Origin of the sequence: Clostridium saccharoperbutylacetonicum N1-4(HMT), from assembly GCF_000340885.1 — a bacterium.
GTDB classification, from domain to species: domain Bacteria; phylum Bacillota; class Clostridia; order Clostridiales; family Clostridiaceae; genus Clostridium; species Clostridium saccharoperbutylacetonicum.
Map to the genome: position 1 here is coordinate 3,457,887 of NC_020291.1, position 461,373 is coordinate 3,919,259.

General features: G+C 28.9%; 430 protein-coding genes, 4 pseudogenes, 1 riboswitch and 4 other annotated features (2 of these 439 running past the window's edge). Of the genes and pseudogenes, 104 read left to right on the forward strand and 330 right to left on the reverse strand.

Translation table 11 applies throughout. The features are described from left to right. The 21 genes from CSPA_RS15470 to CSPA_RS15570 all read left to right on the forward strand — a co-directional run. A protein-coding gene (locus CSPA_RS15470; protein ID WP_015393261.1) for an FAD-binding oxidoreductase crosses the window boundary here: on the forward strand, window positions 1-959 show its 3' portion. The gene continues 400 nt to the left of window position 1, outside the view; the window shows 959 of its 1,359 coding nt (coding positions 401-1,359); its start codon lies beyond the left edge, outside the window; the stop codon is at window positions 957-959. 130 nt (window positions 960-1,089) lie between these two features. After that, window positions 1,090-1,299, forward strand: coding sequence for an alpha/beta-type small acid-soluble spore protein (locus tag CSPA_RS15475; RefSeq protein ID WP_015393262.1), 210 nt, complete (start codon window positions 1,090-1,092; stop codon window positions 1,297-1,299). Between the two features lie 342 nt (window positions 1,300-1,641). After that, window positions 1,642-2,433, forward strand: coding sequence for an HD domain-containing protein (locus CSPA_RS15480; protein WP_015393263.1), 792 nt, complete (start codon window positions 1,642-1,644; stop codon window positions 2,431-2,433). Beyond that, window positions 2,430-2,810: a VOC family protein gene (locus CSPA_RS15485; RefSeq protein ID WP_015393264.1), complete on the forward strand. Its 381-nt coding sequence runs from the start codon at window positions 2,430-2,432 to the stop codon at window positions 2,808-2,810. The genes CSPA_RS15480 and CSPA_RS15485 overlap by 4 nt, the downstream gene beginning before the upstream one ends. A 128-nt stretch (window positions 2,811-2,938) precedes the next feature. Further along, window positions 2,939-3,763 (forward strand): histidinol-phosphatase HisJ, encoded by an 825-nt coding sequence (gene hisJ / locus CSPA_RS15490; RefSeq protein WP_015393265.1) that lies wholly within the window; start codon window positions 2,939-2,941, stop codon window positions 3,761-3,763. Between the two features lie 25 nt (window positions 3,764-3,788). Beyond that, the gene (locus CSPA_RS15495) at window positions 3,789-4,397 is read left to right on the forward strand and encodes a YdcF family protein (protein ID WP_015393266.1); all 609 of its coding nucleotides are present in this window, start codon (window positions 3,789-3,791) and stop codon (window positions 4,395-4,397) included. Between the two features lie 78 nt (window positions 4,398-4,475). Then, a complete protein-coding gene (locus CSPA_RS15500; RefSeq protein ID WP_015393267.1) occupies window positions 4,476-5,738 on the forward strand; it encodes an HD-GYP domain-containing protein in 1,263 nt (420 codons plus the stop codon). Window positions 5,739-6,017: 279 nt separating this feature from the next. Then, window positions 6,018-6,722: a response regulator transcription factor gene (locus tag CSPA_RS15505; RefSeq protein ID WP_015393268.1), complete on the forward strand. Its 705-nt coding sequence runs from the start codon at window positions 6,018-6,020 to the stop codon at window positions 6,720-6,722. Then, the gene (locus CSPA_RS15510; protein WP_015393269.1) at window positions 6,697-9,069 is read left to right on the forward strand and encodes a HAMP domain-containing sensor histidine kinase; all 2,373 of its coding nucleotides are present in this window, start codon (window positions 6,697-6,699) and stop codon (window positions 9,067-9,069) included. Before CSPA_RS15505 ends, CSPA_RS15510 begins: the two co-directional genes overlap by 26 nt. Before the next feature lie 66 nt (window positions 9,070-9,135). Then, entirely contained in the window at window positions 9,136-9,315 is a 180-nt protein-coding gene (locus tag CSPA_RS15515; RefSeq protein WP_015393270.1) for a hypothetical protein, read from the forward strand. Window positions 9,316-9,799: 484 nt separating this feature from the next. Further along, complete coding sequence (locus CSPA_RS15520) at window positions 9,800-10,141, forward strand: hypothetical protein (RefSeq protein ID WP_015393271.1); 342 nt, start codon at window positions 9,800-9,802, stop codon at window positions 10,139-10,141. Window positions 10,142-10,179: 38 nt separating this feature from the next. After that, window positions 10,180-11,277, forward strand: a complete 1,098-nt coding sequence (locus tag CSPA_RS15525) for an alpha/beta fold hydrolase (RefSeq protein WP_015393272.1) — start codon at window positions 10,180-10,182, stop codon at window positions 11,275-11,277. Window positions 11,278-11,531: 254 nt separating this feature from the next. Then, on the forward strand, window positions 11,532-12,962 hold the full coding sequence (locus CSPA_RS15530; RefSeq protein WP_015393273.1) for an MDR family MFS transporter: 1,431 nt from the start codon (window positions 11,532-11,534) through the stop codon (window positions 12,960-12,962). A 240-nt stretch (window positions 12,963-13,202) separates the two neighbouring features. Next, complete coding sequence (locus CSPA_RS15535) at window positions 13,203-14,111, forward strand: M15 family metallopeptidase (protein WP_015393274.1); 909 nt, start codon at window positions 13,203-13,205, stop codon at window positions 14,109-14,111. A 25-nt stretch (window positions 14,112-14,136) separates the two neighbouring features. Then, window positions 14,137-15,246 carry an amidase domain-containing protein gene (locus CSPA_RS15540; RefSeq protein WP_015393275.1) on the forward strand — a complete coding sequence of 370 codons (1,110 nt, stop codon included), beginning with the start codon at window positions 14,137-14,139 and terminating at the stop codon, window positions 15,244-15,246. A gap of 142 nt (window positions 15,247-15,388) precedes the next feature. Next, window positions 15,389-15,940, forward strand: a complete 552-nt coding sequence (locus CSPA_RS15545) for a GNAT family N-acetyltransferase (protein WP_015393276.1) — start codon at window positions 15,389-15,391, stop codon at window positions 15,938-15,940. A 126-nt stretch (window positions 15,941-16,066) separates the two neighbouring features. Continuing rightward, window positions 16,067-16,331: a binding site (T-box leader), on the forward strand. A gap of 122 nt (window positions 16,332-16,453) precedes the next feature. Continuing rightward, window positions 16,454-17,743 carry an aspartate--tRNA(Asn) ligase gene (gene aspS, locus CSPA_RS15550; RefSeq protein ID WP_015393277.1) on the forward strand — a complete coding sequence of 430 codons (1,290 nt, stop codon included), beginning with the start codon at window positions 16,454-16,456 and terminating at the stop codon, window positions 17,741-17,743. Window positions 17,744-17,917: 174 nt separating this feature from the next. Next, a complete protein-coding gene (gene gatC / locus CSPA_RS15555) occupies window positions 17,918-18,202 on the forward strand; it encodes an Asp-tRNA(Asn)/Glu-tRNA(Gln) amidotransferase subunit GatC (protein WP_015393278.1) in 285 nt (94 codons plus the stop codon). 13 nt (window positions 18,203-18,215) lie between these two features. Continuing rightward, window positions 18,216-19,655: an Asp-tRNA(Asn)/Glu-tRNA(Gln) amidotransferase subunit GatA gene (gatA, locus tag CSPA_RS15560; RefSeq protein ID WP_015393279.1), complete on the forward strand. Its 1,440-nt coding sequence runs from the start codon at window positions 18,216-18,218 to the stop codon at window positions 19,653-19,655. Window positions 19,656-19,667: 12 nt separating this feature from the next. Then, entirely contained in the window at window positions 19,668-21,107 is a 1,440-nt protein-coding gene (gene gatB, locus CSPA_RS15565) for an Asp-tRNA(Asn)/Glu-tRNA(Gln) amidotransferase subunit GatB (RefSeq protein ID WP_015393280.1), read from the forward strand. Between the two features lie 163 nt (window positions 21,108-21,270). Next, the gene (locus tag CSPA_RS15570; RefSeq protein WP_015393281.1) at window positions 21,271-21,825 is read left to right on the forward strand and encodes a hypothetical protein; all 555 of its coding nucleotides are present in this window, start codon (window positions 21,271-21,273) and stop codon (window positions 21,823-21,825) included. Window positions 21,826-22,020: 195 nt separating this feature from the next. Here the strand turns inward: CSPA_RS15570 and CSPA_RS15575 are convergent, their stop codons facing one another. Both CSPA_RS15575 and ilvB read right to left on the reverse strand, forming a co-directional pair. Next, on the reverse strand, window positions 22,021-22,332 hold the full coding sequence (locus CSPA_RS15575) for an ACT domain-containing protein (protein WP_015393282.1): 312 nt from the start codon (window positions 22,330-22,332) through the stop codon (window positions 22,021-22,023). Then, a complete protein-coding gene (gene ilvB / locus CSPA_RS15580) occupies window positions 22,325-24,007 on the reverse strand; it encodes a biosynthetic-type acetolactate synthase large subunit (protein WP_015393283.1) in 1,683 nt (560 codons plus the stop codon). The genes CSPA_RS15575 and ilvB overlap by 8 nt, the downstream gene beginning before the upstream one ends. A 151-nt stretch (window positions 24,008-24,158) precedes the next feature. Next, window positions 24,159-24,411, reverse strand: a binding site (T-box leader). A 263-nt stretch (window positions 24,412-24,674) separates the two neighbouring features. Between ilvB and CSPA_RS15585 the strand changes: the two genes are divergently transcribed. From CSPA_RS15585 to panD, 10 genes are all read left to right on the forward strand, one after another. Beyond that, on the forward strand, window positions 24,675-25,301 hold the full coding sequence (locus CSPA_RS15585; RefSeq protein WP_015393285.1) for a GNAT family N-acetyltransferase: 627 nt from the start codon (window positions 24,675-24,677) through the stop codon (window positions 25,299-25,301). A gap of 149 nt (window positions 25,302-25,450) precedes the next feature. Further along, window positions 25,451-27,388, forward strand: a complete 1,938-nt coding sequence (locus CSPA_RS15590; RefSeq protein WP_015393286.1) for an ABC-F family ATP-binding cassette domain-containing protein — start codon at window positions 25,451-25,453, stop codon at window positions 27,386-27,388. Between the two features lie 10 nt (window positions 27,389-27,398). After that, window positions 27,399-27,587 (forward strand): hypothetical protein, encoded by a 189-nt coding sequence (locus tag CSPA_RS15595; protein ID WP_015393287.1) that lies wholly within the window; start codon window positions 27,399-27,401, stop codon window positions 27,585-27,587. A gap of 17 nt (window positions 27,588-27,604) precedes the next feature. Then, window positions 27,605-30,871 carry a DEAD/DEAH box helicase gene (locus CSPA_RS15600; RefSeq protein WP_015393288.1) on the forward strand — a complete coding sequence of 1,089 codons (3,267 nt, stop codon included), beginning with the start codon at window positions 27,605-27,607 and terminating at the stop codon, window positions 30,869-30,871. A gap of 223 nt (window positions 30,872-31,094) precedes the next feature. Next, window positions 31,095-31,787: an MgtC/SapB family protein gene (locus tag CSPA_RS15605; RefSeq protein WP_026106380.1), complete on the forward strand. Its 693-nt coding sequence runs from the start codon at window positions 31,095-31,097 to the stop codon at window positions 31,785-31,787. Window positions 31,788-31,919: 132 nt separating this feature from the next. Continuing rightward, window positions 31,920-32,420, forward strand: coding sequence for a DUF6803 family protein (locus CSPA_RS15610; RefSeq protein ID WP_015393290.1), 501 nt, complete (start codon window positions 31,920-31,922; stop codon window positions 32,418-32,420). 206 nt (window positions 32,421-32,626) lie between these two features. Then, a complete protein-coding gene (locus CSPA_RS15615; protein ID WP_241393391.1) occupies window positions 32,627-33,604 on the forward strand; it encodes a Rossmann-like and DUF2520 domain-containing protein in 978 nt (325 codons plus the stop codon). After that, window positions 33,604-34,431, forward strand: a complete 828-nt coding sequence (panB, locus tag CSPA_RS15620) for a 3-methyl-2-oxobutanoate hydroxymethyltransferase (protein WP_015393292.1) — start codon at window positions 33,604-33,606, stop codon at window positions 34,429-34,431. Before CSPA_RS15615 ends, panB begins: the two co-directional genes overlap by 1 nt. Before the next feature lie 79 nt (window positions 34,432-34,510). Beyond that, entirely contained in the window at window positions 34,511-35,362 is an 852-nt protein-coding gene (gene panC / locus CSPA_RS15625) for a pantoate--beta-alanine ligase (RefSeq protein WP_015393293.1), read from the forward strand. Between the two features lie 177 nt (window positions 35,363-35,539). Next, window positions 35,540-35,914, forward strand: a complete 375-nt coding sequence (gene panD, locus CSPA_RS15630; protein WP_015393294.1) for an aspartate 1-decarboxylase — start codon at window positions 35,540-35,542, stop codon at window positions 35,912-35,914. Window positions 35,915-36,400: 486 nt separating this feature from the next. Here panD and CSPA_RS15635 read toward each other — a convergent pair whose 3' ends face one another. Beyond that, window positions 36,401-36,733 (reverse strand): hypothetical protein, encoded by a 333-nt coding sequence (locus CSPA_RS15635; RefSeq protein WP_015393295.1) that lies wholly within the window; start codon window positions 36,731-36,733, stop codon window positions 36,401-36,403. Window positions 36,734-36,867: 134 nt separating this feature from the next. Here CSPA_RS15635 and CSPA_RS15640 point away from each other — a divergent pair, with 134 nt between their 5' ends. Both CSPA_RS15640 and CSPA_RS15645 read left to right on the forward strand, forming a co-directional pair. Continuing rightward, window positions 36,868-37,311 carry a hypothetical protein gene (locus CSPA_RS15640; protein WP_015393296.1) on the forward strand — a complete coding sequence of 148 codons (444 nt, stop codon included), beginning with the start codon at window positions 36,868-36,870 and terminating at the stop codon, window positions 37,309-37,311. 216 nt (window positions 37,312-37,527) lie between these two features. Then, window positions 37,528-37,809, forward strand: a complete 282-nt coding sequence (locus CSPA_RS15645; protein ID WP_015393297.1) for a transposase — start codon at window positions 37,528-37,530, stop codon at window positions 37,807-37,809. Between the two features lie 17 nt (window positions 37,810-37,826). Here the strand turns inward: CSPA_RS15645 and CSPA_RS15650 are convergent, their stop codons facing one another. Both CSPA_RS15650 and CSPA_RS15655 read right to left on the reverse strand, forming a co-directional pair. Next, window positions 37,827-38,621, reverse strand: coding sequence for a Cof-type HAD-IIB family hydrolase (locus CSPA_RS15650; protein ID WP_015393298.1), 795 nt, complete (start codon window positions 38,619-38,621; stop codon window positions 37,827-37,829). Between the two features lie 216 nt (window positions 38,622-38,837). Beyond that, the gene (locus CSPA_RS15655; protein ID WP_015393299.1) at window positions 38,838-39,893 is read right to left on the reverse strand and encodes an AraC family transcriptional regulator; all 1,056 of its coding nucleotides are present in this window, start codon (window positions 39,891-39,893) and stop codon (window positions 38,838-38,840) included. A 416-nt stretch (window positions 39,894-40,309) separates the two neighbouring features. Between CSPA_RS15655 and CSPA_RS15660 the strand changes: the two genes are divergently transcribed. From CSPA_RS15660 to CSPA_RS15680, 5 genes are all read left to right on the forward strand, one after another. Continuing rightward, the gene (locus CSPA_RS15660) at window positions 40,310-41,683 is read left to right on the forward strand and encodes an MFS transporter (RefSeq protein WP_015393300.1); all 1,374 of its coding nucleotides are present in this window, start codon (window positions 40,310-40,312) and stop codon (window positions 41,681-41,683) included. A gap of 246 nt (window positions 41,684-41,929) precedes the next feature. Further along, window positions 41,930-44,632 (forward strand): alpha-L-rhamnosidase, encoded by a 2,703-nt coding sequence (locus CSPA_RS15665; protein WP_015393301.1) that lies wholly within the window; start codon window positions 41,930-41,932, stop codon window positions 44,630-44,632. A 441-nt stretch (window positions 44,633-45,073) separates the two neighbouring features. Continuing rightward, window positions 45,074-46,597 carry a transcriptional repressor LexA gene (gene lexA, locus CSPA_RS15670; protein ID WP_015393302.1) on the forward strand — a complete coding sequence of 508 codons (1,524 nt, stop codon included), beginning with the start codon at window positions 45,074-45,076 and terminating at the stop codon, window positions 46,595-46,597. A gap of 172 nt (window positions 46,598-46,769) precedes the next feature. Further along, a complete protein-coding gene (locus CSPA_RS15675) occupies window positions 46,770-47,405 on the forward strand; it encodes an ABC transporter ATP-binding protein (RefSeq protein ID WP_015393303.1) in 636 nt (211 codons plus the stop codon). Next, window positions 47,398-48,177 (forward strand): ABC transporter permease, encoded by a 780-nt coding sequence (locus CSPA_RS15680; RefSeq protein WP_015393304.1) that lies wholly within the window; start codon window positions 47,398-47,400, stop codon window positions 48,175-48,177. The genes CSPA_RS15675 and CSPA_RS15680 overlap by 8 nt, the downstream gene beginning before the upstream one ends. A gap of 81 nt (window positions 48,178-48,258) precedes the next feature. Here the strand turns inward: CSPA_RS15680 and CSPA_RS15685 are convergent, their stop codons facing one another. Next, entirely contained in the window at window positions 48,259-48,837 is a 579-nt protein-coding gene (locus CSPA_RS15685) for a 5' nucleotidase, NT5C type (protein WP_015393305.1), read from the reverse strand. 241 nt (window positions 48,838-49,078) lie between these two features. Here CSPA_RS15685 and CSPA_RS15690 point away from each other — a divergent pair, with 241 nt between their 5' ends. The 5 genes from CSPA_RS15690 (at window position 49,079) to CSPA_RS15710 (ending at window position 56,953) form a co-directional block, all read left to right on the forward strand. Further along, a complete protein-coding gene (locus tag CSPA_RS15690) occupies window positions 49,079-50,539 on the forward strand; it encodes an NADP-dependent glyceraldehyde-3-phosphate dehydrogenase (RefSeq protein ID WP_015393306.1) in 1,461 nt (486 codons plus the stop codon). Window positions 50,540-50,882: 343 nt separating this feature from the next. Next, window positions 50,883-53,621: a DNA mismatch repair protein MutS gene (gene mutS / locus CSPA_RS15695; protein ID WP_015393307.1), complete on the forward strand. Its 2,739-nt coding sequence runs from the start codon at window positions 50,883-50,885 to the stop codon at window positions 53,619-53,621. Window positions 53,622-53,782: 161 nt separating this feature from the next. Beyond that, entirely contained in the window at window positions 53,783-55,006 is a 1,224-nt protein-coding gene (gene fliB / locus CSPA_RS15700; protein WP_015393308.1) for a flagellin lysine-N-methylase, read from the forward strand. 36 nt (window positions 55,007-55,042) lie between these two features. Then, on the forward strand, window positions 55,043-55,714 hold the full coding sequence (aat, locus tag CSPA_RS15705; RefSeq protein WP_015393309.1) for a leucyl/phenylalanyl-tRNA--protein transferase: 672 nt from the start codon (window positions 55,043-55,045) through the stop codon (window positions 55,712-55,714). Window positions 55,715-55,789: 75 nt separating this feature from the next. Continuing rightward, window positions 55,790-56,953 (forward strand): class I SAM-dependent methyltransferase, encoded by a 1,164-nt coding sequence (locus CSPA_RS15710; protein WP_017810562.1) that lies wholly within the window; start codon window positions 55,790-55,792, stop codon window positions 56,951-56,953. A 51-nt stretch (window positions 56,954-57,004) separates the two neighbouring features. Here the strand turns inward: CSPA_RS15710 and CSPA_RS30785 are convergent, their stop codons facing one another. Beyond that, on the reverse strand, window positions 57,005-57,139 hold the full coding sequence (locus tag CSPA_RS30785; protein ID WP_015393311.1) for a hypothetical protein: 135 nt from the start codon (window positions 57,137-57,139) through the stop codon (window positions 57,005-57,007). Window positions 57,140-57,335: 196 nt separating this feature from the next. On the opposite strand from CSPA_RS30785, the gene mutL reads away from it, so the two are divergent. The 4 genes from mutL to CSPA_RS15730 all read left to right on the forward strand — a co-directional run bounded on the left by mutL (window position 57,336) and on the right by CSPA_RS15730 (window position 61,970). After that, window positions 57,336-59,312, forward strand: coding sequence for a DNA mismatch repair endonuclease MutL (gene mutL, locus CSPA_RS15715; RefSeq protein ID WP_015393312.1), 1,977 nt, complete (start codon window positions 57,336-57,338; stop codon window positions 59,310-59,312). Between the two features lie 26 nt (window positions 59,313-59,338). Next, window positions 59,339-60,268 (forward strand): tRNA (adenosine(37)-N6)-dimethylallyltransferase MiaA, encoded by a 930-nt coding sequence (gene miaA, locus CSPA_RS15720; protein WP_015393313.1) that lies wholly within the window; start codon window positions 59,339-59,341, stop codon window positions 60,266-60,268. A gap of 49 nt (window positions 60,269-60,317) precedes the next feature. Further along, entirely contained in the window at window positions 60,318-60,563 is a 246-nt protein-coding gene (gene hfq / locus CSPA_RS15725) for an RNA chaperone Hfq (RefSeq protein WP_015393314.1), read from the forward strand. A 117-nt stretch (window positions 60,564-60,680) separates the two neighbouring features. Continuing rightward, complete coding sequence (locus tag CSPA_RS15730; RefSeq protein ID WP_015393315.1) at window positions 60,681-61,970, forward strand: methionine gamma-lyase family protein; 1,290 nt, start codon at window positions 60,681-60,683, stop codon at window positions 61,968-61,970. A 202-nt stretch (window positions 61,971-62,172) separates the two neighbouring features. Here CSPA_RS15730 and lexA (CSPA_RS15735) read toward each other — a convergent pair whose 3' ends face one another. Next, entirely contained in the window at window positions 62,173-62,781 is a 609-nt protein-coding gene (lexA, locus tag CSPA_RS15735; protein ID WP_015393316.1) for a transcriptional repressor LexA, read from the reverse strand. A 279-nt stretch (window positions 62,782-63,060) separates the two neighbouring features. On the opposite strand from lexA (CSPA_RS15735), the gene CSPA_RS15740 reads away from it, so the two are divergent. After that, window positions 63,061-63,495: a hypothetical protein gene (locus tag CSPA_RS15740; protein ID WP_015393317.1), complete on the forward strand. Its 435-nt coding sequence runs from the start codon at window positions 63,061-63,063 to the stop codon at window positions 63,493-63,495. 78 nt (window positions 63,496-63,573) lie between these two features. Beyond that, entirely contained in the window at window positions 63,574-64,143 is a 570-nt protein-coding gene (locus tag CSPA_RS15745; RefSeq protein WP_015393318.1) for a hypothetical protein, read from the forward strand. Between the two features lie 108 nt (window positions 64,144-64,251). Here CSPA_RS15745 and CSPA_RS15750 read toward each other — a convergent pair whose 3' ends face one another. Then, complete coding sequence (locus tag CSPA_RS15750) at window positions 64,252-65,238, reverse strand: tyrosine recombinase XerC (RefSeq protein WP_015393319.1); 987 nt, start codon at window positions 65,236-65,238, stop codon at window positions 64,252-64,254. Window positions 65,239-65,782: 544 nt separating this feature from the next. Here CSPA_RS15750 and ybaK point away from each other — a divergent pair. Then, entirely contained in the window at window positions 65,783-66,265 is a 483-nt protein-coding gene (gene ybaK / locus CSPA_RS15755; RefSeq protein ID WP_015393320.1) for a Cys-tRNA(Pro) deacylase, read from the forward strand. Between the two features lie 186 nt (window positions 66,266-66,451). Here the strand turns inward: ybaK and miaB are convergent, their stop codons facing one another. From miaB to CSPA_RS15780, 7 genes are all read right to left on the reverse strand, one after another. Continuing rightward, window positions 66,452-67,822 (reverse strand): tRNA (N6-isopentenyl adenosine(37)-C2)-methylthiotransferase MiaB, encoded by a 1,371-nt coding sequence (gene miaB, locus CSPA_RS15760; RefSeq protein ID WP_015393321.1) that lies wholly within the window; start codon window positions 67,820-67,822, stop codon window positions 66,452-66,454. Between the two features lie 425 nt (window positions 67,823-68,247). Then, window positions 68,248-68,613, reverse strand: a complete 366-nt coding sequence (locus tag CSPA_RS15765; protein WP_015393322.1) for a rhodanese-like domain-containing protein — start codon at window positions 68,611-68,613, stop codon at window positions 68,248-68,250. A gap of 3 nt (window positions 68,614-68,616) precedes the next feature. Beyond that, the gene (locus CSPA_RS15770; protein WP_015393323.1) at window positions 68,617-69,141 is read right to left on the reverse strand and encodes a MarR family winged helix-turn-helix transcriptional regulator; all 525 of its coding nucleotides are present in this window, start codon (window positions 69,139-69,141) and stop codon (window positions 68,617-68,619) included. A 506-nt stretch (window positions 69,142-69,647) separates the two neighbouring features. After that, window positions 69,648-69,797 carry a hypothetical protein gene (locus CSPA_RS30220; protein WP_015393324.1) on the reverse strand — a complete coding sequence of 50 codons (150 nt, stop codon included), beginning with the start codon at window positions 69,795-69,797 and terminating at the stop codon, window positions 69,648-69,650. After that, window positions 69,797-69,916, reverse strand: coding sequence for a helix-turn-helix domain-containing protein (locus CSPA_RS15775; RefSeq protein WP_242838567.1), 120 nt, complete (start codon window positions 69,914-69,916; stop codon window positions 69,797-69,799). Before CSPA_RS15775 ends, CSPA_RS30220 begins: the two co-directional genes overlap by 1 nt. A gap of 281 nt (window positions 69,917-70,197) precedes the next feature. Continuing rightward, entirely contained in the window at window positions 70,198-70,338 is a 141-nt protein-coding gene (locus tag CSPA_RS30225) for a hypothetical protein (protein ID WP_015393326.1), read from the reverse strand. A 323-nt stretch (window positions 70,339-70,661) separates the two neighbouring features. Beyond that, window positions 70,662-71,195 (reverse strand): chloramphenicol acetyltransferase, encoded by a 534-nt coding sequence (locus tag CSPA_RS15780; protein ID WP_081603990.1) that lies wholly within the window; start codon window positions 71,193-71,195, stop codon window positions 70,662-70,664. Between the two features lie 160 nt (window positions 71,196-71,355). Here CSPA_RS15780 and CSPA_RS15785 point away from each other — a divergent pair, with 160 nt between their 5' ends. Beyond that, on the forward strand, window positions 71,356-72,399 hold the full coding sequence (locus CSPA_RS15785) for a galactose ABC transporter substrate-binding protein (protein WP_015393328.1): 1,044 nt from the start codon (window positions 71,356-71,358) through the stop codon (window positions 72,397-72,399). Window positions 72,400-72,623: 224 nt separating this feature from the next. Here CSPA_RS15785 and CSPA_RS15790 read toward each other — a convergent pair whose 3' ends face one another. From CSPA_RS15790 to CSPA_RS15820, 8 genes and pseudogenes are all read right to left on the reverse strand, one after another. Next, complete coding sequence (locus CSPA_RS15790) at window positions 72,624-72,935, reverse strand: hypothetical protein (protein WP_015393329.1); 312 nt, start codon at window positions 72,933-72,935, stop codon at window positions 72,624-72,626. A gap of 2 nt (window positions 72,936-72,937) precedes the next feature. After that, entirely contained in the window at window positions 72,938-73,492 is a 555-nt protein-coding gene (locus tag CSPA_RS15795; protein ID WP_015393330.1) for a hypothetical protein, read from the reverse strand. Window positions 73,493-73,917: 425 nt separating this feature from the next. Continuing rightward, window positions 73,918-74,910 (reverse strand): helix-turn-helix domain-containing protein, encoded by a 993-nt coding sequence (locus CSPA_RS15800; RefSeq protein WP_015393331.1) that lies wholly within the window; start codon window positions 74,908-74,910, stop codon window positions 73,918-73,920. Then, the gene (locus CSPA_RS15805; RefSeq protein WP_015393332.1) at window positions 74,903-75,709 is read right to left on the reverse strand and encodes an EFR1 family ferrodoxin; all 807 of its coding nucleotides are present in this window, start codon (window positions 75,707-75,709) and stop codon (window positions 74,903-74,905) included. Before CSPA_RS15805 ends, CSPA_RS15800 begins: the two co-directional genes overlap by 8 nt. A 31-nt stretch (window positions 75,710-75,740) precedes the next feature. Further along, complete coding sequence (locus CSPA_RS30790; protein WP_278046219.1) at window positions 75,741-75,869, reverse strand: hypothetical protein; 129 nt, start codon at window positions 75,867-75,869, stop codon at window positions 75,741-75,743. Between the two features lie 221 nt (window positions 75,870-76,090). Further along, the gene (locus CSPA_RS30590) at window positions 76,091-76,330 is read right to left on the reverse strand and encodes an SDR family NAD(P)-dependent oxidoreductase (protein WP_015393333.1); all 240 of its coding nucleotides are present in this window, start codon (window positions 76,328-76,330) and stop codon (window positions 76,091-76,093) included. Beyond that, window positions 76,299-77,183 (reverse strand): annotated as a pseudogene (locus CSPA_RS15815) (aldehyde dehydrogenase family protein); the annotation flags it as partial. The gene CSPA_RS30590 and the pseudogene CSPA_RS15815, both read right to left, overlap by 32 nt. A 260-nt stretch (window positions 77,184-77,443) precedes the next feature. Further along, window positions 77,444-78,247 (reverse strand): SDR family NAD(P)-dependent oxidoreductase, encoded by an 804-nt coding sequence (locus CSPA_RS15820; RefSeq protein ID WP_015393335.1) that lies wholly within the window; start codon window positions 78,245-78,247, stop codon window positions 77,444-77,446. Between the two features lie 505 nt (window positions 78,248-78,752). Between CSPA_RS15820 and CSPA_RS15825 the strand changes: the two are divergent. Beyond that, a pseudogene (locus CSPA_RS15825) lies at window positions 78,753-80,015 on the forward strand (transposase). Window positions 80,016-80,411: 396 nt separating this feature from the next. Here CSPA_RS15825 and ftsH read toward each other — a convergent pair. The 11 genes from ftsH to CSPA_RS15880 all read right to left on the reverse strand — a co-directional run bounded on the left by ftsH (window position 80,412) and on the right by CSPA_RS15880 (window position 94,395). Then, complete coding sequence (ftsH, locus tag CSPA_RS15830; protein WP_015393337.1) at window positions 80,412-82,223, reverse strand: ATP-dependent zinc metalloprotease FtsH; 1,812 nt, start codon at window positions 82,221-82,223, stop codon at window positions 80,412-80,414. 120 nt (window positions 82,224-82,343) lie between these two features. Next, on the reverse strand, window positions 82,344-83,504 hold the full coding sequence (locus tag CSPA_RS15835) for an MBL fold metallo-hydrolase (protein WP_015393338.1): 1,161 nt from the start codon (window positions 83,502-83,504) through the stop codon (window positions 82,344-82,346). A gap of 291 nt (window positions 83,505-83,795) precedes the next feature. Then, window positions 83,796-84,620 (reverse strand): SDR family oxidoreductase, encoded by an 825-nt coding sequence (locus CSPA_RS15840; RefSeq protein ID WP_015393339.1) that lies wholly within the window; start codon window positions 84,618-84,620, stop codon window positions 83,796-83,798. Window positions 84,621-84,721: 101 nt separating this feature from the next. After that, window positions 84,722-85,750, reverse strand: a complete 1,029-nt coding sequence (locus tag CSPA_RS15845; RefSeq protein WP_015393340.1) for an NADH:flavin oxidoreductase — start codon at window positions 85,748-85,750, stop codon at window positions 84,722-84,724. A 108-nt stretch (window positions 85,751-85,858) separates the two neighbouring features. Continuing rightward, window positions 85,859-86,677, reverse strand: coding sequence for an oxidoreductase (locus tag CSPA_RS15850; protein WP_015393341.1), 819 nt, complete (start codon window positions 86,675-86,677; stop codon window positions 85,859-85,861). 469 nt (window positions 86,678-87,146) lie between these two features. Next, window positions 87,147-87,629: a flavodoxin family protein gene (locus tag CSPA_RS15855; protein ID WP_015393342.1), complete on the reverse strand. Its 483-nt coding sequence runs from the start codon at window positions 87,627-87,629 to the stop codon at window positions 87,147-87,149. 35 nt (window positions 87,630-87,664) lie between these two features. Further along, entirely contained in the window at window positions 87,665-89,173 is a 1,509-nt protein-coding gene (locus tag CSPA_RS15860) for a methyl-accepting chemotaxis protein (RefSeq protein WP_015393343.1), read from the reverse strand. A 592-nt stretch (window positions 89,174-89,765) separates the two neighbouring features. After that, window positions 89,766-90,101: a PTS sugar transporter subunit IIB gene (locus CSPA_RS15865; protein WP_015393344.1), complete on the reverse strand. Its 336-nt coding sequence runs from the start codon at window positions 90,099-90,101 to the stop codon at window positions 89,766-89,768. A 14-nt stretch (window positions 90,102-90,115) separates the two neighbouring features. Continuing rightward, a complete protein-coding gene (locus tag CSPA_RS15870; RefSeq protein ID WP_015393345.1) occupies window positions 90,116-90,439 on the reverse strand; it encodes a PTS sugar transporter subunit IIA in 324 nt (107 codons plus the stop codon). Between the two features lie 47 nt (window positions 90,440-90,486). After that, window positions 90,487-93,030: a glycosylhydrolase-like jelly roll fold domain-containing protein gene (locus CSPA_RS15875; protein ID WP_015393346.1), complete on the reverse strand. Its 2,544-nt coding sequence runs from the start codon at window positions 93,028-93,030 to the stop codon at window positions 90,487-90,489. Between the two features lie 75 nt (window positions 93,031-93,105). Beyond that, window positions 93,106-94,395: a PTS sugar transporter subunit IIC gene (locus CSPA_RS15880; protein ID WP_015393347.1), complete on the reverse strand. Its 1,290-nt coding sequence runs from the start codon at window positions 94,393-94,395 to the stop codon at window positions 93,106-93,108. A gap of 231 nt (window positions 94,396-94,626) precedes the next feature. On the opposite strand from CSPA_RS15880, the gene CSPA_RS15885 reads away from it, so the two are divergent. Next, on the forward strand, window positions 94,627-95,625 hold the full coding sequence (locus tag CSPA_RS15885; RefSeq protein ID WP_015393348.1) for an AraC family transcriptional regulator: 999 nt from the start codon (window positions 94,627-94,629) through the stop codon (window positions 95,623-95,625). Window positions 95,626-95,846: 221 nt separating this feature from the next. Here CSPA_RS15885 and CSPA_RS30595 read toward each other — a convergent pair. The 11 genes and pseudogenes from CSPA_RS30595 to CSPA_RS29200 form a co-directional block, all read right to left on the reverse strand. After that, window positions 95,847-96,083 (reverse strand): annotated as a pseudogene (locus tag CSPA_RS30595) (hypothetical protein); the annotation flags it as partial. A gap of 274 nt (window positions 96,084-96,357) precedes the next feature. Beyond that, a pseudogene (locus tag CSPA_RS29195) lies at window positions 96,358-97,328 on the reverse strand (transposase); the annotation flags it as partial. A gap of 280 nt (window positions 97,329-97,608) precedes the next feature. Beyond that, complete coding sequence (locus CSPA_RS15900; protein WP_015393352.1) at window positions 97,609-100,644, reverse strand: starch-binding protein; 3,036 nt, start codon at window positions 100,642-100,644, stop codon at window positions 97,609-97,611. 1,350 nt (window positions 100,645-101,994) lie between these two features. After that, window positions 101,995-102,828 (reverse strand): alpha/beta hydrolase, encoded by an 834-nt coding sequence (locus CSPA_RS15905; protein WP_015393353.1) that lies wholly within the window; start codon window positions 102,826-102,828, stop codon window positions 101,995-101,997. Between the two features lie 453 nt (window positions 102,829-103,281). Further along, window positions 103,282-104,901 (reverse strand): glycoside hydrolase family 43 protein, encoded by a 1,620-nt coding sequence (locus tag CSPA_RS15910; RefSeq protein ID WP_015393354.1) that lies wholly within the window; start codon window positions 104,899-104,901, stop codon window positions 103,282-103,284. A gap of 443 nt (window positions 104,902-105,344) precedes the next feature. Next, complete coding sequence (locus CSPA_RS15915) at window positions 105,345-106,598, reverse strand: glycoside hydrolase (RefSeq protein ID WP_015393355.1); 1,254 nt, start codon at window positions 106,596-106,598, stop codon at window positions 105,345-105,347. Window positions 106,599-106,717: 119 nt separating this feature from the next. Further along, window positions 106,718-107,986, reverse strand: coding sequence for a glucuronoarabinoxylan endo-1,4-beta-xylanase XynC (gene xynC / locus CSPA_RS15920; protein WP_015393356.1), 1,269 nt, complete (start codon window positions 107,984-107,986; stop codon window positions 106,718-106,720). Between the two features lie 151 nt (window positions 107,987-108,137). Further along, a complete protein-coding gene (locus tag CSPA_RS15925; RefSeq protein WP_015393357.1) occupies window positions 108,138-109,664 on the reverse strand; it encodes a glycoside hydrolase family 43 protein in 1,527 nt (508 codons plus the stop codon). Between the two features lie 668 nt (window positions 109,665-110,332). Then, window positions 110,333-110,605 carry a hypothetical protein gene (locus CSPA_RS15930; RefSeq protein WP_017810555.1) on the reverse strand — a complete coding sequence of 91 codons (273 nt, stop codon included), beginning with the start codon at window positions 110,603-110,605 and terminating at the stop codon, window positions 110,333-110,335. A 389-nt stretch (window positions 110,606-110,994) separates the two neighbouring features. Continuing rightward, window positions 110,995-111,762 (reverse strand): EFR1 family ferrodoxin, encoded by a 768-nt coding sequence (locus CSPA_RS15935; protein WP_015393359.1) that lies wholly within the window; start codon window positions 111,760-111,762, stop codon window positions 110,995-110,997. Between the two features lie 257 nt (window positions 111,763-112,019). Further along, entirely contained in the window at window positions 112,020-112,235 is a 216-nt protein-coding gene (locus CSPA_RS29200; RefSeq protein ID WP_242832599.1) for an ArsR/SmtB family transcription factor, read from the reverse strand. Between CSPA_RS29200 and CSPA_RS30605 the strand changes: the two genes are divergently transcribed. Next, on the forward strand, window positions 112,144-113,364 hold the full coding sequence (locus tag CSPA_RS30605; RefSeq protein WP_015393360.1) for a recombinase family protein: 1,221 nt from the start codon (window positions 112,144-112,146) through the stop codon (window positions 113,362-113,364). The genes CSPA_RS29200 and CSPA_RS30605 overlap by 92 nt on opposite strands. A gap of 145 nt (window positions 113,365-113,509) precedes the next feature. Further along, the gene (locus CSPA_RS15945; protein WP_015393362.1) at window positions 113,510-113,806 is read left to right on the forward strand and encodes a hypothetical protein; all 297 of its coding nucleotides are present in this window, start codon (window positions 113,510-113,512) and stop codon (window positions 113,804-113,806) included. Between the two features lie 240 nt (window positions 113,807-114,046). Here the strand turns inward: CSPA_RS15945 and CSPA_RS15950 are convergent, their stop codons facing one another. The 7 genes from CSPA_RS15950 to CSPA_RS15970 form a co-directional block, all read right to left on the reverse strand. Next, window positions 114,047-114,913, reverse strand: a complete 867-nt coding sequence (locus CSPA_RS15950; protein WP_015393363.1) for a GNAT family N-acetyltransferase — start codon at window positions 114,911-114,913, stop codon at window positions 114,047-114,049. 191 nt (window positions 114,914-115,104) lie between these two features. Beyond that, window positions 115,105-115,272 (reverse strand): hypothetical protein, encoded by a 168-nt coding sequence (locus CSPA_RS30235; RefSeq protein ID WP_015393364.1) that lies wholly within the window; start codon window positions 115,270-115,272, stop codon window positions 115,105-115,107. 49 nt (window positions 115,273-115,321) lie between these two features. Continuing rightward, window positions 115,322-115,552, reverse strand: coding sequence for a hypothetical protein (locus CSPA_RS15955; protein WP_015393365.1), 231 nt, complete (start codon window positions 115,550-115,552; stop codon window positions 115,322-115,324). A gap of 70 nt (window positions 115,553-115,622) precedes the next feature. Then, a complete protein-coding gene (locus CSPA_RS15960) occupies window positions 115,623-116,129 on the reverse strand; it encodes a hypothetical protein (protein WP_015393366.1) in 507 nt (168 codons plus the stop codon). Window positions 116,130-116,301: 172 nt separating this feature from the next. Beyond that, a complete protein-coding gene (locus tag CSPA_RS30240) occupies window positions 116,302-116,439 on the reverse strand; it encodes a hypothetical protein (protein WP_015393367.1) in 138 nt (45 codons plus the stop codon). An 18-nt stretch (window positions 116,440-116,457) separates the two neighbouring features. Continuing rightward, window positions 116,458-117,102 (reverse strand): pentapeptide repeat-containing protein, encoded by a 645-nt coding sequence (locus tag CSPA_RS15965; protein ID WP_015393368.1) that lies wholly within the window; start codon window positions 117,100-117,102, stop codon window positions 116,458-116,460. A gap of 243 nt (window positions 117,103-117,345) precedes the next feature. Next, window positions 117,346-119,187: a replication-relaxation family protein gene (locus CSPA_RS15970; protein ID WP_015393369.1), complete on the reverse strand. Its 1,842-nt coding sequence runs from the start codon at window positions 119,185-119,187 to the stop codon at window positions 117,346-117,348. A 317-nt stretch (window positions 119,188-119,504) separates the two neighbouring features. Here CSPA_RS15970 and CSPA_RS15975 point away from each other — a divergent pair, with 317 nt between their 5' ends. Both CSPA_RS15975 and CSPA_RS15980 read left to right on the forward strand, forming a co-directional pair. Further along, the gene (locus CSPA_RS15975; RefSeq protein ID WP_015393370.1) at window positions 119,505-120,182 is read left to right on the forward strand and encodes a response regulator transcription factor; all 678 of its coding nucleotides are present in this window, start codon (window positions 119,505-119,507) and stop codon (window positions 120,180-120,182) included. Continuing rightward, window positions 120,179-121,429, forward strand: a complete 1,251-nt coding sequence (locus tag CSPA_RS15980) for a sensor histidine kinase (protein ID WP_015393371.1) — start codon at window positions 120,179-120,181, stop codon at window positions 121,427-121,429. The genes CSPA_RS15975 and CSPA_RS15980 overlap by 4 nt, the downstream gene beginning before the upstream one ends. 77 nt (window positions 121,430-121,506) lie before the next feature. On the opposite strand, the gene CSPA_RS30245 is transcribed toward CSPA_RS15980, so the two are convergent. After that, window positions 121,507-121,656 carry a hypothetical protein gene (locus tag CSPA_RS30245; protein ID WP_015393372.1) on the reverse strand — a complete coding sequence of 50 codons (150 nt, stop codon included), beginning with the start codon at window positions 121,654-121,656 and terminating at the stop codon, window positions 121,507-121,509. A 68-nt stretch (window positions 121,657-121,724) separates the two neighbouring features. Beyond that, window positions 121,725-123,044 carry an ATP-binding protein gene (locus CSPA_RS15985; protein ID WP_015393373.1) on the reverse strand — a complete coding sequence of 440 codons (1,320 nt, stop codon included), beginning with the start codon at window positions 123,042-123,044 and terminating at the stop codon, window positions 121,725-121,727. A 211-nt stretch (window positions 123,045-123,255) separates the two neighbouring features. Between CSPA_RS15985 and CSPA_RS15990 the strand changes: the two genes are divergently transcribed. Then, on the forward strand, window positions 123,256-124,548 hold the full coding sequence (locus tag CSPA_RS15990) for an NCS2 family permease (protein WP_026106375.1): 1,293 nt from the start codon (window positions 123,256-123,258) through the stop codon (window positions 124,546-124,548). A 74-nt stretch (window positions 124,549-124,622) separates the two neighbouring features. Here CSPA_RS15990 and CSPA_RS15995 read toward each other — a convergent pair whose 3' ends face one another. From CSPA_RS15995 to CSPA_RS16035, 9 genes are all read right to left on the reverse strand, one after another. Beyond that, entirely contained in the window at window positions 124,623-125,237 is a 615-nt protein-coding gene (locus CSPA_RS15995) for an NUDIX hydrolase (protein WP_015393375.1), read from the reverse strand. Between the two features lie 136 nt (window positions 125,238-125,373). Next, complete coding sequence (locus CSPA_RS16000; RefSeq protein WP_015393376.1) at window positions 125,374-127,278, reverse strand: bifunctional 4-hydroxy-3-methylbut-2-enyl diphosphate reductase/30S ribosomal protein S1; 1,905 nt, start codon at window positions 127,276-127,278, stop codon at window positions 125,374-125,376. A gap of 13 nt (window positions 127,279-127,291) precedes the next feature. Next, the gene (gene cmk, locus CSPA_RS16005) at window positions 127,292-127,945 is read right to left on the reverse strand and encodes a (d)CMP kinase (RefSeq protein ID WP_015393377.1); all 654 of its coding nucleotides are present in this window, start codon (window positions 127,943-127,945) and stop codon (window positions 127,292-127,294) included. 282 nt (window positions 127,946-128,227) lie between these two features. Next, the gene (locus CSPA_RS16010; protein ID WP_015393378.1) at window positions 128,228-129,451 is read right to left on the reverse strand and encodes a BaiN/RdsA family NAD(P)/FAD-dependent oxidoreductase; all 1,224 of its coding nucleotides are present in this window, start codon (window positions 129,449-129,451) and stop codon (window positions 128,228-128,230) included. A gap of 111 nt (window positions 129,452-129,562) precedes the next feature. Then, window positions 129,563-130,066: a preQ(1) synthase gene (queF, locus tag CSPA_RS16015; protein ID WP_015393379.1), complete on the reverse strand. Its 504-nt coding sequence runs from the start codon at window positions 130,064-130,066 to the stop codon at window positions 129,563-129,565. A gap of 101 nt (window positions 130,067-130,167) precedes the next feature. Further along, the gene (gene queC, locus CSPA_RS16020; RefSeq protein ID WP_015393380.1) at window positions 130,168-130,821 is read right to left on the reverse strand and encodes a 7-cyano-7-deazaguanine synthase QueC; all 654 of its coding nucleotides are present in this window, start codon (window positions 130,819-130,821) and stop codon (window positions 130,168-130,170) included. Window positions 130,822-130,856: 35 nt separating this feature from the next. Beyond that, a complete protein-coding gene (gene folE, locus CSPA_RS16025; protein WP_015393381.1) occupies window positions 130,857-131,450 on the reverse strand; it encodes a GTP cyclohydrolase I FolE in 594 nt (197 codons plus the stop codon). Between the two features lie 56 nt (window positions 131,451-131,506). Continuing rightward, window positions 131,507-132,175 (reverse strand): putative 7-carboxy-7-deazaguanine synthase QueE, encoded by a 669-nt coding sequence (gene queE / locus CSPA_RS16030; protein ID WP_015393382.1) that lies wholly within the window; start codon window positions 132,173-132,175, stop codon window positions 131,507-131,509. Window positions 132,176-132,191: 16 nt separating this feature from the next. Next, window positions 132,192-132,620, reverse strand: coding sequence for a 6-pyruvoyl trahydropterin synthase family protein (locus tag CSPA_RS16035; RefSeq protein WP_015393383.1), 429 nt, complete (start codon window positions 132,618-132,620; stop codon window positions 132,192-132,194). Window positions 132,621-133,015: 395 nt separating this feature from the next. Between CSPA_RS16035 and CSPA_RS16040 the strand changes: the two genes are divergently transcribed. Beyond that, window positions 133,016-133,813 carry a DUF1189 domain-containing protein gene (locus CSPA_RS16040; RefSeq protein WP_015393384.1) on the forward strand — a complete coding sequence of 266 codons (798 nt, stop codon included), beginning with the start codon at window positions 133,016-133,018 and terminating at the stop codon, window positions 133,811-133,813. A 60-nt stretch (window positions 133,814-133,873) separates the two neighbouring features. Here CSPA_RS16040 and CSPA_RS16045 read toward each other — a convergent pair whose 3' ends face one another. The 8 genes from CSPA_RS16045 to CSPA_RS16080 all read right to left on the reverse strand — a co-directional run bounded on the left by CSPA_RS16045 (window position 133,874) and on the right by CSPA_RS16080 (window position 146,102). Continuing rightward, window positions 133,874-134,446 carry a metal-dependent hydrolase gene (locus CSPA_RS16045; protein WP_015393385.1) on the reverse strand — a complete coding sequence of 191 codons (573 nt, stop codon included), beginning with the start codon at window positions 134,444-134,446 and terminating at the stop codon, window positions 133,874-133,876. A 260-nt stretch (window positions 134,447-134,706) separates the two neighbouring features. Then, window positions 134,707-136,470, reverse strand: coding sequence for an NADH-dependent [FeFe] hydrogenase, group A6 (locus CSPA_RS16050; protein ID WP_015393386.1), 1,764 nt, complete (start codon window positions 136,468-136,470; stop codon window positions 134,707-134,709). Further along, window positions 136,464-138,299, reverse strand: coding sequence for an NAD(P)-binding protein (locus CSPA_RS16055; RefSeq protein WP_015393387.1), 1,836 nt, complete (start codon window positions 138,297-138,299; stop codon window positions 136,464-136,466). The genes CSPA_RS16050 and CSPA_RS16055 overlap by 7 nt, the downstream gene beginning before the upstream one ends. A 306-nt stretch (window positions 138,300-138,605) precedes the next feature. Further along, a complete protein-coding gene (locus CSPA_RS16060; protein WP_015393388.1) occupies window positions 138,606-139,676 on the reverse strand; it encodes a DUF6765 family protein in 1,071 nt (356 codons plus the stop codon). Between the two features lie 98 nt (window positions 139,677-139,774). Further along, window positions 139,775-140,686, reverse strand: coding sequence for a S66 peptidase family protein (locus CSPA_RS16065; protein WP_015393389.1), 912 nt, complete (start codon window positions 140,684-140,686; stop codon window positions 139,775-139,777). Window positions 140,687-140,884: 198 nt separating this feature from the next. Further along, the gene (locus tag CSPA_RS16070; protein ID WP_015393390.1) at window positions 140,885-141,964 is read right to left on the reverse strand and encodes a dipeptide epimerase; all 1,080 of its coding nucleotides are present in this window, start codon (window positions 141,962-141,964) and stop codon (window positions 140,885-140,887) included. 622 nt (window positions 141,965-142,586) lie between these two features. After that, entirely contained in the window at window positions 142,587-145,070 is a 2,484-nt protein-coding gene (locus tag CSPA_RS16075; protein WP_015393391.1) for a CoA-disulfide reductase, read from the reverse strand. A gap of 573 nt (window positions 145,071-145,643) precedes the next feature. Next, the gene (locus CSPA_RS16080) at window positions 145,644-146,102 is read right to left on the reverse strand and encodes a NanQ anomerase/TabA/YiaL family protein (RefSeq protein WP_015393392.1); all 459 of its coding nucleotides are present in this window, start codon (window positions 146,100-146,102) and stop codon (window positions 145,644-145,646) included. Window positions 146,103-146,398: 296 nt separating this feature from the next. Here CSPA_RS16080 and fba point away from each other — a divergent pair, with 296 nt between their 5' ends. After that, the gene (gene fba / locus CSPA_RS16085; RefSeq protein WP_015393393.1) at window positions 146,399-147,265 is read left to right on the forward strand and encodes a class II fructose-1,6-bisphosphate aldolase; all 867 of its coding nucleotides are present in this window, start codon (window positions 146,399-146,401) and stop codon (window positions 147,263-147,265) included. Window positions 147,266-147,322: 57 nt separating this feature from the next. Here the strand turns inward: fba and CSPA_RS16090 are convergent, their stop codons facing one another. Continuing rightward, window positions 147,323-147,715 (reverse strand): hypothetical protein, encoded by a 393-nt coding sequence (locus tag CSPA_RS16090; protein ID WP_015393394.1) that lies wholly within the window; start codon window positions 147,713-147,715, stop codon window positions 147,323-147,325. A 216-nt stretch (window positions 147,716-147,931) separates the two neighbouring features. On the opposite strand from CSPA_RS16090, the gene CSPA_RS16095 reads away from it, so the two are divergent. Then, window positions 147,932-149,281: a [Fe-Fe] hydrogenase large subunit C-terminal domain-containing protein gene (locus CSPA_RS16095; protein ID WP_015393395.1), complete on the forward strand. Its 1,350-nt coding sequence runs from the start codon at window positions 147,932-147,934 to the stop codon at window positions 149,279-149,281. Between the two features lie 104 nt (window positions 149,282-149,385). On the opposite strand, the gene CSPA_RS16100 is transcribed toward CSPA_RS16095, so the two are convergent. Both CSPA_RS16100 and gloA read right to left on the reverse strand, forming a co-directional pair. Further along, window positions 149,386-151,419, reverse strand: a complete 2,034-nt coding sequence (locus CSPA_RS16100; protein WP_015393396.1) for a penicillin-binding transpeptidase domain-containing protein — start codon at window positions 151,417-151,419, stop codon at window positions 149,386-149,388. 27 nt (window positions 151,420-151,446) lie between these two features. Continuing rightward, entirely contained in the window at window positions 151,447-151,824 is a 378-nt protein-coding gene (gloA, locus tag CSPA_RS16105) for a lactoylglutathione lyase (RefSeq protein WP_015393397.1), read from the reverse strand. 225 nt (window positions 151,825-152,049) lie between these two features. Here gloA and cax point away from each other — a divergent pair, with 225 nt between their 5' ends. After that, window positions 152,050-153,099: a calcium/proton exchanger gene (cax, locus tag CSPA_RS16110; protein WP_015393398.1), complete on the forward strand. Its 1,050-nt coding sequence runs from the start codon at window positions 152,050-152,052 to the stop codon at window positions 153,097-153,099. A 352-nt stretch (window positions 153,100-153,451) separates the two neighbouring features. Here cax and CSPA_RS16115 read toward each other — a convergent pair whose 3' ends face one another. From CSPA_RS16115 to CSPA_RS30795, 15 genes are all read right to left on the reverse strand, one after another. Beyond that, a complete protein-coding gene (locus tag CSPA_RS16115) occupies window positions 153,452-154,372 on the reverse strand; it encodes a magnesium transporter CorA family protein (protein WP_015393399.1) in 921 nt (306 codons plus the stop codon). Between the two features lie 159 nt (window positions 154,373-154,531). Next, the gene (locus CSPA_RS16120; RefSeq protein WP_238917529.1) at window positions 154,532-154,774 is read right to left on the reverse strand and encodes a late competence development ComFB family protein; all 243 of its coding nucleotides are present in this window, start codon (window positions 154,772-154,774) and stop codon (window positions 154,532-154,534) included. 276 nt (window positions 154,775-155,050) lie between these two features. Continuing rightward, a complete protein-coding gene (locus tag CSPA_RS30250) occupies window positions 155,051-155,200 on the reverse strand; it encodes a hypothetical protein (protein ID WP_015393401.1) in 150 nt (49 codons plus the stop codon). Window positions 155,201-155,379: 179 nt separating this feature from the next. Further along, complete coding sequence (locus CSPA_RS16125; protein ID WP_015393402.1) at window positions 155,380-156,243, reverse strand: SDR family oxidoreductase; 864 nt, start codon at window positions 156,241-156,243, stop codon at window positions 155,380-155,382. A gap of 139 nt (window positions 156,244-156,382) precedes the next feature. Continuing rightward, window positions 156,383-157,231, reverse strand: coding sequence for a DegV family protein (locus CSPA_RS16130; protein WP_015393403.1), 849 nt, complete (start codon window positions 157,229-157,231; stop codon window positions 156,383-156,385). Window positions 157,232-157,290: 59 nt separating this feature from the next. After that, window positions 157,291-157,935: a pentapeptide repeat-containing protein gene (locus CSPA_RS16135; RefSeq protein WP_015393404.1), complete on the reverse strand. Its 645-nt coding sequence runs from the start codon at window positions 157,933-157,935 to the stop codon at window positions 157,291-157,293. A 208-nt stretch (window positions 157,936-158,143) separates the two neighbouring features. After that, a complete protein-coding gene (locus CSPA_RS16140) occupies window positions 158,144-159,877 on the reverse strand; it encodes a S8 family peptidase (protein WP_015393405.1) in 1,734 nt (577 codons plus the stop codon). Beyond that, window positions 159,874-161,700, reverse strand: a complete 1,827-nt coding sequence (locus CSPA_RS16145) for a S8 family peptidase (RefSeq protein ID WP_015393406.1) — start codon at window positions 161,698-161,700, stop codon at window positions 159,874-159,876. Before CSPA_RS16145 ends, CSPA_RS16140 begins: the two co-directional genes overlap by 4 nt. Window positions 161,701-161,889: 189 nt before the next feature. Continuing rightward, window positions 161,890-165,402, reverse strand: a complete 3,513-nt coding sequence (gene nifJ, locus CSPA_RS16150; RefSeq protein WP_017810547.1) for a pyruvate:ferredoxin (flavodoxin) oxidoreductase — start codon at window positions 165,400-165,402, stop codon at window positions 161,890-161,892. A gap of 275 nt (window positions 165,403-165,677) precedes the next feature. Further along, window positions 165,678-166,115: a Fe-S cluster assembly sulfur transfer protein SufU gene (gene sufU / locus CSPA_RS16155; protein WP_015393408.1), complete on the reverse strand. Its 438-nt coding sequence runs from the start codon at window positions 166,113-166,115 to the stop codon at window positions 165,678-165,680. 4 nt (window positions 166,116-166,119) lie between these two features. Beyond that, window positions 166,120-167,349, reverse strand: a complete 1,230-nt coding sequence (locus CSPA_RS16160) for a cysteine desulfurase (protein ID WP_015393409.1) — start codon at window positions 167,347-167,349, stop codon at window positions 166,120-166,122. Beyond that, window positions 167,342-168,439 carry a Fe-S cluster assembly protein SufD gene (gene sufD, locus CSPA_RS16165; protein WP_015393410.1) on the reverse strand — a complete coding sequence of 366 codons (1,098 nt, stop codon included), beginning with the start codon at window positions 168,437-168,439 and terminating at the stop codon, window positions 167,342-167,344. The genes CSPA_RS16160 and sufD overlap by 8 nt, the downstream gene beginning before the upstream one ends. A gap of 9 nt (window positions 168,440-168,448) precedes the next feature. After that, the gene (sufB, locus tag CSPA_RS16170) at window positions 168,449-169,858 is read right to left on the reverse strand and encodes a Fe-S cluster assembly protein SufB (protein ID WP_015393411.1); all 1,410 of its coding nucleotides are present in this window, start codon (window positions 169,856-169,858) and stop codon (window positions 168,449-168,451) included. A 15-nt stretch (window positions 169,859-169,873) separates the two neighbouring features. Beyond that, complete coding sequence (sufC, locus tag CSPA_RS16175) at window positions 169,874-170,626, reverse strand: Fe-S cluster assembly ATPase SufC (RefSeq protein WP_015393412.1); 753 nt, start codon at window positions 170,624-170,626, stop codon at window positions 169,874-169,876. Window positions 170,627-170,915: 289 nt separating this feature from the next. After that, on the reverse strand, window positions 170,916-171,047 hold the full coding sequence (locus CSPA_RS30795) for a hypothetical protein (RefSeq protein WP_017810545.1): 132 nt from the start codon (window positions 171,045-171,047) through the stop codon (window positions 170,916-170,918). 104 nt (window positions 171,048-171,151) lie between these two features. On the opposite strand from CSPA_RS30795, the gene CSPA_RS16180 reads away from it, so the two are divergent. Continuing rightward, on the forward strand, window positions 171,152-171,547 hold the full coding sequence (locus CSPA_RS16180; protein ID WP_015393413.1) for an RrF2 family transcriptional regulator: 396 nt from the start codon (window positions 171,152-171,154) through the stop codon (window positions 171,545-171,547). A gap of 132 nt (window positions 171,548-171,679) precedes the next feature. On the opposite strand, the gene CSPA_RS16185 is transcribed toward CSPA_RS16180, so the two are convergent. The 22 genes from CSPA_RS16185 to CSPA_RS16285 all read right to left on the reverse strand — a co-directional run bounded on the left by CSPA_RS16185 (window position 171,680) and on the right by CSPA_RS16285 (window position 201,561). After that, window positions 171,680-173,605: a PTS fructose transporter subunit IIABC gene (locus tag CSPA_RS16185; protein WP_015393414.1), complete on the reverse strand. Its 1,926-nt coding sequence runs from the start codon at window positions 173,603-173,605 to the stop codon at window positions 171,680-171,682. 244 nt (window positions 173,606-173,849) lie between these two features. Next, window positions 173,850-174,755 carry a 1-phosphofructokinase gene (gene pfkB / locus CSPA_RS16190; RefSeq protein ID WP_015393415.1) on the reverse strand — a complete coding sequence of 302 codons (906 nt, stop codon included), beginning with the start codon at window positions 174,753-174,755 and terminating at the stop codon, window positions 173,850-173,852. Beyond that, entirely contained in the window at window positions 174,748-175,503 is a 756-nt protein-coding gene (locus tag CSPA_RS16195) for a DeoR/GlpR family DNA-binding transcription regulator (RefSeq protein ID WP_015393416.1), read from the reverse strand. The genes pfkB and CSPA_RS16195 overlap by 8 nt, the downstream gene beginning before the upstream one ends. 545 nt (window positions 175,504-176,048) lie before the next feature. Beyond that, complete coding sequence (locus CSPA_RS16200; protein ID WP_015393417.1) at window positions 176,049-177,569, reverse strand: glycoside hydrolase family 28 protein; 1,521 nt, start codon at window positions 177,567-177,569, stop codon at window positions 176,049-176,051. Between the two features lie 162 nt (window positions 177,570-177,731). After that, entirely contained in the window at window positions 177,732-179,273 is a 1,542-nt protein-coding gene (locus tag CSPA_RS16205; protein ID WP_015393418.1) for an MFS transporter, read from the reverse strand. Window positions 179,274-179,615: 342 nt separating this feature from the next. Continuing rightward, the gene (locus CSPA_RS16210; RefSeq protein WP_015393419.1) at window positions 179,616-180,701 is read right to left on the reverse strand and encodes a glycoside hydrolase family 88/105 protein; all 1,086 of its coding nucleotides are present in this window, start codon (window positions 180,699-180,701) and stop codon (window positions 179,616-179,618) included. 383 nt (window positions 180,702-181,084) lie between these two features. Then, complete coding sequence (locus CSPA_RS16215) at window positions 181,085-182,572, reverse strand: UxaA family hydrolase (RefSeq protein WP_015393420.1); 1,488 nt, start codon at window positions 182,570-182,572, stop codon at window positions 181,085-181,087. A gap of 270 nt (window positions 182,573-182,842) precedes the next feature. Further along, a complete protein-coding gene (locus tag CSPA_RS16220) occupies window positions 182,843-184,291 on the reverse strand; it encodes a tagaturonate reductase (RefSeq protein ID WP_015393421.1) in 1,449 nt (482 codons plus the stop codon). Window positions 184,292-184,557: 266 nt separating this feature from the next. Beyond that, window positions 184,558-185,199, reverse strand: coding sequence for a bifunctional 4-hydroxy-2-oxoglutarate aldolase/2-dehydro-3-deoxy-phosphogluconate aldolase (locus CSPA_RS16225; RefSeq protein WP_015393422.1), 642 nt, complete (start codon window positions 185,197-185,199; stop codon window positions 184,558-184,560). 219 nt (window positions 185,200-185,418) lie between these two features. Then, window positions 185,419-186,819, reverse strand: coding sequence for a glucuronate isomerase (gene uxaC, locus CSPA_RS16230; protein ID WP_015393423.1), 1,401 nt, complete (start codon window positions 186,817-186,819; stop codon window positions 185,419-185,421). Between the two features lie 141 nt (window positions 186,820-186,960). Next, window positions 186,961-188,373: a glycoside-pentoside-hexuronide (GPH):cation symporter gene (locus CSPA_RS16235; protein WP_015393424.1), complete on the reverse strand. Its 1,413-nt coding sequence runs from the start codon at window positions 188,371-188,373 to the stop codon at window positions 186,961-186,963. Between the two features lie 49 nt (window positions 188,374-188,422). Next, window positions 188,423-188,845 (reverse strand): HIT family protein, encoded by a 423-nt coding sequence (locus tag CSPA_RS16240; RefSeq protein WP_015393425.1) that lies wholly within the window; start codon window positions 188,843-188,845, stop codon window positions 188,423-188,425. Between the two features lie 339 nt (window positions 188,846-189,184). Continuing rightward, on the reverse strand, window positions 189,185-190,183 hold the full coding sequence (locus CSPA_RS16245) for a LacI family DNA-binding transcriptional regulator (RefSeq protein ID WP_015393426.1): 999 nt from the start codon (window positions 190,181-190,183) through the stop codon (window positions 189,185-189,187). A 162-nt stretch (window positions 190,184-190,345) separates the two neighbouring features. Then, a complete protein-coding gene (locus CSPA_RS16250; protein ID WP_015393427.1) occupies window positions 190,346-191,587 on the reverse strand; it encodes an NAD(P)-dependent oxidoreductase in 1,242 nt (413 codons plus the stop codon). 234 nt (window positions 191,588-191,821) lie between these two features. Continuing rightward, window positions 191,822-193,609, reverse strand: a complete 1,788-nt coding sequence (locus CSPA_RS16255; RefSeq protein ID WP_015393428.1) for a bifunctional homocysteine S-methyltransferase/methylenetetrahydrofolate reductase — start codon at window positions 193,607-193,609, stop codon at window positions 191,822-191,824. 143 nt (window positions 193,610-193,752) lie between these two features. Beyond that, window positions 193,753-193,908 (reverse strand): hypothetical protein, encoded by a 156-nt coding sequence (locus CSPA_RS29790; protein ID WP_158399835.1) that lies wholly within the window; start codon window positions 193,906-193,908, stop codon window positions 193,753-193,755. Then, window positions 193,892-194,854: an anti-sigma factor domain-containing protein gene (locus CSPA_RS16260; protein WP_242838568.1), complete on the reverse strand. Its 963-nt coding sequence runs from the start codon at window positions 194,852-194,854 to the stop codon at window positions 193,892-193,894. Before CSPA_RS16260 ends, CSPA_RS29790 begins: the two co-directional genes overlap by 17 nt. Before the next feature lie 27 nt (window positions 194,855-194,881). Further along, window positions 194,882-195,547, reverse strand: a complete 666-nt coding sequence (sigI, locus tag CSPA_RS16265) for an RNA polymerase sigma factor SigI (protein ID WP_015393431.1) — start codon at window positions 195,545-195,547, stop codon at window positions 194,882-194,884. 300 nt (window positions 195,548-195,847) lie between these two features. After that, window positions 195,848-196,345, reverse strand: coding sequence for a J domain-containing protein (locus CSPA_RS16270; RefSeq protein ID WP_015393433.1), 498 nt, complete (start codon window positions 196,343-196,345; stop codon window positions 195,848-195,850). Between the two features lie 135 nt (window positions 196,346-196,480). Next, a complete protein-coding gene (gene recQ / locus CSPA_RS16275; RefSeq protein WP_015393434.1) occupies window positions 196,481-198,937 on the reverse strand; it encodes a DNA helicase RecQ in 2,457 nt (818 codons plus the stop codon). 191 nt (window positions 198,938-199,128) lie between these two features. Next, window positions 199,129-199,998 (reverse strand): methionyl aminopeptidase, encoded by an 870-nt coding sequence (locus CSPA_RS16280; protein WP_015393435.1) that lies wholly within the window; start codon window positions 199,996-199,998, stop codon window positions 199,129-199,131. A 120-nt stretch (window positions 199,999-200,118) separates the two neighbouring features. Next, window positions 200,119-201,561: a DEAD/DEAH box helicase gene (locus CSPA_RS16285; RefSeq protein ID WP_015393436.1), complete on the reverse strand. Its 1,443-nt coding sequence runs from the start codon at window positions 201,559-201,561 to the stop codon at window positions 200,119-200,121. A gap of 356 nt (window positions 201,562-201,917) precedes the next feature. Here CSPA_RS16285 and CSPA_RS16290 point away from each other — a divergent pair, with 356 nt between their 5' ends. Then, on the forward strand, window positions 201,918-203,141 hold the full coding sequence (locus tag CSPA_RS16290) for a DEAD/DEAH box helicase (RefSeq protein ID WP_015393437.1): 1,224 nt from the start codon (window positions 201,918-201,920) through the stop codon (window positions 203,139-203,141). 644 nt (window positions 203,142-203,785) lie between these two features. Next, window positions 203,786-204,715, forward strand: a complete 930-nt coding sequence (locus CSPA_RS16295; RefSeq protein ID WP_015393438.1) for a DMT family transporter — start codon at window positions 203,786-203,788, stop codon at window positions 204,713-204,715. 103 nt (window positions 204,716-204,818) lie between these two features. Here CSPA_RS16295 and CSPA_RS16300 read toward each other — a convergent pair whose 3' ends face one another. Then, window positions 204,819-205,064, reverse strand: a complete 246-nt coding sequence (locus CSPA_RS16300) for a hypothetical protein (RefSeq protein WP_015393439.1) — start codon at window positions 205,062-205,064, stop codon at window positions 204,819-204,821. Window positions 205,065-205,668: 604 nt separating this feature from the next. On the opposite strand from CSPA_RS16300, the gene CSPA_RS16305 reads away from it, so the two are divergent. Together CSPA_RS16305 and CSPA_RS16310 are read left to right on the forward strand one after the other, a co-directional pair. After that, window positions 205,669-207,402, forward strand: coding sequence for an ABC transporter ATP-binding protein (locus CSPA_RS16305; protein WP_015393441.1), 1,734 nt, complete (start codon window positions 205,669-205,671; stop codon window positions 207,400-207,402). 1 nt (window position 207,403) lies between these two features. After that, complete coding sequence (locus tag CSPA_RS16310) at window positions 207,404-209,173, forward strand: ABC transporter ATP-binding protein (protein ID WP_015393442.1); 1,770 nt, start codon at window positions 207,404-207,406, stop codon at window positions 209,171-209,173. A gap of 112 nt (window positions 209,174-209,285) precedes the next feature. Here the strand turns inward: CSPA_RS16310 and CSPA_RS16315 are convergent, their stop codons facing one another. The 13 genes from CSPA_RS16315 to leuA form a co-directional block, all read right to left on the reverse strand. Next, window positions 209,286-210,053: a TIGR03943 family putative permease subunit gene (locus CSPA_RS16315; protein ID WP_015393443.1), complete on the reverse strand. Its 768-nt coding sequence runs from the start codon at window positions 210,051-210,053 to the stop codon at window positions 209,286-209,288. Window positions 210,054-210,090: 37 nt separating this feature from the next. Continuing rightward, window positions 210,091-211,086: a permease gene (locus CSPA_RS16320; RefSeq protein ID WP_015393444.1), complete on the reverse strand. Its 996-nt coding sequence runs from the start codon at window positions 211,084-211,086 to the stop codon at window positions 210,091-210,093. 29 nt (window positions 211,087-211,115) lie between these two features. Then, the gene (locus tag CSPA_RS16325) at window positions 211,116-211,748 is read right to left on the reverse strand and encodes a GTP-binding protein (RefSeq protein ID WP_015393445.1); all 633 of its coding nucleotides are present in this window, start codon (window positions 211,746-211,748) and stop codon (window positions 211,116-211,118) included. A 52-nt stretch (window positions 211,749-211,800) separates the two neighbouring features. Further along, window positions 211,801-212,733, reverse strand: a complete 933-nt coding sequence (locus CSPA_RS16330) for a GTP-binding protein (RefSeq protein WP_015393446.1) — start codon at window positions 212,731-212,733, stop codon at window positions 211,801-211,803. Between the two features lie 189 nt (window positions 212,734-212,922). Further along, window positions 212,923-214,395 carry a leucine-rich repeat domain-containing protein gene (locus CSPA_RS16335; protein WP_015393447.1) on the reverse strand — a complete coding sequence of 491 codons (1,473 nt, stop codon included), beginning with the start codon at window positions 214,393-214,395 and terminating at the stop codon, window positions 212,923-212,925. A 147-nt stretch (window positions 214,396-214,542) separates the two neighbouring features. Next, window positions 214,543-214,722, reverse strand: coding sequence for a hypothetical protein (locus tag CSPA_RS16340; protein WP_015393448.1), 180 nt, complete (start codon window positions 214,720-214,722; stop codon window positions 214,543-214,545). A 96-nt stretch (window positions 214,723-214,818) separates the two neighbouring features. Beyond that, the gene (locus CSPA_RS16345) at window positions 214,819-215,862 is read right to left on the reverse strand and encodes a M42 family metallopeptidase (protein WP_015393449.1); all 1,044 of its coding nucleotides are present in this window, start codon (window positions 215,860-215,862) and stop codon (window positions 214,819-214,821) included. Between the two features lie 169 nt (window positions 215,863-216,031). Beyond that, the gene (locus tag CSPA_RS16350; RefSeq protein ID WP_015393450.1) at window positions 216,032-216,283 is read right to left on the reverse strand and encodes a hypothetical protein; all 252 of its coding nucleotides are present in this window, start codon (window positions 216,281-216,283) and stop codon (window positions 216,032-216,034) included. Next, entirely contained in the window at window positions 216,284-216,457 is a 174-nt protein-coding gene (locus CSPA_RS29205; RefSeq protein WP_015393451.1) for a TMEM165/GDT1 family protein, read from the reverse strand. 307 nt (window positions 216,458-216,764) lie between these two features. Further along, on the reverse strand, window positions 216,765-217,823 hold the full coding sequence (gene hisC / locus CSPA_RS16355; RefSeq protein ID WP_015393452.1) for a histidinol-phosphate transaminase: 1,059 nt from the start codon (window positions 217,821-217,823) through the stop codon (window positions 216,765-216,767). Window positions 217,824-217,893: 70 nt separating this feature from the next. Next, window positions 217,894-218,271: a DUF1304 domain-containing protein gene (locus CSPA_RS16360; protein WP_015393453.1), complete on the reverse strand. Its 378-nt coding sequence runs from the start codon at window positions 218,269-218,271 to the stop codon at window positions 217,894-217,896. Window positions 218,272-218,329: 58 nt separating this feature from the next. Continuing rightward, window positions 218,330-218,599 (reverse strand): CD3324 family protein, encoded by a 270-nt coding sequence (locus CSPA_RS16365; RefSeq protein ID WP_015393454.1) that lies wholly within the window; start codon window positions 218,597-218,599, stop codon window positions 218,330-218,332. A 314-nt stretch (window positions 218,600-218,913) separates the two neighbouring features. Continuing rightward, window positions 218,914-220,584, reverse strand: a complete 1,671-nt coding sequence (leuA, locus tag CSPA_RS16370) for a 2-isopropylmalate synthase (RefSeq protein WP_015393455.1) — start codon at window positions 220,582-220,584, stop codon at window positions 218,914-218,916. A 328-nt stretch (window positions 220,585-220,912) separates the two neighbouring features. Here leuA and CSPA_RS16375 point away from each other — a divergent pair, with 328 nt between their 5' ends. Further along, window positions 220,913-221,536: an MntP/YtaF family protein gene (locus tag CSPA_RS16375; RefSeq protein ID WP_015393456.1), complete on the forward strand. Its 624-nt coding sequence runs from the start codon at window positions 220,913-220,915 to the stop codon at window positions 221,534-221,536. Between the two features lie 142 nt (window positions 221,537-221,678). Here the strand turns inward: CSPA_RS16375 and CSPA_RS16380 are convergent, their stop codons facing one another. From CSPA_RS16380 to CSPA_RS16440, 13 genes are all read right to left on the reverse strand, one after another. Next, complete coding sequence (locus CSPA_RS16380; RefSeq protein ID WP_017810536.1) at window positions 221,679-223,109, reverse strand: ABC transporter permease; 1,431 nt, start codon at window positions 223,107-223,109, stop codon at window positions 221,679-221,681. A 219-nt stretch (window positions 223,110-223,328) separates the two neighbouring features. Then, window positions 223,329-224,774, reverse strand: coding sequence for an ABC transporter permease (locus CSPA_RS16385; RefSeq protein ID WP_015393458.1), 1,446 nt, complete (start codon window positions 224,772-224,774; stop codon window positions 223,329-223,331). Continuing rightward, on the reverse strand, window positions 224,765-225,502 hold the full coding sequence (locus CSPA_RS16390) for an ABC transporter ATP-binding protein (protein WP_015393459.1): 738 nt from the start codon (window positions 225,500-225,502) through the stop codon (window positions 224,765-224,767). The genes CSPA_RS16385 and CSPA_RS16390 overlap by 10 nt, the downstream gene beginning before the upstream one ends. A gap of 19 nt (window positions 225,503-225,521) precedes the next feature. Beyond that, the gene (locus tag CSPA_RS16395) at window positions 225,522-226,979 is read right to left on the reverse strand and encodes an HlyD family secretion protein (protein ID WP_015393460.1); all 1,458 of its coding nucleotides are present in this window, start codon (window positions 226,977-226,979) and stop codon (window positions 225,522-225,524) included. Window positions 226,980-226,981: 2 nt separating this feature from the next. After that, entirely contained in the window at window positions 226,982-228,157 is a 1,176-nt protein-coding gene (locus tag CSPA_RS16400; RefSeq protein WP_015393461.1) for a TolC family protein, read from the reverse strand. A gap of 273 nt (window positions 228,158-228,430) precedes the next feature. After that, window positions 228,431-229,129 (reverse strand): response regulator transcription factor, encoded by a 699-nt coding sequence (locus CSPA_RS16405; RefSeq protein ID WP_015393462.1) that lies wholly within the window; start codon window positions 229,127-229,129, stop codon window positions 228,431-228,433. A gap of 63 nt (window positions 229,130-229,192) precedes the next feature. After that, window positions 229,193-230,653: a sensor histidine kinase gene (locus tag CSPA_RS16410; RefSeq protein ID WP_015393463.1), complete on the reverse strand. Its 1,461-nt coding sequence runs from the start codon at window positions 230,651-230,653 to the stop codon at window positions 229,193-229,195. Beyond that, window positions 230,644-230,979, reverse strand: coding sequence for a hypothetical protein (locus CSPA_RS16415; RefSeq protein WP_015393464.1), 336 nt, complete (start codon window positions 230,977-230,979; stop codon window positions 230,644-230,646). The genes CSPA_RS16410 and CSPA_RS16415 overlap by 10 nt, the downstream gene beginning before the upstream one ends. A 51-nt stretch (window positions 230,980-231,030) precedes the next feature. Then, window positions 231,031-231,879, reverse strand: a complete 849-nt coding sequence (locus tag CSPA_RS16420) for a pseudouridine synthase (RefSeq protein WP_015393465.1) — start codon at window positions 231,877-231,879, stop codon at window positions 231,031-231,033. A 42-nt stretch (window positions 231,880-231,921) separates the two neighbouring features. Continuing rightward, complete coding sequence (locus CSPA_RS16425) at window positions 231,922-232,680, reverse strand: YdcF family protein (protein ID WP_015393466.1); 759 nt, start codon at window positions 232,678-232,680, stop codon at window positions 231,922-231,924. Between the two features lie 209 nt (window positions 232,681-232,889). After that, the gene (hslO, locus tag CSPA_RS16430; protein WP_015393467.1) at window positions 232,890-233,771 is read right to left on the reverse strand and encodes an Hsp33 family molecular chaperone HslO; all 882 of its coding nucleotides are present in this window, start codon (window positions 233,769-233,771) and stop codon (window positions 232,890-232,892) included. Window positions 233,772-233,917: 146 nt separating this feature from the next. Next, entirely contained in the window at window positions 233,918-234,655 is a 738-nt protein-coding gene (locus CSPA_RS16435) for a class I SAM-dependent DNA methyltransferase (RefSeq protein ID WP_015393468.1), read from the reverse strand. An 87-nt stretch (window positions 234,656-234,742) separates the two neighbouring features. Then, window positions 234,743-234,964 (reverse strand): alpha/beta-type small acid-soluble spore protein, encoded by a 222-nt coding sequence (locus CSPA_RS16440; protein WP_015393469.1) that lies wholly within the window; start codon window positions 234,962-234,964, stop codon window positions 234,743-234,745. A 269-nt stretch (window positions 234,965-235,233) separates the two neighbouring features. On the opposite strand from CSPA_RS16440, the gene CSPA_RS16445 reads away from it, so the two are divergent. From CSPA_RS16445 to CSPA_RS16460, 4 genes are all read left to right on the forward strand, one after another. Continuing rightward, window positions 235,234-236,226, forward strand: coding sequence for an aspartate-semialdehyde dehydrogenase (locus CSPA_RS16445; RefSeq protein WP_015393470.1), 993 nt, complete (start codon window positions 235,234-235,236; stop codon window positions 236,224-236,226). Window positions 236,227-236,254: 28 nt separating this feature from the next. Next, the gene (dapA, locus tag CSPA_RS16450) at window positions 236,255-237,133 is read left to right on the forward strand and encodes a 4-hydroxy-tetrahydrodipicolinate synthase (RefSeq protein ID WP_015393471.1); all 879 of its coding nucleotides are present in this window, start codon (window positions 236,255-236,257) and stop codon (window positions 237,131-237,133) included. A 9-nt stretch (window positions 237,134-237,142) separates the two neighbouring features. Beyond that, on the forward strand, window positions 237,143-237,898 hold the full coding sequence (gene dapB / locus CSPA_RS16455; protein ID WP_015393472.1) for a 4-hydroxy-tetrahydrodipicolinate reductase: 756 nt from the start codon (window positions 237,143-237,145) through the stop codon (window positions 237,896-237,898). A 340-nt stretch (window positions 237,899-238,238) separates the two neighbouring features. After that, window positions 238,239-239,018: a hypothetical protein gene (locus CSPA_RS16460; RefSeq protein WP_015393473.1), complete on the forward strand. Its 780-nt coding sequence runs from the start codon at window positions 238,239-238,241 to the stop codon at window positions 239,016-239,018. Window positions 239,019-239,230: 212 nt separating this feature from the next. Here the strand turns inward: CSPA_RS16460 and CSPA_RS16465 are convergent, their stop codons facing one another. From CSPA_RS16465 to CSPA_RS16635, 35 genes are all read right to left on the reverse strand, one after another. Then, a complete protein-coding gene (locus CSPA_RS16465; protein WP_015393474.1) occupies window positions 239,231-239,698 on the reverse strand; it encodes a hypothetical protein in 468 nt (155 codons plus the stop codon). Between the two features lie 25 nt (window positions 239,699-239,723). Continuing rightward, on the reverse strand, window positions 239,724-240,008 hold the full coding sequence (locus CSPA_RS16470; RefSeq protein ID WP_015393475.1) for a hypothetical protein: 285 nt from the start codon (window positions 240,006-240,008) through the stop codon (window positions 239,724-239,726). 56 nt (window positions 240,009-240,064) lie between these two features. After that, a complete protein-coding gene (locus CSPA_RS16475; protein ID WP_015393476.1) occupies window positions 240,065-240,571 on the reverse strand; it encodes an NB-ARC domain-containing protein in 507 nt (168 codons plus the stop codon). A gap of 152 nt (window positions 240,572-240,723) precedes the next feature. Further along, entirely contained in the window at window positions 240,724-241,194 is a 471-nt protein-coding gene (locus CSPA_RS16480) for a GNAT family N-acetyltransferase (RefSeq protein WP_015393477.1), read from the reverse strand. 88 nt (window positions 241,195-241,282) lie between these two features. After that, window positions 241,283-241,639, reverse strand: a complete 357-nt coding sequence (locus tag CSPA_RS16485) for a VOC family protein (RefSeq protein ID WP_015393478.1) — start codon at window positions 241,637-241,639, stop codon at window positions 241,283-241,285. 90 nt (window positions 241,640-241,729) lie between these two features. Then, window positions 241,730-242,503 (reverse strand): RNA polymerase sigma factor, encoded by a 774-nt coding sequence (locus tag CSPA_RS16490; RefSeq protein WP_015393479.1) that lies wholly within the window; start codon window positions 242,501-242,503, stop codon window positions 241,730-241,732. Between the two features lie 58 nt (window positions 242,504-242,561). Continuing rightward, window positions 242,562-243,110, reverse strand: coding sequence for an AAA family ATPase (locus tag CSPA_RS16495; protein WP_015393480.1), 549 nt, complete (start codon window positions 243,108-243,110; stop codon window positions 242,562-242,564). Window positions 243,111-243,187: 77 nt separating this feature from the next. Beyond that, window positions 243,188-243,718, reverse strand: coding sequence for a flavodoxin domain-containing protein (locus CSPA_RS16500; RefSeq protein WP_015393481.1), 531 nt, complete (start codon window positions 243,716-243,718; stop codon window positions 243,188-243,190). A gap of 97 nt (window positions 243,719-243,815) precedes the next feature. After that, window positions 243,816-244,490, reverse strand: coding sequence for a ribose-5-phosphate isomerase RpiA (rpiA, locus tag CSPA_RS16505; RefSeq protein ID WP_015393482.1), 675 nt, complete (start codon window positions 244,488-244,490; stop codon window positions 243,816-243,818). Between the two features lie 38 nt (window positions 244,491-244,528). Next, window positions 244,529-244,957 carry a pyridoxamine 5'-phosphate oxidase family protein gene (locus tag CSPA_RS16510; RefSeq protein WP_015393483.1) on the reverse strand — a complete coding sequence of 143 codons (429 nt, stop codon included), beginning with the start codon at window positions 244,955-244,957 and terminating at the stop codon, window positions 244,529-244,531. Window positions 244,958-245,069: 112 nt separating this feature from the next. After that, a complete protein-coding gene (locus tag CSPA_RS16515) occupies window positions 245,070-245,678 on the reverse strand; it encodes an HAD family hydrolase (protein WP_017810533.1) in 609 nt (202 codons plus the stop codon). Window positions 245,679-245,844: 166 nt separating this feature from the next. Continuing rightward, complete coding sequence (locus CSPA_RS16520; RefSeq protein ID WP_015393485.1) at window positions 245,845-246,885, reverse strand: hypothetical protein; 1,041 nt, start codon at window positions 246,883-246,885, stop codon at window positions 245,845-245,847. Between the two features lie 162 nt (window positions 246,886-247,047). Continuing rightward, the gene (locus tag CSPA_RS16525; RefSeq protein WP_173682192.1) at window positions 247,048-247,299 is read right to left on the reverse strand and encodes a nucleoside/nucleotide kinase family protein; all 252 of its coding nucleotides are present in this window, start codon (window positions 247,297-247,299) and stop codon (window positions 247,048-247,050) included. A gap of 190 nt (window positions 247,300-247,489) precedes the next feature. Continuing rightward, complete coding sequence (locus CSPA_RS16530; RefSeq protein ID WP_015393486.1) at window positions 247,490-248,782, reverse strand: MFS transporter; 1,293 nt, start codon at window positions 248,780-248,782, stop codon at window positions 247,490-247,492. A gap of 171 nt (window positions 248,783-248,953) precedes the next feature. After that, complete coding sequence (locus CSPA_RS16535) at window positions 248,954-249,670, reverse strand: DUF1287 domain-containing protein (RefSeq protein ID WP_015393487.1); 717 nt, start codon at window positions 249,668-249,670, stop codon at window positions 248,954-248,956. Window positions 249,671-249,694: 24 nt separating this feature from the next. Next, on the reverse strand, window positions 249,695-250,330 hold the full coding sequence (locus tag CSPA_RS16540; protein ID WP_015393488.1) for a GyrI-like domain-containing protein: 636 nt from the start codon (window positions 250,328-250,330) through the stop codon (window positions 249,695-249,697). 62 nt (window positions 250,331-250,392) lie between these two features. Next, window positions 250,393-251,466 (reverse strand): S66 family peptidase, encoded by a 1,074-nt coding sequence (locus CSPA_RS16545; RefSeq protein ID WP_015393489.1) that lies wholly within the window; start codon window positions 251,464-251,466, stop codon window positions 250,393-250,395. Between the two features lie 292 nt (window positions 251,467-251,758). Beyond that, entirely contained in the window at window positions 251,759-253,573 is a 1,815-nt protein-coding gene (locus CSPA_RS16550) for an N-acetylmuramoyl-L-alanine amidase family protein (RefSeq protein WP_015393490.1), read from the reverse strand. A 465-nt stretch (window positions 253,574-254,038) separates the two neighbouring features. Next, window positions 254,039-254,479, reverse strand: a complete 441-nt coding sequence (locus CSPA_RS16555; RefSeq protein WP_015393491.1) for a hypothetical protein — start codon at window positions 254,477-254,479, stop codon at window positions 254,039-254,041. A 242-nt stretch (window positions 254,480-254,721) separates the two neighbouring features. Then, window positions 254,722-255,711 carry an alpha/beta fold hydrolase gene (locus tag CSPA_RS16560; protein ID WP_015393492.1) on the reverse strand — a complete coding sequence of 330 codons (990 nt, stop codon included), beginning with the start codon at window positions 255,709-255,711 and terminating at the stop codon, window positions 254,722-254,724. 99 nt (window positions 255,712-255,810) lie between these two features. After that, entirely contained in the window at window positions 255,811-256,611 is an 801-nt protein-coding gene (locus tag CSPA_RS16565) for an SDR family oxidoreductase (protein WP_015393493.1), read from the reverse strand. Window positions 256,612-256,675: 64 nt separating this feature from the next. Beyond that, entirely contained in the window at window positions 256,676-257,275 is a 600-nt protein-coding gene (locus CSPA_RS16570) for a Crp/Fnr family transcriptional regulator (RefSeq protein ID WP_015393494.1), read from the reverse strand. A gap of 75 nt (window positions 257,276-257,350) precedes the next feature. After that, a complete protein-coding gene (locus tag CSPA_RS16575; protein WP_015393495.1) occupies window positions 257,351-258,157 on the reverse strand; it encodes a GNAT family N-acetyltransferase in 807 nt (268 codons plus the stop codon). 49 nt (window positions 258,158-258,206) lie between these two features. Next, complete coding sequence (locus CSPA_RS16580) at window positions 258,207-258,977, reverse strand: GNAT family N-acetyltransferase (protein ID WP_015393496.1); 771 nt, start codon at window positions 258,975-258,977, stop codon at window positions 258,207-258,209. Between the two features lie 72 nt (window positions 258,978-259,049). After that, on the reverse strand, window positions 259,050-259,652 hold the full coding sequence (locus CSPA_RS16585) for a 2-phosphoglycerate kinase (RefSeq protein WP_241427077.1): 603 nt from the start codon (window positions 259,650-259,652) through the stop codon (window positions 259,050-259,052). An 89-nt stretch (window positions 259,653-259,741) separates the two neighbouring features. Then, window positions 259,742-260,230 carry a GNAT family N-acetyltransferase gene (locus tag CSPA_RS16590; protein WP_017810532.1) on the reverse strand — a complete coding sequence of 163 codons (489 nt, stop codon included), beginning with the start codon at window positions 260,228-260,230 and terminating at the stop codon, window positions 259,742-259,744. 250 nt (window positions 260,231-260,480) lie between these two features. After that, entirely contained in the window at window positions 260,481-261,194 is a 714-nt protein-coding gene (locus CSPA_RS16595; protein ID WP_015393500.1) for a hypothetical protein, read from the reverse strand. A 143-nt stretch (window positions 261,195-261,337) separates the two neighbouring features. Continuing rightward, window positions 261,338-262,204, reverse strand: a complete 867-nt coding sequence (locus tag CSPA_RS16600) for an alpha/beta hydrolase family protein (protein ID WP_015393501.1) — start codon at window positions 262,202-262,204, stop codon at window positions 261,338-261,340. 420 nt (window positions 262,205-262,624) lie between these two features. Beyond that, on the reverse strand, window positions 262,625-263,080 hold the full coding sequence (locus CSPA_RS16605) for a GNAT family N-acetyltransferase (protein WP_015393503.1): 456 nt from the start codon (window positions 263,078-263,080) through the stop codon (window positions 262,625-262,627). A gap of 60 nt (window positions 263,081-263,140) precedes the next feature. Then, on the reverse strand, window positions 263,141-264,217 hold the full coding sequence (locus tag CSPA_RS16610; protein WP_015393504.1) for an aldo/keto reductase: 1,077 nt from the start codon (window positions 264,215-264,217) through the stop codon (window positions 263,141-263,143). 192 nt (window positions 264,218-264,409) lie between these two features. Then, window positions 264,410-268,441: a leucine-rich repeat domain-containing protein gene (locus CSPA_RS16615; protein WP_015393505.1), complete on the reverse strand. Its 4,032-nt coding sequence runs from the start codon at window positions 268,439-268,441 to the stop codon at window positions 264,410-264,412. Further along, the gene (locus CSPA_RS16620; protein WP_015393506.1) at window positions 268,441-269,400 is read right to left on the reverse strand and encodes a tRNA dihydrouridine synthase; all 960 of its coding nucleotides are present in this window, start codon (window positions 269,398-269,400) and stop codon (window positions 268,441-268,443) included. Before CSPA_RS16620 ends, CSPA_RS16615 begins: the two co-directional genes overlap by 1 nt. A 33-nt stretch (window positions 269,401-269,433) precedes the next feature. After that, entirely contained in the window at window positions 269,434-270,102 is a 669-nt protein-coding gene (locus CSPA_RS16625) for a DUF4272 domain-containing protein (protein ID WP_015393507.1), read from the reverse strand. A gap of 42 nt (window positions 270,103-270,144) precedes the next feature. Next, window positions 270,145-270,594, reverse strand: a complete 450-nt coding sequence (locus CSPA_RS16630; RefSeq protein WP_015393508.1) for a hypothetical protein — start codon at window positions 270,592-270,594, stop codon at window positions 270,145-270,147. Between the two features lie 314 nt (window positions 270,595-270,908). Further along, the gene (locus CSPA_RS16635) at window positions 270,909-271,424 is read right to left on the reverse strand and encodes a hypothetical protein (protein ID WP_015393509.1); all 516 of its coding nucleotides are present in this window, start codon (window positions 271,422-271,424) and stop codon (window positions 270,909-270,911) included. Between the two features lie 147 nt (window positions 271,425-271,571). Between CSPA_RS16635 and CSPA_RS16640 the strand changes: the two genes are divergently transcribed. The 3 genes from CSPA_RS16640 (at window position 271,572) to CSPA_RS16650 (ending at window position 272,701) form a co-directional block, all read left to right on the forward strand. Beyond that, a complete protein-coding gene (locus CSPA_RS16640; RefSeq protein WP_015393510.1) occupies window positions 271,572-271,889 on the forward strand; it encodes a hypothetical protein in 318 nt (105 codons plus the stop codon). A 125-nt stretch (window positions 271,890-272,014) separates the two neighbouring features. Beyond that, window positions 272,015-272,332, forward strand: coding sequence for a hypothetical protein (locus tag CSPA_RS16645; RefSeq protein ID WP_015393511.1), 318 nt, complete (start codon window positions 272,015-272,017; stop codon window positions 272,330-272,332). A gap of 36 nt (window positions 272,333-272,368) precedes the next feature. After that, window positions 272,369-272,701, forward strand: a complete 333-nt coding sequence (locus tag CSPA_RS16650) for a hypothetical protein (protein WP_017810531.1) — start codon at window positions 272,369-272,371, stop codon at window positions 272,699-272,701. A gap of 139 nt (window positions 272,702-272,840) precedes the next feature. Here CSPA_RS16650 and CSPA_RS16655 read toward each other — a convergent pair whose 3' ends face one another. From CSPA_RS16655 to CSPA_RS16835, 38 genes are all read right to left on the reverse strand, one after another. Then, a complete protein-coding gene (locus CSPA_RS16655; RefSeq protein WP_015393512.1) occupies window positions 272,841-273,053 on the reverse strand; it encodes a hypothetical protein in 213 nt (70 codons plus the stop codon). 195 nt (window positions 273,054-273,248) lie between these two features. Next, a complete protein-coding gene (locus CSPA_RS16660; RefSeq protein WP_015393513.1) occupies window positions 273,249-274,109 on the reverse strand; it encodes an NADAR family protein in 861 nt (286 codons plus the stop codon). Between the two features lie 255 nt (window positions 274,110-274,364). Next, window positions 274,365-276,197 carry a radical SAM protein gene (locus tag CSPA_RS16665; protein ID WP_015393514.1) on the reverse strand — a complete coding sequence of 611 codons (1,833 nt, stop codon included), beginning with the start codon at window positions 276,195-276,197 and terminating at the stop codon, window positions 274,365-274,367. Window positions 276,198-276,305: 108 nt separating this feature from the next. Next, a complete protein-coding gene (locus CSPA_RS16670; RefSeq protein ID WP_015393515.1) occupies window positions 276,306-277,307 on the reverse strand; it encodes a hypothetical protein in 1,002 nt (333 codons plus the stop codon). A gap of 172 nt (window positions 277,308-277,479) precedes the next feature. After that, window positions 277,480-278,568 carry a leucine-rich repeat domain-containing protein gene (locus CSPA_RS16675; RefSeq protein WP_015393516.1) on the reverse strand — a complete coding sequence of 363 codons (1,089 nt, stop codon included), beginning with the start codon at window positions 278,566-278,568 and terminating at the stop codon, window positions 277,480-277,482. A 204-nt stretch (window positions 278,569-278,772) separates the two neighbouring features. Then, window positions 278,773-279,576, reverse strand: coding sequence for a hypothetical protein (locus tag CSPA_RS16680; RefSeq protein WP_015393517.1), 804 nt, complete (start codon window positions 279,574-279,576; stop codon window positions 278,773-278,775). 36 nt (window positions 279,577-279,612) lie between these two features. After that, window positions 279,613-279,942 (reverse strand): hypothetical protein, encoded by a 330-nt coding sequence (locus tag CSPA_RS16685; protein WP_015393518.1) that lies wholly within the window; start codon window positions 279,940-279,942, stop codon window positions 279,613-279,615. A 1-nt stretch (window position 279,943) separates the two neighbouring features. Continuing rightward, a complete protein-coding gene (locus CSPA_RS16690; protein ID WP_144053534.1) occupies window positions 279,944-280,234 on the reverse strand; it encodes a DUF7832 domain-containing protein in 291 nt (96 codons plus the stop codon). A gap of 263 nt (window positions 280,235-280,497) precedes the next feature. After that, window positions 280,498-281,103 carry an SMI1/KNR4 family protein gene (locus CSPA_RS16695; RefSeq protein ID WP_015393520.1) on the reverse strand — a complete coding sequence of 202 codons (606 nt, stop codon included), beginning with the start codon at window positions 281,101-281,103 and terminating at the stop codon, window positions 280,498-280,500. A 251-nt stretch (window positions 281,104-281,354) separates the two neighbouring features. Then, complete coding sequence (locus CSPA_RS16700) at window positions 281,355-281,744, reverse strand: iron chaperone (protein WP_015393521.1); 390 nt, start codon at window positions 281,742-281,744, stop codon at window positions 281,355-281,357. Window positions 281,745-281,876: 132 nt separating this feature from the next. Next, complete coding sequence (locus CSPA_RS16705; RefSeq protein WP_015393522.1) at window positions 281,877-282,170, reverse strand: DUF5316 domain-containing protein; 294 nt, start codon at window positions 282,168-282,170, stop codon at window positions 281,877-281,879. 64 nt (window positions 282,171-282,234) lie between these two features. Continuing rightward, entirely contained in the window at window positions 282,235-282,750 is a 516-nt protein-coding gene (locus CSPA_RS16710) for a GNAT family N-acetyltransferase (RefSeq protein WP_015393523.1), read from the reverse strand. Between the two features lie 81 nt (window positions 282,751-282,831). Further along, window positions 282,832-283,242 (reverse strand): peptide deformylase, encoded by a 411-nt coding sequence (locus tag CSPA_RS16715; RefSeq protein ID WP_015393524.1) that lies wholly within the window; start codon window positions 283,240-283,242, stop codon window positions 282,832-282,834. 53 nt (window positions 283,243-283,295) lie between these two features. Beyond that, window positions 283,296-284,078 (reverse strand): class I SAM-dependent methyltransferase, encoded by a 783-nt coding sequence (locus tag CSPA_RS16720; RefSeq protein ID WP_015393525.1) that lies wholly within the window; start codon window positions 284,076-284,078, stop codon window positions 283,296-283,298. A gap of 30 nt (window positions 284,079-284,108) precedes the next feature. After that, window positions 284,109-284,897: a hypothetical protein gene (locus tag CSPA_RS16725; RefSeq protein WP_015393526.1), complete on the reverse strand. Its 789-nt coding sequence runs from the start codon at window positions 284,895-284,897 to the stop codon at window positions 284,109-284,111. Window positions 284,898-284,967: 70 nt separating this feature from the next. Continuing rightward, window positions 284,968-285,603: an HD domain-containing protein gene (locus CSPA_RS16730; protein WP_015393527.1), complete on the reverse strand. Its 636-nt coding sequence runs from the start codon at window positions 285,601-285,603 to the stop codon at window positions 284,968-284,970. A gap of 14 nt (window positions 285,604-285,617) precedes the next feature. Then, the gene (locus tag CSPA_RS16735) at window positions 285,618-286,358 is read right to left on the reverse strand and encodes a sugar phosphate isomerase/epimerase family protein (protein ID WP_341274122.1); all 741 of its coding nucleotides are present in this window, start codon (window positions 286,356-286,358) and stop codon (window positions 285,618-285,620) included. A 113-nt stretch (window positions 286,359-286,471) separates the two neighbouring features. Next, window positions 286,472-286,732, reverse strand: a complete 261-nt coding sequence (locus tag CSPA_RS16740; RefSeq protein WP_015393529.1) for a DUF3781 domain-containing protein — start codon at window positions 286,730-286,732, stop codon at window positions 286,472-286,474. A 199-nt stretch (window positions 286,733-286,931) separates the two neighbouring features. Further along, a complete protein-coding gene (locus CSPA_RS16745) occupies window positions 286,932-287,627 on the reverse strand; it encodes an aspartate/glutamate racemase family protein (RefSeq protein WP_015393530.1) in 696 nt (231 codons plus the stop codon). 12 nt (window positions 287,628-287,639) lie between these two features. Continuing rightward, a complete protein-coding gene (locus tag CSPA_RS16750) occupies window positions 287,640-287,927 on the reverse strand; it encodes an MBL fold metallo-hydrolase (RefSeq protein ID WP_015393531.1) in 288 nt (95 codons plus the stop codon). Window positions 287,928-287,934: 7 nt separating this feature from the next. Then, window positions 287,935-288,465: a GNAT family N-acetyltransferase gene (locus CSPA_RS16755; protein WP_015393532.1), complete on the reverse strand. Its 531-nt coding sequence runs from the start codon at window positions 288,463-288,465 to the stop codon at window positions 287,935-287,937. A 21-nt stretch (window positions 288,466-288,486) separates the two neighbouring features. Next, window positions 288,487-289,377: an HNH endonuclease gene (locus CSPA_RS16760; RefSeq protein WP_015393533.1), complete on the reverse strand. Its 891-nt coding sequence runs from the start codon at window positions 289,375-289,377 to the stop codon at window positions 288,487-288,489. Between the two features lie 278 nt (window positions 289,378-289,655). Continuing rightward, window positions 289,656-289,811: a CatA-like O-acetyltransferase gene (locus tag CSPA_RS29210; RefSeq protein ID WP_017810525.1), complete on the reverse strand. Its 156-nt coding sequence runs from the start codon at window positions 289,809-289,811 to the stop codon at window positions 289,656-289,658. A 115-nt stretch (window positions 289,812-289,926) separates the two neighbouring features. Continuing rightward, entirely contained in the window at window positions 289,927-291,069 is a 1,143-nt protein-coding gene (locus CSPA_RS16765; protein WP_015393534.1) for a suppressor of fused domain protein, read from the reverse strand. Between the two features lie 154 nt (window positions 291,070-291,223). Next, window positions 291,224-291,844, reverse strand: a complete 621-nt coding sequence (locus CSPA_RS16770) for a DUF6064 family protein (protein ID WP_015393535.1) — start codon at window positions 291,842-291,844, stop codon at window positions 291,224-291,226. A 208-nt stretch (window positions 291,845-292,052) separates the two neighbouring features. Continuing rightward, window positions 292,053-292,484, reverse strand: coding sequence for a hypothetical protein (locus tag CSPA_RS16775; RefSeq protein WP_017810524.1), 432 nt, complete (start codon window positions 292,482-292,484; stop codon window positions 292,053-292,055). Window positions 292,485-292,534: 50 nt separating this feature from the next. Further along, window positions 292,535-292,975 (reverse strand): hypothetical protein, encoded by a 441-nt coding sequence (locus CSPA_RS16780; RefSeq protein ID WP_015393537.1) that lies wholly within the window; start codon window positions 292,973-292,975, stop codon window positions 292,535-292,537. Between the two features lie 112 nt (window positions 292,976-293,087). Beyond that, window positions 293,088-293,453: a hypothetical protein gene (locus tag CSPA_RS16785; protein ID WP_015393538.1), complete on the reverse strand. Its 366-nt coding sequence runs from the start codon at window positions 293,451-293,453 to the stop codon at window positions 293,088-293,090. A 122-nt stretch (window positions 293,454-293,575) separates the two neighbouring features. Continuing rightward, window positions 293,576-294,688, reverse strand: a complete 1,113-nt coding sequence (locus CSPA_RS16790) for a lysozyme inhibitor LprI family protein (RefSeq protein WP_015393539.1) — start codon at window positions 294,686-294,688, stop codon at window positions 293,576-293,578. A 15-nt stretch (window positions 294,689-294,703) separates the two neighbouring features. Continuing rightward, window positions 294,704-295,204, reverse strand: a complete 501-nt coding sequence (locus CSPA_RS16795; protein WP_015393540.1) for a hypothetical protein — start codon at window positions 295,202-295,204, stop codon at window positions 294,704-294,706. A gap of 265 nt (window positions 295,205-295,469) precedes the next feature. Beyond that, the gene (locus CSPA_RS16800; RefSeq protein ID WP_015393541.1) at window positions 295,470-295,892 is read right to left on the reverse strand and encodes a VOC family protein; all 423 of its coding nucleotides are present in this window, start codon (window positions 295,890-295,892) and stop codon (window positions 295,470-295,472) included. Between the two features lie 267 nt (window positions 295,893-296,159). After that, entirely contained in the window at window positions 296,160-296,417 is a 258-nt protein-coding gene (locus CSPA_RS16805; RefSeq protein ID WP_015393542.1) for a hypothetical protein, read from the reverse strand. 82 nt (window positions 296,418-296,499) lie between these two features. Continuing rightward, window positions 296,500-297,288, reverse strand: a complete 789-nt coding sequence (locus CSPA_RS16810) for a phosphotransferase (protein ID WP_015393543.1) — start codon at window positions 297,286-297,288, stop codon at window positions 296,500-296,502. Window positions 297,289-297,419: 131 nt separating this feature from the next. Continuing rightward, a complete protein-coding gene (locus tag CSPA_RS16815) occupies window positions 297,420-297,803 on the reverse strand; it encodes a VOC family protein (RefSeq protein WP_015393544.1) in 384 nt (127 codons plus the stop codon). A gap of 104 nt (window positions 297,804-297,907) precedes the next feature. After that, on the reverse strand, window positions 297,908-298,369 hold the full coding sequence (locus CSPA_RS16820) for a GNAT family N-acetyltransferase (RefSeq protein WP_015393545.1): 462 nt from the start codon (window positions 298,367-298,369) through the stop codon (window positions 297,908-297,910). Window positions 298,370-298,470: 101 nt separating this feature from the next. After that, window positions 298,471-298,995 (reverse strand): GNAT family N-acetyltransferase, encoded by a 525-nt coding sequence (locus tag CSPA_RS16825; RefSeq protein WP_015393546.1) that lies wholly within the window; start codon window positions 298,993-298,995, stop codon window positions 298,471-298,473. Window positions 298,996-299,292: 297 nt separating this feature from the next. Continuing rightward, window positions 299,293-300,309 carry a serine hydrolase domain-containing protein gene (locus CSPA_RS16830; protein ID WP_015393547.1) on the reverse strand — a complete coding sequence of 339 codons (1,017 nt, stop codon included), beginning with the start codon at window positions 300,307-300,309 and terminating at the stop codon, window positions 299,293-299,295. Between the two features lie 180 nt (window positions 300,310-300,489). Next, complete coding sequence (locus CSPA_RS16835) at window positions 300,490-301,149, reverse strand: Type 1 glutamine amidotransferase-like domain-containing protein (RefSeq protein ID WP_015393548.1); 660 nt, start codon at window positions 301,147-301,149, stop codon at window positions 300,490-300,492. 337 nt (window positions 301,150-301,486) lie between these two features. On the opposite strand from CSPA_RS16835, the gene CSPA_RS16840 reads away from it, so the two are divergent. Beyond that, window positions 301,487-301,867: an RrF2 family transcriptional regulator gene (locus tag CSPA_RS16840; RefSeq protein ID WP_015393549.1), complete on the forward strand. Its 381-nt coding sequence runs from the start codon at window positions 301,487-301,489 to the stop codon at window positions 301,865-301,867. Window positions 301,868-302,030: 163 nt separating this feature from the next. Then, window positions 302,031-302,660, forward strand: coding sequence for a class I SAM-dependent methyltransferase (locus CSPA_RS16845; protein ID WP_015393550.1), 630 nt, complete (start codon window positions 302,031-302,033; stop codon window positions 302,658-302,660). A 215-nt stretch (window positions 302,661-302,875) separates the two neighbouring features. Here CSPA_RS16845 and CSPA_RS16850 read toward each other — a convergent pair whose 3' ends face one another. The 14 genes from CSPA_RS16850 to CSPA_RS16915 form a co-directional block, all read right to left on the reverse strand. After that, entirely contained in the window at window positions 302,876-303,955 is a 1,080-nt protein-coding gene (locus tag CSPA_RS16850; protein WP_015393551.1) for a metallophosphoesterase, read from the reverse strand. 139 nt (window positions 303,956-304,094) lie between these two features. After that, window positions 304,095-304,976 carry an aminoglycoside phosphotransferase family protein gene (locus tag CSPA_RS16855; RefSeq protein ID WP_015393552.1) on the reverse strand — a complete coding sequence of 294 codons (882 nt, stop codon included), beginning with the start codon at window positions 304,974-304,976 and terminating at the stop codon, window positions 304,095-304,097. A 370-nt stretch (window positions 304,977-305,346) separates the two neighbouring features. After that, window positions 305,347-306,006, reverse strand: a complete 660-nt coding sequence (catA, locus tag CSPA_RS16860) for a type A chloramphenicol O-acetyltransferase (RefSeq protein WP_015393553.1) — start codon at window positions 306,004-306,006, stop codon at window positions 305,347-305,349. 225 nt (window positions 306,007-306,231) lie between these two features. After that, entirely contained in the window at window positions 306,232-306,771 is a 540-nt protein-coding gene (locus CSPA_RS16865) for a DUF1697 domain-containing protein (protein ID WP_015393554.1), read from the reverse strand. 304 nt (window positions 306,772-307,075) lie between these two features. After that, on the reverse strand, window positions 307,076-307,945 hold the full coding sequence (locus tag CSPA_RS16870; protein WP_015393555.1) for a PhzF family phenazine biosynthesis protein: 870 nt from the start codon (window positions 307,943-307,945) through the stop codon (window positions 307,076-307,078). 84 nt (window positions 307,946-308,029) lie between these two features. Then, complete coding sequence (locus tag CSPA_RS16875; RefSeq protein WP_026106371.1) at window positions 308,030-308,389, reverse strand: hypothetical protein; 360 nt, start codon at window positions 308,387-308,389, stop codon at window positions 308,030-308,032. A 249-nt stretch (window positions 308,390-308,638) separates the two neighbouring features. Continuing rightward, on the reverse strand, window positions 308,639-309,514 hold the full coding sequence (locus CSPA_RS16880; protein ID WP_015393557.1) for an AraC family transcriptional regulator: 876 nt from the start codon (window positions 309,512-309,514) through the stop codon (window positions 308,639-308,641). Between the two features lie 77 nt (window positions 309,515-309,591). Next, the gene (locus tag CSPA_RS16885; RefSeq protein ID WP_015393558.1) at window positions 309,592-310,458 is read right to left on the reverse strand and encodes a hypothetical protein; all 867 of its coding nucleotides are present in this window, start codon (window positions 310,456-310,458) and stop codon (window positions 309,592-309,594) included. Between the two features lie 61 nt (window positions 310,459-310,519). Next, complete coding sequence (locus tag CSPA_RS16890) at window positions 310,520-310,849, reverse strand: hypothetical protein (RefSeq protein WP_015393559.1); 330 nt, start codon at window positions 310,847-310,849, stop codon at window positions 310,520-310,522. 152 nt (window positions 310,850-311,001) lie between these two features. Continuing rightward, entirely contained in the window at window positions 311,002-311,850 is an 849-nt protein-coding gene (locus CSPA_RS16895) for an immunoglobulin-like domain-containing protein (protein ID WP_015393560.1), read from the reverse strand. Between the two features lie 269 nt (window positions 311,851-312,119). Beyond that, window positions 312,120-312,278, reverse strand: a complete 159-nt coding sequence (locus CSPA_RS16900; RefSeq protein ID WP_015393562.1) for a MerR family DNA-binding transcriptional regulator — start codon at window positions 312,276-312,278, stop codon at window positions 312,120-312,122. Window positions 312,279-312,333: 55 nt separating this feature from the next. Then, window positions 312,334-312,825 (reverse strand): GNAT family N-acetyltransferase, encoded by a 492-nt coding sequence (locus CSPA_RS16905; protein WP_015393563.1) that lies wholly within the window; start codon window positions 312,823-312,825, stop codon window positions 312,334-312,336. A gap of 213 nt (window positions 312,826-313,038) precedes the next feature. Next, window positions 313,039-313,545 (reverse strand): hypothetical protein, encoded by a 507-nt coding sequence (locus CSPA_RS16910; RefSeq protein WP_015393564.1) that lies wholly within the window; start codon window positions 313,543-313,545, stop codon window positions 313,039-313,041. Between the two features lie 499 nt (window positions 313,546-314,044). Then, entirely contained in the window at window positions 314,045-316,345 is a 2,301-nt protein-coding gene (locus tag CSPA_RS16915) for a beta-L-arabinofuranosidase domain-containing protein (RefSeq protein WP_015393565.1), read from the reverse strand. Window positions 316,346-316,535: 190 nt separating this feature from the next. Between CSPA_RS16915 and CSPA_RS16920 the strand changes: the two genes are divergently transcribed. Further along, entirely contained in the window at window positions 316,536-317,315 is a 780-nt protein-coding gene (locus tag CSPA_RS16920; RefSeq protein WP_241393388.1) for a helix-turn-helix domain-containing protein, read from the forward strand. A 550-nt stretch (window positions 317,316-317,865) separates the two neighbouring features. Here CSPA_RS16920 and CSPA_RS16925 read toward each other — a convergent pair. The 6 genes from CSPA_RS16925 to CSPA_RS16940 form a co-directional block, all read right to left on the reverse strand. Further along, entirely contained in the window at window positions 317,866-318,324 is a 459-nt protein-coding gene (locus tag CSPA_RS16925; protein ID WP_015393567.1) for a hypothetical protein, read from the reverse strand. Window positions 318,325-318,531: 207 nt separating this feature from the next. Then, window positions 318,532-318,699 (reverse strand): hypothetical protein, encoded by a 168-nt coding sequence (locus CSPA_RS30255; RefSeq protein WP_015393568.1) that lies wholly within the window; start codon window positions 318,697-318,699, stop codon window positions 318,532-318,534. A 14-nt stretch (window positions 318,700-318,713) separates the two neighbouring features. Then, entirely contained in the window at window positions 318,714-318,818 is a 105-nt protein-coding gene (locus CSPA_RS31015; RefSeq protein WP_341274139.1) for a helix-turn-helix domain-containing protein, read from the reverse strand. A gap of 194 nt (window positions 318,819-319,012) precedes the next feature. Beyond that, on the reverse strand, window positions 319,013-320,830 hold the full coding sequence (gene ltrA / locus CSPA_RS16930) for a group II intron reverse transcriptase/maturase (protein ID WP_015393569.1): 1,818 nt from the start codon (window positions 320,828-320,830) through the stop codon (window positions 319,013-319,015). A gap of 740 nt (window positions 320,831-321,570) precedes the next feature. Beyond that, window positions 321,571-322,095 carry a hypothetical protein gene (locus CSPA_RS16935; RefSeq protein ID WP_015393570.1) on the reverse strand — a complete coding sequence of 175 codons (525 nt, stop codon included), beginning with the start codon at window positions 322,093-322,095 and terminating at the stop codon, window positions 321,571-321,573. 300 nt (window positions 322,096-322,395) lie between these two features. After that, window positions 322,396-322,959, reverse strand: a complete 564-nt coding sequence (locus CSPA_RS16940) for a TetR/AcrR family transcriptional regulator (protein ID WP_015393571.1) — start codon at window positions 322,957-322,959, stop codon at window positions 322,396-322,398. A gap of 137 nt (window positions 322,960-323,096) precedes the next feature. Between CSPA_RS16940 and CSPA_RS16945 the strand changes: the two genes are divergently transcribed. Both CSPA_RS16945 and CSPA_RS16950 read left to right on the forward strand, forming a co-directional pair. Next, window positions 323,097-323,645, forward strand: coding sequence for an HXXEE domain-containing protein (locus CSPA_RS16945; protein ID WP_015393572.1), 549 nt, complete (start codon window positions 323,097-323,099; stop codon window positions 323,643-323,645). A 550-nt stretch (window positions 323,646-324,195) separates the two neighbouring features. Further along, complete coding sequence (locus CSPA_RS16950) at window positions 324,196-324,786, forward strand: hypothetical protein (RefSeq protein WP_015393573.1); 591 nt, start codon at window positions 324,196-324,198, stop codon at window positions 324,784-324,786. Between the two features lie 117 nt (window positions 324,787-324,903). Here CSPA_RS16950 and CSPA_RS16955 read toward each other — a convergent pair whose 3' ends face one another. The 5 genes from CSPA_RS16955 to CSPA_RS16975 form a co-directional block, all read right to left on the reverse strand. Beyond that, window positions 324,904-325,128 (reverse strand): aminoglycoside 6-adenylyltransferase, encoded by a 225-nt coding sequence (locus tag CSPA_RS16955; RefSeq protein ID WP_015393574.1) that lies wholly within the window; start codon window positions 325,126-325,128, stop codon window positions 324,904-324,906. A 54-nt stretch (window positions 325,129-325,182) separates the two neighbouring features. Beyond that, window positions 325,183-325,776, reverse strand: a complete 594-nt coding sequence (locus CSPA_RS16960; protein ID WP_015393575.1) for an FtsX-like permease family protein — start codon at window positions 325,774-325,776, stop codon at window positions 325,183-325,185. Window positions 325,777-325,828: 52 nt separating this feature from the next. After that, the gene (locus CSPA_RS16965) at window positions 325,829-326,140 is read right to left on the reverse strand and encodes a hypothetical protein (RefSeq protein ID WP_015393576.1); all 312 of its coding nucleotides are present in this window, start codon (window positions 326,138-326,140) and stop codon (window positions 325,829-325,831) included. A gap of 163 nt (window positions 326,141-326,303) precedes the next feature. Then, the gene (locus tag CSPA_RS16970) at window positions 326,304-326,912 is read right to left on the reverse strand and encodes an SdpI family protein (RefSeq protein WP_015393577.1); all 609 of its coding nucleotides are present in this window, start codon (window positions 326,910-326,912) and stop codon (window positions 326,304-326,306) included. 180 nt (window positions 326,913-327,092) lie between these two features. Next, the gene (locus CSPA_RS16975; protein ID WP_015393578.1) at window positions 327,093-327,809 is read right to left on the reverse strand and encodes a class I SAM-dependent methyltransferase; all 717 of its coding nucleotides are present in this window, start codon (window positions 327,807-327,809) and stop codon (window positions 327,093-327,095) included. A 294-nt stretch (window positions 327,810-328,103) separates the two neighbouring features. On the opposite strand from CSPA_RS16975, the gene CSPA_RS16980 reads away from it, so the two are divergent. Beyond that, window positions 328,104-328,967: a tyrosine-type recombinase/integrase gene (locus CSPA_RS16980; RefSeq protein ID WP_015392185.1), complete on the forward strand. Its 864-nt coding sequence runs from the start codon at window positions 328,104-328,106 to the stop codon at window positions 328,965-328,967. Next, a complete protein-coding gene (locus CSPA_RS16985) occupies window positions 328,960-330,120 on the forward strand; it encodes an IS91 family transposase (RefSeq protein ID WP_015392184.1) in 1,161 nt (386 codons plus the stop codon). Before CSPA_RS16980 ends, CSPA_RS16985 begins: the two co-directional genes overlap by 8 nt. Before the next feature lie 349 nt (window positions 330,121-330,469). Here CSPA_RS16985 and CSPA_RS16990 read toward each other — a convergent pair whose 3' ends face one another. The 5 genes from CSPA_RS16990 to fliD form a co-directional block, all read right to left on the reverse strand. Next, window positions 330,470-331,453 (reverse strand): site-specific integrase, encoded by a 984-nt coding sequence (locus tag CSPA_RS16990; protein ID WP_015393579.1) that lies wholly within the window; start codon window positions 331,451-331,453, stop codon window positions 330,470-330,472. Window positions 331,454-331,563: 110 nt separating this feature from the next. Next, entirely contained in the window at window positions 331,564-331,890 is a 327-nt protein-coding gene (locus CSPA_RS16995) for a hypothetical protein (protein ID WP_015393580.1), read from the reverse strand. Between the two features lie 272 nt (window positions 331,891-332,162). After that, window positions 332,163-332,795, reverse strand: a complete 633-nt coding sequence (locus tag CSPA_RS17000; RefSeq protein ID WP_015393581.1) for a hypothetical protein — start codon at window positions 332,793-332,795, stop codon at window positions 332,163-332,165. Between the two features lie 129 nt (window positions 332,796-332,924). Then, the gene (locus CSPA_RS17005; protein WP_017810519.1) at window positions 332,925-333,272 is read right to left on the reverse strand and encodes a cytochrome b5 domain-containing protein; all 348 of its coding nucleotides are present in this window, start codon (window positions 333,270-333,272) and stop codon (window positions 332,925-332,927) included. A 209-nt stretch (window positions 333,273-333,481) separates the two neighbouring features. Beyond that, complete coding sequence (gene fliD, locus CSPA_RS17010) at window positions 333,482-334,792, reverse strand: flagellar filament capping protein FliD (protein ID WP_015393583.1); 1,311 nt, start codon at window positions 334,790-334,792, stop codon at window positions 333,482-333,484. A gap of 415 nt (window positions 334,793-335,207) precedes the next feature. Here fliD and CSPA_RS17015 point away from each other — a divergent pair, with 415 nt between their 5' ends. Together CSPA_RS17015 and CSPA_RS17020 are read left to right on the forward strand one after the other, a co-directional pair. Next, window positions 335,208-336,887 (forward strand): 2-oxoacid:acceptor oxidoreductase subunit alpha, encoded by a 1,680-nt coding sequence (locus CSPA_RS17015; RefSeq protein WP_015393584.1) that lies wholly within the window; start codon window positions 335,208-335,210, stop codon window positions 336,885-336,887. Window position 336,888: 1 nt separating this feature from the next. After that, entirely contained in the window at window positions 336,889-337,746 is an 858-nt protein-coding gene (locus CSPA_RS17020) for a 2-oxoacid:ferredoxin oxidoreductase subunit beta (RefSeq protein WP_015393585.1), read from the forward strand. A 229-nt stretch (window positions 337,747-337,975) separates the two neighbouring features. Here the strand turns inward: CSPA_RS17020 and CSPA_RS17025 are convergent, their stop codons facing one another. Continuing rightward, window positions 337,976-338,755, reverse strand: a complete 780-nt coding sequence (locus tag CSPA_RS17025; RefSeq protein ID WP_015393586.1) for a helix-turn-helix domain-containing protein — start codon at window positions 338,753-338,755, stop codon at window positions 337,976-337,978. A 255-nt stretch (window positions 338,756-339,010) separates the two neighbouring features. Between CSPA_RS17025 and CSPA_RS17030 the strand changes: the two genes are divergently transcribed. Continuing rightward, entirely contained in the window at window positions 339,011-339,361 is a 351-nt protein-coding gene (locus CSPA_RS17030; protein ID WP_015393587.1) for a DUF6568 family protein, read from the forward strand. Window positions 339,362-339,453: 92 nt separating this feature from the next. Here CSPA_RS17030 and ppnP read toward each other — a convergent pair whose 3' ends face one another. From ppnP to CSPA_RS17045, 3 genes are read right to left on the reverse strand one after another with little or no spacing between them, the layout of a single operon-like run. Further along, a complete protein-coding gene (ppnP, locus tag CSPA_RS17035) occupies window positions 339,454-339,771 on the reverse strand; it encodes a pyrimidine/purine nucleoside phosphorylase (RefSeq protein ID WP_015393588.1) in 318 nt (105 codons plus the stop codon). A 32-nt stretch (window positions 339,772-339,803) separates the two neighbouring features. Continuing rightward, window positions 339,804-341,075 (reverse strand): aspartate aminotransferase type Ic, encoded by a 1,272-nt coding sequence (locus CSPA_RS17040; protein ID WP_015393589.1) that lies wholly within the window; start codon window positions 341,073-341,075, stop codon window positions 339,804-339,806. 16 nt (window positions 341,076-341,091) lie between these two features. Further along, a complete protein-coding gene (locus CSPA_RS17045) occupies window positions 341,092-342,234 on the reverse strand; it encodes a pyridoxal phosphate-dependent aminotransferase (RefSeq protein WP_015393590.1) in 1,143 nt (380 codons plus the stop codon). 211 nt (window positions 342,235-342,445) lie between these two features. Here CSPA_RS17045 and dapD point away from each other — a divergent pair, with 211 nt between their 5' ends. Next, entirely contained in the window at window positions 342,446-343,156 is a 711-nt protein-coding gene (dapD, locus tag CSPA_RS17050; protein WP_015393591.1) for a 2,3,4,5-tetrahydropyridine-2,6-dicarboxylate N-acetyltransferase, read from the forward strand. Window positions 343,157-343,208: 52 nt separating this feature from the next. On the opposite strand, the gene CSPA_RS17055 is transcribed toward dapD, so the two are convergent. Continuing rightward, a complete protein-coding gene (locus CSPA_RS17055) occupies window positions 343,209-343,862 on the reverse strand; it encodes a single-stranded DNA-binding protein (protein WP_015393592.1) in 654 nt (217 codons plus the stop codon). A 107-nt stretch (window positions 343,863-343,969) separates the two neighbouring features. Further along, entirely contained in the window at window positions 343,970-344,731 is a 762-nt protein-coding gene (locus tag CSPA_RS17060; RefSeq protein ID WP_015393593.1) for a polysaccharide deacetylase family protein, read from the reverse strand. Between the two features lie 240 nt (window positions 344,732-344,971). Here CSPA_RS17060 and CSPA_RS17065 point away from each other — a divergent pair, with 240 nt between their 5' ends. Further along, on the forward strand, window positions 344,972-345,496 hold the full coding sequence (locus CSPA_RS17065) for a DUF4364 family protein (protein ID WP_015393594.1): 525 nt from the start codon (window positions 344,972-344,974) through the stop codon (window positions 345,494-345,496). Window positions 345,497-345,633: 137 nt separating this feature from the next. On the opposite strand, the gene CSPA_RS17070 is transcribed toward CSPA_RS17065, so the two are convergent. Next, a complete protein-coding gene (locus CSPA_RS17070; protein WP_015393595.1) occupies window positions 345,634-346,515 on the reverse strand; it encodes a YncE family protein in 882 nt (293 codons plus the stop codon). 294 nt (window positions 346,516-346,809) lie between these two features. On the opposite strand from CSPA_RS17070, the gene CSPA_RS17075 reads away from it, so the two are divergent. Next, complete coding sequence (locus CSPA_RS17075) at window positions 346,810-347,064, forward strand: TIGR03905 family TSCPD domain-containing protein (RefSeq protein WP_015393596.1); 255 nt, start codon at window positions 346,810-346,812, stop codon at window positions 347,062-347,064. 141 nt (window positions 347,065-347,205) lie between these two features. Here the strand turns inward: CSPA_RS17075 and CSPA_RS17080 are convergent, their stop codons facing one another. The 7 genes from CSPA_RS17080 to CSPA_RS17110 all read right to left on the reverse strand — a co-directional run bounded on the left by CSPA_RS17080 (window position 347,206) and on the right by CSPA_RS17110 (window position 358,118). Then, window positions 347,206-349,173 (reverse strand): HIRAN domain-containing protein, encoded by a 1,968-nt coding sequence (locus tag CSPA_RS17080; protein ID WP_015393597.1) that lies wholly within the window; start codon window positions 349,171-349,173, stop codon window positions 347,206-347,208. Between the two features lie 116 nt (window positions 349,174-349,289). Continuing rightward, complete coding sequence (locus tag CSPA_RS17085; RefSeq protein WP_015393598.1) at window positions 349,290-350,606, reverse strand: bifunctional folylpolyglutamate synthase/dihydrofolate synthase; 1,317 nt, start codon at window positions 350,604-350,606, stop codon at window positions 349,290-349,292. Window positions 350,607-350,984: 378 nt separating this feature from the next. Then, window positions 350,985-352,178, reverse strand: coding sequence for a pyridoxal phosphate-dependent aminotransferase (locus tag CSPA_RS17090; RefSeq protein ID WP_015393599.1), 1,194 nt, complete (start codon window positions 352,176-352,178; stop codon window positions 350,985-350,987). A gap of 263 nt (window positions 352,179-352,441) precedes the next feature. Then, window positions 352,442-353,290: a TerC/Alx family metal homeostasis membrane protein gene (locus tag CSPA_RS17095; RefSeq protein WP_015393600.1), complete on the reverse strand. Its 849-nt coding sequence runs from the start codon at window positions 353,288-353,290 to the stop codon at window positions 352,442-352,444. Window positions 353,291-353,544: 254 nt separating this feature from the next. Then, a complete protein-coding gene (locus CSPA_RS17100; RefSeq protein WP_015393601.1) occupies window positions 353,545-356,190 on the reverse strand; it encodes a valine--tRNA ligase in 2,646 nt (881 codons plus the stop codon). Between the two features lie 183 nt (window positions 356,191-356,373). Further along, window positions 356,374-357,027 (reverse strand): glycerol-3-phosphate acyltransferase, encoded by a 654-nt coding sequence (locus tag CSPA_RS17105; RefSeq protein ID WP_241393435.1) that lies wholly within the window; start codon window positions 357,025-357,027, stop codon window positions 356,374-356,376. A gap of 229 nt (window positions 357,028-357,256) precedes the next feature. Further along, window positions 357,257-357,555 (reverse strand) — a binding site (T-box leader). A 197-nt stretch (window positions 357,556-357,752) separates the two neighbouring features. After that, window positions 357,753-358,118, reverse strand: a complete 366-nt coding sequence (locus CSPA_RS17110) for a winged helix-turn-helix transcriptional regulator (protein WP_015393603.1) — start codon at window positions 358,116-358,118, stop codon at window positions 357,753-357,755. Window positions 358,119-358,251: 133 nt separating this feature from the next. Here CSPA_RS17110 and CSPA_RS17115 point away from each other — a divergent pair, with 133 nt between their 5' ends. Beyond that, a complete protein-coding gene (locus CSPA_RS17115) occupies window positions 358,252-358,905 on the forward strand; it encodes a flavodoxin family protein (protein WP_015393604.1) in 654 nt (217 codons plus the stop codon). A 382-nt stretch (window positions 358,906-359,287) separates the two neighbouring features. On the opposite strand, the gene CSPA_RS17120 is transcribed toward CSPA_RS17115, so the two are convergent. The 3 genes from CSPA_RS17120 to aspS (CSPA_RS17130) form a co-directional block, all read right to left on the reverse strand. Then, window positions 359,288-359,671 (reverse strand): hypothetical protein, encoded by a 384-nt coding sequence (locus CSPA_RS17120; protein WP_015393605.1) that lies wholly within the window; start codon window positions 359,669-359,671, stop codon window positions 359,288-359,290. A 217-nt stretch (window positions 359,672-359,888) separates the two neighbouring features. After that, window positions 359,889-361,079, reverse strand: coding sequence for a MalY/PatB family protein (locus CSPA_RS17125; RefSeq protein WP_015393606.1), 1,191 nt, complete (start codon window positions 361,077-361,079; stop codon window positions 359,889-359,891). Between the two features lie 491 nt (window positions 361,080-361,570). Next, window positions 361,571-362,857 (reverse strand): aspartate--tRNA(Asn) ligase, encoded by a 1,287-nt coding sequence (gene aspS / locus CSPA_RS17130; RefSeq protein ID WP_015393607.1) that lies wholly within the window; start codon window positions 362,855-362,857, stop codon window positions 361,571-361,573. A gap of 189 nt (window positions 362,858-363,046) precedes the next feature. Further along, window positions 363,047-363,319 (reverse strand) — a binding site (T-box leader). A gap of 138 nt (window positions 363,320-363,457) precedes the next feature. On the opposite strand from aspS (CSPA_RS17130), the gene CSPA_RS17135 reads away from it, so the two are divergent. Together CSPA_RS17135 and gloA2 are read left to right on the forward strand one after the other, a co-directional pair. Next, entirely contained in the window at window positions 363,458-364,177 is a 720-nt protein-coding gene (locus tag CSPA_RS17135; RefSeq protein WP_015393608.1) for a hypothetical protein, read from the forward strand. 82 nt (window positions 364,178-364,259) lie between these two features. After that, window positions 364,260-364,640 carry an SMU1112c/YaeR family gloxylase I-like metalloprotein gene (gene gloA2, locus CSPA_RS17140; protein ID WP_015393609.1) on the forward strand — a complete coding sequence of 127 codons (381 nt, stop codon included), beginning with the start codon at window positions 364,260-364,262 and terminating at the stop codon, window positions 364,638-364,640. A gap of 65 nt (window positions 364,641-364,705) precedes the next feature. Here gloA2 and CSPA_RS17145 read toward each other — a convergent pair whose 3' ends face one another. From CSPA_RS17145 to CSPA_RS17225, 17 genes are all read right to left on the reverse strand, one after another. After that, window positions 364,706-365,083 carry a phage holin family protein gene (locus CSPA_RS17145; protein ID WP_015393610.1) on the reverse strand — a complete coding sequence of 126 codons (378 nt, stop codon included), beginning with the start codon at window positions 365,081-365,083 and terminating at the stop codon, window positions 364,706-364,708. A 252-nt stretch (window positions 365,084-365,335) separates the two neighbouring features. Next, window positions 365,336-366,178 (reverse strand): metallophosphoesterase, encoded by an 843-nt coding sequence (locus CSPA_RS17150; protein ID WP_015393611.1) that lies wholly within the window; start codon window positions 366,176-366,178, stop codon window positions 365,336-365,338. 24 nt (window positions 366,179-366,202) lie between these two features. Then, window positions 366,203-367,399, reverse strand: coding sequence for an Mbeg1-like protein (locus CSPA_RS17155; RefSeq protein WP_015393612.1), 1,197 nt, complete (start codon window positions 367,397-367,399; stop codon window positions 366,203-366,205). A 534-nt stretch (window positions 367,400-367,933) separates the two neighbouring features. After that, complete coding sequence (locus CSPA_RS17160; protein ID WP_015393613.1) at window positions 367,934-368,932, reverse strand: inorganic phosphate transporter; 999 nt, start codon at window positions 368,930-368,932, stop codon at window positions 367,934-367,936. After that, window positions 368,925-369,548 (reverse strand): DUF47 domain-containing protein, encoded by a 624-nt coding sequence (locus tag CSPA_RS17165; protein WP_015393614.1) that lies wholly within the window; start codon window positions 369,546-369,548, stop codon window positions 368,925-368,927. Before CSPA_RS17165 ends, CSPA_RS17160 begins: the two co-directional genes overlap by 8 nt. 328 nt (window positions 369,549-369,876) lie before the next feature. Further along, entirely contained in the window at window positions 369,877-371,817 is a 1,941-nt protein-coding gene (locus CSPA_RS17170) for a [FeFe] hydrogenase, group A (RefSeq protein ID WP_015393615.1), read from the reverse strand. Between the two features lie 198 nt (window positions 371,818-372,015). Next, window positions 372,016-372,669: a nitrite/sulfite reductase domain-containing protein gene (locus tag CSPA_RS17175; RefSeq protein ID WP_015393616.1), complete on the reverse strand. Its 654-nt coding sequence runs from the start codon at window positions 372,667-372,669 to the stop codon at window positions 372,016-372,018. Window positions 372,670-372,995: 326 nt separating this feature from the next. Next, a complete protein-coding gene (locus CSPA_RS17180) occupies window positions 372,996-373,388 on the reverse strand; it encodes a zinc-ribbon domain-containing protein (RefSeq protein WP_015393617.1) in 393 nt (130 codons plus the stop codon). A 229-nt stretch (window positions 373,389-373,617) separates the two neighbouring features. Then, entirely contained in the window at window positions 373,618-374,328 is a 711-nt protein-coding gene (locus CSPA_RS17185; protein ID WP_015393618.1) for an ABC transporter ATP-binding protein, read from the reverse strand. After that, the gene (locus tag CSPA_RS17190) at window positions 374,321-375,091 is read right to left on the reverse strand and encodes an ABC transporter ATP-binding protein (RefSeq protein WP_015393619.1); all 771 of its coding nucleotides are present in this window, start codon (window positions 375,089-375,091) and stop codon (window positions 374,321-374,323) included. The genes CSPA_RS17185 and CSPA_RS17190 overlap by 8 nt, the downstream gene beginning before the upstream one ends. Further along, window positions 375,091-376,149 carry a branched-chain amino acid ABC transporter permease gene (locus tag CSPA_RS17195; RefSeq protein WP_015393620.1) on the reverse strand — a complete coding sequence of 353 codons (1,059 nt, stop codon included), beginning with the start codon at window positions 376,147-376,149 and terminating at the stop codon, window positions 375,091-375,093. Before CSPA_RS17195 ends, CSPA_RS17190 begins: the two co-directional genes overlap by 1 nt. Before the next feature lie 2 nt (window positions 376,150-376,151). Then, on the reverse strand, window positions 376,152-377,045 hold the full coding sequence (locus tag CSPA_RS17200) for a branched-chain amino acid ABC transporter permease (protein ID WP_085953972.1): 894 nt from the start codon (window positions 377,043-377,045) through the stop codon (window positions 376,152-376,154). A 24-nt stretch (window positions 377,046-377,069) separates the two neighbouring features. Next, the gene (locus tag CSPA_RS17205) at window positions 377,070-378,233 is read right to left on the reverse strand and encodes an ABC transporter substrate-binding protein (protein ID WP_015393622.1); all 1,164 of its coding nucleotides are present in this window, start codon (window positions 378,231-378,233) and stop codon (window positions 377,070-377,072) included. Between the two features lie 382 nt (window positions 378,234-378,615). Beyond that, window positions 378,616-378,960, reverse strand: coding sequence for a hypothetical protein (locus CSPA_RS17210; protein WP_015393623.1), 345 nt, complete (start codon window positions 378,958-378,960; stop codon window positions 378,616-378,618). Window positions 378,961-379,249: 289 nt separating this feature from the next. After that, the gene (locus tag CSPA_RS17215; RefSeq protein ID WP_015393624.1) at window positions 379,250-379,999 is read right to left on the reverse strand and encodes a tetratricopeptide repeat protein; all 750 of its coding nucleotides are present in this window, start codon (window positions 379,997-379,999) and stop codon (window positions 379,250-379,252) included. A gap of 108 nt (window positions 380,000-380,107) precedes the next feature. Continuing rightward, complete coding sequence (locus CSPA_RS17220) at window positions 380,108-381,925, reverse strand: LTA synthase family protein (RefSeq protein ID WP_015393625.1); 1,818 nt, start codon at window positions 381,923-381,925, stop codon at window positions 380,108-380,110. Between the two features lie 209 nt (window positions 381,926-382,134). Next, entirely contained in the window at window positions 382,135-383,118 is a 984-nt protein-coding gene (locus tag CSPA_RS17225; protein ID WP_015393626.1) for a magnesium transporter CorA family protein, read from the reverse strand. 311 nt (window positions 383,119-383,429) lie between these two features. Here CSPA_RS17225 and CSPA_RS17230 point away from each other — a divergent pair, with 311 nt between their 5' ends. Together CSPA_RS17230 and CSPA_RS17235 are read left to right on the forward strand one after the other, a co-directional pair. Next, a complete protein-coding gene (locus CSPA_RS17230; protein WP_015393627.1) occupies window positions 383,430-383,747 on the forward strand; it encodes a hypothetical protein in 318 nt (105 codons plus the stop codon). Window positions 383,748-383,824: 77 nt separating this feature from the next. Beyond that, the gene (locus CSPA_RS17235; protein ID WP_015393628.1) at window positions 383,825-384,145 is read left to right on the forward strand and encodes a hypothetical protein; all 321 of its coding nucleotides are present in this window, start codon (window positions 383,825-383,827) and stop codon (window positions 384,143-384,145) included. A gap of 5 nt (window positions 384,146-384,150) precedes the next feature. On the opposite strand, the gene CSPA_RS17240 is transcribed toward CSPA_RS17235, so the two are convergent. From CSPA_RS17240 to CSPA_RS17300, 13 genes are all read right to left on the reverse strand, one after another. Beyond that, window positions 384,151-385,149, reverse strand: coding sequence for a polysaccharide deacetylase family protein (locus CSPA_RS17240; RefSeq protein ID WP_015393629.1), 999 nt, complete (start codon window positions 385,147-385,149; stop codon window positions 384,151-384,153). Window positions 385,150-385,509: 360 nt separating this feature from the next. Continuing rightward, window positions 385,510-386,565: a hypothetical protein gene (locus CSPA_RS17245; RefSeq protein WP_015393630.1), complete on the reverse strand. Its 1,056-nt coding sequence runs from the start codon at window positions 386,563-386,565 to the stop codon at window positions 385,510-385,512. Next, entirely contained in the window at window positions 386,546-387,442 is an 897-nt protein-coding gene (locus CSPA_RS17250; RefSeq protein WP_015393631.1) for an ABC transporter ATP-binding protein, read from the reverse strand. The genes CSPA_RS17245 and CSPA_RS17250 overlap by 20 nt, the downstream gene beginning before the upstream one ends. Then, a complete protein-coding gene (locus tag CSPA_RS17255; RefSeq protein ID WP_015393632.1) occupies window positions 387,439-387,825 on the reverse strand; it encodes a GntR family transcriptional regulator in 387 nt (128 codons plus the stop codon). The genes CSPA_RS17250 and CSPA_RS17255 overlap by 4 nt, the downstream gene beginning before the upstream one ends. Further along, window positions 387,812-388,363 carry a hypothetical protein gene (locus tag CSPA_RS17260; protein WP_015393633.1) on the reverse strand — a complete coding sequence of 184 codons (552 nt, stop codon included), beginning with the start codon at window positions 388,361-388,363 and terminating at the stop codon, window positions 387,812-387,814. Before CSPA_RS17260 ends, CSPA_RS17255 begins: the two co-directional genes overlap by 14 nt. Before the next feature lie 400 nt (window positions 388,364-388,763). Next, window positions 388,764-389,066, reverse strand: a complete 303-nt coding sequence (locus CSPA_RS17265) for a hypothetical protein (RefSeq protein ID WP_017810513.1) — start codon at window positions 389,064-389,066, stop codon at window positions 388,764-388,766. Between the two features lie 138 nt (window positions 389,067-389,204). Further along, complete coding sequence (locus CSPA_RS17270) at window positions 389,205-389,762, reverse strand: DJ-1/PfpI family protein (RefSeq protein ID WP_015393635.1); 558 nt, start codon at window positions 389,760-389,762, stop codon at window positions 389,205-389,207. 31 nt (window positions 389,763-389,793) lie between these two features. Further along, complete coding sequence (locus CSPA_RS17275) at window positions 389,794-390,501, reverse strand: MBL fold metallo-hydrolase (RefSeq protein ID WP_015393636.1); 708 nt, start codon at window positions 390,499-390,501, stop codon at window positions 389,794-389,796. Between the two features lie 17 nt (window positions 390,502-390,518). After that, entirely contained in the window at window positions 390,519-391,442 is a 924-nt protein-coding gene (locus CSPA_RS17280; RefSeq protein WP_015393637.1) for a helix-turn-helix transcriptional regulator, read from the reverse strand. A 91-nt stretch (window positions 391,443-391,533) separates the two neighbouring features. Next, entirely contained in the window at window positions 391,534-391,902 is a 369-nt protein-coding gene (locus CSPA_RS17285; RefSeq protein WP_423219805.1) for a DUF2085 domain-containing protein, read from the reverse strand. Continuing rightward, window positions 391,883-392,107: a hypothetical protein gene (locus CSPA_RS17290; RefSeq protein WP_015393639.1), complete on the reverse strand. Its 225-nt coding sequence runs from the start codon at window positions 392,105-392,107 to the stop codon at window positions 391,883-391,885. Before CSPA_RS17290 ends, CSPA_RS17285 begins: the two co-directional genes overlap by 20 nt. Before the next feature lie 144 nt (window positions 392,108-392,251). Continuing rightward, window positions 392,252-393,505: an MFS transporter gene (locus CSPA_RS17295; RefSeq protein WP_015393640.1), complete on the reverse strand. Its 1,254-nt coding sequence runs from the start codon at window positions 393,503-393,505 to the stop codon at window positions 392,252-392,254. A gap of 142 nt (window positions 393,506-393,647) precedes the next feature. Beyond that, complete coding sequence (locus CSPA_RS17300; protein WP_015393641.1) at window positions 393,648-394,865, reverse strand: MerR family transcriptional regulator; 1,218 nt, start codon at window positions 394,863-394,865, stop codon at window positions 393,648-393,650. Between the two features lie 208 nt (window positions 394,866-395,073). Next, a riboswitch (glycine riboswitch) is annotated at window positions 395,074-395,241 on the forward strand. A 301-nt stretch (window positions 395,242-395,542) separates the two neighbouring features. On the opposite strand from CSPA_RS17300, the gene CSPA_RS17310 reads away from it, so the two are divergent. Further along, window positions 395,543-396,139, forward strand: a complete 597-nt coding sequence (locus CSPA_RS17310) for a trimeric intracellular cation channel family protein (RefSeq protein WP_015393643.1) — start codon at window positions 395,543-395,545, stop codon at window positions 396,137-396,139. Window positions 396,140-396,479: 340 nt separating this feature from the next. Here the strand turns inward: CSPA_RS17310 and CSPA_RS17315 are convergent, their stop codons facing one another. After that, complete coding sequence (locus CSPA_RS17315; RefSeq protein ID WP_015393644.1) at window positions 396,480-397,715, reverse strand: MFS transporter; 1,236 nt, start codon at window positions 397,713-397,715, stop codon at window positions 396,480-396,482. A 171-nt stretch (window positions 397,716-397,886) separates the two neighbouring features. Here CSPA_RS17315 and CSPA_RS17320 point away from each other — a divergent pair, with 171 nt between their 5' ends. Then, window positions 397,887-399,134, forward strand: a complete 1,248-nt coding sequence (locus CSPA_RS17320; RefSeq protein WP_015393645.1) for a helix-turn-helix domain-containing protein — start codon at window positions 397,887-397,889, stop codon at window positions 399,132-399,134. 69 nt (window positions 399,135-399,203) lie between these two features. Here the strand turns inward: CSPA_RS17320 and CSPA_RS17325 are convergent, their stop codons facing one another. From CSPA_RS17325 to CSPA_RS17345, 5 genes are all read right to left on the reverse strand, one after another. Further along, window positions 399,204-399,566 carry a hypothetical protein gene (locus tag CSPA_RS17325; RefSeq protein ID WP_015393646.1) on the reverse strand — a complete coding sequence of 121 codons (363 nt, stop codon included), beginning with the start codon at window positions 399,564-399,566 and terminating at the stop codon, window positions 399,204-399,206. 482 nt (window positions 399,567-400,048) lie between these two features. After that, complete coding sequence (locus CSPA_RS17330) at window positions 400,049-401,914, reverse strand: APC family permease (protein ID WP_015393647.1); 1,866 nt, start codon at window positions 401,912-401,914, stop codon at window positions 400,049-400,051. A gap of 254 nt (window positions 401,915-402,168) precedes the next feature. Continuing rightward, the gene (locus CSPA_RS17335; RefSeq protein WP_015393648.1) at window positions 402,169-403,116 is read right to left on the reverse strand and encodes an L-lactate dehydrogenase; all 948 of its coding nucleotides are present in this window, start codon (window positions 403,114-403,116) and stop codon (window positions 402,169-402,171) included. 200 nt (window positions 403,117-403,316) lie between these two features. Next, window positions 403,317-403,865, reverse strand: a complete 549-nt coding sequence (locus CSPA_RS17340) for a ferritin family protein (protein ID WP_015393649.1) — start codon at window positions 403,863-403,865, stop codon at window positions 403,317-403,319. A gap of 69 nt (window positions 403,866-403,934) precedes the next feature. Further along, window positions 403,935-405,614, reverse strand: coding sequence for a M3 family oligoendopeptidase (locus CSPA_RS17345; RefSeq protein WP_015393650.1), 1,680 nt, complete (start codon window positions 405,612-405,614; stop codon window positions 403,935-403,937). A 154-nt stretch (window positions 405,615-405,768) separates the two neighbouring features. On the opposite strand from CSPA_RS17345, the gene CSPA_RS17350 reads away from it, so the two are divergent. Both CSPA_RS17350 and CSPA_RS17355 read left to right on the forward strand, forming a co-directional pair. Further along, the gene (locus tag CSPA_RS17350) at window positions 405,769-406,491 is read left to right on the forward strand and encodes a hypothetical protein (protein WP_015393651.1); all 723 of its coding nucleotides are present in this window, start codon (window positions 405,769-405,771) and stop codon (window positions 406,489-406,491) included. 22 nt (window positions 406,492-406,513) lie between these two features. Then, window positions 406,514-407,602 carry a hypothetical protein gene (locus CSPA_RS17355; RefSeq protein ID WP_015393652.1) on the forward strand — a complete coding sequence of 363 codons (1,089 nt, stop codon included), beginning with the start codon at window positions 406,514-406,516 and terminating at the stop codon, window positions 407,600-407,602. Between the two features lie 101 nt (window positions 407,603-407,703). Here CSPA_RS17355 and CSPA_RS17360 read toward each other — a convergent pair whose 3' ends face one another. Further along, window positions 407,704-407,910 carry an alpha/beta-type small acid-soluble spore protein gene (locus CSPA_RS17360; protein ID WP_015393653.1) on the reverse strand — a complete coding sequence of 69 codons (207 nt, stop codon included), beginning with the start codon at window positions 407,908-407,910 and terminating at the stop codon, window positions 407,704-407,706. Window positions 407,911-408,196: 286 nt separating this feature from the next. Between CSPA_RS17360 and CSPA_RS17365 the strand changes: the two genes are divergently transcribed. After that, a complete protein-coding gene (locus CSPA_RS17365; protein WP_015393654.1) occupies window positions 408,197-409,066 on the forward strand; it encodes a Cof-type HAD-IIB family hydrolase in 870 nt (289 codons plus the stop codon). Between the two features lie 62 nt (window positions 409,067-409,128). Here CSPA_RS17365 and CSPA_RS17370 read toward each other — a convergent pair whose 3' ends face one another. The 8 genes from CSPA_RS17370 to CSPA_RS17405 all read right to left on the reverse strand — a co-directional run bounded on the left by CSPA_RS17370 (window position 409,129) and on the right by CSPA_RS17405 (window position 417,778). Beyond that, window positions 409,129-410,400 carry a hypothetical protein gene (locus CSPA_RS17370; protein WP_015393655.1) on the reverse strand — a complete coding sequence of 424 codons (1,272 nt, stop codon included), beginning with the start codon at window positions 410,398-410,400 and terminating at the stop codon, window positions 409,129-409,131. A 51-nt stretch (window positions 410,401-410,451) separates the two neighbouring features. Then, entirely contained in the window at window positions 410,452-411,687 is a 1,236-nt protein-coding gene (locus tag CSPA_RS17375) for a hypothetical protein (protein WP_015393656.1), read from the reverse strand. 128 nt (window positions 411,688-411,815) lie between these two features. Beyond that, the gene (locus CSPA_RS17380; protein WP_015393657.1) at window positions 411,816-413,228 is read right to left on the reverse strand and encodes a sensor histidine kinase; all 1,413 of its coding nucleotides are present in this window, start codon (window positions 413,226-413,228) and stop codon (window positions 411,816-411,818) included. A gap of 4 nt (window positions 413,229-413,232) precedes the next feature. After that, window positions 413,233-413,919 (reverse strand): response regulator transcription factor, encoded by a 687-nt coding sequence (locus CSPA_RS17385; protein WP_015393658.1) that lies wholly within the window; start codon window positions 413,917-413,919, stop codon window positions 413,233-413,235. Window positions 413,920-414,063: 144 nt separating this feature from the next. Beyond that, on the reverse strand, window positions 414,064-415,164 hold the full coding sequence (locus CSPA_RS17390; RefSeq protein WP_015393659.1) for a glycoside hydrolase family 113: 1,101 nt from the start codon (window positions 415,162-415,164) through the stop codon (window positions 414,064-414,066). A gap of 259 nt (window positions 415,165-415,423) precedes the next feature. Further along, window positions 415,424-415,795: an SdpI family protein gene (locus tag CSPA_RS17395; RefSeq protein WP_015393660.1), complete on the reverse strand. Its 372-nt coding sequence runs from the start codon at window positions 415,793-415,795 to the stop codon at window positions 415,424-415,426. Window positions 415,796-416,011: 216 nt separating this feature from the next. Then, the gene (locus CSPA_RS17400) at window positions 416,012-416,968 is read right to left on the reverse strand and encodes a CAP domain-containing protein (RefSeq protein ID WP_015393661.1); all 957 of its coding nucleotides are present in this window, start codon (window positions 416,966-416,968) and stop codon (window positions 416,012-416,014) included. 306 nt (window positions 416,969-417,274) lie between these two features. Further along, a complete protein-coding gene (locus CSPA_RS17405; protein ID WP_015393662.1) occupies window positions 417,275-417,778 on the reverse strand; it encodes an AAA family ATPase in 504 nt (167 codons plus the stop codon). 234 nt (window positions 417,779-418,012) lie between these two features. Between CSPA_RS17405 and CSPA_RS17410 the strand changes: the two genes are divergently transcribed. After that, a complete protein-coding gene (locus tag CSPA_RS17410; RefSeq protein ID WP_015393664.1) occupies window positions 418,013-418,816 on the forward strand; it encodes a CPBP family intramembrane glutamic endopeptidase in 804 nt (267 codons plus the stop codon). Here CSPA_RS17410 and wsfD read toward each other — a convergent pair. The 5 genes from wsfD to fabF form a co-directional block, all read right to left on the reverse strand. Further along, complete coding sequence (gene wsfD, locus CSPA_RS17415) at window positions 418,758-420,248, reverse strand: glycan biosynthesis hexose transferase WsfD (RefSeq protein ID WP_015393663.1); 1,491 nt, start codon at window positions 420,246-420,248, stop codon at window positions 418,758-418,760. The genes CSPA_RS17410 and wsfD overlap by 59 nt on opposite strands. Before the next feature lie 230 nt (window positions 420,249-420,478). Then, window positions 420,479-422,521 (reverse strand): M13 family metallopeptidase, encoded by a 2,043-nt coding sequence (locus tag CSPA_RS17420; RefSeq protein ID WP_015393665.1) that lies wholly within the window; start codon window positions 422,519-422,521, stop codon window positions 420,479-420,481. 248 nt (window positions 422,522-422,769) lie between these two features. After that, complete coding sequence (locus tag CSPA_RS17425) at window positions 422,770-423,057, reverse strand: hypothetical protein (RefSeq protein WP_015393666.1); 288 nt, start codon at window positions 423,055-423,057, stop codon at window positions 422,770-422,772. Window positions 423,058-423,534: 477 nt separating this feature from the next. Beyond that, window positions 423,535-425,805: an RNA polymerase recycling motor HelD gene (helD, locus tag CSPA_RS17430; RefSeq protein WP_017810510.1), complete on the reverse strand. Its 2,271-nt coding sequence runs from the start codon at window positions 425,803-425,805 to the stop codon at window positions 423,535-423,537. 403 nt (window positions 425,806-426,208) lie between these two features. After that, window positions 426,209-427,444, reverse strand: a complete 1,236-nt coding sequence (fabF, locus tag CSPA_RS17435; protein WP_015393668.1) for a beta-ketoacyl-ACP synthase II — start codon at window positions 427,442-427,444, stop codon at window positions 426,209-426,211. A gap of 183 nt (window positions 427,445-427,627) precedes the next feature. Here fabF and CSPA_RS17440 point away from each other — a divergent pair, with 183 nt between their 5' ends. Continuing rightward, window positions 427,628-428,509, forward strand: a complete 882-nt coding sequence (locus CSPA_RS17440) for an AraC family transcriptional regulator (protein ID WP_015393669.1) — start codon at window positions 427,628-427,630, stop codon at window positions 428,507-428,509. 423 nt (window positions 428,510-428,932) lie between these two features. Here the strand turns inward: CSPA_RS17440 and CSPA_RS17445 are convergent, their stop codons facing one another. The 3 genes from CSPA_RS17445 to CSPA_RS17450 are packed head-to-tail and all read right to left on the reverse strand — an operon-like array spanning window position 428,933 to window position 429,884. Next, on the reverse strand, window positions 428,933-429,430 hold the full coding sequence (locus CSPA_RS17445) for a GNAT family N-acetyltransferase (protein WP_015393670.1): 498 nt from the start codon (window positions 429,428-429,430) through the stop codon (window positions 428,933-428,935). Window positions 429,431-429,465: 35 nt separating this feature from the next. Continuing rightward, complete coding sequence (locus tag CSPA_RS30260; protein WP_015393671.1) at window positions 429,466-429,642, reverse strand: hypothetical protein; 177 nt, start codon at window positions 429,640-429,642, stop codon at window positions 429,466-429,468. Further along, on the reverse strand, window positions 429,621-429,884 hold the full coding sequence (locus tag CSPA_RS17450; RefSeq protein ID WP_015393672.1) for a DUF2087 domain-containing protein: 264 nt from the start codon (window positions 429,882-429,884) through the stop codon (window positions 429,621-429,623). The genes CSPA_RS30260 and CSPA_RS17450 overlap by 22 nt, the downstream gene beginning before the upstream one ends. Window positions 429,885-430,225: 341 nt before the next feature. On the opposite strand from CSPA_RS17450, the gene CSPA_RS17455 reads away from it, so the two are divergent. Further along, window positions 430,226-431,104 carry a DMT family transporter gene (locus tag CSPA_RS17455; protein WP_015393673.1) on the forward strand — a complete coding sequence of 293 codons (879 nt, stop codon included), beginning with the start codon at window positions 430,226-430,228 and terminating at the stop codon, window positions 431,102-431,104. 57 nt (window positions 431,105-431,161) lie between these two features. Here the strand turns inward: CSPA_RS17455 and CSPA_RS17460 are convergent, their stop codons facing one another. From CSPA_RS17460 to CSPA_RS17470, 3 genes are all read right to left on the reverse strand, one after another. Continuing rightward, window positions 431,162-432,454, reverse strand: coding sequence for a hemolysin family protein (locus tag CSPA_RS17460; RefSeq protein ID WP_015393674.1), 1,293 nt, complete (start codon window positions 432,452-432,454; stop codon window positions 431,162-431,164). Between the two features lie 209 nt (window positions 432,455-432,663). Then, window positions 432,664-433,338, reverse strand: coding sequence for a hypothetical protein (locus CSPA_RS17465; protein WP_015393675.1), 675 nt, complete (start codon window positions 433,336-433,338; stop codon window positions 432,664-432,666). A 246-nt stretch (window positions 433,339-433,584) separates the two neighbouring features. After that, entirely contained in the window at window positions 433,585-434,043 is a 459-nt protein-coding gene (locus CSPA_RS17470) for a hypothetical protein (RefSeq protein WP_015393676.1), read from the reverse strand. A gap of 492 nt (window positions 434,044-434,535) precedes the next feature. On the opposite strand from CSPA_RS17470, the gene CSPA_RS17475 reads away from it, so the two are divergent. Beyond that, entirely contained in the window at window positions 434,536-435,297 is a 762-nt protein-coding gene (locus CSPA_RS17475; RefSeq protein WP_015393677.1) for a 3'-5' exonuclease, read from the forward strand. 128 nt (window positions 435,298-435,425) lie between these two features. On the opposite strand, the gene CSPA_RS17480 is transcribed toward CSPA_RS17475, so the two are convergent. The 4 genes from CSPA_RS17480 to CSPA_RS17495 form a co-directional block, all read right to left on the reverse strand. Next, the gene (locus CSPA_RS17480; RefSeq protein ID WP_015393678.1) at window positions 435,426-436,121 is read right to left on the reverse strand and encodes a response regulator; all 696 of its coding nucleotides are present in this window, start codon (window positions 436,119-436,121) and stop codon (window positions 435,426-435,428) included. 4 nt (window positions 436,122-436,125) lie between these two features. Next, window positions 436,126-437,700, reverse strand: coding sequence for an ATP-binding protein (locus CSPA_RS17485; RefSeq protein WP_015393679.1), 1,575 nt, complete (start codon window positions 437,698-437,700; stop codon window positions 436,126-436,128). An 814-nt stretch (window positions 437,701-438,514) separates the two neighbouring features. After that, entirely contained in the window at window positions 438,515-439,486 is a 972-nt protein-coding gene (locus CSPA_RS17490) for a 2-keto-3-deoxygluconate permease (RefSeq protein ID WP_015393680.1), read from the reverse strand. A gap of 22 nt (window positions 439,487-439,508) precedes the next feature. Next, window positions 439,509-440,681, reverse strand: a complete 1,173-nt coding sequence (locus CSPA_RS17495; RefSeq protein WP_015393681.1) for an NAD(P)-dependent malic enzyme — start codon at window positions 440,679-440,681, stop codon at window positions 439,509-439,511. A gap of 389 nt (window positions 440,682-441,070) precedes the next feature. Here CSPA_RS17495 and CSPA_RS17500 point away from each other — a divergent pair, with 389 nt between their 5' ends. After that, entirely contained in the window at window positions 441,071-441,619 is a 549-nt protein-coding gene (locus tag CSPA_RS17500) for a DUF6512 family protein (protein ID WP_015393682.1), read from the forward strand. Window positions 441,620-442,159: 540 nt separating this feature from the next. Here CSPA_RS17500 and CSPA_RS17505 read toward each other — a convergent pair. After that, window positions 442,160-444,178, reverse strand: a complete 2,019-nt coding sequence (locus tag CSPA_RS17505) for a methyl-accepting chemotaxis protein (RefSeq protein ID WP_015393683.1) — start codon at window positions 444,176-444,178, stop codon at window positions 442,160-442,162. Between the two features lie 286 nt (window positions 444,179-444,464). On the opposite strand from CSPA_RS17505, the gene CSPA_RS17510 reads away from it, so the two are divergent. Next, window positions 444,465-445,937, forward strand: coding sequence for an aminotransferase-like domain-containing protein (locus CSPA_RS17510; protein WP_015393684.1), 1,473 nt, complete (start codon window positions 444,465-444,467; stop codon window positions 445,935-445,937). 400 nt (window positions 445,938-446,337) lie between these two features. Here CSPA_RS17510 and CSPA_RS17515 read toward each other — a convergent pair whose 3' ends face one another. The 10 genes from CSPA_RS17515 to rsgA form a co-directional block, all read right to left on the reverse strand. After that, window positions 446,338-446,742 carry a response regulator gene (locus tag CSPA_RS17515; RefSeq protein WP_015393685.1) on the reverse strand — a complete coding sequence of 135 codons (405 nt, stop codon included), beginning with the start codon at window positions 446,740-446,742 and terminating at the stop codon, window positions 446,338-446,340. A gap of 74 nt (window positions 446,743-446,816) precedes the next feature. Beyond that, entirely contained in the window at window positions 446,817-448,712 is a 1,896-nt protein-coding gene (locus CSPA_RS17520) for an ATP-binding protein (protein ID WP_015393686.1), read from the reverse strand. A gap of 34 nt (window positions 448,713-448,746) precedes the next feature. Beyond that, window positions 448,747-450,843: a HAMP domain-containing methyl-accepting chemotaxis protein gene (locus CSPA_RS17525; protein WP_015393687.1), complete on the reverse strand. Its 2,097-nt coding sequence runs from the start codon at window positions 450,841-450,843 to the stop codon at window positions 448,747-448,749. Window positions 450,844-450,890: 47 nt separating this feature from the next. Next, window positions 450,891-453,113: a HAMP domain-containing methyl-accepting chemotaxis protein gene (locus CSPA_RS17530; protein ID WP_015393688.1), complete on the reverse strand. Its 2,223-nt coding sequence runs from the start codon at window positions 453,111-453,113 to the stop codon at window positions 450,891-450,893. Window positions 453,114-453,211: 98 nt separating this feature from the next. After that, a complete protein-coding gene (locus CSPA_RS29220; RefSeq protein ID WP_081603992.1) occupies window positions 453,212-456,649 on the reverse strand; it encodes a methyl-accepting chemotaxis protein in 3,438 nt (1,145 codons plus the stop codon). Between the two features lie 54 nt (window positions 456,650-456,703). Further along, window positions 456,704-457,207 (reverse strand): chemotaxis protein CheW, encoded by a 504-nt coding sequence (locus CSPA_RS17540; protein ID WP_015393690.1) that lies wholly within the window; start codon window positions 457,205-457,207, stop codon window positions 456,704-456,706. A gap of 41 nt (window positions 457,208-457,248) precedes the next feature. After that, complete coding sequence (locus tag CSPA_RS17545) at window positions 457,249-459,327, reverse strand: chemotaxis protein CheA (RefSeq protein ID WP_015393691.1); 2,079 nt, start codon at window positions 459,325-459,327, stop codon at window positions 457,249-457,251. Between the two features lie 35 nt (window positions 459,328-459,362). Continuing rightward, window positions 459,363-459,716 carry a response regulator gene (locus CSPA_RS17550; protein WP_015393692.1) on the reverse strand — a complete coding sequence of 118 codons (354 nt, stop codon included), beginning with the start codon at window positions 459,714-459,716 and terminating at the stop codon, window positions 459,363-459,365. Between the two features lie 464 nt (window positions 459,717-460,180). Next, window positions 460,181-461,062, reverse strand: a complete 882-nt coding sequence (locus tag CSPA_RS17555) for a GNAT family N-acetyltransferase (RefSeq protein ID WP_015393693.1) — start codon at window positions 461,060-461,062, stop codon at window positions 460,181-460,183. Window position 461,063: 1 nt separating this feature from the next. Further along, window positions 461,064-461,373, reverse strand: the end of a protein-coding gene (gene rsgA / locus CSPA_RS17560; protein ID WP_015393694.1) for a ribosome small subunit-dependent GTPase A. Its footprint extends 764 nt past the window's final position; 310 of the gene's 1,074 nt are visible here — the last part of the coding sequence; its start codon lies off the right edge, out of view; the stop codon is at window positions 461,064-461,066.

The following is a 461,373-nucleotide window of genomic DNA, read 5'->3' on the forward strand; positions in this document are numbered from 1 at the left end:
GCTTAGTCTTAGGCGGAGGATGGGGATATTCCTGCAGAATGCTTGGTTTATCAGCAGATAGTTTACTTCAAATTGAGCTTATAGATTACAAAGGAGAATTGATAATTGCCTCAGAAAATATAAATGAAGATTTATTTTGGGCTTGCAGAGGCTCTGGTGGTGGAAATTTTGGTGTTGTTACTAGTATGACTTTTAAATTGCCAGCAAAGCAAAATATAGCAACATTAATTGATATAGATTATGCAAATATTAACTTGGATCAAATAAAATCAATATTTGATTTATGGATAGAACTTTTTAAAGATTTGGATAGACGAATGAACTTGAAAATGGCAATATATAATTCGAAAATAAACGGAAAAGGCGTTCATATAACAGGGGTATTCTACGGCAGTGAAAATGAAGCTTCTAGCATTCTTTCAAAATTTAAAAGTGTATTACCTTATAGAGTATTTGATCTAAAATGTACTTCTATTTTAGAAATTAATAGGATAATTCAAGATAGCCATCCACCATATGAAAAATATAAATCCTCAGGTAGATTTGTATTTAATAATTACGATTCTAGTATGGTAAAGAAAATCATAAAACTTGTAAATGAAAGAGCTGAAGGATCAATTTACACAGCTGTTTCACTTTATGGATTAGGCGGAGCAGTGATGGACAAAGATAAAGAGGATACAGCTTTCTTTTATAGAGATGCAAAATTTATAATGGGTTTCCAATCAGTTTGGGAAGATGATGTACATGCTAAAACTAATATAGATTTTGTTAAAAATAATATTTCTTTTATTAAATCTATTACTACTGGGGCCTATATTAATTTTCCATGTGGCGAACTTGAAAATTATGAAGAAGAATATTATGGTGAGAATTATAAAGAACTGAGAAAAATAAAAATAAAGTATGATCCATCAAATGTCTTTAACTTTCCTCAATGTATTAAAACTATATTGTAAACTTGGCATAATTTTTTAATAGAAGGCATGCTTACTATTTTTACTAATAATTTATTAGATTAATATTCTCTTTAGTGGTTAATATAATACTGCCAAGCAAAATTTATATTATTAAAGGGAGGTAATTATTATGTCTTCAAACAATAGTGGAAGAAACAGAACATTAGTACCAGAAGCAAAGCAGGGATTAAGCAGATTAAAAACTGAGGTTGCTTCAGAAGTTGGTTTAAGTGACTATGAAAATCAAGATAAAGGTAACCTTTCTTCAAGACAAAATGGTAGCGTTGGCGGTTACATGGTAAAACACATGATCGAAAGCTACGAACAAGGCTTAAAGTAATTTAAGCTAAGCATGTAGTAAATCCATTCTCCGAGGAACCGTAGACTCCTTCCTTACGGTTAATGAAGGCTAGTAGAACATTTGTATTTTAAAATACTTGCTCTACTGGCTTTTATTATGTATAAATCAAGTAATAATTAAAAAAGGCTATATTTGAATTGGTTATAATGCTAAAATATAAATGATACAGAATAATTCTGGAATACTTTTAGTTATAGAAATAATATATATAAGTTCTAATCAAGATTGTACATCACAATTCAAGAAATCCAGAATGGATTCCGCCATTAATTGAATATTGATAATTGGAATATATAATTCTCATCATATAAGGAGATAAAGATGGAAAAAGATTCACTTAAAAAATATTATAATTGGTTCAATTCTTACATAAAAAAATTTTATGGAGATGACCCAGTGATAAATCAAAATATAGAATTAAAGGAAAAACATACTTTAAATGTTGCTAACCATGCAGTAAGTATTGCTAAATCTCTCAATTTAACAGGAGAAGAAATTAATACTGCAGAAATCATAGGCTTATTTCATGATATAGGAAGATTTGAACAATTCAGAACTTATAAGACATTTAGAGATTATCTTTCAGTAAATCATGCAGCACTTGGTATAAAAATACTAGTGGAATATGATGTTCTAAAGTATTTAGATAAAGACCGACAAAAATTAATTATTAAAGCAATAAATCTACATAACGAAAAAGATCTACCAAAAGATTTAAATGTTGATGAAGCCTTGTTTTGTAAATTAATTAGAGATGCAGATAAGCTTGATATTTTTAGGATTATTACTGAATATGAAGAAGAAAGAAGAAATAATCCAAATCCAGCTTTAGATAATTTGCCTTTTACGCCAGGCTATAATAAAGAGTTACTTCAAGCTATACTTACAAATAAAAAAATCAATAACAATTCTTTAAAGAATTATAATGATAGAAAATTATACGAATTAAATTGGATAACAGATTTGAATTATGCTTTCTCAGTTAACTACATTAAAGAAAAGAATATATTAAAAATACTTACTGATTGCTTACCCAAAAATGATGAGATCGATGAAATTTCAAAATATTTAGAAAAATATATAGAAGGTTTTCTTAAGGAGGAAAAAATATGATTAATAACATTAGCAAAATCACAATTTATGTACAAGATCAAGAGCAAGCTAAGAATTTTTGGGTCAATAAATTAAAGTTCATTGTAAAATTTGAACAACAAATGGGGCCAAATATGAAATGGATCGAAGTGGCTCCAAATGAAACCTCACAAACTACCTTTGTATTGTATGATAAAAATATGATGAAAACTCAAAATCCAAAAGTTAATATTGAACATCCATCTATTATTTTAAGTACAACTAATATAGAGGAAGCATATACAGAAATGAAAAATAACTCTGTAACTGTCGGTGAAATGATGACGATGCCTTATGGTAAAATGTTCTCTTTTAAAGATTGTGATAATAATGATTATTTGCTTAGAGAGGATAAATAGTTTTATTTATTTTAATTTATGTGGTATGGAGTGGCTATATTTAGTCACTTCATAATAGCAAAGTTCAAATATTGACTTATATTAATTTATCATAGAGAGGATGTGAAATTTTAAAGAAATATGCATTAATGGATCTTTCTTTAAAAGTAATTATGGAAAATAAAAAAATAGTAAGAGATGGACATATTCATTCACCATATTGTCCTCATGGAACTCAAGACAGTTTTGATATGTACGTAGAAAAAGCACTAATTGAAGGCTTAGAAGAAATTACTTTTACTGAACACATGCCCTTTCCATGTTATTTTATTGATGATAAAGCTTTTCAAGATGAATGCGCTCCTAACTTTGAAGCAATTAATAAATATTTTAAAGACGTTGAAAAAATCAAATTAAAATATGCAGATAAAATCAAGATAAATATAGGCTTAGAAGTTGATTTTGTTGAAGCCTATGAAGAAGAAACAAAAAAAGTTCTTAATTTATATGGTCCCAAATTAGAAGATGGATTACTTTCAGTACATTTTATTAAAATTGATGATCAGTATGTAGCTATTGATGGTAGAGATGGATTTGAACAAGCCTTAAATTTATTAGGAAGTATTGACAAAGTATATGATAAATACTATGAAACACTTCTTATAGCTATCCAATCAGATCTTGGCCCATATAAACCTAAACGAATCGGACATCCTAATTTAATTAGAATTTTTAATAAATTATATCCATTAGAATATAAGAATTATGAGCTTTTAGAAAAGATAGTAAGAGAACTTAAAAATCGCAATTATGAAGTAGATGTAAATACAGCAGGTCTTAGAAAACCTTATTGTGGTGAAATTTATGTAGCTGATGCTTTTAAAGAATTAGTAAATAAATATGCTATAAAAAAAGTTTACGGTTCTGATTCTCATACAGCTAAAGATGTTGGAAGAGATTTTGATAAGGAATAAACATTATTTTAGTGAGGTATAAATAATGACAGTTGTTGGCGGGGAATTAATAAAAGATATAACATCTTTTATTTTTATTGAGGATAAATTAGAAAAAGCTGATATTATTTTCATTCCAGGTGGTTCTTGGCCTGAACCTGCAGAAAATGCAGCCAAGCTATATCTGGCTAATTATGCTCCTTTTATTTTACCATCAGGTAAATATAGTATGAGTAAAGGCTATTTTCCAGGGGCAATGACTAAGGCAAATGAATATACTGGACCATATTATACTGAATGGGCTTTTATGAAAGATGTATTATTATCATATAAAGTAACTGAAGATGCAATATTAAAAGAAGATAATGCTACTTGGACAAAAGAAAATGCATTCAAATCCCGTGAAGTAACAGACAAATACAATTTGAAAATAAAGAAAGCAATTATTTGTTGTAAATCCTTTCATGCAAAACGATGTTTAATGTTCTACAGCTGGGCATATCCATCTACAGAATTTTTAATATCTCCAGTAGATGTAGAAAATGTAACTAAAGATAACTGGTTTAAAACTGAAAATGGCATTGATAAAGTTATGGGGGAATTATCACGATGTGGTGGTCAGTTTAAAAAAGCAATTCCTTCTTGGTTTAAGTAAGGTACTCGCTCATATTAAAGATTATCAAAATATAAAAATGATAATTGTATTACTTGCTGTTAAGGAGGTTGATATTTAATGATAGAAAATTCAGAAGTTACTTTAAGTCAAATGATAAAGATTATACATAGAGCAATAAATTCAGTAGAAAGAGGACTTTTAAATCATGGAGAAAAGGTTGCTTATTTAATGCTTAATTTACTAAAAGCAGAAGGAAGCTACAGTGAAGAAGAAATAATTAATCTTTGTGCAATTTCAATCTTTCATGATATAGGAGCCTATAAGGTTGCAGAAAAAGACAAAGTTGCAGAAGTTGATGAATCAGCTTCTGTATACGAGCATGCTATTTATGGCTCTTTATTTATAAAGTATTTTTCCCCACTTTCAGATTTATATAAAGTTGTATTAACTCACCATTTTACACATACATATTATCTAGAGAATGAAATTGATGTAATTTCTATAGAAGGATTATTATTAAATTTTGCAGATTATGTGGATAGAATGTATGTAAGTGAAAATACAAACATTAAAGATACCATACTTAAAATAAAAGATGAATTTTTAGCTGAGCATATAGATTTATTTTTAACTGCAGATAGTAAATTTAATTTTCTAAGTAAATTATTTGATGGATCATACCTAAAAGAATTATATGAGTTTTTCGATAAAAAGATTTTAACAAGAGAAGAAGTATTAGCATATAGTCAAATGCTTGCATATTCTATAGACTTTAGAAGTGAAGCTACAGTTAAACACACTATAATAGTTGAGGCTATAAGCTATCAAATTGGAAAATTATATGGACTAAACAAGAAAACTTTATCAAAAATAAAAATGGCATCAACCCTTCATGATATAGGTAAAATAGGCATTCCTGTTGAAATTTTAGAAAAGCCAGGAAAGCTTACAGATGATGAATTTGAAATTATGAAAAGTCATGCAATTATGGGTTACAATATTTTAAGTGACTTAAATATTGATGATATTAGAGATATTGGTACATTACATCATGAAAAATTAGATGGAGCAGGATATCCTTTTGGCTTAAAAGAAAACCAACTTACTACAGAAATGCGAATTGTAGCAATAGGAGATATTGTTAGTGCCTTAATTGGAGTTCGGAGTTATAAGGAAGCCTTTAGTAAGGAGAAGATAATTAAAATATTGACAGATATGGCTGCGTATAAAAAAATAGATTCGTTTATAGTTAATTTATTTGCGGAAAATTATGATTTCATTATTGAAGAAGCACAAAAACAATCAAGCAATTTAATGGATATCTATTCAAATCTAAATACTGAGTTCAAGATTTTATTGAAGCAATTTACATACAAATAATTAAAAAGGTTAATTTGAAATACAATTTTATTTCAAATTAACCTTTTTAATAATTTTTTCTATTTAAATAAATATTTTCTTTATTAATTGTATTTTTTAATCTTTAGAAATTCTTTCATTTTTTATAATAATTCTCTTTAGATTCATATTGTATATTATTATTAAAGCATATGTTTCACAGAAATTATCTAGATAATATATCCAATGTTGTTATATAATAGTATAGCTGTAGCTTATATATGCACTTCAAAATAAAAAATGTAAGGATGTAATTAAATAATGAATTTATATAATGTCTTAATTGTTGAAGATGAAAAAGAAATATGCGATGGTATTGAAATATACTTAAAAAATCAGGGTTACAATGTTTTTAAAGCAGGTAATGGACTTGAAGGCCTTGAAATCATTGAAAATGAGGCAATTCACTTAGCCGTTGTTGACATCATGATGCCTAAAATGGATGGAACTACAATGGTTATGAAACTTCGTGAAAATTACGAGTTCCCTGTTATAATGCTTACTGCAAAATCTGAAGAAATGGACAAAATCATGGGCCTTAATATAGGTGCAGACGATTATGTTACAAAACCCTTTAATCCCATGGAGCTTCTGGCAAGAGTAAATTCACAATTAAGAAGATATTCAAAATATTTAAATGTCATAAATAATTTAGAAGAAAACTCAAATAGTTACGTTATTGGAGGCCTAGAATTAAATCTAGATACTAAAGAAGTGCTTTTAGATGGAGAAGATATTAAAGTTACACCAATAGAATTTAAAATTTTAAAACTTCTTATGAAAAATCCAGGAAGAGTATTTTCAGCAGAAGAAATTTATGAATTAGTTTGGAAAGAACATGCTATAAATACGGATACTGTAATGGTACATGTTAGAAATATAAGAGAAAAAATTGAAATTGACAGAAAAAATCCAAAATATTTAAAGGTGGTATGGGGAGTTGGATACAAAATTGAACGACAGTAATAATGAAGCAAGAAAAATAAAAATAGATTCAAAGAATACTAGAAAAATATTTATTATAAATCTCATTGCAATAATCTTATTTTTTACAATTGGAACTTTAATGGTTGGAATTTATCCTAAAATTGAAAATGCGGGAAAAGCAAATTCTCTTTCTTTTTATAATTATGATTTTATTATTGAAGATTTTTCAAAAAGTATTTATGTGCTTTATAAGGATGCATTAGAAACTCAGCAAAATAAAACTATCGATGTTAACGATATTTATATAAAATCAGAATTAAAAGCAAAAGATAGTAATGAATATGAAGTGTTGAAAAAAAGTTTAAATGATCATTTAGACAGTTGGTCCTCGTATTTAAATAATGAATATCGAAATGTTGATTATGTTGTGCTAGACAAGAGTAATAATATTATTAAAACTAATACTGATAATACTTCGAATACATTATTAAATTCAAATGACATCGATAATAATTATTTTTTTTATGTTAGCATTAGTTTTGATGAAAACGGTAATAATGTTATTAATAGGATATATGGTGTAAATGAACACGACTTCAGAAATGCATTAAATAATCAATTTAAATTAAATTACTTATTTTATACAGATAATTATAATATTGATAAACCAATTAAAAATATGACTTTTATATATGGGATAGGTAAGAATTTAAAATATAATGATAATTCTTCTGCACTTATAGAGCAGGGACAAGCTGATGCTTATTCTAATATAACAATAATATATGTGTCTATACTTGGAGGAATAATTGTACTTCTTAGTTTATGCATTCCACTTAAGGTTGAAAAAGAAATCATTATCTGCAAACAGCTTTTCAAGTTTCCATTTGAAATTTTAATGTCATTAGTCGGAAGTTTAGTCGTTATAATGTTCATAGGCTCTGGCGCAATAGTTCTTTACACTTTAAATAGTGATTTTGTAACTAAAGGATTAAAACAAATCGGAATAGATCCGAATTCAGGAAATATTATAGTGTATTTATCAAATATAATTTATTGGTCAATATTCTCTACATTAATATTAGTAGTTATATTTACATTTAAAAAAATCTTTAGCATAAGCTTAATGAAATATTTTAAAGAAAAAACATTAATTGGTCTAATTATAATGAATGCAAAAAGAAATATTAAGAAGACATATGAAAATGTAGATAATATTTTTGAAAATGTAGATATCAAAGAGAAATCTAATAAAGCTATAGAAATAATTAATAGTTGCTACAGATATCTAAATAAAAAAATTCAAAGTCTAATAAAAAGAATATATACAACTATTTTTAATATTAATATACGTGAAAAATCTAGTAAAGTAACTGTAAAATTGCTTGGAATTAACTTTATATTTGACTTATTTATTATAATAATATTCTTTGCTGGATGTATTATTTTTGTAAATAATGAAGAAGGGTTAATACTATGGGCCTTTTTAATATTAATATTCTATAATATAGTGTTATTCATTTTTATCGAAAAATATTTCACCAAATTACGCAACAAATTTATCATGCTTTTAGATGCTACAAATAGAATTGCAGATGGTAAATTAGATATAAAAATTGAAGAGGATGCAGGAATTTTCAATCCATTTAAAGAGAATCTCCGAAAGATACAAGTTGGATTTAAAAAGGCCGTTGATGAGGAAGTTAAGAGTCAAAAAATGAAAACAGATTTAATATCAAATGTTTCTCATGATCTAAAAACTCCATTAACTTCAATAATTACTTATGTGGATCTATTAAAAAATGAAGATATTACAGAAGATGAACGAAAATCATATATTGACACGCTAGATAGAAAATCTCAAAGGTTAAAATTTTTAATTGAAGACTTATTTGAAGTAAGTAAAGCCACAAGCGGTAATATTACATTAAATTTAGTTAAAGTTGATATAGTAGAGTTGATGAAGCAAACACAAATTGAATTAGAAGATAAAATAAATAATTCTGGTTTAAAAATAAAAAATAATTTTTCATCCAATAAAATAATTTTAGAATTAGATAGTCAAAAAACTTTTAGAATCTTTGAAAATTTATTAAATAATGTAGTTAAATATGCAATGAAAAATTCAAGAGTTTATGTCGATATAAATGAACTTGAGGATTCCGTCGAAATAACTATTAAAAATATGTCTGCTGAAGAAGTTTCATTTAATTCCTTTGAAATTGTAGAAAGATTTCAAAGAGGAGATAAATCTAGAAATACTGAAGGTTCAGGTCTTGGACTAGCAATTGTAAAAAGCTTTGTGGAAGCTCAGGGAGGAAATTTTAATATAGAAGTTGATGGTGATTTATTTAAAGCTATCATTATATTTAAACTTACTAAATAATTATTTAATTCAGAATTCCTTATGTTATAATGTAGTGTGTGATTTTAAATTGATGGGAGAGATACTATGTTTACTAAGGAGGAACTTTTAGTAATAGAAGATGCCTTAAAAATTGCTGATGCAGAATATATAAAATTAATAGATGAAAATAAAAATAATAAAAATAGAATGGTTGCCTTTAATCGAAAGCAAAAGAAATTATGGTTAGTTCAAAATAAGTTAAAGAAACTTTTAGAAGAAAAATAGATACACAACGTAAGAATTAGATTTATGCAACAATTACCGAAATCTGATACATTTATCTTCCGCAGGACTAGTGAAATTTTCGCTGGAAGGTTCTAAATGTTGGCTTGTCGTCATTTCAGCGTGTTCCAGATGTAAAATCTAGACAAGCTGAAAATGAAACAAGCCCACATTAATACCCTTCAACAGCTCAATTTCACATGCCTGCTCCAGAAAAAAATGTATCAGATTTCTAGTTTATTTTTGTAATTTTAATTTCTCACGAATGTATGCATATTCTATTTATAATTTTGATTATTAATTTGGATATCTTTACACTGTTATGTATCTTCTAATAAATTTTTAAATCTAATTTCAATAAATAAATTGATTTCTCTATAATTGATCAATTACCCTTGAACATTTTATTGTATATTTGATAAAAAAAATATAACATATTATAATGTATAAAGCATCATATAATTAATGTAAAAGAGGAGAATAATAAATGAATGAATTATTTAAAATTAAAGATCTAGTATTTTACGAAGAAGAATTTGTAGATGATATTAAGGATTATGAAGATATATTAGATATAATACAGGAATTAAGTCCAGAATTAGATTATGAAATAATAGAAGTTGCAGGAGAAAATGGTTGCTGCGATAAGACTAAGAAGAATTATTTAGTTGAGATAATTGGCTATTTAGATGAAAATGATGAATTTATAACAAAAGAAGAAAGGGATTCTATGGGAGTAATGGCTTTGAATAAAAAATTTGATTTATTTGTTATTACTATTCATAAATGTACTGCTTGTAATAAATGGGTTATTTCACTATTAGAATAAGTTGACAAAAATATATTGTAGGAAGGACAGAGTATACCTTGAAATATCGAAATACAAAATTCGATTTAAAGATATTGTGTGTTTTTACATTATTAATTGCACAACTATTTTTTAATCTTAATTTTTTTAGCGCAACTGTACAAGCATCTGAAATTACTAACGAAATTGATCAAATTTATATTTCAGAAGGAGATTATTCTGACAAAATGAATAATATTGTTGAGCCATATTTACTAAATAAAGTTCAAAGTGGATATATTACTGGAGATAAAGATGCTAAGTTATATTATGAAAAATATAAAGTTGAAAATCCAAAAGGTAATATAGTCTTAAGTCATGGTTATACTGAAAGCTTAATAAAATATCATGAGTTAATATTCTATTTTATGAAAAATGGATATAATGTCTTTGGAATTGAACATAGGGGACATGGTAGATCAGGTAGTCTTGGTATAGCTGATAAAACGCAAGTACATGTAGATGATTTTAATCAATATGTCATTGATTTTAAGACATTTATTGATGAAGTAGTAATGCCTAATAATGATAATAAAAAATTGTTATTATATGCTCATTCCATGGGTGGAGCTATTGGTGCAAAATTTTTAGAAGATTATCCAGATTATTTTAATGGAGCCATTTTAAATGCACCTATGCTCCAAGTTAATACAGGAAATATTCCGGAATTTCTAGCTAAAATTATAGTTGAAATACAGGTTGCTATTGGTAATGGTGGAAAGTATGTTTTAGGCAAAGAGCCATATAATTCAAAATATGATTTAAAAACAATTAATACAACGAGCTTCAATAGGTTCAAGTATTGTTATGATATTGTAGATAACGATGAAGAACTTCAAAGAGGAGGAGCTAGTTATAATTGGACAAACGAAGCTTTTAAGGCAACAGAAGAAATAATAAAAGAAAGAAATGCTTCAAAAGTTGAAATTCCTGTTTTACTATTTCAAGCTGGACAAGACTTTATGGTAAAACCAGAAGGACAAAATCAATTTGCTAAAGGAGCAAAGAATTGTAAAATTGTTAGAATTGAAAATTCGAGGCATCAAATATTTGGTGAAAAAGATGAAATTCTAAAGCCATATTTAGAAGATGTATTAGAGTTCTATGATAATATATGAAAATATAGACTAATTTGTATAAAGTGAATATTTGATTTTTTATATAACTGGAAGTTGCATTTCAGTTATATTTTTTTATATAAATTTTCTGTATACATCTAATTATTTACGAAAAATTCAGCAAAAACTTTATTGTAATCGAGTGCATATATTAATAAAACAAGTTTTTCAATATTAAGAAGAAATTTTCCTTACAGAAACTTTTGGGTATTGCTACAATTACAAAGCAAATATTAAATTTTTGGAGGAAAACTATGAATAAAAAAAATCAAGGAACAAATTTTATCAGTATTATTGCTATATTAGTGGCTAGTGCCTTTGTTGCAACTTTTAATGAAACTATACTTAATGTAGCATTATCTTCAATTATGAAAGACATGAATGTATCCGCTGGAACAGTTCAATGGCTTGTTACAGCTTATATGACAGTAGCAGCAGTAATGGTACCTGTCACTGCTTTTCTTATTCAATCATTTAAAACAAGAAAATTATTTTTGTGTGCAATGGGATTATTGCTTATCGGAACGATATGTGCGGCATTTTCAAATTCTTTTGCTATGTTATTAATTTCAAGAATGATACAATCATCAGGTACTGGAATGATAATACCAATTATGACAAATACCATATTATTAGTAGCGCCAAAAGAAAAACTAGGAATATCAATGGCAATTTGTGTGCCAGCAATTTTACTTGGCCCTGCATTTGGTCCAACGGTATCAGGAATTATATTACAATATTTTAGCTGGCATGCATTATTTATAATGTTAATACCAATTGTAGCTATAATTATTATTCTAGGTTCACTATTCGTAGTAAATGTTGGAGAATTAACTAAGCCTAAGATGGATTATTTATCTATTATTTTATCAACAATTGGAGTTGGAACATTAATATATGCTATAAGCAGTATAAGTGAAGGGAATATTAAGATAACTTTAATAAACTTTATAATTGGGATTATTTGTTTGACAATATTTATAAAACGACAAAATACTTTAAAAGAACCAATGTTGAATTTATCTCCATTTAAATATTCAAAGTTTATAATGGGAACAATTTTAGTAATGATAGCAATGATGGTTACTTTTACTATGAGTATAATGTTACCAATGTATATGGAAGGAGCTCTTGGAAAATCAAGTTCTGTAGCAGGGTTAGCATTATTACCAGCTGTAATTTGTGCTGGACTTGCAGCACCTGTAGGAGGAAAAATTTACGATAAATTTGGGGTGAAGTTTTTAATACCATTAGGAACAGGAATAGTAACTATCTTTGTATTTTTAATATCGTTATCTAAAATCGATACATCTTTAGTACATTTAGTAATAATCTATATATGCATGAGTCTAGGAGTTGGACTATTTATGTCTCCTGCTCAAACTCATGGATTGAATCAATTGCCAAAAGAATATTATCCTCATGGAGTAGCAATAATGAATACAGTTCAACAAATTTCTGCCGCTATAGGATCATCGCTTTTTATTGGAATAATGTCAGCAGCTCAAATTAATGCATTAGAAGTGCACCACGTAACCAATGAAGTTGCAATAGCAACTGGATTTTCAACTTCAACAATGGTAGTTTGTGGATTTGCATTTGTTGGATTAATTTTATCTTTATTCTTCGGGCGAAATAAATCAGAAGTAGAAGCAAAGGATAAAGTTGAGTACACATCTGTATAGACTGCAAAATTGCTACTAGCGATTAAAAATTATAATTTATAAGATAGCTTAATGGAAGATTGAACTAGTTTTGATTTGTCAATAAATTTGGACAAGTTAATGTGGATCAACCTTCCATTTTTATATTTAATTATTTATATTCCTCCATCTTTTACTATAAGAACAGCAAATTTTTTTTACATAGTATGATAAATCTTCGGACAGTATATTACATATAGGATTAAATGGTGGTGAATAATGATGATAAAAAAATTAATTATTTTTTTAATATGCTTTTTAATTATTTTTAATATCCCAATAATCTCAAAAGCATCAGTAAACAAACCTTATGAAATTGAAATGAAACAAGATTTGTTAATCCTTATGCTTGCATACCCTGAAAATATTTCTGGAGTTGAGAAAAAAAGTAATGATGAAGTTTACTTAGTTATGAAATCAGGTAAGAAAATTAGATATGATGATAAAAGACAAAAGAACCATGAAGAAAAATTATCCGATCCAGATCTTCAAGATATGCTAGAACAATATTATCCTTTTGAAAAGACAAATGAAATAATGGATAAAAGCTTTGATCCAGGTAGGGCCAGAAATTATGCACTTCTAAGTGAAGTTTATGGAAGCTCAAAAACAGCTATTCAAAAAAATTTAACTAATATTAAATGTGGATATACAAATTATCAATTCAATAGTAAAAATAATGCAAATAAAGCTTTAGAAGAATCCTTAAAAGAATTAATATCTTTAGCAAGAAATAGAAATGATATAGCAAGTATTATTTATCCTGCAAGTGGCACTTTTAATTATAGAGTTATATCTGGAACTGGCAGATTAAGTCCTCATTCCTACGGTATTGCAATTGATTTAAAAAGTGATAGAAAAGATTACTGGAAGTGGAGTTCAATTGAAGATGGTAAAAAAAGATTAGCAGAGTATCCTAAAGAATTAGTAGATGTTTTTGAAAAAAATAATTTTGTTTGGGGTGGAAAATGGGGACATTTTGATATTTTACATTTTGAATATAGACCTGAAATAATATTGAAGGCAAGATATTTTGGAAATTGGGATAATGAAAGTGATTGGTATAAAGGAGTCCCTATTGATGAAAACACTAGTAAATATATTGAACTTATTGATAATACATTAAAGTAAAAATTTATTTGAAAGGTGGATTTTTATGCAGCTTTCTAAAAACAAAAAGCTCTTGTTTTTAATAAAAGCTATTATAGTAGCTTTACTATTATCTTTAATTAACATTAATAGTAAAATGGTTTTTGCCGAGCATATTATTACTAAAGATGAAGCTAAAAGCATTGCAGAGAATATTTTCTTAATAAAAAATAAAGCAATACTAGATAAAGATCTGGATTCAATAAAAAAATTATATGCTACAGATACAAGGTATGGCCAATGGGCATATGAATATGAGGAAAAGAAAGTTAAATATATTAATAATTGGGCTGAAAAACAAGGAGTAAAATTTATTGATATTATTCCTAAAATAGTGGTAAAGAAATCAAATGTTTGTAGTGAAAAATGTTCTTTTAGTATATTATGTAATATGGAATATAGATATGTCTATCCAGATAAGCCAGAACAAATAAATAGTTCAAGAATAGGGACATATCATTCATTTCAATTAACCCAAAGAGATAATAATTGGATAATAACAAAGGAATGGTACACAGATCCATTTGCAGATTCCTTAAGTTTAGAAACCATTAAGGTAGATACAATTAAGGAGTTCATAAAAAATCAACCTCCAAGAGATTTAAGTACAATAAGTGAAAGAAGAAAATGTTCAAAGGAATATGCAGAAAAATATTGTGGCGCAGCAACTATTGAAGAGCATGGATTTAAATATAATAAAAAGTATAGAGATTTTAATCCAGAAGGTGGTGACTGTGCTAATTTTGCATCTCAAATTCTCTTTGAAGGTGGTAAATTCAAAAAAAATTCTACTTGGAATTATGATAAAGGAAGTGCTACAGGACCTTGGGTAAATGCTGGAAAATTCACTTACTATATGATAAACAGTGGAAGAGCATCCGTTATAGCAAAAGGCAGTTATGATAAAGTGTATAAGGAGTCATATAAGCTTCAGCCAGGCGATTTTATTGCTTATGAAAAAAAAGGTGATATAACTCATGTATCAGTAGTTACTGGAGCTGATTCAAAGGGATATACCCTAGTAACTTGTCATAACACAGACAGAAATAACGTACCTTGGGATTTAGGATGGAGTGACAAAAGAATAAAGTTTTGGTTAGTCAAAGTTAAATATTAATGATTATTATGATAATACTGTAATTTTTGAGTTTTTTCAAATATAGAAAAATTTTATTATTTGTGTATAATAGATAAAGATAGCACTATAATAAAATAAGGGGGATTAGCAAGAAAGTATTATATATTCTTGCTTAAATAAAATGAATACTATAATATTAAACAAAAAAGATGGAAACAGTGTTGAAGCTGAATTAAAATTATTAGATTTAAGTTATCTTGATGAAATTATGAAACTTCAATCTGATATTTATGAAGGGATGGACAATAAGGAATTCTATTCTTGTACAACAAGAGATGAATTTGAAGAAACACTAAAAGAAACAGGAAAAATCATAGGCTGCATTACTTTAGAAGATAGCAAACTGATTGCTATAGGAGTTTATGTTCAATACGGATATAATGAGCATAATTATGGATATGATATTAATATTAAAGGTGAAGAGCTTCTAAGAGTTGGGCAACTTGAATCTTCTTTAGTTTTAAAAGATTATAGAGGTAACAGACTTCAAAAAATTATTTGTACATATCTAGAGAAAATTGCTAAGGATACGGGGATGAAGTGGCTTTGTGCTACAGTTGAACCTAATAATAAGTATAGTTTAAATTCAGTTAAAGAACTCGGCTATAAGGTAATGGTAGAGAAACTAAAATATGGCGGGCTTAATAGATATGTATTAATGAAAGAGTTATAGTATAATTTAAAATAAATAATCAAATTATTCAAAAAAGTATTGATTTTTGAATAATTATGAAATATAATAAATCTTGTAAGAAATATTGGTAAAATGTTAAGAAATTAATATTTAATGTATAAATTTATAAATGCTAAGATGAAGAAAAGTAAATTCTATTGGATGATTTTTAGAGAGCAGATGATGGTGGAATATCTGTATGAGTCTTGAATTGAAAGAACACTTCGGAGCAGTTAACCGAAATTATCTAGAATTAACTAGCTAAGAGTAGACTTAACCGGTTCCATACCGTTAAAAGTGGAGGGTATAAAATTAAATTTTGTACTTATATGAGGTGGGTTTTTTATAAAATCAACTAGGGTGGTACCGCGAATGATATCTCGTCCCTATGTATTAATTGCATAGTGACGAGTTTTTTTATATAAAAATTTATATAAAAAACGTGCATTTACTAAAATAAGTATAAAATTCGTATGTAAAAATAAGCAATAAATAGAAAAAGGAGTAATAACAATGAAGAGAGTATTTATTAAAGATTTAGTTGTAAAAGGTGAAGAAACAGTATTACTTAAAGGATGGGTTCATAAAATTCGTGATCTTTCTCATGTCTCATTTATATTACTAAGAGATAAATCAGGAATAATTCAACTTGTTTGTACTAAAGAACAAATTAAGGGGCTAAGACTTGAAAATTCAATTGAAGTAACTGGTATTGTTAGAGCAAATGAAAAAGCGCCTAAGGGTCTTGAAATAGAAGTTTCAACTATTGAAATGACTGGAAAAGTTTATTATGATAAACTACCATTTGAAGTTCAAAGTTTTAAAGAAAAAGCATCTCTCGAAACTCAATTAGACTTTAGAACTATAAGCCTTAGAATTCCTAAAAAGAAGGCCATCTTTAAAGTTCAAAATGAAATAGAAGACGCTTTTAGAAAATTCTTTAAAGGGAATGACTTTGAAGAAATTCATACACCAAAAATAACACATTCAGGAACAGAAGGTGGTTCTGAAATGTTTACTGTTAACTATTTTAACAGAAGAGCATTCTTATCACAAAGTCCTCAATTTTGGAAACAAATGATGGTTGGAGCAGGTTTTGAAAGAGTTTTTGAAGTAGGTTATGCATACAGAGCTGAGCTTCATAACACATGGAGGCATTTAAATGAATATGTAAGTTTAGATGTTGAGATGGGCTTTATTAAAGATGAGACTGATTTAATGGATATGGAAGAAAACTTTATAAGATATTTATACAAACATCTAAAGGAAACCTGCAGTGATGAATTAAAATTATTTAATGTTGAATTGCCAGAAGAAATTAGTATTCCAAGAATCCCACTTGCAAAGGCTCAAGAGATTTTATTAACTGAATATAATAAAAAATCTCCAGTTGGAAATATTGATAATGAAGGAGAAGCATTATTTCACAAATATGTTAAAGAAAAATACAATAGTGACTACGTATTTTTAACAGAATACCCAACTGCTAAAAGACCAATGTATGCAATGGAACGTGAAGAAGATCCAGAAATGACAAAGAGCTTTGACTTAATCTTTAAAGGTGTTGAAATAACAACTGGTGGACAAAGAATCCATGATTATGAAATGTTAAAAGCTAAAATGGAAAGATTAGGATTAAAACTTGAAGATTTTGCTTTCTATTTAGATACATTCAAATATGGAATGCCACCACATGGAGGCTTTGCAATAGGTCTTGAAAGAATTACAATGCAAATTCTAAATCTTGGTAATATCAGAGAAGCATCATTATTCCCAAGAGATATGAAGAGATTAACTCCATAGTTAGAGAAATCAAAAGTGCGAGTCTAAATCTTGTATTTGATTACTCGAACTTTTTCTTCCAGCAGTATTGATTTGGTGTGAATCACTTACCCAATGAATAAATGTGAGCTGGTTTTCCTAAAATTGATCATTGGAAATTGACAATTGACAAAATAATTATTAGAGGTGAAAGTAATGAAAGTTAGTATTGATGAAGTAAAATATATAGCAAAGCTCTCTAAATTAAAATTTTCTGATGAAGAAGCAGCAAAATTTGCTAGTGAATTTGAAAGTATTTTAGAAAATTTTCAATATTTAAATGAACTTGATTTAGAAGTTAAAGAAGAAATAAATGATAAAGCTGAATTAAAGCCTGTAGTCAGAAAAGATGAAGTTAAGACTTTTGAATGCAAAGACTTATTTAGAAATGTTAAAGATATGCAAGAAACATATCTTAAAGTACCAAAGATTATTGAATAGGTGGTGGTAGAAAATGCAAATGAACATTAAAGACATGGTAGAAAAAATTAAAACTGGAGAATTAACTAGTGAAGCACTAGTTCAATCATATATTGATGAAATTACTAAAACAGAACCAACAGTAAATGCATTCTTAACATTAACTTGTGATGAAGCAATTACTAAAGCTAGAGAAATTGATGCAAAAATTAAAGCTGGAGAAAAATTAGGAAGACTTGCAGGTATTCCAATTGCAATAAAAGATAATATTTGTACTGAAGGTGTAAATACAACTTGTGCATCAAAAATGCTTGAAGATTTTGTTCCTCCATACGATGCTACAGTAGTAAAAAAATTACTAGCTGAAGATGCAATAATTATTGGAAAGGCAAATATGGATGAATTTGCCATGGGGTCTTCAAATGAAAATTCAGCATTTAAGAAGACTTTAAATCCTAGAGATATTACTAGAGTTCCAGGAGGCTCATCTGGTGGTTCAGCTGCTGCAGTTGCAGCAAAAATGGCTCCAATATCTCTTGGTTCAGATACAGGTGGTTCAATCAGACAACCAGCAGCCTTCTGTGGAGTCGTTGGATTAAAACCAACATATGGCTTAGTATCTAGATTTGGCCTAATTGCCTTTGGTTCATCTCTTGATCAAATAGGACCATTTTCTAACTCAGTTGAAGATAGTGCTTATATATTAAATATAATTGCTGGAACAGATTTATACGATTCAACAAGCTTTAGGGATTTAAAAGAAATTGATTATACAGCTACGCTAAAGGATGGAGTAAAGGGAATGAAAATCGGTGTTCCTGAAGAATTCTTTGGAGAAGGCTTAGATGAAGAAATAAAAGCTTCAGTTAAGGATAGCTTAGAAAAATTAAAAGAACTTGGAGCAGAAGTTGAAACATTTTCTCTTCCAATAATTAAAGATGGCTTGGCTGCGTACTATATAATATCTTCTGCAGAAGCTAGTACAAATTTAGATAGATATGATGGTATTAGATATGGATATAAATCTGAAAATTATACTAATGTAGATGAATTAATGGAAAACTCAAGAACAGAAGCTTTTGGACCAGAAGTTAAAAGAAGAATTATGCTTGGTACTTATGCATTAGCATCTGGATATTACGATGCATATTATAAAAAGGCAGATTCCTTTAGACAAAAACTTAGATATGATCTTAAGAAAACTTTCCAAAAATATGATTTAATTGTAGGACCAGTTTCTCCAGTTCTTCCTTTTAAAATTGGTGAGAAGAATTCTGATCCACTAGCAATGTATTTGGCTGACGTATACACTATAAATGTTAATTTAGCAGGAAATCCAGCAATATCTATTCCAGCAGGAAAGAGCAAAGAAGGCTTACCAATTGGAATTCAATTAATGGGTGATATGTTAAGTGAAGAAACAATATTCAAAGCTGCTTATAGCTTAGAACAAGCTTTAGCTGTTGAGTTATAGGAGGGGACAATAATGAATTTTGAAACAGTAATAGGACTTGAAATACATGCAGAATTAAAATCAAAAACAAAGATTTTTTGTTCTTGCTCAACTAAATTTGGAGCAGAACCTAATGCTAATACATGCCCAATTTGTACAGGGGTACCTGGAACACTACCTGTGCTTAATGAAGAAGTAGTTAATTTAGCTATAAAAGCAGGAACAGCACTTGGATGTACTATAAACAAATACAATAAGATGGATAGAAAAAATTATTTTTACCCTGATCTTCCTAAAAACTATCAAACTTCACAATTTGATATACCAATTTGTTCAGGCGGCTTGGTTGAATTTGAATATGAGGGAAAACAAATAAAAGTAAGATTAAATAGAATACATATTGAAGAAGATGCTGGTAAGTTAGTCCATGTTGAAGGTGAACCTATATCATTGATTGATTACAATAGAGTTGGTGTGCCTCTAGCGGAAATAGTTACAGAACCAGATATGAGAAGTGTTGGTGAAGCTGTAGCCTTTATGAAAAAACTAAAAGCAATATTAGAATATGGAGAAATTTCGGATTGTCGTATGGAACAAGGTTCTTTAAGATGTGATGCTAATATTTCTTTAAGACCTGTTGGACAAAAAGAATATGGAACTAGGGTTGAACTTAAAAATATAAACTCTTTTAGAGAACTTCAAAAAGCTTTAGAAAAAGAAGAGAGAAGACAAAGAGAACTTTATACTTATGGTGAAGGTCATAAAATAGTTCAAGAAACTAGAAGATGGGATGCAGCAAAAGGTAAGACAATATCAATGAGAACAAAAGAAGAAGCAGATGATTATAGATATGTGGTTGAACCAGATTTACCACCTATAATAATCTATAATGAGCAAATTGAAGAAATGAAAAACAAATTACCTGAAATGCCTGATCAAAAGAGAGAAAGATTTTTAACTTCTTATGAATTATCAGAAAAAGAAGTTGAAATTTTAATAGGTGACAAAGGCCTTGCTACCTTCTTTGAAAAAGTTGTTTCATTAAAGGTTACTCCTAAAATAGCTGCGAACTGGATTCTAGGAGATATCTTAAGAATACTAAATGATAAAAAAATTGAATCTGAAGATATGACATTAGAAGCAGAAGCCTTTGCAAAACTTCTAAAAGTAGTTGAAGAAGGAAAAATAAGCAATAATGTTGGAAGAGAAGTTCTAGATGAAATTTTCGATAAAAATATAGATCCAATGAAAATTATTGAAGAAAAAGGATTAATGCAAATAAGCTCAACTGATGAGTTAGAAAAAATTGTTGATGAAGTAATTGCAAACAATCCTCAATCAGTAGAGGACTTTAAAGCAGGTAAAACACAAAGTGCTGGTTTCTTAATGGGGCAAGTAATGAAATTATCAAAAGGTAAAGCAAATCCAAAGGTTGCAAAAGAGCTTGTTGATAAAAAATTAAGTGAGTTATAAAAATTAAATAATCAAAATAAAGATTATGCTGTTTTTAAGCATAATCTTTATTTTTTATAAAAAGCAAATTGTTATAAATTTGTTAATAAACCGGATACCTATTCTAAATTTCCAAAAAAGTGGTATAATATTGTTGAAAAATATGTAAAAGGAAGTGTAGCGTATGAAATTAAAATCAATAGCTTTAGCAATGGCTTTTACTAGTATACTTATGGCGTTACCTACTAGTGCTAAAGCCGAATCAAAACCTAATAATAGCTTTAACTCAAATTATATTGAAAAAGAGACTTCTATTCCAACTTTACAAAAACAAGCTGGACTCGATTGGCTCAATTTTTATCCGAATAAAGATATAACATATAATTCAGGCTGTAATAGCTATACCTTTTATTCTAATAATAATAATAATAATGTTGATGGTAATTTTATCATATATTATATCAACAATACTACTGGAGCAGGCGTTAGTGTTACTTTTAACAGTACCACATGTTCTGCAGTAACTTTTCCAATCGATGTAACAACAGCTCCAGCTGTCACACTATCCAATACTGGGATTCCTAATTTTACAACTAATTATGAAGAATTCTTAAATGAGTATGACAAACAAGAAATAGAATTCGATAATTGGATAAATAAGATGAATGACAAAATAGATTCGCAATTTGATAAAGTGCAAAAGCAAATGGAAAACTCTTGGAAGTTTATGAAAATGTAAGCATAAGAAACTCAAAATTCAATTTTTTATTAAATAACACAAAAGATAACACATACTTAGGGGAGTATGTGTTATCTTTTTGTTTATAGGGGAAATAATAATGCTTTACCTCAACAAATTTAATTTTATTCTATAAAGTTCACAACAATGTTACAATGCTGTGGCAGAAGTGTAAGAAATGTGCTCCCTCGTTAATTATAAATTATCACCATTTGTATTTAATTTCAAAACTTTATCAAGATTTTCAAATACAGATTGATCATAATCTTGATGAAGAGTTACATCAAGGACATCATAAAGTTTTTCAAGTTGCTTTATAATTTGATCTAATACAAAATCATTTTTTACTAATAAATACATTTTACTAGTTGAACCATCACCAATTTGAGCACATAATATTCCTTCAAGGTTAAAAGCACGTCTAGCAAATAAGCCTGTAATATGACTCATCACTCCAGCATGGTTTCTAACATGTAATTCAATTAAATAAGAATTAGTGTTAATCATTAAATTTTACACCACCGATCATTTCAATATTTGATTTTCCTGGGGGAACCATTGGAAGAATATTTTCTGTTTCATTAATTGGAATATTTATTAACCAAGGTCCTTTAGCTTCTAAAATTTCTCCTAATTTTTCTAAAGGATTTGTTTCACTAGCCAAATCACATGAATTTATTCCAAAACCTTCTGCAATAATTTTAAAATCCGGATTTGAAATAAAACTTGATGCAATATAATGTTCATTATAAATAAGCTGTTGCTGCTGACGAACTAATCCTAAGTGATGGTTATTTAAAATTATTATTTTTACATTTAAATCTAAATCTGCTAAGGTAGCAAGTTCTTGAATATTCATTAATATAGAACCATCACCACTAAAGCAAAGTATGGTTTTATCTGTATTCATCAAGGCTGCGCCTATAGCAACTGGAAGACCAAATCCCATAGTACCTAAGCCACTAGATGTTAGAAGGGTTCTCGGAGAACTGAATGGATATCTTTGTGCAACCCACATTTGATGTTGTCCTACATCTGTGGCAATAATTGTATCTCTAGGAACCTTAATACCAATATAAGGTATTATATTTGCTGGATGTAAATCATTGTCATAAGAAGGTAACGGATATTTTTCTTTAAAACACTTAACCCTTTCAATCCAACCACGCCTTGATTTGTCCTCAATTTCAGGCAAAATATCTTCTAAGAAATCTTTAATATTTGCAACCATTGATAAACTGCTTGATTTAACTTTATTAATTTCTGACGGATCTATATCAATGTGAATTATAGAAGCATTAGGGCAAAATTTTTCAATATTTCCTGTTGCACGATCATCAAATCTTACACCTAGAGCTAAAATTAAGTCAGCTTCATTAAACAAATAATTAGTATAAGGAGCTCCATGCATTCCAATCATTCCAAGACTTAATTCATCATTACTAGGATACGCATCTAATCCCATAAGACTTAAAGCAACAGGAATATTACCCTTTTTAGCTAATTCATATAAATTGTTTGAAGCATTAGAATTAATAACACCTCCACCAGCATAAATAATTGGTTTCCTAGACTTATTAATTAATTCAGCCATACAAAATAGAGTAGAGCCTTTTAAATTTTTTCGCTCACACAAGCCATCAAGTTGTTGAGTTTCGTTAGAGAAATCTTCTACTTCAATGATTTGTGTCTGAATATTTTTAGGAATATCAATTAATACAGGTCCTGGTCTTCCATCTAAAGCTATTTTAAAAGCTTCCTTAATTACAGTAAATAAATCATTAATATCTCTAATTAAAAAATTATGTTTTGTTATTGGAATAGTTAATCCATATGCATCAACTTCTTGAAAAGCATCTGTACCAATTGCTGATAATGGTACTTGACCAGTTATAGCAACTAATGGGATTGAATCAAGTTTTGCATCTGCAATAGCTGTTAATAGGTTAGTTGCTCCAGGTCCAGATGTTGCAAAACATACGCCCACCTTATTAGTACTTCTTGAAATTCCTTGTGCAATAAAGCCCGCGCCTTGTTCATGTCGCGCTAATATATGTTTGATTTTACTTTTATATAAAGCATCATATAATGGAAGATTAAATCCACCTGGAATTCCTGCAATATATTCTACACCTTCATTTTCTAAAAGTTTTATAACAATTTCCGCACCACTATATTTCAAAAAAATCACTCCTTAACTTTATAATCTATTCATCATTGATTTTGGGTAACCATGGAATTTTTAGTTACATATGATATCTTTGGAACTCTTTAAGTATAAATAATTGGCTTTTGTAACATCTTTAAAATAAAAAAAGCTCCTCATCCTAGACATTTAGGACGAAGAGCAACTCACCGCGGTACCACCTAATTTTGTATATTAAATACACTCTTTAATTATGATACAAGCAAAAGCTTATATCATTGTCTTTATAACGGTAGACATTCCGTTTAATTCTACTCTCAAAATGATTTCTATTAAATTCTCCAAGGCTACTTTCCATATATAAATCATGAGAATTTCCACCAACCATTCTCTCTCTTTATTTCAAAAATATATGTACTTCTCCTTATCAACGAAGCATATTTGATTTGTATTAATTATATTCAAAAATGAATATATTTGTCAATAATATTCTGAATATTTTGCTAATTGTATTCTGAATTTTTTTAAAAAATTATAATAATTTATAGTGTATTATATTAATATTTGAAGAAAAATATGTTGTAATTGCTATTAAAAGTTATTATAATATTACGATAATATAATATAAAAATTTGTTTTTAGCAAAAAGTAAACTCATATTGTAATTATGAAAAAATAAAATGGTGATATTAGGAGAACTTTAATGTTAAATCATAAAGGTACACAAATTATTGAAACTACTAAATTTATATTAAGGCCATTTAGAGTTTATGATATCTTTGATATGTATTATAATTGGGCTTCTGATAAGGAGGTTACAAAATATCTTACGTGGGAAAAGCATGATAGCATTAATAAAACTAAAGTTGTAATTTCAATTTGGAAAACTGCTTATCAAAGCTTAGAATATTATAATTGGGCAATAGAAGATAAGTCTACTGGTAGCGTAATTGGAAGTATTAATCTTATGAATCTTGATAACTTTAACGAAAACTGTGAAGTAGGATTTTGTATAGGTAAAGAGTTTTGGAATAAAGGAATTATGACAGAAGTATTAAATACTGTACTTGATTTTGCCTTTATGGAAATTAATTTCTATAGAATTACAGCTAGAAGGCATATTAACAATTTAGCTTCAGGAATGGTTTTGAAGAAATGCAATTTTGTATATGAAGGTATTTTACGGAAAATAGTAAAAAATAATTTAGGTGTATTTGTTGATTGCAAATATTATTCAATAATAAAACCAGAATATATTGAGCTTGAAAAAGCAGGTAATGAAAAGAAGAGTTATAGAGAAATTAAAGATTTAATTAATAACTTAAATTAATAGCAAGGAGCAGATGAGTATATAGTGCCACTGCTCCTTTTAATTATTGAAAATACCTAAAAATATTTTTCTAGATATAAATGCTAGGGATAAAGAGTTTACTATGTTAAAATATAATGTATATACTTACACGAAGGAGATTAAGACTAATGAACATAATTACTTTAGAAAATATAACCAAAAGTTATAGTGATAAAATTTTATTAAACAATATTTCTCTTGGAATAAGTGATGGAGATAAAGTTGGTTTAATTGGTATAAATGGAGCAGGAAAATCCACTTTTTTAAAGGTTGTATCAGGACGTGAAGAATTTTTTGAAGGAAATATTATAAAAGGGAAGAATGTGAGAATTGAATTTCTTGATCAAGATCCAGTATTTCATGAAAATGCAACAGTATTAGAACAAGTATTTAAAGGCGATACTAAAGAAATGAAACTCCTAAAAAAATACGAGGAATTATTAGATAAAATTAAGTCTTCAAAGGGAGAAGAATTTGATTTACTTAATAAGGAACTCATTAAAGTTCAAAGTGAAATTGACTCTTTAAATTTATGGGATATGGAAAGTGAAGCAAAGACTATATTAACTAAGCTTGGAATAAAAGATTTTTCTCAAAAAGTTGGAAATTTATCTGGCGGTCAAAAAAAGCGAATAGCTCTTGCATGCTCACTAATAACTCCATGCCATTTGCTAATTTTAGATGAACCTACAAACCATTTAGATTCAGATTCTATTGAATGGCTTGAAGAGTACTTAAATTCTAGAAAAGGTGCTTTATTAATGATTACTCATGATAGGTATTTTCTAGATAGAGTAACTAATAAAATTATAGAATTAGATAGAGGAAATTTATATTCATATCCTGGAAATTATACAGCTTTTCTTGAAAAGAAAATTGAAAGACTAGAAGTTGAGCAAGTTCAAGAAGATAAAAGAAATGCTTTAATTAGAAATGAGTTAAAATGGGTACGTAGAGGAGCAAAAGCAAGAACTACAAAACAAAAAGCCAGACTCCAAAGATTTGATGAACTTGTTAATACTGAAAGTATGAAGAGACAAGAAGATGTGGATATTTCCCTTGTTGGGTCTCGTCTTGGTAAAAAAGTTGTTGAATTATATAATATAAGCAAATCCTTTGGAGATAAAACATTAATTAAAGATTTTAATTATATATTTTTAAGAGACGATAGAATTGGAGTAGTAGGTGAAAATGGTGCCGGTAAAACAACGTTAGTTAATATATTGAGAGGAAACCTTGCCGCTGACAATGGAACAATTGAAATTGGAGATACAGTAAAGATAAGCTGTTTTTCACAAGATAATAATCATATGGAACCAACCTTAAGAGTAATTGATTATGTTAGGGAGGGTGGCGAATTTATACCAGTTGAAGATGGTACAAAAATTTCTGCTTCAACTATGTGTGAAAGATTCCTTTTTGATAGTACAATGCAATATACTCCTATTGGGAAACTATCTGGAGGAGAAAAACGTAGACTGCATTTACTTAGAATTTTAATGGAATCTCCAAACTTTTTAATATTAGATGAGCCTACTAACGATTTAGATATAGAGACTTTAAAGATACTAGAAGACTTTTTAGATAAATTTATGGGAGTAATAGTTGTTGTATCCCATGATAGATATTTCTTAGATAGAGTTTGTACTAAAATATTTTCTTATGAAGGAAATGGATATATAAAAGAATATCATGGTAATTATAGTGATTTTTTAATTTCAAAGGAAATAGAAAAAGCTTCTGATATAACTACCAGTAAAAATACAGGTGAAACAAAAGATGACAGAATCAAAAACTCAAAAGAAAAAACTAAAGATAACAAACCAAAGTTTACCTTTAAAGAACAAAAAGAATATGAAACAATAGATGATGACATTTTAAAGTTGGAAGAAAAAATTAAAACACTAGAAACTGAAATGTCAAAAAACTCTTCAAACTACGGCAAACTTAATGAGTTAATTAAAGAAAAAGATGTTATTCAAAAAGAATTAGAGTTTAAATATGAACGTTGGGAATATTTAAATGAAATTGCTGAAGCAATTGAAGAATTCAAAAATAATAATTAGAGGTAAATAAATGGAAGTACATGTATTTTTAAAAGGAAAAATTGAACCAACTATATTTCAAGGAGAACGTATTGATATTTTAGATATAGAACTTGAAGGCAGAAAGTATAAACAGATACGATATTTTAGAAAGGGAGTATCAAAATCTCAATATATTAGTGTAGACTTAATAAAAAATATTAAAGAAATTAGGAAGTAAAAATGCAGGTGATATAATTGATAAAACAAATTTTACTAGAGGGTTTCAATAAAAACATAACAAATTTAACTCTTACTAAAGGTCAAAGGGTAATAAAAAATGATTTATTAAGAGACCTTAAAGTTGATGTAGATAGAGATTCTATTAAAATCAATTCAATTGTAGTTTCAGAAAGCCTTCTAAGTGAATATTCATGTAAACTAGAATTTGATAATATAACAAAAGAAGTTATTGGAAGTTACTGTAGTTGCCTGGATTTTGAAAAAAATGAATTTAAAAAAGATAATTATTGCTGTAAGCATTTAGTAGCAACATTTTATACCTTTCTAAGAGAATTAGATGACGATGATGAGTTGAGAAATAAAATAACTAACATTTTTAAACAAAAGGATACGAGAACTTCTTTTAAAGAAGAGTCTAATAATGATTTATTGTCTTTACTTATAGGAGATTCTCAAAAAGAAAAATTGAAATTTGAAGTAATTATTAATAAGAATAATTGGTCTTCAAAGCTTCAAGCGGAATTTAAAATAGGTTTAAAAAACCAAAGCAACAAAATGTATATAGTAAAAGATATTAATCAATTTTTAGTAGCTCACTATAATAAGGTGCCAATAAAATATGGTAAAGATTTTACCTTTGATATTAAAACTCAAAGCTTCAATGCTGAAGATAACAGATTGATTAAATTCATGAATAATATCAAAAATATGGCTGATAGAGATAGAAACTTCAGACGATCACAAGATAAATTAATTGATGGAAAGACTTTGACTATTCCTGATATTATGTTTAAAGAATTTTTGACAATCATTAAAAAAAATAGAGTTTTCCTCGGAGATGGATTTTTTTATAGAATTTTAGAAACTGATATAATATATGGGGATTTACCTATTTCTTTTGCATTAACAAGCAAAAAAGATGTTATAGTTTTAGAAGCTAATAGTGGAATCCCTGAAATCTTAACTCAAAATGAAGATGTGTTTTTATATGGTACTTCAATTTATATTCCATCTATAGAACAATGTGAAAGATTATCTCCTTATTTAAAAATATTTAATGGTACACCAAAAATAAGTTTCAATAAAAATAAAGAAACTAAAATTTTAAAAGAATTGATACCAGCTATTCAAAAAGTATCAAAAGATTTAACTCTTTCAAAAGATATTAGAAATAAAATTATAATTGGTCCTGTTAGTTTTAGATTTTATTTTGATAAGGACAAGGAAATATCTTTATTATATAAAGTTTCTTATGAAGGATATGAGTTTAATTACTTTGATGAAGTTACTGATAAAATAATTTACAGAGATACGCATAAGGAATATGAAGTCTTAGCAACATTAAAAAGCCTTGGATTTGAGGAAATAAATGAAAGACTATATTTTATGAAAGATGATGAAGAAATCTTCAGATTTTTTAAATACGATATAGAAAAACTACAAAAATATGGTGAAGTATTCTATTCTGAAAGATTTAAAGGTATAAAAGATATTAAGAAATCAGATTTTAAGGGAGAAGTTAGAAAAGGTAAGTTCAATTATTTTGAATTTGAATTTAAGCTCTCAGACATATCTCAAGAAGAAACTGCAAAAATCCTAAGAAGTTTTAGAGATAATTTAAAATACTATAAACTTGAAAATGGAGAATTTTTAGATTTAGAAGAAGAAGCTTTAAAAGAAGTACTTGTTCTTATGGATAATTTGCTCTTAGAAGAAGAATTAAACAACAATTTAATACAAATTCCTTCAAGCAAAGGAGCATATTTTGAAGATTATCTTGAAGATAAAGAATTAAGATTTATTGAAACCTGTGAGGAAATTAAGGAATTAAAGAGTAGACTGAAAAATATCAAAGATAAAGTGTTTCAACCACCATATGGTTTACAAGCTCAGCTTAGAGAATATCAAAAAGACGGGTATAATTGGTTTAGAACTTTAGATTATCTGGGTTTTGGAGGAATACTTGGAGACGAAATGGGACTTGGTAAAACCCTTCAAGCTATTACTTTTCTGCTATCTAAACCAAACTCAAAGACTTTAATTATAGCTCCAACTTCTTTGATTTATAATTGGAAAAATGAATTCAAGAAATTTGCTCCATCTTTAAAAATAGGTATATCTAATGGCGTTAGAGAAGAAAGAGAAAAATTAATTGAGAAATACGACAAGTTTGATGTAATTTTAACTACCTACAATCTCTTAAGACGTGATTTAGAGTTATACAATATGGAATTTGATTATTGTATTTTAGATGAAGCACAAAATATAAAAAATCAAAGTTCTCTAAGTGCTAAATCAGTTAAAGACATAAAAGCTAAAATTAAATTTGCACTTACTGGTACTCCAATAGAAAATTCATTAATGGAACTTTGGTCAATATTTGATTTTATTATGCCAGGATATTTATATAACGAAAAAAAATTTGTTACCAGATACTTTAGAAGACTCGAAGAGGGTCCAGAAATTCTAGAAGAATTAAACAGGCTTACAAAACCATTTATTCTTAGACGATATAAGAAGGATGTAATTAAAGAATTACCAGATAAAATTGAAAAACGACTTTTTGTTCCATTAAGTGATGAACAAAAAGTTGTATATGAAACTTATTCAAATTATGCTAGAGATTTAATTCAAAAGAAGGTTGATGATTTTGAGTTTGCAAAAAGTAAAATTGAAATTTTATCTTATATCACAAAACTTCGTCAAATATGTTTAGATCCTTCAGTTACCATGGACAATTATTCTGGGGCTAGTGGTAAAATAGATGCACTTATAGAACTATTAGAACAAAGTATTGAGGAAGGACATAAAATATTAGTATTTTCTCAATTTACTTCAGTATTAAAAAATATAGGTAAAATTTTAAGTGAGAAACATTTTTTATATTCTTATTTAGATGGAGCAGTATCTTCAATAAATAGAATGAAAATGGTTGATGAATTTAATAATGGAGAAAATCCAGTATTTCTTGTATCCTTAAAAGCTGGCGGAACTGGTTTAAATTTAACTAGTGCTGATATAGTAATACATTTTGATCCTTGGTGGAATCCAGCAGTTGAAGATCAAGCAACAGACAGAGCTCATAGAATTGGCCAAAAAAATATAGTCGAAGTAATTAAGCTGATTGCTGAAGGAACTATAGAGGAAAAAATAATGGAACTTCAAGATTCAAAGCGAGAACTGATTAACAAAGTTCTTGGTGACGATTTATCAGTAGGTACTTTTATAAATACCTTAAAAGAAGATGAAATTATAAATTTATTTAACCAGGATAAGAATTAAATAGATTACGATTGTTACAAATTTAAAAAGAAGAAAAAAATTGCACACTATAATTAAATGTAAATAAATTATATATATATTGAAATTATCAATGTTAAATATTCAATAATTATCACCGAATATTGATTTACAATGGAAATATTTAATTTTGAACAAATTTTGTAGTATATTTTAATTGGAACTTAAATATCGCATCATTTTATAGTTACAGGAGGGAAAAACAATAGAGAATTTATTAGAATATTTAAGAGAGGTTAACACAGTATCTATAATTTTAAGACTTACCTTGGCTACAATCTGTGGAGGTATTCTTGGGGCAGAAAGAGGAAGGAAAAAAAGACCTGCTGGTTTTAGGACACATATCTTAGTTTGTATTGGTGCCGCTATGGTTATGATAACAAGCCAATATATGACAGATATACTTAAGATAAGTACAGATGCAAGCAGAATGGGTGCACAGGTAATAAGTGGTATTGGATTTTTAGGAGTGGGTACTATTGTTGTTGGCCATCGTGAAGTTAAAGGACTTACAACAGCCGCTGGACTTTGGTCTTGTGCATGCATGGGGCTTGCAATAGGAATTGGATTTTATGAAGGAGCTTTAATATCATGTGTCTTCTTGTTTGGAGTATTTACAGTGCTTCACAAGTTAGATTTGTATTCAAGGAATCATTCTAGAATATTAGATGTATATGTTGAAATCAAGCATATAACTGGAGTTGAGAGCTTTCTTGATGTAGTAAAATCTGATGGGACTAAAGTTTCTAATATAGAAGTTAAGAAGTCAAATGAAATGGATAAACATACTATTGGGCTTACAATGACTTTAACATTGGCAGATAAAATAGAACATTCTGAATACATTTTAAAGCTTCATACTATTGAAAATGTATTGTCAGTTGAAGAAATTATGTAGCTTTTTAAGGACAAATATGAAATAATTAACCAATATCTATGCAGTATCGTTAAAATAACCGATTTTATCTTCATAATATCTTCATATTCTTTTGATAATATATAATATATCAATGATATGGAGGTATTTATTATGAACATGACTCATTACATGTCCTTATTGGCAGAAAATCAACCTTGGAATTTAATTATCTTTATGGCTATACCTGTAATATGTGCTGAGACTCTTACTATTACAGAATTTTTCATAATCTTTAATAAGTCTCGATCAGGTGGTTTAAGAACTCTTAATAAAATCGTAGGTATATTTGATGGATTTTATTTCACAGGTATTTTTATTTATCTACTTTTTAATGCAGTTATTCCACTTACAACAAGTGGGGGATGGCATACATGGGTAGATGTAGTAGCTGTTGGTTTTTACTTAAGTGGAGTAGTATTTGTTTTACCAATTGCATTAATGGAACTTGGTGTAATATTTAAAAATAAAACAGAGAACCAAAAGACTAAGATTCACTTTATTCTTATTGGTGGTTTTCTAGTTGTTGCTCATATTGCAATGATCTTTGGTATGGTAAATCCAGAGATAATTAATTCAATGTCAAATATGTCATCTATGCCAGGAATGCAATAGAAATAATTTAATTAATAAGAAGACAGTTACAATAGATGCTTGTCTTCTTATTATTTTTATTTAAAATACTAGTTTTAAATGGCACACTTTCTATAAATTTATATTGTTAAAATCATAACATAGTGATAGAATATCTGTGGGTAGTATCGAAGATGAATTACACCAAACAGAAAAGCATTAATACTTATAATATAACTCATATCTATATGAATGAGATTAAAATTAGGATGTTGTATCACATTTATGGAGGTGATACTATTAAAATTGGATTTATTGGTCCTGGGAAGGTAGGCGTAAGTTTAGGACGCTACTTTACTCATAAAGGAATGCAACTAAGCGGTTTTTATGGAAGAAATGAAAATACTGCCAAAGCTGCTGCACATGCTACTAAATCAAAATTTTATAAAAACATACACGAACTTATCAAGGAAAGTAATATTTTATTTATAACAACTCCTGATGACTCAATTTCAATCATAGATAATGAATTATCAAAATTTGATTTAAAAGACAAATCTATTTGCCACGCTAGTGGTTCATTACAATCAAATGTATTATATAATGCAAAAAATTCTGGTGCATTAATCTATTCTGTACATCCCATATTCGCATTTTCAAGTAAAAATACAAACTTAACAGCTTTAGAAAATATTTATTTTTCTATAGAAGGTGATATTATTGAAAATTCACCAATTATAAAACTATTTAATGAAATAGGAAATAGATATTTTATTAGGAACAAAATTGACTCTTCTATTTATCATTTGGCCAATGTTCTTGTTTCTAATCTTACATTGTCTTTATTAGATATAGGAACAAATTATCTGATGAAACTAGGCTTAAATGAGGAAGATGCTTTAAATGCTCTAAAACCATTAATAAAAGGTAATATAGACAGCATATGTGATAAAGGTTTTTCAAATTCCTTGACTGGTCCTATTGTAAGGGGAGATCTATCTACAGTCAAAAAACATCTATCTGTTTTAGATAATCAAGATCAAGAGCTTTATAAAAGATTATCAATTAATTTATTAAAAATTATGGCATTTAAAGAAACTAAAGCTGGGAATATCTCATTAGATGTAAATAACGATTCCTCTAATGAAGAAATGGCGATTACTAATTTAATCACTAAATCTAGTAAACACTTGGAAATATATAATATTTTAGAAGGAGTAAATTAATGAAAAATACAGTTTTGACATTTAAGGAAGCTAAGGAACAAGGAAGAAAATTGAGCATGCTTACAGCATATGATTACTCTATGGCTAAAATTATTGATGAAAGTAATGTTAATGGAATATTAATAGGTGATTCATTGGGCATGGTAATTAAAGGTGAAGAAGATACTTTAGCTGTTACTATAGATGAAATTATCTATCATACAAAAGCTGTTAAAAGAGGCACAAAAAATGCACTTATTGTAAGTGATATGCCGTTTTTATCATATCATATATCTGTAGAGCAGGCTGTTTCAAATGCAGGAAGATTAGTTAAAGAAGGAGGAGCTAATGCAGTAAAGCTTGAAGGTGGAGCTAATGTTATGCCTCAAATCAAAGCCATTGTAGATGCTCAAATTCCAGTGATGGGACATTTAGGTTTAACCCCTCAATCCATAAATGCTTTTGGAGGTTTTAAAGTTCAAGGAAAAAGTGAAATCGCAGCTAAGAAGCTTATTGAAGATGCTGTTAATTTAGAGAAGGCTGGTGTCTTTTCAATTGTCCTAGAGGGAATTCCAGAAAAAGTTGCTGAAATCATTACAAAGTCAGTTTCAATTCCTACAATCGGAATTGGAGCAGGTAAGTATTGTGATGGTCAAATATTAGTGTATCAGGATATGCTAGGAATGTTTAATGATTTTGTACCTAAATTCGTAAAGCAATATGCCAATATAGGTGAAATCATGCGCAATGCAATAAACTCTTATGTTAATGAAGTTCAAGAAGGATTATTCCCAGAGATAAAGCATACCTTTAAAATTGATGAAAACGAACTAAGTAAGTTATATTAATAAAACAAAAAAACATATGTGATATTCACAGTCAAACTTGTAATTTTCTTTATATTTGAGAGGAAAGAGGAGATGCCAAATGTTAATAAAAGAAATTAAAGAACTTAAAAATCTAGTTAAGTCATGGAAGAAAGAAGGTTTTTCCATTGGGTTTGTTCCAACCATGGGAGCATTACATGAGGGCCACCAAAGTCTAATAAAAAAAGCTGTAGAAGAAAATGATAAAGTCATTGTGAGTGTATTTGTTAACCCCACTCAATTTGGTCCTAATGAAGATTATGACAGTTATCCAAGAGATATCAAAAAAGATTTAGAACTTTGCATGATGGTTGGAGCTAATGTTGTCTTTAATCCTGAGCCTAACGAAATGTATTTTAATAATAGATCAACTAGCATAAGTGTTTCAAAACTTACAAGTGTACTTTGTGGTGCAAAAAGACCTGGGCATTTTGATGGCGTTTGTTTAGTTGTGTCTAAATTATTAAATATAGTAACTCCAGATAAAGCTTATTTTGGACAAAAAGATGCTCAACAAGTAGCTGTCATAAAGAGAATGGTAAGAGATTTAAACATAGATGTTGATATAATAGCGTGTCCAATAATTCGTGAAGAAGATGGACTAGCAAAAAGTTCAAGAAATACTTATCTTTCAGTTGAAGAAAGAAAAGCGGCATCAGTATTAAGTAGAAGTTTAAATATAGCAAAGAATCTATTAAATAAAGGTGAAAGAAGCGCTTCAAAAATTAAAGAAATTATGATGGAAGAAATCAATAAAGAGCCTTTAGCTAAAATTGACTATGTAGAAATAGTTGATAATGAATCTTTAGAAAATGTTGAAATTATAGAAAAAAATATATTAATTCCAATTGCAGTTTATATAGGCAAAACTAGATTAATTGATAATTTTATCTTTGAAATATACACATATTAAAAAAGCAGCTATGCTGCAATTAAGAACTTAATTTAACCTCTAAAAAGAGTAGCTATGCTATAATGAAGAACTAAATAATATAGTAAATAAACATAATTAGATAAATTTATATGGGAAATAAGAGGGAAGAGTTAAAAATTATACTTACTAAATGCATTATACAAGGGGGAATAAAAAATGATATTAACTATGTTAAAAGGAAAAATACACAGAGCAACAGTAACACAAGCTGAGTTAAATTATGTAGGAAGTATTACAATAGATAAAACATTAATGGAGGCAGCAGGCATACTTGAAAATGAAAAAGTTCAAATCGTTGATGTAAATAATGGGGCAAGACTTGAAACCTATGTAATTTCAGGTAAAAGAGATTCTGGAGTCATTTGTTTAAATGGCGCTGCAGCAAGACTAGTACAACCTGAAGATAAAGTAATAATAATTGCTTATGCTCAAATGACTGAGGACGAGGCAAAAACCTATAAGCCAAAAGTAGTTTTTATGAATGAAGATAATACAATTAAAGAAATAACTAATTATGAATCTAATGAATAAGATTTAACTTATATTTTGAATCATATAGATATATCCAAAGCAAGAATTAGATATATGCAGAACGTACCGAAATTAAACACATATTTATTCCAGCGGACTAATGAAATTTTCGCTGGATGGGTTCTAAGTGGAAGGATGCCCCCATTTCTGCATGTTCCTAAAGTAAATTTATGACAAGCAGAAAGTGGAACAACCTTCCACTAATAACCATCACAGCTTAATTTCATATGCCGCTTGCACAAATATGTATCTAATTTCTAGTGTAGTGTTGCGATTATAATTTCTCAATGATGCATGTATATTCCATTTATAAGTTTGATTATTCATTTGGATATCTATATATTAAAACTAAGATTTATTTACAAAATTAAGCTAGCATAACTAATTTTAATGAATATTACATTTATGCTATATATTTATCGGTATTATTTTCAAGAAAATATGAAATATAAATAAAGAGAGTGAGGTTTTTAACAATCTCACTCTCTATTTGCATACAACACGAATAAGTATATTTTCAATATGATTTCCACCATATTCATCTTCAACTAGAAGTTGAAACAAATCAAATCCCGAAAATCTCCTTGTTGATTTATATATAAGAGTAGATGAATTGATTAAAACTACCTTTCCATATTTGGGTTCTTTTTTAATTTTTATAAAGTTATTAATATTATAAGGACTTATAACTTTTAAATCTAATAAGATAGATTTGCATGCACACACATAAAACGGTTTTATTTCCCTAATTTCCACTTTTAAGTCACAAGGATGTGCTATAAATTCGCATTTTTCTTTATACGTTTCATTACCTTCCAAAATCACACTTCCTTTTTATTATCACTTATAATGCATATTATGCTTTAAAATTGATAATTGTACCATTTCAAGATTAACATTAATACAATATTATATATTAAATTATAAAGATAGTTTATTTAGGAGGTCATATTATGAGTTTAGGCAAAGATATATATGATGAAGAGTATAAAGATTACATTAAGGAAGATTCTCTAGACGATAGTGAAAATATTGAAGATTATTCTTGCAGCGGAAACTCAAAAATTTATGTTAATTGTAAATTAAAAGTTGATTTTGATACAAAAAATAAGATGATTTATTTGTATCCAGGGAAATCTCAATATTTCACCGTTGATGTATTAAAGTCATGTGGAGATGTTATTATAAAGTATAAAGATCCTTATTCTGAAAAGGGGATATGCGGAAATCTTGGAATATATAGAATAATTCAATCTGGAATAATTGTAGAAACTTATTGTAAGTTAGATCCTAAAAAAAATGATATTCTAAATTTTACAGCAATTGATAATTGTACTAAAGAGTCCTATGACTTTGTTGTAGTATTTTCTTTCAATCCATGCCGTTTTCATGTCTAATATATCTTCAAAAAATATTCAACCAATAATTGCAGAATTGCATAGAAAAAAAATTATTGCTACGAGTTGAAGTTATCAATATATTAAATTATTGAATTCAATGTAAAGTGTGATATGCTCACTTATAGGTAGACAAGTGAAATAATAAAAATTGGACATGGTATAATAAAGTAGACACAAAGTTAAGAGAAAAATATGAAAGGTGGTTTATTTATTATGCGACGTTCATATAACAAAGAATTTAAAATAGCAGCAGTAAAGTTAGTTATAGAAGATAATATGCCTGTAGCAGAGGTTTCCAGAACACTGGTTGTACACTATAACTCATTATATCGTCGTATAAGTGAATATGAAGAATACGGAGAGAGTGCGTTTCCAGACCATGGAACCGCACTCTATTCATATCAATATGAGATTAAAAAACTAAAACAAGAAAATACAGAATTAAAAAAGGAGCTAGAAACTCTAAAAAATATCATAATGTCTCTAAAAAATTGATGTTTGATTTTTATATTTTATATCATATTATAATGTTTTAAAGCATAAGCAATTCCGTCTTCTTCAATATCTTTTGTTACAAAAGACACTAAATCAAATAATATTGGATTACTATTTCCCATAGCAATACTATTTTTAACATATTCAAGCATAGTTAAATCATTTGTGCTGTCACCAATTGCATAAGTATTTTCATGAGGTATATCTAAGTAATTTGAAATAAATTTTATTCCTGTGGCTTTAGAACATTCTAAAGGAACTATTTCATAAAAATCTTTGCCTCGATGTATAAAATCAAAGGAGTTCTTATAATTATCATAGAAAGCTTCGAAATTACTATTTTCATTATTCCAAATAACTAATTTATCAAAATCAATATCTACATCATCAAAAGTTTGTCCTTTATAAAAACCTTCTTTAATATGACGTTCCTTAATTCTTTGCACTTCTTTTGAATTTATATTTTTATCATGATCATAATAAACACCATTTCTTCCTTCTAAAATAGCATCTATTTTATATTCTTTTAATTTCATTGCAATTTCTTTTGATAATTCAATTCCAAGACTCTTGTGAAATAATTCTTTTGAATTCAATTCCACATATGTACCACACCCACAAACATACCCATCAAAATTTAATTCTTCTATACAAGTGTCAATTTCTAAAATAGGTCTTCCGGTATTAACAAATACAAGATGTCCATTTTCCTGTGCTTTTTTTATAGCATTTTTTGTACTCTGGGGAACGCGATAAGTTTTTTCGCATAACAACGTTCCATCTATGTCAAAAAATATAATGTTAGGTTTCATAATATTCTCCCTTCAAGCTTGTATACTTAATAATGAAATGAATCATTAACTAAAAGTCAATTGTCATTATACATATTTTATAGGATTATTACAATATAGTTTCAATTATATAGATTCTATATTGTAATAATTTTACGTAAATTCTCCACTATAATTTTTTGTGAATAAAATTATAGTGGAGAATTATAATGCTATTTTCTTTTACATTAAGTTTAATTAGTCAATTACATTCTGTATTTGATCCCTATATTGATTAGGAGAAATTCCATAAACCTTCTTAAAGGTTCTTATAAAATGGGTATCATTTTCGTAACCAATAGCATCACTAATATCCCGAATTTTTAAATCTGTTGAGGATAAAAGTTCAATTGCCTTATTTAATTTTAAGGTTTGAATCATTTCTTTAAAGGTATGGCCTGTTGTTTTTTTTATGAGCTTACTTAAATAGGGTATTGAAAAATGAAATTCATTTGATAAATCATTCAAAGTTATAGTCTTATAATTTCCTTGAATATAAGAAATTATTGAGGCAAGCTGTTTGTTAGTCTTTTGCAGTTCTTGAGGTAATTCTACCTTATTAATATCGTTCCTTAGTAAATTTGCAAAGAGTATCATAATTTGATTATCTAAAATTTTATTGCTGTATTTCTTATTTTCAAAGTCTTCAATTATCATTTCACAAAGAATTTTCTTTATTTCAGGATTATTATTTGTGTGGAATATAATGTAGTTATTATAATTTTTAGTGTACAAAATCTTAGTAAAAAAAGCAGACAAGATATTTTCTTCACTTAATACTTCTAAAAATGTATCATTAAAGGTACTTCTTCTGATCAAAAAATTAACCAGTACAGTATCATCGTAAATGCCAACAGAATGTTCAACATTAGGAGGCAGAATGTATAAATCACCTTCATTAAAATTAATTTCATCTCCAGAAATATCTTGTTTGAAGCTTCCAGAATAAACATAACTCATTTCAAAAAAACTATGTTTATGATTAAATTCAGGAGTATATCTATAGTGTTTTAGTGCTATGACATTATGGTTTTTCTTTTCAACAAAAAGTATATCTTCTGGCATGAAAGAAGGATCAATACCATGGTCAACTCCAGGAATGAGAAGCCTTAATTTCTTTATGTATTCTATATCCAAATTATCCATAAAGGTTTTATAGGTATTAGGATTTTGTTTAGCTAAATAAAATTTTTTATAATATAATTCGTCTTCTGTATATTCTTTTAAAAATTTATCTAATTCCATTAAGTTCATTTTCTACACCAATTCCTTTCTAAAAATACCTAAGCACAATTATAGGATTTATTATAGATTTTTTATCTATATAAACTTAGATTTATTATTTTAAAAATATAATCCTATGATTAAAAAATGTCAATCATTAAAATTAAATTTTGTAAGTTTAAATTAGATATAGAATTACAAAAGTATGATTAATGATTTTAAATAGCCATATACATATAAAGTAATGTCCAAATAAATTTTTTATTATTTGAAATTTAGATTAAAAAATGTCAGCCTTTTTCATTAAGTTATGTTATTGGTTTTAAGATGAATTTGAAATATTATATGAGTATAGTGTTTGATTAACTTAAAGTTTGGGCTCAGCTTGTAATCGATAACTTATGAATAAATAACTTATAAGTTATAAGTTAAGTAGGAGGAGAAATATGGATATAAATTCAAAGGCAAATGTTAATATTTCAGCTAACAGTGAAAATAATAAAGTTGGTTTTGGCGAAAAAGTATCTTATGGATTTGGAAATTTAGCAGGTAATCTTTTATTGACTACTGCAAATACTTTTATAAGTTTTTTCTATACAGATATTGCAGGAATTGCAGTAGCAACAGTTGGATTTATTTTACTTGCAGGAAGAATTCTTGATGGAGTTGCAGATTTAGCAATGGGGGCAATTGTTGATAAGACAAAAACAAAGTTTGGAAAGGCTCGGCCTTGGCTTTTATGGCTAGCTATACCTTATGCAGTATCATTAATACTAATGTTTACAGCGCCAGATTTAAGTAGTAACGGTAAAATTATTTATGCATTTATTACATATATTTTTGGAATGCTTATGTTTACAGGAACAGCAACTCCGTATAACGTTTTGAGTGCCTTAATAAGTCAAGATTCAAATGTAAGGTCACAATTAAGTTCTTATAGAAGTATGTTTGGTTTTTTAGGTGCATTAATACTTAGTATAATTACAATGCCTTTAGTAAAGACTTTTGGCGATGGAAAAAGGGGATGGCTTCTTCTTGCAGTTGTATATGGAATAGCATCAGCGGTATTATATTTTATGTGTTTTAAGAATACAAAGGAAAGAGTAGCAGCGCCAGTAGATAATGCTGATTTCTCTTTAAAGGATGGATTAAAAACATTATTTAGAAATAAATATTGGGCAATGATTGTAGCTAGTATTGTAATAATATTTATATCAGCAGGACTTGGTGGGGTAAATGTTTATTATGCTCAATATGTACTTGGAAATCCCAATTTAGTTGGAGTAATTGGAACAGCATCTTTTTTACCTATAATTGCAGGATCATTTTTAGCAGGACCTGTTCTTACTAGGTTTGGAAAAAGAAACACTGCTTTAGGTGGAATAATATTAACTATAGTTGGCTCAATACCTATGGCATTAGCTCCAACAAATATTACAATGATCATAGCAGGACTAGTTATTAAAGGTTTAGGATCCGCTGGATTCTTAGTTTCAGCCTTTGCAATGCTTGGAGATACAGTAGAGTATGGTCAATGGAAACATGGAATTCGTATTGAAGGTTTAACTTTTGCAGCAGAAGGTTTTGCTGAAAAAGTAGGTACAGGATTAGGCGGTGCAGTACTTGGAGCAATATTAGGCCTTGGTGGATATATTGGAGGACAAGCTACTCAAAGTGCTTCAGCAATCATGGCAATGAAAGTTTCCTTTGCATATGCACCAATTGCTGCATCAATACTAACAGCTGTATTACTTTATTTCTACGATTTAGATAGAATATATCCTAAAATTATTGCAGAATTAAAAGAAAGAAACAAATAAGGTATTTATTAATACTATTTAAAAAGATAAGTTAGTAAATATAAATTTTTATTAGAAAATCATAGTTTGTATTTTAATTAGGCATTAGGTTGTTTTAACTTATGCCTAATTATACATTTAAAAAGTATATGTAATTCAATTGAATTTATATAATTATTTTAAAGCTAAAGCTTTGTTTATATATTATTACGTATAAATGATATATTATCAATTGAAACATGCATGGATATCGAGAGGAGTTTTAGTATGCTAGTTGTAAAAAACTTAAAATGTGAATATTTAGAAAATCCAATAGGAATAGATAAAATAAATCCAAGATTGAGCTGGCAGATTATTTCTGATAAAAGAAATGTTAAACAGCAGCAATTTCAAATACAAGTTGCAACAGATGAAGAATTTAAGAATATTGTATGGAACATGCATACCTTCTCTGAAAAATCAATTCATATTCCTTATGAAGGAGCGCCACTTGAAAGTAGAATGAGATATTTTTATCGAGTAAAGGTATGGATTAATAAAGAAGAAGAATCCGATTGGAGTAATACGTGCTTTTGGGAAATGGGTTTAATAAATACTTCGGAATGGAAGGCAGAGTGGATTTCTTTAAAAGATCAAAAAATAAATGAAGACTTTAAAGCTAGAGCTCCATTTAGTTGTTTTAAGAATTTTACTATAAATAAAGATGTTAAGAAAGCTGTCGTTTATGTAACAAGTTTAGGAGTATACGAACTTTATTTAAATGGAAAAAGAGTTGGGGAAGATTATTTAACACCAGGTTGGACTGACTATAATTATCGCATTCAATATCAGACTTATGAAGTTTCTGATTTAATTAAAGCTAAGGACAATAAACTTAATGCAACAATTGGAGAAGGCTGGTACAGTGGCTATCTAGGATGGACTAAGAGAAAAGATACTTACGGAAGTAAGAATGCTTTGTTGCTTCAAATGTATATTTATTATGAAGATGGCACAAGTGAAGTTATAGCTTCAGATGAATCTTGGAAGGAAGAAAATTGTAACATATTAATGTCTGACATATATAATGGGGAAATATATGATGCAAGGGAAAAAGAGGAAGCTAGTATAGACAGTAATTTAATAATTGTTCCATATCCAAAGACACATTTAATTGCTCAAGAAAATGAACCAATTAGAATTCAAGAAGAAATAGAACCATTGTCAATATTTAAAACTCCAAAGGGAGAGTTTGTATTAGATATGGGACAAAATATGGCTGGCTTTGTACGCTTTAAGATTAGGGGAGAAAAAGGACAAAAAGTAACTTTAATTCACGGTGAGGTTTTAGATAAAGAAGGGAATTTCTATAGAGATAATATTAGAGATGCAGCTCAAAAAGTTACTTATATATGTAGTGGTAATGAAGAAGAAATATATGAACCTCATTTTACTTTTCAAGGATTCCGTTATGTTAAGCTTGAAGGATTCCCCAAAGATATAAAACCTTCTAATTTTACAGGAGTTGTACTTCATTCAGACATGAAACCTATAGGAAGTTTTGAAACTTCTGATAAAAAAATTAATCAACTTCAACATAATATTTTATGGGGACAAAAGGGTAATTTTATTGATGTGCCAACAGATTGTCCTCAAAGAGATGAACGTTTAGGGTGGACAGGAGATGCACAAATCTTTGCACGAACTGCATGCTTTAATATGAATGCAGCACCTTTTTTCAGCAAGTGGTTAAAGGATCTTTCTTGTAATCAAATGTCAGATGGTGCAGTACCTTTTGTAGTTCCAGATATATTAAAGGGTACATTTGCTGATGGAATTGGATTAACAACCGCAGGTTGGGGAGATGCAGCTGTTATATGTCCTTGGACAATTTATCAATGTTATGGGGATGAAAATATATTAATTCAGCAATATGATAGTATGAAAAATTGGATTAATTATATAAGAAATCAAGGTAATGATGAATATCTTTGGGATACTGGTCTTCAACTTGCAGATTGGCTTGCTTTAGACAATGAAGAAGGAAGCTTTTTTGGAGCAACCGATGGATACTTAGTTTCTACCGCATATTATGCTTATTCTACAGGAATATTTGCAAATATAGCTAAAATATTAGGAAAGTTTGATGATTACAAATTATATAACCAGTTATATGCTTCAATAAAAGAAGCTTATATTAATAGATTTTATGACAATGAAGGTAATTTAACAAGTGAAACTCAAACTGCTCAAGTAATATCTTTATATTTTGATTTAGTCCCAGAAAAATATAAAGAAAGGATTGCTAAAAGATTAGTGGAATTAATAGAAAAGAAAAATATGCATTTAGATACAGGATTTTTAGGAACTCCGTATATTTGTCATGTGCTATCTGATAATGGATATGAAGACGTTGCTTATAAACTTCTATTTAATACTGATTATCCATCTTGGTTATATCAGGTAGAAAGAGGGGCTACAACCATGTGGGAGCATTGGGACAGTATTAAAGTTGATGGTTCTTTTTGGGATATAGGTATGAATTCCTTTAACCATTATTCATATGGTTCAGTAGGTGCATGGATGTACCAAAATATTGGTGGTATTGATATGGCTGAGGCAGGATATAAAAAATCCCAAATAGCTCCAAAACTATCAGAGAAATTAAGCTATACTAAGGCTGCTTTAGATACTATGTATGGAAAAATATCAGTCAGTTGGGAAATAATTGAGGATAAGATAAATATGAATGTAGTAATTCCTCACAATACAACTTCAAGGATTACACTTCCTAAAGTTAAAAATATTGAAAAAATAAAAAAATACATTATTGAAGCCTACAATGAAAAAAGATTGCATATTGATTTAACTAACGGGCTCTCCGAAACTTATATTGATACTGATTTTGGTTTCGAAATTTTTGGTGATAATATTTCTTTTGAAATTGGTTCAGGTTCTTATAATTTTTCGTATGAATATACACCTATATAAAGAGTGGCTATGCCACAATGCGGATCATTTCGCCTATATAAAGAGTAGCTATGCTACAATAAGGATCTTTTCACTAATATAAGGAGCAGCTTTGCCAGAATATGAAATTTTTTCACCCTATAAAAAAGGAGTTATGCCTTAATTAAGTTAAGGGTTTAGGATAAAATCTATTGAGGAGATAAATATATAACATAGTGTGCAATACTTCTTTGCCCACTATGTTTATTTTTAGTTAGAAGAAAGGTGTAATGTTTAATAATAGGAAGTGAACCAACTTTTAATTTATTCAATACTCTAAGATTAAAATTTTGCACATAGTCAGATAATATAGTATAATTACATCTATGATTTAATATAGAATATATTTAGTTTCGTGATAATTTGTATTTTAGGATATGATTAAATTCTAAATAAAATAACACAAAAGGAAGGAGGATTTTTATGGAATTCAATAGGAAACAAAAGAAAATTATTAACAGCAAACCTAATGGACCTATGTTAATAAAAGGTGAAAATAGTACAGGAAAAACAACAGCTTATGTAAATAAAATTCCAACATTACTTAATAATTATTGTATTAATAAAAATGATAGAATTCTTATTGCAACAAATAGTGAAGAACATTCTAAATTTATATCCTTTGTATATGATAATATGGATAGTGAAAAATATCATCAAAATAGTTTTTTTGATGCTGATAATACAAATAAATTAGAAATTAGCACAATTAGTTCTTTAATACAATATTATTTTAATCAATATGAAACAGAGCATAAAATAAAACTAATAGAAGCATCAATTACTGAATGTGAAGTACAATTAAAAAAGGCTATTGAAGTTATTAAGCAAAAATATACAAAGGAAAAGTTTGATATATTTGATGCTTCATACACAAAATTTATATTTGAAGAAATCACATGGATTAAGGCTTCGGGGCTCAACAGTATTGAAGAATATCAAAATGTGCCAAGAAAAAGCAGAATAAATGAAATAACTGGTAATAAAAAAATACTGAGAAAGAATTCGAAACTTAGACATGCTATTTATGACATAGTTATTGAATATAACAATAATTTGAATAAGATAAATAAAATAGATTTACAAGATAAAGCTTCTTTTGCACTTAAAAGTGCTACAAATAATAAAACAAAAGCTTTTACACATATTTTTATTGATAATAGCGAAATTTTAACAAAAGTTGAATTGGATTTATTAAAAACAATACATAATCAAACTCATTATTCAAGCATAACCTTTATATTTAATATTGGTGAAAAGCCAACATTAAATGCTTGGATTTCTGATGGAAAAGCTTTTAGTAGTTTAGGTTATGATATGAAAGGTAAGAGTATTACACTAACTGAACATTATGATCATGAAGTAAATGAAGATTATACTACTAAAGTTGAAAATTATGATATGATCGAAAGTAATACAACTCCACAAAACACAGACTCTTATTTAACATTAAATCCAATCGAATATATAGATTTAAAACGAAATGTTTCTCATAAATTTATTAAAGATCCAGATGCATTGGATGAAATATACATTAAATACAATGGAATTGAAGAAAAAGTAGTAGATACTATTAATATTCCAGTATTTAATGAAATTGCTGCTGGTAGTCCTATATTAATGAATGATTCAATTGAAGATAATTATCTTTTACCAAAAGAGTGGATAAGAAATACTAAAGATACATTTATTCTTAAAGTAAAGGGTGACTCCATGATAAACAAAAACATTTATGATGGAGATTTAGTTGTAATCAATAAGCAGCCTTTTCCAAATGTTAAGGATATAGTAGCAGTTGATATCAATGGGGAAGCAACCTTAAAAACTTATAAAAAGATCCATGGTCAAGTTGTATTAATGCCAGAAAACGAAAAATATGATCCAATAATTATAGAAGATCAAGAAGTTCATTTCCTTGGAGTTGCAATTGGCCTTATAAAAAATTAATGATTAACCATATAATAGTTGATATAATTATTATATGGTTTTCTATTTATATAGATATCAAAAGCGAGAATTAGAGCTATGCGAAACTTACCGAAATATGATACATTTATCTTCCGCAGGACTAGTGAAATTTTAGACTTTACATATTTTATTATGTTAGGAGTGAACCTAATTGTTTGAATTAAACAATATAAAATTTAAAGATATCTTAGATATACCATATTTAAAAATTAATAAGAATATAACCTGTATTATTGGTCCATCAGGAAGCGGAAAAACAACTCTATTGCGAATGTTAAATAGATTAAATGCTCCAGATGAAGGAAAAATCACTTATAATAATATGGATATTTCCAGAATTAACTCAATAAAATTGCGTCGCAACATTGTAATGCTAGGTCAAACACCTGTGATTTATCCAGGAACAATAGAAGATAATCTTCAAATTGGATTGGAATTTTCAGAAAAATTGCCTGCTTCAAAAGAAGCTATGAAAGATGCTCTTGATAGAGTGGAGTTAAGAAAGGAACTTTCTGATACTTGCAGCAATCTTTCAGGTGGAGAAAAACAACGTTTGTGCCTTGCAAGAGTTATGCTTATGAATGCTGATACATATTTACTAGATGAACCTTCAGCAGCTTTAGATAAAAATACCGAAGAATTTATAATTGATAATTTCTCTAAATTTGTAATGGAAAACAATAAAGAGCTCATAATGATCACTCATTCAGAGTTAATTGCAGAAAAATTTATAAATTCCATAATAAGAATTGAACAGGGAAAGGTAGTGGAGACATATAATGAATAATACAGTAATGAATCTTTCCATTTTACGACTATCTATTGCATATGTCTTTGTTTTTATAATGCTAATTATCTTTAAAGCACGAGGAATAAAACGCGAAAGACAGATTATTATTGCATCAACCAGAATGACAATACAACTTATAATAATGGGCTATATATTAATGTTTGTTTTTAATAATTCAAGTTGGTGGCTAACCTCAATAATGATAGTGGTAATGATATCTTTTGCCATTTATAATTCAATTAAAAGAGTTAAATATAATATGTCTTATGAATTAAAGAAAATAATTGCATTTGCAATGACATTTGGAGCACTATTAACTGCTACTTTTTTCATTATAATTATCCTTGGTGTTCAACCCTGGTTTAATCCTCAATATTTTATACCGATTTCTGGAATGATAATTGGAAATAGTATGACAGGCATTGCTTTAGGTGCTAATAAGCTTTGTAGCTCCATTGAAGAAAAAAGAATTGAAATTGAAAATTCATTAATGTTAGGTGCAAGTCCTGCAGCAGCAACAAAAGAAATTGTAAATAATTCGTTTGATACTGCAATTTTACCTACAATGAATAATATGCTCACTATGGGAATTGTTTCATTGCCTGGAATGATGACTGGGCAAATACTTTCTGGAACCTTTCCAATAACAGCAATTAAATATCAAATTGGTATAATGCTTGCTATTCTAGGTAGTACAGCAGTTTCAACTGTAATATTTGTGAGTTTAGGTTATAGAACATTTTTTACTAAAGACCATAAACTTAAATAAATAAAAGAGAAGAAGTTATCTCAGAAATGAATTGCAAAATTATTATATTAAATATACAAAATTGCAACATATACATTTTCTTTAGATAACTTCTTTTTCTTTTGACATCTTATTAATATTTTCTAATATTTCCATCCAATTATATACTCTTATAATATTATTATTTATTGGATCTCTATTGTAGTTTGTATCAATTAATAATACTTTAAATCCGCTAGCTGATAACTCAATAGCATTATCATAACTATCTTCAATAAAAATATCACAATTTAAATTTCTTGCTGTTGGAACTTTATTATGAGTTCCTAAAACAAAAACATCATCAAACGGAATTTTATTTTGTTTTAAATACAGATTTGTTAATAATTCTAAAGATTTATCTCTGGCTGTAACAAAATAGATATTATTATTCTTAAACAACTTATTTAACACATTTTTAACATCTTCTCTTAATTCTTGTTTTCTATGAATATCAAATTTTAATTCTTCGTAAAATTTCAAATATTCTTTTTCTTCGATTCCAAGTACTTTAGAAATTTCATAGGAATTAATATCTTCTTCTGATACCTTTAAATTAAAATAATTATTAGCATAATTTAACCAATAATATGGATCGGTAATAGTTCCATCAATATCAATACAAATATTTAATTTTTTCATTTTATCACTCCTTTTAAAATTAGTATACAATTATAAGATTAAAAACAATTTAAAATCACGTAATATTTCTGTGAAATAAGGTTAAAGTTATATATGAGTTTCTAATCATTCTAGAAATATTTCAGTAATAATTAACATTTTAGTATACTAAGTCTAAATGTATTTTAAAAATTAACTAGTAATTTTTATATGCTTATTATATAATAATAATTATTAAATAACAATGGATAGAGGTGAAAATATGTTTAATTGCATTAAATCTGAAAATAATGTATTTAAAAATTTAATTAATGGTCAATGGTTGAGCAGTAAGGAAGATAATTTTATAGAAATTAATTCCCCAATAGATAATTCGATTGTTGGAAAAATTCCAGCTATGACAAAAGAAGAGGTTGATTTTGTTATTAGTACTGCTAAAAGGGCACAAAAAGATTGGAGTAAAGTTCCTATAAATGAAAGAGCAGAAATATTATATAAAGCTGCTGACATTTTAGTTAAAAATATTGATGAACTTGCTGAAATAATGGTTAGAGAAATTGGTAAGGATCGAAAAAGTTCTAGATCTGAAATCACTAGAACAGCAGATTTTATAAGATTTACAGCAGATACAGCTAAAAATTTGTCTGGTGAAAGTATTCCAGGAGACACTTTTCCAGGTTATAAGAGAAATAAAATTTCTGTTGTATCAAGAGAACCCTTAGGAGTAGTTTTAGCAATTTCTCCTTTTAATTATCCTATAAATTTAGCTGCTTCTAAAATAGCACCAGCTATTATCGTTGGAAATTCCGTTGTCTTAAAACCAGCTACTCAAGGTAGCCTATGCGGCTTATATTTAGCTAAAGTTTTTCAAGAAGCTGGTGTTCCCAATGGTGTATTAAACACTATAACAGGTAAAGGAAGCGAAATTGGTGATTATGTTGTTACTCATAAAGACATAAATTTCATAAACTTTACTGGAAGTACAGAAGTAGGAACTAGGATTTCTAAAATTACAAGTATGGTTCCTCTTTTAATGGAACTAGGTGGTAAGGATGCTGCCATTGTATTAGAAGATGCTGATTTAGAACTTGCAGCAACTAATATTGTTGCAGGAGGCTATTCTTATTCAAGTCAACGTTGTACGGCTGTAAAAAGAATTTTGGTTATTGATAAAGTTGCTGATGAACTTGTTGCTAAAGTCAAAGAAAAAATTAGTAAACTTAAAGTTGGTAATCCTTTAGTTGATGATGTAGATATAGTTCCATTAATAAACAAAAAAGCTGCAGATTATGTGTCAGAACTAATTGAAGATGCAAAAAACAAAGGTGCAGATTTAGTAGCAGGTGGAAATAGAGATGGTAATATAATCTTCCCAACATTATTTGATAATGTAACTACTGATATGCGAATTGCTTGGGAAGAACCTTTTGGCCCAGTACTTCCTATAATTCGAGTAAAAAATAAAGATGAAGCGATAGAAATAGCTAATAAATCAGAATACGGCCTACAAAGTGCTGTCTTTACTAAAAATATCGATGATGCTTTTTATATTGCTGACAGACTTGAAGTTGGTACAGTTCAAGTAAATGGTAAGACTGAAAGAGGACCTGATCATTTTCCTTTCCTTGGAGTTAAAGCTTCTGGAATTGGAACTCAAGGTATAAGATATTCTATAGAATCAATGTCAAGACCTAAAGCAACAGTAATAAATCTATTAAAATAAAAAGCAACTATTACAAATTAATAGTAAGATTCATTAATAGGTGAGAGTTAAGAAGAAAACTCTTACCTATTACTTTTATTTGAACTATTTCAATGGATTGTTAAAAGAAACATCTCGTACAAAATGAAATTTTTGATTGATATTTTAAGTTTATTAGTTATTATAATTTTAATTATATTTGTATTAATTTAGAAAAACTTATTAAAACTAATGAAAATCCCGAGGATAATTGTTATAATTGTTCTGGGGATTTTTACATTTAACAGCAGAAATAAAATAGCTTTCCGGTTATTGTAATAACAGCCCTTAACTATAGTGTGTAAACTTAAAGGAGGAAATAATTATGGCTTTAACGCCAATGATGGTTGAATACATAAAAACTAAAGAGGAATATAAAGATTGTATTCTATTTTATAGATTAGGTGATTTTTATGAAATGTTTTTTGAAGATGCTGAAACTGTATCGAGAGAATTAGAACTAGTTCTTACAGGGAAAAATTGTGGCTTAGAAGAAAGAGCTCCAATGTGTGGAATACCTCATCATGCAGCTGCGGCATACATTCCAAGGTTAATTAGCAAAGGCTATAAGGTTGCAATTTGTGAGCAACTTGAAGATCCAAAGGAAGCCAAAGGAATTGTAAAAAGAGGAGTAGTAAAAATAATAACTCCTGGAACTTTTATTGATAATACAACTTCACTTGAAAATGATAATACATATTTGATGGCTATTCAAGTATACGATGATAAAATAGGAATTTCGATTTCTGATATAAGTACTGGTGAATTTAAAACAACATCTTTTAACAATATAAGAATAAGCTTACTTGATGAAATAGCAAAAATTTCACCAAAAGAAATCTTAGTTTCAGAAACTTTAAGTGATGATGTTATTCAAGATATAAAAGGAATAACTTCAGCATTAATTTCTAAAGTGAATTTTGAAGAATTTTTAGTATCAAAAGAAGATTTAATAGAACAATTTTCTGATATGGAAGTAGCTGGTTTGACAGTTGAAAGAGAAATTACAAGTAGGGTTCTTTTAAAGTATATATATGAAACACAAAAAATGAGTTTAACAAATATAAATTTACTTGAACAATATGAAATAATTAATTACATGACTATTGATGGAAATTCAAGAAGAAATCTTGAATTAACTGAAAGCATTAGAGAGAAAAATAAAAAAGGTTCTTTATTATGGGTTTTAGATAAAAGTGCTACTGCAATGGGTGGAAGAACTCTAAGGAAGTGGATTGACGAACCACTAATTATTAAAACTGAAATAGAAAAAAGGCTAAATGGGGTAAATGAAGCTTTTAGTTCTGTAAGTTTCAATGAAGATTTAAGAATTGCATTAAAAGAAATTTATGATATTGAAAGAATTGTTGGTAAGATTTCTAATAAAAATGTAAATGCAAAAGATATGTTATCTCTTAAATCATCATTAGAAAAGCTTCCTATGGTTAAAAAACTTCTAGAAGATAGATTATCTGATCTTCTAAAAGAATATCATGCTGAACTTGATGAGTTAACTGATATAAAAGATTTATTAGATTTATCCATAAAAGAGGAGCCTTCATTAAGCATAAAAGAAGGTAATATTATTAAAGATGGCTACAATAGTGAAGTTGATGAATTAAGACAATCAAAGCTTCATGGCAAAGAATGGATTGCTGCTCTTGAAAATCGTGAAAGAGAATTTACAGGAATTAAATCCTTAAAAGTAGGTTATAACAAAGTATTTGGTTACTATATAGAAATTTCTAAATCTAATTATGATTCTATTCCTGAAGGTAGATACGTGAGAAAGCAGACTCTGTCAAACGCTGAGAGATATATAACTGAAGAGTTAAAGGTAATGGAAGAAAAAATCTTAGGAGCAGAAGAAAAGCTTATTAATTTAGAATATGCACTATTCTCAGATATAAGAGACAATATAGAAAAAGAAATTTCAAGACTTAAGAAAAGTGCTAGGATAATTTCAAACTTAGACGGAATATCCACTTTAGCTTTAATTGCCCTAGAAAATGATTATATTAAACCAGAAATTAATGAAGATGGGATTATTGACATAACAGATGGAAGACATCCAGTAGTTGAAAAAGTAATAGGTAGAGGTGAATTTGTTTCAAATAATACTATTTTGAATCAAAATGATAAAGAATTACTTTTAATAACAGGTCCAAATATGGCAGGTAAATCAACTTATATGAGGCAAGTTGCTCTTATTACTTTAATGGCTCAAATTGGGTCTTTTGTACCAGCATCAAAAGCCAATATTTCTATATGTGATAAGATTTTCACTAGAATTGGTGCATCTGATGACCTGGCTGGTGGTAAATCAACTTTTATGGTTGAAATGTGGGAAGTATCAAATATTTTAAGAAATGCAACTCAAAAAAGTTTAGTATTATTAGATGAAGTTGGTAGAGGTACTTCAACATATGATGGATTATCCATAGCTTGGTCAGTTATTGAGTATATAACAAAAAATGATAAGCTTAGATGTAAAACATTATTTGCTACTCACTACCATGAATTAGTAAAACTTGAAGGTATCTTACCTGGTGTTAAAAATTACTCTGTTGCTGTTAAAAAAATGAAAGACAGCGTAATCTTCTTAAGAAAAATTGTAGAAGGCGGCGCTGATGAATCATATGGAATTGAGGTTGCTAAACTTGCAGGTCTTCCAGAGGCAGTAATTAATAGAGCTAAAGAAATTCTTCAAAATTTAGAGGGCGAGAATAATTTTGATATTCATAAAGTAACAAATACAGAACATGATGAAGCTGAAGCTTCTATAGATATAAATATTTCTAATAATACTGTTTCAGTTGAAGAAAATACCTCTGAAGTTTTAAAAGAGGAGCAGTCTACTATAGTAGAAATTAAAGAAGAAGTTAAAACTAAGAAACACAAGGAAAAAGATGCTTCAAATAATATGCAGTTAGACTTTTCCTTTATGGAAAAGGAAGCTTTATTAAAAGAAATAAGTCAAGTTGATATTTTGAGCTTAAATCCTATGGATGCCATGAACACACTATATAAATTAGTGAGTGAAGCTAAAAAGCTAACTAACTAGAATTTACTATTTATATGCTATAATATACCCACGATAAATAAATGTCGTGGGTGTTCTATTAAAACATAGGTAAATGAGCTTTGTCCTTGGAGCTTTCCTTAATTGATACTTGAACATTGATAATTAGTATAAATAATATGATTACAGTAGGTGATTTTTACATGAAAGAAGAAGTTAAAATCAGATATCCCTCATATATTAAAGAATTTAAATGTATTGGTGGTAATTGTTCTGATAATTGTTGCCACGGATGGGAAATACATATTGATAAAAATACTTTTGATAAATATGTAAAAATTCAAAACAATATATTTGATACAGATATCCTTGAAAATATAATTGTAAGAAAGAATTGTAAGAATCCAAATATTGATTATGGGCAAATAAAATTAAATAATGAAACTCAATGTCCTTTTTTATGTAAAGATAATTATTGTAGTATTCATGCTAATCTAGGTGAAGATTATCTTTCAAAGGTATGTACAACTTATCCAAGAATTATTAATAAAATAGATGACTGCTACGAGCTTTCCCTTAATGTTTCCTGCATAGAAGCTGCAAGAATCATACTTTTAAAAGAAGAGGGAATAACATTTGACTATAGTAGAGAACTAATATCTAATAATTATGTAATAGCAAAAGAAATCAATACTAATACCTATGAAATTAATGATACAAACTATAAACACATCAAAGAAATCAGAGACAAAAGTATTAATATCATCACCAACAGAAAATACAAATTAAGCGAAAGATTATTTGATCTTGGATTGTTTTTAGAAAATGTTCGTAGGAAATTATGTTACAATTATGACAATACGGTTCAATTTGTTGATGAATATGATATAAGATCAAACAAAGTCAAATTTCAAAGAGATATAAATGACTATATGCTACAAATATCATTTTATAAAGGCATATTAGAAAAGTTAGCTGCTTCGAAATTTTTTATTAGTGATAATTTCAGCGAGATCATCGATAAAGTCATGTTAGGTTTTAAATTTACCGAAGATAAAAGTCTTATAGAAAACTCTCAAATTTATTTAAAAGCTTATACCATACTGGATAAGGAAGTTTTTGAACCTTACAGCTATATTTTTGAAAATTATTTAGTAAATCATATGTTTAAAGAACTTTTCCCTTTTTCTGAAAATGATATTGTATATGATGGATATATCATGATGCTTGTTAGATTATCGTATATAAAATTTTTTATTGCAGGCTATTATCTTTCTGATGGGAAAATAACAATAGATAATATAATAAAGATAATTCAATCTTTAACTAAAGAAATTGAACATGATGAAACTTACTTAAAGCATATTCTCACTCATATTAAAGAATATGAATTAGATAATAAGCGCTTTGCAAAAATACTTTTGTAATTTGAAATAAAAATATTCACTAAGGAAGTGAGCATAATGCCAGTATATAGATTACCTAAAGAAATAATTTTTCCAAATCCTGAGCTTTCTGAAGAAGATGGGCTTTTAGCTATTGGAGGCGATTTATCCTTAGATAGATTACTTTTGGCTTATTGTAATGGTATATTTCCATGGTATAACGAAGGAGAACCTATACTGTGGTGGTGCCCTAAGCCTAGATTTATATTAATACCTAAAGAAATTAATATCTCTAAATCCATGAAAAAAATCATCAAGAGAGATATATTTAAAGTAACCTTTAATGCTGATTTTGAAGGTGTAATTAACAATTGTAAACACATTCGTGAGGACAATAATGAAGAAACTTGGATTAGTGATGATATGAAGGCCGCATATATAAACTTATTTAATAATGGATATGCAATGAGTGTTGAAACGTATCTAGATGAAGAATTAGTTGGGGGCTTATATGGCGTTAAAATAGGCAAATGCTTTTTTGGAGAAAGTATGTTCTCGAAAGTAAGTAATTCATCTAAAATAGCATTAATAAAACTAGCTGAAAAATTGTATAATGAAGATTATCTTTTTATAGACTGTCAAATGCAAACTAAACATTTAGAAAGCATGGGTGGAAAATTTGTTGATTGGAATACCTTCAAAAATTTACTTAGTAATGGTTTAGAAGAAATATATTTAGATAAAAAATAGTTTTCATTTATAAATATGATATATATAATAATATTACTTAAATATATAGAAATAAATTATAAGGTGTGTTGTAAAATGGAAGAATTAAAGAAAGTTATTGATGAAATAATTAATGACGAAATTATAAAATTAGTTATTAGTAATAAACTGAATAATAATATTGAATATAATAAAATTACATTTGTTTTAAAAGAAAACAATAATAAAAAATATTATCAAATAGAAAAATATACTGACAAGCAAGTATTTCATGAAAATGTTGATATAAATATTTTAGGTGAAAAGCTCCTTGAATATGTATCATCAAATTATAAACAAATATCAGCTTGGTCAAGCAATAATACCTTTGACGTGAAAATATCAAAAAAAGGTAAAGTATTATTAAGTAAGAAAAAAAGTGATAATGCAAAGTTGGTTAATAAAAGCCATAATAAAGAAAAAAATTATATTTTAAAAGAAGGAATGATTATCGAGCCTCTTATTGATTTAGGTATATTCACTAAGGAAGGTAAAGTGATCAATTCCAAATATGATAAATATAAGCAAATAAATAGATTTGTAGAGATAATAGATGATGAAATCAAAAAAAATGATTACACTGATCTTACTATTTTAGATTTTGGTTGCGGAAAATCTTATTTGACCTTTGTTTTGTATTATTATTTTGTAGAGATCAAGAAAATTAATGTTAAAATGATAGGCTTAGATCTTAAAGCAGATGTAATAAAGAAATGCAATGATATAGCAAAGCGATATAAATATGATAATCTACACTTTGAGTTAGGAGACATAAATGGTTTTAAGTATAATAATAAGGTTGATATGGTAATTACATTACATGCGTGTGATACAGCTACAGATTATGCATTATATAATGCAATAAAATGGAATGCAAAAATGATTTTTTCAGTTCCTTGTTGTCAACATGAATTTAACCATCAAATAAAAACGAATTCCTTGTCAATACTAACAAAGTACGGTATCGTTCAAGAAAGAATTTCAGCATTAATGACAGATTCAGTTCGTGCTAATCTCTTAGAATGTGTAGGCTACAAGACACAACTTCTTGAATTTATAGATATAGCGCATTCACCTAAAAATATATTAATAAGAGCATCAAAAGATCATGTATCTAAGGATAAGAAACAAAAAGCCTTAGCTGAAGTCATTAATCTTATGAAGCAGTTTAATTTAAGCCCAACATTATATAAACTACTAAAAGACGATACTTTAATTTAATGTGTAGGTCACTCGAACATTCGTACGAGTGACTTATTGTTTAATATTATATTATTTAAAAGTAGTTTGCGGAGAAGGTTCATCATCCCCATAGGGACTCTTCTCATTTGCCTTATTTTTTACTACTTTTGCGTAATTTCGCGTTAATGGTTCAGATGCACTTTTGCTAGACTTTTCATTATTCATAATATTGCCTCCTTTTATTTAAATTTTCTTCTGTATTAGCTTATCCATAAAATTATAAAATACAATTTAATAATTAATATTTCCTCTGATTTCAATTGTTATTATTGTATAAATTAGTTATAATACATTTTGAGAATGATAATTTTAGTAATATTTATGATATTTATTTAGCAAACAAATGAGAGGGGGAAAAAAGATGAAGAGAATTAATATTCTTAGTGAAGATACTGCTAATAAGATAGCAGCTGGTGAAGTCGTTGAAAGACCTGCTTCAGTTGTAAAGGAATTGGTTGAAAATTCCATAGATGCTAATGCCCAAAACATAGTAATTGAAATTGAAGAAGGCGGAACAGCACTAATTAGAATTATTGATGATGGAGACGGTATTTATAAAGATGATATTGCAAAGGCGTTCCTTCCTCATGCAACAAGTAAGATTAAAGAATCAGAAGATATATTTAATATAAGCACTTTAGGTTTTAGAGGTGAAGCTCTTCCATCTATAGCTTCTGTTGCTAAAGTAAATTTAAAATCAAAGGAAAAAGATCAAGATTTAGGTTATGAAGTAACTATAGAAGGAAATAATTTTACAGAAGTAACTGAATGTGGTGTTAATAAAGGAACTATTCTAGAAGTTCGTGATCTATTTTTTAATGTTCCAGCTAGAAAGAAATTTTTAAAATCTGTTTCAAAAGAAGCTTCTGTAATTAACGATATAATTACAAGATTAGCATTGGCTAATCCTAAGATAAGCTTCAAATTATATAATAATCAAAAAAAGGTTCTTCATACCTTTGGTAATGGAGAGCTTAAAGATGTTATAAGAACTATCTACGGTAAAGTTATAACCGATAACATAATTTATTTCAGTGAAACCTCTGACCTTATTACTGTTTACGGTTATATCGGTAAGGAAGAAATAGCAAGAGGTTCAAGAAATAATCAAAGTATCTTTGTAAATAAAAGATATATTAAAAATAAAGCTTTGACTGTAGCCGTAGAACAAGCGTTTAAATCTTTTTCTACAGTAAATAAATTTCCTTTTTTCATATTATATATAGAGGTTTATCCAGAATACGTTGATGTTAATATTCATCCAACTAAAGCAGAAGTCAAATTCAATGATGAAAGAATGCTATTTAAAAAGATATTTGGTGCAGTCCACACTTCTTTAAAAAATGAAGTCTTTGAAACTTTTGCAATTAAAGAAGAAAATGACAATACATATACACCTCCAACTTTTGAAGAAATAACTTTTAAAATAAAAGAAGAAGAAGAAAAAGTAAAATTACTTAATTCGTCTGTGAAGACAATGATTGAAGAAGGAAAAGACCTTAAAGTCAACAATAATGATCACAACATAGTTACATATAGTAGTAATACTATACAGCCTAAAATAAATCATATTGATAATATGCCAAAAATAGATGTTATTATTCCTGTAGATTTGAAATCTAATTCAATAGAAGAAGTTACAGTGCTTAAGGAGTCCATAGAGAATCCTTATAATGTTGATAATAACAATGAACCTCTTCAAGAAGATGAAATCGCAACAGTTGAAACTCAAAATATAAAACCAGAACCTATAGCTAAGTTCCCAGCACTCTCTATAATTGGCCAATATAATAAAACTTATATTCTAGGTGAATATGATGGGACTTTATATATGATAGATCAGCATGCTGCCCATGAGAAAATATTATTTGAAAAATATTTAAAAGAAATTGAAATGGGAACAATTATAATTCAACCACTTATGGTTCCGAGCATTATTGATTTAAGCATTGATGATTACTCTTATTATGAAGAAAATAAAGATGTATTTAAAGCTGCTGGCTTCTTACTTGAAGAATTCGGAGGTAATTCATTGTCTTTAAAAGAAGTTCCTTATTTTCTTGGAAGACTTAATCCAAAAGATTTATTTTTAGATATTCTTGATAATTTAAAAAATTTAGGCAATGGTAAAACTATCGAAGTGAAACATAATGCAATTGCAACAAAAGCCTGTAAGGCTGCAATAAAGGCAAATGATAAACTTGATATAAATGAAATGGTAAAATTAATTGAAGACTTAAGATACATCGATGATCCATTTCATTGTCCTCATGGCAGACCAGTAATTATTAAATTCACTAGCACTGATATAGATAAAAAATTTAGAAGAATAGTATAACAATACAATAGTGGAAGGATACATTAATGAAACAAAAGTTATTAGTAATAGGCGGACCAACAGCAGTAGGAAAAACAGAGCTTTCCATAAAATTAGCCCAAAAATTAAATGGAGAAATAATTTCAGCAGATTCCATGCAAATATATAAGTACATGGATATAGGCTCAGCAAAAGTTACTATAGAAGAAATGGATGGTATTAAACATCATCTAATTGATGTAATTGAGCCTGATACTCCATTCTCTGTAGCAGATTTTAAAGAATACGGAGAAGCTGCATTAAATAGTATTATTCTTAATCATAAGTTCCCAATAATATCTGGTGGAACTGGTTTATATATTAACTCCTTAACCTGTAATATGACGTTTACTGAAGCAGAAAAAGATGATGATTATAGAAAATACTTAGAATATTTAGCAATTGAAAAAGGAAATGAATATATCCATGAAATGTTGAAAGATATTGACCCTATAAGTTATAAAGAAATACATGCTAATAACAGAAAACGTGTTATTAGAGCTTTAGAGGTATATAAACTTACAAATAAGCCATTTAGTTCATATAATGCTGGAAGTGATTTTTATAATAGTGATTATGACGTATTTTATTACGTTTTGACAATGGATAGACAAAGATTGTATGAAAGAATAAATAAACGAGTTGATATAATGATGGAAAAGGGACTTCTAGAGGAATGCATAAGACTAAAAGAGATGGGGTATACTTCAGATATTCAGGCAATGCAAGGAATAGGATATAAGGAGTTATTGTATCATTTGGAGGGAAACCTTTCTTTATCTGAAGCTGTTGATATGATAAAACAAGGTTCAAGAAATTATGCAAAACGTCAATTGACATGGTTTAGACGTGATAAAAGATGTATTTTTTTAGATAAAGATGTATTGAGTGATGATAAAATTATAGAAAAAGTATATAATGACATAATAAATAATTAAGTGTTATAATATTAGTAGAGGATTTATTACTTACTGGAGGTGTTATATTTTGGTTAATAAGCAACAAAATAATCTACAAGACATTTTCTTAAACAATGCAAGAAAAAACAAAATAACTTTAGTTATCCATTTACTTAATGGATTTCAGTTAAAGGGTGTTGTAAAAGGGTTTGATAATTTTACCGTTATTTTAGATTGTGATAATAAGCAAATGCTTATATATAAACATTCAATATCAACTATAACGCCAGCTAAACCAATTTTATTTACAGATAGTGAATATGTGGTGAATTAATAAATAGGCAAATTTTTGCCTATTTATTTTTGGGTATAAATTCATATTCGTAGTAACATTCATGATTACAAGAATATGTTAAAATAAATCAATAAACTTTGGAGGATATACTTAGATATGTTAAGAAAAACAGAAGAATTTTTAATTAATAATTATAAAATAAGTGAAAGGACTTTTGAAATATATAGACAGGCTTTAGCTGATACTGAAGCTCAATTTGAAGAGTATGATGATATTAGAGAATTCAATCAACTTAAGGTTTTAAATGCTTTTCAAGCTGAAAAAATAAGTGATTCTCATTTCACAAATACTACTGGATATGGACTTGATGATATAGGTAGAGATGCCTTAGATAAAGTATATGCTAATATTTTTAATACAGAGGCTGGTCTAGTTAGACCTCACTTTGTTAGCGGAACTCATGCAATAGGCTGTGCAATTGCAGGTAATGTTATGCCTGGAGATAAAATATTATGCGTATCAGGTTTACCATACGACACTTTACTTGGAGTACTTGGATTATCTGAGAAAAAAAATGCAGGCTCTTTAGATCAATATGGAATTAAAACAGACGTTGTAGATTTAGATAAAGAAGGTAAATTCCAATTTGATATAATTAAAGATAAATTAAGAACTGATAGCAAAATCAAACTTATTCATATTCAAAGAAGCACTGGTTATGCTTCAAGAAAGTCATTTTTAGTTTGTGAGATAGCTGAAGTTATTAAACATATAAAAGAGGTTAGGGATGACGTTATAATCTTTGTAGATAATTGTTATGGAGAATTTATTGAAACAGTAGAACCAACAGAATTTGGTGCAGACATTATGGCTGGATCACTAATGAAAAACATAGGTGGAGGTATTGCACCAGGTGGTGGTTATATTGTTGGTAAGAAAGCTTATGTTGATGCTGCTGCTAACAGAATGACTGTTCCAGGAGTAGGAGGAGAGTACGGTGCTACTTACGGTTTAATGAGAAGTTTTTACCAAGGATTATTTTCTGCCCCTCATGTGGCTATTGAAGCTGTGAAAACTGCTATCTTTTGTGCTAGAGTAATGGAAATAGCAGGATTTAAAGTATTCCCAGCATCATCTGATAAGAGAACAGACATAATTCAAGCTATAGAATTTGGAGATCCACAAAAATTAATCAATTTCTGTAGTGGAATCCAAGCAGGTTCTCCAATAGATGCTTTTGCTGTATGTGAGCCATGGGCAATGCCGGGATACGATAGTGAGATAGTTATGGCAGCTGGAGCTTTTATCTCTGGATCAACAATTGAATTGTCAGCTGATGGGCCTGTAAGAGAACCATACATAGCATATATACAAGGCGGATTAAATTTTGATCATGGTAAAATTGGTGTGTTAATAGGCCTAAGTAGAGTTTTAGAAGTTAAATAAAATAATAATAAGTGATTAATTATGAATAATTTTTATTGTAGGTATTAATTTTGTAATTTGAATGTAATTTGAAATTAAAATATTCACTAAATAATTACTTTATTTAAACAAATATATTATAAAAAAAGATTGTATAAATTCACTGTAATTTATACAATCTTTTTAACTTATAAAATTCAAACTTTACTTTAATCAATATGTTTTATGCAAAAGATCTAAAAATACCAACGAGCTTTCCTAAAATTTTGCAGTCATCCACTATAATTGGATCCATATTATCATTTTCAGGTTGCAATCTTATATGATCTTTTTCTTTAAAGAATCTTTTAATTGTAGCACTATCATCAATTAAAGCTACAACAATATCTCCGCTTTTAGCACTTTGAGAACTTTCGATTATTGCTAAATCTTTATCTCTAATACCCACATTTATCATACTTTCACCAGATACGTGGAGTATAAACAAATCATTATCATGCTTAATATAATCTAAAGGAATCGGAAATGTATCTTCAATATTTTCAGTTGCAAGTATTGGAAGTCCAGCTGTTATTTTACCTATAATAGGAACATTAATCATTTCTTTTTTAGGCATAGAAAGTTCCGCGATTTCTAAAGCTCTAGGTTTAGATGGATCTCTTTTTATCATACCCTTTTTTTCTAATCTCTTTAAATGACCATGAACAGTTGAAGTTGATCTTAAGGATACAGCTTCACAAATTTCTCTTACTGAAGGAGGATATCCTTTACTTTCTGTATAAGATTTTAAAAAGTCATATATTTCTGATTGCTTATCTTTTTCGTCTGACATTACAAACACCTCACTATTCTTAAAATTATTATATCATATACAATTTAATATAGCAAACTAACGTTCTTTATCAATTAATAATTAGCATTTATCTTAATATTATTGCCCAAAATATAAATAATACTACCATAATTATCAATTATTATATAATATTAGAATAAAAATGGAGTTAAATTTAATAAGCTAATATATATAACTTGTATTTTTAAAATTTTATTTGCTTTGATTAACTTTTTTTGATATAATTTTAAAGTTAAATTAGTGAAAGAGGTGTTTAAAATGACATTTAAATATACTGACGATGATTATTGCGATATTTATGAAAACAAACTTTGTGACAATTGTGGTAAATGCTTAGAAATTAATGGTATAGATACAAAAGCAATTAAAATTGAAGATATAGCTAAAACTCAAGAAGAAAATGAACTATTAGAGGAAGAGTTTTTAAATGACTTGAAGTCTAATCTAAATGATGAAGATCTAAATGAAATAGAAAAAGACAATTTAAGCTTACAAGATATATATAAAAGATTTGTAAATAACAAAACTGATTTTGACAACATCCCTGAATCCTCTGATTCTGATGATGTAGAATATGAAGATGCTTTTGAGCATATTGAATATTTAGATGAAGTTGCATCACTAGATGATTTAACTTTAGAAGAGATGACAGAAGAAATTTATCCTGGAGTTAGAAGAGTAAAAAAAGCTTAATAATTGTTGGTGCATATATTTTATCTATTTTCACATAATAAAACTGAAATATGTTTTAAAGTGAAAGGATGATATACTATGAAGCGAAAATCTACTACAGCATTAATTTTAGCAGCATTTGTTGTAGCCTCACTTTCTTTAACTGGATGTGGTAATACAGCTAGAAACAGAAATAGAAACAATAACAATTCAAATAACGTTCAAGATGGTATTAATAACACAAGATCTTATAGCCAAAATGCAGCTGATGCTACTCGAAATTCTGCTGATACTGCCAGAAACGCAACTGATAACGCTGTAAATGCTGCAAATTATACAGCTCAAAATTTTAAAAATGATATTTCTAATGCAGGATATACAGTAACTGACTGGGCTAACAACACAAAGAATTATTTTAAAGGCAAAGAAACCAACTATAAATTAGGTGGAGATGCCGTTAGACTTTACGAATACAATTCAGCCTCAGATTTAGAAGGAGATATAAACAGAATAGCTCCAAATGGAATGACCATCAATGGTACTGATGCTAAGTTTGCGAATAGCCCTTACTATTATAGAAAAGGGAATACGCTTATAATGTACGAAGGAAAAGAGCCAGCATATGTTGATGAATTCAATAGGGTTTACGGAAATCCCTTAAGACCTTAAATTATATATTTTTATTTTACAAAAGGTTATTAGTTATAACAGACTAATAACCTTTAATTATTATTTAACAAGAGCAGAGTAGAGTGCGATATTTTTAAAATAAATATATTATAATTTTGACAATGGATTTGATTTTACTGCATCTCTTAAAGAATCATCATCTACATGTGTGTAAATTTGGGTAGTTGAAATATTCTCGTGACCTAATATACTTTGTAAACTTCTTATATCGACATTGCCATATTTATACATAAGAGTAGCAGCAGTGTGCCTTAATTTATGAGGCGTATATTTATCATCTGTTAATCCTGCATTTGTTATATGTTTTTTTATCATTATTTCAACTGTTCTTTGATTAATTGGTGTATTTCTTGATGAAAGGAATAAATATTTTTTATCTTCTGGCAATGCTTTTGAATCATCTCTAACTTTCAAGTAATTATCTAGAGCTTTTAAGCAGGCATCATTCAAATAAACAGTTCTTTCTTTGTCACCTTTACCAATAATACTTAATGTATCACCTTTAAACTTTGTTAGTTGTATACTGCACAATTCGGATAATCTCATACCACAATTCAAAAATAATGTAAGAATGCAATAATCACGTTGATAGTTCTTGTTCTTTTTATCAAGAGACTCCAACAAATGTAAGCTTTGATTTAGTGTTAAATAAATTGGATGTCTTTTATTAACTTTGGGAGATTCAAGCTCTAAAGTTGGATTTTCTGTTATTATTTTTGCTTTTCCTTGAAGAAATTTAAAATAAGATTTTAAAGTAGCAACTTTTCTAGCTCTAGCATAAGCGCTGTTTTGTCTATATTTTTCTGTAAAAGACATGAAGGCATAAAGATCTCTTAATCTAATAGATTTTATAAATTCATCATTAATGGAAGTTATATCAATATCATCAAATTCTATTTCTTCGCTTGTTAAACCTCTATATTTTAGCATAAATCTAAAAAATATTATTAAATCCTTTCTATATGCATTAATAGTGTTTTCAGATTTATTTTTTATCGTTTCCAAGTAAGTTAAAAAATCAACTGCCGAAACCGGTAATTTATTGTTTGCAAATATATCAAAATCATAACTCATATTTTTATCTCCATTATAATTATATTAAGCATTTCTAAATACTTAATATAATTATACCAGTAAATCTATTTTTAATCAATTAATTTCGGGAAATATGCATTTCCCGAAATTAATTTAAGCATTTTTTATTAATATTTTTATTAATTTCAGTTTATTGTATTGTTATTATATAGATTTTATTTGTATCTAAACATTAATTGCTGTATTTTTCTTTATACTTATAATTTTAACTAATTAGTTGGTCGAATAATTAATTTATAAAAAAGCAAATCACTTTTCTTAACTTATATAAATCTAGTTTTAAAATCTAAACTTAAATATTTTTTTCTAGTGTTACAATTAAATATCAGTAGATTTTGATTTCGATTCTGACAAAATTCTAAATTCGAACATAATTAAAAATTATATAAACCACTTTTAAATAAAACTTAAATCCAATTTGAGCAAACTCAAGTTTCAGTTCAAATTTTATTGTGTTATAATAAAATTGCATTTCATTAAAGAAAATAATATTTTTATAAAGCCAAGGAGGAAATTCACGATTATGGCACAAGGAAAAACTAACGCTATGAGAATTTTAGATAGCAATGATATTACATATTCAACTTACAATTATGAAAACAAGGACGGTAAAATTGACGGAATTGCCGTTGCACATAAAATAGGAAAAGATGTTGAATCCGTATTTAAAACATTAGTTACACAAGGTCATTCAAAAGAATATTATGTGTTTGTAGTACCTGTAGCTGAAGAATTGGATTTAAAGAAAGCAAGTAAAGCTGCTAATGAAAAAAATGTTGAAATGATACATGTTAAAGATATAAATAAAATTACAGGTTATATCAGGGGTGGTTGCTCTCCTCTTGGTATGAAAAAAATTTTTAAAACCTTTGTTCATGATAGCGCTTTGAGTTTTAATACAATTGTTTTCAGCGGCGGTAAAATTGGTTTTCAAATAGAAATAAATCCAAACGATTTATCCAAAGTTATCGGATGTTCATTTGTTGATATTATCAAGTCCAACTAAAAAGACATCTTAAAATTTATATATAACTACTCTACTTCTTTTACTTATTCATGTCAGAAACTTATTTAATTAATTATTTATTTTTATAAAGCAAATAATCTGTGATTATACAAATACATTTAGTATGATTTAAATCACAGATTATTTTTATTTATCAAGTATCTCTATTAATCTTATGCGTTAAAATTATTTCGCAACTTCTCCAACTAATGAGAAAGAATTTGCTTTTACTATTTTAACTTGAACTAATTCTCCTATTAGCTCTTTCCCACCTTCAAAGTTTACTAGCTTTCCATTTCTAGTTCTTCCTGTTAATTTCGAATCGTCATTTTTGCTAGTACCTTCTACTAAAACTTCATAGACTTTTCCTTCGGCTTTTTTATTTCCTTTAGCAATACCGTTATTTACTACTTCTACTAATCTATTAAATCTTTCATGTTTTACATCATCAGAAATTTGGTTTTCCATTTTATCTGCTGGTGTATGATTTCTTCTTGAATAAATAAAAGTAAACGCAGCATCATACTCAATTTCCCTAGCTAGCTCTAAAGTTTCATTAAAGTCTTCCTCAGTTTCTCCAGGGAAGCCAACTATAATATCAGTAGAGAATGTTGCATCCGGAATCTCTTCTCTTATTTTTTTAGCTAATTCCATGTAGTGATCTTTAGTATAATGTCTATTCATTTCTTTAAGTATTCTATCCGAACCACTTTGTACTGGCAAATGAATTTGTTCACAAACCTTATCACAATCTCTTATAGCATATATAACATCTTCTGTTAAATCCTTAGGGTGAGATGTCATAAATCTGATTCTTTCTAAACCTTCAATTTCATTTACTCTTCTCAAAAGTTCAGCAAAAGATATTTTATCTTCAAGTTCTTTTCCATATGAATTTACATTTTGCCCAAGAAGCGTTACTTCTTTGTATCCACTTGCAACCATATCTCTTATTTCTTTTTCTATGTCTTCAGGCTTTCTACTTCTTTCTCTACCTCTAACATACGGAACTATACAGTATGTACAAAAATTATTACATCCATACATTATAGTTACAAATCCTTTTATGTCACTTTTCCTATCTATTGGAACTCCTTCAACAATTTCTGTTTCTTTATTGACGATTTCTTTAATTTGCACGCCTTCAGTCCTTACCCTATTTAAGTATTCTGGGAATTTGTATGAATTATGTGTACCAAAAATTATGTTAACATGTGGGTATTTCTTAAGAATCTCATCTGCCATTCCTTTTTGTTGCATCATACATCCACATATTCCAATGATCAAATCAGGATTTTTTTCTTTTTGATTTTTTAATGCTCCAAGATTGCCATAGACTTTGTTTTCTGCATTTTCTCTAACACAACAAGTATTAAAAATAATGATCGAAGCCTCATCTCTAACTTCAGTACTTTCATACCCCATTCTTTTAAGCATTCCTGAAAGTTTTTCTGAATCTTCTTCATTCATTTGACATCCGAAAGTAGAAATAAAGAAGAATTCCTTTTTATCTTTTTTTAATTTCATTTCATCTATTTGTTCTATATTAAAGTTCATTTTTATTCCTCCGTTTTTTATCCAATTACTTTAGTATTATAGCAAATAAACTATATAAATAAAAGCATTATATAGTTTTTTATAATATAAAACAACATCTCTTTTATATAATAACAAAGGTACGAAATTAGCAAAAAGATACCTATAAACAAAATTCATTTTTCATGTATCTTGCTTATAGGTATCAATTTATTTATCCCATACCCTAAAACAAATCTATCGCTTTATTGAACAGAACCAACTGCCTAAAGTTTCTTTTAGCAACTATAGATATTTTTCGATAGAAGTTCAATTTTTCTTTGAATATGATTACTCCAAGCAGTACGGAAATCAATGGATTTATACAATACTCCATACTAGCTTCTATAACATAGTTAGAATTGACGGCCAAAATATAATAGTACATAAATTAAAATTCTTCATTCTTATTTTATTGTTTCAATAGGAAGGTTCATTCCTTTCCAACCCTCAAGTGCTCCTGCAAGCTCATAAGCTTCAAAACCTTCTGATAATAAAATAAGTAATGCTGTTTTCCCAAGCGTGGTACCAGCAGTCCAGTCATATACAACATACGTTTTGCTTTTATCTAATTCATCTAAATGGTTTCCTAATTCTTTTGCAGGCATTGCAATAGCACCTTTTATTTGGTCTTGTTTTACATGTGCCGGAGCGTTACGAACGTCTAATATGACATATGGCGAATCTTCTTTTCCAATGTTTTCTAACACAATAAAATGATTTATATATAAGCTAAGGAATGTTTCTAAAAATTCGATTTTTTTTGTTTGCATCTTTTATTTCTCCTTTTCTTGGGTATATTTTTGAGTGCTATCATTAATTTTTTTTAATAAATTTGAGAGTAGCTGAATTTCTTCATTAGACAGGCAACCCAGCAAATTGTTAACGATGCTAAAATTTCCTGGTAAAAATTTCTCTAAAACATGATTTCCTGTTTCAGTAAGTTGAACAAATAATGAACGTTTATCTGTAGTGGAAGTACTTTTTAAAATCCAACCCTTCATCTCCATTCCTTTTAATAATTTACTAACTGTTGCACGAGTGGCTCCCAATTTCTCAGAAATAGCTGAAGGCAACAATGTTTGGTTTGGAGCTTGATATAAAAACATCAAAATAATAAATCTTGATTCACTTAAATCGTTCTTATCAAGGATATAATCATATTGTTTTTGCATATTACGATATGTCCATTGAAAATCAATGAATAATTTTACAATATCTGAATTTACTTCCGAATAAACATTTTTCATCAACTGCAAACGCTGATTATCAGGACGATCAATAAAAGTAAAGTTATCCATAAATAATCTCCCTTACAATAGTTAGCCGGCTAACTATCATAAGTATAACATTATAAATTTTGAATGTCAATTTAAAAGATTACTAATAAACGACTATAATAACTTATTTTAAACTTTCTCTTTATCCTAAAAAAATACCGTTAATACTTAATTTAATTAAAATATTAGCGATATTTATTAATATATTATTATCCCCAAATAGTAATAAACTTAACCTATTTATGATATGCTTATTACCCTTAATTCAAAATAAATAACCCACGACAACACATTTTCTTCATTGTCGTGGGTTTCATGGTGGAGGCGAACCATACCAAACTCCTATACCAAAAGAGTCTTCTTTATTTATGATATAGTTTACTTTTAATTATCCTAAACAAATATTTTTAATCATGTTATTTAATAATATAAACGTTTTAAAAACTTGACACCAAATTTAGTAAAAACCTCATTTACGTATGGTACGATTCAGCGTTCCTTATCCTAATATATTAATAATTAAGTCGTCATAATTTACCATCACCCATTAAGAATATAGTCTCTAAAGCTCTTTTTAAACTTTTAAAATCATCCTTAGTATTTACGTCCTCTTCTTTGATCATTCCATAGATCCAATATTCTTCAGGAAGTTCACTTATTAATACAAGTTTCTCCATTACTTTTTTGAAGGATATCTTTTGCCGCTTTCAATTAAGCTATAGTATCCATCGCTTACTTTTAATTTATATGCCATCTCATTTTGTTTTAAGTGAAGTTCATCTCGATATTTTTCCAAACGCTCATTAAACATGATTAATTTATGTCTCCTTAAAGTTTTAATTTTACCATCCATCTGGATCTCGTGATAAAATTAGATCCACCTATTACTTGGAAGTTATACATTAATTGTATAATACCATAAATCTTTGTCAATAATCTAATTGAAAAACTAAAACTCAATTTCATAATTATTTTAGAGATAGTAATTAACTCATTCCATAACAACGCACCTATTACTATCTCTTTTTTTGCTAAAAAAATAAGCAGCCAAATTAATGACTGCATTTATATGATTATTTAGTTAACGTTAATAAATTCGCTTTTACAATATTCTAATATTTTATCTTCTTCACCTTTAAATATTTCTGCTAAATATAATATTACTTCTTGTTCACCTTCTGGAAGATCTCTTATTGTATCTATAGTCACATTCTTCATAAAATAAAATCACCTCCTTAATGTTATTGTGGAATATTATATTATATAAAGCTAAAATAATCCATAGTATAAATATTGGAAATTTACTAATACTATAATTGCTAATCTTTTATAGCTTGGCAGGTTGCCAAAAGACAGCAAATTAATTAACGATTTACTGTCTTTTGTTCTTTTTTCTAAAATACCAAATGATAATACCAGTGGTTGGGTATTCTCGGTTCATGTATATACTTAAAGAGCTCATATTTATGCATGATCCCTATTTTTATTAATACACAATTACTACATTGTTCATCAACATGATATAAAAACTTCTATTTAAATTATATTTCCAAGTAATTTTCTGGGTTGTCTAAAATCTCTTGGATAATACTAAAATATTGTCCAATATGTATTCCATCAACCAATGCATGATGTACTTGTATGGATATTGGCAACTTAATTTTACCACTTTCCTCAAAAAAATTTCCCCATGATATTCTTGGAATACTATCAACAGGACTCATTTGAATTGGGTGAGTTATATTAGTAAATGAAACCCATGGAATACTTGTGATATATAATAAGTCATCACGTCCTGGTTCATCTTTTATGCTAATATTGTTTTTTGCCTTTTCAATTTCAGTTAATGTATTGATTTTAAATTCCTTGAATTTTTCTATAAATTTTGAAGTACAAAAACTAAACACTTCTTCATCAGTCATTACAGTAAAAGATGGATTTGTTGTCTCATGCTCTATCACCTTATCATCTCTTATCCGAAGTCTAAATTCTTTTATGTTATTTGCTGTTTTAGTAGAAACATATAGAATTGATATGAAAAATGGCAATTTATTTCTTTTTAAATATCTATAAATTTCATTAAAATATCACTCTCCTTCTAATATTGCACAAAAATTTACCAAAGTTGTACTAATTGGTGATAGAGATGTATAATTTTAAATATTGAATAAATTTTTATATAAGAAGACATCATACTCCTATAACTAAAAATAAAGTATATGGAGGAATAAAGTAATGCTTTTTAAAAAAATAGCTATATTTTTTTTTGTTATCGTCATAATTGCTAAACTAAGTATTAATTATGATAATAACGTATATGCTAGTAACGATAAAATAGTTAATGTTGATGTATTACTATATACCTTTGATGATCCTTTCATGTCATCACTCAAACAAAGCTTAGAAAATATTCAAAAAGAAAATCCAACTAAAATTCATTTTACTTTTCATGATGGAAAAAATAATATAGCTTTGCAAAATGAAGAATTAGATTCTATTGTTAATAGAGGTAGCGTCGATTTAGTTATGGCAAACTTAGCTGATATAAGTGAAAATGCTGTAAATGGAGCTTTTGGTATAGTTAAGCCAAAAGAAATTCCAATAGTTTTTTTAGATGTTCCTCAAGATGTAGTATCAAAAGTTTCTAAAAATTATAAAAAAGCTGCATTTATATTAGCAAATTCTGATTTAGCTGGTACTGTTCAAGGTAATATTTTAGTTAATTTATGGAATTCTAATAAAAAAGCTATAGATAAAAATAATGATAACATCTTGCAGTATGTTTTATTACAAGGTGAAATTGATAATCCTGTAGCAATTGATAGAACAAATTATGTTATTTCAACAATTAATAACTCTGGAATCAGTACACAACAACTTGCACTTATAAATGCTAATTGGTTTAAAGAATTAGCTAGAGATTCTATTGAATCTCTATTTCTTAGATATAATGATAGAATTGAAGCAATAATATCAAACAATGATGCTATGGCAATAGGCGCTATCGAAGCATTACAAAAATATGGATTTAACACAGGGGATGAATCGAAAAATATAGCAGTTGTAGGAATTGATGCTATACCTGAAGCTAGAGATTTAATTGATAAAGGATTTATGACTGGTACTGTTATTCAAGATCCAAAAGTTTTAGCTGAAGTATTTTATAATGTTGGAATGAATTTAGTTAACAATTTGAATCCTATAGAAAATACCAATTATAAAATCATTAATGGAGAAATTATAGTTCCATTCCCTTACGAGGAATATGTCAAGAAATAATAGCAAAAGCAGTAGTTTGATTGCCCCTTACTGCTGCTCTATAAACTCTCACAATAATTATAATCATTAAATTCATAAAATTAGCTCTACCTTACTTCAATTACTTCATCATTATTTACCATCATGCATTGATTATAACACATTCTGTAAGCATGATATTTAAAATTTTACACAAAAAAAATAAGCAGTAGTGGATTGCTCCTGGCTACTGCTCCATTAAATTATCATTTCTTTTTTTTCGGTTCAACGAATAAATAATATATACTCATTACCACAAATGTTTGAGAAAAAATAGATATAGAAGATGTTACCAAAATGCTTAGAGAAGCCACCCCAAAGGCAACTAGTAATGCCGTTATTGAAATTACTGTATTATTAAAATCACAAACAAAATCATCTATTTTTATTATTAAGTTTTTAGAAAATATATATAATATAATTGAAATAATAATCGGTAATATTATCATTTCAAATAACTCATTTCTTTTACTTGTCTTAAAAAAATTGAATAAGATTATATATATTTTCTTAAACATGTTTATTCCTCACTTTCTTCAATTTCTAAAAATATATTATTAAAATACTCCTTAAATTCTACATTAAGCAATTTATTATAATTTTTAAATATGTCTTCACTGTTAACTAATCCATCGACACTTAACTCTGTTTCTATATATTTACTTAATTTCATACGTTCTGTATCAAGCGATATTGGGTTTCCATCAGCTCTACCACCAATAACAATTCTACTTATTTTTTCTTTTTTAGTTGGATTATTAAAGTTTTCAAAGTATTTAATAACTTTAGATTTGGAAAATGATAACCCTTTTATTGGTCTATACCACACATCTACATTTTTTCTTAATACATTCTCTTCACCATAAGCAATATCTTCATCTTGAGTAAGATTTTCTTTATCTACACTTACTCTAAGAAGTGATATTTTATCCATTTTTTCAAGTTCCTTAACAAAATCTGGTGAAGGAACTATTTCTATTTTAATTTCAAAGCCTAATAATTTATCACATTTTTCTTTCGCAAAATTATCCTTGACCCATTGCCTATATATCTTATTTATATTTTCAGAAATCATTCCAATTGTTACAGCACCAATTATTTTTTCAAAAATTAATACTGCTCTATTAGTATTTTTATATGTTTTTATAACATAGTGCTGTCTTTCTTCATCTCCATCAGTTTTATCTTTATGATATTTAGGAGTTAATGTATTAATATCTACTACATTAGTATTCTTGTTAAATTTTATATATTTTATTCGTATTTAAAATTTGAATAATTAACTTATAAATTTCTAATCAGCGTTTATAAATATCTTTATCTCGTCATTGAAACCACTTTAAAATGCTTTAGATATATTTTCAGTACCACTATTTCTAGAAAGTTGATTAATCTGCATTGTCACTGTAACACTACCGTCCTCCTCTTTAAGTTTTTAATAAAACTATTTACTTATTAATCTAAAATACCATTAAAAAGATAGTATCCATCCCGAAAGAACTAATTATTTATTTTCTTTTTATACTCACTTATTGTTATACCAGTCCATATATGAAATGCTCTTACAAAAGAATTTAAATCTTGATACCCTAATAGGTAAGCTATATCATCACTCGATATATCTGAATTTTTTAAATAATGCCTTGCAAGTAGTTCTCTAGTATGGTTTAGCTGTTTTTGGAATGTAGTATCTTCTTCTTTTAATTTTCTTTGAAGAGTTCTTGTGCTACAACCTAATTTTGATGACACATCATCTATGCTTCCTTCTCCTGCTGGTAAAAGTTCTATAAGTGCACTTCTAACTCTAGCTGCATAAGTGTCATCTATTTCTAATTCGCTAAGTCGCCTTCTTAATTCTGGCTTAAAATACTCCCACATAACATCATTTTGGCTTATAAAAGGACGTAGCGCATCTTCCTTTGATATAGTCAATATGTTTCTTGTTCCTACTTTAGGCCTTATTCCAAAAAACTTTTCATAATTATCATTATCTATCTTATGCTTTGTCATAACTTCCTTAGGTATACTATGAGTTTTGGTAGCATTTCTAATAAGTTGCACTAAAAATACCATTTCTATTTCAACTAAAAACTCTGGTAATTCGCTTTCTTTATTTTCAAAACTCATCTCCAATGTTATGTTATCTTTGTTTTCATTAACTAGGAATACTAATGGGCCTATAAGTTTTTTATATGTTGATATTCTTTTCATACAAGTTAATGCATTCCTACTGCAATAAGCCGCAAATATAGGTGGCGAAAATGTTTCTATATTTTCTATTGTACCAATCTTTATTGGGACACACTCATCATTTGATAACTCTTTTAGTATTTCCATAAATCTTATATATTCAATTGCTGTTAAAGAAGGTATTTGATGACTAAATAAATCTTCAGGTAAGTTAGATTTTTTTAGTACTTCTGCAATTGATATGCCAAGACTTCCGATTAAATCTGCAAATTTTCTATCTAGTATAAATTTATTATTAGACATTTAAACTCCTTCCATATCTATCAGTAGATATTTCTTTAAAATACGGATTAATGTATCTCCCTTTTTTAATTGTTGATTTTCCATATTGTATTGCTTTTTTAGGACAATGATGAATACATGCCAAACATTGAGAGCACTCACCACTCCACTGAGGTTTTCCTTTTGCTAATGTTATTATATTTGAAGTACATACTTTTTCACACTTTCCACATGATACACAATCATCCGTTGAATAAAATTTTGATACATTATTAAAAAATATTTCAAAAATCGTATTCATTGCACCAGTTAAAAACCTTGATGTAAGTCCTTTTTCTAGCTCAAATACATTTTGTTTTCTTTCTTTTATTAATGTGTTTATTTTTTTTATTTTATTTTTAGCATTCTCAAGCTTTCTTCTTTCCACTTCTTTTGAATCTACGTCACCTAATATTATATAATTATTTGGCATAATAATTGAGAATCCACTATTTAAAGTCATCTCTTTATTATTAAGATCTTTTTTTATTATCCCTATAGCATTTCCTGCATCATCACCACAAGTAGCTACTGAAAAAACATAATTATTTTTATAATTCTTAAATTTAACATTTTTAATAAATTCCTTTACCATATTCGGAAGTGAATAAGCATAAATAGGATATATAATCCCAATAACTTCTCCATCCTTTAAAGTAAAATCTAATTCTTTTTTTTCATTAATTAGCTTAGAAATAGAAATTATTGTATCATTATTTGCCTTTGCAATTTCACTTGCTACATACCCCGAATTACCCGTTCCTGTGAAATAAAAAATCATTTATTCTACTCCTTTTTGAATTTATTCATTTTTATTTTTCTTGTTGTATTTGATATATTTGTTTTAACATTAATTTTTTAGGCATAATTTGTAACATACTCATCATAGCTTTTTGAGAAGCTGTAACCCCTACAATAATATCTAATTTACCTTGTAACATTGGCTACAATATATGGACTGCCTATCTTAGCAAATAAAGGTGTATTATTCATATCAGATGTTTTTGCAAATTCTGTTTTTGTTACTTCAGGTAATAATGCTGTAACTGTTACGTTTGTATCATTATAATTCTTGTGCTATTGCATTGCTAAAAGATAAAACATAAACTTTTGATGCATAGTAAACAGCTTGTAATGGACCAACCATAAGAGCTGCTGTTGATTATACATTTAGTACCTTACCACTATTTCTTTTTACAAAGTCAAGTAAAAAGAACATTGTTAAAGTAGTTAATGTGACTATATTAACTTGAATCATTTGTAAATCTAATTCCATTGGACGTTCATGAAAATAACCACGTCCTCCAAATCCGGCATTGTTTATAAGGTAATCTACTTCGATGCCTACTTCTCTTACTTCATTATAAATTTCAATAGGTGATTGTGGTAGTGTTAACTTCACACCAACAAAAAAATAATTTTTGTTCCTTAATCATAGAAAACTTACAACGTTTGTACCCCATTGTTATTTTATCCAGCATTTTTGCTTCATTGGCTACTGCTTTTTCTATCTGTGCTCTTACTTTATCAGCCGCTTTCTTTGAGCATACTGGAGCAAGAGTGGTTTCTGGATTTAATGGATTACCTACTATCATCTGATCAATCGCACCCTGCACAGACTTCTGAATATCTGCATCCGGCATAACAACCATGGCATCTGAACCGCCAAGTTCCATAACACATTTCTTAAGATTATGACCCAATTTTGCCGCAACACCACGTCCTACCGTTGTACTTCCTGTAAGCGTAATTCCACAGATGCGCGGATCTGCAATCAGGTCATCAGACTGCTTATAATCAATAAAAAGATTTGTAAGGCAGCCATCCGGAAGTCCAGCATCCTTAAATAGCTTCTCCATTGTAAGTGCGCATTGTGGGCAGTTCGAAGCATGCTTTAAAACAACAACATTTCCTGCCATTAGCTGTGCCGCCGGTCTTGTCATCTGAAAGAAGGGTACATTCCACGGTTCGATCATGTAAATAATGCCCAGTGGCTGATAGATACCAACTGCATTTCCAGACATCTGGTCTGTTGTTTTTACAAAATGAGGTTTTAATAATTCTTTTGCATTATCTGCATAATAGCTCATAATTTCCGTACAGATATTCATCTCCCAAGCTGCAATAGTAACTAATTTGCCAGTCTCAATTGTATTAATTGCTGCAAGTTCTTCTCTTCTCTCTACTGCGAGCTCTGCCGCTCTTTGAAGAATTGCTGCTCTTTCTTCAAATGTTGTCTTAGACCATAATTTGTATACCTCCTGTGTCTTAACAAGCTTTGCCTAAAGTTCCTCATTTGTTAGTTAAACTCTGCTGTTACCTCACCAGTGTAAGGATTTGTTGTTTTGTAAGCCATAATTTTGTCCTCACTTTCTTTGATTTGGATTTTTAACTTGTTAATTATGTTACGTGTAAAACACGTGCTGCTGTCAGCTTCTCTTCATCAGGATGTCAACGATGTAGTTCCGTGTATTGTAATAAAATCTAATCTAAACATTCAATTTTTTCTCTGACTTTATTTCTTTGCGCTTCCTCTCAGCTGCATATTATAAACATTGTCCATCAGCATTTTCTTTGGAAGGATTGGTGTCAGCTTCATGAAGATCTTCTGAATTCCTACAAGTCCTGCTGTCACATTCATTTCTCCCTTAATCATTGCATCGTATCCTGCCTGCGCAACAGGTGTTGGATCAGTTGCATTTGCAAAAAGCGCTGTATCAGAAAGGCCACCAGCATTTGCGAATCCAGTGCTCATAGCTCCTGGCATAAGACATGTCATCGTTACTCCTGTGCCTTTCAATTCTCTCCATACTGCATTTGACCAGCTTGTCACATAGGCTTTTGTTGCATAATAACATGCCTGAAGTGGTCCTGGCATGGTTGCTGCCGTCGAGCTGACATTCAGAACTTTGCCGTTTCCTCTCTTTACCATATCTGAAAGGAAGAGTTTGCAAAGTCTTGTGGGTGTCTCTACATTCACCGCAATCATAGAGAGATCTTCTTCCATGGTACGCTCACGAGCGAAATCACCCTGTCCACCAAAGCCTGCGTTATTGATTAAATAATCGACGTCCCATCCATTTTCTTTACATGTATTATAAATCTGCTGTGCTGCCTCTGGAGATGAAAGATCTACTGCAAACGTGTGTGCTGTCACATGATACTTTTCCTCTATTTCCTTTGCCTGTACATCAAGTTTCGTCTGATCTCTGCCTACCAGGATCAGATCTCCACCTGATGCCGCATGAATATTTGCAAAGCGTGTTCCGAGTCCGCCGTAAGATCCTGTGATTAGTGCTATCTTTTTTGATTTGTTCATTTTGTTTACCTCTTCTTTCTAAAATGTGTGTTTGAATGTTACTATTCTGCGTTGTTCTATTTGATGATTGAATTATAACAAAAAAATGGTACCTCGATGAACATCATAAGGCGCCATTTTTTAATCAATTTATGCCATTTTTTTATTCTTTGGATAATATCTTTCCTTATCTACCTCTGCAATTCTTTTATACTTATATTAGTTTTGGTATGATTCCATTAAAAGCAATTCAATATATGCCCGACTTTCACTACGTGCCTTTGCGACATATTTACTTTCCACATATAGTATTATTCTTTATTTTGTCTTTTATTCACTAATTACCACAAAAACTAGGTATACCTCCTTTCAATTTGTTTCTTTTTTAGGCGTTTGCGAAACGCCGCAACCCGCAGAAATGCGGGATATTTTTTTAGCAAAATAAAATAACTCCTCACTGATTTATGGTAAAATTGAATCGACTAAAAAACAAAACCACCATATACCTCAGAAAGGAGTCATATATATGATAACATATAAACAGCTTTCTTTGGCAGATACTTATTCTGATTGCAAAGAAATATTTGAAGAAAATATAAGCTTTATTCTATGATTAGCTCTTTAATTTTACAACGTATTTTTTCAATTCCTACAGATGCTCTTTTAATTATTTTTCTTAAATATTCACAAGAACTAAGAGACTTCTGTGGCTTTTTAAAAGTTCCTGATTCCTCTAAGTTTACTCGTTTTAAACAAGATTTCCTTTTGGACTTACAATCTATGTTCGATAATCTTGTTGATATGACCGAACCAATATGCCAACAAATTGATGAGAATCTTGCTTCTATGACTATTTTTGATACTTCTGGCATTGAGGCTTTTGTAACTGAAAATAACCCTAAATATGCCAATCGCATTATAAAACAACTTAAAAATTTTAAGAAGGCATGTAATTTAGATGAATCTTATGATCCTTATAAAGCTGCCTATGGTTCTATGCCTACACATGCTTCAGCAAATCCGACCATCCAACAGATGTATATTAATGGGCATTTTTGCTATGCTTTTAAATTCGGCATCATTACTAATGGCCTCGGTATCGTAAGAGATATTTCATTTTATAATAAAAATTTTATCACAGCTCATCCTGATATTATTATTGAGAAAAAGTCTTATTCACCTGATGAAGATAAGTCCCTTGCAGATTCTAAGGCTCTTATTCCTGTTCTCAAAGATTTCTTTAAGAAGCATCCTCTAATAAATCCTAAAACTTTTTTAGGCGATGCTGCTTTTGACAGTATTCAAATTTATCGTGATCTTCTTCTTGAATTAAAATTTGATAAAGCATATATTCCTTTAAAAACTAGGCTTACACTAGAAAATGCTGATTGCCCTTTAAACAAAGACGGCATTCCATGCTGTCCGCGTGATTCCTCTCTTCAAATGAAGCGTGAAGACAGCAAATCTCATCTTCGTTCTAGAATTCCAACAATGAAGTTTGTATGCCCTAAAATGAAATGGATATATAATAAAGAAACTAAAAAGAGCAAACGTGTAACTCAATGTGAAAATCCATGTACAAATTCTAAATGTGGACGAATGTTTTATATATATCCAGAAAAGAATTTACGAGCATATCCTGGTACAACACGTGGAAGCCAAGAATAGGACACGACTTATAAAATTAGAGTTGCTGTTGAAAAAAATATTAACCGCTTCAAATACAGCTACTGCGTTGCGGAGCGTAAGACTCAAAATGAGCAAACACTTCATGCTTATTTACTTCTAGCCGGTATAACTCAGTTAATAACAGTCATCGTAGCAGATAAAATACATAAATATGAATATATACGAAGCCTTAAACCATTAATAGCATAAACTTCACTTCCAAAAATTGAAATATATCTTTGCTTTATTTCTTGCACCCTTTTTTAATAATTTAACAATTCTATTTGTATAGCAGGAAACATTAAATCATTTAATAATGTTTTTGCAATTTCAAATCAACCCTTATTCACTTTTATCAATGAGTTTCGCAATTATCTATGTTTCTTTTTATTTCATTACTTAAGTAATAAATCATAAATTGTTGTACTATTATATGATTTTGCTGAGTAATCGAGTCGAGCTTCCGTTATGACGCGAAATATGCAATCATACTGTTCTATTATTTTTTTGATTGTGCCTAAACTCTAGTTGAATTTAATATATCCATAAACTCATCACCCATTATAGTTTCTTTGTGAAGAAGATGAGATGAAATTTTGCAAAGTGATTCCATATTATCTTTTAAAAGACTTAATGCTTTTTCATAACAATTGTTTATAATTTGAAGAACTTCTCTATCAACTTCAGCAGAAGTTTCAGTAGAGCAAGTCTGAATTGGTCTTCCATCTAGATATCTATTTTGTATTGACTCCAACCCCATCACACCAAATTTATCTGACATGCCATATATAGTTACCATCTGTCTTGCAATTTGGGTGGCTCTTTCAATATCATTTGAAGCTCCTGTAGTTGCTTTTTTGAAGATAATCTCTTCTGCTGCTCTACCAGCTAAAAGTACTACTATTTGCTCTGCTAATTCCTCCTTAGATATAAGAAATTTTTCTTTCTCTGGCATCTGCATTGTATAGCCTAGTGCTCCCATTGTTCTTGGAATAATGGTAATCTTATGGACTGGTTGTGTTTCCTTTTGCAATGCAGCTGCAAGCGCATGTCCTACTTCATGAAAAGCAACTAAACTCTTTTCTTCCTCTGTCATAATTCTATCTTTCTTCTCTTTACCTGCGATAACAGTTTCCACAGCTTCGAATAGGTCATCCTGTCTAACCACATCTCTGCCCATTCTTACAGCCCTTAAAGCAGCTTCATTTACCATATTAGCAAGGTCTGCTCCAACAGCACCTGCAGTAGCCAATGCTATTTCTCTCAAATTCACACTGCTATCAAGCTTAACATTTTTCCCATGAACCTTAAGTATCTCTTGTCTACCTTTAAGATCAGGTTTATCCACAATAACTCTTCGATCAAATCTTCCAGGTCTTAAAAGGGCTTTGTCCAATATCTCTGGTCTATTAGTTGCGGCAAGTATTACTACGCCCTTTGAAGAATCAAATCCATCCATTTCCGCTAAAAGCTGATTTAATGTTTGTTCACGTTCGTCGTTTCCACCAAGTTTGCTATCACGACTTTTTCCTATTGCGTCAATTTCATCGATGAATACGATACATGGTGCATTCTTCTCCGCTTGTTGAAATAAATCTCTAACTCTAGAAGCACCAACTCCTACAAACATCTCCACAAAATTTGAACCTGATAAAGAAAAGAAAGGCACATTTGCTTCCCCTGCTACTGCTTTAGCAAGCAAAGTCTTGCCTGTACCTGGTGGTCCTACTAATAGTGCCCCTTTAGGTAGTTTAGCTCCTATTTCAGTATATCTTGATGGCTTATGAAGAAAATCTACTATTTCACTAAGTGATTCCTTTGCCTCTTCCTGTCCAGCTACATCATTAAAAGTAACACCCGTCTTTTTCTCAATATATACCTTTGCATTACTTTTTCCAAAAGACATAGCTCCGGTTCCACCAATTCTATTACCTAAAGTCTTCATTATAAATGAACCTAGTAAATAGAACATAGCAAAAGGTAATATCCATGTAAGTATAAAAGTTACAATAGGCCACTGCACATCTTTAACTGGTGTTGAAAATTTTACTCCTGCAGTATGAAGCTTATCTACCAATTGAGGATCATTTAAAGTTCCAGTGTAGTAAACTTTCTTATCACTCCCATTTTCTTTTGGAGTTATTAAAAGCCTATCATCTTCAATCTTTACTGATTCTACCTGATTATCTTGAATCATTGTAAGAAAGGTACCATAGTCGATTTCCTGACGTGTAGATCTTGAAATCCATGTGATAGCTATATTTATTATGAATGTAATAATTAGGGTAACCACAATATAACTGACTAAACGCTTTTGTTTTTGTAACATAATTCTACTCCTTTGATTTTAATTTGTTAACATTCCTATCTACTCTTAATTGTTTTTTTACCAATAAAATGTTCTTGTCCAAAACTTAATGTAAAAAGGATTTAATTAATATGAGTTTTCTTAATTGATTTCCCACCACGAAGAAGGAGGAATATTTAAGTCTGAATCTAACAACACAGTCCCACCAATCATGGGAACTATTAAGTTAACTTTTTCCTTTTTTGCTTCTTTTGATGCTCGTTCTATAGGCTCATTCCAACCATGATAAGCTAATGAGAATGCCGCCCAATGCATTAACATCATATTCTTACCTTTCACCTCTAAATTTGCCTGTACAGATTGTTCTGGTATCATATGAATATCTGGCCAACGTTTATCATATTGCCCCCCTTCAATTAAGGTAATATCAAAAGGTCCGTATTTATCTCCAATTTCCTTAAAATGCTGGCCATATCCACCATCTCCACTGACATATAAACGTGTGTTTTTCCCAAGAATTACAAAGCCTCCCCATAGAGTAGTATTAGTATTAAACATTCCCCTTCCGGAAAAGTGCCTGGATGGTGTCAATGAAATAGTTAATCCTTGGAATTCAATTTCATCCCACCAATTGAGTTCAGTAATTTTTTCTTTTGGAACACCCCATCGGATTAAATGAGAACTTGCCCCAAGAGGAACAAAGAAATGTGATGCTTTATCCTTTAACTTTACAATTGACTGATAATCTAAATGGTCGTAATGGTCATGGGATATAAATACTGCATCAATAGGTGGAATTTCATCAATAATATTCATCATATTTTCACTATATTTATATCTTTTGCTTCCTGCAAACGAAACTGGTGATGCAATGGTTCCTAAGATAGGGTCCACCAGCATCTTTTTATTATCTATACTAAGTAAAAAAGTAGAATGTCCAAGCCAAGTCAAACTATCTTTTTCACTTTTAATTTTGTTCCACTCAATAGCATTAACCGGAATTTCCCCATCCGGGTTTCGATTTTTAGGGTCTGAAAAAAAATCCTTAATAGTTGATAATCCATCAGATAGATTCGTAATCACACTTGTTGGCACTTCATTAACAAATTTTCCATTGTTATAATTATTAAAATGCTTATAAATATCTTTCTGTTCTTTAGTTTGATTTCCACCAAAAGCTGGATCTAAGTTTAAAAACAGTGCAATACCAATGCATAATGAAATAAAGAAACTAAATAAATATAACATCACTTTTCTCCTCTGTTTTCTTTTTAAATCAATTATTGCCATTACAGTCCGCATGTTAAATCCTCTTACAATCTTATTTTTCTTTCTGCCTTTAATTTAACTTCATCTATGTTAAGATTATATTCTCTATTTTATCGCGCATTAACATCATTACTTGCCATACTTTTATCAATTTAAGTCACTAGCTTCTTATTAATTATAATAGTCACTTATATATGCTGACCCTATGCCTGCATAAGCCATCATTTGGTCGCCTAACGTAAAATAATATATATTTCTATATTGTATTTTGTACAAAAGCTGTCACCCATAATATGCGACAGCTTTAAATTATATGTTCTTAAATTATTTTAGGGCAAATCTTTCTTTTATCATTGAAACATAAGCTTCATCACCTTGAGTTTCTCTTATAGATATAGCTTGTTTTGCATCTTCACCCGCAATGTATCTTAGTGTATTTGTTCCATCAGTAACTGCTTCATAAATTACTTCTGCCACAAGTGTAGGTTCACTAGATATTTGCTGACTATCACCTGTAGCTAAGCTATAAAAATTACTAAGAGATGCATTATAATCAGTTATTGTTTCTGATTTTGCATGATCCATAGATCTGCCAGTGAAATCTGTTTTGATCACACCAGGCTCAATTAATTTTACTTTAATTCCAAAATCATTTAGTTCATAACTTAATGATTCTGTAAAACCTTCCACCGCAAATTTAGTAGAATTATAAGTTGATATAAATGGAAGTGTTGTTTTTCCTGCTGAAGATGCTACATTTACAATTATACCCTTTTTATTTTCTCTAAAGTGCTTCAAAAATGTTCTAGTAGTATTAAATAAGCCAAATACATTTACGTCAAACTCTCTGCGAATTTGCTCATCTGTAGATATTTCAAATGGTCCAAATAATGAATATCCTGCATTATTTACTAAGACATCTATTGTTCCAAATTCTTTTAAAATACCTTCATATGTTTTGCTAATAGTTTCTTGATTTGTAACATCAAGTGAATAAATTTTAACATTTTCAATTTGAGTTAATTCAGTTTCTCTTTCTGGTGACCTCATAGTAGCAGCTACCTTCCACCCTTTTTCTGCAAAATATTTAGCTGTTTCCTTTCCAATACCAGATGAAGCTCCTGTTATAACCACTGTTTTCTTTTCCATATTAATTCCTCCATTCATAATTACAATTTATATAGATTAACCTACAAATATCTAAATTTTAGATTTTTGAGGGTTTTATACTAGTACAAAATTTCAGATAATTACCTATTGAAAACACATCTTGTTACATCCTCTGTGGATTCCAAACACTTATTGCAAGAGAGGCATTTTGCAGGTTTAAAATCCCCTTCTTTCCATCTATTAATTAAATTACTTTCGCATAGAAGAGGTCTTGCAAGTGAAAAATATTCAATGTCAGTTTGATTTAAAATATTCGAGATAGACTCAAAGTCACGGTTACCTCCTACTAAAATAACTGGTACATTAATATCTTTTGCTATCTCTTCTGCATATTTCTTGAAATAGGCTTCCTCATTTTTCGATATTTTTCTTGATGTACCTAAATTAGGAGGAGAAATTAGAGTTCCCCCACTAATTTCAATAGCATCCATCCCTATTTCCTCCAACTTTGTGCATACCTGCTTGCATTCATCAAAGGACAATCCTTCATTAATAAAATCTTCACTATTAATTTTTATTATAACTGGATAATCTGGGCCCACCTTGTCCCTTATAGCTTTATATGAATCAAAAATTATTCTTGCTCGATTATCGATACTGCCATTATACTCATCAATTCTCTTGTTAAAATAAGGAGATAAAAATTGGCTAAATAAAAACCCATGGGCTGCATGAATCTGAATACCATCAAACCCTGCCTTTTTAGCTCTAGCCGCTGCGTCTCCAAATGCAGTCACTATTGATTGAATATCATCAGCTGTTACATTCATTGGTGTTAAGAATTCTCCATTTAAAGTGACAAACGCAAGCTGAACAAAAATTTTGCTTCCATATTTATGGATTGTTGAAGTCAGTTTTTCATATTCCTGTATAAGTTCATCACTGTAGAGACCAATTTGTCCATTTGTAGCTTTTGAATTTTCTGTTATATATGCTAGGCTTGTAATAATAAGTCCAACACCACCTTTTGCAAGATCCTCATACAAGTTTGAAATTCTATCAGTTAAAAATCCTGCCTCATCAGCCAAATGTTCTGTAGTAGCCGATCTAATAAATCTGTTTTTTAATTGAACCTTGTTTATTGAAGTCTTATCGAATAATGTTCTCATATACTTTTTCTCCTTTTATTTTTTTAATTGTCATACTTACAATTATCACTTCACTTGTAGTCAAACATAACAATATCTTTTATATTAAATAATAATTCTACAACTATACTAACTGAACATTTTTATGATTCTATCATAAACACGATCCCCAAAAACTGTTTTCATGAATACCATCGGTTTTGCAAAATAGCCTACTAGATAACGAGTTTTCGGCTTTCTTACGGTTACGGCTTTACCAATGCAGCGAGCAATTAATTCTGGTTTCGAAAGTTGACTTCCAGTATAATTCTTAATCATACCATCAGCTGCTTTGCTGGCAGCTTGTGCATATGCACCCTTTGCAGATGCAGTTTTAAGCTTTTCAGCAGCAATAATACCCCAGTCAGTTTTTATTCCGCCCGGCTCCACAACAATTACATCGATCCCAAACGGTTCCAATTCTAATCGTAAACAATCAGAAAGACCTTCTACTGCAAACTTAGTTGCATGGTACCAACCACCAAATTTAGTCCATATTTTCCCACCCATAGAAGAAATATTAACAATTTTCCCAGATTTATTTTTTCTCATACTTGGCACAACAAGCTGTATCATTCGAGCAAGTCCAAATACATTAACTTCCACCTGATGACGTGCTTCTTCCATTGGCACATCCTCTATTGATCCATATGATCCATATCCCGCATTATTCACGAGTACATCAATTTTTCCTTCATTCTTAAGTATCCCATTAACACATTTAACCATAGATTCATCATTTGTCACGTCTAAAGAAATGGTGTGTATTCCTTTTACCTCAAGGTCTTTCATCATCTCTTTCCGTCTAGCTGCTCCATAAACTATAAAACCTCTTTTGTAAAGTTCGATTGCAGTTTCCTTTCCAATACCTGAAGATGCTCCTGTAATTAGTGCTACTTTTTTACTCATATATACCCCTCCTATATTTTACAGATGTCATAGTCATCTATTTCATCAATAAATTTAACATCATCTTATGTTAGGATTATATTATTTATCTCATCAAATTTTAACATCATTAAACGCCATGGTTTTATCAATTTACGCCACAACACTTATTATTAGAGTACGATAGTATTCGGTACATTCAAAAAATAACAAGTCCATCTATCAATCCTATTTTCCATCATGCTACATCAACAGATTACCATAATAGCGGACCTATTATGGTAATCTGCTTCCTTTTCCTTGTCTGATGAAAAATAATCATGGCATTTTGGACTTGTTATATTGTTTTTTGTACAAAAGCTGCTACCCATAATATGGACTGAAGCTTTTACATATTTGTTCTTAATTTATTCAATTTCTTCTGAAGCGTTCTTTTGCTAAATCCTAATTTTTCTGCCACATCACCTCTCTTTATTCCAAGAATTGTGTCTTATTCATTCACTATCTTCTTAGCCCAAACAATTGCCTTTTTCTTATTATTCTCTTTCTCGTAGCTTAATGGTTCCAAAAACTCACACTCTCCTATAATCATGTTTCCATCCAATAATTTTTTCATGTTTTCTAGTGTTCTTCCCTTCTGTCCACCATGGCAACAAAAGAGCCCAATTTTTTTTCCTACCATAGAATGTTTCTTAAAAAAAGTCCTTATTGGGGGAGCAAATGTATAAGTCCATACAGGTGAACCAATAATTATCAAATCGTAATCTGCTGGATTTTTTTCCATTGTAAGTAAAATAGGTTCACTTTGACTAACAAGTTGCCTAACGCCCCATCCAACCTTCATCAGACCTGACGCATTCATAGTTTTTTTCGTCTTTAATTCAGTGATATCTGCATTGATTTCTCTTGCAATTGTTTCTGCAATAAACTTTGTATTTCCATCATGAGAGTAATATATTACAAGCTTTTTCACTTCTAACCTCCTATTATTAAGAATAACCCTTCTGACTATGCCATCTCTTTTTGCTCAGACAATTCTCTTGATAAATATAGTAGCTGTTCAAGAATTATATTAGAACTCTGCATCGATTCCCCCTGTTCCTTAATCGAATCGGCAATTCTCTCCGTCTCTGCAAATGCCTGAATTGATGCCTTTTCTGTTTCTTCTGTCATTTTTACAATCTTTTCTTTAAAAATAGTAATAGCATGTATCTCTTCATTGACTGAAGCAATTTCGCTTACAATTGTTCTAATCTTTTCATTTATCTGTTCAAAAACAATCTTTGTTTCATCCGTCAGTTTCTTCTGAATTTGCATTATTACATCAACTTCATTCATATTGCAATTGGCAGCATTGATGCCATCATTCACATTATTTATAACAACTTCAATTTCATTTGTTGAGCTAGCTGTTTCCTCTGCCAGCTTCCTAATCTCGTCTGCAACTACAGAAAATCCTCTTCCATGCTCTCCTGCACGAGCAGCTTCAATGGATGCATTTAATGCTAACAAATTGATTTGAGATGAAATAGCTTTTATAGTTCCAGAAATGGATTTGATTTCTTCTACTCTGTTTTCCAAATAAGAAACCGCTTCACCTAAATTAGATGTACTTCTTACACTAACATCCATCTGAGAATTAATCATAGATATCTTTTCTTCACCGCTTAAATTCGACATCTTAGCTTCATTTGAGTTTTCTACCAACTGTACAACTGATATTTTTAAGCGCTCCAACATTTCAGAAAAGTCTTGAATATTTATGTAAATCTGTTTGTTAATCATAACATTTTCCTGACTACATGATGCCACTTCATTTGATGCTACAACCATGACTTTCTGATTTTCCATATCCTTTGAAAAGTTACTTGCAAAGTGTTCACCAATTGAATAAACTTGTGTAGAAAGCTCTTTATTCTTTGTCAGTATCTTCTCAATCTCATCAAGCAATTTTTTTGATTTTTCTGATTCCAAAGAAAGTCCTATTCTTTGACTATCGAAATAGAAATAAATCATTCCAATACCAGCTATTGAGCTAACAAGGTTTATACAGTAAATTATCATTGCAGTTACAGAACCGTTAGTTATTGCAAGAACTGGTGCATAAAATTTTAACACGCTCAAAATTACAGTAACGATGACAGTTATCACAAATTTTACTCTTATTTCAAGTGCATTTGAAAAAAACGCCAATGCAACCACTACAAGCATGTACAAATAAAATCCTAGATTCCATCCACCTGTTATTGTTGATAAAATTGAAAATACACAAAGTTCCATTAATGCCAGAATAATAGCTACTTTACTTTTTCCTATGTGATTTAGATATATGCATATAGGAAACAAAACTAATGGAACAATATTATATAGGGCAACAATATTCATCCCTAGGTAGATTACTACAAATTCCATCATAATATGGGTAATGAAGTTTGCTAGATAAAAATATCCACTGATTGTGTAATTCAAATTATAGGGATCTGTTTTATTTTTAAAGATATATAATACATTATCCATATATAAATCACCTCTCCAAATCTAATATTTATAATAATTTTAATATTTTCCTTACAATTAGTGAACAACAATACATGCCAACATGCATACAATTTGTGCCATAGGTTTTATTCCCCAAACAAGTTCCTAATCCTCTTAAAATACAACATCAAGAAGACATATAAAACATTAAATTTATCAGGAGTATGGATTGACGGAATTACTTACATTATAGCGCAAAAAACACTTTATACTTTGCAGTATTTATAGATATATATTCATAAAAGCTGTTGGTTGGTCTATTAACAATAGACTAAAATATACTCTTGCAATAGATGCATCTATGCAAACACATGGAAAAAATATCCTCAAAAAGATTTACTTGTATATACAGACCAAAAGGCTCAATTTACAGTTGGAAAATTTCAATGATTATTGAAACGTTATGATATTATTCACAGTAAAAGTAGAAAAGGAAATCCATCAATAATACGGTACTGGAATCTTTTTGTCGAATAATAAAAAGAGAGCTTATTCGAGATACCCATTATGAGTCACTTGAACAAGCTCAAAAAGAAATCTTTAATACATAAACTTTGTGTCTACAAAACCTTTACGGTTCCAATTTTTTTGTTTTGTTATCTTCAACTAATTTTAAAGCAGCATCTAAAACTTTCTCACCATTCATCCTTCCGTAATCTGCTACATTTATTACATCTATTGGCACGCCTTTAGTTTCACACATAGCTTTTAGTTGAGAAAGTTTAAATCTTACTTGTGGTCCAAGTAGTGCTACATCTATTCCTTCTTCTAATCTTTTGTTTAATGTTGATTCTGGATAAGCTTCAACGTCTACTTCTATTTTTTTTTGGTCTGCTGCCTCTCTAATTTTCTTAACTAGTATGCTTGTTGACATACCTCCTGCACAAAATAATGCTATTTTAATCATAAAATTGTCCTCCTCTATTTAGCTACTAATGTATTTATAATTTTTCTTAATTTAACTATTTGCTCAATAAGATTTTTTTCTGTTAAAGCTGTCATTAAATGATCTTGAGCATGTACAAAAAGTACTGTAATTTCAGTTTTTTCACCTGCAGCTTCTTTTTGTAATAAAGAAGTTTGTGCATTATGCGCTAATTCTAATGATTCACTTGCTTTCTGCATTAACGCATCAGCTTCCTCATACATTTCATCATTTACCTTCTCCAATGCATCATATGCATGTGCTTTAGCTTCACCTGCGTTTATTATAATGTTCATTATAATCATTTCTAGTTCACTCACAATTAATACCTCCATCTACTTCCTATTTTCTTCAACCTAATCTATCTCTAATAGACTATTTTAATAGTATCTAACAATCCGGATGGTTGAATCTCTTCAGTTGAAGAAAAACAATCTACTATTTGCTTATCCAAAGTATTTGTTACATCAATACATATGGTATTTTTACCTGATTTTAACAAATTTGATATATAAAATTTATATGGGGGACAAATTCTAGTATCAACATATTTCCCATTTACAATTAAATCTGCTACTTCATATACTCTTCCAAGATCAATCATTGCAATATCTATGTCTTGTTCAAATTCAACATCTGTTTCATATCGAAAAGTTCCCGAAAAATTTGGTAAATACTTAGAAAGAGATAGGTTTTCTAATTTTTCTAAAGTAAAAACTTCAGTAAACTTTGGATATTCCAAAGCGTTAGCTATACTAACTTTATACTTTGAGTTCACAACTTTAATTTTTGTTCCAGTTACTATTTCTTTGCTGACAATTGAAAAATCCACATCTCCTAAAATATAAATAAATGATTCATAAGGTGATAAAATAACTTTAATACTGCCGTTATAATCAACTTTAGTGATTTTATTATTTAAAATATCATATTTGTATACTGGTTTATCAGTTTTAAATTTAATACTTGCTTCAATAGTATTAATTGGATCTTCATTGAAAAACATCATATATTCAGACTCTTCTTTAGCAAAAGAAGAATATCTTAAATAAGGTTCATTTTTTTTACATTTAATAGTGTATAAATTATTTGAGTTCATATAAGTTGCTAAATCCATTAATGGTACAATATCTACATGATGCAAATTCTTAAGCAAAACCTTATCACTGCTATTAAATACACCGCTTGGTAAGCCATCAATAAATACAATTTTTAATTTTGAGTTTTTTGCTTTTACAATAAATTGAAGCAATTCCTCGCTTATATACTCACAGTATGGAATAATTAAACATTTATATTCATTATTATTGATATAAAGATAGTCCTCTATAGTTGTTTTAAAGTAATCTTTAAAAACGAATACATCATTTGGTATAATATCAAAGTCAATCTGATTTTGAGTTAAAACTCTAGTAGGTTTTTGTGTTAGCATAAACTTGCCTGTCCATTCAGCCTCAGCATGATATAATACTGCAGCTGTTGGTTTTGTGTGACCACCATTAAGTAAAGTACACGTTTTATTTAAATATTCCATAAGTTTGCCAAAATATCTAAACTGAGGATTATTTCCATGACCATAAAAGTGTGGTGGACAGTCAATATCCGGAAAACTTTTTCCTGAAAAAGCATGTGGTACAAAGTGATTTACACCACGAATTAGGAAATGATCTACTATCCATTTCATCATTTTTATGCCCTCGTGCCATCCATAGGCTCCAAAAACTTCTGCTACAGTCCTTCCGTTTTTCTTCGGATCTATATGTCCTAAAGAAGATCCCAGCTTTGCTAAAGCATAATGAAAAAATTCGTTCTCCCACTCACCTGTAAGAGCTGGATGCATACCATTGTCTAAACCTGGTATAATCTGATTTAAGACAACATCTATACCTGCCATATCTTGCCCAGCCATAGCTCTAAATAAGTGTCCTGGGCCAACACCTAATCTAGCGTTACTATCTCTGTCTTCAATAACATGACCTATATATTCAACATTATGACCCCTACACCAATTTCCCAAATTATCGCTAAAACATTCTTTATATAATTGAGTGCATATATCCATAAATACATATCTTACTTCTGAACTATAGGATTCTTCATACCATAAGGAAGATAATTTTAAATCATAATCGTTTCCTAATCTTGACTTTAATCTTTCTTTCACTTCATTACTCCAAGGTAATGGCATAACTTTGCCAATTGCACTATCACCTTTGTTACCTTTTTCATTCATAAATCCTGGTTCGTCCGAAAAAAAACCTGCAATGGTTTTACCAAATTCACTTTTATATCTTTCATAATGAGGCTCGTATACTGCTTCGATCAATATATCGCAAGATTCCTTATCTACCATATTTATGTAATCAGAGTTATATTTAACTTTTTGTGATTCATAAATCATATATATTTTCCAAACACCTGCTGGAATATCAAAATATATAATCTCTTCCTCCATAGATTCCTTTAGATTAATGAATTTATCTCCTTGTTTTGCATATACTGATATTATTTTAGCAGTTGGATCTAATAAATTTTTAGTATTAACACCAATACTCTTTTTGGGTCCAAGTACTTCTACAACACGATGAGTTAATAACGTTTTTAGTCTTTCAGGATACTTTTTTTTCACTAAACCATTTGCATACCCCGTTGGAAAATGTGCATCATCTAATATCCATATTTTCATATTTAGTCTTTTTGCTTCACGAATTATTATATCTAAATCATTCCACCATCTTTTTCCCATAAAGTCTGGGTGAGGTCTTGATTCTATACATACAGCTTTAATATTCGAATCGTGAATCTTTTGCATATAATTTACCAATACTTCTTCTGATTCTCCATGTAGCCAGAAAAAAGGTAATGTATAATTTTCAAAATTTCCATTGTAAATATTACTTATCTCTTTCATATTTCACCACTTTCTTTTTATTAAATATATTATTTTCTACAACATAATTTTATCCCTTGCTTTTACACATAAAATTTATTTTTCAGCTGCTTTTTCTTCTTCAAAGGCTCTTTTATCAATTATCTTAAAGAATGGATAATAAATTGCTAATGATATAAATATAGAGACCACTTGATAAAGTGCCAATCTCCATCCCCCATTAAAAAGTCCTGTTATTACTAATGGTGTTCCTATAGGTGCTCCAATACCATTTGATATTGGCAAAATGCCCATTACAGTCAACACATAAGCCAAAGCTATCAGCAACACTGGAGTAAATAAAAATGGTATAAATAGAACTGGATTTAGCATACATGGTAACCCAAATACTACTGGTTCATTTATATTAAATAGAGAAGGAATAAGTACCATTTTTCCTAAAGCTTTATATTGTTTTGACTTTGAGAAATAAGTTAACAAAATTACTAATCCAATAGTTGCACCAGCACCTCCACAAGTGGCTACTGCACCAATCCAATTAAATGTTATAATATGAGGTAAGTTTGAATTGGCGACACCATTTGAAACTGCTGCCATATTTTCAGCATCCGCTGCCATCCAAAGTGGTGCAACCACCATTATAATAGCCATGCCATGAACTCCGAAAAACCAGCACAATCCAATTAATACGTAAACTAACAATGCAGCCCAGACACTTCCCCCTATTCCTTGTAAAGGAAGTTGTATTAAACCATAAATTACTTGATGTAAATTTTTAAATGAAGTAAACTGAACGACATAAGCAATTAATGCAAAAACACTTACTATTAAAACACCAGGAATTATACTAACAAAAGCTTTTGATACAAATTCAGGTACTCCTTCTGGTAATTTAATTACTAAATTTTTATCTAAAATAAAGACATATATTTTTGATGCTAAAATAGCAATAATTATTGCAGTAAATAATCCAGTTGAGCCTAACCAAGTTAATGGTAAGTTAGTAACTGTTGAATATCCTTCGCCGGTAATCAGCATTGGAGTGACAATGAAAAATGACATCAAACTGATTAATCCTGCTGCAAATCCATCTTTTTCTTGACGCGTTGTGTATGTATTTGCAATAGAAAATGCTGCATATAACGCTAGCATATTATTAGTCACATTGATTATTGTATTAAGCAAATCTGCTAAATGTGATGAAGTAAGAAACTGCTGATATACATTAATCGGTAATCCTTTTAAAAGTGATGCAAAAGCACCTACCATCATTATTGGCATCATTGCCATCATACCTGTTGAAATAGATTGTATAATGTTGTTTGCTTGCAATTTGTTAGCTAAAGGAATAATGTATTTTTCTAAAGTACTCATGAATTGATTCATAATAATCCTCCTTATGTAATCTTAAGTTTAAATCTTTTAAAATTTGGCCCAATTTTTTTGTTCATTAAAACTTAATTTTTCTACATCTTTATTTTATTATACGTTTTCAAAATTATAAATGACATTTTTGTGTGTGATTACTAACATTTATTCACATACAAAGATATATTTTTGTGATAAACTCATTTATGAAGATTTACTGTAAATAAAAATTGAATTGGAGGCATTTTTATGAACAAAGAAGAATTAGATATTTACCTTAGAAGTTATATTGGACATGAATACTCTGATCTTAAAGAAATAGTAAGATATTATAATTTTCAATCTATTGATGATGCAATTACTAACATTCATAATATACAAAAAAGGAATTATCCAATTAAAGAAATAGATTCCCTAGATACATATTTTCCAAAGGAATTTCTTTTTAAGAAACATGGACGATTTACTGCTTTTGCTCCTCACAAGCATAACTGGATTGAGTTGGCTTATATTTATTCGGGTGAGATTTCTGAAATTATTAATGGCTCTTCAATTACTCTAAAAACTGGAGATTTGATTATCTTGGATAGAAATGTAATTCATTCAACCGATATAGCAGGATTTAATGATATAATGCTTAGCTTCATATTAAATATAGATTATTTTAACAATTCATTTTTTAGCCAATTAATGTCAAGCAATGTTATTACAAATTTTTTACTTCATTCACTTTATGAAATGCATAAATATAATACTTATTTACTTTTTCAGACAAAAGACAATGAAGATATACATAACATAATTTGTAAGTTAGCAACAGAATTTATTTCGCCTAATATAGGATCTGATGTAATAAAAGACAATTATATCAAAATTTTATTTACGGAATTATTGAGAATATATGACTCTGAAAATAATAAGGAAAATGATATAAATAAAAATACACAGATTTCGTTTGATATTTTGAACTATATAAAAGCTAATTATAATACAATTAATTTATCTTCTGCTGCAAAATATTTTAATTTTAATACTAATTATTTTAGTTCTTTTGTAAAAAAGATAACAGGACTTAACTTTAAAGACTTAATTTTAAATGAAAAACTTGAAAAGTCCTCTTATCTTTTGAGAAATACAGATATGTCAATTGAATCAATATGTCAAGAAGTTAATATTAGTAATATTAATTTCTTTTATAAGAAATTTAAAGAGCGCTATAATGTGACACCTAATAAATATAGAAAATAGGCAATATTATCTTACCATATTTTTCTGTAATATAAATGGTTGATTTTATTTTTATGAAAACCACGTTACACTACCTACTTCCATACTAAGATATTTATAATTAACTTACAATAACTACTATTTACTTATGTGCTATATATAGCAATACTATTGATAACTGATATTAAAAGACACTTATCAATGCTATAAGTGTCCTAATTGATACTTTATTATTTTTTCAATTAGAGAATTACTGTTGCAGTTACCTTTATTGTTATAGTTTTTGCAAGTGGAACATCACCAACACTCACTTTAATATTATTAGATGTTTAACTTGGATCAACACTTCCTTGAATAGTTGCTACTCCACTAACATTAAAATCAATATGGTTTGGTGTTGGATCATTTATCACTACTGCTTTAGCTTCTTTTATACCAGTATTAGAAACTACGGTATATATAAAATTATCTCTGACCAATGCATCTTTTAACTCAAAAAAACTTTATCCACTAAAAAACGAATCATACTCTTCCTGACTTCTTGCTATGTATATTCCCATCAATTCACTAATATTATTTTTTTTTCATCCTCTCAAATTTATTATTTGCTTCTTTTAATAATATATCATCCTGTATTAATTGTGGCCTTTGATAATTGGTAACTGTTATCTTCTCATTTTTAATGCCTGTGAAAATAATAAAAACACAACATTCAATTTCAAAATTTATTTTAATTTTTTCTGGCAACTTAATATCATATAATTCAGGAATATTTTTAGTATCAAAATTATACTCTCCAAGTAAGTTGATGTGTTCCCAGCCTAATGGAGCTATATTTTTGAGTAAACTTTCATCAAAAGTATAACTTTGTTTTAAATGATCTACAGCTTTTTGTAAATAAGTAGTATTCCAAATGATTATAGCATTAATTAAAATATTTAAAGCACTAGCTCTTTGAAACTGATCCTGTAACTCTCTTTCTCTAAATTCTCTACGTTTGACAAAGAATATAGCTCTTGCAAGAGCATTCATGGCCTCACCTTTATTAAGTCCTCTTTGGATACGTCTTCTAAGGGATTCGATTCATTAGTTATATAATCCAAAATAAAAATTGTTCTTTCTATTCTTCCCATTTCTCTTAAGGCTGTTGCTAAAGCATTTTGCCTTGCATAAGAACCTAACTTTCCCATTATAAGTGAACCAGTAACTTTACCTTCCCTTATGGAATGTGCCAGTCTTAACACATCATCAAAATTTTTTTCAATAATTTTAATGTTTATACGACCATTTAAAATACTTTCTATTTTAGTATAATCACTAGCTTTTCCAATACAATATAATTTAATTTCTGATATATCTCTGATTCTAGGTGCAAACTTAAATCCTAATAAATGACTTAAGCCAAACACTTGGTCAGTATAACCAGCTGTATCTGTATAGTGTTCCTCAATATTTAAATATGTTTCATGATAAAGAAGCCCATCAATTACATGCACCGCATCTCTGGCATTAGTATTTATTACTTTAGTATAAAATGTTGAGAATTGATCACTCACAAATCTATACATTGTCGCACCTTTACCAGTGCCATAATGAGGGTTAGCGTCAGCATGTAAGGAATAAACACCAACTTGGACACGCATGCCATCACTTGATGAAGTGCTTCCATTCCCCCAAAATGCTGATAAAAATAGTTTATGATGATAATTAACTAATGTTGCTTGTATTATTGATGGACAAGCATAAATATTAAGCTTCAGAACATATAGTCCTGAAGCTTAATTACTTTGACCCTGGTTACATAGATGCTGGTATTCTCCTTAATATTGTAAAAATTTAAATTTATAGCTAATTTTTTTATCTTGGCATGGGTTTTGTAAGAAATGTTGGCTGTACCACTTCATTAAGAAAATAGGATATATGACTTGTAATTTAGCATAAATTATTTCCATAGAAAGAGTGGTTATAAAAAACTTTCATGTTTTCATTTATGATTACATTTTCTTAATACACTTTCCAAGTTCCATTATCGTATATCATTTTACTTCCTGTACTTAATTTATACCCTCTTTGCCCTGAGCCTGGTACCTGATTTTTTCCATCAGTGAATATTACATATGCATCTTCCCATCCATCTGGCAATGTATAGCTATATAAATTATTTCCTTCTGATTTCATTTCCACTCCTGGCCATTTCGCTACCTCTTTTACAGGACTTTGAGTGTCATCATAAATATATAATTTTAGTGTTCCCCACCCTTGTGGCTTTCGGCAATATACAGTAGCTGCTTTGGTTTCTCCCTTTTTGGTATAAGTATAACTCTTTATATCACTTTTCTTTCCGTCTGTCACTTTTAATGTAATAGTGATTTTATCATCAACTAGAGCATCTTTTCCTATAGTTATTACATCTCCGTCATTGTAATTCACTTCTATTCCACCATCTATTGAATATGTTGATGATGTACTGTTTTTTGCTCCTAATGTAAGAGATAAAGAATCAGTAAAATCACAGCTTTCTTTTGATATTGAAGCTTGTGGATTATTTTCAATTACGTAATTTTTCCACTCTCCATTATCATAAATCATAGTACTTCCATTTTCTAAACTAAACCCTGTTTGTCCTGATCCAGGAATTTGATTATTCGCATCATTAAATATTACTTTTGCATCACTAAAAGCTTTTGGTAAAGAATAGCTATATAAATCATTTCCTTCTGATTTCATTTCTACTCCTGGCCATTTTGCTACTTCCTTTATAATTCCATCACTTTCGCTATAAATGTATACTTTTGGTGTTCCAAAGTTTCCTGGCTTTTTAAAGTATACATTTGATATAAAATTAGGGTCTTTTTTAGTATATGTGTAAGTTTGTGTTGCACTTCCGTCAGAATTTAAAGCCTTTACTGTAATGGTTGTTACACTTTCATAAGGTAGATCTTTACCTATTGTTATTACATCTCTATTTTTGAATGCTTTTTCAACTTCTCCATTAATACTATAAGTTCCTGTATCTGCTCCACTTACATTTAGGCTTAATTTTAATGTATCTTCATAATATTTCTTTGAACCTGGATGAATACTTACATCTGGAGAATTATCTGCTTTTTCAATTAAAATAACACCGTTTTTATCAGCAGTAAAAACAGCTTTTCCATTTGATACTGTAGTCATTGCTCCAGTATAAGCATCTCTTACTTTAGATCCATCACTAAATATACTTGATACAGTTACATTTGTATCTCCAGATGCTCCTATAGCACATACAACTTTATCTGATACACCGTCTTTATTATACGTCCTTCCAAATGTATATGGATTACTGCTTAAATCTATATTTGTACCAGATCCTACAGCTAAGTGATTAGCTCTAAATTGGCCTAGTTTTTGCCAATGTGTAAGAATAGTTGAAGCTTTACTATTTGAATTATTAAGATCACTCCAATTCATAAATGTACGATATGTTTGATCTGTATAATTACTTGAAAATCTATCCGTCCAACCTAAAGGTCTAGCAGTTTCATCTCCATAAAATATTTGTACTGTTCCTGGTGCAAGCAATAACGATGTTCCTCCATTAATTAAATTATCTCTATTATATAATTTATCGTCATGTGATGATATATAACTTAATACATCAAAATTATCATCATCATTAACTTTGCTTAATGTATCATATTTAGCTTTAATATTTGAAGTACTCACATCCTTAAAGGTAAAGTTAATCATTGAGCTAAATCCACCTTGAGTATAAAATGCATCCTTATTAACTCCATGCCCCCATGATTCTCCTACTGTCCAAAATTCTGCATTAGGATCAAGTACCTTATCTGGATTATTAGATTTGTATTCATCAAAGGCTACTCTTGCTTCTTTATTTAAAGCTGCCCATGAATCAAGGTCAACTTGATTTGCAGTATCGCATCTAAATCCATCTATTCCGTAATTTCTAATATAATCTGTTAACCATTTTATAACATAGTTTCTTGGTGTTCTTTTTAAATTTCTCTTTTCAAAGAATGAATTTAAACTAGCCATTTCTTTATCATATCTACCTTCTTTTTTCCACTTGTTTTCTAATAACGGTGGCAATCCTACTTCTGTTGTACTTTCGGTTTTAATGTCTGGAAGCCCAGCAAGACAGTCTGTCCATCCTGCACCTTCTGAAGCTTTAGGATATCCTGCATATCCAGCAGATGATCTTACAAAATCTGTCCCCCACCATTTAGTGCTCCATTTTGAATCATCTAAATTATAATATTTTTTTGCTTCTACAGCTCCTCCTACAAGGTCTTTTAATGATCCATAATAATATTTTCCCCATCCTGATGCTAATCCTCCAAATCCATATTCGTTTGCATCCTTCATAGTAGTATATCCTACATGATTTAATACAATGTCCATTACTACACGTATTCCTTTTGAATGAGCTGTATCAACAAATGTTTTAAAATCATCAACAGTTCCCATATTAGCATCTATATTACTATAATCTAAAGCCCAATAGCCATGATATGAATAATATGGAAAACCCTTTCCGTTATTTTCTGCATTACCTCCATCATCGTTTCCAGAAGTAAAGCCATGAATTTGTTCATAAGGTGCAGTAATCCAAATTGCATTTACACCTAAGTTTGTAAAATATCCATCGTTAAGTTTTTGAGTTAATCCTTTTAAATCTCCTCCTTGAAAAGCGCCTGGATTATTAGTATAGCCTGCTTGTACATTTCCATTTTGATCTAATCCACGCCCATAAGAATGATCATTACTTGTATCGCCATTATTGAATCTATCTGTTAATTCAAAGTATACGGTAGCATTTTTCCATGCAAACGGTTTCTTTGAATTCGAGCTTTTAGCGCTTGATTCCGAATATTTCACTGACCCATCATTATTAATATTCACTTTTAGAATATTTTGTGTGCTATTGTTAGTTGATTTACCTCCATCACCTGTACTAGCACTAACCATTGTAGTACTAAATAAAGTAGCAAAAAATATAACTGATGCTACAATATTCTGAATTTTTTTTGATTTCATATTACCTCATCCTTTCCCCTAAATCTACATCAATACAATCGTTTGCACAATTAAAAAAACACCTCCTTTACATGATACACACTTAAAAAGTACAATATTTTCATTGAGCCTTTAAGTATAGTTTACCTTTTTTGTCCTTTACTGTCAACATTAACCAAGTTAATTATAATTATCTCTATTGCTCTTAAAAACTATATTTCGTGAGATTCTGCATCCGTTACAATTTCTATATTTACATTTTGATTATTTAAATCTTTTTTAACCTCATCATTTAACTTTAATTTTTTATATATGCTAACTTTTTATAAATTGATTAACTTCGATATTTTAGAAACACTATAAAGCATGTTGGTGCTCCTCATTTTTAACCTTAATTTTAATTCCACTAAAACAATTAAATTCCTCTATCATTATCACATTAAATTTTAAAGTATAGAAGTTCATACAATATAACTCTAAATAAAATATAAAAAAATTACTTATTTAATATAATGATATCTCCAATAGAACCAACCAATAATGCTTCTAGGAATATATCTCCATAAAAGAATATATTTTTAGAACAATATTGGAAACCTCGAGAATAAGCTAAAAATAATCGTTATGGCACTCATGCTAAGCATAAGTAGAAACTTTATAACCCGTTTTTCGTAAGAAATATGATTTTGAAAAAATAATTAATTGAACTTTAAAAAAACAATCTGAATAGAGTACATTTCAATGAGCTTTGCCTTAACGTGATGATATTCCAAAGTTTTTACTCTTTTATTGTCTTAGCGTGGGTTTTGTCGGAAATGTTGGCGATACCCCTATATTTATATGAGTATTAATCTTTATCAATAATTTCATTTGTATGAATACACCTTCCATAAAACATAATGGCGAGATAGTATAAAAGAAAATGACTTTCTTAACTAAGGAAAATATTCATCTAATAGCGATATTAGTTTAACTTTCTCTTTAGTTAACCTCCTGATATAAATTTTTTGTCGTCTTGCAAGTGACACACAATATATTTATATCAGTTTTTTATTTATTACAAAGTCTAAAACTCTTTATTACAGGAATACTTGTAATAAAGAGTTATTAGTTAAAAAATAATTGCCATATTTAATCCTTAGTTTATATAAGAAATAAATTTAATTTTGTTATACTCTTTTCAAAGCTCATTTTAATCAGTACTCAGCTAATTATATTACTTGACATAAATCCTAACTCAAGACATTACATCATTGCACCCTGCTATTATAAAATTTGAATTATCCTTTGTAAATGTCCATTTTTTCCATCAAAGTTATTTTGATTATAAACTTCAACCGTGTAGCCTGCTGGTACTTTTACTGAGGATACCTATTTGTCAAAAATTCCTGCCGCTGAAAGTTGTGCGGTTGTATAATTGCCTGATTTTAAAGAAACAGCAATTCCTCCAAAATCGGTATCCTGATAGAAGGTTGCTTTATCAATAGTAGTACTATCAGAAGAATCACTAGTATATCCTGATCTGTCTAACATTTGGAGGAAACTCCACAAACTTGGTTTCCAAACACTCCAGTCGTGTCCTCTCCCCTGGAAAAGCAAATATGTGTTAGGAATACCTTTAGAATCACAAAATTCATGCACTCCTGTACCGAAATTGATAAGACTATCATTAGTACCATAAGAAATAAATAGTAGTTTCAACTGTTGTTTTGCTGCAGTTCCGCCATCAGGAAATAGCTTGGAATTTGAATGGGTGTTTGGGGCTGCAGAATAGGCACCAACATATGGAAATAGTTTTAGGTTTTGCAAGCCGATATTGAATGATTGTCCACCACCCATTGATAGGCCAGATATCGCTCTGTGAAGACGGCCAGTATAAACGGAATAGTTCTTTTCTACATAAGGTATTAGGCAATTAATCAAATCGTTCGTTACATTTTCATAGCCATCGTATTCTCCTTGCCCATTCGCAGTACAATTAGGCATTACTATTATTGAAGGTTTGATTTTCCCTGCTGCAACGAGATTATCGGCGATTATATTTGCACCTCCTCCGCGAGTAGTCCAGTCATCTTCACTCCCGTTGATACCATGTAATAAATACATTACGCTGTATTTTTTGTTTACTGAATACCATGGTGGTAGGTAAATTTTTGCCCTACGTTGACTGTTTGTTGCTGTGGACTGGTATAATATGAGCCCCACAGAAACTCGTTAGAATTCATAATTACACTCTTTTATTAGTTTGATTTTTCTTGATTATCCCATTTTTTTCATAAAATACTTGATAAACTTAGAAGAAAATTGCAGCTATATTTGATGTTGCTGAAGTCACCATGATAATATACTAGAAACCTCACTATTTGGTATATTGAAACTTTGTTTTACTTCAAATATCTTCGTTTATTACAATATAACTACTTTATTATCACCTGTATATGCGTATATATGCGTATATATAAGTATCTGATTGTGAATTACTTGTGGCATCAACCCTATATTTGAAAATCGACAAAGTACAGTTAATCCTTTACTAAATAAGTTGATTAACTAAAAAAACTTTATACTATTTTGTCTAGGCATTATCGCTTTTATTATAGATATCATATACATTAAAAACTTTTCTAAACTCAAAAGTAATTTTTATAATTAATACTACTATCTACCCTCACCTGTTACATTAGGACTAAACTTAAAGTAATCAAAGTCAGCATATCCACTAGTATCAGAACCAGTCGTATAATTAAAGAGAGCAAACCTATATCCTACAAACCATAATTTATAGAAAAAATCCATTTTTAGATTGCTGCCTAACTGTGTCCATCTATTAGCATCATAGCTGTAATAGAATTTGGCTATTTGTGTATTACAATCAACATCCAACTTTAAGTACACAATATTATTAGTAAGGTTAACAGAAGTTTCTAAGCCATCTACATTATATTGAATAAGTTTTTTAGTTCCATTATCATTTTTTACTGCTATATATCCATATTTACTATGGAAATCAGATAATCCAGCAATCTGTCCAGATTTTATATTGGCTGCATCCAACTTGACCCATCCTGAAGATGTTGGACCTTGTATCCTCTGTGTGAGAGTATTTCTAGCTTCAAGAAGGTTAGAAGCATTGCTGGTCTTAAGCCTTAACCATCCTGGACGTTCAGAAGTAGTCCATTTTGAATTATCAGGATTGTGGTTCCATTGCCATTGAGAAAGTACATAACCCTGAGCAGAAAAATCATCATCTGTACCAGGTGATTTTATTCCATTTCCTGCTACAGGTTTGTTATATGTTGCTGGTACTTTGACATTTACACCTATCATAGGCCAATCATTTACCCATGTAACAGGAGCAAGCTTTGGAACACGTCCAACTGCACCCTTATCTTCAAACAAAATTGCCCAATTATAGCTACCATCCTCAACCACACAAACCTGATGATTTGCACCATCATCTAAAATCACTTTTTGTTCATAAGGACCTGTGAGATTTTTAGACCTCCATGCTTTTTCTATACGTTGATAGGGTCCACTCTCCTTTACAGGTGTTGAAAGTATATAATAATAGCCATTTTTCTTAAATATTCTATTACCATCATGACTACTACCGCCATCAAAAATTTTCTTGCTTATTCCTCCAGCTTTGACAGATTTACAATCTGCATTTAGCTCTGTTACATTACATCCGCCATTAACAAGATACACTCTTCCATCAGTATCAAAGAAAAGGTCTGCATCATGAGCATATCCTATACCTTTAATTTCTGTAAAATCCCAGCCTCCAAAGTCCATTGGAGCATTCCTTGTACATACAAAGGTTTTACCCAAGTCAAGAGAAGAAAAAGTAGCATAAAACTTACCATTATGATACTTTAAACTTGGTGCCCAACACCCATGACTGTATACATTTTTTCCACCTGATAAATTATAGGCATCTGCATGTGCTTGATCAATGCCACTCATACCTACGTCAATACGATCATATGCATATGAACAAATCTCCCAGTTTACAAGATCTTGTGACTTCAGAATAGGGAGACCTGGCATATAATTAATACTAGAACATTCCATATAATAGGTTGACCCTACTTTAATAACACAGTTATCTGGATAATCAGCATACATAACAGGATTTTGATAAGTTCCATTTCCTAGATCTGAGGTATATGCATTGGCCGGTAAAGCTAGTGCTGCTAGTAATATACATGCTAACATCGACATAGAAATTAACTTATTGAAAGAAATTTTTCTTTTGTATAGTCTATTTCTTAACATAATAAAACCTCCTCTTGATTTTTCATCTTTATTTTTGCTCTACTCTTAGCCTTTAAACGTCAGTATATTGATTTGAAAAAATGATAACGAAAGTATAAACTTTTGGTATCCTCTTTTTCAAGAATCATTTTAATCAGTAGTTAGCTGTTTATAATACCTGGCATAAATCTTAACTTATGACATTACATCATTGCAGCCTGTTGCTAAAAAATTTGTTGAGCTATTAATATATAATTTTGAAATATACACTAGTAGCTCCATAGCCACAATTCTATCTAGTTATGACTTTAAATTTGCAAATTTTACAGTTTCAAGGTCTTGTAATTGACAGCTGAAGCTGTCAATCAGACCTCTGAACTTCAATAATTAACTTCATTATTGAATGTATGATATTTCATACTCCTTGAGTTTCTGTAGCTAAATCACTTATTATTAAAATAGTGCTACTTAATATCCCCCACAAATGTGGTTACACTTTCTGCTGGAAGTGACGCTGTAAAGCTTCCATTAGTTACATTTATATCAGAATTTGATTTAACCATGTCTGACGTTGCTGAAGTCACATATGATGATACACTAGAAACTTTACCATTTTGTACATTGAAACTTTGAGTTACTGGGGATTTTCCTTGATTTATTGCAAGAATAACTACTTTATTATTTCCTGTATATGCAGATAAATAAACATTTGATTGTGGATTACTTGTAGTATTAACTCTGTTATAGCCAGAACGAATGAATTTTGAGAATTGACCAAGTACATATGCTCGTTTATTAGCTTGACCAGACCTAGTATACAAACCATTTCCATCATTAAGTATCCACCAATATACATAGGCATTCATGTTTCCAATTGTCATACAATCATTAATTTCTTTAGCCAAATCCATACTTGAACTTATATTTTCACCTTGAAAATAGTGTTCTGTCATCCATAATTCTTTTCCTTCACTACGTGCTAAAGGATAATCCTTAATAGTAGCTCCATAAAGATGTCCTCCAACAATAGATACATAAGAAGAAGCAGCAGGATCATTAAGAGTTGGATTTGACATAGCCTGATTAAAATTTAGAGATTCAGGCATAATGATTTTAACAGTTTTAGATATTGTAGAACCATAACTTTTTACGAAATCATATAATTCATTTCCTGTCCAAAGACATCCATCATAATCAACTTTCCAATCTGGTTCATTTTGAAGAGAAATTGCATATAAAGGTACTCCATTATTAGCAAAGTAATTTGCAAAAGTCTTTAAATAAGCTGCATAATCAGCATAAGATGAAATCTTTAAAGATCCTTGGCCTTTTATTGAATTATTAGTTTTCATTGAAGCTGGTGGTGACCATGGAGTTGCAAAAACAATAGCTCCTCTTGCAGCCGCCTTTTTTGCATTAGAAAGCTCATCTGCCCATCTACTATAATCTCCTTTATTCCAGCCTTCATTTGGATCAATACGTACTCTCAAAATACTAAGTCCTATGTTTTTATAAAGAGTATCCATCGAAGAATCATTAAGAGCTCCACACCACGCACTAGATGCACCAAATCCCGTGATAAGTTGTTGTTTGGATGACAAATTTACTGTTGCATTATTTGTTGCTGCATTAGCTGATATAGAAAAACCTGCAAATGATAAACATGTTATGGAAAAGGTCATTAAAGATATTAACATTTTTTTTACTTTACTGTTCATTCTAATATCCTCCATTTCATTTAATACAATTAATTAATTCTTTAAGAAACATTTTGTAATTTATTGAAATTAAAATATATTATTTGATAGTTCTTAAGTTAGTTGTAATTGAAGCAGTTCTACTTAATGTCTCCTACAAATGTAGTTACACTTTGTGCTGGAAGCGATGCTGTAAAGTTTCCATTTACTACATTTATATCAGCTGATTTAGCTATGTTTTGTGATCCTGTTGTTACCCATGATGACACTTTAGAAGCTGAGCCATTTTGTATATTGAAGCTTTGACTTACTTGAGATGTTCCTTTGTTTATTGCAACAATAACTACTTTGTTATCACCTTTATATGCAGACACGTAAATATTGGATATTGGATTCTTTGTTGCATCAACTCTTACATATCCTGGACGAACAAACTTAGAGAACTGAGCCATCATATAACCACGCTTGCTTATGTTACCATCCTCTTTCATAGGACCATATTGCCTACGGATGTACCACCATGTATATGCTTGAAAATCTCCCTCTACCATAGCATTGTGCACATGATATGCAACGTCCAATGCCTCAGGCCAACGATCTGCTGAGTTATTGTCACTATTAGGAACGTATACTTCTGTCATCCATAGCTCTTTTCCTGCTCCTTTTTGTTTGAAAAGAGGATAAGGGAAATCTTTAACCTGAGTACCATAAGTATGGGTACCAAGAACATCCATATTGGCAAGGGCCTTCGAATCGTTCAAAATAGGGTCATACATCTTTTTTTGATAAGAAAATGACTCAGGTGACATTACCTTACAATTAATTGATCCAGCATTTTCTTTCATAAAGCGAAGTATTTCTTCTGGAGTCCACCACGTCCAATCTTTTCCATAATCAGGTTCATTTTGAACAGAAATAGCATACAGACTCACACCATTATTCTTCATGTATGAAACAAAATCGTTAAGATGCTGTGCATACTCCGCATACTTATCATATCTAAGTCGTTTTGCTTTCGTATCACCATTACGATTGAAAGTCTCAGTCATTTCACTTGGAGGATTCCATGGCGAAGCAAAAACTATTGCTCCGTGTTCAATAGCTTTTTTAGCAGTTTCTAATTCTTTGTACCAATTATTTTTATTATCATCTACATAGATTCTTAAAATAGAAAAACCTAACTGATTATCACCATTACCAAAAGCTGTTTCTCTTTGAGCTGCTGTCAAATCTCCAGCCCAAGCTGGGTGGTTTATTCCTCCAAATCCACGGATCACTTGCTTTTCTCCAGACAAATTTATTGTAGTATTTGATTCTGCATTAGCTGTTATAGATAATGCTGTAAATAGTGAACATGTTACTGAAAGTGTTAATAAAGATAATACTATTTTTTTTATTTTAATGTTCATCGTTAATATGCTCCTTTTTTACTTCATCTAATTGATTTTTTTATATATTTTTATTGATAAAATCGATATTGATTACTTCTTTCTTTAAGTAGTTAACTTTAATAATCATTCAATAAACTTATTGAATGATTAAGATTTTCTCTCTGCGGCTTTAGCTAAATTGCCAATAATCAATATTAAATAAGTTTTTATTACTGATTCCAGTAAATTTAAAGAAAATATTGTGAACACCACTAACACTTTTTACATTACATTGCATTTCTTTCCACTGTTGTTCTCCCCCTGTAGGACTTACATCAAGAGTACCAATAAGTTGGCCATCTAGACTATCTAGATGTATTTCTATTTTTCCTCCCACTGTCGATGCAATATTTGCTTTAAATGATTTAGCTCCATTTCCAAAGTCAGCCTTTGATACAGCTAGCCAATCTCCATTATTTATGCTTGTAACATCAAGATTAATGTTTTTTACTATATTTCCTAGCGCTTGAGATTTTTCAGTTGAAATACCTCCATTCCAGCCAATTGTTTCAGCCTCAGTCCTTGTATATGGATTGAGATTAGCAACTTGAGGTACACCTTGCATGTCTGCTTGTACATCTTTTATAGTTCCATTACTATCATATTCAAGCTTATTAATATGAGGAGAACGGTATCCTTTCGTAACTCCTAAAGCTTTTCCAAGAGTTTGAGTATGATATGTTACATACCATTGGTTCTTAAATTGAAAAACAGCATGATGATTGTTGCCACCAACTCCGAAAAATCTTCCTGGATTTTTAAGGAAAGTACCCTTATAAGTAAATGGTCCCATAGGATTATCACTTACCATGTAAGCAATTTCACCTTGAGGCGGAGATCCAGCTGGATGAGTACCAGCGAAATTAGAACAATATGAATAATAGTATTTACCATTATATTTGTGTATACCTGAATCTTCAAACATAAATTGAGAATCAATTACAGCTGCATTCCCCTCGGTATGAATCATATCACTGGTTAATTTTATAACTCTAGCTGTTTTGGGATTTGCAATTTGACTTTGTGTACGATTGTTACCACCTGGTATACCACCACCGAAATATAGATAACCTGTTCCATCATCGTCAATTAATACCGCTGGGTCAAAAAGCCATACAGTTTCAGTGCTATTAACTCCAGGAGTGCTGGTAGTAATCAAAGGTTTTTCAATAGGATCTGCCCATGGTCCAATTGGTGTATCTGCTGTAAGTACACCAATACTACCTGCATTATTGGCAAAATAAAGGAAGAATTTTTCCTTACCATTTATGACTTTATGCGTAACTGCTGGTGCCCAAGAATTGCTCGCCCATTTTGCTGCTCCATTTGATCCTGCAACTGGAATTTCCCCATGATCGGTCCAGTTTACCATATCATCAGATGATATACAGGTTATTGACTTGATATTACTATAATTATTATCAATAACATTTCCGTTACTATACATATAAGCATCACTGCTCATATAAACATATACTCTGTCATTGTAAACCATAACATACGGATCTGCACCAAACTTTTGTGTCATAAGAGGATTAGAATACCCTGGAACTTTTGCTATAGCATTTGTATCTGCACTTGCTATTGTAGGTGTACTTACTCCAATCCCAAATAATAATGTAAAAGCTAATAAAAGTGAACTTGATCTTTTTAACATTTTTAAATTCCCTCCCCTATAAAATAATATTTCCGTTCATTTGTTTAAGTTTTTAGTTTTCAATTTAAACTTTATTGATATAAAAAACATGCTATTCTCAATTTTCTAGCCTCTTGAAGATTCATTTGAATACGTAAATATTTTTTAGAATCTTAGATTTTATATATCACCTCCTATTTCAGTTCTTTATATCTTAATATTCTTGATAATTATTTTAGCTGGTAAATCATCCTTAAGAGTTTTAATCTTATTGATGTCTGTGGATTATAAAATTATAACTAAATACATATTTTGTCTAAAAAGGAATCAATAAGATTTCACCAAAAATATTGTAGTAATTTTAACAAATACTATATTATTTGACAATAATTTTATCGTAAAATAACATTTTTTAATCTTGTTTTAATATTTATTTTCATTTTTTAATTATATTAAAAAACAAAATAAATATGTTAGATAATAAATCTATTATGGTTATTTCGTAAGCGTAAAAGTTTTGGTACCTATTTTAAAATTTTCATATGTATTAAAATATCCCAGTAAGGCAATTATCTTTACTGGGATTAATTTTATTTCTTATCTTTAATTCTAATATTTTCAGGAATATAATACTAGGTATACAAATCGCCATCTTTCTGATAATATTCTAAATAGTAATAGAGCGGCAACTATAAATAGTATACCTTGCATTTTGTGATGAATCCACCATTCATCACAAAATGCAAGGGAGAATTAATAAGTCGCCCCAGAAACAGTTCTCCCTTGATATGCATAACTAAATCACTTATAAAATTATAAGTGTAGCTGTATGAAGGTGATTTCCACGCTGAGGCTGCAACTGCTTCTGTAATCAAATATTGAAATCCGGCTAAAATAAGAAGTATTGCTGCATATGTTAAATTTTCACTTTTTTTATGATTTTTAATTTTATTTGTATTCATATGCATAGTTCACCCTTTTCTTTATATTTTTAACTATACTTATATAATTTGATTTTATAAATGAGCCCACCATCAATGAATGTCTTTATTTATAATACACCTCTACATCATTGGCTTATAGAAAGGCGATTAGATAAAACGAAAAAATTATTAATATGCACTTCTATGATGTTTGGAGACATAATTTGAAAACAGTATACATTTTTATAGAAAATTTAAGTGACACTACAGGTGCTCTTAAATTTTCTATAAACAACAATATAAGAGAAAAGGAACATTTTAAATTTTTACATAGCTTTATTAATATAAATAAGGATGAGTGTAAAATTCCTACCAACTAAGTAAAAGGTGACAGAAGTTTTTTATATCAGTATTAAAAATTTATTCTTTTAATCATTTGCAGCTATAATTTCTTTCAAAGTTACATTTTCATTCATAAATCGTGCATTTGAATTTTTTTCTCTATTTAATTTTATTGCTTTCTGGGGACAAAGATTTATACAAGCAAGGCAGAATTCACAATTTTGTCCATAAACTGGTTTCGATTTATCAACATTTTTGCTAATTGTAATATTGTCCCGAGGGCATACCTTTGAACATGTTCCGCAGCCATTACAATCATTTCCAACAAAAAATTTCTTAACAGAATTAAAATTTGGAAATATTTTGAACATACTTTGAATGGTGCTTGTAGCCATTGAATCTAGGAATGAACCATTATTGATATAGTGCTTATTTTGATTGATATCCTTTAACAAGCGGTTGAAGTTTTCATTTATATTCTTTGATTTAAGTTTTTCTTTTTCCATATCAAAAACTGGCAAATAATTGTCAATCATGAGTAATTTATCTGCATATTGTATATGAATATTATTCTCTTGCGCAAATTTCACAAACCAGTTAATACCACCTAGTGTAAAATTCCCATAGGTCATAATTACAAAGATATAAGGGCTTTTTAATGTTACCTTCTTTATAAATTCACGTACAATATTAGGAACTGCAGCATCATAACAAGGAAATATTATCCCAATTTTTTCATCTTCAAAATCAAACTTATCGCCTTTCAAGATTTTAGGTATTGAGTAGAGTTCTCCTCCAAATCTTTTAGCAATATCCAAACTGTTACCAGTAGCAGTGAAATAAAAAATTTTCATAACAAACCTCCATTGATGGGGATTGCAGGTCACGTAATTAGCAATCAAAAACTGTATTATGCCAACAAACCCAAGTAAATTTATTTTTTTAACAAACTTCTATATTTTAATACTTTGATAATTATCGAATTGTTTGCTAAATTTTAAAGACGGCTTTTAGATATAAGATACTAACTTTTTTAGAAATATTTTATTAGTGGTAAAACTATTAAATGATTCTTAAAATATCTTATAAACTCTCTTAAGAATCATTCATGTTATATTGATAGCAGTTTGTTAACTTCTTCAACCAACGCTTCATTCACTTTACAGATCAAAAATTTACCCCTTTTATCTGTACTTATTAAATCAGCATTAACCAATTCTTTAATATGATGTGAAATGGTAGGTGCACCGATATTCAAAGAGTTTATAATATCAGTAACAAAACACTCACCTTGGGCTTCAAAACCAGATTCATTGGCTTCAGCAATTTTTAGATATAACTCAAGTCTATTAGGATTTGATAGTGCCTTAAATATTTTTGCTGCTTGTTGTGAATTTTCTCATTTACTTGTTTGGAAAATAGATAGAATATCCCGAAATCTTTTAGATTTTTGTTCTATGTATGATGAACTTAAAAAATATAATTGTATTTTTGTTAGTAAAAATGAGCAATTTGATACAAGCACGGCAATGGGTGAAGCAATGCTTAAAATAATACTTGTATTTGCTGAACTTGAAAGAAAACTTACTGGAGAAAGAGTTACTTCTGTTATGTTAGATAGAGCCAGTAAAGGATTATGGACTGGTGCACCGATACCTCCAGGATATAAATGGGATGAAACAATTAAATTTCCTATCATTGATGATGAAGAAAAAAATACTGTTGATATAATTTTCAAAACTTATTCAAAGACTGAATCTTCTTCAGCAGTTACCAAATTACTAAATACTAATGGAATTAAAACCAAAAGAGATGGTCGCTGGACTACTAAAACTATATGTGATGTAATTAGAAATCCATTTTATAAAGGCACTTATAGATATAACTACAGAATACCTGGTCATGGAAAAGTGAAAAATCAAGATGAATGGATTATAATACCAAATAATCATGCTGGTATTATAAGTGAAGAGCTTTGGGAAGAATGCAATAAAATAATGGATATCAACGCTAATAAAAATAGTGCTAGATTCCGAAGGACTTCTAAAATTCATATTTTTGCTGGACTTCTTGAATGTGGTGAATGTAACAATAGATCAGACAAAACAAGCCTTGATGGTTTTACTCCTGGTTTATATACATGTTCAGGACGATATAATCATTTAGGATGCAGCCAGAAAACAATTAGTGATACAATAATCGGAAATTTCACTTTGAATTTTATATCTAATATTATTAAAAGTTATAAAGAAAAAGGGAGTAGCATTTCCTTGGATGATCTGGAAAGAAAGCTTTTAAGTGGTACTTGCTTTAAAGATATAGTCGGTATTAGTGAAATTGAAGATCTATATAACTCAATATTTTATTCTCAAAGTAATACATTCAAACCTTATAAAGAAGGAAAAACAGAATCGAATATAATCGATATTGATTCAAATAAATTTGAAGCCGAATAAAAAAATCTGCTTCGCAGACTGTGAGTTTCTGCTACTTTTAAAGTTATCCACAAATTTTATTGCATTATAATTTCCTAAAGAATTAAAAAAAGCTCAAAGAGCTTTAGAAAGATTAGAAAATTTATATCTTTATGATAATGGAGATATGTCTGAAAAAGATTATTTCTTGAAGAAAAATAAAATCAAAAATGATATTAATGAAATAAATAAAAAAATCAATGAAACTACTTCCACTGATCCATCAATTTATAATTTTAAATTTTTCTTAGATGTTACAACTCTTGAACTTACAAATAAACTACTCGAGGGAAATATAAACATAAAAGAACTGATTCAGAATGTAGGTCGAGAACTAATAAAAGACTTTGTTAATAACTTAATTAATAAAATAATAATAAGAGATAGGCAAATTCTATCTGTAAATTTTATATATAACGCTTAAACTGTCTATTTATCACGCATTTCAATTCTTCTTTTCTTCTACTAACGGACATCCATACGTTTGAATAAAGAAGTATTTTTATTTTTTGTTCTTCTAATTGTTCTATATTAAAATTCATTAGTATTCCTCCGTTTTAAAACAAGTTCCATAGTACTATAACAAATTCTCTATATAATTGAAAGACCAAGATGAAACTCAAAAAATAAAGAAGTCATATTATAATACAACTTCTTATTTTTATTAATTAATATACTTGTACCAACTAACAAAGGATTGGTATTCTTTAAATCCAACTTTGGTATATAAAGCTATAGCTTTTAAATTATCCTTATCCACTCTAATATATACATTATTTATTGAATTTTGTTTACAAATATTAATTAGATATCTTAATAGCACCTCACCATAACCATGTCTTCTGTGTTCTTTTAAAATCCCAAGATTCACTATTGTATATAATCCTTTGTTATATATCACTTGTCCATAACCTACAACTTGTCCTTGATTATTATAAATAAAAACTCCAAAGTTGTTAATGTAGTACTCTTCAGCTTCTTCCCTTCTAACATCCTCTATGGTCAATGGTATTCTATTTTTGTCATTAAATACAGAATTTTGAATTTCACATCTTAATTCTTCATCTTGGCCCTCTTTAAAATGCCTAAATTTAATACGATCTTTAATAACATTACTAAAATTAGTTGTTTTAATTTTCATCAAAATATTTTTGGAATTAACATTAAAATTTAATTTTTTCATAATATTCGAATTCCTCGAACTTGCTATCATATCGTATCGAAATGTAGTTCTCTTAAAAAAAGATAACATTTTTGCATTTATCATATCCATATATTCTTCTTTCAAGTATATAGCATATATATTACTTAATCCACTTTGAGAAGGATATTCATACCATATGTATCCAATATATTCTTTATTGACCTTAAATAGCTTTATTTGCTTTCTTATTAGATATTTTATTAAAAAATGTTCTTCATCATATATTTCAAAAAAACTTTTATTGCAAGTATAAGCATCTTCATTTTTATTATATAATTTCCTAAAATGCTCCATATTAAATAATGACAATTTTTCTAGTAAGACCATATTATTTCCTCGTTTCCCATTTTATAAATAAATTATAATTCTAATAAATTACCTAGTCAACAAGTAATAAAATGCAATCCTGTTAATAAATTTAGAAGAACAACTTCCTCCATACAATATATACATATCATTATATGAAGGAAGCTAAATCTATATTCATGATAAATAACTAAATTTTTATAAAAGATACGTTAACACCATCTACTATTAGATTCTTTATCTTTTTCTATCTTTCCTTCAAAGCCTTTGACCGTATAGTGTTCTGTCAAAACATTTGGTTCATATGAAATATAACCACCTTGATAAGGGATATAATTATCATTCATGTTTTTTTCTTCATCATTATATTGTTTACTCATAATATACCAACTCCTTCATCAATAAAAGTAGCGTGTATTACAATTATAATTATTTTGATGTTGAACACCATTGATTATTAGTAGCAGTCTTTTCTTTTTTTTGAGTAGAATCCTCTTTGTCATAAGTTAACGGAACCGAAGACCACTCATTATTACCAGCATCTTTTTTATCAGAACTTGTACGACCACCTTTTACATTTGATTGTAGATCAGTTGCATTGGGACTTACACTTGTGAAACTTGCAAAATTATTTGATTGATTTTTAATTTCATTTTTCATAATAACCACTTCCTTTCTACGAAAATATATTGTGTAGTTTAGCTTGTTTCTATCCGTATTTTATTTATCCTCAATTATCATTTTTATCATAATCTATATGTTCCAATACTTCTAAAAACATATTATACATTTCAACCTTCTTATCTTCACTAGAAAGGCATTTAGTACCAAAACTTAAAATTGTAATAAAGTATAAAGGAAATAATAAAGGACTAATTTCATTTATAAAATGATCCATGTAATAAATAATTCCGCTAGACGCTAATCCTGCTAAAAATGATGCAGTAATTCCACATCCACCACAATTATAAGAACCTAGTTTACTTTTTACAAAAATTTTTTCCATCGTAATATTAATATTTTTTTCATTTTTATACCACTTTATAATTTTGTTATATATAATAAATTTAGTTTTAGTTTTATCATTGGTTAACTTTAATATTCGTTTATAACTATCTTTGTATTTAAGGATGATTTCTTCAGTATAAATCTTATATACGTTTGTATTTTGGGTTTCTTTATTAAATTTTCTTCTAGCAAAACCTTCGCTTATTTTACAAACACTATTATTTAACACAAAAAGCTTTCCTTCCAAAATTAATATTCCTATGAATTATATATATGTTTCAATTATCAAAGTTCGATTATCAATTATCAGCTAATTGCCAAATTATTTCTGAATTTCTTTAAAAAATCAAAAACAGGAGGTTTTAATAAAAACACTCCTGAACTCGTATTATGTATTTATTTTATTTTTTCTTTGTAGAGTCTTTATTGGTCGAAACAGTTTCATCTGATCTTAGCCATGAATTTAATATAGCCTCAGCAGCTCTAGAAGCTTGTTCCTCAGTAATTGTAATTTTTTTATTACCATTTTCCTTACTCATAAAAACCCTCCTTAATGTTTAATTGTGCATATTTTCTATCAATCTAATAACATAGCTTAAAGTATAAAAATCTCTATCAATTTCATATTTTATATAATGAAATCCTTCAATTAAGGTTTTTTCATCAAATATTTCACTTAATCTAAGCAAAGTTAATTTATTAATATTTCCATCCTTTGTATCAAATACCCTAGATTTTTTAATATATTGATTATCCATTAAGCCAGTTACTATATTCTCTAAATCCTCACTTATTTCTAATTCAGGAACTTCATCAAATATTCTTATACCTTTAGTGTTCTCATTTAAATTTTTTGCTTTTGTTGTGTCACAACCTAAAAATATAGTATTTTTAAATTTTGCATCACTAAAATCAACACCATCTAAGTTAACTTCTTCAAATATTGTATCTTCAAATTTAGCTTCTTTAAACTTACAACCTTTTAAATTTGATCCGACAAATTCAGCTCCTTTAAAACTACATCTAAAAAAATTACATTTTTTAAAGTGAGCCCCTCTTAAATTTGCATAATCAAAATTTGAACATGAAAAATTACAATTATAACACTTACTTCTTCTAAGGTTTTTATAAATAAAATTTTTATTAGTCTTTTCTGCATTATCATAATAAAAATTTTCTGGTGCACTTCTGTTTATAGACATTATTAATATCCTTTCCTTATTGTCATAACAATTATCGTTATAAATCAATTTATTTTATATTTGTCTTTATATTCTATCACAATTTAAAGAAATTATATACACTATAGGCTTATTATATCTGGATATGAAGAAAAATATTTATAAGATTAGTTACTCAAAAAATATTAATGAGTTATTTAACAATAAGTGGATTCAAGATGTATTTACACATTTTGAATCCACTTATTATTTGCAAACTAAATTTTATTGAAGTGGCTTTAATTCTCCGCCACCGCTTAATGTTATAGTCTTTCCACCTAACCAGCTGTTTGTACTGTTAGATGCATCATAATAAATTATATTTCCATTGTCTTTAATATTTGATAAATCTGTATCCTCATCAGACAAAACAGCTATATATGAAGTTCCTGTTACTGTCCAAGTTGATGTCTTATCTAATGCTACTGTAACAGATTTTGCTGTCTTATCAGTATTTATTGTACTTATTAATGTTGAGTTATTTTTTAAATTTAAAATAACAGTACTGATATTATCACAAGTTATTGCACCTTCAAGTGTTTGACTGTCAGCATTTAATGTAACATTTCCACCATTAGATCCTTGATTCCCCCATCTTGAGGTAGCTGCTGCATTTAATAATACTCCTGAACTATTCTTTAAGGTAGCTCCTTTTAAATTAATTTCAGAATCAGTATTTGTGATAAAGAATAATGCACCTTCTACTGATGTAAGAGTTCCACCTGTCATGTTAAAATAACTGGTTCCTACACCTGAATCACCTGACATACTTTGATAAAGCATAACTCCATTTTTCTTCTCACCAGAAATTGTACAATTATTTAATGTAATTGAGTTCTTTCCTTCAACTACTGCTGCTTCTGATCCTGTAGCAGTAAGATTAGAATCCTTTGCTGTAATGTTTCCAGTTGAATATATTGCTGGCGAATCAGTTCCAGTTGTTTTAACTGTTCCATCTGTTAAATGAACTGTACCTTCACCTCTGTCTGTAGCAAGTCCAGCACAATGTGTTCCTTGAGTGTTTACTTTTGTATTTTTAGCAATTATAGTTCCATTATAAGTTGCATCTAAACCTCTTGAAGAATTTTTAGTTGTATTAATAGTTACATTTGAAACATTTATTATAGATGCATCACCTGTTGCAAAAATTCCATTCGAACCTTCAGAATCTGTGTTTATTGTACTGTCGCTAATTGTTATATTACTAGCCCCTGCTGCAACTACTCCACTATTTACTCCATAAAAATTACATTCATCTTCAGAAGTTGTATCTCCTGATTTATTAATAGAAGCTCCTGAAATATTTATATTTCCTCCATTGGCAGCTAATACCCCATTTTGGTCTGCCGTAGTAGCAGTGATTTTTTCATTTGCAGAAGTTTTTGTTTCCCCATTTGCTGAATATGTTGCTGTTAATGTAAGCTTACCAGTTTGAGCTCCTCCAGTATAAGTAGCATTATTAGATTTTACAGTAACGCCTGATACATTTCCTGTACTATCATAATCTATACTTAATATTTCACCTATAGTTATATCTGCTAAAGTACCTGCTATAGCTTTACTACCTTTTGCTACCGAGATAATTCCTTCATTTTTAATTTCAATAGTCTTTTCTTCTCCATTTGTTTTAAATGTAGTTGTACTTGAATTCCCAATTCCTGGTGCTCCATCACCTTGTGGCATTTCTGGAGGCGTTCCACTATTATCTCCAGTCCCTTGACCATCTACTGATTGATCTCCAGCTGTTTTATCAAGTGGTGCTGAATTGTTGTTTTGAGTATTTGTTTCGCCTACTGGCTTATCTGGGGGGGCAGAATTTTGTCCTTGTCCATTGGCTGTATTTGAATTTGTTGTAGTAATTTCTTCTCCTAAAGAGATAGTAATTTTACTTCCATCAATTCCTTTAACTTTTCCAAGTAATGTAGTATTTTTACTTTGTTCTGCTGTTACAGTTGTTGAAGTCACCTCAGCACTAGCTGTTTTATTTGCACATCCAACAAAAGTACTTCCTATTATAAAACTTGCAACTAAAACTGCTATAATCTTGTTATATTTTTTTCTTATCATATTAATTCCTTCTTTCAAAAATAGTTTTATTATCATTGATAACTTTTAATATCAATGCTTTTATTTCTAATTATTTATTGTTTTGTTCTTGTTTATGTCTGTATTGTAAAACATTAACCTTAAATTAGTCTTAAAGAATTATTTCAGGTTAATTTAAGGAAACTATGCTAAAATTAAATTGCATATATAAGGAACGATAATTTGACTTACAGATATTTATCCTTTGTGTGATTTAAGATTTTATTTTTTTACATTAACATTAAAACTAATTATAAAATCTCAAATGCATATTTATTTAAGAAATGAGGTAAAACCATATGAGAATACTTATAGTTGATGATGAAATCAGATTAGCTGAAGCCTTAGGCCAAATAATGATTCAAAATAAATATATTGCTGATATAGTTAATGATGGTGAATCTGGATATGATTATGCAATGAGTGGTATATATGATGTTATTATATTAGATGTAATGTTGCCTAAAATGAATGGCTTTGAAATAGTTCGTAAAATGCGAGAAAATAATGAAAAGACACCTGTAATATTATTAACTGCAAAAGATGAAATTGCAGATAAGGTAACCGGCCTCGATTGTGGAGCTGATGATTATTTGACAAAACCTTTTTCGCCCGAAGAATTACTTGCAAGAGTTAGAGCATTATCAAGAAGGCAAGGCGAAATAGTTTCTAATGAACTTAAATTTGGAGATTTAGTTTTAAATCAATCTACAAATACACTTTTATGTAATAGTAAATCAATACGCTTAGGTTTAAAGGAATTTGAAATCTTAAGATTATTAATGTCTAATCCAACCAGTATTATTACAAAAGAAGATTTGATATTAAAGGTTTGGGGTTCTGATTCTAATGCTGAAGATAATAATGTTGAAGTATATATTTCATTTTTAAGGAAGAAGTTTTTCTTTTTAGGTTCAACTGTAACAATAGAAACAGTTAGAAAAATAGGATATCATTTAGGAGAAAATAAAAAATGATTAATAAATTAAAAAAGAAGTTTGTCCTTATTAACATGATTTTGATAAGTATTATTCTTATTTTTACTTTTGGAGCTGTGTACATTTCTACCAGTAATAGACTTGTACGAGAAAGTAATGATACTCTTCAAAAAACCATTGAACAGGAAAATGAAATATTAAAAAAACAAATTAACATCGGAGAACAAAATGTTGATTCTCTTCCACCACAACCACAAATTATTTCTTTTGCAGTTCAATTAGATATCAACAACAATATAACTAATGTATATTACAATAATATAGATAAATCAGATATTGTCACCTTAAATACATTAGTAAATTCTGCTTTAGCAAATGCAAATTTAAAAGGAATAATTCAAAATGAAAACTTCCGATTTCTAAAATATCCAAATGAAAAAGGAGTGAAAATTGCCTTTACTGATAGAAATTTAGAAATAAACACCCTAAACTCTTTATTAAAAACATTTATTTTAGTTGGAATTGGAAGTTTAATTGCTTTTTTTATTGTTAGTTTATACTTAGCTAATTGGGCAGTTAAGCCAATAAAGAAATCTTGGGAACAACAAAGGCAATTTGTTGCAGATGCTTCTCATGAATTAAAGACTCCACTTACAGTTATATTAGCAAATGCTGATATTGTTTTATCACATAAAGAGGACACTATATATAATCAAGTTAAATGGATTAATTATATTAAAGCTGAAGGAGAAAGAATGACAACTTTGGTTAATGATCTTTTATTTTTAGCAAAATCTGATGCTAATAAAAATGATATTGTTCTGTCTAAAGTAAATTTTAGTGATATCATATGGAACTGTGTTCTTCCCTTTGAATCAGTTGCTTTTGAAGAGGAAAAATTAATTGATAGCGAAATAACTTCAGACCTTTATATAAATGGAGACAATAATAGATTAAAACAATTAGTATGTATTCTTATTGATAATGCAATAAAATATTCAAAGGAAAGAGGTACTATAAAAGTAACCTTAACTAAAGTTCAAGATAAAGCAGTACTATCGATTAATAATGAAGGTGAACCTATTTCAAAAGAAAAAATCCCCTATATATTTGAACGCTTTTATCGAATAGATGAATCAAGAGCCAGAAAAAAAGATGGTTATGGTTTAGGACTGGCTATTGGAAAGACAATAGCGGATTCTCATAATGGTAAGATAGCTGTTAAAAGTTCTAAAGCTGAAGGTACTACTTTTAGTGTTGCTTTCACATTGGCAAAAAATACTTAGAACTAAAAATATTCTGAAGAATATCTATGGTAATATTCTTCAGAATATTTTGCATTTTGTATAAGTATTAGTTCATTCTAATATTTATTATTTATTGTTATATCTTTACCTCTAGAAACTCTTTTTGTCCTTAATTCATCTCTTTCTTTTTCAACATAAGATTTAACTTTCGACTGTGACATACTACCAGATTGTAAAATCAGTTTTTCTTTTTTATCTTTAGACACTCTAATCACCTCCCATCTAATTTATAGTATTAGTGTTATGGCGATAGTTATGTATACAAAGAAAATTATTAATTCATTTCACCAATAAACCAATTAATAAATTGAACTGCAGTTCTTGGTGATCGAGCATTATACCATCTTACCCATTTTAATGCTTCTTTATGCAAATATTCTTTATCAACCTCTAACCCTCTAGCTTTAGCTATATTATCAACTATTGTTAAATATTCTTTTTGATCTGGAGAATAAAATGATACTGTCATACCAAATCTATCAGCTAAAGATAACTTCTCTTCTATTGCATCATTTGCATGAATCTCATCACCGGATCTTTCACTAAAAGTTTCTTTAACTAAATGTTTTCTATTCGTTGTTGCATAGATCAATATGTTATTTGATCTATTTTCTACTCCACCTTCTAATATAGTTTTTAACGCTGAATAACTTGCTTCCCCTTCCTCAAAGACTAAATCATCAACAAAAATTATAAATTTTAGTTTTTTATCCTTAAGAATTCTTATTATCCTAGTAAAGTCTACTAGTTTACTTTTATCAACTTCAATAAGTCGTAACCCTTCATTATAAAATTCATTTATAATAGCCTTAACTGTCGATGATTTTCCTGTTCCTCTTGAACCATATAATAGAATATTGTTAGCTAGATAACCTTTCAAAAATTGCTTAGTATTGCTTATAATCGTTTCTTTTTGATCTTCATATCCAACCAAATCTTGTAATCTCACTGGATCTGGAGTTTTTATTCCCCTAAGATACTTTCTATCATTTTCATGTTCCCAAACAAAAGCCCTATATTCTCCAAATTCCCCTGTACCATATTGATTATAAAAACTTATAATCTCATCTAAATATTGTGCCCAATTATTATTAGAAACAATACGATTTTTTAACTTATTTATAGCTTTTTCTGATTCAGCTTCATCATCTTCAAGTTTTAAATCAATCAGTGATTGAATTATATCTATTTGAAAAGTCTTAGCTTTGCTTTTCGATATAATTACTTCTTTAATATTAGAGGATTTGATATTAGCTATATATTCTAAAGCTTCAAGCTCATATTTCACTTGATTTAATATGCTGATGTTATTTAAATTATTATTATCAATAATCCTTGTAAAAGGATTACTGTCTAAAAACAATATATCTATTATAAATTTTTTAAAGCAAGTATTGCTTGTCACATCTAATAAAGAATAAATAAAATCATTATATAGATTTATAGCTTTCTCAGCAGATATTTTATCTTTTTCTATATACTTTAATAATGCTTTATATTTCCTTATCACATTATTTTCTTTAATGTTTGTAAATATACATAACGAATTTATCATTATCCTTGTTTTGCTTATTTGCTCAAATTCCAGATTCATATAAACGCCCCCATTTATTAGTATTAAATAATATTTTACTACTATTTCTAAAACAATACCATTATTTTTATATATAAATTCTTATTTAATACAATCTTTAAAGTTAATACCAAAATAGGAACTCAGAGTTGACATATATTTTATTAATGTTATAATAAACATGCACTTTTTGTGCGGGTGGGTGAGGGAGATTTGAAAGTTGGTTGAAAGGATGGAAAAATTATTTAAACTAAAAAAACACAAAGTTACAATTAAAAGCGAAATTTTAGCAGGACTAACTTCTTTTGTTGCATCAATGTACATAATTATTGTAAATGCAAATATATTAAGCGATGGAGGTATTTCTGTTAAACCACTAATTATAGCTACAGCACTCTCCTCAGCTGTAAGCTGTCTACTAGTTGCATTTGTAAGCAACACCCCACTGATAATTATGCCAGGTATGGGAGTGAATGCATTATTTACTTATACTTTAATTCGTACTCTTGGTCTAGATTATCATCAAGCATTAGCTTCAGTTTTTATCTCAGGAATAATATTTATGATGATAGCAATTACGCCATTATCAAAGCATCTTATGAAAGCTATTCCCTATAACTTAAAGCAGGCTATTACTGTTGGTATAGGATTATTTATAACCTTTATTGGTTTACAAAAATCAAAAATCATCGTATCAGATGCTTCCACCATGTTAAAACTTGGTGATATTACCAGTCCAGAAGTTATAGCTTTTATGCTTATTATGGTTATTACTTTAATACTATTTTTAAAAAATGTGCCTGGAGGTTTCTTGATTTCAATAACTTTAGGTACATTACTTTGTATGTGTTTAGGTATAATTAACTTAAACAATGTTCATTATACAATGCCTAATTTCAATGAATATAATGATATATTCTTCAAATTAGATTTTAGTGGATTAAGCACAGTTAAATTCTGGATAGGAACCTTTTCATTAACATTAGTATTGGTTTTTGAAAATATCGGTATACTTCATAGTCAAGTTTCAGATTTACTTAAAGCTCCTGATAAAACTAATAAAGCATTAATGTGTACTTCATTTTCTACTATAATATGCGCACTTAGCGGTACAAGCCCTGCTGTATCGACTGTTGAAGGTACTGCTGGTATTACAGCTGGTGGAAAAACAGGATTTGTTAGTATGTTTACAGGTTTGCTATTTTTATTATCAATATTCTTTATACCATTTATTTCTCTAATACCTGATGTAGCATTGGCACCAATTCTTATAATAATCGGATGTCTAATGAGTCAGAATTTAAAGAATATAGATTTTAATGATTTAAGTGAATTGTTTCCAAGCTTTGTAACCATTATATTAATGCCATTAACATATAGTATCGTAGATGGAATAGCTTTAGGTTTTATCCTATATCCGTTGTGTAAGCTATGCCATAACAAAGGTAAGGAAGTATCTAAAATCATGTATAGCACTTCATTTATTTTCCTGCTATATTTTGCAGCAAATTCTTTTATTAAGTAATACATTCAAAATTTAAATAATAGAACAAAAAAGTAGGTCATAATTATTAAATAATATATGTCCTACTTTTTTGACTATGCTTCAGAAAAAAGTTCTTCTCCCAACAATGCAAAACTTTGAAGTAATAAATAACATTTGATATCAAACTTATCCTTAGATGTAATTAATTCTACGGCTTCTTCTTGAGATACTAATAGAGTTTCAATACATTCATCATCCTCTAAATATGCATCACTTACTTCACCTTCACATGTACAATATGTAAATGCTAATGATTCATCTGTCATTCCTGCTGATACATAAACCTGTTCAATACTTCTATTTTTAATAATATCTACTATCTTAAGACCCGTTTCCTCCATTAATTCTCTACCAATGGTACTCTTAGCATCTTCACCCGGATCGATAAGACCTGCTGGCAATTCATATACAAAACTGTTTAATGGTATTCTAAATTGTTTTATAATAACTATCTTTTTTAGTTCTTTATGATAAGCTGCTATTATTACTCCATCAGGTGAATCCTTTTTATTTTCAAAAAATTTCTGCTGAATAGTTTCATTATCTTTCCTAGATGCTATTGTCCATGTTCTTATATCACCAACTTTATTTTCGTATTCCGCTTCATATAACTTTAAATATCTCGTTTCAATCAAGGGTTTAACTTTTGCAATTTTATTTTGTTTCATAAATAAATTACCTCCTAATACACTAAATATAAATATTAAAAATACTACAAAATAAATATGCTATTTTGTAGTATTTTCGAATTTATATGCTTCTATTTTTTAAAGAAAAGTTTTCTTATAAATTACGAAGTATTATTTATACATCTTTTATACTTAAACTTATTCTCTTATTTTCTTCATCTACACCTAAGATTTTTGCTTTGATTTCTTGACCAATTTTTAATACTTCTGATGGATGTTCAATTCTATTATGTGATATTTTTGAAATATGAACTAAACCATCAACACCTGGTTCTAATTCAACAAAAGCACCAAAATCATTTAGTCTAACTACTTTTCCTAAAACAATTGATTCTTCAGGGTATTTTTCTTTAGCATTATCCCATGGTTTTGGCATAAGTTCTTTCATACTTAAAGATAACTTTTTAGTTTCTTTATCTAGATCTATTACTTTTACATCTATAATTTGACCTTCTTTTAATACATCCCCAGCATTTTTTATATGATTCCATGAAATTTGTGATAAATGTAATAATCCATCTATACCATTAATATTAATAAATGCGCCAAAGTTAGTAAATCTCTTAACTTCACCTTTAACTACATCTCCAATATTAATATTTTCTAATGCTTTTGCTTCTTCAGCATTCTTTGCTTCTTCTAATAATACTCTTCTTGATGCTACCACTTTTACTGGTTTACCTAAAGAAAAATCAATTAACTTAACTTCAAGATTCTTTCCAACGAATTCATCTTTATTTTGAATAAATCTTATATCAATTTGAGAAGCAGGTATAAAAATCCTTACCCCTTTATAATCTGAAACCAATCCTTTTTCTCTTGCTTCTTTAATATTCACTTCAAAAATTGTACCTTCAGTAAATAACTTTTCAAGTTCTTTATAAGCTTCTTCTCTTTCATATTCTAATCTTGATAAAACTACAAAGCCATCGTTATTTTGCAATTTTATAACCTTTGCTTTTATTAAATCTCCAACATTAATAGAATCTGCTAAAGATTTTGAATCGCCCTTTGTAGTTAATTCATTATATGGAATGATCCCATCAATCCCATATCCATTCATTTCAATTACAATTCCATCATTATTTTTTGATATTACTTTTTCTTCAACTTCAGTTCCAATTATAACCTTAATATCGTTTTGGTTCATTAAGTCTAATTGATTTTCAGTGTTTACATTGTTTTCTGTATTCATAGTATCTAGTACCTCCCTAATTATCCAATCTGGTGTTGAAGCACCAGCTGTAACTCCTATTTTTTTTATATTTTTATTAATAAAATCCTTAGGTAACTCTTTAAAGTTTTCTATATGAATTGTATTAATACAGTTGTCTTTTGCAATTTGATATAACTTTGTAGTATTAGAACTATTTTTTCCACCAATAACTATCATAGCATCGGCTTCTTTTGATATTTGATTGGTGCTTTTCTGCCTAACTTCTGTTGCTGAACAAATTGTATTAAAAGCTAGTAATTCTTTAACTCTACTTAAATTTACTAATGTATTCTCCCAATTTTTCATTTTTTCTGTAGTTTGTGAAACTAGGCAAACTTTTTGGGGAATCTGTTCTTCAAAAGTTCCATCTTTAGTAATTATTGCTTTGTTATTACACCAACCATTGATCCCAATAACTTCTGGATGATTTTTATCTCCTAATATTACTATATGATAACCTTCTTTTGAATATTTCTTAACCTTCTTCTGAATATTAGTCACAAAAGGACATGTTGCATTTATAACTGTAAATTGTTTGTTCTCAAGATAATCCAAAATCATTTCAGAAACACCATGAGATCTAACCACAATTACATCTCCAACACTTAATTTATCTACCTCTTCAAATTCTATTGAATATATATTATTATTTTCTAAAAATTTAACTACATCATTATTATGTATTAATGGACCTAAAGTATATATTTTCTTATTATATTCTTTTTGGATTCTTAATGCTTCATCTACTGCTCTTTGTACTCCAAAACAAAAACCCGCATTTCTAGCTAAAAGAACATCACTCATGTTTGTCTCCCTGTTACTTTCCTTTTTTTATATACTCGCTTATTGTTCGAACAACTCCATTTATATCTAAACTAGTTGTATCAATTTCAATAGCATCATCAGCTTTCCTTAATGGATCTGTAGCTCTATGAGTATCTTTATAATCTCTTTCTATTATGTCCTGTAATATCTGATCATATGAGCATTCTATATTTCTATTATTTAGTTCTTTAAATCTTCGATTAGCTCTTTCCTCTGGACTAGCTGTTAAAAAGAATTTAAAGTTTGCATCTTCAAGTACAACGGTACCAATATCTCTACCATCCATAATTACATTGAATTTATAAGACATGTCTCTCTGAAGTTTTACAAGCATTGTTCTTACTTCTGGAATGCTTGCATAATTTGATACTATGTTACTTATTTCAGGTGTAGTTATCTGATCTTGAACATTTTCACCATTTAAAATTAAATCATCATTTTCAAAATGCATTTCCATATCATTTACAATACTACAAATTTCATTAATTTGTTCAGGTGACAAATTGTTCTCTGCAGCTTTTAAAGCTACAGCTCTATACATAGCTCCTGTATTTATGTACATTAGGTTGTATTCTTTTCCTACTAATTTAGCTATAGTACTCTTTCCTGCACCAGCAGGACCATCTATTGCTACCGAAATTTTCAAAACTTTCTCCCCATTTCTGAATCTATAAATTTATGTCTTCCTTAAGATTATATAATTTTTTACCAACTGAAACAAGAAGATATTTAAAAATCGAAAATTCTATACTGATTTAAATATTTAGCTTTCTGCTCTTTTTATATAAATATAAGATCCGTATTGTGGCATAGCCACTTTTTTTATATGTGCGTATTTTGGCAGACAAATCTTTTTCTATAAGTTCCGTTGTTGCAGCATAGCTGCTCTTTTTATATTAAGATCCTTATTGTGGCATAGCCACTCTTTTTATAGGTGTATATTATTTCCAGCTATGTAACCAGTTGAGAAGGCAATCTGAACATTATAACCTCCAGTAAAAGCATCTACATCCATAACTTCTCCAGCAAAGGAAAGATTGTCAATTAATTTTGATTTCATTGTAGAAGGATCAATTTCTTTAATATCTACTCCACCAGCTGTTACAATTCCTTCTTCTAACGGACGTAATCCTTTAATATCAAAATCAAAATCCTTAATTACTCTACCTAAATTTTTTCTTTCTTCCTTAGTTATTTCATTAACTTTTTTATTTTCAGGAATATTTGCTCTTTCAATAACAATTGGGATTAATTTTTGAGGAAGTAATTCATCTAAAGAATTCTTAAAGTCCTTATTTAAATATTTACCAAAATCCTTTTGAATCCTTTTATCAAGTTCTCCTAAATTTAAAGCAGGCTTTAAATCAATATGCAATCTATATTTTTTCCATTTTTCTATAAATCTACTCCCACTTAAAATAATTGGGCCAGAAACGCCAAAATGAGTAAATAACATTTCACCAAAATTCTTATATACTTCTTTTTTATCATTTTCTTTAATTATTATCTCAACATTTTTTAAGGATAATCCCATAAGTTCTTTAACTTTTTGATCTACAAATTCTATTGGAACTAACGCTGGTGTCATTGGAATTATTTTATGCCCTAACAATTGAGCAAACTTTTGACCTTCTCCCCTAGAACCAGTGAGAGGGTACGATGCTCCTCCTGTAGCAAAAATAAAATAATCACCAATTAGCTCTTCATTATTGTTAATTTTAATACTTAATATCTTTTTATCCTTAAATTTAATATCTGTAACCCTAGAATTTAAATTTATTTTCACATTGGTTCTACTCAATGCATTTGATAATCCTCTTATTATATCTGAAGATTTATCTGAATACGGAAATACTCTATCTCCTCTTTCTACTTTTAACTTAATCCCTTCATTTTCAAAAAACTCCATAGTGTCTTTATTAGTAAAAGTATACAAAGAACTATATAAAAAATGAGAATTACCTGGAATATAATCAAAAAACTCTGATATGTCTTTTGCATTTGTAACATTACATCTGCCTTTACCAGTTATAAATAATTTCTTTCCTATCCTTTCATTCCCATCGACTAAAATAACATCATGTTTTTTTGAAGCTTCCAATGCCGCCATCATTCCAGCTGGACCTGCTCCTATAACTATAACTTTACTCAATTTAAAAATCCCCCCGCTAGATCCAGTTAGAAGTTTTGAGTTAAGAGTTACGAATTTTGGGGTAACTCCCTTAACTCATAACGCTTAACTCCTAACTCTTAACTGCCCAAATTATCTATTATCTATCTTTTCTGGATACATATCATGATTCATCATTCTGTAATTTGCCATTTCTTCAAACTTGGTTCCCTTCATACCATAATTACAATATGGATCAATACTAATTCCACCTCTTGGTGTGAATTTTCCCCATACTTCAATATACTTAGGATCCATTAACTTTATTAAATCCTTCATTATTATATTCATACAATCTTCATGGAAATCTCCATGGTTTCTAAAACTAAACAAATATAATTTTAAAGATTTACTTTCTACCATTTTTATATTAGGAATGTAGCTAATATAAATAGTTGCAAAATCTGGTTGACCAGTAATTGGACAAAGGCTAGTAAATTCTGGACAATTAAATTTAGCAAAATAATCATTATCTGGATGTTTATTATCAAAAACCTCTAGTACCTCTGGGTTATATCCATAATCATATTTTACCCCTTGATTTCCAAGTAAGCTTATTCCTTCAAGTTCTTTCGATTTTCTTCCACTTTCACTCATGATTTACTCCTTATCATATAATATAATTATAATACTAGAAAAGTCATTAGACTTTTCATTGCAAACTCGTACTTGTTCACTGTTGCATTTTTACAATATAATTATTTAGTTTTACTTTCTAAATATTGTTCTAAACCCCTTCTTCTAAGTTTACAAGCTGGGCATTCACCACAACCGTCACCAATAATTCCATTGTAGCAAGTAAGAGTTTTTTCTCTTACATAATCTAACTTTCCAAAATCATCTGCCATTTTCCATGTAGCTGCTTTATCTATCCACATTAAAGGTGTGTGGACAACGAAATTATAATCCATAGCTAAATTTAAAGTAACATTTAGAGATTTAATAAATACATCCCTACAATCAGGATATCCACTAAAATCAGTTTCACATACTCCTGTAACAATGTGATTTGCACCTTTAACTTTAGCTAATACTCCAGCGAAAGTTAAGAACAACATGTTACGTCCTTCTACAAATGTTGATGGAAGGCCTCCATTTTCACCTGCTTTGATTTCAATATCATCTCTTGTAAGCGCATTTGGTGCTAATTGATTTAGCAATTCCATATCTAATATATGATGTTCAATTCCTAATTCCTTAGCTATAGCAGTTGCACATTCAATTTCCTTTTTATGCTTTTGATTATAATTAAATGTTACAGCTATTACCTCTTCAAATTCTTTAAGTGCCCAAAATAAACATGTGGTTGAATCTTGACCACCGCTAAACACAACAACAGCTTTTCTATTCATATTCAACTTCCTCCATTTTTGCATACAAATTCTAATTATTTCATAATTATTAAAGCTTCTTGCCTTAACATATCATTATTTTCAAATCTTCCAGTAAAAGTCGTGGTAGTGGTAACAGAACCAGGTTTCTTAATCCCTCTTGAAGTCATACAACCATGTTCACCAGTAATAAGAACACCAACATCATCACTTCCTGTAGCCATAGCTACTATTTCAGCTATATCACTGCCAATTCTTTCTTGAAGTTGAAGTCTTCTTCCAACCATATCTGCTATCCTAGATATCTTACTAAGTCCTATTATTTTTTCCTTAGGTATATATACAACTGAAACCTTCATATTATACATAAGTGCTAAATGATGTTCACAATAACTATGAATAGGTATCTCTTTTACTACAACCATATTATTATAGTTCTCAGGTACATACTCTTCATTTTCAAATGTAGTTCCAAACATTTTTGCAATTTCTTCATTAGTAAGATTCATTCCAGCAAAAACTTCTTCATACATTTTAGCTACTCGCTTAGGTGTATCAATTAAACCTTCTCTATTAGGATCATCACCTAATGCAATTAAAATTTCTCTTATACATTTCTCAATTTTATCTGTATCAATTTTTTTTGGCATAAAAAGCCTCCTTACATCCGCAAAACTAATCAAATTAATCCATTCATAGAGTTTTATTAAACACCTCTCGCATTATTATCCCAAATAATTTTATGAAGCTGTGTTTGTAATCTAACTTTGTTTAATCGCTTATTTTTCATGAATTCTACAATTTCTTTAAGGTCTATTTTTCCCGATACTGGGCTAAAATAAACAATACATTTACTTGTTAAATCATTTCTGATAATAATATCATAAGCATGTTCTAAATCTTCAATACTACCTATGACAAATTTATATACATCAGATTTTCCTATCACTTTTAAATTATTATTACTCATTTTATTAGTCATTTGACTGCTTGGTAGCTTATAATCTACAATATAACATATATTTTTACTATTATAAATCTTTTTAAATGGTTCTATATCAACTGCACCATTTGTTTCTATATGAACCTTTAAATTTTCATCATCATTTAATAATTTTAACAGTTCATCAATATTTTTCTGAATAAGTGGTTCTCCACCTGTCAATGTTACATTTATTACATTGTTTTCTTTTATATAATTATAAATTTCATCAGCACTTAAAATCTCGCAAATACTACTTTTATCCCATGAATAAGTGGTATCACACCAAGTGCAGCGCAAATTACACCCTTGAAATCTTATAAATGTAGCAAGTTCGCCTGAACTAGGACCTTCTCCATCAACAGATATAAATTTTTCTACAATATTAAACATTATTAATCCTCCAATTTTAATCTTCTGTATATATGCAGCTATTGTTAGGAGTTTCAAATAATTCAACTTCACATACAGATAAACCTTTTGATTTCAATCTATTAAAAATATCCCTAGACATTTCTTCTGCTGTAGGTCTATAATTCACAAAACTTATTTCAAAATTATTTTGAAGTTCAGATAATTTTTTTGATAGTACCTTTCCTTCTTCATTATTTTCAATAATTAACTTATGATCAAATTCTTCTTCTATTTGCTTTAGTGCTTCTTTAAAATTAGAGAAATCATCTACCATTCCTCTAAGTTGCCCTTCTTTATGTAGTGTCTCAGATTTTAATTTAGCAATTAATCTATATCTATGTCCATGTATATTTGAACATTTCCCGTCATAGCCACTTAAATAATGAGCCATATCAAATTGTACTTCACTTTTAATTTTAAACATACTTTTCTCCTCACATAACATTTCTAATTCGTTTATATTCTTATAACAAAACACGCCTATTATACAGTAATTAATTTTAAACATAATAAAAAGACTAATTTTGTTATATCTAAAACTAGAACAACAAAATTAATCTTAAATTTAAAAAATCTAAAATTACAATGCCTAGTTTTGTTTAAGGACAGGATGGTCTTAATGAACTGTCCATATTTAGTTATAGGTAAACATAAAATATATATTAACTTGAGCATTTCTAAAATAACCAAGCAATATTTTACAAGCGTTATGATAACACATTTAATTTAAATATGCAAACTTTCTGTTGTATTTCAGCTTAATATGTTATAATTAGCAAGAACCAATTTGTTGTACACAAAATTTAAGGAGGTCTTTCATTGAAAAACAAAATGGGATTTAGGCATAAATTTGTATTCAGTTTTTTTGATTTTACTGCCTATAAAGAATTTTTAGCGCAAGGACTTGGAAAATCTGTTTTATATATTTTTCTTGTTACTTTAATATTTTCAACATTAACTAATTTTAAGATAATTGACACATTTAATTCTCAAATATCAGATATACATGAAGTGGTTCTTAATAAAGTTCCAAGCTTCGAATTTAAAAATGGACAATTATCTATGGATTCAAAAGAACCTTTTTATTATAAACATAATGGAGATATGCTTATTATAGATACAGTTAACAAAACAGATACCTCAGCTTTAAATCAGTATAATAATGGTATTTATATAAACTCAAGCAAGCTTGTCTACAGGCAAAATTATACTACAATTTATACTGTTGATTTTTCAGAGTATAGCGATATAAACCTAACAAATAGCAGTATCGCTAAAATATTACTTATTTTAAAAGTAATTTTACCAGTAATACTTTTAATTGTTAATCCTATTGTCTCTTTCCTTGTAAATTTAGCAGCGGTATTTATTATTATAGGACCTATGAGTTTATTAATTAGTTCCATCATGAGTATAAAATCAAATTACACCACGGCTTGTACATTAGGCTTTTATTCAATTACTTTACCTCTGCTTCTTGAAGCTCTTATAAATATATCAGGAATGGAAATAGATAATTTCATTGTAATATTTTATATTATCTCTATAATATATTGTTACTTGGCACTTAAAGAAATTAAAAACACTGATAAATCAAATATTAACCTTACACACTAAGTTAATTTAAGGAGATTGATAACTACACAAATAGTTACTAATCTCCTTTTTCTTATAGTATTATTTTGTATTTATAATAATGTTCCTAATTCCTTGGGTTACATTACTTTTATAATTTTGAGTAAAAGTAAATATAGATGTTATATTTAGTAAATCTAATAGCATCACCACGTTTATGCAAATTAAAATTCCACAGAAAACATCTTCTAGTTTACTATTTGTTTTAATTTTCCCTAATGAAAACTTCTTTTTAGTAAACGGATAGAACCACGGCAGACCACCAATTGTAAAACTATCAAGTATTAAGTGAGATAATATTCCAAAAAATAAACCTGTAATTCCAATAAAATACACTTTTTTCATTGGTATACCAGCACTGATTGAGTATAAAAGCAAATACATCAATGGTGCATGAAATAATTTTCTGTGTCCAGCTAGTTTATTTATAGTTTTTGATATTCCTTTTGCTTTTTTACCAATATAACTATTTCTGTGATCAATATCTGGCAATAAACTTCCAATAATTGTTCCTCCAAAAAATACGCCTGCTGAGAGAATATCATTTTTTGTTATCTGCGATCCAATATATAAGCCTATTAATACTCCACCGTTTATATGAGTTTTAAAATTCATCGTTTTATTCCTACTTTCGCTTCTAGTCATTCATAATTATGTCTTGCTTCATTTTGTTATTATACTATAAATCAAATTAATTTTTAATAAAAAATCTACTAAAATAATAAATTCTATTTAATTTCATATTAAATTACATTATATTCCCTTTTTACTATAATTCCCTAAATAAATATTAAATTATTTCGATAAATAATAGATTAAAAAATGTAACCTGTGAATATGATATTCACAGGTTACATTTTTTAATCTATTATTTTTTATTCATCATCATTGTCACCGAAGTCTTTTCTTGGCGAAAGTGGCATAATCCATGCATTATGATCTGTATGAAGAAGTTTGTGAGCTTTGTGTGATAAAGGTTTCTCCATGTAATCAGCGTAAAGTTGTATAATAGAAGGATTTTCGTGTGAAAATCTTAGTTCAGCCTTTTTATCAAGTTTATATAAATTATCAGCACGTTCCTTTCCTAGTTCTAACCCATCTGCAATTGGTTGCCCTCCTCCACCTGAGCACCCTCCTGGACATGCCATTACTTCAACAAAATCATAGTGTGCCTTTCCTTTACGTATAGCTTTAACTAGTTTTCTCGCATTACCAAGTCCACTTACTACTGCAACCTTTATTGAAGAACCTGCTATTTCAAAAACTGCTTCTTTTATTCCTCCACTTATTCTAACTTCTTTAAATGCATCTGGATCAGGATTTTTTCCAGTTATGATAAAATGAGCTGAACGAAGAGCGGCCTCCATAACTCCACCAGTTGATCCAAAGATTACACCTGCTCCTGAACTAACTCCTAAAGGCATGTCAAACTCTTCCTCTTTTAAATCCTTACAAATAATGTGTTCTGCTCTTATCATTCTTTCTATTTCACGTGTTGTAAGAACCAAGTCAACATCTTGACCTGCCCCTGCATCATTCATAACAGGAATTTCAGCTTCATGTTTTTTTGCAACACATGGCATAACTGATATGCTAAAAATTTTCGATGGATCTACATTTAATATTTTTGCATAATAACTTTTTGCCACTGCTCCAAACATCTGCTGTGGAGATTTTGCAGTTGAAAGTTGTTCAACCATATCAGGATATTGAGATTTCAAGAAGCGAACCCAGCCTGGACAACATGATGTAAACATAGGGAATATGTTGTTTTCTTTATTAGATATTCTTTCAATAAATTCATTTCCTTCTTCCATTATAGTAAGATCAGCTGAAAAATTAGTATCAAAAATATAATTAAATCCCATTCTTCGTAATGCTGATACCAATCTATTGACAGTTGCTTCTTCACGAGTTAGACCTAAAGCTTCTCCCCATGCAGCTCTAACAGCAGGCGCTATTTGTACTACAGTTATCTTATCTGGATCAGCAAGTGCAGAAAATGCTTTTACTGTATCATCTCGTTCTCTTAATGCCCCTACAGGGCAATGTGTAATGCACTGCCCACATAATGAACAATCAGAATTCTTTATTCTTCTATTATAAGAAACGTCTACCGTAGTTCTAGAACCTGTATTTGCAACATCCCAAATATTTAAGCTTTGAATCTTATTACAAATTTGAATACAACGCATGCATTTTATGCATTTTCCAGCATCACGTATCAAAGGAAAACTCTCATTCCATATATATGGCTCTACATTTTTATCATAACTTAAGCTAAGTATCCCTAAATCGTTAGAAATTGTTTGTAAATTGCAATTACCACTTCTAACACAAAATGCGCAATTACAATCATGTTGTGAAAGAATAAGCTCTACGTTAGTTCTACGTGTCTCCCTAACTCTAGGACTATTAGTCAATATCTCCATTCCGCTTTCCACCATATTATTACAAGCTGGAAGTAATTTATCTTTTCCTTTTACTTCAACAACACAAACACGACAAGCCCCTATTTCATTTATACCCTTTAAATAACAAAGACTTGGAATTGGAATTCCAGCGAGTTTAGCGGCCTCTAAAATGGTAGTTCCCTCATTAACTTCAACTGTTATATTATCTATTTTTAAATTTACCATTTGTCAACTCTCCCTCCCTTAAATACTCCATATCCAAAATGATCACATCGCAAACATCTAAATGATTCTTGGTGCGCTTCTGCACAAGACATTCCATATTCGATTAATTCAAAATCATTTTTTCGTTCCATTGCATCTCTCTCAAGCATATTTACTCTTCCACACGCAGGTCTATCATCTAGTCTTGCTGTTGGTATATCAACATCTACACTTATAATATGATTAAACCCTAAATAATCATCTATATTTGCTGCTGCTACTTTACCCGCTGCAATAGCTCGAATTACAGTTGCTGGGCCAGTTACACAGTCACCTCCTGCAAATATTCCTTTACTGTTCTCAATTCCACTTGAACTAAGAGCTTCAATTACTCCTTTTTTAACAGGTACTCCATGTTCAGCAAAGTGCCGAGATTCTATTCCTTGTCCTATTGCTACAATAACAATATCACACGGAATTCTAATTTCATCTTCATCTGAATCCACAATTGTAGGACGTCCATAACTGTCAATTTTGCTTATCATTTGAGGTTTTACCCATAATGCAGAAACTTGTCCATTTTCGTCACTTTCAATCTTTATAGGCGCCTTTAAAGTTAATATTTCACAACATTCAGCAATAGCTCCTTCAACTTCTTCTGGTAAAGCTGTCATATCAACTTTTCTACGTCTATATACATTAAGAACTTTTTTTGCACCTAAACGCACTGAAGATCTAGTAACGTCCATTGCAACATTTCCTCCTCCAACAACAACAACAACTTTATCTGTAAAGTCAGGTAAAATATTATCACCAATTGCTCTTAACATTTCTACAGCTGAAATAACACCTTTACTTTCCTCACCTTCTATTCCTATTTTCTTATCTGTATGTGCTCCAATAGCAATATAAATTGCATCATATTCATTTTTTAAATCTGCCAATGAAACATCATTCCCTATTGTAATACCAGTCTTTATTTCCACTCCTGTAGATATAATTGCTTCAATATCTTCTTCTAAACGTTTTCTTGGAAGACGATAATTAGGAATACCATAACGAAGCATGCCTCCAAGTTTTTCACGTTTTTCAAATATAGTTACTTTGTGCCCCATTAAAGAAAGAAAGTAAGCAGCACTTAAGCCACCAGGTCCTCCACCAATTATAGCTACCCTTTTACCAGTTGCTGTACTACATGCTGGTACTGGAACTTTTCCTGCATGATCGACAGCATAACGTTTAAGACCTCGTATATTTACAGAATCATCTATCATATTTCTTCTACATCTAGCTTCACATGGATGTTCACAAATTAGTGCACAAGTTGTTGGGAAAGGATTATCCTTCCTAATAAGACGAACTGCATCAGCATATCTTTTTTCTGAAATTAATGCTATGTAGCCTGGGATATCTACACCTGCAGGACATAATGCAACACAAGGAACTGGTTGATCCAAATTACAAATACATCTATCATTTATAATATGTTCTAAATAATCACTTCTGAATCCAGTTACTCCTTTTAGTACCATATCAGCTGCTTCATAGCCAATTGCGCAATCAGCAGAATTTAATATTACTCGAGCTGTTTTCTCTATTAAGTCAATCGTTTCTAAGGATGCATTTCCATTTAAAACATCATTAAGCAAACTTTCTAATTGCCCTAATCCAATTCTACAAGGAACACATTTTCCGCAAGTTTGAGCATGACAAAGTTTTAAAAAAGATGCTGCCATATCTACTGGACAGAGGCCAGGAGGACTAGCAATAATACGGCGTTCTAAGTCTTTATAAAGACCTTCAACTACAGTTTGAGCTCTGTTGGGCGTTGAAATTTCAAGTCTACTCATCTAAATTACTCCTCTCTACAATAACATTTTATATCCTGGTAGCAACTAATATTTTCGCCTTAATGAAGTTTAATAAAATAAATATATATTTCGACTAAAAATATTAAATTTTTTCTTATTTTGATTATACAGTATTTTCTGAAAATTCTCAAAATATTTTTTAGTTATTTCTATTCATTTTATTCTAAAAATGTCTTTCTATAATAATATACAAAATAATAACTTCTCACTTTTGCTACAACTATACTGATTTCAGCAAAAACAAGAAGTCTTACTATTTCTATTATTAGATAACTACATTTAAGTCTAATTATTTGAATAAAAAATTTCACTAGGAAAAGATAAGTTACCTAAAATAATCTCTTTAAATTCATAGGCACAGATATTAAAATCAAAAAAATTATCTGAAGGCTTATTTAATTCTCTTTCATCGTAGTAAAATTCAAGCTCATTAAAAATTTCTGACCAGTGAACTGTTAATGAGCTGACACTTTTTTTAGGGAACAAAAACCCCTTAATTAATTTTTTCTTTAATATATTCCATTCTTCTTTACTAATTGGTTTATTACCTTTACAGTATCGTAAATAATTAATAATATTTATTGATGCTATTAAAAATTCTTTTGTATTATCTCTACTATATTCTTTCATATATAATGAATCATTTTTGTCTATCTTAAAATTTATAGTAAATGAGATATTGCTATCATCAGGAACTGTATTTACATTAGCATGACCTATTGCTGGAAGATTATCAAGGAGTCTTTTTCTATACTTTGCTGTGATATCTTCTTTTGTTAAATTATCTATTACTTTGATAACCCTTGAAGAATTTTCCCATCCCCAATATCCTGAAAACTTTTGATGAGAATATGTGTCTGCAAAAATGTGCACTACTATACCAATTCGAATTAAATTAATAATAGCACCAATATTATTTTTATATAAAAATGCAGTATAATCTAAAAGTGACTTTAATAAACAAGATGTTTTTTGCATTTTTTTAACACGATAGTTTTCTATTCCTCTAGATTTATTATTTATATAATTAAGTTGTTTTTCTGGTATAAAATGAAAGGGTATCAATGCGTTTTCTTGAAGAGTTTTTGAGGCAGCAAATATAATATTAACACCAGCAAATCCGGTATTTACAGGAATGAATTTTCTTACATACATATCTAGTTCTTTATCATAGATATCCTTACATAAAAACTTTGCACTTTCTGGAACGCAGCTGCACTTAATTGGTTCCTCTAAAAATTGGTGAAAATCATCAACAAATTGAGAGTATTCAGCTATCAATTGAGCTTCCATCTCATCAAAACCAGATATTCTTGCAAGAGCTTTAATTGTGAAGTAGTGAAAATTTATATTCACTAAAAACACCTCCTGTAAGAATATATTATGCATTACAGATATTTTTGCTAATATATCAAAAGAATTCTATTCATATTTACTTATCACGTAATAGAAGATCACATAATTATTTCACTTTTATATCCATTTATTTTAATCTTTGTACCTAAAGGAAGACTTATAGTTGGCATACAATGTCCACAAGCTAGATTATAAATTGTAGTTTTATTTTCTGGTATAATTATTTCTTCAAAAACCTCCATCAGAGTTAAACTATTATCACCTTCTTTTGCTTCGCAATTTGTCCATGCCCCTAAAATAATTCCGGCTGCTTCCTTAAATTTTCCTGCTAATTTTAACTGAACTAACATTCTATCAATTTTATATGGATATTCCTCTATCTCTTCTAGAAACAATATTTTGCCTCTTGTATCAATTTCATAAGGTGTACCTAAAGAAGAAGCAACTAATGATAGATTTCCTCCAACTAAAATCCCTTCTGCCTCTCCAGTTACTAAAGTTTTTAAATCTTGACCATCTGGATTTTTAATTACACCTAGTGGAATATCACTAAATATGTTTTTTTTGAAATAATCTAAAGTGTATTCATCAATACCTTTATAAATTTCTGTTGATGGCATTGGTGTATGAAACGTTATAAGTTCACATTTTTGATTAAACACATTATGGAGAGCTGTAATATCACTATATCCTGCAAATACCTTTGGATTTTTCTTAATCATATCATAATCTAATTTATCTAAAATTCGAGGAGCTCCGTAACCACCTCTTATTGCAAATATGCCCTTAATACTTTTATCTTCAAACATCTTATTTATATCATTTGCCCTAATTTCGTCTGTCCCTGATAGATATCCGTGGTTTTTCAAGCAACTTTCTCCTAAAATTACTTCTAACCCCAAAGCTTCCATAGCTCTAATCGATGGTTCTATTCTATCTTGTGGAGTTGGACTAGATGAACCTATTAATCCAATTTTGTCACCTTTCTTTAAGTGTTTTGGTCTTATCACAATAACACACTCCTTAATTTTAATTTAAAATAATAATTTTTAAAATCAAACGTTTTTAATAAATCTCATAATTTTTGTTAAATTTCATTTATTAATTAAGTAGAATTCCTTTTTACTATAATTATTTATATTTATATATATTAAAATTTCTTTATCAAAATACTCTACCATTCTTAAATACTTTTTAAATAGTACCTCCTAAATTTCTATCATATTATCGAAACCAATCCCATTTCTATCTACCATTTTAATAGAACTTCCTTTAAAAATTGGACCACCAATAATTGGATCACTCATACAAAGTGCTGGGCCATCTAAATCTACAAGAGTAATTATTTTCCTAGCAGCTCCAAGATTTGCCGCAGCGCTTACACTAATCTTACTTTCTAGCATACAACCAATCATACATTCTATTCCATGCATTTCTGCAATATCACAAATTTTTAATGCATTATATATTCCACCTGTTTTCATTAGTTTTATATTTATTAAATCTGCTGCTTTTTCTTGGATTATCTTTAAGGCATCTAACGGAGAAAAAACACTTTCATCTGCCAATATTCTTGTGTATGTATTTTGAGTAACATACTTCATACCTTCTAAATCCCAATATTTTACTGGTTGCTCTACCAAATCGATGTTGATGTTTTTGTCCTCTAATCTACTTATTATTTTGACTGCTTGTTTGCTTGTCCAGCCTTGGTTTGCATCTATGCGTAGCTTAACGTCTTCTCCAATCGCTTTTCTTATTTCTGTTATTCTATCTATGTCCTTTTCACTTTCTTTTCCAACTTTAATTTTTAGAATATTAAATCCATCTTTAACAGCTTTGATACTATCGTTTACCATTTCAGATACATCATTCACACTAATGGTAATGTCTGTTGTGATTTCATTTCTATATCCCCCAAGAATCTTATATAATGGTGCCTCATATTTTTTGGCATATAAATCATATATAGCCATATCTACTGCTGCCTTAGCACTAGTATTTTTTAAAATGCTATTTTGCAGTTTTTTCATTATAACTTCTAACTCAGCTATATCTAGTCCAATAATTGAAGGTTTAATATAATTAATAATAGCTGATTTTATTGATTCTTTTGTTTCACCAGTTATTACAGCTGTAGGTGCAGCTTCACCATAACCTATTTCTCCAGTATCAGTTGTTATTTTTACAACTATATCATTAATCTTTTCAACGGTTCTTAATGCTGTTTTAAAAGGTGTTACTAATGGTACTGAAATTTCAAATACCTCTATATTTTTTATTTTCATCCTTCTCCCCCATTTTAATAGCTATTGCTTATTGATATCCAATTTAATAATCAAACTTATAAATAGAATCTGCATACACTCTTGAGAAATTATAATCGTAACACCAAACTAGAAATTAGATACATATTTGTGCAAGCGGCATATGAAATTAAGCTGATGATGGTTCTTAAGCAGATAAGTGAAAGTCCAAATCTATGATTTGGTTTCTTGAACTTAGTTAACTCATTCATGAGTTAACCTCCTTTAAAAAACTGATTTGGTGTGAATCGCTTACTCAGCGAACGAACGTGAGTCGAGTTTCCTCTATTGGTTGTTCCACTTTCTGCTTGTCATAAATTTACTTTAGGAACATGCAGAAATGGCTGCAACCTTCCACTTAGAACCCATCCAGCGAAAATTTCATTAGTCCGCTGTAATAAATATGTGTTTAATTTCGGTAAGTTACCATATAAGTTTAATTCTCGCGCTGGATACCTATATATTTTATTAATTTAAAAGCCACTACATTCAACTATTTTTTGTAAATGTAGTGACTTTGTTATTAATTATATAAAATTTTATCATTAACTTTTTTAAATGTAAATATAAAGAATTATTGGATAAATATCACCTGAATGCAAATTTAAATAAACAAATTCAAGCTTGAATCATCTGTAGCTCCTAAATATGAAGCAACTCCACCAATTTCAACTCCATCAATGAATTCTTCTTTCTTAATCCCCATAAGCTCCATACTCATAGAACATGCAACAACCTTAACACCCATATCGATAGCATTTTTTATTAATGTTTCTAAACTGTCAACATTGTGTTTTTTCATGATTTGTTTAATCATTGCTGGACCCATACCCATCATATTCATTTGTGATAATGGCAATTTTCCAGGATGTGCTGGAAGCATTACATCAAACATTTTTTCCATAACATCTTTATTTACCTTAGGCTTAGATTCACTCTTTAATATATTAAGTCCCCAGAAAGTAAAGAACATAGTAACCTCTTTACCCATAGAAGCTGCTCCTGTAGCGATAATAAAGGATGCTATTGCCTTATCTAAATCTCCACTAAATACAACTAAAGTGGCTCCATTTTTATTAGTAGCCTGTGTTTGAACTACTTCTTTATTTGATAAAACTGCTTTTCCTTTTTGAATATAAGCCACAAAAGCTTTTTCATGATTACTAAATTCCGATTTTAATAAAGTATTTCCTGTTGAATCACACCAAGATTTTATGTCTTTAGCAAAACCTGGATCGCTAGCTTTAACTTCTAAAATATTGCCGTCTTCCATATTCTTCATTTCTTCAAAAACTCTTTTTATTGGCCCTGGGCATTGTAATCCGCAAGCATTCAATGTTATATTTGCCTTAACTTTAGTTATATCTAAATCTTCTTTCATAACAGCCGCCTCTTCTTTTATTTCATCTTTATTTTTACATTGATTCTTAATACTTTCTTCCGCCCTTTTTACATTAAGATAAGTCTTAACTCCTCCATCAATATTTGAGCATTCAATTCCATTTTGCTTTAATAATCTACAAGCAACATATCCCCTAAGCCCAACTTGGCAGGTTACATATATTTTTTTATCTTTTGGTATTTCATCTAATCTACTTCTTAACTGGCTAAGTGGAATGTGAGTAGAATTTTCAAAACCACCTGTAACTAATTCAAATTCCTCTCTTATATCCAATATAATCGAATTATCTTTATCTAAATTATCCACTTCATACCATCGAATTATTTCTGTAAGTCCTTCAATAATGTTTGAAGCATAATAGCCAAGCATATTTACTGGATCTTTAGCTGAATTATATGGTGGTGCATAACAAGATTCTACATCTTGTAAGTCAAAAACAGTTAAATTTCCCTTTATTGCAGTTGCAAGTACATCTATTCTTTTTTCAACCCCATCTAAGCCAACACCTTGTGCTCCAAATATTTTCCCTGTTTTAGGTTCAAATAGCATTTTAAATGCTATAGGAAAAGAACCTGGATAATACCCTGCATGAGAACTTGGATGAATATGAATAGCCTCATATTCTATACCTAAACGTTTTAATATCTTTTCATTATTTCCAGTTGTAGCTACTGTATAATCAAAGACCTTTGCTACAGATGAACCAAGAGTTCCTTTGTATTCTACATTTCGTCCACAAATATTATCCGCAACTATTCTTCCTTGTCTATTAGCAGGCCATGCAAGAGGAATCATAGTTGGCTTCTTATTTACATAGTCCATAATTTCTACTGCATCCCCTAAGGCAAAAATATTAGGGTCTGAAGTTTTCATGAATTTATCAACTACAATGGCACCTCTTTCATTTAAATTAAGATTAGCCTCTTTTGCTATCGTTGTTTCTGGTTTAACTCCAATTGACAATATTATCATGTCAGTTAAAATTTCTTTGCCACTTGTTAATATTATTTTTTTACCATTATCCTTAAATTCTGCGACTCCATCTTTTAATATTAATTCAACGTTTTTATCAATTAAATGCTCATGTATTATGCTTACCATTTCTATATCAAGTGTAGCCATTACTTGATCACTAGCTTCAACAAGAGTAACCTTTATACCTCTAGCATGAAGATTTTCTGCCATTTCAAGACCAATAAAACCTCCGCCTATTACTGTGGCGTGCTTAGGTTTATTATTATCTACATACCCTTTTATATTATCTGTATCAGGAATATTTCTCAAAGTAAATAGGTTTTTAGCTTCATCTATACCTGCTATTCCTGGTTTTATAGGTGCAGCACCTGGAGATAACACTAAAACATCATATGTTTCTTCATATTCTTCTTTAGTTTTAAGATTTCTTATCTTAACCGTTTTATTTTCTTTATCTATTTTCATAACTTCGTTTAAATTTCTTATATCTAAATTAAACTTTTCACTCATCTCTTCCACTGTTTGAACAATAAGTTTTCCCCTATCATCAATAGTTTCTCCAATATAATATGGAAGTCCACAATTAGCAAATGATATATATTCACCTTTTTCAATCATAATTATTTTAGCTTTTTCATCTAACCTCCTAAGTCTAGCTGCTGTAGAAGCTCCTCCAGCAACACCACCAACAATGATTATCTTTTTACCCATAAGAATCTCTCCTTCTTACAATTTTTTATCTAAATACAATAATAACTAAAGTTGGTAAATTAATTTTTTAACAAATTAAAACTTGTTAAATATCTACAATTTGTTTTTATTATCATCACCTAAACTATTGAAATTACTATCTTAACTAGAGTTTAACTTATATACTTTAACACTGTCTGTGACTTTATCACATAAAAAAATAGCAGGCGACTGTGGAGCCGGAGATTTTTAATATTAAGTTCCGTATTGTGCTTCGCACTCTTTTTATAGGTGCGCATCTGCCTTTTCGAACGTATGTGAGAAAAATGTGCACCTTAGAAAGAGCAGCTATGCTGCATATAAGAACATTCCCTTAGAAAAGGCAGCTATGCTGCATACGAGAACATTTTATGTAGGCGAATATGATTTGTTTTTTATTCTTTTCTTATACACAACTCACTTAAATAGCCTTTTTCATATATTATCCATAGATTTTACTGCATTTAAATTTCCAAAGAATAAAAAAAGAACCCTAACCATCAATGGTTAAAGATTCTTTTTTGTAACTTAAATTATAATATTTAAATAGATATTTTATTTACATGCAACCTTTATAACTATTTTTTTTACTTTAGAACCTTCTCCTAAAGCACATCCTGGCTTATGTCCATCTTCTGGAAAAAAGATTGCATAATCTCCTTTTGAAAAGGTAATACTTGAAGCTTTTTCAATTTCATTATAAAAAATTAAATCTTTATCAGCTCTTAAATCTTCACATTCCTTTAAACTATGGATTGGAACATATCCCATAACTTCTTCTCCATCAATAATATATTGTATATCTATATATTTTTCATGAGATTCCCATCTTTTATCTACTGCTGCTTGTGTAGTATATTCTTGAACAAATGCAAAAACTTTATCACCATCTATCTCATAATTGCCAACCTTCAATTCGTTTAAATTATTATTGATTATAAATTCAAATGCTTTCTTAAAATTTGGATTAATACCAGTGTAATCTTTAGTATTTTTTATGTTTTCACAAATCATAGCTTTCTTCCTCCAATTAAACTAAATTATATTTTTCTTTACATCATGTATGTAGAAACATTATTTCTATAATATACCTATATATTATAGATTTCAATTATTTTACCAAAAACCTTAAGCAATAATATTCTACATTAAGACTACAAAAGCATATTTTTCATTTTTTTGTTTTCATATAGGTAATTTTAGAGTATAATAAGGGTGAAAAAAGAAACTTGATATAAAAATAACAATTTCATTTTTCTTAACATATTATAGTTATTATAATAAATATATAAGTATACGGAGGTCGTAAAATGTTAACATCAGCTAAAGAAATGTTAAACAAAGCTAGAGAAGGAAAATATGCAGTTGGTCAATTCAACATCAATAATTTAGAATGGACTAAGGCTGTATTATTAACTGCACAAGAAAACAATTCACCAGTAATTTTAGGTGTTTCTGAAGGTGCTGGAAAATATATGACTGGATATAAGACTGTTGCTGCTATGGTAAAAGCAATGATCGAAGAATTAAACATAACTGTACCAGTTGCATTACATTTAGATCACGGCAGCTATGAAGGTGCTAAAAAATGTATCGAAGCTGGATTCTCATCAATCATGTTCGATGGTTCTCACTACCCAATAGCTGAAAATATAGAAAAAACTAAAGAATTAGTTGCTATAACTAATGCAAAAGGACTTTCTTTAGAAGCAGAAGTTGGTTCAATTGGTGGAGAAGAAGACGGAGTTGTTGGTAAAGGTGAAGTTGCTGATGCAAACGAATGTAAGCAAATTGCTGAACTTGGTGTTACAATGTTAGCTGCTGGTATTGGAAATATCCATGGAAAATACCCTGCTAACTGGGCTGGATTAGATTTTGATGCATTAGCTAAAATCGAAGAAGCTGTTGGAACTGAAATGCCATTAGTATTACACGGTGGTACTGGTATCCCTGAAGATATGATAAAGAAAGCTATCTCTTTAGGAGTTGCTAAAATCAACGTTAACACTGAGTGTCAATTATCATTCCAAGAAGCTACAAGAAAATATATTGAAGCCGGAAAAGATTTAGAAGGAAAAGGATTTGACCCAAGAAAGTTATTAGCTCCAGGTTTTGAAGCTATAAAAGCTACAGTTAAAGAAAAAATGGAATTATTTGGTTCTGTAAACAAAGCTTAATTTCAAATAAATTTAAGGAGCAACATTATGTTGCTCCTTATTTTAATTTGCATTATTTTATAAAGCTAATCCAGTTAAGCTTACTTCCATTTCCATAATTTTATACCTATTTAAAATATGATTTATCAAAAATATCAAATCTAATCTTGATTTTTCCTTCTCATATATATATACATCTCCATAAATGTTTTTTAATATCCAAGAATTTTTTTCATTTATAATAAGCTTATCTAGTATATCGATACTATCTGTTAACGTTAACTTATACTTGCTAAAAAGTCTAAAAATAGTGATTATTTTATCATTAAAGCATTTAAAATCAAAATTTCTCTTGATTCCTGCTAATTTTGCAATATTAGTCGTATCATCTATAACTTCAAAAGCTGGTAAATTATCTATTTTATTTTTTTTCAATGCATCATTCAACAAATTTAATATATAAAAAAACATTTCAATCCTCCTTAAAAATCCCATTCAAATGATTTATACGTTTACAAATAAACTAAAATTTATTATCCTACTTGTATTATTCTACATCTTTGCAATATTCCCTTCTTTTATTTTATTTTTTATCTATTTTTTTTACTTATTTTGATTTTAAGTATTTTTATTTAAAAATAAATGTATACTAACATATAATAATACTTTCACTATGGAGGTGTCTAAATGAATAATAAATATACTGATTTATTTGATGAATTAGTAAAATCATATTATGAAGGTAATTTCGATGAAACACTTGAACGCATTATGGTATGCCATAAAAAGTCTCCACAAGAAACTTTCTCCATTATAACATCTTTATGTGGGGTTTCCATGGAATTTGATAATAATTATAAATATAATTTAAAAAAAGCAATCACTGAATATACTGTAAATTCAAAATTAATTGAAAAAATAAAAGATTGTCCTGAAAATTGTTCGGAAAATGAAAGTGGAAAATTCCCCTGTCAAGAAGCATGCCCATTTGGAGCAATATTATACAATGAAGAAAATAAATCTACATATATAGATAATGAACGTTGTCTGAATTGCGGAGTCTGTATAGATGCTTGTAAGAATGGACGAATATTAGACAAAGTATTTTTTATTCCTGTTTTAGATTTAATTAAAAACAACCAAAAAGTCTTTGCAATTGTTGCTCCTGCAATAAGTGGTCAATTTGGAGATAGTGTAACTCTAGATAAATTACGTGAAGCCTTTATTAAAATTGGTTTTACTGATATGATCGAGGTTGCACTTGCAGCTGATGTGTTATCAATAAAAGAGGCGGTAGAATTTGATAAACATATACATGGCCCAAAAGATTTAATGATTACTTCTTGCTGTTGCCCTCTCTGGATTGGTATGTTAAGAAAGGTATATAAAGAACTAGTCCCTGATTTATCTCCTTCAGTTTCTCCTATGGTTGCTGCAGCTCGAATCATAAAAAGACTTGATAATGATGCAAAGGTTGTATTCATAGGTCCTTGTATAGCAAAAAAGGCTGAAGCTAAAGAGAAAGACTTGAATGATGCAGTTGATTTCGTATTAACCTTTCAAGAAGTTGATGAAATTTTTTCAGCTTTAGACATTGAGCCAGATAAATTAAAAGGCATACCATCTAGAGAATATGCGTCAAGAGGTGGAAGATTATATGCTAGAAGTGGTGGTGTTTCCATAGCTGTTAATGATGTTATTAAAGAACTTTATCCTAAAAAAGCAAAACACTTTAAATCTACTCAGGCTTCTGGTGTCAAGGAATGTAAGGAGCTTCTAAATAAAGCTTTAGCTGGTGAAATAAATGCAAACTTTCTTGAAGGAATGGGTTGTATTGGTGGATGCGTCGGTGGACCAAAAGCCATAATACCAACAACTTTAGGAAAAGAAGCAGCTGATGACATAGCTTATAATTCTGCCATAAAAGTACCTGTTCATAGCAAAGTGCTCGATGAAATTTTAGATAAATTAGATATTCATTCAATAGATGATTTTCATAATAAAGAAAAAGTAAGCATTTTCGAACGTGAACTGTAATTAAAATCAACCCACTTTAGCTTAACTATCAAATATTTAAACTAAAGTGGGCTATCTCTAAATCATAAAAACTTTGTTTTAAATCCTATACTTTAATGCAATCCTTACTTAACTGTTTCTAATACTTTTTTAGCCTTTGGAACTACGTAATGACTTCCTCCTCTATTTTTTACATCTTCTACCATCATCACAACTAATAAATTATTAGGTACTTTATTAGTTGTCATTCCTACAAACCATCCTGTTTCTGTACCTGTTGTATCTGTTTGAGAGGTTTTAAGTTCAGCAGTCCCCGTTTTACCTGCTATTGTTAATCCGCTAGTAAAAGCAGCATGTCCTGTTCCAGCAGGATTTTCTACTACTTGAATCAAGTCTTGAAGCACTAAATTAGCTGCATCTTTTGATACTACATTAGATTTCCATACTTTATTGTCATGAGAACCACTATATATTAGAGTTGGATTTAGTATATCTCCATTATTTTCAAACATTGTGTATAGTGCACCTAAATGAACTGGATTTACTAAAACTTCTGCTTGACCATAACCACTATCAGCCAGTTGAACTTCCGATTTGAATTCTTTATTACTTGAAAATTGAGAATTATACAATGGATATTCAAAAGGTATTTTGTCTGTAAATCCAAAACTATTTAATTTATCTTTAAACACATCTTTACCTATATCAATTGCTGCCTGTGCAAAATATATATTATCTGAATATACTAAAGCATTTAATAAATTAGAAGCACCCCCATACTCACTTACCCTTGTAACTGAGTAATTTCCCCAGCTATTATTCTTTTTCCAACTTAAGCCCTTAATATTCTTATCAGTATTTGGATCTATTTTTTTAGTATCAACACCTATAACAGCTGTTATAGGTTTAAATGACGAACCTGGGACAATAGCTGCTTGAAATCTATTATATAGAGGCTTATTAGGATCATTATTTAAATTTGTCCACTTATCATTAGACATACCCAATACAAAATCATTAGGATTATAAGATGGTGTGCTAACTAAAGCCAAAACTTCACCTGTATTTGGATTCATAGCAACTGAAGCTGCTTTATCATTACCTAATTGGTTATATATTAAACTTTGTAAGTTGGCATCAATTGTTAATTTCAAGTCAGTACCATCTTTAACTTCTTTACTTATAAGTGACTTTTTTTTCTCACCATCTTTACCTTGAATATAAATTTCAGCACCATCAATTCCTCTAAGTGTATCTTCAAATGCTTTTTCAAGACCAGCTTTACCAATAACCGAACTATCATTGTATTCTTGATCCTTATGTTTATCAAGTTCATCTTTATTTATAGTTTGAATATACCCTACTAGATGTGCAGCCTGCTCCCCTAATGGATAAACTCTAGAATCCTTATCATTAATTTTTATACCAGAAATTTTAAGTAACTCAGGAATTCTTGAATCACCATAAGGTATTAACTTTATTGGAATAAACATGTCGGCTTTAACATAAGAAGCACTAATTTCTTTGTTAATGTATTCTGGTGAAATTTCCAATAATTTCGCAGCATCTTTAATTGCCTTTTCTTTATCTCCGGTTAATTTACCTGGAACTATTCCAACATTTGAAGAAATCGAATCAGTTGCCAACTGTACTCCATTTCTATCTAAAATATCTCCTCTTTTAGATTTTATAGTTTTAATTTTAATTTTGTCATAATCAGTGAGATCCGGGAATATATTCTTTGAATCCCACTGTATTTTATATTCCTGTCCTAATTCTCTACTTAACACTATACTATTTGAAAATTCTAAGTTTCCACATAATGTATCCATACTTGTTTCATACTCTATAGTTGCTAGGCTTCCATTTTTATTTACATTTTTAATATCAACTTTTAGTTTTGAAACTTCCATTCCTTCATAGATATTTTTATTCCTTGCAATAAAATCATCTTTGGAAATTTTCTGCTTTGTGCCAGAATCAGTTAATTCATACATTTTATCATAACTTTTCTCATTTATTAAATTAACATATTCTATTAATTTATCTTGTGGCTTATGAACATTATTATATATTAAGAAAGCTACAACACATATTATAAATGGAATGACTACTACAGATGTCCCTATGATGACATAAACATTTTTCTTCTTCTCCATACAAGCATCCCTTCAAAATTTATATTTCTAAAGTCTTATAACTTCGACTTTATATCCATCTGGATCTGTAACAAAATAATATTTAGGTTGTTCTCCTGGTAATCCCTTTAAAGGTGTAACTTCATAGCCTAAAGCAACATGCTTTTCTCTCATTTCTTCAAGATTTTCCACTCCAATAGCAGTGTGACTAAAGCCGTTTCCTATATCATATCCATCTGAATCATAATTATAAGTAAGTTCAATTTCATAATCTTTATTAATATCCGATAAATAAACTAAGGTAAATCCATGCTCAGGAAAATCCTTTCTTCTAGTTTCTTCAAGTCCTAAAGCATCTCTATAAAATTTTAATGATTGTTCTAAGTTTTTAACTCTAATACAAGTATGTAATAATTTAACTGACATATAATGTCCCCCTTTATTCTAATTTTTTATTAATAAAAAAATTTATATTCCATAAAATATTTCTATTATAATATACCATATTAATTACAATGTAAAAATACCAAATTTTCGCAATAAATCATTGTTAAAATTAAAAAGCTCTATATTATTGTATTTATCAGTATAATATAGCATAATATTCTTACTGGCATTTTTAATTTTTACAACATAAGGAGGTTAAATTACTTGAAATTTTTAAAGTATTTACTAATTTTTATACCAATAAGCTTTGTGGCTGAATTTTTGCATGCTTCCCCTACAATAATGTTTGTTCTTGCTGCTCTTTCAATTGTACCTTTAGCAGGAGTTATGGGTGAAGGAACTGAAGAAATTTCATTTTATTCAGGGCCCAAGATAGGTGGATTTCTAAATGGAACTTTTGGAAATGCCACTGAACTTATAATATCTTTTTTCGCTCTTAGACAAGGACTGTTTGAAGTGGTGAAATCCTCTATAGCAGGTGCAGTAATAGGAAATATTTTATTAGTGCTTGGTGCAAGCATGCTCGCAGGAGGATTAAAATACAAAACCCAATCCTTCAATAAAAAAGTAGTAGAAGTTTCCTCTAGTATGCTGCTTTTCGCCGTAGTAGGTTTGTGTGTGCCAGCATTATTCACACATACTGTAGATCCATCGTTACTAAACACAAGATATGAAGGTTTAAGTATTGTTGTTGCAGTAATTATGCTAATTATTTACGTATTGAGTTTAGTTTTTTCTTTCTTTACTCACAAAGATATTTATTCAGTTAATCTGGAAGAAGAAGGATCTGCTAATCCTAAATGGTCTTTAAAGAAAGCAATTCTAGTATTAATAATTGCAACTGTATTAATAGCTATTGAAAGTGAATTTTTAGTAAGTGGTATTGAATCAGTAACTAAAAGTTTAGGACTTAGTGAATTTTTTGTAGGAATTATCATTATACCTATTATTGGAAATGCAGCCGAACATAGCACTGGGGTAATAATGGCTATGAAAAATAAAATGGATGTGGCTTTAGAAATTGCTATCGGCTCTAGCTTACAAATAATTCTTTTTGTGGCTCCAATCTTGATATTTATTAGTTTGATATTTACTCCTATGAGTATTGTTTTTAACGAATTTGAATTGATTGCCCTTATCGTAGCAGTTTTTATAGCTAATAGGGTGTCCAATGATGGAGAATCAAACTGGCTTGAAGGAGTACAACTTCTTGCTGTATATTTTATAATAGCTGCATCATTTTTTATTTTATAATCTATAAACTTGAACATAAGTATATTAAGGGATGTTTTATAAAACATCCCTTATAATCCTTCTTTAATTTTATTCAAAAATTTTATGGTATATTTGTAATAATTATAAGTATCTTGTACTTAATTTTTAACCTATCTAAAACATTTAATATTCTAATTTTCCCTCTTTTTATAAAAAAAAGTCAACAATCAATCTTAAATTAATTGCTGGCTTTTTGCATCATTGCTATAAAGTTAAATGTAAAAACATTCTTCCAACCCATCTTATTCCATTTTTAATTCTATTTAATCAAAAAATAATAAAATCTAACTTATAAATTATTTATGTCATATTGAATTTTATAAATCAACATTTAAATCCATTTATTTTTTTTAAACCAATAAACACAAGAAATTATTATACAAATACTTATTATAATAATCAATGGATAGCTATAATCCCAATTATATTCTGGCATCTTTAAATTCATTCCATACCAGCCTACTATTAATGTTAGTGGTAAAAAAATTGTAGTCACAACTGTAAAAAGTTTCATTAATGTATTTTGATTTATATCAACTTGTGCTTGATATGCTTCTCTAACTTGTGTGACATAATCCCTTAAATTATTGACACCTTGATATAATCTATTAATTCTATTTGTAAACATTCTAAAATATTTAATTGTCTTCTCATCAATTAATTCATTTTCATTCTCTTCTATAGTTTCAGCAATATTTAAAAGTCTTTCATAATATCGCTTTAGCTTCAATAACTTCTTTCTTAGAATAATTATTTTATTTAAGTAATTATCATTCTTTGAAGTCAATAACCCATCTTCTAATTCAGTAATTTCTTTTTCAATATTTTCAATATGATAAGTATCTTCCGATGTAAGCTTATCAAAAAATATATAGAGCATTTTACAAAGACTAGTACACTTTATTTCTTCTATTTCACATTTTGAAGTAATATCATCTAAAAGTTTTTCTTTATCACCGATAAATAAAAGTACATTACTATCCAAAAATATACATACTCTTCTTGACTGAGATAAGATATCCTCTATTTTAGGAATTTTTAGAGCAATATAATCAAACCCCTCATAACTTTCAAACTTTGAGGTCCTTCCATTTAAACAATCATTTAATATTTTTTCATTTATGTTGAGTTTAGGTGCTAATTCTCTCAATTCATTAAAAGTAACTACTCCAATAAATAATTTATCATTATTTAATGCTATTTCCTCAATGGAATCTTTATTCAAAATGTCGTTTTTTAAGCAATATATCATTATAAATCACCTGTTTTCTTTATTATGCTAATTAATTTGTCTAAAAATAAATATATGAAATATAAATTTATTTTATATTCCATATATTTAAGTAAATAAGTATAAACATTTTTTAAGTTAATCTAAGCTCTAAGATTAAACAAAATATGTATTTTTAATTTAATGATTTGGATTAGAATTAATTTTGTTTATTGCCTTTGTAATTTCTACAATTATGTCGGTCTCAAATTGTTGTTTAGTACTTTCCAACCTAGCCATTATGTTTCCTATAGGGGTTGCCACATAACAAGGCTTCAAATTATTAAGTGATAACGTAAAAATATCTCTCTTACAGTTATCACATTTGCATCCGCCTGATCTCTCCAATAACACATCCATATATTCATTTACCCATATCTCCATGTAGTTTATAACATTATACATTACATCTCTCCCTTATCCCCCTAATATTTTTGATATTATCGTTACCCCTAAACAACAATAAAAACATTATAACATCAGTTTAGTAATAAAATAAACTAAATAATAACATTTATATCATTAATTATATATGTTTCTATATGTTATGTATAGTATAATTTATACTAAAAAATTAAATATGGCATTGCAATACAATTAATAATCATATTACAATGCCATATTCTTCAATATCCTTAAATACTTACATCCTTTTAAATATTACCAGCGACAACCTCCAACTTTTACACTCCAATTTCTTAATTTCCTAACATTTCTTTCTTTTTGATATCCATAAAACTCATTTTTCATCTTTTGTCTTCTTTTCATAATATCTTTAATAGTTTTTTCAGTTAATTCTTTTGGAGTCATGAAAATCACCATCCTTGATATTTAATTGTAAATTAATTATATCAACTTGATGATAATTCCATGTATATATATTGTTAATTCTATGTTATATTTATACGAAATTAATTTCTAAAAAAACCCCTCCACACAAAACATAAACCCTGCCCCTAAGGCAGAATCAAGATATTAATATAATTAGTTTAAGAATTTACTATTTCTCCGCCATTTATATGTATCACCTGGCCAGTAATATACGAAGCACTTTCTGAAGCCAAAAATACGTAAGCACCAGCACATTCTACAGGTTGACCTGCTCTTCCCATTGGTGTGTCTGAACCAAACTTTGAGACTTTGTTTTCATCAAAACTTGCTGGAATAAGTGGAGTCCAAATTGGACCTGGTGCTACAGCATTGATTCTTATCCCTGTTTTACCTTTTGCTAATGCTGTTGATAAAGATCGTGTTAATGCAACTATAGCGCCTTTTGTCATAGAGTAATCAATTAAAGTCTCATTCCCCTTATAAGCAGTAATAGAAGCAGTATTTATAATACATCCTCCTGGTTTTAAATGATTTAAGGAAGCCCTAGTCATATAAAAGGTTCCATATACATTAGTTTTAAATGTTTTATCAAATTGCTCATTAGTAAGTTTCTTCATGTCAGTACATTCATATTGTACTGCTGAATTATTAACTAGTATATCAATTTTTCCATATTCATTGACAATATTCTGTATGACTTCATCACAAAATTTTGAATTACTTATATCTCCCTCAATAAGGGTACATTTTCTGTTTAAGCTATCGATTATTTTTTTAGTCTCTTCGGCATCATTTTTTTCATTATAATATACTATAATTATGTCTGCTCCTTGCTTTGCATAAGCAATTGCCACAGCCTTTCCTATTCCACTATCTCCTCCTGTAATTACTGCAACTTTATTTTCTAATAATTTACCTTTATTACAATTAGGATTATCAAATATAGGTATAGGATTCATTATGTGTTCTAATCCTGGTTGTTCATTTTGATGTTGTTTAGGAAAACATGTTGGGTAATTCATCTTTAAAGCCTCCTTGGTATCTATTTTATTATTTAAATAGTCTATCCTAATTTATAAAAAATATTTAAAATTAAAAAAACAAAACTTCTATGAAATTAAAAATACTTAATTTCATAGAAGTTTATAAATTGGTATATATTTACTCTATCTTTTCAATCGCTAAACCTACAAGTCCTGGACCTGTATTAACTCCTAGTGCTGGTCCAATAGTACATGCTATTGAGCATTCAACTACATTCGGTAAATCTTTTATAGAATCATATAAATTTTGAACTTTATCAGGGCCATTCCCATCTAAAATCCAAGCTTTACATTTTCCATTTTCTAAATATCCTTTAAATATATCAACCAATTTCGATACCGATTGCTTTGAACCTCTTGCTTTAGCAGCAGTTCTATAAGTTCCATCATCAGCTACCGTTATTATGGGTTTAAGATTTAAGAATTCTCCAATAGTTCCAGCTACTTTACCTATTCGTCCACCTTTTTGTAAATATTCTAATGTATCGATAGTAAAATATAAATCGATATTTTTCCTAAGTCTTGGCAATGCTTCTGTAATCTCTAAAAAGGTTTTACCATCCATTATCATTTTTGAAGTTTCAAGAACAATGGCCCCTTCAGCCATAGTTAATGTTTTTGAATCAAAAACAAATGTTTGTAGTTCTGGAAAGCTTTCACAAACCAATCTTACAGCATTGTAAGTTCCTGAAAAAGCAGCTGAAATTGTTATTATAATTGCATGTGTATACCCTTCTGAAATTACCTTTTTAAAAACTTCAGTTATCTTCTCTATGCTAGGCAATGAAGTTTTTGGTATTTCATCTTCTAACCGTGCATACATCATTTCAGGTGTTATATCTATTCTATCTTCATATTCTTTATCTGAATATATTATTCTAAAAGGCAGCATTTTAATATTATTTTCTTCTAATATTTCAAAGTTTATATCTGAAGCACTGTCTGTTATTAATGCTATTTTCTCCATTTATGTTCCTCCTTAATAATACTATAACTTCGGTACAGTAAACATTTTGTATATCTTTTCTATTTAATTATAACTCCAAGAAATCTTGCAAGTTCCACCGCTTGTATAGGTGATACAATAGCATCCCTTAATTCTTTTCCTGTTAATAAAATATCAGAAATATCATTATCTCTAAAATCTATATTTTTTAAAGATGTATTCGTAAATTCACAACTACTCAAATCACAATTTTTAAATGCAACTTTGTTAAGAACACACTCTAAAAATATTGCCCCCTGCATACTAGCTTCATTATAATTAATATTTTTCATTTTAGAGTATCCAAAATTTAAGTATCTTCCCATAATCTTTTCGAAAAGTACGTTTTGAAGATTACTTTCACCAAAATTAGTTCCAATTAGTTTACATTCTTTAAACTCCACTCTATGTATACTTCCATCTGAAAAATCTACATTTGATAAATCACAGTTTTCAAAAATTACATCTATTAAATCAATATTTTTAAAACTCACTTCATTAAATGTAACATTTATAAATCGGCAGCCATTTATCTCTATTCTTTCCTTATCAAAATAATCTAAACTTGTATTTTGAATTAAAGCATTAGTTAAATAACCTTCATTTATTAGTTCATCTTTAATATTATCCTTTTCTTGGAGTATTGTTTCAAATCTAGGTTTTAATATTTTATTTAAATCTGACATTTATGTTCCCCTATTCTAGGTAAAATAAGCTTAGTCTTCTTACTTTCCTTATAATCAAAATTATATAAACTGCGTTTTTATACTATCTAGTATATTACTTAAGTAGGATGATGTCTAGTTCTTAGTATTAAGCTAACTAAATGAAAAAAGCCTCACTTAAATAAAATGAGGCTGTCGTTAAATTAATTTATATACATGAATACTTTAATTATATTCTATTTTCAAAAATTTTAGGAACATTTACAATTCCATACCCCCAATATGGATTAGGAATTAAATCACCACTTCGAATAACTGTACCACTTGCAAGATAAGATTTAATAGTCTGAGCAAACATTCTAGGTTCATTGCCATTTATAATACCCCATTGAAATAGCATAGCACAAATTCCAGATACAACGGCAGCTGAAACACTTGTTCCACTTACAACTGCTGTTTTATTTCCTGGCGCTACTGTTATAGCATTAACTCCCCCTGCAGCAACATCGATTCTATCAATATAAGCATCCAAAAAAGAGTTCCCTGAAAAATCTACAAGATTATTATTATTTTGATTGTAAGCAGCAACTGTAACTGAGTATATTGAAGTTGATGGATTCGTGACAGTTCCAAAAGGATCAGCAAAGCTAAAGCTTGTACCTCCAATTGTTATACCATTTTGAGGCATCCACGCATTATATTTACCTGTTGTAGTATTGTAACCATATAATCTAATTCTCCAAATTCCTGGTCGTAAATTATAAAATCGAATTCGTATTAATTCATCCCCAGTAGTTTCTTCTGGTAAATAATAATTTGCTCTAATTGATGTTTTTTCAAAAATATAAGTATAAGTGGCTGTATAATTTGTAACAATTGCAATTATACCAGTACTCTCACCAGAAGGTGATATCACTTCTATAAACATTACATTGGGCAAATCAACCCAAATCTCAATCCACAGATGTGATTGTTCAGGAGATGCAACAAATTCTATTATACCACCTGGTTGACCTTTAATAGTTGTGAATGGTATTGAAGTTCCTGAAGTGTGAACCCCTTTGTCTTTTTGATTACCAGTGGGCGTAACTATAGCTATTCCTTCACTACTTGTTATTAGATCAATGAAACCTGCTAAAATTCCAAGTCCATTATGACTGCCTAAATTGCTGCCTAATGGAAAATATACAACTGTTGGTATATTTGAATTTGAAGCATATTCATAGACATGCTGAAAAGCAGCATATACAGCAGTTATATTAAAAACTGGTATCGTAATTTCTGGAAATTGTGCTTTATAAGAATAATCAGGGATCAATTTAACAATTATAAAATTACAATCGTAAGCAACCCCTTTCAATCTTGGATTTTTACCAGTAGCACCTATTATTCCTGCCATATTTGTACCATGTCCAATTTCATCAGTACTAGGCACAATATCATATGGATTTCCTCCATTTCTATTTGCTATTAAAGCATCATTAATTCTACTTTTGTTATAAGTAACTCCAAATGGAACTGTTGTTGATTCATTATTAACATCCAAAATCGTTTGATCCCAAAGCTCTTCAATCCTAGTATCTCCAGTAATACTTGTAAATTCTTCATTCAGATAATCAATTCCTGAATCAATAATAGCTATATTAATTCCTTTTCCAGTTAAGTTGAGTTCACTTCCAACTTGTAAGTACCTAGCTTGTGAGGCTTCTACAGGTGTAATATCTTGTAATGTATAAAAATCTGATGGTGCAACATAAACAATAGATTTAATATTTGTTTCTCCACCCATATTAATTTCAACATCTTTTATTACTGAAACAATTGCATATCTATCATTAATTATTGTTAAATAATAATCTGGTATTTGAGAAATTTCAGCTTCAATATCACCCCTGTACTCAACCAAATAATTATCATATCTAACATCATGAAAAATCTTTTCAGCTTCTAAACTTTTCTTCATTTAACCTCCTCCATATTCTTTCTAGGAATTCTTATAAATAAATCCTTCACATAGTATTCAGTATAATTATAATCTCTATATAATTTTTTATATAAATTTCCTCTAAAACTTCTACTGATAATATTAAATATTCCTAATAAGTCAAAAAAACCATATCCTATTTCCCTGTTAGGATATCTATAAATACGATTACTTCTATCTGCACCAAGATCTAAATATGCTAGAATTTTTTTTGAAAACATAGTCTTATCATTTCCATCAATAACTCCCCATTGTATCAAAAGTGCGCATGCTCCTGCTACAATAGCAGTTGCTGCTGAACTTCCAGAAACGGTAGTTATTCCACCAGACACTTTTGTAGTTAAAATTCCAATTCCTAGAGTTGCTACATCAGGATTAGTAACAATCTCATTAACGTTCGGCCCTTTACCTGATTCAGCTACTAATGAATTATTATTTCCATGATATGCTATTGTAGCCACATTTCTAGCGGTAGAAGGAATCGTCAATGTATAATATGGATCTGATTGAAGAAATCTCGTATTTTCAGGCAAAGTCTTTTTAGGTGGAAGCCATATATGATATTGACCACTAGTTATATAATCACCTCTTAATTGAAAAGTCCATATTCCTGCTTTTATACTACTAAAATTTAGTGCTATTACTTCATGACCAGTAAAAATTTCTGGAACATAATATCTAACATTCATTTGAGTATTATAAAATACAAAATTAATATCTTCACTTTCACCCGCCTTTGCTTTTATAAATTTTGATGCTTCTCCATTGGGTGAAATAACATTAATTGATGCTCGATTAGGCTTTATTATCCATATATTAAATGAAAAATATTTTATTTCCTTCGGTATCCTTAATTCAATTGTCGATATTTCTCCCACTTGTGGTATGTATCCAGAGGCATGACCTTCTGATGCCCCTTCATTACCAACTCCTGCAACAACTGCAATTCCTCTAATTGTACCAATATCCGATATATATCTAGATACTATACTATTTCCGTCATGACTACCTTCAGTCGTTCCAATTCCAAGATAAATAACCATAGGTCTGTTACTTCTTATTGAAAAATTTTTCAAATATTCAATTCCAGCTAAAAGTTCAGATGTATTATATATTGGTGTATACGGCACTCCATTTGCTTGTAACTGATTTTTAAAATTAATCGATTCAAGTAGTTTAACCACAACAAATTCACATTCTGGTGCAATTCCTTTAAATCCTGCGTTAAATCCTCTTCCTCCGATTATTCCTGCCATTTGTGTTCCATGACCAATTTCATCTCTTGATGGAACAATTTCATATGGATTCTGCTTGTTTCTATAAGCCTTTATTGCATTGTTTATATCTTCATTTGAAAAAGTTTTGCCAATAAATACTGCTGTATCAGAAACGTCTTTAATACTTTGATCCCATATATTTAGTACTCTTGACGTATCATCTTCCCTAATAAATTCATCATTTAAAAAATCTATCCCAGTATCAACAATTCCTATTAAAACGCCTCTACCTGTTAAATCTAGATAAGGATTAATACTTATAGCATTTATATTATCAACATTAGAAGGTGAAATATCTTGAAGTACATATTTACTCCTAGAATCAATATACTTAATTGATGGTACATCGTTTAGTAGCCTGTCTAAATATTGAGGTGATGTAGATATAACACCAAGAGTATTTGTTATGATATCCCCGCAAGCATAGTCAATTTTATCAATTTCTTCTTTGAATTTGCCCCTATATTGAACTAAATAATCAGGTGAATCTTCATAATAAAGATTACAATTTTTTAAACTTGCCACATATATCTCCTTTGTAATACTCATATTTAATAATATTTATGCATAGATTAAATTATTCATAGTAACAATTTCAAATCTACATTAATCATAATAAATAAATCAGAAATATTTACAAGTGCTAAAATGCTAATAGTTTTATAAGCAAGTATCACTATAAAATATTTCTGATTTTAATTAATTCTTTTATTATTATTCACTAGCAAGTTTTTTATAAATTGATAATCTCTCCATTGCATCCTGCTCTGTTTTAGCAAATAATTGTTCTGCTTCTTCTGGGAATGCCTTTGCAAGTGATGCATATCTAACTTCACCCATCAAGAAATCTTTAAAACTTTCTTTTGGATCTTTAGAATCTAATATAAATGGATTTTTCTCACCTTTCAAGGCTGGGTTATATCTATAAAGCTGCCAATATCCACAATCTACTGCCTTTTTTTCTTCTGCTTGAGAATTTGCCATTCCAACTTTTATTCCATGACTTATACAAGTTGAATAAGCAATTATAAGCGATGGTCCATCATATGCTTCTGCCTCTTTAATTGCCTTAATTGTTTGATTCTTATCTGCTCCCATACAGACTTGAGCCACATATACATATCCATAAGTCATAGCCATTCTTCCTAAATCCTTTTTCTTTGTTCGCTTTCCTGATGCTGCAAATTTAGCTATTGCAGCAGTTGGAGTTGATTTTGAAGATTGACCTCCTGTATTAGAATATATTTCTGTGTCAAATACTAGTACATTAACATTTTCATTACTTGCCAAAACTTGATCAAGACCTCCATATCCAATATCATAGGCCCAACCATCTCCACCAAATATCCATTGTGATCTTTTTACAAAATATTCTTTATCCTTCAATATTTCTTTTGCAATTTCACTATTTTCATTTTCAAGTACTTCAATTAACCTTTTTGCCCTATTCCTTGAACCATCCCCAACATCTTTATTATCTAGCCAATCCTTAAGCACTTCTTTAGTATTTTCAGATAATTCTCCTTGTAAAGCAATTGCCATATTGTTTGCAATTCTCTCTCTTATAGTCTTTACTCCTAAATACATTCCATATCCAAATTCAGCATTATCTTCAAATAATGAATTTGCCCATGCTGGTCCATGTCCCTGTTGATTAATTGTATATGCCATAGCTGGTGCTCCAGCTGCCCAAATAGAAGAGCATCCTGTTGCATTTGCAATCATCATTCTATCACCAAATAATTGAGTAATTAATCTCGCATAAGGTGTTTCGCCACAACCTGCACATGCTCCATTATATTCGAGCAATGGCCTTTCAAATTGACTTCCTTTAAGTGTATACTTATCCATTGGATTTTTTCTTGCAACTTTTTCCACAGTATAATTCCAAGCTTCTATTTGTTCATGTTGACTATCTTGAGATTTCATTACCAATGCTTTACCTGGCGCTGGACATACTTGTGCACAATTACCACATCCAGTACAGTCGAGTGGAGTAACACCAATTGAAAAATATAGCTTTTCATCACTCTTGAGTGCTTTAGCTTCAAGTAATTTAACACTTTCTGGAGCCTTATTTTTTTCATCTTCATTTAATAAAAATGCTCTAATTGTAGCATGTGGACATATAAAAGAACATTGATTACATTGAATACAATTTTCTGGTATCCATTCAGGAACGTTCACAGCTATTCCTCTTTTTTCATAAGATGTTGTTCCATGCATAAAGGTACCATCGTGTATTCCGGCATTAATAATTGTTGAAACAGTTAATGCATCTCCTTCTACTCTATTCATTGGCCTTGTTACTTCTTTTATAAATTCTGGAAAATCTTCATCGTGATCAAGTTTATCATCTTGAGTGTTACTCCAATCAAGTGGAACTTTAATTTTAATTATTCCTTTAACTCCTTCATCAATAGCTGCATGATTTGCATTAACAATTTTTTCGCCTTTGGTACCATAGGATGTAACTACTGCATCTTTTAAATATTTAACTGCATCTTCTACTGGGATTATATTGGCTATTTTAAAGAACGCAGCCTGCATTATCATATTTATCCTACCACCAAGTCCAATATCCTGTGCAATTTTTACAGCATTAATTATATAAAATTCTATTTTATTTTGTGCAATGTATCTTTTAACTGCTGCTGGTAGTTTTTCTTCTAATTCTTCTGGAGTCCAAATTGTGTTTAATAAGAACTTTCCATTTTTCTTTAAACCTCTAACTACATGATATTTATATACGTAGGATTGATTATGACAAGCAATAAAATCTGCCCTATCAATTAAATATCTTGACCTAATTGGCTTATCTCCAAATCTTAAATGTGATACTGTTATACCACCTGATTTTCTAGAATCATAATCAAAATATCCTTGTGCATACATATTAGTATAATCTCCAATAATCTTAATAGCACTCTTGTTTGCTCCAACTGTGCCATCTGATCCTAATCCCCAGAACTTACAGGATGTAATTCCTTCTGGTGTAGCATCTATTTCTTCAAGAGGTTTAAGTGACAAATTTGAAATGTCATCAATTATTCCAATTGTAAAATTATTCTTAGGTTCATCTAAAATCAAATTATCAAACACAGCAGCAATGTGTGCTGGAGTTGGATCCTTTGATCCAAGACCAAATCTTCCACCTACAATAGTTGGAGCATTTCCTTTACCAAAGAAACTTCTTACAACATCCAAATATAAAGGTTCACCTACTGAACCTGGTTCTTTTGTTCTATCTAAAACTGCAATTTTAGTTACAGTTTTAGGAATGACCTTTAATAATCTTTCAATAGAAAATGGTCTATATAATCTTACTTTCACTAATCCTACTTTTTGCTTATTAGCATTTAAATAATCTACAGTTTCCTCAACAACATCGTTGACAGCACCCATTGAAATTATGATCCTATCCGCATCAGCAGCCCCATAATAATCAAAGCAATGATAACTTCTGCCTGTTAAATTTGTTATTTTGCTCATATATTCTTCGACAATATCTGGAATATTATCATAATACTGATTTACGGCTTCTCTAGCTTGAAAATAAATATCTGGATTTTGAGCGGTTCCCCTTGTAACAGGGTGATCAGGATTTAAGGCTCTTTTTCTAAAATCATCGATAGCTTTATAATCAACTAGTTTAGCAAGCTCTTCTTGCTCTAGTACTTCTATTTTTTGTATTTCATGAGAAGTTCTAAATCCATCAAAAAAATTCATGAAAGGCATTCTTGTTTTTAATGTAGCTAAGTGGGCAACTCCACTTAAATCCATTACTTCTTGAACAGAACCTTCTGCAAGCATTGCAAAACCAGTTTGCCTTGCTGCCATAACATCTTGATGATCACCAAATATACTTAAGGCTGATGTGGCTAAAGCTCTTGCTGCAACATGTATTACACAAGGAAGTAATTCACCTGCTATTTTATACATGTTAGGAATCATTAATAATAATCCTTGTGACGCTGTATACGTAGTTGTCAACGCTCCTGCTTGAAGTGATCCGTGCAGTGCACCTGCTGCACCAGCTTCAGATTGCATTTCAACGACTTTTAGTGGTTGACCGAAAATATTTCTTTTCCCTTGGGAAGCCCATTCATCAACATGCTCTGCCATAGGTGATGATGGTGTTATCGGGAAAATTACTGCTACTTCAGAGAATGCATAAGATATATATGCAGCAGCTGTATTACCATCCATAGTTTTCATTTTTCTCATCATATTTACCTCATTTCATTTTTATATTCATCATTATTTTTTTATTATTTGCTATGAGCTTTTTTGTTATTCATATTACTGAAAACTATGTGAAAAATAGTTTGAATTTAAACTTTTTATAGACAAATATATACGTTGCAAAAAGATTATTCAAATCATAAAGTTTTCCAAATAAAATTAATTTTCAATGATAATTGACCATTGAAAAGCAGGTATAACAAAATCTTCACCTTGCTATACCTGCTTATACTAAAATTATCTAATAAAATTTTTCTTTACGATCCTTGCTTTTTTTCTAGTGCTTCTTTTAATGTATGCCAAGCTAAAACTGCACATTTTACTCTTGCAGGCATATTCGAAATATTTTTAAAAGCCATTGCATCTTCTAATGCATATAGTTCTTCATCATCTTTAATTTCTCTTTTTATCATTCCAATAAAAGTTTCAGTAAGCATTAAGGCTTCATAAATTTTTTTGCCTTTTATTAAATCTATCATTATTGATGTTGAGGCTTGAGATATAGCACACCCTTGTCCTGTGAATGCCAAATCTTCAATAGAATCATTGTTCAATTTAAGCTCTAATGTTATTTCATCTCCACAGCTTGGATTATGTCCCTTTTCCTTAATATCAGGATTTTCTAAGCTTCTTTTATTATGCTTTGAAGTACTGTGTTCCATAATCAATTCTGTATAAATTGCATTTAAATCCATCCTATTACCTCCATTTCGAAAACATTTCATATGTTTTCTTTGTTGCTTCAATTAATTTATCTACATCTTCTTTTGTATTGTAAAAGTAAAAACTTGCTCTACAAGTTGCATTTATACCCATATATCTCATAAGAGGCTGAGCACAATGATTTCCTGACCTTATTGCAACTTTATGAGAATCAAAAACAGAAGCAACATCATGTGGATGAACTCCTTCTATGTCAAATGAAATTATCCCACCTCTATGGTTTAAATCTTTAGGTCCATAAATCTTTATATAGGGAAGCTTTTCAAATTCATTTAAAGCATAACCTATAAGTTCTTTTTCAATTTCGTCTATCTTTTCCATACCTATATTTTCTAAATAATCAATTGCTGCTCCAAGACCAACAGCTCCTTCTACATTTTGTGTTCCACCTTCAAATCTTGATGGTAATTCAGCAAAAGTTGCTTCTTGCTCATAAACATATTCGATCATATCTCCACCAACTATATATGGAGGCATATTTTCTAGTAGCTCTTTCTTTCCGTAAACTACGCCTATTCCCATTGGCCCTAAAAGCTTGTGCCCTGAAAAAACTAAAAAATCTGAATCTAAGTCTCTAACACTTACCTTCATATGTGGTACACTTTGAGCTCCATCAACTATTACTATAGCACCTTTTGAATGAGCAAAGTCTATAATTTCTTTAACTGGATTTATAGTCCCAAGTGCATTAGAAACTTGAGTAATACTAACGATTTTCGTCTTTTCAGTTATCTTAGTTTTTATTTCTTCTTCTGGAATTTCTCCATTTTCATTTACATACATATATTTTAAAGTTGCTTTTTTTGCACTTGCTACAATCTGCCATGGAATAAGATTTGAATGATGTTCAGCAATTGAAATAACAATTTCATCACCTTCATCAATATTATTCATTCCATAAGAAGAAGCAATAAGATTAAAGCCTTCTGTTGCATTTTTAGTAAAAATTACTTCTTTTGAAAATTCTGCATCAATAAATTTTATTACTTTTTCTCTAGCATCATCATAAGCTTGAGTTGCATCTATACTTAATTTATAAGCACCTCTATGAGGATTTGCATTATTTAACTTATAGTAATTTTCAATTGCATCTAAAACTTTAATTGGCTTTTGAGTTGTTGCACCACTATCTAAATAAACTAATCTTTCCCCTTTTTCATCAGCTTTTAAAATAGGGAAATCTTTCAAAAAATCTACATTATTCATTTTTCAATCCCCTGTCTACATTTTCTAATATTTCTTCTATGATACTTTCATGACCAATAGAGTCTATTATTGGATTAAAAGCTGCTCTAACAATTATAATTTTAGCTTCATCATAACTTAACCCTCTAGACATCAAATAAAATAATTTGTTTTCATCAATTCTTCCTGACGAAGCAGCATGTTCTCCTGATACATCATCTTCTGAACAAAGTAATATTGGCATTGCTTTTGCTCTCGCTTTCTTTGAAAGTAACATACAATATTCATCTTCTGCGCCAACACTCTTAGATGCACCTGTCTTAAAATCTAAAGTTCCTTTAAATGCCTTTTTAGCTTCCCCTTGAAGAGCTCCTTTTACATTTATATTAGAATTACTCATTTTACCCTTATGCGCAATGATGTAATTAATATCGATAAGTTTCTTTTTACTTCCTAAATATATTGAATTTACATTTGAAGTTGCTTTATCGCCAATTAAGTCTCCATGATAATTATAAACACTGTATTTTCCACCAAGATCTATTGTTATAAAATCAACTCTTCCATCTTCTTCAACGTCAGAAACATTGGAATCAAAATGGGCTATATTATCATTTAAGAAATTCACCTTAGTTAATTTTATTTCACTGTCTTTCTTTGAAAATACCGTACAAATTCCATTATGATAACCAGTTGAATCATCTAAAGATTTATATTTTACTATAATTGAAGCCTTTGAATTTTCTTCACCAATTATAATTAAATTATCTACAAGGGTACTATTATCTTTATCAAAATCAAACTCTATTACTATTGGTTCATCAATTATTTGATCTTTTCCTATTGTTATTAAATATCCATGATCAAAATCTTCTTTGCCTTGCTTTATAAGCTCTTCACTAACTCCATATTGAAATTTTTTATATAATGGAAATATCTTATCCTTTGCTAATTTTTGAATATCAACATCATCACTACATTTAATTTTTACATTGTCAAAGTTTCTAAGATCTCCAATATTTAATTCTCCAAGGCTTATATCATTAATATTCACCCAGCTTTTTGTTCTTATTGGAGTTTTATTTAAATTATTAAATTGTATAGCCTTCATTTCATTCACCTACCCTATGCTTCCTTCTAATTCTATGTTTATTAAATTATTCATTTCGACTGCATATTCTAATGGTAATTCTTTTGATATAGGCTCTACAAAACCTCTTACTATCATTGATTTTGCTTCATCTTCACTTATTCCTCTAGTCATAAGATAGAATATAGATTCATCACTTATCTTACCAATTTTTGCTTCATGGCCAATTTCAACATCATCATTTAATAAATCTATTACTGGAATTGTATCAGATTTTGATTTATTATCTAACATTAGAGATTCACAAGATACTATAGATTTTGAATTATAAGCATTTTCGGTAACTTTTAATACCCCTCTATAAGTAGCTTTTCCACCATTTCTTGATATTGATTTTGAGTTTATAGTTGAAGAAGTGTTTGGTGCAGCGTGTATAACCTTTGCCCCAGTATCTAAGTTTTGTCCCTTACCTGCAAAAGATACTCCTGTAAATTCTGCTCTTGCTCCTTCTCCCTTTAAAATGCTCATAGGATATAGCATTGATATTTGTGATCCAAAGGAACCTGATACCCATTCTATTGTTGCATTTTTTTCAACTATTGCTCTCTTAGTATTTAAGTTAAGCATATTCTTGGACCAATTTTCTATAGTACTATATCTAAGAGTTGCACCTTCTTTTACATAAAGCTCAACGCAGCCAGCATGTAAATTAGTAACACTATATTTAGGAGCTGAACAGCCTTCTATAAAATGAAGTTTTGCTCCTTCATCTACTATTATTAATGTATGTTCAAATTGTCCTGCTCCAGGTGAATTTAATCTAAAATAAGATTGAAGTGGTATGTCAACATTAACACCTTTAGGAACATACACAAATGATCCCCCTGACCAAACTGCTCCATGAAGTGCAACAAATTTATGATCATTTGGTGTAACACACTTCATAAAATATTCCTTAACTAAATCCTCATGTTCTCTTAAAGCAGTCTCCATGTCAGTATAAATAACACCTTGTTTTACTAAATCTTCTTTAATACTATGATAAACAACTTCAGAATCATATTGCGCTCCAACTCCAGCAAGAGATTTCTTTTCAGCTTCTGGAATTCCAAGTAAATCAAAGGTTTTCTTAATATCTTCAGGTACTTCATCCCAAGAACCTACTAAATTGCTCTTTGGTCTTACATAAGTTACAATGTTATCCATATCTAAAGCTTCTAAGGATGGTCCCCAAGTTGGTAAGTTTAATTTATTATATGTTTCTAGAGCTTTTAATCTAAAGTCTCTCATCCATTTGGCTTCATTTTTTTCCTCTGAAATAGTTTCAATTATATCCCTTGTTAATCCCTTTTCAGATTTAAAACTAAAACTATCTTCGTTTTTAACATCATAGATTCCTCTATCCATTTCCTTTATATAAGTTTTCTTCTTGCTTTCCATCTTAATTCACCACCTTTATATTGCTACATTTTCTTTAAAAGCTTCATACCCATTTTCTTCAATAGTTTGTGCTAAACTTCTATCTCCAGTTTTAACTATTTTCCCATCAACTAAAACATGAACATAATCAGGATTTAAATTTTCTAATATTTTTGTATTATGAGTTATGATTAAAACTCCATTATCTTCATTTGAAAACATCTTAATCCCTTTAGAAACAATTCTTATAGCATCAACATCTAATCCTGAATCAGATTCATCTAAAATTGCTAGTTTAGGATTTAAAGTTAACATTTGAAGTATTTCATTTTTCTTCTTTTCTCCACCTGAAAATCCAACATTTAAATATCTGCTTGCATAGCTTTCATCGATTTTTAATTCTTTCATATTATTTTGTAAATCTATATTGAATTTAAAATGTTTAAGCATATTTCCATCTGAAGATCTCTTTGCATACTTTAAAAAATTCTCTACTGTTATTCCTGGAATCTCTTCAGGATATTGAAAAGATAAAAACAATCCCTTTTTTGCTCTTTCATCGGTTTTTAATTCATTTATGTTTTCTTCTTCAAACTCTATATTTCCACTTAATCTTTTATATTTGGGGTTATTTAAAAGAGCATTTGCTAGGGTAGATTTTCCTGCTCCATTTGGCCCCATAATAACATGAATTTCACCTTTATTTATTTCTAAATTTAATCCTTTTAAGATTTCTTTATTATCTGCTTCAATTCTTAAATCACATACTTTTAACAAACTATTATTCATAACAATTCTCCTATTCTACTAATATTTAATTAATTATTTTCTAAAAATTATATTACAATCTCCAAAATGTAACTATTTATAATTTCTTAATATGTATAATTTAAAAAGTGCATTTTAAATACACTTTTATATTAGCACAAGATTTTTTAATGTGCAATACAAATACACATTTTATTTTTCACCAATTTACTTTTTCTTATTTTCAGTTATAATATAGTTATTCACTTACGATAACCTTATTTAGTAATTAAATTTAGATATGTATAAATCTTTTATTAACAACACTACACTAGAAATCAGATGCATTTTCTGGAGCAGGCATGTGAAATTGAGCTGATGAAGTTTCTAAATGGGAGCTTGTTTCATTTTTAGCTTGTCCAGATTTTACATCTGGAACACGCTGAAATGACGACAAGCCCACATTTAGAACCTACCAGCGAAAATTTCACTAGTCCTGCAGAAGACAACTGTATTTGATTTCGGTAATTCTTCCATATCACCTATATACAGAAAGGATGAGAAAATATGAACTTATCTAAGTTTTCAGATTATGCTTTTAGAATTTTAATATATTTGGCTAAAAACCAAGATAAAATATGTACTGTAGAAGAATTGGCATCAAAACTTGAAATATCAGAGCATCATTTAAAAAAAATAGTCCATAGATTAGGTAAAACTGAATATGTAATATCCACTAAAGGAAGAAATGGTGGATTAAAACTTGGAATGCCTCCTAAAGATATTAATCTTGGTAACATCTTAATCATTACTGAAGATAGTATAAATCTCGACGAATGTTTTTCAAGTGGAAAGGATTCTTGTGCTCCATCATCTAAATGTAAGTTGAAACATATACTCCACTCTTCAATTAAGTCCTTTATTGATGAAATTAGTAAATATACGTTACAAGATATTATTTAATTTGAGGCAACTATAGCACATTTTTGTGAATGATGAATAATGAATGATTTGTATACACAAAAAAGGTATTCTATCAATGTTCTTGATAGAATACCTTTTATTATGTCTAAATTAATCTTTATCTTATATTTTCTATTGTTCTACTGGTTTCTTTAATATACCTAATATTACTGCACCAACTACAGAACCTACAAGTATTGCTATAAGATATGAAATTGGATTAGATACTATAGCAATTACAAAGATTCCACCATGAGGTGCTCTTAATGCACATCCAAATGCCATTGAAAGTGCCCCTGCTACAGCTGAACCAATTATACAAGATGGTAATACTCTTATTGGATCTGCTGCTGCAAAAGGTATTGCACCTTCTGAGATAAATGAAAGACCCATTATATAGTTTACTAGTCCTGCTTGCCTGTCTTTTTCAGTAAATTTGTTTCTGAAAACTGTAGTACAAATTGCAATTACAAGTGGTGGAACCATACCACCAGCCATAACAGCTGCCATTATATCAAAGTTTCCACTAGCAAGTGATGCTGTACCGAAAAGATAAGCTGCTTTGTTAACTGGTCCACCCATATCAACTGACATCATACCACCTAATACAATACCTAAAAGAATCTTACTAGTACCACCCATTGAACCAAGTGCTCCACTGATAGATGTGTTAATTACACCCATTACTGGATTTATGAATAAAATTATTACACCAATTAAGAATGTTCCAATTAAAGGATATAATAATACTGGCTTAATACCTTCTAAACTTCTTGGTAAACCTGCAAATATCTTCTTTAATGCATTAACTAAATATCCAGCAATAAAACCTGCAAGTAATGCTCCTAAGAAACCTGAACTAACTGCTGGTGCCTTTGGATCAAATGCACTTGCAAAAGTAATACCGGCATTAGCTAAAGCACCACCAACAAAACCTACAGCAAGGGCTGGTCTGTCTCCAATGCTCATTGCTATAAATCCAGCAAGAACTGGTAACATAAATCCAAATGCAGTACCACCAATTTTCATTAGTACAGCTGCAAGTGGTGTTCCTGAACCAAATCCACTAGGATTAGCAGGATTAAATGTATCAAAAAGGAATGCTAAAGCTATAAGTATACCACCACCTATAACAAATGGTAACATATGCGATACGCCATTCATAAGGTGTTTGTATATTTGACGTCCTACTGATTCATTTCCTATATCTACACTTCCTTCTTCTCCTTTACCATCGTGATGGTAAACAGAAGCATTTCCGCTTGTAGCTTGATTAATTAAATCTTTAGCTTTGTGAATACCATTAGCAACTGTTGTCTTAATAAGTTTTTTACCATCAAATCTCGCCATTTCAACATTTTTGTCAGCTGCAATGATTATACAATCAGCATTAGCGATTTCTTCTTTAGTTAATACATTTTTAGCTCCTCCAGAACCATTTGTTTCAACTTTAATTGATACGCCTAATTCTTTAGCTTTATTTTCCAAGCTTTCAGCTGCCATATATGTATGTGCAATACCTGTTGGGCAAGCAGTTACTGCCAATATTTTATAACCTTTATCACTCATAGTATTCTCTCCTTTCACTTCATCTGGGAACTTTTCATTTTCTTTTTTATCAATTAATTTTAGAAATTCATCTTTGTCTGAACAATTAATTAAATTGCTTCTAAATGTTTCATCCATCAATATAGTTGATAGTCTTGCTAATACTTCTAAGTGTAAATTATCATTATTATCTGGAACTGCAATCATGAAGAAAAGGTTTGCAGGCTGTCCATCTAAAGAATCATAATCAACACCATTTTTACATATAGCTGCTGCTAGTGAAGCATTTTTAACAGCTTTTGTTTTGCCGTGAGGAATTGCAATTCCATCCCCTATTCCTGTTGTACTTAATTCTTCTCTAGCTAATATTGCTTTTTTATATTCTTGTTTATCATTTAAATTTCCTGTCTTATCCATTAGGTCAACTAATTCATTAATACATTGTTCTTTAGTACTAGGATTAAAATCTAAATTTATTCCTTCTTTGTGTAATAAATCTACGATTCTCATACTTTGATCCTCCTCAAAATAAAATATAATTTCAATATAATAAATAAAAAGTTATAATACCTTTTAGTATTAACGATTACAGTTATATTGTTTCATAGTTTTCATTTAATAAGTATTTATTAAACAATTTAATATATGTTGCATCTAATATTACATTAATCAATATAATGATTAAAATGTAGCTTAATTTAATTAAATTTTGTAACTACAACATATATTAAATATCAATTTGCTAAATAATTTATTATTTCATTTGCTTTAACAAATCATTTACTTGTTCTTTAGTTGCTAGTTCATCAGAAAATGCACTTGCACTACCTGTAGCAATTCCCATCTTAAAGGCTTCATTTATATCGTTATTTTTAAGATATCCGCATATAAAACCTGCAACCATAGAATCTCCTGCTCCAACTGAATTCTTTAATGTTCCTTTAGGAACTTCTCTTTTTATAGGATTCCCATTCTCAGGTAATAAGATTGCTCCATCACCAGCCATTGAAATAAGTACATTTTTAGCTCCCATTTCTTGAAGCTTCTTACCATATTTTATTATGTCGTCATCACTTTCAAGCGTAACATTAAACATTTCTGCCAGTTCATGGTGATTTGGTTTAATAAAAAATGGTTTGTACTTTAAAACCTTTAATAACAAATCTTTTGTAGCATCAACTACAAATTCAACGCCTTTTTCTAAAAGTCTGCTCATTATCTTTTCATAAATATCATCAGGTACACTACCCGGGATACTTCCTGATAAAACTAAATAGTCACCTTTTTCTAAATGAGATAATTTTTCAAATAATGCTTTTAAATTATCTTCAGTAATTTCAGGACCAGATCCATTTATCTCTGTTTCTCCATCACTTTTAAGTTTTACATTAATTCTAGAAATTCCATTTTCAAGTTTGATAAAATCACAATCTACGTCATGATTTTTTACTTGTCTTAATATCTCATCTCCAGTAAAACCTGCTACATAGCCTAAAGCTTTATTTTCCACTCCTAGATTAGTTAAAACTATCGATACATTAATTCCTTTTCCACCTGCATAAATTTGTTCTTCTTCAGTTCTGTTTAATTTATCCACTTTAAAGGAATCGACCTTAACAATATAATCTAATGAAGGATTGAGTGTTATAGTATTAATCAATTTTTATCACCTCTATTACATTAGTATCATAACTAATATTTTTACCATCTATTCTAAAAGTTATAATTTTCGAATCAGATATTGCACCAAAAGTTATAAAACTAACTTTTTCTAATTTTGAATGATCTGCTAAAACAAAAGATTCTTTACACATCTTCATAGCTTGTTCTTTGACCATTGCTTCATTTACATCTGGGGTTGTAAACCCTCCTTGATTACTTATTCCGTTAACACCAAAGAAGCCTTTTGTAAAATTATATTTTTTTAATTCTTCAACAGCGGTTGTACCTACTATAGCTTCAGTAATAGCTTTTAACTCTCCCCCGACTATAAAAGTTTTAATCCCCCTTTCCAAAAGTTTCTTTGCATGAACTATTCCATTTGTTACAGCAGTAATATTATTTGTACTTATAAAATCAATTACAAGCTCTGTAGTAGTACCTGCGTCTAAATAAATAACATCCCCTTCTTCAATTAAAGAAGCTGCATATTTTGCTATTTCTGATTTTTCATCAACATTTAAAGATTGTCTTATATTAACTTTATAGTCATATTTGGAAGCACTTTCATCAATTGAAATTGCACCACCATGAATTTTTTTAAGAAGACCTTCACTATCAAGTGAGTTTAAATCTCTTCTTACTGTTGATTCTGATGCATCCAATAATTTTACTAAATCAGTAACAGATACTATTCCTTTAACTTTTAATTCTTGAAGAATGATATTATATCTTTCTTCTGTAAACATTATCACCACTCCTTATAATTATAATAACTCATATTAAAACAAAAATCAATCATTTTCTTTCAAAAACAATCATATTTTTAACTTTTTTTAATTATTAATGACTTTTTAATTCTTTAACTAGTTATACATGGCTGTTTTTGGATGTTTTATCTTTTAATATACTCCTAAAAATCTCTTTCTCAACTCTTATTTTAAAAATCTATGAGTTCTTATTTTCTTTTTCTTTAACAATGTGTTTCTGTTGTCTATAAATACCATCTCTCATTATACTATAATTTTTCACTAACAGTTATTTAAAATAATTATTTTTCAATTAATGATTATACTATTATTAAGTTAAGTGCTCAAATTAGATTAAAATATTAAACAAAAAGAGTATCACTTTTGATTGTTTGTGATTGATTTTATTCAAACAATCAAATGCGATACTTCCCATATAAAAATACTTCTATTATAATATCATTACACAAAAACAAACACTATAATAAATCTCATAATAATAAAGCTACAAAAATCATATTCATGTTTTTGTAGCTTTATTTTAACTAAACAATCTTCGAATTATTGTCAATATTTATAGATTTATCTTCTAATTTTTTGCCATTAATAGATACATTTCTAAATGTAAGATTTTTAATATTTTGAAGAACTGCTTCACCTTTTACACCATTTAATAAAGCATCTTCTATTAATATATTTTCAATTGGGGCATCTTCAAACCCCTTTAAATATAATGCATTTTTAGCATCTATACTTCCACCATCAACAGTTTTAATATTTGATAAAGCAATATTTCTTAAGATAGGCTTATGATTACCATTTGTACCTTCTTCGTAAAAGAAATCAGCATGAATAACTGCGACTTTTGATTTATTTACAGTACTATTTTTAATATAAATATTTTCTAGCAAACCGCCTCTTTCTGCATTTGTCTTAAATCTTATTGGATAATCTAATTCTTCACTATCAAAATAATTATCATGTCCAAATATATTATTGACTCCACCAGAAATTTCACTACCTATTGTTATTCCACCATGTCCATCTTTGAATTCATTATTTCTTATAATAATATTTGATGTTGGAATTCCTATATTTCTTCCTTCATTATTTCTTCCTGATTTAATAGCAATACAATCATCTCCAGTTAAGAAATAGCAATTTTCTATTATCATATCTTTACATGACTCTGGATCTACCCCATCATTATTATATAAATTTGTATCTATTCTAATACCACTTACCTTTATATTTTCACATAATACTGGATTTACTTCCCAGAAAGGTGAATTCAATATTGTTATATCTCTAATTAAAATATTATTTGTTTTATACGGCTGAATAAATGGCGGCCTGATAGTGGAAATATCATCACTAAATATTCTTTCATTTCTGACATCTACACCCTCTTGTCCCATATTAAATAATCTTTCTCTTTGAATTTGTTGATCTTCTTCGTTAAAATAACCAAACTTCCAAGGCATCCAATTAAATTCATCTGCACATCCATCTAAAATCCCCTTACCAGTTATAGCAATATTGTTTTCTTCATAACTATAAATGAAAGGAGAAAAATTCATCATTTCTATCCCTTCCCATCTTGTATATACTAATGGGTAGAATTCATTCGTTTTATTTCTAACAAATTTTAGTATAGCATTTTCTTCTATATGTAATTCTATGTTGCTTTTTATATATATTGCTCCCGTATAATACACATTAGGATTTTGAGAATCGTCACTTCCCTTAATTACAACTTTTCCTCCTCCATTAAAGGATGCTTCATTTATTGCTTTTTGTATTGCATCTCCATAAAACTTTATTTTTCTACTTTTCTTTATTAAAGATTTACTGATATAAGTTATATCTTTTTTCATTTCGCTCTTAGTTCCATTATAAGGTCCATCTGGATGTACGAAATATTCTTCTTCAACTTCCTTAACTAAAGGTGAATATTTTTCATCTAAAATATCATATTTAACCTTAAATTCTAGCACAGGCATATTCTTATTTACTTTATCTTCTATTTTTTTATATAAATCTTCATTCCACTTTAATATAGACATTATTTTTCCTCCCAAATTTATCATTATATTTATTTTAATCCAATTTCACGCCACTTTTATTTAAATTATTTTAAACATAATAAAATACTTTCATGCTGCGCTCTCTACAAAGCAAAACCATGGCATTACTGTCATGGTTTTTACAAATTTAGTTATATTATACTAATTTAAAGCAGTATTATTAAACCCACCACTTTTATTTGTATATGCTACATTATTGTTTCCAAAACATTTTTCATACTGCCAGCCTGTTAAAACTTCAACAGCTGCTTTAGCTTCTGGAGTTACATCTTCCATTGATCCACCAGCTTTAATTCTATTTACTTCATCAACTAATAACTTATGAGTTTCTTTTGTAAGTTTATATCTTGAAGCTGCAAACCATGTTATTGTAAGTAATATTATTGGGAAAACTATAGTAACTATTGCTATACCTGTTATTGCGCTAGGTGGTTGTTGTACTAATTTATCTTTTGCACTTGAGCTTACAAAACCAAAAGCCGCTAAACCAATTCCAAGTATACTAGTTTCTATTGCTGCTGCAAGTTTTCCGAACAAACCATTTATACCGTTATAAATACCTTCTCTTCTCTTTAAAGTAAGTGCTTCATCTATGTCTGCAACGAATCCCATTTGGTAAGTTGGTACATAGTCAACTGCAGCCTTACCTACGATATTAACTACTGTGAAAACAAAGAATAAAGTGAAAGTAAATGAGTTATGTCCTGTAAATACAAGATATACATAACCTAAAAGTGATACAAATATTATTCCAATACCTAATTTGAAAGTTTTTGGACCACCAAATTTGTATGCAAGTATTATATATATAAATACAGCTACAAGTGAAACTCCTGATGAGACACTATTTACTGCTGATACATTAACAGTGTCTAAAGTTAAAACATAAAGTGCAAAGAAAGTAAGAACTCCTCCTTGAAGTTGTTTGTAAACACTACCCAAAAACCACATAGTGCTATGAAGTCTAAATGCTTTAAGTCTCATACATGAAACTAAATCAACTCCAAGCTTCTTAAATACTTCACTAAGTGAACCTGCAGCATCTTCATAAACTACTGTTTTAGGATCTCTTTCATATACATTAAACAAGAAGAATAGTAAAGCTATTGTGGTTATAATTCCCCAAGAAAGTCCTATATACCAATAAGATTGAGCTGTAGCCTTTCCAAAAGTACTAAAAATATATGCAGTTATTAATCCTGAAATAAATCCTGATAAAGTACCACAATATTGTTTTCCACCAATAAGTTTTGCTTTTTCTGCAGCATTTTGAGTCATTTCAGCTGGAAGAGTAGTTCCAGGTACAAATATTAAAGTATACGCTATTTCATATATCATATTAACTGCGAAATAGTAAGAAAAAGATTGACCTGCTATCCATAAGCATGGGAATATAATAGCTATTCCAACTATTCCTAATGCTATGAAAGGTTTTCTTCTACCAAATCTTCTACCTAACTTTGTTTGACCAAAACCATCACTTATAAATCCTAATACTGGATTTCCAACAGCATCGATAAGCCTTGCAATTGTGAAGATAGATGATGCTTTTATTGGATCAAGTCCGCAAACAGTAGTGTAAAATAACAGCAACCATGCTGACATTAACCCTTGGGCTCCACTTCCTAAAAAGTTTATACTTGAATAACCAAGTATATTTCTTAATTTAATTTTTTCGTTCATTGTTTTTTTCCTCCTCATATAATTTGAGCACTCTTGAAAACCTATAACACAAACTTTAACTCGATTTTCATTTTAATATTTCTATGATTTCTAATAAAAGCAAAAATAGTCTCACATAATAATGCGTTTTTTTAAGACTCTTAAAAAATTATTATTGTATAATGCCCGTTTTTAATTATTTCATTACAAAAACCAGGCATAATTTAATTATATAAAAGCAAATACTATATCATTAGCACCCAAGAGTTCTCATTTGTCATTTTTTAATAATTAACAGAAAAATAGCGTTTACATTGAGCTTTATGATATATCACATCAAAAAGATGTAATATATCACTAAGTTTAAAGTAAGTTAGCTTCTGCCGCTGCCATTATAAATGGTCCTAAACCTTTTGGTTCATTACAAACTATTGGTTCACTTATATAATAAGTAAACGAACCATCTCTATTGTCCTTGCCACCAAGTCCTGCTACAAAACATATTTTATTCAAATTAATAAGACCTTCTTTAGTTTCAAGTATAAACTCGTCAATTAATCCTTTATAAGATAACTTACCAAATTCTCTTAATTCTTCTGGTAAATATCCCTTTCTTATACCTTTAAAAATAGCATATGCTATCATTGAAGAACCTGAAGCCTCTAAATAATTTCCTTTTCTATCACCTTGATCTAATACTTGATACCAAACATGACTATCTTTATCTGCAACTTTAACTAGTGCTTGTACACATTCATTAAATATTCTAAGGATTTCTGGTTTGTACTTATTATCCTCTGGTAATTCTTCTAAAGTATCAACTAGTGCCATAACATACCACCCCATTGATCTACTCCAAAAATGTGCAGATAAACCTGTTTCTTTATTAGCCCAAAGTTGAGTTCTTGCATCATCATAAGCGTGATATAACAAACCTGTTTTTTCATCGATTAAATGATTTCTAGCAATAATGAATTGTTTAGCAATATCATCAAATTCAGAAACATTCCCGAACTCGTTTACATACTTTGCATAAAAAGTTGCACCCATATATAGTCCGTCTAGCCAAATTTGTTCTGGATAGATTTCTTTATGCCAGAAAACACCTTCTCTAGTTCTAGGATGTTTATCAATTTGTGACCTTAATAATTGTAATGCCTTCTTGTATTTTTCTTCTTTAGTTTCTTTATATATAGTTAATAATATTTTACCATTATTCAAATGGTCAATGTTATATTCATCAACTCTGTATCCTCTAATGGATCCATCTTCTTGAACAAAAGTATCCATACATTCCTTCAAATAATCAAAATACTTTCTATCCTTAGTTTGTTTCCAAACTTCTGCAATTCCATCTAACGTCAAACCGAATTCATAAGCCCAGTAGCTAGTTAGATCTGTTTTTCTCATTATGACAGATTCAGCCATCCATTTTGCATAATCTTTCATGTATTTTCCTCCTAAACATTAACTAATACTAATAATTAAATTATTAAGTTCATCCTTTTAACAACTCAACCATATTGTAATAAATCCTTTTAAATTATATCATGCACACGTGTTCAATACCAGCAAAAAAAATTAATGATTTATTCATACATAAAATCGAACTGTTTTGCACACGTTCACAAGAGTTTTGCACACGTGTGCTGACTACATATTTATTATACAATGATTTGCAATCAATTACAAGTATTTTAATAAAAAAAACATCCTCATTTGCTATTTTTTTAACAACTTTAATTTCTATATTGCATCTATATCCCTAAGATTATTTTCCTAGAATAAATGCAATATAGAATATTAAAATTACTTAACTTTAGAAGAATGTTCTATAATGTAACACCTTGCTTTAAAATTGAAATTTCTTTAAACTTGTTAATTTCATTATTAACTAGTTTCCCACCAGAAACTTCAATTATATATTGTAATAAATCTTCTGTCACTTCATCCATATTTTTATCTTCAACTAAGCAACCTGCATTAAAATCCATCCAATGAGGTTTTAATTTGTAAAGAGCTGAATTTGTAGATATTTTAATTGTTGGAACAAAAGTTCCAAACGGAGTTCCTCTTCCTGTAGTAAATAATACAAGATGGCATCCTGCTGCCGCTAGTGCTGAGGCTGCAACTAAATCATTACCAGGTCCACTTAATAAATTTAATCCATTTGTCCTTAAAGTTTCTCCATATTTAAGCACATCTACAACCGTAGCATTTCCTGATTTTTGTGTACACCCTAATGATTTATCTTCAAGCGTCGTTATCCCTCCTGCTTTATTACCTGGTGAAGGGTTTTCATATATTGGTTGATTATATGACATAAAGTATTCCTTAAAGTCATTAATTAAATGTACTGTTTTATCAAATACAGAATCATTTGAGCATCTATTCATCAATATAGTTTCTGCACCAAACATTTCAGGAACTTCAGTAAGAATTGTAGTTCCACCTTGAGATACTAAGAAATCTGAAAAACTTCCAACAAGCGGATTAGCTGTTATTCCTGAGAACCCATCAGAGCCCCCACATTTTAATCCAACTTTTAATTTTGATATAGATACAGGAACTCTCTTATCATCTTTCATATTTTCATAAAGATCTTTTAATATTTTAGCCCCTTCTCCAATTTCATCTGAAACTTCTTGAGCCACTAAAAATTTAATTCTCTTACTATCATATTCACCTAATGATTCAATAAATTCTTTCATAGTATTGTTTTCGCAACCAAGTCCTAAAACCAATACTCCTCCAGCATTAGGATGCTTAACTAAATTTCCAAGCATTGTTCTTGTATTTGCATGGTCATCACCTAATTGTGAACAACCATAATTATGTTTGAATACTTCAAGGCCATCAATTCCTACTGGATTAACTTCAGACTTAAACTTTTCAAGAATTCTTTCTCCAATTCCATTTACACATCCAACAGTTGGAACAATCCATAATTCATTTCTTATACCTACAGTTCCATTTTCTCTTTCATAACCATCAAATGTAAGTTTTCTATCAGCTCTAGATACATCATTTAATTGTTGACTAAATGAATAATCTTTTATTCCATTTAAATTTGTTTTAATATTATGAGTATGTACCCATTCTCCAGCTTCAATTTCTTTTATAGCATGTCCAATAGCATATCCATACTTAATAACATTTTCGTCATTCGAAATGTTAGCTATTGCTATTTTATGACCTCTTTTAACTTCTTCTTTAGTTTCTATTTTTATATTATCTAATTCTAAAATTTCACCTTTATTTATATCTCTAAGTGCTACAACCACATTATCTTTATCATTAATCTTAATAAAATCCTTCATGCACCATTACCTACTTTCAATTTATTATTTAGAAAGCGTGGCTACTCCACGCTAAAATGCACAATTCACAGTTCACAATTTAGGATAAAATTCTTCTTAGAAAAACTTTTAGATTTTTTCCTGTATTATGCATTGTGATTTGTGCACTGTGAATTAATATTTTAATTATCTATATTTCATCAGCTAAACAAATTATAGTATTTTCTATACGATTTTATGAAATAATAAAATCGCATAGAAATTTAATAAAACTCATTGAAGAATTAGAAATTAAAGAACTTCTTTAACAGCTTCTTTCATTCCAACTTTTTCGATTATTTCTAAGTAACCAGATACTTTATCAGTTAATCCTGGAACATCGTTCAAGTTGCTTCCCCAGTTCTTTTCATATCCAAGAACCCCTGTCACAACCTTCTTTAAACCTTCGCTTGTTCCATCACAGTTTGTCCATAGATTCTTAAATAATTCTAAAATATCTTCATCATCTGAAAGTTGAATATCTTCGTCTCCTCTTTTTCCTTTATAGAATTCTATTAAAGCAGCAATAGAGAATACTAATTTCTTAGGTAATTCACCTTTTCTCTTTAAGTATTCAGTTAAGCTTGGTAAATCTCTTGTCTTATATTTTGACATAGAGTTTAATGCTATACTCATTAAATAGTGTTTTACATATGGATTTCTAAATCTTTCTATTATGGCATCTGCAAATTCAACTAATTCATCGTGTGGAAGATCTAATGTTGGTATAATTTCATCATAAATTACTTCATGAACATATTTACCTATTACTTCGTGATCTACTGATTCTCCAACAGTTTCTAATCCATAAAGATATGCAACTGGTACCATTGCTGTATGTGGTCCATTAAGTATTCTTACTTTTCTAGTTCTATATGGAGTCATATCATCTACAACTTTGATGTTTAATCCTGCTTTATCTATTGGTAATTCATCTTTTACTGATTGTGGTCCTTCAATTACCCATAGGTGGAAGATTTCACCTACATCTACTAAATTATCATCATAACCGATTTCTTTTCTAACTTCTTCAATTGTATCTCTTGGATATCCTGGTACAATTCTATCTACTAAACTGCAGCAGAAAGTATTAGCTTCATTAATCCAATTAACAAATTCTTGTCCTAAATTCCATACTTCAGCATATTTTAATACTATTTCTTTTAATTTTTCACCATTTCTATCGATAAGTTCACATGGTATTATAATTAATCCTTTATCGCTTGCACCATTAAATGCCTTAAATCTACGATATAAAAGTGCTGTTAATTTTGCAGGATATCCTTTTTGGCATCCACCTTCTAATTTATCATCAGCTTCAAAAGCTATTCCAGCTTCTGTAGTATTAGAAACTATAAATCTTAATTCAGGATTTTCTCCAACTTTTAAATATTCTTCATAATCTCTGTATGGATTGATTCCTCTGCTTATACTATTCATAACCTTATGAGTTCTTACAGCTTTTCCATTTTGCATACCTTGAAGATATAGTGTATATAATCCATCTTGATCATTTAACATATCAACTAAACCATTTTCTAATGGTTGTACTACTACTACACTTCCATTAAAACCAGCTTCATCATTCATCTTATCTATTTGCCAATCAACAAAGGCTCTTAGAAAATTTCCTTCTCCAAATTGTAATACTTTTTCAGGATAACTTTTAAACTCTTTATATGTTTCCTTATTTAACTTCATAGATCTTTCCTCCAAATATTCTATTTAGGTATTTTTATTTCAATACACAATTCACAATGCAAAATATTTATAAACAAACTTTAATATCATACATTGTCAATTGTTCATTGACTTTTAAAAAACTAAATTTGCAAAATAGTTAATATAAATTTCATATTTATCTTTTACTTAATTAGTGTATTTAGAGATAGGATACACTTAATATAATTAAGCTTTTAAAATCATATCAAATAAATATCTAACTATTTTACACTTGTAAGATAATTCTACTTCTTTGCTTTTTCAAACGCTTCTACAAATTGTTTAGCAGTCTTTTCAACTAATTCAAAGTCACCAGTCTTTGCTCCTTTAGTTAAATCACCACCAGTACCAACAACAACAGCTCCAGCTTCAATCCACTCATGTAAATTAGCTACTGTTACTCCACCAGTTGGCATAAAATCACCTTGAGGAAGTGGTCCTTTAAATGATTTAATTACAGATGGTCCATAAAGATTAGCTGGGAATATTTTAACAACATCAACCCCGTATTCAAAAGCAGTAACTGCATCTTTTACAGTCATTACTCCAGGCATAACTAAAACTTTATATCTATTGCAAAGTTTTAAAGTTTCAACGTCCAAATATGGACTAACAATAAATTGTGCTCCCGCTAAAATACAAGCCCTTGCAGTTTCAGAATCTAAAACCGTACCAGCTCCAACTATTATATCTGTACCTTCATATTTTTCTACAGCTTCTTTAATTACATCTATAGGATTTGGAACAGTCATAGTCATTTCCATGATTTTTATTCCACCCTTAGAAACTGCATCAACTATTTTTATAGCTTCTTCCTTTGAATCGCCTCTAACTACAGCTACAACTCCAGCTTCTTTAATTTTTTGTAATACTACTTCTCTTCTCATTTTTTTCGCCTCAACTATCACGATATTTTCACAGCTATAATACTTATGTGAACTTATCATTTTATTTTTAAACATGCGCAATTCCCAAGTTGGTTAATTATAATCATTAATTATGGTATAAATATTATGGGATTATGATGGATTTTAATATTATTTAAAATTTTTATTTTCTTGAGAATTGCGCAAAATTATATATTAATAAGTTATAAAATAACTCATTTACATATTGAAATAATTATTAGCATTGTTATAGCTAATATCTGAAACTATTTTACCTAAAACTTCATAATCATCAGGGAATTCGCCATTATCAACCCATTCACCTATCACATTACAAAGTATTCTTCTGAAGTATTCATGTCTTGTATAAGATAAGAAACTTCTTGAATCAGTAAGCATTCCAACAAATGTACTTAACATTCCTAAACTAGCAAGTGATTTTATTTGTTCTTGCATACCAGTTTTGTGATCGTTAAACCACCAAGCTGAACCAAATTGTAATTTACCTTTTATTCCATCACCTTGGAAACATCCTATTAATGTTCCGATAGTAGAATTATCATTTGCATTTAAGCTATATATTATAGTTTTAGGAAGTGCATTTTCCATGTTTAAAGCATTTAATAATCTTGAAAGTGGAATTGCAACTTCAGTATCATTTAATGAATCAAATCCTGTATCAGGACCTAATACTTTGAACATCTTAGTATTATTATCTCTAACACAATTCATGTGAAATTGATTTGTCCAGTTTAAATCATGATATAGTTTTCCAAAGAATTTTAAAACAAATACTCTAAATTTGTTTTCAGCTTCAAATGAAACACTACCATTCTTTAATACATTAACAAATATTTCAGCTACTTCTTCCTTAGAAGCATTTCCAACAGGAACAAAATCTAAGGCATTATCAGAAACTCTACATCCAACTTCATGGAAGAATTCAACTCTCTTCTTTAAAGCTTCTAAATATTCATCAAAGTTTGTGATTTTATTTCCAACAACTTCTTCCAATTTATTGAACCATTCTTTAAATGTTTCTTTATTAATTCCTAATGCTTTATCAGGCCTAAATGCTGGTAAAACTTTAATATCAAAACTCTTATCTTCTTTTATAGCTAAATGATATTCTAATGAATCTATTGGATCATCTGTAGTGCATATCACTTTAACATTTGACTTTTTAATAAGACCTCTTACTCTGAATTCTTCAGTATTTAGCATTTTATTTACTTTTTCCCAAATAGCTGGTGCTGTTTTTTCATTTAATGTTTCTTCAACTCCAAAATATCTCTTCAATTCTAGATGTGTCCAATGATATAATGGATTTCCAATAGCCATTGAAATTGTTTTTGCCCATGCTAAAAACTTTTCATAATCGCTTCCATCTCCAGTTATAAACTTTTCATCTATACCGAAAGTTCTCATTTGTCTCCATTTATAGTGGTCCCCATAAAGCCAAACTTGAGTTATATTTTCAAATTGTTTATTGTCTAATATTTCTTTTGGATTAATGTGACAATGATAATCTATGATCGGCATTTTCTCAGAATAATCATGATATAATTTTTGAGCCACCTCACTAGATAATAAAAAATTTTCATCCATAAATTTTTTCATAGTAAAATCCTTCTCTCTTTATTTTCCGCAAACATTATGGAATAGTGCCATTGTTCACGTGAACATTTATCTTTTTTTATTATATTAGTATTTTAATTAAAATGCAACTTTTTTTATTAACATTAATTTAATGTTAATCTATTATTCAAGCATACCATTTTCCCATTTACCTTCTTGAAGATCTTGTGCAACTTTTCTATATTTATCATCTGGTAAGTTGTGTAATACCCCTACAACAATAGCAGCCAATGCTAATGCTACTGCTGGATATAATGTCATAGCACCTTTAATTCCAAGTAATGTTTCTGCACTTTGCTGTGCATTTGCAACGTATCCAGTCATTCCTAATACACTTGCACTTACAATAGCAGCTAAAGATTGAGCTATCTTTCTTGAGAAATTAAACGCTGCATATGTCACACCTTCTTTTCTTATTCCAGTATGCCAGTGACCATAATCTATTGCATCTGTAACGAATGCCCAAGTCACCCCATTCGGAATAGCTAATCCTACATAACCAATAGTTACAAGTGTTATGAAAATTGTTGGATCTGCTTGATTAGTTGGCATAATAAAATTCAATCCATTAGCGACAATACCTATCAATAGTCCTGAAATTGCAGTTTTCTTCTTACCAAATTTCTTTACTAAAAATGGTATTGCAAATATACCAATTACAGAACATCCAATCATTATACCGTTAACTTTTGGCTGAAGTGCTATATCTCCTAGGTTATATTGACAAAAGAATATCATCATTTGGTTATTAGTATTCATAGCAGAAATAGTGAATAATTGCATAAGAATTAAACATAATAGTGGTCTATTTGTAAATATTACTTTAATGTAGTCTTTCGCAGATGCCTTTTCTGATTTACCATTTCTATTAACTACGACATGTTCTTTAGTATTAGTGAAACAAATAAAGAATGAAATAACTCCTATACAAGCCATAACTGCAGCTGCAATAGGATACCCAATTTTTTTATCATTGAACATCATAAGAATAGGTACAAAAGCTACTCCAGTTATTAATTGAGCTCCAAGAGATCCAGCTTGTCTAAATGTTGCCAATTGGCTTCTTTCTTCTACATCTCTTGTCATTACTGATGCTAGAGATCCATAAGGAACATTAGTAAATGAATACATAAGCCCCCATATCATATATGTTACATAACCATATACAATTTTTGATGTAAGTGAAATATTTGGCATAGTAAATGTAATCACAGTTAGTATTGCTAAAATTATACTAGATATCATCATTACAGGTCTAAATTTACCTGATTTCCCAGCTTTTCTCCCATCAATTATTGAACCTGCTAATGGATCCATAAAAGCATCAAATATCTTTGTAAATGCAAATATTCCACCAACAGCTGCAGCACCAATTCCACAAGTATCTACAAAAAATTTTGTAAGATATGATTGTCCTAAGTCAAACATAAATCCATTTCCAAAATCTCCAAAACCATATGAAATTTTTTCTCTTAAACTTAACTTAGTATTTCCATTGTCAGAACCTTTAGTCTGACTATTCTTCGATTGTTCCATTTTTATCCTCCTTATCTAAGCATTATAATGCTTAGACTTATACAACTTATTATAAATTTTTCTTGACTTTGTCTATCAATTCATTATATTCTTCATCACTTAAATACACTTGTTGTGGGTTCATTTCAAATGTTCCTCCCCATGAAGGACCTCCTTCATATTTGGGTACTAAGTGAAAATGAAGATGTTTCATTGTATCAGCGAATGCTCCATAATTTATTTTATTAGGAGTAAAAGCTTTATGTATAGCTTGCGCAACCCTACGAACATCTTTAATAAATGAACTAGCTTCTTGTTCAGTCAATTCAGCAACTTCGCTCTTATGTTCTTTAAAAACCACATTACATCTCCCTTTATAAGTTTGTTCTTTAAACAAATATACTGTTGATACTTCTAAATCACATATTTTAATCATTAGCTTATCAAGTTCTTCGTTCTTTGAACAATAAAAACATTTTTCATCAAAGTTCATTTTTATTACCTCCAAATTTTAATATTTATATTAACTTAATTATAAATACTACATATATAACATTTACAATTAAAATTATATAAAGCTTTACTTTCTAATACTATGTTAAATCCTTGTCAATCATTTCCATGTTTGTACAATATAATTTACTTAGTAACGGTTTACGTAAATAACATAAGTTTACATGGTTTGTTAACGTGAACAATTTTAAATAAAGATATAACTCACTTCTAACATTATATTATTTCTAAATTAAGAATGCAATAGTTTTAGTTAACGTTAACAAAAATTTTTCTAAGATAATTAGTGATTTTGTCATTAATCATCTTAGAAAACAACTTATAATTTTTTAACTGATTTTCTCATTACAAGCTTTGATTCTATAAACACTTTGTTTCTATCAATCTCTTTATTATTTATTAGATTTAAAATATAAGTGCCTCCATATTTACTCATTGTCAACGAATCTTTTTTTACACTTGATAATGTTGGTGTTACATAATTACAAAAATTACTATCATCAAAGCCTATAATTGAAATATCATCAGGAACGCTTAAACCGCTTTCTGATATAGCTTTCATAGCTCCAACAGCAATATCATCGTTAGAACAAAATACTGCTGTAGGTTTTTCATCTAATTCTAATAATTTATTCATGCTTATGTACCCACTCTGTAAATCGTACTTACCACTTATAATCAATTCTTCATTAATAGGAATATTATTATCTTCTAATGCTTTTATATATCCTTTTCTTCTATATGAACTAGATTCAAATTCTTTATTTCCTTCTATTAATGCTATTCTTTTATGATTATTTTCTATAAAATATGTAACAGCATCGTACGACCCTTTAGTATCATCTGACATAATATTTATTATTTTATCATCATCAATATTTCTATTTATGACTACAGTTGGTATATTTTTTTCTAGTATAGTTTTTATAAATTTATCATCGTTCTTACTTTGGCTTACAACTATTATTCCATCAAAATTTTTATTATCAATTGGATGTGAATATTCATAATCATCAATTCCTCTAATGACTAAATTATATTCTTTATCCATGACCTTATTTACACCTTTAATAATTTCATGGAAAAATGTATCTGAAGTTCCTTCACTAATGGAAGAAAAGAAAATTCCTATAACATATGATTTTAATAAAACCAAACTTTTAGCACTATAATTTGGAACATAATTTAATTCCTTTGCTAAAGCTTTAATTTTAACCTTTGTTTCTTCATTTATGTATGGGCTATTGTTAAGTGCTCTTGACACTGTTGTATGAGAAACGTTAGCCAATTTTGCAATATCTTTTATAGTAACACTCATTACTCCTCTGCACCCCTTATTAATATTATGAATTTATTCTACCATATTGTATAAAATATGCAAAAATATATTATAATTCAATTCTTATATTAATCATAAGCATATTTAACAATATAATTCCTCTATTATTATAGACTTAAATTTATATATAATATATTAATTTTAATTGTTTTGGCAATATTTTTCTATAGTTTCTGCAACTCTTTTTGCTTGAACTACAGCTTCAACAACAGTTTTTGCACCTGTCACTACATCTCCTGATGCAAAAGTTCCTCTTTTAGTTGTATTTCCATTTTCATCAGTTATTAATAATCCCCATCTATTTGTATTCAACTCTGTTGTATTTGAAACAATGTTAGTTCTTGGAGTTTGACTTACAGCAATAATTGTTGAATTGCAATTAAAAAACTCCTCTTTTCCTTCGATGGTTTTAGTAAACATTTTTCCATCAGAATCTATTACATTTTCAGTAACTGCAAGTCTCACACCTTCTTCTGTTATTTCTATAGGAGACTTAAATAATTTAAAATTAATATTATCCTCTTTTGCTTCTCTTATTTCTTGTTTTGTTGCTGACATTTCCTCGAAGCCTTTTCTATATATTATAGTAACTTCCTTTGCACCATTTCGCTTAGCACTTCTAGCAGCATCCATAGCAACATTTCCAGCTCCAATTACTGCAACCTTATCTCCCAAGCAATAATATTCTGGTGATTTTAGATAATCTATAGCAAAATGTACATTGCCAAGAGTTTCGCCCTTAATATTCAAAGTCTTTGGATTCCATACTCCAGTTCCAATAAAAACAGCCTTATATCCATCTTCAAATAATCTATCAAGAGAAATAACAGGTCCTATAAGAGTGTTTGGCCTAATTTTAACACCAATTTCTACAAGTTTTTCTTCAAGTGTATCAATTAATTTCTTAGGCAACCTATATTCTGGTATTCCATACCTTAATACTCCCCCTATTTTCACGTGTGCATCAAAAATAGTAACTTTATAGCCTTTCATAGCAAGAATAAAAGCAATTGTTATTCCTGCTGGCCCTCCACCAACTATAGCAATTCTATCTTTGTCTTTAGGTACATTACTCAAACTAATTTCTTCTAAGTACTTTTTTGATATTTCATGTTCTATATCATGAAAATTAATAGGTTCTCCCTTTATTCCTCTAACGCAATTACCCTTACACTGATCTTCATGAATACAAACTAATGAGCATATTACAGAAAGTGGATTATTATTGAATAAGATTTCTCCAGCTTCCTTAAGTTTTCCTTCTTTATAAAGTTTTATAATTTCAGGTATAGGTGTATAAATAGGGCAATTATCCTTACATCTTGGCACCTTACATAGTAAACATCTTGACGCTTCATTTAATAAAAAATCTATATTTGACATTTATCTAACATTCCTCCTTTGTTTTATTATACATTAAGCATAGTAACTCATATTTATATTTATTTCAACTATTTATTAAAAAATATGCTACCCTTTTTAATCAAATAGGATAGCATATTTAAATATTTACTCTTTATTATACAAATACAACGTTCCATTTATATGACTAAGAGATAATTAACGTCAAAACATCTATTTAGTCTATTCTCATCAAAATCCCTCTTACTATTTTAACTAATTCTTAATTTCTTCAATTATATCAATTAACATATTAACTCTATTAAATGGAGTAATGAAATATAAACCATCTGCAATATCTTTGAGTTTCTTTCCAATTTCCACGCTTATCTTTACTCCAACTCTTTGTGCTTCCTCCTTATCCATGTTCTCAGAAAACATCCTAATATATTTTTCTGGAATTGTAACACCAGGGAGTTCATTATTTAAAAATATAGCATTTCTATAACTAACTATTGGAAGAAGTCCCGCTAAAATTTTCACATCAGTCTTTTCTTTAATCTTCTTTAAAAATTCAATAGCCTCATCATCATATATTGGCTGAGTTAAAAAGAATCTTGCACCTTTTTCTATTTTTTTAAGCATTCGGTTAAATTCAACTTCTTTATTTAAAACATTTAAATTCAAGGCACCACCAATATGAATAGTATCGCCTTTAAAAAATTCTTCATTCATATCGTTTATTAATTCCATCAATTTAAATGAATTTAAATTAAATACACTTTTTGTTTCTATTTTTGTTGCATCTGATATCGGATCTCCTGTAACTGCTAATACATTCCTTATATCCTCAATATGTGAAGCAATTAATGAAGATCTTATTGCATTTGTATTCTTATCTCTACAGCAGATATGTGGCATAACTTCAATTCCAATTTCTCTTTTTATCTTAGTAGCTATAATTGTAGAATCTGCTTTTACCTTTGACATCGGAGAATCAGGAATCGTTACTAAATCTATATTATTCTCTTTACATATTCTAGCTCCATTCATTAGTTTTGTAATATCAGTATCTGCTGGTGCAGATAACTCAATTGCAATCACAAATTCATTTCTATCTAATTTACTCCTAAAAGAATTCTCTATGCAAAATTCTTTTTCTACTACTTCTTCTTTATTATTTGAACCTATAACTTTAATTTTTTCAAATTTTCCTTCAACTAATGCTACAATTTCTTTTATATAATTAGGATTTGTTCCGCAGCATCCTCCAATTATTGATACTCCTTGTAATCGTATCTCATTTACCTTTTTAGCAAAATACTTAGGATTATTTGGATAAACAGTTCTTTCATGAATCAATTCAGGAAACCCAGCATTAGGAAGTGCTGAAACTATATCATTATCTATATTAATGCTTTTAATTATTTCAGACATATGTGTTGGACCTGAACCACAATTAAATCCATAAGCATCAATTTCTTTAATAGACTTGACCACATTAATTAATTTCTTAATACTTACGCCATCTCTAGTAAATCCATCTGGTTTAACAGCAAACTGTGTTAATATAAAACTATTCCTGTCTTTATCTTTAATATATTTACTTATTTCTTCAATATACGAATAATTACTAAAAGTTTCAAATACGAAAACATTAATATTATTTTCAAGAAAACAATCAACTATAAACTTATATTCATTTAATATATTTTCCGGTGCTTCATCTAATATACTACTTGCCTTTATTGGCCCTATACTTGCTCCAATATAAATTTCTCTATCTTTAGCAACTTCCTTTGCTATATCAATTCCTGATTTTATTACTTCACGTAATTTATCTAAAGATACATTAAGGTCATATGTATTGGCTGAGAAAGTATTAGTTCTAATTAATTTAGCCCCAGCATTAATATATTGTTCGTGAATTTTTTTAATTGAATCTTTATCCTCTAAATTAGCAAATTCACAATATGAAATATCATTACCAGTTGATTCAGCATAATAAGTGCCCATTGCCCCATCAAATATTAATATATTCTTCTTCAAATATTCTCTTATCATTGTTTAATCTCCCCAATTTCTATAAATAATATTTAAAGTAAGTATACTATAAATTTCTCATGCCGTCCTTATTTTTATTTAAAACAAAAATAGATTTATCTATTTTCAAGATAAATCTATTTTAAAATACTTAACAATATTTATTATTTTATATCAATTGAATTATCTGCTTGTTTTGTAGGTTCTTGTATTACTATTTTTTTAGTTTCTTCTTTAGACTTACCTGAATTTGTAGTATTATCACTACTTCCACTATTTGGTGTTAAACTAATACCGTTATCTTTAGGTAGAATTTCCACCAGCTCCGCTATTACTATTACCACTTGTTGCAGGTACATCTGGTTGTAAGTCTATAATATTATTTTTTGTTTCTGTTTTACCAGTATTATCATTGCTCTTATTTGAACCAATATTAGATTCAGTTGTATCAGATGGAGCATTTATTTTAGGTTTATCTGATGCTGGTTTATCAGATTTTACCTCTGGATTCTCAGTAACTGCTGGAGCTTTATCATTTTTATTATCATCAAATTGCCATTGATTTGGATTTTCACTGTCTTTTATACTTTCAGTAATATCCTTAACTGGAGCTGTTTTAATCTTATCCTTTATTTTCTCATCTGTTACACGAGCTGCTGCTTCATATCTACCTAAACTTATATTTTGTTCTTTAGCTTTGCTTACATCCTCTTTATCTCCTGAAACAAAGGTTACTTGTTTTGGATCAAATGAAGAATATATAGCTCCCTCTAAATTTTTCACATATGTCTCATCATTTCCATTTTCAAACATATATCCAACTAAAACTTCATGATTTTTTTCTAGGTAATTATTTGCAATAAGTTTATCTTTTATTTTTTGTATTCCGCTTTCAAGAGGAATATCCTTAATATCGCTAAAATCCATACTCTTACCATCATCATTTACTCCTTCAACCTTGATGATGTTAAGTTTACTATCTGCTTCTATTTGTATACTTGGGTTAATATCCAAGCTAACAACTGCAAATGCTTCCTGTGGTCTCATTATCTGAAAGAAGGTGAATATAATTAAAAATAATGCAGCAATTGATCCGAATGATTTCTTAAATCCATTAAATTTATAACCATTCTTTGTTGTTTTATTTATAATATCTTCATTAAAATAAAATATTTTTTGACCTATTTTCATATCATTTTTATAAGCTATCTTTTCCATTAAGCCTTCATCATTTAAAGCTATAGCATAATTCTTCTTTATCTCCATTATTATCCCTTTATTCAATTTTTTCACCTACTTTCTGATCCAATTTTTTAAAGCATTAAGGTTTTTATCAATTATAATAACCACAGAAATAATAAATTTTTTACTTCTTTTTATTACCTTTTCTGTAACAGAAAACTTTGCTACTATTCTTGTAATAGGCAATCTCTTCTTCAAATACATAAACGAAGTAAATTCTTCTTCTACACTAATTTGTTCTGCTAACATAATTGCATTTTTTCTTGTAGCTTGTTGTTTGGGAGCCTCATTTACCAAATCTTCAAATGTAAAACCGAACGAACCGATCTCAGTTTTAAGCTTGTTTATTTGTTCTAGTAGTAAACTATTATCTTCTTTAGGCTCAAAATACTCATCTTTTATGTCAACTCCCTTATCTAATAAATCATCAAGAGATGAATGTTGATGCTTATTTTCGCTTTTCAAATAATTTTTAATTCTACTTCCTATAACAAGTTTTGCATATGATAGAAAATGGCCTTTCTCATTATCATATCTTTCAATAGCCTCGTGAAATCCTAGCAATCCAACACTAAGTTCTTCATCATTCTCACAAGATACATATCTTCCAGTTACTTCTGAAATACTTTTAATAATAAAAGGCATATGATTCTCTATAAGTTCATTGATACTTGTGTTCTTATCAACATTTAAATCTATTAAAACACATTCAAGCATTTCATACGCTCCCTTCTCCGGTCATAATAATATACAATATAAATTAATCTTTTTGGTACTTTTTATTGAATTAATGAAAAAGTTTATTCATAATCCTTTATTTAACACTTCCAAATAAAATGGAAACTCAAATTCATTATAACACGTAATAAAAATTTTTTTAAATAAAAAAATAAAAGGAGCTTAGAGACCGGCGAAGGACACTCTAAGCTCCAAATTAGCACTTACGTACCAACTGCTTTTATAGAATAACATAAAAGCTTTCCAATATCAACATAAAAGTTAAATAAATTATATATATTAACACATACCTCCATTATTACTGTTATCTCCGCCACAAGCATTCATATTATTTGAATTTGCTTTTATATTCTTCTGAGAATATTTTTTCATGTAATCAATCATTCTTGATTGTAGCTTATTTAGGCTATTTAAATATTCATAATTATCTGGTTCCAGCTCAACTGATTTTTTTAAGTAATTTAACCCACTTTCAAACCATCCTTTTTGAACAGAAATAAATCCTTGTAAATAATTCCACTCTGATGAATTTGCATTATTAATCAAATTCAATTTAGCTTCAGCTTCTACGAAATTTTTTTTGTCAATTAATTCTCTAATTTCTTTATACAAGTCACCATTTAAAATCTTTTCATATGCAGCACTTATACTTAATATTTTTTGCCTTGTTGTTTCATCTTGATTCTCTGAATATTCTTCAATCATAGATTTAAATTTATCTCTTATTTCGTCCTGTGACGCAGTTTCATCGATATCTAAAACTTTATATGGATCCAATACCACCACACCTCAAAATATATTTTTCCATTATTAAATATATTTATAAAAGTTCTTAATATTCTAATACCTCTAGATAATTTATTAATACACATATCAAAATATATCAAAGCATATAATGATTTAAAGCAAATTTTATAAAAAGTATTTCTTAAGAATTACAGATCGTATACTTTCATATTTTATATAAGACGGAAGTTCTTTCTTTAATACATTTATCTTTTCATACCCATGCTTTTCACATGCAGCAGAAATTAATTTTGCATCTTCTTCACTATAAAATTCATCAAGATCAATTTCAAAAATATTTTCTCCAAATTGTCTAATATAATCTGTAACATATCCTAAAACAGTAGAAATTGATAATTCAAGTTTCTCTGATACTTTATGAATATTAATTTTTTCTCTAAGCATATCAATAGCAATTTGATTATTTTCTCTTTGTTCTCCATCAATTATGACTTTTCTTCGTTTTCTTTCCATCCAATCTACCTGAATATGATTTTCATCGATATAATCTTTAACAATTTTTATAATACTATCTCCATATTCACTTATTTTTTTAGGACCCATTCCACTTATATCTTTTAATTTTTCAAGGCTATCAGGATATCTACCACTAATTTCTTTCAACGTATTCATAGTAATTATTGCTTGAGGTAAAACACCTTCTTTTTTTGCTAGTTGTTTTCTCAAGATATCTAATTTATTATATAGAGTTAAATCTGTAGTCACCACCAACTTTAACTCCTCATCATTTACTTCGTCAGTATTTGACTTTTCTTCTTCAACATTATTATCAGGTATTTCAATATTATGTTCTTTTACAAATGCTATTATAACATCTTCGAAAGCTTTTCCATATTTGCTATATTTAACTTCCCCAACTCCAGAAATATTAAGCATTGCACTTCTATTAACAGGAAATTTAGATGCCATTTCTTTTAAGGTTATATCACCAAATATAACATATGGCGGAACATTATTTTCACTTGCTAAATCATGTCGTATTCTTCTAAGAATTTCAAATAATTCGTTATCTTCCTTAACTTTTTGTTCAACCTTAAATTCTTTTAATTCAACTTTTTCTTGTGAAGTTAACACCATTCGGGATTTTTCATTTAAACTTAACACTGGATAAGTTCCCTCAATTACATTTATGTAGCCATGAGAAATTAAAGTATTAATAAAAGTCTTAAGCTGATCTGAAGAATACTCTTTCATCAAGCCATAAGTTGATAATTCATGAAAATTAAATTGAATAACCTTTTTATTTTTAGAGCCTCTAAGTACATCAACTAGCATTCCAATACCAAATTTTGTTTTCATTCTATAAATGCATGATAGTACTTTTTGCGCTTCGATAGTTTTATCCACAAGTTCGCCTTCACTTAAGCAATTGCTGCATTTATTACATTCTCCTGCATGGGTTTCGCCAAAATACTCAAGAATATATTTTCTATAACAATCATTGCTATAAACAAAATCCATCATTTGTTGTAGTTTTTTATATTGATTATTCTTTCTATCAATATTTTCTATTGAATTCTCAATTAAGTATTTTTGAACTTGAACATCTTGAGGTGAAAATAATAATATGCATTCACTCTCACCACCATCTCTTCCAGCCCTCCCTATTTCTTGATAGTAACTTTCTATATTCTTTGGCATATTATAATGAACTACATATCTTATGTTTGGTTTATCTATTCCCATTCCAAATGCATTTGTTGCTACCATAATATTTGCTTGGTCATAAATAAAATTCTCTTGATTTTCTTTTCTTGTATTTTCTGACAATCCAGCATGATAATGAGCGACTTTGTATCCTTTAGCATTTAGCATTTCATAGACTAAATCAACTTCTTTTCTTGTTGCCGCGTATATTATCCCTGAAACTTCTTTATTATTCTCTATATATTTGAATAGATACTCTTTCTTATTTCCGTTTTTAACTACGTTTATAAGCAAATTTTCTCTGTCAAAACCTGTTATAAAAACTTTTGGATTCTTCAATTTAAGAAGATTAATAATATCTTCTCTAACTTCTTCAGATGCTGTTGCGGTAAACGCTGTTACAATTGGCCTATTTTGAAGCAAGTTTATAAAATCTGATATTTTTCTATAACTACTCCTAAAGTCATGTCCCCATTGAGAAATACAGTGAGCCTCATCAACAGCAATTTGTGATATACAGCATTTTGATATTACATTAAGAAATTCAAATGATTCTAATCTTTCTGGTGCAATATAAAGTATTTTTATCTCACCATCTTGCAGCTGTTCAATTACCTGATTTTCTTCTACAGAACTTAATGTGCTATTAATTAATGCCCCATTTATACCCATATCTTTTAATGTATCAACTTGATCTTTCATTAATGAAATCAGTGGTGAAATAACTACGGTAATCCCTTCTAATATTAGAGCAGGAATTTGATAACATATGGATTTACCTCCTCCAGTTGGCATTATGGCTAGTACATCTTCTCCATTTATTATCTTATTTATTATATCTTCTTGACCTTTTCTAAAGGTTTTATACCCATAATATTTTTCTAAAGCTTCATGTGCTAGTGCTAAGTCATTCATTAATTAATACTCCTTAAATAATTTATTCTATAATTTCTAAAATCAACTCACTTAATATTTCCCAATAATATTATTGACGCTATTGTATATATTTTAATCATTCACAATTCTTAAACTTAATAATGTTATGTACAATAAAAATAGGACTGACAAAAGTTCAATCCTACCTTTATTAATATAAAATCAAAATTTTACTTAGCTAAAATTTCAACTCCAGTTTCTGTTATCAAAACAGTGTGTTCCCATTGAGCTGATAATTTATCATCAGCTGTATATATAGTCCATTCATTTACTTCATCAACAAAAACATCAAAATCTCCTTCATTTACCATTGGTTCTACAGTGAGAACCATTCCTGGTACTAGAAGCATTCCAGTTCCTTTTTCGCCTACATGAGGTACAAAAGGTTCTTCGTGGAATTGATTACCTACCCCATGACCACCTAAAGCTCTAACTATTGTATATCCGTTTTTATGGGCATGTTCTTGACAAGCAGCTCCTATATCACCTAAAAAGCCCCATGGTTTTATTGCCTCTATTCCCTTAACCATAGTTTCTCTAGCTACAGTAACTAGTCTTTTTGCTTTTTCATCAACTTCCCCAATCATAAACATTCTTGAAGCATCTGAGTAATATCCATTTAAAATTGTTGAAACATCAACATTTACTATATCACCATCTCTTAAAATGATTTTTTCATCTGGGATACCATGACAAACTTCATTGTTAATTGAAGTACACACACTCTTTGGAAAGCCCTCAAAATTTAATGGAGCTGGAATCCCACCATTTTCTGTTGTATAGTCATAAACTAATCTATCAATTTCTTCAGTACTCATTCCAGCTTTAATTTTACTTGCTACCAAATCTAATACTTCATTATTTATTTTAGCACTTTTTCTAATGCCCTCTATATCTTCGGGACTTTTAATTATATCTCTTGGTGGCACTATATGCCCTTTATGTCTATAACTTTCAATTTTTTCATCAAATTCTAAGTGGCATTTTTTATACTTCAATCCACTACCACACCAACATTTTGCATTTCTATCAAAATTCATTTTCTTAATAACACCTCTTCAAACTTATCTATATTAAAGAACTATAGATTTCATATTTTTTTATAATTTACTTTCTAATACATTATATATCAATAACATAACATTGTAACCATTAATTAGTTACTTTTTTGCTTTATCAACATTAATCTTTTTACCCTTAATTGTCATAGTTTTTAATTGTTCTATAACTTTTTTGCCTTTTCCATTTAAAATATCTACATAAGATACAGAATCCTGTACATCAATAATTCCAATATCATCTGCACTTAAACCCTCTATATTACAGATAGCTCCAACAATGTCCCCAGGTCTGATTTTCTTTTTCTTTCCTCCATTTAAATATATTTTTGTTATATCTGAATTAATAACTTTACTCTTTTCTTTCTTTGCTTTAGGTTTACTTTTTAAAAGTTTAATAGAAACCTCTTTATTTTCTTCGATTTCTTTTTCATCCAATTGATTATATACGGGTATATTAAATCCTATGTATGCTTCAATATCCATTAATAAATTATTTCCTTCATTAGCGCAAAAACTAATAGCCTTTCCTTTAGCACCCGCACGACCACTTCGCCCGATTCTATGTACATAAGCTTCTTTTTCAACTGGTAAATCGTAGTTTATTACATGCGTAATTCCTTCAATATCTATTCCTCTTGATGCCAAATCCGTTGCTACTAATAACCTAAATTCTCCACGCCTAAACTTTTCCATAACCTCAAGCCTCTCTTTTTGCATAAGGCCTCCATGAATCTTATTACTTGAATATCCTTTAGATTTCAAATATTCAAAAACCATGTCAACATTTTCTTTTGTCTTTGCAAAAATTACAGCTGTCTCAGGTTTTTCACATATTAATATATTATTTAATGCCTCTAACTTCTTATCATACTGAACATAATATAACCTATGTTCAATATTATCTGTAATTAACTTTTGACTCTTAATACTGATATCTATGGGCCTATCCATATGTCTTTCACATAAAGCTTTTATTTCTTCTGGGATTGTTGCTGAGAATAGCATTGTTACTCTCTTCTTTGGAATTCTTCTAATAACGCCTTCAACCTGCCCTATAAAGCCCATATTTAGCATTTCATCAGCCTCATCAATAACAAAATACTTTATTTTTGTAGTATCAAGACTTCCTCTATCTATGTGATCTAAAATTCTACCTGGAGTTCCAACTACTATATGTGTTTTTTGCTTTAATTTTCTTTCTTGTTCCGAAATTGGCTCCTTACCAAAAACAGCAATTGCTCGTATTCTTTTGAATCGTCCTATATTTGAAATATCATCGCTTACTTGCACTGCAAGTTCTCTTGTTGGTGTCAAAATCAATACTTGAGGAATATTTTCTTCCCAATTTATTTTTTCACATAAAGGTATACCAAAAGCAGCTGTTTTTCCACTTCCTGTCTGTGACTTAACAATGACATCTTTATTTAAAAGAACCTCTGGTATAACCTTCTCTTGTACTTCAGATGGCTTTTTATATCCAAGTCCTTCAATAGACTTCAAAAGATCTTCTCCAATTTTAAACTCGCTAAACCCATTCTTCATTATTTAAATTTCTCCTTAATCTAATAATTTACACTTTTATTCCTTTGTAATTATAATCTTTCTTATTATACCATCCTTATCTATTTTTAAAACATTAAAAATCATATCTATATTTATATCTTTACAATCATATCAAATTTAATTTGTTAGTTCTATCAATTAAAAATAGAATTTTGTCAACTAATAGTTGCATTAAAAGCAAATTATACAAGTTTATCTGGCAATATTCATATAATAAAGATATAATTAGTTTGCAATGATAAAAAATCAAGCTGTTAATCAAATTTTAGTTAACTATTCTAACTTAAATATATTTTTTCATTGTGAAGTAAATCTAAACATAAAAGGAGAAATTAATGAACAATTCATTTAGCGATTTAAATTTAAATTCAAATATAGTAGAAGGACTAAAAAAACAAGGAATTACTGTTCCAACTGCAATTCAATCATCATCAATTATTCCAGCTATTGAAAATAAAGATATAATTGGTGAAGCTTTTACCGGAAGCGGAAAGACCTTAGCATATCTAATTCCATTATTTCATAAGATAGATACAACAAAAAGAGAAATGCAAGGAATAATTTTAGCTCCTACTCACGAACTTGCTATACAAATTGAAGATCAAATTAAGCTTTTAGCTCAAAACTCTGATGTACCAGTTACATCTTTATCAATAATTGGAGATGTAAATATCAATAATCAAATTAAAAAATTGAAAGATATTAAACCTCATATTATTGTTGGCTCAACCGGAAGAATTCTAGATCTAATTCAAAAAAAGAAAATAACTGCTCATACTATTAAGACAATTGTTATAGACGAAGCCGATAATTTATTAGACCCAAAAAGAGCTCTTGTCACTAAAAACATTATTAAAACAACAATGAGAGATAGACAACTTATGATTTTTTCTGCCTCAATTAAAGCCGAAACTTTAGAAACAGCAAAAACTTTAATGAAGGAACCTTTAATTATAAAAGGTGAGGATAAACCACAGATCAACCCTAATATTGAGCATATGTTTATTGTATGTGAAAGACGTGATAAATTTGAAACTCTAAGAAAACTTCTTGTCGCTGTTAAGCCCGAGAAAGCAATTATTTTTGTTAATGATAATGATGATATTGAATTAACAACTGTAAAACTAAATTATCATAGTAAAGATTGTTTTGCAATGACTGGTAAAATATCAAAAGAAGATAGAAAACTTGCAATCGAGAGTTTTAAAAATGGTAAAATTAAAATTCTAGTATCTTCAGATGTAACTGCTAGAGGTTTAGATGTTGAAGGAATAACTCATGTATTTCACTTAGATTTACCTTTGAAATTAAATGAATATTTACATAGAGCTGGAAGAACTGCTAGAGGAGATGCTCATGGTACTTCTATATGTGTAACAACAATCAAACAGTTAAGTATAATAAAAAAATATGAAAGAGAATTCAATGTTGAATTTAAACAAAAAAAAGTATTTGGAGGAATTCTTGAAGACTATAATTATTCCCTTGAAGTAAAAAATGATAATTCAGAAAACAAATCCTACAACAACAAATTTAACAAATCAAAATTTCATAAATAAATTTTATATTAAATCAAAAGTTTTATATAAAAGGCTTGATAATACTGTTATTAAGTCTTTTATTCATATTATATAAGTTCTAATTAAGGCATTACATCTCACATTAAGAAATCCTGAAAGGAAAAGTGAGAATCGAAATTTTACATTTCGCTATTCGAACTTTCTCTGTGAGCTTCGTGGCTAATGACAATTGATAATGAACATTGATAATTGAACTGTATATATTTTAAATATTTCTCTATAATAATCAACTTATTTTTTAGTAGTATTTATTTTAAAATAAGTTATCATATACTATATTAGTTATAGATATCCAAATTAATAATTCAACTTATAAATGTAATATATATGTATTATTGAGAAATTATAATCGTAATACTACACTAGAAATCAGATACATTTTTCTGGAAGCAGGCATGTGAAATTGAGCTGATGATGGTTCTTAATGGGGGCTTGTTTCATTTTCAGCTTGTCCAGATTTTACATCTGGAACACCTGAAATGACGACAAGCCGCCATTTAGAACTTTCCAGCGAAAATTTCACTAGTCCTGTGGAAGATAAATGTATCTGATTTAGGTAATTGTTGCATACGTCTAATTTTCGATTTGAATATCTTTAATAAGAACATAAAGGGGACACTTTAATGAACAACAATAAAATTCTTTTAAATTTATTAGCACTAATTACAGTACTCATTTGGTCTACTACTTTTATTTTTAGTAAAATATTATTAAATATTTTTACTCCACTTGAAGTTATGTTTTATAGATTTATAATTGCTTATATTTTATTGCTTATAATTTATCCTAAATTTCACAAAATACATTCTTTAAAAGAGGAGTTCATGTTTTTGATATGCGGTATTACAGGAGGGTCACTTTACTTTTTAACTGAAAATTCAGCTGTTAAAATATCACAAGTATCAAATGTCGGACTTATAGTTGCCACTGCACCAATTATAACTGCTCTCCTTGCTCATTTTTTTACTAAAGGTGAACATATAAATAGAAATTTAATCTATGGTTTTATTATTGCAATTTCAGGGGTTTTTTTAGTTATTTTTAACGGTAGCTTTATGCTTAAATTAAATCCAGTTGGAGATATGCTTGCCTTAGGCGCAGCAATATCTTGGTCAGTTTATTCTATAACAACTAAAAAGTTTGGCAGTAAATATAATCATCTATATTTAACTAGAAAAATTTTCTTTTATGCTTTGATAACTATGGTTCCTTTTTTATGGACGTCAGAATTTAATTTTGATATAAAAAAAATCCAAAATATCAGTGTTATTATGAATCTTCTATTTTTAGGAGCCATAGCATCTAGTTTATGCTATGTTGTATGGAATTTTACTGTAGACAAGCTTGGAGTAATAAAAACTAATAATTATATTTACCTTATTCCAGCCTTTACATTATTATTTTCTATTTGTATCCTAAATGAAAAAATCACTTTATATTCTGCACTTGGTGCATTATTCATTTTCTTAGGTGTATATGTTTCAGAGAATGGTTCCAAGCTAGGTAATTTACTTCTTTCTAAAAATTTATTTAAATCTAAAAATGATTATTAAACATACAAGGCACATTAAGAAGATAGCGCAGATATATCTCCCTAATGTGCCTAATTGATCTCAATAAATTTTCAATTTCGCTTAATCTATAAATTAAAATATACTATTTAAGATTCTCTATATCCCCCATATATTCAACGGGTTCCATTTTTACTTTTACTCTTACAATAGTCTTATGACCATCTAATTCTAAATTCTTTTTATCTTTTTTTAATTCTTTTTCATCTTCATAGATTCCTAACAATGTAGATTCCACTTCATGTCCATTAACAACGCTTGCCTTTAATACTGCAAACACCTCTTTTTCTTCATTTACTGTACCAAATTTTACTGTATTATCTCTACCCATTTTAATTATCTCCCTTGCTTTTTATTTTTTATAAACTAATTATAATACTCTTCGCACACGTGTGCAATAAAAGATATTATTTTAACAAATGAATTAATCTAATACTCTATAATATAATATTTTTAGGATAATTATTTAATCAATTTTTACATTAATTATAAATTTTTTCTATTTTTTTCTTGCATTATTTTTTAATTTATAGTATATTAACAACAAGATGTTTAGAATTATAAAATTATAAGGAGGTTTAACTATGGATACAAATATAATATTTACTGCTATTATAAAATCAAATATATTTTATTATTCATCTGTGAAACCTCATAAGAGATATGCTATTTGATATACATTTTTTACGTTTAGCATTTAACTTTTATATTGTTTGTTTAACACAGCTCTGAATAGCTGTGTTTTTTTGCGTTTAATTAATTCAAACTCATCTATATCAATATAGATATCTCAATAATTTTAAACAGTCAAATCCATTAAAGGTACAATTTCAGTTAAGTAATAATTCGTGACTGCAGTCCAAAAATAATATTTGTTTACTGACTAAATTGTATTTGACAAAAATAGTACATAAATAGATAAAGGAGGAATTTTTATGACTTTATTCAAAAATTACATTGTAAAGCAGTGGAAATTATTTATTATTCCCTTTTTTGCAATGATTATATGTATCTGTGCAGATAGTTCTTATCCCTATTTTCAAAAGATATTTATAGATAATATAATTCTAGGAAATAATCACGATTATTTAACTATTTTTTTAGGAATAATTTCAATGATAGCATTACTTCATGGTTTATTTGCTTATATTAATGAATTTTTATTTGATAAATTTGCATTAATCATCTGCAAAAAATTGAGACAAGATTTATATACCAAATTTCAATCCTTTGAATTCTCATTCTTCGATAATAATAATACTGGGGAATTACTTTCAAGAATTATTGAGGATGTTGATGTTGTTTGGGATACATTAGCCTTTGGATTAAGATTATTAATCGAAGCAATAATACTCTTTTCAGTATCAGTAACTATTATGTTTAGCATTAACAAAACTTTAACAATTATTTGTTTGATAGTATTGTTGCCAGTTGCTTATATTGGAATGATTATGGACAAGAAGTTTTGGAATGTATATTCACAAATAAGTGATCAAACCGCTGAAATTAATTCTATAGTTCAACAAGATGTTTCTGGAATTAGACTTGTAAAAGCTTTTGCTCGTGAGAAATATGAAATATCTAAATTTTTAAAAGTAAACCAAAAATTCTATGATTTAAATGTTGACCAAGCAAAGATTGTTGGTACCTATGGTCCTTTGATTGAGCTACTAACAAATTCTGCTCCAATTTTGATGATTATATACGGAGGTTATCTATGTATTCAAGGGAATTTAAGTTTTGGAAGTCTAGTTGCTTTTACTAGCTATATTTTCAATCTATCGTGGTGTGTAAGAAATTTAGGTGCATTTATTAACTTACTTTCTCAAAATAAAGCTTCTATGAGCAAGATTGCAGATATATTAAATAGAAAATCTGCTATTGTTTCAAAAAATGATAGTTATAACCCTACTGACGTTAAAGGAGATATTGTCTTTAAAAATGTAAGCTTTTCTTATAATAATATTGAAATTCTCCACAATATAAATTTAAATATACCTCATGGTAGTACTGTTGCAATAATGGGAACTACTGGTTGTGGTAAAAGTACTCTACTTTCTTTAATTGGAAGATATTACGATGTAACTGCTGGAGAAATTTTAGTAGATAATGTTAATGTTAAAGACTGGAATTTAGAAACTTTAAGAGCTAATATGTCAGTAGTATTCCAAGACACTTTCCTATTCTCAGATACCATAAAAAACAATATTGATTTTGGTAGTGGTAAATCAGAAAGTGCATTAATCAAAGCAGTTAAAGATAGTACCGCTCACTCATTTATTAAGGAAATGCCTGAAGGCTTTGACACAATAATTGGAGAAAGAGGTCTTGGTCTCTCTGGAGGTCAAAAACAAAGACTAGCTATATCAAGAGCTATCATAAGAAAATCACCTATTTTGATTCTTGATGATTCAACTTCAGCTCTAGATATGGAAACAGAATTTAAGGTTCTTCAAAACTTAAAGAATGATAAGAAAAAGACAACAACCTTTATAATTGCTCATAGAATATCTGGTGTAAAAGATGCTGATATTATACTCTTCATGAAAGATGGTAAAATTATCGAAAAAGGCACTCATTCCAGCTTAGTTAATTCAAAAGGCTATTACTTTAATGTTTATTCTCATCAATTCCAAGATTTTGAAGCCCTGACATTGGAGGCGAATTAATATGAATGATATAGTTCATGAATCATCAAAAATTCAAATAATAAAAAGATTATTAACTTATGTTAGACCTTATAAAATAAAAGTTGCTTTTGTTGTATTTCTTTTACTTGTTGTAATGTCTTGTAACACTCTAACTCCATATTTAATGAAGTTATCCATAGACACTTTTGTTGCCGAAAAAAATATACAAGCTCTATTATTACTTGGTGGTGGTTTAATTCTTTTAAATATATTTTCTACGATCCTTTCAGGTATAAGAACAATAGCGATGTCTAAAATCACCAATCAAATACTTGTAGATATTAGACATAGTTTATATACCCATATTCAAACTTTAAGTTTTAATTTTTTTGATAATCGTCCTGTTGGAAAAATTATTTCTCGAGTTGTTGGAGATGTTAATGCTCTTCAAAATTTGCTAAATAATAGTATTGTAAATTTAATTCCAAATGTATTCACTATTATTTTAGTAATTTGCGTAATGCTTTTCCTAAATCCAATGCTTGCAGGAATTTGCCTAATTACTATGCCATTATTACTTTTTGTTATGCTTTTTATTCAAATTAAAGCAGACAAAAAATGGAGACTATTTAGAGAGCATCGTTCTTCATTGATTGGATATACTCATGAATCGCTTTCTGGTATGAAGGTAATCCAAGGCTTTAGTAAAAAATATTATGCTAAGGATAAGTTTGATAGCCATATTGGAAAACATTCAAAAGGCTTTATGACAGCCGTTTTCACTCAAGATTTCTTTTGGCCATTTTTAACTGCATTTCGTGGCTTAAGTATGGTTATATTATTAGTTTCTGGTTATTTACTTAATAAACAAGGAAATTTAAGTTTAGGTACATTAATGGCATTTTTTATGTATATTGAAATGCTTTGGAGACCTATAATAAATTTATCATCATTTTATAATGCATTTGTTACAAGTATGTCTGCTGGTGAAAGAATTTTTGATATTTTAGACACCACTAGTGACATTGTTGATAAAGATTCTGTTAAGTGCCTTCCACCAATAAATGGAGAAATTGAATTTGATCAAGTTACTTTTTCATATACAAATGCTGAAATAGCTGCTCTAAAAAATACTACTTTTAAAATAAATCCAGGTGAAAAAATTGCATTAGTTGGTGAAACTGGTGCTGGCAAAACAACAATAACCAATCTAATAAGCAGATTTTATGATCCTACTTTAGGTTCTGTTAAAATAGATGGCATTGATATTAAAGAGGTTACAATTGAAAGCTTAAGAAGCCAAATGGGAATTATGCTTCAAGATTCATTTTTATTTTCAACTACTATTAAAGAAAATATTAGGTATGGTAAATTAACTGCCACTGATGAAGAAATAGTAAAGGCTGCAAAAGCTGTTAACGCTCATGAGTTCATAATAAAGCTTGAAAATGGTTATGATACTGATGTAAATGAACGAGGTTCAAGACTTTCTCTTGGTCAAAGACAATTAATAGCCTTTGCAAGAGCTCTTATTTCTGATCCAAGAATATTGATATTAGATGAAGCTACAGCAAATATTGATACTCAAACTGAAATATTAGTTCAAGATGGAATAAAAAAACTTATGGAAGGACGAACTTCTATAGTAATTGCTCATAGACTTTCTACTATAAGGGATTGTGATAAAATCTTTGTGCTTTCCCATGGAAAAATAGTTGAAGCTGGTACTCATGAGGAGCTACTTGCTAATCATGGTTATTATTACAAGTTATATACTGCTCAATACAGCTTTCTTAAGCAAGATGCATAAAAAATAGAAAATCACATGCTCTAAGAAATTACTACTTTTTTCTTGAGTATGTGATTTTTTACACAGATTTCAAAAGTAAGCATTTTATTTTTTATCCAAATAGTGTAAAGTTTTATTTTGAATTCTTAATTCTTAATTTTTCTATACCTATTACTGGTATGTAATGACTAACATTATTATCGTCTTGTATCTTTGAAATTCTAATCTTCCCTTTTGCAACAACATAATCATTTTCATGTAAATCATTAACTTTATCATATTCTCCAATTATTCCAACAGCTTTTGAATCTGCTGCACAGCAGTTCATAATTAATCTTTCTATTATACACTGATTCTTATTTAAATAATCTTCTTTACAAACAAAACCTACAACTTCTAATTCTTTTCCTAAATATTTCTCTGGGTTCATCCTTATATCTTCAAGAACCATGGGATTACTATCATTTACAATTATGGGCTTCCCAAAATTTTTCTTAGAATTATCTTCAATATTATCTAAATTTATATTTTTATTTTTCATTTCATATTCAAGTAGGAATTGTTTATCAATATTACTAATCTTGTTTTCTTTAAGTTCATTGTTTAACTCAAAGTGCTTAAAGGTTTGATGGGTTCTTATTGAAATCACTCCCAATATTATAGCTAAAATTATAGGCAGTAATTTAATTTTAATATTAATAGCACTCTTTGGAGTTAATACATTTTTTACTTGAAAAATTGTAATAATGCTTATACTTGTTATAGCAAAATAAATATATTTTGTCATATTATTTCCAATGTAGAAATTAATTTTATTAGTAATCACTAAATCTAGTAAAAATAAGTCTAGTAAAAATAAAACTATAAACCATAAAAATTCATCAAAATTAAATCTTTTCACTTATATATCTCCCTTCATGGATTAATTATAATTGTTCTTACAATCCACATAACATGTATAAGAAAGATATACAAAATACTATACTAACTGTAGTTAAGGTTAATTTAAATACAAAACCTTTTTTGAAAGCACCTATTAGCATAATAAGATTTTTTAAATCAAGCATAGGCCCTAAAATCAAAAAGGCAGCCACTCCACAAAATGAGTAATTACTTAAAAAGCTTCTTCCAACGAAAGCATCAACCTCAGAACATAAAGATAAAAAAAAGCCAAGTAACATCATTATAATTATTCCAAATACTTTATTATTAGATAAAAAGTCCATATTCCCATGTGGTACTATAATTTGAAATAAACTTGAGATAAATGCTCCAAAAATTAAATATCCCATAATATCTAAAAACTCCCTATTAGTATGCTCAATAACAGCTCTGAATTTATTTTGGCTTTCAACAAATGAATTACAGCCACAATTACAATATGCCTCACTTTCAAAAAAATCCATGATTACTGGTTGTCCACTATTTTCTAATGCATTTACAATTATTCCAATTAAAATAGCACCAACAATTCCTCCAATAACTCTAATAAATACCATAATTATTTTATCGTAAAATGCATAATAAGTTGACATTATTACCACTGGATTAATTATAGGTACCGCAAGCATAAACGTCACTCCAAATCCGACTGGCATCCCTTTTTTAATCAATCTTCTTGTAATAGGTACTATGGCACACTCACAGATTGGAAAAATCAATCCAATTAATGCTGCAACCAAGTATCCAACAGTATTAGAATTAGGCACTAATTTTGCTATAAATTTCTCAGATATAAATGTTTGAATTATTGCTGATACTAATGCTCCTATAATAATAAAAGGAATTGCTTCAATTAAAATGCTTGTGAATATACTTGAAAAGTCTCCTATTTCTTTTAGAAAGGTACCTTTGTCATTAGTATAAAACCAAAATAGCAATACAATCGCACAAATAAAAAGAAATATTAAAATCTTACTATTACAATTCTTCATATACTGATATTAATTCCTCCAAATTTTCTTTAATATGTTTTAAAGTGATTTACTACTTTGATTCTTAATTTCTTTAAATATCCATTATCCAAAACTTTAGCTTCCTTTAATGTAGATTTAACAGAATACTTATTATTCACTTTTAATATATATGCTCTAGGATTTATATTTCTAATTTTATTAATATTTTGATCTAGTAATTCTTTTCTACAGTAATCTGTATTATTAACAACTATCATATTTGCATTCTGTATAAAAGGAACTATAAAACTTCCCAAATTATCAATAAATTGTTTCAGAGTAATACCATCAGCTACAAAAAATACAGTAGTAATTTTGCAACATTCTTTATAGACTTTTTCATTTAAAACATCAAGAATAGTATTAAATTTTATTGTTCCATTATATTCAACAATTATTCTATTTGGATTATATTGTCTTATTAAAGATATGAGTTTTTCTTTTAGTTCATCTATATCGTACAACTTATGAACTATAAATGAATTATTATTGTTAGCCAGCTTAATTTCCTTTTTCCCATGTTCTAGTTGTAAAACTAAAATTCTTTCGCCCTCTACTATACTTTCGCTTAAAATAGAATTTATAAATGAAGTTTTCCCAGCCCCTAAAAACCCCGTAACTAGTTCAATATGTATTTTCACTTTCCCACCATCCCTTTTTGTTACGATTTAATAATAAGCGGTCTACTATTCATTACTTACTAAATAATTGCTCTAATTCTGTTCTATTTAAATGACTTCCAATAATCGATAAAACCTTCACATTAGACCATTTAATATTCCTGCTTTTGAATTCATTAGGAACATAATCAAATTGATGAAATATACCCTTGCAATCTTCTACTACTCCTTTTGCCCTTATTATATTCCCATAAATATCATTATTAGAAATCACTTCAAACTTTTTTTCAATTTCTTCTATGTTAACATTCTTATTAATATAGATTGGAAAATTCTCAAATATTTCTTTTGCTGAATGATTTATTTCGCGTTTAAGAAAGTTAGTACTATTATTGCTCTTTATTTCGCTTTGTAAAGTATTGTTCTTTAAAAAATCTTTAGCCTTCAAATTATCCCAACTATCATATATAATTTCAGCTCCAGAATTAATAGTTTTTAATGAACTGATTATTTCATCAATTGCTTTTCTATCCAGCATTTGGCTCCTACTTAGAACAATTTTATTTGCTTTTTTTATTTGATTTTCATAAAATTCTTTAAAGTTCTTCAAATACATTTTATAATTTCTAACATCTATTAAGGTAAATATATTTCTTATTTCAAGTATGCTTTGAAACCTAGAACCATTTAGCAAATTTAGTATTTCACTTAACTTTGCTACTCCTGAAGGCTCTATAATTACTTTATCTGGATTATACTGGTTTATGACTTCAATAATTGCATCCCCAAAGTTTCCAGATACTTGACAACAAATACAACCTGAATTGATTTCTTTTACATCAATTTTACATTCTCTAAGTATCTGTCCATCTATTCCAACTTCTCCAAATTCATTTTCAATAATTACTGTATTATTTCCATAAGCCTTTTCGCTTAGTAATTTCTTTATTAACAATGTTTTTCCAGCACCTAAAAATCCAGAAAATATATCTATCTTAGCTTTCATTACTCTTTTCCCTTTCTTTAATTATGTTCATATTTTTATTTATACTATTAGTTTTTGATATATATGATTGAACTTCCATACAATTTTTTCAAGTCACGATAACCAGTAAACTGGTGGAATTCTAAATACAAAAAAACATCCATAATTAATAAATAATTATTAATTATGGATGTTATATTTATTAAACTATTAATTTGGATAATAGAAGAAGTGTGTTGCTCTGTCAGTATTTGCTCCATCTATAAATATCAATCTCTTATGAAGGGTACCTCCATAAGTTATTCCTTGATTATCTACAATGTATGCATAACCATTTTCATCCCACCCCATGAATATAAATACATGAGAATATCCATTTGTAAATACAAGATCTCCTGGTTTTAATTGTTGTAAATCATAGCTATATACAAAGCCCATTCCTTTTAATATATTTTCAAATTGAACTGTATTACATGTTCCTCTCGGAATATTAACTCCAATTCTTCTTAGAGCTTCTGATGAAAAATATACACAATTATTTTTAAGATCACCACCGTGCAAATCTATCGCAGTACTATCAACACTTGCTTGGTTAGCTGGTGAAGTCATATATTTAAACAATTGATAATTTGTGTTTGAATGAGAATAATTATAAAGAGTATTTACACTTTGACCATTAGGCTGAATATAATTATAATTATCAAGCCATACATTTGTCATTAAGGAACCATCGCCAGAAAAAGTATATTTTTTTCCACTAATAGTAGTTTGTCCAATAGTCATTACTCCTGTTTTAGGATCAAGATAATACTTCTTATTATTGTAAATTACCCATCCGTATTGCATTGCACCAATGTTACCAAAATAATACCACTTACTATCAACTTTTTGCCATCCTGTAACCATTATTCCATTATCATCAAGATAGTATTTAACATTTTTTATTGTTTGAAATCCTTTTTGCATTATTCCTTTATCATCAAAATAATACCATTTTCCATCAATAGATTTCCAATCATTTTTTACTAGTCCATTCATCTTATCAAAATAGTATTTATTATTATCTTTATCAGTTTCCCAACCTTCTCTTACATTTCCATCATCAGTAAATTGATATTCCTTACCATCAATTGTCTGAGTTCCTTTTATTCTTTGTCCTTTTCTATCTAAGTAACACCACTTTCCTTTAAGAAAATGCCATCCTTCATCAAGACTAAATCTATTACCTTCTACATCACTATATGTATATTTCCCATTAATAATTTTTTGTTCTATGTTATCAGGTAATTTAGTTAACTTATTGTCTCCTAAATCCAAATAAGTCAATTTAGGCAAATCTCCCAAATATTCCGGAACTTGTCCAGTTAATCGGCAATAATTCAAATTCAAATACTCTAAATTTTTTAATAATTTCATTTCATCTGGTATTTCAGTTTCAATCTTCACAGATTTTAAGTCGAGTTTCTTTATGCTTAAAAAATCTTGATTTGTAAGATCATCAACCTTTTTATTTAATTGCTTAGCCACCTCTTGAGTAAGCCAGTTATCATGAACATTAATACTAATTTGCTCTGATATCTCCCCATTAATTCTTGTATCTTTTGCATAAGTCACAGCTGGCGAGCTGCAAATACATAAAAATACTGCTAATACTACTAATTTTTTCACCTTATTATGTCGCATTTAATCGTCTCCCTTAATTTTTTCCCTCATATATTATAGCACTATATTTATAAAATCTCAAATTATGCTAAAAAAACATTAATTTCGAAATTTAATACTAAGAGGACTCTATTCCTAGAGTCCTCTTTATCATTTTATTTAACTGATTTAGTATATATCATTAGATGATCGATTTTTAGATTTTTCATCTATAAATATATCAAGAGCTTTTATACCTCTTCTAGCTAGTTTGATAAATAAAACTAGCGAATAAATAGATACACCAAATATTACTAAATAAATCAATACAAGTATAATTCCAAATCCTGCTCCTACCCCAGACATCATAAACTCTCTCCTCCTTAATTGCAATTTTATACTTTCCTTATAATTATATCACATTATGTAAATTATATGAATTATTTTTTTAATTCTGTCTAATTACTATTTTGTTAAGTATAAATGCAGAAGTTTGATTGTGTTCTCTAATGCTTTATAATGTGTTCTCTCCATACCATGTGAAGCATGAACTCCTGGGCCAATAAGTGCCCCTTTTATATCATTTCCTGCTCTTAATGCAGCACTTACATCAGACCCATACATTGGATAAATATCGACAGCATAATCTATATTGTTTTCTTTTGCTAAATTTATTAATTCTGTAGTCATTTCATAATCATAAGGTCCACTTGAATCCTTTGGACAAATACTAACTTGATATTCTGTACAAGATAAATCATCACCTATGCACCCCATATCGACTGCTATTAATTCAGTAATATCATTTGGTATATATGCAGATCCATGTCCAACTTCTTCATATATTGAAATTATTATTTTTGTAGTGAACGTAGGCTTAATTTTTTCTCTATTCATTAATTCTAACAAAGCTATTATAGCTGCTACACTGCCTTTATCATCGATAAATCTAGATTTTACAAACCCACTTTCAGTGATTGTTGTCTTTGGTTCGATAAATATAAAATCTCCTGGAGCAATTCCTAACGCTAAGACATCCTCTTTATTTTTTACCACTTCATCAATTCTAATTTCCATGTTTTTTTCATCTCTTACTTTAGTTTTACTATCTTCAAATACATGAGCTGCTGGACTAGTGCTTAAAAATGTTCCTGTATAAAGTTTTCCATCTCTTGTTCTTATTTTACAATACTCACTATCTAAAGTTGGTACTATCGGCCCACCTAATATTGTAAACTTTATAGTTCCATTAGCTGTTATAGATCTAACCATAGCCCCTAATGTATCTACATGCGCACAAAGTCCAACTGTCTTGTCATTACTATTTCCTTCAATAGTAATAATCCCACACCCTTTGTTAGTTCTCTCGAATTTATATCCATAACCTTTTATCATTTCTTCTATTTTATTTATTATTTCAAAACAAAACCCTGTAGGACTATCAAATTCTAATATTTCTTTTGCTGTTTTTAAGACTAATTCCTTATTAACACTTATATTATTACTCATATCTACCTCCAAAAGTATATTATGTTATTTTCATTTATAATATTATCATAAATATCCTATCTTATTCAAATGTTAGCTTAATCCTCATAATATTTGTATAGATAAAGTAACACTTTTAGTATTGAAAATATAATATTAGATGAATCAATATTATGTCAGTATAATATATCTATACAATATCGTTAACTTTTTCTATTACTTCTTCCTTATTATCTAAAATAATATTACAAGTTTGCTCAGTATATGCAAATTTTACTCCAAATAAATAAATAAGCACACCAAGTATTATTAAATACAAAACTATATAAATTGCATTGTTAGAAATTACAGCAACTGACTCATAAATAGTAATTGTTCCAAATATCATGAATATAATTCCTGCTCCCCACTTAATATACTTTTCTGGAATATGTCTACACATCTATGCACCACCTAGTATACCTATACCATCTGCAATCAGCATCCCTACAGTTGTCCCCATTAATATGAATAAAGGATTGTGGCTTTCTGCAGACATTGCTATTGTCATAAGTTGAGTCTTATCGCCCATCTCTGCCACCACTACAAATAATAATGCTTTAATAAATTCCGTCATTTCTTTTCCCCCTAATTATATTTAGTATGTAAATAAAAAAAGACCTCTAACACAATATGTCTTATCTCTAGCAAAACTTTCTAGCATAAAAAATTATACTAAAAAGTTTAAGTACACTGATAAAACCATTGCATTAAAAGTCTCACTTGACTAAAATAAGCCACGATAAAGTCAGACCAATAGGTCAGTATGTTGACTTTATCACCAATACAGGCAGTTACTCCCTTTTAACAACTTGTCATTAATTTTCAATATTGTCCATAATAACATAAATTATTCACATACAATACGAATCTCTAAATTATGATTAATTTAATATTAATTTTAACTTTTCAATTAAAGCATTCATCTCAAAATCAGTTCCTATGGTTATTCTTAAAAAATTATCTATTCTATCTTTATTAAAATATCTAACTAATATTCCATTGTCTTTTAATGTCTCATAAAGATATTTCCCTGACACTTTATTATGCTGCACAAAAACAAAATTTGCTTTAGACTCTAAAATAAGGAAACCTAAAGCCTCTAAATCCTTAACGGTTCTTTCTCTTGTATTTATTATTTTCTTTGTTATTTCTTTAAAATATTCCTGTTCCTTTATAGCTACTTTTGCACCTGCTAGAGCAACTCTATCTATAGTGTATGAATTTATACTATTTTTTATCCTATTTAAACCTTCTATTAAATCTCTATGTCCTAAAGCAAAACCTACTCTAAGTCCTGCTAATGAACGTGATTTCGATAAGGTTTGAATAACTAAAAGATTATCATATTCTTTAATGAATTTCACCATAGACTCGCCACCAAAATCTATATAAGCTTCATCAATAATAACTACACTGTCCTTATTTGTTTCAATTAAGACTCTCAACTGTTCAATATCAATGTATTTACCTGTTGGTGCATTTGGATTAGGGATTATTATTCCTCCATTCGAAAATTTTAATTCTTCCAATGGTATATTATAATTATCATCTAATTTTACCAACTTATAATCTAAATTAAAAAGCTCAGCATATACCTTATAAAATGTATAGCTTATATCAGGAAATAAAATTTGTTTTTCCTTTGAAAAAAAAGTCATAAATGAAAATGCTAAAATCTCATCCGAACCATTACCAATAAAGACTTCATCTTTATTTAAACTATAATATTTTGCAATTTCCTCTATAAGTTCACTGCAAGTTGGATCTGGATAAAGCTTCAAATCATCATTTACAGCATTTTTCATAGCCTCAATTACATTATCTGCTGGTGGATATGGATTTTCATTAGTATTCAATTTTATGTACTTTTTGTCCTTAGGCTGCTCCCCAGGCACATAAGGCTCTATTTCTTTTACCTTGTCATTCCAAAATTTACTCATTTAATTGCCCCCTAGTATGTTTTACATTTAAGTACATTATACCTTAACATACCTTTGTGTGCAAAACTCATTAGGCAAAAATACTAACAATCAATACAGCCATTGCAACAATAGGCAAGCCACCTTGAGTAAATATTATTTTCTTGTTAGCAGTAATAGATCCAAATACTGCAGCTACTATAACGCAACTTAAAAAGAAAATTTTTAAGTACAAGCTTATTGTTTCAGAGGCTAGTAAACTCCATAAAAGTCCAGCTGCCAAAAATCCATTATATAATCCCTGATTAGCAAACATTACATTAACTTTCTTTTGTTCAAGAAACTCACTATCCAAATCAAAAGCTTTTTTAGCCACTGGAGATTTTATAAAAAACATCTCAAGTATCATAATAAAAAAATGTTCCATTGAAACTGCCAAAATTAAAGCATCTAAAATTATCTTCATCATTTCACACTCCCTTCTAAGGCGTCAATATGAGCAAATGAGCTTATCACTTTTTATCAAATTAAGTGCTAGTTTCATATACAATCTTCTTTATACTTGAAACTGATAAACAATAATCTTCTGCTAAAGATTCTTTGCTCTGTCCACATTGAAATTTGAATTTAATCTCTTTATTTCTTATCTCAAGTTCTTTTCTTGCACCCGATTTTGTTCCCCATTTACTACGAATTCCATCTTCCTTTGGGATATAGACGTATTGCCCCTGACAATACTTCTGGATTGTTTCAATTAATTCTTTTGGTAATATATTTTCTGCGCTTATATATTTCACTTTTATTCCACTCCTTAGAAATTATTTACTCTAAGGGTGCAGAATTTATTTAAAATATATTAGGCTATTATTCTTATTGTTTTAACTTCATGCTAAGTCAAATGCCTAAGCCTTAAATAAACTCTGCACAAAGTGTAAAAGGTGTGTCTTTTTGCAAAACGATTCCCCCTAATCTGCATTTATTAATTAGCCATTTCCAAAAAAATAACTATCTAGTATAAAGTATTAATACTAGATAGTTATTTTATACCTATACTTACCATTTATATCATAATATAGGTTTTATTATTAGTCAAATATCCATTCCAACATATTTAATTTTTATATAGGCGGTTAATTGCACTTATCATTGATTTTATCGATGCTCTTGTAATATTACTATCAACACCTACACCGAAAGTTTTACTACCAATATCGTTTCTTTCCATATATACATATGCAGCTGCTTTTGCTTCAGAACCTGTACTTAAAGCATGCTCAGTGTAATCTATAATCTTAATATTAATCAAACTACTTCCTGCCAAGGCTGCTTTAAATGCATCAATAGGACCATTTCCAATACCTTCAAGTTCTTTTTCATTTCCATTATGAACTATGGATACATTAACTTTGGTATCTTCATCTCCAGCGTAATCAGATATATCTGATATTGCACATTTTACTAACTTGAATGGTTCCTCTAAATTTAAATATTCCTTTTCAAATGCGTTCATTACTTCTGCTGGAGAAACTTCACCTTTTCCTTCAGAAATATTTTGAATAACGTCCGCAAATTCTTTTTGCATAGTTTTTGGAATCTTAAAGCCATAACAATGATCCATAACAAAAGCTATTCCGCCTTTACCTGACTGGCTATTAATTCTTACTAATGCTTCATACTCTCTTCCTAAATCACTTGGATCTATTGGTAAATATGGTACCTGCCATATGTTATCATGTCTTTCCTGATACTTCTTCATTCCTTTATTTATTGCATCTTGATGTGATCCAGAGAATGCAGTAAATACAAGATTTCCAGCATATGGATGTCTTACATGAACTGGAATCTTAACACATCTTTCATATACTTCTATTATTTCATCTACATTTTCTAGGTTTAATTCAGGATTTACTCCATGAGAAAACATATTATAAGCTATAGTAAGAATATCTACATTTCCTGTTCTCTCACCATTTCCAAATAAAGTTCCTTCAACTCTATCAGCACCTGCAAGAAGTGCAAGTTCTGCATCAGCTACACCGGTACCTCTATCATTATGAGGATGAACACTTACTATTACTCTATCTCTATCTTTAAAATTTTTACACATCCATTCAATTTGATCAGCATAAACATTAGGAGTATCCATTTGAACTGTAGAAGGAAGATTAATTATAACCTTATTTTCACTAGTTGCTCCCCATGTATCTAAAACTGCATCACAAATTTCAACAGCATACTCTACTTCAGTTCCTGTAAAACTTTCTGGAGAATATTCAAGCAAAATTTCTCCATCAAACTCTTTAGCATACTCTTTTACTAATTTAGTTCCTTCAATTGCAATTTCTTTAATTTTATCTTTACCCATATTAAATACAACATCTCTTTGAAGAACAGAAGTTGAATTATAAATATGAACAATTGCTTTTTTAACATCTTTTAATGCTTCAAAAGTTCTTTCAATTAAGTGTGGTCTTGCCTGTGTTAAAACCTGTACTATAACATCATCTGGAATATGCTTTTCCTCAACTAGTCTTCTTAAAAAATCATATTCAATTTGTGATGCTGAAGGAAATCCGACTTCAATTTCTTTAAAGCCAAGTTTCACAAGCAATTTAAAAAATTCTATTTTTTCATCTACTGTCATTGGATTTATAAGAGCTTGGTTACCATCTCTTAAATCAACGCTACACCAAGTTGGTGCTTTTGTTATTTCATTATCTGGCCAAGTTCTTTCCTTGAATTTAATGGTTTCAAATCTCTTATATTTCTTATAATTTAACATCTAATTAGCCCCCCAAATATATATTTATTATAAAATTCATTTCCACATGCCATTTTGACTCCCAGATATAGTCCCTCAACTACGCCTCGAATTTTCATAATAAATATTATTGTTTTATCTACTTTCTTATTAACCCCACTTATATCACCTCTTTAGAATTTTGAATATTATATGTATTTTACCATACCACTTATTATATGTAAATAAATTAACTTTTTTTCAACGAAAATATTAATATTTATACATATATTATATAAATTTATCAAATTATAACCATTTACAAGGAACATGAATATACTATATTATAGTAATTTTTAGGGAGCTTAATATGATATTTTTATCACCACTTTTACTTGCTATCACTTCTACTATTTTTACCTTACAAGTATCATCTAATTTTAAGAACAAAAAGATTCAACTTCCTAAATTTATCATATTATTAATAGCTATTATAGTAACTATTGGTACTTTTATTTCTATGCTATTAGGTAAATTTATTTTAACATTTTTTGATCCTTCTCTAGGTAATATATTTGGCGCAGTAGTTTTAAGTCTCAGTGGAGTATACTTCATTTCTGATAATTTTAGACTTCAAAAAAAGCATGCTGGTTATGATACTTCCTTCTATTTTGAAAATGGATTACAATATAAAAGTATTCTCGAAAATCCAAGTATAGTTGACTTAGATAAATCTAATTCTATTGAATTAAAGGAAGGTTTAACACTTTCAACTGCACTAATTTTAAATACACTTTATACTACCTTTGGCGCTGGGCTTACTGGTATTAATATTAGCATAAGTATCTTCTTTTATTTTATCTTTTCTGTTCTTTTTCTTTACTTAGGTTCTTTATATTTCAATACTGATGTTTATAATTGGTTAAAGAAAAATGGAAGTATAATTTCTGGGCTTATTATAATCATCTTAGGTATATATGAAGCTTTTATTTAGTTTCCTTATAAAAAAGAAAACATTACACGAAAAATGTATTGTTTTCTTTCTTATTATTCAATTGATACATATATTGTACAACGAATTTATTCAGATTTTAAAGATTTTCAAAGGAAATCAACCGTAAATTTATCATTTAAAATTATTCATATCTTAGAGCCTCTATTGGGTCAAGCTCTGCGGCTTTCTTCGCTGGATAATATCCAAAGAACACTCCAATTACCATTGAAAATGAGAAACTTATAATTACTACAACTGGCGATACTGTTGTAACATACCCCATTGCTTTTGAACCAAACGAACCAACTCCTAAACCTAGGAAAATCCCTAAAATGCCTCCTATTGCGCATATAATCATAGATTCAACTATAAATTGCATTTTTATATGCCTACTTTTTGCTCCAAGGGCTTTTCTTGTTCCTATTTCCCTTGTTCTTTCAGTTACAGATACAAGCATTATGTTCATTACCCCAATTCCACCAACTAAGAGGGATATAGCTGCTATTCCAGATATGGCCACTTCAACGGTATTCATCATTGTTGTTCTTGATTCAAGCATACTCTCCATATTACTTGCAACTGCTTCAAATTTAGTATTTTTTATATAAAGGCCAGATAAATAACTATTTAATTCTGTTGTAAATGTTTGAACATCAACTCCATCTTTAGCCTTTATTTGGAACGTTTGATAATTTTTATTTGTTGCTGTTTTCTTTTCAACTGATATAGGTATATATATATCTGTTGTTAGATTTTCATCTGAAGATGTTCTACTTCCTCCAGATGCTTTATAAGTATATACTCCAACTACAGTATATATGTGAATAGCATTTGATGTATAAACTTTTATTTGTTGATCAATAGGATTACTATCACCAAATATTTTTGCTACTAATTTATCCGAAACTACTGCGACACTTTTAGCCCCATCAATATCATTTTGTGCTAGATATCTGCCTTCCTTCATTGCAATATTTTTAACATCTTGATATCCTACATTTGTGCCAACAGTACTTATGTTAGCATATGAAGTTTCACTTTTTACTTTACCAGAAGAACCACTCTCACTTACACTTATAGAACTTATCTTATCTTTATACTCCTCTTGCAGTGTATTTATTTGTTCCATTGTCATAAGATCAAAATCTTTTGCTGTGCTACTTGATTTACCTATTCTTCCACCTGAAGGAATATTACCTCCTGGTCTTCCACCACCTAAGATGCTCCCTACATTAGCACTTGCATTACCTTTATTTCCTGCATTTTGTGAAGCATTATTAGATGTTTTACTATTATTTTGTTGACTGTTTGTTGAATTTTTTCCATTTGCATTATTTTGTGAATTAACATTTTCCGTGCTAGTCGTACTTTTTTCTTGAATGTTAACAGTGATATTAGTTGCTCCCATTGAAGACATTGAACTTTCCACAGATGCCGTCATTGCACTACCTACTGAAACAACTCCAATTACAGATGCGATACCTATTATTATTCCAAGCATAGTAAGCAATGCTCTCATTTTATTTGACTTAAGCCCTGCCAACGCAAGCATTATATTTTCTTTAATAAACATATCTTTCACCATCTTTAATTTTATATTTTTTAATTTATATTTTAACTTAATTTTATAAATTAAATATAAACAATATGTAAACTTGCTGGTTTATTTTATATTATTTTTACTTTAAATTAAATCACTTCAATTTTATAATATAAAAAATAAAACAAGAGTAAGTTTTTCAATAAATCCTTACTCTTGTTTTACTATATAATATTGCTATAAATAGTTAGTTTATTCATATCTAAGCGCTTCAATCGGATCAAGTTCTGCAGCTTTCTTGGCTGGATAATATCCAAAGAATACCCCAATAAACATTGAAAATGAGAAACTGATTAACACAACTATTGGTGATACAGTTAAAGTTTTTCCTATTATACTTGACCCAATAGTACCAGCTCCTAAACCTAGAGCAATTCCCAAAATTCCACCTATTGAGCAAATTATTATTGATTCAACAATAAATTGCATTTTAATATGTCCGGCTTTAGCTCCAAGAGCTTTTCGCGTTCCTATTTCCCTTGTTCTTTCAGTTACAGATACAAGCATTATATTCATAACTCCAATTCCGCCAACTAAAAGAGATATAGCTGCTATTCCAGAAATAGCTAGAGACACTGTAGTTAACATTGAAGTCATTGATTCAAGCATACTTTCCATATTACTTGCTTGTGCTACAAACTTAATATTTTTAGCATAAATATTAGATAAATAAGTTGATAATTCAGTAGTAAATGTTGAAACATCAACATTATCCTTAGCTTTTATGGTGAACGTTTGATAATTTTTATTTGTTGCTGTTTTCTTTTCAACCGATATAGGAATATATAAGCTAGTAGATAAATTTTCATCAGAGGTAGTTCTATTTCCTCCGCCTGATTGATACTTATATACTCCAACTATTGTATAGGTAAAAATAGCATCTGAAGTATAAAACTTAATTTTTTGTCCAATTGGATCAACATTATCTCCAAATATCTTTGACACTAATTTATCTGAAACTACAGCAACATCTTTAGCTCCATCAATATCATTTTGAGTAAGGTATCTTCCATCCGTAATTGTAAGACTTTTTATGTCTTGGTATCCAATGTTTGTACCAGTTACACTTACATTTGCATAGGATGAATCACTTTTAACCTTACCAGAGCTCCCACTTTCTGATATACTTATCGAGCTAATTTTATCACTAAAATTTTCTTCAAGTGCATTAATTTGCTCCATTGTCATAAGATCAGTATCAGATGTAGAACTGCTTGAACTACCCATTCTTCCACCTTGACCACCTCCTGGCATTCCACCTCCACCTGGAGGGCCACCTTGTCCACCAGCTGACATAGCACCTCCACCTGGAGGTCCACCTTGCATTCCTGACTTATCGCTTTTTTTGTCATCACTTTTTTCAGTATTTACATTAGCATTTGACTCATCAGTTGCAGTTTTTTGTGCTAAAGCTTTTGCTTTTTCTGATGTACTTTTTTCTTGAACATTAACAGTAATATTTGTTGCGCCCATTGATGCCATAGAGCTTGTTACAGAAGATGTCATTGTATTTCCCACAGAAACCACGCCTATTACTGATGCTATACCAATAATTATTCCAAGCATAGTAAGTAACGAACGCATTTTATTAGCTTTAAGGCCTGCTATTGCAAGCAACATATTTTCTTTTATAAACATATCTTTTCCTCTTCTTGATATCTTCTATAGTAATTACTATTTTCCATAGTGGAAATTATATTACCATCTTTTAATGTTATAATTCGCTGTGTTTCATCTGCAAGTTCGTTATTATGGGTTATAAATACAATGGTTTTACCTTCTTGTTCATGAACTTTATGAAATAAATCCATGACCATTCTTCCTGTTGCCGAATCAAGTGCTCCTGTTGGTTCATCAGCAAGAATTATGCTAGGATTCGTTGCAAGAGCCCTAGCAATTGCAACTCTTTGTTTTTGTCCTCCTGATAATTCATTAGGTCTGTGAGCCATTCTATCTTTCATTCCAACTAAATCTAAAAGTTCTTCTGCTCGCTCTCGTCTCTGTTTTCTATTCATGCCATAATAAAGAAGAGGTAATTCAACATTACTCAAAGCTGTACTTCTTGGCATAAGATTATAAGTTTGAAATACAAAACCTATTTGCTTATTTCTTACTTCTGACAAACCATCATCTGATATTTCATTGATATTTGTTCCGTCTAAAACATATTCACCAGAAGTGGCTCTATCAAGAGCACCAATAATATTCATTAAAGTACTTTTTCCTGATCCAGAAGAACCAATTATCGATACAAATTCGCCTTCCTTCACTGTAATATCAATGCCCTTTAAAATATTCAATTGATTTGGAGTTCCTATATAAAAGCTTTTTGTAATATTTTTCATATCTATTACATTTTTACTCAAAAAAACTCACCTCCTAAATTTATTTTATTGCTACTGTACTTCCATCTTTATAATTTGATGGTTCGTTTAATATAAGCATACCATCTGTAAGATCAGCACCATCAATTACAACATTAGTATCCGACTCTAAACCTTTGGTTACAGAAATTTCTTTAACAGTATATTGAGTCCCTTGTTTAACAGCGGCATAAACATGACTTTGTCCATCTTTTGTGATAACCGCTCCATATGGTACTGAATAAACATCGTTTTTTTCATTAGTGATGATTTTAACCACTGAATTCATTCCAACTTTAACTTTGTCATTTTGACCAGTTAGGTGTACTTTAACTGTAAATGTAACATCGCTGCTTGTTGAATTGCTTGTTGTACTTGTAGAAGTGCTAGTTTTACCACTACTTGTACTCGTACTGCTTGTACTTGCACTAGCAGTGCTAGAAACTGGTTCTACACTTACCACTTCAGCTTCAATAACAGCTGAACCTGAAGCATCCGTTGTTATTTCTGCCTTTTGTCCAACTTTAATATTTGCAACATCTGTTTCATCAACACTAGCATTTACAATTAAATTACTTAAATCTTGAATTACAAATAACGCTCCACTAGCTTGTATACCTACCACTGCATTAACATTAGTTACAGTACCATCAACAGTAGCTACTACTTGTGCATCTTGAAGCTTTTTTTGCTTATCTTCTAAAGCAAGTTTATCACTTTGATTATTAACTGTTGCCTGAGCACTGTCATAATTGCTTTTTGCTTCAGCTAAATTTTGACTAACGTTAACTTTAGCAGCTTCTAAGGCAACTGTTGCCTTATCATAAGTATTTTTCGCATTTTGATAATTATTTTGTGCAGTGTTTAAATCTTGTTGTGAAATTTCACCTTTTGAAAGCATTACTTTGTCATAATCGTAAGTTCTTTGCTTATCTTCCATATCCATTTTTGCACTATCAAGTGCTTTTTCTGCATTAATAATATCAGTTTGTAAATTATTATCTTGTAAATATTTTAAATTTTCATATTTTTGTTTTGCACTAGCTAATGTTAATTGGTTCTTTTGTTGATTAGCAGTATAAGTTTGCTGAGCTTCAGAAATTTGTTCTTGTAACGTCGTAGTATCAATTGTTGCAAGAACATCTCCCTTCTTCACCACATCTCCAACTGATACATTTATTGATGCAACATTATACTCTAAGTTTGAATATATATTTGTTGAATCTCCACTTTTAATAGCACCAGATGAATTAATTGTTGTTTGGATATTTCCTTTCTTTAAGGTTGTATATTTAGCACTAACTTGTGCTGTTTTAGGCTTTGAAAATTTAACTTTATAAACTGTAACTCCTAAAATTACAACAAGTACTAAACTTACTATACTTATAATTTTTTTCTTTGTTAAAAACTTCTTTTTTGCTAATCCCGAGCCTACAATACCATTATTTTCTATACTACTTTTCTTAAATAACAACTTCAATTTTAGTAACCCTCTTTCATCTCAATGTACTTTAAATAATTTAGATAACATTTATTTCTATTATTAACAAATGTAGCTGTATCATTATCTAAAGATAGTTTGGCAGCATCAACATCATTTTTTGAAACAAATCCATAATCATATTTTGTTTTGGTAATTTCATATTCATTTTGTTTTTGATTTATAACGTCATAAGTATTTTTTAATGAGTTATAAGAACTCATTAATTGATCATATTGACCTTTAAAATCTGTTTCAGCATCATTAGTAAGTTTGGTTAGTTTCATTTTTGCATTTTCAACTTCATAATCATGTGAATCAGAATCATTATCTTCATCTTCTAAATCATTAATCGTGTCATTTTGATTTTGTATATCAACATTATTTCCTAACATTGTATTTAAATCATCTTCATATTTTATTTTTGATATTACCTCAAAATCTTTTGTAATATCTGTTTCGAAGGTCAAATCATCTTCAGAACTTATCCCAAGAAGATTACATAATTTAACTTTATCCAATTCTAATGTGTCATTGCCTGAATTAAGATCATTAACAGAAGTATTGGCTTGAACTAATTCTGTATATTTATTTTTAGAAATAAATCCATTTTCATATTGTAGTTTATATATTTCTTCATTTCTTTTGTTTTGTGTTACAGTATCTTCTTTTATATTTTGGGTAGCCAAATCATTTAAATAAGTAATATACGCAGTTTGAGCATTGTATATCTGTGTTTCAACATTTGAATTATAGTTATCCCTAGCAGTTTTCAAAGCATCTCTAGCACTATCTAAAGCCTTTTCTGCTGATTCATAGTTGCTTTGTGCTGTATCATAGGCACTTTGTGCTATACTAATAGCCGTTGTATCACCAGATGCTTTTGCTGTATCAAGTGCAGTTTTTGCACTATCTCTTGCAGAACTTTTAGTTTCAAACGCATCTCTTGCATCATGATAAGTATCATTAGCTATTTTTGATTCATTGCTTTTCATTTTAATATCTAAATTGTTTTCTGTCATAATATCTCTTATATTTTCTAATGATACTTTAATTTTATCATTCGAATTAGTTGAACTGTCTGTTGTAGCAGCTTGTACTAAATGTGCATTTAGTAAAGCCACATTTGATGATACAATCAAAGTCATTATTAATACGCTAATTATTTTCTTTTTCAATATTTTCTCCTCCTTAATTTGTCAACTTCCAAATATAATTCTGTTAATAGTAGTATTTATTGTAAAATCTTTTTTTAATTATAATTGAGTTATGTAACAGCCCTATTACGCAAATATAAACAAACCATAAACCAATGTTAAATTTATGTTAAATTTATTTTTTATGATAAAAAAAGTACAAATATCAAATTTCTATCTTTTGACACTTGTACTTTCACTAAATATTTACACATTATATTGCAATATTATATTAGTTAAATTTTATCACTGACTTTAAATATTAAATCTATATCCTGCCCCCCAAACAGTTTCAATATATTGTGGGTTGCTACTATCTAATTCAATTTTTTCCCTTATTCTGTTGATATGTACTGTTACAGTTGAATTATCCCCTAAAGATTCTTCTCCCCAAATTCTATCTAACAATGCATCCTTTGAAAATACTATATTAGGATTTGAAGCCAAAAATAATAATAATTCAAATTCCTTATTGGCAAACTTTACTTCCTCTTCCTCTATATAAACTCTTCTTGCTTTAAGTAAAATTTTAATTCTCCCAATAGCTATCGAACTTTTTTCCTTTGAATTATTCTTTTCTACAGAAGTCAACCGCTCGTATCTTGAAATATGAGCATTTACTCGCGCTACAAGTTCACTCGGACTAAAAGGTTTTACAATGTAATCATCTGCGCCTATGCCAAGCCCTTGAATTTTGTAAATGTCTTCTTTTTTAGCAGTAACCATTAAAATTGGAATTTCTTTAACTTCTCTGATTTCTTGGCAAACTTTAAATCCATCTTTTCCAGGCAACATAACATCTAACAATATTAAATCAAAATCTTCGTTTAAAGCTAATTCCCCCCCTTGAATTCCATCTAATGCAATTTTTGTTGCAAATCCAGTTATCTCAAGATAATCTTTTTCTAACTCTGCAATACTCTCATCATCTTCAATAATTAATATTTTTTTCACCAAACTTCCCCCAAATCAATAAATCGTCCTTTTTTAAACTTCACAATTTAAATTGTTAATATTTCAAATATTTTTTTTATAATTCTTAGGAAGTATTATTTTAATTGATAAACCTTCCTTATTATAAGCTATGATTTGTCCATCATGGGCCTCAATGATATGTTTAGCTATAGCTAGACCAAGTCCACTCCCTTCATTAGGTTTTGTACGTGAAGCATCTCCCCTATAGAAACTCAAAAACAACTTAGGAATATCTTCCTCTTGTACACCACTTCCATTATCACTTAAGATTAATTCTATTAAATCTCCTTTATCGTACAAACTTATTTCTATTTTCAACTTTCTATTTTTATTATATTTAACACTATTATCTAATATATTTAAAAGAACTCTATACATTTCCTGTGAATCAAGCTTTACTTCTGTTGAAGTATCACACTCACTTAAGAAAGAAATCTCAACCTCTTTTCCATAAAACTCTTTTTTAGCACATTTAAAGAAATCTCTTAAATATTCATTAACATTAACTATATTAAACTTAAAAGGAAACTGCCCAGTATCTAACTTTGAGAATAAAAATAAGCTATCTACAAGTGCATCCATATCACATGCCTTTGTATAAATTGTATCTAAATATTTTTTTTGTTTTTCAGGCGTACTAGCTACTCCATCTCGCAACCCTTCCACATATCCTTTAATAGCAGTTAATGGAGTTCGCAAATCATGAGATATTCCAACTACTAGCTGTTTCCTGTTTTCCTCATACTTTAACTGCATTTCAACAGAATCCTTTAGTCGCATCCTCATCTCATTAAAATCCCCACAAACTTGATTAAATTCATCATCACTATCATAATTCATCTCAAAATCTAAATTTCCATTTTTAATTTGTTCAGATCCATAACTCAATAGTTCAAGGGGTACTATTAACTTCTTGTATATTTTACTAGATAATATAGCATTAGTTATAGTAACAACAATCAATGAAATAATAATAACTAAAACAATATAGCTTATTATAAATTTTGACATTTCACTTTTAAAATCAAATATAATTGGCTTATAATCTGAATTAATTGCTATAATATTTATTATTTTACCATCTCTCATAAAACTATTCTTTACTAAAGAAGCTGAATTCATTTCTAAAACTATTGAATTTGATTTAAAAAGAATATCATCTCCAATAATAGAAATTGCTTTTTTATCTTCTTCTGTAACATTAGATGATATTATCTCCCCATCATTTGTGATTATTAAATGATAGCCTTTAGGTTCTAAAAGTTTTTGTAGCTCTTTTGTTAGATTTTCAAAATCTTCTTTATCCACAAACTTATTAATATCTGGCCTAATGTTTTGCTGAAGAATATAAGCGTTTGGATCACGCTCTCTTTCAATTGAAAATCTACTTTCAATAGCTTTTGAAAACGGAATACTCATTATCATTGCAATTACGAAAATAACAACTACAGGTATTATTAACATAAGAATGTTTGATATTGTTAATCGCTTTTTTATTTGCATACTAATTCCTCAACTAATTTTTTATCAACATTAAAATTTTCTAAATCAATCTTTTCTGGATTAGTTAGCAAAGAGTAATCCTTAATCCATATATTCCCATCAATAATTTTGCATTCATTTATTTTTTCAGTATCATTTTTTTCATAGACTTCCTCTAACTCTTGAGTTTTAGTAAGAACCGCAATTCTTCTACAGGGTTGCTCCTGTTCACTATAGATATTAAAAAAACTATTATATGAATCAAAACTTTTCACTGACACAACTACCTTTAAAAACAAATTATACTTTTTTGCTGCTTCTATTGCATTTATATATTCTTTGTTCATTTTCTACACGCTCCACACATATTTGTATTCAAGCTATTATCTCATAAGGCTTTACTTATTACAATATTCACTATTAAAAGCTTTACTTTTAAGTTCCGCTATTTCTTCTTTCCTTAGATATCTCCATTTTCCATCTTCTAAATTATCTATGGTAATATTCATAATTCTGACCCTTTCAAGCCTGATCACTTTGTAACCTAATGCTCCACACATTTTTCGTATTTGCCTATTAAGTCCTTGTGTTAAAATAATTCTAAAGGATATATCATCAACTTTTACAAGCTTACAGGGTCTGGTTTTTATTTTATTTTTCTTAATAAGATTCTTCTCCGCTAATTCCTTTAAACTTATAAAATCAGTGAATTTTTCTGAATTATATTCATTTATATTTTTATATACACCTAAGGTATCTGATATTCTTTTTATTCCAGAACTTTCATCTGCTGAAATTTCAACTCCTTCAGACATTTTAGCAATAAATTCATCTTCAAATTTTCTATCAACAGTTACAATATACTCTTTTTCATGTAAATTTTCACATTCTAAAATTGCATTAGCTAATTCACCATCATTAGTCATTATTATAAGTCCCTGAGAGTCTTTATCTAGTCTTCCTACAGGAAAAACATATTCAGAATATCCTAAAAAATCGATTATATTACCTTTGACATCATTTTGTGCTGTGCAGATAATTCCAACTGGTTTATTCATAGCAATATAAATTTTATCCTTTTTGTAAATAGGTTTATCATCAAGAAGTATTTTATCTACATCCTCCTCAATCCATTGTCCTAATACACATAGTTTACCATTTACTTTAATTCGCTTTTTTTCAATTAATTTATTAGTTTCTTTTCGTGAACAAATTCCATAATTGCTAAAAAGTTTATTTATTCTCATTAAATATCTTTATTCCTTCCTCAATATAAATCAATCATTCTACTATTTATCAAATAATATGCTTTTTATGAGTGCAAAAGCCTCTCTAGTATATGTAATAGGAATTAAATACCACACAGTATCACTTGAATAATTATCAAAATATCCATAACCATTTTTCTTTGCTAAAATACTACTTCTTAATGCATGAAAGTCTGTTGTAATTATTTTTACGCTCACATCTTTTATATCTTTATGACTATTATTCTCTATTACTTTTTTTGAATATTTAAAATTCTCATTTGTATCTCTTGATTTATCTTCAATTAATATTTTGTTTTCATTTATTCCATTGTCAATTAAATATTTTTTCATTGCAAGAGATTCAGGCAGCTTTTCATCCGCACCTTGCCCTCCAGATAAAACCAAATATGAATCAGGATTTTCCTTGGAATATTTTATTGCTACATCAAGCCTGTCTTCAAGTATTAAACTAGGAGTTTCTCCATTGGCTAATCCAGCACCTAAAACAATAGCATAATCATCCTTTTTATCATTATGTTTAGGAAAAGCAACAATAACTATTTCAATACTAATAAAGCAAATAATTAATACGACTAAAAGCTTTTTTATAATACTTAAGCCTTTTATTATAGCTTTATTTCTCATAATTTTTTCCTTAATGAAATTAAAGAATATTAATATAATTCCTAAAAATACTATTGGAACACTAAAGGCAATTTTAGTTCCGCTAATAAAATTAATGTAGATTACATAAATAAGTAAAAATATACCTAATATAATGCTCCAATTTTTTCTCATAAATCTCATCTCCTTCAAATTAGTCATGTCTTTATTAAGCTCATTATAACTAATTTTTGTAGCTTTATGCTTATATTTAGAGAAATTTATAGGATATGTAATAGATTCTTAATAGTTTGTAATAATATTGTTATACTTAATTTTTCACAAATAAATACACTCTTGCTAAACTAACTTTCAACAAAAGTGCATTTAATTGGATATATAAATTATTTATTATTTAACAATTTACCAATTTCTTCATGCGTAAATTCATATTTTTTATTACAAAAATGACATACAACTTCTTCTGTTTTATTATCATCATATATTTCTTGAAGTGTTTCTTTACCAATAGATATCAGAGCTTTTTCTATTCTTCCTCTAGAACAATCACATTTATATTCTGGATTCATTGAATCTAATATTTTTAAATCCATTCCATCAAATATAAATTCTAAAATTTCTTCTATACTTTTGCCTTCACTTATTAAGGTTGAAATTGGAGGAATTTCTTGAAGTCTATAAGTTATTACATCAGCAAGAAATTCATCTGCACCTGGCATCATTTGTACAATAAATCCCCCAGCTGCTTTTATTGATAAATCTGTATCAACTAATACACCTAGTGAAACAGCTGAAGGTGTTTGCTCAGATACTGTATAGTAAAAAGCTAAATCATCACCAATTTCACCAGTTTGTATTGGCACTTGTCCTATATATGGATCTTTTAATCCTAAATCTTTTATTACATAAAGAATTCCATTTGTTCCTATAGCTCCACCAACATCAAGTTTTCCTACATTATTTAATGGTCTTTCAATATATGGATTACCTATAACTCCCTTTACAGTTCCATCACTATGAGCTGTAACAGTAATTCCATTAATTTCACCACCACCATTTATCTTTAAGGTTATAACTTCCTTCTTATTCTTTAATGTAGCTCCCATTATAGCTCCTGCAGTAAGCATTCTTCCCAAAGCTGCTGATGCTACTGGAGTACAATCGTGTAATTTTGCACCTTCATCTACTAATTCAGTTGTAATTCCTGCAATAATTCTTACCATTCCATCTTTTGCAGTTGCTCTTATTATTTTATCTTTTCCCATCGCTTTATCTCCTACTTTATTAAGTTAATTATTTATTTATAGGTTCTAATTAATATTATAAATTTAAGTTTAAGTTTAAGAAATCCTAAATTTCCTCATTAATTAAACATTTATAGTTTACTATTGATAATTGTCATCTAATAGCACTATTTTCCCACAACATAAAGAATTCTTTCAGAATTCTCTTTTACTTTTTCATTTGAATATCCTTCAAATTTATTTAGTATTTTAAATTGACATTTTTTTAAAATATCTTCAATATATTCTTCACTATAAGCTCTTTCAAAATGCTCTTCTTCAAACTTTTCATATAAATTATTTTCTTGTTTTACGAAAAAGGTTAAAAACATATTTACTATATCATCTTCAAAGGAATTTTCCCATGTGTAGAAAACATCATCAGAACTATATGTATAAATATTATTCCCAAGTACTGTTGAAAGTTTATAATATGAATTAATATCAAAAATAAAAAGTCCATTTTCAGATAAATGTTCATTTACTTTTAAAAAATAATTTTCTAAAGCTTCAGTTTCTGTTATGTAATTTGTTGAATCAAGAACTGATGTTATTAGATCGAATTTTTTATTCAAGCTTAACTCACTCATATCCTGGCATATTACTTTTGCTTTGATCTTATTCTTCTTGAATTTTTCAAAAGCCATATTTAACATTTCATCAGATAAATCTACAGCATATAGGCTATTAAAGTATTTTGCTACCTTTATTGCTACATTACCTGTTCCACAGGCTAAATCTAGATAATTGTCAAAATTCACATTGTTTTCTTTGCATAAATTCACTACTTTCTCTGCAATCTTATCATAATTAATATCTTCATATATTAATTCATCATAAATAGTTGCAAATTCTTTATATGCCATATACTTTAATCACGTCCTTAATTTTAAAATACTAATTCTTCTAATATATTATATCGTAATTCTTTACTTAGTCAAATTAGTAGTAAGTTAAGGGTTATTTTCCTTTTTTCTCTTAGCCATAATTCCACCTATTCTACCAGTTTCTCCTGCTGATAAGCCTCCCCAGCCTTCTCTATTAACTTTATCCATTAAACCTAGCTCCTCCGCTATTTCATATTTAATTTTTTCTCGCAATTTTTCTTCTTCTGTAAGTTCCTTATTTGCTTTTAATTTTGCCTTTATTACTTTTTTCATAGTTCTATCTGCCATAACTTATTCCTCCAAATTTCAAAATCTACTATTGCTATTTTATCCTTATTATTTATATATATTCTTATAAATTACTTTTCATAATTTTATAAATAATTATGTATAATTATTCACATAATACTTGATTTTTCTTTGGTAATGAAAAGAATTATTGATTAATGAATAGTTTTTTTCAAATTATTTTTCTCATTGACTTGATATTTATTCAATATTTAACTATAGTATTTGTATAAATAAAATTATTATAAATAAATTTAGGAGGGATTATTGTGTATAATGTTGCAATAGTTGGGGCTACTGGAAACGTAGGCAGAAAGTTTTTAGAAATCTTAGAAGAAAGAAACTTTCCAGTAAAAGATTTATATCTTTTCGCATCAAAAAGATCAGAAGGAAGTACTTTACCTTTTAAAGGAAAAGAATATGTGGTTGAAGAAACTTGTGAAAAGAATATAAAAGATAAAAAAATAGATTATGCACTATTTTCAGCTGGTGGGGATGCAAGTAAAGAATTTGCACCTGTTTTTGCTCAATATGGAGCTGTAGTAATTGACAATAGTAGTGCTTGGAGAATGGATCCTGAGGTACCACTAGTAGTACCTGAAGTTAATCCTGAAGATATCAAACTTCACAAAGGAATTATAGCTAATCCAAACTGTTCTACAATTCAAGCAATGCCAATCATGAAAGCTTTACATAACAAATATGGAATTAAGAGAATAGTATATTCTACTTACCAAGCAGTATCTGGAGCCGGCATCCAAGGTATAAGAGATTTAGAAGATGGAGTTAAAGGTGTAGCACCTAAGAAATTCCCATATCCTATAGCTGGTAATGTTTTACCTCATATAGATGTATTTTTAGAAGATGGTTATACTAAAGAAGAAGAAAAAATGATTAAAGAAACAAGAAAAATTCTTCATGAACCAGACTTAAGAATTACAGCTACTACTGCTAGAGTTCCAGTTCTTAACGGACATAGTGAAAGTATTAATGTTGAACTAAATTCTGAATTCGATATAAAAGATATTTTTGAATTATTAGGAAACACTCAAGGTGTAACTGTATATGATAATGTTAAGGAATTAAAATATCCAACAGCTCTTGAAGTTTCAGGTAAAGATGATGTATATGTTGGAAGAATCAGAAGAGATTTTAGTATTGACAATGGATTAAATCTATGGGTTGTTGGTGATAACATAAGAAAAGGAGCAGCTCTTAATGCTATCCAAATTGCAGAAATAATGATAAAGGACAACAAATAATTTAAGTAATTACGTTGGAGGAATCTAAATGTCAATCTTTCAAGGCTCAGCTGTAGCCATAGTTACCCCTTTTAATGAAACCGGAGTTGATTTCAAGAAACTTGAAGAACTCTTAGAATGGCATGTAAAGGAAGGTACAGATGCAATTGTTATTTGCGGCACTACAGGTGAAGCTACTACAATGACAGAAAAAGAGATACAAGCTACGATTAAATTTACTGTTGATGTAATAAACAAAAGAATTCCTGTTATAGCTGGAACAGGCTCTAATAATACAGCTTCTGCCATTTCTATGAGTAAATATGCAGAAGCAGCTGGAGCTGATGGACTTCTTGTTATTACACCCTATTATAATAAAACCACTCAAAAGGGCTTGATAAAACATTTTTCAGCTATCAATGCTGAAGTAAAGACACCAATAATAATTTACAATGTTCCAAGTAGAACAGGAGTTAATGTAACTCCAGGCACTTTACACGAACTTTCTAAATTAAATAATATTGTTGGAATAAAAGAAGCTAGTGGAAATATCAGTCAGGTTGTACAAATGAAGGCCTTATGCAAAGATTCTATTGATATATACTCTGGTAATGATGATCAAATAGTAGCTATCATGGCACTTGGTGGTAAAGGAGTTATTTCTGTATTAGCCAACATAATTCCTAACAAAGTCCATGAAATGGCTAAAAATTGTTTAAATAATAATTTCAAAGAAGCTTTAGATATTCAACTTGATACTTTAGCTTTAACAAATACTCTATTTGTAGAAATAAATCCAATCCCTATTAAAACAGCAATGAATCTTATAGGCTTTAAAGTTGGAGAGCTTAGACTTCCTCTTTGCGAAATGGAAGTTAAAAATGAAGAACTTTTAAAAGCTGTTTTAAAAGAGAATAAATTAATGTAAGGTGATAAGATGATTAAAATAGTATTAAACGGCTGTTCAGGTAAAATGGGAAAAATGATTACTGACTGCTCTACTAAATTCAAAAATTTAGAAATAGTTGCTGGAATTGATAAGTTCCAAAGTAATGCACCCTACCCTATATTTGAAAATGCACAAGCTTTAAATCTTGAATATGATGTTTTATTAGATTTCTCAAGAGCCGAAGCTCTTAATGATTTATTAAACTTAACTGAAAAAACTCAAAAGCCATTAGTAATATGTTCTACTGGCTTTACACCAGAAGATATAGCACTAATAGATGAAAAAAGTAAAACTTTAAAATTATTTAGATCTGGCAATATGTCTTTTGGGATAAATTTAATAAGTTCTCTTTTAAAGAAAATCACTCCAATGCTTTATGGAAATTATGATATAGAAATAATCGAAAAACATCATAACCAAAAAGTTGATGCACCTAGCGGTACTGCATTAATGCTTGCAGACGCTGCTAAGGAATCTATAAAAGATACAACAACGTATGTTTATGGAAGAGAAGGCAATGCTAAAAGAGAAGAAAATGAAATTGGTATCCATGCTGTTAGAGGTGGTGGTATTATAGGCGATCACGAAGTTATCTTTGCTGGAACTGGTGAAGTAATTGAACTAACTCATAAAGCAATTTCAAGAGAAGTATTTGCAGTTGGTGCTTTAAAAGCCTGCGAATACATGGCTACTGTAACTATCCCAGGTCTTTATGACATGAATGATGTTATAGGGCTTGAATAATAAATTTGAACTTATGAAAAACAGAAGTGATACTTATATCACTTCTGTTTTTATATATAACACTTATCAATTATCAAATCCCACCTTAAATATAACTGAAGTTCTTCTTCCATAAAATTGTACTTCCGTTTACTTATATCTATACATACCTTGTAAATATAATCCATTCAGATTATTGATACTATAATATATTTCTGTTATTTTATTGGGCATATTTATTAAATTCTCGCAAATCTCCATTAATAAAAAAATTATTTTTTAATTGATACAATGTATGGGTATATTTTATAACTTCTAATAATAAAATTTATAAAAGTTATATATTTATGGAGGTTATCGAATGCTAGAATGTATCAAAAAAGCATTAGAAAGTGCACTTGGCAAAGGTATATATGATTTAATTAATTATTTGCTTTTTTTCGCACTTGGTGGAATCTCTGGCCTTATAACTCACTCTATTTCTATTAATAACAAATATTTGATGGATTATGCACCTATAATCACTATTACTTCTGTTATTTTAGTTGCTTTATTAGCATTAGTGATCTATAAAAAGGTTAGTCCTCTTCATAATTTCTATTTAGATACAGATTTTGATTATATATTTCTCGAAAAAAAGCTGACATATGAATATAATAGTCCAGAGGACATAACATATACAAAAAAATATAAAATTCTATTGCGTAAGAGCACTGATAGATTTCATGATAAATATAATTGGACCGGTGACAATAATCCTATTATTACAAGTTCAGATTCTCATAATAAAATTTTTTCTACAACAAGAAGAGATTCTTACCAACAATTTGAAGTCTATTTTGGTAAAAAGTTTAAAAAAGGAGAAATCATCGATTTAACTCTAATTTTTAAATTAACTGATAAAGAAATGAAAGCGTCAACATCTTTTTCTACAACAATTGTTGAACCCACAAAAAAACTAACATTAACAATTAAAATTAATAAAAAATATAGAACTGATTCTGCAATTTATGAGAAATTTCCTTCTACAGATAGCCGCATAGCTTTAGAAACGAAAGAGTATCATTTTCCTGATAATAGTGAAATTGAAGTAACAATTGATGATCCCAAAATGTTATTAGTTTATTCATTAAATTGGTAAAATCCAAATATAAAATAAATAAATTCTTGTTATAAGTAACAATATATTTGTCAATACTATAATATAAACAAATGCTTATTTTAAAATCTGAAAAACAAAGGGTGAAGTATTATGCATGACTAATATAAAAAAAAGGATAACCAATTAATGGTTATTCTTTAATTTTCAAATTGGGCTTATGTTCTATTACAATAATAGATTCTTCATTGACACTATTTATAATATAATTCTTCAAAGATTGGGTAGTTGACATTTTTAAATGGCCAATCTCTTTTTATCCAATTTTTAATGGTTCTATACAAAAGTTCGTCTGTTATACTATTTCTTGTCCACATTGTAATTTCAGCATCATGATAATTGCTTGGATCAATATAAAGACATCCCAAACAGTTTTTATTTTCTAAATCAAATACAGTATAAGCAAACGCTACTCTTTCATCAAATTCTTTCTCGTGCCTTATTAAATCCATCTCATCTTCCTCGATTGTTAGATTATCAGCTGGCCATCCATTTGTATATTCTTCCGTATAAAGTTCATGAATATGCTCTTTAGCTTCCATAACTGCAATATAATCTTCTTTTAAATCTAATGCAGTTAGTTTACGTATAGTGAAATTTTCACTTATATGCTCAATAGGAACAATAAAATCATCTGGTACAAATTTATTTTTATTTTCCATTTTTACCTCCATTTACTTCTCTTAATTATAATAAATCTTCTTTAGTTATTTCTATTGATGGATAATGATCAAGCGTTGTCAAATCAGTGTTAAGTGGAACACTATACACCATATAATACTTATCTGAATTCTCTTTATTATTTATTAATGCCTTCATCTTTTCTTCCGCCAATTTTTTATCGGTAGTAGCATATACAACTGCTACTACTCCAACATTACAGTCATTTTTATTTTCAACATTCCCGCATAATATTAATTTTAACGGTGCTTCACCATTTAATCCTAATTCTACATATTGATCATATTCCATAATACAAACTCCTTTTCAAATTATATTCTAATTTATAAATTTTGCTAAATACCATCTTACTTTTTGTATTCACTAGAACAAAAATCCATAACTTCTCGTCCATTTGTAAATCTCTTATACCTTTCACCACATTGTAGTAATTCTGTCATTAACAACTTCTTTTCATTATTAAATTCATAATGCCATTTTATATTCATCCATAAAAATTTTAAAGTTGGTTTGGTATTATAAGCTTCTCTTCCAAATCTCTGCCGAATCCATCGTCTTAAAATTCTATACAGTCTTAATAAAGAATTTGTATCTAAAAAAATAATATATTCACTATATTCGTAGCGCTTTTTCAAAAGCTTTCTTGGTGAACCTTCAATTATCCAATTCTCACTTTCTAATATATCAAAAAAAATTTTTTCTATTTCATCATCCGTACGCCTAACATCACCTTTACTTGTTCTAATCCAAACAACATTATCTTGTTCATAACAAGGAATATGGAATTCTTTAGCTATCTTGTGTGCTAATGTAGTCTTACCACTTCCAACTGCTCCAATAATATCTATCTTCAAAATATCACCTCCATAAATAAGCACACAGTTTACACTTCAAAGCTACGTAATTCTTTTAATAATAATATCTACAACTTGTTCGATATTTAAATTACTTGTATTGATTTTTTCACCTTTTAATTTACATATAAACTTTATTAATCACAATTACTTTAATAGTTCCCTTTCAAATCCATGATTATATTTTTTTCAAAACAAACTGCTTCAGGTTTATTTACATACTTACCATAATTAGAGATACGATGATAACCATTTTTTTCATAAAATCTTACTGCTCTTTCATTTATCAATCTAGTTTCAAGCCAAAGAGCAGAGTAACCCAACTTTTTTGCTCCATTCTCTAAGTAGTGCAAGATTTCACTTCCAACTCCAATTGCTTTTGTCTTTGCAAACATTCTTTTAACCTCAGCAACCTCTTCATTAATAGGTCGTATTGCTCCGCAACCTATTGCCTCCCCCTCTTCATTATATGCTACTACAAATAATGAACGAGGAACAGAAACATCATTTGAATTAAAAGAATTTTTTCCACTATCACCCGTTATAAATTCTAAACTCTTAGATAGTTCTTCCATTAAATTTATAGCATCTTGTGTATTCGCTTGAGTTTCTGTAATTTTCATTGTTGTACCTTCCTTTTATTAATCATGTTATTTTTATATATGGTTATAACGAAAATCTATCTCCTACGTCCATTGGTAAAGTATCATTTTACTTTCTTTTAGAATAATCTGTGATACCTAATCTATTTCCAAATGGATCTTCAAATTCTACAGCCATTCCAGTCATAATTTGAAAAGGTTCAGATAAAAATGCAACACCATTTTCTTTTAATTTGTTATACTCATTTTCAACATTTTCAACTTCAAACCAAATTGTTGGTTTTATATTTGGAAATATATTTTCGTCTTTTAAAATAATTGCTGGTTCTTCATCACCAATATTAAAAGCAATCATTCCCTTTTTTGAAAAATCAAATTTCAACTGTAATCCTAAAATATTTTCATAATACTTTCGTGCCTCTTCTAAATTGCTTACTCCCATAAAAAAATTATCATAGTTTTTCATAATAAATTCCTCCTTAAATTTTTTCCTATTCATATATATAGATGCACTAAAAATATGAAAGTCACGCAACTTAATTAAAAAAATTTAAAATTAATTATTTAAAACCCAAATAACTCTTTCATACCATTCATCTGAAGGTTTCTTATCTGGTATATTTTTATATAAATAAATGATTTTATTACGAACATTATCATTAAAAGCATAATTTGATTCTTTATAATTTAGGGTTTTAACTAGTTTACTGTTCTTTTGTTTCACTTCATCTTGTAAATTTTCTTTTTTACTAGCAAACTCAATCCAGGCTTCGCAGCTACATGGATTTTTCACATCTAAAATATTGCAATGCTTATCAAAAAAAGAAGCAAGATTCATATGAGCACGATAAAGAAGTCCCTTTGTAGCACTTTTTGATATATTTAATACCTCTGATACTTCTTCTAATGATAAACCAAACATATCAACAAGGGAAAAAGCTATTCTTTGGTTAAGGGTAAGAAGTCGTGCCATAGCAAGAAAACACCCATTTTGTAATTCACTTATTGATTCTTTTACAATAACTTCATCTTCTGGTTTAGTATATGTATTTACATAAAGATTACCTTCCTGTTCAAGGATTTCAATTTCATCATAAAGAAGTTCCATATGATTATTTTTTTGTCTCTCATTCATTAAGAAATTATTTAAACATATTCTACGTAGCCAAGATTTAATTGCATCAGGATTTTTTAGAGTATCAATTTTTTCCCATGCTCTTATAAAAGTTTCTTGACATAAATCCTCTGCCGTATTTGGATGGCATGATAATTTAAGAGCATAGTTGTATATATATGTTCCATAGTTATATATTAACTCATCAGCATTCATTATTTTCACCTTTCTCTTATATACTAATTACTTCATCAAAATCTATAACTGAAATCCTTCACTCTAACCCAAGAGCAACTTTTATGATTTCTAAATTATATTTTAAATCATCTTCACCACGCACAATAATTTGTTTACATTTGATCAATTTTTGCCATTGGTCATGTTTTAACTTACTCCTCATATTAATATCACCAGTATCATAAGCTGTTGCCCATTCAATAAATTCAATATGATTTTGATACATGTCTCCACCTATCTCAATACGTGAACCAAAATGTTTCTTTTCTCTCTCCTTTAGGCGATCAATTCGAATATTTTTATCTGTAACCACACGAACTGCTAATGTGAAATATGGAATTAAGTCATCACCCCAATCTACCATTGAACCAGAAATAACAACTTTATCTGAATGTAAAATATCTTTTTTCATCATTTGAATCCGTTCTTCTATTTTTCTTTTTTGTGTGTACTCAGGATTCGTTTTGATCCAGAAATAATCATCTGTATCCATAAAGGTATATCCTAATTGTTCTGATATGAATTTACCTAATGTAGTTGTTCCTGAACCTGATGCTCCATATATGTGAATTACGCTTGGATACATAGTTTTCTCCTTTACAAATTAATGTTCATTTACTAACAAAACTTAAACTATAAAGAACCTATTAATCTTTAAGTACGTTAATTATGGTTAACGTAAGCTATTATTGATTCAACATTCTTTCTTAATGTATAATCAACTGGTTTATCATAAACAGAAAGCATACCTATTTCATCATTTGATAATTCTCCTTGTTTTTTATGTTTTATTTTCCATTTTAGTAATGTCATTAAGAATTTGTCAAAAGCGTTCAATTTACTATAATTAAATCCACCTCTTAAATAAAAAAACTTAATATATTTTTGTTCTTCTGGAGTAAAATTTTTATCTGTAACCTCTTTTATCGCATCTTTCCTTGCTGGTGATGCCCCTGTTGCAAAAACTATTACCTTTTTGTCTTTAAGCTTATTAATATTTTTTGTTATTAATTTTACTCCAATAATACCTACTGCATATAAACTGCCGCCATAAATTATGGTATCATATTGAGTCAGTATATCGATATTAACCTTTGACACTTCAAAAAGATCAGCAGATAAATCTTCTGTAATCCATTGTGCATATTTCTTTGTAAAACCTGTTTTAGACTTATATACTACTATTGTTTTCATTATGTACCTCCACCCCTTACTTCAATCATATAGTTTCCATTCTTATTCAGACTTGGCACATCATTTAATCATAACTAGAACAAGTCTACTTTATATATTAATTAATTTTATTTTCAATAACCTCTGCTCCATTATTAGTGCCAACAATAATGTACTTACACATATTAATAAATAATCCAGTTTCTAAGGCTCCTATTATTCCATTAACTTTCTCACTAACATCAATAATATCAATTGGTTTTCCTATATGCAAATCAACTATATAATTACCATTGTTAGTTATATAAATATTGTCACCTTTCCTCCTTAATTTAGGATTTAAAGAATATGTTTCTAATTTCTTGATAACTTGTGTATATCCATAAGGTAATACTTCAATTGGTAATGGAAAAGCTCCAATGCTATCAACTAATTTACTATCATCCATTATCCATATTACTTCATTTGCTAAGTTAGCAACTATTTTTTCTCTAAATAATGCCCCTCCACCACCTTTAATTGCATTGAAATTTTTATCTATTTCATCTACACCATCAATACATAAGTCAATTCTATCTACTTCATCTATTTCTACTAAAGGAATATGTAATTCTTTTGCTAAATTCTCTGTGCTTCTTGAAGTTGCAATTGCCTTCAAATTCATACCATTTTGAACTAACTCGCCTACCTTTTTAATCATATGATATGATGTCGAACCCGTTCCCAATCCTAGTATCATTCCATCTTTTATATATTCCGCCGCTTTTTCTCCTGCCACTCTTTTTAGTTCCATAAATACCTCCAAAATATCTTTGTGACTAATATATTATTTTAAATATCTTCCATTTTAAATGTTACATTTTTTAAATGACGATAATAGTTTCCCCATTCTGACGTAAAACATAATACGGTATAATCAGGATCATCTACGCCTAATGGATAATAAACTTCACAGCCATCAGTCCACAACAGTTCCTTAGATGCTCTATCCTGTAATATTTCAATTGTACCAATGAGCATAAGTCCTGCAAAGTTATTATCGTCAACAAAATACAAGCACATCTTATTATCATCTTTTAAGCGTTCTACCATTTTTGTAGAAGTGTTTGTACTAAGCCAGAATTTCTTTAAACCATCATGTTTTAATCTCATCATTGCTTTTATATTAGGATAACCATTTTCTCCATTTGTCCCAACCATCACAATTTTCGAATCCTCCACTAACTGGTTACTTTCAATAATAACAATTTCATCTATCATTCCTAAAACCTCCTTATATAGCATTATTAATTAGAAAAAAATTGCACTATTCCTTGTTGCAAATACTTTCTAAATTACTAGCCACTTAGACCAAATTTAATCATTTTATGATTTATATATAATTAATAATATCCGTGAAATTAGAAATTATAACATCAGGCTTTTTGGGCAATTCATCCAAACTCCCCATCCCTCCCCATCCTTGTTTCACCCATATAGTTTTCATTACTATTTTTATTGCTGGTGTAATATCATTATCTAATCTATCTCCAATCATATATGCATTACTAGGGGAACAATTTGCTCTATTTAATGCAATATTATAGATTTTTAAATCTGGTTTTGAAATTTTTTCTTCAGCAGAAGTTACTATTAGATCAAAGAAACACCTTATTCCTAGATTATAGAGCCTTTTCTCTGTACCAAGAACTTGATTTGCTATTATCCCCAATTTAAATCTTTGGTGCAGTAACTCAAGCACCTCATAAGTACCTTCATATAGCTTTTCATAATCACAATTCCACTTCACTTTATTTAGTCCAAATTCTTTTAAAGTACATTTATATGCATCTTTATTTTGCGTAGCATAAAAATTCATTCTCGATACAAATTCGTCTCTAGAAGGTGCTTTTTCTTGTTTTAAAGTCTCCTTTATTCTATACTTATCACATTGCTCTTCATCAACCAATGTAGATCCAATATCCATGAATAACCATTCCATCAAATACTCACATCCTCAAATTCAAATTGAGCAAAACGCTCCCTGTTCTTTGAAGCTACTGAAATCTCCAATAATTTTTCATAATTTCCAATACCAATAAGCGATTCATTCCATGGTTTAAGATCTTCATGGCGTAACGCAATCTTGTTAAAAACTATTAAAATAGTTAATTTCTTTCTATAAACTCTTCTATTTTATCGTATGATTCAATTACTACACCATTCTCTTCAATTGTTTTCACAAAAGTCTTTTGTATTTCCATAGCTCTCTCTTTAAATTGATTTAAATGTCTTGAATCATAATAACTCATTAAATCGAATTTATTCAAACCATTTTCTCTTGTAGCCTCATTCAATGTTCGTTGAAGACTTGTCCCCGAAATATATGCAAGATTAATATCTCCACTATCACAACATATATAGATTTTATTCCAAGTAGAAATAATTTCTTGGTAAAGTTCTGCAAGAGCTTCATGATTTGCTTTATTTTCTTCCTTATTTGCTTTTTCAGTTTTGCTATCCAAAAATTCTTGTGTATTTTTTATAATTTTGTAACAATATTTTTTGAGCTGCAATTCTAAATCAGCTTTTATAACTGATTCATACAGTAAAATGAAGTCCTTTGGAGTTACCTCCATATTTTTCAAATCCTCTATCTGTTTCTTTACTCCTCTACTAAAATAAGTTTGGTTTGAATATGCCACAATATCTGCTAAAGACAAAATTATATGACCAGCAATTGTTCTCAATTCACACATATTGTCTTCAAAAATCATAGTTTTATATAAATCTTCTACTCTTCCCATCTTCTTAGATGCTTTATCCAACATAAACACTTTATTACTTAAATTTTTCTTTAACTTATTCTGTAATTCTTTAAATCTTGTTTTGTCAGCATCTGAATTGCAATAGAGAATCTTGACGTTTGCTATACATGGTAACAAAACTTCATTAACTTCTGCAATTCCTTCAATACGTTCCCATGACATCGGAAACAAGTCAAAACCTACGCTTTCTACTATAAATGTTTTAGTCAATTTATATGCGCGTTCTGTCTTTGGTATAAAATAGAAGTCTACATCTGAAAGCGGATTATCAGTTCCATTTTCATAGGAGCCATAAAAAAGTAAAAGGCTTACATCATCCTTAAAATCTGTTTCTATTTTTTTTATTGCCCATTCAATAATCATATCATTTCTTTTATTCATAAATTTCTCCCTTCGCAAATTCTAAAACGCTATTGTCTAGAGCAACACAAACTTTGTATTCGTCAATTTCATGTGTTTGTTATTTTGATTCTCCATCTGAATAATACGTCCTTAAAGCCAAATAATTGTAAATCTAAATACCATGTAATTCGAACTTCATCATCATATTATATCCATAATTTTTTTTACAATCTCCTCTACGCAAATACTGCCATCAATAACATAATCGGAATTTGGCAGAATAGTGTTTAACATTTCTTCATATGCAATTCTCGAATATTTTAAATAAAAAATCATTTCTTCCCTGATTTCATCCCCACTGGAATTGTGCATATCCCGTAACACGCGTCTTGCCATTGCAATATCTAAAGGGGTATTAATGAAAATAGCACAACCTATAAATGGTTTAATCAAATCATTTTTATATGCAAATGGATAATAATTTTTTCATTCTCATAAATTTACAATTAATATTAAGTTAATCATAGCATATTTTGTAAATACAATACATTATATCTTCCTTAATTTTCTCTTAATTCACTAATAAGTAAACATAAAGGTAAAAAAACGCCAATCATTTATGATTAGCGCTTTTTCTAATTTATTATTTTTCTAAATTCCATATGTGAATATTTCTACGAAAGATTATGCATGTTAATACACCCAAAATGCCAAGAATAAAAAACAATAATGCTGCACCTGAACCCTTTCCTGTTCCAAATATCATTGTTAAAAATCCACTTGATGGCTGATATAACATAAATGGTTCAAATACTTTATCAACTAATATTCCACCTAAAAAATATCCTATTGGGATTGTGAAAAATTGCAATGTGTTCCTTACAGAATAAACTCTTCCCTGTATATCTATTGGAATATAACTTCTTAATAATACATCCATATTGGTCCCCATAATAGGAATAGCAATCCAACCTAAAACTGCTCCAACACACCATATTGGCACGCTATTCCCAAAGGCAAGAAAAAAGTTTTCAGTACTCATTGAAAGCAATAAAGCATTGCAAATCACTCGAACACGACTTTTAGGGGCTGGCAATATAGATGCCACAATACTGCCAACAAGCATAGCACTTCCTGTGACTGTATTAATAATACCAAGTGCAACCTCACCACCTTCAGCTCTTGATAAAATCATAGCAGGCAAAGTTGCATTGAATATAGAAGCTGTAAAATTAATTGCTGCTAAAAACAAGATCAAATCTAAAATTCCCCGGTTATGTTTTAGAAAACTAAGTCCACTTTTTACTGAAGATAACATAGATTCTTTCTTTGTATTTTCATTTTCTACTTTTGGTATTTTCACAAAACATAGCAAAGAAATAAAAGCAATACCAAAAGTTAATAGATCAAATGCACTAACTACCTGCATATTAGTTAGTGCCAACAATGCTGTTGCAATAATTGGTGTCATTATAGTTATTAAAGAATTTGAAAATGAACGCATTCCACTTACCTTTTGATAATGTTTTTTGGGTGTAAGAATACTAATTGTTACATCTGCAGCAGGCTGCTGAATTGTATTCATTAGGCCATTTAATGCATTTAAGCAATAAATATGCCATATCTCCAGCCTATTTGTTTTAAGCAGGATTAATACTACAATCGTACATAAAGCTGCAAAACTATCGCTTACAAGTATTGTTATTTTTTTATTCCATTTATCACTCAATGCTCCTGCAAATATGCTCATAATTACATATGGTAAATACGTACAAACAGAAAGCATGGCCGTTATTAAAGCCGAGCCATGTTGTTGATATGACCATATAATTAAAGCAAAATTGGTCATAGAACTACCTAACTCTGAAAGTGATTGTGTAATCCATAAAATTAAAAAACTGTGAAGTTCCTTTATACTATTCTTAAATAAATTCATATTGACTTTGCTCCTTTTATTTTGATATTATCTCTAAAAATGCAAAGTCTTTTAGGACTAATTTTATTTTACTCCATGCTGGTTAGTCCTAGTTAGACTCTGCATGGAGCTAATACAATACAACGCTTCATTTTTTTGTTCCTCCTAATTAAAAATCATTATGAAAATTATCTAATATTTCCATCTATAATGTCCATGAATTGGATTATGAAACCAGCTTAATTTTGCTTCAGAAGCACATGGATGAGAGTTATGAATTACATAAGGAATTCCGTCCTCATCTCTCTTGTCTGAAATAATAGCAATATGCTCATATCCCTCTATAAATACTATTATATCACCTGGTTGCCATTCTTTTAAATTATTAATGTCGTTTTCCTTGAACTCTGTAGTTAACTGGATACAATTTTTCTTAAAAAATACATCTTGATTCAATACTCGTCTAAAATCAATATTAGGATCTGCCTTCCCATTGATTCCCTTATATTGGGGTATATTTTCTTTAATATCCTTGTCCATTAAATCTTTAATTGACACATTGATGCCTTTAAAACCTCTCCATATTACATCAGTACAAACTCCTTCACCATCTGGTGGATATCCCCCAACATAATATGCATCTTTATATATTGTTTTCCTCTCAGCTTCTTTTCTAGCAGAATTCACTATATCAATAGGATCTGGTATTCCGTTTTGATTTTTATCAACCTTTGAACTTTCATCTGGAACATTGACTCTATTAACTGAAATATCATCAGCAATTTCTTCCACTTTATTATTTAATTCATTATTTGGTTTATTATATTTAAGTTTCACCACAAATGTAACAGTTGCTGAAATTATTGCTATTAAGCTTAATACTATAATAATCGTTTTTGCTTTTTTCACACAGATCCTCCACTTGTATAATTTTCACTCTATGTTCTCATTCTGGTTTACCATATATCTTAATACGGTTTTCAATTTATCTTTTTCTACTTTTCTAGCATCTGACAAATATATTTCTCTATGAACAAGGCTTTTAATTATTAAATTATTTTCATTAATGTAGTCCTTCATCTTATTAAAACTTTCTGGTTCAGTGTCATATGAACCTATATGTAATATTTGAACTGCTAATCCATCTTCTATTTCATCAAAATATGCTTCTTCTAATAAAGGATTTGGCTTTTTCTTAATAGCAATTTCAAAAGCTTTCTTTACGACTTCTTCATTACCAAAGTCAGGTTGTTTAATCATTATAGTATATAAAAGTTCTTCTTTATTAAATATTGCACTTTTTTTACCTTCTTCGGTCATATCCCATAATCCTTCTAATGGGTAAACCGTGTATTCAAAATATCCCTCAGGTGTAAACCCATTTTTAGGCATCATTCTCACTGCATATGCTAGTGAATATAAAACTCCAATCCTATTAGAAAAATCTTCGGAATTAGGATTTCCTTTTCCTTTAATACAAAAATATTTTGCTTTAGGAACCTTAACTAAAATTGGTTTTTCTTTTGGTAAATAGAGTTCCTTTTCCTCTCTTTTCCGTTCATATTTCAAAATTAACACCTCCATCACCATTCAAAAATTACAACTAAATTATAATAATATATATCAATCAATCATGAAAAGATAGCTTCCTTCAAAGTAAGTACCTTTTTATATAAATCAATCTCAATATCGATTCCATATGGAATTATGCATCTTGGAAACGCATGTCCAAAATTAACATTGTACATAATTGGTAAATCTTTATTATCTAAAATCTTGCAATAAAGTTCTTTATATTCTTCATAATATTGCTCATCTTGAGGCTTTCCAACAATAATTGCATTTATAACATCAAATATACCTGTCTCTTTTAAAATAAGCAATTCTTTTTCAAATTCTTCAGGTTTCGGTTTTTCTTCACAAGTTTCAAGAAACAATATTTTATTTTTCCATTCATCTAATCCTGGAAATATTCCATACTTTTCACATATAACTTTTTCATCGTCATATCGATTTTTAGTCAATATATCATAAAAACTTTCAAGACAGCCACCTAAAAGTCTACCATTAACTTTTCCACTTCCTTGTAGGACTTCATATCCTTTTTGTTCTAAGTGTTCTATTCTACTTGTTCCAATTGCAGCTATTGAAAAGTCTGTGCGTTCCTCATACCATGTCTTACTTGATTCTATACATTGCTCCTCAGGATTTTCAAAATACTTCTGAAATGTTTTTTTAGTATATGGGAGCATTTCTTCATCCAATTCTGCTAAATCACAAACAAAACAAGGACCATAAAAAGTTTCCATTCCTAACTTATAGAACATCAAATGATTAATTGTTGTATCTGAAAAACCAGTAAATAATTTAGGATTATCTTGAACAGCATTAATGAAATCTTTATCCTCTAGCAAATATGGTAAAGTTCTATAAGTGTCATCTCCACCAATAGCACATATAATCCCTTTAATTGATTTATCATAAAATGCCTCTTTTAAATCCTCTGCTCTAGCCTCTGGATGATTTTTTAAATATTCAATCCCTTTTAATGCATTTGGCATTAAGACTGGCACTAATCCGAACTCCATGATTCTTTTTAATCCTAACTCTAATTCATGTTTTGCAGAGTCCTCACCAAGCATGCCACTTGACATACTTATAATTGCAACTTTGTCTCCCTTTACTAAAGCTTCTGGCTTTTTCATAACTCCCACTCTCCTTATGAATTTATTACGCAGATAACCAAAAAAGTTATAAACAAACCAATAAATATCTTCTCAGAACTTGAAATATTCTTGATGATTAAATAATAACAAATATTACAAATAATAGCCATAAAAATAGTACTATTTTTAATAAAATAATCTGTTTTGCAAACTCTGTGTTTCTAATACTTTCAAAAATTATCTAAAGCTTTAACTTAATTATATTTTCTTGAAGAACTAAAAAAGGCAACTCAATAATTTTGAGTTACCTTTGTATTTCTATAATTTAAAATTACTTAATCCAAGCACCACTTGCACCTAATACATATCCATCAACAGTTGTATTAGCTTGCATAACACCTGATGCATTGCAATAGTACCAAGTTCCGTTGTCATTAATCCAACCAGTTTGCATTGCTCCTGAAGCATTTAAGTAATACCAATTACCTCCATCCTTACTCCATCCAGTAGACATAACGCCATCTGTTTTAAAATAGTACCAAGCAGTTCCATCTTTTAACCAGCCAATAGCCTTAGTTCCATCAGTTTTGTTATAAGTCCAAGTTCCATCAGCTGCTTTTACCCAACCAGCTGTTGCTGTTGCAGCTGTAGTAGTTGCTGCTGTACCTGCATTTGTAGTTGCTGTACTTGCAGTCGTTCCTGTTTTAGATGTATTGTTTATAATTGAATAGTTTTTATCATCTTCATTCCAAAGAATCATGATATCTTTGTTACCAACAGAAATATTATTCAATCCGCCATCTACCTTATATACTTTTGCAAAGTTATCATTTGACTTATCCCATTGCTTTACATAGCCTGAATCTAATCCCCATAAAGTCCCACTTCCAGTTTGAATAGCATAATTATCTGGTACATCGATACTGTCAGAATCACTAATGTCTAAATGATTAAATCCATTTTCTGATTTTAATTTAACAGTTTCTGCATATAATTTATGACTTCCAGCAGTTGAAGTGTCTAAGGCTGCACTTACAAAACCTGTTGCATCACCTGTCATTTTTGCCGCACTGATTGTATGACCAGTTTTACTGCTTGCATCAGCTACAGATTTTCCTAATACTAATTTATCTGAAACTCCACCATTAGTGCTACTTTTTGAATCGTATTTTGCGCAGAAATAAACAGTTGAATCTTTAGGATACTTAATACCATCTATATCATCTGTCGCAGTAGCCTTTGTAAATTGTTGTAATACTGCCACAGATTTATTTAGACCTGAACCTGAAGTAAATAATGTACCTTTTCCTCCAAATAATATTGTATCTGTAACATTCGTATAAGTTGAGTCATCAGCACCTTTATCCTTTTCAAATATTGAAAGGTTTGCCCATCTATACACTACATCAGAACTAACAGTTATGTATGATGAGTTGCTAATTACAGCTTTTAATTCATGATCTCCTGTACCTATATTGTCCTTTATTTCATAAGTATCTTTAGTATTTTTGATATAAACACTGCTGCTAGTTGTCGTACCAACTCTCATATTACCTAAGTTATAATCTGCATCAACATAGTTTCCAGCATAATCTACATAAACTGTATCTGTAGTTTTAATTGATGTAGCCCCAATATTAAATGGAGTTTTTAACGTATAAGTATAAGCACTTAATCCACTACCACCATCTAAAAATTTATTAGTAGTAGTAAATTGTTTGTCAGAATCTGAAAATCTTCCATCATTGTCATTTTTAATTTTTTTTCTTAAGGTTGTAGCTACATCGTCTTGTAAATCCGATCTCTTCTTACCATCTACTATCTTATAGTTGTCTTTTATATCTGCAACTGTATCATTATCATCCATTACAAGATATTGATTTAATAATAAATCATCCACTGCAAGTCCAGCATCAATACCATCAATAGAATTGTATTTTCCATCAGGAGTCATAAAATATTCTGCTTCATCTTTACCATTTATTTCTCCATCAATATAAATTCCTGCACCTTTAGCTTTTGCAGCATAAACAGTTCCATCTTGTGAATCTACCTTTTTAACATCAGCAGCCATCGCTGGAACAATTGAGATAATTGATGCTGCACAAACTAATAAACTTGTCATTTTTGAAATTCTTTTTAACATATTTTTAATTTCCCCCTAGTGAATTTTTTTATTTTATATTAACCTTTCTCTATTTAATGTCAATTCTTGCACACGTTTTCAAAACAAGAGTCCTATATCCTTAATTTTAGAGAAAAAGTTTAAACATTATTTTATTGTCAAATGTCCTTTGCATTATATGGACATACTTTAGAAATATACAATAACATATTCAAAAGGTATAGTTTAGTAACATTTCCATATGTTAAAGATATCTTAAAACGTTCATTAAGTAAAGTTAATTTTAGGTTAACCAATATTATACTAATTTTCTTAAAGTAAAGAAATAAGCTAAAACTTCCTCAATATATTTCTTTAGATACAAAAAACTATTCTCTAATTCCTTATTTCATAAAGAATCACCTGAAAATACAGATGCTTCTAACTTCAATATTCAATAATTGAATTTCCATCCAAAATCTATAAATACCTTTTTCACAATAACATTCAAATAATAATATCCCTATTACTTAATTCTGCTTTTATTAATTTTCCTTGAACATTTTTAGGCTGAATAATTTTTTGACATTGGTAAGCTTCCATACTAAGAGATATTTTATTAGATGATTCAGTAATTTTTGAATACTTCTCTGAAAAGATCTTTGCAAATTCAGGTTTTCCTGAAATCGAAGATAATTTACTCTCCTTCAATTGATTGCATAAAGAGCCTATTATTTTATCAATTTTGGATTTTTCACGATTTTCATTCACCCATAACCACATTGCATGCCCTGTATTTTGGATTGCTATTGCATTATTATCACAGGTTTTTAAAGCAATTACTTCTTTTCCTTCGAAAATATAATGGAATAAGTTAAATTGTACTTCACAATTTAAAAATATCCCTCCATTTAAAACTTTATCTTCTCTAAAAAATGGTTTAAACATGATATTCCTCCTCTATAATTCATAAACCTCATATCACTTATGTCACTTATCATGAAACCACCTCCTTCAGCTATTACAATAATAATTAGAGCTCTTTTATTTTTCCTTATATATCTTATAATGTGGTTTTTCAGAATTTTTCTCCCAAAAACCTTCTATACCTAAATTTTTAATTTCCTGATTTCCTTCTAACCATTGCAGATATACTTCTGCTTCAAAAATTTTCTGTGTTTTATTACAAGTTAATTATCTTCAATATTTGATGTTAAAAATATTAGACTCTTTATTTTTTCAACTACATAATCATTATTAGTCCAATGAATATAGTGACTGGAATTAGGAAGTGTTTCCTGTGAACTTCGATTTGACCAATGTAATAATTCCTTCTGACTTTTTTCCCAATCTTCCCCACTATCAGAAGATATAATAACTAAAGGAACGTTGTTAAGATGTCCATTCTTCATTACTTCTGTAGCATTTTCATTTATATTTTTAATATATTCTAAATTCATTGGATTCCCAAGATATCTATAATACATTGCTAAATCTACCTTCTTTATATCTTCTGGTAATCCATTATAACGTAAATTTTCTCCAAGCAGTGGCAGTTTAATATCTAAACTTCCAAGTGCTCTTGCAATTCCTGTTATTCTTAATCCTGCACTAATACGATTTAATATATATGATTTTACCTCAGAATCGTTTGCATAAAATTCTGGGCTTCCTCCATCTAATAGAACAATGCCTTTGACTTCATTAGGATATTTTTGAGCAAAATGGATTACTTCCAAAGAAGCCAATGAATGTCCAACTAATATATAAGGTGATGGTTGTCCTGATTTTTTAAGAAGTTCATGTAGCTCTTCAGTTAATACATTTATGGTTCTAGGTAAATCTGTTTTCTCACTTAAGCCAAAACCAGCATTATCAAAACTTACTGTTTCTGCATACGGCTTTAGTTCCATTTGCATCCTATAAAAATCTGTAAAGGAACTTGGTGTTCCTGAGCCTGCAACAAAAACAACAGTATTTCTTCCACTTCCTATCGAATTTATATACATATTGTGATTATTAATATTAAATATTTCTCCCTTAGGCAATAATATCTTCATTTCTTTTTCAACCATTATACTTTGGCATACTGTCCCAATTAAAAGCATTATTATAGCAACAACGATAATTTTTTTAAGTCTCGATTTTCTCTTATTCTTACCTTCTTCTAATACCTTCATATACTTCTCCTTTGATGAAGACTGTACTGTATCATTTAAATAAAAAATACATAACCACTTGCTTTTGAATACTTCTTTAGTACTATATATCACTAAAAGCTAACGCTTCCTCATAATATATTCTCTCAAAAAATCTGGAAAGTGTATTACCATACTATGCAAAAACGGAACAGCCACTTTATATCTTGAATTAAGTCGTTTTCTAAGGATTATATCAGCAATTGCTTTTGCAGCCACTTTAGGATCAGTTAAATTTTGCTTATCCCTATATTTAGCGTCTGATTCATAAAACCTAGAATAATGTGAATTTTGATTTGTCAGTATATCTTTTGAGTTATTAACCATAGTTTTAAAAAAATTGGTTTTTATAGGGCCAGGTTCGATAACAGTTGTCTGAATATTATCATTGTACAATTCTAATCTTAATGAATCACTTAATGCTTCAACTGCAAATTTTGATGCACAATACATACCATTAATAGGCTGAACAAATTTTCCAGAAATAGATCCCACATTTATAATCTTGCCAAAATTCTTCTTACGCATTTCTGGAATGACCGCCTGAATCATATTAATTATACCAAATACATTTACATCAAACATACTTTTTGCAACATTTAAATCAAGCTCTTCCAAAGCTCCTCTAGCTGAGTAACCTGCATTATTGACTAATATATCAATTTTTTCAAATTTTGATAACACTTCGTTTATTACATTAGATATGGATTCCTTTTGAGTTACATCAAGAGATAACTTTAATGACACCGGCAAATCCATAATACTTTCCACATTTCTAGCTGTTGCTACAACTGTATATCCTTTCTCGGATAAACTCTTACAAAGTTCTCGTCCAATTCCTGTGGAACAACCTGTAATTAAAATAACTGATTCTTTTTTCATATAAATCAACCTCCATTAGTAAAATTTATATACATCATAAATTACTTAGAGATTGTTTGCATTATCATTTGTTAAGATTCAATTTTTTTCTTATTCTACTAAGAGATACAGGAGTCATTCCTAAATAAGAAGCAATATGACATTGCTTAAGGCGCTTTTCTAAACCAGGGTACATATCAAGGAATTGTTTATATCGTCCCACACTATCTAATAATTTAAAACTACTTGCATGTTTTTCTTTCATAACCAAAACCTTATCAATCATTTTTTTATAAAACAAAAGTAGTTTATCATTACTTTTAACTATTTTTTCAAAATCAGAAATTTTAGCTACAAGAATTTCGCTATCTTCTAATGCTTGTATGTAATATTCTGATTCTTTCTGACAAAGATGTGCCATGTAAGAAAATAAAATATCACTTTCTTTATAAAAATATTTTGTTATATCATTACCCATTCCATCTATATAATAAGAACGAAAAATCCCATTAATGATTAATCCGATTTCTGTAGATTTTTCTCCTTCTTCCAAAAAGTACATTTCTTTTTTTATTATCTTTGGCTTAAAAATTTTTTCTAATGAAGCTATATTTTCTTCATCAAGAAAAACCTCATTACTTTTCATGAGATTTATCAATAAATTACTGTCAGTTTTCTCTTTCATTCAGAAACCTCTTTCATTGATTATCCTTAACACATTTATTCCTCTTCAAAATTATGTATAAATACTAATTTTAATTTATAATTCCACTATAATTGATGAACCTCTTGAATTATCACCATTTAACCATTGCCATTCTTCGCGTAATTCTAATTTCCCATTTTCCAGAACCTGTGGTACACTATGGCATTTTCCAATTCTTTGTTGACCTTGTTTATTAATATGTTGATAATAAAAATCTAATACACCTTTTTCCGATACAGTCCCAATTATATTTCCTCTAATAATATCACCACCAATATATTCAGCCCAAACAACATTTTCATTTTGGTGATAGTTAAATATTGTTTTGTTATCTACTTCACCATTTTCAGTATTGATTTTAGGAATAAATGTTTTCCCATCATAATTTAGCATCATAGATGGCAAATTTAAATTTTTCTCCATAACATCATAATATAAATAATCTCCATTTTGAGTTAATATTGAATGAGATTCTATTTCCTTATACCCTCGCTTTAAATAAATTCCTTTAGCTGGCAGCGAAGCATCTAGCTGTACTTTTTTAGAGTTTTTCGATATATAATTCTCTGAAAAATCAATTAAAGCTCCACCATAGCCCTTTCCTTGACAATGTGGTAAAACAAATAAGCGACAGATTTCAATACCGTTAATAGTAACTGTTCCTACAGCTTTTTTATCTATTTCTAGAATAAACACTTTACCAGAATCAATATCAGCAGATATATTTTCATCACTATGATGCTGTATAAAAAAATCTACTGCTCCATTTGGATAATAATGAGGATATATTGTTTGAATTGTTTCATAAGTTATGTTTTTTATAGTATTTAAATCTATTTTTATAGCTTGTCGTATATTCATAATATTTTCCTCTTTATATTCAGATTTATTTCTCTATTTTTTGTACCATTTAATAATTCATGATTTCATATGCTACATACTCCTTATCAAAATGGTATCCAAGTTTTTCAGACAAGGCAACTGAACCTTTGTTTTGTGCATCCCAACTTGGATACAGCCCTCTTTTCAGGCACTCTAAAATCAATTTAGCTCCACAAACTAATGCTAGGCCCCTTCTTCTATAATCCTTTCTAGTATCAATTTCAATTTCAATTCCTTCTTTATATACAGTATAAGATGATGCTCCTGAAACAACAATTCCATCTTTTAGTATAACTACTCCAAGTCCTCGTTTTCTATAATCCTCGTAATCATTAAACTGTGAACATAAATCCTCAGACCATGAGTTGCTAATAACCTGATCAAAAACATTTTCATCTATCATTTGAATGGTAAATTCATTTTCTATATCTTCAACAATTTTTGTTAATTCCTCTATATCGAATATATTCTTTTCTTTTTTAATAGCATAACGATATACTTTTTTTGAATTTTCTTTATATGTTTGTTCAATCAGCTTGCTCCATTCATCATGTTGTGGAATCATAATTATGAAATTTGATTTATAAACCTCTTGCTTATTCAATACAAGTTCTATGTTGGCTTTACCTGCAAAAAAACAAAAATCTCCTATTACTATTTTAGCTGATTTGGGATTAGTAATACTATCTGCATATGCTCTTCCCATATATCCTTGTAAGCATGACCAAATTAATGTTTCCTGCCAGCCTTCAAATAATTTTTCCAAACATTTTGTTTCAGTAATCTCATAAATGCTCATATTCATTCTCTCCATTTCAGTACTAATAATTTATATTTCATTTTTTCTAAAATTACAAATTAACTTCACATTTTATTCCTGTTGTCTTCTTAATTCAACTTCCTCATCAATCCACTTATATACACTGTTCATCTCACCTGCATAATCATTACTAATCTCAAAAAAATTAGCATTATTCTTAATACAAAGTTCTTTAACTTGCAAGTGAAGTTTAATGAAGTTATCTTTGTTCATATAATGCTCATCAAATATCTTTTGTTCTATCTTATTTCTATGCTTTATAATTCCTGAGCCAAAATATTTTTCAATATAGTCCTTCGAAAAACCTATATAAAATGTAATTATTTCTTTTAAATAATTAGGCTTAAAATCATTAATATACTCTTGAGGTAAATAGCAGCCTTCAATAATAATGTGTTGCCCATTCTCTATATTGGTCATAATTATTCCCTTTACTATTGGCCATAATTTATATGTAAGTTCTTTATCACTATCAGTTACAGAAAAATCACAATATTTACTTCCACGAATCAGTCCCATTTTTATATGATCAATAGACAAATATGGAATTTTGTATTTTTCAAGTAGCTTTTGAGCCATCACTGTTTTTCCTGTACAACTTACTCCACCAATTAAAATAACCATCTCTATCTCACTCCAATTACCATTTTCCAATTTAATTTCATTCTTGCTCTTTCTTCAATAGCTATGTAGTCTGAATAAGTAACTAAAAAAATTTATATTTTACTATCCTTAAATAATTCCTATAGGGTTAGAAATTTTTCGTATCTAATTTGATCCCTATTATCAATGAATACCCTATCCACCATTTTAAAACCATTACTTTCGTAAAATTTTCTAAGTCTGTCTCTAAATGTTCCACAATTTAACCTTAACCATTTAACGTTGCGCTCTTTGCACATTAATTCTGCAGATTGTATTAATTTACTTCCATACCCCTTATTTGCATATTCTCTACAAACAGCTAACTTATGTAATATTCCAGATCCATTCTTCTGTAAACTTTCCCAAAATAAAGGATCATACCATTGCAAAACATATACTCCAATTAATTTTCCGTTTTCATAACATAATTTCATATCCTCAATTCTATACTTCTTCAGTAACTGTTCACTTGTTATATCTTCACATTTCCACATTGGTTGATTTATAGAATTAAGCCATTTGGCAGAATCATTTAAAACTTTTGAAAAAATCTCCAAACTTTCATTGGTTACATTCACTACTTCCACCTTTATTCCCCTTTCTATCTATTATCATACATATATTTTCTATCATATGTTTAAATTCTATCTAATTATTATTTAATACATTGTAATGAATTAAAAACTTCATTACCCGTTAGTGTATAGTAACTTGTTCCTCCATCATAATCATACACCACTAAATCTCCAACTATACCCATTTTCATATAATCTTCCGGAAAATAATTTGTATAATTTACTTTAAGCTTCGTTTAGAACCTATAAAATGAATTAATTATCATTCATTTTTGAGACATAAAAACTTGTATTCAAACCTTTCATTAAAATTACCATTTAAACAATAATATACAGTGTTCATATTTTTTGAGTAAACCATTGAAAATTCAGTAATCCATTCTCCATTCCTTTGACTTGCAGAATCAAGTATACTAAATGCCGTTTCAACATTTACTTTCTCCGCTTTTTCCAATTCACTTGATACTACTTTAAACCTATCACAATTACATTCAACATTTTCATACAAATAATCCCATAATGAAAAATTTGTCATAACAAAAAACTTTGAAGAGTCTGCTATATTTCTTATATTCCCACGACCTGGTTCTACTACCCACACATTTCCATTAGAATCACAAATCATATTATGGCAGCTCCAATCTGGTCCATTAACAACTTCAACATTACTTAAATATTCTTCTAATTTTTCAGTACTAATAACTCCCTTTAGTATATCCATTATAAATTTGGTTGTATGAGTAACTTTTTTATTTGGTCTTCTATATAATCCTTTTCCATTTGAATTAACTACAAGATTATTAAAAAATCTACCAAAGCAATCTACTCCAAACGACGGATATTTTCCTCGTCCTCCGTCAACCTTTACAGTAAACCAGTTAGGATTTTTAGTATCAATAGAATATTTCATCCCATTATTATCAAAATTCATTCCAATAATTGTATCATTTCCTCGATAAATAAAACTTGTACACATAAAATTTTCCCCACCCTCAATAAAATTATATATAACTCTTATCAGAAGCAATCTTATTACCTACATTAATTAGGACATAACTTAAGTCTATATTTAAAAACCTTTTAACCTATATTCAACTTCTAAAACTCTTGTACATCTGTTCAAGATAATTTCTCATTAAGATAAGCAAGTATATCTTTTGGTAATTGAGCATGGAAATTTTCTCTGTCAAATCCTTCTGGATCTGTCGATGGCAAAAAATTTGGATTTCTCATTGACTCTGGAAATGGACTGAGAAATGAAAAATGACCAGCATTTTCAATTTGCTTAAAAGTAACTAAAGATTTATCTGGAATACTCTTTAACACAGTTTCAGCATTCCAAGCAGGAGTTATTGTGTCATGTTCAGCTGTTAGCATAAGGATAGGAATTCTTACATCATCTAAACCATTCATAAACCAACCTGCGCCTGGTGCAAGTAAAACTATTGCTTTAATTCTATTATCAATATTGGTTTCTATTTTCTTACCGTCTATTGTTCTTGGAATTCCTCCTGCCAATGCAAGAGCCGTGTATCCACCCATAGAATGTCCTAGTACTGCTATCTTGTCAGCTTTAACATATTTTCCAAAAAAACTATCTGAAAGAAGTTTATCAATTGTTAAACTTATATGCTTTGGTCTTAAAATAAGATTTTCTTCTGTGTTTTCCAATTCATTATTATTCCTGTTATTACCATAATGTTCTACCATGGCCACAACATAACCATTTTTAGCAAGATGTGTGCTAATTGTTCTATAAAGAAGATGTGAACCTCCATTACCATGAGAAATCACAACAAGTGGAAATTCCCCATCTAATATTTTAGAATTTATACAAACATCCATTGTATATGGGCCAAATACTGTTGGGGCAGAAATTTCTTTTGTTGGATATTGTATAAGAACATTAAATAAAAGGTCTTTGCTTTCATCTCTAATTTGTATGTTTTTACATCCTACATTTATATTAAACTGTTTAATTTCCATGATCTCTCTCCTTGCATTTTTTAGTTAGTACTTATTATATCTTCCGCTTATAGTAAGATAAAATATAACTTATTTCACTCTTCTATTATTCCATAGGTAAATAAATTGCCTAATAAGATTTATGAGCAATGAAATTAACAAAAAAGCACTGCCAATAACATGATTATCGGTTTTCCATAAAATAATAATTGCGACTACAAATAGAATAATTGATATTATTAACATAAATTTTGATTTCATATACTCCTCCTTAACTCCATTTTTTATGTGAACTATTCAGCATTAATATGTTCAACTTGCAATTATTCCTTTCGCTTAAAAATCTAAAAGTACTACGGCATGTCCCTTTTAAGTAAAATTTAAAATTTGTTAATTACCTTATGATCTTCATATTTATAATCTTAAATATTTAATTAAAGTTTATCTTTCCATTAGAAAATGAACTACTTTTACATTACCATCCATATCTGTCCCGTTAACTATAAACCCACACTTCTTTGTATAAAAATTTATATTTTCAACCTTGTCTACAGGGGTTATTAATGTTATTTTACTCCAATCTTTAAAATATCCCAACATATATTTAACTGCTTGCGCACCAATACCTTTACCTTGATATTTGGGAATCACACACAGACAACCTAGGTAATATTCTCCTCCTCCCCTATTTTCAACTGAAATAACTCCAATAGGAATATTATCATAATAAATAATAAATTTAGGAAATTTATCAATAGACTCTTCCATTCGCTCTCTTGATCTGCCATATGCAGGACATTCCCCATATTTAATATAATCATCATAGAACGATGCATTATAAATTTCTATTAACAAAGCTGCATCTTCTTTTATTGCTTTAATATATTTTAAACTCATTACAGTCTCCTTCCGTCTATAAAATTCCATTAGGTTTTTCAAATATTTACTGTAGAATAGCTATATTAGTGAATTTCTAATATGAATTTCTACTAATTCTTTTATATTCTGAATAACTTTAGGAATATTTATTGACTTTGGACATTTTTTTAAGCATGACATATCTATGCACTTTTTGCATTTCTCAGCACTTTCTTTTATGCCGAGGTCAAGTTTTCTGAGTTCCCAATAATCTTTACCAAGAAAATAATAATTATATTGTCTAAAAAACACATGTATTTCAATACCATATATGCATCTACATCTTTGACATCTATCGCAAGGAATAGGATTAAAACTCTTTTCCAGCTTAGACATTACTTGTGAAAAGGTTGGTCGATAATAGTTGTCAGGTTCATTGAGCATTGCATGATTTACTTGCTCTAAAGTTCCCATACCTATTAGTGCACTTGATATTGGATATGAAAGTACACCTGATAAAAGTTTTTTTATTGAAAAAAATGAGGGTAATATCCCTGCTGCATATACTTTATTCAAAATAAATCCTTTTGCTCTAAACTTAGGTTCTTCTTCTATTCTATCAAGCATTCCTCTTTCAAAAATATTTCCGCTTCCTTGAAGTATATCAACTCTATTATCCTTCGCACCTCTTAATAGTATTTCATAATAATGAGTTGCAAGTCCTGTAAATTTGATTTTACCTTCTGCTTTCGATTCATTTAATGCATCTATAGCACCATATTTTTCAAAGGTAATATCTTCATTACTTTCATCTACTTGATGTACAAAATAAATATCTGCATATGTACCTAGATTTTTGCAAGATTCATTGACAGCCTTATACATTTCATCTCCATTAAAAAACCTTGCTTTATCTGCAATTATAATTTTTTCTCTTCCTATATGAGCAGCAAATTTACCAAGCTTTATTTCTGCATCTCCATATTCAGGCACAATTGCTGTATCATAAATATTACAACCAAGCCTATATGCGTGTTCCATTATTTGTATTGCAGTTTCTTCATTTGGACTAAAGTAATCTGGCAATACAGGGGCATTTCCACTAAGTATTGGAATTGTTCCAAATCCAATTTCAGATACCTTTAATCCAGTACTTCCTAAATTCCTGTATCTCATATTTTAACTCCTCTCATGCTTTTTTACATATAGATTAATGATTAGTAATGAACAGTGAATAATTGAGGATGATATTTCTTCAGTATATCTAAAAAATATTATTATTTTAAAACGCCAGAAGGCTTTTCTTCCTTAATTATTCATTTTTCACTAACCCAATGCATTATACTTTATGTTTATACACACTAGTTATCAAATGCTAAAGGCATCATCACTTACTACAACACTTTCTGGAACATGTTTTTTATCAATTTTTGAACACCATGAAAAGGCTCTTGAATCTATGATTTCAAGTTTTTCTGGAAAATATATATCTGTTAATTCATAGCAAAATGCAAAAGCTTCCTTTCCTATTACCTTTAATGTTGATGGAAGATAGACTTTTTCTAAACTCTTACATCTATAAAATGCTTTTTCAGGAATTTCAGTTATTCCCTCTGGTATTATAATACTTTTTAAGGATGAACAGTTTTCAAATGCTCTCATTCCTAAAAATTCAAGTTGATCTGAAATCTCTATATTTTCTAACGAATAGCAGCTTGAAAATGCAAATTTATCTATTCTTTTAACCTTACATGCATTTTTCACAGATACAAGCCATTTACAATTTTCAAAGGCATTTTTTCCTATTGCCTTAACATTAGTTGTTAAAGTTATATTTGTTAATAAATTACTATCTTTAAACACTTTATCCTTAATTTCTCTTATGCCATCTATCAATATTAATTCTTTTATATTTCCTGTGCATTCAACAAGAGCATCATTTTCATCTGTTTTAAAACAATTTAAACAATCCATAAATATTTGCTTTACATTTTTAGGGAGCATTTCATCATTTCTATCTGAGATTTTTGTTAATTTATACTCTTTTCCATCTGCAGTAATAACCTTTTTTAAATTAATACAATTCCTAAATGCATATTCTTCTATAACTGTTTTTTGAGATGAAAAAACAACCTCTTCAAGGTCAAAACAATTTGCAAATGCCCATCCTGAAACTATTTTAATATACTCAGGAATTACAACTCTACCTTTACATCCAGCTGCATCAATTAGTATATTATTTACAATTGTCAAAGGTGAAACTTTGCTTTGTTTTTCTAGCCACATTGTCCCGTGAAAAGCTCTTTCTCCAATATACTCAACATTTTCAGGGATATAAATTTTTTCAAGATTCATTGCATCTTTAAAAACTTCACGTTCAACTCTTCTTATTCCTTTTGGTATATGTATATAACGTCCTTTATTAAAATATCCGTATAAAGAAAGATTTTCATCTATATCAAAACAACTTATTGAACTATTGTATATTGATTTCACAATATCTGGCACATTTTTTTGAAAAATAATTGAATAATCTTCAGTTGGATATACCTTTTCGCCGATTATTACTGCTTTAAGTGCTGTACATCCTGCAAATGCATAGCTTCCATGTCTAATGTGTTCATTAGACACTATTATCTCCCTTAAGTTACCACAATTTTCAAAAGCATGATTAGAAATCTTAGTATCTGCATTAAGACATATACTTTCAATCGAATTACAATCATTAAAAGCATTAACTCCTATAGCTTTAACATTAGTGAAATCAAATTTTCTTAATTCTCCACATTCATCAAAGCAATTATCTCCTATATACTCAAGTTCCATACATTCACAAACTTCAAGACTTTCACATCCACAAAATGCTTCTTTCCCAAAAGATATTGTTTGTTGAAGAAATACATTTTTCAAGTTAATACAATATGAAAATGCTCCCTCACAAATTTTTTCTAAAATACCAGAAACCTTCGTAATACCTATACATTTTTCAAATGCCTTTTTTCCAACATATTTTAAGGATTCAGGAAGAATAACTTCTTTTACATTTTTGCAACCACCAAATGCATCTTCTCCTATAGCTTCAAGGCTTTTAGGAAACACTATACTATTTATATTGTCATTTCCTGAAAAAGCATATGGAGCAATACTTACTACACCTTCTGGAATTATAACATCTCCAAAACAACCCGTTCCATCAATAACAATATTTGATAATATTATTAATTGTGAATTATTTTTTAATTCTTCCAAAAATCTAGTATTTCTAAAAGCATTTGCTTTTATCTCTGTTAATTTAACATCCATTTCATAAAGATTTTTGCAACCATTAAATGCATTTTCACCTATATAATTTGTTTCTAATAAATTAATCTTTGATAAAGAACTACATCCATAAAATGAATTATCTGATACATATGTTATTTCACCTTCAAATTCAACAGTTTCTAAAGATGTACAATATGCAAAAATTCCTTCTTCCAATTTAGTTAGTCCTTTAGGAATTATTATATTTTTAAGGGAAGTGCAGCCACAAAAGCTTCTTGAACCAATTCGTTTAAGTGATTTTGGAAGTGTTATAGAATTAAGATTAGTATTACCATAAAATGCTCCACCTGCAATAGACGTGACTCCCTCAGGAATTACAATATTATCAGAAAGATTAACTCCATTCATAAATATATGTTTAATTTTATCACTTTGAGTTATTTCCTTCATGTAAATACTATCTTCAAAAGCATTTCTTCCAATATATTCAATTGAGGTAGAAAAATTAATATACTTAAGTGAAGGACATTTAAATGCAAATTTATCACCAATACTTTTAACTTCTTCTCCAAATGTTAATTCTCTTAGTTTTTTACATTCTGAAAAAATATCTGTTCCACACTCTTTTAAATCACAATTTATTACTGCTGATTTTACACCTGAGGAAGTAAACACATTACTTCCCATTTTGCATAAAGATTCTGGCAAGCATACTTCAGTTAAAGAAAAACATTTATAAAATGCCATATCACCTATACTTTCAATTTTTCTTGGAAGCTGCAAATTTTTTAGTGAATTACATCCATAAAAAGCCAAGTTTTTAATTTCTCTAACATTACTTCCAAAAGATACTTCATTTAATTTTCTACATCTATTAAATGTTGATTTTTCAATTATAGTAATTGATTCTGGTAGATCTACTCGTATAAGCTTCACACAATTTTCAAAAGCTGATTTACCTATGTATTCAAGTCCTTCAACAAAATTAATTGTTTGCAAAAGTAAGCAATCAGTAAAAGCTTCTTCATGAATTTCTTTTGTTGATTGTGGTAAAATAACTTTTCCAATTGCCTCATTACCTGCAAAAGCTTTTTCTCCAATTATAGTTATACCATCTGGTACAACTACCTTTTCCTCACTCCCTCTATATTTAACTAAAGTAGTTCCACTAATAAAGAAATTATTAAGAATTTGTGAATGAATTTTTTTAACTATGTCTGGTATATCTTCATCATATATATCTGGTAAACCCTTAAGTTCATATGTATTCCCATTAGATAATTTAATATATTTTAGTGTTGTACAGTTTTTAAATGCATCAGGACTTATGTTCACATTTTCATTTGTAAATTCTATAGATTCTAAATTAATACAATTTCTAAATGCCCTGCTTTCAATATTAATTAATGTTTCTGGAAACTTAACAAAAACTACACCTTTCTTATCAAAAAAACAGCTTTTTCCTATCTCTGTTATTCCTTTTGGTATCTCAACTTCCTTTGCATTTATAAGAAATCTTGTAAGAACTCTATTATCAATTTCCATCATCCTATATATATCTGTAGCAATAGCTTTAACTACAGGATGTACATTAGAATTTGATGCTATAATATCAATTACACTTTCAATATCAAAGTTAGTTTTATCTGTTAAGCATATTCTAGAAATTTTCCCGCAGCCTGTAAAAACATCGCAAATACTTGATATATCTAAATCCTTTGAAACCTCTATAGTTTTTAAATTTTCATCATTGGAAAATACATGTCTCTCTAAATTTATTACTCCTGGCATTGAAACATATTCAAGAGCATCACAATACAAAAAAGTACAACTATTAAGCCTCTTTATTGAACTTGGGAGCTCTACACGTTCTAATGAATGGCAACGATGAAATGCATATTCTCCAATATAAGTAAGTTTTGAAGGAAAATTTATCTTTCTTAGCTTTCTGCATCCCTTAAATGCAGTATCCATAATTCTACTTATTGTTTCAGGAAGCATGATTTCTTCAATAGAAGCACATCCTTTAAAGGCTCCTTTTCCTATTACACAAACTTCATCTGGAATCTTAACAACTATATCTCTAAGTGTGTATGCTTCTAAAATTCCATCATTGATAATAAATCCATCTTCCATTAATAATTCTCTCTTTCTTCCAAAAATATTTTCTTCACAATGAATTTAAGTTCTTCTATATTACCACAATTATATAATTCAGTTTTATATTGTCTGGCTGCTTTGCTTCCTTTCATAAGATAAGCCACAAATCTTCTTATATACAAGATAGTAAATATTTCATCGTAATATTTTGATGTTAAATCAATTTGCTCCGATATTACTGTATACTTATCCTTCTTAATATCTTTATGAATAAGTTCACTGAATATAAATGGATTTTCAAGAGCATATCTTGCTACCATAATTCCATCTGCTCCTGTAACATTCATCATTTTTTCAGCTTCCTCTATTGAAAAAATCCCTCCATTTGCAATTACGGGTATTTTAACTACTGACTTTGCTTGCTCAATTTGATTAAAATATGGAGTCCCATAATACATCATATTGCGACTTCGCCCATGTATTGTAACCATATCCGCTCCTGCATCTTCACACATTTTTGCAAATTCTCCTGCAATCATTACATCTTCCTTTATTCCAATACGAGTTTTAACAGTAATCACTTTCCCACTCTTTTTACAACCTTTGATAATAGAAGAAGCCCTTTTTAAATCCCCAAGGAGTGCACTTCCTTGACCACTTTTAAATACATTTGGCACTGGACACCCCATATTTATATCAATAATATCAAATTCAGAAAGATATTCGCTTCTAGCCATTTTCTCCATAATCCTTGGATCAGAACCAACTAACTGAGCTGCCTTTATCTTTTCATCACTTGTTGTAAAAAGAAGTTTTTGCATTGCTTCATCCTTGTATTTAAGTGCATTACAATTTACCATTTCTGTATAACAAAGTCCTGCCCCTAGATCATAGCACAGCATTCTAAAAGGATAACATGTATACCCAGCAAGTGGTGCCATAAGGACATTACATGGTATTATTATATTTCCTAGTCTTAATTCTTTTATCTCCAAATATTGATATCCTCCTTTGTTAAGATTAATTTGTTAAGTATCTGTTGATACACAATCCCAATCATCATTTTCTGTTCCCTTACCAATAAGCCAATTTAGTCCCCAATGGCGCTCAAACACAACTCCAGAATCTAATTTGGCTGGTGCATTTTTTCCATGTATTCTCGCATCTACACAAGCCCAGTTATATCTAAAAATTAAGTCTGCTTCATTAAGTATTTCATCTACACTTCTTAAATTAACTTTTTTCATAAATTCATCAAAATCGTTACAATCTGCTACCACATTAATTGCAAAATCACAATCACATATTTGTGAAGGATAGTTAAGTTCATCCAAAATCCCTAATGCCCAAATAAGTGTCCAATAGGCTTCACATTTCCATGCCATATTAATTACATCTTGTTCCTCTGGAGTACCAAATATAATTTTTTTCTCTGCTTCTGTTAATTCATTTGATACTCCATACTTTTCTAAAAATCCTTTAAAAAATTCTCTAGATTCTTCAACGTTTTCTCCATTATTAATGTCACAGGCTACTTGAATCGCAATTAAACAAGCTATTGCACGTTTAGCAATTTCTTCAGCACTTCTAACCTCTATTTCATTTACATCTTCTATTCTTGGAAGTCCTTCCATATATGGAACTTGATTTAATTTTAATATTTCAATTGATTTTAGCTTTCTTTCCTCTGAATTCATAACTCATTCCCTTTCTTTTTTTAATTCTTTCCTAAAAACTTATTAAATTACTTGCTCTATTAAAACAGGTTGTGTAAAATTCTCTATCGAATCAGCTTCTACATAATGATACTCATTACGAATCGCATAAAGTCTCAATGTAACTGATGGCGTAATCCCAAATTCTATCCCATCAGAAATACTCATAACTATATCAAACTGAACTTGTGGAAACTTTAATTTTAATATATTTTTCCAAGAATTCACTGCTATTAATCCAACTTTTAGAGTTGAATATATTTCACTTTCAGTATCTATACAGATATAAACCTCATTCCCATCCCATTCAAAATTAGTAAGATCAATTCCTGAATATTCAACATATCTCTTTTTATTCAATCCACAAAAATTATTAATGCAATAATATGTTTCTCCCTTTGAATTTACTTTTTCATATATATTAGGTAAAATTATATTTTCAAAATCAAACAAGTTAAATTTTGTTTCTATCATTCTAAGATTCTCCAATTTTGATAAATGCTTTTTCATAATTTTATTACAAATCACTTTATCACCTCGTTTTTTAATGTATTCTGTTTATAGCTGCATTAACAATATTCTTATAATTTTCTACTCATCTTGCTAATAGAATTCTTAGATATTCTGCATCTGTTTCCTAATAATTTGTTTCAAAATAATTATCAATAATCTTTTTATAATCACCATAATTATACTAATCATACTCAACTAAAAAATTTATAAATGCATATTGAGTTTTCTCATCTTTATACTGAACCAAAAATTCAGTTCCTATATCCAATGATCCTCTAAACTATTTTCCCCGTTTTACAATCAATCACAAAGTCTTCCCATTCCCCTGGTGGATCATATTCGCCAGATCCATAAATATACTTACCATCAAAATCATGAACCAATACTCCATCAAATCCTAATTTATCAGATGTCCATAACAGAGTGCAATTTTTATTAAAACATAGTATATTAAAACAAGTTGCGACTAGAATAAATTCTTCATATGGGTATATATACCCAAAATAGCCATCGACTCTAGTATATATGGAACTATGAGTCTCAATGTCTATTAAATAAAATAAGTCACAAAATCCAATAGCAATATAATTATTCCAAATGATGGCATCCTTAAATGTTGTCGAATATTCAAGATAAATATTTATAAGAAGATGTGCACTATCATCTTTCTTAACAGTACAATACATTTCTGGAGTGCCTAATGTTTTTGGAACTTCTCCTATATTAATTGGATCCATTTTTATCCAAGGATAGTCAATTGCATTTCTAAATTCAGTCTTATATGTTATCAACGTTATTCCCTCTCATTCTTTAAGTATAATTATCTTTATACACTTTGTATTAGTATTACGTAAGAAAATATTTATTTACCTTGAATATATTATTTAAACTTGCAGATAATATAATGTCTTCACGATCAAGATAGCGAGGTGTACACAATGAAACTAAAATTATTTCTAACAGTTATTTTAATATCTGCAATAACTTTTACAGAATATCCAAAAGCAATTCTTCAGTCAAATACTTACAAAGAAGGAGTGTATGACATTACAAATACGCCACAAGTTAAAGCTACTGCTATGCTTACAACTCCTAACACTGTTACAAGTTTAATACTAATTGATCCTAATGGAAATGAAGTTTTTTATAAAAAATTTGATACTGCAAATGAATCTGTAAACTTAGGTACTATTTTAGATGATGACCGAATTGCAATAATTGGTAAAGGTGAAATAGCCATTACAATTAATCTATAGATATATTTTACTAGAATTCCGTATCAAATTAAGTTACTTTTGAATAATATTATCTAAAACCAATCATAATAATTATAGTTTCTTTAAATATCTACTCTAAAACTATATTGAGGTGATTCTATTTGATGAAAAGATTTAGTATTACTTTTTTTCTTTTTTATTTTATATCATTTAATACTTTTATTGTTTGTTCCTTAGCTGACTCAAAACCTCTTTCTCAGGGTATCTATCCAAGTGAACAATTAAATTTATCTCCAAATAAAATTTATAATATACAAAATATTTCACCCAATGAATTTGTTGTTATACTTATCTCTGACACTAACGAAATTGTTTATGAGTCTATTCAATTAGAACCTTTATCAAAAAATTATTCTTTTCAACCTCCAGTTACTAGCTATTTAGTAACTGTCATTGGTAAAGGAGAAGTCGTTATATCTTAAAGTATAACTTAAATCTAAAGGCAGGTGAAAATATTTATGAAAAGATTCATTTCCATATTCTTATTTTTTTTCTGTTTATTCTTTGCTAATAATACAATGACTTATGCAGAGATATCCAAAGATAGCATCCAAGGTATATATACACTAAATACGTTAAATTTATCTCCCGATATTAACTATGTTATTCAAAACAACTCTTTTAACGAACGCGCCTTACTGATTATTTATGACTCTAAGCCAAATCTAATCCAACTCATACGCTTGACACCACAATCTAAAAAGCATAATTTAATACCTCTCAAAAATGACTATACCATTGTTATACTAGGTAGAGGACTATTAGATTTTTCTCAAGAGGCACCTAGTTAGTGTCTCCTAACAACATTACTAGTACACACTTTCTACAAAGTGTACAGAAATATTTAGATTTGTATAAATCCTAAATGTTGATGATGATTATAAAAACACTTTATCGCTACTATTTTTATATTATCTCTGTGAACTAATGTTAACTAATCCAAAACTCAATACTTATATGGAAAATTTCATTCTTACTCATATACTTAACAGTATAATTAGAATATAAATCATTAACACTATTACCTGTATCTTGATAAAAATAATCGCTAGTAATCCTAGTACCACAATAACGACTGCATATAGCTTCATTTACGTAGTATTTTCCATCAATCTTTACATGTTCTTTAAAAAACTTCATCATTTCATTTTGAATATTCCATATAATTATTTATATAAATATCGTCTTCAATTACATTCTCTAATAAAGTTAATTCATTAGAAAAATCCCTCTTAAATCTATCATTTTTATTTCTCCCACTTAAAGCAAAAATGTTAATAACATTTTATCCCTATCTATTCTTTAGAAGAATATTATAATTTCAAATTATATTAAATTTTAATCATATTTTTTATGCAACGAATCGAAATCAATCATATTACTATTTGTGGATATTCTTCTTATTTCATTCCTAACTTCCATAAGTGCAAATCCAAGTAAATTTTCTCCACGCCATAATTCTGGATTTTTAATATCCATATCCTCCTCAGACATCTGTATACCCCAAACATTGTCATAAGGACTAGCTTCTACTAATATCTTGTCTTCCGTTGAAAGAAGAAATGTCTTTAGCTTTTCGTTTTGCATGAACTTATTATAATTTCCATTAATAACAATTGAATATTTAATATTATTCCAAATACCTTCATCAAACCCTCTAACTTTACGTCCAAGTCCTTTTATTTCATTAGGATCATTACTGCTCATGATCTTTTCTTCAATTTCTTTATCTTCAAAAAGTCTTGCTTTTTCAGCCATCATATATTGTTCCATAAATAAATATTTAATATGTCCAACATTAAAGCCGCTTTTCCACCATTGACTAAAGCAAGACTTGGAAACAGAACCATCCTTTTTAGGATGATGCCCCCAAAAATAAATATATTCCAAATTATTTCCATTTTTATAATCTGAAATAAGATTATTTAAATTATATTCTGGCTTTCCATCCTTTTGCCAAACATATGTCCAATATTTATTATATCTATAAATATTATCTCCAATTCCCCATCTTTTAGGTTCTGGAAACATATCCTTATATTTCTTCTTCTCATCCTCTTCTAATTTGTTGAACCACCTATAAAAATCTATTGCATAACTTTCACCATAGCCCATTCTCCATCCAATACTTCCATATGGAATGTTTGGATACATAAGCCATTCTGGAGCCATTAGTAAATCACCATTTCTATTTCCCATAATACTCTTTCTCCTTTTTACTTCATTAAACTTTACTAGTTAATCACTATTCATCTACTGTATATAAAACAGTCTTATTTTCTATTACTTTAAACTTAATTTCATCCCTTAAACAATCCTTGGTTAATTAACTGCTCTAACTCCGTCATAAATAATGTGGTAATAATTAAATTCTAATAAATGTTCTCTAAACTTTTCAATAAGTTTACCTTTCAAAATTGCTGGACTTATCAATTTTACACCTACTATTTAACATTATTTTTTAATTTTATTAAGAGCAGCCTGTATTATTTCAGCATGATCAAAAGCTAGTTCCAGCTTGTCAACCTCTGTTACATCAACCCATTTTACATCAATGGCATCTTCACCATAACTTAAAAACTCTGGTTCTTCTCTAATTAACCCCACATAAGCACATGAAACAATCCATCCTCTTGGATCTCTCTTCGTATTACTGAACACTTGAACTAATGATAGTTCAACATTTTTTAATCCAGTCTCTTCTTCAAGCTCACGAGCCGCTGTTTCTTCCACGGTTTCATTTACTTTAACAAAGCCTCCTGGGATTGCCCAACAATTCATAAATGGATGTTCTCCTCGCTTAATTAAAAGTACCTTCATATTTTTATCATCAAGTTCTTTACCTTTTTCAGTAAAAAAAATCACACAATCGGCAGTTAGAGAGGGTTTAGAATACGCTTCAATATTGTAAGCCTCTAAAAAAATTTTCTCATCCTGTGATCTATTAATGGTTTTGCTGGATAAATTAATAAGTTCTTTTTGGGAACGTTCTGAATAAAATAATGGTATTACTCCATTTATATAGTCAGCTCCTCTTTCAGTAAGATAAATCCCTCCATTTTTTATTTCCATAAAGCCATTTTTCGTTACAAATTTAACTTCTTCGCTAAAATGTTCACAAAATTTGATCCCAAAGCGTTTTTCAAAAGCCTCAAAATTTACAAAACCAAAATAAAAAGCAACTGAAATCATTTTACCTATAGCTTCTTCAAGTGGAAGCCTATAAATATCTTGTATCGGAAACTTTCCTTCTTCAATTTTTTTGCGATAAGTATTTATTTGCTTACTAGCTGCACCTTCGTTGTATGCTAAATAATCGTATCCAAAAGATTGTGCTCCGAGACCAATACCTATATATGGTATTCCATTAATTACACGTTTTGTAAGGTAATCGCTTGTCCCATAGTCCCCCTCAACTCTACTGAAGGTATTCTTACCATAGTTTGCTTTATAACCATTTTCATTTAAAACCTTAAATGCAAGGCGATACTGGCGAATTACTTTATACAAGGATACCCCACCAGCCTCTGCTTCAATCTTAGTTCCTTTATATCTGTTACGATAAAGTGTAATATACTCTGGCTTCAAACCAATTGCATATCTCAAAGTGGTTTCAAAGTCATCATCAGTCTGATGCAGGAATCCATACATTAAATCAACATTTAGCTGTGTAAACCCAGCTTTTCTTATATTCATAACAGCCTTTTCATATATTCCAGTAGTACCTTCCCTACCTAATTCATTAAGTAGCTTTTCTGAAATAGTCTGAATCCCCATACTTATTCTGCCATATCCCATTTCAAAAATAGCTTTAATTTTCGTTAGCTCCTGCATAGCAATTAGTGGTGTAGTTTCTATACTATAAACCGTTTCTTTTGAGAAATTAAATGAATTACGAAGTGCCTCAGTAATTTTCATCAAGTTTTTTTCCGACAACTTAGTTGGTGTTCCTCCGCCTATATCGTATCCTACAATCTTTTTACCTATAAGAAGTTTAGAATACATTTCTATCTCTTTCAGCAAAAGTGATACATAAATATCTTCTGTTTCATCATCTGTATTTTCCAAAACTGCATATTCGCAAAAACGACACCTCTGCTTACAAAATGGTATATGTATATAAAGACTCAGTTCTTCAAACTTCTTAAGTTCTTCTTCCAGAAACTGTGGAATCTTATTTTCATCACTTATCTTGTATTCCATAAACGATGATGGAGTTAATGGATACGCTGTATTTGAATAATGATGAAAGAGTATTCCTTTTTCATATATTGTTTTAGGATTCATTATTATTTGCTCCTTTTCGCTTTTTATTTACTATAACAATTTAGAAAACTTTAAAAGTATAAATAATATATGAACTAAAATTTTTTCTATGTCAATTTGATGATAGGCTTATTTCTGTTCAACCCCTGTTCTAAAATCATTATAAGTTTTCTTTGGGTCTATAGGAGGTTCAGAGTAAGCTTCGTACAAAACATACTTAAAATTCTCTTTTAGTCCTTTATACTTGTCAGTTACTTCTTTATCCATATCATTTGCTTCCTTTTTAAGTTCTTCCTTCTTATCCAACCCAGTGCTAGTTACGTATCTAATAACAGGAATTATCCCATCATTTCTAGTGTACTCCACGCGAAATCCGTATAGCTGAATATTGTTATTATTTTTCAGCTTATCTGGAAAAGCATACTCATTACTTATACTTTGTTGAAGCTTTTTGCCATAATCTATCATTTCAGTTTCTTTCTTATACTGAATAAACGGAACTGGCCGTAATATCTTGCCACATAATCCCATATATATATTTGCTGCTACCTTATATCCTTGTGCTTCAAGGGATTTTGCTTTTTCATATAAATTAATTGCACTCATTCCACCATAACTGTAATTTCCTGCACTTACCGAATAAAGCTTCCACTCATTATTCTCTTTTATGTATATCAATGTAAGTAAAAAGTCATCCTTATTTGAGGTTGTTTTAATCATAGAAACGAAAATATCTTTATTAACTGCCTCTACTGTGATATTAAAAGAATCGTCGTTTGAATCAGTTATAATAGCATTATACTTACCAATTTTATTTACTTTGCAATAATATCTATCTTTATATTCTAAAGACTGACCTTTTAAAGCTTCCTCTGTCTTAACTAAGATATTTTTAAAATTAGAGGAATTACTCTTAAATTCTTCGCCACTAATTTCAAGAATTTTATCTAGATCATTATTCCTTATACCATCTAAAACCTTATCGTCCAATATCTTTACAGAATCTAAAATTTGTTTGTTAATTCCATCATTATGTTCTACACTTTCAACTCCTGCGCCTTTAGGTGAGAACGAACATGAAGTTATAAACATTGTTAATATAATGAATAAACATAATAAAACTTTTTTCATAAAATACCCCCTAATTTACTATTCTGAGTTAATTATTCATATCTTGTAAAAATCCCATCTCAACTCAAATTTATACACCAGTAATAAATCAACCTCAGAATTATACAACAAAAATGCTGCAATTTCATTTTAAGTAATGCAGCATTATATTTTATTATTTTACTGTTAATTATTAAGAATTTAATACGATTCTGCTTTCATTCACACCAGATTTAATTAAAAGTTTTTTCACTGCTTCACTATTTACATAAAAACTGGTACTACGTCCACCAAATGAACACATTCCTATACTTGTTACACTATTAGGAATGGTTACGCTTATTAAACTATCAGAATCCGCAAAAATACTAGATTCTATAGTTGTTAGCCCTTTTGGAAGGGTAACCCTTGTTAAGTTTGTGCAGCCAATGAACGCACTATTTACTATACTTGTTACACTATCAGGAATACTTATTTCTGTTAAGCCTGTACATCCTTCAAATGCTCTATATCCAATAGTTTTTACACTATTAGGAATTACTATATTAGTTAGTTTTGTAGCTTTACTAAACGCATATCTTCCTATAATTGTTGTACTATTAGAGATTGTATAATTTGTATCATCTTTTGCAGCTGGATAACATAATATATTAGTTTCGTCTTTACTATACAATACTCCATTAATGCTTTTAAAATTTGTATTATCATTATCTACTGATATATTTGTTAAGGCGAAACAATCACTAAATGACTTATCTCCTATCATTTTTACACTTGCTGGAATATTAACGCTTCTCAAATTAGTACATCCGTAAAATGCAGCTTCTCCTATCTTTATTATGTCAGAAGGAATAGTTATATTTTTCAAATTACTACATTTATAAAATGCCTCATAACCTATACTTGTTACTATAACATTATCAATTTTAGTTGGAATTTCCACATTACTGTCTGACCCTAAATATGCTACTATTTCACCTGTTTGTTTGCAAAAAGCCCACACACCATGTATTGAAACATTTGTAAACTGACCATCATCATTTAACCCATCTTTCTCGCCAAAGTCATTTGGCTTCCCTTGTGCCATATAACCTTTTGAGTCAAAATAATATAAATTTCCATTTATTACTTTCCAGCCTACAGCCCATTTTCCTGATTCTGCATACCACCAGCCTTCTGAATCTTGCCTCCATTCTGCATTTGCGCCTATTGGGATTAATGCTAATACTGAAGCAGCTACTAATGTACTTGCTATTACTTTTGTTAATCTTAACTTTTTCAACTTTCCCTCCCATATTCCCTAAAACTCAAAATAAACTATTAATCTACTAAATTTTACTACTATAACAAATATTTATCCACAATATCTACAAATCTTTTATATAATAACAACATTTTGAAATCAACTTAAATTTAATTAATTATTATCCAAAAAATATTTATTCTTTATATATATTTCATTAATACCAAATTCATCCAAGAATTATTAATAAATAATATGCATAACTTCTCTATCATTTAAATAATATCCTTTTGCTTGTTTTGTAATAATTTCAATACCTTCCTCTAACTTAATTAATTGCCCACTTTCTAATGTCTTATTGTCCATTATTATACAAAACAAAATAGTATTTATAATCTTCTGCATTATCTCAACTTCATACTTTACATGTACTAACTCTATTTCTAACATATTAAACATATTTAATCCTGTTGTGAACGCTCCTATTTCGCCATTTTCTTCTCTAATATAATTAATGTTTATCCAATTTTGATATGGAAGATAATAATCATTATGTTCCCTTGCAGCTTTCATTATGTACATATAGTTACGATAGCTATTTTTTTCTATAACTAAACCCGAATCAGCATTATAAATACATAGTGCATTAGCTAGTCTCATAAACGAACAACAAACCTGTGTAAATATAGAGCAAGTTTTAATCTGGTCTAAACATTCATTCTTTAAAATAGCAACAATCATAAATGTCTTATGATTTTCAATACATTCTTCTGCCTCTTTCCAAAATGGATTTCTTCTTGCAGCTTCAATTGGTGAATTATCTGGATACTCAGATTTCATAAATGAACATACAAACTGAATCTTATCTATATTAAAATGTAAAAATTTAATTTTATCTTCATTTCTTATTTCTATATCTAATTTTACTCCCCAATCTTCTTCAAAACCATGAATAAAAACTTCTGGATCAAACCCTATACCATCAAATAAAGCATACTGCGTGCATCTATATCCTTCTTCTTTCTTTCCAGCTTTAAACAACCCCATTACTGTTCCCCCTAATAAAGTCCCATTTTCTTATTCTTAATTAATTTTTTCATTGGTTAAAACATCACTTTTATGTAACTGCTTTTCTTCAATATTTGTCAAAAGAATTCCTACATGTGCCACATCCATGTTTCCAACTTTTGGGTGTTCCATTCCCTTAATTTTAGATGCAAGCCTATTTCCATTAGCATCTACAACATCAACTTCCTCATTAACTCTTATATCTGCACCTCTTACCATACCAACTACACTACAACCCAAGTTTTTAATTGTAAATATTTCATCAATTGATAATGTATAAATACTAGCTAAATCTTTTGATTGTAGTTTTGATTTTTTGCCAAATAATTTGCTTAATACCCCCATATTAAATGTCCTCCTCATTTTTGCAAAAAATCTCATACCTTCTATCAAGTATGTCTTCAAACTTCTTATAATCATTCCATTTAAAATCAAATTCACAAGGAATATCATGCAGTTCATTCAAGACAAAATCTATGTAATCATTAATAAACTTTCCACTGGAATAATAATATTCAGTAAATGCTAATCCTTTATTGTTAAAATCATCACTCCATAGTTTACCATCACAACATATTAAGATAAAATCCCATATGAATACAAGCTCTTTTAATAACACTCTCTCTTTCTTCATCATTTATATCTTTCGGATCTATTTTCTCACTAGAGCAATAAGCTTCCATCGCTCTCACATAATAATTGTCATAACTATCAAAAGTAGCCATTTCATCCATCATCCTCTCAAATTATTATAAATATAAAATTAAATCTAATGTTACTCTCATTTAGCCACTTGAAATTTTGAAAATCTGTTTAATTCATATTTTACCTCTGAAACATTAATAGATTACTATTATTCTTTCTCTATTCTAAATATTAATTTTTCAAAAATTAATTCACTTACTCAAATGTATCTTCATTAATAAAATCCATCTCATTGGCAATTAACATTTGTAAATAATCATCAAAACTATCTGCTATCACTTGAATCTCATCAGGATCATGCAAAAATCTTACAACCTGTCCGTTAATTCCTTTTTCAGAAGCCGAAAAATCAATAAATAACTGTGATGTACCACCATTATTCATACAATCTGAAAAATGTAACCATTTCATGTTATCTGCACAATCTATAATTTTTTCATCTATTTCAACATCATCACCAAATTCACGGTTAACATAGCCAGCATAGAAGTCAAATGCCTCATTCTTAGTCTCTAAAATCTGATTTACTGAAAGTAGATAGTATGGATATTCATTAACATCGGAACCAAGAATGTAAAATGCGATTTTTTCTCCTTCATATTTTCTCCAATATGTTCCATCTACGTATTCAAGAAGTTTTACTAAAGAATCAGGAACATTCGGATATTCATCTTTCAATTTCTTAATATCTTCTTTGTTCGCACCATGCATAATACTTTCAAAATGATCCCAACTCTTTTTTCCAGAATTATAATAATATGCTTTTTTTAATCTATTTATATATTTTTCAACTATATTCATTATATCCATCTCCAATTCTTATTTATTCTCAAGTACGCACTTAGCAACATTAACCAAGATATTAAGTTAGCAAGTCAATGTTATTGTTAAAATTTTATTCTATATAAAATTATACCATAAATACAAATATAGACTAATACTTTTAAAATAATACTTAATTATACAAAAAACACAATACTAAAATATATATTTAGTACTGTGTTTTAATAAAATAGATAACTTATAATAATTGCCTTTTGTATTGACTTCAATTATTTATTAGATTTCAATTTATCTTTTTTATTTTTTGTATTCTCAGCAACTCTAAACCTAACTATTTTGCTTATTAATTCATATGGTAATGGCTTTGTTATAGGAAATTGCACTGATCCTTTTGCTGCCTTATATTCTGACAATTCCTGTTTAAATGCTTCAATTCCACTGGGAGCAGGATAAAATCCTATATGATTTTTATGAGCAGCAAAATATACTAGACTTCCATGAAGAGTAAAAGCAGGCATTCCCCAACTTATCTTTTCTTCTGCATCTGGCGCAGCTTCTTTTATAACTTTTCTTAACATTTTAAGCATCTCCTGGATATCGGGAGAAAATTGTAAAATATATTCATCTATTGATTGATAAGTAGTTTTATTTTCTTTCATTTTTTTACTCCCTTCTAACACCTTATATTAGTTAAATTTCACTACCCAGCTTATCTGATAACACTTTCGTCTCTTCCTAAAAAATTGTAAACTATCATAAATTATTAATGTATTAAGTAATTGTCTTCAACTTTAATTTCTATATATTATTATCACTAATGAAATAATAGCATTTGGTATTGACAATAGCAGCAAATAATTTACCATTTTCATTTTTTTGTCTCTATCTTCTTTAGTTTCATTCATAAAGTTAGCTCTGTATCTATCACCACTAATAAATGTACCATTTAATATACCAGCTATAAAAAAGGAGACAATTACAACAAATCCAGTTATTTTTAACGTTACATTATAATTATTTGATAAAAAACCTATTAAATAAGCTGCTAATGCAATAGCTATCCCCATAAAAAATGATGACTTCAATTATTACCACCTCTCAAACTCTACTAAATAAAACCCATCTTTATTTATATTAACCAACAGTAATTTATAAAACCTTCTTAACAGAGAATAGAACATGAGGCATATCAACACCTCTATAATGCTTTATAAACTTATCAATACAAGTCATTCCATTTCGTATTGCCACATTTTGAGATGCTGTATTAGTATCGCGAATAATAGAATATACTTCTGTAGCATTCAGTTTATCAAAGGCGTATTCTTTACAGGCGATTGCAGCCTCACTTGCATATCCATTATGCCAATATTCTTTTTGAAAAAGATACCCAACTTCCATTATCTTGCTATTATTATAATCTTGCATTGATAACCCACATTGTCCTATCATTTTATCTGTTTCCTTCAAAACAACGGCCCACATACCAAAGCCATATTCTTTATAACGTTTAAATTGTTTGTCAAGCCAAGCTTGAACTTCATCTAGATTAAATGCGCCTTCATATGCATACATTACATCAGCATCTTGTAAAATTTTACAAAGAGCTAAAAAATCCCCTTGTGTCATTTCTCTTAATGTTAATCTTTGAGTCTCTAACACCATCCCATAACCTCCTATAAGAAAACTTATCCAAAATAGCTAAGAGAACCCTCATCAATTGAATATTCTTCCTAACTATTCAAATTAAATTATTATACCTTCAAAATGATCCATTTCATGTTGAATTATTTGTGCTGTAAATCCATTAAAAACTTGCTTTTTCTTATTAAAATTTCTATCAAAATATTCAACTTCTATCATTTCATATCTTTTTGTTTTTCTAAAGCCAATTAAAGATAAACAACTTTCTTCTGTTTCATAAGGCTTTTCCTTTTTTAATATTACTGGATTTATCATAGGCACAATAAAGCTACCTACAGTAAATACCAATATACGCTTTTTTACTCCAATCATATTACCAGCTAAACCAACACAATGCTCTAAGTTTGCACTTAACGTATCAACCAAATCATCAACTACTGCTATATCATTTTTAGTAGCTTTTTCTGATTTTCGTCCTAAGAACAATATATCTTTTACAATTGGTTTTATCATTATTTCTCCCTCTTTTCCCAGTTATATTTTTTTATTGAAAATACGCTTTTAAGTTATGGTTTTCTTGCAAGTTGTAAATCTATTGTATCATATATAGTAATAATACCACCGTTATCATTGATCACCTCTTCTATTTCACCAAAGAATTTCCTTCTTGTCTTTTCTTCAATAGCAATGTGATCTGAATAAGTTCCTAATAATAATGTGTACTCCTTAGCAGTAAAATTTCTTGTTCTATGATAAAGCCTATAACTTATATCTATAAAACCATATTTAAAAGCTATGTTTGCTATATTTTGGGCATTTTCCTCACTATATTCTTCCCCACCTAATGCCCCTGGCATATACTTTGCATATATTTTTTCAAATTCAATATTTATGTTATTTCGTATCTTATCCTTAAATGGGTGATTAGCAAATCGTGCAAAAATACCACCACTTTTCAGCATATCAAATACTTTTGTATACCCTATCTCTTCAGGAATCCAGTGAAAGGCTGTAGCCGAATATATGATATCAAAGGAATTAGAAGGATACTCAAACTCTTGAAATGCTAAATTTTCAACCTTGAAATTTTCATAATCTTTAAATTTATAACGTGAGAACTCTGCTAACTTGTCACCTAATTCAATAGCAGTTAATTTGCAACCTGTTTCAATTATTGGCAATGTTGCTTGACCAGTTCCTATTCCAACCTCCAACACATTGCTTGATGAATTTATTTCTTTTGCATCAAAAATATCATCATATAACGCTTTGACATAAGTAGGACGCCACTTATCATATTCAATACATACTAAATTAAATGTGTTTCCCAACCCTTTAATTACTGACATATTTTAACCCTCCCATAAGTTAATTCTTTTTTAATGATATTTTTTTATCAAATCATGGTATAGCTGTTCTGTATTTTTGCTGTTACGTAAACTTATATATACAGCTTCCTTATTAGTTCTTTCAATCTCTATTGTAGGAGCTGACTTTGATTTCACAAAGAGTAAAATTTCGCCAAGGTGATCTGCTTTAAAATTTCCTTTTAATGTTCCTCCAATACCGTCATAACCATTTGTCTTTTTAACAGTACCAATTTCACTCATGCTTTTTTCTATAAGAGATATTTTAGAAATTTCTGAGAAGTCAATGTTTAATCCATACATAGCTTTTATTTGTATTTGGTTATCAAGTATACTTATGTCAGGATCTTTTTCCCCATAATAAAATAATGGAACTAATGAAATAACAATTATTGCAGTAATTGAAATTATTGCAATAATAACTGCTTTTGGTGTCTTGGCTGTTGACTCATCAGTCCTGTAAATAACCGCTGTACTTTTGTATTTGTAATAAATACGATTATATGCAACGATTAATACCACAGTTCCTGGGACACATAAAATAATTAATAAAATAACACCTGTTATAATGCTAAAAAGTGACAATATACCTGTCACAATCATACAAATGGTATAAATTGTCCACATCAAACCATTTGCCCGGTTATATGATGGTATATCTGTTATCTCTTCAGGCCTTACTGTAGTTCCTGACCAAAAGTGCATTGGATCTTTCCGTTTGAACGCCCAAAGAGCTATTACTCCAAAAATCAATGAACACAAACAACATATAGCTGCAAATATTATATTTCCAAAAGCCATTGCTCTTTCCTCCTTAACATATTTCTAAAACAAATCAGCAAGGATTAATACACTCACTCTGAAGTGAAGATTACTCTATCTTAACTGGTGGCTTCCATAATGGCACATCCACAAATGTAGTTTCTTTAATATTGGGAAGAATATCATAAATAGAACATTTCATTTGTTCTTCAAAATACTCTTTTATTTCAAAAGTTGCATTCCAACGTTCCACTGTAAATGAAAAGGTGCCATAACGTCTTGTAGTACTAACAAATCGCTTTTCTAACATACAAAAACCTTGAGTATCTGCCAGTGAATCGCAAAGAATCAACAGCCTATCGTAGTCATCATAAATCACTTCATTAATATAAGTTCTTACAAATTCACTTTCTTCATCATTCATATCATTTTTACCTATTTCTTTATTAAAATCAGGAACTGGGAATGAATGTGTCAAACAAATCCGTGCCACTTCATCCCAGCCTTTTTTAAGCATAAATTTATATCCTTCAATCGCATGCCTTCTTGCTACTATGCCACATCTCCTACCAATATCATGAAGAATTCCTAGCACATATGCTTTTTCTGGGTTAAGATTACCACATTTTTCAGCAATTATTTGTGCTGCCAATCCTACATTAATAGAGTGTTCCGTCCAAGGCCCCGGGTTTAATTCTCCTGCTAACTCTAATTCTTTTTCAGCTATTTCTCTATTTGGAAACATATTATCCTCCTACATCAATAATAAAATCGTAATGCTTCTAATCTTTTTGCTCGCTCAAAGGCTGCTTTTAAAAATTCCTCTGCTGATAAATCCTTATAATCCCAATTCATGGCCTCGATGGCAGTTGGACCTGAATAATTTGTTTCTGCAATTTTTTTCATTGCATTAGTCCAATCAATTGTGCCATCAAAAGGCAATCTATGTGTTGCTTTTTCATAATTATCATGCAAATGTAGTGCCATCAAACGAGAACCATACATTGCTAATAAATCATTGTCTGAACAATACCTGTTATGATGAGCACAATCATAACAAAACCCAATACGAGGTGAATCTACTTGCTCCAATACATATGACAAATTAGAGAAATTTCTTAAATTCTCCATCGCAATATTAACACCAAATTTTTCAGCTTTCTCAGCAATTCTCTTTATCCTATCAATCCCTACTTCATTATACAGATGATTATCATTAGGTAAGTGCACCACCATAGTTGGAATTTCAAATTCTGCACAATCTGAAATGCATTGCAAATAGCAAGCCATAATATCTTCGCCGTCAAGATTGTCAAGCCAAAGATTATTTTCCCCATAAACTGGTGCATGGATATTTTCTATAAAAAGCCCTGCTTCTCGCACTATAAGAGGTCCATTACGGTAATCACCTACACCAAAGCAATCACGTCCAAAGCCATCACTCCACCATAATAAAATCCCATCAAATCCAGCATCTTTTATCAAACGATAACGTTCCATTTTCGTCAGTTCATAGCCAAACCAATCATAAATAGTAATCATAATATACTTCCTTCTCTCTTTTGCTATCATAGATTTTATCCATAGAAACTATCTATTCAAATAATCTCACTTTAATTTTTTATATTGTGAGCTGTAATAATTGTATAACTATAAGCATTTACTGTTATTTCACAATCATCTATGTTTATATACCAATTCTTTCCTCTTCTAGTTATCAAGGCATTTTGATTTTCTATTTTTTCTCTACACCAACTAATAACATCATCCACGTCTAAAGAAAGATTTTTCTTAATTCTAACTACTCCTAAATCTGTTGTATGCAACTTATCTAAGTTAGAAATCAGTTCAATTCTATCATCCATTTTCGTCACTATATATCCGCCTTTCAAATTATAATTTATACACCTATAAAAAGAGCAGCTATGCACTTATAAAAAGAGTGGCTATGCCACAATAAGGAACTTTACTGCAATACGGAACTTTTTACTCATATCTATTAATTCTTAACTGATCAGAAAATATAACCTATACATTTACTTATTAAATCACCTGGTCAGATTGAAATTTCATTCAATCATCTATAATCATATTGATAAGAATTTCAATATGTATCTGCATTGTATCCAAACACTCTACTGGTGTTTGGACACCTTTGAACAATAATGGTAATTCGGTACAACCTAAAACAATTGCTTGTATTCTATCTTCAGCTTTCATTCTCTGGACAATCTTCAAAAATGCTGATAAAGTTTCTTCTTTGACAATACCAAACTCCAATTCTTGTGAAATCTTTTGATTAACAATATCCATTTCTTCATCAGATGGAGTTATCACTTCTATATGATTTTTAGTAAACGGCTTTTTAAAAAAGTCCCCTTTCATAGTAAAGATAGTTCCAAGCAATCCCACCTTATATATATTACGTCGTTTTGCTTCGTTACAAGTAGCGTCAATAATGCTGACAAGTGGGATATTTGAGCGATTCTTAAGCTCATCAAAAACAATGTGCGGAGTATTAGCGGATAAAGCTATAAAATCTACACCACTGGATTGCAAATTATTGATAGCTACCATTAAATAATTTATAAGTGCTTCATATTGTTTTAGTTCGCACATTTTAAGGATATCAAAAACATTAACACTTTCAATAGTCATATTAGGAAAAAAATTTTTTCCTACTTTATTTTGCACTCCATATACAATATCATGATAGTATGGAATTGTAGACTCCGGTCCCATTCCACCAACTAGGCCTAACTTTTTCATATTAACCACTCCCTAAAGCTTACATTTTATATTTTTTATCAATTCACGATATAGTTGCTCTGTACTTTTGCTCTTGCGTAAACTTATATATACATCTTTCTTATCAATTTTTCCAATATCCAAATTAACAATTTTCTTTAGTGAATTTATTTCTGCCTCTTTATCTAGTACAAATTGTTCATCGGCAATTCTCAATACACCACCTTCTGAAACCAACAGATCTCCACTTATTAAAGTTTTCATTGATTCGATAAAAATAGAAATATGTCCTGGCATATGCCTTGTTGCTTCGGAAACCATTCACATTTTATTGTTGCGAAAATTCAGATTTCAAAATAGCATATTCATATGTATCTTTCCATATAGGGTTACATTCTTCATCTTTAAAGAAGTATATATTTTGAAGCAACGTTCCTTCTCTTCTCATACCAACTCGTTCTAATAATTTCCACGAATTTGGATTCTTTGGATCACACATGGCAATAATCCTTCTAGTATCAAGGTTATCAAATGCATATTTCATAAGTGCAAAAATACTTTCAGTTGCATATCCATTTCCCCAGTACTTTTCATTGAAAATATACCCTATTTCCCAAGTTTCAAATTCTCCTTTAGCAAAGTAGATATTCCCTATTACTTTTCCGTTTTTTAAACATACAGCAAGAAATTTTTCATCACTTACACGCCTTTTTGCCTCCATATATGCCTCATGTTTTGTAAATGGTTTATATGGTTCAAATTCTAGCACTTTAGGATTGGAAAAGTACTCATATAAATCCTCTCCATCATTTTCTAAAAATCTACGTATTATAAGCCTTTCTGTTCTTAATTCTTCCATATAAACTCCCCCAGTTAATTTTTAACATTCATCTTCTTTATATAGTTTAATCAACTCATCTAAAGAAATATCTATACCAACTATTTTTAATAAATCTTTTCGTGCATTATATAGTTTCTCAATCATTCCTTCAAATCCTTGTCCTAAATGTATGTTCTTGTGGCAATTACAACATAACGAAACGATATTTTCTTCAACATCAAGAGAAACTTCAAATTTGTTGTAATAAGTAAGTGGTACTAGATGATGTGGTTCAGTATAGTTTAGATTTGAATTCTTCCTAAGAAATGTTGTATGAGTATTGTCAAATTCACATTTATGCTGTGCATGTCGCAACGCATTTATTGACACCCTACGACTTCTAGGATAAACATATTTATTTTTAATACACACGGGAACTTTCTTATTTTTAGATTTACCTGTATATTTAAAATCTGTAGCATCCAAAGTAATATCACTTTTACTAATATCTGAAACAAGATCATCATCTGAATAACTATCATCTGAAAATATACTTAATTCTTCAATCGCTTCTATAAGTTCTTCTCTTAATGTCCACTCCCAAGTCTTTGGCTTAGTATTAATTTGTTTACTTTTCATTACCACAATAAATCTTGTCCCTGTAGCTATATCTCCTATACCCTTAACAACGAATCGCCCAAGTTCTTTTTGGACTCTTCCAGCTAATCCATTAATAATTCCATTAGCACTCATACTATGTTCATTATATTTTTTACCTATATAACCACACGTAGCAGAATATCCGGGTTCTATGTACCATTTTCGTATAGCTTCTTTGCTTTTATCATCAAAAACTTTAGGATTTATTAGTAATTGCTTCCATTCTTCAGTAGTTATATCAATATCACAGCAATACTTACCATCAATAACTTCACATATTTTTTCAATCATCTTAAACCTCCGAATATATAAATCAAACTGCTTCTATGCTAGTTTAAAGTTCTTAATAATTTCATTATATCTATCTTCTAAATTACCATTTTCTTTTATAATAAAACATTTAAATTCACTATTTAAAAATTCATTATAATGTTCCAAACTATATATTTTTTCAATTCATTTTTTTTAAATTCACTAAAGTATGTTGATGATTAGCTGTTTTCATTATTTGGTCAAGGATAAATAATTTCTTTATATTTTAATAAAAATGTTGTAAGTACATTTTGAGTTTACTTTAAATATTCTTCTGGATTTAATAATATTTTGTTTACATCTGAAAAAAATAATGAGCAGTGGTATCCATCAGCAACAGCATGATGAATTTGAATAGTTAATGGCATAATAATTTTCTTACCTTCTTCAAAAAACTTTCCCCATGTTATCATTGGAAAGAGAAAAGGGCTACTTCATTTAAAACTGCTTTCATATATCTAATTTAAATTCTTAGTTATAACAATTAATCTCAAATAAGAGTTTTTGATTATCAATTATAAACTCTAGTTAAATAAACTTTGCATTTTCATCAAATATAATCATATCTTCTAAATTGCCATTATATTTTTTAAGGAGCTTATCAACATCATTATCTTGGAGATAGTTGTACTCCTCCCTAGTTATTCGAATTATCCATAACAAATTAATTCTTTCCTCCATAAAATTATCATACTTTGGTGAATTAATTTTAGGAAACAGATTATTATTTATCAATAATACAGCTTCAAAATTACTTATAGCATTACAAGGAATAGTATGTCCATTTCCAATCCAGGTTATTTCCTGCCACGGAAGATTTGTCTGTCCACTTATATAACTTAACATTTTCATATAACCATCATTATTTTTAAAATCCTCGCAACATGCAAATCCAAGTTCTATTCTTCTGTTCTTCTCTGCTTCTCCATCTTCTAAAAACTGTTCAATTTTAGGCTGACATAGTACGCTTACCCCTGCTGTAAATGCATAATTAACATTATTCTTAGTTCCAGTAATTAAGGCTTTAGAAGGAAACTCATTATTATCAATAGCATAATACTTCTCATGCTTTCCAAAAAAGTTTTCTAATACAGATAAATGCATAGCCTGTACATCTTTAAAATAATCTTCATTTAGATATTCCCAATATTTTTTGCTTTTCATTACTCTTTTATAAAGACTATCTTCAGCTTCTGTTAATTCCCATGCAAATGGTGCAGTTCCAATAGCATATCTTGAATATCCATAAAATCCATTTTCTGCCCATCCAGGTATTACTGCCAAAAGTTTATTATTTTCAATTAATGCAGCTGCATCCCCTTCTTCAAACCATATAATTGATAAATCATTTTCATCAATATCAATTCCTTCATTGCTATGACTACAGTATTCTAAAGGCATTGTAGGTGCAGCACCATTATCCATTGCTTTATAATCAATATCTTTCTCTCCCTTAAATATATTGCAGCCCCAACATGGCTTTATTGTGCTGTTTTCAGAACCAGGATTAAACCATAAATAGAAATAAATTGTAGTTTGGCTTTTTTCAACAAATGCCTGAATATTGCACACTGGCGACCAGCTCTCTATCAAAATTTTATTTTCTACTTTCTCAACTTCTACTGATTTATTTTCATTTTGTTTAGTGAATAATTTCTTAAATATTCCCATTTTTATTCCCTTTCATTTTTAATTAGATTTTCCTTAATTAGTTAAAACCTTCAATACAATTTATATTTATCTTGCAAACCTTATGATTAGTTAATGTTCTTTTAGACAATCCTTTTTAGGAATAATGCCCATCTCTAATTCGCTATAATTTTCATTAAGTTTTCTTCCTCATCTTTAGATGCCTATTGTTCTTATACTCTCTATAAATAAGATAAATTCCATATATTCCACAAACCAATAAAATAAAATCTTCATAAACATTGAAAATTGACGACTTTATTCCCGTTAATCCCCAAATTGTTAGTAAAACTAATAGAATTTTATTTTTCTTATGGTAGCAAGAATATACAGCTATACTAAGACTAATAATTGGACATGGCATTACATATGTTACTAACCTAGGAAATCTATTTCCCAATGCAAAGGAAATAAAAGGATATGCTATATATAATATTATTAAAATGCTTTGCCACCTATTTGGTTTATTGAGAACATCATCTTTACTTTTAATGCTATCAAATAGAAACAACATACCACAACACAAATACAAAGGTAATGCAAAATATTTTTGAATTGGTTCTACCCCATATAATCCGAAAAATACTATCCCAATAAATAAGTTACCAATACCAAGTGCAGCTTTTGCAATCCAATTAATCTTTTTACTATAAGATAAAATAATTGCTAGAACTATAAAAATCAAAAGAATGCTTTGTATTATAATGGTTTGTTTATTATACATTTCTATTACATTCCAAAATATCTGTGAATCCATATTATATCATCTCAACTCTCAAAATTATTTATATTAAGAAGCAATCTTCCTCCAGCTTGATTCCTTATAAAAGACTTTTGTTAAAGCTTAGATGCTCTTACAAGCAATATTGTTGTATAAATTCAGATTTCAAAACAGCATATTCATATGTATCTTTCCATAAAGGTATCTGTAAAAAAGTTTATATTTTGATAATAAAAAATTTTAGTTAAATGCATGAGCTGTCAATTCCGTCGAAAATAAATTTATCTTGCTCCTCATCATAATAAAAATGTACTTCAAGTCCTAAATAATCATCAATGGGCATTCTTTTTGAATTTGGATGAAATCCTAAAAAACGTGTCATAACACTTAGATAATTAAAATCCTCAAAATAAATCTCTCCAACATACCACTCACCAGTCAGTTCACACCTTCGAGGAAACATTACTATGTCATCATTGCAAGTATTTTCATCATTCACATAGTCAGTTATTTCCCTCACTATATTTTTAAAAATTTCATCATTATGCTTTTCAAATAACGCCTTAAGTGATAAATCTTCGAAAAATATGCATGGCTGCAATTTATTTTCATAAGTCACATGTTCATTATCTGTGTTCGGATTTGGTAAAAAAATCTGTTTTATCTCTAAGCTCATGGTATCTTCCCCCTGTTTCATACATAATCAGCTCTAAAAATCATAATTTTTTAATTAATTTTCTTAAGAGCAGATATAATATCTTTATATACTAAAGCCTGCATACTATCTTTATATATCTTAGTATCCGCTTTTCTTAATGCTTCTGTAATGTATTCTACTAACTCTGGTTTATATTTTGCAATATTAGGCAACACCTTAATACATTGTCTTGATGTTATAGGCTTTTCATCTAAAATATGTTTTAAATATTCATCAATAATTTCATCTATTTTATTTTCTGTATCCCATTTTGCATTAACTGCTATTAATATAATTCCTCTTGTTCTTCTATATGAGTTACTATCTTCAATTAATTCAACAAATCTATCAAAAAACTTATAAACATCATTAGATTTCTCGCTTTCAGCTTCTAATAACTGTAATGCTTTATATGCAGCTTTATCATCTTTAGAATATAGTTTTTCAATCAATTCTGTGATATTCTCCATAGTATCATCTCACTTTCATTAATATTCCCTAATATCAAAAAATCAGAATTTATATCAACATTAAACCTTTCAACACCTTTTCAAAATACAATAATTATCCTTTTTCTATGGATTATGGCAACCAAAATTTAATTATATCTTCGAGTTTATTAATTATCATTTCTTCTTCGTTAGACAACATATATTTTTCATTAATAGTTGTATTAATTAACAATCTATTTTCTATACTCTGCTTCAAGATTCCCTCTAAGGTTAAAAAAGCTTGTTCTAATGTAATATCTCCACTTTCTATATTTCTAGAAAAAAACGCTTCATTAATAACTGCGTTATTTAATTTAGAATAATATTTAACTATATAAATTGGTTTCATATATTCTCTATCTTCATCATTAAAATTGGTTGCTATATCAACAGCATAATGCTTAATATTATTACTTTTATCATTATCTTTTTTACTATTAAATAATCCAAATAGCATAATTATCCCACCTCTTGATACTATTATAAATCTAAGCCACACACTGTTCATTATATACAACAAATCTAATTTTACCGAGTCTAATTCAATTTAGTTGCTATATTTTTATAAAGTAACTTTCATCATTTCATATACTTATCTATCAACACATAACATCTTTCTTTTGTTGACTCCGCCAAAGATCTCACATATAAAACTTTTTCCAATGTACCACCAGCCGCTTCAGCAGCCTCTTTTTTTGCTTTAAAATCTCTATCTTTTATCCATTGAAGCTCTTCATTTTGCAAGCTTTTCATATCACTTGGAGATAACTGAACTTTTAATACAGCATAAATATCATTTAGTTCATCATCCCATTGTTTATGTTCTTTACATGCCTCGTCATACATATCCTTTGTAGTTAAAGCCTTATCGGCTAAGCCCTTAAATCCCAATTCAATTTTATCTAGTTTATCCTTATATTCCTGTTTCTTAGTTTTCTGTTTAATGTTATTATTTTCTGTACTCGGTTTAGTTTGACTATCAGTTATTTTAGTTTCAATGTTCTCTTGAGAAAATTCATACCAAACTACATCCTTTTTTTCATCTTGCTCTTTAACAAAAGCGTTATATGCTTCTTCTGTAGCAGGTTTATCATCAATGAAATATGTTCTTATTGGATTTCCATTGTTGTCATTTGTATTATGATAACCTAATATGTAATCTTCACAGGCATTTGTTTTAAAATTTAATTTTCTATATCCGTTATTAAAAGCACTGTTTGAATAATGAACTGTTCCATCTGTTTTAAGATTTCCAAAGCCTCTAAGCACTTGAATATATCCAATAACTTTATTGTTCATATAATGTAAGACCTCATAAAACTCCACATAATTGCCAACAGTTAATTCAAGAACAATTTCAGGTATTCCATCTCCATCCATATCAAGTACTGTAAAGTGAGTTAATTTGAATACAGTTCCATAAATCTCTTCATTACTTAAAAAATCATTCAAATATACATCTTTATTATTATCCGTACTAAAAAATTCAGCCTTGTTTTGTAATACTGCTTTATGTGCTTCTATTGCCAAACTCTTATTGTTATCAGATGATAACTGAGTTTTTTCACTTTCATTTTTGATATCTAGGTTTGAACTGTCTTTATTATTTGAACATGCAGTAAATGACATGCTTAAGAGAAAAATAAGAAGTATACCTATAATTTTAAACTTTATCTTAACCACTCCTCCCATAAAATAAAAATATGCTTAATAATACCATTTCCAAAGTTGATAATTTTCTTCATCCTCACTAACTAAAGCAACATCAATTATTTTTTTATCTGCTAAATCAATTAAACAAAATCCTTTACAAAAACCACAATTAATAGAACTATATAAATTATTTAATTTCAATTCATGATTCCATAATTGAAGTACTGCTTCAAATAAATCATTAAATATAATTCTAGCGTAACCTTCATAATATCCAACTTTAATAAAAATATATTCTTTATCGCATTTTAATTCTGATTGGTCTATAATCCAATTGCAACATTGTTTATCAGTTGCCTTGCATGTCAATTTACTATATGGCTTAATCCTACCCTCTTGCCATAGTTTATGGTAAGAATAAATAATGTCTTTATAGTAGTCTCTCTCAGTTCCAATTTTATAAATTTCTTTAGTCGTTACTACATCTATTGATTTCATTAAATTTTTGAAATATAATTGTTTCTTTTTCTGTTCAATCAATTCTTTTCTATTCATAATCTATTTTCCTTTTAGACTAATAAAACCATTTTACATATTTTAATATGAAATATTCTGTTTATAACTCTTTAACAAAATATCTATTTTTACCTTCTATCGTTTCTTCAATTCTATCACTTACTAAACACATAGGTACATCACTCCCAAATTATAATTTATCTTACAACCCTTGTAATTACAGAACCATTTTAAACAGTAACTCTTTTTTGTGAAAAAGCATAAAACCGAATTAAAATCTCATATATTATTATTTCGTCAATATTTATTTGACTCTTTTATACATAGGATGATTTTCATTGAACTCAACCAAATCCCATAAGTTTCCGTACAGATCTTTAAATACAGCAACTATTCCATAATCCTGTTCCTTAGGTTCTCTAATAAATTCTATTCCTATTTCTTTCATTTCGTTATAATCACGCCAGAAATTATCAGTTCCTAAGAATAGAAACACTCTTCCTCCAGCTTGATTCCCTATAAAAGGTTCTTGTTCAGGCTTAGATGCTCTTGCAAGCAATATTGTTGTTCCATTTGAACCTGGTGGGGACACTACCACCCATCTTTTCTCTTGCTCAGGTTGATATGTATCTTCTACTAATGTAAAATGAAGTTTTTTTGTATAAAATTCGATTGCTTCATCATAATCTTTTACTACTAAAGCAATATGTACAAGTGATTGAATCATTATTTTGCCTCCTTATTCCATTTTAAAATCTGTTTCAAATTTTGAATCATGACAAACACCATCATCTGTATATTCAGTTTCTATGTACTTTTCTAAATCAACAATACTATTAAAATTACCACTCCAAATTTGTATATCTTTTTTACCTTATTAAATTGAAATTTGCTATTCTTTATACTTACTCTTATATTCTTGGATATAATTTCGCTCCATGTTTTTCTTATGCTTATCTATATACGAAGATGATATTTCGTCTGCTGTAATTCCCTATCTAAGCAACGTATCATTGAAATACATTAATACATCACTCATTTCCTCGCAAAATGCTTTTCTAACATTTTCATCCTCCATTATAGCCAAATCACCTTTTTTCTTTATAATTGCAATACATTCACCTATTTCTTCCATCATCCAAAGAATAAAGTTTCTACCGTACTCTGCTTCCAATGGTGACCATTTATCTTTATGTAAATTATATAACTCCTTCTGCATATTCATCATATCCGAAATTTTTATATCATTCATTTTATATCCTCCGCAAATTATGATTTATTAATTAAAACAACTCTGACTGACTTTTTACATTCTCACTCAAATCAATTAAATTTTACAACCATTCTTTTGCATGTTCTTTGATAAATTCAATTTCTGCTAAATATAAATCCCTATGTCCCTCTTCCAACATTTTCTTAAAGGCACTATTTCCATTTTGAGATTCATTATAAATTAAATCAGCAAGGGCCTGTAGTCTAGCTGTCATTTGTACAAATGAATCATCAGGACATTCCATTCCATATGCATCAAAAAATACCCTAATACTCTTTTTCCTAAACTCCTTGTCTCTATCAACATCATAATTCCTGTATTCCTGTTTTTCATTATCATAAATTTTTTTACTAAATGGAACAAATCTATACAGTGCATATACAATATCCCATATTCTAGGAGCAGGACAACATGTATCAAAATCAATTAATCCATATGGCATATTATTAACAAAGGTCATATTATATGGCGCAATATCATTGTGACATATAACTTCCTTCTCTAAAGCTCCTTTATATGAAAACATCCAGCTATCTATATCTGTTCTCTCAAAGGATAGCGTTGCATCATGATATTTACGCATAATTTCAGCCACTTTTTTAATTATAGATAATTGTTCATTTTCATCATTGGTAAAAGGATAATCAGCTTTACATTCTCCAGGAACAAATGATAATATTTCCCTTCCCATATCATCAATTCCTATAAATCGTGGGCTATTAGTGTATTCAAATTTTTCTAAATGTAGCAATACTCTATGTATCGTTGAACTCCAAGTCTTCTGTTCCCTCAAAACTGTTTCGTTATGCTTATATACGCTTGTAGAATTACCTCCAGATAATTTTTTCATTAGCTCCCCCTAGAAAATTAATATTTGTAATTTGAAACCTAAAAATTGAAATAATACATCATTATTCTAATTCACTAATATAGAAAAATATGCATTAACTCAACTATACATTATGCTTATTTGCAGTAGTGTTACTTTTGTTTCATTCCAAAAGCAATCCACCGTCCATCTATATCTTCTAACACAAATTCCATATTATTATAATCTGTCATATGGAGTGGACGAACAATTTTAGCACCTTTACTTATAAATTCATTTTGTAATGCTTTTTGATTGTCTGTAATAAAATAGGCATCTTCCCCATAACCATAGAGTTCCCTATTCGTATAAACTTTTTCGCTATTTGCTTTAGTCAATACAATTTCCACACTATCGCGATAAAGGCATATATGTGGTTCTCTTACATCTAAATATTTAACAATTCTAAATCCCATAATCTCATTATAATACTTAGCGGTTTCTTCGATATTTGGTGTGGGAAACACTGCAAGTATTGAATGAAGAATTTTTTCCATACTCAATCTCTCCTTCTTTTATTACACCTAATTTATTAAATTCTGTACTATTTAAAATAGTATGTTTCTTTTATTTAAATCAAAAAATATTGTTATCAGTTCTTTTATCTTGATTTCATCATTAAATGTTCCGTTATTCCTTCCCTATATAAACTAGGTATAGTACCTACTTGAATGTATCCAATTTTATCATACAGTATTTTTGCATTTAGATTAAATTCTGCTACAACCAAAAATATTTTTGAATATTTTTTAAAACATTCATTCTCAACAAACTTTAAGAGTAATTTTCCTATACCTTGACCACGATTTTCACTTTTTACTGCGATAATATGTATATAAGGAAATGAATGAAAAACTCCTTTTGTTATAACCCAAACGAATCCCTTACAATTGTTATCATTGTCTATTGCGACATATATTTCTTCCTTGCAAAAACCTTCTTCTAGTGATTCTCGGGCACTACCTTTTTGTGAAAAGTATCTTCTCCCAAGTTCTGAATCAACTAATGCCACCTCACAATCATCTAAATAACTGATGTCTCCCTTAATAACTTTAATATCCACAATATAATGTCCTCCAATCTTAAAGCTGCTTTACAATAACTTAACATTTTGTATTTGTAAAAAAATCTTATTTCATTCATAAATTAGACTTTGTCAGTCAGTTAAATTTCATTATATGGATTTAATAATGCATATACATAGGTATCCCAATATATAGGCTGTCCTTTCTCATCTTGATGGAATGAAACATTTTTTCTAAAATGTGCTTCACGTATCATTCCAATCTTCTCCATTAACTTCCATGAAGGTGCGTTTTGAGGAGCACATTCTGCATAAATTCTGTGAACACCTTGATTAAACATATAATCTATAACTGCTTTACTGGCAGAACTTCCAAATCCCTTATGTTGATAATTCACATTTAATACATATCCCAGCTCTCTTGAATTAAAACTCCTATTTCCTAAATAAATATTTCCAATTACTTTATTCTCTTTTTTTAGCTCAATTGCATAGAATTCATCACTTTGCGCTCTGTATTCAATCTCTTTCTTTGCTTTTTTGCAAGAAAAATCTGGATATGCTTCAAATTCAGCATTAACTCTCTGCAGCATATATTCACATAAATCTTTTTCATCCCTTAACTCAAAATTACGAATAATTAATTCATCTGTCTCAATTCTCATTTTTATATTCTCCTTTAGCAGTAAAACCTGCTTCTCAAATTACAATTCATTAATGATAATTCTATTAAATCTTCAATTTCAACTTGTCCATCTATAATCCATGTATCATATTCTTCTGGTGTTCTAGATACATAATCATCCTAACCTTTCATTGTTTTAAAATAGCATAAATTGAATTATTATCACTTATATATTACATGATGTAAAAGACAATCATTTTTAATTTCTAATTTAAACTATATTTTAGTTCATGATTTATAAAAGATATCCAGTAACTATCTATATTAAAAACCTCTTTTAGAATATCTTCTTTAAAGCACCTAACTTTTTACCATAAATTAAGGAAGCAATCTCTCTACTTATATATGTACCACCAGCCCCTCCCAATGATAAGAATTGATAGTTTACTAAATCATTGCTTAATACAACAATAGTAATATCGTCATCAATATATTTCTCAAAATGAGAAGTGTAACCATTCGCAATTCCCCCACCATGGCATATACTTTTACAATCAAAATGTTTTTTAATAAGCAATCCATAGCCATATTTTACATACTTGCCATCATAGTGAGGCTCTTGCATTTCCCTTACTATTTGGGTTTTCAATAGTTTACCATCCTGAATTGCTCTATCAAGCAAATAATAATCACCAACAGTTGATACAATATCACCACAAGCAAACCATAATGATGGGTCCATATAGAAGCCTTTTTCACCCTTAATATAATTATTGGCTACATTTTTTTGTTCTTCATCACAAAAACCTGAATTATTCATTTTAGCAGGAATAAATATATGATTTTTAACATATTGGTGATAGCTCATTCCAGAAACCATTTCAATTATCAAGCCAAGAATAAGATAATTGGTATTACTGTACGACCATTTTTCACCAACAGGAAATTTCAATTTATAACCTTTTACAATTTGTAGTATTTCTTGGGGGGTATGATGTTCTCCCCATTTTATTTGTTTTTTTAGCATTATGTGGTTAGGTATCCCAGAAGTATGAGTTAGAAGATGATGAATTGTAATTCCTTGACCCTTGTATAAGTCTGGAATATAATCTTCAATATTCTGCTTCGTTGAAAGCATACCTTTTTCTGATAACTGCATAATACATAATGCAGTTATTGGCTTTGTCATAGAACCAATCATGAATTTTGTTTCAGGTGTATTTTTTATTCCTTTTTCCTTATTTGAATACCCATATGATTGATTAAATATAATTTCATTATTTTTTGATACCAATACATTTCCACTAAATTGTTTTTGTTTTTTAAAGTATTCATTTAAATTACTATCCGTCATTGACATCCTCCAATAACTTGTCCATATTTCATATAATCAATATTAACCAGTTCGCACTTACTTAACATTATTCATTTAAAAAAAATCTTATTTCATTCATAAATTAAAATTCATCTAACTTTTTCAATTTTACATATTACAACCATTCTTTTGAATGTTCTTCGATAAATTCAATTTCTGTTAGCTAAAGGTTTTAACCTCTCCCAACAGAGTTATTTTTTCATCATCAATAATTATTCCACCAGTATTTGTAATTCCATATACTTTCTTTCTCTTTTCTTCTAATACCTTATTGATATACTGATTAACCATTTCACTGCCTTCATAATGAACTTCAATATCAAATTCTTTAATAAAGTTAAGTCCTTTATTGTATGTAAATGTATTATAATCTCTATCTGGCGTAATGTGATATTCTGATATTTGAATCATTGCTCCTGCACTACTGCCAATAACAACACCTGTAAAACTTTGAATATACTCAATTAAATCAAATTCAATTAAACGTAACATCATTTTATCAGGCAACCCACCAGTAAAGAATATTACATTGCTCTTTTTTATTTTATCTTTTGCATTTTCTACTGTATCTTTAAAGTAATTTATAAAATTTATATTTTCTTCTTCAATTCCATAGCTCAAGAATGGTGTTACAATGCTTTCATAATATTTTCCAGTATTCCTACTATACGCATCCTGCCAATCGTTATCACTTCCTATTGTTTCACTAAAGGAAAATGGTATTATTAAAATCTTGTCATTAGGCATTATGTATTTTGATACTTTTTCCCTTGCCCAGCTTTCATGAAAATTATATAAACTAAATAACATATTTACCATAATTATTTCCTCACTTCTTTTTCATACCATAATTTTCTATTCAATATTGATTATAACATATCTTACAAACATTGAAGTATTCAATTATTAAAGAACATTCTTAATTAATTGCTATTAATTTTATTACACAAAACCTATTACTCTTTTAACTCGATCATCTTAATTTCCCATTACTAAACTTTAAACTACTATTCAAATTAGAATTTGGAAGTTTCTATAACACAAATAATAAAAATTACTTAATCATTAATTAGTATTGACTAAAAATATAAAAGGATATATTATAGATAAATAGAGTCTATAATATCCGATTAATAATACTACATGGAGGATTAATATGAAATATACAAAAGCTACTAATTATGCATTACATATAGTTGCTTATATGATTAAGTATGATAAAAGAGATAATCTAAGTTTACTTCCTTTGGCAAACCATTTAAATACCTCGCCAAGTTATTTGTCAAAGATTTTAACACAGTTAGTTAAAGCTAATATAATTAAATCAACTCCCGGTGTTAATGGTGGCTATGTTTTGCAGAAGAGCAAAGAAGAAATTTCACTTTTAGATGTAATTAAGGCAACTGAAGGAAGTATCCCTATGTTTACATGTGAAATGAAGGAGAATCATGCGTGCAAAATTCAAAAAGCAATGGAAGAAGCCGAGAATATGATGGAAACCTATCTTAAAAATAAAAAACTATTTGAAATTATATAAAAACAATTTAATTTCATAAGTTTTTTACGCTCTAATTATAGATAAATACAGTCTATAATATATTTAATTAAAATAATTGTACTTGTGCTTTAAATAACTTATTACAATGTATATTCTAAAATGATATTTATATTATTAATAAAATTATAAAGGAGATGTTTATATGTCTGAATTTTGGGAAAGAAGTTTTGCAGAAAAGCAAGCAATGTGGGGTCTTGAACCGTCAAGTACTGCAATTATAGTGTCAGATTACTTTGCTGAAAATAATTTAAAGGATATCCTAATTCCTGGTGTAGGATACGGAAGAAATATAAAACCGTTTATTGATAATAACATGGAAGTTACAGGAATCGAAATTTCTCGAACAGCAATTAATATTGCAAAGAAGAATGGAATTAATAATAAAATTTACCATGGATCAGTATCTGATATGCCTTTTGAAAATAAACTCTATGATGGTGTAGCTAGCTTTGCACTTATTCATTTGTTAAATGAAGCTGAAAGAAAAAAGTTTATTAATGATTGCTATAACCATTTAAAGCCAGGTGGATATATGATTTTTACGGCTGTTTCAGAAAAAACTCCAATGTACGGCAATGGTACAAAGCTTGATGAAAATTATTATGAAACAACATACGGTGTGAAACTGTTTTTCTATAATTCTAAGTCTATAGAGAAAGAATTCGAAAATTATGGACTTGTAGATTTCGTAGAGGTTGATGACATGTATAAGGATAATCCAGATAAACCTCCAGTAAAATTTTTAATGATAAAATGCAGAAAGAAGATATAAAACCGATAAAGTTCTCAAATAAAATCATAAAATATAACTAAACCATATAATAGGATAGTAATATAAGAAAATAAAAAATAGAACAAACGATGTTCTATTTTTTATTTATCATCTGAAAAACATAAGTTCAATAGCCAGTTATTAGTTTGTCAGAATTATGTATAGAAAAAAATCATAAATTTATTTTGAATAATGAGCTTAAATCAAATTCAATTTTATGATATATCAATAACTAAATCAGCCCCTCCCCCAACTTTAGTTATAAAAATTTTACTTAAGTCGAAATTCACTGTAACAATATTTAAACATATTTCTGATGTTGTACCTATTGCCCTTGCTGGTGCATTTGGATTGCTTAAGGATTTTCTAGGCACATCATTCCATGTACTAATATATTTAATTCCATTTCTTGTCAATACTTGTTCACTATGCGTATGACCATAGAAAAATGCAATAACCTTTCCAATTCCTTTTGAAGAAAAATCAACTGAAACTGATTGTCCAAAATCTCCAGTAGTTGCTATGGAATTGTATTTTACTCCCATCTTAAATGCATCTATAATATTTAACATTACAGTTCCATTATATACAAGATTGTCTGCTCCTATCATTCCTTCTGGAAATGGATTAACATGTGTAAAGAACATAACCTTCCATTGCTCATCTGGCAGCTTCAAAGCAATATGCGCCAACCAGTTTAATTGAGCATTTGAGTAAGCATAAGTATTTTGTCCATCGTACTTCCATGCTGCATTATTAGGTTGATTTTTAATATATGGAATATCAATAGAATTTAAAAAAATCGCTCTAACCTTGTATTCTGGAATATCATAGTAATAATACATACCTTCTCTATTTGATTCATCAAATTGAACAATTCTATCTAGCCTTTTAAACATAATATTATATTGTTCTTTTGGTATCATAGTATATTTTACATTGTCTACTCCATTTGAAATTATAGAGTTATCATCATGATTTCCCTTAACAGTAAAATAATTATCAAAGGATATTTTACTAATTAATTTTTTTGCTGTATCTAAATGAATTTGCTTCGTTATTCCATTATCTAGATTGTCCCCACAACAAGCTGTAAACTTAATATCCATATTGTTATTTATATAGTTTATGGTCTCTATATCTGCAAAAGTTGATGCTTCAGTAATATGGGGATCAGTAAAAAAAGAAAAACTCATTGTTTTTTGACCTTGAAACTCTTTTGCTTTTGCAATTTGTTGATCAATCATTTCTTGTAAATAAATTGGTATTTTATTCTCATAAGTTTTATTATTCATTTTTCTCCTCTGCTTTCATTATCATCTGAAATGTACAATTCCCCTAGTGCATAACTTTAAAATACACATATAATCCCTATGCTATAACCTGCTAAATAAAAGTATTTTCTTTTCCATAACAGCTTTAATATATATGTGATCATTTTATACTCCCCTTATACCAACTAGGAACTGGATCTTTCATATTATTATACCATTCTAAAACATCTTGAGCTTGTTTTATCATAATATCAATTTCACTCTGTCCAAATTGAATTGCCCAAGGTAGAGATGATAAAGTATTGCTTGAAATGTATAATGCAAGCAATCGCCAAAAATCCATTGGCACATCACCATCAAAATATCTGTTTACCATCCCCGAAGCAAAAAGTGGCGATTGTTGTGCACACCAAACAATTCGATTAAATTCCTCCCATGGATCACCAAAATCATATCTATCAAAGTCAATAATTTGAAGTTTTCCTTCATAATCAATCATCATATTCCCCACATGGTAATCACCGTGTTGATAACATTGTGATCGATTTTTCAGCAAATAACGATTCTCATTTATATAGTCAATAAACGATTGTCCATTTTCATATTTTATAGGACAATCTTTATACATTTGGATCTTCCGCAGAATTTTACGATTAAATCGTACCTTCCATTCCTCTTGTGTATCAGGTGCTGGAATAGTATGAATATGCTTAAGTATTTTACCAGCCTCAATTCCATATAAATATTGTTCTTTATTGGTCAAAGTTGTAAGAATTTCTCCAAAATCCTCTCCTTCGATCCAACTTTGTAGAAAATATACGCCTTCATCACAAGTGCCAAATTCAATAGGTTTGCACATAGGAACACCAAGTTCCTCTACATGCTGCATCATTTCAAATTCAACTTTCTTACATTCTTTTTGCTCTATTTTTGAAATACGTAACAAATACTTTTTTCCTTCAGGAGTTATAACGCAATATTTTATATCATCTGACCATCCTTTTTCAATCAATATCCTAGTCTTAAAATCATTTATAGGCAAACCTAACCATCTCCTTCTAGAAATGTAGATATTCTGTTAGATAAATTATAATTTGCTAAGAAACGCCTTTCTTATAATATTAGAATATCACTAATAACTATCAATATCTTCAAACCATTGTGCCGCAATACAAAAGTTTAAGCTTTAACAACATTCCTTTATTTTACAATTATAATATTAATCCATAATTAATACAAATTTAAAAATATCTAATAATTAAAGGTGTAATAGATAGTATATTAGTATTGCCTAGTTCTTAAATAAAAAAATACCGCAAATTCATTTTTATTGAATAATGCGGTATTTCTTCTATTCTTTATTTTTATTACTCTATAAATAATGTAATCAAGACATGACTATCTAAATATATTTATTTATTTTCTAACCATTCTTGAAAACTAAATGCTAATTCTTGCATTTCATTAATAAATCTACTAGCATGATAACCGTCACAAACAGCATGATGTACTTGTATTGATATAGGAATAAATATTTTATTTTCTTGTTTGAAATATTTTCCTGCAGTAAAAATAGGAATTAAATATGTTCCTTCATTATATACATTCAAATTAAACCCTGTAAAACTCACCCAAGGAATACTTGATACCGGAAATATATTGTCAGGTTCATTTGATTTCGGAGTAAACTTCATGATATTTCCATAGTTTTTTATATCATCAATATAATCACTATAAAAACGTAAAAAACTTTCGTTATATTCCGTCCAAATACTTGAAAATGTTTCGTTTTCTTTATAAAAAATAGTATAGCTTGGATTCATGCTATCCCAATATCCTAAACTACCTTTATGGTCAAAACAAATACGGAATTCTTTATGATTATTAACCACAGTTGCAATCATATAAATAAGTGTAGGATAAAATTTAATATTTTTAAGTTTAATTTCATACAATAAATCAGTTATCTCTATATTGGCAGTCATACTATAAGTACATTTCACAGTGTTTAAATAGTGTTCAAAGTATGGCTTTCTACTCCAATGATTAATATCTATTAAATTAAAATTCATAATTTGGGCCTCCTAAAAATTTTTGTAATTCTATTTTAGAAGGCTATTTTCCGTGACCTAGCCATTTCAATCTCCCTTTTACAATGATATTTATGCTTTAATTTATTATATAACACATTCTGTAATACCGCACTATCCAATTTTCAAAGACCTTTTTTTATTTACTACATCAAATTTTCAAATTAGTTCTTTGACTTACTCGATAAAGTGGTATTTGCAACTTTATTACATCTCAACTATCTTTCTAACTGTGTTTGCCGTTCTGATTGTCAGCTTGCTACTAATGTTTGCCTTAGCTGTCTTCGACCACCAATTTGTATTTTGATAATCCTTTCGACTAAAAGACCAGAATACTGCTTTTTTGTAATTCTTTATCTTTTCAAATTCTTCTTTAGGCTCCCCTATTTCACTAAATACATCAGTAAATGTTGCCGGCAACATTATAAAAATCAGATTATCGTATATTTCCTTGTCTTCATTTCCCCACCAGTCAGGGGCATTATGTAATATATCTTCAAGTTCTTCCTTTAATATGACAAAAACAGGTATTTGCAAATCAAACCTGTCTTTTATCATTGTTTCAAGCTGACCAGAAAAATCCTCTTTGTGATCCTCATCACTTGAAAAGATGACATTGCCACTATTCAGATATGTCTTAACTTCTAAAAAACCAAGTTCTTCAAAGCCTGCCTTTAATCCAACCATTGGAATCTTATTTTTGCCACTTATATTGATGCCCCTTAAAAATGCAATATATCTTTTCATATAACAAAGTCACCTCATCAAATTCTAATTTATTTCTTAGTAAAAAAACTATAAACTCATACAATAGCACATTTATGAGTTAATTATAGCATATTTTTATAATACCGCATTCTTCAAATTTCTTAATTAGTTCACAATATTTACTTGTCATGCACATTATTAGTCTAATGAACACTTCTATAACTAGTTATCTAACGTTATTTTATTCGTTATAATCTCACTTGAAATGGAACATAAAGAAGAATTGCCAACTTAATAACGTATTTATATTATTGTGCTTTATTAGTAAGCTTTTATTTATCTACTATATTTGAACCTCTATCTCTGATAAATTTAATGCTTTCCCGCCGACCTTAACTTCAATAACTTCTTCGCCTTCAGTTCTTAAAGCAACAATTATTTCTGAAGGCTTTTCCATTGAATAACCTTGCTCAATAACTATATTATTAGCATTGTCAGACTTAATTTTATCATATTTAAATAAATAACATGCAAGAGCACCATTAGATGTACCAGTTGCAGATTCTTCTGGTATTCCATAGAGTGGTGCAAAATTTCTACAGTAGGCATTTGAATTATTAAGCGATTCAAGAGTAAAAATATGATAGCCGATCGTATTATATTTACTGCTGATTTCTGACACTTTTTCAAAATTGGGCTTTATTGCATTAACTAGATCTATATTCTTAATTGGTATAAGTATATCCCTAAGACCTGTAGATACAATTTGTACTGGTAGTTCTTCAATCATTTCATTCATAGTAATATTCAATGAATCTGCAATTTCTTTCTTAGATATTGTTTGATGATAACTTGGCGCATTTTGATTCATCATTATTGAAAAATCCTCCTTTAATTCTATACCTAAAATTCCTGCTTTAGTTTCTTGAAGATACTTACCAGGTTTAATTAATCTTTTGATTAATAGTGTACTAAAAGTTCCTATTGTGGCATGTCCACAAATATCAACCTCTTTATTCGGGGTAAAAAACCTAACTTTAAAGTCTGCTAATTCTGATTTCATGACAAATGCCGTCTCACTAAAACCAATAATACCCGCAATTTTTTTCATACTATCTTCTGATAAATCATCTGCATTAAGCACAACTCCAGAAGGATTTCCTCCCTCTATGCATTTTGCAAATGAATTTAATGTATAAGCTTTTACCTTCATAATTAATTTCCCCTTAACTAAACATATAATAATTATTAATACATATTTTTACTATCCCTTTCAAATTTGAACTTATCATAATACCTAATCAGTGTTTATTTTGCTCTCAATGAATACTTTTGAAATAAGCATGGCTTGGATTATGGGTTCAAATCGATTGAATTGCGAAGTTCCTTTTTCATATTTACTTTGTGCTTTTGTAGTTTTATTTATGATTGAAACCACAGGAGGCAATGCTTCTTTCAATTCTTTGCTTGTATAATTTATTGTTTTATCACCCATAAGAAGCGACTTGGAAATATAAAGTGCTTTAATTCTGTTTTTTAAGAGGGAATGTTGAGATGTTCCTTCTAAAAACTTAAGTTGCATTTTTTCACATTTAGTAATAGTAGAAGATAGCATGGATTTGGCTTTTTCCAATTCTTCATTATTAAATTCCATCATGATGCCTCCTTATCAAATTAATATTTATCTAATTCTTTTATACCCTACGATCTGCCTTCTGCAATATTGTTGAAAATTGTAAGTTAAAATTATGTTCCTTTATTTTACAATTATAATATTAATCCATAATTAATACAAATTTAAAATATTTAATAATTAAAGGAGTAATAACTACTATATTAGAGTTGTGTATAAAGAAATACCACAAAATTCATTTCTGAAGTAATGTGATATTTCTAATTTTCTATACTAGTACTTTTTTATAACTGGTATCCATATTTCGCTTTTAAATGTTGGTGAAGTTACATCTTTATTTTCATTCCATAACATCTCTGGTCCTTGTTTTTGTTCATAGTTTGAAGCTGGAAACCATTCAGAATAAATACGCCCCCAAACATTTTGCAATGTATCTGGGAATGGACCTATAACTTCAAATACTGCCCATGTTGAAGCAACAACTTCAAGTTTTGACAAGTTCTTTGGACACTCTCTCGTCGTTGCTACACCTATATAATGGTCAAGTTCACCTTTTTCCTCCATTCGTCCTTCTGAAAAATTTAAAGATGCACTTATTAATCCTCTTGGTTCTATATTAGATAACTCTTTCAGTTTATTAATATCTTCAGCTGTTAAGCTCTGACACATTTTAGCAATCTCTGGATTTACTCCATTAAAAATTATAGGCACCCTTTTTTTTATGCCAATTATACAAAATTCTTCTTTCTCTTGAATTCTATAGTTCATCTCATTTCCTCCTTCAATAGATAATCGGAAGGTCATTGGTGGATAGGCTTTTAATGATTTTCCATTATATCTAGCCTCTGATGGAGTTAGCCCATGCAAATTTTGAAATGCTCTTGTAAATGCATCTGCTGACTTATATCCATACTTAACAGCTAAATCAATTATTCTTATATTACTATTATTAAGTTCAAAAGCCGCTAAGGTAAGACGTCTCCTACGAATGTACTCAGACAACGAAACACCCGCAAGAAAAGAAAACATTCTTTGAAAATGATATTCTGAACAGAATGCTAACTTTGCTACTTTTTTTAAATCAACTTCACCATCAAGATTTTCTTCAATATAATTTAATGCTTCATTCATTCTCTTCAACGAATCCATTTAGTCCCCTCCTTTCATTACTAGAATATCAAAAATCATATTTATCTATCCGACTATTCTTGCACGATTATGTAGGATTAATTCATTACACCAAGCATATAAACTACACAGGCATTTAGTACCTTCAAAGTTCTTTTTGTAATCTCTCCACTTGTATAACCACCTATAAATATCTCTTTTCCATCAGCTTTTGCTAATATTTTAACTGCATCTAGTGCTTTAACACATTTTACTTTCGCAATTTTGTTACACATTTTACCAAGTACATATTCATCCTCTTCTAAGTTTAAATATGGAATAAGACTGTCAACATACTTATCTGGAATTATCTTAGTTATACAAAATCCCAATTGTTCATATAAAACATCTCCAATTTCACTATTAGGATATTCTTTTGTCTTCCATATCTTTATCAATTTTTGAGCAATTTCATAATTTATCTCAACTTCTTCATCTGAAAGTTTTCTTCCGTTATTATCAATTACATTTTCCCAGATCTTATATTCAAAAAAATCAGATACACTTTCAAAATACTCTTCATTTTCTTCATATCCTTTGTCTTCATCAAATGACAAACCAATTTCAAAAATTCCAGAACAATAATCATAAAAATCCTTTAATGACGTAAATTTTGGTGAAATATCAACTTCTTCATGATTTCCATAAAAGATCATTCCCTGTAATGGGCCATCATAATAATATCCAATAAACGAAGACATATTATAACCTTCCCAAATAGGGATCATTTTACCTACAGGAAATCTATCATATTGGTTAATATAATCAGAGTATTTACATGACTCCTCATAAGTCATTATTATTGGTAACGCATATTCTCTAGACATATTTTTATATTTTTGATACCACTCATTTAATATTTCCTTATCCTCATCTTTGAATGTAATTCCATTTGTAATATAATCATCGCAAAATTTATTAAACACAATTTAACCACCTTTTATTTATCATTCTTCTCTTGAATCTTACTATAACCCATATTTAAATCTACAGTCCCAAAATAGTAAATATATTATTGGTTTCAAAAACTATTTTAGCCCAACTATTTATTTCATCTATAGCAATTTTTATTTCTCCATCAATTTCTAAACCTCTACGATATATTTCTTTCCACTGCTCCTGATCTATTTCTGTCTCTCCACATGCATCATATGAAGAAACAACACTAAGAAATAAGTCTTCTAGATGCAAATTATACAAATTATCATCATGCATTAAAAGCGAATCTTCCTTCCAAAAAGAACCTTTGAATTTCCCTTTTTGAAATTCATGGTAACATGTACCTTTTCTATCTGACTCAGTACAACAATATTTCATTTAATACCTCCTTACAAATTTCAATTTATCAAGAACAAAGCACATTTTCCTATATGTAGCACTATTATGCTCATATTGTGTTATATTTTGCATATAAAAAGCACCGTACATTCAACTGAATAATACGGTACTTAAAATCTACTATTTATTTTTTATTGTAGTTCAAATTCTGCTGTTGCATGTGTAATACCTATTGAATTATCTATTTCTTTTACTATTCTGTATTTTCCAGCTGTTAATTTTTTAAAATCTTGTAGTGTACTTAATTTGTAATTTTCCTTACCTGTTATTTGAATTGGTATAACTATTCCAACCATTTCAAACTCTGTATTATCTGCAAAAGCTAAAGGATGCCACTCATTATTTTCAAACTTATCTACTTCATACATTGTTCCATATTCAACTTCTTGATTTGTGTTATTTACAATATAAGCATTAATATCTTTTGTACCTAATGCATATATACTTTTTTCTGTTTTCATGGTAATATCTTGTAATTTAGCTTTACCTTTGGACGAATCCCAAGCTCCATCAGCATCTAAATAATATCCATCAATAATTTTATTACGTTCCATAGTACCATCAATATCAAAAAAGTAATACTTATTTTCAATTAATTGCCAACCTGTAATAAATGATTTTTCTGTATTCCACCAGCCATTGGCACCATGTTTCCAACCTTTATTATATGCATCTAAATTAATATTATAATTATTTGAAATCTGTGGTGGATTGATTTCTGTGGTTTCAATCCAAACTCCATCAGAGCCAATCTTATATCCATCTACTGTTGCATCATGAACCATATAACCATCTTGTCCAAAATAATACCACTTTCCATCTATTTGCTTCCAACCTACGGACCATGAACTACCTTCACTATTCCACCAGCCATTAGAATCATGTTTCCATTCTGCACTTGCTCCTATTGGATATATCGTCAGCATTGTAGCTACTACTAATAAACTAGCAATTATTTTTGTTAATTTCATCTTTTTCATATTCCCCCCACTTCCACTAATTTCAAATTACCTTACAATATACAAATAATTTACTTTTTTCAAGTACCATTTTATTCTATTTTCAAAGAACGATTTTTTATTTACAGCATAAACTCTATAAATTGTATATATTATATTGATATTTTCATAATTCATTTCCCCATCCTATGTTTCCAGAATTCACTCTATAAATCAAATTTATGTATCGTATCTATTTCTAATGCTGGATTTAGTTCATATTTGTGTTTGCTTGCACCAAATACATTTTATTAATCCTTCTCAGAATATAAATAATAATCAGAATGAACTCTATAACCACTTTCATTCCTAGTTATATTAGGTAACAAATATCTATTTTCATAATATCTTAAAGGTTCTTTTCCTATATTAAATAATTCCGATAAATCCTTGCGTGTATATTTATTCAAACTTTTCTCCTTATTATTGCAAGTTCAGGTTTATTTTAACAAAGTAAATAACAATTTACATTTCTAGTTTGTATCTTAATAGTATTTCTGTAGTGACATCTTCAAATTTACTAACAACATCTGCTTTAAATCCATGTTTTTCATAAATTTTTCTAGCATCATGATTTTTTTCTAACACCCATAAAAATATTTTTTTGATACTTTTCCTCTTTGCATGCTCAATGCAATCTTTTATTAGAATACTACCAATACCCTGTCCTTGAAAAAAAGTATCAACATAAAGTTGAAAAATTTCAATACTATTTCTACTATCTTTCATATTCGAATATCCCCATTTAATTAGTCCTTTTACAATTCCGTCATCATATACATATAAGTCATCTAATTCAGATTCTTTATCCCGAAAATCTAATGCTAAATCTAAGACCTGCATTTCATTAAATGAAACATTGTCATTATTAAATATCTGTCTGTAAGCAGTTCTTTTTGCAAATATTAAAATTTCTGCTAACCTTGATGCATCTTTTATTTCTGCTCTTCTTATCATATTATTAACTCCCTACGTAGTTGATTTTAATATTGAAATTTATCTGCTTCATATTGATAATAAACATATATTCTCATATTTATTTAACACTAAACTCCTTATTCCTAATTTTAAACATATATTGTCCTCCATAAACTTCCATTTGCTATACTAACCATTAAATTTGAATATACATGATCTAGTCCTTAATGAAAATATTACTAAAATCTGATATTATAAATCATCATATTTGCCACCCAAAACTGTGCCATTCATTTTTAAATATGACTTCTCATGCAATAGCGCTTCTTGATGGTATTTTGGATTAGTATAATGGTTATAATAATATTCTTTTAGCAATTCCAAATCATTTCTATATTTTTCTACTTCCATAGCACACACTCTAGTCCATAAAAGTCTGTCTATTGATACAATTAGAATATTTTCTTCCTCAATAGCATCTTTCTTAAAAAAATTATAATCAAGGTGTGCAATACTTCTCCATATTTCAAATTCTCCAATGACCATTCCCAAGTCTCCATATAAATCTTTTCTCTTATTAGGATATTTATGTGCAAGAACCTGATAATCCTCATCTGTTACTATTAGATCAATGTCTGCACCAGCTTTTCGTATTCCATAATACTCCATAGACATTCCACCTATAAGAATTGGCTTATCTATAAAAGTTAAATTATTAGCTTCCAACATTTCTGTAATATGATCAACAACTTTTTTCATTTCAATCTCTCCTACAAATTATCTTTCAATATAATACAAGCAACATATTTTCAAAACACTATCCTAATTAACTCCCAAAGGAAAATTTATATTAACTATCACAAATCTTTGCTTCATATTATTAGCCTATTTGATATATGAATAATCAAAATCAAATATCGCTGCTTAAAATCCATTTAGTTAAATACTCAATTTATATAAGAATCTTTAATATATGCTTTTACTATCACAAACCAATTATAGCACAAATTGTAATATTCCTTCATTCAATTCTCAGAGACCTTTTATAATTTATTGAGTCTTTATTATAATTATGCAGTAAAAAATCGTACATCCAATCTCTTGAATAATACGATTTTCAATTTACTATTTAATTTCATCAACTCATGATTAAAGAGTATGTAATAAACTCTTACTACACTTTATCTAAGAATTTAATTTATAAAGATTCATTTCTGTAAGCAAGGCATGAAAAACTGTTTAACAAAACTTCTAGTCTCTACTGATCTATTTTTCCTCTCGTAATTCTTATTTCGAGCACCTTCCCAACACAGGAATAAACAGATTTCGCTTTAAACATCACCTTAACTTTGCTTTTATTTAATGTAAGCTCCTTTGGTATTTCATAAAACCTATAATATTTTTCCTTATCACTAATCTCGATGGTCTGTTCAGCAACAACATTATCATCCACTATAATGTCAAAATCCCTTGAATAGGTTATTCTATCATCTTTGAACTTGTTATCCTCACTAAAATACTTTGCGCAGATGAAGTTTTGCCTTTCTCCGTCAACACTCATCTCATAGCTGAAGTAAGCCTCCTTGACACCATATGCATCTCTCCACATGGACATGTTACCATTAATGTCTTTAAACGAACCATAATGTGTTGCCTCGAGGCAATTACCTTTCATGCTGTGCCCTATTTCATCCTGTTGTCCATCAGGTTCTATGCTGTCGATGGTAATATCACTTAATAGTTTTTCAAATTTATCCCCTACCGTGTTCAAATTCCAATACACGCTATAAAATTCATGATGTATCCGATAAAACGGAACAAGTGTTACTTCATTCTTATCAGTGGTAACCTCAGCTGAAATTTTAAAGGTTAAGGTTTCAGCATCCTCCATAGTAATCCAATTTGATATATCATCATCCTCTGTAAATATATCTGGTACAGACGCAGTTGTTGTGTCCAATGCCACTTCGTCCTCAATTGTATCATTTGGAAGTCCAATATTTCCAAACTTACCTGCAAGAACAACTGGACCATAGGTAAATGCAATCTTGCCAGCATTATCCTTTGATGTATATTTTGAAACTGCCATTGGAAACGTGATTCTGATTTCATTCCCTTTATCCCAAGCACCGCTGACTGTAAGGTATCCTTTTTCACGTTGTACAAACCTATCCTTGCCATTTACAACAGCAACAAGTTCACTTGTTATCCATGAGGGTACACGTATATTAATATTTGCTTCTGCTTTTCCTTCAATAATTTTTAAAATTACAGTATCCGAATACGGTAAATTTGATTCTTGTCTTATGGTTAATCCTTTTGCTTCCCAATCAAACTGTGACGATATAAATAAATTAACATATAAATCATCCTGTTCCTGAAAATATATGGCTTCTGCATATTTGCCTGGGTTCTCCATGCCTGTGCCTGTACAGCACCACCAAGCCGTATCTTTTGTACTGTATATCCTATAATGTCCAGGTAACAATGATGTAAAGTAGGTTTTATTTCCTGTGTGGCAATCCTGCGTTCCAATAATGTGATTAAAAAGAGCATTTTCGTAATAATCCATATACGCACTGTAATGATTCCATGAAAATAATAGTTTTGTCAAGAGCAACATATTGTGCGTGTTACAGCTTTCTGCAGTCTTAATACCAAGGCTTTCCATGTCAATTGCTTCAAAATGCTCTTTCAAGCTGTTGCCTCCGATAACATAGGAACGTCTATTAACCACGGTATTCCAAAAGAATTGCGCAGCTGTTTTATATTTCTCATAAGCATGCTCCTGATTGTATATTTCTGCTATACCTATGATTTTAGGAATTTGAGTATTTGCATGCTTTCCCTGTAAATCATCAACACATTGCTCAAGTGGTTCAACAATAGCTTTATGTGAAAATCTAACTGCTGTATCCAGATATATGCTATTGCATGTAAAACCGTAAAGCTTAGCAAATATATGGTTCATGCCCCCATGTTCACATTCGAGCATTGCCTGAACCTGTTCATCAGACATTTGATTTAATATTGAAACTGCCCAGTCAGCAAAATTAACCACTACATTTAGGGCCTCAGAATTTTCTGCTAGCTCATATGCATCAATCAATCCCTTGTATATCTTATGTATGCTATACCAAGGAACCCAATATCCATTAATATCAAATTTTCCTATGTTTGTTCCATCTATTATTTCCACAAAGGGTGTTTCAACCAAGCCTCCAATATATCCCCTTCCTGTTACTTGCTGTATATGCGATAATTCCGACACCGCATAATCAAGAATCTTTTTTAACTCTTCATTCCCAGTAGCCTGATATGTTACTGCAAGAGCTGACATAAAATGTCCCAATGAATGTCCGCTGATTGCTCTTGCTTCCCATCCTGAATAACGTTTTTTCTTTGGTTCCAAACCATGCGCCTCATAGCAAGGAGCTAAAAATCTGTCCACATCGAGAGATAAAATATATTTTTCTCCCAGATCCTGAGATGTTTTAAAAAACCCTTCTAAAAGTCTTACTTTGCTTAAGCTTGGAAAACCTTGTACTGCTAATTTCATAATTGTATCCCCTTCCCGATACGTATTAGATGTATAAATCAGTCATTTTATTTTTGGAAATAAGTGCAAAACCCATGTGTACAAATTCCTATAGTTTTGACTTCGCCCAATGCTTATGATAATATTTTACTAATATACCATTGAGTTAACAATGGTCATTATCGAAGAAAGGATGGATAAATCAGACTTAATGGAGAATTATTTAAATTATAATTTATGTGGAAAATTTATATCTGCTGGCAATTGGAACCATATGAAACGCAAATTTATTTTATATCAAGTAGCATTCATGCTTGAAGGAGAAATGTATATTACCGAAGAAGACCGTCAATATATAATCCGACCTGGTGATATTCTGTTTTTTCGTTCTGGCTTGACCCATTACGGTCATAAAAAGAGTACTTCGCCCGTTAGCTTTTATTGGGTAATGTACGAAACCAATATTGAATCTTATCTAAATTTCCCAACCTTTGCCCATATCGAAGACACCCTACTTATTAATCAGTTATTTAAACAGCTTTTGCATTTTTCTTCTTATTCCATTGATGAAACAAATGCAGCTCTGATTTTGCTATTAAATGAACTTAAACGAACCCTTAACAGAACATATTCAAAACATCGTTCAGTTGTTGATAGCATTTGTAGATGGATAGATATTAATTTACAGAAAGATATTAATGTTTCTGCCGTTGCACAAAATTTCAATTTTAATAAGGACTATATTTCCAAAATCGTAAAACGTGAAAAAGGGATGGGTATAAAAGAGTACATCTTGTCACAGCGTATAAATCGTGCTAAGCAGTTACTTTTGAATACGCATTTAAGTGTTAAGCAGATAACAAAAGAATGTGGCTTTTTTGACTACACCCAATTTCTAAAGATGTTTAAAAGATATGAAGGTATAACACCAACTGAATATAGAAATATTCTATATTCTACACCAATTAATGCAGACTTGGATAATAATTAAGTAATCAAATATCAACGAGTGTTTGTTGTAAAATAACAAAATTCCTGATTAATGTTCCTAATATAACTACAACAATACACTCTCCTAGAAGAGTTTAGCAATTCACCATATATTTAATCTTCCTCTGTGACATTTAGTCCCAACTTCATTTTAATCTCATTAAATAAGAAAACTTATCATAATAATTTATCTTACTGTATTCCCCATATATGCATCCTTTTGTAGTATTGTGCAACAAGAAAAATGCCGTAAATTCGCTTTATTGAATAATACGGCATTTATTATTAACAATTTCGTTATAGCTTTATTACAAAAGTAACTAATTTAGCATACATTAGCAACAACTAGATCTCCGACAACGTCTGTGACATCTGTGACGCCTGCACCTACAACATCTACAGCACCCACAGAACCCAGGGAATCCAAAGAATGGCATATTAATCACCTCTCTTCTTTTGTATACTATATTATATTCTCACTCTTACATAATGTTCTTAAATTTAGCATTAAGTTTTATAATATATGATATTCTACCTTATATCTAAAAGGATTAATAATATCTTTGGCTAACTTCTTTCGTAAGACCATAATCAATGATAACAGTTCTTCTTTTAATAATTCCCCAGCTGCTTTTCCTATCTAAATCACCCAATAACAAATTATAGTTACTCTTAATATTCTGTAGTTCTTTTAAGTTCAATAATTCCCTTTTATTTCTAACATTAAAATAATTCAATACCTCTGAAATATTGTATATCTTATCTGCTTTTTCCATTATAAGCATACTTGAGTCATTTGATATTTGAATAATTTTTGCAAATAATTTTGATTTATCGCTTTTAGAAATTTTATATTCCGATTTATTTTGAGCAATTCCTGCCATATTCTTAGCAATTTTCACTACATACCCATTTCCTAAATCAAACACGTCTCTGCTAGAGCCAGAACCAATATACTTATAATATCCTCGTCGTATATTAAACATAATTTGATTAAATATACCACTCATTTTAACACCTACTCCATGTTAATCTCTTTATATTCATTAGTAAACACTTGGTATATTATATTATTCACTCTGCAATTAATTGGTTCATCCTGCTATAATGACTTGACTACCGATATCTTCTAAATACCGCATTATTCAGTTTTCAAAGAACATATTTTTATTTACTACGTCAAATTCACAAACTGTTTGTAACTATAAAATTACGAATCATGGAGTGACACTAATTTTTATAGTATTTTCATTAACTGGAAGAATTAATTCTATTTTAGCTTCACTATCTACATATCCATATTGTTGTCCATTCCAATGATCTTCATAAATTACATTCATCATATTTGTATTTAAAACTGATTCTAAATCTTTGATTTTTAACATTTTAATATTCCCTCCTATCTCAATCCTAAATCTGATAATACTCTATATATTGTTGCTCTACTTAATCCCGTCTTTTTAACAATATCTACATTTTGTTTATAAAATAAATTATTGAATATTTTCTTATATTTTTGAGCATAATAATTTTGATTTAATAACTATGCTCATTTTTTATAAAAAACTTTTAGTTTTTTGCCCCTTAATTGGGGCTTTTTATGTGTAATGTCGGGTAGGTCGGAAACCTCTCGGTTTCTTTCCCCCTAAGAACCGTACTTGTGACTTTCACCACATACGGCTCAAGCCATCATTTCTCCTAACAGTTATATTTAAAACGCTTAAATTGTTCTTTCATTAGTTTCATACCTTCTTTACTCGATGGTTCTATCTGTCTGTCATCAAAAAACTTTTTAATTTTACTAAGTTGGCTATTTCCACCATACTTTATCAGTAATTTTTGATGTTGGTCATAGCAATTTTCATGTAATATCTCAAAGTTTCTATAAACATTCTTTCCGCCAAGTACCTTGGGTACGACTTGGTTTATTTTCAGATTTTCTTCACTGAATAATGATTGGTTGCAAATTCTACATTGATGTTTACATTTTTTAGCTAATTTTTGTCTACTCAAAATATTGTTTCTTTTAAATTCTTTTTCATCTCTTTTCATGAAGTATTCTTCTAATGTTTTATCATCTGGACTATTCTTGTATTTAATCAATTGATATCTGATTATAGGTATCCAGATCATTTTAATCAGTTGACAATTCTTAATGCTTTTATCCGTTAATAACCACTTTGAAGTACTTATGCCATGTATATCTTTGCTAAAGTATTTCTTGATAATCCATTTCCATGGTTTATTTGGGTGCAGAACTTTAAGATATCGCTTAACCTTAGTCCATATGTAATAATCTATGGCTTTGAATGTTTCTTTAGATACAGAGCTTGACCAATAGTTTCCTATTCCTCTTATGATTGGATTCAATTTATTTATTATAATTCCAATTTGTTCACCTCTGTATTTTATAAATACTTCTCTAATTTTCTGTTTAGCCTTTTTAACACTATCTTTGGATGGTTTGATTAATAACACCATTCCTCGTATTGTTTTGTATTGCCTTACATTGAAACTAAGGAAGTCAAAGCCATCACTTATATGAGTAACCTTGGTTTTCTCGTCGGCTAAAGCCAGTCCTCTTTTTTCGAGATATGGCTTTAATCTATCATACATAGATTTAGCTTCTTCTTTAGTTTTGCATAATATTACAAAGTCATCTGCATATTTAACGATTCCTATGGAATTAGAGTCTAGGTAATATCCTTGTGTACTCTTTTTATATCTAACACCTAATTCTTCTTCCATTCCATGCAATGCTATATTTGCAAGTAATGGCGAAATTATTCCACCTTGCGGTGTTCCGGTAATGGTTTCATTAAATGCTTCATTGTCGATATATCCAGCTTTAAGCCATTCCACAATAGTTTTCTTGTATGGAAAGTTATCTAAACATGATATCATATAGTCATGATTTAGATTATCAAAACATCCTTTGAAATCTCCTTCGAAAATCCATTGTCTTTTTGTACCTCTACGTAATTTTAGAAAAAGTTGTTCTCTTGCATCTTGTGCACTTCGTTTTGGTCTGAAACCATATGATATAGATTCAAACCTACTTTCCCATTGTGGTTCCAGTGCATTTTTAACAATATTTTGATATATTCTATCTTTGATTATTGGTATCCCTAGTGGTCTTAATTTCCCATTCTTTTTAGGTATATAAGTTCTTTTTGCTGGTTTGACTTTTATTGATTTAACATTATAATTTTTAATTAGATTGTATAGTTTAATTCTCTCATTATCATCGATTATTATCATTTTATCAATTCCAGCAGTTCGTTTACCTTTATTTATTTGGGTAACCCTTTTAATCGAAAGCAATAGATTTGCTTTACTTCTAATCATTAATCTTTGAAGTTTTCTGACTTTCCTTGTTTGTCCTAACTGCTCGGCATGAAAAATTCGTTGTCGCAATTTCTTCACATATTTGTAGATTTTCCTCCAGTTAATAGAGTTCCAATCATAAACCTGTGGAGCAGTAGCCGACTTATTAATTTTTATATAAGTTTCCATAACTAAACTCCTCATTTCAAGTTAATTACTTTTCGTTTTTTCTCATGTTGACGACCATGTGGAAGTCTGCACACTTTCGTGTTAGAGCAAATTCTGAACTCCTATCCGACAAGTTATTTATTCCTTTGGACTTTCGTCCTATCGGCGTTCGCTTTCTCCACATTCCCATACCCTTTGCACATTGTAACGTTCTTACGATTGTCCTACCTATTAAGGAGCACATAGGGTTTACCAAGTTCCACTAATAACAGATACAAATGAGTTAAGTGTCCTCCTATATTCCGGTGGATATATGGGTCATTCCATGGTCTACCTACTATACAACCTTTCCTATCCACAATATAAGCTTATCAGTCACTTTAGCTTATTTACGCCTTACGAAAATTACAAAGGTTCAACATTTGTTTACACATTCTCATTCTTTCCCTAGCCTTGTAGTTCAATGTGACTATGTCCTACATTAGACCTTTAACTCTCCTGCAACCCACATTTCAATTACTCAAAATGCAGTTTTGAGCGGGAATATGCTTAATGACTAGCATAGTTTCCTATTGGAAACGCTGTTATTTAGCGACTTCTTGTCGCACACTAGTATTGTGTAGTATTTTAATATAAAAAATATCGCAAACCTATTCTTAGTTATAAATAGCGCGATATTCTAATTTACTATTAAATTTTCAAATATAAAAGATCCACTCTACAAATTATAATTTGTCGTCTTAATATAATGATTATAATCTCTATGAAATATCTTTGGCCAGTAGTATCAGGTGGAATCCTTTTTCATACGCATTAGGCTGAATCCCAATTACTCTGAATCCATAGTCCAACATCCACTTATAATCAGTTCTTTCACAGATAAGATTTTGAATTGCTTCCGAAATATTATCAATATCTTGCCCGTGAATATTAAATCCAATAGAACTTATTCCATTTCTGAATGTTAGATAACCTTTTTCTTTTGCATACCGTGAAGCGATATCTATCAGATCCTCCAGCTTATGCTCCAACTTAAAAATTCCATTATCGTCAAAACCGCTGCATTCAAGTTCTAATGTATGGTAACCAATAAACTCCCTGCAAAGTATCCAACCTTTTGGATGTCGTTCATCCTCACCGAGATACCATCCAACTGTCCTAATCGTTTCATTGATATCGCTCAGTTGTCCAAAGGCACCTTCATAATCCCACCAGTCTGGTTTTATCGTACACATTAATTGCGCAACTGCAGGAATGCGCTCTTTGGTTAATTTAAAAATTTCCATAGCCTCCACTCCCTTTCCTAAATATAATAATCGACAGTTTTTACGCGATAATTTATCTTTTAGTTAATTATAGCATGTTTTGTTAAATTACCACATTATTCAGTTTTCAAAAAACATATTTTTTATTTACTGCATCAAATTTACATTGTATACAATAGATCTGCATCCGTTACTAGTATAACGTAACAAAAATATTGTAGATTCATTATTTCTATTATTTTAGTAAAACATACTTTTCTAAAATATTTATTGTTATGCGATATTCCTTGATTCTAGAGTTTTCCATGGCTAATCAACTTTTTAGAGATTCGTATAGTTGCAAATTGAAATAAAATCTTTTATCATTGCTGCCATTTCTTCTGGTGATTTCTGCTTACTGTCATTCATCCATTTAATAAGAATTCGCATAAATCCACCAGTGCTAAATGTTAAAGCGTACTGAATACTTTCTTTAGAAAAAGGCATATTTTCCCCCTTTACCTCATTAAATGCTGGAAGCAAAAGCTCATCAATCTTTAAAAGAAAAAGTGGGAGTAAGTGATGACGATTAACAAGGGATAAAAAAACGAAATGCTTTTTCATCACGGCAAAAAATATTGTGGCAATATTAGGCAATGACAAATCTGTTTCTTGCACAATAACTGATCTATATTCCAACCAAATTTTATAGAAGCAACCTTCTAAAATTTCATCTTTCGAAGAATAGTTACGGTAAAAAGTCCGCCTTGAAAGCCCTGCATTATCCGTAATTTCTTGTATCGTAATTTCTCTATAATTTTCTGTCTCCATCAGTTTTAACAGTGCATCCTCCATCCAAAGTTTTGATTGAGTAGATACCTTATTTCCTTTATTTTTACCATACATAGTTTGTCCCTCCTCTATTGTCACAAATCTGCTAATTTGTAGCTTTTGAGCAGAAATGCTTGAATATGCTTTTCCACATATTATAATTGATATTGTTAATAGACACAATTGTGTCAATATAAAAAGGAGGAAATTTTATGAATACTATGAATTCTATTGTTTGGATGTTTCCAATCATTTTTATGCTTCATGATTTTGAAGAAATCATTATGGCTGAAGTGTGGGGGAAGCGCTATAAAAAAGCAATCGATACTACTTGGCCAGAACACCAACCATTTGCTTTAAATTATGTACATTGCTGTAAAACGCCAGCCTTTTCTATTGGAGTCGAAATTATCTTTTTAATTTTTGTGCTGATTAGTTTATTTTCTCTAATTTTTCAAAATTATTTTATATGGTATAGTGGTTTCTTAGGAATAACTTTACATTTTGTTTTTATCCATATGGTTTCATGCATCCGTTTTAAACACTATGTACCTGGAATAATAACATCAACTCTATTTTTATTTCCTAGTACCTGGTTATTATTTACCTCTGCAAATATACTTCACTATAACGTAAGTATGATTTTGTTAGCCTGCTTAACAGGAATTGCATTAATAACTTTAATATCGCCAATGCATAAGCTTATGGGTTCTTTATCTAGATTGCTATACAAATATTCTGAAACATCGAAAAGAGCATAATCGAATACCTGGAAGAGGAACCTAATGTGTTCCCTTTTCAGTTTTTAATTACAATTAAATATTTCCAATATAATAAAATTAATTCTAAAATATTTGCCTAATACCGCATTATTCAATTTTCAAAGAACATTTTTTATTAAGAACTGCGTTAAATCTACAATTGATATCGTGTATTAATTGATATAAATAATCATATAATAATATTGGTTTCATAGTTTTAAAAAAATTACCTTTTTGCCCCTTAATCGGGGCTTTTTTATTTTTTGTTATATCATTAATTATTTAAGAATAATCATCATATAATTAATGGTTCTTCCTGAATATTTTTTCTTTTGTTCTATTCATTTTATGCCCCTAGTATATTAGGTTTTTTTAATTGCAATATCTAATAGTAGAATTGCGTAAAAAAATCAAACTGAATAGGATGATGTTAATATTCCGATTATACTTCCACTAAATACAAAATTTGGTTTTATTATATAAAATAAGTGCTATAATTTTTATAGTGATTAAATTAATATGCTATATTTGAAAGGAGACTGATTTTATTATGAAACCATATATTTCTCAAACTATAGAAAGCAATAGTTGTGGTGCACACTCAATTGCTTACTATTTATGGGAAACCACTAAAGCTCAATCTATAAATGATAGAACCTTTGTTGCTAATATACATAAAAAAATTCAAATTGGTCCAAACAATATGGGAATTCCTGAAATTTATTCAAACCCAGAAAAAATTGCTTATGAATTAAGTAATAATTGGAGTTCGTACTCTTACACATGTATGTTAAGCAATAGCACTGTTATACCAATAGCAAAAAACCTTAACATATCTACAAAAAATATAGATATAATTGATAAAGTTAAAAAAGGTGCTAATAAATACGCAATTATTATCTGTAGTATAGGTTATATGACTCCATCACTACATTACATGCTTATTAAATATGAGCAAAATACATTTAAACTTTTAGATTCTCTATATAACCTAGATCATTCCACTTTCAAGATATTAGATTCAATTTATGGCATTGACCATGTAATTTGGGAAGACTTTACTATAGAAACTAATAATAAACTCACACTAGATCGAAATTCTAACTATTTTTATACTGGAGCTGGAATTCTTATAGATTAATTTTACTCACAATTCAATACTTTTCTATAAACTTCATAAAATGAATATTAATTTGATAAAGTTGGAGGTGATATTTAACTTCCACCTTTATTTTACTGCGTCAAATTTAAATGTTATTCACATTATTAGTCTAATGAACACTTCTGCGAAGTTAAGCCATTCATCTGATTTAATAAAGAAATCGATATCAGAAACAAATAATATAACATCTATATCTGAATATTCATCGGCACAATTATCTTTTCTTGACTGTGAGCCAATGAGGACTTCTGCTTTTATAAGCTCGGATGTTTCTCCATATTTAATTAAATTGTTTATCATACCTTCATATCTGCTGTTCATAGGAATATTCTCACCTTTCTATAAACTTATTATTATTTACTTTTATTAATATTTTCAACTTTCCCAAACTCCACATTTAAGAATTTTTCTCAAAGCTATAAGGCTTCCTATAGACCCTATAAATGCAGCAACTATTGCAAATGGCCAAAGCATTGTATTTATTATAAAAGAAGGTTGTACAAGACTTAATTCTGGTGTAAACGCCATTACTTTTGTGTAAATGAAAGTATATATAACAAATAAAGATAAATTTCCTACAAAAACTCCTACAATTCCTATAAATACCCCTTCAATAATAAAAGGCCATCGAATAAACCAATTAGTAGCTCCAACAAGCTTCATTATATTTACTTCATATCTCCTTTGAAACATAGCCATCTTAAATGCATTTACAATTAAAAATAATGAAACAACTGGTATTATTAAAAAAACTGCAATTTCCAGCAACTCAAAAACTGTGCTCATTCCTTTATTATTAATAAAAATAGTTGCTGAATTTTTATTAACTGATAACAAATATATTAAAAATAACCCAACAATAAAAATAGTTGCTGATACAGTAAATACTGAAAAAACAGTAAGTGTAATATTTCTTTTTAAGCTCTTTAATGCATCTAAAAAGAAATATTTAAATTTATTAATATTCATATTTCACCTTCTAAAATCTATTTAGTAAATATAGATAATTGTTATTTAATATCTATAGATTAGGAAAGTCAACTCCATCTTCTGGTTCTCCTACTTCAAAACCTAATAATACCGAAGCTTCCTTCTTGAACCTTTCAAACCACGTATTCCATTCGTCTTGCTGCATTTCAGCATAAAATTGCAGACCACTAGGTTCAACTGAAGCATTAATTATTCTTTTGTCATTATCTTGTGCATACCAATGCGGAATTCCATCAATAAAACCACTCCATCCTGGCATCTCTTTATATAGTTCAGCTAACTTTTTCCATATTTCATTTGGTAATGAGTAATGAATATTTAAATTATGATTATGTATTTCCATAAAAAATTCTCCTTCTATTTGATGTTGCACTTTCCTAAACATTATTATCTTAATGGGTATATTAATAATTAGAAGATTAATTAAAGAATTATAACTTTGTAATATTAGTGCTAAATCTTTCAAAATCATTAATATTATGAGGAAGCAACACCCAATGAATTCCTTATACTCCTTTTTTATATAACCAATATGAATAGAGAAAAGGAACCGTCGTAATAATTGCTAAAATAATTAAAATTAATTGAATACCTTGAATCCGTATATAACCACTAATTATCATGCAAATACCCCCTAGTATCCAGATATCCCCTGCTATATTATGGGTATTATTCCAATTATCCACACTATTTAGTGTCCATGGTAATTTGATACCAAAAGTATAATTTCTCTTACACTTTGATAGATAATTTCCAAACATTGTGATCATAATGCCTAATACTTCTGATAAAATACCTTGAATAGGGTTTTTATATCTAAGTGCAATAAATAAGAGTTCTGGTACTAATATGACTGAAGTAACAGGAGCAGACCACATCCCTAAGTACTTAGATACAGATATAGAGCTTATTTTATCTCGATCATTATTAACTTTAAGGTGTGTAAGAATATTAATTGCTGCCATTAAAACTGGTAAACCAAAAGCCGCAAACGCTTTTGGAGCATAATCATCTCCTCTTACTCTACTAAAATGAATAGCAATTTGTTCAGGCAATTTATCATATAGTGTAAACGAAAGAATCAATGGCAAAAAGCAAATAATAGTCGTACTCAAAAAAAGTCTATCTCGCTTTATCTTTATCACCTCCAAATTGTAAAAAACATAACTTCTCCAAGTAAATAACTTTTATCTTCTAATGCGAGTATTTATATTCATCCCTTCTTATTATTGTTCAATAAAAATATCGCAAATTTAATAATGCGATATTTTAAATTTATGTAATTATATTTACTATTAATTCTTTTTTCTCATTAATACAGACCAAAGGGAAGACTTACCGAATACTTCTTCATTGTCAGATTCTATCATTTCTCTAAATTCAACTATTTCAAAATAAGATTCCAAAATTATTTTTAGTTTATAATCAGAGAACCCTATTCCTCCATGCATCGAATTATCTTTGTAAACATCATAATCAGATATATTCGCTCCGCCTTTCAAATTAAAACATATCATAGCAAAATATCCATTAGGTTTTAAATATTTTAATATAGTACTTAAATATTGCTCTCTTCTATGTGGCTTTATATGATGAAAACAACCACTATCATAAATGAAATCATAATTCTCTTTTTCACTTTGAAAGTCAAATATTGATTGGCATGAAAATTTTACTTTTATCCCCTGTTCTGTCGCTATTTTATTAGCCATTTCTATTGATGTTTCTGAAAAATCCACACCACAAACTTCAAGTCCCTTTTTCGCTATATAAATAGAATTTCTGCCTTTTCCGCAACCAATATCAAGAGCTTTTCCTTCTTTTAATATTCCTCTATCAAAATAAGTAATAAGATTTTCGTCAGGAATATTTTTAAAAAATGGAACTGCCTTTTCCTTATTTGAATAGAATTTATTCCACCATTCGTTATCTCGTTTTTCTAAAAACTCATCTAGCATAAGAAATACATCATCTTCCGTCTTTATGATTTCCGAATTAATTTTATCATCCATGGTATAACGCCTCCAAATTCTATATAATATAAATTATAACATAACTTTCCACTATCACATTTTTCAATTTTCAAAGAACATTTCAGTTATTAATTGCTACGCACTTTCTACATATTATTATATTGTTGAGGAATCACTTCATGTCCAATTATATGAATAGCACTAAACCGCTAGCGCGGTGGTAATATGTAATACATTTACATCTAGAACTCATATTTTAATTATACCAGTTTATTTTTTCTATAAATCCTTTAATATATAGATAATTCTAAATTTAAAGGAGATGTTTTAATTATGACAAAAGAACAAGTCTTAGAAAAATTGACATTTGATGTGGAACTTAGAGGTCTAAGCAAACATACCCAAGCTGAATATTATACTAAAGTTAAAATTTTTCAAGACCACTTTAACAAACCCGCTACTGAACTTGACGAAAAAGATATTAGAAAATTCCTGCACTATCTTTCAACAGAAAAAGGTCTTACTTCCGGAAGTGTAAATTCATACAATAGCGGCCTTAGATTCTTATATGGTGTAACTTTAAATGCTACTTTGAATTACAAACAAATACCTCGCCACCGCAGGCAACGTAAATTTCCAGAAATACTTACTAAAAGTGAAATCCAAAGCCTTTTTGATGCATGTGATAATCTTAGAGATAAATGTATATTAATGACTCTATATGGCGCTGGACTAAGACTTAGTGAAGTTGCTTCTCTAAAAGTTACTGATATTGATAGTGAAAAAATGCAGTTATTTATCCGCAATGCCAAAGGCTCTAAAGATCGCTATGCATTGCTTTCACAAGCTAACCTTGAAATTCTAAGAGTTTATTGGAAAGCTTATCGTCCAAAAGAATGGCTTTTTTACAGCCGAGTAAATACCGGAACACACATTACTTCTAAGGCTGTACAAAATATATTCCACAAATACATAGAAAAAGCTAATATTTCTAAAAAAGTTACCGTCCATAGCTTAAGGCATAGTTTTGCTACACATCTACTAGAATCTGGCATAAGTATATTTCATATTAAACAATTACTTGGGCATTCAGATATCAGTTCTACATGTTTTTATTTGCATTTACTTAAAATTCAATCTTTAAATGTACAAAGTCCTCTAGATTTCTTGACAGAAACGGAGAAAACTAATGGTTGAGGTTCAAGATATATTTATAGAATATGGTGAAGATTATTTGAATAAACATAAGCTTACTCTTGTTCAACATAAAGCTATGTCTGCAATACGAAAATGCAGAACATCGCATTTAGGTGGTCATGTAGATGTTTGTGATAACTGTGGAAATACTCAGATTTCTTATAACTCCTGCCGTAACAGGCACTGCCCCAAATGCCAAGCTCTTGCAAAAGAGCGCTGGATTTACAATCAAAAATCCAATTTACTTAACGTTGGCTATTTCCATGTCGTATTCACTATTCCAGATACTCTAAATTCTATGGTATATCAAAATCAAAGACAACTCTATACCATTTTATTTAAGGCTACTTCTGAAACTTTATCTGAATTATCCTTTGATAAAAAATACCTTGGTGCAAAACTTGGTTTTACATCAATTCTACATACTTGGGGTCAGAATCTTATGCATCATCCACATATTCACTGCATTGTACCTGGCGGCGGACTATCGTCGATCGGCAAATGGATAAGCAGCAGAAAAAAGTTTTTTATTCCGGTTAAAGTATTATCTCGTAAATTTAGGGGCAAGTTTCTGTATTATCTTAAGCAATTATACTATGAAAATAATCTTGAATTTCATGGGAATCAAAATTATCTTTCAGATGAAATTGAATTCGAAAAATTACTTTCAGCTACATATTCTAAAGAATGGATTGTTTACTGTAAACCACCTTTTAAAAATGCTGCCTGCGTCGTCGAATATTTAGGTAGATATACACATAGAGTTGCTATATCAAACACCCGTATTCTAAGCATTGACAATGGCAATGCCACATTTAAATGGCGTGATTACAAAGACAAAAATAAGTATAAGGTAATGACTATTTCTGCTGATGAATTTATTAGAAGATTTCTTATTCATATACTTCCAAGTGGATTTATGAAAATTAGGCACTACGGCTTGCTAGGTAATCGAAATAAAACTACAAAACTGAATATTTGTAAACAACTTACTAATACACCTATTTTACTTAGAGATAAAATTCCAATTCTTGAACTAATTAAAGAAATTACAGGTAGAGATTTATCAAAATGCACTCACTGCGGCTCAAACAAACTCAATAGGTCTATTACATTTTGTAACTCTCCTCCTATAACCACCAAAACTTCATAACATTCGTAATATAGCCTGTAATGGGGAGGGGGAAACTATGCCGGTTTTGCACTATTTAATACGTTTTTATATCTTTACCCCTATATTTTTAAACTTTAATTTTTAATTTGTTTTTAAAATTAAAGGGAATGAGACTATTCAATCCCCATAATAACTGCTTATATTTCCGCGGTTTCGTGCTATTGTAATTATCCAAAGTTAGGCGGACTTCTATAACTTTTGAACTCAAGCTTAAATTCAAGGCTTGAGTTTTTTTCTGCCTAACTTCGTATAATTTGCTATGAATAATAAGAAGTTATTTAGATAAAAGTATCTTGCTTGAACATTAATCTTTTTCAAGAACATATTTCTATAACCTATCATACCACTCCATACTTCTAAGTTTAGAATTTAAATATCGATTTCTAAATGCTGAATCATTTTCATAAACATAATTAAAACAATCAGTGTATATGTCATCACTGTTTTTAGTAAAAGATTTTATTACATCTTTATTTATATCTACACTTATCATTTGAACTATTGCAAATTTAATTAGCATAGTAACTTGTATATTCCCATCCCTAAAATATGATAATATATTACTTAAAAATGAATTTGTATAATCAATTTCTTCACCATTTTGTTTAATAAATAATGATTGATTATTTTTATTACAGAAATCAGTTCTAATCCTTATATATTGTCTAATCTGAAGTGATAAATTTTTAGGTAGAGTAATCTCATATCCATTAATATTTAATATATTTGTATCAAAATTCAAATCATTTACTCTTATAGAATTTAAAGCACTGTATTTACAACCTGTAAATAAAATAAATTTAATTATTATATTTCCTAATAGATTAGTGTAATCATCTGCTCTCTTTTTAAAATTCAAAAAATTGTCTTTTTCAATTAGATTTTTTATATTTCTATCACACTGATCAATAATGTCAATAGCTTCATCCTTTGTTATTATTCCATTGCTCATTCTTTCTTTTAATCTTGAATCATTTTTAATTTTCAAATTTATTCGTTCACTATATGAATTAATTCCTGATTTTATACTAAATGATTTTATTAAATTATCCGCTACTATTCCCAAGTTCTGTATATAATCAAAATACATTCGTATTACAGATTTATAATGGTATGCTGCTGATTCTGATTCTATATTTTGATTTTTAATATAATAATCAAGTGCTTGTTCAATAACATCAATATCTATTCCAGCAAAATAATTCTTATATGTTTCATTACTTATTTTATTTTGCTTGGTTAAAAAATCATAAAAACTTGTTATTTTTTTGATATATGAATCCTTTGTTCTCTGTGATGTTATTTCTTCCAAGAAATTTTTAATTGTATCTAATAATTACATAATGTTTTCCCTCATTTCTAATTTCTCATATAAGGCTTGTACTCCATTTCAAAATCATTACTCTTATGCTTTAAATCCATTTAAAAAATATTAATTCCTAGCTTCTGTGAAATTTCAAATAGTTTTTTCTTATTTCGCATACTGCAATATTTACCCAAAAAAATTGATTTTATTTTAACTCCTATTTCATCCAACGGCACTCTTTTTCCATATAATACTTTCTCTATATTTGGCAATAATACCCGATATTCATTTTCATGTAACCATGATTCATGTTTTATACAAAGATTATTAATCATTAAAAACTGATATAATTTTAAATCTGCATTATCTGGTGGAATTTCTCCTTTTGCAGCTGCTATTGCCAAATAAACAAACTTCCCTATAATAGCTGCTAATATTACCATCCTCCAATCCTAAATAACATATTCATTAAAATGAACTGCTGATTATAGACATAATCCCTTTTTCAAATCACCTACCTTAATTATACAACACATTTTACAATTTTTCCTTTATTTTTCCACAAAGTACAAATTATTTATCAAATCTTCCATTTAATTTTTTTCAATTAATTATCTCCCTAAAAATAAGCAAAAAAATGAAACTGACTTTTCCCTATGCCAGTTTCATTTTAATATAATGTTATAGAATTTTATTTACCTTACTTTAATATCTTTTAACCCATGAATATATAGTCTAAAATAACTCCTTCTAGTCCGCTATATTCTTCCATTGGTTCCCAAACTTTTTCTCCTTTAGTGAAGATTAAGCTTACAGTTTGCGGTTCCGGTTTAGCTGTACCTGCTGCAATTCCATCACAAATGTAGTCTAATAATTTCTTTTGGATTTCTTCCTTAGTCATTCCTGGATTACTATTAATGTCTTGCATTGCTTTGTTTTGAGCATCAGCAAAAATCTTTTTCATGTCAAATATTTTTATTTTCAAATCAAATTTTTCAACTTTTTTGTCAGCTGAAGTTTGCTTTAATTCATAGCTTATGTTTGCTAATCCTTTGATTAAACTATCCTTAAATTTTGCTTTTACTTCATCTGTTATTACGCTCTTATCAATATTATCTCCAGTGAAGCTCTTCATTAACTTGTCTTCTTTATCTTTAACAAGTTTGTTATAATTATCTTCAGTAAACCCTATTTTATCCATATTTGTTTTATCATTTTTTAATAAAACATTTAAGAATATTTTAGCACTTTCTTCTGCTGTTACTTTTAGCCCTCCACATGAAATTAGCATTGTTGATGCTATCACAGTTACTAAGAAAACTGCAAAAAATTTTTTTAAGTTTTTCATTACTATTTCTCCCCTTATTAAAAAATTATTCTTTACAGTTCCTATTTTACTTAGTAATAGAGCCATTGTATTGTATAATTGCGACAAATTCTTAAATATTATGATTTTTAATTTTAAAAATTTCTAAGATCAAATAAGTATTCCAACCTTTTGTTTATTTTCTAGAACTTTTTTAATTCCATGATGTGAATTAAATTCAGCTGTTAAATCCTTACCAGCTACAACGTCAAAATGCATTCCACTAGCCCACTGTTTTACATTGCTTAAATCATAAACTATCCCATCAACTGCTACATAAACTGGTTTTCCATTCTTCCCATTATATTGTGACAATTCTTCTATAGTAAATTGTTTTTGCTGTCTATCGTAAGCTTCTAGAATTTCACTAATCCTTTTAAATTCAAAATAACTAGACATAACCCTCAGTGCCATCTGCAATTGTTCATCATTACTAATTGGCTTATTATATTGTTCCATAAAGCTTATTGATTCTCCCAAAAATAATTAACTCATATATATTGTATTTTAATTTATATGCATTTGTGTATTTTTATTAAAAAAGCTCCCTCATCAATATATTTAAGATTTTTATAAAATCTTCTATAATTAATGAAAGAGCTTTTCTTATGAATTTGTTCTTTTTAATATAATTCAACCTCTCAAGATTAATATCGCTTCTTAAAATTTTAAATTAATGAATTTAAGAAAACCCCTCCTGAGTATAATGAATTATACTGACTATATATCACATTAGTATTTTTATAGGAGTATATTGAATTTTCTCCAGAATCAAATTGAAAACTAGGATATAAATTTTTTGATTTATTCATAGCATCTTGTACTTTACTATACGTTTCAGTTGCTGTGCCTGAAGCTCCACCTAAAATATCTCTAACATTTTTAAAATCTTTGCTAATTGCATTTTTCAAAGTATTTTCATTTACTGAAAGTTTCCCATCATTTTCAACTGTAATTCCTATAGATGATAATGAATCACTGTTATTTTTAGTTCCTTTAAAGGAATTAGATAAACTTTCAATTTTAGATGACTTATCTGAATTGCTTCCTAAAAAATTTACTACTTTATTATAATCATTAGCAAAATCTTTAACTGAATTTACAATTCTATTGCTATCAATATTGTCAGAGGATATTGCTGCTTTTCCAATACCATTTAGAGTTGCTTTAACTGTGCTACTTAAATTTACATTATTACTTTCAGAAGTATAATCTACATTGTTAACTTTGTACTTTGCATTTACTCCTTCTTGAGTTGCTTTAACTGTCATTTCCTGATTTAAATTATTTCCTAGAATTACAGTTAATTTTGAATTTTCACCTGTTGTATTTGATTGAAATTTCAATGAACTCTTTCCGTTTACTTCTTCTACTGTTGCTTTTACGCCTATAGCTGCTTTGTTAACTTTATCTGCTATTTTGTTCATAGCATCCTTGTTATTTAGAGCATTTTCAGTACCAACATCAAAGTTATAAGAATTTTTACCATTATCTATTGATACGCTACCAGTCGCAACTAGATCTTTTCCAGTTGAAGCTAATTCATTATAAGATATTGATTTTCCAGCTGCTAATTGACTAACTTCCACTGAATAATCCTTTTTATCATAACCACTTGTCTTTGTTGTAGTTACAACATTTGTATTGCTGCTGCCATAACTGTCAGCTTTAAAAGCTGAAGTTGAACTATAAGCCTTTAATGCATTAGATGATTTTTTTAATTCAGAAAAATCATTAACAAATTCAGAATAAAACTTTTTTGAATCATTAGTATAAGTTTGAAGTTCATTTAACTTTTTTGTAAAGGTGTCATTAAACCTTGAAGTAGCATTAACACCAGTAAATGCATTGTTATAATTATTTGTTTTATTATTTAACTTACTTATATTATTGTTAGAGTTTTTATTCAAACTAGATGAACTATTTATAAGATTATTGTAAGCATAACTTCTCGCTAATGGACTAATAGTATAACTCATAACCTTTCCTCCTTCCATATTATATTTTTTAAATTATGTCCCACACTATCAACTTATTTAATTTTCGACATTAATGCAATTTTCTTTATATATAAGTTCCAATTAAGATTTTACACTTCTCATCAAGAAATATTTAAGGGATTTCTTGACTAATGACAATTGATAATTAAGCTATATATACATTAAAGACTATTTCTGTTTTCTGCCTCAAGTATCCTATTACCAGCTTTCGCAGCGCCTCCACCACTAAAACCGACGCCAGAATAATAACACACCTCTTTTCTAATAATTATTTCTTTTGCTATATATTGAAATACATTAGAAGGTGATATATAATAAGTATAAATATTAACTGATAATTATTATCGATTATGATTTTTAATAAATATAATTTATTTGAAGGAGTTGATTTACATTGAAATATAACATTTTAATTGGGGGTTCTGCTGGACAAGGTATAGATACTATCAGTTCCCTCTTTGAAAAAATCCTTAAGAAAAGTCAGTATAATCTTTATACCACAAAAGATTATATGTCTAGAGTCAGAGGCGGACATAATTTTATTCAAATAAGATTTGGAGATGAAAAAATAACTTCCCATAGTTCTATAATAGATGTAATTGTAGCTATGGATAAAAATACAATTGTTAATCACATTGAAAAATTAAATAAAACTGGAATTGTGATTTGTGATGAAAGTATTGATGTGGAAGATTCACGAGTGTTAAAGCTTCCAATGAAAGCAATATCTACTGAAGTTGGTAATTCTAAAACAATTGGAACAGTTGCTGTTGGAGTTTTAACAAAGCTCTTTAATCTTAAGATAGATAATATAAACTCTATCTTTAATAAAAAATGGGACATAAAAACAAATGAAGCAAACAAATTAGCTTTTACTAGAGGATATGAAATTTCAAAAGAGCGTTTTAATCTTTCTATAGCTGAAAATAATAACAACATTCTTATTTCTGGTAATGAAGCTTTGGCTTTAGGTCTACTAGCAGGTGGACTAGGCTTTTATTCGGCATATCCTATGACTCCTGCAACAAGCATAATGACTTATTTATCTAAAGTTCAAAAGGATGCAGGAATAATAGTTGAACAAGTAGAAGATGAAATCTCAGCCATAAATATGGCGCTTGGAGCTTCTTATGCAGGTGCAAGATCAGCTACTGGAAGTTCTGGAGGTGGTGTTTCACTTATGGTCGAAGCTATTGGACTTTCGAGTATAACAGAAACTCCTTTGCTAATAATAGATTCTCAAAGACCTGGGCCTGCTACTGGACTTCCTACTAGAACAGAACAAAGTGATTTGAGCTTTTTAGTTACAGCTTCTCATGGAGAAGGACCAAGAATGGTACTTTCAGTAAGAAATGCTGAAGACGCTTTTTATGCTTCTGCAAGAGCTTTAAATATATCTGAAAAGTATCAAATACCAGTTATATTATTAACTGATCAATACTTGGCTGATACAGCTGTAACTATACCAGAATTCGATTTAAGCAAAGTGAAAATCGAAAGAAATATTGCTGGAGAAGAAGCTTTAGAAAGCGATGGAAGCTATAAAAGATATAAAGTTACTGAGAGTGGAATATCTCCAAGAATTCTTCCAGGTCAATTTGAAAATGCTGTAGTTTTAATTGATAGCGATGAGCATACTGAAGACAGTCAGATAACAGAATCTGCTGAAGTTAGAATAGAACAAATGGATAAAAGAATGAGAAAACTTAAACTACTAGAAAAAGATTTAATTGAACCAGATTACTTTGGAGTTGAAACTCCTGAAGTACTTTTGCTAGCATGGGGATCACTTGAGGGCCCTGTTGAAGAAGCTGTTAAACTTTTAAATGGTGAAGGTTATTCTGTTGGAGCTCTTGTTTTTGGAGATTTATATCCACTTCCAACAAAGCTTTTAGAAAAGTATTCAACTTTAGCTAAAAAATTAGTTAATGTAGAACAAAATTTTAACGGTCAACTTGCTAAATTAATTAGGATGGAAACTGGAATTTCTATTGATAATAGCATATTGAAATATGATGGAAGACAATTAAGCTCAGAAGAAATTTATTCTCGAGTTAAAAAGGAGGTATTCTAAAATGATCGAAATTAAAAAGTATGATACAAAAGAAGAAATTGCATGGTGTCCTGGCTGCGGAGATTTTGGAATACTAGATGCTTTGAAGGAAACTTTAGCAGAACTAGAAATAAAGCCTCACGAAGTTGTACTATCTTCAGGAATAGGCCAAGCAGCAAAGATGCCTCACTATATAAATTTGAACGGTTTTAACGGCCTTCATGGAAGAGCAGTTCCTCCTGCTGTTGGCATTAAACTTGCAAATAAGAATTTAAAGGTAATTATAAACTCAGGTGATGGTGATTCTTATGGTGAAGGTGGAAACCATCTACTTCATAATATTAGAAAAAATATTGATATTACTCACTTTGTTCATGACAATCAAATATATGGACTTACAAAAGGTCAAGGATCACCAACTACTAACAAAGGACAAATAACTTCATTGCAATTTGAAGGAACAACTGTAGATTCCTTCAAGCCTCTTGCCTTTGCAATAACTGCTGGAGCAACCTTTGTTGCAAGAAGTTTCTCTGGAGATAAAGAGCACTTAAAAGCTATAATGAAAGCTGCAATTACACATAAAGGTTATGCTTTAGTAGATATTCTTCAACCTTGTGTAACCTTTAACCATATAAATACTTTTAAATGGTATAAAGATAATACCTATAAGCTTGATGATAATTATGACTACAGCAATAAGCTTCAAGCTCTAGAAAAAGCTATGGAGTGGGAAAATGGTATACCTCTTGGGATTATATATAAAGAGGAAAAAACTGAATATACAGATATAGTTGCAGCCTTTAAAAATAATAAACCTCTCTTAGAACGAGATTGGAAACCAGAGTATGCTAAAAAGTTTATAGAAACCTTTAAATAATAATTAATTCTGCAGATAACTCCTTAAAAATTAAAGAGAATACATAGTTTAGTTTAAATCAAAGCTATGTATTCTCTTTAAAATTCACTCTATAATTTTTTTACCTCAGATAGTTTTCCATCAAAAATTGTCCCAAAAATGGATTTCCTCATCGATTGTCCTAATTGTAACTTTTTATTTATTAATCTTCCTCTACCAGAAATATTAGAATTCCATAAAATATTTCTTCTTATACTTCGTTAGTTTGGTTCTTTTTAATATAAGTAGGAGTATATCCACACATTCTTTTAAATTCACGTATCATATGAGACTGATCCCAATATCCAGCTTCAACTGCACTTTGAACTATATTTTTTTCTTCTAAATGATTAACAGCTTTATGAAACCTAGCAATACTTTCATATTCTTTTAATGTAATTCCGAGAATAGTATTAAAATCTCTTTGAAGTTGTCTATAAGATATATTTAAATCTGAAGCAATTTCTTTAAAACTTTTTTGATTTTGTATATGACATAAATTTGCTGCATTAAATACTCGCGTCATTTGATTTGTAAATTTATATTTTCCACTATCTTGAATCTCATTTATATAATCCTCAACAATATACATCCACTTTTCTGGAGAATGTGTAAACAGTTTATTTCCAATCTTATATATTGAATCTTCTTCTTTAAATAGTATTATGTCTTGGCAAGCTGCTGGAGTAATTCCTGTCATTTGATAAAATAGCCAAAACTCTATACTTACTATAAATACAGCAACATTTTCAACTCTGCTAATCATAGGCTCTTTATTTATTCCATAAGCAAGTACATCTCCTGTTTTTATTTTCATACCATTATAGTGACCTATTCCATCAATAATAAATGCAATATGAACAGCCGTAGAGGCTGGTGCTGGCATAATTCCATAATCAAACAAACAATAAGCATATTGCAGTATACCTTCTTTATCAGTATGCTTAACTTCAATATAACTTTTATTCACTTCTTCGGTTACAAACTTCATACTATTCCCCCTTTATTTACCAATTATAAATATCTTCAATATTTAACTCAGCATGTAGCTATTTTTTTGTATATCAATTTAATTTTACCAATAATTATTGGATCTTGTATTGTAAAAAAACGACATTACTTATAACTAAGTTCCGTTTTAAGAATAATTTCTATAATTCCTCAGAATAGCCACAAGAAAAACTAATTAAATTGATTAAATAGTTTAGCTTTGATATAATATTGTAAAAAGCTAGGAGGGATATAAATGTTTGAAAATGATAGCTATGAAGAAGATGTAAAGTTATTTAAAAAAGTGACTTCTACACAAGCAGACGAATTATTATCTAATGAAGGCATAGCCGTTACATATATTGGTCGATCAACATGCCCATACTGCCGTAAATTTGCCAAAAAATTAAGTGCTTTGACTAGTAAAATTAACACAACTATTTATTACGTGGATAGTGTTGATTCTTCAGATGATTCAATTAACTCGTTTAGAGAAAAATATAATATTGTGACTGTACCAGGATTTATTGTTAGCAAAAATATGGAAATAGAGGTTCGTTGTGATTCTTCACTTCCAGAGGACGAAATATTAGATTTGTTAAAATAGATGATATCATATATATTATTTAAAATGAATAGAAAGCCTTGCTTAGTCACACTTAAAAAAAACGACACTTATAATTAAGTGTCGTTTTAAATTTATTCTTTAATATATGAGCAGCAATAATCTGCTACTTCCTTAACTTCTAAGTTAAACTTAGAATTAGCTGGAACTTCAAAGCTTTCTCCTTCTTTATAGGTTACAAACTTATCGCTCCCTGGTAACTTAACATCCATTGAGCCACCCAAGATTTCCATTACTTCCTTATCACCTGTACCAAATTCATAGTCACCTGGCAACATTATTCCAAGGGTTTTTCTTTCCCCATCTTCAAAGATTACTGTTCTACTTGTAACCTTGCCATCAAAATAGATATTTGCCTTTTTCACTGCTGTTACATTTTTAAATTCACTCATTTTTTTACCCCAAAAGTTATATTAGTTAAGAATTACTTAAGCAATAGCTTATTAATACTTACTATTTGTATACAAGTGCAGAAAACTTCCATTGCATTTTTAAGTTCTTCAACTGAAGGAAATGATGGAGCAATACGAATATTTCTATCTCTTGGATCATTACCATATGGATAAGTAGCTCCAGCAGGTGTCATAATTACTCCAGCGTCAGCTGTCATTTTAATTACTTCTTTAGCACAACCATCGAGAGTATTAAGACTAATAAAGTATCCTCCATTAGGCTTATTCCACCAAGCAATTTCTTTTCCATCAAGTTCAGCACTAAGTGTATTTAAAACAGTTGAAAATTTTGGTTTCATAATTTCAGCATGCTTTTTCATATGTGCTTCAATAGCTTCCATATCCTTTAAAAACCTTACATGGCGAAGCTGATTCATCTTATCAGGTCCTATCATTTGAATTGATAGTTTCTTTTTAATTTCCTTTAAATTTTCCTTGCTAGTAGCCATAGCTGCTACACCTGCACCTGGAAAAGTTATCTTTGAAGTTGATATATACATAAATACTCTATCTTCATGTCCAGCTTCTTTACAAGCTTCAAATATATTTTTAAGTTTATCTCCCTCTCCAAAAAGATCATGTACTACATATGCATTATCCCAAATTATTCTAAAATCTTTAGCCTTAGTTTCCATTTGAGCAAGCCTATCTACAATATGATCTGAATATGTTATTCCATCTGGATTGCTGTACTTAGGTACGCACATAATTCCTTTTATAGCTTCATCGCTACCTACAAGCTTTTCAATTGTTTCAATATCTGGTCCATCTAAATTCATATCTATAGGAATCATTTCAATACCAAAAAGTTCACATATAGCAAAGTGTCTATCATATCCTGGACTAGGGCACAAAAACTTAACCTTAGGTAGTTTTCCCCATGGAATCTCACCAGGTAACACTCCAAAATTCATTGCACGTTCTATTGTATCATATATCATATTAAGCGCTGAATTCCCACCTACAAGAACTTCATCTGCATTTGCCCCAAGAATCTCTCCAAAAAGTTCTCTTGCTTCTAAAAGTCCATCAAGTCCACCATAATTTCTGCATTCTACTCCATCTGAACTCATATAATCTGTAATTTCCATCATCTTCATTGATAAATCCAATTGTTCTTTGCAGGGTTTTCCACGTGACATATCGTATTTAAGATTCATATTTTTAAAATCTTCGTACTTCTTTAAAAGTATCTCTTTTTTTTCTTCTAATTCTTTTGCATTCATTTCTGTAAATTTAACCATTAGTCATAGCCCCCTATTAATTAATAAAATTATTATTTAAAAAGCTTTCAATTCTATCAAAAGCTTCCTTTAGCACTTCCTCAGAATAACAATAAGATATTCTCATATAGCCTTCCCCAAGGCTTCCAAAAGCAGTTCCAGGCACACAAGCAACCTTTCCTTCATTTAATAGCTTTTCACAAAATTCTTCTGCTGGCATATTGAATTTTTTAATTGAAGGAAATATATAAAAGGCTCCTTTAGGTTCTGCCACCTCTAATTGTAGTTCTTTTAACCTCTTCATACAATAATCTTTTCTTCTTTCAAAGGATTTCCTCATCCTTTCAACATCCTCTGATGAATTTCTTAACCCTTCCAAAGCCCCATATTGAGCAATAGAAGGAGCACAAGATACCCCATATTGATGAACCTTCATTATTTCTTTCATATATTTATTTACGCAAGCAACATAACCAATTCTTAGACCCGTCATCGAGAAGATCTTTGAAAATCCACTTACATAGATAACCTTATCTTTTATTTCACTAGCCTGAGCTACTGAATAGTATTCATCAAAAATAATAGAAGAATACATTTCATCTGTTATTACAACAATATCCTTTTCCTTTATAATATCTATAAGTGCATCTCTTTGTTCTTTAGTTAAAATTGCACCTGTAGGATTAGATGGAAAAGATAACATTAATACTTTTATATTTTCTTTATCTAACTTTTCCTTAATTACATTAATATCTATTGTAAAATCCTCTTTTAAAGGATACGTGACAACCTCTGCCCCTATCATTATTGAGATATTTTCATAAGCTGGATAAGCAGGCCCTGGCAATAAAATCTTTTCTCCAGAATTCATGAGTGCAAATAATACTGAATATAAACCTTCACTTCCACCAACGGTTATACATATTTCGTCTTTATCATATTTAATCCCAAAGTTCCCTAAATGTCTACTTATTTCTGTTCTGAGTTCTTCTATCCCAGCATTTGAAGTATAAGTTGTCTTATTCTCCATTATTGCTTTTGTAATTGCTTCACATATATTTGCAGGTACAGAAAAATCCGGCTGACCTATAGTTAATGAAATTGCACCCTCTACTTTATTGACTTTTTCTGCAAATCTTCGTATACCTGAGATCTGTATTTTTTCAACTTGTTTATTCATAATAATTGTGCCCCCTGTTATTTGCAATATAAATTCATTTTACAACATTACTTCCCCTGATTCAAACAATTTGTATTTTTATACTTATTTCTCTTTTAATTATGCTAAAACTTTATTATAATAAAGCTAGGTTATGCAAGTATAACAGGTTACTATACTTGTTATTTTATTTCATATGCCATTTTTGAAAAATACTAGAAAGGGTGATTTAATGTCATACAATTTAACAGATCCTTATGAAATTGCTAGATTTATTAAGGAATCAAAAAAATCAACTCCAGTAAAAGTTTATATTAATGGAGATTTAAGCAATGCAGAAATGAATGATGTAGAATGGTATGGTTCTAACGGATTTTATATACTAATGGGAGAATCTGATTCTATAACTAAAATAGTGTTAGATAATAAACATCTTATAAAGCATTTTAGAATAGAAAATGATAGAAGAAATTCAGCTATACCAATGCTTGATTTACTAGAAGTAGATGCTAGAATTGAGCCAGGTGCTATTATAAGAGATAAAGTTACTATTGGTAAAAATGCTGTAATTATGATGGGTGCTGTAATTAATATTGGAGCTGAAATCGGCGATGGAACAATGGTTGATATGAATGCAGTAGTTGGAGCTCGTGGACAATTAGGTAAAAATGTTCACTTAGGAGCTGGTGCAGTTGTTGCTGGTGTATTAGAACCACCTAGTAAGGAACCTTGCCAAATTGGAGACAATGCTTTAATTGGTGCTAATTCTGTAATTCTTGAAGGAGTTAAGATAGGTGCTGGTAGCGTTGTTGCTGCTGGTTCAGTAGTTACTGAAGATGTACCTGCTGGCGTTGTTGTTGCTGGATCACCTGCAAAAATCGTAAAGACTGTAGATGATAAAACAAAGGACAAAACACAAATTCTTGAAGATTTAAGAAAATAGGAATTTACATATGTTTATATAATAAAAAAAGTGGCCTATGCCACTTTTTTTGCTATACTGCGCCTTGTTGTTCTCCAGTAACTTCTTCCTTATGAGCTCTTTCCATTTTAGAAATCGAAACTTCATAAGCAACTTTTTTTACTACTTCATTATCTGATACCTTTTTTTGGTATTCTCTACTTTGAAGTCTTCCCCATACTTTAATATTATCTCCAACACTTAATGTTTGACAAAATCTTGAATTTCTACCCCAAGCAATAGTTGGAATATAATCTGACTTGTTATATGCTCTATTTACTGCAAGTAAAACATCAGCAATTTCACGTCCAAAAGGTGTTGTTCTGTAGATTGGTTCTTTGCAAATATACCCATCTAGGAATATTTCATTAGGATTTTTACTTCTTTCAAGACATGGTTCGATATTTCTTGCAAAAACAGTAAGTATAAGCTTATTAGATCCATCTATAAATTTATTATAAGATCTTAACTGTCCTTCCAAAATTATGTCTACACCTACTTCTAGCTTAATGTCATTAAGCAATCTTTCTGAAACAGTAATATTTAAAGTATCTACTGAATCACTTAATCTCATTACATCTAAATCAAAAGTGTAAAACCCTTCCCCATACATTTCATGACTAAACTCTAATTCAGATGTCACTTTACCTTCAAGGTAAATCTTGTTATTTAGCATTAAATTATCCATTGTAATCCCTCTCTCCATCGGAAATTAATTTATTTTGTGTCTAATATATGCTCCCACTTGCATATATTACCATTATAATACAAAAACTAGTTATCTTTCAATATTTATTAAATTTTTTTATGCTGAATTCCATCACCATCCACAATATAGTTTTCATGGTATATCATTTCTCCAACCGCTTTAAATTCATATCCCTTGCTTTTTAACTCCTTAATAATCCTATCTAAATTTCCTGGAGTATACTTGGCATTATTATGAAATAAAACAATTGATCCAGGTTTTACCTTTTTCATAACCCTATTGTATTCAGTTTCAGCCGAAACTTCTCTCCAATCAACTGAATCTGCATCCCATTGAATTGCTTTGTATCCTAATTCTCTAATTTTAGAAAAGGCTGCTTTATTATAATCTCCACTTGGAAATCTAAATAACTTTGGCCTTTCACCTGTGTATTTTTCAATTATGTCATTTGTTTTTTCAATCTCTTCCTTCATCCTATCTGGTCCTATTTTTGAAAATAGAGGATGTTTATAACTATGATTACCTATCTCATGCCCCCCTTCTTTTATCGCCATTAGCTTATCAACATTTTCTTGACTATAATTAACCCACCCTCCCATTATGAAGAATGTTCCTTTTATATTATATTTTTTCAATATGTCTAATATTACTTGCAAGTTATCTTTTTCCGCCCAATTAATATCAAAGGTTAAACTTACTACCTTTTCATTTGTATCGACACAGTATATTGGTTCTTCCTCATTTATATTTGATACTGCGTGAATAGTTTTGCTAGTCCCTATAGACATAAGCATTAATAGAACAATCAAAATAACACTTAGTCCTATTCTTTTTTTCTTCCATACCACTTTTTTTCTCCCTTTTCGTGCTTTACATTTTAACTATATTCATTACATATTTTTTTATTCCTTAAAAGTATTTTGAATTTAATGCATAAGAAAATACCTTTTAAAGTATACCTTCCCTATATAATTATTTTTATTAAATATTAATTAGCGATAATATATTAGAAACCGTATACTTCACTTGTTATTTTTTTCAATGTGACTTATAATAAAAAGAGATTTTCATTAATTATGGAGGTATTTATGTACGAAAGTTCATCAGAATTAGCAGAAAATAAATTATTAATGTTATATGTATTAAAATCAATTAAAGAGCCCATTTCAAATACTCAGCTTACTGAAATAATTCTTGAAAATAACTTTATTAATTATTTTACATTCCAGCAATATTTGTCTGAGCTTGAAGAATCTAGATTTGTAGAATATAATGATGTTAATGATAAAAAACTTATTATATTAACCGAAAAAGGAGATAATGTTCTATCCTTATTTAAAGATAGATTATCCCCTTCAAAAATATCCATCATTGATGCGTATATTAAAGATAAAATCGAAGCTATAAAGAAAGAATTAACAATACATGCTGATTATACTTTAGGAAGCAATGATAGCTTTATAGTTGATCTTAAAGCCATTGAAGATCAAGCATTATTAATGGAATTAAAGTTATCTGTTCCATCTAAAAATCAGGCTACTTTAATTTGCAATAAGTGGAAGGAAAATCCTTCTGACATTTATACAAATATCATTAATTTATTGATTAATTAGTTAAAATATACACCTTTAAAAAAAGCAGCTATGCTGCAATTAAGATCATTTTAAAAGAGCAGCTATGCACATCTAAAAAGAGCAGCTATGCTGCAATCCACAACTTATATTAACAATTTTTGACTTGTTATTTATTTTCATGTGCACAAAGTCATACTATTAGGTTCGTCCCCTATACGTATGACTTTTACATTATTCTCTGTAAGATTTATTACTTTTAATATTCCATTCAAATAATCTCCAACAAAAATTCTATCTTCAACCTTTACAATGCCTCTTGGCATTCCACCAATTCTAATTTTATTTTTTTCTTTAAATTCCTTTAAGTCTATTACACTGATAGTTCCATCACATAAATTTGAAATATATAGGAAGCTTTCTTCCTCAAATAAGTCCACTGGAGAATTTCCAACTTCAATTTTATTAATTAATTCAAGAGTGCTTAAATCGATAATTCCAACTGTGCCATTTTTATCATAGCCAAGACAACTTAGACATATATATAAATATTTTTTATTTTTAGATATAATTGTTTTCATAGGTATATTTTCTACTTTTATTCTTTTTATCTCTCTATTATTTAAATAATCTATTACAGATATGCTATCGTCTCCCATATTACTGATAAATATTAATTTATTATCTTCAAATAATGTAGCATTATGAGGAAACCTACCTGTTGGGATTTCAAAATTTATTCTTTCACCGATAAAATCATAAATAATAACCGAATTTGACTCGCCGCATAAAACATACGCTATATCATTTATTGCAACAATGTCATTTGGGTGTGCGCCTACATATAAATTAGTCTCTTCTTTAAAGTTATTATAATTTATTATAGAAATACTATTATTATAATTATTAGCAACTAAAATTTTATCTTTGTATAATGATAATCCATGAGGACCAAATGGACCTTCACCATCAGATAAAATTATACTTTCACTATTTAAATCTTCAGTATTTATCTTATTTAAACTATCTGAAGCAGTATTGCATAATATAATATAACTCAATCCATTTTCCTCCCTAAAGATAATCATTTTCATATATATAATATATTCTGAAAATACATTATTGGCACTATTTATTAATTCATAACCTTTATTTATTGACAGATTTCTAGTATAATAAAGTGAACTCGACTCATATAATGCTATTAGTGCTTATATATTGCAATTATCAATGTTCAATACTCAATGTTAATTATCTTTAGAAATCTTTATGTCTTGAATAATTCTTTTTGCAACATATATATTTAATATATGGACGAGTTATAATTTATATTATTTTTAAGGAGTGTTGTTATAATGTTTTCATATAAAACATCAGGTGTTTGCTCAAGTGCAATCAATGTGGAAATCAATAATAATATTGTAGAAAGTGTGGAATTTGTTGGCGGATGTCCAGGAAACCTTTTTGGAATTGGACAACTAGTTAAGGGATTACCAGTAGACGATGTTATTGAAAGATTAAAAGGAATAGATTGTAGAAGCAAAGGTACTTCATGTCCTGATCAACTGTCTAAAGCCTTATTAGCTTGGAAAGAAGAAAATAATCTATAAGAGCAAAAGCATCTGTGACACGTTAAATTAATGATGGAAGATTAAGATATTCCTTCGGAATATCTTAATCTTAATAAGTTTCAAGTTGCAGATAAGTTCCGTATTGTGGCATAGCCACTCTTTTTATATGTGTATATTTTTTTATTGAACGAAATGTTCTCTTTCACCTGATAATAATGATAAAGTGCTTGTTATTTCTTCTATTACATCCTTATAGCTCAAGTAGATTTTAATGCTTATATTATTATAATCCTCGCTGATTTCATTTATTTTACCATATAAATATTTTCCTTTATCCATTAGGTTTTTCAAAATATAATTATTTTCTCTAGGAATATATCCAATAATATAACCTTCTTTTGTTATTACCCGAATTGCATAAGAATCATAAGGATTATCATATTCTCGTTTTAAATAAACTAAATCCTCTTCAAATAATTTACTACTTACCTCACTCATATCTATATATCTTGTGCCTGATACATTTACAGTAATCAAATAAATATCTTTCACATGAATATCAATATGCATATCCTCAGTAACCTCAATATACTTCTTTTCCTTATCATTTGTTTTTATTCTTAAGGAATTTAATAACCTTCTAACCTCAACTACCATTTCACTGCTGATAGCATCATTTATAAGTTCATTGTCAATCTCATCAAATTGATCCTTGAATCTTTGAAGATTAGTTGCCGCCTGAAGCCTTGTTTCAATTAAAGCTGCTCTCAAGGCTTGAAGATTTAATTCCTTATATTTATCTTTGTAATCCTCATATTCAAGATATTTAATTAATATAAAGAAACAAATTTGTGCAATATCATCATAAACTAAATTATCCATTTTCAATTCATCTTGCCCTTTTAATATTTGATCAAGAGGCAACTTTTGCAATCCCAAATCAAGGATAACCTTTTTTATAGATTTATTACCTACTGCAAACGCATATTTATATAATAATGCATTTGTATAATCTCTCTTAAAAATTGCTTCAAATTCTTTTTTCTTTAATTTATATTGTGTCTTTTCTGCACAGCTTATCAAAACACTGCTTTCTACTTCAACATTAGACACTTCTTTAGCTATTATTTCATGCCATATTTCTTTCTTACAAATTTCCTTGCAAGTTTCAATTAATTCTTTATAAGCATCAGTAAATCTATTTGAAAGAAAATTCCTTTTGTTTTTATAATCCTCTATAATAACAGCTTCTATTGAATAAAGTATTGATATTACTGCATATAAAGAATATATTCCGCTACTATTTTTATCTATGATTTCTAATAACTTACGACAAACTATTATTCCATCGTTAATTTCTTCAATGCCATAGTCTGAAAATAGTAAACTAAACGATTTTGACAAAAGTTCAATTTCTCTTTTTGTGAATTCTGTATTTTCAAGATAGTCTAATAAATCTAAAGAAAGCATAGTATACGATAATAATTCTGTACCCCCTACATTATTATCTGCACCTTCTTCTATCATCCATTTCTTTATTTCATTAGTTATTGGCTTAAGATTCATTACACAAAATACTTTACCATATCCGTTTGATTTCTTTGCTAATTCAAATATAATATTGTTGCATTTTCCAATATGCTCATATGCCATTATTGTATAAAACAAATATTCATTGTGAATAGAGAATATTTCCAATATCTCATCTATATCTTCAATATTGCAAAATGGAGCTAATGACAATCCTAATTTTACTTCTTCACTATAAGCACTTTCTTTGATTAATTTAATTATACTATTTCTAAAATTTTCCAATGCATTATTATCATTGCTTATAAATTCCTTAAACAATTTAATAAAATTATCATAATATCTTATTATTGGATTTGATGTTATAAAGCTATTTACATTTTTTAATTCATTTGAAGAATAGATTTCTTTAATAAATATTTTCATCAGTTCATTTGCAAGTCTATTTTTTTCATAATTTTCAAGCTGGTGAGTTTTCTTAGTTATAACTTTATACTCTCTCTTTCCAGCTGTCTCAAAATCTTGATACCCATAAATCTCATTTGCATTACTATAATGATATTCTTTTAAATCATAATAAATAGATTTTATTATATTTTTCTTGTCTTTCTTAACCATAAACCCATCCTTGCCCCTTTTCTTCAAGATCAATACTTATTTTTAAATATTTCAATTATCAATTGTAAATTCTCAACATTCACTTATCAATTACTGCATGCAATATTAATTAGAATTTATATGCTACATTTATTTTTCGAAGTAATAATTTTTCTCATATCTCCTACCATGTATAACGATCCACTGATTAATATTAAATCATCTTTTTCAGCTTCATTTACTGCTGAAAAAAATGCTTCTTCGTAACTTTCTAATGAAACAACATTAGGATTAAACTCTAATATCTCTTTTTTTAAATCTTCACTAAGTTCTGCTCTTTCACTATGAGGTGTCAATGCATAAACCTTTTCTGCTATTGGAGTTATTTCTTTTACCATTTCTTTGACTTGTTTATCTGCTAAAATACCAAGCAATAAATATAACTTATTATACTTAAAACATTTTTCAACATTTCGTCTAAGTGCTTTTATTCCATCAATATTATGTGCTCCATCAATAACTATTGCAGGTTTTTTGCCTAACACTTCAAGTCTTCCAATCCATTTAACATCTTCTAAACTTTTCTCTATTAGTTCTCTATTAATTATAATATTTTCTATTTCATATAATGCCTCTATAACATTTAATGCTACAGATAAATTTATTATTTGATGTTCCCCTAATAAAGGTAGTTTTACTGAATATGTATTCTTATTACTTTTTACCTGAACTTCTTGATATAATTCATCATTATTAATATTAAGTAATCTACTATCCTCTTTTTTAACTAAATAAACTCTAGATTTCTTTTCTTCAGCTACCTTAAGAATTACTTCTTCAACTTCCTTTTCTTGTGGATATAATATTAAAGGTACATTTTCTTTTATTATCCCAGCCTTTTCTTTTGCTATTGCTTGTAAACTATCTCCTAAAATATTAACATGATCTAGGCTAATAGAAGTAATTACAGAAACCTTAGGTACAATTACATTTGTAGAATCTAACCTTCCTCCTAGCCCAACTTCAATAACTGCATAATCAACTTTTTCATTATAAAAATGTAAAAACATTAAAGCTGTTATTATTTCAAATTCGGTTGGATGCTCATAACCTTCTTCAACTACCCTTTCAATTACAACTTTAACTTTTTCTAATAAATCAACTAATCTATCTTTATTTATGTTTTCACCATTTATTTGTATTCTTTCTTCAAACTCTTCTAAATAAGGAGATGTATACATTCCAACCTTATAACCTGCTCCTCTAAGAATTTTAGTGACCATAGCTGTAGTCGAGCCTTTTCCGTTTGTTCCTGCTATATGTATTAATTTTAGTTTTTTATGTGGACTTCCAAGTAACTCTAAAATTCTAAAAGTTCTCTCAAGTCCATAATTAGAACCAAATCTCCCTACACTTGTTATATAATTCATTGCTTCTTCATAAGTCATATTCATTTCTGCTTACCTCTTTGCTTTGTGTATTTCCTTTCTTACATTATACTTCAAATACAAACAAATTCCTAATACATATATCTATTTATATTACAATTACGAATTAAATATTAAGTATGAAGAATTTCTAAAATATAAGCGAACCTATAAAAAATGACTGTCACAAAAATGAAAATCCAAAAAGTGAATGTCCAAATTTTATATTTGGTTACACGAACTTTCTCCCTGGAGCTTTTATACTTGACTGCACAAACTTTATCATTTATATCTATCTTAATAAAATGACAGATAATGTCCGCTAACACTTGGATACACTTAAAAAGAGGTACCTTATAACTACTTAATAGCTGCTATACGATACCTCTTTTCATATTTTTATCTCTACTTTGTAATATTATATTCTTCAGCTAACTTTTTAAATATTGGTAATGCATTTACTATTTGTTCAGTTTGCACACAATAAGAAATTCTAACATGACCTGGACAGCCGAAATCATCACCAGGTACTAATAGCAAATCATATTTTTTTGCTCTCTCACAAAAAGCTTTAGCATCAGCTTCTAACGATTGAGGGAACAAATAAAATGCACCACCTGGTTCTACACATTTATATCCCATTTCAATTAAACCATTATATAATAATTCTTTATTTCTTTCATATATTGAAACATCAGAAGTTTGGTCAGCACATTTTGCTACTACCCTTTGAAATAAACTTGGTGCATTAACATATCCAAGAACTCTTCCTGCTCCACAAATAGCTGCATAAGTATCTTGAAAATTCTCAATTTCATTAGGCACTAATACGTAGCCTATTCTCTCACCAGGTAATGATAGTGATTTACTATAAGAATAGCAAACAAAAGTATTATCATAGTATTTAGTAATATATGGAACTTCAACACCTTTATACACTATTTCTCTATATGGTTCATCTGAAATTAAGTAAATTGTATGGCCGTATTCCTTAGATTTTTCTTTTAAAAGCTTAGTTAATTTTAAAATTGTCTCTTCAGAATACACAACTCCAGATGGATTATTTGGCGAATTTATAATTACTGCCTTTGTATTTTTGTTTATACTCTTTTCAAATTCTTTAAAATTAATTTGAAAATTTTCGATATTAGCCTCTACAACGATAAGCTTAGCCCCAGTTGCTTCAACAAAGCATCTGTATTCTGGAAAGAACGGCGCAAAGGTAATGAATTCATCATCTTTGCAAGATAAAGCTTTAAAACATATACTTATAGAAGCTGCTGCCCCTATTGTCATGTATAAATTATTCTTTGTATAATTAGTTCCAAATCTCTTATTAATTGAATCAGCAATACTCTCTCTTACCTTATCATCACCTTGAGCACTAGTATATCCATGAACAACAGTTGAATCTTCATTTTCTAGTATGTCAAGAATAGCTTCCTTAACGGATTCTGGTGCTGGTACATTAGGATTTCCAATGCTAAAATCATAAATTTTATCTCGCCCAACAATTTCAGCTCTTCTTTTCCCAAATTCAAATATTTCTCTAATTGTCGATCTTTTGCTTCCTATTTCTATCATATCTTTTGATAACATAATTTACCCCCAATTTGTTCAGTTTACAATTTACAGTTAACAGTTGAGTTATGCAGTTTACAGGTTACAATTTACAGTTGCAGTTAGTAGTTATCAGTTTACAGGCGCAACTTGCAAATAGCAGTCTATAGGTTATACTTACAAATCGAAATCCACTGTTAGTTGTTAACTTTTTTGATTATTGCTTTTATTTATAATTTTATTCTTGTTTTATTTTATGCTTTTTTCTAGAAAAAAGCAATTTTTATCATAGTCAAATTACTCTAGTGATATATTTTTTTATTTTTATTTGTAGCTGTATTACTAAATATTATGGACAATAAAATGCTGAGTAAAAGAATGCTAAGTATAATTAATACAGAATTTGTGACTGAAATTTGTATCTTAACAATAAGTGAAATAAGTTTTATTCCAGTAAAAATCAGTATTCCACTTACTCCATATTTCATGAATCTAAATTTAGTATTCATTTTAGCTAAGACATAATACATGCTTCTAAGACCGAGGATAGCAAAGATATTTGAAGTATATACTATAAAAGTATCAGTAGTTATTGAAAAAATTGCAGGTATTGAATCGATAGCAAAAATTACATCTGAACCTTCTATTATTATAAGAGCTGCAAAAAGAGGTGTAGCATATATCCTTTTCTTTTGTTTAACAAAAAAAGCCTGTCCATAAAAAAGATCTGTAACTGGTATTATTTTTTTTACTAGTTTAATCAAAAGATTATTGTTAAATTTTTTATCCTCATGCTTTTTCTTAAATACAGCAAATCCACTATATATTAATATAAGACCAAAAAGAGGAAGCACAAAATGAAATCTATTAACTATGTTTACTCCAAGCAAAATAAATATCAATCTTAGTACCATAGCACCTGATACTCCATATAGTAATACTCTTTCCTGATATTCTTCTCTTATTCCAAGGTTACTAAATACCATAATAAATAGAAATAAATTATCTAAACTCAACGACATTTCTAATATGTATCCACCAAAGTATTCAACTGCAGCTGTTTGACCTCTTGTTAGATATATAAAGATGTTAAATAATATTGATATACTTATCCAAAAAATTAAATTAATAAAATTTCTTTTAGTATTCATTTAAACCTCCATTTCTTAATGAAAAATACTATAATGCACCATTTATTATTTCTATACTCTAGTATATTTATGTTAAGGTTGAATAATTCCCATTAAAATTCTGTAGGTTTTCCTATCAAATTATTAATCTTTCTTCTTTGATAATCATAAATTTTATCACGCCATAATTTTTTTGAAAATCTAATCTTTTATATGAAAAAAGAATGAGCCATTAAAATAATAACTCATCCTTTATAAATATTACCTACAATTAGCTAATTTAAAGCTTCAATTCTAACTTTAACAGCTTCAAGCATTTCTACGTATTTTACTCTCTTTTCTTTTTCAGCATCTATAACTGCTGCTGGTGCTTTAGCTACGAAACCTTGATTTCCTAATTTCTTATCAATTCTTTCAATTTCGCCTTCAAGCTTTTTAACTTCTTTATTTAATCTTTCTAATTCTTTATCTTTATCAACTAAGTCTAGTAAAGGCATGAATAATTCTCCACCTTTAACAACTAAAGATACAGCATTAGCTGGTACATTTGCTTTATCAGCTATAAATTCTACTTCTGAAGCTGAAGCTAATTTTTCAATATAGGCACTTCCTGCATTAAATGCTTTTTTAGCATCTTCAGCTATATAGCAAATAACCTTTGCTTTTCTTGATGGTGGTACATTCATTTCAGCTCTAATATTTCTTAAGCCTTTTATAGCTTCAATAACGAATGCCATATCAGCTTCTGCTTCTTTATTTATTAAAGCTTCATCAAATACTGGCCAAGCTGAAGTTGTAATAGTTTCTTCATCACTTAAATGAGTGAAGATCTCTTCTGTAATAAATGGCATAGCTGGATGTAATAATTTTAAGCCTGTAATTAGTACAGTATTTAATACATTGTAAGCTATTCCCTTAGCTTTTTCATCATCACCATAGAATACTGGTTTAACAAGTTCTATATACCAGTCACAGAATTCAGTCCACATAAAATCATAAACCTTTTGCATTGCAATTCCAAGTTCATATTTTTCCATGTTTTCTGTAACTTCTTTAACTAAAGTGTTCATTTCTGATAAGATCCACTTATCTGCTAAAGAATATTCCTTGCAGTCTTTATATTTGTTCATTATGTCCTTATCAAGGTTCATCATAACAAATCTTGAAGCATTCCAAATCTTATTAGCAAAGTTTCTTGATGATTCAACTCTTTCTGGATAATATCTCATATCATTTCCTGGAGCATTACCAGTAGCTATCATAAATCTTAATGCATCTGCACCATAAGTTTCAATTACTTCTAATGGATCTACACCATTTCCTAAAGATTTACTCATTTTTCTTCCTTGAGAATCTCTAATTAGACCATGAATAAGTACTGTATTAAATGGAGTTTCTCCCATACAATGAAGTCCTGAGAATATCATTCTAGCAACCCAGAAGAAGATAATATCATGACCAGTAACTAATGTGCTTGTTGGATAGAAATATTCTAAATCCTCTGTTTTATGTGGCCAACCAAGTGTTGAGAATGGCCATAATGCTGAAGAAAACCATGTATCGAGTACATCATTATCTTGTTTAATATTAGTGCTTCCACATTTAGTACAAGCATTTGGTGCATCTTCAAGTACCATCATTTCACCACAATCTTGACAATAGTAAACTGGGATTCTATGTCCCCACCATAATTGTCTTGAAATACACCAATCTTGAATGTTTTCCATCCAGTTAAAGTAAATCTTATCAAATCTTTCAGGAACAAATTTAGTCTTACCACTCTTAACTACTTCTATAGCTGGCTTTGCAAGGTCTTCCATCTTAACATACCATTGCTTAGAAATAATTGGTTCAACAGTAGTTCCACATCTATCATGAGTACCAACGTTATGAGCATGATCTTTTATTTTAACTAAAAGACCTAATTCTTCTAAATCCTTAACTATAACTTTTCTAGCTTCGTATCTATCTAAACCTTTGTATTTTCCACCTTTTTCGTTGATAATTCCTTGATCATCCATAACTCTTATGATTTCTAAGTTATGTCTTTTTCCAACTTCAAAGTCGTTAGGATCATGAGCTGGAGTCATCTTAACTGCACCAGTTCCAAATTCTAAATCAACATAGTCATCACCAACTATAGGAATTTCTCTGTTTACTAATGGGAGTATTACTGTTTTACCTATAAGATGTTTGTATCTTTCATCATTTGGATTTACAGCAACACCACTATCTCCTAGTAATGTTTCTGGTCTTGTTGTAGCAATTTCAAGAAAACCACTTCCATCAGCTAATGGGTAATTGATGTGCCAGAAATGTCCTGCTTGTTCTTCATATTCAATTTCTGCATCAGATAAAGCTGTTTGGCAATGTGTACACCAGTTGGTTATTCTATTTCCTTGATAAATTAAACCTTCATTATATAACTTAACAAATACGTGTTTAACAGCTGCACTAAGATTTTCATCCATTGTAAATGCTTCTCTTGTAAAATCAGCAGATACTCCAAGCTTTTTAACTTGGTTTCTTATAGTAGCTCTGTATTTGTCACTCCATTCCCAAACTTTTTCAAGGAAAGCTTCTCTTCCCATTTCCTTCTTGTCATAACCTTGCTCAGCAAGCATGTTAGCCACTCTAACTTCTGTTGCAATAGACGCATGATCTTCACCAGGAAGCCATAAAGCAGCATATCCTTGCATTCTCTTAAATCTAATAAGCATATCTTGAAGTGTATCATCAAAGGCATGCCCTAAGTGAAGTTGACCTGTTATATTTGGCGGTGGCATAACTATAGTATAAGGCTTTTTGCGCTTATCAACTACTGGTGTGAAATAGCCTTTTTCTTCCCAATTCTTATAAATTCTGTCTTCAAATTCTTTTGGATCATATGTGGTTGCAATGTTTTTCATTTCTTCTGACATTTCTATTCCTCCGTTTAAAATCTGATGTACAAGGTATTAAATGCCCCTTGTCATAGCGCTATATATAGCTACATTCAAATTACTATAGCATTTTAAAATTATTTAAAACATATTTTAGTAATGATGTATATCAAAGCCTTGCTTTTAAAAAAATCGGCTTAGTAATAATTATTTTTTATTCTATTAGTTTTTTTTCTCATTTTTAAGAATCCCAATTAGTCCAAGAGGCTTTTCTTCACCATGCACTAATCTAGTTATATTAGATCTATGGGCAATAGTAGCTAATACAAAGTATAAACATGCAAATAAGGAAATCCACCAATAGTCTTTTGCATATACAATCAAATGATAAATTGCCTCTGCTGCAAAAAAGGTTAATGCAAACACTGACATCCTATCCACAATTAGCAATAAAATTACTCCTACAATCAATGAAATTAATGTAAAACCTGGATTTACAACCATAAAAACTCCAATACCTGTGGCAAAGCCTTTTCCACCTTTAAATCTAAGCAATATTGGATATATGTGTCCTAGTATAACAGCAAATCCAGCTAAATAAGCAGCAAACATTCCAACCTCTGCTCCACCTATTGAAGTAAATATCATTTTTCCCACAAACGAGCAAATAAAACCTTTTAAAAAATCTAAAAATAAAGTCATAACTCCATATTTTATCCCAAATACACGAGTCATATTAGTAGTCCCTGGATTTTTACTTCCTAGTTCTCTAATATCTTTGTGAATAAACTTATTTGATATAGCAATAGCTGTACAAAAATTACCAATAAAATAACTAAATACAACTAATAATGATAATTGCCACCAATAATTCATAAACAAAATTCTAACACTCCTTCCTCTATTAATATAATGCCTAAATTGAATCGTTGAATTTTAATTATGAATTTTATATTTTTAATTCTTAAGGAAACCCGACTCACATTCGTTCGCTGGGGGCTTTCGAATAACCAAATATAAAATGCCCACAGGGAAAGTTCGAAGAACAAAATATAAAATTTTGATTCTCACTTTTGAATTCTCAACGCCAAAAGAGCCTTCATCACAAAAGGACGAAGACTCGCGGTACCACCTTTATTTCCACACAAGCAATTATATATGCTCTAATGGACTCTTAATTTAAATAACGATTCAGATAAACCGTCTTTAGCTACTATTATTTCACTAAAGAAGCTCAAAAGCTACCTTCAAAACTTTCAGCATAAGGGTTTTCAGCTACTCCCTCTCTCTAACTAGTTCTCTCCAAATCTATGATTCAAGAAAAGAACTGTACTCCTCAACTCCTATGAGTGAGTTTCCTTTTAATGCCTCCAAATTTCTACTCCTCTTTTTCATTGCTTTTATTATTCAATTTACTTAAAATAATAGCTTATAGTATAAATTTTGTCAATAATAGTTTTTTATGAACCATCTTCTCTCTTACCAAAATATATTTATCATATACTTAAATATTTTTCAATATCTTCAAAACTTTCTATATCTAAAATATTTTCAATAATTAAAATAAATTCATACACAATTCTTTTATGTTATATATAATCTTACTTTGATCTATCAATTTCAATTTGTTCTTCACCCCACGCATTTAATCCACTCAAAACAGGAATTAACGCTTTACCTCTTTCCGTTAAAGAATATTCAACTTTAGGAGGAATCGTGTTATATTGAGTTCGAACAATAATATTATATTCTTCTAATTCTCGTAAAGACTTTGTGAGCATAGTGGTAGTAATGCCTTTAATTCTTCGTTTTAATTCATTGTATCTTGTAATATCATTTTCCGCCAAATACCAAATAATTGGCAATTTCCACTTTTGCCCCAAAATATTAAGTGCATATAAAGTAGGACATTGTACCTCATATATATTATTAGGGGATTTCTGATTACAATCTATATTCTTATTCATAATTACAACTCCTTTAAACTTTACAGTATACTTTTTATACTAACGAAGAAAAAACTACATACTTGCATATTTATATCCTAATGGTATATTGATTATAGCAGAAAAATAAAATATTGAAAATAGGAGTGTTACTATGAAGGTTTATGCTATTAACGGAAGTCCAAGAAAAAATAAGAATACAGCTACTTTACTTCAAAGAGTTTTAGATGGGGTAGTACAAGTTGCAAAAGATAAAGAAATTGAAACTGAAATAATCAATTTATATGACTTAAACTATACTGGATGCAGAAGTTGCTTTGCTTGCAAAAGACTTGAAGGTAAAAGTTATGGAAAATGTGCAGTTAAAGACGATATTCAAGAAATTCTAGAAAAATTATCTCAAGCTGATGGAATTATTTTTGGCTCTCCAGTATATTGGGATAATATATCAGGTCAATTACACTCATTTTTAGAAAGATTGTTATTTCCCTATTTAGTGTATGATAAGAACCTTTCTACAATTGCACCAAAAAGGATGCCAACAGCTTTCATTTATACAATGGGTTCTCCAGAAGAAATAATGGAAAATTTAAATTATAAATTAACATTCAGTAAATTTGAATCCTTTATAGAACGTATATTTACAAAACCACAAGTAATGTATTGTAATGATACTTACCAATTTGATGATTACTCAAAATATGAATCTACTTTTTTTTCTGAAGAAGCAAAAGCAACACATCGAAAAGTTCAATTTCCTTTCGACAGTCAAAAAGCATTTGAACTAGGTGCGCGTTTAATAAAGTAGTCATTTATATACTACCTATAAGACACAATAAATTAATATTCTCTAACATATCTTTCTTAATATAAAAAACTTACCATATTCATTTTTATATGGTAAGTCATTTCTAGCAATTCCATACCCAATTTTAGTAAATTTATTACTCACTTATGATATGGTTCACCATTCATTATCCTAAATTTAATTTAGAAATTAAGCATTTTCTCATGAACACAAACTTCCAATTATAGACATAATGAGAATAAAATTTATCCACTATTAATTAGGTTATATCAACCATTATACCTCTTATTTTTCATATATGGAATATTTATCTATTACATCAAATAAAAAACCACAAAAAAAATGTAGCAACACACATTTATGCTACTACATTTTATATAATTCAACTCATTCCAGTTATGGTTTTATGTTTTGAAAGCTGAATTATACTATTTTCATTTTTTATAGTTCTTATGGTTAAATTATTTACATCAGTTTGTAAATTATCTACTTTATTAGTTAAACCAAAAATTAATTCTGTATTTTGTTTATATCCATCAAATAAAGCATCAATTTTAGGTTTAATTTCATTTTCAATAGTCATATTAGTTTTACGAACTACATTTTCTAAATTATCAAATCTTTCATTTATCTCAGATTTCATATTACTAATGTCTGATTTCATATTACCGATATCTGATTTCATGTAGCCAACATCTGATTTTATACCTTGAACTTCTGAATACATTTTAGTTAGTAAATCAAACATTTGATCATTATCTGCCACAAGCATTCACTCCTTTTGCTTTAGTAAATCCTTTGTTAAATTATATATTAAGTGAAAAGACATTATACTTAATTTTGCTAGAATAATTATAACATGGATTTAATCATAAGCGTTAATATAATCTATAATGCAATTCTTACCAAATACAATGATAATTATACGTATGTTTGTTCTTATTATTTTCCAAGTCATCGTGGCATATAACTATTGAATTTTACTACTTATAGCACTTCTTCACAGCTTCAAGTAGTCTTTCTAATGCTTTTTCAAGTATCTTTGTTGGACAAGCTAAATTTATTCTTTCAAAGCCAATTCCTTCTTTTCCAAAGATATATCCTTCATCTAAAAACATTAAAGCTTCCATTCTCATAAACTTTTCAAGGGCTTTATGATCCTTTTCAATTGCACTAAAATCAAGCCATTGAAGATATGTCCCCTCTAAGTTTATTACTTTAACCTCTGGTAAATTTGCTTTCATAAATCCTTCAACAAGCTTTTTGTTTTGATGTATAACTTGAATAAGCTCATTAAGCCATTCTTCACATTCATTATAAGCTATTTCACAAGCCTTATATCCAAAAATATTTAACCCCGCATTTCCTATAGTAATCATTTTTTCATGTAATACCTTATCTCTTATTCTTTTATTAGGAATAATTATGTTTGATGCTTGAAGCCCTGCCAAATTAAATGTTTTGCTTGGTGCTGTACAAATTACTGAATTACTTGCAAATTCTTTAGAAATATTTGCAAAAACCATATGTTTATATTCAGGCATAATTAAGTCAAAATGAATTTCATCAGCTACTATAAGCACATTGTTATCTATACATATCTTTCCTATCTTTATCAGTTCTTCTTTACTCCATACACGTCCAACAGGATTATGTGGACTACATAAAATAAATAACTTTGTGCTTTCTAAACTTGCCTTTTCTTCAAAATCTTTAAAATCAATTTCATAATGATCTTCACAAAGTTTTAAAGAACTTTTTACTATCTTTCTATTTCCAGCTTCTATTGCTTTATAAAATGGATAATATACTGGAGTCATAACAAGAACACCATCTTCCTCATTTGTTAGTGCCCTAACAATAGTAAATAGTGCTGGAACAACTCCTGAAAATTCTGTGATCCATTCTTTTTCAATTTTCCAATCATGTCTTCTTTCCATCCAATTACACACTGCTTTATAATAATCTTCTGTGGCTTCAGTATATCCAAAAACACTAGCATCCATATATTTTTTTAAACCTTCAATTATCTCTGGAGGATTCTTAAATTCCATATCAGCAATAGAAAATGGAACTATTTCTTCATTAATATCCTTATTTAACTTTTGCATCAAATTCCATTTGCTTGCTCCAACATTTTTTCTTGATATAAGTGTTTCAAAATCATATTTCATTTTTTCTTCACTCCCTTAACAATAATTTATCATATTATAGTTAATTTTTAAATGCTACTCATGTATTTCCATAGAGTCCTTAGTTTATCGTGATATAAGAGTTCAGATTAATTTATATATATAGATATCCAATTTAATAATCAAACTTATAAATAGAATATATATGTATTATTGAGCAATTATAATTGTAACACTACACTAGAAATCAGATACATTTTTCTGGAAGCAGGCATGTGAAATTGAGCTGATGATGGTTATTAGTGGAAGGTTGTTTCATTTTCTGCTTGTCATAAATTTACTTTAGGAACATGCAGAAATGGGTGCAACCTTCCACTTAGAACCTTCCAGCGAAAATTTCACTAGTCCTGTGGAAGACAAATGTATTGGATTTCGGTAATTTTCGTGTAAGTCTAATTCTTACGCTGTGTATCTATATATTATCCAATATTAATATATACTTATTAGTAAAATTTAAGAGCCTGGCTCTAGGATTATGGCATTAATCTTGTTCTATCCCTTGGTATTAAACTTGCTTCTCTCACATTTTCAAAACCTAAAAGTCTAGCTGTTATTCTTTCTAGTCCAATTGCTAAACCTCCATGAGGTGGCATTCCATATTTAAAGTTTGATATATAGCTATCATAATTTTCAGGATCTAATCCCTTATATTTCATGTTTTCTATTAGCATATCATATTCATGTATTCTCTGTCCTCCAGTGGTAATTTCAATCCCCCTAAATAACAAGTCAAAACTATGTGTTTCTTCAGTACCACAAGGCATTGTATACATAGGTCGTTTTTCCCTTGGATAATGGGTTAAGAAGATAAAGTCACTATTATATTTTTCCTTGGCATATTTACATATTAATTTTTCTCCTTCTGGGTCAATATCGCCATCTAATCCTGTTTTATTATACTTTGTCTTTAATATTTCTATTGCTTCAGAAAACTTAACTCTTGGAATTTTGTCTTCTATAACTTGAACTTCTGCCTTTAAAATCTTTAAATATTTTTCTCCTTCTTTCAGTACTTTTGTAAGTATATGTTTTAGCAGTCTTTCTTCCAAATCCATTATGTCTTCTTCATCCTCAATAAAGCCTAACTCTAAATCCATGCTTATATACTCATTTAAATGTCTATTAGTATTGTGTTCTTCTGCTCTATATACATGGCCTATTTCATACACTCTTTCAAAACCTGCTCCAACCATCATTTGTTTATAAAATTGTGGACTTTGGGCTAAATAGGCTTGTTTTTCAAAATATTCAACCTTAAATAATTCTGTGCCACCCTCTGCTCCTTCTTTTACCAACTTAGGTGTTGATATTTCAGTAAATCCTTCATTATTTAAGTATTCTCTAAAACCATTAGCTATAATATTTTGGATTTTAAAGATTGAATTTACCTTATCATGCCTTATGCTTAACATTCTATTATTTAATTTTGTATCCAAATTAATTTCAAGATTCTCTTTATTTAATTCTATTGGCAGTTCTGCCAAAACATTATTAATAATATTCAGCTGTTCCACATCAACTTCAAATCCGTTATATTTATTATTGCTTTCCTTAACCATTCCATAAATACTTATTACGGCTTCCACTTTAATTGTATTTAATTTAAACTCATTACTTACTACACATTGAACATAGCCTGTTCTATCCCTCAATATGATGAATGTTATGGATTTTAATTTTCTTATGCGATATACCCATCCCTTAATTACTATTTTTTTATTTATATAATTATCTATTTCATTAATCATTACTCTTTTCATTTCAAATACTCCTTTAAATTTACATATATTTTTTAACAACAAAGCCCCTTGAGCTAGCTAAACTCAAGGGGCAAAAAATTTTCGCGGTACCACCCTTTTTGACTTAAAACATTGCTTAAAAATAAAATAGTAGCGTTGTAAACATAAACCGGGCCCAATTTATAAAAATAAAAAAACTCCCACTTCATGTATAGAAGTGAAAGCATTATCTTCACGGTGCCATTCTACTTTGACTAAGCAAATAAACTAAGTCATCTCTAACCTTTTAACGGAGGCTTCCGGCTTATCCTACTAAAATTAACTTTCAAATACTAGGGAAATCCAAATACTCCCTGCATATTAATACCTTCAGATAAACTTCTCCAGGATGTCTTCAATACATACTTTCTCATAGAGCTTACACCATCCTCTACTCGCTTAAGATACTAATAATATATCTACTATTCCTTTCATAGAATTTTATTTTTTTATTTATAATATATAATACTCTTAATTAAGTTGAATGTCAACATACATATGAAAATTCTAACAATTTATATAAAGTATCCTTATTATAAATCGAGAATAAATTAAGTAGATTATAAAAAGGAGCGATTAAATATGATTACAGGTATTTCTAATCTTAACAATGTTGATACTTCAACTTACGCTACTAAAAACGATGTTTCAAAGAAAGATAAAGTTAACGATGATGCTAGTAATACTTCAGCAAATGAATTAGAAAAAGATACATTTGTAAAATCTTCAGACGATGACTTAACAAATTTAACTTATAAACCAGTTAAAAAGAAACTTTCAGCAGAGGAAATAAAACAATTAAATGATGATCAAGCAGAACAAGAAAAGGCATTCTTAAAAAAATTTATAGAAAACACTATAAATACACAAAATAATTTTAGTAATGGTACAGAAAATAATGGCCTTTCAAAAGAAAGTTCAGATCTTCTTACTAAGATTTTCGGCTCTCTTGACAAGGCTTATCCTAAAGCTGGAACTACTCCTGAAGAAGCACAAAAAGCTATTTCAGATGGAGGCCCATATTCTGTAAAAGCTGTGGCAGATCGTATTATGACTATGGCTACTGCCTTAGCTGGAGATGATAAAGATAAACTTCAGCAAATGAGAAACGCTGTTGAAGAAGGCTTTAAACAAGCTGGAGTTGACTTTAAAAACTCTACAAAAATGGATGATCTTCCTCAAATCTCAAAAGATACCTATACTGAAGTAATGAAGAGATTTGATGCACTTCAAGGAAAATCAGATACTTCAAAGGATGCATCAGCAAATGAACAAGAAGATAACACAATAAAAAATAATTAACTAATCTTCTTGAAGTCTACTTTAAATGCTATGATATTTAAAGTAGTGTTCGCTAAAAAATAAACTAATGAGGAGATTTATTATGAAGTTTGACGCAATACATCACATAGCTATTATTACTTCTGATTATGAAGTATCAAAACATTTTTATGTGAACATTTTAGGCTTTGAAATTATAAGAGAAAACTATAGAAAAGAAAGAAACTCTTATAAATTAGATTTAAAAATAGGAACAAGTGAAATTGAACTTTTCTCAATGCCAAATGCACCTAAAAGACCATCTTATCCTGAAGCTTGTGGATTAAGGCATCTTGCTTTTCGAGTTGAAAATATCGAAAAAGTTGTTGAAGAATTGAATAGGAATGGCATTATTACAGAACCAATTCGTATAGATGAATATACTGGAACGAAATTTACTTTTTTTTCAGATCCAGATGGTTTACCTTTAGAATTACATGAATAAAATATAATATAAAAATTTATAGGGATGATTACTATATAATCATCCCTACTTTATTATTCAAGACTTTACATTGCTCTTCCAGGTATTACTGCATCCAGTATTCCTATAGCCAAAGCTGCTAAAAGTGCTCCTATTATTGATACACTCATATTAGGCACAAAGTATTGCGCTATATATAATATTATTGCAGCTATAAAAAATCCTTTTATGCCTTTTCCAAATGGTGATGCATCTACACCCATAAAAGCTTCAACTAAATAATCCAATATGCTTATTACTAAAGCTGCTAGTAAATATGACCACATGCCTATAATTGTAAAACCTGGTGTAAAAAATGATGCTATTGCTAAGATTACGGCAGTTAATACTAGCCTAATTAACCAGCCACCAATACTTCTTCCACCAACCTTACCTTTTGTTGAATCATCTTTATCATGTACCATAAATAATTACCTCCTAAAATATATTTCTTATGAGTGTAATTATATTGTGCCCAGTTAATTAAAATATATTAATTTTTTTATTCTTTAGGAATTTATAATGTAATTAAATCTGTGGATACTATATGAAAAGCGCTATTTAAATGATTTGTGTATAAGAAAAGAATAAAAAACAAATCATATTCGCTTGCATAAAATGTTCTTATATGCAGCATAGCTGCCTTTTCTAATGTGTATACCTTTTAAACAGAAAATCTAATTTTGCAAAGTTATACTTACTATTTCTGGCATATTAAATATTCTTATACCTGGTGAACTATGCCCCATTCCTCTACTAACAATAAGTTTCTTATTATCTATATCATAAATTCCGCTATTATATTTAGGAAAAAATTTTCTTTCTGGAGAAAGCAATCCACCTATAAATGGTATTCTTATCATTCCTCCATGAACATGACCAGCTAAAGTCAAATCAATATTATGTTTTGCATAGAAATCAAAATATAGTGGATTATGAACTAATAAAATATTATATTCCTTACCTTTACATTTAATTAATTCAGTACTTACAATTTCTTCTATATTTGATGGTCTATTTTTTATTTTATAAAACGAAAGTGGAATATCGAGGCCATATAAATTAATACAATCCTGTTTTCTAGTTAGCGTAATTTTTTGATTATTTATTACTTTAACATTCAAATTCTTAAGCTTAGTCATGATTAGATTTAAGTAATAGCAATTTAACCTTTTTTCATGATTTCCTACTATATAATACATCTCATATTTCCCACTCAACGCTTCAACCAAACTAAAAAAATTATCAAATTTTTTATCGTATTTATTTACCATATCACCCGTCATAACTATAATATTAGGTTTTTCATTATCTATTTTACCAATGACAGTACTATTATTATCTCCTATATACTTATAATTATGAAAATCCGACAAATGAATAATTTTAAAGTTATTAAATTCTCTTGGAATTTTATTATTAACAATTTTATATTTTGATATTCCTAATAACTTATTATCTAAATACGTATATGTGGTTATTAATGATAAACCCAACAGTAAAACTATATTTTTTATCATTGATTTGCTCCATTCTCTTGAAATTTATAAAATTTCTCTTTCTAATCTGTAAATAAAATCATTTATCCCCTTCATAACCCAAACAACAATATACTTTTGACTTTCATCAAAATTTTGTACCTTATTTACTATTTTATTGCAAAACCATCTTATATTATTTGTTACAGCTTTAAGATGTGCCTCTGATTTAGTTTCTTCAATATATATAAATTCATCCCAAAAGACTAAAGGTAAAATTAAAATTTCTACTAAAGCATAACTTTTAATAAAATCCTCGTCTTGTTCATATTTACTTCTATAATAATCCATTATTAAATATTCTCCTGCAAAAATCATTATATTTTTTTCATCTTTCTTGCATAAAAATAATTCTATTATATCGATAACTTTATCAACAATTGCTCTTTCAAAATTTTCATTTAAATTTGAAATTATATATTTTGAAAAACCATTTACTATATCAAAGATTACTGATTCATTTGTTTCCTGTCTTAGCTTTCCGTTATTATCTAAAAGTATATTTGCTCTATGATAGTCAAATGGATTAACTTGAAAATCCGTCTTTATAAAATGATTTTCTCCTGAAATGGTATTAAATAAACAACTGACATAATCATATTCTGCATTTATACCAACAATTTTAGATTTATTTTTATTAATCTCTTCCCTATAGCTTTCTAAAAAACTATTAGAAAAACCTTGTCCATTAATTGATACACATTTCTTGATTTTAGACGATAAAATTGTTACATATTGTGCTTTATTACCACCTTTAGAATGTCCTGATACAGTTATATTATCATAATTTAAATTATTTATAAATTTTAAAGCTTCAAGTTGTTCATTAGTAACAGAAGTATATGCACCTTCTCCATTATCCTCCCACTCTGCTTCTGTACTGGTGCCTCTAAAAATAACAACAGCATTATTATTTTCATTTACTAAGCATGCAAACTTCATACCATTTTTATAAGCAGCTATATTTTTAATTCTATAATTGCATAAATTATTATTTTCTCCTATGTAATTTAATATTTTTATCCATTGGTATTTAGGCGTTTTCATTATACAATTTCCTATATTCCCCATAAGCTTATCAAAATCTGCATCCTTTAATATATCATCAACAATTTCCTTAACACTCTTATTTTCTTTTGCTTCCCATTCTAAATATATCAAATTATCCAAAAGAATTAATTCTGCATATGACAGCTGTTCCATAGATACCTCCATTATATACCTAGTTATCTGGACTTAAAACTAAATTTTATTCCTGTAACTAATCTATGCTCAATTATTATTTTTGAACTTAAAATGGTTAATTATAGATATCCAATTTAATAATCAAACTTATTAATGTAATATATATGTAGTATTGAGAAACTATAATCGTAACACTACACTAGAAATCAGATACATTTTTCTGGAAGCAGGTATGTGAAATTGAGCTGATGATGGTTATTAGTGGAAGGTTGTTTCATTTTCTGCTTGTCATAAATTTACTTTAGGAACATGCAGAAATGGGTGCAACCTTCCACTTAGAACCTTCCAGCGAAAATTTCACTAGTCCTGTGGAAGATAAATGTATATGATTTCGGTAATTGTTCCATAAGTCTAATTCTCGCTTTGGATATCTATATTATCTATTAAAGAATTAATATCATTTTTAAATACTAAAATAACCTGTAGTCTCCAAATGGAAAACCTACAGGCTATAATATAAATTACATAACTATATTTTACTATTAAATAATTTTAAAAAAACATCTTCATTATATATATAATAAGTGCTGATAAAGTTGCAGTAATAGGGATTGTTAATATCCAAGCCCAAACTATATTTTGTGCTACTCCCCATTTAACAGACTTAAATCTTTTTGATGCTCCAACACCCATTACAGTAGTTGAAATTATATGTGTTGTACTTACTGGTGCATGGAAAAATGTAGCTAGGAAGATTACTGCTGCACCACCAGTTTGAGCTGCAAATCCATTAACAGGTGTTAATTTAGCCATCCCACTTCCCATAGTTTTGATAATTTTTTTTCCTCCTGATGCTGTTCCCAATGCCATAGCTAAAGCACAACATGCTATTACCCAAGTTGGAACTGCAAATTCATGAATAAATTTTCCACTTAGCAAGGCCATGGTAATTAATCCCATTGATTTTTGAGCATCATTACTACCGTGGTTTAATGCCATAAGCGCACCTGCAACCACTTGGAATTTTAAAAATATCTTATTTACTAAACCAGGTTTAAAAGGTCTTAAAATCCAATTTAATAATATCATTAAAAAGTATCCAACTACAAAACCTATAATTGGAGCAATAAATATCCAAATTATTACTTCATGAAATAAATTAGACCAATTTACTACATTAAAACTATTATTATATGCTATTCCTCCACCCATTAATGCTCCAATTAGAGCATGAGAAGAACTGCTTGGTATACCAAAATACCAAGTTATTATATTCCATATTATCGCTGAAATTAAAACTCCTAATATAACCCATTGTTCAATCGAGTTATGGCTTACTATACTTTCACCTACAGTTTTTGCAACTGCTGTTCCACTAAATGCACCAATAAAATTAAATATTGCACATATTATAATTGCTGTTCTTGGTGTAAGAGCTCTAGTTGTAATTGATGTTGCAACTGCTGTGGCTGTGTCATGAAATCCATTAATAAAATCAAATATTAATACCGTTATTACTATTAATACCGTTATAGTCATAGCACTAAGCATTCTTAATTACAACTCCCTCTATGATATTTGCAATTTTTTCACACTTATCAATAGTGTTTTCCATTATTTGATAAATTTCTTTCCATTTAATAATTTCTATTGGATCTTTTTCATTTCTAAATAATTCGCACACAGTTTGCCTAAATAAACGGTCCGCTCCACTTTCAATTTGGTTTATCACCTTTATCTTCTCAGCAATTTGATTTTTACCGCCCATTAAGTGAAGTTCATCCATTAATTCTACTAAATGACCAGTACATTTAATTAACATATCAGCTAATAATTTTGATGCTTCTGTACTTTGCTTAACATTAAACATTACAAATCTATGTACTGCTGAATTGATTAAATCTAAAACATCATCTAATCTCTTAATTAAAACATAGATATCCTCTCTATCAAATGGAGTAATAAAAGAATCGTTTAATTCTTTAACTATAATACCTACTATTCTATCACCTTGATGTTCTAATTCTTCTATTCTACTTACATCAAGATCAATATTATCTAGTGAATCTAAGGTCCTTCTTAAAAGTTTTGCACCTTCATCAACGATTTGTGCAGCTTCATTAAACAGTTTATAAAATTTGTCTTCTTTTGGATTTAAATTGAACATATTATCACATCTCCCTATAAGTATAAAAATTTAATATATTGCCAAATGTCATAATCCTGTTCTAGTATATTCTATTTTAATATAAATTTAAACTATTTTTAAAAAACTTAACCTAAATTTAATATAAATATGCTTGAATTTTCTCATATATTAATTTTATTAGTAATTTTTGTAATCAAAAACAGATTTAATTTACTTTAATTTATCACTTTAGCAATAATTTCTCAGAAATCTTAACAGAAAATTTGCAAACTAAAAGTTGCAAAAATAATGTAAGAACATATATTACTTTCCATTATTCTATGCAACTTTTAATTTAAATTAATTATTATTCATTATTCTTTTTTGCTCTTGGGAAGTATGTTGTATGCAATAATTCATGAGCCTTATTACTTAGTGGATGTCCTAAATATTTTTCATATATTGCAAGAACTTCTGGATTTTCATTAGATCTTCTAAGAGTCTTAGCTCTATCTATATTATTTAAACCTTCAGCTCTTTTTTGTAAAACTTCGTCTTTATTCTTTCTTATTTTAGGTTGACCACCGCCACCAATACAGCCTCCTACACACGCCATTATTTCTATAGCATGGAAGAATTCTTCACCAGATCTTACTTTATCCAACATCTTAGCTGCTTCTCTAAGTCCATGAGCAACACCGATTCTCAATTTAATATCTTTGACTTCTATTTCACAAACTCTAAATCCATCCCAGCCTCTAAGACCTTCAAATTCGATGTTGTCAACTCTTTCTCCAGTCATATTTTCCATTGCTGTTCTTACAGCTGCTTCAATAACTCCACCTGTTCTACCAAAAATGATACCAGCACCAGTATATTCACCCATTACTGTATCTATTTCTTCATCTTCAAGAGTTCTTAAATCTATTCCTGAATCTTGGAAAATCTTAATAAGTTCTCTTGTTGTTATAACATAGTTAACATCTGAATCTAGATTTACAGAAAATTCTGGTCTTGATGCTTCATATTTTTTAGCAATACAAGGCATAATTGCAACTGACGATATTTCTTCTCTCTTTAATCCTTTTTCTTTTGCCCAGATTTCTTTAGCAACAATACCAAACATCTCCATAGGAGATTTTGCTGAAGAAGGAACTTCTAACATGTCACCATAATTTTGTTCTATAAATTTAATCCATGAAGGACAGCATGAAGTAAGTATTGGAAGTTTTACATTTTCATCTCCTGCAAGATGCTTTTCAAGTCTTTCTTGAAGTTCAGCTGCTTCTTCCATTATTGTCAAATCAGCTCCCCAAGAAGTATCAAATACATAGTCTACTCCTAACTTTCTAAGTCCTGCTGCTAATTTCTTTTCAACATTTTCTCCTGGTTCAAAGCCAAAAGCTTCACCTATAGCTACACGAACAGCTGGAGCCATTTGAGTAATTACAACCTTATTAGGTGTTGCTAAGTTTCTAAGGAATAAAAGAGTATTATCTCCCGTAAATATTGCATCTACTGGACATGCTGATACACAGGCACCACAATGAGTACATCTATTATCGTCTATTACATGTTGTTTTTTCAATTCTCCATCTATACAATCCACTGGACATGCTCTTTTACAAGCTCCACATCCAATACACTTCTTTGTAATTTTTAGTTTAATTAAATGACTACACTGAGAAGTTGGACATTTCTTTTCTTCAATGTGCTCCTCAATTTCTTCGTAAAATTTATCTATAATTTCTTCCATTATATTATGCTTTTGATTCATTTTAGTCTTAACAGTTATTGCAAGATTTCTTAATGTATAAAGTTCACGCATATTAGATACGCCTTTACTTATTCTATTTAAGACATTATACATTTCTGTTATATCTTCTTTTACTATTTCATAATTTTTATAAGAACCATCCTTGATTTTTGCTAATAAGTATCTTATATAGAATTTTTCAAATTGGATTATACAATCCTCTTGTGATAAAACAATAATTGTCTTTGCTATATTTTCATAAAACAAATTAAAATCAAATTCTTTATTTAAACTATCTTCAGTTAAAAACCCGCCAAAAGGTAATCCAATTTGTGCTGCTTTAAAACCACTTTTATTTATTAGTCCACCACATAATTCTATTATATCATTAAGAGTTGCCCCTTCTGGAACTTCTATTATCCCCGGTTTATTAACCTTACCGCAGATTGCTATTTTTCTGCCATCCTTTAATTGTTTTAACTCTTCCTCACTAAAAACTGAGAATACTGATCCTAATGAACTTTGAATAAATGATGTATTGTTGTTCACCATAATTTCACTCCTTATTTTCATGTAATGGTTATATTAAATTTAGTTACTAACAAATACATTTTTTCCCACAAAAATTTAAATTTGTTATTTTGAAAACTAAAATTTATTTACATTTTTAAGTATATCATATTTTAATTAAAAAATCCTTTGACAGAATATTATTATTATTATCAAAAAAAGACTTTAAATTGATAATCTTTATATATCCTTACTTACCTTTTCTTTAAACTCTTCAACTCCAACTCTATCAATAAAAAATCCTAATTTTTCTCCATCTTCTGCAAATTCCATGTAATATTCAAAAATATTATCTACTAAGTTAAGTGCTTGTTCTTCTGATATATCTTGTGCAATAATATCTGCCATCCTTGGATTATACCCTCCAGAACCCCCAGCAGAAACAATAAATCCCGTCTTATCTGCAATTACACCTACATCTTTACTATATACACTACCACAAGCATTTCTACAGCCTGCAACCCCAATTTTAGTTCTACACGGAGTCTCCATCCACTGATACTTTTTTGAAAGTTTCATACCTGTTCCAATTGTATTAAATTTTGACCTCTTACAATAGCCTGCTGGACACATTTCTACATTCTTAACTGAATTTTGCGTTCTTACAGCAGGTTCCATTCCTAGTTCATTCCATATAGCTTCCAAGTCTTCCTGCTTAAGGTTAGTTATTAATATTCTTTGACCAGATGTAATTTTAAGTACCCCTTTATATTTTTTAGCTATATCTAAGATTTTTTGCATATTATCTATAGTTATAAATCCCCCTGGAATATGTGGGGTTATTGCGAAAGTTCTCTTTCCATTTATAACTTTTTGAAGATTTCCATAACTCATATTATCCCTCCGTTCTAGTTTGCAGTTTACAATTTTACAGTTTACAATGAATGTTTAAACATCCACAGGTGAAAGTTCATGTTTCCAAATATAAAAGCTCCCAAGGAGAAACTTCATGTTTCCAAATATAAAATTTGGACATTCACTTTTTGGACATTCACTTTTTCGACACTTACTTTTGCTCCAGAATTTCTATTTAATTAATGTAGAACTTTTATCAGAACTTATGCATTATAATTATATTACATAACAAAATAGCAATATGTATCATATGTTACAATACAAAAGCCCATAAAAAGAATACAATGATACTATTTCAATAAATTTTAATCAATCTTCGTACCACAGTAAGGGCAAAATTTAAAATTACCATCTACTTCATTTTTACAATTTCTACATACAGTCTTTCCATATACATTAGAACCATATTGCTTTTGATCCAAATCATATAAATCCCAATATGTTATGTTTATATTCTCACCACGCTCAATTGCTTTACCCTTTTCTTTTTTAATACCATATACTTCGTTACAATTTTCACATACTAAATAATATTTTTCATTCCACTTAAAAATAGGTATAAAGAAGAAATGAAAAAAATCATAGCTTTTTATTAAGTGACCTTTGACTGTTGATTTACATCTATTACAATTGATATTATCTATAATAGTAATTTCCTTTTCTTTACTTTCTATTCCAAATATTCCTATAAAAAACATACACTCATTTCCTTTAATATTTTATTGTTGACTTCTAAAGCATTATTGCCATGACAATATTATAACATAGAAATACTTCTATTGTTTACTATGTTCTCAATATGTTGTTGTTAAATAAGAGTATTAAAGAAAAAACAAGCCAGTATTTCTACCAATGTCATCTTAACTTAATGACATTGGTATGTCTACTAACTTGTTTCACTACAAAATAAAATTTGATTTTATTAATTTATAAGGCTTCACCAAGATAAGCCTTTTTAATTTCATCATTTGCAAGTAATTCTTGTCCTGAACCACTTAATGTAATTCTTCCAGTCTCCATAATATAACCTACATCAGCTATTTTAAGAGCTGCATTAGCATTTTGTTCTATCAAAAGAACTGTCATACCTTCTTCATTAATCTTTTTAATTATTCCAAATAATTCTTTAACTATTATAGGTGCTAGACCTAAAGAAGGTTCATCCATCATTATAAGCTTAGGTCTTGACATTAAAGCTCTGCCTATAGCTAACATCTGCTGTTCTCCACCTGAAAGCGTCCCAGCTAATTGCCAAGTTCTTTCCTTAAGTCTAGGAAATAATGAATATACTTTTTCTAAATCTTCTGCGATACCTTTAGCATCATTTCTTGAGTATGCACCTATTTTTAAATTTTCTAAAACTGTAAGGTCAGAAAAAACCCTTCTACCTTCTGGTACTAAAGCAATTCCCTTTTTAACCATTAATTCAGTGCTAAGCTTAGTTAAATCAGTTCCTTCATAATCTATACTTCCACTTTTAGGTTTAACAAGACCTACTATGGATTTCAAGGTAGTACTTTTCCCAGCTCCATTTGCTCCAACCAAAGTAACAATTTTACCACTAGGTACTTCCATGCTTATGCCTTTTAAGGCTTCTATTCCTCCATAAGCAACTACTAAATTATCAATTTTAATCATCTTCAGATACCCCCAAATATGCGTCTATAACCTTCTTATTGTTTTGTATTTCAGAAGGTGTACCTTCAGCTATAGTAATACCATATTCAAAAACTTGTATTCTATCAGATAAACTCATAACCATACTCATATGATGTTCAATCATAAATATTGATAACTTGAACTTATCTTTTATTTCTTTAACAAAAGCAGTAAGCTCATCTGTTTCTGTAGGATTCATTCCTGCTGCTGGTTCATCGAGCAAAAGGAGCTTAGGATTAGTTGCAAGTGCTCTAGCTATTTCAAGCTTTCTTTGCTTACCATATGGAAGCGAACTAGCTTTTTCATCTTTTAAGTCTTCAAGACCTAATTCTCTCAAAAGGTCTAGAGATTTTTTAATCATTTCCTTTTCTTCTTTTCTGTATTTAGGAAGTTTTAACATAGCTTCAAAACAATTTGATTTTATATGTACGTGATTAGCAATTAATACATTGTCAAGCACACTTAAATCTTTAAATAATCTTATATTTTGAAAGGTTCTTGCTATACCAGTTTGAGTTATTTTATCTTGTCTCATCCCTGTAATATTAGTACCATTAAAAGTAATTTGTCCTTTTGTAGGAGTATAAACATTAGTAATCATATTAAAAGCTGTAGTCTTTCCAGCCCCATTTGGTCCAATTAATGAAATTATTTCACCGTCATTAATTTGAAGATTAAAATCACTTACAGCTGTAAGTCCTCCAAACTGCATTGTTGCATTTTGAACATTTAATAATGCCATTATTTATCTCCCCCTTCTTCTAGAGGTTTATTGTTTGTATATTTAAATATTGATTTCCATGAAAATTCTTTTGTTCCCATAATTCCATGTCTAAAGAACAATACTATTACCATAAGTAATATCGAAAATATAACCATTCTTAAACCTGGTATACCTGTAAAACTGAAAATTCCTAAATCAAACACTTTTTCCATGTCCAAAAATCTTAAGACTTCTCCAAGAATTGTTACAATGAAGGCTGAAATTACTGTACCAGTAACACTTCCCATACCACCAATTACTATAATAAGAAGTATATTAAAAGTAAGACTGAATTTGAACATATTAGGATCTATTGTTCCCATTAAGTTACCAAGTAAACCTCCGCCTACTCCTGCAAAAAACGCTCCAACAGCAAATCCAATAACCTTATGTTTAAATAAACTTATTCCCATGCTTTCAGCAGCTATTTCATCTTCTCTAATTGCCTTTAAAGCTCTACCATATGAACTATTTATAAGTGACAATAAAATTATTATGGTTGCAATAGTAATTCCAAAACTCCAGTATAAATTTGTCATGTGAGGAATACCTCTAAGACCTAAAGCACCATTAGTTAAGCTTTGTGCATTAGTAATTACTATTCTAATAATTTCTGCAAACCCTAAAGTAACAATAGCTAGATAATCTCCTTTAAGTCTTAAAGCTGGAGCACCAATTAAGATTGCTATTAGGGCTGATAAAAGTCCTGCTATAATTAACGCTACTATAAATGGCACTGAAATATGATTAAATGGTGCCATTAATGGTTCCATAAAGAAATTTTGATTTTTTACTTTTTCAGACATAGTCAATAATGCAGTTGTATATGCACCTATTGCAATAAACCCAGCATGTCCTAATGAAAAAAGTCCTGTAAATCCATTTATTAAATTCAAACTAAGTCCAAGCACTGTATATATAGCACATAAATTCAAAATTCTAATTTTATATGAGTCTAAGCCATTATTTGCAACAAACAAGAGTAAAAATACAATTGCAATAAGAGCTATATTTAAAAATTTATTTTTATTGTTCATTTTTACACCTTCTCTGTTAGATTTTTGCCCATAATTCCAGTAGGCTTAAATAATAATATTATAATTAATAAAACGAAAGCTAATGCATCTCTATATCCAGTTAATGCTGGAAAGAATCCAACTAACATGATTTCTGTTAGTCCAAGAATAAATCCACCAATAACTGCACCTTTAATATCTCCAATACCACCTATTACAGCAGCTATAAAGCATTTTAATCCTGGCATCATCCCCATAAGAGCAACTATCTGTGGATATTTCACACACCACATCATTGATCCTACAGCTGCAAGTCCTGAACCTATTGCAAAAGTAAAAGATATTATTCTATTCACGTTTATACCCATAAGTCTTGCAGTTTCTACATCCTTAGATGCAGCTCTCATAGCCATACCAACATTTGTATTATTAACAAGATGTAATAAAATGAATAATAAAATTATAGTAACTATTGGAATGATAAAAGTAAGATTTTGAATCGAAACCCCACCTATAACCATAACGTTAGTAAATAATTTTATATCAGGGAATGCCTTAGGTCTTCCCCCAAATAAAACAACCGCTAAATTTTCAAGTAAGAAAGACACACCAATTGCAGAAATCAAAACTGAAATCTTAGGTGCATTTCTAAGTGGTCTGTACGCTGCAAACTCAATTCCCATTCCAAGTACTGCTGTAATTACAATAGCTATTATAAAAGCAAAGTACCAAGGTAGTCCAAACGTTGCTATTCCAAAGAATGCGAAGTATGCCCCCATCATAAATATATCTCCATGAGCAAAGTTTATAAGCTTTAGTATTCCATAAACCATTGTATAACCAATAGCTATTAAGGCATATAAGCTTCCCAGTGAAATCCCATTTGCCAAGTTTTGCATGAATGTTGTAAAATCCATTAATGTCATATTTTCACCCCTATTTTATTCTGGTTTTATTGTGTCTAGATATGTAAACTTACCATCTTTAACAACCTTTAAAACCGCATCTTTTACTGCATTATTATTTTCATCTATCGTTATAACTCCAGCTGCTCCAGGGAAATTCTTAGTTTTTGCAATTTCATCTCTAATTTTCACTGGATCAGTTGAATTTGCTCTCTTAATTGCATCTAAAATTACCAAATAAGCATCATATGATAGTGCAGTTACTGCTGCTGGTTCTTTATTATATTCTTTTCTATATGCATCTAAAAATGTCTTAGATTCAGTAGTAATAGGTGTCTCACTAGCAAAGAAAGTTGAAAATACTGTACCTTCGACATCCTCTTTACCTATATCTAAGAATTCTGGTGTTTCCCATGTATCACCACCAATTATAGGTGTTTTAATACCAAGTTGTCTCGCTTGTTTTATTATCATTGCACCTTCAGTAAAGTTCCCTGGCGCAAATATAACATCTGGATTACTGCTTTTTATATTTGTAAGCTGAGCTGTAAAATCCTGATCACCAGTATTATAATTTGCTTTAGCTACAACTGCATTTTCATCACCAGTTAATTTCTTGAATTCATCAGTAAAAAATTTACAAATACCAACTGAATAATCACTTGAAACCTCTTGAAGAAGTGCCACTTTTTTAGCTTTTAAATTATTTGCTGCATATTTTGCCATAACAGTCCCTTGAAAAGGATCTATAAAGCAAACTCTAAAGTAATAATCATTACCTGCAGTTACTAATGGATTTGTACAGGATGCTCCAACTGCAGGAATCTTAGCTTCCTGCACTATATCTCCCGCTGCCATTGAATTACCGCTTCCCCAACTTCCAATAATAGCGTTAACATGTTCCTGCTCAATAAGATTTGCTGCTGCACTTGCTGCTTCTACCTTGTCTGACTTGTTATCAGCAAAAACCAACTCTACTTTTTTCCCAAGTACAGTTGGATATAGTTTATTAGCAAGCTTTGCTCCTTCTACCTCCAATTCTCCTCCAGCTGCATTAGCACCTGTCATTGGTTCGAACACTCCGATTTTAATTACGTCGCTGTCCACATTTGCTTTTGTATCAGATTTTGAACTACACCCAGCTAAACTAAACGAAGCTGTCATTGCTAGCACCAAAAGCAAAGAAATTTTCCTTTTCATAAAATAATAGCCCCCCCTTATGTAAATTAACTTCTAGTGGTTACAAAAACATTATTCTTAAAATATCTTTAAGGTTATAATATTTTTATGAATCTGATATTATCTTTAAAATTGTATATAGAATAAAAATACTATATAAATATTAATAATTTATCAAAATTATCTTTTAATTTTTAACAGATAATACACACAATTTATACTATATCATATAATCTGTTATGTCAACTTTTGTCACTGAAATTTATTTAAATTTTGATGAGAAATAGCACGGTATATGCATATATAAATAGCATTTACTTAAAATTCAAAAAACCTAACAAAAAGGAGAAGTATTTCTCACTTCTCCTTTAAAATCTTTTACATCAATACAATATTCATTAGTTTATTTACTGCAACGTTTATGACATTTTATGCAACATCTATTCTTTTTTAAAAATTGTATGAATTGCTTTATTCCTATTTTTTTACCAACTTTGCATCCTTTTTCAAAGCCTTCCTTATAAACCTTCTCTAAAACCTCAGTAATGCAATTGTTCTTTTGATCATAATTGTTCTTTTGATCATACTCGGAATTCTTATCCTCGTAACTATTATCCATTTCTTCATAATCACATTTTAGTTCATCAAGGCCATAGTCCATTTTATCATAACTACTATCTATTTCTTCCATAAATTCATATTCATTTTTAAAACAATCAAATTCATTTTTATCATATTTGCTATCCATTTTATTATCTCCTTCGTAATCACAAAAATTATATATTACTTTTTTTGTAAACACATAGCTTTATATAAATAGGAGTTACCAAATAATATATCCTCAATTATATACTATGCTACTTATTAATTTTTGGTATTACTAATAACAAAAAGATAATTATATATACAATGGTTAATTCTCAATGATCACTGAAATAATAAAGTGTCAATGAATGTTGATTTCCTTTGGAAATCTTTATGTCTAAAAAAATTCATTTACAAAACAAATATGTTCACCAAATAAACTATTTTGAAAATTAAAATCCTGCTGATTCTGCCTTTACTCCAGATTCTTTCAACTCTTTTATTGCATCCTTAAACATCGCATTATCTGGTGCAATTTTTGCTGCTTGTTCATAGCAATATAAAACTTTATTTAAATCTTCTAAATGATAATAGCAAGCTGCAAGCCTATTAATCAATTCGCTATTAAGTCTATTAATTTTAAGTGACATTTTATAATATCTTACTGCTGACTTATAATTCATGCTGTACTTATCATGCTCTGTGAACTCAACTATATTTTCTCTCTTTAAATATATATTTCCTATACATTCATATACAGCACAAATCAACAATAAATTCTTTTCTTTTTCTTCATCACTAATATTTTTTTCACCAGTCCTTAAATGCATCAAAGCATTTTCCGCATCATCTAATTCTGCATAGGAAAGACCTAAATAAATATGCGCTAACGAGTCATCAGAATCATCAGAATTATCGCAATACTTTTCAAAAGCATCTATTGCTTCTTTAGTTTTAGCTAATTTTCTTAATACTAATCCTTTAATATAGTAACTATAATAATTTTCTTCATAAAATTCAGCTGCACTTTCTGTAAAATACAAAGCTTTTTCAAGTTTTCCTTTTTCATAATCACTCATTGCAAGGTTATTTAACACTAAAGATAATTGCTTTTCATCTTTTATTGTTCCACCCTTTACATTTATTCTGTTTTCCTCTAAAAATAAGTTTATTTTATCTTGTATATTTTTATTTTCTTCCATTATAATATCCTCACTTTTTTATAATTTGTTATTTATCCTTAATATTATTTTATATAATTAACTTTATAACTTTTATTATTGCAATTTATCCTTACTATATTTTATCAATTAATATTTATTTTTAAAATAATTTTTTTCAATTATAGTATCAGCTATATCAAAGGTCTCTTTTAAATGATTAAGTTCTTTTTCATCTTTTGGAATTCCCATTATCTGCCCATCATTTAAAATTGTTGCATCTCTTTCTGTATTTACTAATACTCTTCCCATAGAACTATCTTCAAACGCTTTTCTATCATATCCAAGCATATATAATATTGTTGGCAAGAAATCAGATTGCCCACCAGCTTTAGAAATCACTTCTGGCTGAGATCCTTTTGAATAAATTATATATGGAATTTTTTTATGATTATCTTTCCACCAATCCCCTTCTAACGGAGAATTTTTTATATCATCTTCATAAAATTTATGAACTCCACAATGATCTCCATAAATCATAATAACCGTATTATCTAGCTGATTATTTTTATCTAATTCAGCTATAAATTTTCCAATAGCTTCATCTGTATATCTTACACTTTGAAAATAAGCACCCAACATATTTTCATCAAGTTCTTTTGGCAAATTTAAATATTTCTTATTATCAGGCATTTCAAATGGCCCATGACTTGTTAATGTAGTCATAAAAGCATAGAATGGTTCTTTTTGATTTTTCAATTTTTGAGATATTTGTCTCAAATATGATTCATCTGATAATCCCAATCCTATTTTCTCATCAACATTATATTGTCCAATATCCCATATTTCATCAGCCTTAAAAGATTTATGTAATTCAGCCCAATTCCAATTTCCTGGCACTTCTGCATGAGTTGAAATTGTCTTATAGCCTTCATTCTCTAAATTTTTTTGTAATGAATTAAAAGTAGTCCAAGGATAAGAGAAAACTGTTTTCCCTTCTCTAATCGGAAATATTGATGAATTAACCAACAAATCACAATCTGAACTTGTGCCTGAATTATTTTGTTCATATATATTATTAAAATAAATACTACTTCCTAAAAGTTTATTTAAATTAGGTGTTATTTCTTGTCCATAAACTTTTTGATTTATAACAAAGTTTTCCATGGATTCTACTTGAATTGCAATTAAATTCTTTCCTTTGAAGATACCTTTATATTGATTATCAGGAAGATTCTCTTTATTATTTTCCATCCAATTTTTAATTTTATCCTCATCTTCGTTCGAAAGTTTCTTATTTTTATCTTGATAAAAATTAATGTCAAAACCATGATATCCTAAAGGGCTCATATCACTAAAAGTTTGAAATGGTGCCCAAGACTGACTAAATAAATTTCTTGATGGATCTATTCTTTTAATATCAATGAAATAATGACCTAATCCAACTACAACAGCACTTATTAAAAATACTGAAAAACCTTTAATTATTCTAAATTGTAATTTGGAATTTCTGTCGCTAGCTTTTATTTTAGCAAATTTGCATATCAAAAATAATATAACAAAATCAATAATGAATGATAAATCTACTAATCTAAAATTTAATAAGTTTTTACCTATTGGATTAAATATCTCGCTATGCGTCATATATCTAACAGATAAAAAAGTTCCATTTGCACGATAATACCAAATATCTGCCACAAATAGAATAGTCACCAATAAATCAATTATAGCAGCAGTTCTTAATCTTCCTTTTTCTTTAAATAGAAGTATAGGACTACAAATAAGAAAAATTATTGCTATATGCGCCCATTTTACAGGCGTTCCAAAATAAATATCCCCTAAATTAATGCTTGATGAATCTTGCGTTCTAAGCATAGATAATAATATGATGGATTTATACTGAAGCACAACCACCATAAATAAAAATAGCCAATTGTTTATAAATATACTTTTTAACCTTTGTTTCATTTTTCTACTCTCCACTATTCTGTCTTTAATCCTAATATATTGTAACTCAAACTTTAATTTTAACCAAGAGATTTTTAATTATTATTTAATTTTTTTCCAATATTCTTTTCAAAAACATAGCAATAATAACTTTTCACATATAAAAATGTCATAAAATTCATTCGATAACGAATTTTATGACAAATACTCAATCTTATACCATTAACAACTCAAAACCACTTATCTCTCTTAATAAGTAACACTGCAGCTATAACCATTGTTGGAATAAATATCATTCCAAATACTATCCAAAAAGCAAACTCATAATCATGCATTGGAATTCCTTGAACATTCATAGAGAAAAGACCACTTACAAGTGTCATAGGTAATATAGCTACTTGAATAATAGTGAATGTACGCATAAGACCATTCATAGTATGATTAGTAAGAGTTGCAAATGTATTATCAGCAGACTCAATTACTTCTTTATAATTTTCAAGCATATCCCATATTTTTTCGATTCTATCTGTAATATCATCGAAATATATATCCATATCTCTAGGAAGATATTTAGTAATTACTTTTTCTAAAGTTAATATAACAGGTCTTAATGGCTTAATAACACTTCTATAATTTATTATCTGCATTTTTGTTCTTGAAATTAACTCAAGCATAGCCTTAGAACGAGTAGCAAATACTTCCCTATTAATTTCGTTAACCATATTTCCAATCTTATCAAGCATAGGGAAACAATAATCAAATAAAGCTTTAATTATTTCATATAGTAATAATGCTGAGCCTTCTTCCATATACTCTTTTCTTGCATTCTCATTGCACTCACATTTTTTTGCCAATTGAACCAAAGGTTTTAATTCGCCTTCATGCAAAGTAACTAAATAATTCTGTCCTATAAATATATCTATTTCTTCTGAATCAAGCCTAACGAGTTCCTTTCTATATCTTGGAAGATGAAGAACTATAAAACTATAATCCTCATAGGAATCAACCTTAGATCTTTGATGTTCTGTCATACAGTCTTCTAATAGAAGTTCATGGAAATCATACATATCCTCAAGCATTTTGATTTCTTTATTAGTTGGCCTTATAATATCAATCCATTTTAGACCATTATACTCAATTATTCGCACTTCTGTGCCCAACTTTCTTAGTATAATTGGTTGTTTTTTATCATTCTTAAATGGTAATGTAAACATGATAATCCTCCTCCATCTTTGGGGAGGATAAGTTTATATAAAATGAGCAGCATAAACTAATCCTCCCTTTCTTATATTCAGTTGTTCATAATACTCCTGGGCCGAATAGTCATCCACTCAAATTCACCACCTTATAAAATTCAATTTATTTTATGAAAAGTTTTACTCGACTCGTAAATTATAATAATTTTAATAATAATATGCAAGTAAAACTTTGTTAAATTTCCAATAACTTTTTAATTTAAAATAAAACTCAGTATATCCTCTTTACATTTTGCATAATCTAAGCTGGAAAGGTAGGTTTTTAGCTTATGAAAAAATATATTGTCATTTTCTTATTTTTTTTCTTATTGTTAAATAATCTGTTTATAACTCCGTCCTTTGCACAAGTAATTAATCTAAAGGAAGGTTTATATAAAGCTAGTGACTTAAATTTACCGACTAATAAACTTCATACTATACAAAACAATTCCCCAAGTGAATATGTTTTTTTTATGATTTTTGACTCAAACCAAATTGCTCAACAGCTGATGCAATTAAATCCTCAATCTGAAAAATATACTCTAACACCATTAGATACAGGTTATCAAATGTTGATTGTTACTAATGGAGAAGTCACTATTGATTAGGTAGATAATAATATATTTTTAGTTTTGATTTATATATATTTCTTATTATAAAGTCTATTTATTGAAAGGAGTTATATATGCTAAAGAAAGTTTCATTATTCATTTGCTTTTTTACTCTTTCCTCTATTTTACTTAGCTCGCCTACAATGGCTAGTTCACAAACTCTAAAAAAAGGTTTTTATAAAGCTGGTGATTTAAATCTATCCCCAGATACAATCTACACTATACAAAATAATTCCTTCAGTGAACGAATTTACATACTTATTTTTGATAGCAAAGCTACTCCACTTCAAGGTGTGCGTTTAAAGCCACAATCTCCTAAATTTAATTTAATTCCTCTACAACCAGGCTATAAACTTGTGCTAATAGGAGAAGGTGAACTTGAAATTTCTGACTAATATAATTAATTAGGGAGTTCATTTAAAGATTTAAATTCGTATCCTCTACTCTTCCACTCTTTAATCAAACTATCTAAAATCTCTGTATTAGTTTTAGACACTGCATGAAGTAGGCAGATCATCCCATTTCGAGTATTTTTTAATATTGTTGCCTTAGCTGACTCAGGACTTGGCTGATTATCTACATCGTAGTCTTGATAAGCAAAGGCGAAAAATATGGATTTATAACCTAGTTTCTGAGTATAGTATAGTGACAATTCACTAAAAGTACCTTCTGGAGGTCTAAAATATTTAGACATTTTACATCCAGGTATACTATTAACAGCTTGTTCTACTCCTGTTAATTCAGCATTAAAAGCACTTTCTGATTTAAAGGAAGGCATCGATTTATGCTGCACTGAATGATTACCTATTATATGCCCTTCATTAATCATCCTTTTTATCAAAACTGAATCTTGAACTCCATTAAAGCTTCCAGTAACATATGGCTTGGTCACAAAGAAGGTTGCATGGACATTATTTGCTTTTAAAACATCTAGAATTCTTGAAGTATAACCATTTTCATATCCTTCATCAAAGGTTAAATAGATTATTTTTTTAGAAGTATCTCCAAAGGCATAACCTTTATATTTTTCTAAAAGACTAGCGTTATCTCTTGGAGAATAAAGCCAAGACCAAGGTATTGCCTTAGTGCTTAAGCTTGATGTATCTGCTACAATTTTAGGAGTTATTGATTTTTCTTCAGATAAAGCTTCAGAATTTTGTGATTCTGCTAGTTTTTTATTATCTGATTTATCAGCGCCATTAACATTCCCTGCTTCAACTTTCTTTTCTTTACCGGAGTTCGCTTCTATATCATCATCTGATTTTGCTTCTTGCTTGTCTTCAGATGAAACTATTTTTTTATCTGCCTCATTTTTTTCTGAATTTCCATTAGACATTTGGCAGCCTGATAATAGCATTAATGATAATGACATGGTTATGATCAAATTTCTCTTAATCAATTTTATCCCTCCTAACACTATAATGTATGTTAATATTTAACAAAGTGATAGTACTTTATTAAATTTGAAAAACTTGTATTATTTATACTAATTTTATCACTTCCATAGTAAAATTACGATATACCTTAGTAATAAATACTCTAAAAAAGAAGAATCTTTAATTTAAGTAAAGATTCTTCCTTTATATTATTTTTAAACTCTAATATTAATTTTTCCCCAATATAAAATATTTTCCTTCCTTTAATTTATCTAATTTTATATAAACAAAAAATTAATTATAAATATTAAAATTATCTTTAATATTAAAATTATAGCCATTGCATAACCATCCCCTAAAGCAATTACATCTTTTATTACACTTTACCCTACAATCTTTATTATTTTTTTAAGTATTTTAAATGAAATAAAACTAATTACAGCTATACTTAATATATCAATAGATAAAACCTTAATTAAATCCGAAGCTATTAATGGTGTATATTGACCGGATTTGTATATAACTCTAGAAACCCTATCTTCTGTAAATATAATGTTTAAAACTGAAGCTGCCCCTACTGATAAATATATACTAATAATAGTTTCGTTTACTTTGCTAGAAAATACTTTTCCAGATGTTTCCAATTTTGATCTTTTTTCAAAAAAGTTAAATGCAAAGAAGGTGATTCCTATAATAATAAGCATTACTATACTTCCTTTTAATATAAGACCGAATTGTTCATTATCAAAATTTCCTTGTCCAAATAACAAATTATAATGTCTTACACCATCCTTATCTATCTTTCTAAATATAAAATTATTTATAGTTCTTTCAAACTGACCAAAATATGATATCACCATAAATAACTTAGCTATCCCCCCTATTGTTGCTATTCCTAAACCTATCATACCAATGTAAGCCATTATAGAATTAGAAAACAATAAGTCAATTGTAAGCATTAGCAGTATTCCTAAGACACCAAAAAGAAATAATCTTAATACCTCTATTAATATTATTTGAGGAATATAATTTATAATATACATAAGTTCATGATATTTAATGTACACAGTTGCTACTATATATAAATACATTATTATAAATAGTAATAATGTTATAAATAAGCATATTAATTCATTAATCTTAATTTGCTTCTTAGTATATGGTCCACTGCATAAAAACATCATGTTATTTCTTTTGCTAACTCCATTAGCAAAAATATATATAGCTAAAAAGATTATTCCAAGTATAAAATACTCACCTAAATTTACTGCATAAAACGCGCTTGAATCCGCCCTAGCAATTTCATCTTTCACCCTATCAACATTGGATACTAAGAGAGTACGTGCTAAAAATCCCCAAGTGATAAGGCCAATCAAAATAGCTGCTTTACCAGCATTAAACCACTCGTAAATTAATCCCTTATTTAAATAGTTCTTCATAACTATCCTCCTTATCCACCTTATAAATAAATATATCCTCTAAACTTAAATCAATTTCTTCAATAAATAAAGGCTTTAATACTTTTAAGCTTTGTATTAATTCTTCATCGTATTCATCTGTAATAATTGTGAATACTCTTCCAACTTTTGATATTTTATTATTTCCTTTTAACTTAAGTTCTTCTTCTGAAATCTGTTTATCAAAAGCAACTTGTATTTTCTTAATTTTATTTTTCATATTTTCTACTGAATTTTCATAAGAAACTACACCTTCATCTAATATAGCTACTTCATCACAAATTCTTTCTAATTCACTTAAATGATGGGAACTTATTACTATTGTTGTCCCATTTTCAATAACTTCATCTGCAAATAGTTTTAATAATTTATTTTTTAGTATTGCATCTAGCCCTGAGGTTGGTTCATCTAAAATTAAATATTTAGCTTTAATTGAAAACGAAAGCATTATAGATAATCTCATTTTCATTCCTTTAGATAATTGAAAAATGAATTTATTTGTTGGTATTTTAAAAATCTTATTTAATTGATTAAATCTAACTTCATCAAAATTCTTATAGGAATATTTATAATACTTCAATATTTCCTTAACTTTAAATTTTGACTGCATTATATTTTCATCAGCTACATAACCTATTTCACTTTTAACGTCAACATTATCATAAACTTCTCTTCCATCATAATTTACGGAACCACAAGTCGGCTGATAAATTCCTGTTAGACATCTAAGTAAAGTTGTTTTTCCAACACCATTAGGACCAATTATTCCAAAGATTGTTCCCTTATTTATCTTCAAATTTATATCCTTTAAAATTACTTTTTCATCTATTTCAAAGGATAATTTATTTATTTCGATCATTTATTATCCACTCCTAGCTCTGAAAAGATTTTAAGTGCTAACTCAATGAATGATTCTTTATCCATCCCATTATAATTTGCCTCTAAGATAATTTTTTTTAGCTCCTCAGAAATATTTTGCATTTTCTTTTCATCAACCTTTCTATTAAAATTATCTACAACGTATGTACCTCTTCCTCTTAATGTTTCAATAATCCCAGCTCTTTCAAGTTCTCCATAGGCTTTGCTTATTGTATTAGGGTTTATTGTAAGCAAAGCTGCCATTTCTCTAACCGATGGAATCTTATCTCCACCTTGCAATGCCCCTTTTAATATTAATTCTTTAATTCCAAGTTGAATTTGTTCATAAATAGGAGTACTACTCCTAGGATCAACCTTTAGCATGCATGTTTCCTTCTTTTTTATCAGAATTTTTATCTATACCTTCAACGTAATAGTCAATCACCATTCCTTCGCCTTCATCAACCATTACAAAATCAATATCACATTCTTTTTTCGAGATCTCACCATTCTCATCTTTATATGGAAATATTTCTTCTGCTTCCAATCTTACTGGTTCTATTTTTGTTGCCTTATAAGGCATGTTTAATTTCTTTTGAATTTTATTATAGTCTTCAATTAATGCTTTCTTTTCTTCATCATTTAATTCTTTGACATTATTAATTTTTAAATTTTTAAAATCCATTTGTGAATCAGTTAATCTTTTTCTTTTTGAAAGGCATTCAAGAAACTCATCAGTTTCTTCTCTTCTACCAGTATCACTAATTTTTCTAATTTCATTATTTTCTAATTGCGACAAAACATCATTTACTGTATCAAAATGTTTTTTCTTTTGATACATTTTTTCATCATTATTCATACATAGCAAAATTGTAACTACAACAAAAACTCCAGCTCCAATTGCTAAAATTGATTTTTTCATATTAATTCTCCTCCAATCTGTATTATGTGTACCACGTGAACTAGTACACACTTATTATAGTTATTTTTTCCCTATATTGTCAAGTGAAATTTTGTAACTTATATTTTTTATCTGATCATATTCATCGATACTCTTTTGTTAACCTAAAAATATTTCATTAAATTTACACATAAAAAAATTGCAGGCGACTGTGGAGCCGGAGATTTTTTTTACGCATCTGCCTTTTCGAACGTATGTGAGAAAAATCTGGCAGGCGAATATGATTTGTTTTTTATTCTTTATCTTATACACAACTCACTTAAATAGCCCTTTTCATATATTATCTACAGATTTTACTGCATTATAAATTCTTAAAGAATAAAAAAAGCACCTACCATTGTATTATGTAGATGCTTACTATTTATATATTTACTTTAACTTTTGTGTCAAATTCTTTTTCTAGTAATTTTATCTTATCCAAAAATTCATTAGAATTGAAATAGATATTATAATAATAACATCCAATATATTCTTCTGTATCTCCTTCATCAAGTAATCCCATACTTTCAAAAATGATAGATTCTTCTTTCTTGTTTATCCATCCATCAGGATTACGAATTATTAAAATTTCTTTCTTATCAACATTAAGTGCTTTAATAGCTGCATTAATAATTTCATCATCTGTTAAAATATTTGCACTAAAAAGTTCTCTGCTATCCATCATTTTTCACCGCCTTTAAAATATTTATGATCTTTAAAAACTCAGATTCTCATATTAATTGCGAATATATGTATTACTTTTATTATATAATTTTTTCCATTTACATTCAACGTCCTTTGGTAATTAAAGTTAGAAAGTTTTCTAACTTATATTTTTTAACCAGTTATATTCATCAATACTCTCTTGCTCATTTTTAAATATTTTCATTACTTTACCTAGCTCAATTGCGAATTCTACATAAGCTTTTCCTATTGCTGTAATACAATTTCCATCTTTAACAACATCCTTACTCACAATATTTACTTTATCATAGATATTTTTGTTTGTTTCATCTACCTTAAATCCAGCACTATCACCGTTAGCCTTTTTATTATCTAGTAACCCATAATAAGCCATGAGCTCAGCTCCACCGCAAATACCAGCGATGAGTTTATTTTTTTCATTTAATTTTAAAATAAATTCTTTTAATTCTATTTCTTCATACAGCTTACTTGATTCTCCTCCAGGTATAATAAAAAGATCAATATCTTCTGGATTTATATCCTCTATAACCTTATCAGGCAAAAACTTCTGTTTTTCTTCACTTATATAAATACGATTTTCTAAAGCAGCAGAAAACATTGAATCCCTGAATTCATTTGCTGCAAATACAACTTCAAACTCACAAAACCCTTCATAATACAATAAGCATACATTCATTATAAAAACCTCTTTCAATATTTTATTAAATCTATATTTTTGATATGTCTTTTAAAATTTCATCAATAACATCTCTTTTCATAACAATATTATGACCTGATATACAAGTATCAAAATCCATCTGACTATATCTTAAAAGTGTATTAATATATTTTTCTTTTTCGCAATATATACTAGGAATAAGCTCTTCAACTGAATCTCCAAGGTTATCACCTACGTCTATCACTTTATCTAACTCATCCACTACACTTATGGAATCAACTGTATGTCCAGGAGTGTGAATGATTCTTATTTTATCTTCCTCAAAATATAGTTCCTGTTCAAATAATAAATTAGGTAAATACATTTCCTCATTATACTTAATATATTCCTTATGCTTTTTCGACATGTCATCCCAATTATGTTCTATCATTTCTTTACATAATTTATGAGCTACAATAATCCCAGCTTTAAAAAAGCTATTTCCCAAAATATGATCCCAATGGTGATGCGTGTTAATAACTATTATATTTTTATTATCATTTTTTATATATTCCATAATTGATTCAAGATGTGAAGAACCAACTCCTGTATCAATTATATAATTGTATTTCTCCCCAATAATAAGATGAACATTTAAATTCCATCCTTCTTGAAAACTCTTATTAAATAAAATGTTTCTATTCTTCACTTTTTCAATTTTCATATTTTTATACTCTCTTTCTCTTAACCAATATTCTTTTACCATTATAAAATACAATGACTGACACCTTTATGTCAGTCATTGTATTTATAATATATATTTTTTATGTATTCTTGCATTTCTTTTCTCAGTTTCGTTGGAGCTAAAACTTCGCAATGTACCCCAAAACCTAACACGAATCTTTTTAATCCTTCATCATTAGGAAAAAAGCCTTCTACCATATACTTTTTATTATCTATTTTTTTAATTTTATCTTTTGAAAAATATTCACTTAGTTGTTCTCCAATTTCTTCAGAAAATATGAACTTAACAAAAATGCTGCTATCACTATAACTTTCCTTAAAGATTTTTTCTATTTCAACTTGAGATATATTTTTCTTTACAAAATTCTCACCAATCTTTATATTTCTTATTCTTACAAACTTAAATCTTCTGTAATTTTTTCTTATTCTACAAAAGCCAATAATATACCAATGTCCATCCGTAAATTCTATTTGGATAGGCTCCACTATTCTTTGAAAGCATTCCATTTTCCTATTTATATATTCAAAGATCAATAATTTGTTAGTCTCAATGGCCTGGTTTACCAAAAATAAATATTCTCTTAGTTCTTCTTCCATACTAAAGTGAGACATATCTATATTAAGCTTCTCATTTTCATTTTTTTCTCTTTTATATAAGGTTTCAAATTTTAATACAATATCATTAAACTGCTTATTCTTTCCAAATACATATTTTAAACTATCAATCATTGAAAGCAACGGTTCAATTTCATTTTTATTAAAAAATAGATTGCTTATATTATAATTTTCCATAACATAATAACCACCACCTTTGCCACCAGTTGCTCCTATAGGCACCCCAGCTTCACATATTTTATCTATATCTCTATAAATGGTTCTCAAGGATACTTCAAAATGTTCAGCTAATTCCTTCGCTGTAACCAATCCTTTTTGTGAAATAATTATTAAGATCGATAAAAATCTCTCTGCTCTCATAATTTAAATATTCAACCTACCTTCCTCCTCTGATTTTTCTAGTTATATAAAAATTCATAAATTAAAATAAACACCTACAACAAGCAGATGTTTAAATAAAATAGGATACAATATTCACTAATATAAAAACATATCCTATTCCTGCAAAAAATCCAGTTAGTAATCTTCTTATATTATTTGAATTCTTTATCTTAAGCAACTGCAAAAATCCATCAAAAGCCATTATGAATATTAGCAGCAAACTTATTTTTAAATTAATCTTAATTTTTATAATACTTAAAAATACTCCTAATATATTTCCTAAAAAGAGGCCTGTACATCTTGCACATACAGGAAACTGATAACCTCTAAAAGTAAAGCTTCTCTCATAAATTTGATGACAGCTGTATGCTCCAAGTTTCATTAAAAAAATCCATATTTTTGTTTTTTTGTCCATCAAACTACTTAAATCTCGCGCCACAATTTGCACATACTCGATACGTATTTGTTTCAGTCTTGCCTTCTCCCATACCGATTAAGCCGCAAAGTAAGCCTATAGGGCCAAAACAAATATATCCTAAACATCCTTTTCCTGCGCCAAACCCTTTTGTTGTTTCTGTAACATCACTTACTACATTAACATTTAAGCTACCGCACCTTGGACATCCAACATTAACTTTATTCATAAATTTATATCCTCCTTGTACAACTCAACTTCCATAATTATACTATATATGATATTATACTACAATACGTAACATATTTCTCTCTGATAAATACTCCTCATTATCTTACATTTAAAAGTTATAATCTATTCCAGTTAACGAAAATCAATTCATAATTTTCCTTATACTAAAAATACATAGTACCAAACCACCTGCTATAGGTAAAACATATGCAGGAACTAAATTTATAAATCCTCCGGACATAATTAATGCCATTGGAAGTATTATTTTGGCAAGACTTATGCCTATACATAATACCCTACCTCTAAATTCTTCAGGAATATCCTTCTGCAATATATAAAATAAAGGGATATCTATAAAAGATATGGATATTCCAGCTATTATCATAATGAGTATAAAGTATATTAAGTAAAATATTTCATTAAATAATTCATAGTATAATATCACAGAAAAACCAATAGCAACCATACTAAAAGATAGTAAAATGCTCGCCCACCTAACAATTTCTGTATATGAATATTTCTTCATAAACCCTTTGATCAAAAAAGCACCTAAAATCATTCCTAATGACCAAGCACCATTTATAACTCCTAGAAAATTCGCATCAAGTTTTAAAATATTATTAATAATATATGGCATTGGAACTTCTATTGATAAACCAATACAAAAGTTTAATATAACAAAAATTTTAAACATATTAATAATTTTTTTTTCAGTTTTTAGAAAAGTAATTCCTTCAACAATATCAGCAATAAAGTTAATCTCTGCTTTTACCTTATTACTCTCTTTGCAATTAAAACTAAAATCTATAAAGAGTTGTAATACTGCAGACAATGCAAAAGATAAGCCATTGATAAAAATAAAAAATTTTACATCTAAAGAAACAAATACTATTCCACCAATTGATGGCCCAAGTATCGCTGCTGTTGATTCAATAACTTTAATTATAGAATTCATTGAAATCAGTTTTTCGTCTGATACTAAATTTGCTTTTACAGCTTCAATACTTATTCCATATACAGTAGTAAATACATTTAAGAGAAAGGTACTTACATATATCATCGATAAATTTAAAGTACTCCTACAAGTTACAACATATAAACCTATAAATAAAATGCCATTTAGCATATCAGTAATTATTGCTAAAAGTTTTTTATCTAGTCTATCTGCCAAAACACCTGCAAATGGATTTACAAGTATTGTTGATAAGACGCTCACCGATAATGTTACTGCAAAACTCAATCCTGAACCAGTGATCCTTAATACATATAAGCCTATAGCAAAATTATAAATGGCTGTGCCTAATAAAGATATGCTGCTTGCTACTGAAAATAGCATAATATTTGAAATTTCCTTATTCTTTATAATATTTTTAAATGATAATAATGAATATAACATTTTATTTCACGCTCACTTTCTTTAGGGCTAATTTATTCTGTCTATAACTCCCTAAAGTTAGTTTAAATCATTGGCTTGATCCAACATCAAGTCCATTAATTATTAAATTTTATTCTAAAATTAATAAAAGATAGGGTTGACCCTATCTTCGTCCAATAAATATATATGAATATACTTTTTCACCATCTACGAAATAATCTTCATATATGCCACCACTTTCAACATGGCGTGATATGCTTTCATCAATTATATTATATTTAAGCGTTAAAATTTGATCCTTAACATTATCCATCATAAAATTTTTTCGATATTTACTTTCTATTAAACTATTTAAAGCAAATTTTTCAAATAAAATATAAGTTCCTATTATGCTTGCTTCGTCCTTTACATATTTGTCAATTAATTTAAGTAGAAACTCTTCATTGTCAAAACTGTAATTGCTTGTTCCTGAAATATCTATAAGTACTTCAATAGATTTTTCTTTTATAGGAAGCTTCTGAAAATCAGAACAAATAAACAATATGTTTTTTCTACAATTAGTAGCTGCTAATATATTCTTTAGAAATTTATGTCTATTTATATCATTGTCTACAGCAATATATATTGAATCATCAGGCAAGCATTCATAAATATTTCTTAAGAAAAATCCAATTCCTGATCCTAACTCTAGAATTACTTTGTTCTTGAGATTCTCAAAATCTACTTTTTTGTTAATCCATTCTATTCCTCTATAAACATTATCCAAGTATTCTGAATCAGTAACTTTGATATAATCATTTATATAATTCCTGTCAAAATCACTTGTATGTTTTTCGTTTATACAAGTAATTTTTAAAATACCATCTTCAATTAAGTATTCTTCACCGCAGCAACATTTCAATTTTCCGTTTATAATTTGATTTTTTGAAACCTTTCCTTCAAACAGTTCTAAATCATTTCCGCATTTTAAGCATTTTAAAATATCCAAGGCCCTAATATCCACACCAATAATCGATTCATTATTCATTTTCTTTTCTGAAAGTTCTTTTAGTTTGGATTCTAGTCTTTCCTTCATTTCACCAATTTCAATTAACTGCTGCTCCAATTGATTATGTTTATTTATAAAAAGTTCTTTAAAATATTCATTTTCTTGATATTCAGTAAATTTAGCTAATCTCTTAAACATAAATATTGTTTTTATTTCACTTAAGGAAAATCCCATCCCTTTATAAGCCAAAACTTCTTCTAAATCTTTTTGACAATTATTATCAAAATCGTATTGTCCGCCCTTTTTTTCTGGTATTATTAGGCTCATATCCATATAATGTCTCACTGTATCAATTGTTAAATTATTATGTTCAACAAATCTACCGATTTTCATATTAATGATCTCCCTTATACTTTAAATTATAAATTATATTATAATACAATTCATATAACATCATTATTCTATTTTACCATAAAATACTTTTATGCCCGTACTTGATATAAGTAAAACACTCTACTATTTATAAACTAACTTTTAATCAATTTTATTGACATGCTATTAAAACTAATTTATAATTTATCTAGAAATTTATAGTGCTCGTATGACGAATTTGGGAGAGACTGCAAATAAAGCATTTTAAAGAAAAAATTGCTTTAGACACATGAAAATAGGCTAGCAAGAGGACTTGTTATTTATTTGATAGTGCCATATAGCAGCGCCGAAGGTGAAGCCGCAACAAACTCTCAGGCAAAAGGACCGAATTCTGACGAAACTCTGGAAAGTCTTATGACACCCAAGAAGCAATCTTTTAATTTAGCATTAATTATAATTAATTATTATAAACTTGCTCTTAAAGAGAATCTTTCAGGTACCATAACAGAGGCGAATTGTTTACGCAATTCGTCTCTTTTTTATGTCTACGAAAGTATAGTATTTCAGAAATTTGAGAAACTGATGAAATCAATAGTTATCAAAGATAAATGATAACTAAGGAAAAAATAAACAATTGAGAGAAATGTGGTGCATTTCTTACCAAAACTGTAAACTGTAACTTGAAAGGAGTATTTTTCATGTATGATATTGCCCTATTAGAATATCTAGGAATTTTTGCTTTTGCAGCTTCTGGTGCTTATGTAGCAATAGAAGAAAAATTTGATTTATTTGGTATTTATATTTTAGCTACTGTTACCGCTATGGGAGGTGGAGTTCTTCGTGATATTGTCACAAATGTTGGAATTCCAGCATTCTTTTCTAACTATAAAACTATCCCTTTTATCATCCTAGGAGCAACAATTCCAATTCTTCTTCGAGGAAAATTAAAATATAATACTTTGTTTGTAGTAGTTGATGCAATTGGACTTTCTGCTTTTTTTGTCTCTTCTGGCCTTAAAGCTATAGAAAGTGGATATAATTTGATGTTATTTTTATTTGCTGCTAGTATAACCGGTGTTGGTGGTGGAATGCTTCGTGATATTATTACAAATAGAAAACCAGAAATATTTAAAACAGATATTTATTGTGTTGCAGGTATTGTTGGTTCACTGTTACTTTGGTTTTTTTATCCTATACTAGGTGCACATACAGCTCAACATTTATCATTAATAACAATATTTTCAGTTAGAATGGTCTGCTATATGAAAAAAATTAATCTTCCTGTCATTAATTAAGATGTACAAGTTATCATTTATATAAAAGACTTGTTAACTTTAGGCGATTATAAAATTTACAAAGCACTAGTTAACAAGTTTTAGTTATATAAGTTCTTATTAAGGATATTGCCTCTCACATCAAGAAATCTTGAAGGGAAAAGTGAGAATCTAAAAAAGATTTAGTTCTTGGTTGCAGGAAAGTTATTTATAGTGGCATAGCAACTCCCTTTATAAGATCCGTATTGTGGCATAGCCACTCTTTTTATAGGTGCGTATTGTGGCAAAGCCACTCTTTTCAGATGTGCATAGCTGCTTTTTTTATTAAATGATCTTGGTTGCAGCATAGCTGCTTTTTTTATTAAATGATCTTGGTTGCAGCATAGCTGCTTTTTTTATATGTGTATATTTTCAAGCAAAACATTAATCCAGCTGCAATTAATGACATAAAGAAAGTTAATCCCCATAATGACTTACAGTTATAAATTTGGATATAAGCGCCAGAAAATGAGGTGCTTAGTGCTGAGCCCAAAAACATTCCAAGTGTTGTTATTGCATTTAATCTCGCTCTATAATTACTAGGACTATTATTAGCTACATATACTCCAGAGCTAATAGAACTTAAAATTTCCCCTCCAGTCCATATTATTGTTGATATTATAAAGAAACCAAAACTATCTATATAGCCTATCATTCCAAAACCTACAGCATAAAGTATTCCAGTAAGAGCCATATTTGTTAATTGATGATTTTTTTTAGTTATGTACCCTACAAAAACAGTAAAAACTACAACAGTAACAGCATTTATACTCATAAGATAGCCAAAATATTTAGCCCCTTCATTGTTAAATTCTATATTTAAGGTTAGTGGTAATGCAAATTCATGTTGTGCATAAATAAAATTGTATACTATGTTTAAAATAAAAAACATACTTAGTTGAGGTCTTTTTATAAGCATTTGAACTGTATTTCCTTTTTCTATTTTTTCATCCTTACTTTCAACTTTAGTTTTAGAATTTACGGAATATGTTTCCTTAATATTTTTCCATATTAAAAACACTGCTATAAAAGATGTTATAGCATCTCCTATAAACAACATAGGTAAGAAGTTATTAAATAGAAATCCAGCAATAATAGGTCCTACAGCAACTCCAGCATTTATTGAAAGATATTGAAGTGAAAAACCCGCTTGTCTTTGTTCTCTTGAAAGTATATCAGTAATCATCGAAGTAAATGATGGTCGCAAAAAGCCACTAAAAAAAGTACTTACTAATAAACATATAATTGTAATCACAACATTTTTACTTAAAGCACAAGGTATTAATGCAGCAGCTGCCATACTTTGAGCAAACATATATATTTTCTTTCTACCAAAAGTATCTGACACTTTTCCTCCAATGATTGATGCTGGCACTCCTATAATTGATGACAACATAACTATAATTCCAGAAGTTGCTGCTGTCATGCCGATTTTTTGTGTAAGATATAAAGCTAGGAATGGTACTACAAAATCCCCCAATCTATTAACGAATTTTGCAAAGCATATTATATACATTTCTTTAGGCAGTCCTTTGTAATTATTAATGAATTCTTTCATTTTCATACCCCCTTCTCATATTTATTTTACCTATAAGTTCCATTTATTTCAAAGCAATCCTATTGAATAATTTCTACTAAAAACATTACTTTAATGCTATAATTTTAGATATACTTGATAATTATTAGTCAAATAATATATTTTTTATTATATTTAATTGGAGGTATTTTCATGGAATCCACTTTAGTAATATTAGGTAAAGAATTAGAATATGATTTCTTATCCTCTTGGATAAAATATACAAGGATTAAAAATGGATTTAGCCAAGAAGCTTTAGCCCATGGTATATGTTCTGTTAGTCATTTGAGTTATTTCGAAAATGGTAAAAAGCATTTAAGAAAAGAAATTATCGAAGCTTTATTGAAAAAACTCAAAATTACTGATTTAGATAAATTCACTGATATAGGAAAAGTAAGGCAAAAGCTCAACACAATGATGAATGATATTGAAAGCTATAACTTTGATGGAGCTAAAAGAATTTATAAGAAACTTTTAAAGATAGAACCAATTATTAACCACTCTCCTTATAGCATAGAATTTAAAATCTATGATCTTATGTATAAAACCTTTGTGGATGGCTTAGATTATAAATATTTAAAAGATGATTTAACTCTATTAGATAAAATATCTAATTCATTGAGTCGTGAACTCAGATACTTATACCTTCTTGTATCTGGTGATATATTATTCAGAAATCATGAAAATGAAAAAAGCATTGAAAGGCAGTTAACTGCGTTAAATATTAAAGATACATCTTGGATAAATTTTTGCTTAGGGAAAGCCTTTTGTTTCAATGATGCTATGGGTAGAGGTGCTTATTATTTAGAAAAAGCTTTAGATAGTTATGAGAGAAGTGGACGATATTTCAATGCAGTATGGTGTCATAATTATATTGGAGTATGTTTCTCTTATCTTAAAATTTACGAAAATGCTGAGAAACATTTTAAAGCAGCTCTTATGTCTGCCAAGCATTTTAATATGGATAAATTATTGTGGCATCTTTATACAAATTTGTCTGACTGCTATTTATCAAAAGGAGACTATGAATCATGTATTAAATGGAGCCGCCTAGCTATGGAATCAAGTTATAAAAATATATTGTGCGCCTATAATTATATCTCAGCTTGTATAAAATTAAATAGATTAGATGAATGTGACGTTATCTTTGATATATACTTAAGTGATGAATATAAATCTTCTAAACATTATAATTCTATATATTACCTTTATTTAGTTGTGCATAATTTTCACGAAAAAATTTTTTATGAAGAAGTAAAAAATAAGATTCTACCATATTATGAGTCTATGAGAAAAATTGATATATGTAATGATATTAAATTAAAATTAATTGAATATCTTGAAAGTAAACGAAGATATAAAGAAGCAAATAAACTTTATAAAGAACTTATGACCATATAGAATTGATCTATATGGTCATAAGTAAAACATTAATTGCAAAAGGACAATTCAAAAAATTTTAGGTATCCATTAATAATAATAAGGATAATATGGATATGGTGGCTGAACATAATATGGATAAGGTAATAAAGACAAGGCTGCTAAAGAAGCTAATGGAAACGCTTGACGCCTAAATCGCCTATATCTTCTTCTTGGACGGTGCCCATAACCATAATATTGTCTTTGCTGCTCAGACTGTTGTTCTTGATTTTCCTGTTCCATTACATCTTCTCCAACCAAGACAATAATTCTATCTGGATCTACAGTTTCAATAATTCCATCAAGAGTACTTCCATCTGTCATAGTCATATTGATATGATAATACATGCACTTTCTGCATTTATCTTGTAAATCTTGTAGATCCCTATAAGTTTCTTCTCTTTCTAAATTCATTTATCTAAACATCTCCTTTCGATTTACATCATATTCAATTTCACAGTAAATAGTACCAAATAAATGGAAATTATATTTATAGAGAATATAGATATCCAAAGCAAGAATTAGACATATGCGAAACTTACCGAAATCCAATACATTTGTCTTCTACAGGACTAGTGAAATTTTCGCTGGAAGGTTCTAAATATGGGCTTGTCGTCATTTCAGCGTGTTCCAGATGCAAAATCTGGACAAGCTGAAATGAAACAAGCGTCTATTAACAACCTTCATCAGCTCAATTTCACATGCCTGCTCCAGAAAAATGTATCGTATTTCTAGTATGGTGTTAAGATTATAATTTCTTAATAATACATATATATTGCATTCATAAGTTTGATTATTAATTTGGATATCTATATCTTAATATAAAAAAACGTGATATAGTAGTTTACTAAACTAATACACCACGTAAATTATTTTACAAACAGATAATAATTTTTTTAGTTATTATGTTTATGCTCACATTCATCCATTAAATGATAAGGGAAAGTAGAAACTATTATATTATCATTTTTTAACAAAGTTTCTCTAATAAAGAAGCTTGTGTGATTATGTAATACTTCACCAAATCTTTCATGTGTAATGAACTGAGGTACAACAACAGTTATCTTTTCATCTTTAGCTGCTGAATTTGCGATTAATTCAATATTTTTCAATAAAGGAGTAACAACAGCTCTAAAAGGAGAATATTTTGAAACCAACAAGATATCTGTATCTAATTCATCCCATCTGGTTTTTAATCTTTCCATTGCAACCTTATCTGTTGAAATATTAAGAGCAATAACATTATCACTTATACTTTGTGCATATTGAAGGGCACCAATAGTTGCCTTGTTTAAACTAGCAATTGGAACTACAACAATATGAGTATATTTTTTTCTTAAATCTACTTTTTTTAAATTTAATTGGCTGATACTTAACCCATTAGCTACTTTATCATAGTGATGTTTAATTTTTAGTTGAACCAATATTATAATTGGAATTAAAATGGCAACTATGAATGCACCTTCTTTAAATTTTTCAACTAAAATTATTATTGTTGTTACTAATGAAACTATTGCACCACATCCATTGATGATAGCGCGTTTTAACCAGCCTTTTTCTTTTTCATTTCTCCAGTGATTTACCATACCAAATTGACCTAAAGTAAAAGATGTAAATACACCAATTGCATATAAAGGTATCAAACTATGAGTATCTGCTTTAAATATGATAACCAAAAAACATGCAATAAAGGATAGTGCTGCTATTCCAAATGAAAAGCTAAGTCTTTTTCCTCTAATAGTAAATTGTCTAGGTGCATAACCATCTTTTCCAACTATGTACATAAGCATTGGAAATCCAGTATATGCTGTATTACATGCCATAAGTAATATTATAGCTGTACTAAATTGTATTATGTAGTACATTATACTATTACCAAAAATTGCAGTAGCTATTTGTGAAATAACTGTTGGTCCATTTTCAATTGGCATAGCTGTATAAAAAATAGCTAATATTGAAGTTCCACCAAATATGAAGAATATTAAGAATGCTAATAAAATCATTACAATTTTAGCATTTTTAGTACTTGGTTCTTTAAAATTTGGAACAGAATTACTTACTGATTCCAATCCTGTTAATGCTGAACATCCTGAAGAAAATGCACGTAATACAAGAAATATTGATAAGCTTTCAGTCGCATGCAAAGGAGCTGAAAATACTGGTTCAGGGTGAATTCCTAACACAAGGTATTTAAATAATCCATAGATAATCATGAAAATCATACTAAAAATAAAAATATATGTAGGTATCGCAAATATTTTAGAAGATTCACTTATACCTCTTAAGTTTAAAATTGTCAAAACTATAATTATTATTAAAACAAAAGGGACCTTATATTGTGCTAGACTGCTAAATGCTGAAATTATTGCATCGGCACCAGCACTGGCACTAACCGCAACAGTAAGCAGATAATCAATTATTAAACCTGCACCTGCAACTAAACCTGCTTTACTACTTATATTTTCACTTGCTACTTTATAAGCTCCTCCACCTTGAGGATACGCTCTAATAATTTGAATATAAGAAATTGTTAATATTATTAACAGACCTATAATCATAAATGAAGTCCATGTTAACCATTGATATGCAGCTGCACCTAACACTATTAGTACAAAAAGAATTTCCTGTGCTGCATAGGCAACTGATGAAACCGCATCACTTGCCATAATTGCAAGTCCAAAAGGTACATTATATTTTTCATGGCTACCTTGCTCATTAGATAACGGTTCTCCTAGCAAAACGTCTAAAAACTTTGTAAGCATTTGTTTTCCCCCTATAATATCATATGAAAATAATTTTATAGTAATTCTGTACTTAAATGCAATATCCTAATTATGATATATTCTTAAGAAAAATGTAGAATTTTCTCAATGAATACGAATACATTTATTATTCTCACACATCTTTGATTATTTATTCTATTTTTCTACAGTTTTATCAATATTTTTTTCAAACAAAAAACTAACCCATTTGTGTCCATTAACAAACAGATTAGTTTTTCATTTATTTATGTTTTTTAATTTAACTTTTCATTATATTCCTTAATAATACTAATAGATTTTTTAAGTTCTACCATCTCATCATCCGATAAATGATATTCCACCAATTCCTTTACTCCTTGACTATTTAAAACTGCTGGCACTCCAATATATATTTTTTCTTCATCATACTCACCATTAAGCATAGCAGATACGGGTATTACTTTATTTTCATCATTTAATACTGCCCTTATAATTTGGACAGTTGTTGCAGCTATTCCAAAAGTCGTTGCACCTTTAGCATTAACAATTCTGTAAGCTATTTTTTTAATATCCTCTGTAACTGTATTTATGTTAAATCCTTCTAGACGTACTTTATTATCATTAATAATATCAAGAAATTTTTTCCCACCAACTGTAATTTGACTCCAAGGAATAATTTGTGAGTCCCCATGTTCTCCCATACATAATGCATGCACACTTTGTGGATCAACATTCATAACATCTGCCAAATGATATCTCAAACGTGCAGAATCTAAAGCTGTACCAGTACCAATAACTTTATTCGCAGAAATACCTGAAAGTTTATGAACATAATAAGACATAACATCAACTGGATTTGTTATGACAATGAAAATTCCGCTGAAACCACTTTCCATAACTTTTGGTACAATATTATTCATTATTCCAGCTGCTTTTTCTATCATATCTAATCGCGTCTGTCCTGTAATATAAGGTAGAGCTGCCGCTATTACAACTATATCCGCATCAGAGCATTCATCATATTCTCCATCTTTAATTCTCATCTTACTCCCACTATAACCAAGAGAATGTTGCAAGTCAGTGGCCTCTGCCCATGCTTTTTCTTTATTAATATCAATTAATATCAAATCATCACAAACATGATTTCTTACTATATCAAATGCTACTGCTGCCCCAACAGCACCTGTTCCAACCACTACCACTTTACTTCTACCAATTGCCATATATCTCATCCTTTACTATCTATAATAAACAATTATATCAGAAAATTTTATATTCTATATACTTGTTGCAAAAGTATTGTTCAAAATTTAGAGATTTCCTATAGAAATAAACATTAATTAAGCATTGAGTATTGAACACTGATAATTGCAACCTATATTACTTATGACTTTGCCTAATTGCTTAATTTTCTGAATATTGATTATTCATCGACTCTTTTTTTCTTCGGCATTGAGGGGTTAAGATCTCCATACCTATCTTTATCCAATATTATCAGTGCCCGTGATAATTTCTCAACATGTTCCTTTTCGTCTCTAATTATTTCATTAATAATTCTTATTAAATTCTCATCAGTTAAATTATCTACAAATTCCTGATAAAGTAATATAGTCTCTAACTCCCCCTTTATCGCTTGTCTAATTACAACAAGAAGATTTATTTCTTTAAGTACTTTGCCTGTCAAATCACTGTATTTACCCTTTTGAGATATTTTTAAATGATCTCTCACTTCTTCAGATAATTCTTTTTCTTCTGAGTCTAAAGATCTTAATAAAGTTAGAAAAATCGAATAGTGCCTCTTTTCTTCCAACATTATATGATGGAATAATTCTTTTAATTGTCTGTTATCTGTTGATTCTATAAAATCACTATAATCATTTATTCCCACCATCTCTGAAATAAGACCTTCTCTTAAAAAGCCTTCAATATTATTCATAATGCCTTGTGGCTGTCTATTGGTTGTGTAACTCATAATATCACCTAAATTATTTATATATGTTATATTTATTAGTTATATTATGATTTAAGCACACCTTTTTGTTTATAATTTTATTTTCTCAACAAGTTCCTTCATAAAACCATCTTCAAATGGACTTTTAAGGTCAACGTGATTTAACATATTAGGGAAGAAATCTTTTGCTGATTGTTTTGAAAATGCAACATATTTTTTCCAAGCCTTCATATAATCCTCATCCATCAAGCCTTTAAATTGAAGTGCACAAGTTTGAGCAAGAGAATAATCTATATAATAAAATGGTGAATTATATATATGTCTTTGCATTTGCCAAGTACGTCCATCACCATAAAATTCGTCATTTTCAAATGCAAGATGTGGCTTGTATTCTTTTTCTAACTGCTTCCAAGCTTCTCTTCTTTCTTTAGGGGTAAGTTCTGGTTTTGTATATACTATTTCTTGGAATTCATCAACCATACAGCCATATGGTATGAAGGCTATAGCATCTTCAAGTTGAAGTTTTCTATAATCTTCTGCTCTTTCACCAAAGAATAATTCCATCCATTTGCCTGTAAAAAATTCCATAGACATAGAGTGAGTTTCTGCTGTTTCCATAGTAATGTTATTATGTTCTGCTACCTCATCATTTCTTGTTAAAAATCCTTGGAAGGCGTGGCCACACTCATGTGTAATAACATCTACATCACCACTAGTACCATTAAAATTAGCAAAGATTATTGGTGCCTTATAAAGCATAAGCATATCCATATAACCTCCAGCTCTTTTATTAGGTCTTCCTAGAACATCGAATAATTCATGATCTAACATAAAATTGAAAAATTCATTTGTTTCTGGAGATAATTCACTGTACATTTTTTTACCTGCTGCAAAAATATCATCAGCAGTTCCAATTGGAATAGGATTTCCTTCTAGAAAATAAACTCCCTCATCAACAAAATCAAGTTTTTCCAAACCTAGACGTTTTCTTCTATTTTCATGCATTTGTGATGCAAGTGGAACTAAATACTTTTTAACTTGATTTCTAAAGTTAGCCACATCTTCTTTAGTATAAGAATTACGTTGCATATTATAATAACCAAGCTCTACAAAATTTTCATATTCCATTGACTTTGCTTGTTTATTACGATTAGCTACAAGTTTATCAAAAATTTCATCTAGTTCATCTGCAATTGTAAGTAATTTTTCACATCTCACTTTTGCTGCTTCTATTCTAGTTGCTCTGTCTTTCGACTTTAAATATTTTAACATTAGAGATAAATTAAGGATTTCCCCTCTAAATTCAACTTTAGTTTGGGCTATAAGCTTAGTGTATCTTGATCTAAGAGCATTTTCTTCTTGTTTAAGTGGAATAAGAACATCTGCAAATGACTTCATTTTTATTTCAATATCCTTGAAAGCCACTTTGCCAATTTTATCTTCAAGATACGCTCTATATTTTGAGTTAAAAAGAAGCTTTTGATACTTTACCTTAAAGCTTTCAATTTTAGGTGATATTGTATCATAATATTCCTGCTCCCCCTCATAAAATTTATCTGATACATCACCATGATGTCTCATAGCAGCCAAAACCATAGCTGTACTAACTTTCTCCATTAAAGCGTAATATTTTTTATGAACCGAAAACTGCTCTTCTCCATCTTTAGCTTGATTAAATTGATTAATTATATCTGAAGCTTCCTTTTCAAAAGCTTCAATTGTTATTCTTTCATATGGAAGTTCTGATAATTTAAATTTTTCCTCTGTCATTTTTTTACCTCCTAAGATGTACATATTAATTATAATTTTTCTTCTATATATATAGCTTTTTTATTAGTATTTACATACGTAATTATAATCTTACAAGTATCAAATTGAAAATTATGTTATAATTTAACTGATTATATTTAAGGATGTGGATAACATGGAATTTAAATTAAAGCCTAGGAAAAGGTTCAAATTAAAAAATATAATACTTTCAGTAATTTTTATTTTTGCATATGGAATTTCGATTTTTACGACATTGCAAAAACCAAATTTAAATATTGATAATAAGATTAATGATTTACTTTCTTCTAAAAATGATACTCAAACTTCAAAAACTGATACAGAAAATAGTAAGAACAATGACAAAAGATCTCCAGCTAAAAATGATAGTTCTACTAAATCCACTCAAAGTTCTTCAAATAATGTTATTGATCCTAAAGACTATAGCAGACTTACCGTTAATGAGTATGTTAACCTTTGTGTAGATCAAACTTTTGGAAAGAAAAATAATATAGATAAACCATTCTTAAGTTCTATTCGTTTTACAAATAACTGTCAGCTAATTCATATAAACATTGGTTATTATGGAAACAGCGAACAATTAAAAGCTGCTGCAATAAATGCTAGTGTTGAACTTTATAAGTCATTATACACCCTTTATCCAGAAAAATTTGGACATACTGTATTTGGTATTACTGTTAGTGGTAGAATAATAAATAAGAAAGGAACTGACACTGATATTGAAGAAGCAGCTGTTAGCTGGTATGATGATAAAACTCTTAAGGCCCTAGACATAAATAAACTTACTGTTGATAATTTTAAAAATACTGTATATCGCTTTTATGATTATCAAAACATGGCAGGTATTCAAAGAGATTAATTGTTGAAAGGTAATAAATAATATGAATGAAAATAAAAACACACAAAGAATGACCCACTACTTTATTTATCTATTTGTTCTTATAATGTCTATTGACATTGTAACTTATATGTTATTTCCAGTAATAAAAAATAATCTAGCATTTTTATTAATAGGACTTTTTACTATTGCATTGGATGTAATACTACTACTTTTAATAAGGATAGGTATTAATTGGGCTAGATGGACTTTCATTATTTCTCTTATTATGAAATGTGGAATGTTAGTTATTAATACTTTGGATAACTTCTTTATATTTTTTAACTTTAATACAAAATATATAATACTAATTTTATATTTTTTAATTATATGCGTTTTAACTTTTTCCAAAGATATAAATAAATTTTTTGAATTGTGTTCACAAGGCCGCTACTATGTAGATCAATGTAATGAATATATTAAAACAAGATATAACAGTTCAATATCTTTAAATCATAAATTTTCTATGAATTCTTTATCCGATAATTGTATTTTAATGGCAGTTAATTCTGCTATAGATAATTGTGATTTTGATATAATCATAGATAATGCTTTAATATATGATAATTATTTTGAGCGCCACTTTAATGACGAAATTAACGCTAAAATAAAATATAATATAAAAAAATATGCATTAAAATCAAATGAATCTTATACAAACAAATTACTTAATATTAATAATGGTTCAAATTATGATAGATTAGAATTCAATATAGATTCTTCCCTGAACTTATTTGATGAATATAAGACAAAACTTCCTCCTTATGAAGTATTTTATGAATTGAATTCATCAAAAGGAAACTTTTTTAATTTCATATATTCAATGACTCCAGATTATAATGATCTTGAATTTAATGTTCAATATATTTACTCAATACTAGATCTTTTAAAAAGCTTTAACTACAGATTTGATATTATTAACTTTTATGATAGAAGCAAGGATACTTCTAATGATAAAATTCATAATGATTCAAAATATATTATTAGAGAACTAACTTATCCCGAAGCCTGTGATATTCTTGATAATCAAGATTTATCCTTAATAAAAGATAAAATTCGCCATTATATTATGAATTCATCAGAAAACCTATAAAGTTTTATTTAGAATCAAAAAATTCATACATAATTAATATTAATACGAAAAATAATAAATGCACTAAGAATTATCCTAGTGCATTCTTTATTAGTTATTTTTTAGAGTCCTTGTTCGTAACTTTCAATCATTCTTTTAACCATTTCTCCACCAACACTTCCATTTTGTCTTGAAGAAAGGTTTCCTTTATCAGTATTTTCATAATTGCTTAATCCTATTTCTGAAGCAACCTCAGTTTTCAATCTGTTTAAACCTGCCTTTGCCTCTGGTACTAAAGTTCTATTGCTTCCACTATTACTTGATGCCATAATTACATACCTCCTTAAGTTTAAACTTTACCTAGCAAATTTTTATAAATTTGCTTTGCACTATTATATTAACCACTACTATCAATAATACTCTATAAAATTATTAACATAAATAGCATTATAGTGTTTAACTGCTAAACCTTGAGACAAGGTTTAGCAGTTGTTTTTCTTGCTACAATTATTTTTTTAGTTTATTATTAAAATGCACGGTCAAGAAATTAATTAACTAAAACAAAAATAAGAAGTAACATACACAACTTGACAATATTTATAAGGAGAACTCAACATGATAAAATTAATTGCATCGGATATGGATGGTACTTTACTAGGAAGTAACCATAAGATATCAAAAGAAAATATAGAAGCTATAAGATTAGCGCAAGATAAAGGAATTAAGTTTGCTATTGCTACTGGCAGAGCATATGAAGATGTAAAACCTTTTTTAGACGAACATAATTTAAAATGTGAATGTGTAGTACTTAATGGCGGAGAATATAGAAATATCGATGGCAAAACTGTTGCTGGAATATATATTGATAAAAATAAAGCTTCTGAAATTTTAAAAGTAATGTCAAATTATCCTTTATCGGTTGAAATATATACTGACAATGGATATTATACAACCAATACAAAGGAAGAAACCTTAGCTGGTATGATAAAAAGAGAAAAGACCTTCCATCCTGAACTCACCAATAAAGATGAAATCTACAAATATGCTATTAAAAATCCACATTTTGTTAATATGAATTACATAACAGATATGGAAGAATTCTTGAACAATAATGTAAATATAGGAAAATTCGTTTCATTTACAGAATCCCTTGAAGAAATCACCATACTAAAAGAGCAATTAAATAAAATTGATGGTTTAGCTATTTCCTCAAGTTTTATAACAAATATAGAAATTAACCATGCTAATGCGACTAAGGGAAAGCTCCTTGCTAAAGTTGCTGAAAATATTAACATAGAAAAAGATGAAGTAGTTGTTTTAGGCGATAGTTCAAATGATTATTCTATGTTTATGGAATTTCCAAATTCCTTTGCTATGGAAAATGCAATTCCAGAAATAAAAAAAGTTGCAAAATATATAACTTCAAGCAATTTAGAACATGGTGTAGCAAAGGCAATTTATAGAATCCTAGATTCTAATAAATAAATTTTCACATAAAAGAACTGTTACAAAAATAGTAGCAGTTCTTTTTGCAACTTTGTATTAAATTAGGCCATAGGTTTAGAATTTACAAAAGTTTTTATTATTTCATCTGAATTATCAGCTTGCCCAAAGAAAATAACTGAATAATAAATATCACTTTCTTTCCAAAAGTAACATAGACATGGTGCTTGATTCTCTTCTACTTGCAATTCCTTAAATTTAAAAACTTCTGTATTATTTACATTTAACTTACTAACATCAATTTTAACCATTTCATTAGTTTTCCAATTTTTTTCGCTATAATAACCATTCTTCTTTATATAATCATATTGTTTTGAAGTTTTTCCTTCATTAAAAGTAATGGAACCATTTTTATTTGTATAAAAACTATCAAGTTCATAATCAATCTTATTATTCTTAATATCTGAATCACTTGAAACACCAACTACTGATTCTTTTATATTTATAGCATCATTAATGCTTATTGGTAGCTTTGGAGTAAATCCAAGAAGCTTTTCAGCTTTTTTCAAATCTTCATTATCATAAATTCCCATAACCCCAGTTTCTGTTGATAATTCATTCTTTATGGTAGAATAGTCATTAATTTTTATTTCTGATGGAGTTACAAGAGATTTTACTATTTTTTTAATCATATCTTCTGAAAGTATTATATTTTCCTTATCACTCTTACCTTCCTCAATAATTTGTGAACTGTACCTTATGCTATAATATATACCATCAGCTTGCCAGATGAAATATTTGTCACTTATTTTAAATTCCTTTGTTATAAAACCATCTTGTAATTTTTCTGAAGGAGAAGTTATTGATAAGCTTAGACTTGTACCATTAATATCTCCTAGCTTCATAGTTTTTTCTTCAGCTTCAACCTTATGATTTTTAGTTGTCTTCATTTTATCAACTTCTATTTTCTTTGTAGCTTCTACAGGATCAGTTTTAGATATTTTTAATGAAATATCAGATGCTATATGTTTATCTTCACCATTATAATATAATTGGATAGCATTATCTTTATCTGACAGTTTGATTAACTGAATAGCTTGTAATTTATCTCCTTCTGGTAGAAAATTTGGCAGCTTAAATTTAAAGTTTGTAACCTTTTCTAGTTTGTATATATCATCATAATCTTTTACATCTGAATCAATAATGAATTTATATGTTCCATTAACATTTGTTTCACTACTTGAAGTAGCTGTTATCAAATTATTATCAGCTGCCTTAACCACAGAGCAATTTGCTGCTGTAACAGCTGCAAGCACCATGCAGCTTATTATTGTTTTTCGAGTTATTCTTAATGAGTTTTTCCTAAATTCTTTCATTCTTTATTCCCCCTATTATATAATTATTTATCATACATATTTCTTAAAAATTTATTGTAATTCAAAAAGATATTTATCATCCTTAAGATATGTAACATCAAATTTACTATCATCTTTTTTTTCAACTTTAGATTTACTTACTGTTACTATAAATTTATTATGGTTTGGACTAAAAATAAATTCTCTTGGATCATTACAGCCTTCTTCTTCATTATTCTTAAACAATTTATCGGTTACAACAAATTTATTTCCTTTTAAGCTCCCATACATGGCAACATCTTGCCTTCTATCTTCACCATCCCCAAAATAAGTGTAACAAACAAACTGGTTTTTAAAATCAATCGAGTCAATCGATAAATTCTTTCCTTCATAGTTTTCTACATATCTAGTTACATCTTTTTTATCAAAATCCACTTTATATATCCTTTCCTTATCATAAGTTGTACCATTTTCTTCTATACAATAAACAAGTAATGTCCCATCTTCAAATATATTTTCAATACTCGGCATACTTAGATCCATAGATACTTTTTCTCCCGTTTCTATATTTAATTTAGTCAATTTAGCAAATTGGCCAATGTAAATATTATTACCTGTTAAATCAAATTTACAATCAATTCCTGCTGCTGAAAATCGTTCCTCAAGAGTATATTTTTTGTTTTCCTTATAATTTAATATTGTATACTCTGCAGTTTCTGCATATTTTTTTCCCTTTTCTCTATTTAATTTACTAACGTATGAAATATAATCATGTTTAATCAATTGAACATTAAGTACTCTTAAATCCATTTGATCTTTTGACTTTTGACTTCCAGGTACCCCATTTGGGAATTCCTTGTCAACATCTAAAACCAGTTCCAAGTTCTTTTCTTTAGGATCAAAAGTAAATGCTTGTTTTCTATTTCCTAGCAAAATCAATCCATCATGCTGTTTAAATGGAGTATCATATATTCTCGTAATTCTACTATCATTTAATATTTCTGTAATTTCACCACTTTCAACATTATAACTACTCAGAATTACTTTCGAATCATTAAGACAAGAAGAATCTCGATTAACCGTTAAAACATTCTCATCATCAATCCAAGATAATACCACTTGATTTTCAAGCCCACTAAGCTTCTTTTTTAATTCAGGCTGATTTCTAATTTTATTATCTTCTGCTTTAGATGTAACTTCTGCTTTTACATTATCTGAAACTTTAATTTCTTTTATCTTCGTGCATCCACTTAATGATGTTATTAAAGCCATTAACAATATAATTATTAATTTAACTAAATGTATCACAACATTAATTCCCCCTAACTCTAATAGCAGTAAACTATTTAGTTAATATTTTTATAATACGGTTTTTCACGTGCTTTACCCTATATATATATTTTATATCTAAAATGTTTCAAAATTTATGAATAATGTTACATAGTTGTTAACTTTATCATAATTTTTACAACATCATCCTTAATTTCAATATCTATTTCTCCATTATGTTCTTCCACAATTAACTTACATATGTATAACCCCAAACCATTACCTTCTAAATTCAAAGCATTTTCACCTCTTATAAATGGTTCAAAAGCTTTTTCCTGAAATTCCGAATCCAAATTATAGCTTTTATTAGAAATTGACAAATTATAATAATTATCTTTTTTCTGTCCAACTATCTCTATTTCTCCATATTCAATTGAATATCTATAAGCATTTTCTAGTAAATTTAACAAAAGACTTTTTATTTCATCGTATATTCCAAGGATGTTGCTATTCTCAACATTTAATTTAACTTTTAAGCTATTATTATTTCTTATTTTCATTTCATCTGAAGTATCTTTTATCAGCTTTCCAATATCAAATTCATTTTTCTCTCTATTTAAGATTTGACCTCTTGATACTTCCAATATGCTCGATATCATACTATTTAACTTTGCACTTTCTTTTTCAATTGAATTTATTGCCTGTATTCTAAATTTTTCATTATCATAATTTGTTTGTAATAGTTCTGCATATCCAGCTATTGAGGTCAATGGTGTTTTTAATTCATGGGTGATGTTACAGAAAAAATCCCTCCTAGATTTTTCCAAATAATGTGTAACTTCTATTTGCTTTTTAATTTTAGTTCTCATTTTATTATATTCATAAGCTAAATCACCAATTTCATCTTTATTATTTAGCTCAACCACTTCATATCCATAATTACCATTAGATACTTCTCTAACGCCTTTTAATAAATTTTCAATAGGGCGCGTTGATTTTCTCAATATAATATAGATTAAAATTAATATTATAAAAAAGAAAATGCTTTCAACCAAAGTAAATAGTAAATAAATACTTCTATTATTATAAATTATATCTTTATAATCTCGTATAATTTCAACTATTCCAACAACTTCTCCATTTGAATAAAATGGATATGCAAAATATCCTTTATTCTCATCATTTTCTTTGGCAAAGTATATATATGCTTTATTTTCCTTAGCTTTGTTAATATGTTCATTTATGCTTTTGTTTACTTCTCCTTTTACGCTTTCATATTGAAGTTGTCCATTATCATCATAAATTCCAACTGTAGAATTATTATTTTCTGATAAACTTATTGATATTTTAGGACTATTGCTTATAAAGGTCTGCTTATCTAAATTTTTACCATTAATCATAAAGTATTCATTAATAAAATCTGTTGCATTATTTTGCTGAATGATCATATCATTTTTAATTGTATTACTACTGCTGTAATCTATTATATTTTTAACAACTATATTTAATGCAATATCACATAAAATTATAAAAATTCCAATCCTCAATGTAATTTTAGTTCTCAGCTTTCTATTTTTCATATAGCTACCTCATCTTATATCCAACACCAAAAACTGTTTCAATATACTTATTTTCATCATCTTCAATCTTAGCTCTTAATCTTCTGACATGTACGTCTACAGTCCTTAATTCACCATAATAATCATAGCTCCATATTTTATTTAAAAGTTCTTCTCTTGAAAAAACTTTACCTTTATTTGTTGCTAACAGATATATCAAATCATATTCTTTAGGCCGCAAATTTATCTCTTTACCTTTCTTTACCACTATTCTCCCCTCTTCATCTAAAAAGATATCTTTTCCAATCGTGATTAAAGCTTGTTCTCTTTCTGCTTTCACAGCTTTTTCTATTCTTTTAAGAGATTTATTAACTCTTGCTATTACTTCCTTTATATGAAAAGGCTTTGTAATATAATCATCAGCACCTATTTCCAAGCCTAAAACCTTATCCACTATATCATTTTTTGCTGTAACCATAATTATTGGTATATCTCTTTCCTGCTGTATTTTTTTACAAACTTCAAAACCATTTATATCTGGCAGCATCAAATCTAAAAGAACTAAATTGGGTTTAAATTCATTATTTTTCATTAAAGCTTCAGTTCCATTCTTACTTACATCAACACTAAACCCTTCTGTTTCAAGAGCAAAGGTTAACATTTCTCTTATACTTTTATCATCTTCCACTACAAGTATTTTACTTGTCTCCATATTTTTCACCTCAAGTTTAGATTATATTACCATTTTACCATTAATTTGTTACATAGATGTTTCCTAACAGAAATTAATAAAAAAAGCTACTGCCCACTAAATGTATTGAGCAACAGCTTTGATTTATATTATTATTATTTATACTTACGAATACCAGTTTTTTATTATTTCAGCACTTTCATTACTTGGATAATATCTTTTATCATCACTGGTTTCTCCAATTGCAAATACTGAAAAACCTAAATTCCAGGATTCATTTCTAAACACATTTTTATAGGCTTCAAAACAATTAGCTTGTTCTTTATTATTCATAATATTGGACATTAATGGATTATGAGGCTCTTCTGTTGCTTTATTTGTCTTAGGAAAGCCTAATTCTCCAAAGAAAATTGGTTTATTCCATTTTTCATTAAAATTCTTTATTTCTTGCTTTATATTTTGTTTCCTATTAAATTTTGTAGTATTTTCAAGAGCTTTAGTTAAGTTTTCAACAGTGTTTGTTTCATTTTCTGTCAACTCAAAATAAGCTGCTATTGAAATAAAATCAACTTTTGAAAATACTTGATTGTTTAATTTTGACTTATATTTTTCCGTGTATTCTGGCGCAAAATCTGCAGCAGTAACCCAAAAATTTGTTCTATATGTCACTAATCCTTTATATCGTTCTCTAACATAATCAATCATATGACACATATTATCTTCATATTGTTCCATATAAACAAAACTAGTTCCAGCATTTAATGCATCTACATGATAAGGTACTGCTACATCCTTAATCAATTTTCCTAAAACATCATTTTCCCAATTATAAAAAAACTCTTCTATATTATCTGGCTTCCACTCAGTTTCCCCTACACTTCCATTTTCTATCCAAGGATAAGGCTCAAGTATAATATTTATTTTTTTAAACCTTAATTTCTTAATTAATTCTATAGCTCTTTTCTCGCTCCAACCTTCTATTGACATATTACTAGATGTTCTAGAGCTAACATTAATAACTATTGGCACATTCAATGTATTTAATTGAAGTTTATCTATGTCTTTAAGAACTTGGTCTATATTATAATCAGTAGATAAATTTCCTGATTTAATCTTTGTTTCAAATTTTGAATTTAAAGTTTTACCTTCTATATTATTTATAATATCATTTATGTATCCCCTAGAATTTACGTTAAAGTTATAGGCATAAAATAAACCCAAACATAAACATACTAAAATTATTATTATTGTCTTTTTCTTTGTCATATTTACCCCCAACAGTTATATTAAATAATACCTTTGAATATTTAATAGCAAAGTACTCATTCCATATAAATTCCTGATTCCTCCATTATTAAAGAATCCATAAAAAAAACAGAAGTTTTAATATTTACTTCTGTTTTACTTAACCTATACTATGATTGTCATTGCATAAGGCACATGAAAAGAAATAACAGGTCGAAAATTTCTGGCAAGAGGACTTGTTATTTATTTGATAGTGCCTAATGTATTCCCTAAAATTTCCTTATTGTAAAACTTCTGATTCTACTTTTCTTTTTCCATCTTTATCAAATATTCTTCTTAAATGCACCTCAGTATAAAACCCAAAACTTAATCCAAGCAATATGCTACCAACTCCAGATAGCGTACTTGATATACTTGGAGCATTAGAATATAAAAATGTAACTGATATTGAGAAAAACAAAGCTATAACACCACTTAATATCAGCATTGCACTACTGAAACTATTACCTTCTTTCCATGTTTCATTATTTTTCATAGCAAAAAAAGTTCTATATCCAAAAGCATGATTTATTTCTTTTGGTGGCCACAATTTTAATATAGTTCCCAAAACAATAAAAATTATACTTGGTAATATATTAGTTAACAGTATCATAAAACATCCCCCATTTATTTCCTTTAGAAACATATGTTGTATATTATTTTCGCACAATGATATTATATCACATTTTTTGTTGTGTATCATATAAAATTTTTTTAGATGCTTTATTAACAATAAAAAGATGAAATTTTTAGTATTATTTTTCTACCTCAAATTTCATCTTTTTAGTATTTATATTTTAGCTAATAATTATTTTTTAAGGCTTGTACACTAATTTGAAAATTCTTGTGAGCCCATATATTTTCCATTTCCATAAACTACTCCTATACCAACTTTAGTATATGAAGCATTCATCATATTAGCTCTATGACCTGGTGAATTCCACCATTGAGTAAATAGTTCAACAGCATCATAAGTATTGTATGCAATGTTTTCTCCTGTTGTAGTATAACTATAGCCTAATGCTTGTAACCAGTTTGTCCACTTTGTTCCATCTGGATTTGTATGATCAAAAAAGTTATTTTGAATCATATCGTTACTTTTATATCTTGCTACACTTATTAATGTTTTATCTAAGGTTAATGGTTTTAAACCTGCTTCAACTCTTTTAGCATTCATTAATTCAAGGATCTTATCTTCTGCAGAAGTTTGAATACTTACAGAATAATTTGTTGGTAGCTTAGGTAACCCTTGCACATCTACTGAAGCTGTATTACTTGTACTACTTGTTGTTTTAGCTCCTGAATTAGTATTTGCTGTATTAGTTGTAGTTCCAGCATTTGTTGTTGTTTCATTTTTATTTTGATTAGATACTGTAGTAGTTTTATTATTATCTTTTACTACATTATTAGTTGAATCAAATACTTTGTCCACTGATGGAGTCTTCGATCCAATAGCTTGTCCATTATCAGAGAATGTATACGTTTTATTACCAATAGCAACTTTTCCAGTTTGCATTATTCCTGATGGATTAAAACAATAAGTTTTTCCATTAATATTAAGTACACCTGTCTGCTTTGCTCCTGAGTTATCAAAATAGTACCAATTCCCATTATCTTTAACCCATCCAGAGTTAACAATAGAATTTGCAAGTGAATTATAATAATTATAGAAATTATCATATGTTGAATTAGTAGTTGCTGCAGATACTCCTAATGGTGCTATAGTAGTAATTGTTGTTGCAGCAATAACCCCTGTCACAATCTTTGTTAAAAAAGCTTTCTTCATTAGTTTTTCTCCTTTATCTTTCGTATTTGACTTCACATTATAAATAAAAATCTAAAAACTTAAACATGATTTTATAATTTAAATTAATCATATTCGCTTTTTCTGTGAAGTCCATGACTCTATACTATCATATTTTCGACATTATTCAACAAAGCAATTCTTAGTATATCTCATTTAAATGATATTAGCTAAAAAGTTCTCCTGTATACTCCCGTTTATTTCAATATACTTCATGATATCCTTTAACAAGAGATTCTTCAAGGGCTAGGCCCCTATATTTTTATAAAAATATACTCATATCAAAAGTCATTTAACTATTTTCACTATCTCTTTAACTGTTTCTACTATTGATAATTCGCTTGTATCAATTTGCTTTGTAGACATGTCTTTGTACATTTCAAGTCTATTAATACTCCGAACTAAACAATCATCATTTCGTATATTATGTTTAACATCCTCCAATATCCTATTCTTAAGAGCCTCTTCGCTACAGGTAAGAGTAATCTTAATAATTTCAAAATCCAAAGCATTTAAAGGCTTCAATATTTCCTCAAAAATTTCTTCAATATGTATGACCCAATTAAAAATGACATATTCTATAGTTGAATTTTTAAGAAAGTTTTTTAATAGGTAAGTTATATTATCAATCACCATTTCTTTATTTTCTTCATTAACTTTAAAAGGATTTATCATCCAACACCAATCACCATCAAGCCATACTGAATTTTTAAGTTTCTTATTAAGTTCTCTACAAGTTGCTGTTTTTCCAACTCCCATTGTTCCATTAATAATTATCAATTTTTTCTTCATAATCAAAAACTCCTAAATACTGTAATATTTATTAATATTATATCATTCAAAAAATTTACCATAAAGCTATAAATTAATACAGATTTAATCTTTATACTATTTAAATATATTCTATTTACTGGCATTATTACTCAAAATAGTTATTACTTCCAAACTCCTCTTTACAAATTACCGTCATAATTGTATTATACAATAGATACAATGATTTAGATAATCATTGAGAGGAGCTAAAACATGAAATACGAAAGAATATTTTTATCAATCATTTTACCAATAACTTATTTTATTAGCATATTATTTTGGTTTAAAGGATCAAATAGCTTATTGCTTGCCATTACTGCACTTCCAGCATTTGCAGCTATCGTTTCAATGTTAATTGAAAATAAATCTTTAAAAAATCTACTTACACCTTTTTTTCAAAGAATATCTGTTAAAAGTTTAGCATTTACAATATTTTTCCCAATAACCGCAGTATTGTTTTGTATGTTAGTTACTATATTTACACATCAAGGTTCATTACTAACTAGTTGGAACAACATATTTTTAAAAATAGTAAGTATTACTTTAATCTCAATAGTGTTATTTATTGTAGGTTTATTAGAAGAGTTTGGTTGGAGAGGATATTTACTTCCTAGACTTATTGAAAAATATAAAATAAAACGTGCTACCTTTATAATTGGTGTTATCATAACCTTATATCATCTTCCAGTAATTTTTATTTTAAATTTTCATCATGGTTTATCAAAAGCTATTGTTTATACTTTGCTTCAATCTGCAGCCGTTTTTGCTATAAACTTCGGTTTTACATATCTTTTTACATTATCTAAAAATGTAATTCTTCCAAGCATAATGCTTACATTATGGAATAATCTAAATCTAGCTATTCTAGGATCATCATATAAATTACTACCAGTCCAAGGTTATATTATAGGTAACCCTTATATTGTAAATGGCCTAGGCATATTTGGTTTAATTTATTTTATTTTCTTTGCAATTTACGCTTATAAAAAGTTTTCAATTTTAGATAAACATATGTAAACATACATAGGAGTAATCCATCAAAAATAAAATTAAATAGAAATAGTTGTTTTGCAGTATCAGCTTTTCCATTTCCTACAAATGGCATAGGAAATTGAATTATTCCAATTAGCATTACTACCCAAAGTAGTAGTATCCTATTCTTAAATTCTAAATTTGATTTACTATTAATATAATCGTGAATAGAATGAATTATTATTATTAGATAAACTGCTACAATAAAATATAAATTTTTAGGCAATATATGATCTCTAAAATCTGACCAAATTGTAAATCTATGAAATTCTACTATAGGGAGTTCACTATAATTTTGAGAGCATTTGCCTAATGATGTACTAGTATTAAAAGCTTTTCCGGCCGTATATTCCATCCCTTCAAATAATCTTATAGGATGAGTTAAGTAAAATTTCGCCAAACTCAGGTTACTAACCTTACTATAAAACTCTTCGTTTGTTATTTCTGCTCCTGGAATATATTTTTCATATTCAGTTTTCTCTAAATATGAATGTTTTCCAGCCTCTATAGACATATCCGGATTAAGTCCCAAATCAATTAAATCCTGCCTAGGTGTTTTTGAACCATTTAATACCCCATAAAAAACAGAATTATATTCTGTATCTTTACACAAATTATCACTTTTATTACAAATTCCAATTGGATAAAGAACTAATATGTATATCAGTATACACAGAGCCCCTAAGCTAATTTTACTTAAACATAGCCTGTTATCCCATATAATTTTTAATATTAGAGCAATTATAATTGGTAATGAGATAGTTACTTGAAGTTTTGATCCTAAAAATAAAAATGCGGTAATTATTATAAAAGCAATATTTATAGTTATATTCTTACAATTTTTAATAGCGTATTTGCAATGTATATAGTTTAATACACATGCAATAAATAGAGACAAAGTTACTATCATCATTGGTTCACCATATAAACTATTGAACCAAACTAAATAATTACCATCGAAAAAAATCAATAAAATTAAAGTAGAGACTATGATTGAATTTAATGTATTTTTTATATTAAATGCTTTTAAAATAATAATTAATGCTAGAGTATATAAACAACTATATATAAGAGCTAAATATTTAGTTTTAAATATATTTTCTCCAAACATTCTTATAACTTTACTTATGGGCACAATTAAATAACTAATACTACACCCCTTTATAGTCTTTGAAAGATTATCTATTGGATTAATTTTATATTCAGTAACTATGTATTTGAAAAATCTAATAAAATCAGGATTATTTTTATCCTTATCTAGCAAACTCAATCCTGAAATATTCATTATTCTATCAAAATCCCCTTGATCAGCAACACCAACTTCTGGTCCAATAAATAATACTGAAGTTATTATCATCACTGCAGTTAAAATGATACAAACCCTATACTTATTTATTTTAACGTCTTTAATGCTCATTGGGCTTTTCCTCCGTATAAATGGAATTTGTTCTTATCTAAAAATAAGTTCTAATAGTAATATGATGTAAATTATAAAATTTATACTATTTTATTTTAAATACTATTAAAGTGCTGATAATAATTGATCTTAAAATAAAAGAACCGCAAATTCATAAAGAATAATGCAGTTCTTTTATCAAATATTTTTTTAATTTTATCTCTGTTAGTTAAATATATTAAACAATAATCTTACCAAATTTTTAATCTATCCTCGGGTTTAACATACATTTTATCGCCAGGCTTTATTCCAAAAGTTTCATAGAATTTATCAAATTGGGCAGAAACTATATTACTTCTAACTTTATTCGGTGAATGTGAATCATATTGAAGTCGCATTTCTGCATATTCTTTAGTATTAATTTCACGCCATACAGATGAATTGCTTTCAAAAAATGCTTTGTAGTCAGGATTTTGCATTTTGCTTAAAATATCTAACGCACAAGTCATTCCACCAATATCAGCAATATTTTCACCAACAGTAAGATCTCCATTAACATTTTTCCCATCATCTAATTTTACGTTGCTATAAAAAGCTCTTACCTTCTTTGTTTTATCTTGGAATTTAGCATAATCTTCTGCTGTCCACCAATTGTTTAGGTTACCATCAGCGTCAAACTTTGCACCAGTATTATCAAAGGCATGACTTATTTCATGACCTATAATAGTTCCAATTGCACCAAGCTTTTCTTCTTTACTTGCATTGGCATTATAAAATGCTCCTTGCAGAATTCCAGCAGGAACAGTTATAGTATTTGAGGTTGCATTATAAAATGCATTAATTGTTTGTGGAGGGCAAGCAAATTTTGTCTTATCAACTGGTTGATTTAATTTACTTATTTGCTTTTCAAATGCGAATTTTTTTAAATTCTCAATATTATCCCAAAGTGATCCACCTTCTTCAAAGGATCTTATTTGTAGCTTTGAATAATCTTCCCACTTATCTGGATACGCAATTTGAATATTAAGCTTATCTAATTTTTCAATTGCTTTCTTTTTAGTTGCTTCGCTCATCCAATCCAACTTATTAATTCTAGTTTTATATGTTTCTATAATTTCATTTGTCATATCTTTAACATCATTTTTAACTTTATCAGAAAAATATTTTTGAATATATATTTTGCCAAAAGGATCACCTAATGTAGCATTAACCATATTAATAGCTTTTTCTTCCTCTGATATATCCCCTTGTGATCCTAAATATGCATTTTTAAATTCAAGTGAAGCCTTTTCAAATGACTGACCTAAATATGGGGCAATAGCAGCAATATTTTGAATTTCAAGATAATCCTTAATCATTGGAAGATTTTCATCTTTGTATATATCATTTAAGGCTTTATACCATTTTGGTTCAGTTAAAATGATTTTATCTGCCTTCTCTACTTTGCTATTTTTCATAATTGCTTTAATTTTTAAATTAGGTGCCATTGAATCAAGTTGATCCAAAGTGTAAACATTATATTGTTTATCTATAGCATTATCATCTTTTGAGGTTTCTTGCTTACCAGTTATTGACGCAGCCATAATATTTTCAAACTTAAATAAATTATCTACCTTTGTCTGTGCCTGCTCTTTACTATAACCACTTAAAGTCAAAATATTAACATAATAATTCTCTACTAACCCCTTTACTCTTTTACTATTTTCTGTAGGCTTCATATATTCATCTGAATCCCCTAAGCTAAGAGCTGTTGGTCCAATATATAGCGCGTTTTTATTTGCATCTTTTAAGTCCACTTGGCATCCTAAATCTAACAAACTATTGCCAATTTTTGAATCTATGCTTAAATTTGAAATATCATTTACTGATTTAATATTTCTCATTTCTTGAATTGCTTCTTTTATTGGCTCTATGCCCTCTTTATTTCTAGCATCCATATTTAAGTAGTTTTTATATAAATTAATAATCTTTTTTTCATCACTATTTTCTGAGTAATTTTTTTCATTAGCCAATAAATCCTTGATTATTTGTTTCTTTTGCTCTGTCAATGATTTATCAGCTTCCATAAATGCTGAATTAGATGTCTTTCCAGCTTCTATTTTTGCTGTATTTAACCATTGTCTATTAACATAATTATAAAAATCATCTTGAATTCTCATCGAATTTACTGTTTGCGCAACATTTGTATTGGCATTAGTAGCAGTCTCTGCTGCTTTAACACATGTACCTTGACCAACAAACAATGAACATATTAACACCCCTGCAATAATTAATTTAATTTTAGATTTTTTCATAAAAAAACCCTCTCCATTCCCTTATCAAATTTGATATAACCATCTTTTATTATATTCCTTGCTAATTATTTTACAATAATCCCACACCTTAATTTAACCTTAATTGTTTTAAAAATGATTCTTAGGCACATGAAAATAAATAACAAGTCAAAAATATGCTAGCTAGAGGACTTGTTATTTATTTAATAGTGCCTTATACATTAATCCATATAATAAAAGCCCTACAAATTGCGTAGGACTTCTTAAATTCATTTTTTTAATTTAAAGTTTTCTCTGGAGAAAATTACATCTAGATACGCATCAAAACCTGCCAATTTCAATACTTCCAAGGTTCCTTCTGCGCCCTCTCCACCATATCCTGCTGTAAGTCCATATTCAAAAATAAATTCTTCTTTATTGTTATTGGTAAGCTTTAATATATAACAATCTTCTTTTATCATTTCGGCTTCTGTTATTTCTCCAAAGGTATCCATATACTTCTTATAAAACTCAATTGACTCTCTTGTATTGCAGGCATCACTCTTAATTGTTATCATTTACATCCACCTCCAATATAATATATTGATATAATAATAAATATATTACTCTTAGGTTTAACTATACTAAAATATAAATATTACAAACTTTTATATAATCAAAAGAGCACAATAATTATTTTAAAATACTATTGTGCTCTTAAGATAGATATCCAACTGAATAATTAAACTTATAAATGGAATAATATACACTTAAGAAATTAAAATTACTAAACTACAATAGAAATAAGATACATTTTTCTGGAAGCAGGCATGTGAAATTGAGCTGATGAAGGTTCTTAATGGGGGGGCTTGTTTCATTTTCAGCTTGTCCAGATTTTACATCTGGAACACGCTGAAATGACTGCAAGTCCACATTTAGAACCTTCCAGCGAAAATTTCACTAGTCCTGTGGAAGATAAATGTATCTTATTTCGGTAATTGTTGCATAAATTTCAAGTTACAGAAAAGTTCCTTATTGTGGCATAGCCACTCTTTTTATAGGTGTATCAAATTTGTAATTTCATCTTTTTCTATTATATATTCTAAATGAAGTGCTCTAGTTAATGATACATATAATAGTCTTTCATCTAAAATATTTTCCTTATAATTTTCTATATTAGGATTTAGAATTATTGTACAGTCAAATTCCAGACCTTTTGTTAAATATGAAGGTATCACTATTAATTCTTCTTTTAATTCCTTTTCTTTTCCCTCAACTAATTCAAATTTATATTTGCTCTTCTTTAAATAACTATATATTTTTTTAGCCTCTAAACTATCTTTTGTTATTATAGCTATTGTTCGTTTCCCTTCTTCCTTAACATCATTTATGATCTTCTCAATAGCAATCTTAACTTCCTCGTCTTTAGATACTTTTATTATTTGCGGCTTTTTACCATGTCTTAAAACTGGTTTTGCATCTTTAAGTCCTAAATTTTGGGCATTCAAGGTTTTTTGAGCAAAATCAATTATTTCAACAGTTGATCTATAACTTTGCGTTAATTGTACATAAGTTGCATTTCCCTCAAATACATTCTCCGTTATGTCTTCCCATGTTTTTAAACCTTTGTAATAATAAATACCTTGAGCTAAGTCTCCAACTAAGGTCAAAGCATTGCCTTTTGCAAATCTATTGACTAAATAAACTTGAAATGGACTATAATCCTGGGCTTCATCAACTACAATATATTCAAATCTTTCTTTTTCCTCTATTCCTTCAAGTAGAATTCTTAAATAAGCTAGAGCCGCTAAATCATCTTCATCTAATACATTTTTTTCATAATTACTATTAAATTCTTCTTTCATATAATCTGCTAAGACTTTAGGTATTTTACCTCCAGTCGCTTCTTCAAACAATTCATTATTATAGAAATTATAATAAATGTCCTTTGAGTTTATATCTTTCCATTCTTTAAAGTAATTATTAAATTCTTTCTTGCCATTATTCTTTACATCAGATTTTATTTTATCTCTTTCTTCATAAAGCTTAATAAGAAATTTTCTTCTTTCCTCAGAATCTTTATCTCTATTTCTTATTTCACGAATTTTTATTTCCCATTGATTATCTATATCTATTAATAATTCTTCGGTTCTTCCCTTTAGCTTTAAGTTCAAATATTTCTTTATTTCATTTTTTCTTTTATTTATTGGATAATTCTTCAAGTCCTTAAAGTACAGCCTTTTAATTTCCTTTTTATCAAATAATATCTCATTTCCAATTTTGATATCCTCAATACTAATGGTATCTTTCTCAATTAAGGCTAGATATCTATCAAGCATAGTCTTAAATAATAATGTACCCTTAACTTTACTAGAATTTACAATAAGCTTTTTCTTATGTTCATCTTTTTCTTCAATAATTTTCATTATTTTTTCATCTTTATTATATATTTTTTCTTTTAATTTAAGCTTTGATAAAACAAGTTCTTCAAAGGTGCTTTGATTTACTTCATCTGCACCAAGACTAGGTAAAATATCTGAAATGTAGTTTAGAAATAATTTGTTAGGAGCTAAAACTAAGATTTCATCTCCTTTCATATTTTCTTTGTATCTATAAATAAGATATGCTAATCTATGTAATGCTATTGTTGTTTTTCCTGACCCAGCTGAACCTTGTACTATTATAGGAAGATTCTTAGGCCATCTTATTATTTCATTTTGTTCCTTTTGAATTGTAGCAACAACTTCTTTAAGTTTTTTACCTCTATTCTCCTCAAGGTTAATCTTTAAAAACTCATCAACTAAGTTTTGCCCTTCTCCACCATTTATAATTATTTCATTTAATCCTTCATCAAATAATTGTTCTATATCATTATCCTTATATAAAAACTTACGCTTTAATTCTAATGTTCCTTCAATAATTCCCTTTGGAGCTGTATAGTATACCTCTCCACCTGTTCCACTATAATAAAGATCTGCAACTGGTGCTCTCCAATCTACAACGATCTCTTCTCCATCTTTACTATTGCTTATACCTTTCTTTCCAATGTAAATACTTTCTGTAAAGCTTCTATGTTCTCTAAAATCTACTCTTCCAAAATACGGTTCACTTAAGGCTTCTTCATATTTTTCAATATCTTTAGCTAAGCGATTAAAAATAAGTTCATTTGCGACTTTTTCTTCACTAAAAGTTTTTACTTCCTTATTGAGTTTATTAAGTTTCTTAGAAACATCCTGAAATTTTAACTTCTTCTCTTTAATCTCCTCTTGTATAACTTTCTTCTTTTCAATTAGTATTTCTCGTTCCTCTGCCAAATTTACATTCATAGCTATACACATTGTATAATGAATATTTAAGCACGTGAAAGAATATCTGCTCTGCTAATAATTTAGCTAGAAATTTTGAAAATTTCAAAGTTTTCACACACCAAGAAAACAGTAAATTATGCATATCAGCTAATTTCACATGTCCTTGAAAATCATTATAAGCTCCTTTCTTTTTTATATACTACATAAAAGATTTTCAACACCTTATCCTGGCGTTTTATCATTTATATATACTCAACGTAAGTATATAAAATTTTCGTATAATACCGCATTTATTTAGTATATATTTTATCTTCTGTATTTGTAAAGTGATTTTGTCAATTTATTTAAATATTAACAGCAATAAAAACTGCACTAAAGTTTCTATACCTTAATGCAGTTTCTAATTTAACAAATAGTTAGATTATTTATATGCTTTTAATACCAATGTTGCATTATGTCCACCAAATCCAAAAGAGTTACTTAATGCATAAGTAAATTCTGAGTTTATTCCTTCATTAGGTACATAATTCAAATCACATTCAGCATCTTTATTTTTATAATTTATTGTTGGCGGTATGAATCTATCCCTTAGAGCTGAAGCTGTAATTATTGCTTCAATAGCTCCAGATGCCCCAAGCAAATGTCCAGTCATGGATTTCGTTGAACTAATTGGAAGTTCATATGCATACTTACCAAAAACGGATTTTATGGCTGCAGTTTCATTTTTATCATTTGCTGTTGTAGAAGTACCATGAGCATTTATATATCCAACTTCAGAAGGATTAATTTTAGCATCTTCGATTGCAAGCTTCATACATCTTGCAGCACCTTCTCCCCCTTCAGCTGGTGAAGTTATATGATATGCATCATTTGTACAACCATAACCAACAATCTCTGCAATAATTTCAGCTCCTCTACTCAATGCATGCTCAAGTTCTTCAAGTATTAACACGCCAGAACCTTCTCCAAGAACAAAGCCATCTCTATCGACATCAAATGGTCTGCTTGCAGTTTTAGGATCTGGGTTTGTTGTCATTGCTTTACTTGCACAAAAACCAGCTAAAGTAAGCCTTGTAACACATGCTTCTGCCCCTCCTGCAATCATTATGTCTGCATCATTCCTTTGAATTACCTTAAAGGCATCCCCGATAGAATTTGTAGAAGTTGCACAAGCTGTAATAGTACATTCATTAAAACCTTTGACCCCAAATCTTATAGCAACAAGTCCTGAAGCCATATTTCCAATCATCATAGGAACTAAAAATGGACTTACTCTACGAGGCCCTTTTTCAGATAGCTGTTCATATTGACTTTCTAAAGTTTCAATTCCACCTATTCCACTACCAATTATTACACCAATTCGTTCCTTATTAACTTTATCTAAATTAAGTTGTGATTGATCCATAGCCAATTGGGCTGCTACTACAGCAAATTGTGAAAATCTATCCATCCTTTTAATTTCTTTTTTATCAATAAAATCACTTGGGTCAAAATCTTTTACTTCTGATGCAACCTTTGTTGGCATATCCGAAACATCTACTCTTTCAATTAAACTTACACCAGATTTTCCACTTCTTATTGAATCCCAAAGTTTATCTGCACCTACCCCTAATGCTGTAACTGCTCCCATGGCTGTTATAACAACTCTTCTATTCATTTAAAATCCTCCTATTTATAATAAGTATATTTTTTCTAATTCACATAGTATTTACTTTAATCTAATTAATGACTATAATAAATTAAATGATTCTGTACTGTCTTTCAATGTAATTTTACATGCAAATTATTTATTAAAATGAACAGATATTGCTTTTTATTATTAGAAAAGGTGTTTAAATTTATGAAAGATTTAAAAGAAACTATTATTGAAACAGTAAATTATATTGAAGAAAATCTCTATAATAAGATTTCCTTAGATGATATATCTATGCATACTGGATTATCAAAATATTATCTTCATAGAATTTTTAAATCTCTAACAGGACAATCTATTATAGAATATGTTCAAGGTCGTAAGCTAACCTCAAGCATAACTGAACTTATAAATTCTAATATGAGAATAATTGATATTGCTTTAGATTATGGCTTCGATTATGAACAGTCATATATTCGCGCCTTTAAAAAGGTTTTTGGATATACTCCATTAAAGGTAAGATCAGACAAAACTTCCTTGAGCTTAGTTTTAACTGAAAAAATTAATACAAATGATATTTTATCTTTTGGTAATTCAGTTACCTATACACCATATTTTGTATTTAAACAAAAATTTAATTTGGTTGGTATTAAATATAAGATAATGAGTAAATCTGGTGACAGAAGTGCAAATGCATATGGAAGAGATTTCTTTTATAATCATAAAAATAAAATTCCAAATGCAATACAAACTGAAGAGTATTTTGGCTTCACAGATTGGAGCAGTGATGGATTTATATACTATATTCCAAGTATACAAGTAACAGATTTAAATAATGTTCCAAAGGGAATGACATGTATTTCAATCCCAGCTCATAAATATGTGGTATTTCGTTTTGTTGGATTCTTTCGTCCAGACAATCTTAACAATCGTCATTTAGGACGTATCTTAGTCCAATTATATAGAAAATGGATTTTTAAATCAGGCTATAAATTTGCTGATACTTTTAGATTTGAATATATTGATAATTCTATATCAAAAGATGATTATTGTGAATTATATGTATTTCAACCAATAAAAGATGTTTAGAATATAGATATCCAAAGCGAGAATTAGACATATGCGAAACTTACCGAAATTAAACACATATTTATTACAGCGGACTAATGAAATTTTCGCTGGATGGGTTCTAAGTGGAAGGTTGCACCCATTTCTGCATGTTCCTAAAGTAAATTTATGACAAGCAGAAAGCGGAACACCCTTCCACTAATAACCATCACAGCTTAATTTCATATGCCGCTTGCACAAATATGTATCTAATTTCTAGTATAGTTTTGTAATTTTAATTTCTCAAGAGTATATACATATTCTATTTATAAGTAAAACTCTTAAATTGGATATCTATACAATCCGTACTTTATTTCATCCTTAATCAAGGCCATATTGATTTATATGTTCCCAAAAGTATTATTCAAAACTTGCAGATTTCCAAAGAAAATCAACATTAATTGATCATTGATAATTAGAATGTATATAATAATATTTTTTATTATTCTCTTCTAAATATAATTTAAACCCAGCTTTAATTATTGCTTTCTCAGATTGAACATTATATACATAATGTGACCATACAACTATACTTATTTTTTCTTCAATAAATAAATAGCTACAAACTTGTTTAATTGCTTCTGGAATTAAAGCTTGTCCCCAATATTCCTCTGATAATGTTGCCCCTATTTCCTTAGAATTAGTAAAAGTTTTTTCTGCCGGCTCATGTACTTCAATCCATCCAATTACTTTATTTGATTCTTTTAATTCAATTGCCCACAATGAGTCATTAGAATCAATAATAAATCTTTGCAAAAGCTGCAAGCTTTCCCCTTTATTGTTTCTAACTTTAAACCCAGCTAAATCAGCAACTTTTTTATTCGAGGTAAATTCATGTAAATCATCTAAGTCTGATATATACCATCCTCTTAAAATTAATCTTTCACTTTCTAAAGCCATCATAATTATTTGCTCCCATATTTATATTGTAAATTTTTCTAAGGTTTAATATCACTACTCCTTGAAACTGCTTTTTCAAGTTCAATACAAGCATAACCTTCATCTAGCAATTCACCTTTTATACTAACTTTAGTAATATTATTGAATCCACGACAATGCCAAAACTTTAAACTTTTCCAATTTTTTAATTTAATTATTCCTCCCTGTTTCTCCAATAATTACTTCCATCTCTGGTTCTACATAGGAATTTATAATCAATCATGCCTCTTCTAAGTAAAAAGAAGTCATTAAAGGTATGCCATTTTTCAATTATAACATTTACCTCTTTTTCAACGTAATTTTTATCATATTCAAACTTAGTACTCAAGTATTTCAATATTTCAATTTTTAGCTCCTTCTTTTTTGGCCAAATCTTTATTTTCCCCTCATCATCTAAAAATCTTTTTATGGTTTCCACAATAATTTCTCCTTTCAAATTCTGCTGTATCTTCTCACTTATTATACATCAGATACTTACAATTGTCTACTAATCTACAAACTTATATTTATTATGTTTATTATCTAGCAAACGTAACAAAAACCACACATGTATAAACTGAAAGTTCAGAAGTAATTTTCAGAGCATTATTATGATTTTAAATTTTCTATCTTTTACTAGTTTTTATATTTCTCTATGCTATAATGTAGTGGGTTCTAATTACAAATGTATTATTAAAAAGCCGTCTCTAATTGGCTTTTTAATTTTATGTGCCCAAAAATCGTACAACTAAATATTTGCGTCCAAAGGGGGACAATTTTTTGAACAATTATAAAGGAATAATTTATGCACTTTTATCATCAACAGCATTTGGAATAATGCCAATTTTAGCAAGGATAGCTTATGCTAATGGCTCTAATCCAACAACTGTTTTGATTTTTAGATTTCTAATTTCATCATTAATTTTATTTTTATATTTAAAATTTAAGAATATTAAAATTAAATTGGGTAATAAACAAGTTCTTTTGTTGATATCAATTGGCATTATTGGCTATACTATAACAACTCAAACTCTATTTATCTCTTATAGTTATTTAGGCGCTGGTCTTGCAACTACTCTACATTTTATATATCCTGTTGTAGTTTGTGTGCTAGGCTTTATATTATTTAAAAACAAAATGAGCAATAAAAAAATTATATCTTTGCTTCTAGCAGCAATAGGTATATATTCATTAGTTGCTTTTAAGAATAACAGCCTTAATATTTTAGGTATTTCTTTAGCTTTATTTTCTGGAATATCATATGGACTTACAATGATAGTTCTTAATCTAAAATCCATTAAAAACTTAAGCAATAGTATTATAACAATGTATGTTTGTATTGGTTCAACAATAGGAATGATTATTTATGGAATGTTTACAAATACTATAATTATTAACTTTAATTTTAAGGCTATTAGCTGCTACTTAGGTATTTCTATAATATCAACAATACTATCAATTATTTTACTTTTAAAAGCAATAAAGCTAATAGGAGTTTCCTCTTCATCTATACTAGGGACTTTTGAACCTGTAGTTAGTATCCTTTTAGGAGCATTATTTCTTGATGAAAAGCTCACCTTCACCTTATTAATAGGTAGTTCTCTTATATTAATTTCAACAATTATATTGGCAAAAGATAAACATGTAAGTACCAATTGATATATTTATAAAAAAATACCCTTTACTTTTATAAATCAAAGTAAAGGGTATTTTAAATTATTCTGTTATCTTTTTAATCAAGATTTTACTAATTCTTTTTCTATCACACTTTAAAATAATAAATTCATAATTCTCATATGTGAATTTTTGCTTAACTTTTGGATAAGATCCTAATTGAAAATATATCCACCCTCCAATTGTATCTATATTTTCATCTTGAATATCTGTTTCCAATAATTCATTTATATCACTTAAAATTACTTTTCCATCAACCACATAACTACCATTTTCTGTTTGAATAATATCCTCTTCTCCATCGTCATCGAATTCATCTTGAATTTCACCAACAATTTCTTCCAAAATATCTTCGGTAGTTACGAGTCCTGAGGTTCCACCAAATTCATCAATAATTATTGCCATTTGCGCTTTTTCTTCTTTAAATGCTGTAAATAATTCACTTATTGATAATGATTCTGGTACAAATTTTATTTCTCGAATAATTCCTTCTATATTTTCATTTCCTTCAATTTTCAATTTGAACAAATCTTTAATATGTATAAACCCAATAACATTGTCTTTACTATCTTTGCAAATAGGATACCTTGTTAATTGTTCTTCCAAAACATACTTTATTATTTCTTCAAAAGAATCTTCAATAAAAACACATGCCATATCAGTACGAGGTATCATAATTTCTCTTACAGTTTTTTCTGAAAAGTCAAATATATTATCAACAAAGGTTAATTCTGTTTGATCAATCAATCCATGTTTATAACTATCTTCAACAAGAAGTTTTATTTCTTCATCTGTATGAGCAGCTTCATGTTCGTCAACTTGCGATATTCCAAATATTTTAAGCACTAAATTAGTACTATGATTAAAACTCCACATTATTGGATAAGTAATTTTATAAAATCCTATAAGTGGTAATGCTGTATATAACGCAATCTTCTCAGCACTTATAATAGCTAATGATTTAGGTACTAACTCCCCAAGTACAATATGAAGTGCAGTAATAATTGAAAAGCCTAAAACAACTGCTATTGAATGTAATGTAATTTCAGGCAAATTAAATAAGTTAATCAATGGTCTCAACATATCCGCAAATGCTGGTTCTCCAACCCACCCTAAGCCTAATGATGCTAAAGTTATTCCTAGCTGACATGCTGATAAATATGAATTTAAATCTTTTACAATTTTTAAAGTGTATTTTGCATTTTTGTTACCATCTAAAGCTAATGTCTCAACTCTAGACTTTCTAACCTTTACCATTGCAAATTCTGTAGCTACGAAAAACCCATTCATAAATACCAAAAAAATTACAATGATAACATTTATTAAAGTAATCATATTATAATTAGTTTCCCTCCTGTTGTTATATCACCTAAAATATTTGATACTATTTTAATCAACAATAACTATTATACCATATAAAATTGATTGTATATAAATAATTCCGTTATTTAGGAAAAATAGTCTGATAAATATAATAACTCAGACTATTTCAACCTATATATTTAATATATTTTTTAAGTATACATATATACCTATGGTACTAACTATTTTTCTACAGTCTTAATTAAATGCATTTCAATTGTTAGCTTCGCATCAATTTTATTAATTCTAAATTTCCCATTGTAAGATTCAAGTAATTGATTCATAAAAACATTAATAAATTCTAAACTATCTGATGTTAATTTACTAATGCTACTATTTAAACTTGATTTTTCATTTGTTTTATCAGCTATATTAACTATAAAATTAACAATTTCTTTATTTACAACATAATTTATGCCACTATTAATTTTTATTACGTAATTGTCATTAGAATTTATACAAAACAAAAATATGTGCTTTAAGAATGATTCAACTAGTGCCTTATTTATTTTAAATTTATGATTGTCAGGTAATGTAATTTCTTTTTCAATTTCAATATTTTTATTATAAGTTGTAATCGCTGAAAAAAGTGCTACTAAAAAATCATTAACGTTTAATTCAACCACTTCCGCACTTATGTTATCATAGTAAGTCTTAAAAAAACCTTTTTCAAATTCGCAATCAAGATTATTATCCCCACTATTTCCTTTTTCAATGATTCGAAATAAGTGTTCAATAAATATTTTGCTTGTATCCTTAATTATGTTGCATTCAGTTCTAGATAATGATATTTTTTCTTCAACATCTCTAATGATATTTTCATCGTCAGTTGCAAATAAAACAATTCCTCTATTCACTAAAATTCCTCCTAATTGTCCGTATTTATTAATATTTTTTTCCTTAGTACAACCTTACCTTAATCATAAATTACTCTTACTACATTCCACCCTTACACAATAAAAATATAATATTATTCTCTTAGTTTATTGTTCTACACATAATTATATATTCCTTTAAAAATTTCCATTTTTAATAGAAAATTATTATTTCGATGGAAAAGGGCTTGGATTTCACTCCTTCCCTTTTCTTATTTACATACACTTTTATTTTTTTTCATCAGATCCTTCATTACTAGACTTTAATTTAATATCTTTCCCTAAAGGTAATACTTCTTTAATTTTATTTAATTCTACCTTTAACTTTTTGTTTTCTTCTTTTAATTTAATTGTAATTTCTTGCAATTGTTTTAGTGCATTAATTTTACCTAATTCTATAGTTTTACCCAAATTACTATCTACAATTATACTATTCTTTATCTTCTCAATCTCCTGAGAATTTAATTCTGGAAACTTTTTTATTAATACTTGTTCAAACTTATCTATTTTTAATTTCAAGACATTCTCTATGGTCGTAGAAATACCAAAATCTTTATCAATCAATTCCCATACTTCTCTCGCTTTCTCAGTATACTCAGACTTTTTTACTACACTATTTTTAACTCCAAATTTATTTATTTTTTTTCTTAATAATATTTTTACTGGTTCTACCACTGTTTTTAACATAGAATCTTCCTTATTAAATTAGTTATATTTAAATAATATGAAATGAGCATCTTAAAGGCTACGTTTTTTCAAAACAAAAACAATGGTCATAATTATTGATGCAGCTTTTTGGTATAATATAAATAAGTAAACATATAGATGTCCAAAGCGAGAATTAGACTTATGCAACAATTACCAAAATCAGATACATTTATCTTCCACAGGACTAGTGAAATTTTCGCTGGAAGGTTCTAAGTGGAAGGTTGCACCCATTTCTGCATGTTCCTAAGGTAAATTTATGACAAGCAGAAAATGAAACAACCTTCCACTAATAACCATCATCAGCTCAATTTCACATGCCTGCTTCCAGAAAAATGTATCGGATTTCTAGTGTGGTGTTACGATTATAATTTCTTGATAATGCATACATATTCCATTTATAAGTTTGAGTATTAATTTGGATATCTATAACTAAAAATAATTATATTCTCAGAATAATAAGCAGGTGATAAAGTGAATTATATAATATATGATTTAGAATTTAATCAAAAAAATAATACTTCTATAAGCGAAAATGATATTGAGACAAAGTCTAACAATGCTAATATGCCCTTTGAAATAATACAAATTGGAGCTTTAAAGCTTAATGAATCATTAACAACTATATCAACATTCAATTCCTTAATTAAACCAACTTTATACGAATCCATTCATCCATATATTGTAAGTTTAACAAAAATCACTGATGAGAAAGTAGCTTTATGTAAATCTTTTATCGATGTCTATGATGATTTTCTTAACTTTATTGGAAATGAAGAATTTATATTCTGTGTATGGGGAGTTAATGATATAAAAGAGTTAATTAGAAATGTAAAATTTCACAATTTATCTTGCTCAAAATTTTCAAAATATATTGATATTCAAAAATATGCATCAATACATCTAAATGCTCCAAAAAAATCTAAGATTGGGTTAAAAAGTTCAATTGAACTTTTAGATATACCTATTTATGGCGATTTTCACGATGCATTTAATGATGCTTATTACACTACTGAAGTCTTTAAGTCAATTTATGATACTGGATTAAGTCCTTCAACCTATTCTACCTCCCCATCTAAAAGGAGGATATCTAAACCAAAGGAAAAAATTAATACAGAGGCTTTATTAAATCAATTTAAAAAAATATATAATAGAGATCTTACAGAAGATGAAATATCTATCATCAAACTTGCATACAAAATGGGGAAAACAAAACAATTTATCATTGAAACATAGATATCTAAAGCAAGAATTAGACTGTGCAAAACTTAACAAAATTATATACATATTTACTCCAGCGGACTAATATGTATATAATTTCTAGTTTAGTGTTACGATTATAATTCTGCGCTTTGATATCTATATTATAAATTTTTAATTTTATATTTATATAACGGCCTACCAACTCTACCATATTCTATAATCTTCTCTAATTTTTCTTGTTTACTCATATAATCAAGATATTTTCTAACTGTAACTTTAGCTATACGAAGCTTTTCAGATACTTCTTCAGTTGTAACATATTCGGCTTCTGTAGAATTCAGTTCATTTATTATTGAATTATATGTATATTTATTTAACCCTTTTTCTAAATTATTTTCTAATTCATCTTCGATTATTTCACTTGATTTACTATTTAAAATTAACTTATCTAGTTCTATTTGTTCAAGGGTTTCATTGCTTTTATAACTATTAAGTTTTTCTCTAAAGGCACTAAGTGATTCGTTAAACCTTTCAAAGGTGAAAGGCTTTATTAAATAATCAACTCCACCATATCTAAATGCTTCTCTAACTCTTTCAACACTCTTATCAGCAGTAATGAGTATTACATCTGAAGCTATTTCATTAGATCTTAACCACTTCAAAAAATCTATACCGTTTTCATTAGGAAGATAAACATCTAAAAGAATTAAATCAATTTCATTTTGTAGTATAAATTCTTTGGCTTCAGTAAGATTTGCTGCTGCTTTCTTTAATGTAAATCCTTTTACTTTATTTAAAAATTTTGAATTTATATCCCTAACCATTGGATCGTCTTCAACAATCATTGTCTTAATCATATATTTAGCTCCTTTGCATTGGTATAGTTATTTTCCACTCAGTACCATTATTAACTGTAAAATTTATAGTTCCCATTGCTTCGTTAATAATTCTTTTAACTATAAACAGACCAAAACCTCGGCTACCCTTTTTGCTAGAAACGCCTATTTGGTAAATGGAATCTCTAATATCTTCTGGTATACCTATACCATTATCTTTTATAATAATTTCAAGAACACTATCTTCTTGACGTACTTTTGTATATATTTCACCAGTTCCATCATTCTTAACAGCCTCTATCGAATTTTCAATTAAATTACCAATAATAGACACCAATTCATCTGAAGTCATATATTCTGGTAATTTATCCAGTCTTGAACTTTCATCTATTATTAAATTAATTCTTGCTTCTTCGCATTTACTATACTTTGATAATATTAATGCAGCAAGAGATACATCTTTTATTTTATCAGAAATTATATTTGTTATACTCTTTTTGCTTGTTGATATTACATTAATATATTTAATTACTTCATCATATTCTTCTAATTGAACTAGTCCTGAAATTGTATGTAATTTATTCATAAATTCATGATTTTGCGCCCTTAAAGCCCATGCCATTTTTTTAATGCCTGTGAGTTCTTCCGCCATTTTACGAACTTCAGTTAAATCTTCAAAGGTTATAACCAACCCTAAAATTTCATTTTTAATTCCCCGTATAGGACTATACTTACATATTATATTTAAGCCTGGACGTACCTTAACTTCAATGTTATTTTGTGGTTCTCCACTTTGTAACACCATATCCACAATACTTTCATATGTATATTTTGATATATGATTACCTATATCATTTTTATCTAATCCCAAAATTTTACTTGCTTCTTCATTAAATAAAGTTATATGTCCTTTACGATCAACAGCTACTAAACCTTCTTTTATATTTTCTATAACTATTTCTTTTTGCTTTAAATTCAAGGCTATTTCTTCTGGTTCTAATCCAAATATAGCCTTCTTTATGTTGTAAGAAAGAGCAACTGCTCCTGTGATTCCTAAAAATAGTCCCATAACTATAATAGGAATAAATTTATACATTTTTGTATATACTTCATTATCAAATTGATTGTATAAAATTCCTACTGCTACAGCCCCTATTTGTTTATTATTTTCATCAAAAATAGGAGTAAAAGCTCTTACTGATGGTCCTAAAGTTCCACTTGCTGTTGAAATATATGATTCTCCAGTTTTTAAAACTCTTTCTTCATCCCCTCCAGAAAATTTTTCACCAATCTTGCTTTTATCTGGATGCGAATATCTTATTCCCTCCATATCCATTACAACTATAAATTGCACATTAGTTTTAATACGAGCCTTTTCTATTTCGTCATCTAACATATCTCTAGAAATATTTATATTTCCCTTTAAATATTCCTTTACTTCATAAGTTGATGCAAAAGAATCAGCAATATTCAGCATATTTCTATCTATTTGATCCCTTAACAAATTTTTCATTTCATTAAATGAAAGTATTGTAATGCTTCCAATAGAAATTACAAGAATAATTATTACAAATGATATTATTTTTCCTTTTAATTTCATTTAACCACCCAATTATACCTTAATCCGTTTAAATTTGAATATATCAATCAGTAGTTTTCTAGTTTTATAATACTATAAGTATAAGATTTTATACAATAAAAACTATTATCTGATGCTAAAAAAAATATATATTGCAATTTATAGTTATGGTTGAAGCTCACAGAGAAAGTTCGAAGAACGAAATATGAAACGCCCAATGGGAAATTTCGATTCTCACTTTTTGATTCTCACTTTTCCTTACAGGATTTCTTGAATTAGTAATGCGGAATTAGTAATGCGGAATTACTATTGCAACATAAATATTACAATTATCAATGTTAAGTACTCAATGCTCATAGATTATTGTTTTCTTTTAGAAATCTTTAACAATTCTTTTTTCAACATATATAAATTAATTATTTTCAAATCTAAAATAATACAAACTTTATGGCTTAGAATAAGTATCCTAAGCCATAATAAGGTGTATATTTTATTATAATAATATTAATAATAGTCAAACTTATAAATATAATAAGTTTGATTAATTGAGAAATTATAATTACAACATTTCACTAGAAATATGATACATTTTTTCTGGAGCAGGCATGTGAAATTGAGCTGATGAAGGTTCTTAATGGGGGCTTGTTTCATTTACAGCTTGTCAAGATTCTACATCTGGAACACGCTGAAATGATGACTAGCCCACATTTAGAACATTCCAGCGAAGATTTCACTAGTCTTGCAGAAGATAAATGTATCATATTTCGGTAATTATTGCATAAGTTTAATTCTCGCGTTGGATATCTATATTTCTACACTATTGTTATGCTTTAAGCTAAGCTGCCATTTCAGTATTTAATTTTTCAGCTTTCTTCTTATTAATTATTTTAAAAGCATACGATACAATGAATGGGCATACTATAGCCGATACTACACAAGCTGCTGCAACTTGAGCAGTAGCAACTGTAGCTACAACTGCTAATGTTGGATCTGCTGCTGCAACTGCTGCTGGTGTTGCAACCGCATTTCCTGCAGTTGATCCAGTTGCTAAACCAATAATAGGTTCTTCTTTAAAGATCTTAAGTAATACATATGCTCCTATTCCTGTAAATGCTGCTATTATTCCTAATAAGATACCAGGACCACCGGCTGTTATTATAGTTGAAAGATTCATCCCTGCACCTAATGGGAATGAAAAGAATGGGATTAATAACATCTTACTGCTTCCAAGGAATTTTCTCATATCTGGATCCAAATTTCCTAAAATCATACCTATTACTATTGGTACCATTACTGCTACAAGTGCCATAAAAGGAACTTGAGCAAGGCCTGATGCACCTAATGCAACTAATGTGAAGAATGGGCCGTCTTTTAAAGATAATAATGCATAAGCACCTACATCTGTTTCATCACCATATTGTGAAGCTAGAGAAGCATATAAGCCCCCATTACAATTTGTTAGCGCTGCAAGTATTGCTAATGGTGATAAACCTAATACTCCTGCTGGTCCAAAAACTTTACCAATTATTATACCAATACCAGCTCCAACTATAAATTTTCCTGAGATTAATATTGCACCTTTCTTTATAGCTTTTGGTGCTAATTTAAAGTTAATTTGTGAACCGATTAAAAACATGAAACAAGCTAAAATTGTTGATGATGCCGTTGAACTAAATAATGCTGTTGTGAAACCACCTATTTTTAATACTTGTGGACAAAATGTATTAACCAATACTCCTAGAAATAATGGAACTACCATCATACCACCTGGGATTTTATCAAGGGTTTTCTTAATTGGAATTTGCATAATTATACCTCCTATAATTTAACTATATTCTTGCTACTCCGCTTTCTTTAGCAGCCTTAGCTATTGCTTCTGCAACTTTTGCAGCTACATTTTTATCTAATGCACTTGGAATTACGTTATTTTCATTTAAGTCTTCGTCCTTAATATAATTAGCAATGGCATATGCTGCTGCTATTTTCATTTCTTCGTTTATTTCTTTTGCTCTAACATCAAGAGCACCTCTAAATATTCCTGGGAAGGCCAATACATTATTTATTTGATTTGGAAAATCTGATCTTCCTGTTCCTATTACTCTTGCACCTGCTGCTTTTGCATCATCTGGCATTATTTCTGGAGTTGGATTAGCCATTGCGAATAATATAGCATCTTTATTCATAGCTCTAACCATATCCTGACTTACTATTCCTGGTGCTGAAACTCCTATAAATACATCTGCTCCTACTAATGCATCAGCTAAGTTTCCCTTTACATTTTCAGGATTAGTTATTTTAGCTAATTCTTTTTTAGCATCATCTACATTTTCTATTCCTTCATATAAAATACCAACTTTATCGCAAGCAATTAGATTTTTAACTCCAGAGGATAATAAAAGTTTTGCTATTGAAGTTCCTGCAGCTCCAGCCCCATTTACTACTACTTTTATGTCTTCAAGTTTCTTATCAACTACTTTAAGAGCATTTATTACTCCAGCAAGTACTACTATTGCTGTCCCGTGCTGATCATCGTGGAATACAGGTATATCAAGAACTTTTTTTAACTTTTCTTCAACTTCAAAGCATCTAGGTGCTCCAATATCTTCTAAATTAATTCCTCCAAAGGTTGGAGCTATTAATTTAACTACATTAACTATTTCATCTACATCTTTTGTATCAACTAATATTGGGAAAGCATCTACATCTGCAAATTCTTTAAAAAGTATTGCCTTTCCTTCCATTACGGGCATTCCAGCCATAGGCCCTATATCTCCAAGACCTAGTACAGCTGATCCATCTGTAACTACAGCAACTAGATTTCCTTTTGAAGTATATTTGTATACGTTTTCTTGATCCTCATGAATTTTTCTACAAGGTTCTGCAACTCCTGGTGTATATGCTAAGCTTAAATCATCCCTAGTTTCAACTTTAACTTTTGATGTAACCGAAATTTTTCCTTGCTTCTCTTCATGTAATTTTAAACTTTCTTCAAAATAATTCATTTAAAACATCTCCTCTATATTTAAACATTTACATTTAATATTTTGTTGTTGTGTTTGGTGTAACTAGATAATATCATTTTGTCTGAAAATTTAAAATATTAAGCAACTTTAAAAGGTATTTTGTTAATTAAGAATACTTTGTGTATATTTTAACAATCTTATCAACCCTTTGTTTATGATACTTTTCACCATAACTGATAAATAATTTAAATTTAATTATTTTATTTTTTAAATAGTACTAAGTAAAAATTATATCAGGTTTGACATATAATTTTTCTCCTTTAAATATATTTATAATATAAGATTTTCACTAGTACTATTCTTTCACTAACATTTTATTTTCAGAATTTTTACCATCTGCATTATATTTATACATGGAGGTTACTTAATTGAATAATACTATTTTTAAGCCTTTTATTTGGTTTCTTCTAGGAATTCCTTTTATTTTTTTATTAGGCTCCTTTATGCACTTTGCATATGATTTAAGTGGCAAATCAACTTTAATAGGAATTTTTGCACCTGTTAATGAAAGCATTTGGGAACATTTAAAATTATCTGTATATCCAACCTTTGCTTGGTTTATCTTGGGTTACTTACTATTTGAAAGCAAAATAAATATATATAACTGGTTCACAAGTTGTTTAGTATCAGTAATTATGAGTGCTTTAATCGTAGTATGCTTTTACTATACTTACACTGGAGCTTTAGGCATCCACTCTTTATTTCTCGATATATTTTCACTTTTTCTAGGCATCTTAATTGCACAATGCTTAGCTTTTCATATTTATACCTATGGAAATACGAATACATTAGTATTTATTATATCTTTAATTTTAAGCTTTATAATATTTATTACTTTTACAAAATTCACTTTTTCTCCACCTAAATTCCCTATATTTATGGACCCGGTGACTAAACAATATGGAATTCAAAAATAAGACAACCTATATCTTATCTTTTCATAAGATATAGGTTGTCTTATTTATACTTTCTAATTATAGATATCCCAATTAATAATCAAACTTATAAATGGAATATACATGCATCTTTGAGAAATTATAATCGTAACACTACACTAGAAATCAGATACATTTTTCTGGAAGCAGGCATGTGAAATTGAGCTGTTGAAGGTTGTTAAGCAGAGAACCCAAATCTGTGATTTGGTGTGAATCGCTTACTCAGCGAACGAACGTAAGTCGAGTTTCCTCTATGGCTTGTTTCATTTAAGCTTGTCCAAAAGTGAATGTCCAAAAAGTAAGTGTCCAAATTTTATATTTGGAAACACGAACTTTCTCCCTGGAGCTTTTATATTTGGAAACATGAACTTTCTCCTTGGGGATTTTACATCTGGAACACGCTGAAATAACTACAAGCCGCCATTTAGAACCTTCCAGCGAAAATTTCACTAGTCCTGTGGAAGATAAATGCATTTGATTTCGGTAATTTTCGCATAAGTCTAATTCTCGCTTTGGATATCTCTATATTTTAAATTTGTTTACTGTATCTTTTAAAGTTTCAACAAGTCGATCTAATCTATTTGCTGTTTCTCCAATTTGATGTATATAAGCTGTCTGTTCTTCATTTGCAGCTGTTACTTCTTCTGTTGCTGCTGAATTTTCTTCTGTTACTGCTGCCACATTATTTATTACATCACTTGTTGTATTAGCTTTATTTGACATTTCTTTTGTAGCTTGAGACACTTCTTCAACAATAGAACTAATTTTATTAAAGGTGTTTTCAATTTGCCCAAAATTTTCACCAACTAAAGTTGCAACCTCAACTCCATGCACTACATTACTTGTACCACTATCCATTTGTTCTGCAATATTTTGAATTTGGGTTTGAATTCCATTTATTAAAGCAGCTATTCTATTCGAAGCTTCACTTGATTCTTCTGCTAAAGTTCTGACTTCTTCAGCAACAACTGCAAAGCCTTTCCCTTGTTCACCAGCTCTTGCAGCTTCAATAGCAGCATTTAAAGCTAATAGATTTGTTTGCTCTGCTATATCCTTAATTACAAACACTATTTGTCCAATCTCTTTAGATTTTTCTAATAATTCTCTAGCTTCTTCAACATTAGCTTTATTAGTTGAAGCTATAATTTGAATACTTTCAATTGCTTCCTTAACTCCTTTCGCCCCAGAGCTACTTACTTTTTTAGAATCTTCCACCATTTCCGTCATATGACCATACTTTGCTGTAACTTCACTTATCTTATCAACAAGTTCTTCTGTTGCTGTAGAAGCTTTACCAGCACTTTCTGCTTGTGCAACAGCACCAGAAGCTATTTCCTGCATACTCTTTGACACTTCATCAGTTCCTCTTAAAGACTCCTCTGTTGCTACAATCAAGTTGCTTGATAAGTTACTTACTTCATTAGCCGAATCACTTATTGCACCTATCATTTCCTTTAATTTACTTGTTGTATTGTTTAAACTTCGTCCAACCTTTCCAATTTCATCATTTGATTTTAACTCTAATTGCACTGTAAGATTACCAGCTGCAATTTCTTCTGAAAACTCTGATAATCTTCTTAATGGCGCTGTAATTCTTTTAGCAACTAATATTATGATTCCTGCAATTAAAATTACAATAACAACAGTTATTAAAAGAAGTGTTGTCATAAGTTTATTAGAAGCTGCTAATAATTCGTCCTCTGAAACTACACTTGCTAAACTCCATCCTGATAAAGGTACTTTATTATAAAAAGCAATATATTTCTCGGTACCTTGATTAAAAGTAAATGTTCCTGTGTCAGTTTGAAGCATCTTATTTCCTAGTTCTTTTACATTAGAATCTTCAGCATCAGCTATTTTAGCTTTCATAACCAAAGATTCATCAGGATTAACAATGAATGTACCATCTTGACCAATTAATAAACTATATCCTTTTTCTCCAAATTTAAAAGCTTTAATCTTATCTTGAATATAGGCTAAATTTACTCCAGATATCATTGTACCAATTGATTTATTTTGTTCATTTTTAATAGGGGCTCCAATAACTACTAGTGCTTTACCAGTTCCCTTTGATATAACAGGATTTGAAATAACAAAAGATGCCCCACTCATAAGAGTTTTATACCAAGGTTTTTCTGCCACATCTCCGTTAACAAAATTTCCATTTGCATACTGAGCTCTCGATTTCCCATCATTATTGAATAATGTTGCTGCCGCGTTATCATACTCTCCAGGATATTCTTTTTCAAAGGCTTTAATTCTATCAGAATTAAATTTATCTACTGATGCAATATCAGTTTCAATGGCCTTTGCTGTAGGCATATTGGTTGAATTTCTTACTTCAAGAAGCTTTCCTTCAAGCCAACCATTAACATTTTCAGACATAGTTTTTGTTTCTACTGCCTTATCATTAATAACTTCTGTTCTTATAGTTTGTCTAAATTGGTAAATTGCAGTTATGCTTAAGACTAACATTCCAATTATTACTATAGGTAAAACACTTACCAATAATTTCATTTTAAAAGATAACTTTTTCCACATTTTAAGCTTCCCCCCATTATGCAATTTTTTATGACATGCGAAAATAAAATAAAGTAATTGTCATATCGATTTTATCATATTCGAAATACATTTTCTACAATTTTAGCCATAGCAAATCAAATATTGTTAATTATTTTAAATTTCCCATTAAAATCTTTCATTCTTCGACTTGTATTTCAAGTTAAATCTTAATAATTATTGTTATATTTCTGTTAATATTGTAAAGTCTGTACAGAAATTGATATAATACTAATGATAATTTCTTAAGGAGAGAGGTGCTCAGACATTGATATTTTCTAATCTTGTTGTAAAAAAAGATGAACCAATATATCTTCAAATAGAAAAACATATCAAACAAGGAATAAAAAATGGAGAATTAAAAAAACATAGTAAACTTCCTTCTACACGAGAGGTTAGTAAATTTTTAAATATAAGCAGGAATTCAGTTATTTCTGCTTATGAAGAACTTGAAAGTATGGGGATAATTATTACCAAAAGAGGTATAGGCACTTTCGTTTTGATTGAAGGTGAAAATGAAAATTATGAATATAATGTTGATTATATTGAACGAATAAATGCATATGGAGACACTTTAAAAAAATTTGATATTGTAAAAAGTGAACTTCCATATAAAAAAGGTATGATATCTTTTAAATCCATTTCTCCTGAGAGTCATCTTTTTAATCTTGATGATTTTAAAAGATCATTCTTAGATGCTTGGGCATATGAAGGTGCTAATTTACTTAATTATGGATATGCTAAGGGTTATAAACCTTTAATTGATTATTTCTTAGAGTACATGAAAGAAAAGCAGATTAATACTATTAATAAAGATATATTAATAACAAATGGATTTACTGAAGCTTTTGATATAGTTATAAGTTCTTTAACTAATAAAGGTGACACAATTATATGTGAAGAACCAACACATAATACTGCTTTAAAGATAATGAAAGCTTATGGCCTTAATATTGTTCAAGTTAAAATGGACAAAGAAGGCTTAAATATAAAGTCTCTTGAAGAAGCATTAAGTAATCACAACCCCAAATTTGGATATTTAATCCCATCATATAATAATCCAACTGGTATAGTTACGAAGACCGAACGCAGGAAAGAAATTTATAAACTTTTCCGTAAATTTTCTGTTCCTATAATAGAGGATGGGTTTAACGAAGAATTATTATATACCAGTTCTCCTATTGATCCAATTGCATCCTTATGTGGTAGTGGTAATGGAGTGATATACATTGGAAGCCTTTCAAAAATTCTATTTCCAGGACTAAGAATTGGATGGATATTAGCTGATGATAAACTGGTAGATATTTTAGAAAGTGTAAAACGTGGTAAAAATATTCATTCTTCCTTTCTTGACCAAAGTGCTTTTTATTATTATTTAAAAAGTGGAGCCTTTAACAGATATGTTAAAAATGTTAGAAAATACTATCGCGATAAATACAATCTTGTAGTGAATTTGGTAGAGAAATATATTCCATATGAATATATCACTGGAGAAGGCGGTCTTCATATCTTTGTAAAATTAAAAAATAATTTAGACGCACGCAAACTTTTAGATTTATGTTATAAAGATAATGTTCTATTTATGCCTGGAGATATTTTTTACGAAAATATGCAAAATACTTCTAAATTTATTACTGGAAATGATACTTTTAGAATTGGTTTTGGAAGAGTAACTGATGAAGATATTGAAAAAGGAATTAAAATTATAGGTAAGAATATACGCTTACTTACAAAAGCTTAATGGCTTGTTTTAAAAAGCAGATCAGCTATACCTAATAATATTTAGTATAGCTGATCTAATACATATAGATATCCAAATTAATATTCAAACTTATAAATGGATTATGTATGCATTTTCGAGAAATTATAATCGTAACACTACACTAGAAATTAGATACATTTTGCTGGAAGCAGGCATGTGAAATTGAGCTGATGATGGTTATTAGTGGAAGGTTGTTTCATTTTCTGCTTGTCATAAATTTACTTTAGGAACATGCAGAAATGGGTGCAACCTTCCACTTAGAACCTTCCAGCGAAAATTTCACTAGTCCTGTGGAAGATAAATGAATCTGATTTCGGTAATTGTTGCATAACTCTAATTCTCGCTTTGGATATCCATATTTATAAATATTGAAGTTCATTTATTTTTTGCCTTTTGTAAAGTTTAATTTTTCCATAACATTTTCTAATTTTTTTATATCTATAGGCTTTGCCGCATAAACTTCACATCCACTATCAAAAGAACTTTTAACAATTTCTGCATCATTTAGCGCTGTTGTCATTATTATTTTTACTTTACTATCTCCTTCAATATTCCTCTGTCTTTCTATTTCCCTTATAGTTTTCAGAACTTTTACGCCATCTACTTTAGGCATCATAATATCTAAACATATTAAATCATATGGTTCTCCATCATCCAATGCAATCATAAATGCATCTAAACCTTCCATTCCATCTACAGTAACATCACATCCTCCATATTCAGACATAACCTTATATAAGAATTTTCTACTTGATAAATCATCTTCTACTATTAATATTTTCATAAAACCACTCCCCTGTGCATTATTTCTTAATTAACTATTCAAAAGAACAACAACAATTATGTAAATCTTTTATCTTAGTTTTTCTTTTGCAGTATAGTAAGAATTTTATCTATATTAGTTTTTATTCCACTATCATCTTGTTTTCTTGCTGCAAGTTCAATTTTAAAAGCTAATGTTTTTATTTGATTTAGATTTTTTGCTTCACATTCTATTTTAATATTATGAGCAATTTTTTCAATTTCAAAATAATTTACCACTTTGTTATTCTTTTCATTAAAATATGAATTTAATTTAACTAATTCATCTAGTAACTGCCTCTTATTAACTTCAATGTCTTCAATTGAATCTTCCTGGCTATATAATTTAGGTTTTAAATAATCTTGAACTATATTTACTTGATCACTCCTTAAATAGTCCTCAATCTTTTTTAATATTCTACCTAATTCATTAATATCAACAGGCTTAGATATATAATCATCCATACCTTGTGATAAAAATTTTTCTTTATCACCCTTTAGTGCATATGCAGTGGTCGCAATAATAGGAGTATGAATTCCCAATTCCTTTTCATTGCATCGAATAATTTTAACAGTTTCTACTCCGTCCAATTCTGGCATTTGTATATCCATTAAAATTATATCAAATCTATTATCGTCAAGTAATTTTAAAGCTTCCACACCGTTAGATGCAATTTTTATTTTTTCATATCCCAATTCCTTTAACATTTTCTTAATTACTAATTTGTTTATACTATTATCCTCTACTAACAATATACTCTCTTCTTTTTCATCACAATTAGATACTGAATTAATTGTTGAATCTAATTTTTCCTCTTTAGCTTCTTCTAATTTAATCGTAAAATAAAATCTGCTGCCAATTCCTTTTTGACTATCAACCTTAATCTCTCCTCCCATTAAATTAACAAGCTTTTGAGAAATTGCTAATCCAAGGCCAGTCCCTCCATATTTTCTTGTTATAGATCCATCTACTTGTGAAAAACTTTTAAAAAGTAATTTCATTTCATCTTTGCTAATTCCAATTCCCAAATCTTCTACAGCAAATTCAATTTCACAAAAATTCTTAGTCCTGCCAACTTCTTTAACTTCTATTAATACAAATCCTTTCTCAGTAAATTTAACAGCATTTGATATTAAATTGTTTAACACTTGACTTAATCTATGCAAGTCGCCTATTAAAATTTCAGGAATTTTTTCATCAATATCATAATGTATTTCTATGTACTTTTGATTAGCTTTTGGAATATTTGTGTATACAACGTTTTTTATTAATTCATCTAATTTAAAGTCTATATGCTCTATTGACACTTTTTCAGCTTCAATTTTTGATAAATCTAAAATATTATTTATTAGAGACAATAAACTATGGGCACAATTTTTTACAATATTTAGATTTTCCCTTTGTTCACTTGACAGATTTGACGCCAGTGTTAAATCTGTCATACCTATTATCCCATTTAAAGGAGTTCTTATTTCATGGCTCATATTTGCCAAAAATTCACTTTTTGCTTTATTGGCTGAATCCGCCGCTTTCGAAAGTCTAATAAGCTCTTCATTCCTTTCTTTATATTCCGTAATATCAGTAAATCCAACAATCACTTGATCTTCTCCAAAATTTTTTATTGGAATTGTTTGGATTTTAAACCACGCTTTTTTAGATAAATTATTTTGTATTACATTAATTTCAACTTCTTCATCCTCACTAGGTTTTAACGTTCTAATTGTCTCCATAACTATCTGCCTTAACCTACAATTTAAACATTCTTTACTTTTACCACATCCATGTTTTGAGTTGAAACAATTTATATAATATCCTGGCCCCTCATCATCATTTTCGCTAATATTTTGTGAACTTAAATTATTATATTTAACATCCATATTTTTATCAACAATAATTACTAATAGAGCTAAATGGCTAATAATAGTATCTAGAGCAATTTTCTCAAATCTCAATTTAATTATTCACCAACCTTATTCTAATTCATTATTAATATTTACCAAACTCATTATCACTTAAATCTAATCTGATTTTTTGAATAGAATTTGCAGCTTCTGTATATGCTTTATTATTACTTATACTATTATAATTTTGTTTTCGCATATAACTTTGTGCTTGAATACCCTTTTCTGACATCATAATAGCATTTTTTAGTTTAAAACTTGAAACCATATTTTTAAGCAATTCTGATTGACTTGAAAGCTCTTCACTAGCTGCTGCACTTTCTTCTGCCGTTGCAGAATTAGTTTGAACCACTTGTGATACCTGTTCAATTCCAACATTTATTTGGGTAATTCCAGTAGCTTGCTCTTCTGAAGATGCGGCTATTTCTGATACAAGAGTTGCAGCTTTTGATACCCCATCAACTATTTCATATAAAGCCTTTGCTGTATTATTTGCAATCTCTGTTCCTCTTTCGGCCTTCTTAATAGATCCTTCTATCAATGTTGTAGTTTCCTTAGCTGCATTTGCACTTCTTGCTGCCAAGTTTCTTACTTCCTCTGCAACTACTGCAAAGCCTTTTCCATGTTGTCCAGCCCTTGCTGCTTCCACTGCTGCATTAAGAGCAAGTATATTTGTTTGAAAAGCTATTTCATCTATTACTTTAATTATCTTTGAAATATTTGCCGATGATTCATTTATCTCTCCCATAGATTTAAGCATTTCGCTCATATGCTCATTTCCATCATTAGCATTTTCCTTAACCTTCAATGCAAGTTCTTTTGCTGTATTTGCATTTCCAGAATTTTCTTTGGTTTGTGCTGCTATTTCTGTTATAGAAGCTGTTAATTCTTCTAAGGAACTTGCTTGTTCAGTAGCTCCTCTAGCCAAAGCTTGACTTCCATCCGAAATTTGGCTTGCTCCTGAAAACACCTGCTCTGCTGCTCCATTTATTTCACCAAGTACTGAATTTAAAGAATCAGTTGTTGTATTAACTGCGTTTGCTAATGCCCCAAAATCACCTTTATAATTTCCATTAACTGAAACATCTAAATTTCCTTTAGACATTTCTTTCATAACTTCATTAACTTCCATAATCGGATTTGCCATAGCTTCAATTAATTCATTAATTCCTTCTATTATCTTTTGAAAATCTCCACTATGTATAGATGAATCAGCTCTTTCATCAAGCTTTCCTTCCTTAGCTGCTTTTGATAAAGTATTTGTATCCATTACCAAATTTCTAATATTAGATATCATTTTATTCATAGCAGGAGTTATTTCGTCTTTCTCGTCTATTTCAACTAAATCCATGCTCACATCACCTTGAGCAATTCTATTCATTACAGCAACTATATTAGTTTGAAGATTTTCAGCTAGTTCATCCATAGTTCTAGCCATTTCTCCTATTTCATCTCTTGTACTTATATTTGCTCTATCCCTAACATGTCCTTTAGAAATTTCTTTAAGTATATTCTTAACCTTATTAACTGGATCACTAATTAAATTTGATAATACAAATCCAAGAATTGTAGAAATTATTATTCCTATAATAATAATTACCAGCATTGAAATAGTTGCATTACTTACAGTTTTCATATTAGTTTCAGCTTTACTCTTTCCTTGGTTTTCCTTAAGGTCAATGAGCTTAGATGCTGAAGTATCTATTGCTTTTGCAAGAACACTTCCTTCACCATTTACAAGGGCAATTGCTTCATCATCTTTGTTCTGCATTGCATATTCAGCTATTTTATCTCTAACTGGTCTATACTTATCTATATTTTCTTTTAACACATTGTACTCATCCATTATATTTTGAGCTTTTATTGTATTTTTAAAGTCATTCATAAATTTATCAATTTCATTATCAGTTTCAGTTAACAATTTTCTATTGTCTTTGTTTTTGTCAATATCCTTCTCCATTATCATATTTCTAATATTAACTCTATTTTTTTGCAAATCTACCTGAACAACGGTAATTGAGGTTATAGGCTCAGTATTATCAGTATATAATTCGTTGTCTAGCTTACCAATAGTTTGCATATTAGATATCCCTACATATCCAACCGTTCCCATCATAATAACTATTAAGAAAAAACACAAAATTATTTTATTTCTAATCTTTAGATTCATAAACAAATTCATATATTTGCACCCCTTATATGCTTATAAAATTAAAAACACTCTTTAGATTAATATTTACCAAATTCACTATCACTTAAATCAATTTGTAATTTATTTAATGTTGCTGCCGATTCTTTATGTACATTTTTATTCTTTGCATTATAAGCTATGTTTCTATTAGAACTCTTCAAATTCATAATGTTATTTTCACTGCTACTATTCTTTAACTTAAAGTTTGCAACCATATCTTTAAGTAACTCTGATTGACTTGAAAGTTCTTCACTTGCCGCAGCACTCTCTTCAGCAGTAGCTGAATTTGTTTGAACAACACGTGACACTTGTTCAATTCCAATATTTATTTGTGTAAGGCCACTAGCTTGCTCTTCAGAAGCCGCTGCTATTTCTGTTACAAGAGTTGCAGCTTTCGATACTCCATCAACTATTTCATATAAAGCTTTTGCAGTATTATTAGCAATTTCTGTTCCCTTTTCAGCCTTAATAATAGAGCCTTCTATAAGAGTTGTAGTTTCCTTAGCTGCATTAGCACTTCTTGCTGCTAAATTTCTTACTTCCTCTGCAACTACCGCAAAGCCTTTTCCGTGTTGACCAGCCCTTGCTGCTTCCACTGCTGCATTAAGAGCAAGTATATTAGTTTGGAAGGCTATCTCATCTATAACCTTTATTATTTTTGATATGTTTGCAGATGATTCATTTATTTCTCCCATAGACTTAAGCATTTCACTCATATGCTCATTTCCTTCTTCTGCATTTGTTTTAACCTTAAGGGCAAGTTCTTTTGCTTGATTTGCATTTGTTGCATTTTCTCTAGTTTGTGCGGCAACTTCTGTTATTGATGATGTTAATTCTTCTATGGAACTAGCTTGTTCTGTTGCTCCTCTTGATAATGCCTGACTAGCATCTGAAACTTGGCTTGCCCCTGAATAAACTTGTTCTGAAGCTGAATTTATTTCACCAAGAACTTCATTTAATGAATCTACAATTCTATTTAAAGAAACAGAAATGCTCTTGAAGCTTCCATCAAATTCCTTTATATTTTCTATCACAAGATTTCCTTTGGAAATTTCTCCAATAATCTGATCAATTTCTCCTACTATAACACTTAAACTTTCTCCTGTAGTATTAACTGCTTTTGCTAATACTCCAAATTCTCCTTTATAATCACCTTCAACTCTCACCTCTAAATTCCCATTAGAAATTCCACTCATTATTCTATTTACTTCTTGTATTGGCTTTACCATAGCTTCAATTAATTCATTTACGCCTTCTACTATTTTTCTAAAATCTCCACTATGCTTTGCTGCATCTGCTCGTGTATTTAGTTTACCTTCTGATGCTGCTTTCGATAACATATTTGCATCTTCAACTAAAGTTCTGATGTTTTCTGCTGCTTTATTTAATGCTGGCGATACTTCATCTTTTTCATCCTTGACAAGTACCTCAAAATTCACATCCCCTTGAGCAATCTTATTAATATTTCCAATTACATTTGTCTGTAAATCTTCAGCAAAAGCATCAATTGTTTTAGCCATTTGCCCAATTTCATCCATTGTTTCAATATTCAATCTCTCTCCAAAATGCCCTTTGCCCATTTCACCAATCATATTTGCCACTTTCTGCACAGGTTTTGTAATCAATCTTGAAATATAGAATCCAATCAATATTGATGCAATAATTACAATTACTATTACTGTGAGCATTAAGCTTATGGTTGTATTAATATTAGTCGTATTTAAATCAATTTTTTGTTTTGCAGCATTAATCTTTGCTGCAGTTAAATCTCTAATTGCCTTCTCTTCTGCTTGTCCCAATTGAGCATTCTCATTATTCTTTATAATAGCTTCTTCTTTCTTTCCTGCTTTAGCCAATGCTAATACTTTATCCAATTCTGGTCCATATGCATCTCTTGCTTTGACAAAAATATCAAATTGTCTCCTTACTTCCTCTGTTACAATAGTTTTCTGAATTGAATTTTGAAGTTTATCTATATTTGATCTTATTTCCGAGATTTCCTTTGATTTAGCTTCTACTACATCCTGTGATTGCGCATTTATAAGATCTCTAATATCAACTCTCATAGTTTGAAATATAGTTCCAAGCTCTCCTATTTCTGATATTGGAACTGTCATATTATTATATAACTCTGTATCTAAGCTATTTGCTTGTTTCAAGGAATAAATACCATATCCACCCATACATCCAGAAATTAACGCTATAAAAGCAAACCCTAATATTAACTTTTTACTCATTCTCAGATTAATAAACCATTTCACATTATTTTCCCCCTTCAGCTATATAAATCAATGTATTATTGAAGAAGAGGTGATAAATTGCACCTCTCTTCAACATTTCATCAATTTTTATAACATTTTCAATATTTGCCAAACTCATTATCACTTAAATCTATTTCAACTTTAGTTAATGTAGCAGCAGATTCTTTCTGATACATATTATTCTTTGCATTATAAGCTTTGTTTCCATTGGATCTCTTATAATTCATAATATTATTTTCACTACTACTATTCTTTAACCTAAAGTTTGCAACCATATCTTTTAGTAATTCTGATTGACTTGAAAGTTCTTCACTAGCCGCAGCACTCTCTTCTGCTGTAGCTGAGTTTGTTTGAATAACTCGTGACACTTGTTCGATTCCAACATTTATTTGTGTAATACCACTAGCTTGTTCTTCTGAAGCTGCTGCTATTTCTGAAACAAGAGATGCTGCTTTTGTTACACCATCAACTATTTCATATAAAGCTTTTGCCGTATTATTTGCAATTTCAGTTCCTGTTTCAGCTTTCCTAATTGATCCTTCAATAAGTGTTGTAGTTTCCTTTGCCGCATTAGCACTTCTTGCTGCTAAATTTCTCACTTCTTCTGCTACTACTGCAAAGCCCTTTCCATGTTGACCAGCTCTTGCCGCTTCAACTGCAGCATTTAAGGCTAAAATATTAGTTTGGAAAGCTATTTCATCTATTACCTTAATTATCTTTGATATATTTGCAGAAGACTCATTAATTTCACCCATAGACTTAAGCATTTCACTCATATGCCTATTTCCATCTTCGGCATTTTCCTTAACTTTTAGAGCAAGGTCTTTTGCTTGATTTGCATTAACAGAGTTTTCTCTTGTTTGTGCTGCAACCTCTGTTATTGATGCTGTTAATTCCTCAATTGAACTTGCCTGTTCTGTAGCTCCTTTTGATAAAGCCTGGCTTCCATCTGCAACTTGGCCTGCTCCAGTAAACACTTGTTCTGCTGCAGAATTAATTTCTCCTAGAACACTATTTAAAGATTCTACTATCCTATTTAAAGATAAAGAAATACTCTTAAAGTTTCCATGGAATTCTGTTACATTTTCTATTGCTAAATTCCCATTTGAAATTTCTCCTATTACACTATCAATTTCTCCCACAATTCTCTTTAAACCTTTTTCTGTAGAATTCACAGCTTTTGCCAATACTCCAAACTCACCTTTATATGATTCACTTACAGAATTTTCTAAGTTACCTTTAGATATTTCGTTCATAACACTAGTAACTTCTTGTATTGGTTTTACCATGGCTTCAATTAATTTATTTACCCCTTCTACTATCTTTCTATAATCTCCATTATGTTTAGCTGCTTCAGCTCTTATATTAACGTTTCCTTCTGTTGCTGCTTCAGATAACATATTTGCATCTTCTACTAAAGCCTTTATATTATCAATACAACTATTTAAATTGTTCTTGATTAAATTGAAATCTCCATAATATGCAGCCGTTATCTTTTCTGGAAGATCTCCTTTACTTATTCTGTCTACATATTCAGCTGTCACATTTATTGGTGCGACAAAAGCATCTATTAATTTATTTATTCCTTCAACTAATGTGCCCCAGCCTCCAGCAAATTTTTTTGAATTTCCTCTTGTATCAAGCTCACCTGCCTGTGTTGCTTTTATTAAATCATCAGTTTCATTTAATAAACCATTCATTACATCTATGCAGTTGTTTAAGTTATTCTTTATTTCATTAAAATCACCATGATATTCATCAGTTATTTTGTCAGGAATATCTCCTCTGCTTATTCTATCTACATATTCAGCAGCAACATGCAGAGGTCCTATTACTGAATCTAGTGTTTTATTTACACCTTCTACTATCTTTTTAAAAGCTCCGCTATGCTTTTCAGCATCTGTTCTTGTATCTAACTTTCCTTCTGTTGCAGCTTTAGATAACACATTAGAATCTTTAATAAGATTATCTACAGCATTTTTAACTTCTTCTAAACTATCAGAAATGCTCTTAAATTGTTTACTAACTTCTTCAGTATAACTATCAGGCTCTTTAATTTTTAAATCAAAATCGGTATTACCACTTGATAATAACTTTAAATTTCCTTCAATCCTTTCAACTTCAGTTTTCGTATAGTCACTAACTCTAATAATAGGTGTTAGATCAGTTACAACTTCAACATATCCAACAGTTTCACCCTTTTTATTCTTTAAATATGATGTATCCTGCTTATTACTCATACCACACCATTCAAAGAAACTTTCTGTTTTTCCCTTATGAAGCTGCTTAATTCCACATTTCTCTGTATTACAGATATTAGCTCCGGCATTGCAACATTGTAATCCATATCCTGATTTACGATCTCTTACAACACCTTGCTCAATCATTAACTTTTCAAATGACTTATTCATGTATGTCCAATTCATATCTTTGTCGGTTACATGTATTGGGAATGGTATTGCATCTATTATTGCTTCATACCAAACTGCCTTATCTACTACAGTATCCAAGGTTTCATTTACACCATCTATAATCTTTTTAAAATCACCTTCATGCTTTGATGAATCAGCTCTAACTTCAAAATTTCCTTCAATAGCAGCTTTTGATAGCATATTTGCATCCAATACTAATTTTCTAACATTTTCTATTATTTTATTTAATGCTGGTACTATTTCATCTTTGTCATCTCTAACTTCTAAATCCATACTAACATCGCCATTAGCAATTTTTTTCATAGTGCCTATTACTACACCTTGCAATGATTCTGAAAAAATATCCATTACTTTGGCCATTTGACCTATTTCATCCTTTGTATCAAGTTTGATTCTTTCTCCAAGATGCCCTTTGCTCATTTCTTCAAGAATATGTAATACTCTATTAATTGGCTTACTTATTAACCCTGAAATTATAATTCCCAATACAAGAGCTATAATTATTCCTAAGATAATTATTCCAAGCATTGTTATTGTTGCAGTACTAGAAGACTTTGAATTATTATCAGCTTTTTCTTTACCCTGAGTTTCCTTTAATTCAATAAGCTTTGTTGCTGAGGCATCTACACTATTTACAAGATTTGAACCTTCTCCATTCATTAAACTTATTGCTTCATCAGTTTTATTTTGTAATCTCAATTCAATTATTTTATCTCTAACTGGTCTATAACTGTCTATATTTTTTCTTAAGTTATTAAATTCTTCAAGTACCGCATTATTTAAAATGCTGCTCTTAAATTCTTCCATGGTTTTATCTACTACTTTGTCATTTTCAAGTAAAGCATTTTTAGCTTCGTTGTTCTTATTAATATCATTTTCAATTATTATATTTCTGGTTATAATTCTGTTTTTCTGCAAATTTACTTGTATACTACTCATAATACCAATAGGTTTAGTATTATTTTCATATAATTCATTATCTAATGTACTTATTTTTTGAAGATTTAATATTCCAATTAGACCAACAAGTCCCATTAAAATAACCAAACCTATGAATGCAATAAAAATCTTACTTTTTATCTTTAAATTCATATACCATCTCATAATCAAATTCCCCTCATTCTCATTTTATTCCCATATTTACCTAGTCAAAAAGATTTAAAGTTCCACACTTTTTATTTCTTCTATTTCATCTTCCTCTAATAATTTATGACAATCAATAAGAAGCCTAACTTCATTTTGAGTTTTACCAATACCCTTTATATATTTGTTTGCATTATCCTTATTAGAATTTATCTTAGGTGGTGGTGAAATATTACTTTCATCAATATTCACTACCTCTAAAACTCTGTCAATTATTAACCCAATATTAATATTTCCAATTTCAACTACTACGATGCAAGTTCTGTCATCATATTCTTTTGGTTCCTTCTTAAATCTTAGCCTTACATCCATAACTGGTATAATCTTTCCTCTAAGATTAATTACACCTTTAATATAATTAGGAAGTTCAGGAACCTCTGTAATTGGTTCAATACCTATAATTTCTGTCACATACTTAATGTCAATCCCATAACATTCATTCCCAATAGAGAATATTAAATACTTGTCTTTCTGAGTATCTTCCTCACTTTCAACTACTTTTTCCAATAAGTCTTCCATGCTTTGTCCTCCCATCCTTTTATCCAATGCCTAGATATTATTTAAAGATTTACAATTTCAGATACGTTTAATATTAAACTTATAGTAGCATCTCCAAGTAATGAGCAACCACTTACCCCCTTTACCTTCTTTATATAGTCTGGAAGAGCTTTAATAACTACTTGTTGTTCTCCTATAAGCTTATCTGCAAAAATACATTTAACTTTTCCTTGGTCTTCTACCATAATTACAATACCATCTTCGATATTTACAATGTCAGTTTCAACATTGTATAATTCATGAAGCCTTAATATTGAATAACATTCACCCCTTATAAGTATCATTTCCTTATTATCAAGGTCTTTAATTATATCTTCTTTTTTTATAATGAACGATTGTCTAATAGATGTTACAGGAATTGTAAATACAGTGTTACCAACTTTTATTGTCATACCATCAATTATTGCAAGAGTTAATGGTATTTTTATTGAAAACGTTGAACCTTGTCCTGGAACACTATCAACACTTACATTTCCTCTAATCTTTTCTATTTCTTTTACTACCACATCCATTCCAACTCCACGTCCAGAAAATTCTGTAACCTTATCCTTAGTTGAAAAACCTGGCAAGAAAATCATAGAATAAATTTCTTTATCGGTTAGTTCAGTATCTTTGACTTTCACTAAACCATTTTCTTTAGCTTTTTCTAATATTTTCTCTTTATTTAACCCCTTACCATCATCTTTAACAACAATCCAAACTTCTCCTCCTGTACTTTTTGCCTCAATTGTTACTTTAGCATTTAATGGTTTTCCACTATGTAATCGCTCTTCTTTAGTTTCTATTCCGTGATCCATGGAATTTCTTATTATATGCATCAATGGATCCCCTATATGTTCAATTATGTTTTTATCCACTTCTGTATCTTGTCCTATAATTACAAGTTCACAATCTTTATCTAATTTCTTGCTCATATCTCTAACTATTCTATTCATTTTATTTAATGTTGGAGCCAAAGAAACCATTCTTATTGACATTACAACATCTTGGAGATCTGAAAGTCTTTTCCTATGTTGCCTTGCAGCTTTATTAAAACTATCTAATTGTAAATTTACAATCTCTGGATTTTTAGTTACCATTGCTTCTGAAATAACTAATTCGCCTACTAAATCCATAAGTTTATCAAGTTTGTTAACATCAACACTAATCAAACTTTGTTTGTGTGCAGTTTTAGTTACTGTCTTTTCTTTCTGCTTTTCTTTTTCAATTTCTTTTATTTCATTTTCCTTGATTTCATTTATTATCGCTTCTTCTATCTTTTCATCTTGTTTTCTATAATTATCATAAAGTTCAGTTTCATTGTTAAATTCAGTTATATCTACTCTGTTTAAAAACACAGTTTCCATTAAAAATTCTTTTATATTTTTCAGGCTATAATTTGTTTTTAAAAATACTTTAAATCCCTCTTGTTTTATGATTTCACAAGTTTCATTGTTTTCAATAATATCTTCTGGATAAAAATAACATACCTCAGATACTTCTTTTAACTTATGAACCACAGTAAAACACCTTATGTTTTCCATCTCACATAATTCTTCAAAAAATAATGTTGCACTAAAAAAGTTTAGGTTTGAATCTGTTTTATCATTACTAATATAATATTTTTGAACCTCTTCAGTTTTATTAATAATTTCTTTTTCCTTAACCACTTCGTTATCTGAATTTTCTGATATTTGATTAGATGATTTTAGCCCTTCTAGAAACTTTTTCGCCTTATCTATAAATAATGAAAAGTCGCCATCGGCGTCCTTATCATTATTTATTTTTTCTGTTTCTGCTCTAATTAAATCGCTTCCCTCAAGAACTAAATCTGTAAGATCTGAATAATCTATTGTGTCTGGTTTGGATTCTCTTATAAAATAAAATATATCTTCAATCGTATGAGAGAGGTTTGAAATATTATCAAACATCATCATACCTGAAGATCCTTTTATTGTATGCATTATTCTAAATATTTCATTAATTGCATCTGTTTCTAATTCATTAACTTTTTCACTGTCAATAATAAGTTCCTGAAGCTTTTCCAACATCTCAAAGGTTTCAAAAATAAAAATATCGAGCATAGGTTCTCTAGTGTCCATAATTTTCCCCCCCAGTTATACAGTTTTCTTAACTTTTAAAACTTACTTAAAGCTTTTATTAGATAATCTTCTTTAAATGGTTTTACTACAAAACCTTTTGCTCCTAATAAAACAGCTTCTTTGATTTTAACTTCCTGTCCCATAGCACTAAGCATAATAACTTGAGCTTTTGGATCATATTTCATGATTTCTCCTAAAGCCTCAATGCCGTCCATTTCAGGCATAGTTATATCCATTGTTACAATTTCTGGTTTTAACATTTTATACATTTCCACAGCTTTTAAGCCATTGTCTGCCTCACCTACAACTTCATATCCATTTTTCTCAAGTGACGTTTTCAGTGACAGTCTCATAAAAGCTGCATCGTCGACAACAAGTACCTTTTTCATTTATTAACCCCTCCCATTAATACAATAAGTTGCTCAAATAATTAGAAATTTCCTATTTATTATATTAGTATTGTATTATTCAACAAATCACTATCTGATTTATAGATTGTATAATTACATACAATTTTTTCTTAAAAAAACATATACCAATGCAAATAGATTCCTTAATTTTATTGTAATGATTTATACATAAATGTCAATGTGTGCATATCTTTGTCTTTTACTAAAGTTTCCATAAATAAAAGGAATTTACTGAATATTTTCCCTCAAATTCAGTAAATTCCTCAGTTTGATAGCATTATTACATAGATTTAACTCCCAAAATGCACAACGCATAATTTCAAATGCATATGGCACAATTTCTAATGCCCATTGCATCCATTATCTGTGTTACTTCCACTTAGCTTTATTTCATATATTATTAATAAAATGTATATTCTCAAAATTTTACTTTAGACTATGTATTAGATCTTATAATAATCCATAGTCGATTTTTCTTCAAAGCCACATGATTTATATAAATTAAGTGCCCTTTTGTTTTTAGCAGCTACATCTAATCCTACATTACTAATATTTCTTTCTTTAATTATTTTCAAAGCTTCTTTAAGTGCTGTTTTCCCAAAACCTTTTCCTCTGAATTCTGGCAATATACCAAAACCAAGTATGAAAGCCGAATTATCATCATATTTTATATGAATTTTACCAATTGTAATATTATTTAGTTCAATAATATTAGCAGTTTCTATTCTTATTTTATCTTCTTCTATTTCTTCAACATTTTCAACATCTTCCTTATCAGAAAAGTATATTAAATCCTGCCTCGCTATTTCTAGGTTGTCTGACTCTTCAGCTTTCCTTAAATTAATAGTAATTTCATTTTTTAATGAGGTTTGCTTTAATAGCTCCATTCCATATTCAGTGAAATCGTATTGTCCACCTACAGCTTTTATAAATTCCTTCCCAGAATCAGAAATGCCATCTGTTAAAAGCAATATCTTCTTAAAATTTCTGTTAATACATTCATTCTTTGCAAGTTCAAAAAGCTTTTTGAATTTCCCTTTTCTTCTCCATTTTGGATGAGTCATACCATTAAGTTCAGCTACATTTCCTCCAAAACATGAGATACCAAGGTAGGAAACTAAAACACCATCTTCATAATATAAAAATTCATTTATTCTTTCTGTTCCACATACAGAAATATTATTTAGTTCTAATTTATAATCCAACTCTAACTTTAAATTAACTTTATCCACTAACTTAATAATTTCTTCAAGTTCTTTTAATTCTTTATATTCTTTTTCCATTAAATATTGTTTTATAATTATTTTTTGATTTATTTCCTGCATTTTAACCTCTCCTCTTTACCTCTTTTTGAAATTTGGATAAACTTTTAAATTTAGCTTTTTCTTTCAATTTAAGATTTATATTTTCTTTTCTCTCTGCAAATGCTGTTTCCTTTTTTAGCTTTAAATAACTATTCCATCTATCTCCCGATAGCTCTCCATTTTCTAGAGCTGCTTTTACAGCACAACCCGGTTCTTTGCCATGATTACAATCTGCAAATTTACACTCTTTAGCTAAATTTTCTATATCTTCAAAAGCTATATCTAACCCATCAGATACATCCCACATTTCAAGTTCACGCATACCAGGTGTA

What these genes read in the sequence shown, in the direction of transcription:
- CSPA_RS16515 (WP_017810533.1), bottom strand. Translation starts at nt 245,678, where the DNA reads ATGGAATGGTTATTCATGGATATTGGATCTACATTGGTTGATGAAGAG.
- CSPA_RS16720 (WP_015393525.1), bottom strand. Translation starts at nt 284,078, where the DNA reads ATGTCAGTAATTAAAGGGTTGGGAAACACATTTAATTTAGTATGTATT.
- CSPA_RS17325 (WP_015393646.1), bottom strand. Translation starts at nt 399,566, where the DNA reads ATGAATTTAGAAAGAGAAGAAACTTATAGGGATCTACAAGATTTACAA.
- CSPA_RS16300 (WP_015393439.1), bottom strand. Translation starts at nt 205,064, where the DNA reads ATGGGTAGAGATAATACAGTAAAATTTGGTACAGTAAATGAAGAAAAA.
- CSPA_RS16665 (WP_015393514.1), bottom strand. Translation starts at nt 276,197, where the DNA reads ATGAATCCTAAAACAATATATGAAAAAGGAATACTCTTTCATCATTAT.
- CSPA_RS16055 (WP_015393387.1), bottom strand. Translation starts at nt 138,299, where the DNA reads ATGAGTAGACTTGAAATTTCAACGCCCAACAGAGCTCAAACTGTAGTT.
- CSPA_RS16615 (WP_015393505.1), bottom strand. Translation starts at nt 268,441, where the DNA reads ATGGAAGATGGATTTATTATCAATGATGGAATTTTAGAAGCATACACA.
- CSPA_RS15475 (WP_015393262.1), top strand. Translation starts at nt 1,090, where the DNA reads ATGTCTTCAAACAATAGTGGAAGAAACAGAACATTAGTACCAGAAGCA.
- CSPA_RS16200 (WP_015393417.1), bottom strand. Translation starts at nt 177,569, where the DNA reads ATGTCTATATTAAAGTGGAATGAAGATTTATATAAAAAAATAGAAGAT.
- CSPA_RS16640 (WP_015393510.1), top strand. Translation starts at nt 271,572, where the DNA reads ATGAAACTAAAATTATTTCTAACAGTTATTTTAATATCTGCAATAACT.
- CSPA_RS17235 (WP_015393628.1), top strand. Translation starts at nt 383,825, where the DNA reads ATGCTAAAGAAAGTTTCATTATTCATTTGCTTTTTTACTCTTTCCTCT.
- CSPA_RS15845 (WP_015393340.1), bottom strand. Translation starts at nt 85,750, where the DNA reads ATGAGAACATTATTCGATAAGACTTCAATAAACAAGGTTCAATTAAAA.
- CSPA_RS16920 (WP_241393388.1), top strand. Translation starts at nt 316,536, where the DNA reads ATGGAGAATTATTTAAATTATAATTTATGTGGAAAATTTATATCTGCT.
- CSPA_RS16945 (WP_015393572.1), top strand. Translation starts at nt 323,097, where the DNA reads ATGAATACTATGAATTCTATTGTTTGGATGTTTCCAATCATTTTTATG.
- CSPA_RS17480 (WP_015393678.1), bottom strand. Translation starts at nt 436,121, where the DNA reads ATGATTAAGACAATGATTGTTGAAGACGATCCAATGGTTAGGGATATA.
- miaB (WP_015393321.1), bottom strand. Translation starts at nt 67,822, where the DNA reads ATGAACTTTAATATAGAACAAATAGATGAAATGAAATTAAAAAAAGAT.
- CSPA_RS15650 (WP_015393298.1), bottom strand. Translation starts at nt 38,621, where the DNA reads ATGAAACCTAACATTATATTTTTTGACATAGATGGAACGTTGTTATGC.
- CSPA_RS15570 (WP_015393281.1), top strand. Translation starts at nt 21,271, where the DNA reads ATGAAATTAAAATCAATAGCTTTAGCAATGGCTTTTACTAGTATACTT.
- CSPA_RS16330 (WP_015393446.1), bottom strand. Translation starts at nt 212,733, where the DNA reads ATGAAAGCTAAGATAGATATATTTTCTGGATTTTTAGGTGCTGGAAAA.
- CSPA_RS16625 (WP_015393507.1), bottom strand. Translation starts at nt 270,102, where the DNA reads ATGAATTCAGAGGAAAGAAAGCTAAAATCAATTGAAATATTAAAATTA.
- CSPA_RS16425 (WP_015393466.1), bottom strand. Translation starts at nt 232,680, where the DNA reads ATGAGAAAAAATTGGAGCATTATATTAGGTATATTTTTACTTATTTAT.
- CSPA_RS16385 (WP_015393458.1), bottom strand. Translation starts at nt 224,774, where the DNA reads ATGTTTATAAAAGAAAATATGTTGCTTGCAATAGCAGGCCTTAAAGCT.
- CSPA_RS16180 (WP_015393413.1), top strand. Translation starts at nt 171,152, where the DNA reads ATGAACTTATCTAAGTTTTCAGATTATGCTTTTAGAATTTTAATATAT.
- CSPA_RS16915 (WP_015393565.1), bottom strand. Translation starts at nt 316,345, where the DNA reads ATGAAATTAGCAGTACAAGGTTTTCCAAGCTTAAGCAAAGTAAGACTT.
- CSPA_RS16215 (WP_015393420.1), bottom strand. Translation starts at nt 182,572, where the DNA reads ATGAAGGATTTTATTAAGATTAATGATAAAGATAATGTGGTTGTAGCA.
- CSPA_RS16135 (WP_015393404.1), bottom strand. Translation starts at nt 157,935, where the DNA reads ATGTCAGATTTAAATAAAATATTAAAACCTAGATTTGAAACAATACTC.
- CSPA_RS15655 (WP_015393299.1), bottom strand. Translation starts at nt 39,893, where the DNA reads ATGAACTTAATGGAATTAGATAAATTTTTAAAAGAATATACAGAAGAC.
- CSPA_RS15610 (WP_015393290.1), top strand. Translation starts at nt 31,920, where the DNA reads ATGAACATGACTCATTACATGTCCTTATTGGCAGAAAATCAACCTTGG.
- CSPA_RS17110 (WP_015393603.1), bottom strand. Translation starts at nt 358,118, where the DNA reads ATGAATAAGAATATAGATTGTAATCAGAAATCCCCTAATAATATATAT.
- CSPA_RS16335 (WP_015393447.1), bottom strand. Translation starts at nt 214,395, where the DNA reads ATGCGACATAATAAGGTGAAAAAATTAGTAGTATTAGCAGTATTTTTA.
- CSPA_RS16765 (WP_015393534.1), bottom strand. Translation starts at nt 291,069, where the DNA reads ATGGGAATATTTAAGAAATTATTCACTAAACAAAATGAAAATAAATCA.
- fabF (WP_015393668.1), bottom strand. Translation starts at nt 427,444, where the DNA reads ATGAATAGAAGAGTTGTTATAACAGCCATGGGAGCAGTTACAGCATTA.
- CSPA_RS16695 (WP_015393520.1), bottom strand. Translation starts at nt 281,103, where the DNA reads ATGAATATAGTTGAAAAATATATAAATAGATTAAAAAAAGCATATTAT.
- CSPA_RS15575 (WP_015393282.1), bottom strand. Translation starts at nt 22,332, where the DNA reads ATGATTAACACTAATTCTTATTTAATTGAATTACATGTTAGAAACCAT.
- CSPA_RS15590 (WP_015393286.1), top strand. Translation starts at nt 25,451, where the DNA reads ATGAACATAATTACTTTAGAAAATATAACCAAAAGTTATAGTGATAAA.
- CSPA_RS15730 (WP_015393315.1), top strand. Translation starts at nt 60,681, where the DNA reads ATGTTAAGAAAAACAGAAGAATTTTTAATTAATAATTATAAAATAAGT.
- CSPA_RS15875 (WP_015393346.1), bottom strand. Translation starts at nt 93,030, where the DNA reads ATGAAAGAGATAAGTAATATTTACAATGGAAATTTTGAAAATTATACA.
- aspS (WP_015393277.1), top strand. Translation starts at nt 16,454, where the DNA reads ATGAAGAGAGTATTTATTAAAGATTTAGTTGTAAAAGGTGAAGAAACA.
- CSPA_RS17460 (WP_015393674.1), bottom strand. Translation starts at nt 432,454, where the DNA reads ATGATTACTTTAATAAATGTTATCATTGTAATTTTTTTGGTATTTATG.
- CSPA_RS15925 (WP_015393357.1), bottom strand. Translation starts at nt 109,664, where the DNA reads ATGTTAAAAAGATCAAGTTCACTTTTATTAGCTTTTACATTATTATTT.
- CSPA_RS17265 (WP_017810513.1), bottom strand. Translation starts at nt 389,066, where the DNA reads ATGATGGATAGCAGAGAACTTTTTAGTGCAAATATTTTAACAGATGAT.
- CSPA_RS16070 (WP_015393390.1), bottom strand. Translation starts at nt 141,964, where the DNA reads ATGAAAATAAAAAATATAGAGGTATTTGAAATTTCAGTACCATTAGTA.
- lexA (WP_015393316.1), bottom strand. Translation starts at nt 62,781, where the DNA reads ATGTCAGACGAAAAAGATAAGCAATCAGAAATATATGACTTTTTAAAA.
- CSPA_RS17085 (WP_015393598.1), bottom strand. Translation starts at nt 350,606, where the DNA reads ATGAATATGACTTATGAAGAAGCAATGAATTATATAACAAGTGTAGGG.
- CSPA_RS16160 (WP_015393409.1), bottom strand. Translation starts at nt 167,349, where the DNA reads ATGAATAATGTAGATTTTTTGAAAGATTTCCCTATTTTAAAAGCTGAT.
- CSPA_RS16380 (WP_017810536.1), bottom strand. Translation starts at nt 223,109, where the DNA reads ATGTTTATTAAAGAAAATATAATGCTTGCGTTGGCAGGGCTTAAGTCA.
- queC (WP_015393380.1), bottom strand. Translation starts at nt 130,821, where the DNA reads ATGAATAGAAAAGCTGTTGTTGTGTTTAGCGGTGGTCAAGATTCAACC.
- aat (WP_015393309.1), top strand. Translation starts at nt 55,043, where the DNA reads ATGCCAGTATATAGATTACCTAAAGAAATAATTTTTCCAAATCCTGAG.
- CSPA_RS15515 (WP_015393270.1), top strand. Translation starts at nt 9,136, where the DNA reads ATGTTTACTAAGGAGGAACTTTTAGTAATAGAAGATGCCTTAAAAATT.
- CSPA_RS17295 (WP_015393640.1), bottom strand. Translation starts at nt 393,505, where the DNA reads ATGTTATATTCATTATTATCATTTAAAAATATTATAAAGAATAAGGAA.
- CSPA_RS16570 (WP_015393494.1), bottom strand. Translation starts at nt 257,275, where the DNA reads ATGAAAGAGAAAACTGACAGTAATTTATTGATAAATCTCATGAAAAGT.
- CSPA_RS16100 (WP_015393396.1), bottom strand. Translation starts at nt 151,419, where the DNA reads ATGGAGAAGAAGAAAAATGTTTATGTCATCATAGGGACATCTGTAGTA.
- CSPA_RS16955 (WP_015393574.1), bottom strand. Translation starts at nt 325,128, where the DNA reads ATGAACAGCAGATATGAAGGTATGATAAACAATTTAATTAAATATGGA.
- CSPA_RS16340 (WP_015393448.1), bottom strand. Translation starts at nt 214,722, where the DNA reads ATGATGTCTGGGGTAGGAGCAGGATTTGGAATTATACTTGTATTGATT.
- CSPA_RS15935 (WP_015393359.1), bottom strand. Translation starts at nt 111,762, where the DNA reads ATGAAAATTTTTTATTTCACTGCTACTGGTAACAGTTTGGATATTGCT.
- CSPA_RS16095 (WP_015393395.1), top strand. Translation starts at nt 147,932, where the DNA reads ATGAATAATAAATATACTGATTTATTTGATGAATTAGTAAAATCATAT.
- CSPA_RS15945 (WP_015393362.1), top strand. Translation starts at nt 113,510, where the DNA reads ATGTCTGAAAAAGATTATTTCTTGAAGAAAAATAAAATCAAAAATGAT.
- CSPA_RS15820 (WP_015393335.1), bottom strand. Translation starts at nt 78,247, where the DNA reads ATGAACAAATCAAAAAAGATAGCACTAATCACAGGATCTTACGGCGGA.
- CSPA_RS16140 (WP_015393405.1), bottom strand. Translation starts at nt 159,877, where the DNA reads ATGAAGAAAAGTTTAGAAGCTGAAAAGATTTTTCATGATGTTAGATAT.
- CSPA_RS16350 (WP_015393450.1), bottom strand. Translation starts at nt 216,283, where the DNA reads ATGTGTAGACATATTCCAGAAAAGTATATTAAGTGGGGAGCAGGAATT.
- CSPA_RS30605 (WP_015393360.1), top strand. Translation starts at nt 112,144, where the DNA reads ATGGTAGGTGCACCGATATTCAAAGAGTTTATAATATCAGTAACAAAA.
- panB (WP_015393292.1), top strand. Translation starts at nt 33,604, where the DNA reads ATGAAAAATACAGTTTTGACATTTAAGGAAGCTAAGGAACAAGGAAGA.
- CSPA_RS15640 (WP_015393296.1), top strand. Translation starts at nt 36,868, where the DNA reads ATGAGTTTAGGCAAAGATATATATGATGAAGAGTATAAAGATTACATT.
- CSPA_RS30250 (WP_015393401.1), bottom strand. Translation starts at nt 155,200, where the DNA reads ATGACTCCAAAAGAATTAACTGAAAAAACTATTAAAGATATTATGAAA.
- queE (WP_015393382.1), bottom strand. Translation starts at nt 132,175, where the DNA reads ATGTTTAATATTGTAGAAAAATTTATATCTGTTGATGGAGAAGGTCCT.
- CSPA_RS17395 (WP_015393660.1), bottom strand. Translation starts at nt 415,795, where the DNA reads ATGATACTGTTAACTAATATATTACCAAGTATAATTTTTATTGTTTTG.
- CSPA_RS16470 (WP_015393475.1), bottom strand. Translation starts at nt 240,008, where the DNA reads ATGGAATATGATCAATATGTAGAATTAGGATTAAATGGTGAAGCACCG.
- CSPA_RS17080 (WP_015393597.1), bottom strand. Translation starts at nt 349,173, where the DNA reads ATGGTTAAGAAAGACAAGAAAAATATAATAAAATCTATTTATTATGAT.
- CSPA_RS16745 (WP_015393530.1), bottom strand. Translation starts at nt 287,627, where the DNA reads ATGAAAAAGTTAGGCCTAGTTGGTGGAATGGGACCGGAGTCTACAATT.
- CSPA_RS16050 (WP_015393386.1), bottom strand. Translation starts at nt 136,470, where the DNA reads ATGGTAAATTTAAAAATAGATAATATAACAGTTGAAGTTAATGAGGGA.
- CSPA_RS17345 (WP_015393650.1), bottom strand. Translation starts at nt 405,614, where the DNA reads ATGACAGAGGAAAAATTTAAATTATCAGAACTTCCATATGAAAGAATA.
- CSPA_RS15785 (WP_015393328.1), top strand. Translation starts at nt 71,356, where the DNA reads ATGCTTTTTAAAAAAATAGCTATATTTTTTTTTGTTATCGTCATAATT.
- CSPA_RS15800 (WP_015393331.1), bottom strand. Translation starts at nt 74,910, where the DNA reads ATGTCTAATAATAAATTTATACTAGATAGAAAATTTGCAGATTTAATC.
- CSPA_RS16345 (WP_015393449.1), bottom strand. Translation starts at nt 215,862, where the DNA reads ATGAGTAATAATATAAGTGTTAATAAGGAATTAGTCTTAAAAACAGCA.
- CSPA_RS16660 (WP_015393513.1), bottom strand. Translation starts at nt 274,109, where the DNA reads ATGGGAAATAGAAATGGTGATTTACTAATGGCTCCAGAATGGCTTATG.
- CSPA_RS16600 (WP_015393501.1), bottom strand. Translation starts at nt 262,204, where the DNA reads ATGGAAATTAAACAGTTTAATATAAATGTAGGATGTAAAAACATACAA.
- helD (WP_017810510.1), bottom strand. Translation starts at nt 425,805, where the DNA reads ATGAATGTAAATTTGGCAGAGGAACGAGAAATACTAATTGAAAAGAAG.
- CSPA_RS17155 (WP_015393612.1), bottom strand. Translation starts at nt 367,399, where the DNA reads ATGGAACAGCTGTCATATGCAGAATTAATTCTTTTGGATAATTTGATA.
- CSPA_RS16850 (WP_015393551.1), bottom strand. Translation starts at nt 303,955, where the DNA reads ATGAATAATAAAACTTATGAGAATAAAATACCAATTTATTTACAAGAA.
- CSPA_RS15520 (WP_015393271.1), top strand. Translation starts at nt 9,800, where the DNA reads ATGAATGAATTATTTAAAATTAAAGATCTAGTATTTTACGAAGAAGAA.
- CSPA_RS16250 (WP_015393427.1), bottom strand. Translation starts at nt 191,587, where the DNA reads ATGTCAAATATAGATTTTTTATTAAATGAAGCGTCAAGATGTTTACTA.
- CSPA_RS17270 (WP_015393635.1), bottom strand. Translation starts at nt 389,762, where the DNA reads ATGAATGTATGCTTATTGTATTATGAAGGGTTTTGTGAGTTTGAAGTT.
- CSPA_RS16410 (WP_015393463.1), bottom strand. Translation starts at nt 230,653, where the DNA reads ATGCAAATAAAAAAGCGATTAACAATATCAAACATTCTTATGTTAATA.
- CSPA_RS15765 (WP_015393322.1), bottom strand. Translation starts at nt 68,613, where the DNA reads ATGCAAACAAAAAAAATCGAATTTTTAGAAACATTCCTTAGCTTATAT.
- CSPA_RS16925 (WP_015393567.1), bottom strand. Translation starts at nt 318,324, where the DNA reads ATGAGTGGTATATTTAATCAAATTATGTTTAATATACGACGAGGATAT.
- CSPA_RS16440 (WP_015393469.1), bottom strand. Translation starts at nt 234,964, where the DNA reads ATGGCAGATAGAACTATGAAAAAAGTAATAAAGGCAAAATTAAAAGCA.
- CSPA_RS17300 (WP_015393641.1), bottom strand. Translation starts at nt 394,865, where the DNA reads ATGAAAATCGGTAGATTTGTTGAACATAATAATTTAACAATTGATACA.
- CSPA_RS16730 (WP_015393527.1), bottom strand. Translation starts at nt 285,603, where the DNA reads ATGTTTCCAAATAGAGAAATAGCTGAAAAAGAATTAGAGTTAGCAGGA.
- CSPA_RS16530 (WP_015393486.1), bottom strand. Translation starts at nt 248,782, where the DNA reads ATGAATTTATTTAAGAATAGTATAAAGGAACTTCACAGTTTTTTAATT.
- CSPA_RS16565 (WP_015393493.1), bottom strand. Translation starts at nt 256,611, where the DNA reads ATGAAAAAAGAATCAGTTATTTTAATTACAGGTTGTTCCACAGGAATT.
- CSPA_RS15790 (WP_015393329.1), bottom strand. Translation starts at nt 72,935, where the DNA reads ATGTTTAAGAAAATATATATAATCTTATTCAATTTTTTTAAGACAAGT.
- CSPA_RS17160 (WP_015393613.1), bottom strand. Translation starts at nt 368,932, where the DNA reads ATGCTTAGTGCTATGACTATAACGGTATTAATAGTAATAACGGTATTA.
- CSPA_RS16985 (WP_015392184.1), top strand. Translation starts at nt 328,960, where the DNA reads ATGGTTGAGGTTCAAGATATATTTATAGAATATGGTGAAGATTATTTG.
- CSPA_RS17360 (WP_015393653.1), bottom strand. Translation starts at nt 407,910, where the DNA reads ATGGCATCAAGTAATAGTGGAAGCAATAGAACTTTAGTACCAGAGGCA.
- CSPA_RS17125 (WP_015393606.1), bottom strand. Translation starts at nt 361,079, where the DNA reads ATGAAATATGATTTTGAAACACTTATATCAAGAAAAAATGTTGGAGCA.
- CSPA_RS16610 (WP_015393504.1), bottom strand. Translation starts at nt 264,217, where the DNA reads ATGAGATACAGGAATTTAGGAAGTACTGGATTAAAGGTATCTGAAATT.
- CSPA_RS17045 (WP_015393590.1), bottom strand. Translation starts at nt 342,234, where the DNA reads ATGAATAAACAAGTTGAAAAAATACAGATCTCAGGTATACGAAGATTT.
- CSPA_RS17245 (WP_015393630.1), bottom strand. Translation starts at nt 386,565, where the DNA reads ATGAAGAACTATTTAAATAAGGGATTAATTTACGAGTGGTTTAATGCT.
- CSPA_RS16290 (WP_015393437.1), top strand. Translation starts at nt 201,918, where the DNA reads ATGAACAATTCATTTAGCGATTTAAATTTAAATTCAAATATAGTAGAA.
- CSPA_RS16520 (WP_015393485.1), bottom strand. Translation starts at nt 246,885, where the DNA reads ATGAATAAAAGAAATGATATGATTATTGAATGGGCAATAAAAAAAATA.
- CSPA_RS16725 (WP_015393526.1), bottom strand. Translation starts at nt 284,897, where the DNA reads ATGGCTTTTGGAAATATAATATTTGCAGCTATATGTTGTTTGTGTTCA.
- mutL (WP_015393312.1), top strand. Translation starts at nt 57,336, where the DNA reads ATGAAGAGAATTAATATTCTTAGTGAAGATACTGCTAATAAGATAGCA.
- gloA2 (WP_015393609.1), top strand. Translation starts at nt 364,260, where the DNA reads ATGAAGTTTGACGCAATACATCACATAGCTATTATTACTTCTGATTAT.
- CSPA_RS17410 (WP_015393664.1), top strand. Translation starts at nt 418,013, where the DNA reads ATGAAATACGAAAGAATATTTTTATCAATCATTTTACCAATAACTTAT.
- CSPA_RS16035 (WP_015393383.1), bottom strand. Translation starts at nt 132,620, where the DNA reads ATGTTTAAAATTAAAAGTGAAGTACAATTTGATATGGCTCATTATTTA.
- CSPA_RS16205 (WP_015393418.1), bottom strand. Translation starts at nt 179,273, where the DNA reads ATGAACGAAAAAATTAAATTAAGAAATATACTTGGTTATTCAAGTATA.
- CSPA_RS16045 (WP_015393385.1), bottom strand. Translation starts at nt 134,446, where the DNA reads ATGAATTTTAAAACTCATATAAACGGTGGAGTATTAATAGGCTTATAT.
- CSPA_RS15750 (WP_015393319.1), bottom strand. Translation starts at nt 65,238, where the DNA reads ATGAGTTATGATTTTGATATATTTGCAAACAATAAATTACCGGTTTCG.
- CSPA_RS17090 (WP_015393599.1), bottom strand. Translation starts at nt 352,178, where the DNA reads ATGTTATCAAAAGATATGATAGAAATAGGAAGCAAAAGATCGACAATT.
- sigI (WP_015393431.1), bottom strand. Translation starts at nt 195,547, where the DNA reads ATGCTTGAATGTGTTTTAATAGATTTAAATGTTGATAAGAACACAAGT.
- sufU (WP_015393408.1), bottom strand. Translation starts at nt 166,115, where the DNA reads ATGGATTTAAATGCAATTTATACAGAATTGATTATGGAACACAGTACT.
- CSPA_RS17105 (WP_241393435.1), bottom strand. Translation starts at nt 357,027, where the DNA reads ATGAATTATTGGTGGCAATTATCATTATTAGTTGTATTTAGTTATTTT.
- lexA (WP_015393302.1), top strand. Translation starts at nt 45,074, where the DNA reads ATGGAATTCAATAGGAAACAAAAGAAAATTATTAACAGCAAACCTAAT.
- CSPA_RS15685 (WP_015393305.1), bottom strand. Translation starts at nt 48,837, where the DNA reads ATGAAAAAATTAAATATTTGTATTGATATTGATGGAACTATTACCGAT.
- CSPA_RS30785 (WP_015393311.1), bottom strand. Translation starts at nt 57,139, where the DNA reads ATGAATAATGAAAAGTCTAGCAAAAGTGCATCTGAACCATTAACGCGA.
- CSPA_RS16840 (WP_015393549.1), top strand. Translation starts at nt 301,487, where the DNA reads ATGAAATATACAAAAGCTACTAATTATGCATTACATATAGTTGCTTAT.
- CSPA_RS16870 (WP_015393555.1), bottom strand. Translation starts at nt 307,945, where the DNA reads ATGAAGGTAAAAGCTTATACATTAAATTCATTTGCAAAATGCATAGAG.
- ftsH (WP_015393337.1), bottom strand. Translation starts at nt 82,223, where the DNA reads ATGTTACAAAAACAAAAGCGTTTAGTCAGTTATATTGTGGTTACCCTA.
- CSPA_RS15545 (WP_015393276.1), top strand. Translation starts at nt 15,389, where the DNA reads ATGAATACTATAATATTAAACAAAAAAGATGGAAACAGTGTTGAAGCT.
- CSPA_RS15955 (WP_015393365.1), bottom strand. Translation starts at nt 115,552, where the DNA reads ATGAAAAATGAAATTAAAAATCAATCAAATAATTTTGCAAGTTTCACA.
- CSPA_RS15865 (WP_015393344.1), bottom strand. Translation starts at nt 90,101, where the DNA reads ATGATTAAAATAGCATTATTTTGTGCAGGAGGTATGTCAACAAGCATA.
- CSPA_RS16750 (WP_015393531.1), bottom strand. Translation starts at nt 287,927, where the DNA reads ATGGTTTCCGAAGCAACAAGGCATATGCCAGGACATATTTCTATTTTT.
- CSPA_RS17505 (WP_015393683.1), bottom strand. Translation starts at nt 444,178, where the DNA reads ATGTGGAAAAAGTTATCTTTTAAAATGAAATTATTGGTAAGTGTTTTA.
- CSPA_RS16415 (WP_015393464.1), bottom strand. Translation starts at nt 230,979, where the DNA reads ATGAACAAAGAATATATAAATGCAATAGAAGCAGCAAAAAAGTATAAT.
- CSPA_RS16890 (WP_015393559.1), bottom strand. Translation starts at nt 310,849, where the DNA reads ATGAAATATTGTTGTACTGAGTCAGATAGAAAAGGTACATGTTACCAT.
- CSPA_RS16815 (WP_015393544.1), bottom strand. Translation starts at nt 297,803, where the DNA reads ATGGAAAAAATTCTTCATTCAATACTTGCAGTGTTTCCCACACCAAAT.
- CSPA_RS17315 (WP_015393644.1), bottom strand. Translation starts at nt 397,715, where the DNA reads ATGAAAGAATTCATTAATAATTACAAAGGACTGCCTAAAGAAATGTAT.
- CSPA_RS17385 (WP_015393658.1), bottom strand. Translation starts at nt 413,919, where the DNA reads ATGGAGACAAGTAAAATACTTGTAGTGGAAGATGATAAAAGTATAAGA.
- CSPA_RS17075 (WP_015393596.1), top strand. Translation starts at nt 346,810, where the DNA reads ATGTTTTCATATAAAACATCAGGTGTTTGCTCAAGTGCAATCAATGTG.
- CSPA_RS17095 (WP_015393600.1), bottom strand. Translation starts at nt 353,290, where the DNA reads ATGAATACTAAAAGAAATTTTATTAATTTAATTTTTTGGATAAGTATA.
- CSPA_RS15615 (WP_241393391.1), top strand. Translation starts at nt 32,627, where the DNA reads ATGAATGAGATTAAAATTAGGATGTTGTATCACATTTATGGAGGTGAT.
- CSPA_RS16680 (WP_015393517.1), bottom strand. Translation starts at nt 279,576, where the DNA reads ATGGGGTTGTTTAAAGCTGGAAAGAAAGAAGAAGGATATAGATGCACG.
- miaA (WP_015393313.1), top strand. Translation starts at nt 59,339, where the DNA reads ATGAAACAAAAGTTATTAGTAATAGGCGGACCAACAGCAGTAGGAAAA.
- CSPA_RS15840 (WP_015393339.1), bottom strand. Translation starts at nt 84,620, where the DNA reads ATGGAAAAGAAAACAGTGGTTATAACAGGAGCTTCATCTGGTATTGGA.
- leuA (WP_015393455.1), bottom strand. Translation starts at nt 220,584, where the DNA reads ATGTTAAATTATAAGAAATATAAGAGATTTGAAACCATTAAATTCAAG.
- CSPA_RS15480 (WP_015393263.1), top strand. Translation starts at nt 1,642, where the DNA reads ATGGAAAAAGATTCACTTAAAAAATATTATAATTGGTTCAATTCTTAC.
- CSPA_RS15885 (WP_015393348.1), top strand. Translation starts at nt 94,627, where the DNA reads ATGAACAAAGAAGAATTAGATATTTACCTTAGAAGTTATATTGGACAT.
- CSPA_RS17555 (WP_015393693.1), bottom strand. Translation starts at nt 461,062, where the DNA reads ATGCAGGAAATAAATCAAAAAATAATTATAAAACAATATTTAATGGAA.
- CSPA_RS17055 (WP_015393592.1), bottom strand. Translation starts at nt 343,862, where the DNA reads ATGGATAATTTAATGCTAAATAACAAGATTTACCTTGAAGGTAAAGTG.
- CSPA_RS16580 (WP_015393496.1), bottom strand. Translation starts at nt 258,977, where the DNA reads ATGAGCATTTATGAGATTACTGAAACAAAATGTTTGGAAAAATTATTT.
- CSPA_RS16605 (WP_015393503.1), bottom strand. Translation starts at nt 263,080, where the DNA reads ATGAGTTTAAAATATATTAAAGCAATAAAAGAAGATGCAGCTTTGTTA.
- CSPA_RS17350 (WP_015393651.1), top strand. Translation starts at nt 405,769, where the DNA reads ATGGAATTTAAATTAAAGCCTAGGAAAAGGTTCAAATTAAAAAATATA.
- ybaK (WP_015393320.1), top strand. Translation starts at nt 65,783, where the DNA reads ATGGCACAAGGAAAAACTAACGCTATGAGAATTTTAGATAGCAATGAT.
- CSPA_RS17215 (WP_015393624.1), bottom strand. Translation starts at nt 379,999, where the DNA reads ATGGAAGAAAATAAAAATATACAAGATAAAATAAACTTATTTTTAGAG.
- CSPA_RS15540 (WP_015393275.1), top strand. Translation starts at nt 14,137, where the DNA reads ATGCAGCTTTCTAAAAACAAAAAGCTCTTGTTTTTAATAAAAGCTATT.
- CSPA_RS17340 (WP_015393649.1), bottom strand. Translation starts at nt 403,865, where the DNA reads ATGAGTTACACAACCAATAGACAGCCACAAGGCATTATGAATAATATT.
- sufD (WP_015393410.1), bottom strand. Translation starts at nt 168,439, where the DNA reads ATGAAGGCTATACAATTTAATAATTTAAATAAAACTCCAATAAGAACA.
- CSPA_RS16875 (WP_026106371.1), bottom strand. Translation starts at nt 308,389, where the DNA reads ATGATGGAATTTAATAATGAAGAATTGGAAAAAGCCAAATCCATGCTA.
- CSPA_RS16995 (WP_015393580.1), bottom strand. Translation starts at nt 331,890, where the DNA reads ATGGTAATATTAGCAGCTATTATAGGGAAGTTTGTTTATTTGGCAATA.
- CSPA_RS16255 (WP_015393428.1), bottom strand. Translation starts at nt 193,609, where the DNA reads ATGATAAGAGAATATTTGAAGAAGAATATATTAATATTTGATGGGGCA.
- CSPA_RS16220 (WP_015393421.1), bottom strand. Translation starts at nt 184,291, where the DNA reads ATGAAGTTAAATAAGGAAACATATAAAGAGTTTAAAAGTTATCCTGAA.
- CSPA_RS15975 (WP_015393370.1), top strand. Translation starts at nt 119,505, where the DNA reads ATGAGAATACTTATAGTTGATGATGAAATCAGATTAGCTGAAGCCTTA.
- CSPA_RS15770 (WP_015393323.1), bottom strand. Translation starts at nt 69,141, where the DNA reads ATGGATAACTTTACTTTTATTGATCGTCCTGATAATCAGCGTTTGCAG.
- CSPA_RS15860 (WP_015393343.1), bottom strand. Translation starts at nt 89,173, where the DNA reads ATGGATAATGTATTATATATCTTTAAAAATAAAACAGATCCCTATAAT.
- CSPA_RS16935 (WP_015393570.1), bottom strand. Translation starts at nt 322,095, where the DNA reads ATGGAAATTTTTAAATTAACCAAAGAGCGCATTCCTGCAGTTGCGCAA.
- CSPA_RS16835 (WP_015393548.1), bottom strand. Translation starts at nt 301,149, where the DNA reads ATGGTAAATATGTTATTTAGTTTATATAATTTTCATGAAAGCTGGGCA.
- CSPA_RS17165 (WP_015393614.1), bottom strand. Translation starts at nt 369,548, where the DNA reads ATGTTCAATTTAAATCCAAAAGAAGACAAATTTTATAAACTGTTTAAT.
- CSPA_RS17210 (WP_015393623.1), bottom strand. Translation starts at nt 378,960, where the DNA reads ATGGATAGCAAATATGATAAAAATGAATTTGATTGTTTTAAAAATGAA.
- CSPA_RS16485 (WP_015393478.1), bottom strand. Translation starts at nt 241,639, where the DNA reads ATGAAAAACTATGATAATTTTTTTATGGGAGTAAGCAATTTAGAAGAG.
- CSPA_RS17150 (WP_015393611.1), bottom strand. Translation starts at nt 366,178, where the DNA reads ATGATAAAAAATATAGTTTTACTGTTGGGTTTATCATTAATAACCACA.
- CSPA_RS15930 (WP_017810555.1), bottom strand. Translation starts at nt 110,605, where the DNA reads ATGAATACAAATAAAATTAAAAATCATAAAAAAAGTGAAAATTTAACA.
- gatA (WP_015393279.1), top strand. Translation starts at nt 18,216, where the DNA reads ATGCAAATGAACATTAAAGACATGGTAGAAAAAATTAAAACTGGAGAA.
- CSPA_RS16075 (WP_015393391.1), bottom strand. Translation starts at nt 145,070, where the DNA reads ATGGGTAAAAAGATAATCATTGTTGGTGGTGTTGCTGGAGGAGCTTCT.
- CSPA_RS16785 (WP_015393538.1), bottom strand. Translation starts at nt 293,453, where the DNA reads ATGCTATTTGGATTATTTAATAGTAAAAAAGATAATGATAAAAGTAAT.
- hslO (WP_015393467.1), bottom strand. Translation starts at nt 233,771, where the DNA reads ATGGGAAAAGATAAAATAATAAGAGCAACTGCAAAAGATGGAATGGTA.
- CSPA_RS16555 (WP_015393491.1), bottom strand. Translation starts at nt 254,479, where the DNA reads ATGTTTAAACCATTTTTTAGAGAAGATAAAGTTTTAAATGGAGGGATA.
- CSPA_RS17365 (WP_015393654.1), top strand. Translation starts at nt 408,197, where the DNA reads ATGATAAAATTAATTGCATCGGATATGGATGGTACTTTACTAGGAAGT.
- recQ (WP_015393434.1), bottom strand. Translation starts at nt 198,937, where the DNA reads ATGAATGACTTAGCACTAGCACATGAAGCTTTAGAAAAATATTATGGG.
- CSPA_RS16000 (WP_015393376.1), bottom strand. Translation starts at nt 127,278, where the DNA reads ATGAGTGATGTTCTTTTAGCTAGAAATGCGGGTTTTTGTTTTGGAGTA.
- CSPA_RS16825 (WP_015393546.1), bottom strand. Translation starts at nt 298,995, where the DNA reads ATGAGAATTGAGACAGATGAATTAATTATTCGTAATTTTGAGTTAAGG.
- fliB (WP_015393308.1), top strand. Translation starts at nt 53,783, where the DNA reads ATGAAAGAAGAAGTTAAAATCAGATATCCCTCATATATTAAAGAATTT.
- fliD (WP_015393583.1), bottom strand. Translation starts at nt 334,792, where the DNA reads ATGAGTTATACTATTAGTCCATTAGCGAGAAGTTATGCTTACAATAAT.
- CSPA_RS16910 (WP_015393564.1), bottom strand. Translation starts at nt 313,545, where the DNA reads ATGAAAAAAGTTGTTGATCATATTACAGAAATGTTGGAAGCTAATAAT.
- CSPA_RS17170 (WP_015393615.1), bottom strand. Translation starts at nt 371,817, where the DNA reads ATGGTGAACAACAATACATCATTTATTCAAAGTTCATTAGGATCAGTA.
- CSPA_RS16800 (WP_015393541.1), bottom strand. Translation starts at nt 295,892, where the DNA reads ATGATTCAATCACTTGTACATATTGCTTTAGTAGTAAAAGATTATGAT.
- CSPA_RS17335 (WP_015393648.1), bottom strand. Translation starts at nt 403,116, where the DNA reads ATGGCAATTGGTAGAAGTAAAGTGGTAGTGGTTGGAACAGGTGCTGTT.
- CSPA_RS17205 (WP_015393622.1), bottom strand. Translation starts at nt 378,233, where the DNA reads ATGAAAAGGAAAATTTCTTTGCTTTTGGTGCTAGCAATGACAGCTTCG.
- CSPA_RS30240 (WP_015393367.1), bottom strand. Translation starts at nt 116,439, where the DNA reads ATGAGTAAGGAAAATGGTAATAAAAAAATTACAATTACTGAGGAACAA.
- CSPA_RS17250 (WP_015393631.1), bottom strand. Translation starts at nt 387,442, where the DNA reads ATGATCGAAATAAATAAATTATCCTTTGAAATAGATGAAAAAGTAATT.
- CSPA_RS15980 (WP_015393371.1), top strand. Translation starts at nt 120,179, where the DNA reads ATGATTAATAAATTAAAAAAGAAGTTTGTCCTTATTAACATGATTTTG.
- CSPA_RS16510 (WP_015393483.1), bottom strand. Translation starts at nt 244,957, where the DNA reads ATGATAGATGAAATTGTTATTATTGAAAGTAACCAGTTAGTGGAGGAT.
- CSPA_RS16130 (WP_015393403.1), bottom strand. Translation starts at nt 157,231, where the DNA reads ATGGAGAAAATAGCATTAATAACAGACAGTGCTTCAGATATAAACTTT.
- CSPA_RS16805 (WP_015393542.1), bottom strand. Translation starts at nt 296,417, where the DNA reads ATGAATGATATAAAAATTTCGGATATGATGAATATGCAGAAGGAGTTA.
- CSPA_RS16235 (WP_015393424.1), bottom strand. Translation starts at nt 188,373, where the DNA reads ATGGAACAATCGAAGAATAGTCAGACTAAAGGTTCTGACAATGGAAAT.
- CSPA_RS17005 (WP_017810519.1), bottom strand. Translation starts at nt 333,272, where the DNA reads ATGGAACAATATAATAAGCCAATTAGTAATGATGAACAATTGCAGATG.
- CSPA_RS16435 (WP_015393468.1), bottom strand. Translation starts at nt 234,655, where the DNA reads ATGGCATATAAAGAATTTGCAACTATTTATGATGAATTAATATATGAA.
- CSPA_RS16420 (WP_015393465.1), bottom strand. Translation starts at nt 231,879, where the DNA reads ATGAGAATAAATAAACTTTTTAGCAATTATGGAATTTGTTCACGAAAA.
- CSPA_RS16545 (WP_015393489.1), bottom strand. Translation starts at nt 251,466, where the DNA reads ATGAAAAAGCCAGAAGCTTTAGTAAAGGGAGACAAAGTTGCAATTATA.
- CSPA_RS16115 (WP_015393399.1), bottom strand. Translation starts at nt 154,372, where the DNA reads ATGATATATTGCTTAAAAAACGACATTTTGAATAAAGATTCCATTGAG.
- CSPA_RS16280 (WP_015393435.1), bottom strand. Translation starts at nt 199,998, where the DNA reads ATGAATTTTGATAGAAATGCAAAATGTTGGTGTGGTAGTGGATTGAAG.
- CSPA_RS17260 (WP_015393633.1), bottom strand. Translation starts at nt 388,363, where the DNA reads ATGAAAAAATCAATTTTAGCAATTGGAGCTGGAGTTTTTGTTGTAGTT.
- CSPA_RS16320 (WP_015393444.1), bottom strand. Translation starts at nt 211,086, where the DNA reads ATGAAGAATTGTAATAGTAAGATTTTAATATTTCTTTTTATTTGTGCG.
- sufC (WP_015393412.1), bottom strand. Translation starts at nt 170,626, where the DNA reads ATGAATAATAGTTTGTTAAAAGTATGTGATTTAAGAATTGAAGCAGAT.
- CSPA_RS16960 (WP_015393575.1), bottom strand. Translation starts at nt 325,776, where the DNA reads ATGAATATTAATAAATTTAAATATTTCTTTTTAGATGCATTAAAGAGC.
- CSPA_RS29205 (WP_015393451.1), bottom strand. Translation starts at nt 216,457, where the DNA reads ATGACGGAATTTATTAAAGCATTATTATTTGTAGTGGTGGCAGAGATG.
- CSPA_RS15740 (WP_015393317.1), top strand. Translation starts at nt 63,061, where the DNA reads ATGACATTTAAATATACTGACGATGATTATTGCGATATTTATGAAAAC.
- CSPA_RS16185 (WP_015393414.1), bottom strand. Translation starts at nt 173,605, where the DNA reads ATGAGAATCGTAGATTTATTACACAAAGAAGGAATAAATTTAGATTTT.
- dapA (WP_015393471.1), top strand. Translation starts at nt 236,255, where the DNA reads ATGTCAATCTTTCAAGGCTCAGCTGTAGCCATAGTTACCCCTTTTAAT.
- CSPA_RS16755 (WP_015393532.1), bottom strand. Translation starts at nt 288,465, where the DNA reads ATGGAAGAATTAAGAACAGAAAGGCTTATAATACGTAGATTTTTAGAA.
- CSPA_RS16465 (WP_015393474.1), bottom strand. Translation starts at nt 239,698, where the DNA reads ATGGAAAATAAAAATAAATTTGTACCAGATGATTTTATTGTTCCTATT.
- CSPA_RS17100 (WP_015393601.1), bottom strand. Translation starts at nt 356,190, where the DNA reads ATGTCAGAAGAAATGAAAAACATTGCAACCACATATGATCCAAAAGAA.
- CSPA_RS16645 (WP_015393511.1), top strand. Translation starts at nt 272,015, where the DNA reads ATGAAAAGATTTAGTATTACTTTTTTTCTTTTTTATTTTATATCATTT.
- CSPA_RS16975 (WP_015393578.1), bottom strand. Translation starts at nt 327,809, where the DNA reads ATGGATGATAAAATTAATTCGGAAATCATAAAGACGGAAGATGATGTA.
- CSPA_RS15915 (WP_015393355.1), bottom strand. Translation starts at nt 106,598, where the DNA reads ATGAACAGTAAAGTAAAAAAAATGTTAATATCTTTAATGACCTTTTCC.
- CSPA_RS17220 (WP_015393625.1), bottom strand. Translation starts at nt 381,925, where the DNA reads ATGAAACAAAGGTTAAAAAGTATATTTATAAACAATTGGCTATTTTTA.
- CSPA_RS17545 (WP_015393691.1), bottom strand. Translation starts at nt 459,327, where the DNA reads ATGGACACTAGAGAACCTATGCTCGATATTTTTATTTTTGAAACCTTT.
- gatC (WP_015393278.1), top strand. Translation starts at nt 17,918, where the DNA reads ATGAAAGTTAGTATTGATGAAGTAAAATATATAGCAAAGCTCTCTAAA.
- uxaC (WP_015393423.1), bottom strand. Translation starts at nt 186,819, where the DNA reads ATGAAAAAATTTATGGATGAAAATTTTTTATTATCTAGTGAGGTGGCT.
- CSPA_RS17490 (WP_015393680.1), bottom strand. Translation starts at nt 439,486, where the DNA reads ATGCAAATTCCAATTAAGAAAACCCTTGATAAAATCCCAGGTGGTATG.
- CSPA_RS17025 (WP_015393586.1), bottom strand. Translation starts at nt 338,755, where the DNA reads ATGAAGTTTGTAACCGAAGAAGTGAATAAAAGTTATATTGAAGTTAAG.
- CSPA_RS17065 (WP_015393594.1), top strand. Translation starts at nt 344,972, where the DNA reads ATGTACGAAAGTTCATCAGAATTAGCAGAAAATAAATTATTAATGTTA.
- CSPA_RS16310 (WP_015393442.1), top strand. Translation starts at nt 207,404, where the DNA reads ATGAATGATATAGTTCATGAATCATCAAAAATTCAAATAATAAAAAGA.
- CSPA_RS30790 (WP_278046219.1), bottom strand. Translation starts at nt 75,869, where the DNA reads ATGTTACAAGGTAAATTAGATATTATTGTAGGGGTTACAGCTTCTCAA.
- CSPA_RS15680 (WP_015393304.1), top strand. Translation starts at nt 47,398, where the DNA reads ATGAATAATACAGTAATGAATCTTTCCATTTTACGACTATCTATTGCA.
- dapB (WP_015393472.1), top strand. Translation starts at nt 237,143, where the DNA reads ATGATTAAAATAGTATTAAACGGCTGTTCAGGTAAAATGGGAAAAATG.
- CSPA_RS17180 (WP_015393617.1), bottom strand. Translation starts at nt 373,388, where the DNA reads ATGTTTTTTATAGGAATATTTGGAATAGAAAGTAAAGAAAAGGAAATT.
- CSPA_RS16670 (WP_015393515.1), bottom strand. Translation starts at nt 277,307, where the DNA reads ATGAAAAAAGTTTTATTATGTTTATTCATTATATTAACAATGTTTATA.
- CSPA_RS16375 (WP_015393456.1), top strand. Translation starts at nt 220,913, where the DNA reads ATGATATTTTTATCACCACTTTTACTTGCTATCACTTCTACTATTTTT.
- CSPA_RS17310 (WP_015393643.1), top strand. Translation starts at nt 395,543, where the DNA reads ATGTATGATATTGCCCTATTAGAATATCTAGGAATTTTTGCTTTTGCA.
- CSPA_RS17230 (WP_015393627.1), top strand. Translation starts at nt 383,430, where the DNA reads ATGAAAAAATATATTGTCATTTTCTTATTTTTTTTCTTATTGTTAAAT.
- CSPA_RS17030 (WP_015393587.1), top strand. Translation starts at nt 339,011, where the DNA reads ATGTTTGAAAATGATAGCTATGAAGAAGATGTAAAGTTATTTAAAAAA.
- CSPA_RS17255 (WP_015393632.1), bottom strand. Translation starts at nt 387,825, where the DNA reads ATGCTAAAGGTTGATCCTAGGAGTAGTACTCCTATTTATGAACAAATT.
- CSPA_RS17280 (WP_015393637.1), bottom strand. Translation starts at nt 391,442, where the DNA reads ATGAGAGCAGAGAGATTTTTATCGATCTTAATAATTATTTCACAAAAA.
- CSPA_RS17290 (WP_015393639.1), bottom strand. Translation starts at nt 392,107, where the DNA reads ATGAATAAAGTTAATGTTGGATGTCCAAGGTGCGGTAGCTTAAATGTT.
- folE (WP_015393381.1), bottom strand. Translation starts at nt 131,450, where the DNA reads ATGCCAAAAAAAATTGATACAGATAAAATTGAGAAATGTATAAGAGAA.
- CSPA_RS16830 (WP_015393547.1), bottom strand. Translation starts at nt 300,309, where the DNA reads ATGACGGATAGTAATTTAAATGAATACTTTAAAAAACAAAAACAATTT.
- CSPA_RS30235 (WP_015393364.1), bottom strand. Translation starts at nt 115,272, where the DNA reads ATGAGTAAACAATATAATGATGAAGAAAAAAACATGAATGATAATTAT.
- nifJ (WP_017810547.1), bottom strand. Translation starts at nt 165,402, where the DNA reads ATGAGAAAAATGAAAACTATGGATGGTAATACAGCTGCTGCATATATA.
- CSPA_RS15505 (WP_015393268.1), top strand. Translation starts at nt 6,018, where the DNA reads ATGAATTTATATAATGTCTTAATTGTTGAAGATGAAAAAGAAATATGC.
- catA (WP_015393553.1), bottom strand. Translation starts at nt 306,006, where the DNA reads ATGAATTTTAATTTAATAGATATTAATCATTGGAGTAGAAAGCCATAC.
- CSPA_RS17405 (WP_015393662.1), bottom strand. Translation starts at nt 417,778, where the DNA reads ATGAAGAAAAAATTGATAATTATTAATGGAACAATGGGAGTTGGAAAA.
- CSPA_RS17495 (WP_015393681.1), bottom strand. Translation starts at nt 440,681, where the DNA reads ATGAATTATTTTGAAGAAAGTTTAAAATTACATGAAGAGAAGCAAGGA.
- CSPA_RS30225 (WP_015393326.1), bottom strand. Translation starts at nt 70,338, where the DNA reads ATGAAGAATGTGACTATAGATACAATAAGAGATCTTCCAGAAGGTGAA.
- CSPA_RS16655 (WP_015393512.1), bottom strand. Translation starts at nt 273,053, where the DNA reads ATGATGAAGTTTTTTAAAGAACATGTAAAGATTGATGGAAAATACTAC.
- CSPA_RS16630 (WP_015393508.1), bottom strand. Translation starts at nt 270,594, where the DNA reads ATGATAGAAACAAAATTTAACTTGTTTGATTTTGAAAATATAATTTTA.
- CSPA_RS16480 (WP_015393477.1), bottom strand. Translation starts at nt 241,194, where the DNA reads ATGAAAATTACAGAAACTCAAGCGAATACACAAGATGCTATAAATTTA.
- CSPA_RS16125 (WP_015393402.1), bottom strand. Translation starts at nt 156,243, where the DNA reads ATGAATTACCCAACATGTTTTCCTAAACAACATCAAAATGAACAACCA.
- CSPA_RS16715 (WP_015393524.1), bottom strand. Translation starts at nt 283,242, where the DNA reads ATGATAAAACCAATTGTAAAAGATATATTGTTCTTAGGACGAAAATCA.
- CSPA_RS15660 (WP_015393300.1), top strand. Translation starts at nt 40,310, where the DNA reads ATGGATATAAATTCAAAGGCAAATGTTAATATTTCAGCTAACAGTGAA.
- CSPA_RS15690 (WP_015393306.1), top strand. Translation starts at nt 49,079, where the DNA reads ATGTTTAATTGCATTAAATCTGAAAATAATGTATTTAAAAATTTAATT.
- CSPA_RS30255 (WP_015393568.1), bottom strand. Translation starts at nt 318,699, where the DNA reads ATGTTAAAAATCAAAGATTTAGAATCAGTTTTAAATACAAATATGATG.
- CSPA_RS15995 (WP_015393375.1), bottom strand. Translation starts at nt 125,237, where the DNA reads ATGAAACAAAATAAAATTGCAAAAGTTAAACCCTTGATTGAAACGAGA.
- CSPA_RS16780 (WP_015393537.1), bottom strand. Translation starts at nt 292,975, where the DNA reads ATGGAGAATATCACAGAATTGATTGAAAAACTATATTCTAAAGATGAT.
- CSPA_RS17390 (WP_015393659.1), bottom strand. Translation starts at nt 415,164, where the DNA reads ATGACAAAGAAAAAGACAATAATAATAATTTTAGTATGTTTATGTTTG.
- xynC (WP_015393356.1), bottom strand. Translation starts at nt 107,986, where the DNA reads ATGAACATTAAAATAAAAAAAATAGTATTATCTTTATTAACACTTTCA.
- aspS (WP_015393607.1), bottom strand. Translation starts at nt 362,857, where the DNA reads ATGAAAAGAGTAATGATTAATGAAATAGATAATTATATAAATAAAAAA.
- CSPA_RS17370 (WP_015393655.1), bottom strand. Translation starts at nt 410,400, where the DNA reads ATGAAAGAATTTAGGAAAAACTCATTAAGAATAACTCGAAAAACAATA.
- CSPA_RS15795 (WP_015393330.1), bottom strand. Translation starts at nt 73,492, where the DNA reads ATGATTTCTGAAAATATAAATAAGATATATAGGCAATGGGTCAAGGAT.
- CSPA_RS16495 (WP_015393480.1), bottom strand. Translation starts at nt 243,110, where the DNA reads ATGTATCCAAGCGTAATTCACATATATGGAGCATCAGGTTCAGGAACA.
- CSPA_RS16810 (WP_015393543.1), bottom strand. Translation starts at nt 297,288, where the DNA reads ATGAAAAAATTATCTGGAGGTAATTCTACAAGCGTATATAAGCATAAC.
- CSPA_RS16685 (WP_015393518.1), bottom strand. Translation starts at nt 279,942, where the DNA reads ATGGGGGTATTAAGCAAATTATTTGGCAAAAAATCAAAACTACAATCA.
- CSPA_RS15535 (WP_015393274.1), top strand. Translation starts at nt 13,203, where the DNA reads ATGATAAAAAAATTAATTATTTTTTTAATATGCTTTTTAATTATTTTT.
- CSPA_RS16260 (WP_242838568.1), bottom strand. Translation starts at nt 194,854, where the DNA reads ATGGAGATAAAGAAGAATTATGCTATAGCTTTAAATGATGAAGGCTTA.
- CSPA_RS16245 (WP_015393426.1), bottom strand. Translation starts at nt 190,183, where the DNA reads ATGAGTGTTACTATAAAAGATATTGCAAAATTGGCTAACGTTTCTCAT.
- hisJ (WP_015393265.1), top strand. Translation starts at nt 2,939, where the DNA reads ATGGATCTTTCTTTAAAAGTAATTATGGAAAATAAAAAAATAGTAAGA.
- CSPA_RS15595 (WP_015393287.1), top strand. Translation starts at nt 27,399, where the DNA reads ATGGAAGTACATGTATTTTTAAAAGGAAAAATTGAACCAACTATATTT.
- CSPA_RS17445 (WP_015393670.1), bottom strand. Translation starts at nt 429,430, where the DNA reads ATGATGGCTTTAGAAAGTGAAAGATTAATTTTAAGAGGATGGTATATA.
- gatB (WP_015393280.1), top strand. Translation starts at nt 19,668, where the DNA reads ATGAATTTTGAAACAGTAATAGGACTTGAAATACATGCAGAATTAAAA.
- CSPA_RS16550 (WP_015393490.1), bottom strand. Translation starts at nt 253,573, where the DNA reads ATGTTAAAAAGAATTTCAAAAATGACAAGTTTATTAGTTTGTGCAGCA.
- CSPA_RS17485 (WP_015393679.1), bottom strand. Translation starts at nt 437,700, where the DNA reads ATGAAATTAAAAGGAAAAATAATATCATTTGTAATAATTATTCTTGTA.
- sufB (WP_015393411.1), bottom strand. Translation starts at nt 169,858, where the DNA reads ATGGAAAGCAAGAAGAAAACTTATATAAAGGAAATGGATAGAGGAATC.
- CSPA_RS15485 (WP_015393264.1), top strand. Translation starts at nt 2,430, where the DNA reads ATGATTAATAACATTAGCAAAATCACAATTTATGTACAAGATCAAGAG.
- CSPA_RS17380 (WP_015393657.1), bottom strand. Translation starts at nt 413,228, where the DNA reads ATGAAAAATAGAAAGCTGAGAACTAAAATTACATTGAGGATTGGAATT.
- CSPA_RS16770 (WP_015393535.1), bottom strand. Translation starts at nt 291,844, where the DNA reads ATGGATTCACAGATATTTTGGAATGTAATAGAAATGTATAATAAACAA.
- CSPA_RS17515 (WP_015393685.1), bottom strand. Translation starts at nt 446,742, where the DNA reads ATGAAAATATTAATAGTAGAAGATGATTTATCAAGTAGAAAATTCTTA.
- CSPA_RS17320 (WP_015393645.1), top strand. Translation starts at nt 397,887, where the DNA reads ATGGAATCCACTTTAGTAATATTAGGTAAAGAATTAGAATATGATTTC.
- CSPA_RS16965 (WP_015393576.1), bottom strand. Translation starts at nt 326,140, where the DNA reads ATGGAAATACATAATCATAATTTAAATATTCATTACTCATTACCAAAT.
- CSPA_RS16760 (WP_015393533.1), bottom strand. Translation starts at nt 289,377, where the DNA reads ATGATTGAAAAAATATGTGAAGTTATTGATGGTAAGTATTGCTGTGAT.
- CSPA_RS17020 (WP_015393585.1), top strand. Translation starts at nt 336,889, where the DNA reads ATGATCGAAATTAAAAAGTATGATACAAAAGAAGAAATTGCATGGTGT.
- CSPA_RS16305 (WP_015393441.1), top strand. Translation starts at nt 205,669, where the DNA reads ATGACTTTATTCAAAAATTACATTGTAAAGCAGTGGAAATTATTTATT.
- CSPA_RS15805 (WP_015393332.1), bottom strand. Translation starts at nt 75,709, where the DNA reads ATGATTTTTTATTTCACAGGAACGGGTAATTCGGGGTATGTAGCAAGT.
- CSPA_RS16595 (WP_015393500.1), bottom strand. Translation starts at nt 261,194, where the DNA reads ATGTGTACAAGTTTTATTTATCGAGGAAATGATACAATTATTGGAATG.
- CSPA_RS16700 (WP_015393521.1), bottom strand. Translation starts at nt 281,744, where the DNA reads ATGAAAGAAAATAAAACTACTTATCAATCAATAGATGAATATATTTTA.
- CSPA_RS17420 (WP_015393665.1), bottom strand. Translation starts at nt 422,521, where the DNA reads ATGAAAAAATCTAAAATTAAATTAATTATTGCAGGGGTGTTAATATGT.
- hisC (WP_015393452.1), bottom strand. Translation starts at nt 217,823, where the DNA reads ATGAGTAAATTTTGGAATGACAAGGTAAAAGAAATAGAGCCTTATGTG.
- CSPA_RS16950 (WP_015393573.1), top strand. Translation starts at nt 324,196, where the DNA reads ATGAAACCATATATTTCTCAAACTATAGAAAGCAATAGTTGTGGTGCA.
- CSPA_RS15900 (WP_015393352.1), bottom strand. Translation starts at nt 100,644, where the DNA reads ATGAAATCAAAAAAAATTCAGAATATTGTAGCATCAGTTATATTTTTT.
- CSPA_RS16895 (WP_015393560.1), bottom strand. Translation starts at nt 311,850, where the DNA reads ATGAAAAAGATGAAATTAACAAAAATAATTGCTAGTTTATTAGTAGTA.
- CSPA_RS15745 (WP_015393318.1), top strand. Translation starts at nt 63,574, where the DNA reads ATGAAGCGAAAATCTACTACAGCATTAATTTTAGCAGCATTTGTTGTA.
- CSPA_RS30220 (WP_015393324.1), bottom strand. Translation starts at nt 69,797, where the DNA reads ATGGAGAAACTTGTATTAATAAGTGAACTTCCTGAAGAATATTGGATC.
- CSPA_RS16795 (WP_015393540.1), bottom strand. Translation starts at nt 295,204, where the DNA reads ATGAATAGAAAAGAATTGATTGAACAGAAAAAGAAACAATTATATTTC.
- rpiA (WP_015393482.1), bottom strand. Translation starts at nt 244,490, where the DNA reads ATGGAACTAAAAAGAGTGGCAGGAGAAAAAGCGGCGGAATATATAAAA.
- panC (WP_015393293.1), top strand. Translation starts at nt 34,511, where the DNA reads ATGTTAATAAAAGAAATTAAAGAACTTAAAAATCTAGTTAAGTCATGG.
- panD (WP_015393294.1), top strand. Translation starts at nt 35,540, where the DNA reads ATGATATTAACTATGTTAAAAGGAAAAATACACAGAGCAACAGTAACA.
- CSPA_RS16845 (WP_015393550.1), top strand. Translation starts at nt 302,031, where the DNA reads ATGTCTGAATTTTGGGAAAGAAGTTTTGCAGAAAAGCAAGCAATGTGG.
- CSPA_RS16940 (WP_015393571.1), bottom strand. Translation starts at nt 322,959, where the DNA reads ATGTATGGTAAAAATAAAGGAAATAAGGTATCTACTCAATCAAAACTT.
- CSPA_RS17040 (WP_015393589.1), bottom strand. Translation starts at nt 341,075, where the DNA reads ATGGTTAAATTTACAGAAATGAATGCAAAAGAATTAGAAGAAAAAAAA.
- CSPA_RS15990 (WP_026106375.1), top strand. Translation starts at nt 123,256, where the DNA reads ATGGAAAAATTATTTAAACTAAAAAAACACAAAGTTACAATTAAAAGC.
- CSPA_RS17540 (WP_015393690.1), bottom strand. Translation starts at nt 457,207, where the DNA reads ATGGAAGACTTATTGGAAAAAGTAGTTGAAAGTGAGGAAGATACTCAG.
- CSPA_RS15495 (WP_015393266.1), top strand. Translation starts at nt 3,789, where the DNA reads ATGACAGTTGTTGGCGGGGAATTAATAAAAGATATAACATCTTTTATT.
- CSPA_RS15835 (WP_015393338.1), bottom strand. Translation starts at nt 83,504, where the DNA reads ATGCGGACTGTAATGGCAATAATTGATTTAAAAAGAAAACAGAGGAGA.
- CSPA_RS15530 (WP_015393273.1), top strand. Translation starts at nt 11,532, where the DNA reads ATGAATAAAAAAAATCAAGGAACAAATTTTATCAGTATTATTGCTATA.
- CSPA_RS17145 (WP_015393610.1), bottom strand. Translation starts at nt 365,083, where the DNA reads ATGGTACATGATAAAGATGATTCAACAAAAGGTAAGGTTGGTGGAAGA.
- CSPA_RS17330 (WP_015393647.1), bottom strand. Translation starts at nt 401,914, where the DNA reads ATGCTTACAAAGTTTTTAGACGTTTTGCTAGGAGAACCGTTATCTAAT.
- CSPA_RS17550 (WP_015393692.1), bottom strand. Translation starts at nt 459,716, where the DNA reads ATGAAAAAGGTACTTGTTGTCGACGATGCAGCTTTTATGAGACTGTCA.
- CSPA_RS16980 (WP_015392185.1), top strand. Translation starts at nt 328,104, where the DNA reads ATGACAAAAGAACAAGTCTTAGAAAAATTGACATTTGATGTGGAACTT.
- CSPA_RS16240 (WP_015393425.1), bottom strand. Translation starts at nt 188,845, where the DNA reads ATGAACTTTGATGAAAAATGTTTTTATTGTTCAAAGAACGAAGAACTT.
- CSPA_RS17175 (WP_015393616.1), bottom strand. Translation starts at nt 372,669, where the DNA reads ATGAGTTATGGAAATCTTCAAAAAGTTATAAATGGAAAGAGAACTTTC.
- CSPA_RS17195 (WP_015393620.1), bottom strand. Translation starts at nt 376,149, where the DNA reads ATGAACAATAAAAATAAATTTTTAAATATAGCTCTTATTGCAATTGTA.
- CSPA_RS15585 (WP_015393285.1), top strand. Translation starts at nt 24,675, where the DNA reads ATGTTAAATCATAAAGGTACACAAATTATTGAAACTACTAAATTTATA.
- mutS (WP_015393307.1), top strand. Translation starts at nt 50,883, where the DNA reads ATGGCTTTAACGCCAATGATGGTTGAATACATAAAAACTAAAGAGGAA.
- CSPA_RS15985 (WP_015393373.1), bottom strand. Translation starts at nt 123,044, where the DNA reads ATGAATCTGGAATTTGAGCAAATAAGCAAAACAAGGATAATGATAAAT.
- CSPA_RS17425 (WP_015393666.1), bottom strand. Translation starts at nt 423,057, where the DNA reads ATGATAACAATTAAGAGTGATGCCTGCAATACAAGAGAGTCAATTGAG.
- CSPA_RS16195 (WP_015393416.1), bottom strand. Translation starts at nt 175,503, where the DNA reads ATGTTTACAGAAGAAAGATATAATATCATTCTTCAAGAATTAAAAGTT.
- CSPA_RS15965 (WP_015393368.1), bottom strand. Translation starts at nt 117,102, where the DNA reads ATGTCTATAAACAGAAGTGCACCAGAAAATTTTTATTATGATAATGCA.
- CSPA_RS16360 (WP_015393453.1), bottom strand. Translation starts at nt 218,271, where the DNA reads ATGATGAAGATAATTTTAGATGCTTTAATTTTGGCAGTTTCAATGGAA.
- CSPA_RS17400 (WP_015393661.1), bottom strand. Translation starts at nt 416,968, where the DNA reads ATGAAGAAAGCTTTTTTAACAAAGATTGTGACAGGGGTTATTGCTGCA.
- ppnP (WP_015393588.1), bottom strand. Translation starts at nt 339,771, where the DNA reads ATGAGTGAATTTAAAAATGTAACAGCAGTGAAAAAGGCAAATATCTAT.
- CSPA_RS16225 (WP_015393422.1), bottom strand. Translation starts at nt 185,199, where the DNA reads ATGAGAAGAGAAGTAGTATTACAAAAAATTAAAGAAGCTGGAGTTGTA.
- queF (WP_015393379.1), bottom strand. Translation starts at nt 130,066, where the DNA reads ATGAGTGAAAGTGGAAGAAAATCGAAAGAACTTGAAGGAATAAGCTTA.
- CSPA_RS16880 (WP_015393557.1), bottom strand. Translation starts at nt 309,514, where the DNA reads ATGGATTCGTTGAAGAGAATGAATGAAGCATTAAATTATATTGAAGAA.
- CSPA_RS17355 (WP_015393652.1), top strand. Translation starts at nt 406,514, where the DNA reads ATGAATGAAAATAAAAACACACAAAGAATGACCCACTACTTTATTTAT.
- CSPA_RS15665 (WP_015393301.1), top strand. Translation starts at nt 41,930, where the DNA reads ATGCTAGTTGTAAAAAACTTAAAATGTGAATATTTAGAAAATCCAATA.
- CSPA_RS17200 (WP_085953972.1), bottom strand. Translation starts at nt 377,045, where the DNA reads ATGGATTTTACAACATTCATGCAAAACTTGGCAAATGGGATTTCACTG.
- CSPA_RS16080 (WP_015393392.1), bottom strand. Translation starts at nt 146,102, where the DNA reads ATGATTTGTGAAAACATAAAAAATACTAAAGATTACACTGGTATTAAT.
- CSPA_RS15880 (WP_015393347.1), bottom strand. Translation starts at nt 94,395, where the DNA reads ATGAATCAATTCATGAGTACTTTAGAAAAATACATTATTCCTTTAGCT.
- CSPA_RS29220 (WP_081603992.1), bottom strand. Translation starts at nt 456,649, where the DNA reads ATGAGATGGTATATGAATTTAAAGATAAAAAGTAAGATTTTTATTGCA.
- CSPA_RS17000 (WP_015393581.1), bottom strand. Translation starts at nt 332,795, where the DNA reads ATGAAAAACTTAAAAAAATTTTTTGCAGTTTTCTTAGTAACTGTGATA.
- dapD (WP_015393591.1), top strand. Translation starts at nt 342,446, where the DNA reads ATGTCATACAATTTAACAGATCCTTATGAAATTGCTAGATTTATTAAG.
- CSPA_RS17115 (WP_015393604.1), top strand. Translation starts at nt 358,252, where the DNA reads ATGAAGGTTTATGCTATTAACGGAAGTCCAAGAAAAAATAAGAATACA.
- CSPA_RS15710 (WP_017810562.1), top strand. Translation starts at nt 55,790, where the DNA reads ATGGAAGAATTAAAGAAAGTTATTGATGAAATAATTAATGACGAAATT.
- CSPA_RS16120 (WP_238917529.1), bottom strand. Translation starts at nt 154,774, where the DNA reads ATGGAGATATGGGTAAATGAATATATGGATGTGTTATTGGAGAGATCA.
- CSPA_RS15970 (WP_015393369.1), bottom strand. Translation starts at nt 119,187, where the DNA reads ATGATAAGAAAAAAATATAACAAGATTATAGCAGTTTTAGTTGCAAGT.
- CSPA_RS16690 (WP_144053534.1), bottom strand. Translation starts at nt 280,234, where the DNA reads ATGATGAAGAAAGAGAGAGTGTTATTAAAAGAGCTTGTATTCATATGG.
- CSPA_RS16500 (WP_015393481.1), bottom strand. Translation starts at nt 243,718, where the DNA reads ATGAAAACAATAGTAGTATATAAGTCTAAAACAGGTTTTACAAAGAAA.
- CSPA_RS16295 (WP_015393438.1), top strand. Translation starts at nt 203,786, where the DNA reads ATGAACAACAATAAAATTCTTTTAAATTTATTAGCACTAATTACAGTA.
- CSPA_RS16460 (WP_015393473.1), top strand. Translation starts at nt 238,239, where the DNA reads ATGCTAGAATGTATCAAAAAAGCATTAGAAAGTGCACTTGGCAAAGGT.
- CSPA_RS17440 (WP_015393669.1), top strand. Translation starts at nt 427,628, where the DNA reads ATGAAAGATTTAAAAGAAACTATTATTGAAACAGTAAATTATATTGAA.
- gloA (WP_015393397.1), bottom strand. Translation starts at nt 151,824, where the DNA reads ATGTCAGTTAAATTATTACATACTTGTATTAGAGTTAAAAACTTAGAA.
- CSPA_RS16710 (WP_015393523.1), bottom strand. Translation starts at nt 282,750, where the DNA reads ATGGTGTTAGAGACTCAAAGATTAACATTAAGAGAAATGACACAAGGG.
- CSPA_RS29210 (WP_017810525.1), bottom strand. Translation starts at nt 289,811, where the DNA reads ATGATAACATGGGGAAAGTTTTTTGAAGAAGGTAAGAAAATTATTATG.
- CSPA_RS16735 (WP_341274122.1), bottom strand. Translation starts at nt 286,358, where the DNA reads ATGGAACGTTATCGTTTGATAAAAGATGCTGGATTTGATGGGATTTTA.
- CSPA_RS15910 (WP_015393354.1), bottom strand. Translation starts at nt 104,901, where the DNA reads ATGTTAAGAAATAGACTATACAAAAGAAAAATTTCTTTCAATAAGTTA.
- CSPA_RS15950 (WP_015393363.1), bottom strand. Translation starts at nt 114,913, where the DNA reads ATGGTCTTACTAGAAAAATTGTCATTATTTAATATGGAGCATTTTAGG.
- CSPA_RS16285 (WP_015393436.1), bottom strand. Translation starts at nt 201,561, where the DNA reads ATGAAGAATGGGTTTAGCGAGTTTAAAATTGGAGAAGATCTTTTGAAG.
- CSPA_RS17135 (WP_015393608.1), top strand. Translation starts at nt 363,458, where the DNA reads ATGATTACAGGTATTTCTAATCTTAACAATGTTGATACTTCAACTTAC.
- CSPA_RS16650 (WP_017810531.1), top strand. Translation starts at nt 272,369, where the DNA reads ATGAAAAGATTCATTTCCATATTCTTATTTTTTTTCTGTTTATTCTTT.
- CSPA_RS17470 (WP_015393676.1), bottom strand. Translation starts at nt 434,043, where the DNA reads ATGTTAAAAACAGTGGTAGAACCAGTAAAAATATTATTAAGAAAAAAA.
- CSPA_RS17190 (WP_015393619.1), bottom strand. Translation starts at nt 375,091, where the DNA reads ATGGCATTATTAAATGTTCAAAATGCAACAATGCAGTTTGGAGGACTT.
- CSPA_RS15500 (WP_015393267.1), top strand. Translation starts at nt 4,476, where the DNA reads ATGATAGAAAATTCAGAAGTTACTTTAAGTCAAATGATAAAGATTATA.
- CSPA_RS15850 (WP_015393341.1), bottom strand. Translation starts at nt 86,677, where the DNA reads ATGAGTAAAAAAGTAGCACTAATTACAGGAGCATCTTCAGGTATTGGA.
- fba (WP_015393393.1), top strand. Translation starts at nt 146,399, where the DNA reads ATGTTAACATCAGCTAAAGAAATGTTAAACAAAGCTAGAGAAGGAAAA.
- CSPA_RS17185 (WP_015393618.1), bottom strand. Translation starts at nt 374,328, where the DNA reads ATGATTAAAATTGATAATTTAGTAGTTGCTTATGGAGGAATAGAAGCC.
- CSPA_RS15645 (WP_015393297.1), top strand. Translation starts at nt 37,528, where the DNA reads ATGCGACGTTCATATAACAAAGAATTTAAAATAGCAGCAGTAAAGTTA.
- CSPA_RS16490 (WP_015393479.1), bottom strand. Translation starts at nt 242,503, where the DNA reads ATGAATGCTGATGAGTTAATATATAACTATGGAACATATATATACAAC.
- CSPA_RS16775 (WP_017810524.1), bottom strand. Translation starts at nt 292,484, where the DNA reads ATGAGCTTAGAGATAAAACAGATTTTTTTACCAAATCCGAACACAGAT.
- CSPA_RS16905 (WP_015393563.1), bottom strand. Translation starts at nt 312,825, where the DNA reads ATGATAAGAAGAGCAGAAATAAAAGATGCATCAAGGTTAGCAGAAATT.
- CSPA_RS16865 (WP_015393554.1), bottom strand. Translation starts at nt 306,771, where the DNA reads ATGAAAAGATATATTGCATTTTTAAGGGGCATCAATATAAGTGGCAAA.
- CSPA_RS16575 (WP_015393495.1), bottom strand. Translation starts at nt 258,157, where the DNA reads ATGAATATACGACAAGCTATAAAAATAGATTTAAATACTATAAAAAAC.
- CSPA_RS17525 (WP_015393687.1), bottom strand. Translation starts at nt 450,843, where the DNA reads ATGAATTTGTTTATGAATCTAAAGATTAGAAATAAAATAATTTTGTGT.
- CSPA_RS16790 (WP_015393539.1), bottom strand. Translation starts at nt 294,688, where the DNA reads ATGGGAGGAGTGGTTAAGATAAAGTTTAAAATTATAGGTATACTTCTT.
- wsfD (WP_015393663.1), bottom strand. Translation starts at nt 420,248, where the DNA reads ATGAGCATTAAAGACGTTAAAATAAATAAGTATAGGGTTTGTATCATT.
- CSPA_RS17225 (WP_015393626.1), bottom strand. Translation starts at nt 383,118, where the DNA reads ATGTTTACATTACCATTTAAGAATGATAAAAAACAACCAATTATACTA.
- ltrA (WP_015393569.1), bottom strand. Translation starts at nt 320,830, where the DNA reads ATGGAAACTTATATAAAAATTAATAAGTCGGCTACTGCTCCACAGGTT.
- CSPA_RS16210 (WP_015393419.1), bottom strand. Translation starts at nt 180,701, where the DNA reads ATGAAAGATTATGCAAAATGGATGGCTGAATCTGTCATAATGAGAAAA.
- CSPA_RS16560 (WP_015393492.1), bottom strand. Translation starts at nt 255,711, where the DNA reads ATGAAGGTATTAGAAGAAGGTAAGAATAAGAGAAAATCGAGACTTAAA.
- CSPA_RS16090 (WP_015393394.1), bottom strand. Translation starts at nt 147,715, where the DNA reads ATGTTTTTTTATATATTAAATTTGTTGAATGATGCATTGAAAAAAAAT.